The sequence below is a fragment of the Actinocrispum wychmicini genome (assembly GCF_004345645.1).
GTDB classification, from domain to species: domain Bacteria; phylum Actinomycetota; class Actinomycetes; order Mycobacteriales; family Pseudonocardiaceae; genus Kibdelosporangium; species Kibdelosporangium wychmicini.
The window spans coordinates 173,015-634,387 of the sequence record NZ_SLWS01000007.1; the positions used below are offsets into that span (position 1 = coordinate 173,015).

The 461,373-nt window shown below is 68.4% G+C and carries 333 protein-coding genes, 3 tRNA genes and 5 pseudogenes (2 of these 341 only partly in view); 133 read left to right on the forward strand and 208 right to left on the reverse strand.

Going from position 1 to position 461,373, the window contains the following annotated elements; all coding sequences use genetic code 11:
* On the forward strand, positions 1–1,060 hold the 3' portion of the coding sequence (locus EV192_RS31075; protein WP_207926302.1) for a group II intron reverse transcriptase/maturase. 263 nt of this gene lie to the left of the window's left edge; only the last 1,060 of its 1,323 coding nucleotides appear in the window; the start codon falls outside the window, past its left edge; the stop codon is at positions 1,058–1,060.
* A 72-nt stretch (positions 1,061–1,132) separates the two neighbouring features.
* On the opposite strand, the gene EV192_RS31080 is transcribed toward EV192_RS31075, so the two are convergent.
* Entirely contained in the window at positions 1,133–2,701 is a 1,569-nt protein-coding gene (locus tag EV192_RS31080) for an ISL3 family transposase (RefSeq protein WP_207926303.1), read from the reverse strand.
* Positions 2,702–2,855: 154 nt separating this feature from the next.
* Between EV192_RS31080 and EV192_RS31085 the strand changes: the two genes are divergently transcribed.
* Positions 2,856–3,143, forward strand: a complete 288-nt coding sequence (locus EV192_RS31085; RefSeq protein WP_132121765.1) for a hypothetical protein — start codon at positions 2,856–2,858, stop codon at positions 3,141–3,143.
* Here the strand turns inward: EV192_RS31085 and EV192_RS31090 are convergent.
* Positions 3,125–7,630, reverse strand: coding sequence for a caspase, EACC1-associated type (locus EV192_RS31090; protein WP_424923403.1), 4,506 nt, complete (start codon positions 7,628–7,630; stop codon positions 3,125–3,127). The two genes, EV192_RS31085 and EV192_RS31090, sit on opposite strands and share 19 nt — an antisense overlap.
* On the opposite strand from EV192_RS31090, the pseudogene EV192_RS31095 reads away from it, so the two are divergent.
* A pseudogene (locus EV192_RS31095) lies at positions 7,554–7,781 on the forward strand (response regulator transcription factor); the annotation flags it as partial. The gene EV192_RS31090 and the pseudogene EV192_RS31095 overlap by 77 nt on opposite strands.
* A gap of 80 nt (positions 7,782–7,861) precedes the next feature.
* Here the strand turns inward: EV192_RS31095 and EV192_RS54180 are convergent.
* A complete protein-coding gene (locus EV192_RS54180) occupies positions 7,862–8,002 on the reverse strand; it encodes a hypothetical protein (RefSeq protein ID WP_165960701.1) in 141 nt (46 codons plus the stop codon).
* A gap of 538 nt (positions 8,003–8,540) precedes the next feature.
* Here EV192_RS54180 and EV192_RS31100 point away from each other — a divergent pair.
* Together EV192_RS31100 and EV192_RS57480 are read left to right on the forward strand one after the other, a co-directional pair.
* A complete protein-coding gene (locus EV192_RS31100; protein ID WP_207926304.1) occupies positions 8,541–9,098 on the forward strand; it encodes a TetR/AcrR family transcriptional regulator in 558 nt (185 codons plus the stop codon).
* Positions 9,099–9,439: 341 nt separating this feature from the next.
* Positions 9,440–9,760, forward strand: coding sequence for a hypothetical protein (locus tag EV192_RS57480; RefSeq protein WP_424923407.1), 321 nt, complete (start codon positions 9,440–9,442; stop codon positions 9,758–9,760).
* Here EV192_RS57480 and EV192_RS31110 read toward each other — a convergent pair.
* The 4 genes from EV192_RS31110 to EV192_RS57485 form a co-directional block, all read right to left on the reverse strand.
* A complete protein-coding gene (locus EV192_RS31110; protein ID WP_132121773.1) occupies positions 9,750–10,292 on the reverse strand; it encodes an RICIN domain-containing protein in 543 nt (180 codons plus the stop codon). The two genes, EV192_RS57480 and EV192_RS31110, sit on opposite strands and share 11 nt — an antisense overlap.
* 509 nt (positions 10,293–10,801) lie before the next feature.
* Positions 10,802–11,209 (reverse strand): hypothetical protein, encoded by a 408-nt coding sequence (locus tag EV192_RS31115; protein WP_132121775.1) that lies wholly within the window; start codon positions 11,207–11,209, stop codon positions 10,802–10,804.
* Between the two features lie 151 nt (positions 11,210–11,360).
* Entirely contained in the window at positions 11,361–11,816 is a 456-nt protein-coding gene (locus EV192_RS31120) for a hypothetical protein (protein WP_132121777.1), read from the reverse strand.
* Between the two features lie 181 nt (positions 11,817–11,997).
* Positions 11,998–12,522 (reverse strand): integrase core domain-containing protein, encoded by a 525-nt coding sequence (locus EV192_RS57485; protein ID WP_424923408.1) that lies wholly within the window; start codon positions 12,520–12,522, stop codon positions 11,998–12,000.
* Between EV192_RS57485 and EV192_RS56145 the strand changes: the two genes are divergently transcribed.
* Positions 12,421–12,663: a hypothetical protein gene (locus EV192_RS56145; protein ID WP_243727195.1), complete on the forward strand. Its 243-nt coding sequence runs from the start codon at positions 12,421–12,423 to the stop codon at positions 12,661–12,663. The genes EV192_RS57485 and EV192_RS56145 overlap by 102 nt on opposite strands.
* Before the next feature lie 425 nt (positions 12,664–13,088).
* On the opposite strand, the pseudogene EV192_RS56150 reads toward EV192_RS56145, so the two are convergent.
* A pseudogene (locus EV192_RS56150) lies at positions 13,089–13,923 on the reverse strand (transposase); the annotation flags it as partial.
* A gap of 448 nt (positions 13,924–14,371) precedes the next feature.
* Between EV192_RS56150 and EV192_RS31140 the strand changes: the two are divergent.
* The gene (locus EV192_RS31140; protein WP_132121781.1) at positions 14,372–14,785 is read left to right on the forward strand and encodes an aminotransferase-like domain-containing protein; all 414 of its coding nucleotides are present in this window, start codon (positions 14,372–14,374) and stop codon (positions 14,783–14,785) included.
* A gap of 4 nt (positions 14,786–14,789) precedes the next feature.
* Here EV192_RS31140 and EV192_RS54980 read toward each other — a convergent pair whose 3' ends face one another.
* Positions 14,790–15,050 (reverse strand): hypothetical protein, encoded by a 261-nt coding sequence (locus tag EV192_RS54980; protein ID WP_207926307.1) that lies wholly within the window; start codon positions 15,048–15,050, stop codon positions 14,790–14,792.
* Entirely contained in the window at positions 15,047–16,021 is a 975-nt protein-coding gene (locus EV192_RS31145) for an MFS transporter (protein WP_207926308.1), read from the reverse strand. Before EV192_RS31145 ends, EV192_RS54980 begins: the two co-directional genes overlap by 4 nt.
* Positions 16,022–16,262: 241 nt before the next feature.
* On the opposite strand from EV192_RS31145, the pseudogene EV192_RS31155 reads away from it, so the two are divergent.
* A pseudogene (locus EV192_RS31155) lies at positions 16,263–16,421 on the forward strand (IS5/IS1182 family transposase); the annotation flags it as partial.
* Between the two features lie 438 nt (positions 16,422–16,859).
* Here the strand turns inward: EV192_RS31155 and EV192_RS31160 are convergent.
* Positions 16,860–17,504, reverse strand: coding sequence for a winged helix-turn-helix transcriptional regulator (locus tag EV192_RS31160; RefSeq protein WP_132121783.1), 645 nt, complete (start codon positions 17,502–17,504; stop codon positions 16,860–16,862).
* Positions 17,505–17,667: 163 nt separating this feature from the next.
* On the opposite strand from EV192_RS31160, the gene EV192_RS31165 reads away from it, so the two are divergent.
* Complete coding sequence (locus tag EV192_RS31165; RefSeq protein ID WP_132121785.1) at positions 17,668–18,498, forward strand: SDR family NAD(P)-dependent oxidoreductase; 831 nt, start codon at positions 17,668–17,670, stop codon at positions 18,496–18,498.
* A gap of 49 nt (positions 18,499–18,547) precedes the next feature.
* Complete coding sequence (locus EV192_RS31170; RefSeq protein ID WP_132121787.1) at positions 18,548–18,898, forward strand: VOC family protein; 351 nt, start codon at positions 18,548–18,550, stop codon at positions 18,896–18,898.
* On the opposite strand, the gene EV192_RS56155 is transcribed toward EV192_RS31170, so the two are convergent.
* The 5 genes from EV192_RS56155 to EV192_RS31200 form a co-directional block, all read right to left on the reverse strand.
* Complete coding sequence (locus tag EV192_RS56155; RefSeq protein ID WP_243727196.1) at positions 18,873–19,559, reverse strand: response regulator transcription factor; 687 nt, start codon at positions 19,557–19,559, stop codon at positions 18,873–18,875. The two genes, EV192_RS31170 and EV192_RS56155, sit on opposite strands and share 26 nt — an antisense overlap.
* Before the next feature lie 184 nt (positions 19,560–19,743).
* Positions 19,744–19,941: a hypothetical protein gene (locus tag EV192_RS31185; RefSeq protein ID WP_132121789.1), complete on the reverse strand. Its 198-nt coding sequence runs from the start codon at positions 19,939–19,941 to the stop codon at positions 19,744–19,746.
* Positions 19,941–20,468, reverse strand: a complete 528-nt coding sequence (locus EV192_RS31190; RefSeq protein WP_132121791.1) for a hypothetical protein — start codon at positions 20,466–20,468, stop codon at positions 19,941–19,943. The genes EV192_RS31185 and EV192_RS31190 overlap by 1 nt, the downstream gene beginning before the upstream one ends.
* A 249-nt stretch (positions 20,469–20,717) precedes the next feature.
* Positions 20,718–21,443, reverse strand: coding sequence for a transposase (locus EV192_RS31195; RefSeq protein ID WP_132121793.1), 726 nt, complete (start codon positions 21,441–21,443; stop codon positions 20,718–20,720).
* A gap of 403 nt (positions 21,444–21,846) precedes the next feature.
* Positions 21,847–22,803, reverse strand: a complete 957-nt coding sequence (locus EV192_RS31200; protein ID WP_132121795.1) for an integrase core domain-containing protein — start codon at positions 22,801–22,803, stop codon at positions 21,847–21,849.
* Between the two features lie 11 nt (positions 22,804–22,814).
* Between EV192_RS31200 and EV192_RS31205 the strand changes: the two genes are divergently transcribed.
* Positions 22,815–23,540 carry an IS630 family transposase gene (locus EV192_RS31205; RefSeq protein ID WP_424923404.1) on the forward strand — a complete coding sequence of 242 codons (726 nt, stop codon included), beginning with the start codon at positions 22,815–22,817 and terminating at the stop codon, positions 23,538–23,540.
* A gap of 289 nt (positions 23,541–23,829) precedes the next feature.
* Here the strand turns inward: EV192_RS31205 and EV192_RS31210 are convergent, their stop codons facing one another.
* From EV192_RS31210 to EV192_RS31220, 3 genes are read right to left on the reverse strand one after another with little or no spacing between them, the layout of a single operon-like run.
* Positions 23,830–25,083 (reverse strand): ATP-grasp domain-containing protein, encoded by a 1,254-nt coding sequence (locus tag EV192_RS31210; protein WP_132121799.1) that lies wholly within the window; start codon positions 25,081–25,083, stop codon positions 23,830–23,832.
* Positions 25,080–26,657: a condensation domain-containing protein gene (locus EV192_RS31215; protein ID WP_132121801.1), complete on the reverse strand. Its 1,578-nt coding sequence runs from the start codon at positions 26,655–26,657 to the stop codon at positions 25,080–25,082. Before EV192_RS31215 ends, EV192_RS31210 begins: the two co-directional genes overlap by 4 nt.
* Positions 26,658–26,675: 18 nt before the next feature.
* Positions 26,676–27,959 carry an MFS transporter gene (locus EV192_RS31220; RefSeq protein WP_132121803.1) on the reverse strand — a complete coding sequence of 428 codons (1,284 nt, stop codon included), beginning with the start codon at positions 27,957–27,959 and terminating at the stop codon, positions 26,676–26,678.
* A gap of 249 nt (positions 27,960–28,208) precedes the next feature.
* On the opposite strand from EV192_RS31220, the gene EV192_RS31225 reads away from it, so the two are divergent.
* A complete protein-coding gene (locus tag EV192_RS31225) occupies positions 28,209–29,051 on the forward strand; it encodes a sugar phosphate isomerase/epimerase family protein (RefSeq protein ID WP_132121805.1) in 843 nt (280 codons plus the stop codon).
* 50 nt (positions 29,052–29,101) lie between these two features.
* Here the strand turns inward: EV192_RS31225 and EV192_RS31230 are convergent, their stop codons facing one another.
* The 8 genes from EV192_RS31230 to EV192_RS31265 form a co-directional block, all read right to left on the reverse strand.
* On the reverse strand, positions 29,102–30,331 hold the full coding sequence (locus EV192_RS31230; protein WP_165960703.1) for a winged helix-turn-helix domain-containing protein: 1,230 nt from the start codon (positions 30,329–30,331) through the stop codon (positions 29,102–29,104).
* 150 nt (positions 30,332–30,481) lie between these two features.
* On the reverse strand, positions 30,482–33,130 hold the full coding sequence (locus tag EV192_RS31235) for a non-ribosomal peptide synthetase (RefSeq protein WP_132121809.1): 2,649 nt from the start codon (positions 33,128–33,130) through the stop codon (positions 30,482–30,484).
* Positions 33,127–33,951, reverse strand: coding sequence for an SDR family oxidoreductase (locus EV192_RS31240; protein WP_132121811.1), 825 nt, complete (start codon positions 33,949–33,951; stop codon positions 33,127–33,129). The genes EV192_RS31235 and EV192_RS31240 overlap by 4 nt, the downstream gene beginning before the upstream one ends.
* Before the next feature lies 1 nt (position 33,952).
* On the reverse strand, positions 33,953–34,669 hold the full coding sequence (locus tag EV192_RS31245) for a thioesterase II family protein (RefSeq protein ID WP_132121813.1): 717 nt from the start codon (positions 34,667–34,669) through the stop codon (positions 33,953–33,955).
* A 15-nt stretch (positions 34,670–34,684) separates the two neighbouring features.
* Complete coding sequence (locus EV192_RS31250) at positions 34,685–35,725, reverse strand: amino acid--tRNA ligase-related protein (RefSeq protein ID WP_207926309.1); 1,041 nt, start codon at positions 35,723–35,725, stop codon at positions 34,685–34,687.
* Positions 35,726–35,729: 4 nt separating this feature from the next.
* Complete coding sequence (locus EV192_RS31255; RefSeq protein WP_243727198.1) at positions 35,730–37,097, reverse strand: FAD-binding oxidoreductase; 1,368 nt, start codon at positions 37,095–37,097, stop codon at positions 35,730–35,732.
* Positions 37,098–37,103: 6 nt separating this feature from the next.
* Entirely contained in the window at positions 37,104–41,009 is a 3,906-nt protein-coding gene (locus tag EV192_RS31260; RefSeq protein WP_165960704.1) for a non-ribosomal peptide synthetase, read from the reverse strand.
* Between the two features lie 34 nt (positions 41,010–41,043).
* Complete coding sequence (locus EV192_RS31265; protein WP_132121817.1) at positions 41,044–43,389, reverse strand: non-ribosomal peptide synthetase; 2,346 nt, start codon at positions 43,387–43,389, stop codon at positions 41,044–41,046.
* Positions 43,390–43,718: 329 nt separating this feature from the next.
* On the opposite strand from EV192_RS31265, the gene EV192_RS54185 reads away from it, so the two are divergent.
* Together EV192_RS54185 and EV192_RS31270 are read left to right on the forward strand one after the other, a co-directional pair.
* Positions 43,719–43,862: a hypothetical protein gene (locus EV192_RS54185; protein WP_165960705.1), complete on the forward strand. Its 144-nt coding sequence runs from the start codon at positions 43,719–43,721 to the stop codon at positions 43,860–43,862.
* 2 nt (positions 43,863–43,864) lie between these two features.
* On the forward strand, positions 43,865–44,788 hold the full coding sequence (locus EV192_RS31270; RefSeq protein ID WP_279494529.1) for an IS3 family transposase: 924 nt from the start codon (positions 43,865–43,867) through the stop codon (positions 44,786–44,788).
* 1,230 nt (positions 44,789–46,018) lie between these two features.
* On the opposite strand, the gene EV192_RS31285 is transcribed toward EV192_RS31270, so the two are convergent.
* Positions 46,019–50,410, reverse strand: a complete 4,392-nt coding sequence (locus tag EV192_RS31285; RefSeq protein WP_165960706.1) for a tetratricopeptide repeat protein — start codon at positions 50,408–50,410, stop codon at positions 46,019–46,021.
* Positions 50,411–51,164: 754 nt separating this feature from the next.
* Positions 51,165–51,947, reverse strand: a complete 783-nt coding sequence (locus tag EV192_RS31290) for a DUF2637 domain-containing protein (RefSeq protein ID WP_132121823.1) — start codon at positions 51,945–51,947, stop codon at positions 51,165–51,167.
* 45 nt (positions 51,948–51,992) lie between these two features.
* On the opposite strand from EV192_RS31290, the gene EV192_RS31295 reads away from it, so the two are divergent.
* Positions 51,993–52,184 carry a phosphoheptose isomerase family protein gene (locus EV192_RS31295; RefSeq protein ID WP_132121825.1) on the forward strand — a complete coding sequence of 64 codons (192 nt, stop codon included), beginning with the start codon at positions 51,993–51,995 and terminating at the stop codon, positions 52,182–52,184.
* A gap of 184 nt (positions 52,185–52,368) precedes the next feature.
* Here the strand turns inward: EV192_RS31295 and EV192_RS31300 are convergent, their stop codons facing one another.
* A complete protein-coding gene (locus tag EV192_RS31300) occupies positions 52,369–53,202 on the reverse strand; it encodes a hypothetical protein (RefSeq protein ID WP_132121827.1) in 834 nt (277 codons plus the stop codon).
* A gap of 34 nt (positions 53,203–53,236) precedes the next feature.
* Entirely contained in the window at positions 53,237–53,491 is a 255-nt protein-coding gene (locus EV192_RS31305) for a hypothetical protein (protein ID WP_132121829.1), read from the reverse strand.
* A gap of 877 nt (positions 53,492–54,368) precedes the next feature.
* Here EV192_RS31305 and EV192_RS31310 point away from each other — a divergent pair.
* Positions 54,369–55,805 (forward strand): alpha/beta hydrolase, encoded by a 1,437-nt coding sequence (locus EV192_RS31310; protein WP_132121831.1) that lies wholly within the window; start codon positions 54,369–54,371, stop codon positions 55,803–55,805.
* Positions 55,806–56,288: 483 nt separating this feature from the next.
* Here EV192_RS31310 and EV192_RS31315 read toward each other — a convergent pair whose 3' ends face one another.
* The 15 genes and pseudogenes from EV192_RS31315 to EV192_RS31380 all read right to left on the reverse strand — a co-directional run bounded on the left by EV192_RS31315 (position 56,289) and on the right by EV192_RS31380 (position 69,876).
* On the reverse strand, positions 56,289–57,893 hold the full coding sequence (locus EV192_RS31315; protein WP_132121833.1) for a PE-PGRS family protein: 1,605 nt from the start codon (positions 57,891–57,893) through the stop codon (positions 56,289–56,291).
* Between the two features lie 17 nt (positions 57,894–57,910).
* Complete coding sequence (locus tag EV192_RS56160; protein WP_243727232.1) at positions 57,911–58,429, reverse strand: NADase-type glycan-binding domain-containing protein; 519 nt, start codon at positions 58,427–58,429, stop codon at positions 57,911–57,913.
* A 96-nt stretch (positions 58,430–58,525) separates the two neighbouring features.
* Positions 58,526–58,822, reverse strand: a pseudogene (locus tag EV192_RS57195) (zinc-ribbon domain-containing protein); the annotation flags it as partial.
* Position 58,823: 1 nt separating this feature from the next.
* On the reverse strand, positions 58,824–59,384 hold the full coding sequence (locus tag EV192_RS31325; RefSeq protein ID WP_132121837.1) for a phage tail protein: 561 nt from the start codon (positions 59,382–59,384) through the stop codon (positions 58,824–58,826).
* Positions 59,381–61,312, reverse strand: coding sequence for a putative baseplate assembly protein (locus EV192_RS31330; RefSeq protein ID WP_132121839.1), 1,932 nt, complete (start codon positions 61,310–61,312; stop codon positions 59,381–59,383). The genes EV192_RS31325 and EV192_RS31330 overlap by 4 nt, the downstream gene beginning before the upstream one ends.
* Complete coding sequence (locus EV192_RS31335) at positions 61,312–61,719, reverse strand: GPW/gp25 family protein (RefSeq protein WP_132121841.1); 408 nt, start codon at positions 61,717–61,719, stop codon at positions 61,312–61,314. The genes EV192_RS31330 and EV192_RS31335 overlap by 1 nt, the downstream gene beginning before the upstream one ends.
* On the reverse strand, positions 61,716–62,033 hold the full coding sequence (locus EV192_RS31340) for a PAAR domain-containing protein (protein ID WP_132121843.1): 318 nt from the start codon (positions 62,031–62,033) through the stop codon (positions 61,716–61,718). The genes EV192_RS31335 and EV192_RS31340 overlap by 4 nt, the downstream gene beginning before the upstream one ends.
* A 14-nt stretch (positions 62,034–62,047) precedes the next feature.
* Positions 62,048–63,763, reverse strand: a complete 1,716-nt coding sequence (locus EV192_RS31345; protein WP_132121845.1) for a VgrG-related protein — start codon at positions 63,761–63,763, stop codon at positions 62,048–62,050.
* Complete coding sequence (locus EV192_RS31350; protein WP_243727199.1) at positions 63,760–64,467, reverse strand: CIS tube protein; 708 nt, start codon at positions 64,465–64,467, stop codon at positions 63,760–63,762. Before EV192_RS31350 ends, EV192_RS31345 begins: the two co-directional genes overlap by 4 nt.
* A 13-nt stretch (positions 64,468–64,480) precedes the next feature.
* Positions 64,481–64,912 (reverse strand): phage tail protein, encoded by a 432-nt coding sequence (locus EV192_RS31355; protein ID WP_132121848.1) that lies wholly within the window; start codon positions 64,910–64,912, stop codon positions 64,481–64,483.
* Between the two features lie 11 nt (positions 64,913–64,923).
* Positions 64,924–65,112, reverse strand: coding sequence for a hypothetical protein (locus EV192_RS31360; RefSeq protein ID WP_132121850.1), 189 nt, complete (start codon positions 65,110–65,112; stop codon positions 64,924–64,926).
* A 2,178-nt stretch (positions 65,113–67,290) separates the two neighbouring features.
* A complete protein-coding gene (locus EV192_RS54190; protein WP_341770930.1) occupies positions 67,291–67,449 on the reverse strand; it encodes a DUF6760 family protein in 159 nt (52 codons plus the stop codon).
* Complete coding sequence (locus EV192_RS31370) at positions 67,446–67,889, reverse strand: hypothetical protein (RefSeq protein WP_132121852.1); 444 nt, start codon at positions 67,887–67,889, stop codon at positions 67,446–67,448. The genes EV192_RS54190 and EV192_RS31370 overlap by 4 nt, the downstream gene beginning before the upstream one ends.
* Positions 67,886–68,335: a phage tail protein gene (locus EV192_RS31375; protein WP_132121854.1), complete on the reverse strand. Its 450-nt coding sequence runs from the start codon at positions 68,333–68,335 to the stop codon at positions 67,886–67,888. Before EV192_RS31375 ends, EV192_RS31370 begins: the two co-directional genes overlap by 4 nt.
* Positions 68,336–68,349: 14 nt before the next feature.
* Positions 68,350–69,876 (reverse strand): phage tail sheath family protein, encoded by a 1,527-nt coding sequence (locus tag EV192_RS31380; protein ID WP_132121856.1) that lies wholly within the window; start codon positions 69,874–69,876, stop codon positions 68,350–68,352.
* Between the two features lie 160 nt (positions 69,877–70,036).
* Here EV192_RS31380 and EV192_RS31385 point away from each other — a divergent pair, with 160 nt between their 5' ends.
* Complete coding sequence (locus EV192_RS31385) at positions 70,037–71,332, forward strand: eCIS core domain-containing protein (protein WP_132121858.1); 1,296 nt, start codon at positions 70,037–70,039, stop codon at positions 71,330–71,332.
* Here the strand turns inward: EV192_RS31385 and EV192_RS31390 are convergent.
* From EV192_RS31390 to EV192_RS31405, 4 genes are all read right to left on the reverse strand, one after another.
* On the reverse strand, positions 71,319–73,178 hold the full coding sequence (locus EV192_RS31390; RefSeq protein WP_132121860.1) for an ATP-binding protein: 1,860 nt from the start codon (positions 73,176–73,178) through the stop codon (positions 71,319–71,321). The genes EV192_RS31385 and EV192_RS31390 overlap by 14 nt on opposite strands.
* Entirely contained in the window at positions 73,175–73,867 is a 693-nt protein-coding gene (locus tag EV192_RS31395) for a Pvc16 family protein (RefSeq protein WP_132121862.1), read from the reverse strand. Before EV192_RS31395 ends, EV192_RS31390 begins: the two co-directional genes overlap by 4 nt.
* The gene (locus EV192_RS31400; protein ID WP_132121864.1) at positions 73,864–76,803 is read right to left on the reverse strand and encodes a DUF11 domain-containing protein; all 2,940 of its coding nucleotides are present in this window, start codon (positions 76,801–76,803) and stop codon (positions 73,864–73,866) included. Before EV192_RS31400 ends, EV192_RS31395 begins: the two co-directional genes overlap by 4 nt.
* Before the next feature lie 111 nt (positions 76,804–76,914).
* Positions 76,915–77,538, reverse strand: coding sequence for a helix-turn-helix transcriptional regulator (locus EV192_RS31405; RefSeq protein ID WP_132121866.1), 624 nt, complete (start codon positions 77,536–77,538; stop codon positions 76,915–76,917).
* Positions 77,539–77,691: 153 nt separating this feature from the next.
* Here EV192_RS31405 and EV192_RS31410 point away from each other — a divergent pair, with 153 nt between their 5' ends.
* Together EV192_RS31410 and EV192_RS31415 are read left to right on the forward strand one after the other, a co-directional pair.
* On the forward strand, positions 77,692–78,960 hold the full coding sequence (locus EV192_RS31410; RefSeq protein ID WP_243727200.1) for a COG1470 family protein: 1,269 nt from the start codon (positions 77,692–77,694) through the stop codon (positions 78,958–78,960).
* A 166-nt stretch (positions 78,961–79,126) separates the two neighbouring features.
* Positions 79,127–79,708, forward strand: coding sequence for a TetR/AcrR family transcriptional regulator (locus tag EV192_RS31415; RefSeq protein ID WP_132121868.1), 582 nt, complete (start codon positions 79,127–79,129; stop codon positions 79,706–79,708).
* Between the two features lie 98 nt (positions 79,709–79,806).
* Here the strand turns inward: EV192_RS31415 and EV192_RS31420 are convergent, their stop codons facing one another.
* Positions 79,807–80,214 (reverse strand): DUF1761 domain-containing protein, encoded by a 408-nt coding sequence (locus EV192_RS31420; RefSeq protein ID WP_132121870.1) that lies wholly within the window; start codon positions 80,212–80,214, stop codon positions 79,807–79,809.
* A gap of 86 nt (positions 80,215–80,300) precedes the next feature.
* On the opposite strand from EV192_RS31420, the gene EV192_RS31425 reads away from it, so the two are divergent.
* A complete protein-coding gene (locus EV192_RS31425; protein WP_132121872.1) occupies positions 80,301–80,936 on the forward strand; it encodes a winged helix-turn-helix transcriptional regulator in 636 nt (211 codons plus the stop codon).
* Positions 80,937–81,720: 784 nt separating this feature from the next.
* Here the strand turns inward: EV192_RS31425 and EV192_RS31430 are convergent.
* Genes EV192_RS31430 through EV192_RS31440 form a run of 3 tightly spaced genes read right to left on the reverse strand, consistent with a single transcriptional unit; the run spans position 81,721 to position 91,494 of the window.
* Positions 81,721–82,824 carry a Dyp-type peroxidase gene (locus EV192_RS31430; RefSeq protein WP_207926312.1) on the reverse strand — a complete coding sequence of 368 codons (1,104 nt, stop codon included), beginning with the start codon at positions 82,822–82,824 and terminating at the stop codon, positions 81,721–81,723.
* A complete protein-coding gene (locus EV192_RS31435) occupies positions 82,817–83,605 on the reverse strand; it encodes a hypothetical protein (protein WP_132121874.1) in 789 nt (262 codons plus the stop codon). The genes EV192_RS31430 and EV192_RS31435 overlap by 8 nt, the downstream gene beginning before the upstream one ends.
* An 8-nt stretch (positions 83,606–83,613) precedes the next feature.
* Entirely contained in the window at positions 83,614–91,494 is a 7,881-nt protein-coding gene (locus tag EV192_RS31440) for an RHS repeat-associated core domain-containing protein (RefSeq protein ID WP_207926313.1), read from the reverse strand.
* A 201-nt stretch (positions 91,495–91,695) separates the two neighbouring features.
* Between EV192_RS31440 and EV192_RS31445 the strand changes: the two genes are divergently transcribed.
* From EV192_RS31445 to EV192_RS31460, 4 genes and pseudogenes are all read left to right on the forward strand, one after another.
* Entirely contained in the window at positions 91,696–92,655 is a 960-nt protein-coding gene (locus EV192_RS31445) for an ArsR/SmtB family transcription factor (protein ID WP_165960707.1), read from the forward strand.
* Positions 92,656–92,718: 63 nt separating this feature from the next.
* On the forward strand, positions 92,719–93,417 hold the full coding sequence (locus tag EV192_RS31450) for a methyltransferase domain-containing protein (protein ID WP_132121880.1): 699 nt from the start codon (positions 92,719–92,721) through the stop codon (positions 93,415–93,417).
* A gap of 2 nt (positions 93,418–93,419) precedes the next feature.
* Positions 93,420–94,200 (forward strand): annotated as a pseudogene (locus tag EV192_RS31455) (aromatic prenyltransferase).
* Positions 94,201–94,366: 166 nt separating this feature from the next.
* Positions 94,367–95,635, forward strand: a complete 1,269-nt coding sequence (locus EV192_RS31460; RefSeq protein WP_132121884.1) for a cytochrome P450 family protein — start codon at positions 94,367–94,369, stop codon at positions 95,633–95,635.
* A gap of 161 nt (positions 95,636–95,796) precedes the next feature.
* Here the strand turns inward: EV192_RS31460 and EV192_RS57490 are convergent, their stop codons facing one another.
* From EV192_RS57490 to EV192_RS31480, 4 genes are all read right to left on the reverse strand, one after another.
* On the reverse strand, positions 95,797–96,069 hold the full coding sequence (locus EV192_RS57490; protein WP_424923405.1) for a Rossmann-fold NAD(P)-binding domain-containing protein: 273 nt from the start codon (positions 96,067–96,069) through the stop codon (positions 95,797–95,799).
* Positions 96,070–96,317: 248 nt separating this feature from the next.
* Complete coding sequence (locus EV192_RS31470) at positions 96,318–97,319, reverse strand: alpha/beta hydrolase (RefSeq protein WP_243727201.1); 1,002 nt, start codon at positions 97,317–97,319, stop codon at positions 96,318–96,320.
* Between the two features lie 461 nt (positions 97,320–97,780).
* Positions 97,781–98,980, reverse strand: coding sequence for an MFS transporter (locus EV192_RS31475; RefSeq protein ID WP_132121886.1), 1,200 nt, complete (start codon positions 98,978–98,980; stop codon positions 97,781–97,783).
* Positions 98,977–99,741 carry a nucleoside phosphorylase gene (locus EV192_RS31480; RefSeq protein ID WP_132121888.1) on the reverse strand — a complete coding sequence of 255 codons (765 nt, stop codon included), beginning with the start codon at positions 99,739–99,741 and terminating at the stop codon, positions 98,977–98,979. Before EV192_RS31480 ends, EV192_RS31475 begins: the two co-directional genes overlap by 4 nt.
* Before the next feature lie 125 nt (positions 99,742–99,866).
* Here EV192_RS31480 and EV192_RS31485 point away from each other — a divergent pair, with 125 nt between their 5' ends.
* From EV192_RS31485 to EV192_RS31505, 5 genes are read left to right on the forward strand one after another with little or no spacing between them, the layout of a single operon-like run.
* Positions 99,867–100,613, forward strand: coding sequence for an FCD domain-containing protein (locus tag EV192_RS31485; protein ID WP_132121890.1), 747 nt, complete (start codon positions 99,867–99,869; stop codon positions 100,611–100,613).
* A 55-nt stretch (positions 100,614–100,668) separates the two neighbouring features.
* Positions 100,669–101,712, forward strand: coding sequence for an ABC transporter substrate-binding protein (locus tag EV192_RS31490; protein WP_132121892.1), 1,044 nt, complete (start codon positions 100,669–100,671; stop codon positions 101,710–101,712).
* Positions 101,713–101,735: 23 nt separating this feature from the next.
* Complete coding sequence (locus tag EV192_RS31495; RefSeq protein WP_243727202.1) at positions 101,736–102,563, forward strand: ABC transporter ATP-binding protein; 828 nt, start codon at positions 101,736–101,738, stop codon at positions 102,561–102,563.
* On the forward strand, positions 102,560–104,179 hold the full coding sequence (locus EV192_RS31500; RefSeq protein WP_132121894.1) for an ABC transporter permease: 1,620 nt from the start codon (positions 102,560–102,562) through the stop codon (positions 104,177–104,179). The genes EV192_RS31495 and EV192_RS31500 overlap by 4 nt, the downstream gene beginning before the upstream one ends.
* A gap of 41 nt (positions 104,180–104,220) precedes the next feature.
* Complete coding sequence (locus EV192_RS31505) at positions 104,221–105,423, forward strand: amidohydrolase (RefSeq protein WP_132121896.1); 1,203 nt, start codon at positions 104,221–104,223, stop codon at positions 105,421–105,423.
* Between the two features lie 29 nt (positions 105,424–105,452).
* Here EV192_RS31505 and EV192_RS31510 read toward each other — a convergent pair whose 3' ends face one another.
* On the reverse strand, positions 105,453–106,664 hold the full coding sequence (locus tag EV192_RS31510; protein ID WP_132121898.1) for an MFS transporter: 1,212 nt from the start codon (positions 106,662–106,664) through the stop codon (positions 105,453–105,455).
* Positions 106,665–106,801: 137 nt separating this feature from the next.
* Between EV192_RS31510 and EV192_RS31515 the strand changes: the two genes are divergently transcribed.
* Positions 106,802–107,314: a winged helix-turn-helix transcriptional regulator gene (locus tag EV192_RS31515; protein ID WP_132121900.1), complete on the forward strand. Its 513-nt coding sequence runs from the start codon at positions 106,802–106,804 to the stop codon at positions 107,312–107,314.
* A 59-nt stretch (positions 107,315–107,373) separates the two neighbouring features.
* Here EV192_RS31515 and EV192_RS31520 read toward each other — a convergent pair whose 3' ends face one another.
* Together EV192_RS31520 and EV192_RS31525 are read right to left on the reverse strand one after the other, a co-directional pair.
* Entirely contained in the window at positions 107,374–113,727 is a 6,354-nt protein-coding gene (locus EV192_RS31520) for a polymorphic toxin-type HINT domain-containing protein (protein ID WP_132121902.1), read from the reverse strand.
* 25 nt (positions 113,728–113,752) lie between these two features.
* The gene (locus EV192_RS31525; protein WP_132121904.1) at positions 113,753–120,439 is read right to left on the reverse strand and encodes a LamG domain-containing protein; all 6,687 of its coding nucleotides are present in this window, start codon (positions 120,437–120,439) and stop codon (positions 113,753–113,755) included.
* 169 nt (positions 120,440–120,608) lie between these two features.
* On the opposite strand from EV192_RS31525, the gene EV192_RS31530 reads away from it, so the two are divergent.
* Entirely contained in the window at positions 120,609–121,517 is a 909-nt protein-coding gene (locus EV192_RS31530) for a LysR family transcriptional regulator (RefSeq protein WP_132121906.1), read from the forward strand.
* A gap of 15 nt (positions 121,518–121,532) precedes the next feature.
* Here EV192_RS31530 and EV192_RS31535 read toward each other — a convergent pair whose 3' ends face one another.
* Together EV192_RS31535 and EV192_RS31540 are read right to left on the reverse strand one after the other, a co-directional pair.
* Positions 121,533–122,225, reverse strand: coding sequence for a TetR/AcrR family transcriptional regulator (locus EV192_RS31535; RefSeq protein ID WP_165960710.1), 693 nt, complete (start codon positions 122,223–122,225; stop codon positions 121,533–121,535).
* 40 nt (positions 122,226–122,265) lie between these two features.
* Entirely contained in the window at positions 122,266–124,830 is a 2,565-nt protein-coding gene (locus EV192_RS31540; protein ID WP_132121910.1) for an FtsX-like permease family protein, read from the reverse strand.
* 396 nt (positions 124,831–125,226) lie between these two features.
* Between EV192_RS31540 and EV192_RS56170 the strand changes: the two genes are divergently transcribed.
* From EV192_RS56170 to EV192_RS31565, 5 genes are all read left to right on the forward strand, one after another.
* Entirely contained in the window at positions 125,227–125,517 is a 291-nt protein-coding gene (locus tag EV192_RS56170) for a trypsin-like serine protease (RefSeq protein WP_243727203.1), read from the forward strand.
* 390 nt (positions 125,518–125,907) lie between these two features.
* The gene (locus EV192_RS31550; RefSeq protein ID WP_207926314.1) at positions 125,908–126,222 is read left to right on the forward strand and encodes a transposase; all 315 of its coding nucleotides are present in this window, start codon (positions 125,908–125,910) and stop codon (positions 126,220–126,222) included.
* Positions 126,219–127,097, forward strand: coding sequence for an IS3 family transposase (locus EV192_RS31555; RefSeq protein ID WP_132121914.1), 879 nt, complete (start codon positions 126,219–126,221; stop codon positions 127,095–127,097). The genes EV192_RS31550 and EV192_RS31555 overlap by 4 nt, the downstream gene beginning before the upstream one ends.
* Before the next feature lie 303 nt (positions 127,098–127,400).
* Positions 127,401–130,211: an AfsR/SARP family transcriptional regulator gene (locus EV192_RS31560; RefSeq protein ID WP_132121916.1), complete on the forward strand. Its 2,811-nt coding sequence runs from the start codon at positions 127,401–127,403 to the stop codon at positions 130,209–130,211.
* A 718-nt stretch (positions 130,212–130,929) separates the two neighbouring features.
* Positions 130,930–131,454 carry a hypothetical protein gene (locus EV192_RS31565; protein WP_132121918.1) on the forward strand — a complete coding sequence of 175 codons (525 nt, stop codon included), beginning with the start codon at positions 130,930–130,932 and terminating at the stop codon, positions 131,452–131,454.
* A gap of 227 nt (positions 131,455–131,681) precedes the next feature.
* Here the strand turns inward: EV192_RS31565 and EV192_RS31570 are convergent, their stop codons facing one another.
* Both EV192_RS31570 and EV192_RS54195 read right to left on the reverse strand, forming a co-directional pair.
* Positions 131,682–132,224 carry a hypothetical protein gene (locus EV192_RS31570; protein ID WP_132121920.1) on the reverse strand — a complete coding sequence of 181 codons (543 nt, stop codon included), beginning with the start codon at positions 132,222–132,224 and terminating at the stop codon, positions 131,682–131,684.
* Between the two features lie 554 nt (positions 132,225–132,778).
* Positions 132,779–132,916, reverse strand: coding sequence for a hypothetical protein (locus EV192_RS54195; protein ID WP_165960712.1), 138 nt, complete (start codon positions 132,914–132,916; stop codon positions 132,779–132,781).
* A gap of 1,019 nt (positions 132,917–133,935) precedes the next feature.
* Here EV192_RS54195 and EV192_RS31575 point away from each other — a divergent pair.
* Both EV192_RS31575 and EV192_RS31580 read left to right on the forward strand, forming a co-directional pair.
* Positions 133,936–134,331, forward strand: a complete 396-nt coding sequence (locus EV192_RS31575) for a transposase (protein ID WP_132121922.1) — start codon at positions 133,936–133,938, stop codon at positions 134,329–134,331.
* Between the two features lie 459 nt (positions 134,332–134,790).
* Positions 134,791–136,365, forward strand: a complete 1,575-nt coding sequence (locus tag EV192_RS31580) for a hypothetical protein (RefSeq protein WP_132121924.1) — start codon at positions 134,791–134,793, stop codon at positions 136,363–136,365.
* Between the two features lie 31 nt (positions 136,366–136,396).
* Here EV192_RS31580 and EV192_RS31585 read toward each other — a convergent pair whose 3' ends face one another.
* Positions 136,397–137,377, reverse strand: a complete 981-nt coding sequence (locus EV192_RS31585; protein WP_132121926.1) for a hypothetical protein — start codon at positions 137,375–137,377, stop codon at positions 136,397–136,399.
* Positions 137,378–137,783: 406 nt separating this feature from the next.
* Between EV192_RS31585 and EV192_RS31590 the strand changes: the two genes are divergently transcribed.
* Both EV192_RS31590 and EV192_RS31595 read left to right on the forward strand, forming a co-directional pair.
* Positions 137,784–139,961: an XRE family transcriptional regulator gene (locus EV192_RS31590; RefSeq protein WP_132121928.1), complete on the forward strand. Its 2,178-nt coding sequence runs from the start codon at positions 137,784–137,786 to the stop codon at positions 139,959–139,961.
* A 12-nt stretch (positions 139,962–139,973) separates the two neighbouring features.
* On the forward strand, positions 139,974–142,643 hold the full coding sequence (locus EV192_RS31595; protein WP_132121930.1) for a tetratricopeptide repeat protein: 2,670 nt from the start codon (positions 139,974–139,976) through the stop codon (positions 142,641–142,643).
* A gap of 14 nt (positions 142,644–142,657) precedes the next feature.
* Here the strand turns inward: EV192_RS31595 and EV192_RS31600 are convergent, their stop codons facing one another.
* Complete coding sequence (locus EV192_RS31600) at positions 142,658–143,620, reverse strand: SEFIR domain-containing protein (RefSeq protein WP_132121932.1); 963 nt, start codon at positions 143,618–143,620, stop codon at positions 142,658–142,660.
* Positions 143,621–143,834: 214 nt separating this feature from the next.
* Between EV192_RS31600 and EV192_RS54985 the strand changes: the two genes are divergently transcribed.
* The 5 genes from EV192_RS54985 to EV192_RS31620 are packed head-to-tail and all read left to right on the forward strand — an operon-like array spanning position 143,835 to position 149,781.
* Positions 143,835–144,176 carry a TIR domain-containing protein gene (locus EV192_RS54985; protein WP_207926315.1) on the forward strand — a complete coding sequence of 114 codons (342 nt, stop codon included), beginning with the start codon at positions 143,835–143,837 and terminating at the stop codon, positions 144,174–144,176.
* Positions 144,163–144,414 carry a hypothetical protein gene (locus tag EV192_RS54990; protein WP_207926316.1) on the forward strand — a complete coding sequence of 84 codons (252 nt, stop codon included), beginning with the start codon at positions 144,163–144,165 and terminating at the stop codon, positions 144,412–144,414. The genes EV192_RS54985 and EV192_RS54990 overlap by 14 nt, the downstream gene beginning before the upstream one ends.
* A gap of 1 nt (position 144,415) precedes the next feature.
* Complete coding sequence (locus EV192_RS31610; RefSeq protein WP_132121934.1) at positions 144,416–146,032, forward strand: CATRA system-associated protein; 1,617 nt, start codon at positions 144,416–144,418, stop codon at positions 146,030–146,032.
* A 27-nt stretch (positions 146,033–146,059) separates the two neighbouring features.
* Positions 146,060–146,701 carry a hypothetical protein gene (locus EV192_RS31615; RefSeq protein WP_132121936.1) on the forward strand — a complete coding sequence of 214 codons (642 nt, stop codon included), beginning with the start codon at positions 146,060–146,062 and terminating at the stop codon, positions 146,699–146,701.
* Positions 146,701–149,781, forward strand: coding sequence for an ATP-binding protein (locus EV192_RS31620; RefSeq protein ID WP_341770924.1), 3,081 nt, complete (start codon positions 146,701–146,703; stop codon positions 149,779–149,781). Before EV192_RS31615 ends, EV192_RS31620 begins: the two co-directional genes overlap by 1 nt.
* A 661-nt stretch (positions 149,782–150,442) precedes the next feature.
* Here the strand turns inward: EV192_RS31620 and EV192_RS57495 are convergent.
* The 5 genes from EV192_RS57495 to EV192_RS31645 all read right to left on the reverse strand — a co-directional run bounded on the left by EV192_RS57495 (position 150,443) and on the right by EV192_RS31645 (position 161,745).
* Complete coding sequence (locus tag EV192_RS57495) at positions 150,443–150,718, reverse strand: S1 RNA-binding domain-containing protein (protein ID WP_132121940.1); 276 nt, start codon at positions 150,716–150,718, stop codon at positions 150,443–150,445.
* Complete coding sequence (locus EV192_RS31630) at positions 150,712–158,964, reverse strand: SpvB/TcaC N-terminal domain-containing protein (RefSeq protein WP_132121942.1); 8,253 nt, start codon at positions 158,962–158,964, stop codon at positions 150,712–150,714. The genes EV192_RS57495 and EV192_RS31630 overlap by 7 nt, the downstream gene beginning before the upstream one ends.
* A gap of 263 nt (positions 158,965–159,227) precedes the next feature.
* A complete protein-coding gene (locus tag EV192_RS31635; protein ID WP_243727204.1) occupies positions 159,228–160,745 on the reverse strand; it encodes an MDR family MFS transporter in 1,518 nt (505 codons plus the stop codon).
* A 3-nt stretch (positions 160,746–160,748) separates the two neighbouring features.
* On the reverse strand, positions 160,749–161,360 hold the full coding sequence (locus tag EV192_RS31640; protein WP_243727205.1) for a cysteine hydrolase family protein: 612 nt from the start codon (positions 161,358–161,360) through the stop codon (positions 160,749–160,751).
* Positions 161,361–161,394: 34 nt separating this feature from the next.
* On the reverse strand, positions 161,395–161,745 hold the full coding sequence (locus EV192_RS31645) for a MarR family transcriptional regulator (protein ID WP_132121944.1): 351 nt from the start codon (positions 161,743–161,745) through the stop codon (positions 161,395–161,397).
* Between the two features lie 248 nt (positions 161,746–161,993).
* Between EV192_RS31645 and EV192_RS31650 the strand changes: the two genes are divergently transcribed.
* Positions 161,994–163,442, forward strand: a complete 1,449-nt coding sequence (locus EV192_RS31650) for a M1 family metallopeptidase (RefSeq protein ID WP_132121946.1) — start codon at positions 161,994–161,996, stop codon at positions 163,440–163,442.
* A gap of 54 nt (positions 163,443–163,496) precedes the next feature.
* Here EV192_RS31650 and EV192_RS31655 read toward each other — a convergent pair whose 3' ends face one another.
* The 4 genes from EV192_RS31655 to EV192_RS31670 all read right to left on the reverse strand — a co-directional run bounded on the left by EV192_RS31655 (position 163,497) and on the right by EV192_RS31670 (position 177,678).
* Positions 163,497–169,601, reverse strand: coding sequence for a beta-ketoacyl synthase N-terminal-like domain-containing protein (locus EV192_RS31655; RefSeq protein ID WP_132121948.1), 6,105 nt, complete (start codon positions 169,599–169,601; stop codon positions 163,497–163,499).
* Entirely contained in the window at positions 169,598–175,021 is a 5,424-nt protein-coding gene (locus EV192_RS31660) for a type I polyketide synthase (RefSeq protein WP_132121950.1), read from the reverse strand. Before EV192_RS31660 ends, EV192_RS31655 begins: the two co-directional genes overlap by 4 nt.
* Positions 175,022–175,040: 19 nt before the next feature.
* Positions 175,041–176,498 carry a PfaD family polyunsaturated fatty acid/polyketide biosynthesis protein gene (locus EV192_RS31665; RefSeq protein WP_243727206.1) on the reverse strand — a complete coding sequence of 486 codons (1,458 nt, stop codon included), beginning with the start codon at positions 176,496–176,498 and terminating at the stop codon, positions 175,041–175,043.
* 244 nt (positions 176,499–176,742) lie between these two features.
* A complete protein-coding gene (locus EV192_RS31670) occupies positions 176,743–177,678 on the reverse strand; it encodes a glucosyl-3-phosphoglycerate synthase (protein WP_132121954.1) in 936 nt (311 codons plus the stop codon).
* A 124-nt stretch (positions 177,679–177,802) separates the two neighbouring features.
* Between EV192_RS31670 and EV192_RS31675 the strand changes: the two genes are divergently transcribed.
* The 12 genes from EV192_RS31675 to EV192_RS31730 all read left to right on the forward strand — a co-directional run bounded on the left by EV192_RS31675 (position 177,803) and on the right by EV192_RS31730 (position 190,276).
* Positions 177,803–179,296, forward strand: coding sequence for an AMP-binding protein (locus EV192_RS31675; RefSeq protein WP_132121956.1), 1,494 nt, complete (start codon positions 177,803–177,805; stop codon positions 179,294–179,296).
* Entirely contained in the window at positions 179,293–180,480 is a 1,188-nt protein-coding gene (locus EV192_RS31680; RefSeq protein ID WP_243727207.1) for a thiolase family protein, read from the forward strand. Before EV192_RS31675 ends, EV192_RS31680 begins: the two co-directional genes overlap by 4 nt.
* Positions 180,471–180,875 carry a Zn-ribbon domain-containing OB-fold protein gene (locus tag EV192_RS31685; protein WP_132121958.1) on the forward strand — a complete coding sequence of 135 codons (405 nt, stop codon included), beginning with the start codon at positions 180,471–180,473 and terminating at the stop codon, positions 180,873–180,875. The genes EV192_RS31680 and EV192_RS31685 overlap by 10 nt, the downstream gene beginning before the upstream one ends.
* 54 nt (positions 180,876–180,929) lie before the next feature.
* Positions 180,930–181,718 (forward strand): IclR family transcriptional regulator, encoded by a 789-nt coding sequence (locus tag EV192_RS31690; protein WP_165960714.1) that lies wholly within the window; start codon positions 180,930–180,932, stop codon positions 181,716–181,718.
* A 154-nt stretch (positions 181,719–181,872) separates the two neighbouring features.
* Positions 181,873–183,429 carry a methylmalonyl-CoA mutase family protein gene (locus EV192_RS31695; protein WP_165960715.1) on the forward strand — a complete coding sequence of 519 codons (1,557 nt, stop codon included), beginning with the start codon at positions 181,873–181,875 and terminating at the stop codon, positions 183,427–183,429.
* Positions 183,426–183,818, forward strand: coding sequence for a cobalamin B12-binding domain-containing protein (locus EV192_RS31700; protein WP_132121964.1), 393 nt, complete (start codon positions 183,426–183,428; stop codon positions 183,816–183,818). The genes EV192_RS31695 and EV192_RS31700 overlap by 4 nt, the downstream gene beginning before the upstream one ends.
* 221 nt (positions 183,819–184,039) lie before the next feature.
* A complete protein-coding gene (locus EV192_RS31705) occupies positions 184,040–185,368 on the forward strand; it encodes an MFS transporter (RefSeq protein WP_132121966.1) in 1,329 nt (442 codons plus the stop codon).
* Between the two features lie 18 nt (positions 185,369–185,386).
* Entirely contained in the window at positions 185,387–186,370 is a 984-nt protein-coding gene (locus EV192_RS31710; protein WP_207926335.1) for an aldo/keto reductase, read from the forward strand.
* A gap of 39 nt (positions 186,371–186,409) precedes the next feature.
* Positions 186,410–187,204 carry an SDR family NAD(P)-dependent oxidoreductase gene (locus EV192_RS31715; protein WP_132121970.1) on the forward strand — a complete coding sequence of 265 codons (795 nt, stop codon included), beginning with the start codon at positions 186,410–186,412 and terminating at the stop codon, positions 187,202–187,204.
* On the forward strand, positions 187,201–188,082 hold the full coding sequence (locus tag EV192_RS31720; RefSeq protein ID WP_132121972.1) for a carbon-nitrogen hydrolase family protein: 882 nt from the start codon (positions 187,201–187,203) through the stop codon (positions 188,080–188,082). The genes EV192_RS31715 and EV192_RS31720 overlap by 4 nt, the downstream gene beginning before the upstream one ends.
* A complete protein-coding gene (locus EV192_RS31725) occupies positions 188,079–189,437 on the forward strand; it encodes an amidase (RefSeq protein WP_132121974.1) in 1,359 nt (452 codons plus the stop codon). Before EV192_RS31720 ends, EV192_RS31725 begins: the two co-directional genes overlap by 4 nt.
* The gene (locus EV192_RS31730; protein ID WP_132121976.1) at positions 189,434–190,276 is read left to right on the forward strand and encodes an LLM class F420-dependent oxidoreductase; all 843 of its coding nucleotides are present in this window, start codon (positions 189,434–189,436) and stop codon (positions 190,274–190,276) included. Before EV192_RS31725 ends, EV192_RS31730 begins: the two co-directional genes overlap by 4 nt.
* 45 nt (positions 190,277–190,321) lie before the next feature.
* Here EV192_RS31730 and EV192_RS31735 read toward each other — a convergent pair whose 3' ends face one another.
* The gene (locus EV192_RS31735) at positions 190,322–190,699 is read right to left on the reverse strand and encodes a hypothetical protein (RefSeq protein WP_132121978.1); all 378 of its coding nucleotides are present in this window, start codon (positions 190,697–190,699) and stop codon (positions 190,322–190,324) included.
* A gap of 123 nt (positions 190,700–190,822) precedes the next feature.
* Between EV192_RS31735 and EV192_RS31740 the strand changes: the two genes are divergently transcribed.
* The 4 genes from EV192_RS31740 to EV192_RS31755 all read left to right on the forward strand — a co-directional run bounded on the left by EV192_RS31740 (position 190,823) and on the right by EV192_RS31755 (position 197,520).
* On the forward strand, positions 190,823–192,244 hold the full coding sequence (locus EV192_RS31740; RefSeq protein ID WP_243727208.1) for an MFS transporter: 1,422 nt from the start codon (positions 190,823–190,825) through the stop codon (positions 192,242–192,244).
* Positions 192,245–192,269: 25 nt separating this feature from the next.
* A complete protein-coding gene (locus EV192_RS31745) occupies positions 192,270–193,796 on the forward strand; it encodes a trypsin-like serine peptidase (RefSeq protein ID WP_132121980.1) in 1,527 nt (508 codons plus the stop codon).
* Positions 193,797–193,946: 150 nt separating this feature from the next.
* The gene (locus EV192_RS31750) at positions 193,947–196,670 is read left to right on the forward strand and encodes a helix-turn-helix transcriptional regulator (protein ID WP_132121982.1); all 2,724 of its coding nucleotides are present in this window, start codon (positions 193,947–193,949) and stop codon (positions 196,668–196,670) included.
* A 100-nt stretch (positions 196,671–196,770) separates the two neighbouring features.
* A complete protein-coding gene (locus EV192_RS31755) occupies positions 196,771–197,520 on the forward strand; it encodes an SDR family NAD(P)-dependent oxidoreductase (protein WP_132121984.1) in 750 nt (249 codons plus the stop codon).
* Between the two features lie 154 nt (positions 197,521–197,674).
* On the opposite strand, the gene EV192_RS31760 is transcribed toward EV192_RS31755, so the two are convergent.
* Positions 197,675–198,520: an alpha/beta fold hydrolase gene (locus EV192_RS31760; protein ID WP_132121986.1), complete on the reverse strand. Its 846-nt coding sequence runs from the start codon at positions 198,518–198,520 to the stop codon at positions 197,675–197,677.
* Between the two features lie 94 nt (positions 198,521–198,614).
* On the opposite strand from EV192_RS31760, the gene EV192_RS31765 reads away from it, so the two are divergent.
* Positions 198,615–199,352: a TetR/AcrR family transcriptional regulator gene (locus EV192_RS31765; protein WP_132121988.1), complete on the forward strand. Its 738-nt coding sequence runs from the start codon at positions 198,615–198,617 to the stop codon at positions 199,350–199,352.
* A gap of 19 nt (positions 199,353–199,371) precedes the next feature.
* On the opposite strand, the gene EV192_RS31770 is transcribed toward EV192_RS31765, so the two are convergent.
* The 13 genes from EV192_RS31770 to EV192_RS31830 all read right to left on the reverse strand — a co-directional run bounded on the left by EV192_RS31770 (position 199,372) and on the right by EV192_RS31830 (position 211,872).
* Entirely contained in the window at positions 199,372–200,547 is a 1,176-nt protein-coding gene (locus tag EV192_RS31770) for a mandelate racemase/muconate lactonizing enzyme family protein (protein WP_132121990.1), read from the reverse strand.
* Positions 200,534–201,283, reverse strand: a complete 750-nt coding sequence (locus EV192_RS31775) for a PIG-L deacetylase family protein (protein ID WP_165960716.1) — start codon at positions 201,281–201,283, stop codon at positions 200,534–200,536. Before EV192_RS31775 ends, EV192_RS31770 begins: the two co-directional genes overlap by 14 nt.
* The gene (locus tag EV192_RS31780) at positions 201,276–202,040 is read right to left on the reverse strand and encodes an SDR family NAD(P)-dependent oxidoreductase (protein WP_132121995.1); all 765 of its coding nucleotides are present in this window, start codon (positions 202,038–202,040) and stop codon (positions 201,276–201,278) included. The genes EV192_RS31775 and EV192_RS31780 overlap by 8 nt, the downstream gene beginning before the upstream one ends.
* Positions 202,033–202,947, reverse strand: a complete 915-nt coding sequence (locus tag EV192_RS31785; protein WP_132121997.1) for a dihydrodipicolinate synthase family protein — start codon at positions 202,945–202,947, stop codon at positions 202,033–202,035. Before EV192_RS31785 ends, EV192_RS31780 begins: the two co-directional genes overlap by 8 nt.
* Positions 202,944–203,831, reverse strand: coding sequence for an amidohydrolase family protein (locus tag EV192_RS31790; protein WP_132121999.1), 888 nt, complete (start codon positions 203,829–203,831; stop codon positions 202,944–202,946). Before EV192_RS31790 ends, EV192_RS31785 begins: the two co-directional genes overlap by 4 nt.
* A complete protein-coding gene (locus EV192_RS31795; protein ID WP_132122001.1) occupies positions 203,831–204,589 on the reverse strand; it encodes an IclR family transcriptional regulator in 759 nt (252 codons plus the stop codon). The genes EV192_RS31790 and EV192_RS31795 overlap by 1 nt, the downstream gene beginning before the upstream one ends.
* Positions 204,586–205,437, reverse strand: coding sequence for an ATP-binding cassette domain-containing protein (locus EV192_RS31800; protein ID WP_132122003.1), 852 nt, complete (start codon positions 205,435–205,437; stop codon positions 204,586–204,588). Before EV192_RS31800 ends, EV192_RS31795 begins: the two co-directional genes overlap by 4 nt.
* Positions 205,434–206,414, reverse strand: coding sequence for an ABC transporter ATP-binding protein (locus EV192_RS31805; RefSeq protein WP_165960717.1), 981 nt, complete (start codon positions 206,412–206,414; stop codon positions 205,434–205,436). Before EV192_RS31805 ends, EV192_RS31800 begins: the two co-directional genes overlap by 4 nt.
* A complete protein-coding gene (locus EV192_RS31810) occupies positions 206,411–207,448 on the reverse strand; it encodes an ABC transporter permease (RefSeq protein WP_132122006.1) in 1,038 nt (345 codons plus the stop codon). Before EV192_RS31810 ends, EV192_RS31805 begins: the two co-directional genes overlap by 4 nt.
* Positions 207,441–208,394 (reverse strand): ABC transporter permease, encoded by a 954-nt coding sequence (locus tag EV192_RS31815; RefSeq protein WP_132122008.1) that lies wholly within the window; start codon positions 208,392–208,394, stop codon positions 207,441–207,443. Before EV192_RS31815 ends, EV192_RS31810 begins: the two co-directional genes overlap by 8 nt.
* 10 nt (positions 208,395–208,404) lie before the next feature.
* The gene (locus EV192_RS31820; protein ID WP_165960718.1) at positions 208,405–209,946 is read right to left on the reverse strand and encodes an ABC transporter substrate-binding protein; all 1,542 of its coding nucleotides are present in this window, start codon (positions 209,944–209,946) and stop codon (positions 208,405–208,407) included.
* A gap of 327 nt (positions 209,947–210,273) precedes the next feature.
* Entirely contained in the window at positions 210,274–210,909 is a 636-nt protein-coding gene (locus tag EV192_RS31825) for a DUF308 domain-containing protein (RefSeq protein ID WP_132122012.1), read from the reverse strand.
* A 558-nt stretch (positions 210,910–211,467) separates the two neighbouring features.
* Positions 211,468–211,872, reverse strand: a complete 405-nt coding sequence (locus EV192_RS31830; protein ID WP_132122014.1) for a hypothetical protein — start codon at positions 211,870–211,872, stop codon at positions 211,468–211,470.
* A 157-nt stretch (positions 211,873–212,029) separates the two neighbouring features.
* Between EV192_RS31830 and EV192_RS31835 the strand changes: the two genes are divergently transcribed.
* Both EV192_RS31835 and EV192_RS31840 read left to right on the forward strand, forming a co-directional pair.
* Complete coding sequence (locus tag EV192_RS31835) at positions 212,030–213,706, forward strand: helix-turn-helix domain-containing protein (protein WP_132122016.1); 1,677 nt, start codon at positions 212,030–212,032, stop codon at positions 213,704–213,706.
* A gap of 285 nt (positions 213,707–213,991) precedes the next feature.
* On the forward strand, positions 213,992–215,386 hold the full coding sequence (locus tag EV192_RS31840; protein WP_165960719.1) for an AAA family ATPase: 1,395 nt from the start codon (positions 213,992–213,994) through the stop codon (positions 215,384–215,386).
* Here EV192_RS31840 and EV192_RS31845 read toward each other — a convergent pair.
* Positions 215,323–216,564 (reverse strand): ROK family transcriptional regulator, encoded by a 1,242-nt coding sequence (locus EV192_RS31845; RefSeq protein ID WP_132122020.1) that lies wholly within the window; start codon positions 216,562–216,564, stop codon positions 215,323–215,325. The genes EV192_RS31840 and EV192_RS31845 overlap by 64 nt on opposite strands.
* Positions 216,565–216,640: 76 nt before the next feature.
* On the opposite strand from EV192_RS31845, the gene EV192_RS31850 reads away from it, so the two are divergent.
* Both EV192_RS31850 and EV192_RS31855 read left to right on the forward strand, forming a co-directional pair.
* Positions 216,641–217,168: a hypothetical protein gene (locus EV192_RS31850; RefSeq protein ID WP_132122022.1), complete on the forward strand. Its 528-nt coding sequence runs from the start codon at positions 216,641–216,643 to the stop codon at positions 217,166–217,168.
* Positions 217,169–217,255: 87 nt separating this feature from the next.
* Complete coding sequence (locus EV192_RS31855) at positions 217,256–219,748, forward strand: DUF8189 domain-containing protein (RefSeq protein ID WP_165960720.1); 2,493 nt, start codon at positions 217,256–217,258, stop codon at positions 219,746–219,748.
* Between the two features lie 578 nt (positions 219,749–220,326).
* Here the strand turns inward: EV192_RS31855 and EV192_RS31860 are convergent.
* Positions 220,327–220,905: a dihydrofolate reductase family protein gene (locus EV192_RS31860; RefSeq protein ID WP_132122026.1), complete on the reverse strand. Its 579-nt coding sequence runs from the start codon at positions 220,903–220,905 to the stop codon at positions 220,327–220,329.
* A gap of 160 nt (positions 220,906–221,065) precedes the next feature.
* Between EV192_RS31860 and EV192_RS57200 the strand changes: the two genes are divergently transcribed.
* The gene (locus EV192_RS57200) at positions 221,066–221,524 is read left to right on the forward strand and encodes a sigma-70 family RNA polymerase sigma factor (protein WP_341770925.1); all 459 of its coding nucleotides are present in this window, start codon (positions 221,066–221,068) and stop codon (positions 221,522–221,524) included.
* 90 nt (positions 221,525–221,614) lie between these two features.
* On the opposite strand, the gene EV192_RS31870 is transcribed toward EV192_RS57200, so the two are convergent.
* Complete coding sequence (locus EV192_RS31870; protein WP_132122028.1) at positions 221,615–222,160, reverse strand: helix-turn-helix domain-containing protein; 546 nt, start codon at positions 222,158–222,160, stop codon at positions 221,615–221,617.
* A 64-nt stretch (positions 222,161–222,224) separates the two neighbouring features.
* Between EV192_RS31870 and EV192_RS31875 the strand changes: the two genes are divergently transcribed.
* Entirely contained in the window at positions 222,225–223,070 is an 846-nt protein-coding gene (locus EV192_RS31875) for an alpha/beta fold hydrolase (RefSeq protein ID WP_165960721.1), read from the forward strand.
* Between the two features lie 46 nt (positions 223,071–223,116).
* Positions 223,117–225,921 carry an AfsR/SARP family transcriptional regulator gene (locus tag EV192_RS31880; protein WP_132122032.1) on the forward strand — a complete coding sequence of 935 codons (2,805 nt, stop codon included), beginning with the start codon at positions 223,117–223,119 and terminating at the stop codon, positions 225,919–225,921.
* Positions 225,922–225,976: 55 nt separating this feature from the next.
* Here the strand turns inward: EV192_RS31880 and EV192_RS31885 are convergent, their stop codons facing one another.
* The 6 genes from EV192_RS31885 to EV192_RS31910 form a co-directional block, all read right to left on the reverse strand.
* Positions 225,977–227,707, reverse strand: a complete 1,731-nt coding sequence (locus tag EV192_RS31885; RefSeq protein WP_132122034.1) for a putative Ig domain-containing protein — start codon at positions 227,705–227,707, stop codon at positions 225,977–225,979.
* Between the two features lie 286 nt (positions 227,708–227,993).
* A complete protein-coding gene (locus EV192_RS31890) occupies positions 227,994–228,182 on the reverse strand; it encodes a hypothetical protein (protein WP_132122036.1) in 189 nt (62 codons plus the stop codon).
* A gap of 48 nt (positions 228,183–228,230) precedes the next feature.
* Positions 228,231–228,551 (reverse strand): hypothetical protein, encoded by a 321-nt coding sequence (locus tag EV192_RS31895; protein ID WP_132122038.1) that lies wholly within the window; start codon positions 228,549–228,551, stop codon positions 228,231–228,233.
* Positions 228,552–228,573: 22 nt separating this feature from the next.
* Positions 228,574–229,146: a YgjP-like metallopeptidase domain-containing protein gene (locus tag EV192_RS31900; RefSeq protein WP_132122040.1), complete on the reverse strand. Its 573-nt coding sequence runs from the start codon at positions 229,144–229,146 to the stop codon at positions 228,574–228,576.
* Between the two features lie 103 nt (positions 229,147–229,249).
* The gene (locus EV192_RS31905; RefSeq protein ID WP_165960722.1) at positions 229,250–230,461 is read right to left on the reverse strand and encodes an ROK family transcriptional regulator; all 1,212 of its coding nucleotides are present in this window, start codon (positions 230,459–230,461) and stop codon (positions 229,250–229,252) included.
* A 211-nt stretch (positions 230,462–230,672) separates the two neighbouring features.
* A complete protein-coding gene (locus EV192_RS31910; protein ID WP_132122045.1) occupies positions 230,673–231,800 on the reverse strand; it encodes a LacI family DNA-binding transcriptional regulator in 1,128 nt (375 codons plus the stop codon).
* A 142-nt stretch (positions 231,801–231,942) separates the two neighbouring features.
* On the opposite strand from EV192_RS31910, the gene EV192_RS31915 reads away from it, so the two are divergent.
* From EV192_RS31915 to EV192_RS31925, 3 genes are read left to right on the forward strand one after another with little or no spacing between them, the layout of a single operon-like run.
* Entirely contained in the window at positions 231,943–232,749 is an 807-nt protein-coding gene (locus tag EV192_RS31915; protein ID WP_132122047.1) for an SDR family NAD(P)-dependent oxidoreductase, read from the forward strand.
* The gene (locus EV192_RS31920; RefSeq protein ID WP_165960723.1) at positions 232,746–233,573 is read left to right on the forward strand and encodes an SMP-30/gluconolactonase/LRE family protein; all 828 of its coding nucleotides are present in this window, start codon (positions 232,746–232,748) and stop codon (positions 233,571–233,573) included. Before EV192_RS31915 ends, EV192_RS31920 begins: the two co-directional genes overlap by 4 nt.
* A complete protein-coding gene (locus EV192_RS31925; protein ID WP_132122051.1) occupies positions 233,570–237,001 on the forward strand; it encodes a glycoside hydrolase family 38 N-terminal domain-containing protein in 3,432 nt (1,143 codons plus the stop codon). Before EV192_RS31920 ends, EV192_RS31925 begins: the two co-directional genes overlap by 4 nt.
* Here EV192_RS31925 and EV192_RS31930 read toward each other — a convergent pair.
* The gene (locus tag EV192_RS31930) at positions 236,973–237,746 is read right to left on the reverse strand and encodes an SDR family NAD(P)-dependent oxidoreductase (protein WP_132122053.1); all 774 of its coding nucleotides are present in this window, start codon (positions 237,744–237,746) and stop codon (positions 236,973–236,975) included. The genes EV192_RS31925 and EV192_RS31930 overlap by 29 nt on opposite strands.
* Before the next feature lie 39 nt (positions 237,747–237,785).
* Between EV192_RS31930 and EV192_RS31935 the strand changes: the two genes are divergently transcribed.
* Together EV192_RS31935 and EV192_RS31940 are read left to right on the forward strand one after the other, a co-directional pair.
* Positions 237,786–238,814: a DUF4432 family protein gene (locus EV192_RS31935; protein ID WP_132122055.1), complete on the forward strand. Its 1,029-nt coding sequence runs from the start codon at positions 237,786–237,788 to the stop codon at positions 238,812–238,814.
* Positions 238,811–239,536 (forward strand): GntR family transcriptional regulator, encoded by a 726-nt coding sequence (locus EV192_RS31940; protein ID WP_132122057.1) that lies wholly within the window; start codon positions 238,811–238,813, stop codon positions 239,534–239,536. The genes EV192_RS31935 and EV192_RS31940 overlap by 4 nt, the downstream gene beginning before the upstream one ends.
* An 11-nt stretch (positions 239,537–239,547) precedes the next feature.
* Here the strand turns inward: EV192_RS31940 and EV192_RS31945 are convergent, their stop codons facing one another.
* The gene (locus EV192_RS31945; protein ID WP_132122059.1) at positions 239,548–240,579 is read right to left on the reverse strand and encodes a mannonate dehydratase; all 1,032 of its coding nucleotides are present in this window, start codon (positions 240,577–240,579) and stop codon (positions 239,548–239,550) included.
* Positions 240,580–240,717: 138 nt separating this feature from the next.
* Between EV192_RS31945 and EV192_RS31950 the strand changes: the two genes are divergently transcribed.
* The 4 genes from EV192_RS31950 to EV192_RS31965 are packed head-to-tail and all read left to right on the forward strand — an operon-like array spanning position 240,718 to position 246,634.
* On the forward strand, positions 240,718–242,073 hold the full coding sequence (locus tag EV192_RS31950; protein WP_132122061.1) for an ABC transporter substrate-binding protein: 1,356 nt from the start codon (positions 240,718–240,720) through the stop codon (positions 242,071–242,073).
* A complete protein-coding gene (locus EV192_RS31955) occupies positions 242,070–243,008 on the forward strand; it encodes a carbohydrate ABC transporter permease (protein ID WP_243727209.1) in 939 nt (312 codons plus the stop codon). The genes EV192_RS31950 and EV192_RS31955 overlap by 4 nt, the downstream gene beginning before the upstream one ends.
* Positions 243,005–243,877 carry a carbohydrate ABC transporter permease gene (locus EV192_RS31960; RefSeq protein WP_165960724.1) on the forward strand — a complete coding sequence of 291 codons (873 nt, stop codon included), beginning with the start codon at positions 243,005–243,007 and terminating at the stop codon, positions 243,875–243,877. The genes EV192_RS31955 and EV192_RS31960 overlap by 4 nt, the downstream gene beginning before the upstream one ends.
* A 48-nt stretch (positions 243,878–243,925) precedes the next feature.
* A complete protein-coding gene (locus EV192_RS31965) occupies positions 243,926–246,634 on the forward strand; it encodes a DUF7402 domain-containing protein (RefSeq protein ID WP_132122063.1) in 2,709 nt (902 codons plus the stop codon).
* A 41-nt stretch (positions 246,635–246,675) separates the two neighbouring features.
* On the opposite strand, the gene EV192_RS31970 is transcribed toward EV192_RS31965, so the two are convergent.
* Positions 246,676–247,446: a phytanoyl-CoA dioxygenase family protein gene (locus EV192_RS31970; RefSeq protein ID WP_132122065.1), complete on the reverse strand. Its 771-nt coding sequence runs from the start codon at positions 247,444–247,446 to the stop codon at positions 246,676–246,678.
* Between the two features lie 70 nt (positions 247,447–247,516).
* Here EV192_RS31970 and EV192_RS31975 point away from each other — a divergent pair, with 70 nt between their 5' ends.
* Entirely contained in the window at positions 247,517–248,350 is an 834-nt protein-coding gene (locus EV192_RS31975; protein WP_132122067.1) for a helix-turn-helix transcriptional regulator, read from the forward strand.
* Positions 248,351–248,366: 16 nt separating this feature from the next.
* Here EV192_RS31975 and EV192_RS31980 read toward each other — a convergent pair whose 3' ends face one another.
* Positions 248,367–248,996 (reverse strand): TetR/AcrR family transcriptional regulator, encoded by a 630-nt coding sequence (locus EV192_RS31980; RefSeq protein ID WP_132122069.1) that lies wholly within the window; start codon positions 248,994–248,996, stop codon positions 248,367–248,369.
* Between the two features lie 97 nt (positions 248,997–249,093).
* Here EV192_RS31980 and EV192_RS31985 point away from each other — a divergent pair, with 97 nt between their 5' ends.
* Together EV192_RS31985 and EV192_RS31990 are read left to right on the forward strand one after the other, a co-directional pair.
* Positions 249,094–249,837, forward strand: coding sequence for a carboxymuconolactone decarboxylase family protein (locus tag EV192_RS31985; protein WP_243727210.1), 744 nt, complete (start codon positions 249,094–249,096; stop codon positions 249,835–249,837).
* A gap of 78 nt (positions 249,838–249,915) precedes the next feature.
* Positions 249,916–250,986, forward strand: a complete 1,071-nt coding sequence (locus EV192_RS31990) for a calcium:cation antiporter (protein ID WP_132122480.1) — start codon at positions 249,916–249,918, stop codon at positions 250,984–250,986.
* 42 nt (positions 250,987–251,028) lie between these two features.
* On the opposite strand, the gene EV192_RS31995 is transcribed toward EV192_RS31990, so the two are convergent.
* Positions 251,029–252,252 carry a glycosyl hydrolase family 8 gene (locus EV192_RS31995; RefSeq protein WP_132122071.1) on the reverse strand — a complete coding sequence of 408 codons (1,224 nt, stop codon included), beginning with the start codon at positions 252,250–252,252 and terminating at the stop codon, positions 251,029–251,031.
* A gap of 109 nt (positions 252,253–252,361) precedes the next feature.
* Positions 252,362–254,380 (reverse strand): glycine/sarcosine/betaine reductase component B subunit, encoded by a 2,019-nt coding sequence (locus EV192_RS32000; RefSeq protein ID WP_132122073.1) that lies wholly within the window; start codon positions 254,378–254,380, stop codon positions 252,362–252,364.
* 77 nt (positions 254,381–254,457) lie between these two features.
* Here EV192_RS32000 and EV192_RS32005 point away from each other — a divergent pair, with 77 nt between their 5' ends.
* Complete coding sequence (locus EV192_RS32005) at positions 254,458–254,994, forward strand: CGNR zinc finger domain-containing protein (protein ID WP_132122075.1); 537 nt, start codon at positions 254,458–254,460, stop codon at positions 254,992–254,994.
* Positions 254,995–255,008: 14 nt separating this feature from the next.
* Here EV192_RS32005 and EV192_RS32010 read toward each other — a convergent pair whose 3' ends face one another.
* Positions 255,009–255,647 carry a TetR/AcrR family transcriptional regulator gene (locus EV192_RS32010; RefSeq protein ID WP_165960725.1) on the reverse strand — a complete coding sequence of 213 codons (639 nt, stop codon included), beginning with the start codon at positions 255,645–255,647 and terminating at the stop codon, positions 255,009–255,011.
* 147 nt (positions 255,648–255,794) lie between these two features.
* On the opposite strand from EV192_RS32010, the gene EV192_RS32015 reads away from it, so the two are divergent.
* From EV192_RS32015 to EV192_RS56930, 3 genes are read left to right on the forward strand one after another with little or no spacing between them, the layout of a single operon-like run.
* Complete coding sequence (locus EV192_RS32015) at positions 255,795–256,616, forward strand: SDR family NAD(P)-dependent oxidoreductase (protein ID WP_132122079.1); 822 nt, start codon at positions 255,795–255,797, stop codon at positions 256,614–256,616.
* Positions 256,613–257,434: an SDR family NAD(P)-dependent oxidoreductase gene (locus EV192_RS32020; RefSeq protein WP_132122081.1), complete on the forward strand. Its 822-nt coding sequence runs from the start codon at positions 256,613–256,615 to the stop codon at positions 257,432–257,434. The genes EV192_RS32015 and EV192_RS32020 overlap by 4 nt, the downstream gene beginning before the upstream one ends.
* Before the next feature lie 7 nt (positions 257,435–257,441).
* Positions 257,442–257,576 carry a hypothetical protein gene (locus EV192_RS56930; protein WP_279494562.1) on the forward strand — a complete coding sequence of 45 codons (135 nt, stop codon included), beginning with the start codon at positions 257,442–257,444 and terminating at the stop codon, positions 257,574–257,576.
* Here the strand turns inward: EV192_RS56930 and EV192_RS32025 are convergent.
* Positions 257,561–259,150: an alpha/beta fold hydrolase gene (locus EV192_RS32025; RefSeq protein WP_132122083.1), complete on the reverse strand. Its 1,590-nt coding sequence runs from the start codon at positions 259,148–259,150 to the stop codon at positions 257,561–257,563. The two genes, EV192_RS56930 and EV192_RS32025, sit on opposite strands and share 16 nt — an antisense overlap.
* A 279-nt stretch (positions 259,151–259,429) precedes the next feature.
* Between EV192_RS32025 and EV192_RS32030 the strand changes: the two genes are divergently transcribed.
* Together EV192_RS32030 and EV192_RS32035 are read left to right on the forward strand one after the other, a co-directional pair.
* Positions 259,430–261,448, forward strand: coding sequence for a phosphocholine-specific phospholipase C (locus EV192_RS32030; protein ID WP_165960726.1), 2,019 nt, complete (start codon positions 259,430–259,432; stop codon positions 261,446–261,448).
* Positions 261,449–261,468: 20 nt separating this feature from the next.
* Positions 261,469–262,122 (forward strand): TMEM175 family protein, encoded by a 654-nt coding sequence (locus EV192_RS32035; RefSeq protein ID WP_165960727.1) that lies wholly within the window; start codon positions 261,469–261,471, stop codon positions 262,120–262,122.
* A gap of 6 nt (positions 262,123–262,128) precedes the next feature.
* On the opposite strand, the gene EV192_RS32040 is transcribed toward EV192_RS32035, so the two are convergent.
* The gene (locus EV192_RS32040) at positions 262,129–263,148 is read right to left on the reverse strand and encodes a UDP-N-acetylglucosamine 2-epimerase (RefSeq protein ID WP_132122089.1); all 1,020 of its coding nucleotides are present in this window, start codon (positions 263,146–263,148) and stop codon (positions 262,129–262,131) included.
* 79 nt (positions 263,149–263,227) lie between these two features.
* Complete coding sequence (locus EV192_RS32045) at positions 263,228–264,952, reverse strand: alpha/beta hydrolase (RefSeq protein ID WP_165960728.1); 1,725 nt, start codon at positions 264,950–264,952, stop codon at positions 263,228–263,230.
* Positions 264,953–265,318: 366 nt separating this feature from the next.
* On the opposite strand from EV192_RS32045, the gene EV192_RS32050 reads away from it, so the two are divergent.
* Both EV192_RS32050 and EV192_RS32055 read left to right on the forward strand, forming a co-directional pair.
* Positions 265,319–266,458 (forward strand): sensor histidine kinase, encoded by a 1,140-nt coding sequence (locus EV192_RS32050; protein ID WP_132122093.1) that lies wholly within the window; start codon positions 265,319–265,321, stop codon positions 266,456–266,458.
* Positions 266,455–267,153 carry a response regulator transcription factor gene (locus EV192_RS32055; RefSeq protein WP_132122095.1) on the forward strand — a complete coding sequence of 233 codons (699 nt, stop codon included), beginning with the start codon at positions 266,455–266,457 and terminating at the stop codon, positions 267,151–267,153. The genes EV192_RS32050 and EV192_RS32055 overlap by 4 nt, the downstream gene beginning before the upstream one ends.
* A gap of 18 nt (positions 267,154–267,171) precedes the next feature.
* Here EV192_RS32055 and EV192_RS32060 read toward each other — a convergent pair whose 3' ends face one another.
* From EV192_RS32060 to EV192_RS32080, 4 genes are all read right to left on the reverse strand, one after another.
* On the reverse strand, positions 267,172–268,215 hold the full coding sequence (locus tag EV192_RS32060) for a hypothetical protein (RefSeq protein WP_132122097.1): 1,044 nt from the start codon (positions 268,213–268,215) through the stop codon (positions 267,172–267,174).
* A gap of 613 nt (positions 268,216–268,828) precedes the next feature.
* Positions 268,829–269,263: a hypothetical protein gene (locus tag EV192_RS32070; protein WP_132122099.1), complete on the reverse strand. Its 435-nt coding sequence runs from the start codon at positions 269,261–269,263 to the stop codon at positions 268,829–268,831.
* Entirely contained in the window at positions 269,260–279,090 is a 9,831-nt protein-coding gene (locus EV192_RS32075; protein WP_132122101.1) for a scabin-related ADP-ribosyltransferase, read from the reverse strand. Before EV192_RS32075 ends, EV192_RS32070 begins: the two co-directional genes overlap by 4 nt.
* A 448-nt stretch (positions 279,091–279,538) precedes the next feature.
* Positions 279,539–281,503 (reverse strand): DUF8189 domain-containing protein, encoded by a 1,965-nt coding sequence (locus tag EV192_RS32080; RefSeq protein WP_132122103.1) that lies wholly within the window; start codon positions 281,501–281,503, stop codon positions 279,539–279,541.
* A 715-nt stretch (positions 281,504–282,218) separates the two neighbouring features.
* Between EV192_RS32080 and EV192_RS32085 the strand changes: the two genes are divergently transcribed.
* Positions 282,219–283,349: a hypothetical protein gene (locus EV192_RS32085; protein ID WP_132122105.1), complete on the forward strand. Its 1,131-nt coding sequence runs from the start codon at positions 282,219–282,221 to the stop codon at positions 283,347–283,349.
* A 166-nt stretch (positions 283,350–283,515) separates the two neighbouring features.
* Here the strand turns inward: EV192_RS32085 and EV192_RS32095 are convergent, their stop codons facing one another.
* Positions 283,516–284,505 carry a class I SAM-dependent methyltransferase gene (locus tag EV192_RS32095; RefSeq protein ID WP_207926318.1) on the reverse strand — a complete coding sequence of 330 codons (990 nt, stop codon included), beginning with the start codon at positions 284,503–284,505 and terminating at the stop codon, positions 283,516–283,518.
* Positions 284,505–287,099, reverse strand: coding sequence for an HAD family hydrolase (locus EV192_RS32100; protein WP_243727212.1), 2,595 nt, complete (start codon positions 287,097–287,099; stop codon positions 284,505–284,507). The genes EV192_RS32095 and EV192_RS32100 overlap by 1 nt, the downstream gene beginning before the upstream one ends.
* Before the next feature lie 747 nt (positions 287,100–287,846).
* Between EV192_RS32100 and EV192_RS32105 the strand changes: the two genes are divergently transcribed.
* A complete protein-coding gene (locus tag EV192_RS32105) occupies positions 287,847–289,595 on the forward strand; it encodes an N-acetylmuramoyl-L-alanine amidase (RefSeq protein ID WP_132122109.1) in 1,749 nt (582 codons plus the stop codon).
* 67 nt (positions 289,596–289,662) lie between these two features.
* Here the strand turns inward: EV192_RS32105 and EV192_RS32110 are convergent, their stop codons facing one another.
* A complete protein-coding gene (locus EV192_RS32110) occupies positions 289,663–290,637 on the reverse strand; it encodes a class I SAM-dependent methyltransferase (protein WP_207926319.1) in 975 nt (324 codons plus the stop codon).
* Positions 290,638–290,799: 162 nt separating this feature from the next.
* A complete protein-coding gene (locus tag EV192_RS32115; RefSeq protein ID WP_132122113.1) occupies positions 290,800–291,483 on the reverse strand; it encodes a TetR/AcrR family transcriptional regulator in 684 nt (227 codons plus the stop codon).
* 153 nt (positions 291,484–291,636) lie between these two features.
* Between EV192_RS32115 and EV192_RS32120 the strand changes: the two genes are divergently transcribed.
* Complete coding sequence (locus EV192_RS32120) at positions 291,637–292,491, forward strand: lipase family alpha/beta hydrolase (RefSeq protein ID WP_243727213.1); 855 nt, start codon at positions 291,637–291,639, stop codon at positions 292,489–292,491.
* 60 nt (positions 292,492–292,551) lie between these two features.
* Here EV192_RS32120 and EV192_RS32125 read toward each other — a convergent pair whose 3' ends face one another.
* A complete protein-coding gene (locus EV192_RS32125; RefSeq protein ID WP_165960730.1) occupies positions 292,552–293,574 on the reverse strand; it encodes an RICIN domain-containing protein in 1,023 nt (340 codons plus the stop codon).
* A 320-nt stretch (positions 293,575–293,894) separates the two neighbouring features.
* Positions 293,895–299,183: a PA14 domain-containing protein gene (locus EV192_RS32130; RefSeq protein WP_165960731.1), complete on the reverse strand. Its 5,289-nt coding sequence runs from the start codon at positions 299,181–299,183 to the stop codon at positions 293,895–293,897.
* Between the two features lie 696 nt (positions 299,184–299,879).
* On the opposite strand from EV192_RS32130, the gene EV192_RS32135 reads away from it, so the two are divergent.
* Both EV192_RS32135 and EV192_RS32140 read left to right on the forward strand, forming a co-directional pair.
* Positions 299,880–301,349, forward strand: coding sequence for an MFS transporter (locus tag EV192_RS32135; protein WP_132122119.1), 1,470 nt, complete (start codon positions 299,880–299,882; stop codon positions 301,347–301,349).
* Between the two features lie 37 nt (positions 301,350–301,386).
* The gene (locus EV192_RS32140) at positions 301,387–302,055 is read left to right on the forward strand and encodes a TetR/AcrR family transcriptional regulator (RefSeq protein ID WP_165960732.1); all 669 of its coding nucleotides are present in this window, start codon (positions 301,387–301,389) and stop codon (positions 302,053–302,055) included.
* A gap of 45 nt (positions 302,056–302,100) precedes the next feature.
* Here the strand turns inward: EV192_RS32140 and EV192_RS32145 are convergent, their stop codons facing one another.
* Positions 302,101–303,729, reverse strand: coding sequence for an Nramp family divalent metal transporter (locus tag EV192_RS32145; RefSeq protein ID WP_132122123.1), 1,629 nt, complete (start codon positions 303,727–303,729; stop codon positions 302,101–302,103).
* Positions 303,730–304,227: 498 nt separating this feature from the next.
* Here EV192_RS32145 and EV192_RS56935 point away from each other — a divergent pair, with 498 nt between their 5' ends.
* Entirely contained in the window at positions 304,228–305,718 is a 1,491-nt protein-coding gene (locus EV192_RS56935; RefSeq protein ID WP_132122125.1) for a stealth family protein, read from the forward strand.
* Here the strand turns inward: EV192_RS56935 and EV192_RS32155 are convergent.
* Both EV192_RS32155 and EV192_RS32160 read right to left on the reverse strand, forming a co-directional pair.
* Positions 305,670–306,614 (reverse strand): phosphodiesterase, encoded by a 945-nt coding sequence (locus EV192_RS32155; protein WP_132122127.1) that lies wholly within the window; start codon positions 306,612–306,614, stop codon positions 305,670–305,672. The genes EV192_RS56935 and EV192_RS32155 overlap by 49 nt on opposite strands.
* A 96-nt stretch (positions 306,615–306,710) precedes the next feature.
* Positions 306,711–308,057, reverse strand: a complete 1,347-nt coding sequence (locus tag EV192_RS32160) for a hypothetical protein (RefSeq protein WP_132122129.1) — start codon at positions 308,055–308,057, stop codon at positions 306,711–306,713.
* Positions 308,058–308,362: 305 nt separating this feature from the next.
* Between EV192_RS32160 and EV192_RS32165 the strand changes: the two genes are divergently transcribed.
* From EV192_RS32165 to EV192_RS54995, 3 genes are all read left to right on the forward strand, one after another.
* A complete protein-coding gene (locus tag EV192_RS32165; protein WP_132122131.1) occupies positions 308,363–311,047 on the forward strand; it encodes a helix-turn-helix transcriptional regulator in 2,685 nt (894 codons plus the stop codon).
* A gap of 70 nt (positions 311,048–311,117) precedes the next feature.
* Positions 311,118–311,702 (forward strand): hypothetical protein, encoded by a 585-nt coding sequence (locus tag EV192_RS32170; RefSeq protein ID WP_132122133.1) that lies wholly within the window; start codon positions 311,118–311,120, stop codon positions 311,700–311,702.
* Positions 311,703–311,837: 135 nt separating this feature from the next.
* The gene (locus EV192_RS54995) at positions 311,838–312,149 is read left to right on the forward strand and encodes a hypothetical protein (RefSeq protein WP_207926320.1); all 312 of its coding nucleotides are present in this window, start codon (positions 311,838–311,840) and stop codon (positions 312,147–312,149) included.
* Between the two features lie 458 nt (positions 312,150–312,607).
* On the opposite strand, the gene EV192_RS56940 is transcribed toward EV192_RS54995, so the two are convergent.
* Positions 312,608–313,534, reverse strand: coding sequence for a hypothetical protein (locus EV192_RS56940; RefSeq protein ID WP_279494571.1), 927 nt, complete (start codon positions 313,532–313,534; stop codon positions 312,608–312,610).
* 360 nt (positions 313,535–313,894) lie between these two features.
* Here EV192_RS56940 and EV192_RS32185 point away from each other — a divergent pair, with 360 nt between their 5' ends.
* The 3 genes from EV192_RS32185 (at position 313,895) to EV192_RS32195 (ending at position 317,754) form a co-directional block, all read left to right on the forward strand.
* Positions 313,895–315,094 carry an ROK family transcriptional regulator gene (locus EV192_RS32185; protein ID WP_132122135.1) on the forward strand — a complete coding sequence of 400 codons (1,200 nt, stop codon included), beginning with the start codon at positions 313,895–313,897 and terminating at the stop codon, positions 315,092–315,094.
* A 39-nt stretch (positions 315,095–315,133) separates the two neighbouring features.
* Positions 315,134–316,762 (forward strand): endo-1,4-beta-xylanase, encoded by a 1,629-nt coding sequence (locus tag EV192_RS32190; RefSeq protein ID WP_132122137.1) that lies wholly within the window; start codon positions 315,134–315,136, stop codon positions 316,760–316,762.
* Between the two features lie 86 nt (positions 316,763–316,848).
* On the forward strand, positions 316,849–317,754 hold the full coding sequence (locus EV192_RS32195) for a class I SAM-dependent methyltransferase (protein WP_132122139.1): 906 nt from the start codon (positions 316,849–316,851) through the stop codon (positions 317,752–317,754).
* Between the two features lie 73 nt (positions 317,755–317,827).
* On the opposite strand, the gene EV192_RS32200 is transcribed toward EV192_RS32195, so the two are convergent.
* From EV192_RS32200 to EV192_RS32230, 7 genes are all read right to left on the reverse strand, one after another.
* Positions 317,828–318,337 (reverse strand): hypothetical protein, encoded by a 510-nt coding sequence (locus EV192_RS32200; protein ID WP_243727214.1) that lies wholly within the window; start codon positions 318,335–318,337, stop codon positions 317,828–317,830.
* Positions 318,338–318,492: 155 nt separating this feature from the next.
* Complete coding sequence (locus EV192_RS55000; protein WP_207926321.1) at positions 318,493–319,242, reverse strand: hypothetical protein; 750 nt, start codon at positions 319,240–319,242, stop codon at positions 318,493–318,495.
* 108 nt (positions 319,243–319,350) lie between these two features.
* Positions 319,351–319,423, reverse strand: a tRNA-Cys gene (locus EV192_RS54215).
* 77 nt (positions 319,424–319,500) lie between these two features.
* Positions 319,501–319,574: transfer RNA gene (locus EV192_RS32215), tRNA-Lys, on the reverse strand.
* Between the two features lies 1 nt (position 319,575).
* Positions 319,576–319,665: transfer RNA gene (locus tag EV192_RS32220), tRNA-Ser, on the reverse strand.
* Between the two features lie 387 nt (positions 319,666–320,052).
* A complete protein-coding gene (locus EV192_RS32225; RefSeq protein WP_132122143.1) occupies positions 320,053–320,892 on the reverse strand; it encodes an RNA polymerase sigma factor in 840 nt (279 codons plus the stop codon).
* Entirely contained in the window at positions 320,889–321,761 is an 873-nt protein-coding gene (locus EV192_RS32230; protein WP_132122145.1) for a haloalkane dehalogenase, read from the reverse strand. Before EV192_RS32230 ends, EV192_RS32225 begins: the two co-directional genes overlap by 4 nt.
* Positions 321,762–321,924: 163 nt before the next feature.
* Here EV192_RS32230 and EV192_RS32235 point away from each other — a divergent pair, with 163 nt between their 5' ends.
* Positions 321,925–323,055: a phosphatidylinositol-specific phospholipase C1-like protein gene (locus EV192_RS32235; protein WP_132122147.1), complete on the forward strand. Its 1,131-nt coding sequence runs from the start codon at positions 321,925–321,927 to the stop codon at positions 323,053–323,055.
* 9 nt (positions 323,056–323,064) lie between these two features.
* Here EV192_RS32235 and EV192_RS32240 read toward each other — a convergent pair whose 3' ends face one another.
* From EV192_RS32240 to EV192_RS32295, 12 genes are all read right to left on the reverse strand, one after another.
* Positions 323,065–324,297, reverse strand: a complete 1,233-nt coding sequence (locus EV192_RS32240; protein WP_132122149.1) for an MFS transporter — start codon at positions 324,295–324,297, stop codon at positions 323,065–323,067.
* 15 nt (positions 324,298–324,312) lie between these two features.
* Positions 324,313–325,074 carry an SDR family NAD(P)-dependent oxidoreductase gene (locus EV192_RS32245; RefSeq protein ID WP_132122151.1) on the reverse strand — a complete coding sequence of 254 codons (762 nt, stop codon included), beginning with the start codon at positions 325,072–325,074 and terminating at the stop codon, positions 324,313–324,315.
* Entirely contained in the window at positions 325,071–325,313 is a 243-nt protein-coding gene (locus EV192_RS32250) for an acyl carrier protein (protein WP_132122153.1), read from the reverse strand. Before EV192_RS32250 ends, EV192_RS32245 begins: the two co-directional genes overlap by 4 nt.
* A gap of 13 nt (positions 325,314–325,326) precedes the next feature.
* On the reverse strand, positions 325,327–326,574 hold the full coding sequence (locus EV192_RS32255; RefSeq protein WP_132122155.1) for an aminotransferase class I/II-fold pyridoxal phosphate-dependent enzyme: 1,248 nt from the start codon (positions 326,572–326,574) through the stop codon (positions 325,327–325,329).
* Positions 326,571–328,379 carry a condensation domain-containing protein gene (locus tag EV192_RS32260; RefSeq protein WP_132122157.1) on the reverse strand — a complete coding sequence of 603 codons (1,809 nt, stop codon included), beginning with the start codon at positions 328,377–328,379 and terminating at the stop codon, positions 326,571–326,573. Before EV192_RS32260 ends, EV192_RS32255 begins: the two co-directional genes overlap by 4 nt.
* The gene (gene fabF / locus EV192_RS32265) at positions 328,376–329,626 is read right to left on the reverse strand and encodes a beta-ketoacyl-ACP synthase II (protein WP_243727215.1); all 1,251 of its coding nucleotides are present in this window, start codon (positions 329,624–329,626) and stop codon (positions 328,376–328,378) included. The genes EV192_RS32260 and fabF overlap by 4 nt, the downstream gene beginning before the upstream one ends.
* Positions 329,623–331,302 (reverse strand): thiamine pyrophosphate-binding protein, encoded by a 1,680-nt coding sequence (locus EV192_RS32270; protein ID WP_207926322.1) that lies wholly within the window; start codon positions 331,300–331,302, stop codon positions 329,623–329,625. The genes fabF and EV192_RS32270 overlap by 4 nt, the downstream gene beginning before the upstream one ends.
* Positions 331,299–333,947: an aldehyde dehydrogenase family protein gene (locus EV192_RS32275; protein ID WP_132122159.1), complete on the reverse strand. Its 2,649-nt coding sequence runs from the start codon at positions 333,945–333,947 to the stop codon at positions 331,299–331,301. Before EV192_RS32275 ends, EV192_RS32270 begins: the two co-directional genes overlap by 4 nt.
* A gap of 171 nt (positions 333,948–334,118) precedes the next feature.
* Positions 334,119–335,444: a hypothetical protein gene (locus EV192_RS32280; RefSeq protein WP_132122162.1), complete on the reverse strand. Its 1,326-nt coding sequence runs from the start codon at positions 335,442–335,444 to the stop codon at positions 334,119–334,121.
* Positions 335,445–335,460: 16 nt separating this feature from the next.
* Positions 335,461–338,016: an ABC transporter permease gene (locus EV192_RS32285; RefSeq protein ID WP_132122164.1), complete on the reverse strand. Its 2,556-nt coding sequence runs from the start codon at positions 338,014–338,016 to the stop codon at positions 335,461–335,463.
* On the reverse strand, positions 338,013–338,765 hold the full coding sequence (locus EV192_RS32290; protein WP_132122166.1) for an ABC transporter ATP-binding protein: 753 nt from the start codon (positions 338,763–338,765) through the stop codon (positions 338,013–338,015). Before EV192_RS32290 ends, EV192_RS32285 begins: the two co-directional genes overlap by 4 nt.
* Positions 338,766–338,775: 10 nt before the next feature.
* A complete protein-coding gene (locus tag EV192_RS32295) occupies positions 338,776–339,075 on the reverse strand; it encodes a hypothetical protein (RefSeq protein ID WP_132122168.1) in 300 nt (99 codons plus the stop codon).
* A 129-nt stretch (positions 339,076–339,204) separates the two neighbouring features.
* Between EV192_RS32295 and EV192_RS32300 the strand changes: the two genes are divergently transcribed.
* Genes EV192_RS32300 through EV192_RS32310 form a run of 3 tightly spaced genes read left to right on the forward strand, consistent with a single transcriptional unit; the run spans position 339,205 to position 342,219 of the window.
* Entirely contained in the window at positions 339,205–340,344 is a 1,140-nt protein-coding gene (locus EV192_RS32300) for a sensor histidine kinase (RefSeq protein ID WP_132122170.1), read from the forward strand.
* Positions 340,335–340,988: a response regulator gene (locus EV192_RS32305; RefSeq protein WP_132122172.1), complete on the forward strand. Its 654-nt coding sequence runs from the start codon at positions 340,335–340,337 to the stop codon at positions 340,986–340,988. Before EV192_RS32300 ends, EV192_RS32305 begins: the two co-directional genes overlap by 10 nt.
* Positions 340,989–341,037: 49 nt before the next feature.
* Positions 341,038–342,219, forward strand: coding sequence for a GNAT family N-acetyltransferase (locus EV192_RS32310; RefSeq protein ID WP_132122174.1), 1,182 nt, complete (start codon positions 341,038–341,040; stop codon positions 342,217–342,219).
* Between the two features lie 2 nt (positions 342,220–342,221).
* Here EV192_RS32310 and EV192_RS32315 read toward each other — a convergent pair whose 3' ends face one another.
* On the reverse strand, positions 342,222–342,809 hold the full coding sequence (locus EV192_RS32315) for a dihydrofolate reductase family protein (protein WP_243727216.1): 588 nt from the start codon (positions 342,807–342,809) through the stop codon (positions 342,222–342,224).
* Positions 342,810–342,889: 80 nt separating this feature from the next.
* A complete protein-coding gene (locus EV192_RS32320; RefSeq protein WP_132122176.1) occupies positions 342,890–343,495 on the reverse strand; it encodes a TetR family transcriptional regulator C-terminal domain-containing protein in 606 nt (201 codons plus the stop codon).
* A 72-nt stretch (positions 343,496–343,567) separates the two neighbouring features.
* On the opposite strand from EV192_RS32320, the gene EV192_RS32325 reads away from it, so the two are divergent.
* From EV192_RS32325 to EV192_RS32340, 4 genes are read left to right on the forward strand one after another with little or no spacing between them, the layout of a single operon-like run.
* Positions 343,568–344,590 carry an agmatine deiminase family protein gene (locus EV192_RS32325; RefSeq protein WP_132122178.1) on the forward strand — a complete coding sequence of 341 codons (1,023 nt, stop codon included), beginning with the start codon at positions 343,568–343,570 and terminating at the stop codon, positions 344,588–344,590.
* Complete coding sequence (locus EV192_RS32330; RefSeq protein WP_132122180.1) at positions 344,587–346,263, forward strand: amidase; 1,677 nt, start codon at positions 344,587–344,589, stop codon at positions 346,261–346,263. The genes EV192_RS32325 and EV192_RS32330 overlap by 4 nt, the downstream gene beginning before the upstream one ends.
* A 37-nt stretch (positions 346,264–346,300) precedes the next feature.
* A complete protein-coding gene (locus EV192_RS32335; protein ID WP_132122182.1) occupies positions 346,301–347,725 on the forward strand; it encodes a purine-cytosine permease family protein in 1,425 nt (474 codons plus the stop codon).
* Entirely contained in the window at positions 347,722–349,338 is a 1,617-nt protein-coding gene (locus EV192_RS32340) for an amidohydrolase (RefSeq protein ID WP_132122184.1), read from the forward strand. Before EV192_RS32335 ends, EV192_RS32340 begins: the two co-directional genes overlap by 4 nt.
* Before the next feature lie 106 nt (positions 349,339–349,444).
* Here the strand turns inward: EV192_RS32340 and EV192_RS32345 are convergent, their stop codons facing one another.
* Complete coding sequence (locus EV192_RS32345) at positions 349,445–350,674, reverse strand: epoxide hydrolase family protein (protein ID WP_132122186.1); 1,230 nt, start codon at positions 350,672–350,674, stop codon at positions 349,445–349,447.
* Positions 350,671–351,123: a MarR family winged helix-turn-helix transcriptional regulator gene (locus EV192_RS32350; RefSeq protein ID WP_132122188.1), complete on the reverse strand. Its 453-nt coding sequence runs from the start codon at positions 351,121–351,123 to the stop codon at positions 350,671–350,673. The genes EV192_RS32345 and EV192_RS32350 overlap by 4 nt, the downstream gene beginning before the upstream one ends.
* 149 nt (positions 351,124–351,272) lie before the next feature.
* Here EV192_RS32350 and EV192_RS32355 point away from each other — a divergent pair, with 149 nt between their 5' ends.
* The gene (locus EV192_RS32355) at positions 351,273–358,760 is read left to right on the forward strand and encodes a polymorphic toxin type 30 domain-containing protein (RefSeq protein ID WP_132122190.1); all 7,488 of its coding nucleotides are present in this window, start codon (positions 351,273–351,275) and stop codon (positions 358,758–358,760) included.
* Positions 358,761–359,102, forward strand: a complete 342-nt coding sequence (locus tag EV192_RS32360; protein ID WP_132122192.1) for a hypothetical protein — start codon at positions 358,761–358,763, stop codon at positions 359,100–359,102.
* A 534-nt stretch (positions 359,103–359,636) separates the two neighbouring features.
* On the opposite strand, the gene EV192_RS32370 is transcribed toward EV192_RS32360, so the two are convergent.
* The 3 genes from EV192_RS32370 to EV192_RS32380 are packed head-to-tail and all read right to left on the reverse strand — an operon-like array spanning position 359,637 to position 361,410.
* Positions 359,637–360,128: a hypothetical protein gene (locus tag EV192_RS32370; RefSeq protein ID WP_132122194.1), complete on the reverse strand. Its 492-nt coding sequence runs from the start codon at positions 360,126–360,128 to the stop codon at positions 359,637–359,639.
* Positions 360,129–360,133: 5 nt separating this feature from the next.
* Entirely contained in the window at positions 360,134–361,078 is a 945-nt protein-coding gene (locus tag EV192_RS32375; protein ID WP_132122196.1) for a hypothetical protein, read from the reverse strand.
* A complete protein-coding gene (locus EV192_RS32380; RefSeq protein ID WP_132122198.1) occupies positions 361,075–361,410 on the reverse strand; it encodes a hypothetical protein in 336 nt (111 codons plus the stop codon). Before EV192_RS32380 ends, EV192_RS32375 begins: the two co-directional genes overlap by 4 nt.
* Positions 361,411–361,543: 133 nt before the next feature.
* Between EV192_RS32380 and EV192_RS32385 the strand changes: the two genes are divergently transcribed.
* Positions 361,544–364,465, forward strand: coding sequence for an AfsR/SARP family transcriptional regulator (locus tag EV192_RS32385; RefSeq protein ID WP_132122200.1), 2,922 nt, complete (start codon positions 361,544–361,546; stop codon positions 364,463–364,465).
* A 7-nt stretch (positions 364,466–364,472) separates the two neighbouring features.
* Here EV192_RS32385 and fmdA read toward each other — a convergent pair whose 3' ends face one another.
* Positions 364,473–365,696 (reverse strand): formamidase, encoded by a 1,224-nt coding sequence (gene fmdA, locus EV192_RS32390; protein WP_243727217.1) that lies wholly within the window; start codon positions 365,694–365,696, stop codon positions 364,473–364,475.
* Between the two features lie 136 nt (positions 365,697–365,832).
* On the opposite strand from fmdA, the gene EV192_RS56185 reads away from it, so the two are divergent.
* Positions 365,833–366,039: a hypothetical protein gene (locus EV192_RS56185; RefSeq protein WP_243727218.1), complete on the forward strand. Its 207-nt coding sequence runs from the start codon at positions 365,833–365,835 to the stop codon at positions 366,037–366,039.
* A gap of 1 nt (position 366,040) precedes the next feature.
* Here the strand turns inward: EV192_RS56185 and EV192_RS32395 are convergent, their stop codons facing one another.
* Positions 366,041–368,443: an NACHT domain-containing protein gene (locus EV192_RS32395; RefSeq protein ID WP_165960735.1), complete on the reverse strand. Its 2,403-nt coding sequence runs from the start codon at positions 368,441–368,443 to the stop codon at positions 366,041–366,043.
* 147 nt (positions 368,444–368,590) lie between these two features.
* Here EV192_RS32395 and EV192_RS32400 point away from each other — a divergent pair, with 147 nt between their 5' ends.
* Positions 368,591–369,949: an FAD-binding oxidoreductase gene (locus tag EV192_RS32400; RefSeq protein ID WP_165960736.1), complete on the forward strand. Its 1,359-nt coding sequence runs from the start codon at positions 368,591–368,593 to the stop codon at positions 369,947–369,949.
* A gap of 9 nt (positions 369,950–369,958) precedes the next feature.
* On the opposite strand, the gene sigJ is transcribed toward EV192_RS32400, so the two are convergent.
* A complete protein-coding gene (gene sigJ / locus EV192_RS32405; RefSeq protein ID WP_132122208.1) occupies positions 369,959–370,876 on the reverse strand; it encodes an RNA polymerase sigma factor SigJ in 918 nt (305 codons plus the stop codon).
* A gap of 155 nt (positions 370,877–371,031) precedes the next feature.
* Here sigJ and EV192_RS32410 point away from each other — a divergent pair, with 155 nt between their 5' ends.
* Positions 371,032–371,538 (forward strand): carboxymuconolactone decarboxylase family protein, encoded by a 507-nt coding sequence (locus EV192_RS32410; RefSeq protein WP_132122210.1) that lies wholly within the window; start codon positions 371,032–371,034, stop codon positions 371,536–371,538.
* Positions 371,539–371,567: 29 nt separating this feature from the next.
* Here EV192_RS32410 and EV192_RS32415 read toward each other — a convergent pair whose 3' ends face one another.
* The 7 genes from EV192_RS32415 to EV192_RS32445 form a co-directional block, all read right to left on the reverse strand.
* The gene (locus EV192_RS32415; RefSeq protein ID WP_132122212.1) at positions 371,568–374,291 is read right to left on the reverse strand and encodes a hypothetical protein; all 2,724 of its coding nucleotides are present in this window, start codon (positions 374,289–374,291) and stop codon (positions 371,568–371,570) included.
* Positions 374,292–374,302: 11 nt separating this feature from the next.
* The gene (locus tag EV192_RS32420) at positions 374,303–374,740 is read right to left on the reverse strand and encodes an RICIN domain-containing protein (protein WP_132122214.1); all 438 of its coding nucleotides are present in this window, start codon (positions 374,738–374,740) and stop codon (positions 374,303–374,305) included.
* A gap of 127 nt (positions 374,741–374,867) precedes the next feature.
* On the reverse strand, positions 374,868–375,878 hold the full coding sequence (locus tag EV192_RS32425; RefSeq protein WP_132122216.1) for an LLM class flavin-dependent oxidoreductase: 1,011 nt from the start codon (positions 375,876–375,878) through the stop codon (positions 374,868–374,870).
* 54 nt (positions 375,879–375,932) lie between these two features.
* A complete protein-coding gene (locus tag EV192_RS32430; RefSeq protein WP_132122218.1) occupies positions 375,933–376,961 on the reverse strand; it encodes a copper resistance D family protein in 1,029 nt (342 codons plus the stop codon).
* The gene (locus tag EV192_RS32435; protein ID WP_132122220.1) at positions 376,958–378,031 is read right to left on the reverse strand and encodes a hypothetical protein; all 1,074 of its coding nucleotides are present in this window, start codon (positions 378,029–378,031) and stop codon (positions 376,958–376,960) included. Before EV192_RS32435 ends, EV192_RS32430 begins: the two co-directional genes overlap by 4 nt.
* A 96-nt stretch (positions 378,032–378,127) precedes the next feature.
* Complete coding sequence (locus EV192_RS32440) at positions 378,128–378,775, reverse strand: response regulator transcription factor (protein ID WP_132122222.1); 648 nt, start codon at positions 378,773–378,775, stop codon at positions 378,128–378,130.
* Positions 378,763–380,313, reverse strand: a complete 1,551-nt coding sequence (locus tag EV192_RS32445) for a sensor histidine kinase (protein ID WP_132122224.1) — start codon at positions 380,311–380,313, stop codon at positions 378,763–378,765. The genes EV192_RS32440 and EV192_RS32445 overlap by 13 nt, the downstream gene beginning before the upstream one ends.
* A 136-nt stretch (positions 380,314–380,449) precedes the next feature.
* On the opposite strand from EV192_RS32445, the gene EV192_RS32450 reads away from it, so the two are divergent.
* Both EV192_RS32450 and EV192_RS32455 read left to right on the forward strand, forming a co-directional pair.
* On the forward strand, positions 380,450–381,400 hold the full coding sequence (locus EV192_RS32450) for an LLM class flavin-dependent oxidoreductase (protein ID WP_132122226.1): 951 nt from the start codon (positions 380,450–380,452) through the stop codon (positions 381,398–381,400).
* Between the two features lie 9 nt (positions 381,401–381,409).
* Positions 381,410–382,096, forward strand: coding sequence for a winged helix-turn-helix transcriptional regulator (locus EV192_RS32455; protein WP_132122228.1), 687 nt, complete (start codon positions 381,410–381,412; stop codon positions 382,094–382,096).
* Here the strand turns inward: EV192_RS32455 and EV192_RS32460 are convergent.
* The 3 genes from EV192_RS32460 to EV192_RS32470 all read right to left on the reverse strand — a co-directional run bounded on the left by EV192_RS32460 (position 382,083) and on the right by EV192_RS32470 (position 385,804).
* Positions 382,083–383,345: an MFS transporter gene (locus EV192_RS32460; RefSeq protein ID WP_132122230.1), complete on the reverse strand. Its 1,263-nt coding sequence runs from the start codon at positions 383,343–383,345 to the stop codon at positions 382,083–382,085. The genes EV192_RS32455 and EV192_RS32460 overlap by 14 nt on opposite strands.
* A 163-nt stretch (positions 383,346–383,508) precedes the next feature.
* Entirely contained in the window at positions 383,509–384,984 is a 1,476-nt protein-coding gene (locus EV192_RS32465) for an amidohydrolase family protein (protein ID WP_132122232.1), read from the reverse strand.
* Between the two features lie 97 nt (positions 384,985–385,081).
* Positions 385,082–385,804 (reverse strand): haloacid dehalogenase type II, encoded by a 723-nt coding sequence (locus EV192_RS32470; RefSeq protein WP_243727219.1) that lies wholly within the window; start codon positions 385,802–385,804, stop codon positions 385,082–385,084.
* A gap of 67 nt (positions 385,805–385,871) precedes the next feature.
* On the opposite strand from EV192_RS32470, the gene EV192_RS32475 reads away from it, so the two are divergent.
* Together EV192_RS32475 and EV192_RS32480 are read left to right on the forward strand one after the other, a co-directional pair.
* Entirely contained in the window at positions 385,872–386,561 is a 690-nt protein-coding gene (locus EV192_RS32475; RefSeq protein ID WP_132122234.1) for a response regulator transcription factor, read from the forward strand.
* A complete protein-coding gene (locus EV192_RS32480; protein ID WP_132122236.1) occupies positions 386,558–387,994 on the forward strand; it encodes a sensor histidine kinase in 1,437 nt (478 codons plus the stop codon). The genes EV192_RS32475 and EV192_RS32480 overlap by 4 nt, the downstream gene beginning before the upstream one ends.
* On the opposite strand, the gene EV192_RS32485 is transcribed toward EV192_RS32480, so the two are convergent.
* The 21 genes from EV192_RS32485 to EV192_RS54225 all read right to left on the reverse strand — a co-directional run bounded on the left by EV192_RS32485 (position 387,969) and on the right by EV192_RS54225 (position 407,566).
* The gene (locus EV192_RS32485) at positions 387,969–389,165 is read right to left on the reverse strand and encodes an ABC transporter permease (RefSeq protein WP_132122238.1); all 1,197 of its coding nucleotides are present in this window, start codon (positions 389,163–389,165) and stop codon (positions 387,969–387,971) included. The genes EV192_RS32480 and EV192_RS32485 overlap by 26 nt on opposite strands.
* Positions 389,162–389,842, reverse strand: a complete 681-nt coding sequence (locus EV192_RS32490) for an ABC transporter ATP-binding protein (RefSeq protein WP_132122240.1) — start codon at positions 389,840–389,842, stop codon at positions 389,162–389,164. Before EV192_RS32490 ends, EV192_RS32485 begins: the two co-directional genes overlap by 4 nt.
* The gene (locus EV192_RS32495) at positions 389,839–390,930 is read right to left on the reverse strand and encodes a peptidoglycan-binding protein (RefSeq protein ID WP_132122242.1); all 1,092 of its coding nucleotides are present in this window, start codon (positions 390,928–390,930) and stop codon (positions 389,839–389,841) included. Before EV192_RS32495 ends, EV192_RS32490 begins: the two co-directional genes overlap by 4 nt.
* Positions 390,927–391,409: a hypothetical protein gene (locus EV192_RS32500; protein ID WP_132122244.1), complete on the reverse strand. Its 483-nt coding sequence runs from the start codon at positions 391,407–391,409 to the stop codon at positions 390,927–390,929. The genes EV192_RS32495 and EV192_RS32500 overlap by 4 nt, the downstream gene beginning before the upstream one ends.
* A gap of 126 nt (positions 391,410–391,535) precedes the next feature.
* Complete coding sequence (locus tag EV192_RS32505; protein ID WP_132122246.1) at positions 391,536–392,327, reverse strand: methyltransferase domain-containing protein; 792 nt, start codon at positions 392,325–392,327, stop codon at positions 391,536–391,538.
* Positions 392,328–392,390: 63 nt separating this feature from the next.
* The gene (locus tag EV192_RS32510) at positions 392,391–395,117 is read right to left on the reverse strand and encodes a DUF5682 family protein (RefSeq protein WP_132122248.1); all 2,727 of its coding nucleotides are present in this window, start codon (positions 395,115–395,117) and stop codon (positions 392,391–392,393) included.
* A complete protein-coding gene (locus EV192_RS32515) occupies positions 395,114–396,226 on the reverse strand; it encodes an ATP-binding protein (protein WP_132122250.1) in 1,113 nt (370 codons plus the stop codon). Before EV192_RS32515 ends, EV192_RS32510 begins: the two co-directional genes overlap by 4 nt.
* Positions 396,227–396,244: 18 nt before the next feature.
* Positions 396,245–397,600, reverse strand: a complete 1,356-nt coding sequence (locus EV192_RS32520) for a VWA domain-containing protein (RefSeq protein WP_132122252.1) — start codon at positions 397,598–397,600, stop codon at positions 396,245–396,247.
* Positions 397,597–399,012 (reverse strand): hypothetical protein, encoded by a 1,416-nt coding sequence (locus EV192_RS32525; RefSeq protein ID WP_132122254.1) that lies wholly within the window; start codon positions 399,010–399,012, stop codon positions 397,597–397,599. Before EV192_RS32525 ends, EV192_RS32520 begins: the two co-directional genes overlap by 4 nt.
* On the reverse strand, positions 398,982–399,476 hold the full coding sequence (locus EV192_RS32530; protein ID WP_132122256.1) for a hypothetical protein: 495 nt from the start codon (positions 399,474–399,476) through the stop codon (positions 398,982–398,984). Before EV192_RS32530 ends, EV192_RS32525 begins: the two co-directional genes overlap by 31 nt.
* A 92-nt stretch (positions 399,477–399,568) precedes the next feature.
* Positions 399,569–400,024, reverse strand: coding sequence for a YbaB/EbfC family nucleoid-associated protein (locus EV192_RS32535; RefSeq protein ID WP_132122258.1), 456 nt, complete (start codon positions 400,022–400,024; stop codon positions 399,569–399,571).
* A gap of 3 nt (positions 400,025–400,027) precedes the next feature.
* A complete protein-coding gene (locus EV192_RS32540) occupies positions 400,028–400,525 on the reverse strand; it encodes a type VII secretion system-associated protein (RefSeq protein WP_243727221.1) in 498 nt (165 codons plus the stop codon).
* Entirely contained in the window at positions 400,522–401,538 is a 1,017-nt protein-coding gene (locus EV192_RS32545) for a hypothetical protein (protein ID WP_132122260.1), read from the reverse strand. Before EV192_RS32545 ends, EV192_RS32540 begins: the two co-directional genes overlap by 4 nt.
* 48 nt (positions 401,539–401,586) lie before the next feature.
* Entirely contained in the window at positions 401,587–402,195 is a 609-nt protein-coding gene (locus tag EV192_RS32550) for a hypothetical protein (RefSeq protein WP_132122262.1), read from the reverse strand.
* Entirely contained in the window at positions 402,192–402,488 is a 297-nt protein-coding gene (locus tag EV192_RS32555; RefSeq protein WP_132122264.1) for a type VII secretion target, read from the reverse strand. The genes EV192_RS32550 and EV192_RS32555 overlap by 4 nt, the downstream gene beginning before the upstream one ends.
* An 18-nt stretch (positions 402,489–402,506) precedes the next feature.
* Positions 402,507–403,889 (reverse strand): hypothetical protein, encoded by a 1,383-nt coding sequence (locus tag EV192_RS56945; protein WP_165960737.1) that lies wholly within the window; start codon positions 403,887–403,889, stop codon positions 402,507–402,509.
* On the reverse strand, positions 403,886–404,656 hold the full coding sequence (locus tag EV192_RS32570; RefSeq protein ID WP_132122268.1) for a WXG100 family type VII secretion target: 771 nt from the start codon (positions 404,654–404,656) through the stop codon (positions 403,886–403,888). The genes EV192_RS56945 and EV192_RS32570 overlap by 4 nt, the downstream gene beginning before the upstream one ends.
* A complete protein-coding gene (locus tag EV192_RS32575; protein ID WP_132122270.1) occupies positions 404,653–405,108 on the reverse strand; it encodes a YbaB/EbfC family nucleoid-associated protein in 456 nt (151 codons plus the stop codon). Before EV192_RS32575 ends, EV192_RS32570 begins: the two co-directional genes overlap by 4 nt.
* A 15-nt stretch (positions 405,109–405,123) precedes the next feature.
* Positions 405,124–405,831, reverse strand: a complete 708-nt coding sequence (locus EV192_RS32580; protein ID WP_132122272.1) for an ESX secretion-associated protein EspG — start codon at positions 405,829–405,831, stop codon at positions 405,124–405,126.
* 2 nt (positions 405,832–405,833) lie between these two features.
* A complete protein-coding gene (locus EV192_RS32585) occupies positions 405,834–407,192 on the reverse strand; it encodes a PPE domain-containing protein (RefSeq protein WP_165960738.1) in 1,359 nt (452 codons plus the stop codon).
* A complete protein-coding gene (locus EV192_RS54225) occupies positions 407,186–407,566 on the reverse strand; it encodes a hypothetical protein (protein ID WP_165960739.1) in 381 nt (126 codons plus the stop codon). The genes EV192_RS32585 and EV192_RS54225 overlap by 7 nt, the downstream gene beginning before the upstream one ends.
* 194 nt (positions 407,567–407,760) lie before the next feature.
* Here EV192_RS54225 and EV192_RS32590 point away from each other — a divergent pair, with 194 nt between their 5' ends.
* Entirely contained in the window at positions 407,761–408,606 is an 846-nt protein-coding gene (locus EV192_RS32590; RefSeq protein ID WP_165960740.1) for a DUF4344 domain-containing metallopeptidase, read from the forward strand.
* A 53-nt stretch (positions 408,607–408,659) separates the two neighbouring features.
* On the opposite strand, the gene EV192_RS32595 is transcribed toward EV192_RS32590, so the two are convergent.
* The 6 genes from EV192_RS32595 to EV192_RS32620 form a co-directional block, all read right to left on the reverse strand.
* Complete coding sequence (locus EV192_RS32595; RefSeq protein ID WP_132122278.1) at positions 408,660–409,754, reverse strand: DUF4436 family protein; 1,095 nt, start codon at positions 409,752–409,754, stop codon at positions 408,660–408,662.
* Positions 409,751–410,560 (reverse strand): AfsR/SARP family transcriptional regulator, encoded by an 810-nt coding sequence (locus tag EV192_RS32600; protein WP_132122280.1) that lies wholly within the window; start codon positions 410,558–410,560, stop codon positions 409,751–409,753. The genes EV192_RS32595 and EV192_RS32600 overlap by 4 nt, the downstream gene beginning before the upstream one ends.
* On the reverse strand, positions 410,561–411,013 hold the full coding sequence (locus EV192_RS32605; RefSeq protein ID WP_132122282.1) for a DUF4234 domain-containing protein: 453 nt from the start codon (positions 411,011–411,013) through the stop codon (positions 410,561–410,563). It lies immediately after the preceding gene.
* A 42-nt stretch (positions 411,014–411,055) separates the two neighbouring features.
* Complete coding sequence (locus EV192_RS32610) at positions 411,056–411,589, reverse strand: hypothetical protein (protein ID WP_132122284.1); 534 nt, start codon at positions 411,587–411,589, stop codon at positions 411,056–411,058.
* A 190-nt stretch (positions 411,590–411,779) separates the two neighbouring features.
* Positions 411,780–414,614: a helix-turn-helix transcriptional regulator gene (locus EV192_RS32615; protein WP_132122286.1), complete on the reverse strand. Its 2,835-nt coding sequence runs from the start codon at positions 414,612–414,614 to the stop codon at positions 411,780–411,782.
* On the reverse strand, positions 414,611–417,394 hold the full coding sequence (locus tag EV192_RS32620; protein ID WP_132122289.1) for an ATP-binding protein: 2,784 nt from the start codon (positions 417,392–417,394) through the stop codon (positions 414,611–414,613). The genes EV192_RS32615 and EV192_RS32620 overlap by 4 nt, the downstream gene beginning before the upstream one ends.
* A gap of 201 nt (positions 417,395–417,595) precedes the next feature.
* Here EV192_RS32620 and EV192_RS32625 point away from each other — a divergent pair, with 201 nt between their 5' ends.
* Entirely contained in the window at positions 417,596–419,968 is a 2,373-nt protein-coding gene (locus EV192_RS32625) for an ATP-binding protein (protein WP_132122291.1), read from the forward strand.
* Positions 419,969–419,986: 18 nt separating this feature from the next.
* Here EV192_RS32625 and EV192_RS32630 read toward each other — a convergent pair whose 3' ends face one another.
* Together EV192_RS32630 and EV192_RS32635 are read right to left on the reverse strand one after the other, a co-directional pair.
* Positions 419,987–420,829 (reverse strand): hypothetical protein, encoded by an 843-nt coding sequence (locus tag EV192_RS32630; RefSeq protein ID WP_132122293.1) that lies wholly within the window; start codon positions 420,827–420,829, stop codon positions 419,987–419,989.
* Complete coding sequence (locus EV192_RS32635; RefSeq protein ID WP_132122295.1) at positions 420,826–421,347, reverse strand: SigE family RNA polymerase sigma factor; 522 nt, start codon at positions 421,345–421,347, stop codon at positions 420,826–420,828. The genes EV192_RS32630 and EV192_RS32635 overlap by 4 nt, the downstream gene beginning before the upstream one ends.
* Positions 421,348–421,460: 113 nt before the next feature.
* Here EV192_RS32635 and EV192_RS32640 point away from each other — a divergent pair, with 113 nt between their 5' ends.
* Positions 421,461–422,372 carry an SAM-dependent methyltransferase gene (locus EV192_RS32640; RefSeq protein ID WP_132122297.1) on the forward strand — a complete coding sequence of 304 codons (912 nt, stop codon included), beginning with the start codon at positions 421,461–421,463 and terminating at the stop codon, positions 422,370–422,372.
* Here the strand turns inward: EV192_RS32640 and EV192_RS32645 are convergent.
* Complete coding sequence (locus tag EV192_RS32645) at positions 422,345–423,790, reverse strand: carotenoid oxygenase family protein (protein WP_165960741.1); 1,446 nt, start codon at positions 423,788–423,790, stop codon at positions 422,345–422,347. The genes EV192_RS32640 and EV192_RS32645 overlap by 28 nt on opposite strands.
* A gap of 93 nt (positions 423,791–423,883) precedes the next feature.
* On the opposite strand from EV192_RS32645, the gene EV192_RS32650 reads away from it, so the two are divergent.
* The gene (locus tag EV192_RS32650) at positions 423,884–424,492 is read left to right on the forward strand and encodes a TetR/AcrR family transcriptional regulator (protein ID WP_132122301.1); all 609 of its coding nucleotides are present in this window, start codon (positions 423,884–423,886) and stop codon (positions 424,490–424,492) included.
* On the opposite strand, the gene EV192_RS32655 is transcribed toward EV192_RS32650, so the two are convergent.
* Complete coding sequence (locus EV192_RS32655; protein WP_132122303.1) at positions 424,474–425,895, reverse strand: DHA2 family efflux MFS transporter permease subunit; 1,422 nt, start codon at positions 425,893–425,895, stop codon at positions 424,474–424,476. The two genes, EV192_RS32650 and EV192_RS32655, sit on opposite strands and share 19 nt — an antisense overlap.
* 91 nt (positions 425,896–425,986) lie before the next feature.
* On the opposite strand from EV192_RS32655, the gene EV192_RS32660 reads away from it, so the two are divergent.
* Positions 425,987–426,541 (forward strand): TetR/AcrR family transcriptional regulator, encoded by a 555-nt coding sequence (locus EV192_RS32660; RefSeq protein WP_132122305.1) that lies wholly within the window; start codon positions 425,987–425,989, stop codon positions 426,539–426,541.
* Between the two features lie 75 nt (positions 426,542–426,616).
* On the opposite strand, the gene EV192_RS32665 is transcribed toward EV192_RS32660, so the two are convergent.
* Positions 426,617–427,597, reverse strand: coding sequence for a Clp protease N-terminal domain-containing protein (locus tag EV192_RS32665; protein WP_132122307.1), 981 nt, complete (start codon positions 427,595–427,597; stop codon positions 426,617–426,619).
* Positions 427,598–427,666: 69 nt separating this feature from the next.
* On the opposite strand from EV192_RS32665, the gene EV192_RS32670 reads away from it, so the two are divergent.
* The 5 genes from EV192_RS32670 (at position 427,667) to EV192_RS54230 (ending at position 436,113) form a co-directional block, all read left to right on the forward strand.
* Entirely contained in the window at positions 427,667–428,026 is a 360-nt protein-coding gene (locus tag EV192_RS32670) for an excisionase (RefSeq protein ID WP_132122309.1), read from the forward strand.
* Positions 428,027–428,099: 73 nt separating this feature from the next.
* The gene (locus EV192_RS32675) at positions 428,100–431,069 is read left to right on the forward strand and encodes an AfsR/SARP family transcriptional regulator (protein WP_165960742.1); all 2,970 of its coding nucleotides are present in this window, start codon (positions 428,100–428,102) and stop codon (positions 431,067–431,069) included.
* Between the two features lie 340 nt (positions 431,070–431,409).
* Positions 431,410–434,238, forward strand: coding sequence for a choice-of-anchor D domain-containing protein (locus tag EV192_RS32680; RefSeq protein WP_132122313.1), 2,829 nt, complete (start codon positions 431,410–431,412; stop codon positions 434,236–434,238).
* Positions 434,239–434,240: 2 nt separating this feature from the next.
* Complete coding sequence (locus tag EV192_RS32685) at positions 434,241–435,851, forward strand: lectin (RefSeq protein ID WP_132122315.1); 1,611 nt, start codon at positions 434,241–434,243, stop codon at positions 435,849–435,851.
* A 109-nt stretch (positions 435,852–435,960) separates the two neighbouring features.
* Positions 435,961–436,113 carry a hypothetical protein gene (locus EV192_RS54230; RefSeq protein ID WP_165960743.1) on the forward strand — a complete coding sequence of 51 codons (153 nt, stop codon included), beginning with the start codon at positions 435,961–435,963 and terminating at the stop codon, positions 436,111–436,113.
* Here the strand turns inward: EV192_RS54230 and EV192_RS32690 are convergent, their stop codons facing one another.
* The 12 genes from EV192_RS32690 to EV192_RS32745 all read right to left on the reverse strand — a co-directional run bounded on the left by EV192_RS32690 (position 436,114) and on the right by EV192_RS32745 (position 452,020).
* A complete protein-coding gene (locus EV192_RS32690) occupies positions 436,114–437,556 on the reverse strand; it encodes an MFS transporter (protein WP_132122317.1) in 1,443 nt (480 codons plus the stop codon).
* Positions 437,553–437,942 (reverse strand): SDR family oxidoreductase, encoded by a 390-nt coding sequence (locus EV192_RS55005; RefSeq protein WP_207926324.1) that lies wholly within the window; start codon positions 437,940–437,942, stop codon positions 437,553–437,555. The genes EV192_RS32690 and EV192_RS55005 overlap by 4 nt, the downstream gene beginning before the upstream one ends.
* Positions 437,943–438,063: 121 nt before the next feature.
* Entirely contained in the window at positions 438,064–439,521 is a 1,458-nt protein-coding gene (locus EV192_RS57500) for a CHAT domain-containing protein (protein WP_424923406.1), read from the reverse strand.
* 1,237 nt (positions 439,522–440,758) lie between these two features.
* A complete protein-coding gene (locus tag EV192_RS32705; RefSeq protein WP_132122321.1) occupies positions 440,759–441,151 on the reverse strand; it encodes a hypothetical protein in 393 nt (130 codons plus the stop codon).
* Positions 441,152–441,157: 6 nt separating this feature from the next.
* Positions 441,158–441,391 carry a hypothetical protein gene (locus EV192_RS32710; RefSeq protein ID WP_132122323.1) on the reverse strand — a complete coding sequence of 78 codons (234 nt, stop codon included), beginning with the start codon at positions 441,389–441,391 and terminating at the stop codon, positions 441,158–441,160.
* Between the two features lie 172 nt (positions 441,392–441,563).
* Complete coding sequence (locus EV192_RS56950) at positions 441,564–444,455, reverse strand: Clp protease N-terminal domain-containing protein (RefSeq protein WP_132122325.1); 2,892 nt, start codon at positions 444,453–444,455, stop codon at positions 441,564–441,566.
* A gap of 87 nt (positions 444,456–444,542) precedes the next feature.
* Positions 444,543–446,684 (reverse strand): glycoside hydrolase family 31 protein, encoded by a 2,142-nt coding sequence (locus EV192_RS32720; protein WP_132122327.1) that lies wholly within the window; start codon positions 446,682–446,684, stop codon positions 444,543–444,545.
* A complete protein-coding gene (locus EV192_RS32725; protein ID WP_132122329.1) occupies positions 446,681–447,814 on the reverse strand; it encodes a glycoside hydrolase family 15 protein in 1,134 nt (377 codons plus the stop codon). The genes EV192_RS32720 and EV192_RS32725 overlap by 4 nt, the downstream gene beginning before the upstream one ends.
* Before the next feature lie 14 nt (positions 447,815–447,828).
* The gene (locus EV192_RS32730; protein WP_132122331.1) at positions 447,829–449,076 is read right to left on the reverse strand and encodes an ABC transporter substrate-binding protein; all 1,248 of its coding nucleotides are present in this window, start codon (positions 449,074–449,076) and stop codon (positions 447,829–447,831) included.
* 13 nt (positions 449,077–449,089) lie between these two features.
* On the reverse strand, positions 449,090–449,893 hold the full coding sequence (locus EV192_RS32735; RefSeq protein WP_132122333.1) for a carbohydrate ABC transporter permease: 804 nt from the start codon (positions 449,891–449,893) through the stop codon (positions 449,090–449,092).
* Complete coding sequence (locus tag EV192_RS32740) at positions 449,886–450,830, reverse strand: carbohydrate ABC transporter permease (RefSeq protein WP_207926325.1); 945 nt, start codon at positions 450,828–450,830, stop codon at positions 449,886–449,888. Before EV192_RS32740 ends, EV192_RS32735 begins: the two co-directional genes overlap by 8 nt.
* On the reverse strand, positions 450,827–452,020 hold the full coding sequence (locus EV192_RS32745; RefSeq protein ID WP_243727223.1) for an ROK family transcriptional regulator: 1,194 nt from the start codon (positions 452,018–452,020) through the stop codon (positions 450,827–450,829). The genes EV192_RS32740 and EV192_RS32745 overlap by 4 nt, the downstream gene beginning before the upstream one ends.
* Before the next feature lie 165 nt (positions 452,021–452,185).
* Here EV192_RS32745 and EV192_RS32750 point away from each other — a divergent pair, with 165 nt between their 5' ends.
* The 3 genes from EV192_RS32750 to EV192_RS32760 are packed head-to-tail and all read left to right on the forward strand — an operon-like array spanning position 452,186 to position 459,573.
* Positions 452,186–453,385 carry an ROK family transcriptional regulator gene (locus EV192_RS32750; RefSeq protein WP_207926326.1) on the forward strand — a complete coding sequence of 400 codons (1,200 nt, stop codon included), beginning with the start codon at positions 452,186–452,188 and terminating at the stop codon, positions 453,383–453,385.
* A gap of 39 nt (positions 453,386–453,424) precedes the next feature.
* The gene (locus EV192_RS32755; protein ID WP_132122337.1) at positions 453,425–456,727 is read left to right on the forward strand and encodes a TIM-barrel domain-containing protein; all 3,303 of its coding nucleotides are present in this window, start codon (positions 453,425–453,427) and stop codon (positions 456,725–456,727) included.
* Positions 456,724–459,573 (forward strand): TIM-barrel domain-containing protein, encoded by a 2,850-nt coding sequence (locus tag EV192_RS32760; protein ID WP_132122339.1) that lies wholly within the window; start codon positions 456,724–456,726, stop codon positions 459,571–459,573. Before EV192_RS32755 ends, EV192_RS32760 begins: the two co-directional genes overlap by 4 nt.
* A 29-nt stretch (positions 459,574–459,602) precedes the next feature.
* On the opposite strand, the gene EV192_RS32765 is transcribed toward EV192_RS32760, so the two are convergent.
* Positions 459,603–461,373: the 3' portion of a CHAT domain-containing protein gene (locus EV192_RS32765; protein ID WP_132122341.1), read on the reverse strand. The gene runs 671 nt beyond the window's last position; the window shows 1,771 of its 2,442 coding nt (coding positions 672–2,442); its start codon lies beyond the right edge, outside the window; it ends in the stop codon at positions 459,603–459,605.

Genomic DNA, 461,373 nt, shown 5'->3' on the forward strand with positions numbered 1-461,373 from the left:
TCCGGGGTTCCTGGACGACCTGCGTGCCCAGCTCAAGACGGGCACGTTCCGGCCACTGCCGGTGCGGGAACGCACGATTCCCAAACCCGGCGGAAGCGGGAAGGTTCGGCGCCTCGGTATTCCGACGGTGACCGATCGGGTCGTGCAGGCCGCGTTGAAGCTGGTGCTGGAACCGATCTTTGAGGCCGACTTCGAACCGGTCTCCTACGGGTTCCGGCCCAAGCGGCGAGCACATGACGCGATCGCCGAGATCCACTACTACGGCACCCACGGCTATCGGTGGGTGCTCGATGCGGACATCGAGGCGTGCTTTGACTCCATCTCACACTCCGCCCTCATGGACCGGGTGCGGGCACGAGTCAAGGACAAGCGTGTGCTGGCGCTGGTCAAGGCGTTCCTCAAAGCCGGGGTCCTGCTGGAACTCGGCGAGCAACGCGATACCCCGACCGGCACGCCGCAAGGCGGAATCCTGTCTTTGTTGGCACCATGGGGGCTTCGGCTCTCGCGAGCCAAGACCCACATCGCGCACATGAGTGACGGGTTCGACTTCCTGGGGTTTCACATCCAGTGGCGCCGCAAGCGAGGCACGGACAAGTGGTACGTCTACACCCTCATCGCCGACCGGCCAGTCCGGCAGTTGAAGGCGAAGATCCGTGCCCTGACACGCAGGTTGTCGCAACAGGATCTGGGATCCGTGTTGATCAGGCTCAATCAGATCATGCGCGGCTGGTCCACCTACTTCAGACATACCGTGGCCAAACACACCTTCAGCAGCCTGGCTCACTTCGTGTGGTGGCGGGTGATCCGGATGTTGAGGATACGGCATCACTGGAGTTGGAAGGACGTCCGTCGCCGGTTCACCACCCCTACCGGGAAGTGGCTGCGACCGGCGGCGAACGGGGTCGGTTGTTCAACATCGAGGCGGTCACGGTTACCCGCTACCGCTACCGGGGCAACACGATCCCCATCCCCTGGGTTCTGTCGACCACCGTCTGACGACAGATTCCGTGGAGAGCCCGTTGCGTTGAGAGGCGCACGGCGGGTTCGGAGAGCGGCCTGAGGAAACGGGCAGAGAGCAATCCCTGCACCGCGCCCCAGGCCGACTCAGCGATCACCATCGGGTAGGGTCCGGTCAGACTCGGCAGAGGACCTTCTTGCGGAGCAAGTCGAACTTCGCCCGCCCGTACATGCTTCTCTTGATGGATTTCAGCCGTGAGACGGCGCCTTCGACCGCGCCGGAGTTGTGCTCCATCGTGAGCCCGTTGACTACTGCGGCGCGGTCGCGTGCGAGCCCAGCGGTGAACGAGTGCAAGTGTGGGAAGTCATCCGCTTCCACCGTGGTGATCCATTCTTCGAGGCGTTCACCATGCAGACTTGTCATCATCTCCGCGAAGGACGCGACGTGGTATGCCAACCTCGCCAGGGCCGAGCTGCGGGCCAGGACCTCGTTCAGGCGATCGCGCTCCCGGCTGTCGGGATCGTCGGGATAGCGCAGCATCCATCGCGTCACGTCCCGGACCTTCGGCGGGGCTGGGGTGGCAGGCGGTGCGGCACCGACTGTCCGGAAGAGACAGAGGTAGCGGATCAGGGCCGGATAGCTGCCGGTGTATCCCTGCTCGCGGATCTCGGCCAGCAGGACCGTCGCGGTAGTGCATCCTTGGTTCCATCGCTCGCGCAGGTACGGTTTGAACCGCTCCAGCGGTCCAGGACGTCCGTCCCGCTGCTTGATCAGCAACTCCTCCACAGTCACTGCCCGAGCGGACCGTCGAACAGTCTTGTGATCCAGCCGCAGCGATCGGGAGATCCCGCTGATCGATTCACCCTGAACCAGGAGCCGTCGCACTTCCTGGTAGTGCTCACGGATGCGGACGACCACGGCTTGCGCCTCGACGCGGTCGACCTCCGCTGCGATCGCGATCTGTTCAACGTTCACCGGGGCAGCGAGATCTGAGTCAGACTCGGGAATATCGTGATCGGGATCGCGCAAGTCGTGGCGATGTTGTCTGATCATTCTCTCGACATAGCCGGCCAGCCCATGCCAGAGGTGCCAGCGATCGGCCACTTGCTGAGCATCGGGTGCGCCCAGGCGCGCGCCTTCCGCATACGTGCCAGCACGATCACGACACACGATGGTCACGCCAGGGTGCGCGCGCAGCCACTCGGCAAGGCTATCCGCGGTGCGGTCGGCGAGCAGGTCAATCGGCCGGTGGGTAGCCATGTCGAGCAGGATGGTCCCGTAGCTGCGGCGGCGTGTGAACGCGAAGTCATCGACACCCAACACGGTGACCGTCCCTATCGACGGGTCAGGGACGGCGCGGACTAAGCGCAACAACGTGTCCCGGCCGGTGACCAAGCCGAGGCGACCGGCCAACCGCGCTCCGGCACGAGCTGCCATCGCCAGACCGATCGATTCCAACATCCCACGCAGCCGCGGACTGCGCCGTGCGTGCGCGCTGATCACGCCATCGATCTGCTCGGTCAACGTCCTGACCGGACATGTCTGGTTGTCGCAAAAGAACCGGCGCATTCGCAGCCACAGCACCACCGGTCGTCCCGCCACCGGCACGTCGGCCACCCGACGGTCATGGCGGCTATGCACTCGGCCTGACTCGACCCCACAGGATGAACAGGCACTCACGCTCGCCTTGGCACATGCCCAGATCCGCACGCCGGCCTGACCCCGCTCGACCTTCTCGACCATCACTCCAGCCAAGTGCGGCAACAGGTCCGCTAACTATCCATGATCACACCAAGATCATCATCACAGACCGGTGAGGCGACGTTCGCACCGGATCCAAGGAAGTTGATCACGCAATCGGCGACAGGACCCTATTCCGGAGAGCGCCATCACGGCAATGGGCGATCTGGTGGTCGGCATCCTGGTGGCGGTCCTGGGCCTGTTTCTGCTGGCGGTCGCGGTCGGCTGGGCGCTGGGTACGCTGCTGCGGGTACGCCGGCTGTGGGCGGTGGCGCTGCTCGGGCTGGTCGTAGGGTTCGGACTCGCGGTGGCAGGCACCGTGATCGTGCACGTCAACCTGTTCCCGGTGTCGCCTTGGTCGGTGTTCGCGGCGGCCATTGCCTATGAACTGGTCGGACTGCTGCGAAACAGCTCAGCTGAGGTCGATCAGGGACAGTTGGCCTGATAGGGCCGTTCCGGGAGAAGTCGCCGCCAGTGGTCCGGGTCGATGAGGCCGTGGACGACGTTGCAGAGGTGGTCGAGTACCTGCGTGACGTCGACGTTCCACAGTCGTACAACGCCGTTGGCGCTCGCGGTGGCCAAGGTGCGGTCGTTCGGGCTGAACGCCGCCCCGACGATGGCTCCGTCTCGACTGGACAGCGTGGCGATCTCCTGATGGGTGGTGACGTCCCAGAGTTTCACGGTTTGGTCATCGCTTGCGGTAGCCAGTGTGCGGCCGTCCGGGCTGAACGTCGCCCGGTACACCCGCGCGGCGTGACCAGCAAGGGTGGTGAGCAGTCTGTGGCTGGTGGCGTCCCACAGTTTGACGGTCCGGTCATTGCTTGCGGTAGCCAGCATGTGGCCGTCCGGGCTGAACGCCACCGACTGGATGTCGGCGGTGTGCCCAGTGGGTTCGCTGTTGTCGGTGAAGAGGTGGTCTCGGCTGGTGGGTTGCCGCATGGATACGGTAGCCATGTCGTGGTCGGCTCCGACAAGGACCAGATCGTTGCCGTCCGGGCTGAAAGCCAGGCCGTAAACAGCGTGGTGGGGTAGGTCTGGGAGAGGGGAGTTCGTGGCTGTCAACTGGTGGGTGGTGGCGTCCCATAGTCGCACGTCCGCGTCGCCGCCGCCGGTGGCGAGGGTACGCCCATCGGGGCTGAAGGTGACCGCGTAGGCGCCTTTGTCGTCGGCGAACCAGGTCGCGACCAGAGCGTGGCTCGCCGTATTCCACAGCTTCACGCTGCCGTCTTCGCCTACCGTGGCCAGGGTGCCGCCATCGGGGCTGAACGCCACGCCGTAAACGGTGTCGGTGTGCCCGGACAGGGTGGCGACCAGTTTGTGGGTGGTGAGATCCCACAGCCGTGCCATTCGGTCGGCTCCCGCGGTGGCCAGGAGGTGCCCGTCGGGGCTGGTGGCCGCCCGATAGACCGGGGCGACCGGGTGCGCGATCAGCAACGAGCCGGCCAGGTCCCACAGCGCCACGGTGTGATCATCGCTTGCGGTGGCCAGGGTGCCGCCATCCGGGCTGAACGCCGCACCGCGGACGGCGTTGTCGTGTCCCGACAGGGTGGCGAACTTCTGGCCGGTGGTGCCATCCCACAGCGCCACGGTGTGATCGCCGCTTGCGGTGGCCAGCGTGCCGCCATCCGGGCTGAACGCCACCTGGTACACCGCGTCGGTATGTCCTAACAGGGTGGCGATCTCCTGGTGAGTGCTGACATCCCACAGCCGTGCCGTTTCGTCGGTGCTCGCGGTGGCCAGGATGCGGCCGTCCGGGCTGAACGCCACTGAGGTGATGGCGCCGGTGTGTCCGGACAGGGTGGCGATCGGTTTCTGGGTGGTGACGTCCCACAGCCGCGCTGTGCCGTCGTCCCCACCGGTGGCCAGGGTGTGGCCATCAGGGCTGAACGCGAGGCCGTGAAACGCGCCTGCGGCGCTGGCGAGCGTGCCGATCTGCTGGCGGGTGGTGATATCCCACAGCAGCACGTTCCCCTTGTGCGGGGACGAGTTGGTGGTCCGGTCAGCCACCATGCTGCCGTCGGCCGCAGCCACTGTCCGGCCGTCCGGGCTGAGCGCCACCGCGTTGAAACCGCCCCCGCCAAGGGTGGCCAACCGTCGGTGGGTCGTGATGTCCCATAGCGTAATGTTGTTCCCGTCGGCTTCGGCGGCGGTGTGCCGGTCCGCGCTCAACGCGACGGCGTCGACAGGGGTGTTGAAGTGGGCGAGGGTGGCGAGTTGCCGATGAGATGACGGGTCCCACAGCCTCATTTCATTGTCGTAGCCACCGGTGACCACGGTGTGGCCGTCCGGGCCGAAGGCCACCGCGTCGACCGGTTCGCGGTCATCGATCAGGCGGCCGTCGAACGGTTGGCTCTGCACGCTGAGCAGGGCGCTGCGAGCCTCGACCGTAGGGGCTTGCCGGTACGCTTCGGCCGCGAGCAGCATGGCGTCTTCAGGCTGGGTGTTGCGCAGCGCGGTGGATTTGGCGGCCCATTCCCGAGAAAGGGCCAGGGCGTTCTGATCCAGTGCCATGTCTCGTTGTTGAATGGAAATGACCGTCGCGACCACCGCGAACAAGACCAGGAGCAGCCCAAGGGCAGTGAGCGAACGGCCCAGCCGGGTGCGTCGGCGCGCCGTGCGTCGGCCCGCGTCCAGAAAGGCGCGCTCCACCGAACCCAGTTCGGCATCGTGATCCGGGTCGGTGGCCCACTCGCGTGCCAACTGCAGTGGGGTACCGCGGTAGAGGCGGTTCGGGTCCCGGTTGTTCTGGTGCCAGCGGTCGGCCGCTTCGGACAATTGCTGATGGGTGCGCAAGCCGGCCCGGTCGGAACTGATCCAGTCCCGCAGGCGCGGCCACGCTCGCAGCAGGGCTTCGTGGGCGATCTCGGCGGTGTCCTGGTCCACAGTGATCAGTCGGGCATCGGCCAGCGCGTTCAGCACCGCGATCGCGACGTCGGGGTCGGGCAGTTCGCGCAGCAGATCGGATCGGCTCGCTCGCCGACGGGTGTCCTCCGAGCCTGTCCCGATCTGGATCATGCGCAATAGCAGCCGCCGTGCCGTCTGCCGGCCCTGCTCGTCCAGTTGGTTGTAGGCACGTTCGGCGGCGTTGGTGATCGCGCCGCGGATGCCGCCAGTTGCGTGATAGTCGACAACCGTGACAGTGCGACCGGTGCCGCGGTCCCAGCTTGCCTGCAGCGCATAGGCCAGCAAGGGCAGCGTTCCCTGATCACGCACCTCGTCCTCGTCGGCGCCGAGGTCGCGCAGGATGGTGTCGACCAGCCCGGATTGCAGCGTGAGTCCAACGACCCCGGCGGGCTTCTGGATCGCGTCGCGCACCTCCGCGCCGGACATCGCGCCCACGATCACACCGGTGTCCTGCAACGCGGGCACGAGTTCGGGATACGCCGCACAGTGACCGTAGAAGTCGGCGCGGACGCCGATCACCACCAGCGCCGTTGGCTCACGGTCCCCATCGCCTTTGGCGGCGGCGCACAGCGCGCGAACGAACGATGTCCGCTCCGATTCGTCCGTGCACAGGGTGAAGATCTCTTCGAACTGGTCGATGACGAGGATCAATCGGGCCCCGGAGTGATCGCGGTCGCCGACGCGGGCTTGCAAGGCCTGCACGATCGCGGCGTGACCGTCGCTGACGGCCGCGCTTACGGATCCGGCACCAGTCAGCCTTGTCAGTTGGGTGGCCAACTCGGTCATCGGGTGCGCGGTCGGGGTGAAGAACACGTGCGGCCACGTCCGGGCGCCCGGTTTGCCGAGTTCGCCACGATCCAGCGCGGGCACCAGTCCCGCGCCCAACAGCGAGGATTTCCCCGCCCCCGACGGTCCGGTGACCACCAGAGGAGTCGCCCCATCCAGACGGTCGGCCAATCGCCGGACCAGAGTCTCGGTCAACCGCTCCCGGCCGAAGTACCACTGGGTCTGCTCAGGACTGAAGGCCGTCAACCCCGGATAAGGACAGATCGCCGGGCCGCCCACCTCATCGTCTGGCACGGCCACGGAGATGTGCGGCCGGATATCCGGCGGCCGGTAGGCAGGGTTCGGGGCGAGTACCAGGTCCTCGACCCAATCACTCGCGCGGCGGTGAGGTTTCGGCATTCCCCGTGCCGAGAGCGCCTGGCTGAGATACCGGTAGACATGACGCAAACTCAGCTGCTGTGGCCCCTCCGGGTCGCCCTGACGAAGGAGCCGGATCAACTCCCCTGTGAACGCGGTGTGCGCTTGCCCGACTGGGGCAAGAGCCACCTCGTTCGAGGCCGCCGACGTCAGCACGAACCCGCCATGCACTCGCGCCAGATCGGCGGCCGCATCGTCAGACCCACCAAGCACACCCAGTGCCCGTCCGGAAAAGCAGCAGTCGAGCACGACGACAACCGCCCGCGCCGGCGAATCCAGCAGGCAACTGCGCACGGCGGCGTAGGCCAACGAGGTGTGGGCCACCCGGTTCGGCCGCGCGTCGGTGGCCCTGGTCGCCAAGTACAGCTCGCCGCCGGGGCTGACCAGCCCGTGACCCACGTAGTAGACCAGCAGGACACCTTCGGCCCTTTCGGCCTGCTCGGCCAACGCTATTCCCATGTCCGTGGGACTGCCGGAGTCCCGCACGAAACACAAAGCGTCAGCGCGCAAGCCACACCGCTCAACCAACGTCTGCCCAAGATCGGCCAATGTGCCCGGCACCGCCGGCACCGAGGGCAACCCCGAGGCCGCGTCGTGTGTCCATGTCCCCATCAGCACAACGCGTGTACCTGATGCGTCCAACCCGGTCACGTCGTCACGCGACCGGGGGGTTGTCACCCTTGACCGTGATCGCCAACTCCATCCCAGCCCTCCTTGACCCAACATAGCGCGGCGATTCGTGGGCGCACTGGGCCGCGAACGCCGAGTCCTCGCTCCGCTTGGCGCCGGGCACTCCAACGGCGAGATCGCCGACGCCCTCCACATCGTCGAAGGCACGGTGAACGCCCATATCAGCTCCATACTGGACAAGCTCAACGCTCGCAACCGCGTCCAGGCCGCCATCCTCGCCTACCAGGCCGGGCTGACCTGGCCCGTCCGCCACACCCAGGTGAAATGGCATGACCCGTTGAGGTGATCCAGGTCGAGTGACGGACCTTGTGGGGCTCGGATAATCGATGTGGCGTTGACCTGCCGGTCCATGGTGGCTCCGCTCTGTCACGCCGCGATCTCGTACTCGCTGGTCACCCCGTCGAGGATGGATCTGGGCAGGACGCAGCGCGGCACTGCGACCTCATGGCCAAGCGCCAACACTTCCGCGATCAACACTGTCCTGCTGCCAAGAAAAACGCCAGCCATTCGAGCACCCGGACAGCCCTCAGGGACAGGAGACCGACCACCACGCACGGTGATCCATGCCCGACCTCGGTCGCGAACGAAACTCCAGGTCACGGCATTGGCACCGAGTTCTGGCCATGCACGAGCCAGCCAGTGCACGGATGACGTCCTGATCCCTCCTGCCCGACGACCTACCCGGGACTGTCCGTGGAATGGTGATAGCCATGACAATCTCCGCCTTGAGGTGTGGGAGGAGTCGAAGCGACGATAGGAGGGATCCGGTGCCGAGGCGTCGTGGCCGGTACGGTTCGCAGTGGGCATCCAACACCCGGGGTCCGCGGTGCACCGGGCGCTCTGCGGGCGTGGTTCGCCTCGAGTGCAGCGTTTCTCGTGGTCGTGTGGCTGCCGATTGACCCTATACTCACCGGTATAGAGTGTACATAGCAGTATACAGCTGACCAGTGAGGAACATCGACCCATGTCCAGTTCCGCCCCGTCCAGGTCACCGTGGCCGCGTCCCGAAGATCGCGACCGTGAACGAGGGCTGAAGCGTGAGGCGGTGCTCAGAACAGCCGTGAGCCTCTTCAACGAGAAGGGTGTCCACGCGACCTCGCTGGAAGATGTCGCGAAGGCGTTGAACGTGACCAAGCCGACTATCTACCACTACTTCGCCAACAAGGACGAGATCCTCTTCGAATGCGTCCGTCGGGGAGTCGAGGGCATCCGCGATATCGGAGTGGACGTCGAGCAGCAGGGCGGAAACGGTTTGGAACGGCTCAAGGCGTACATGCGCAACTACGCGGTGGTCATGACGAACGACTTCGGCATATGCGTCACTCGCACGGCCGACCACGAGCTGTCGCCGGAGAGCCGCGCCCGCTTTCGTGAGATGAAGCGCGAGACCGACACCCTGATCCGGCGGGTCGTCGAGCAGGGTATGCGCGACGGCTCGATCGCCCCCGGCGACCCACGCCTTGTGACATTCACACTGGCCGGCGCCTTGAACTGGATCGCTCGCTGGTACGACCCTCGTGGGCCCATGACACCGGAGGAGATCGCCGACGGTTGCGTCGCGACGCTGGTTCACGGCCTCGCCACGCGCGACAAGGAGAAATAGGGATGCCCCATTCCTGATTCCCCGGTGGGACGACTGCGGGCACCGGCCGTTACCGCACTCCTGTTGCTGACGTCCGGTGCCAACCTCGGTCCTTTCATGACGTCGTCAATCGTGGTCACGCGGAGAAGGCGGCCGAGGCCAGAGTCGACGGAATCATCGCGGTATGTGACGTTCCGGGGATGCGCGCCAATTTCATGCGTCCCAGCCTGGTGGCCGCCGGACTCTGTCCGGACAATCTTGGAGATGAGATGATCATCTATGTGGGTGCGCTGGCCTAGGCTCAGGAATGCACAGAACGATATGTGCTCGTCGAACGCGACGGTGCACGCGCCGTCGTCCGTATGCACGATCCCGGTAAGCTCAACGCGCTCAGCCTTCAGCTGACGGTGCAATTTCACGATGCGTTGCGTGAGCTTGTGGCGGATCACCGGGTGCGCTGCGTCGTGCTGACCGGGACCGTCGGTGCGGCGCACCTCCTCGTCGATGCCAACCTGTTCGTGCCCTACCAACTCCGCGGCCGAGCTATGGGGCGTGTGCACGGTGAACCCCGGGCGGCTGATGGACCCGAAGGTGGGTATGCACTCCGGATACACCGAGACAAAACACCGTGTCCAGGTGTATCCGGACCTCGTCGGCTGCGGCCCTGCGGTGTCAGAAGATGACGGGGTTCAGCACCCACTTTTGGTTGGCATTGTAACCGCCGTGACAAACATAGACCTGCACATTGCTTCCGTCACCGATCGATGACCCGTTGGGAGCAAAGATGTCCAAACACAACCCGTGGTCAGCTTCTGAGTGGATCGTGCCGTCTCCGGGGCGGTACCACCGCTGGTTGGCATTGTCACCTGCCTTACAGGTATAAACCTGCACATTGCTTCCACTACCAACCCATCCGGTCGGGGCATAGATGTCCAAACACAAGTTGTTGTCAACCTTGGAGCGGATCGTGCCGTCTGCGAGGAAGGACCATCGCTGGTTGGCATTGTAACCCTCGTGACAGGAATAGACCTGCACATTGCTCCCTGGACCGATCGGTGCGGCACCATAGATGTCCAAACACAAAGAGAAATTCACCCCGCTAAGTATGTTCCAGTTATTGCTGGCGGCCTGTGCTGGACCAACCAGTCCAACGATCAGCGCGACGCCGGCCATAGCGGTGATCGACAGTCTGCGCATGAAGTGCTTGCCCGTCATACTCCTGCCTCCGTAGTCCTGTGAGGGGGCCGACGGCGGTTGCCGCGTCGGCCGGTTTCGCCTGGGGTGTGCTGCAGGCGGCCAGTGCGACCACGAACGCCTGGTGCCGGCAGATCGGAGCCGGTGCGGAGGGCTTGCCACATCGCCCCTTCCCTTCGTGTCGACGTCTCCAAATGGACACCCAGAACCGTTTCCGCGCTCTGCTAGGGAGGGTGTGGCGAGCGTCCGAAGCTTGATCCGGCAGGTTGTCGCCCGAGGAGCAGCGTTCGGTGCCGGCAGGGTGGGCACGGCGGCGGAAGACTGACTTGCGGGCGCGGTTTGTGTCCAAGCGACTGGAGGGATTGTCGGAGGAGCCTCGACCCGGCCGACACCTCGACAACCCAGCCGCCTACTGCACACGAATTAACGCCTCGCGACAATAGGTGTATCAGAGGAACGTCGATCAGGTCCGATGTGCGAAATCGCGGCAGACAGCTGGACAGTTTGCCAGCCGCGATTCCAGCACGTGTCTAGTTCCAGCGGACGTTCACGTATGTGTAATTGCCATCGGACGCACCCCAGACCATGACTGTATTGCCTTGGCGCGCGGGGGTAAATTTGAACGAGTTGCACTCTCCAGCATTTACCCAGGTGTTTACTGGCCCGCGGTACTCGGTTGCGGAACTGTCAGTCAGGGTCGCGTACTCGTGGGCGTTGTTGTCCCAGACAAAGAAGTGGAAGTCGTTCCTGGTGGACTGGTAGTTGCATATATAGGCGAACTGGCCGCCCGCGTTGGGCGGATTGTTGAACCCGAGGACTTGGAAGTGGTCTACTACGGGGGAAGATCCAGATGCCGCGCTTGCGCTACCGATCGTTCCGACTATCGCGGCCACTGCGGTGACTGCGATAATCGCAGTCTTGATCATTGTCCTCAGCACGGTCGACCTCCTGAACGGGTTACTAACCCCTGCGTGGATTGATAAAGCAGTTCAAGCTCATTGGTTGTTCATTGCCGCTTGATGGTTGCCAACTGATCATGATGGACTTCGCGCCCGCGAGCGCGGAGACGGCCGCGATTGCTGCCACCACTCACCACGGATGCATGGCCCAGGCCGATCCGAGCCGATGCAGAAGGTTTGTCACGACGAGTCTCCCTTCGTGGCGACATCTCCGAGTGGACATCAGTTGACATGGCGCGGTCCGGTCGTGGGTGTGCAGCGTCGGGACGTACCTGTTGGCGGCGCGCGACAGCTCCGCCAACTCAGGACTGCCAATGAGCGCGCCGAGTTCGGAGATCTCGCGTTCGGCCCAGGACGCTCCCGCCCGGTCGAGCGTGGCGGTCATAACGGGGTCAGAGCTCAAAGCGTTGTAGCCGGCGAGGCCGGCCGGCATGGTGCGGACCTCGTGCGCCCGGTTCGCGCGCGGGCCGGGCTGTGGTGCCGGCGCGGCGCGTACGTCGATCGGGGCGAGTAGGCGCGACGCGCTGGACTGGTTCACCGTGGCCCCCTTGTCTCCGGCGATGCGATCCCGACCAAGGGTACTCATGAGTATAGAGTCGACGCAACGGTAAACATCCGACCGACGGGAAACCTGGGGAACGCCTGCGGTGGTCGACATTCGGTTACCGGTTCTGGCCAGGACGTTTACGCGGCGGACCGGTACTCGTTGAGTAGTCCGCCGAGGCGCTGTCGGCGTCGGATCCGGTCGAACCGGGCCGGGAACGGGATCATGTTTGGTTCGTCGTTGAGGGCATGTAGAAGCATCCCGTCGCCTTGGTGGCCGCGCCCGGCGTTGTGATAGGCGACGCAGATGCCGAGCACGAGGCGTAGGTGGCGCTCTCCGATGATGAGGATCCGGTCGGTGCACTCCCGACGGACGGAGCCAATCCAGCGCTCGGCGAAGGCGTTCGTCTGTGGACAAGGGTCATCGGGGATGAGGTATCGGGGACGCTCATGACGATTCGGCCGTGGACGAACATTTGGCCTATACCGCTCGAAAAGTCATCGTTGCACGTCAGGCTGCGTATCGGACTTGTTGATGAGTCCACTGAGGACATGGGTGCGTAGCAGGGTGCGAGTGTTGGCCGTCTGTACAGTTTCGGCTGTCGGCAAGGCTCAGGTGGTCGTTGTTGCCAGGCTTGGTGAGGCCGGTGCTGGATGTAGTACCGCTGGTTTTCGGCCAGGACGTGTCGGGCGTGTGCCGCGTTGAGGATCAGAACGCGGTCGCAGACCTCGATGCGGCGGGTTCTGATGACCCGTTCGCAGTGTGCGTTCATGCGTGGCGCGGTGTCGATGTGGAAGAAGTCCGCGGCGAGGATACCGCGGGCCTGGCTGGCCAGGAACTGCTTCCGGGCCGGACCGGTTCGACGCGGAGCGGGATCGATGCCAGCTGAGTTGAGGATCTTCCAGACGGTCGATGCGGCGATCCGGTGCCCGAGCCCGACCAGTTCGCCGTGGATTCTCCGGTGGCCACAGCGTGGGTCGTCACGGGCCAGACGAAGAACGAGCTTCGCGACTGTCGCGTGCGTGGGCGGTCGACCACTGGGTCGTCGGCACGTGCTGTAGTCCCATTTCCGTGCGATGAGCTTGCGGTGCCAGGCCAGGATTGTCGCGGGCTGGATCGGGAAGGCCGCGTGCCATCGGCGTCTGGCCCGGATCTTTCGCGTGGGTGACGGCGTCGCCTGGGGTGGTGATGTTGCTGGTGGGTGGCCTTCTTTCCTGGTTTGGGTAGGCGGGTGTGCCCGTTGTCGGGTGGGTGACGCCGGGTTCCACGTTCCCGGTGATGGCTTTCTGCTCGTAGGGACGGGTTTCGGGCTGGTCAGGTCGGTACTGGCAGCGTGTTCAGGCGCTGGTAGGCGGTGAGGGTCAGCGCGGTCCATGGAGCGTGTGTGGCCAGTCGGAGGTGGATGCGTCGGGCGTGGTGGGCGATGCGTCCGGCGAGGGAGAACAGCCGTAGCCGCAGGCGTTTGGGTTCCCACTTACGGGCTTGATGTCCGGTGAGGGCGAGGATGGCGACCCAGATCTAGTTGTGCGCGAAGCCGTGCAGAGGCAGGTTGGTCAGCCCGGTGGCTTGGCGGCGCGGATACGGTCTTCGGCGCGGGCTCGGCGACGGTGCCGTAGCTCCAGGTCGGCCAGTTGACCGCGGGAGGTGTTGGTGGCGAAGGCGGTCAGCCGGTTGCCGTCGGCGTCGGTGAACCGCAGTTGGGCGCCGGGGTGCGGTCGTTCCTTGCGAAGGATGACCCGCATCCCGAGTGGCCAGCCCGACAGGTCGAGCACGCCGGTGGCCTCGGCGACCCAGGCGCCATCGCGGGTGTGCGCTCGTCATCGTAGGCGGGAGTCCATGATTGCTTGGGGATCTGGGCGATGCGTTCGACCGCGTCATCGGGCAGGCTGAAGCCCAGCGAATGGCTCAGTTTCCGTGCGTGCAGCCAGTCGGTGAACTCATGCGTGCCGCCGCCGGCGTCGGTGCGGATCAGTACGTTGCGTCCGATCCTGCCTCCTTTGGCGGTGACCGGTAACTGCCGCAACGCGTCCCGGGCCACCGCGATGTGGTCGGCGGTGGTGTTGCTGCCGGCGTTGCCCGGTCGCAGCAGGATTGCCAGCGGCTCACCGGTGCCCTCGATGCCGTGGTCGACAAAGGACCCCAGCGGGTGAGGTAGGACACCGGCGAGGTGCCTGCGATGCAGGTCCTTTTCCGGTGCCCTCCTCCCGAACCGCCCGTGCGGGCTTTCCCCGCAGGCGGCTCTCCAGTGATCTATGCGTTTCCGTCAGCCGTCGCGTGGATCGTGGCGTGGCAGTCACGGCAGACCACGAGGGTCTTGCGCCGTTTCCGCAGCATTGCTGCGATCCGTGCGACGACGTTCCACAACCCGACCGGAACCATACTGTCCGCGGAGCGTCGCCGGCAGGTCGTGGAGGTTGCCCGCGCCGCCGGAGCGTTCGTCATCGAAGACGACTTCGCCCGCCACCTGGGACACGGTGGCTCGATGCCTCGCCCGCTCATCGCCGACGACCGCGACGGCACAGTCGTGTACATGACGTCGCTGACCAAGCCCGCCGCGCCCGAGTCTCCGGATCGGAGCGCTGATCGCCCGTGGTCCGGTGCGGGAACGGCCGCGAGCGATGCGCACCGTCGACGACTTCCTCGTCGCCTGCTCCTTGCAGGAGGCCGCCGTCGAACTGGTCAGCACCCCGGGGTGGGAGCGGCACCTGCGCGCACTGGCCACTGCCCTCAGGGAGCGCTGCGCGGTGCTGGCCGCCGGGCTGGTGCGAGAGATTCCAGAGTGGACAATCACACACGTACCCGCGGGCGGCTTGCACCTGTGGGTACGCCCAACGGCCGACTACCTGGCCGAGGCCGCACGGAGCCACGGAGTGTCCATCGCCGACGGTCGGCAGTACTTTGCCGCCGAGCCTCCGGGAACCTTTCTGCGCATAGGTTTCGCCGCGACGGCCGAACTGGCCGAGGGCGTCCGCAGGCTGGCACTCGCGGCCAGAGACCTCCCCGGCAGGTGAGGGGTCACCGTCCGTCGGTGTCGCCGGCGCGACCGCGTAACCCGACGGTCGCCAGTGGCACGAGCGCGATGGTCAGCAGTGCCGAGACGATCAAGCCGCCGCGCGCGCCGACTGCCTGGATGAGCGGGCCCGCGACCGCGAGGCCGACAGGAGCGGCAAGTACCGAGCCCGCAGTCCACAACGTGATCACCGGCAGTTGCTCGTCCGGCTTGAGCACGACCTGCACGAATGTGTACACCACCGGGGTGAACGGCGCGTAGATCAACCACCTACGAAGAACGCGGCCACCGCATAGGGCACCGACGGCGCGACGGTCAGCAGCAGCACTACGGCAGCCCACGCGGTGATGATCAAGACGGGCAGCCGCTGCTCGGGCAGCTTCCGGAGCAGGCCGGTCAACACCGCGCCGATCAGTGCGCCCACACCGAACCCGGCCCAGATCAGACCCAGTGACACCGCGTCACCGCCCAGCGGCCCACGCACCAGCAGCGGCAGCGCGATCTCGATCGGCATGTAGAACAGGTTGAAGCCGAACACCACCACCAGGAGCCGTGCGGTAACCCGGACACGGCGCAGAATCCGCAAGCCGGACCGAGGAATGCTCTCGCCGTCGACGGAACCCGCGGCCTGCGGGGTGACGACGATGGCCGCGGCCAGCAACAGGACCAGGCTGGCCCCGTCCACGAGCAGGGCGATCCCCGGGTTGTGCCCGGCTGCCAGTATCCCGCCCGCCACTGGGCCGATCGCGTAGATCGCGAGGCTGGTACTGGTGCCGAGCAGCCCGTTGGCCGCCAACCTGCCTTCGGGCGCCGCCATCGCGGTGACCGCGAGCCGACGGGCACTCATCCCGACCAGCCGGAAGACTGAGCCGATCAGCAACCCGCAGACCAGCACCGGCAGCGTGATCGCGTCCGCCATGGCCAGCAGCCCAAGCGCGGCAAGCACGCCGCCACGCAGCAGACAGTCCACAATGATCAACGCGCGCGGCGGGATACGCAACCTGGTGAGCCCGACAGTGAACGCCAATACCGTGGCCAGCACGTACGGCGAGGCCTCGACGGCCGCGACGGCAAGCGGCGCAGGCACACCACCATGGATACGTAGGGTCAACAACGGCAGTGCCGTGATGATCATGCCATCGCCCACGTTGGAGACGAGATCGCCGGCCAGTAGTACCCAGACCCGACAGTCGCGCAACACACGCCAGTACGACCAGTTCCGCGTCTCCACCGCCATGCTGGTCGTTGTTGAACCTCAAGTGGACTGGAGGTCCAGTGCGGCCTGGTCGGTGGACGCGTGGGGCGACGGCAGACCGGATCTCGGCCAGAGCCTTCTCCGCCCCGGGACCCCGCCGAGCACTCGCACCGCCCGGTCGACCGCAACCTGCTGTACCGGCGGGCGATAGTGCTGAACGCGGCCCGGCCGTTGAACTGCAGGGCGTACACGAGCCGACGACCCAGCTCGTCGTAGTCCACCCGTGCCTGCCCTGCCATCATGGCTGACTAACCCCTTGTGGGACCAGTTCGCCGCGTTGTTACCCGCACGACCGATCCTCGACCCGACCCATCCGATGAGCTGCCACCGCCGTCGCGTGCCCGACCGGATCGTGTCCGACAAGGAGGAGAATCGCTTGCGTAACAAAAGAAAGACGGTCGGTGCCACGATCATCGCGGTCGCCACGGCGGGGATCCTGATCGCCACAACCACCAACGCCTTGGCCACGCCCGGCAACTGCACCACCAGTTGGAGCGATAGGCAGGCGACCAGCCTGTGCACCACGGGCACCTTGGCGGGGATCAGGCCTTATCTCACAAGCCTCCAGACCGAGCAGGTGTCGTCCCCGGGGCCGTCTTCACAGAGCCGGAACGACGTGAAGTTCGAGATCCAGCGGGTGCCGCAGCCTACTTGCGGACCGTTTCCGTCGCCGACGTGCACCCGCCAACAAACGCTTTCCAACTCGTTTCCTCAATTCCCGTCTCCTCGCCTGGCCACTCGGCTTGTCATGCCGGCCGGCCCACTTTCCTGCCGATTTCCTCGGACTTGCCGGCCCGGTCGCCGTCACCGGACCGGAGATCTACCGGATGTCGGTGACCGCGTGCAGCAGCCGGCCGATAGCTGACAGATCTCCTACGACGGCGACGCTGCCGTCGGCGCATGCGGTTGCGAGGGTGGCTGGATCGGCCAGCAGGGCGCTGAGCGTCTTAGGCCCTGCGCGGAGCGAGACGTCTGCTGTCGCGGGTTCACCGGGCTGCACCTGAACCCGTCCGGACGCCAGGCGGACCGTCCAAACCCGACCGTCGAGCTCGAGACGGCAAGTCGTTGGCGGTGCCGCGGGGTCGGGGCGAGCGGCACCTTGCAGGAAGATCAGCACAGAGGTGGCGCTGAGCGCGGTCGGCGGCGGGGGTTGCGGGGCGTCGATCCCCCAGTCGCCCAGAGCCAGCAGGATCGGTTCCAGCTTCCGGCCCCATTCGGTCAGTTCGTAGACCCGCAGGCCGGCCGTCGGTGCCGGTCCACGGCGGATCACCCCGTGGTGTTCGAGCTCCCGGAGTCGGTCTGCCAGCAGGTTCGAGCTGACGTGGGGCAGAGCATGCCGCAGCTCGGAGAACCGTTGCGGCGCCAGGAGCAGCTCGCGGACGACCAGCAGGGCCCATCGCTCTCCGACGACGTCGAGGCCCCGGGCGATCCCACAGGAGTCCCGATAGCTACGGCTGGTTGGCATGGCCACTCTCCTCGTCCCATCTGGTCCGAAACTACCATGGCATCTAGTTGTTTTTTACAACTGACTATGGTTGTTTTTTGAAGCCAACTGCGGTTACTGTTGGCTCGCCCGGCCGTACTGGGCCCCTCAGCAGCGGCGCGAGGGATTATCGAGAGGGAGCAGGATGACGCAGACGAGTACTCAGCCGGTAGCGCTGCTTGAGAACAAGAACGCTGTGATCTATGGCGGTGGGGGCGCTATCGGCGGCGCCATCGCACGGGTATTCGCCCGGGAAGGCGCGAGGGTCTTCATCGCCGGGCGGACGCGGGCGAAACTCGACGCCGTGGCGCGTGATATCGCCGCCACAGGCGGACCGGTCGAGACCGCGCAAGTTGACGTTTTCGACCAGCAGGCGGTCGAAAGACACGCCGATGCGATCGCGGCGACGGCCGGCAGCATCGACATCGCCGTCAACGCCGTGAGCGTCATGCACGACCAGGGGACTTTGCTGGCGGACCTCTCCCTGGAGGAGTTCATGCGGCCGATTGACGGTTTTCTGCGGACGCTGTTCGTCACCAGCAAAGCTGTGGCACGGCACATGGGTCGCGAGCGTCCTGGCGTCATCCTGACTTTGTCCGAGCCGGGTGCGAAACTGGCTGTAGGCGGCATCTTGGGGCACGGCGTGAGCTCGGCCGGCAAGGAGGCGTTCTCCCGGCTGCTGGCCGCGGAGTTGGCGCCCAGCAACGTTCGGGTCGTCGACATCCGTCCGCACGCTGTTGTCGATGCGCCGGCCGCGGGTTCCTACACCAAGGACCTCTTCAAACAATCCGCGGCCGCGGCCGGGCAGTCGGTCCAGGAATTCCTCGAAGGCGGGGGGATGGTGCAGGGGACGCTCCTGAAAAGGCTGCCTACCCTCGCTGAGATAGCGGAGACGGCCGCGTTCCTGGCTTCAGATCGCGCTGGAGCCATGACAGGAACGGTCGTCAATCTGTCCGGCGGCGCACTCGTGGACTGAGTTTCGGTCTTGAGGTGTCAACGTAGTTCCATATCTGAGGAGATTCGACATGACGACACTGAAGCCCGGCAGCATGCTGCTCGGCACGACCCGTCCCGCCGAACTGCGGGCCTGGTACATCAAGGCGCTGGCGCCGGAATTCACCGGCGAGGGCGCGATCGACCTGGGCGGCTTCCTGCTGGTCATCGACGGGCGCGACGACGTCGAGGCAAAGAACAACCAACCGGGTCGCACCATCATCAACTTCCACGTCGACGACTTCGACGCCGTGGCGGCCCAGCTGAACGCGGCCGGCGTGGAGTGGATCTCGGTCGAGGACCGGGTGAAGGGCAAGTTCGGCACGTTCGCCGACCCCGACGGGAACTACCTCCAGATCATCGAGTGGCAGCAGGACGCCTGAGACCAGACGGGTGTGAGCGCTCAGCATCCTGGGCTGGAACCACGCGCTGCTCGGGCACTTCGCACAAAGCATCACCTGATGCCGGCACGCCCTGGACCTGCACCGCCACTTGGCGGACCCGGAAGGACGGGCGGGCACGCCGCACAGCCTCGGCTACGCCCACCATCGCCTCCGGCACCACACCGAGGCCATCCACTACTACCAGCAGTCGTTGGCCCTCTCGCGCGAGCTCGGCGACCAGTACAACGAAGCCACCACTCTCGACCGTCTCGGCGACACGTTCCACAGCGCCGACAACCACGTTGACGCCCACGAGTTGTGGCGGCGAACGGGAACGATCCTCGAAGACCTCGCCTGTCCGGCACCAAGGCCGGTTTGACGGGCTGAGTTCAGGAGGGCCCTGGTGCTGGGTGCTCCAGGTGGCGATCTGGCTGCGTGACTGGAAGCCCAGGGTGGTCATGATGTTCCGGACGTGGCTCTCGGCGGTGCGTTCGGCGATATGCAGGGCAGTCGCCAGCTGCTTGTTGGTGTATCCCTTGGCGACCAGCCCGGCCACTTCGACCTGCCGTGGCGTCAGCGGGTGGTCGGCCAGCCGACTGTCCAATGCGGACACTTGGGTGGCGAGCAGGCTCGGGCCCGAACACCACCCGCAGCGCCGCACGCGCCACCGCGGCCAGTTCGGCCAACTGCGGGTCCGGGTCGACCCACACCTCGATCGCGCAGCTCGCGGGGATCGCGGGACCGCACCGAACCGTCACCGGGGCCAGTGACCGTAGCCGGTCGGCCAGCTCGTCGGTCAGCCGATCCCACTGGGCCGGGGTGATCTGGCTGCTGAGCCTGTCCAGTCAGGCCAGGGTCAAGTGCAGGTAGCGCGCGGGAACCGGGCGGATCACCGGCCGAGGATCACGCGGGCGGGTCGTGGTCCACCAGTGCGCGACCTGGGCGAGGTAGGCGTCGCCCAGGACGGCCAGTTCGGGCATGACCACAAAGACATGCGGCCTGGCCCCGAGCGGTGACCACGCCCGCGTAGCGAAGCTGCGCATCAGATCCTCCGAGAACCCTGCTCGACACCGAGGGCGACCCGGCAGACGGTGACGAACCGGTCGCGCGCGTCCCGCAACTCGGCGACCGCAGCGGCGTGGCGGTCGGCCACACGAAGGTCGACAGCGCCGCCAGGCCCGGGTCTGGTCGTGGAGCGGATCTCGACCACCACCCGGGCCACCTCGCGGGCGGCGGTCACGACCGCGTCAGCCGGCTGATATACGGGCGCGGGTTGGAATGCCAACGCGCGGGCCGCGTAAACCACCGGCCGGGCCAGCTCGTCCGGGTCGCCGCTCCCACTGTTGTCACCGGCAGACTGGCCGCTCTTGTCGCGAACCGACCGCCACACCAGCAGTTCCACCAGACTCAGTGCGGCGCCGATCAATACTCGATAGGACGGCAACGCGGCGAAGGCCGCCGTGGCGGCCTGCTCACGGCGTGCTCGCTGATCCCGGATCGGCACCGCCAACACCAAGCCCGCCGCGATGCCCACGAGCGCCGCGACCCCGCTGACCGCCCAGCCAGGCACCACCCACTACACAGCCGTAGCCAGCAACGCCACACCACCCACGATCACGCCGTACACGATGGGCATCGGAAGCGTTCGCGTCGTGGCCACGCTGACAACCTTAGTGGGCCACAAAGTTGTCGGTGGCGAGCAACAGGTGGCCCAGGGGGACTGTCAAACGAAAGGCTCTGTCGGTGATTGTGTGATCAACTTGATGGGGTGGTGGCGGTGAGGCTGTTTGCGGCTGCGGTCGCCGATCTGGTGCCGACGTTACTGGCTGAGTAGTATTCGCTTGCGCAGCAGCGAGAATCCGGCTCTGCCGTACATCTGCCTCTTCAGGTATTTGATCTTCGTGTTGACGCCCTCGGTGGGGCCGTTGCTGAACGGCAGAGTCAGACCGGCCACGACGGCATCCCAGTCTTTCAGCAATCCGTTGAGGTACGAGTCGAAGCCGGGCAACGTATCGAGGCGGACCGTGGTGACCCATTCGGTGAGGTCCTGGCCGCGGCGCTGGGTCAGAATGGTGGCAAACTCGCGGACCCGGGCGGCCAGCGTGCTCATCTCGCGACAGCTGGTGAGCAGGTCGTGCAGGTGACGGCGAGTGTGATCGGGCAAGTCGGTGGGCCTGCTCATGATCCAGGAGACCAGACGACGTGGCGTGGGCACTACGCGCTGCGGGTCGGCTCGGCCCTGGTTGATGTAGCGCACCAGCAGGTTGGCACTGCCGCTGTAACCGTGTTCACGGATCTCGGCCAGGATCCGGGTGACCGGGGTCTTGTCGGCCAGTCGGCGCTGCACCAGGTCGCGGTGGGCATCGACCAGGCAGATGCCGTAGCGTGGCGGACGCAGCAAGTCCTCCGCCTTCTCAGCGCGGGCGTAACGCTTGACGGTGTTCAGCGCCCAGCCCAGCCGCCGGGCGCACTCCATCAACCCGGCCCCCTGAGCGAGCAGGACATGGACAGCGGCGAACCTCGCCGACCACCACAGCGGGCTCACCTGGATTACGCTTGGCGTGACGCAGGAACCATGTAAGCACGCTCATCGCGTCTCCGGGCATCTGCCCCGCCGCGCATGTGCTTTCACCCAAAGCCACCCGGGCAGCATCGCACTTACGTGACGTCAGCTGAACGTGTTTCATTTGTGGCTAAACTGCGGAGGTTGGACCACCCCGGTGATCTTGGAGGCCGTTGGATCTGGGAAGGATCTACGGCATGGCAGGGGCAGCGAAGTACCCGGTTGAGCTGAAGGAACGTGCGGGGTTCCAAAAGTCAGTCACACATGCTGACCAGTAGGTTTCGCGGCCGGTTCGTACTCGCTGATCAGGCCTCCGAGGAGCCTGTACCGTGCCAAAACGCTGACAGGGCGCTGACCAGCGGTTCTGCTGGCCGTGAGTTGGTCTTCAGGCTGCGGTTCGGTGATACTCGTTGATCACTCCGCCGAGTACGCGGTGACGGCGGATCGGTGCGTCCAACGGGGTCATGGTGTCGGGGTTGTGGTTGGGCGGTTGGTGGTCGAGGCTCTGATGCGGTCGGTGGTCATTGAAATGCCGGACGTACTGTCCCAAGACGACGCTGGCGTGCCGCTCGTTGTAAATCAACATCCGGTCAGTGCACTCCGACCGGACGCTGCGCACGAACCGTTCCGCGTAGCAGTTCGCTCGAAGTGTCCGCGGCGGAATCTTCACCACCTCAATCCCCTCGTCGATGAACACGGCGTCGAACCCGGCAGTGAACTTCGTGTCCCTGTCCCGGATGAGAAATCGGAACAAGGCGATCCGTTCTGCGAGGTCCATCGTCAGGTTGCGGGCCTGCTGGATGACCCACAATGCAGTCGGATGCGAGCCCCGCGCCTGATTGCGCAGAAACGTCCGCCACGTCGTGTCCTCGCATCGTGGAGCCGGCCCAAGACGCCCCCGGCTCAAGATGCGGCGTACCGTGCCAGCACCTACTCGGTACCCCAGCCGGGCGAGCTCGGCCTGGATTCGGCGGTGTCCCCATCGAGGATTCTGCTGCGCTACAAGCACCACCAGGGATCGGATCTCCTCAGCGATCGGCGGGCGCCCTGTCCGATGCGGATACGTCCATTTCTTCCGGACCAGACGCCGGTACCAAGCCAACAGCGTGGCAGGTGTGACGATCCGATGCCCCCGCAGCTGGCGCGGCAGCACCCTGGCAAGAGCCGACAGCACCGCCCGATCCGGCCACATGGGACGCGGTCTGCCCACCTGACGGCGCAGTACCACCACCTCATGACGCAGCGCCAACACCTCGGCGATCAACGCAGCCCTGCCGCCGGAGAGCAACGCCAGCCATCCGAGGACCCGAACAGTGACCAAGTACAAGAGACGGAACACCACGGAAGATGATCATGCCCGTCCCCGGTCCTAGACGAAACTCCAGGTCACGGCACCAACTCCGAGTTCTGGCACGGTACACGGGCGTGTCCTGCCAAGCCACAAAAACCTGGAAAGCCAGCAAGGACCCGGACTTCGTAGCCAAGAAGAACCGCATCCTCGACCTGTATGACCACCCGCCCGTCGATGGGCGGGTGATCTGTGTCGATGAATTCGGGCCGCTGAACCTCCAACCCCGCCCCGGCCGGGGCTGGTTCCCGAAAGGTCGGCCGGCCCGGCGGCGCGCCACCTACACTCGCATCCACGGAGTCCGGCACATGTTCGCCGCGCTCGACCCCGGCACCGGGCAGATGTTCTACCGGTTCCGTGACCGCAAACGCTGGCCGCAGTTCCTCGACTTCTGCAAGCAGCTACGCCGCCGCTTCCCCGCCGGGAAGCTCTTCCTGATCTGCGACAACTACGGACCGCACGGCAAGGCTGAGGTCAGAACCTGGTGCGCTGATCACGACATCGAACTGGTCTACACACCCACCAACGCGTCCTGGCTGAACTGGATCGAGTGCGAGTTCACCGCGATCCGCTACTTCACCCTCGACGGCAGCGACTACCCCAGCCACGCCGCTCAGGAAGCCGCCATCGCCGGCTATCTCCGCTGGCGCAACCGCCACTGCCACCCGAAACGCCACTTCGCAGTCAACTCCAAGATCCGCCGCCCGGACTACCTACCCAACGTTGCTTGATGCGGCACTAAGCGTCCGTGACTCGCATATCCTGGTGGCCGTGGCCTCCACCTGGGGACCGCGGTCGCTGATCGCCACCCAGCGAGACCTGCTGATGCGGCTTTCCTGGGAGCTTCCGGCGAACCACAGGGTGATCGCGACGCTGCACCCCGCGGTGTGGGCGGAGCACGGCGCTCGGCAGGTCCAGCTGTGGTTACGAGAGGCTCACGAGGCTGGAGTCGACCTGATTGACGCCGGCGAGGACTGGCGTGCGCTGGTGGCCAGCGCGGACGTGCTCATAGGTGCAAGGTCAGTGGTTCGTCAGGTCCAGGCCGTTGACCGGGCGGACGCCGTCGGCGAAAAGGAACTCGAACGTCAGCGAGCCGCGCGCCGCGTCGATGGTCCGCATGACCTCGTCGTGGCCGTCGCACACCCCCGACAGGGTGTCCAACTCGACCTTCATCGTGCCGCCGGGCAACTCGTCGCCAGGCCGTACGAAGTTCCGGTAAGCCGTCACCCCCGGCAGGGCGCGCACCGCATCGCCGCCGCGCACGTCCTCCAGCCGTGCAGGCGCGACTGGGGCGATGTTGTTGTACTGGAAGTGCACCTTGCCGCCGAAGTCGAATGGCGGCAGGTGCGGCTGCTCGCCCAGGGCGATCAGGCCGCCCACGCGCACCAGGTCCACCCCGCACGACTCCTGCGCCATCGAGTTGACGTGCGCCGAGAGCCTGCCGTTGATTTCGATGACGCGCGGCCCGGCGGCGGTCAGTTTCAGCTCGGTGTGGGTGTACCCGCAGTCGGACCCGACCGCCTCGAGGGCGCGGGTCACCATGTCGCAAACCTCCTGGTTCTCCGCCTCCGGCAGGTGGCTGGGCCAGATCCGGCCGGTGCCCCGGAACGGCGGCGCGAGCGGCGTCTTGCCGGTCACCACGAAGTGCGTGATGCCGGTCGGTGTGCAGGCGCTCTCCACCGACACGTAGTCCCCGAACGGCTCGCTGGGCCGCCCCGCCAGGAACTCCTCCACGATGAACGGCGACCACTCAGCCAGTGCGCCGATCTCCGCCAGCACCTCGCGGACGTCGTCGTCGGTCCGTACCGCGTAGGTGTCGCGGCTGCTCCGCCCGGTCACCGGCTTCACGATCACCGGGAGGCCGATCTCCGCGAGAGCGCCGGGCAGTGCGTCGAACGTCTCCGCGACGGCGGTCCTCGTCGGGTCGACCCGGGCGTCGCGCAACACCTGTCGCTGCCGCCCCTTGTCGATGAACAGCTTCGCGGTGCGCACCGACTGGCCCGGCACCCCGGCCGCCGCCGCCAGTTCCGCCGCCGGCACGATCATCCGCTCGCTGAACGTGAGCACCGCGTCCGGCCGCACCGAGGCCGCGTCCGCCGCTGGGTCGGTCAGCGGGCGCACCTCGCCCAGCATCTCCATCACCGGCCGCAGCTGCGCCACGTGGTCCGAGTCGTCGGGCACCAAGAAAACGATTTCTCCGAGATCGGCCAAGCCCACCCCGATCTCGCCCGCGGGCACCGCGCCCGCGTCGTACAGCACGGCGAACTTCGTCACCTGTTCCCCCGATCCCTCGGCGCGGCTGGGCTTACCGGGTTCACGGCGACCGCGTCCAGCGCCCGGCCCAGTATGTCCATATAGGACTGAGCGGACTCCTTGGCCAGCAGCGTTGAGTCGAACCCGACCCGCACTTGGCCCGCCGCGCCCGACAGCTCCACGTTGACGTGGAACGGGAAGCTCGGCTTGCCGCGCCGCCACCAGGCCCGAGTCGCCAGGTCCAGCCGGTCCAGCTCGCCGTAGGCGTGGAAGTTCATGAAGTTGAACGTCACGTCGAACGGCGCCCGGCCCAGCCGCTCCACCAGCTTCGCCTGCGGGTACGCCCGGTGCGGCACACCGTTCGCCTCCGCCTCCGCCGCGGCACGCACCAGGTCCGACCACGTGCCGTCCAGCGACGGGAACCGGACCGGGAGCGTGTTGAGGAACAGCCCAACCGCCAGGTCCGAACCCGGGCTCTCCGGGCGGGTGTTGAACACCACGCCGGTGACCACGTCCGTCTCCCGGCCGGTCCACGTCGCCAGCGCTCGCGCGTGCGCGGCGAGGAACACCGACTTCAGCGGCGCGCCGAGGGTCCGGGCGACCCCGCGCAGCGCGGCCACCAGCCCGGCGTCCAGCGGCAGTTCCAGGCGCTGCGCGGCGTTCGGGACCACGCCCGGCCCGTCGGGCAGCAGCAGCGGCGGCACGTCGGCGTGCGCCATCCAATGCCGTTCGGAGGCGGAATCAGCCAGCGCGGAGCGTTCGGCGGCGATGAAGTCGTGCTGCACGGTCGCGGGGATCGGCGGCAGTTCCTCGCCGGCGTAGGCGGTCATCAGCTCAACCGTGAGCCGGCTCAGGCTCCACCCGTCCAACACCGCGTGGTGCGCGGCCAGAGCGACACGGAACGACTCCGGCGTGGCGACCACATGGCACCGGAACAGCCGGGGTGAGCGCCAGTCGGCGGTGACGTCCACAGCGTCCGCGCACCAGTCGTCCACCAGCGCCTCGGCTTTCCCCGAGTCGTCGGTCTCCACCACGGTCAGTGACGGCTCCGGGTCACGCCACACCACCTGCGCCGGCACGGAGAACGTGTCGAAGTCGAACGACGTGCGCAGCGCCGAATGTCGTGCGACCAGCCGCGCGAACGCGTCCCGGAACCGGTCGGCGTCGAACGGCGCGCACACCTCCCAGCCCGTCATCACGTGGTACAGCAACGGATCCCCGGCGATCTCACACAGGTAGAGCATCCCGACCTGGAGCGCCGACGCGGGCAGCGCGTCCGCCACGCCGTCCGGCACCACCGCCCGATCTTCCTTGTCCAGCAACGCGAATGGCTCGATGTCGGCGCGTTCGGCGTCGTGGCGCTCCGAAACCTTCGGCAGGCTCAGCAGGCCGCGCACGGTCTGCTTGACCAACAGGTCCCGCAGGGTGATCGGAATTCCCATCGCCCGCGCCTCGTTGACCACACGGATCGCGACGAGCGAATCCCCGCCGAGCCCGTGGAACCGGCTGTCGAGATCGATTCGCGGGGCCGACAGGTGTTTGCCGAGTATGCCCAGCAGCGCGTCAGCGGCGGTCCACGCGTGACCGGTTTCCATCCTGGTGGCTCCTCATGTTCACGTGGCGTGCGCCCGGTCCGGGATCGGCACGTCACGCATCTTCCGAAGGGGCGAGAACACCACGAACAACGACGCGCTCCACATCCCGAGCACGCACACCCACAGCGCGGTGCGCAACCCCGCCCCGGTGGCCAGTGCGCCACCGAACAAGGAGCCCAAAGGCACCACACCGTAGGCGATCCACAGATACACCGAGCTCACCCGGCTGAGCAGTTCGGGCGGGCAGACCATCTGCCGATAGGACAGGGAGGCGGTGTTGAAGAGGGTGGAGTTCGCCGACATCGCGGCCAGGCCGACGCCGTACATCGCCAGGCCCCAGCCGGAGGTCGCCAGCGGCATCAGGAAGTACAGCGGGCCGGGCAGCAGCATCGACATCCAGATGATCCGCGCGGTGCCCACCCGGACGGCGATCCGGTGCGCGAACACCCCGGCCAGTACACCGCCCACCGCGCCGGCGGTGAACACCAGGCCGATGGCCGACTCGGACCCGTGCAGTTCGCGGGCCATGAAGGTGACCTGGATGGACACCGAGGCCATCACGAAGAAGTTGCACACACTGGTGCACAGCAACAGCTTCCGCAGGATCGGCTCGCGACGCACGAACGTGAGCCCCTCCCCCATGGCGGCCTTGAACGACACCCGCGTCGAGCCGGTCGACTCCGACTTGGGCACCTTGATCAGCCACAGGGTGGTCGCGCTCAGCACCAGCGCCAACGCGTTGGCGTACAGCGCACGCGCGGCGCCGATCAGCCCCGCCAACGCGCCGCCGATCGCTGGGCCGGACAGTTCGGCCAGCCGCTCCGAGACACCGAGCTTGCCGTTGCCGTCCACCAGTTGCGCCCTGCTGACCAACTTCGGCAGCTGGCTGCGGTAGGCGACGGTGAACAGCACGGTCAGCACGCCGGACAGGCTGATCACCGCGTACAGGTAGCCCAGGCTGAGCCCATCCAGGAGGGTGACCGCCGGGATGGACAGCATCAGCAGCATCCGGCAGAGATCGCAGGCGATCATCAGGCGGCGCTGGTCGACGCGGTCCGCGATGACCCCGGCGGGCAGCGAGAACAGCAGGTACGGCAGCCAGCCGAGGAAAGTCAGCAGCGACACCTGGAACGCGGTCGCGTTCAGAGCCTCCAGCGCCAGCAACGGCATGGCTATCAGCGCGACCTGCGGGCCAAGCGTGCCCGCGCCCTGGCCCAACCACAACAGCACGAAATTGCGGTTTCGCCAGAGTGAATCATTCGGTCGTACTGTGGCACCACGCGGCGATGCCGACTGCGTCACTGGACTACTCTCCCCACTTCGTCAACCGGACGCTCACCACGCCCGACGGTCCACCTTGCCAGCACCCCCGGTGCCCGTCCACCGGAAGGTGCGAACTGCTGAAGAAATGCCGATCCGGTGCCGGTTCCCGCCGGCACCGGCCAAACTTCCCAATAGCTGCTGCCTTTTCTGCCGCACGCCGAGCCGGCGGCGTACTTCACTGTGCGCCGGGTCAACAGAAACGCGATTCCTACGAGAGCTGGTGCGACAGTGAAATCCTGGTCTTTGCCCTTCGTCACCGGTGTGGCCGTGCAGCGCTACCTCGGTGCGGAGGAAGGACTCGCGGCGGCGCGGGACGAGGCGTGCAGCCACTGGTACGTGGACGCGAGCCACCTGCCCGACATGCCCGCGAACTGGTCGCCCCAACGGCGGGCCGACCTGGTCGCCGACGCCACCGGGCGCGGCCTGTCCCCCGTCCTGCACGGCAACTTCCGCGCCCCGCTGGCGTCCGAGATCCCCGAGGTGCACGCCGCCGCCCTGGCGTACGTGCGGACCGAGATCGACCTCGCCGCCGACATCAGGGCCACGGCCCTGATCATCCACGGCGGCGCGTTCGTCGAACCCCGGCCCACCAAGGCGCACCGCGACGCCGCCCTCGACCGGTTCCTCACACTGCTGGCCACCGTGGTGCGCGAGGCGGCCGACAAGGGTGTCACGATCTGGTTGGAGAACCTGTCCTTCTACCCCAAGTACCGCCCGTTCTCCTACGTGTTCACCCGCGAGGCCGACTTCGCGGTCGCCCTGGACCGGATCCCGGACGTCAAGTTCATCCTGGACGTCGGGCACGCCAACGTGAACCAGCCGGCCTCGGTGCCGATCTTCGAGAACTTCGCCCCGTCGATCGCCGCGCTTTCGTTGAGCAACAACAGCGGCGACCAGGACGCGCACCTGGCGTTGCCGGAAGGCACGTTGGAGGTGACCCGGATCACCGAGGTGATTCGCTCGACGGAGTGGCAGGGTCTCATCGCGTTCGAGACCCGCAACGACAGCGTCCAGTCCGGCCTGGAGTACCTGGACAAGCTCTGGCAGCAGTCCGCGCCGGCCAACGCCTGAGGACGCGTTGTGTCCCGGCGGCCCGGCACCCTCGGGACACAACACCACCATCACGCCACGGCTTCCGCGGTCCGGCGCAGGTACGCCCGAACGATGTTGAGCACGGTGAACCGGACCAGGTCGTCGTCCGAGGTCACCTGCGCGATCAGGCCGTGTCCCAACAGCGAGTGCACGGAACGGGCCACGTCGGCCCACGACATCCCGGTGCGGAGCACCACGTCCCGCACCGTCCACGGGTCCCGCCAGTGCGACAGCCCGGTCAGCAGGTCGCGGGCGGCGGGCGGCTGCGCCACGACGGCCTGCGGGACACTCGTGTCCGCGTCGACGTCGCTGCCGGGCGGTGTGGCCAGCAGCTGTGGGTCGGTCCGGGCCATCCGCACCAGTTCGTCGGTGGAGAGGATGGTGAACCACGCGGCGGCCGCCTCCAGGGCGCGGGGCAGGCCGTCGAGCTGCCGGCAGATCTCGGCGAACGCGCCCAGCGTCGGCGGGTCGGCCACGAAACCCAGCTGTAGATCGGCGACCAGGTCCAGCAGCAGCGCCACGGCGGGTGCGTCACCGGCACAGAACGGCTCGGTGACCGGCAACGGGCGCAGCGCCAGGTGGTAGTCGCTGGACTCGACGCGTGGGGTCCGCGTGGTCTCCAGGATGCGCAGGTTGGGGCACTCGCGCACGAGTGACCTCATGGTGGCGACCGACACCTGGTCGGTGTCGTTGCCGTCCAGCACGACCAGCACCGACCGGTCACCGATCGACGAGGCCAAGCCGTCGACCACGCTGTTGTCGGAGTCCTGCCGGACCGCCACCCACAGCACGGACGGGGTTTCGCACGCCTCCAGGGCCTGCGCCACCGCCATCGCGACGCGCGTCTTGCCGACACCGGCGAACCCGGTCACGGCGATCAACTGTTCGTGCTCGCCAAGGACGTGCTTCAGCACGGCCGCGACTTCCTGCTCCCGACCTCGCAGCGGCTGGGAGGAGGAGGGCGCGCGCAGCGCGTCGGTCTCCAGGAGCGCACCGCCGGGTTCCGCGCCGGTCGCGCGGTCGAACTCGACGCGCTCCTGGGCGTTCAGCCGCAGCGCGTCGGACAGCAGCCGAACGGTGTCCCGGCGGGGCGCGCCGACCTGGCCCTGTTCGAGGTTGCGGATCGCCCGGACGCTCACCGTCGACAGGCCGGACAGCTCGGCCTGGGTGAGCCGCCGGCGTTTTCGGTACTTGAGCAGCAACCTGCCGAAGTCGACCGCGTCGGTGTCGAAGCTCGCGCGGTGATCGGCCGTTGACACATGTGTGCCACGCGGGTGCATCGAGTTCCCCCAGCTTTCTCGTTGCCTTCGATCCAGGCGGAACCGGTGCTCACCCCCGAGCTCATCCGCCTGGGCGTTCTCTGTAACCGTATCGTCGCTCTCCGTCGAAGGAAAGGGGTTTCTCGTCGTTCAACCGTTCGATAGGCTCGCGGCCAGCCCGTTAGGTGTCGGATGCCGGTAGAGGTCACGCAGGGCGATCGAACCGAAGCCGGCCCTGCGCAGGGTGGCGAGCAGCCGCACCGCCAGCAGCGAGTTCCCGCCGAGGTCGAAGAAGTGGTCGTCCGGGCCGACGTGCGGCCCGATCACCGACCGCCACACGGAAAGCATGCCGTCCACCGGCCCCGGTTCGTCCACTGTGGAGGGTATGGTGACGGCCGGCAGCGCGGCCCGGTCGAGCTTGCCGTTCAGCGTCAGTGGAAGGGCGGGCAGCTCGACGAGCTCAGCCGGGACCATGTAGTCCGGCAGCACCATCCCGGCACGGCGCCGTACGTCCGCCGCCGTGCCGCCGGACGGAACGACCACGTACGCCACCAAGCGCGCGTACTCCGGGCCTGCCTCCTGCCCGGCCACGACCACCGCCGCGTCGACCGCGCCCGCGTCGAGCAGCGCCGCGCGGATCTCGCCCAACTCGATCCGGAAACCTCGGATCTTCACCTGGTCGTCCAGGCGGCCGGCGTGGTCGAGGCTGCCGTCCATGCGCAGTCGCCCGAGGTCGCCGCTGCGGTACTGCCGCTCACCGGTATACGGGTCCAACACGAACCGTTCGGCGGTCAGTTCTGGCCGGTTGAGGTAGTGCGTGGCCAGCCCCGCGCCGCCGACCCAGATCTCCCCCACCGCGCCGGGTGGCTGCGGCCGGCCCCGACTGTCCCGAATGGACACCGTCCACCCGGGGATGGCCTGCCCGACGCAGTACCGGCGCGTGCGCAGGTCGCGTAGCCGCACTTCCTGTGCGGTGACGTGGACGGTGGTTTCGGTGATGCCGTACATGTTGACCAGGCGGCTCTCCGGGTGCCGACGCAGCCAGCCAACCGCCGGACGCGGGTCAAAGGCCTCACCACCGAACACGATCAGCCGTGGCGCGCCCGCGTTTGCCCGCGCGTCCGCCTCCACCAGCCCCGCGAAGGCCGACGGGGTCTGGCTGAGCACGGTGACACCCTCGCGCCCGAGCAGTGCGTGGAACTCCTCCGGCGACCGGGTCACCAGATACGGCACGAGCACCAGCCGGCCGCCGGTGACCAGGCAGCCCCAGATCTCCCACACCGAGAAGTCAAACGCCACCGAGTGGAAGCACGACCACACGTCCTCGGTGGACAGTGACATGTCGTCGACGGTCGCGGCGAGCAACGCCAACACGTTCCGGTGCGGCACCACCACCCCCTTGGGCCGACCGGTGGTACCCGAGGTGTAGATGACGTAGGCCGGCGCGTCCGGCCGCGCCCTGGGCAGGCCCGTGGTCGAGGTCGACGCGGTGAGTTCGGCCGGCCGGACCGCACCCTCGGTGGGGAACCCGGACACGCTGGTCACCACCGCGACCAGGCCGGCGTCCTCGGCGATGAACCGCAACCGCTCGTCGGGTGACTGTGGGTCCATCGGGACGTACGCGGCGCCTGTCTTGAGCACCGCCAGCATCGCCACCACGAGGTCGGTCATGCGTTTGAGGCACACCCCGACGAACCGACCCGGCCCCGCACCTCGATCCACCAACGCCCGCGCCCACGCGGTGGCGCGCGCCTCCAGCTCGGCATAGGTCAGACTTGACCGGTCGTCACTGACCGCCACCGAATCGGGGTGCGTCGCCGCGAACTTGGCAACGGCATCGTGGATGGTCAACGTCGGCGCGGGCGGCACGGAAGTGCGCCCGAGGTCGACCACGGCCGCCGCGGCAGCCGTGTCCATCAGCTCCAAGTCGCCCACGACAGCGTCCGGGCAGGCGTCGGCGAGCTGGGCGGCCACGTACGCAGTCGCGCGGGCGAAGTCGTGGGCCACGACGGCGTGCACGGCCGACCGAGCGTGTTCGAGCCCGGCGAACGCGAACACGTCCGCGTCTCCGTGCCATGAGAGCACCAAGGGGAACCCGTCGGTAGGCAGCGGGATGTAGTCGGCGTCCCCGGTGAGCACCACCCACACCGCCGGAGACTCGCCGTCCGGCGCGCCCGGCGCCGACCGCACCGACGCCCGCAAGTCCGCGACCGGCTGGTCCTCATGCGCGGTCAACTCCACCACACGCACCCCGGCCTCGGTCACCGCCGCGACCCGTACCAGGGCATCACGCTGGTAGCGGTACAGCACCACCGCTGTCGCGGCCAGCACGACGTCGGCGGCGAAGTCCCCCTTGGGCGACGTGTCGTCCGGCGGAACCGGTTCGTCGTCCAACAGTCCCCACGGTGGCGCGAGCGCGGCCGTCAGACGAACACCGCCCACCGGAGGCGGCTCAAGGAGCAGGTCTTCGCGTGTGGTCAGCGCACGGGCCAAGCCTCGCAGCCCGGCGTGGTCGAGCGCGCTTCGCCGGGCGGACACCACGAGGTCTGCCGCGCCGTCCGTGTAGCGGGTCAGGACCACCCGGGGCCCAGGGTCGTCGGGGTTCAGCGGGCGACGTGCCTCTCGCCAGCGCAGCCGCTCGGCGTGCTCCGAGCCGGACCGGAACCCGGCGTCCTCCACCCAGAACCCCCGCCGCGCCGCCTCCGCCCGTGCGACGGCGACGAGCGAGGGATCGGAAAGCCGCAGCAGGATGGCGTGGGTGGTGTCGTCGTCGAACCCGCCCGCGGATCGGTGTGTCATCGTGCGGTGAACCCCCCGTCAACCGTGATGGTCGTGCCCGTCACCTGCTGGGCGTCGTCGCTGGCCAGCCAGACCGCGCCGCCGGCGATGTCGTCCGGTTCGAGCAGGGCGTTCATCGGCTGGGCGGTGACGAAGTCCCGCTCGTAGTCGTCGGCGTCCACGTCGAGGCTGCGCGCGATCTCAGCCAGCATCCGGCTCTCGGCCTCGGGGACGTCGCGGACCGAGCCGGGGCACAGCGCGTTGACCCGGACCCGCATGGGGGCCAGGTCCAGCGCGGCGGCCTTGGTCAGCCCGACAAGGGCGTGCTTGGCCGCCACGTAAGCCGCGAAGTGCCGGTACCCGACGAGACCGGCCGTGGACGCCACGTTGATGACACTGCCGCCGCGCTGGCGCACCATCCCCGGCACGACCGCCCGGATCATCCGCCACGCGCCGGACAGGTCGACGTCGATCATCAGGTGCCACTCGTCGTCGGCGATGTCCTGCACGGGTTTCCCGGCGGGCGCGGCGATCCCCGCGTTGTTCACCAGCACGTCGATCCGCCCGAACCGGTGCAACGCCGTGTCGACGGCGGCGGTGACCGAGGCGGTGTCGCGCACGTCCGCGAGGACGTTCAACGCCACCGCCCCGGCCCGGCGGCACAGGTCCGCTGTGTGTTCCAGCTGCGACCGGGTGGCCAGCGGGTACGGCACGCCGTCGATGTCGGCGCCGGTGTCCAGCAGCACCAGATCCGCGCCCTCGCGTGCGAACCGCACCGCGCAGGTACGGCCGATGCCGCGACCGGCCCCGGTGACGATCACGGTCTTGCCTACCAGTCGCACGTCAGCGCACCTCGTCCAGCGTCGCCGCGCGCACTACGTCCAGACAACTCGCGGCCGACTCGGTGAGGTACATGTGCCCGCCGGGCATCTCGACGTAGTCGAACCCACCGGTCGTCGCGTCCGCCCACCGCCGGGCGTCCTGTTCGGACACCAGGGTGTCGTCCGCGCCGCGCAGGCACGTGACGGGCGCTTCGATCGGTTCGTCGGACAACGGCCGGTACGACTCGTGCATGGCCACGTCCGCGCGCAACGTGGGCAGCACCAACGCGCGGAACTCCGGGTCGTCGAACGCGGGGTGGCGGTAGCCCGCCAGTTCCTCCACCCGCGCCACGAACTCGGCGTCGTCCAGCCCGTCGGAGCGCTTCACGCGGCCGTGCCAGGGCCCTGGCGAGCCGCTGACGAACACGTGCGCCACCGGTAGCTCCGTGCGTTCCTCCAGTGCCCGCGCCAGCTCGTACGCCAGCACGGCGCCGAGGCTGTGGCCGAACACGGCGATGCCAGCCGAACCAGCGGCGGCCGTGACAGCCTCGGGCAGCAAGGAGCGCACCGCGACGGCCACGTCCCGGTGTGGTTGCTCGTCGGTACGGTCCTCGCGCCCCGGCAGTTGCATGGGCGCCAGCCGCAGGCCCTCGGGGGCCACCTGCCGCCACGCCCAGAAGAAGCCGGCGCCGGCGCCGGCGTGCGGCATGCACAGGACGGTGATCGGTACTGTGGTCATGCGATCCTGCTCCGGTCAGGGGCGTACGACGGCGGGTGGCCACTGGAGTGGTTCGTCCACTCGGGACACGAGGGGGATGTCGCGGATGTCGTCGTGGTTGAGCACCCACATCAGGAACCGCTCGAAACCCATGCCGAACCCGGAGGTCCGCATCGGCGCCTCCTCACGAAGCCGCACGTACCACTCGTACTCGTCCTCACGGACGTTGTGCATGGCCATCGACTTGCGCAGGCCGTCCGGGGTGGCGTGCCGTTCGCCGGACCCCACGACCTCGCCGACGCCGAAGAACAGGTCCGCGCACAACGCTGTCCGCTCGTCGTCGCCGAAGGCCTGGTAGAAGGGCACGGAAAGGCTGTCGTGGTGGGTCATCCAGACGAACTCGTCCACTCTGGACATCAGCAGCCGCTCGCCCTTGCGGGTCAGCGTCCGCCAGTCACCCTCGTCGCGGACACAGCCGTCGACGTCCCCGACCAGGCGCACCGCCTCATCGAGGGTGACCCGCTCGAACGGCGCGGCCCGGGCGGCCATCCGTTCGATGTGGGACACGTCGCCCCTGGCCTTGCCCAGCCGGTCACCGTGGTCGTCCAGCAGCGCCTGGGCCAACGCCTTGACGTAGCCGTCGACGTAGCGGACCAGGTCGTCCAGGCCGCCGGGGAGCTCGACCTCGCTGTGCGTGAACTGGTTGAGGTGCGACCGGTCGGGGGTCTCGCCCCGGAACGACGGCAGGACGCTGTAACTGCCGCCGGGCGCGAGCCGGATGGCGTACTCCAGCAGGAACTGCATGGAGTCCGGCAGGTAGGTGTCGACGCCGACGACGTGGACGCTGACCGCTTCCGAGTCACTGCCCAGCGCCGTCGGGCAGGTGATGGTGCGGGTGGTCAGCGGCAGCCACATGCTCTTGAGCCCCTGTGAGCGGGCGTACTGCACTGTCGTCCACTGGAGCGTTTCCTGCAGGTCTGCGATCAGTGCGTACCACGGGGAGCGCAGCGCGGTGACGAACGCGCCAGGCTCGTTGCTGGCGTACGTGGCGGGAGCGAGGACAGTCGGCTGGGACATCGCGTTACGGCTTCCTCTCCGGAAGGGGTGGGATGTTCTGGTTGCCTGCCAGTTGGTTGGCCGGGTCGTACCGGCTCTTGAGGACAGCGAGCCGCTCGTAGCGACCCGCGCCGTACACCTCGGCCACCTTGCCCGGCTGCTCGTCCTGGAGGTAGTTCACGTAGGCGCCGCCGTAGTGCCACTCGGCCAGGCGTTCGACGCCGCGTCGGCTCCAGGCCGCGTTCTCGGAGTCCCGCGCGGGGTCGGTCCACTGGGCGGAGACTGTGCACATATAGGGGGCGTCGCGGCGGGGGAACGCGGAGTCGGCGTCAGGCACGTCGGTGATCGCCCCGCCAAGGAACTCGAAGTCGATGGCCGACAGTGGCGACGGCATCTCCGTCGCGCACTCCACCAGCCGCGCGTCCGGCCCACCGGACAGGCGGGTCAGGTAGCAAGACTTGGTGTAGTACCGGTTGCCATGCGGCTCGCTGTGGTCGCCGAGCGCCTGGAGTTCGGCGAACGGCAGCACCCGGGCGGAGTTGCCCGCCGCGTCGACGAACAGCGGCGTGGTCCGCGCGGGGCCGTCGGCGGGGTCGCCGAACCAGGCCGCGGTGAGGAACATGGCGGGCGTGCCGCGCAGGGCGGCCGGGATCCAGTCTTGACGTCCGGCATGCTTGAACGCGCCCACGGTGTGCAGGTCACGGCTCTGCGCCTCGGCGAAGTCGCGGTAGGCGGCCAGTGCGGCCACGGCGTCATCCGGCGCGAACACACCTGTGTGCAGGTGCACCGCGCTTACTTCGCGCAGGCGCAGCGTGAACCGGGTGACGACGCCGAGGTTGCCACCGCCGCCGCGCAGGCCCCACAGCAGGTCAGCGCTGGCTTCCACGATGGTCCCATCCGCCAGCACGACCTCGGCGGCCAGCAGGTGGTCACAGGTCAAGCCCCACTTGCGGTGCAGCCAGCCGTAGCCGCCGCCCAGCGCGAGGCCGCCAAGGCCGGTGTGCGAGACGACGCCGGACGGGCACACCAGGCCGTGCGCGAGGGTTGCGGCGTCCAGGTCACGCAGCAGGCAGCCGCCCTGGGCGTGCGCGACGCCGGCGTTCGGGTCTACCCGAACCTCGCGCATCAGCGAAAGGTCGACCATGACGGCGTCGTCGGCGACAGCTGTGCCTGCGACGTTGTGCCCGCCGCCGCGCACGGTGACCGCACGTCCCGTCGTACGGGCGTGGCGCAGGGCGGCGCTCACGTCCTCGGCGGTGGCGCACCGGGCGATGAGGGATGGCTTGCGGTCGTGCATGCTGTTCCACACCGCGCGTGCCTCGTCGTACTCAGGGTCGCCCGGTTCCACCAACCGGCCAGCGAACTCCGCGCGCAAGCGCGACAGTTTGGTCATGCCGTCTCATCGCCTCTCGGTCAGTTCGGCCGTGATGACGGCGGCGATGCGGGCGCGGAACTCCGCGTCCATCGCCTCCTCGTGCCGGCACGGCAGGTCGTGGATCACCAGCTCGTCCACATAGGACTCCCACGCGGACGGCTCGGGCCGGTTCGGGCCCCGGCTGTGTGTCGCGGCGAAGTAGAGGACCCGGCCGCGCACCGGCGCGGGGCGGTGGCCTGCGACCAGGCGGCTGCTGTTGACGCCCACCGCGACCAGTCGCCGGAACGTCGCGGCGTCCAAGCCCAGCACCTCGCGCGCCGCCCGGCGCAGGCCCGGCAGCGCGGCGGGCAGGTCGTCGGGGACGCTTGCCACCGGCACCAGGGACGACAACAGGCTGAACTCGTCCCACTGCTCGGGCGTCACCCCCGGCGGGTACGGCCACACCTCGCCGGGGAACGAGTCCACCAGGGCAAGCAGCGCGACCTTGTCACCGGCGGCCTGGAGCCGCTCGGCCAGCGCGTGGGCGATGTTGCCGCCCAGCGACCAGCCCAGCAGCCGGTACGGCCCGGCGGGCCGCACCCGGCGGATCTCGGTGAGCACCCGGTCCAGCATCCGGTCGACGTCGGCGGGGATCTCCTCGCCCGCGCCCAGGCCGGGCGCTTGCAGGCCGTACAGCGCGGTGCCCGCGGGCAAGTGCGGGAGGAGCCCCGCGTAGCTCCAGGCCAACCCGGTCGCCGGGTGCACGCAGAACAGCGGCTCGCCATGACCACCGAGCGACAGCAGCACGTCGCTGCTGGTCCCGGAACCGCTGTCGATGGCGGACAGGATGCCCGCGACGGTGGGCGTGTCGAACAGCGTACGAATGGTGATCTCGAGGCCCAACAGCGCGCGAGCGCGGCTCAGCAGCCGCATAGCCAGCATCGAATGCCCACCCAGCTCGAAGAAGCTGTCCGCCACGCCTACCTCTGGCACGCCCAGCACCTCGGCGAACAGCGCGCACAGTAGCGCCTCGTGCGGGGTGCGTGGGGCCTGCCCACTGGTCGCCGGGATCTCCGGCGCGGGCAGCGCCTTGCGGTCCAGCTTGCCGTTGGGGGTGACCGGCAGTTCGTCCAGCCGCACGAAGAAAGCGGGCACCATGTACTCCGGCAGCGCCTCCGCGACACCGCGCCGAACCGCCGTGACGTCCAGCTCCGCACCCTCGGCGGGCACGACGTAGGCGACCAGCACCCTGTTGCCCGGTTGGTCCTCCCGGGGCAGTACGAACGCCTGTCGTACCGCTGGGTCGCGCTCAACGGCCGCACGCACCTCGCCCGGCTCGATCCGGAAGCCGCGGATCTTCACCTGATGGTCCGCCCGACCGATGAACTCCAGCTCGCCCAAGCTGTTCCAGCGCACCAGGTCGCCGGTGCGGTACATCCGCTCCCCCGGCTCGCCGAGGGGATTGGCCACGAACCGCTGCGCCGTCACGTCCGGGCGGCCCGCGTAACCTCGGGCCAGACCGACGCCGCCGACGTACAGCTCCCCCACAACCCCCACGGGCACCAACTGGAGATAGTCGTCCAGCACGTAGGCCTTGGTGTTGCGCAGCAACCTGCCGATCGGGGCACGGGTACGCCGGAAGTCGTCGGCCGCGTCGATGAACGAGATGGACACGTCGTCCGAGCACTCGGCCGGACCGTAGACGTTGACCAGCGGGACGTCCGGGTGCCGGGCGAACCACCGGTCCACCAGGTCCGGCGGCAGTTCCTCGCCGTGCACCAGCATCCAGCGCAGGCTCTTGAACAGGGCGACCGAGCCGTCGTCCACATCCCACATGTCCAGCACCGCGCGCAGCACCTGCGGCACGATCTGGAGCACGGTGACGCCCTCGGCGTCCACGCAGCCGGCCAACGCGAGCGGGTCGCGGGTGGTGTCGTCGTCCAGCACGTGCACCCGACCGCCCGCGACTGGCATGGTCAGCGCCTGCCACACCGACACGTCGAACGTCAGCGGTGCGTTGAACGCCATGGTGTCCTGTTCGGTCAGCCCGTACAGGTCGATCACCGCGAGCAGGTGGTTGGACAGCCCTCGGTGCGGGATCAGCACGCCCTTGGGGCGACCGGTCGAGCCGGACGTGAACACCGCGTACGCCAACGACTCCATGCCGATCGCGGGCTCCGGCACGGTGCGGCCGCCGGTCAGGTCCACCACCGGGACGTCGGTCGTCACCGGCTCCACGTCGGGCGAGACGACCAGGTACCCGGCCCCACTGTCGGCGAGCATGTGCCGGATCCGCTCGGCGGGCAGCGTACGGTCCAGGGCCAGGTAGCCGCTGCCGGCGCCGAGCACGCCGAACGCGGTGGCGACGAACCAGGCGCTTCGGTCGGCGTGGATCGCGGTCAGGTCGTCCGGACCGGCTCCGGCCGCCGCCAGCGCACCGGCCACCCGATCGATCGCCTCGGCCAGCTCGCGGTAGGTGTAGCGGATCCTCCCGTCGGACACGGCGACGGCGTCCGGCCGAAGCGCGGCCCAGCGCCGCACTTCGGCCGCCGGGTCCACCAGCACTTCCCGTTTGACGGGGCCGTTCCACGTCACCAGCAGCCGGTCCCGCTCCTCGGTCGAGAGGATCGGGATGTCCCGGATGCGACACGTTGGGTCTTCGGCGACCGAGGTGACCAGTCGCAGCAACCGTTCGGCCAACTCGCGGACGGTCTGCTCGTCGAACAGGTCGGTGGCGTACTCGAACGCCAGTCCAACCCCGGCGGGCGTGCCGTCGGCGTGGGAGCGGATCTCGAAGTCCACGGACAGGTCGAACTTGGCGGTGTCGGTGGTCTGCCGCAGCACGGTGGTACGGATTCCGGCCAGCCGCAGGCCGTCGCCCTGCCGCGTCTCGTTGGCCGCGATCATCACCTGGAACAGCGGGTGCCGCGCCGCCGACCGGTCCGGGTTGAGCACCTCCACCAGTCGTTCGAACGGGATGTCCTGGTGCGCGTATGCATCCAGGTCGGCGGCGCGCACCCGGCGCAGCAGTTCCTCGAAGGTTGGGTTGCCCGACGTGTCGGCGCGCAGCACGACGGTGTTGACGAAGAACCCCACCAGGTCGTTGAGGGCGTCGTCGGCGCGGCCTGCGACCGGGACGCCAAACGGTACGTCCTCGCCCGCGCCGCACCGGGTGAGCAGCATCGCGACCGCGGCCTGGAGCGCCATGAACAGCGTGCACCCGGTGCGCCGGGCCAGGTCAGCGAGCTGGGCGTGCAGTTCCGGGGAGAGTTCCGCGTCCAGCACCGCGCCCCGATGGCTCGCCGTGGGCGGACGGGTCCGGTCGAACGGCAGCGCCAGTTCGTCGGGCAGGCCGGCCAGCGTGTCGCGCCAGAACCGGATCTGCCGCCCGGCGAGGCTGTCCGGGCCGTCGTCGAGCAGTTCCCGTTGCCACAACGTGTAGTCCGAGTACTGTACCGGTAGCGGCGGCCACGCCGGTTCACGACCGTCGAGCCGGGCCGCGTAGGCCTCGCCGAGATCGCGCAACAGCAGGGCCACCGACCACCCGTCGCACACCACGTGGTGCAGTACCAACGCCAGCACGTGCGCGTCGGTGCCCAGCCGCAGCAGCTGGGCGCGGATCGGCAGGTCCGCTTCCAGGTCGAACGGCCGCCGCGCCACCTCGTGCAGCGCAACGTCCAGCCGGTCCAGCGGAGTGTCCACAACGGTCAGCACCAGCCCGGCGGCGTCCGCTACCGGGACTACCCGCTGGAACGGTGTGCCGTCGCTCTCGCCGAGCACCACCCGCAGGCTCTCGTGCCGGGCGACGACGTCGTCCACCGCCGCCCCCAGCGCAGGCACGTCGAGGAGGCCGTCCAGCCGCAGGAACAGCGGGACGTTGTAGGTGGCACTGGGCCCCTCCACCCGGTGGATGAACCACAGCCGCTGCTGCGCGTACGACAGCGGAAACACACACTCACCCCCATTGAGTAGACAGGACGCGAAGTCAGCGCCGGCGGACCAGGCGGGGACGCAAGGCCGTCGGCGCGGCGTCGCCCCGCTCCACAATCGACACCACACCGGCCGGTGTCGGCGCGTCGAGCAGTTGCCGTAGCTCGACCTCGACACCGAGTGCGGACCGGATCCGGTTCCACAGCCGCATGACGGTCAGCGAAGTGCCGCCCAGGGCGAAGAAGTCGCCGTCCGCGCCGACCCTCGGGACCTTCAGCACCTCGGCGAAGATGTCCGCCACGGTCGACTCCAACGGTGTGCTCGGCGCGCGCCCGGTGACCGGCACGGCCGGCTCGTCCAGCCGCTCCAGCGCGGCCCGGTCGACCTTCCCGTTGTGGTTGAGGGGGATCGCGTCGAGCCGCAGCCAGGAGGTGGGGACCATGTAGTCCGGGAGTTCGGCGGCCAGCGCAGCCCGTAGGTCGACGGCCTCCACAGCCGTGTCAGCGGTGTAGCAGGCCCGCAGCACGAACACACCCTCCGCGCGCCACACCAGCACCACGGCCACCTCACGCACGTCCGGCAGCGCCGCCAGGTGGCTCTCCACTTCAGCCAGTTCCACCCGGAAGCCCCGGATCTTCACCTGATGGTCGGTTCGTCCCAGGCAGTCCAGCAGGCCGTGCCCGGTCCACAGCGCGCGGTCACCGGTGCGGTACAGGCGTTCCCCGCGGCGGTCCACGAACGCTGCGGCGGTCAGCTCGGGGCGGCCCAGGTAGCCGTCGCCCAGGCCGTCGCCGCCCACGTACAGCTCGCCGGGCACACCCAGCGGCTGTGGATTGCCGTCGTGGTCGAGCACCCAGGCGGTCGCGTTCGCGATCGGGCGGCCGATCGGCACCCGACTCGCGTACCGGGACTCGATGCGGTGGGTTACCGAGAACGTGGTGTTCTCCGTGGGACCGTATCCGTTGACGAACACCGCGTCCGGGCACACGGCTGCGGCCATCGCGACGTGCCGCCCGGAGACCGCCTCGCCGCCGACCACCACCTGGCAGCCCGCGAAGATCGTCGGGTCCTGCTCGACGAGCTGGTTGAACAGCGTGCTGGTGAGGAACATCGTGTTCGCCCGATGGGCGGCGATCGCCGCGCCCAGGTCACCCGCGTTGAGCACCGCGGCGCCGGGGACCATCACCAGCGTGCCGCCGTTGAGCAGCGCGCCCCAGAACTCGAACGTGGTGGCGTCGAACGCGATCGCCCCAGTCTGGAGCATCCGGGTGGTGGGCGAGAAGTCGACGTAACCATTGCCGCGCACCAGCCGGACCACCGCGCGGTGGTTCACCAGGACGCCTTTGGGGAGCCCCGTCGTGCCCGAGGTGTACATGACATAGGCGGCGTCCAGCGGCCCGATCTCGACCTCCGGCGGCGGATCCGTGTCGTGCGGCCGGGTGGGGTCGAGCACCGGGACGTCCACGCGGACGTCCTCATCGGCCAGCAGCAACGCCACGCCACTGTCGGCGAGCAGGAAGTCCCGCCGGTTCGCGGGCCACGCCTTGTCGATAGGCACATACGCGCCGCCGAGCCGCAGCACGGCCAGTACCGCCACCATCAGCCCGCAGTTCTTCTCCAACAGGAACGCCACCCGGCTGTGCCGGCCCACCCCGTGGCGATGCAACATGCCCGCGAGGCGTCCCGAGCGCTGGTCCAGCTCGCGGTACGTGAGGGAGCCGTCTTGGTCGCACACCGCGACCTGGTCCGGGCGGGCGGCGACCTGCGCGGCGAACAACGCCGGGATGGACGCGTTCCTGGGGTATGGGGTGCGCGTGGCGTTGAAGGCGTGCAGTTCGGCCAGTTCGGCGTCGGTCAGCATCGACACCTCGCGCAGCGGGGTGTCGGGCCGGTCAGCGAGCTGGTCCAGGACGTTCGCGAGGTGCCCGAGCATCCGGCCCACGAACGCCACGTCGTGCACGTGGACGTGGGCGTCGATGTGCAGCCGGTTCCCGTCCGCGGAGACGACCAGGTCCGCGCCGTCGCGAGCGACGTCCGTCCCCTCGACGACGCACACCAGCTTCGGCGCCGCCCGCACCGCCCGCAGCTCTACCAGCCCTTCGGTCACCGCGGCCCGGTGCTCGGCCAAGGTGGTGTCGGCGGGCATCCGGGCAACCAGCGTGCCGGTCACCGCGCCCCGCCGCACACCGATCCGGACCTCGTCGCCGTCGCCGTACTTGCGGGCCACCACGAGGGTGCCGGCCAGCAGGTCCACGCCCGAACACGGACGGGAGAGGGTCCGCGAGCGCCGCAGCGCACCGCAGTCCACCGGCAGCGAGCAGGCGTCGCCGAACGGGAACCCGGCCGTCACGTCGATGTCGTCGTCGAACACCAAGGATTCCCCCAAACCCGTCGCCGTCACCCCGACCGACTCTAGGTCCCGGGTTCCCCCGGCGGCGGCAGCGCGGTCGGCAGGAGACCGGCAGCTTCACCAAGCCGGAAACCACGGTGGCGGTCACCGCGGTCCGGTCACCACCCCCGATCATCCGGTTCCCGGTCGAGCACTGCGCGACCGAGTTGCCCACCCCGTTGACGGGAATGCTGGGGTGTCACCCCTGACGACCTTTCCCACCCATGAGTGTTCCTCCACGTGTCATCCCTCAGCGATCAAGATCAGTGCGTACACGCTGCACAATTTGGGTGCGGGCTGACCGACATCAGGCCGAGGTGGAGCAGGTCGGGGATGGGTCAGTGACCGGGTCCACCCACGAGGAGTTGGCCCGGTTGCGGGCCGAACAAGCGCGGTGGGCCAAGGAGAAGGCCGAGTTGGAGATAGAGCGTGATGTGCTCAAGCGCTCCGTGGTCCTGTGGGTGAAGGACGCGATGAACCAGTGATCGTGGCGGAGTTCATCGCGTTCAAGAGGACCATGTTTGGTGTGCCGCATGCGATCGCCTGCCGGGCTTTGAAGGTCTCGCAGTCCTGGTTCTACAAGTGGATCAACCGCACACCCACCGCCCGTGAGCAGCGGCGGGAGCGGTTGGATGAGCAGATCAGGCGGTTGTTCGCCGCCTCGGGTGGTACCTATGGCAGCCCGCGGATCGCCCGTGATCTACGGGAGGCCGGCTGGAGGATTTCGGAGAACACCGTGGTGGCGCGGATGGCTGAGCTCGGTCTGGCCGGCCGACCGGCGACACGGCGGCGGTCACCGACACGACAGGGCAGACGGACGGCGGCCCGGGACCTGGTCCGGCGCACCTTCAACGCCGTGGCACCGGATGTGCTGTGGTGCGGAGACGTCACGCAGATCGACACTGATGAGGGACCGCTCTACCTCGCCACCACCGAGGACCTGTTCTCCCGTCGAATGCTCGGCTATGCCATGTCCGCACACCACGACGCAGCCGTGGTGGTGGCTTCGCTGCGGATGGCTGCCACGACACGAGGTGGTGACGTGGACGGGGGGATTTCCATACCGATCGCGGATCGGAACATACCGCCGCGGAGACCGCGGCAGCCTGCCGAGCGTTGGGTGTGGCGCAGTCGATGGGCCGGGTCGGGTCCGCATTGGACAAATGCTGCGGCCGAGGCGTTCAACAGCACACTGAAGGTCGAGTTCGTGCACCGACACCGGTTCGCCACCCGCGCTGAGGCACGGATCAAGGTCGCGACCTGGATCGCGGACTTCTACCACACCACCCGCCGCCACAGCGCTAACGACGGGCTGGCCCCGATCCCGTTCGAGCATCAGATGACACACGCACGAGCAGCGTCAACAGTGCAGGTCAGGACCAAAGTGGCACAAACCGTCTCCACGATTTGAGGGGATTGACAGTGAGGATCTGCCACACAGTGGAAGCAGCGACCTTGATGCCGAGAACGAGAAGCTCGCCGTGGATTCGCCGGTAGCCCCAACTCGTGTTCTCCTTGGCCAGGCGCAGGACCAGGAAACGAATCGACCGGATCGTGCGTGGTCGGCTTGGACGCCCGGTCGAAACACTGTGGCGTGGCGTCGGCGGAGCAGATCACGATGCCAGCGCAAGATCGTGTCCGGGCGCACGAGCAGGCGGAGTCTGTGCAACGTCTGACGTGGTAGCCGGTGTAGAAGCGCGGCGAGCACCACCCGGTCAGCCTGACCGAACCGCACCCTCGCGTCGCCGAGTTGGCGTTGCAGCACTCCGATCTCGTGGCGCAACACCAGGATCTCGACGTCCGTATCCCGGCCGGTCGTTGGAAGCAGGCGAAGCATGGCGAAGGTATTCGTGAAGCCGAGGTAGGCCAGTCGCAGCAGCACGGCTGGTCATCCTGCCGTAGGGCCGCCGAACGGAGCGAGCGAACGGTGCTGATTCACCGTGTGCAGCATCTGGCCAGCACGGATGAGGTTTTCGGCAAGTGCAGGGTCGGCACTGCCAGACGGTCCGGGTCCGGCAAGCAAGGCCGGAAGGTGCAACGAGAGCGAACCAGTGGGTGACGCCCCGTAAGAGTCGAGTCGGCTCCAACCTGGTGGATATGGGCCGATATGCAGTGCGTGACGCCGTCCATTTAGGACGGGATCAACTCCGAAGCCGTCTGTGTTCGGCGGCGTGGAGGCCGCGGTGAAAGCAAAGGTCACCAGCGCTGGAGTGACCGCACACCAAGCTGGCGATCGAAGACGAACTGGCTTGGCCATTCCGCGGGTCAGCCCACCACGGACTGCACACGACATCGATGCGCAAGCCGAGGTGTCGTTGCAGGACGGTGAGTTGGTGACACAGGGCGAGAATCTCGACATCTGTCTCACGGTCGGTCATCGCCAGTGGACGCAGCGCGGCGAAGGGGTGGGCAACAGCGAGGTAGGCGAAGCGGACAAGCATGAGCCGCGATCATGCCGGATAGTGGGCGATCACGCGCCAATGCCTGTCTGGCCTGCACGGAGGTATCTGTCGGCACGTACAGGTCCGCGACTGGGGCCGCATCGCTCGCCTGCGAACGATGGGCCGGTCGCGACCGATCAGCGGGCGTCCTCGATGTCGTCATCCATCGCAGGGCGACCTTCCTCGGACGCGGCAACACGCTAATCGTCCTGATGGCTTTCGCCGTCCGGGTGCCCGCAGCAGTTCTTGTACTTGCGGTTCGTCCGGGGCGTACAGAAGCACAGCCTCCCCCTGCTCGGAAGCCGGACGGTCAACCGCATCGCCGCCACAACCAGCCGTCCCTGGTCGATGGCGCGTGTGAGGCTACTCGAGTCGTCCGACACCATCCCCTGAAGGTTGCGGCCGAACGCAGCGACCAGCACGCCCTTGCGCGTCGCGCGGTACCAGATTGGCAGAAACGACAGGGACATGTCACGAATCAACGGTTTGTCACCGGCCAGAATCGTCAACCTGTCCCGGTCGAGCACGGCTTCGAGCACCGAGTCGACCTCCGCCACCTCGCCAGCGCTATTGACCTCACTGAAACCGAAGTCCCGCAACGACTCCAGGACGGTGTCGATGGTCTTGCCGTTGTCATCTATGCCGATGCCGCCGTAACAATCGACGACGATGCCCGCCAGACCACTGAACACGATGCACTCGGTCTCGAACTGACCATCGGTCAGTCCCGTTACCTCCCCCGGATACCAGATCACCCCCGAAGGGTGACAGGTCGAATGCACGAGCGTCACGCGATCCTGAGGGGCGGGGCTCACCACAACCAGCAGTTGCGCCTCGCCCGACTCCTCCAGCGGCTGTCCACACGCGAAGCAGAACCGACGCCCCTGCGCCATCCGTTCAAGCAATGGCTCAAGGTCAACGTCAGCCAGCCGCTCACGTACCTCCCTGGCCACATGGATTCGCCGACCTGTCACCGTGGCAAGTTCGCCCGTCACACCCATTGCTGACAGCAACGCCGCCGTCAGGCCCTTCGGAAGGTCCCGCATCGCCTGCAGTATCCGGACTATGTCCGCGTTGTCGCCGTCTGGGCACCGGATCGCCACCTCCAACACGAGCGCTCTAGCGGCAGCGGACCAGTCACCGTAGGACTGGAACGCCGCCCTGGCCTTGCTCACCGCAATCAATGCCAACGCTTCGTTGCCTTGCGCCTCATAGGCTCGAGCGAGGCTCATTTCCGCCTCGCCAATCCGGCTGGCATTGTCCAAGCTGAGGGCCAAATCCCGGCTCTTGGTGAACTCGACGATGGCCTCGGCTGTCGCATTGCACTGCGCCAGTTGTGCGCCGAGGTTGTGGCGCAGTACGGCCTCGAGGTCAGTCATTCCCAAGCGGCTCGCAAGCTCTGTCGACTGTCTCATTTGGTCCATAGCCTTGTCGAGATCGCCGAGTTTGGCGATGCACCCGGCCTGGTTGCTGAAGATCGTCAGCATGGTGAGGTGGTCTCGGTTCGCTGCTGCCACAGGCAGTGCAAGGTCGTACTCGGCTGCGGCTTCCGCCCATTTGTCCATCCTGGCCAGGACGTTACCGAGCGTCAGGCGGCTCCGCATCAACTCCAGCGCAGCCCCACTACTTTCCGCCAGCTCTACAGCCTTGCGCGCGGCGTGGATCGCCTCCTCTCGCAACTGTCGTCGCGAGTACATCGCCGCCAAGTGGCGAAACGCCTCCGCACGCACCGAAGGCTTTACGGTTCCCGCTGGCGCGTCGGCGATGGGTCGCAGCACCCTGCCAGCTTCATGCCACAAGTTGTTATGTACCAATGCTTCGCCCAGCAATGTCTGGGTAGCCGCAAGAGACGGAGACGGACCTCCCTTGGCCAAGGTAGCGACTGTCCTCCGCAGCAACGGGATCGCCCGGTCGGTCCTGCCGACCTGCCGCAATAGGATCGCCTGTTCCTCGATCACCTCTGCCACAAGTAGGTCGTTACCGGTGCTCTCGGCGATCTCCACACCCTGTTTGAACATTTGCTCGGCGTCGTCATGCTGTCCCATATCACCGTACAACCGGGCCAAGTGAGCCATCGCTCGCGCCGCCTGCGCCGCGTCTCCGATTCGTAGGGACAGGTCCACGCACTCGGCGAGCGCGGCCATCGCCTCGTCGACTTCTCCGGCATATCTGGACCGGACCCCCAGCGCCCGCAACGCCGTGACTTGGCCCTGTGCATCACCGATCTCGCGGTAGATGCGCAACGCAGTCCGCAGCGCCTCGTTGGGCTGCTCACCATCCACGGCAACGTTCGACAAGCCGAGCTCCATCAAGGCTTCGGCCTCGATCTCTCGACTGCCCATCGCACGTGCCCGACGCAACGCCGACATGGATCGTGCCCGCGCGTCGTCGTCCTTGCCGGACAGCCGCAATACGACCGCGAGGTGCGTGTCCAGGTTCGCCAACAAGCCGATCAGCCCAGCACGGGTCGCCACCTCGACCGCGTTACGAAGGTACTGTTCGGCTTTGTCCAGCTGACCGTTATCCATATGTGCTATACCGAGATTGTCGAGCGACTGGGCCAGCATCGCATCATCGTCGAATGCACGCCACGTCCGCAGCGTTCGCCGGACCGCATCGATGCCCTCGGCCGTATGGCCCAGACTCAGTAGCAGCCCACCGTAGCTGCTGTACGCGGCGGCGGCCTTGTGCGCGTCCCCAGCGGCTCTGGCAACTTCGGAACTTTGCCGGAACAGGTCAATCGCCTCGTTGGAGTTGCCTCGATGCGCCTCGGCCGTGCCAAGGTTGTGTAACGCGCTGGCCAGCCACTGCTGATTCCCGGTCAGCTCCCCCGCCTGGCGAATGCACCGGCAGGCCCGAGTCAGTTCGTCCCAGTGGGACAGGTACCGCAGGACGTGGATCAGGATGTCGGCAAGCGTCACCGCGCGATCCCACAACTGGGCTTTGCACGCGGCCTCGGCCATCGCCAAGGCGCCGCCCCTGGTCGCTTCCAATACGGCGAGGGCCCCACGATTGGTCTCCGCAGGTATCGTGGCCTCTTTGTCCAGGAAACCGATCGATTCAGCGGCGTAGCGGAGCCGCGCCGCATACGCTAGACAACCGTTCAGGATCACCTGCTCACGCCAAGTCTGCTCTGCGTCGGCCGCCTTCATCCGGGCGAAGCGGTAGAGCACGTCGTGCAGGCGATAGCTATCGTGTTCCTGCTGCTCCACGAAGTTCAGCTCGAACAACTCGTCCAGCAGGTGCGCGGCCCGGCGGATGGTCGCCGTGGTCAACTCGCCGTCCGATATCGCCCCGGTGATCACGTCCAGGGTGACCGTCGTGTTCGGCAACAGGCCGAGAGCACGGACCAGTTGGACCTGGTCCGTCGTTAGGTGCTCGTAGCTGTACTCGATGATGGCGGCCATCGAGCGCTGACCGGCGGACAGTTCGGCCAGCCCGTGATCCGGGTCGGCCATCCGTTCCAGGTACTCCCGGACGGCCAGCTTCGGCCGGCTCCTCACCTGTGCGGCAGCGATCAGCACCGCCAGCGGCAGCCCGCCGCACACCTCCGCCAGGGAACCGCTTTCCTCAGCGCTCAGCCTGGATGCCCTGCCAGCGGCTAGTTCCGCAGCGTCATCAAGCGCCAATGGCTCGATCTCGACCAGATCGACACCGTCTACATCCAGCCCGGTCAGCCGGGACCTGCTGGTGCACACCACGGCGAACCCGTCGTCGATACCGAGCAGTTCCCGCAGCGCCCCCTCGGTGGCGACATTGTCGACCACGACCAGGATTCGGCGGCCAGCCAGCATAGCCCGCAGCCGCGTGCGCTGTTGCTGATGGGTCTCGTTCGGCCGCGTGCCAGCGTCCATCACATCCGACAACAGTCCAACGAGATCGGCGCCACCAGGCGGCACCTCAAGCAGGTACTGCCCATCTGGGAACTGCTCGGCGGCGGACTCCGCCAACGCGAGTGCGAATTCGGTTTTGCCCACGCCCGGGGGGCCGGTGATCACCACCAGCGGACGGCAATCCCGCGGCGTGACCAACATTTCCCGAGTACGTGCCAGGTCCGGACCCCGGCCGACCAGCGCTCGGGCCCTACGCGGCAGTCCAACTGGCCGGGCGGTGGGCACGGACAGGTACCGTTGGCAGATCCAGCGCAGCCCGGGTTTGGCCAGCTCCTCGGCCAGCGCGTTGCCGTCGATGACCTCCAACGCGAGGCTGTGCTCGTTCCACGCCCATTCGACCAACGCAGTGCGTTTGTCTACGCGTAGGTCAGATCCGCACAGCGCGTAGACCATGTCGACCGAGCCGCCGGCCATGATCCCACGGATGTCAGACCTGATCTTGCCTGGCAGCCGGTCCTCGGCGGTCAGCGTGCAGGCAAACACCAGCTTGCGGCCGTCACGCTCACCCCGAAAGGACTCGAAGTCCCGCCCCTGATCGCCGCCACCCGCCACGGGTCCGGTCGCCGGCAGGAGGTTCGTGCAGATCCCGGTCTCTCGCACGAAGTGGCGGCAGAGCGTCTCGAACTCGTGGTGGCCGTTGTCCGGGCTCATCCTGGACAGGGCGTACCGGATCAGCAGCTTCGCCTCGGCTGGGTTCATCACGGTCGGTGACCCTAGCCCAACCCACCGACAATTCACGGACGCGCCGGGCGGAGTTCGTTCGGATGCTTGCGTCGACTTCGCCCCCGACCTGTCAGGCTGGCGTCCCATCGCTGCTGCCATGTCTGGCCCTGGTAGTTGGTCACCTACATCAGGATGATCCGAGCGGGTTGGCCGCGCTCCTGGCAGATGGCCGGCGCGCCTTGCCAGACGTGGTCACCAGACGGGCGAGGTCAAAGCGGAGGAAGTCCTAACTCTGCTCTTGCTCCGAGTCCTCGGTCAGCGAAGGTGTCGGTGACCCGGCTTCGATGTTCTGAGCAGCGAGACGACATTGCGACGGGTCAGCCTTCCCGCGCCTCGACCTCGCTTTGGAAGAACACCCGATGCGTGTCATCGTTGTCAGCCCACAGGATGAGCTTCACCGCCACCACGTCAGCGGTCTGTTGGTCGATGGCCTTCACGACTCAACCGCACCGCCCTCGCGCTGCTGACCGACGACCGGGAAAGCGCCGCCACCGCGCTGGTTCTCCTTCGGCACGACCACCTACCGGTCCACTACCACACGCGCCTCGATCTCAATTTCGCTGACGCGAGCACACAACCCACACGTGTTGCTCGGTGCCCCTCTCCGGCGACGAGCCCGGGGTGTGCTGCGAAGGATGGTCCGCAGCAGACACAACAAGAGTCGCACGTGTCTGATGGACCGTTTACAGCGCATGCAAACTTTCCGGACAACCGGCCCTGTTGGAGCGGTTCAGCCGTTGCTGACTGCGGCTCTATCCATGGATCGAACAGTTGACGCCAGTTCACGGGCTCGGGATGAGCTGATGTGGAGTTGCTTGCGGAGCGTTTCCGCCAAGACTGGGCGGTTTCGCTGTGTCCAGTGGCGCTCGTTGATCCGCACCGCGGCATTCAAGTGATCACCCAGCACCGCCGGCGATGAACCCGAAAGCACCGGCGTAGTTGCACCGTCTTGTGGCACGGGTGCGGGCTTGACCTTGTCGTTGCCGCTGATCAGGTCGTGAAGCCGGGAGTGCGCCTCCGCCGCAAACGGGGCGATGCCGAGCATCCACAATAGATCTGCGGGCGCCTTTTGCTTCCACTGGCGACCGAAGTGGACACGCAGCAGAGTGCGAGTGCGCCGAAGCTGAGCTTCCATGTCCAACGCAGCGCGGTAGCTGGCAATCTGCCACAGCACCATTCGCCTCCACAGCAGGAACGTTGGCCACGGCGACAGTATCCATCGCCCCAACGGGATCCGGTCGCGGACATAACCCGCAGCGCCACCAGCACGCCTCAGCAGAACCCTGCGGCCTGCTTCGACCATGACCAGCAGCATCAGCGGCGCTACGGCATACAGACCGATAGCAACGGGATCTGGCCAGCCCGCAGACACGTTCGCGGCGACGGTGCCGACCGCGAGCAGACGGGCCAACTGTCGAAGCCAACCGATCGGATGCGCCGTCCACGCCAGGACGAGGTCTAGGACCACGACTCCGACGAGCCCGCCATCGATCCCGATGGGCACCATCGGCATACGCGCCGGTTAAGGCGGTGGCCACCCGCGAACACCGTGGCCGCCATGACCGACCAGGACGTGCTGGTGGCCGTGAGCTTCTGGCGGCTGAACGAGAGCGCAGCGGTCGCGGACGAGCAGGCACGTACGCACGGCGCCAAGGTCTTCGCCATCACCGACACCGCCCAGACGAAGGCCGCGATCAAGCGGCCGGGGTGCGATGGTGCCGGTTCGAACTGCTCCACCGGCAGCCCATGAGCCTCGGCTGGTGCAGTGACCGGATAGGTTCGCCTGGTTTGTCAGGCCGCTGTGGTGATGGGGCGTCCTCCCCTGTGGATGCTTTCTCGCTGCGGATGCGTGCTCGTTCTCGGCGTGGCGCGGCCAGAACCCTCGGGTGGCGATCGCCGCTGCCACGGCAAGGAGAATCTCGTGGTTCGCGGGCCTATCGGAGGAACTCGACTCGCAGGCCGTCTTGACGCAAGACGATCAGCTTGCCATGAGTACTGGCCCACACCCTCGGGATGAGGAAGTACGATCCCCCGTCTACAAAGGCCAGTCGCAGACCCTCGTAGCGGTGGTGGTAGCCATCCGCGCCCCCTGGCAGCGTCGTCTTGCTTGCGTCGGCCTGGTCCAATTGTAGATCTTCCTTGCTGTAGAGCAGCACAGGCTTGGTGTTCTGCTCGGGGTACTCGATCACTTGTCGGGCCAGGCCGCGTCCTACCACTTTGGCGAAACCGTCGACACCCGCGAACAGGAGCAGAGCCACCAGGAAACCTGTCAACAGTGTGGTAACGAGGCCGGGCTCATCCAGGGCCCTGCGACGGGAGGTGGGCAGTTTTCTCCATACTGCCCTCCGCAATGCGTTGCCATACCAGACACTCAATATCACGACTGCCAGCAAGAACGGCGCAAAGAGTTCAACATATGCACGTGGAAGCGGCCCGAGCAGGGCGAGCACTCCACCGATTGCCACCAGCCCGAGCGCTCCGAACGGCACCATCATGGAGATTCGCAATACCGACCGCAGGCGCCGAGGATCGCCAAGTCGGGTCCGCAGCCGCCGGTCCAACCACAGCAGAACCAGTGCGATGCCAGTGATCAGGACCAGCGGCACGTACAGCGCGCCGACGCTGCGCGCCAGGTAGGCGGGTATCGAGGGTTCCTGCAGGAGGCTCGCGTCAAAGCCCAAAGCCGAGCACTGTGCAATCCGTCGTACTTGTGCGAAGTAGACCAGCAAGGCGACGACCAGCGTCACCGGCGGTATGACCGTGGTCAACCATTCCACCCAGGCTGGTCGACCATGGGACTGCTCAGCCACTACATGCTTTCTGAGGAGTCACCGTAGGCGCGGTGAAACGGATTCGGGCGTTTGGAAAGCGGTGATGGGCGTCGACGAGGCGAGCGAGAAGCCCAAGAGCGAGCTTGTCGGCGCAGAAGGCCACGCTGCCGACCGCGTCGAGCGATTTTTGGGCGTCCTTCCACTTTGCGGGGTCCTTGTCGGAGGCGGCGGTGCAGGCATTGCGAAGACCAACGTAAAGAGTGGTCGTTGTGGCGTCGTCGCCCAATGAGCCGATCGCCGCACAGTCTCGGCTGGTGAAGGCCGCTTTCCAGGCGGGAGGGGCCAGTTCGACAGGAGGTCCTTCGCAACTCTTGACCGGGGGTCGACTGCTTACCGATGAAGGCGCAGAAGTAGCAGGCCGAGACGTGCAGCTGGGTGGTGCGGGTCCCACTGGACCGGGTGGCACCCAGGCGATATCAACGGAGTCCTGGCCCTTCGTCCGCGGAGAAGTCGTGGTCTTGGGCGGGCCTACCGTGTCCGTTGGAAAAGACGAGCCGCTGGGTGGCGTGACGTGGGCATCCACCGACGGGGGTGGTGCCACATCTTGGGCGCACGCGGTTACCCACAGCAGTATCAGAATGTGCGCCAGCACTCGTACTCGGACCATGCCTGTCTCCTCGCCCCTGCTTGTCCTGTCAGCGGTGACGGCGGATTTGTTAGCTTTAGTGTGAGTATTCACCCGACCGGTGGCCCGATACGGAGGCCGGGTTCCTCGCGGCGAGCGCCACGATCATGGCAACGACCAGCACCTTGCCATTGATCAATGACTCGGTCGGCACGATCCTCCGAACCGACGAGCATCCGTTACCTGGAGAGTCGGGTGTGGTGGTGGAACCGTGACAGCGCGGACGGCTATGGCGAGCACGATGTGCAGGCAAGGGTGGTGTGCGGCGGATCTGGGAAGGGGCGCGTCCGAAGTGGTTCTTTGCCCTTCGCCCAAGTCGACCCGACAACTCCGCGGCCAGCCGGACATTTTCTCCGGCCCGGCGGATCTCATAGCGAGTGCACAGTCGCAGCACACTGGCTTGGACGACCATGCCGTCGCAGCATCGTTTACGTTGGCCATGACGACGTGATCGCGTCGGGAGTCGGGGAGGAATCAGATGCGCAGGAGCTTGTCCCTGGTGCTCGGCGTCGCCGCAGCTGCGGCCGCACTGGTACCGGGGGTGTCGGCGGCAGCCACGCCGAGTGCGGTGCAGTGGAGGGCGTGCCCGGAGGATGCCGCGTGGCCCGGCCTGGAGTGCTCGACGGTCCAGGTGCCGCTGGACTACCGGCAGCCGAACGGGCGGAAGATCGACATCGCGATCTCCCGGCTGGCGAGCCAGCACCCGGCGCAGCGGCGCGGGGTGCTGCTCACCAACCCGGGTGGTCCGGGCCAGGGCGGGCTCCAGTGGGCGGGTCAGCTTGGCCAGGGGCTGCCCCAGGCCGTGCGGGACGCCTACGACGTGATCGGGATGGATCCGCGCGGCGTCGGCCACAGCACGCCAGTGACCTGTGATCTCACCGAGGAGCAGAAGGCACAGGGCAACCTGCCGTACGCGAACAATCCTGGCGATGTGGTGAAACAGGCCGGAATCGCCAAAACCGTCGCCCAGCAGTGCGCCACCTCGGAAACCGGGTACCTGCTGCAGCACGTCACCACCGCGAACGCGGCTCGCGATCTGGACCGGATCCGGGCAGCCCTCGGCGAGCCGAAGATCTCGTACCACGGCGTTTCCTACGGCACCTATCTCGGCGCGGTGTACACGCAGCTGTTCCCGCAGCGCACCGACCGGATCGTGCTCGACAGCAACCTCGGGCCGGGCGGGTACGACCGCACGGCCATGCGGCTGTTCGGTCGTGGCATGGCCGACCGGTTCCCGGATTTCGCGAAGTTCGCCGCCGCGGACAACGCGACATACGGACTGGGCGCCACACCCGAGGAGGTGACGGCGAAGTTCTTCGAGCTCGCCGCGCGGCTGGACCGCAAACCGGTCGGTGGGGTCGATGGTTCGCTGTTCCGCGGCCTCACCTTCGGCATCCTCTTCAGCGACTTCCGTATGCCGGAGCTGGCCGGGAACTGGCGGCTGCTCGACCGGGGCCAGCCACTGCCACCAGCCGTGCCCGCGTCCGACAATGCCTCCGCCGCCCGGCTCTACACCCTCTGCGGCGACTCCAACTGGCCGAAGTCGGTGCTGCGGTATCAAGTGGATGTCGAGGTCGACCGAGTCAAGTACCCGATGCTAGGCGCCTCCGGGGCCAACATCACGCCGTGTGCGTTCTGGCCGGCCGAGCCGGTCGAACCGCCTGTGCGCATCACCGGCGAGGGCCCGTCGAATGTGCTCCTGCTGCAGAACCTCCGCGACCCGGGAACGCCGCTGGCCGGTGCCCAGAAGCTGCGGCGGGCCTTCGGTGACCGGGCCAGGATGGTGACCGTCGACGCCGGTGGGCACGGTTCGCTGTTCGCCAAGAACAAATGCGGTGACAACGCGGTGACCACGTTCCTCACCACCGGGCAGCGACCGGCGCGGGATCTCGCCTGCGCAGCCGAGACCGGCTGACCGGATAGCCTGGACAGCACCACGTCGAGTGCACGCGGCAGGACGAGACCTGGGACACCGAAACCGCGATCCGGAGATCGCGACGGACGCGGGTGGCCATCACTCGCCTGTTCCGACCCGCTGCCCGGTTGTGCGAGTTCTCGCCGAAGCACGTCGTGCAGCGAGCGGGGAGGCTGCCCGGTGATTCGCTTGACGCTGTCGGTGACGTGATTCCCGAAGCGACAAAGGGTGTCGACCTGAGCCAGCATGGCTGCGAGGACGAGATCGTCGCCGGGGCAGCTTCTCGTCGGTCAACGCGCGCCGCCGCAGTCGCGATGTCGGCGACATCGACGAAACCGACGGCCGCACCACGGCCCACTCGTCGAAGATCTCGGGAAGGGCCTGATGCACGCGAATCGGCTATCCGGTTCAGTAGCTCACACAGTTGCCGGACCAGGTCGGCGGAGGTCCGGAACGTACGCCGCGGTTGGGCTGGACGGTGGGTCACTGTTCCGCGGGTGGCTGGAACCGGTCCTCGCGGGGCCCCACCAGTTGTTCGTAGCGGGTCCTGACGCTCGCCGGGTCACCGCTCGCCTGGGTCAGCAGGTGATTCCAGTAGTCCTCTACGTAACGCAGGAAGTCCTGCCAGCCGCTGGTTTCGGTGGTGAACTCCTGGAGCAGGACCATGCGCTGGTTTACGGCCAGTTTGCCTTCGCCGATCTTGTTCTGCTTGTGGCCGTGGAAACTGGACTCGGGGTTGGCGTTCTTCTCGGTGGAGCGCCAGGTGTGTTCGTAACCGACGGGGCTACTGGCGCCGGGTGCGGTGGTTTCCATGCCGATCTGCAACGCGCCGTCGGTCTTGGCGTCCGGCGGCTGGAATCGGAGGAACAGATGACCGTGGCCGCCGTCCGGGGTGACCACGTCCGAGTTGAAGTCCCTGCTGCCCCAGCCGCCCGCGGTGACGTCGATGCCGTAGGTCCGGGAGTCCTCCACCGGGATCTTCAACCGGGTGTCCGCCTGGTGCACCGCCATGTTACCCACCCCGGTCAGGAAACCACCCCGTTCTTCGAACCGGCCGGTCCCCGGTTCGCCCTTCTTGTTCTTGCCGATGCTCATCCGGTGACTGCTGAACTCGCGCCGCTCGGCCGGGTCCACATCCTTGCCATCGTCGGTCAGGCCGACCCAGTTGGTCAGGTCGAACGGTGTGTCCCCGGTGCCGAGCTGGGGGATCCGGATGTTGACCCGGCCGCCGTGGGCGAGCGCCCTGGCCACGTCGCCTTCCCGGTAGTCCACGTGCCGGTCATCGCGGTACACCTTCAGGCCGTTCTGCAGGATCAGGAAGACCCTGGTGAGAATGTCCCGCGCTCGGTCGACCTTGGCGGCGGTGGCCTCGCTCCCCTCGCTCCCCTCGGCCTGTTCGGGCGGTTCGCGCGGGACCAGGGTGTCCACGAAGGCGTCCCGGATCTGCCGGTTGTGTTCGTCGGTGAAGGCCCCGACCTGCTCGGGTGACAACCCTTCCGGTTTGAGCAGACGCAGCGTGCGGCCAAGTGTGTAGGCGGGGCTCTTGTGTGATTCGGCACCGTATCCGGCGGAGCTGTCCCTGTTCCACGCGATGGTCGCCACAAGCAGTCGCTTGCCCGGCTCCTGCGCCAGCCACCGCTTGTAGTCCGCGGTGTCGTAGTAGGTCACCGCTTCCTGGTATTCGCCGATCCCGACCGTACGCAGCCAATCAGGGGCGCTGCCTTGGATCGCGGCCAGGTCGTCGTCGCCGAACAACGGCCCTTTCGTCAGGCGCGCCGTGAGCGCGGCCCGCACGTCCCGGTTCACCATCGGATCACGGCCGACCGCTCGGACGGCCCGCTGGGTCAGGGACGGCGATCCGAGCAGGGACGCGGTCAGCGCTGCCCGGGCGTCCGCCGGCTCGGCCGTGTCCTCGTCGTCGGACGCGCGCTGCACCGTCCGGATCATCTCGGTCACGGCGGCGTTGCCGACACTGCGTTGCAGCGCCCGCAGCGTGTCCGGAAACGGGCGCACCGCGTCAGCCGGGCGGACGGTACTCCGTGACGGACCAACGGGCGTCTTCTTCTCCGGTCTGCCCTGCGCGTGCATCACCGACTCCCTCCGCGTCACGAACGTTTGAAGAACTCGATCTCGCCGAGTGCGATCGACCTGCCGGGAGCCTGGGCGGTGGCGGCGCGGATCACCAGGCGGATGGCGACCACGTCGCTGATGCCGGTGTTGGTGGTCTGCGGCCCGGGTTTGTCGGCGACAGTGATCGGCACGGTGCTTGTCTCGCCGGTCGACGTGGTGACGACGAGGTCGATCGCGGTGGGTCGAGCCTGCTTCGCGAAGACCGCGGGGTCGGTGGACGCGCCGGGCGTGATGATCACGCCCACGAGCCGGAACGGCTGGGCGAAGGAGAACTGGACCGAGTCGCCGACCGCGGGCGCACCCCAGAACTGATTGCTGGCCCCGTCGGTGGTCGCGGTGGCCGGGTGGCCGGGCACCTCCGCGCTGCCCGAGGTCTGGATCGGGTTGATGGCAACGGGTTTGGACAGTTTGTCACGTGCGTCCGACACGAGGTCGGCGATGAGCGGATACAGCAGGAAACCGGCGACAACGAGGGCAACAAGGAGAATGAGCACGACGATGCGGCGGGGCCACGGCGATCCGCCGCTCCTTCGCCATTGGAACCAGCGCTTCCGCGCGGTCTGCTGACTGGCAGGGGTTTCAACGAGCGAGGATCCACAGTGGCGGCAGAACTTGGCTCCGGAGGCGTTCACGGTTCCACACACCTTGCAGCGCGGGCCATTCTGCGCGGGCTCGACCGCTTCGGACATGGGTCTGGCCCGCCGTTGTGTGATCGGCCGCGCGGGTTCAACCGCGTGCGGCTGATCGGGTACAGGCGCCACCGGCGCCGGTGACACGGGCTCAGGATCCTTGGGCTCAGGCTTCAGCCAGGTGAGGTATGTGCCGCAGTTGCCGCAGAACTCGTCGGTTTCGGTGACGGTCGCACCGCAGTTCGGGCAGGTGCGCATGTCAGTCGCCTTCCTCGTCCGGCGGACCGGGCAACACTTCGACCCGGCAGGTCAGATGCGCCGGGCACACCGCGTCCACCATGGCGGTCACCCGCGTCGCGTCCACCTCGGCCCGCCCGGGCCACACCCGCACGACGACCTCGCCGACCTGTGCTCCCGGCAAGTCGTCCTCGGCGAACGACGACCACGCGGCCTCTCCACTGTTGCCCACCGACGCGCGCACACCGAGGCACAGCCACAAGCGATCGACAAGTCCGCGCGCGGTGCCCTGCCATCGATGCAACTCCACGGCGTGCCGGACGACCAGGCGGCGCAGCTCCACCGGCCAGCCAGGATCCAGACCGGCCGCGACCCAGGAACCCAGCCAGGTAAGGAAGTCGTCCGGCGTGACCCGGGCGTCCAGATACGACGGCAGATTGTCCAACGTGGACACAATGGTCGACAGCACGGCGTCAAGACCCGATGTGAACCGCTGCGCGAATTCGTCTCCGGCATACATCGACGGCAGCATGTCACCAAGTGGATAACGGCTCGGCAGACCGGGCAGCGCGGCGCGGCTCATGTCACGACCACCTGATGCTGGTAGGAGAAGACCAGCGCGTTCGGCTCCAGCTCGACCCGTTCGACGATCGAGCCACGCCTGCCGGTAACCGGGTCGGCCGGGTAGATCCGTACCTCTTCGACCAGTCCGACACCGGGAACCCTTTGCAGCACCGAGAAAACCTCGCCGAACTGGACGGCCCGGCCGAAGTCCCAGCCGGTTGCGGCCATGCCACCACGCAACGGATTGAAGTAGCGGTACAACGCGTCCAACGCGTCCCGCTGAACGTCACCCGCGCTGCCGTTGGACACGAGCCGGGCGACGACCGTAACTCCCTGGTAGCGCGGCGGTTGCACGACCAGGCGGGTGCCGATGAGCTTGCGTTCGGACAGCTCCTTGCTGATCGCGGACAGCATCGTGCCGGGCGGAATCAGCTGTTCGAAGCGGAGCCGGTCGCCTTCGTCGGCGACGACCTCGGGCACCACCAGCACCCGGACCGCGCCTGGTTCGTCGCCCACGGGCAGGCAACGGATCCGGGCGGCGGATGGCGCCGCCTCGCGGGCGATGTGCTCGTAGTCCGCCGCGGTCACCGCGCGTTCCTGGATACGCAACTGCTGGGGTGCGCGGATCTTGGCCTCGGCCACGGTTTCGCCGTCCACTCCCCCGCCAGCGGCTTCACGGTTCTGGACACTGGCCACGTACGGCACCGAGCTGCGCAGCACCGAGATGGCCGCCCGCGCCACGTTGCCCGATCGGCCGCCACCTGTGCGGTAGCGCGGGATCCTGATGTACTCGCCCTTGCCGGGCACCGCGCCGTACGAACGCAGTGTCCCGTCGGCTTCCCGGACGGCGGGGGGAAATTGCAGCTCGCCGTTGGCCGCGTCCAGCACCACGTGCCGGTCGTCCGGGCCGGACCGGCCGAAGTGTTCGACCACGGTCCAGTCCTGCCAGCCGTCGACTGACGACACCTGAACCGCGACTGGTTGCGCGTCCAGCAGGATCGGCGATCGGGGGACGCGGAATCTTTGCCCTGGCACACCTTCCGACGTCCCGATCGGCACGTCGGTCATGCTCTCGGCATGCTCGACGGTTGTCGTGCCGCCGATGGTGAACGCCTCGGCGACCCGGACCGTCGGTGTCTCCGAGTAGAACGGCACGCCCGGTTCACGTTCCGTGACACGGCACCGGATCCAGCCCGCGCGGATGCCACCGACCACGGCGAGTGCGTGCGAGTCCGGGATGTTCAGGACCACGTCACCGGGCCGGTTGAGCCCCCCGGTGGTGTCCTCGTCGGTCTGGCACGGGGTCCACGTGCTGCCGTCCCAGGCCTCCCAGATTAGCGGCGGCTGGGTCGGGTCCACGCCGATCCCTTCGACCCGGCTGTCCAGCCGTACCGCGATCACGCATCGCGGCACCGCGTTGGACAAACCGAACAGCATCGAGTCGCCGGCCACCGGCGCCGCCTGGAAACACGGGACGTCCCGGCCCGCACGCAGGTCGTTGGTGCGTTCGACCTGCTCGCCGGACGCCGAGATGGTGACCAGGCGGTCCAGTTCGCACGGCACAATGGGAAGTTCGTCGACGGTCGCGAAGACCACGGCCGCGCGCGTCTCCGTCGGCACGGTTGCCACCTCGGTACCCACCGGCAGCAGCACGGTTTCCAGCTGCGGAGCAGCCAACCGGAATGTGACGTCCGCTCTGGCGGCGGCCGGCGGGAAGAGCTTGACACCGAGCAGGTCGAGGAACGCCAGGTAGTTCTTCTCCGGGACCCGGTTGAGCCGGTAGACCAGCTGGTCGACCATGTGCGCGAAGACCTCGATCAGGGTCACCCCCGGGTCGGACACGTTGTGGTCCGTCCATTCCGGACAACTTTGCTGGACGTACCGCTTTGCCTCGTCGACCAGCTGCTGGAACCGCCGGTCGTCCAGGTTGGGCGAAGCGAGCGCCATCAGGCATCCTCCCCCTCGGACGGGATGGTGTAGAAGGGAAAGACGAGGTTGCGCTGGTCGTTGGTGGACCGGATCGAGTAGTGCACGTCGATGTACAGCAACCCGGATTCCACCGAGTCGAACGCGATACCCACGTCGGTCACGTCGATGCGGGGCTCCCAGCGCTCCAGCGCGATCCGCACCTCGTGCCCGATCCGGCCCGCGGTCGCGCCATCCGTGCCCGCGAACACGTATTCGTGAATGCCGCAGCCGAACTCCGGCCGCATCGGCCGCTCACCGGGAGCGGTGCCCAGCACCAGCCGGATCGCCTCGGCGACCTCCTGCTCCCGTTCGACCATGCCGATCCCGCCGGTCGGCCCGACCCGCATCGGGAACCCCCAGCCGCGGCCGATGAACCGGTCACTCATCCGACACCGCCGATCAGCACGTTGACCGCGCCGGTGACGATGTTGGCCTGGCAGGTGGTCCGGTCACCCATCCGGGCCGCGGGCAGACCACCGATCAGCACCGGCCTGGTCAGCTCCGCGGGCGACGGGATGACCACATTCCCGGTGGTGAGCGCGGCGTGCGGCGGGATCGGGCACACATGCAGGCTGCCGACCACCGCGGCGGGCCGCCCGCCGATCAGCACGGTCTCCACCCTGATCGCGGCAGTGGGCGGCGGGGTGGTGATCGTGCCGCCGTGGGACGTCTCGTCTCCGGTACGCGCGGCGGGTGGCATCGCTGTCTCCTTCTTCAGTTGATCCGCACGATCTTGCCCTGGACGCTCACTTCCAGCTCCCCGTTGACCGTCACGGTCCGGCCGTTGAGGGTCAGGTCGCCCTGACCGGCGTCCACGGTGATGCCGCTCTTGCTGAGCGTGATCGACCGGCCCGCCGGTCCGGAGATCGTGATCTGATCGCTCTGCTGGTCCAGTGTGATCTCGAAGTTCCCGTCGCCGGTGACCAGCCGGACACCGGCCGGGCCGCCGTTTTTGTCCAGCAGTTCCAGCCGCTGGCCGCCGCGGGACACCAGGGACATGCGGTTGACGTTTCCCTTGGTACCGTCGACAAGCGACACATCATGCCGGGATGGACGGTCGGAACCGTTGTACAGGCCGCCGAGCACGTACGGCGCGTCCAGGCTGCCCTGTTCGAAGCCGACCAGCACCTCGTCCTTCACCTGCGGGCAGAACACGCCACCACCGCCGGTCCCGCCGAACTGGACGGTCCGCACCCAGTCGGTCTTGTACGTGTCGGACAGCCACGGGAACGTCAGCTTGACCCAGCCGCGCTGGTGCCCGTCGGGATCCCCGACCTCGTCGACGATTCCGATCGCGAGGCCCGGCATCCGCGGACCGCGCGACGGCGCGTTGCCGCCCATGACCAGGCCGGCCAGCGAACGGTCCGGGGACGTGCTGACCAGCACCGTCGTGCGGTAACCGGATTTGTCGAGCACGTGGTGCGCCGCGGTCGCGGTGTACTTGCCGGAGAACTCCGGGCCCGCGCTGCCGAGCGCCACCGGCACCCCGGCCCGCAACCGTGGGTCGCCCCACACGACGGCTTCGATCTCTGCCTGGCCGGCACTGACCGACGCGGCGACGGACTTGGCCACCGCGTCGGCCTCGGCCGAACTCCCGTACGGTGTGTCGGCCACGATCAGGCGGGTGTTCACCCCTGGCGACGGGACCTTCTTGTCAGGATCGACCGTCTTGCTGGTGATGGCCGATTCGGTCGACACGATCTTCGTCTTGGTGGACACGTCCCACCCACGGACCTCGACTGTGTTCACCCGGTCGCTGGTGGTCACCGCCGCCCGCAGGGCCGTCACGTTGGCGCCGAACTGAAGCACGAACGGGTTGCCCGCGGCGGATGTCGAGGAGTCGGGCGCGCCCGACGCGGGCTTCGGCCTGACCATCTCCAACCGGCCGGTCTTCTGATCGACATGCAGCGTGACGCCGTGTTCGGCGGCGATGCCCTGCAGGAACTCCCAGTCGGACACGTTGGCCTGGCTCAGCCGCGGGTAGGTGATCGAGGCTGTCTCGATCCGGCCGGTCGTCATCCCGGCACCGGCGGCCACTTTCCGCACGATGTCCGCCGCGATCATGTTGTGGTACGCCACCACTTTGCGGCCCCGGAACAACCTGTTCGCCAGGCTCTGCGCCCGGATCAGGATGAACGAGCCGGTGGAGTCGTTGTCCATCTCGAGCGCGGTCACCTCGCCGTCGAACAACAACTCCCGCTTACGGTCCTTCACCGTGACCGCGTACACCTTCAGTTTCGTGCCGATGTGGATACCGGTTTTGGCCAGGACTTTGCGCGTCTCGTCCTCGTAGGTCAGCGTGGCCGTGTCGGGCAGGCCGACGTTCTGGTCCACCACGCACGAGACAAGCCGTTCGGGCCAAGGCTTGCGCAGCTGCCCCGCGACGACGATCGGCTCAGCCGCGAACGACCGGCCGACGGGCGCGGTCATGCCACGTCCTCGTCCGCCGGGACCAGCAGCTCGGTTCCCGGGGTCAGCGTCATCGGGTCGTCGATGTCGTTGGCCTCGGCGATGATCCGCCAGGCGGTCGCGTCGCCGTACTCCTGCCAGGCCAGCTGCGGCAGGCTGTCACCGGCCACCACCTGATGGGTCCGCCGCGCCTCGAGTGATCCCGACGTGGGGTTCTGGCCCGCAGGTCCGGTCGACGCCTCCTCAAGGGTGATCGAGCAGGTGGCGCGCAGTGGCTTACCGTCCACATCGAACAGTGAGTAGTCCACGGACAGGTTCGTCACCACGGCGTCGAACGCCGTGGTACGCGCGGTGCCCCACTCGAACCGCACCCAGGGACTCGCCGGTTGCCGCGCCGCGAGGCTGCGCGGAGTCGGTACGCACGCCGACATCAGCTGGCGGACGCGACGCTCGATCGTGTTGTCGTGGTTGGCGGTGGCGTCAAGGAAGACGTCGACGGTCAGCGACCGGGGCCCGCTGCCGACGAACTCCGGCAGCGACGACTCGCTGGCCATCCGGGACGGCTGGCGCGACCAGTGGACGCTCTTGCTGACCGTGAGTTTGTTGGGGTTGAACTGGAACGGGACGCTGGCGATCAGCCTGCCAGGGCGGGCGCCGACGGACGACGGCGGCTCCATGATCCGTAACTGGGCCCGGGCCAGGCTGAGGTAGGGTGGCAGGCGCACGGTCGATTTCCTTCTACAGTAGATCGGGCATCAGGCCCTGGTGCGCGATCTCCAGGGTCTCGGTGGCCGGCTGGGAGTTGGCCGGGTCGAACGACGGTCCCTGCCAGCTGACCGGGACGACGCCGAGCACCTGCCAGCTGGTGATCGGCGTGAGATCCGGCTGCAGCGCGACGATCTCGCCATCCCTGCGGTCCACCCGGTGGATCATCAACGCCAGCCACGCGGCCACCTTGGCGGAGTCGTCGGTGACCGGCCGGGTGAACGTGATGTTGGACCACGTGATCCGGGTCGGGAACTGCCAGACGAAACCGTTGGTGCCGCCCTCGACGAACTGTTCCATCTCGATCTGCGCGCCCAGCCCCGAACAGGTGTGGAAGTTGCCGAGCAGGTTGCCCGCGATGGTCAGCTGGAAGAACGTGGTGCTGGCGAAAATACTCGTGGTCATCAGGTTTCTCCTTAGCGCCCGCGGTCGTGCAGACGACCGGCGCGTTCCCGGCCATGCCTGAGGTCGGCCCTGAGCAGCCGGCTGATCGGCTCGATCAACCGCCGGGCCAGCTCGTCCATGTTGTCCGCGGGCGGCGGCCGGTTCGGCGCGGTGCGCGAGCGCGTGGTCGGTGGCTGTGCGACCACGCTCGTGACAGGCACGTTGCCGACGGAGACACCGTTGAGAGGCACAGGCTGATTGGCCACCGGCGGCGCTGGGTCCCTGCGGGCACTGGTATTGGCCCTGGCGGGTTCGCGTTGCACCGTCATCGGTGGCTGACCCCGTGCGGGCGCCATCGCGAGGATCTCGACGCCGGGGCTGAGCGTCGCCAAGGCGTCCGGTTGCCGCAACGGCTGAGCCACACCCTCGGAAGCCCGACGCCAGACAGGGCGGGCGACACTCGGCTCCGCCGTCGTGGCTTCCGCGCGAACCAGCGATGCTCGTCCCGCCAGCAGCGGCAAAGCCCGGTGTCGCGGTGGCACCGGCCGGGTACCCAACTCCTGGGCGGTGACCGTGACGCGGTGCGGTGCCGGTCGGCTAGCTGCCCGCTGAACCACAGGAGTAGGCACCGTCGACGCCAGAACCGCGGTATCAGGCACACCCCCAATCGGCTCCCCAATCCCAACCGGCACGCCGTGTCGCGCGGTCCGGGACGGTGTGTCGCGCGTTCCGGGAGCATGAACTTCCCGTTGCCGGCCAAGCCGGGCAGCCGAATCACCCGGCACCGCACCGCCATCGTCCGCTGGACCGCCCGGGGACGAACCGGCGGGTGTCACCGGCATCCCGAGCGCGGCCACACCACCGGCACCGGCCTGAGTGCCAAGCGAAGCGGGTAGCACCGGACCGCGCTGAACGATCGGCGAGGCCGAGCCACCCGGCAGCACCGGCTTGGACTGGACAGCTGGAACGTCAACCGAACCCGGACCACCAGAGGTCGCCGGCCCACCAGGGACAACCGAACCACCGGTTAGCGCCGGCCCGCGCTGGACAACTGGAGGGTTGTCCTGGGCGACCGGACTGGCGGGCGGCACCGACTCATCCTGGACAACAGGTGTCGCCAATTCACTGGAGCCAGCCGAATCGCTGGGCGGCACCGCCTTGCGCTGAACAACCGGGCTGCCAACCGAACCCGGCCCCACCGACGGCACCGACTCACCCGGCACCACCTGACCGCCAGGGTCCACCTGACCGCCAGGCAGCAACGGTTTGATCTGGACAACCGGATCACCATGCGAACCTGGTTCGTCCGCTCGCACCGGCCCACCCGGCACCGTCGACTCACCAGGATCGACCGGACCACCGGGCGGTACCGGTCCACGCTGAACAACCGGACTATGAAACGGATCCGGACTCACCGGCCCACCCGGCACGGCCGACCCACCAGGATCGACCGGACCACCAGGCGGCATACGCTGAACAACCGGATTTCGAACCGGATCGGGACTCACCGGACCACCCGGCACCACCGACCCACCAGGATCGACCGGACCACCAGGGGACACCGGCCGACGCTGAACAACCGGACGGTCAAAGGAACCCGGACCCACCGACAACACCTGCCCACCGGCGTCCACTGGACCACTCGGCAGCACCGGCCTGGACTGGACACCCGGAACGTCAACCGAACTCGGACCACCTGGCGTCGCCGGCTCATTCGGAACACTCGAGCCGCCGGGAACAACCGGACTACCCGGCAACACTGACCGACGCTGGACGACTGGGGCATCCTGGACGACCGCACTGCCAGGCAACGTCGATCCGCCCGGCACGACCGGCCACACTGTACGGTCAGAAGTTCCCGAGTCGCCAGGAGCAAGCGGACCACCTGGTACCGCCGCGCCACTGATGGCAGCCGGACTGGCCTTGGCGCCCGCACCAGCCTGCCCGGGGGGTGTGGCCGGGCTGGTCCGGGCGGTCAGTTGGGCCAAGTCATCCGGCGCGTCTGGCACATCTGGTGTGACCGGCGACCCGCCGGGTGCCGGGTCGTCCGGGACGATCGGTGCGGCCGGATCCGTGGTTACCGAACGCAGCAGCAACCGGCCGCCTGCCGGGGCGAACGAGGCGCTGGGGGTACGGTAACTGATGACGCCGTGCATGGTGCCGACCGGGGCGTCCGGGGTGATCGCGTGACCGAGCGCCGAGCCGAACCTGATGTCCTGCCAGGACGCCAGGGTGTCCCGGAAGGTCAGGCCGGAGCTGACGAGCGGGGCCGGCCGGGACAGCACCGGGGTGATCGGCGCCAGGCTGCGCCAGCCACCGTCCCGGGACGCATGCGCCTGCCGTGGTGGACTATCCGCGGCCGGTGTGCGGCGGCGGAACCTGTCCAGCATGCCCATGGGTCATCCGCTCTCGTTCATCCGGGTGTTGATCCGGGCGATCTCCCGGACCCAGTTCTGCCGCTCGTGGTGTTCCATGTCCAGGATCTCCGCTCGTGGCCAGTGGAAGTGGTACGCGATGTACGCGATCTCCTCGTGCAGCCGCGCCACCGGGTAGGTCACCATTCCCCCAGGCGGCTCCCGGCGATGTCGACCTCGAAGTCGGTGCCGCATGACGGGCAGGTGACCCCGGCCCTGGTGTGGCCCTCGCTGTTGATCCTGCGGTAGAAGTCCTGCAGGAACGCGATGTCCGTGGCGTACATCTGCTCGACGATTCCAATGTGGACGTCGGTGATCTCCCCGATCCGGGTGATCACCTGGCTGAGCAATACCACACTGAGATACGCCGGGTTCTCCTTGACCCGGATGTCGATCTGCGGGCGCAGTTCGTCGCGGGCGGTCGCCAGCCGCATCCGGCCCTGCCGGTGCACGGCGCCGTCCTTGTCGACGTACCCGCGGGGCAGTTCGAACTCGAACTCGTTCGCCGGTGCGGGATTCCGCGACCGTGGCGGAGCCTCGGCCAGCTCGTCGAGGTCCGCGAGGTTCATGGCACGTCGCCTCATTGGACCTGGATCTCCTCGAAGGTGATGGTCACCTTCTCGGTCGCACCGGTGGAATCGCCCGCCTTCAGGCCAGGACCCTCCCATTTGGACGCCCAGGCGTTCATCAACTGGATCCGCCGGACCGTGTTGCCCTGGTTGTCCATGAACTCGATGGTCAGGTTCTGCCTGGCCGCCTTGATCGCGCCCTCGTTCAGGGTCTGCTTGATCCAGTCGCTGAACGCGCTGCTGGGGTCCAGGTTTCGGGTGATGGTCACCTCACCGCCCTTGGTGGCGCCCGGTTGCTTCTTGATGAACGGCCGTCCGGTGCTGGTGACCCCGGGGACCTCGACAACGGCCTGGTCGACGGTGAGTCCGCTGATCTCCTGGATGGACTCGACGGTGATCCCGCCGAGCTGGACCCCGAACCTATGGGTGATGAGCGCGTCGTTGCCCGCTGGTGCCGTCATGGAAACCTCTCACTTCACTCGCTGACGAGACTGGTGCTGTCGGAGAACTGGGCCAGCTGGAACACGACGAACTCGGCGGGCTTCACTGGCGCCACCCCGATCTCGCAGATGACCTGGCCGAGATCGATGGACGACTGCGGGTTGTTGTCGCGGTCGCACTTGACGTAGAAGGCTTCTTCGGCGGTCCGCCCGAACAGCCCGCCACGCCGCCATTCCTCGGTGAGGAATCCGGTGACGTTACGGCGAATGCTGGACCACAGCCGGTCGTCGTTCGGCTCGAACACGACCCACTGGGTGCCGCCCAGAATGGACTCTTCGAGGTAGTTGAACAACCTGCGCACGTTGAGGTATCGCCACGCGGGGTCCGACGACAGGGTCCGGGCGCCCCAGATCCGGATGCCCCGGCCGGAGAAGGCCCGGACACAGTTCACGCCGATCGGGTTAAGCAGGTCCTGCTCGCCTTTGCTCAGGCCGATCTGCAGATCGATCGCACCCCTGATCACCTCGTTGGCCGGTGCCTTGTGCACGCCTCGTTCGGTGTCGTTACGCGCCCACACCCCGGCGACGTGCCCGCTCGGCGGCACCGTGATCGCACGGCCGCTCGCCGGATCGAACACCTTGATCCATGGGTAGTACAACGCGGCGTACTTCGAGTCGTAGCCGGCTTCGTCCTGGCGCCATGTCCGGACCTGGTGCGCGCCGAGGTCCGGCGGCGAGTCGAGCACGGCCATCCGGTCGCCCATCTGCTCGCAGTGCGAGATCACCGCGAGCTGCACGGTCTTCACACCCTCGGCGTCGATCACGCCCCGCTGGTAGGCGCTCATCAGGTCCGGGATCACGACCATGGTGATCTCGTCGATCGCCTCAAGGCCGCCGAATCCGGTGCGGGTGTCGACGTTGCCGACGTACTCCTGAGCATCCAGAGTGGCAGGTGAGGTGGCCGGTGCCGGTGCGGGCGGGACGGACACCGCCTGCTTGTCCGGACGGGCGAGCGCGGTGCCCGGCTGCTCACTCACCTCGATCAGCTTGGACCGCTCCCGGACCTGGGTGACCACGTAGGACTTGATGTTCCGCCGGGTCGACACGTCGAACGTCTCGGCCACCTCGCCGTTCTGGCGGACCAGCAGCTTGAATCGGTCCTCCGGCGGGTTCTCCCCGTCCGCGTCCGCGACCTCCACGGTGATCTCACCGGTCGCGTCGGGCAATGCCGAAACCCGCAGCCCACCAAGGACAGCAGGCACCGCGGCGGTCCGCGCCGACCGGGAACCGTTGGCGCTGGGGCCGCCGATCCTTACCACGTAAGCCGTTCCACCACCGTTGGCGAAGAAGCCGTAAACGGCGTGCGGCAGATAGGTGCCTTCGACGAATCCGCCGAACAGCTGGGCGTACTGGTTCCAGTTGGCGACCAGGGTGGGTTCGTGGAACGGTCCTTGCTCGGCGAACCCGACGAACGCGGCGACGGCGGTGCCGACTCCCTCGATCGGCCGCGCGCCGGACTGGATCTCCTCGACGTACACGCCCGGGGAGAGATACGACGGCATACCCGCTCCTTCGTGATCTGCGAATGCTGACCTGATCGATACTCGCGGCCACCACATCTGGAATGAATGCCCGCCAGGGCAGATCCAGGGCACCATCCATGCCCTGGACAGCCGTCGCCGACACCTGTGTCCACGCCGGCGGATCGGCCATGCTCGACGCATGAGCCAGGCGAGGCTGGGCAAGCACGAGCGGGAACCCGAACGGGACCGGGCCAAGGCCCACCGGTCGGAGCCGGTGTCCGGGCCGGACTCGGTACTCGGTTTGCAGCGTCTGATCGGCAATGAGGCTGTGGCGGGCCTGCTGGACGAGACCGTGGTGGACGAGACGCTGGGATCCGCGGGAAAGCCGCTGGACGGCGGTGTCCGCGCGGACATGGAGGCCCGGTTCGGCGCGGACTTCTCGGATGTCCGGGTGCACAACGACGAGACCGCCAAGCGATCCGCCGCCGAGATCGGTGCCCGCGCGTACACCGCTGGCAGCCATGTCGTATTCGGCGACCACGGCGACGACCCGCACACGCTTGCCCACGAACTCAAGCATGTTCTCCAGCAACGGCAAGGCCCGGTGTCCGGGCAGGTCATGGGGGACGGCCTCAAGGTGAGTCACCCGGACGACGTGTTCGAGCGGGAGGCCGAAGCCACGGCCGACGAGGTCATGCGTGGCCCGGTGCCCGCTGTGACCGAGCCGGTTGCCGACGAGCACCCAACGAGTGACCGGCCGATCCAGCGGACAATTGTGGACATGTCCGGCGGTGAGGGCAACGAGGTCGAGATCACGACCGCTGCTCAAGTCCGGGCCAGGCCGGAGTTCCAGGGACTCGGGCAGCGGCAACTCGACCGCGTCCTGGCCATCGCCCAGAGCGACGACGAGTACGCGGAGCTCACCGATGTCCTCGAACAGACCAGGGACACCGTGGTCGGTGCGGTCGACGGGTCCGGTGGACGCCGGGAAGGCGACTTCCTGGCCAGCGCGTGGCGACTCCGGGAGAACGTCACCGCCTACGACCCGGAGATGCAACCGAACATCCTGCGCGCGATGCTGGACGCCCGCCAAGTGCCGCCGGGCACCTCCATCCTGAACCAGTCCTCGATCACGGACTTCGGGGCGCATGTGCCGAACGTGCACGTGCTCGTGCCTCATCCAGGCCCGTGGATCACCAGGGCCGTACCACCGAACGATCTCGCCAGCTGTCTCGACCGCGTACTGGGGCCGGGCGGCGAGGCTTATGTACTGACGGACAACGAACCTGCGCAGGGCTTCGCGACCACGCTGGTGCAGCAGATCAACAACATCAACACCGCGGGTGCCAACGCCTCGTCATACCGGCCGATGACCCTGCACGGGCCGCAAGCGGTGCAGCAGGCCCAGCCCGGGGATCGCACGAACCTCGGTGGCGCGACGCTCGAACTGGGCCATGCCGCGCAGTACGCGATTATCCGGATCACCAGGGGCTGAACTCGCTGTCCAGCACCAAGCGGCCGAGCTTGACGTACTCGCCACGGACGGCGGTCACCAGGTCGGCCATGGTGACCGAGCGGCCGGCGTCGGCCGCGAGATAAGCGGCGGTCACCGCGCACGACCGGATGGAGCCACCGGTCAGTTCGAACCTGTCCGCGCAGAACTTGATGTCCACATCGGACGCTCGGGGCAGCTCGGCACCGAGACAACGGTCCCACAACGCGAACCGCTGGCCGGCGTCGGGCATGGGGAAGTCGGCGATCACGTCGAGCCGGCGGGTGAATGCCTCGTCCAGGTTCGCCCGCAGGTTCGTGGTCAGCACCGCGATCCCGTCGAAGGACTCCATCCGCTGCAGCAGGAACGCGGACTCCAGGTTGGCGTAACGGTCGTGCGCGTCCTTGACCTGGGAGCGTTTGCCGAAGATCGCGTCGGCCTCGTCGAACAGCAGCACGCCTTGCACATCCACGGCCTCGTCGAACACCCGTTCCAGGTTCTTCTCGGTCTCGCCGACGTACTTGTCGACCACCGTGGACAGATCGACCACGTACAGATCCAGCCCCAACTCGGCGGCGACCACCTCGCACGCCATGGTCTTGCCCGTGCCGGACTCACCGGCGAACAACGCCGTCACCCCACGACCCCGGCCGCCGCCCGGCCGCATCCGCCAGGTGCCCAGCACCTGGTCGCGGTGGCGGGCCCGGATGGTCAGTTCGGTCAGTTGCCTGCGAACCGGCTCAGGCAGGACCAGGTCGTCCCAGCCGACTTCGGGCACGACCCGCCGGGCCAGCCGCTCCAGCCCAGCGGCGTTCTGCGCCCGCACTCCGGCCTGAACGTCCTCAGCTCGCACCGGCCGTCCAGCCAGCAGAGCCCGATGCTCGGCAACAGTTCCCGCCCGCCGGAGCTGCTCACCGCCAAGCCTGTGCTGTCCTTCTATGGATACCGTCAGCGATACCGGTGTCCGGTCGCCCCACCGGGGATCCCAGTAGCCACGTCCAAAGAGGATGGTCGGCAGGTCGGGCGTCCGGGCGACGAGATCGCGGAGCTTGTCGCCAAGGGCGTCAACCGGTCCGAGCACGATCCCCGCGCCTCGCAACCGCGCTTCCCGGACGAGGACGGCCATGTGGCCGTCCAGTTGCCGCGCGTCCGCGACCAGCGCCGGACGCCCCGCGGCGGCCAGCACCCGCACTGCCTTGTCGCTCGGATCACCGTCCCGGGTACGGAAGTACAACAGTCGCGCGCCGGCGGCCACCCCGGCTCCGAGTCGGGCCGCCTCCGGGTCGGCGTTCTCGGTACGCACACGACACGCCCCGGCGATGGACGGGTCCAGTTCACGATCGCCCAGCAGGTGTGCCACGACCCGGTCGGGCAACCGGAGGGCACGGGCCAGCGCCGGACGGTCCTCGTCGAGCACTTCGATCAGGCCACCGGACACCAGCGGCGCGCCGGACCCGAATCGGAACCGTCCGGCCCCGGCCGGCGGGAGCCCGCACAGGGACAGCACCAGCCCGACCGTGGCGCGGCCCCGGGTGACATCGTCGTTGAGATAGGCGTAAAGCCGTTCGAATCGCGGATCGATCTCCGGCGCCAGCGCCACCAGGAGGAACCGGACGTCCAGGTCGGTGAGCTCGAAGTTCTCGGCCAGCCGGGTGAGCACCGGGCCGGACGGGCCGTCGCCCGCGGCCGGGCCGTCGGCCAGTATTCGGTCCACCATCTCCGGGGTCAGGTAGAGGCCCCGGTACGGGTCGTCCGGCTTGGGGTCGACCGCCTTGCGTTCGGCGACCGCGCGCCGGACGTCGATTTCCACGTCGGCGAGCGCGGCGAGGACCTGATGGGCGCCGGTCACGGCCCGATCGCCCGTCGTTTCCGGCGGGCCGGTGCCTCGGGCCGTTGGCGGGGCGCGGCGAACCCGGTGCCCTGCGCGGCCGTGTTCTCGTAGCGCAGGTGCCTGCCATCGGCGGCCATACCAGGCGTGGTGGCTTCGAGCACGACGCCTTCGGTGACCGGCGGACCGGCTTCAGTACGTTGCCCGGCAAGGGGCGCGGTCACCTTCAAGTCGACCGCCGGTTTGAGTTCACCGCCGAGCGCGGTCCAGATGTCAGTGGCCGCACGGCCTTCCGAGACCGGCCCGGCCGTCTCCACCGACACACCCAGTCCCAGTTCGGCCAGTGTTCCCGTGAGCCACCGTTGCTCGAGGGTGTCCGTTCTGGCCAGACAGGACAATACGTCAGCGAGCAGCCGATGCTCGTCAGCCGGCCGGTTCGTCCATGCGGTCAGCAGGTACGACAGGTGGTACCAGCGCGGCGGATCGTGCCATCCGACGATCATCCCGGCTTCGTCATACTCCTCGATCGTCCCGGTCCGCCTGCGGGTCAGGTCCTCGCGGATGTCGTAGAGGAACACGTTGACCGTCGGGGTGTTCCGGCGGGCCGTCCAGTCCTTGGTGGGCGCCTCGAAGGCCAACTCCCCGCCGCCACCGGGCACCCCGCCTTCCACGAGCAGCAGCCGGATGGCCTCGTCGACCTCGTGGATCATCGGCGCACCACCAGGTCAGGCGGGGTGTAAACGCCGGGTACCACCAGGAATGCCGTGGTGACCGGGCTGAAGCCGGGGCCGCTCGCGGTGATCACGCGTGGGCCGGTCTGATCTTTGGCCAGGATCAGCAGTTGCGCGATGAAGGTGCCGTCCCGTCGGGGGTGAGCCGGCGCCGCGGACGCGGTGATGCCGGGCGTCCAGGTCAGTGTCACCGGCGCACCCGGCGGAAAGTCAGTGCCACGCACGGACGTGACGAAACCCGGCTTGCCCACCGCGGGCACCGCGATGATCTTCGGCTGGAGCACGATCAACGGCGCGGTCGCGATGTTGTCGGCGGGGTTCCCGTCCGTACCAACGGTTCGTAACGTCCCGGACACGACAGCCTGGATCTCCGCGGTGGGCGCCAGCACGATTCGCACCGACTCGGCCGCGCCGGGCGCGAGATCGGCCAGCGCGCAGCCGGTCGGCGTGCATCCACGCGCACCACTGATCGGAATCCCAACGGGGAGAGCGATGTCGAGGTCGAGACCGGTCGCGGCCGACTCCGCCCTGTTGCGCGCGGTGAAAGTCACGGTGACCGTGCCGCCGACATACCCCGGGGTCGGATTGACCGTCACGGCCAGGGAAGGATTGGCCGGGGATGGCGGTTGCCCAGCCGGCGGTGGTACCGGTACCTCGACCGGAATGATCGTCGTGGCGACGTTGTCGAGCGGCTGGTTGTCCAGCATGCTGCCGGTCACCGACCAGATCACGTGTTGCTCGCCAGGTGCTGTGCCGACCAGGGTGGCCGTCAGGCCGATGCTTTCGCCTGGCGCCATCGTGCCGAGGTCGCATCGCGCCGCGGCACACGTGCCACGATCCGGCTGCACACCAACGATCTGAAGGCCCGGCGGGACGTCAACGGTCAACGTGGTCCCCAGCGACGGAGCCGGGCCGTGGTTGGTCACCGTGATCGGCACGGTGGCGCTGCCGCCCAGCGGCACGGTCGGCGTGGCCGGTGGCGCGGTGACGGACACGTTGACCGTCGCCTGGAAGCTTGGTTCCTTCTGCCGTCCGGGCAGTGCCTGGCTGATCGGGGTCACCCGGCCGCTCGCGATGTCCAGCACGGCAAGCATTTCCGGCGAGTTCAGGTCGGCCGCGCGCCGGGTGGTGAGCACCGCCTGCGTGCCGTCCGGGGAGAACGCGATGTCCCTCGGCTGGAACGGGCCGTCCGGCGCGTCGACCGGACCGGCACACGAGCCATGCCCGGCGGGCAGCAGCACCCGGCAGCCGGTCCCGTCGGTGGACACCGTCAGCATTCCGTCGTGCTCACGGTTGAACGCGACCCGCGTGCCATCCGGGGAGAACGCCGGGCTGTCGTCGATCACCGGGCAGTTGGCCCCGCACGCCGCGGCGGTGAGATCTCGCTGACTTCCGAGCGCGGTCGCCGAAGTGAGCCAGATGTGTTTGTTGGCGAGCGATCCGCCGACGTTGGCTACCTGGGTGAAGGTGATCGCGGCGCCGTCGGGCGAGAACTCCGGTTGGGCGTCGGACAGGGTCGGGTCGGCCGAGGGCGGCAGCGCGCCGGTCACCTGCCCGGTGGCGACGTCGGCGATGAAGACCCGGGTCGGGGCGCCGTCGACGGCGCCTGGCGACTGGCGGGTGAAGATGATGGACCGGCCGTCCGGCGACCAGTCCGGGTCGATCTCCCAGTCCCCGGGTGCCCGGTCGGCGAGCGGCATCGGCGCGGCGTCACTGCCGTCCGCGTTCGCCAGCCAGATCCGTTCGATCCGCCGGCCGCCGGCTGTTTCGAACCGGGTCACGGCGAGCCGGGTGCCGTCCGGGGAGTAGTTCTGCCGCTCGAACCATGGATCGAACCCGGGATTCGGGTGGAACAACAGGAAGTTGTCGGTGGCCGCGCCCGGGTCTTCGCGCAGCACGCTCAACCCGAGGTCACGTGGGTCGCTCCCGTCCGGCAGGATGTCCTGAAGGTCAGCGGTGTTCTGGCCGGACGCGGTCGACCGGGCAACTACCAACTGCCCGTTCAGCATGGCCGGCGAGTCATCGCCGCGGTCCTCGGCGAGCAACTGGTCCGGGTCGCTGACCGGGCCGCATCCGCAGGCGTTCACCGCCCGCACCTGGTTCACGTTGTCGACGACGCTGATGAACATCAGCATGGTGCCGTCCGGCTCCCACGCGGGCGAGAACGACGGCACGGCCTCCGCGTCGCCCGCGAGCACCGGGTTCCCGGGGGTGGTGTCCTTGATCAGACGCAACCTCCGGCCCGCGCCGGTGCCCTGGGTATACGCGATCAGGTCGGGACGCTGGTAGTTCCATGCCGGTTGCCTGCCGCCGTTGGTGGTCAGCCGCGTCTCGGGCCCGCCCGCGAGTTCCCTGCGGTAGATGTCCGTACCACCGGCCTGGTCGCTCGCGAAGGCGATCTGCGTGCCGTCCGGGGAGAATGTCGGTTCGGTCTCGTTCGCCGCTGACGTGGTCAGCCGCCGCAACCCGGTGCCGTCGCTGTGGACCAGCCACAGAACCCGGTGCGCTCCATCTGCCGAGTCGAACACCACGAGCGTGCCGTCCGGTGACAGCCGCGGGTGGGCGGCATCGCGCCCGGTCGTCAGCCGGTGTATCGCTCCGACCGCGTCCCGCAAGTACACCTGAGGCGTGGCGGCGTCCCGCCGGCTGGTGAACACGAGTTGGCCGCCCACCGCGAACGGCTGGTCGTCGAAGTGTGTTGGTCCGGGTCCCAGCAACGGTTGGGACGGACCGGTGCCGGTGACCACACCGAGGCTGCGGTGTTGGGTGCCGGCGAACAGCACGCGCCCGGTCACCGGGGCGTCCGACAGCCGGGCCGTGGGCTGCGCCGCGGTCCGCGGCGCAGCCCCAACCACCACTGTGGACAGTGCGACACCGGTCGCGGCGACGGCCAGGAGCCGGATCGGCGTACGCACGTCAGGTCCTCCTCAGGATGTCCACCGTGATGGTCGCCGGGCCGACCCGCTCGGGTCGAGGCCCCGGCAGGCACTCCGGAGGCAGGCCGTCGGGGACTTTCGGGCACAGTCCTAGATCAGGCCGTGCCGCATCAGGTATCCCACGGCGTGTGCCCGGTTGCGCAGGTTGAACCGCGTGATCACCTCGTGCAACACGTTCTTCACCGTTCTCTCGGAGTACGAGGTCTTCACCGCGATCTGCGCCGTGTCCAAGCCCTCCGCGACCAACCTCAGCATGTCCGCCTCCCGCACGGTCAACGTGGACAAGGTCAGCCCGCGTGGATCCAGCACCTTCCGCTGCAACCGGCCGACCTGGTCCAACAGTCGACCGAGCAGATCACCCGGCAGCACACCCTCGCCCCGGGCCAACGCGGTGATCACCGACACCAGCCGGTCCTGGTTCGCCTCCGACCGGCGGATCACCGCCGCCACCCCGCACTCCACCGTGGTACGCAACACGTTCTCCTCCAAATAGCCGGTCATCAGCCCCACCCGTGCGGTGGCCGAACGCTGCAACCGGCGCAGCAACAACTCCGTCTCGTCGTCCAGCCGGTCCACCACGACCAGCACCACCTCGGCCCGCTCCTCCTCGCCCGGGTCGAGCAACTCGATCTCCGGCCGCGACCGCAGCTGACACCTGACGCCCGCTTCCAGGATCGGGTCCTGGGCGTACAGGGCCAACGGCACCCTTGTCATCCCTTGTGCTCCCCTCACTCGTGCACCCGGACACCCCGGCGGTGTCCGGAGTCAAGTGGGCAGCGCGGTGACGCTCGCCAGGGCACGACCTGTGCCCGCCGGCTGCCCTTCGTTCCCTTCTCATGCGCGCGTGGTCCCGTCAGCCTTTGTGTTGTGACCACTACATTCGCGGAGCTGGATCGCCCGACGATCGTCGTGACGCCGGGCGCGGAGGCGACCACGACGCTGACCGTCCGCAACGACAGCGACATCGTCGAGGCCTACGAGTTCGAGGTGCTCGGCGAATGCGCTCCCTGGACCACGATCGAGCCGGCGCGGCTTTCCCTCTACCCCGGCACAACCGCGAACGTGACCGTGCTGTTCCGGCCGCCGCGTTCGCCCGAGGTCACCGCCGGCGAGAAGCCCCTCGGCATTCGGGTGATGCCGGTGGAACGGCCGGAAACCGGAACAGTGTCCGAAAGTACGGTCGTCGTCGAGCCGTTCCTGCGGACCGAGGCAGAGCTGATCCCGCGTCGCCGCAGGGCATGGCGTAGCGCGCGCTACACGGTATCGGTACACAACCTCGGCAACACTCACGTCACCGCGTCGCTGGCCGCGGCCGAGACCGAGGCGCAGCTTCGGTTCCGGTTCCCCGGTCAGACTCCCGAGATCGAGCCCGGTGCGCTCGAACAGGTCCGGATGCGCGCGCGAGCCCGCAAGCTGATCTGGTTCGGCAAGCCGGTCACCAGGACGTTCCGGATCGAGGCCCGTTCTGTTGCCGCGGTCGTGGTCGATCCTGTCCTGGCGGAGCAGCACGACCTGGACGGCGAGATGGTGCAGCTGCCGCTGCTGCCGCGCTGGCTGCTGGCGGTGCTCGCGGCACTGTTGGCGCTGATTCTCGCCTGGTTCGCGTTGGTCCGACCGACGATCAAGAGCGCGGCCACTCAAGCGGCGCAACAGGCCGCCCAGTCGGCCACCCAGCCACCGCCCGGGGGCGGCGGGCAACTGCCAGGGGGCGCTCCGGCTGGTCAAGGCGGCGGGGGCGGTGCGAGCAGCACCACGGAAACGCCGCCTCCGCCACCGACTCCGACGAACCAGCAGAGCTCGGCCACCATCCAGGTGCGCACCAACACTGGCGGCACCGGCAAGAGCGGCTACACCGTCCCCGACGACAGGACGTTCCGCATCACGGACATCCTGCTCGCCAACCCCCAGGGCGACGAGGGCCTGCTGACTGTCGCGTTCGGACAGCAGACGATCACCACGATCGCCATGGAGACCTTCCGCAACCAGGACTACCACTGGGTGACACCGATCGACGTGCCCGCGGGTGCCCAGGTCACCGCCACGGTGAGCTGTTCCAAACCGGGCACTCCGGCCAACGGCGTGCAGGCGCCGAACTGCCTTCAGCTGCTGAACGTCAGTGGCAGCCTGGTCGGCTGACATCAGCTCGTTGCCGGACTGGGAATGTGGGAGTGAATCGCGGTCATGACGGCCCCCTCGGGTTCGGAGTGGGTGTGAGCGCTTCCACTGACGTTAGTCGCATGGATTCCGAAAACGCAAATGTTCCGATTTCATAGTCATTCCGATGATCGGGTATTGTGGCGAAATGGCACATACCGCACCTGGCCGGCGGGAGCGCAAGAAAGCCGCCACCCGCCAGGCCCTGGAGACCGCGGCACGGCGGCTGTTCCTCGAGCGAGGGTTCGACAAGGTCACCATCGCCGAGATCGCCGACGCCGCGGACACGGCGGTGTCCACGCTGTTCGCGCACTTCCCGGGCGGGAAGGAAGCACTGATCCTCGGCGACGTCCAAGAACGCGAGCAGGCCCTCGCCGCAGCGGTGCGAAATCGTCCCACCGGTGTCTCGATCTTGCAGGCCGTACGGCGATATCTCGCCACTCGCGGCCCCTTCGACACCGACGCCGACGCGGAGACCCGTGGCATCGTCGAACTCGTGGTCGCCACACCCGCCCTGCGGACCTACGCCAGGACGCTGTGGACCAAGTGCGAGGACACCCTCGCCGGAGTCATCGCCGAACAGACCGACCGCGACGCGGACGACCTGTCACTACGCCTGCTGGCGCGCTTCATCCTCCAGGTCCCCGACCTGACCGGCGTCGAGCCCGACCCACCCGCCGCGATGGACGTCGCGTTCCACCACCTCCAGCGCGGCTGGCCCGAACTCTGACCGGGCGCCGATCCAGACCACCCCATTCGCTACCGCGACAACGAAGTTCAGTGCCGCTTTCGACGCCATCTTCGCGTCGATCGGCTCCGGCGCGGACGCTACAGCAGCCCGATCACCAGCGCCATGGCGAGAAACAGCACCAGCTGATAGCTGATGTTGACGAGGGTCAGCTTCGGAGGCTTCAGCTCGAACGCATTGTGCTGGAGGAGCGTGGTTGCCGAGAACGTCAACCACGCCACGAGACCGACCAGCAGCGCCAACCACACCGAGTCATCACCGGCAGCCTTCGACGCGATCCCGATGCCGACCGCCAGCCCGACCGCGGTCACGCTGTTGGCGATGAGGAGCTGGACCATGTTCCTTCCGCTGGCCTTCTTGGTGTCTTCGGGAGTTATGCCGGTCAGCTTCCCCCACACGGCCACAAAGCCGATCTTGCTGTACCACACGACGGCCACGACCATGCCGACGACGAATGCGAGCACGGTGGCCAGCCAGTTGATCTCCATGGCGTAACTCCTTGATTGTCTGAACACCGGGGCGATCCGAGCCCTGCCTGACCACGGCACCAGCGAGCGTGATATAATCAACCACGATGGAAAAAGTCAAGCACTCTTCGGGTCGCTCCTACGGGCAGTTCTGCGGACTTGCCCGCGCCTTGGACGTCGTGGGCGACCGCTGGAACCTCCTGATCGTGCGCGAACTACTTCCCGGTCCGCTGCGCTACAACGAACTGAGGGCCTCCCTCGCGGGGATCGCCACCAACCTCTTGGCGGAGCGACTGCGGAGCCTGGAGGCAACCGGGATCGTCGAGCGGCGGCTGGGAGATGTAGGAGTCCTCTACGCCCTGACGCCGTGGGGTGCGGGGCTTCGCGAGCCGATGGAGGCGCTGGGTAGGTGGGGCGCGCCGCTGTTGATGACAGGACGTGCCGGCGATTCATTCCAGCCGCGTTGGCTGGTGCTCGCGTTACCGGCGCTGCTTCGAGGCGTGACCGCGACTCCCTCGCTCGAACTCGGCTTCGAAGTCGAAGGCTTCCTCATCGTCCTGCGCATCGACGAGAACGGTCCGCGCGCGGTCCAGCCCGACCGTCATCCGGGCACGATCCTGACAGCCGCTCCAGAGATCGTCATCGGGCTCGCGGCTGGCGCGCTCACGGTCGACCAGGCCGTCTCCGCAGGACGCCTCCTAGGCGACCCTCATATCCTCCGCAGAGTCTTTCCTCCAGTTTGAGCTTCTCTGCACCAAGCAAGCCGACTCGCCGATGGTGGAGGCCGGGCGTACCTCGAGGCGTGTCGTAGTCACGATTGGACGGTTTCAGCCAATCCCGTGCACTGTGGACGACGCGCGCTCACCCAGGGCAGCCCCGGCCGCCTCGCCGATCGCCGCCCATGATCCCAGGCACGACGACAACCGCATCGCGAGAAACGTCGGTGGCGAGAGGGGTCCCGGAGCGGCCGGGTATCGAAAGCGTCTTCAGCGGCTTTGGCGATCGGCGGGTACGTACACGCAACCAAAGCGCAGACGGCGTCAAAGTGACGCCGACGTTAATTCCTCCGTGTCACTGGTCACTCAATCCAGTGAATAACGTGCGCGCACGATGAAACAGCTTCCGAGTCGAGCGCAGAATCAACACCGGAGGTCTCACCCATGGCCAAACATCGACTCGACCCGGACAACGCCACCGCCCAATGGAGTGCCGGCACACTCGTTCCAGCCAGCACACCCACATCCACACACCAAACGTGCGACGCCCTCGTGCGCTTCCCACCGGAACCCGAACCACAACACCCGACCGAGTAAGACTGGGACACCATTCACGTCCACCGACGTGAGGAACCTCCCGCTGCGGATCCGTGGTACGGGGCGGAATTGGCCGCCCTCACCGACTGATCCGTCGGCTCTGCCCTGGCAAGGCTTGCACTGGTGGGCCGCAGTCCGCGCTCGGTGCTTGCCTGCGGTATCAGGTCGACCGGACTGCCGTCGAAGCAGAACACCCGCAAGATCGTGGTTCCCGTCATGCGGCGAGCAGGTCGGCTCCCAGATACTGGCCAGGTGCCACGCCTGGTAGCGCGAAGAAATACCCACCGCCGAAGCTCAGGATGTACTTGTCCAGCGCTTCGCCTGTGAGTCGGCCCTGTACGGTCTCGAAGCCCTTGCCGAGGTCCCGCTGAAAGCAGACGAAAACCAGGCCCGCATCGGTGCCGGTGCGGTAGGAGTAGCCGCGACGCAGGATCCTGCTGCCCGCTGTCTCTGGTGTACGTGGGTTGGCCCGGCGAATGTGCGCGTCGAGGGCGACGAGTTGGCCAGTCGGGTCGTCGGCGTAGGTGAAGTCCTCCGTTTCAGTGCCGCGCCCGAGTGGAGCTCCGTCCGACCGGCGTCGGCCGAACACCGATTCCTGTGTGGACAACGGTTCGCGGTCCCACAGTTGCGTCGCGAACCGCACCAGCCGGATCACCTGATAGGAGCCGCCGGCGGTCCAGTGCGGTTCGCTGTCATCCTGCGCCACCCAGACCAGCTGTGCCATCGTGGCGGCGTCGTGCACGTCCGGGTTGCTGATCCCTTCCTCGAAGCCGAACAGGTTGCGCGTGGTTGGGCGACCGGTCGCGGACATGGTGTTCTCCGGCCGGAACGCCGGCATTCGCCATCGAGGTACCAGCGCGGCGCCAGTGGTCCGTTCGATGCTGCTCAGGCTGCTTTGCGCGGTGGTGGCGTCGGGCGCGCAGACCTGCACCAGCAGATCTCCGTGGCACCAGGCTGAGTCCAGTACGTCGTTGGGGAATGACGGCATGGTGGTCAGGGCAGCTGGTCGGCGTGCCGCGAGGCCGTACCGGTCGTCGAACAACGAGGCCCCGACGGACACAAGGATCTCACTTGGCGCGGCGGCGACCTGGACGCTGATCTGGCGCAGTACGCCTGCTAATGCCTCACGGCCGGGGACCCGGATGTCGAAGGCCGCGAACACCGCCGTGGTGGGCGGGGCGGTCAGGATGCCCGGCTGGTGCCGCAGGTCCGGCCCGGGTGTCGCTTGTGGACCTTCGGTCACGCATCCGGCGAGAGCCATGGCCGCGCCGCCGGCCAGCAAACCACGCCGGCTGATCGTCCGCGGGCCATCACTCACGGCAGTCCGCGAATGTCGGCGCTACGGTCGCACGATCAGGGGCGAGCCGATCGAAGAACAGCTCTTTGCCGATCCTGGCGAGCGCGGCCGAATACCGCTCGGACTCGACTTCCCACGCGAACGGATCGGCAACGTCGAGGAACACCCCGTGTTCGACTCTTCTCGCGCCCGGCAGGGCGAGGACCTCGGATGAGGAAAACAGCTCCACATACTTGTCGCTGAAGTAGTTCACCGCGAAAAGACCGGGCAGGAACCGACCGAAATCCCGACCGATGGCACGAAGGCTTGGCGTCGTCTGCATCACTTTGGCCCGGTATTCCGAGTCCAGGTGAACCGCGCCCCACAGCGGGACGCACCCGACGCAAAGTTCTTCGAACACCTTGCCGGCGAAGGTCAACGAGGACACGCCCGCCACCGACGGAGTCAGAATCTGGACCGTGACCTCGTTCGCCATCTGCAGGTGCCCGCCGACCGGCCGGGTCGGCCGGTCATTGACGGAAACAACCACAACGAACTCCCTGGTGGCACCTCGGAGTTCCACGCGTCCACTGTTGAAACCGAAGGTTGTCCTCGTTCGCACGGCAACCATTTCCGCCAGAGCACCAGCCCGGTCGAAGTCGACCGCCGCCCTTGCCTTCAGATTCGGTTCCCAAGCAACAATCTTTTCACTCCACCGCGTGGCAGCACTGAGAAGAACGTCCTGAACTATGGCCACTGTCGCCCGTTCGGCGTCAATACTCGGGTTCAGCGACCGGCTGAACACCAAACGCACGAACAGCACCGGTCGATTCACAGATGATCCAAAGGCGTAATGATGATCCGCTCGGCGTTTATCGCGTCGACAAGCCCTCCGGACTTCGGCAGCGCTGTACCAGATCCGGGTCGCACGACGATCTCCAACGGGACTCCCCGTCCTTCGTTGGCCTCCGCCTCAAGGTCCCGGATCTGCCCCCGGTACTCAAGCCTGGCCAAGTCCTTCGACTCCAACAGTGTACCGCGTTCCGCGATCGACCGATCCACGTTGAAATCAGGAACCCGGTCGCGCCCTGTCACCGGACCCTTGATACTCTGCTGACCGGGTCCCGCATTCCGCGGGATACCTGTCGCCCTCTCGATCGCTTCTTCCTGAGCCCGGCCGGCCTTCGATGTCCTGGCTCCCGCCCGGCAGGTGCAGTTGGGCCCGTTGCAGTTGTGGACGAGGACCGAAGTGTCACCGGCGACCACGTAGTATGTGTGTCCACTGTCGACGGTCAGGTTGTAGACCTGCGTGTGCTGGGTGCGGGCCGCGGTGCCGGTTACCCGGACCAGGCGACCGCCGGAGGTCTTGAGCCATTGGCCGTGGCGCAGGTCGGTCGCGTCGATCCAACGGCCACCAGGGGTGTCCGCGCGGCCGTCGGCGTCACTCCAGAAGAGGTGTCCGGCCGTGGCGGTAAGCGTGGACGTCGTGCCGTCGGCGGCCTGGACCTGGATGTCGACGAGTTGTTTGTCGCCGCTGCCCACGATCGCGGCGCTGACCGTCTGTGGCACGCCTTTGCCCGACGCCGCGTCCGCCGCCATGACCCGGTCGCCCGGCTTGACCTGGCTGATGGGCTTGTGGGAGCCGTCGGCCATCAGGACCGGCGTGTCCGCGGTGAAACTGTTGACCGCACAGCTTTCCGAGGACTCTTCCGAGGAACCCTCCGGCTTGGCGCCCAGTGGGTCGGTGAGATCCGTTGGCTGGTTGAAGGTGTACTTGTACGGGTTCGCGTCGCCGGAGCCGATGCCGAGCGGGTCGGTGCCAAGGAAACGCTGTTGGCTGGGCGAGTAGTAGCGGGCTCGGTTGTAGTAGAGGCCGTTGCCGTCGTTCTCGCGTCCGGCGAACCGGTACGGGTTCCCGTTGTCCGTGCCCGAGAGGGTTGTCGCGCCGAAGGGCTGGTAGGAGTACTCGCCGGTCACGGTGCCCGAGGAGTTGGCCACCCCGAGCGTGCTGCCCAGGGCATCGGTCAGCAGGGTGTTCCCGCCTGCGCTCGTGGTGCGGGTGAACACCTGGTCGAGCCCGCCGGTGAGCAGGTTGGCCGTGGGTGTGCTGCCGGACAGCTCCTGCACCGGCTGCAGCCCGTCGTAGAGGTATCCGGTGGTGGTGCCGCCGCCGGACTGGGTGGAACGTCGGCCCAGTCCGTCGTACCCGTAGTTGATCGACAGTCCAGGCCGGGCCGTTGCGGTCAGCTGGCTGCGTGCGTTCCAGGTGTAGGTGGTGGTGCCGTCGCCGGTGAGGTTGCCCGTGTTGTCGTAGGTGTACGTCGCCGAGCCCACGGTGCTCAACTGGTTGGCCGCGTCGTATGTGGCGGGGCCGTAGGCGGCTGGGATGTCGGCGCGGGCGTAGCTGCCGCCGAGGTGGATGGGGCGGCCGGCGGCGTCGAAGGTGTAGGCCAGGTCGCCCAGGGTGGTGCCGGCATTTCCGGTGTAGCTGATGGCGGTGACTTGGCTGGCCGCGTCGTAGCCGTAGGTTTGGGTGACCGGGCCTGGGAGTGACTCGGTCTGCAGCCGGCCCACGGTGTCGTAGCCGAGTGTCACGGTGGCGCCGGCGCGGGTCAGTTGCTTGAGCCGGCCGTCGGCGTTGTAGGTGTAGGTCGTGGTGGGCTGGCCGCCGACCGTCATCGTCTGGCGGCGGTTGTCGGCGTAGTAGGCGTAGTCCACCTGGCCTTGGGGTGTGACGACGCGGACGAGGTTGTCGAAGTCGTCCGGGGTCAGTGTGGTGGTGCCGCCTGCCGTGTCGGCCACGGTACGAAGCCGGTTACCCAGGTCGTAGGTGTAGGTGATCTGACTTTCCTGGGTGTTGCCGGAGACGCCGTACCGGACCGTTTGCGGACGGTCGACTTCGTCGTAGGTGTAGACGGCCTGTTTGCCGCGCGCATCTGTTGCGGTGGCGAGGTTGTTGTTGCTGTCGTAGGTGTACGTGGTGGCGCGGTTCAAGGGATCTGTGACCGCTTTGAGCCGGTCCGAGGTGTCGTAGTCGTAGGTTGTGGTGTTCTGCCGCGCGTCCTTGACCGTGTGCAGGTTGCCGTTGGGGTCGTAGGTGAAACTGGTCTGGCGGCCGAGCGGGTCGGTCGCCGATCCGAGGTTGCTCCTTGGGTCCCACGTGAAACTGGTCGTGCTGCCGGCCGGGTCCGTCTGGCGGGACACGCGCCCGGCAGCGTCCAGGACCTGGCTGCTGATCCGGCCCAGCGGGTCGGTGACCGAGGTCGGTTCGCCCAGTGCGTAGCCGATGAGAGTGGCGTTGCCGGCGTTGTCGGTGATCTTCGTGACCCGTCCTGCCTCATCGCTGTCCACAGCGGACGCTCGGCTGGCCGGATCGGTCACCTTGACCAACGCGCCGTTGGTCTTGTAGTCGAACGTCCAGGAATGGTTCACCGGGTCGGTGATCTTGCTGACCTGGTCGTACGGGCCGTCATAGGCGACTTGTGTGACACGGGCGCCGGACGTGCCGGCCATCGCGACGATGGTCTTGGGATTCCCGAACGCGTCGTAGGCGTAGGTGGTCTGCCGGTTCAGTGCGTCGGTGACCGCGGTGACAAGGTTGCTGCTCGCGTCCCGCGTGTACGTCAGTGTCTGCGCGTTCGTTGTGCCGAAGGCGTAGGTGTCGGTGAGTATGTAGCCGGCCGGGTTGAAGGTCAGTCGCCGGACGTGACCGCGTGGGTCGGTCAGCGAGGTGCTGGTCACCTTGCCCGAGGAATCGGTGGTGTAGCTGATGATGTAGATGCCGCCGTCGGCCAGTGTCTGCTTTTGCACCCGGCCTGCGGCGTCGTACTCGTTGGTCAGATACACCGTGCCGCGGGCGTCCTTGATGGTGGACAGACGCCCGCTGCCGTCGTAGCTGTAGGTGGTGAGGCCGCCGGCCACATCGGTCACTGTGGACAGTCGGCCGTTGCTGTCGTACGTGTAGGACACCGAGCGGCCGGAGTTGTCCTCCGCCTTGGTGACCCGGTTGCCGGTGTCGTTGGTGAACTTGATCCAGTGTCCGTTGGGCGACGTCACCTGGGTGATCGGGCCCTTGTCGCGCACGATGTTGTCGGAGTCAGGCGCCGCCGGTGCCCGGATGATGGTCACCGTGTTGCCGAACTTGTCACGGATGGCACGCAGCGGCGCCTCGTCGCCGAACAAGTAGGTGAGGCCGTTGCGCAGCCGCAGGTCCCAGCCGTCGCCGTTCCAGGCCAGGATCGAACCGTTGAACGCCGTCGGGGTCGGGTCCGCGGCGAAGGCGGCGTTGAGGAAGTCGTTGGGCGCCACGCTGCCCGGCGTGATGCGCCGGTAGTGCACCTTCCCGCCGTCCGGCAGTACCACGTCCGCCTCGACGAACCGCTGGTTGGAGAACAGCCGGATGTCGTAGTCGCTGGTGACGCCGATACCGAAGGTGCGGTGCCCGGCGTCGCTCTGTTGGTAGGTACGGGCGACCGAGATCGGCAGCAGGTCGTTGACGGTGAGGTCGGTGTGCCGGTCGACCAGCAGGCCGCTGCCCAGGTCCACCGGGTCGGCATCGCTGACCTGCCCGCCGGGCCGCGGGCCGGTGGGCGGCGGCGGGTCCTCACCGGGGGTGATGAGCATGGCGCCGGTGAACTGGTACACCTCGACGCCGTTGTCCGGCACGACTTGGCCGCCGTCAGCGGTGACGGTGCCGTGGCCGTACACGTACCAGCCTTTGCCGGTGGGGTCGTAGTGCCAGAAGTCCATCCGCTTGCCGGGCGCGTCATGGGTGTAGTTCGGGTAAACGATGCGAGCGCCGGTCGGGAAGACGTAGGAGCTGCCCGGTTGCACGGTGAAGTAGACGGGGACTTGCGAGCGCGGCAGTGGGAACGGCGCCCGGTCGACCGGGATCGCGGTGATGCCCAACGCGGTGATCACGTTGCCGTGCACGTCGCGCACGACGGCACCGGCGGGCAGTTGCACCTGAAGCCCCGGGATGACGGGCGTGCTGACGATGGTCTGGGCGGTCGTCGGTGACGGGAAGTGCACGATGTGCGCGGTGTCCAACGCGGTGAGCCAGACCGGGTACGGCAGCGCCACCGTCTGTCCGGCGGTGAGGTCGACGCCGATGTCGTGCAGACCGAAGGTGGACTGTGTGGTGTTCGCGCTCGCGCCGTCCACGCGCAGCACCCGGTGTCCGGCCTTCAAGTCGGTCAGCAGGAACTGCCCGGTCTCGTCAGTCTTCGCCGTGGTGTTCTCGATGGTGACCGTGATGTTCGCCAGGGGCTTGCCGTCCACGGTCAGGATCCGCCCGGCCAGTGCGGTGACGCCCGGTGGTGCCCGTACGGTGGCTGCCTTCGCGTTGGGCGACGCGGGAAGGTGCGCGTCCCAGTCGGCGCCGGCGAGGTTGCGCGGGTCAGGCATCCAGGTCTGGGCGACCGCACCCATCGGGGTGAGCGACGACGCAGGGGCCTTGTGCTGCTGCGCGTTGGCCATCGGCGCGAAGACGGTCGCTGCGACGTAACGTCTGGCATTACCGGATCCGGCTGGAGCGGGCCGGGTTTCCCGAGCCGTCATCCGGTCGGCCGCATGGGTGGATGGGTGGCCATCAGGCGTCGCCGCAGCGGTACTGCGGGTGCCGAGTCTGAAGGTAGCGGCGCCGGTGAACGAGTACGGCGACACGTCGATCTCGTAGGTGCCCGTGGCGGGCAACGTCGGAATGGTCACACTTGGCGCGCCCGGGTTGTCGACCAGCACCGTGCCGCCCGGCGCGATTACCCGAACCTCCGGGTAGAACGGCAACGTGACGTTGCTCAGGGTGAGCGCGAGACTCTGGCCTTGGGTGCCCGCATACGTCATCCACGCGCTCTGCCCGGCCCGGCCGAAGGTGATGTTCTTCGCGGAGGCCAGCGTGATGGTGCCGGCGTTCTGCTGATCGGAAAGGGTAACCGCCACTCCCCCGGTGCTGAAGGTGGTGGAGCCGAGCACCAGCCGGTAGGTGCCGGCGGTGGGAACCCTGGTGTCCAGGGAGAATCCGTTGCCGGTCAACTGGTCCGCGATCTCCAGGCCGGTGGCGTCGATGACCCGGATACGCAACACCGCGTCCGCGGCGAAAGTCCAGTTGGTGAAACCGAAGGACAGACGCTCGCCCGCGGTTGCCGTGAAGCTGGTCTCCGCAAGCCACCCCGTCTGGCTGACTGTCAGGGTCTTGGCGGCACCGCCCACAGTGGACGCGCCGGCGTCGGTACGGTTGAGCAGGGTCAGTTGGCTCGACCCGGTTTCCGCAAAGGGGTGGATCACGAAGCTGTAAGTGCCTGCCGCCGGGACCGGCCCGAGGTCGAGTTCGGTGGTGGTGAGGAAGGTGTCCTGCAGGACCGTGCCGTCCGGTTTCACCACCGCCACGCCCAGTGTGTGGGTGAAGGCGTACGAGCCGAACGACAGGCTCAACCGCTGGTTCGCCGTGGCGGTGAAGGTGTACCTGGTGGTCTGGCCCACCCTGGTGGCCGAGAGGTTCTTGGCCGCGCCGATCGTGAAGCCGCCACCGTTGACCTGGCTGGACAGCGTGACCAGGACCGACCCGGTGCTCGTGCCGTCGCTGGGCCGCAGGATCAGCGTGTAGGTGCCCGCTGTCGCAGGCGTCACCGAGAACGTGCTGAGCGAGCCAATCGTGTAGCCGGCGATCACCGTTCCGGTGGAATCGATCACCTGCGCGGACAGTGTCGTGGGCAACGTGTAGTTCGTGAACGCGAACGTCACCCACTGGTTGGCAGCCGTGGTGGTGACTGCCAGCCGCGCCGTCTGGCCGGCGGCCGGGATCGACGCGGTCACCGCCGCACCGTCGACCGTGACGGGCACAGCGCTGCCTTGCAGGCTGAGCACCATCGTCAGCGACCCGGTGCTGGAGTACGGACTGAGGGTCATCTGATAGGTGCCGTCGGCCGGCAGCGGGGGCAGATCGAAATGCGGGCTGTCCACATTGGATGCTCTGAGTACCGATCCGTCCGGCGAGTACACGACGACGAACGGGTCGAAGGCGAAGGCGTAGGCGGTGAAGTCGGCGCCGAGCACCTGGCCTTTGCCGCCCGTGAAGGTCAGCCGCACGTCCTGGCCTGGCCGGTTGATCGCCACTGTCTTCGCCGTGCCCAGCGTCAGCGCACCGCCGGCAAGCTCCGGCGACGCCGTGACAGTGATCGACCCCGTGCCGGCGGTCATGGCGCCGATGATCAGCGTGTACGTGCCGGTCTCGGCCGGCGTGAAGTCAAGGTCCTGCCCGTCCAGGCTGAACACGTCGGCCTCAAAGGAGTCCTGCCAGAACACCGCCGCGCCATGGGGCTCGGTCAGCCGCACCGCCGCCCGCGTGCCGGCCGGGAACGTCGAGCCGCTGACGCCGATCCCGATCCGCTGTCCCGCGGTCGCCGCGAACGTCAACTCGGCCTGCTGCTGCACCCGGCCCAGGTTCACCGTGGTGCCGGCGCCGGTGAGGTTCAGCGTGCCAGGGACCCGGCTGGACAGCGTCGCGGTCACCGATCCGGTGGCGCTGCCGACCGGATCGACGACCACCTCGTAGATGCCGCTGGCAGGCAGCGGGGGCAACGGGATCGCGCCGAACATCGTCGTGGTGAACTGCCATCCTTGGTCGAACTGGGTACGTCCGAAAGAGCCGCCGTACGGCGAGTACGGCACCGCCACGAAGTCGGCCAGCGTGACACCGCTGAAACCCACGCTCAGCCGCTGCCCCTGACTGCCGGCGAACCGCAGGATGGCCTTCTGACCGGCCGTGGGGACGGATACGGTGGTGGCCGCGCCGTCGACCGTCATATCCGCCGTCGTGGCGATCGTCGCGGACGCGTACTTGTCTGGCACCGGCGTGAACTTCACGCCACTGCTCGCCACGCCCACGGCGGTCGCAACGCTGACCGGACCGGCCCCGGCGGAGTCCGGCACCGTCACCGTCAAGGCGGTCGGCGTGGCCGCCTTGACCCTGGCCCTCGTGTGTCCGAACGCGACATTGTTGTTGCCCGGCGTCGGGTCGAATCCAGTACCGGTAACGGTCACGTCCGTCCCCGCTGCGGCGACGACCGGCGACACGCCGGTCACCGTCGGCGCAACGGCCGCAGGGTCGACTGTGAATGCCTGTTGGCTGGTCGTGGTGCCACCGCTCGTTGCTACCGTGACCGTGCCCGAACTCGCCCCGCTGGGAACAGTCACCACCAGCCGCACCGCTGACGCACTGACGACCGTGGCCGCGGTGCCGTTGAACTTCACGGTGTTGCCGGACGGCGTGGTGGCGAACGCCGTGCCACTGATGGCGACACTCGCACCGGCCGACGCGCGGCTGGGCACCATACTCACGATCGACAAAACCGTGGAGTCATAATGGTCGATCGAGGTGAGGTTGCCGGCCGGGTCGTAGTTGTACCGCCCCGTGGCCCCGCCACCGCTGGTCTGCGACACGCCTCGTAACTGCCCTGCCGCGTCGTACGCGTAGTCGACAGGGTTGGCCGCCAGCGCGAGCGGATTACCCTGCTTGGCGGAGGCGAATACGCCCGGCAGCTCTGCCTTGCCGACGCCGCCCAGCACGGGATCCCGGGTGAGGTCTGCGAAGTTCGCCGGAAGCGCGGTACTCGCCGAGGACGATCCGGCGACCCCACTGACGCCGGAGGCGATCAGGACACAGGTGACGAAAAGCGCGACCGGCCTGGTCAGCTGACGCGACAACGCAGACAACACGTGTCCTCCCGGTAAGCCGCATATAGCCCAGCAGGTGGGTTACCACAGTTTGGATAAAACTTGTCGGACGAGCAGTACGTTAGGGAAGACCTTTTCCCTGACGCGCAAAGGCGCAAATGTGCGGCATGTACCACTCCGGCAACGCAAGCAGGGGTAGCATCTGCGTGTTACGCCACTCTTATGGCAACGAGGGGGGACCTCGTGACATCGCAGTTGGTGTTCGACAGAGAAGATCTACAGCGAGTACGCCTCGCCGAACGACCCGATCCCGTGTGGGAACTGATCCTGGCCCTGCGAAGAGCACAGGCCCGTGCCGTGCTTGCACCCTTCAGAGGATGGCGACGATCACTCGACAGCGGTACGCAACGACTGGACGAGTATCCATTACTACAATGCCTGGTCGCGGTACAGGGCGAGTTCCCCGACTTCCTGCCCCCGCCCGACAAAGGCAGCGTCTGCGAAGCAGCTGTGCGCACTCCCGCCACCATCGACCTCGCCGCGGTGTTCGCACATCGAACCCCACCGCAATGGATGCGATCCTTGGCCACCAGCGACCGAAAGCAACTGGGCGACGTCCTCAGCGCCATCCGCGACACCTACCAGCTACTGGTGGCACCACATTGGACAGAAGTGCTCGGCGTAGTCACGTCCGACCGGCTCGTCCGAGCACGTTCCCTGGCCGCCCACGGGGTGGGCACCATGCTCAGCCAACTACCAGGAGTCCTCGGCTGGGACGGGACAACACTGTCCACTCGACACCCCGAAAGCCGAACAGTGCACCTCGCCGGGCGTGGCCTGACCCTCGTGCCGTCCTACTTCTGCAGGGGCAACCCCATCACCTGGATCGACCCCCAACTTCGACCCGTGCTGGTCTACCAAGCGCACGGTCACAAGACGCCACACGCCAACCTCATGATCACGCAAAGCCTGATCTCACTACTCGGCCGAACCCGTGCCGAATGTCTACGCATGCTCCTCACACCCCGAACCACCAGCGATCTCGCCCAACAGCTCGGCACCTCAATCGGAACCGCGAGCAAACAAACGACCGTCCTCCGCGACGCCGGACTGATCACCAGCAACCGAAACGGCCCCGCCGTCATACACACCATCACGTCACTTGGACTAGCCCTCCTGACCGGGACCACACCAAACCAATGATTGTCCACAGTAGAATGATCAACAGGTCGAGCACGAGCCGTCTGGCCATACAGAGGACCGGATATCGATGCGGGGCTGAGAGACGTGTCATTTGTCGCGGCCGAGATCGTCGGACCGAGTGGTCGGGTCGTAGGTGTCGAACGAGATCCCGCCGCGGTGGAGGCGGCGCGACATCGCGCCGCCGTCGATGGCCATGGGGACGTCGTGCGATTCGAGAATGTCGAGTTGGCCGAATTCGACACCACCCACCGGTTCGACGTGCTGGTCGGCAGGTTCATTCTGCAGTACCTGCCGGATCCAGCCGCGGCGCTGAACCGTCTCGCCCACTTGGTGCGCCCCGGTGGCATCGTCGTGATGCACGACATGGATGTCAGCAACGCGGATGTGAGCAGGCCGCTCTGCCCGATCTGGAACGACTGCTACGCACTGCTCAGAGCGCTGTTCCGGGCCCATGGGATCGCACCGGATTTCGGGCGGCATCTCACGCGGGTATTCCTCGACGCCGGGCTGGGCTGGCCGAATGTCGAATCCGGTGCCATGACCGGCGGCAAACCAGGCTCGACCGTCTTCACCTGGCTGGGCAGCGCCGTCCAGGCCATCGAACCGCTGCTCGTCCAGGCCGGCATCGCCCTGCCCGACGGGGTGACCATCGATGACTCCCTCGCCGCCACCTTGGAGCGAGCGGTACTGAACAGCCGCGCCATGGTCCTGGGGAACACCCACTACGGGGCGTGGGTGCGTCTCGACAAGGGACTGGAGTGATTGTGCGGCGTACATATCGCTTCTCCCCCGTTCAGTTCCTGCGTGACATCAAGGTCACGGCCGACGCCATCGACGCGGCGTACTCCGAATCCATGACCAGCACGGTGCTCAACGCGTACGCCGGCAGCTTTCGCGACGCTGCCGTTCTCTGGCGGACCACCGGCGCTCTACAGCAACACCAGCACCGAACTTTGCGACTTCGACGCCGAGCAGGGGATCACCAAAACCTGGGTCTACCTCGGTGGCGTACGGCCCCTCGAACAGGTGCTCGGCGCACCGGACGTTCCCTGGACAATCCGCGGGCACGAACGCCGTTTCCGGGCGCTGGGCCTGGTCCGCGTGCGGCACGTGGCCGTGGACTACCGCGCGAACACCGTGAACCTCTACTTCCGGACCTCCCGCAAGATCACCCAGGACGACAGCGAGCGGTTCGTCTCCGTGGCGAACGGGAAGCCGCCGGGACCTTCCGTGTTCTCGGACATGGCGAAGTTCACGCCGCCGGACGGATACACCTTCTCGGTGACCATGGCCGTGGACAACGGCGACATCCAGCGAGTCGGCTTCTATGCGCTCAAGCTACCCACAGGCCAGTTTCCGGCCATCGGGCAACGGCTGGCCACCTTCTTCCGATCCGCTCCGTCCCGCGACGACGAGGAGATGAACGCCGTCGCCTGGTCCTTCGGCCCTGCCGGCAATGACTACATCAAGGCTGAGCGCGGCTATTGCGGGCGCCTGGTGGCGCTCATGAAGTCCTGGAACAGCCCGATGACCGGCACGTCGTGATCCCGTGGCGCAAATGGACGGTCGATGTCGGGCGGTTCGTCAGGCCGTAGCTCGGCGACGACCGGCCTTCCACCGATCAGCCCAACCCGGCCGCCGGGGTTGTCTGGAACTATCGAGATGTCAGCTGCGCCAAGAGATTGCCGTGCGACCACTGGTGAGGATACACATGACGGGGATGCCAATCGCGCTCGATGTCAACGGTTCGGACATTCATGGCGAAGGCGCACGACTGCGCGCCGAGGGACCGGTAACACTCGTGGAGTTGCCGGGCGGCGTCCGAGCCTGGGTGGTCACCGGCCATGACACCCTGCGCTGGCTGCTGGCCGACCCGAGAGTGTCCAAGGACGCGACGCAGCACTGGACGGCGTTCCGCAACGGGGAGATCGCCGAGGACTGGCCGTTGCGGATCTGGGTATCGGTGCGGAACATGTTCACCGCCTACGGAGCCGATCACAAACGGTTGCGTTCCCTGACGGCCGCCGCGTTCACCGCTCGCCGAACCGAGGCGCTGCGGCCAAAGATCGAAGAGATCACGTCGAACTTGCTTGACGCGATCGAGACGACTCCCGAAGGGCAGCCGGTGGACCTGCGGGCGCGATTTGCCTACCCGCTGCCAATCGAGGTCATTTGTCAGCTTTTCGGCGTGCCCGACAACAAACGGGCTGGTATTCGCGCGGTCGTGGACGGCTTCTTCGACAGCGCGATCACCGCGGAGCAGGCACAGGCCAACGTCATGACGGCGTACGAACTGTTCACCGACCTGGTGGCGGACAAACGTGCCGCACCGGGCGACGACCTGACCAGCGCCCTGATCGCCGCCCGCGACGAGCGGGACGGCGCGCTGTCCGAGACCGAACTGGTGGACACCCTGATGCTGATGATGTCCGCCGGCCACGAGACCACGGTGAACCTGCTCGACCACGCCATCACCGCACTGCTGGCCCATCCCGATCAGCTCGCCCTCGTGCGGTCCGGTCAACAGACCTGGAACGACGTGGTGGAGGAATCGTTGCGCTGGCAGGCCCCCGTGCCGTACCTACTGCTGCGCTACGCCGTCGAGGACATCGACATCGACGGCATGACGATTCCTCGCGGAGACGCCATTCTGGTCGGCTACGCGGCAGCAGGACGTGACTCAGCCGTCTACGGCGACACTGCCGGCGAGTTCGACCTCACCCGGACCGGCAAGCAGCACCTGTCCTTCGGCCACGGAGTCCACCACTGCCTGGGCGCACCCCTGGCCCGGCTGGAAGCCGAGATCGCCCTTCCCGCACTGTTCGACCGGTTCCCCGATCTCACCCTCGCGATACCAGCGAACGAACTGACACCGCTGCACACCTTCCTGTCCAACGGCCACACCGATCTGCCCGCCCACCTCCGAGCACCAGATAGCCACTCAGGGAGCCAAAGCGATGTCGCGGAGGTGACCGCGTGAGCTGATACCGAAGGTTGGTCCGACTGTGTGCCGGCTTCCGTCCCTCGCCGCCGACGTCCCGACGCAGACAGTCCGCAGAACCGGACACCGCTGCAGGATCACGGCGAGATCCGCCTGGTCGGACTCGGTGCGGTCACCGGCCGGGCGGATGATCCATCCGATTACCTGGCGGGGTTTGGGCATCGCCACCGGGGTTGCGGTCGGTGGTGTGGCTCCGGTGCGCCGTGTTTCGGCTGGATGCCGCCGTAGACCGCGTCGGCTTTCGCCTGGTCGCCGGAGAGCCGGACCACGGAGAACTCCGTGCCGCCCACGAGACCCGGTTCGATGTTGGTCACGCGTACGCCGGTTCCGTGCAGGTTCAGGCTGAACTGGTGGACGAACGCCTTGGTGGCGCTACACGTTCCCGCCCGGGAGCGCACCCCCTCAGTGATCATGCCGGCCACCACTATCCGGCCCAGACACGTCCCCGTGCACGTGCAGGACTTTGTCACACTGTCTGGCTCACCGTCGTCCCAATGACCCCCCGTCGAACCGCCGATCAAAGGCTGGGTGCCACGCTGATCGATCGGTTCGCGGCGAGGTGACCAGTGAACGTACTGGAATGCCAGGAGAGGGTGGGTGAATGCCGACGGGCTGGACTACGCGCCGCCCGTCCCTCCACCGAGTACTGCGGGAGGGGTCGTTAGTCGGCGGTAAGGAGGCGCTGTAGCCAGTTGCGGCGCGCCGCGACAGCGGCCTTGCTGATCCGCGCCTCGGGAACCTCCCGATCGAACGCATGGATTCCGCCGGGCCACACGTGCAACTCGGCCCTGCCGCCCGCCTGCCAGATCCGGCCGGTGTAGCCGAGGACCTCATCACGTAGGCACTCGGCGGAGCCGACATCGAGGAACGCGGGCGGCAGGCCGGCCAGGTCGGTGGCGCGTGCGGGCGCAGCGTACTGCGGTACGTCTGCTCCGCCCTGGAGGACGCCGAGCAGCGCGCTCCAGCCGAACAGGTTGTAGCTGCGGTTCCAGAACTCGATTCCATCCATCTGCATGGCCGAGGCACTGTCGTTGCGGTCATCGAGCATGGGCGACATCAGCAACTGGCCGAGCAAGCGGGGACCGCCCTTGTCGCGCACGGTCAGGGCGAGCGCGGCGCTCAGGCCGCCGCCAGCGCTGGGGCCCATGACGACGATGCGCTCCGGGTCGATGCCGAGTTCGTCCGCGTGGTCGGCGGCCCACAGCAGGCCAGCGTAGGCGTCGTTGATCTGGGCGGGATAGGGGTGCTCGGGCGCGAGCCGGTAGCCAATCGAGATCAGCGTGGCTCCGAACCGCTCGGCCGTGTCAAGAAACTGGTCGAGCCCGGTGCGGTGATCGTTGCAGAAGAAGCCGCCACCGTGGATGTAGTAGAGCGCCGGCCGCGGTGCGGGCGCGCTCGCGGGCGTGCAGATCAGCAGCGGGATCTCGGGGTCGCCGTGCAGACCGGGCACCGAGGGCTGGGAGACGGTGAAGCGCCCGCCGCGGCTGACGTCCCCGAGCACGGCCACCGCAGCCTCGACCTCCGCCCGGATCCCCGGCAGCATCTCGAGGCTCATCGACGCCAACTCCGGCTCTTCCGCCATGTAGGCGTCATAAGCGACCTGAAGTTCGACATCGAGTGGAACGGGCGTGGCAGGCACAGTCTTCCCCGGTTCAAGATTCACGCGCGCACGCTAGTGCCCTCGTCCCTCACGCGTCAGCCGATTTTCCACACCTCGCCGATCACGCAGCTGCCGACACCAAGGTCCGGATACCGCCCACCGATCTGCACCGTCACAAGCAACCGCCATCGGCATGTGCGGACGTGTCCGACGCGCGATCAGCGACATGAGAGGGCAATTGGGTGCCGAGATCGAAGAACTGGCCGATCGAGCCCTGGCCAAGCTCAACGACGTCCGGAAGAAATGGCTCGCCACCACATGACGAAGCTGTCCGGTCCCAGTCAACACATCAATTGTTCCGATCGCTTCGCGGCAGAAGCGGATGTTGAGAAACATGACGACAATTGCCCGTCGACAAAATTGAGACATCTGTCCTGTTGTGCGACGCGGCATTGCATGGCCTGTGCGGGTGGAGTTGGCCCACTGTCGGCGCTGTGACCTGCGGTCGCAGGCCGATAGTGGATTCATGGAGTGGAACTTTCGCCGGTTGGCGTAACGGTCGGTGGATGTACTCCCTGAGCGAACCGTGGTCGTCCGGCGGCGAAGGAAAGGGCCACCTGCGCCAGGCAGACACCGATCATGACCAGAATCGGCCTCGACCAGGAGCCGGTGGTGTCCCGCAGGACACCGAGCAGGAACTGGCCGCCGGCGGCGAGGAGGTAGCCGCCGCCCTGTGCCAGCGCGGACAGTGTGGCTGTGTCGGCGGTCGATCGTGTTCGCAGGCTGAACAGGGTCAGCACCAGAGGGAACACCCCGCCGCCCACGCCGATCAGGACCGCCCAGAGCCACGGAACTGTAGCCGGTGCTTCCAGGAGGCCGGTGAGACCGAGGATCTGGAACACGGTCAGGCCGACGCCGAGGTACCCCTGGCCGCGCATCCGGGTCGCGAGGACAGGAACGAGGACGTACACCGGAACGCCGATGAGGACGGTGACGGCGAGCAGCACACCGGCCTGCGCCGACGAGAAGCCGGCGTCGCGGTACATCGCGGGCAGCCAGGCCATCACGACGAACGCGAGGAGGGACTGGGTAGCGAACAGGAGCGTGACCGCCCACGCCACCGGGCTGCGCATCATGGCCCGCGCCGAGACCCCGGCCTCGGCGGGCCGGACGCTTCGGCGTACCTGGGGCAGCCAGGCGAGCAGCGCCACGACGGCGAGCACAGACCAGACGGCGAGGCCACCCCGCCAGCCACCGGTGATCCCCGCGATGGGCACGGTCGCCGCCGCGCCCATCGCCGCGCCGAGTGAGAGGACTGCGCTGTATGTGCCGGTGACCTCGCCGATTCGGTCCGGGAACTCGGTTTTGACGATCACAGGGACAAGTACGTTCGCGGTGGCGATGCCGGCACAGGCGAGGAACGTGCCGCCGAGCAGCGTTCCCTCGCCGCCGGCCACGCGGACCAGCAACCCCATCGCCAGCAAGCCGAGCGAGAGTGCCAGTCCGGCCGCCGCGCCGACCCGACGGACCAGGCCCGGCGTCCCCACGGCGACCAGGCCGAAGCACACCACGGGCAGTGTCGCGGCGATCGACGCGGTGACGGCCGAGAGCCCGAGGTCGGCGCGGGCCTGGTCGAGCACCGCGCCCAGACTGGTAACGGCCACCCGGAGGTTCGCCGCGATCAGGACGACTCCCGCCAGGACGGCCAGTCGCCGTTCGGTCAAGCCACACCGGCCCCTACGGCGGTGTGAACCAGGCGGCGCATCGCCGCCACCGCGGTGTCGTACAGCGGCTCCACGGCCGGTGCGGGCCCGCCGTCGCGGACGGCCTGCTCACTCCACATCATCACCACACTGCCGGTTCGTACGTTCAGCACGGATCCGACGATGAAGACCGCCGCGGTCTCCATCTCCGAGCAGATGGCCCCGCCCCGGCGCCAGATGCCGAGGCGTTCGGTCAGTTCCGCGGCGAGGGGCATCCGTTCGGGCTCCATCTCGCCGTAGTACGAGTCCTTGGTGTGCACGAGCCCGCACTGGTGCGGTACGCCTTGACCGGCCGCTGCCTCCTGGAGCGCTCGCACCACGTCGGTCGTCGCCACCGCGGGGAACTCGACGGGCAGGTACTGCTTGGTCGTTCCCTCGTCCCGGATGGCACCGGTGACGACGGCGAGTTCCCCGTTGCGGGTGTTGGGCCGCATCGAGCCCGACACGCCCACGCGGATCATCGTGCCGACGCCGAGCGCGGCCAGTTCCTCGACCGCGAGGGCGGTCGACGGCCCGCCGACGCCGGTCGAGGTGACCACCACGGTCTCGCCGGCCAGCGATCCGCGCCAGGTCTCGAACTCGCGGTTACGCGCGACGAACGTGGGTTCGTCGAGGCGCGCGGCGATCGGGGCGACCTGTTCGGGGCTGTTGGGCAGCAGTGCGTACCCGCCGACGTCCTCAGCGCGTAAGTGCAGATGGTGAGCACGGTTCTCGGTAGTCATCCGACCTCCATGTGCGTCAGGTGTCGCACAGTATCGTCTGAGAACCAGTACGTTCGTCAATCTTGACGAACGCTGTGACGCTGATTACCTTCGCCACAACAGCCAAGACGAGTGGGGAGGGGAGCGTGCAACACACGCCACCGATCACGTCCGCGCTGCTTGCGGCCCTGAGTACGCAGGCAGGCCCGCTCGGCGCCCGTGCGGCCGCCGGGTACCTCCGGGACCGCGGGTTCGACGTCAGCGAATCGACCGTCAGCCGGTTGCTGCGCGAACTGGACGACCAGGGCCTGACCCAGCCGCTCGGCAAAAAGGGTCGGGTGCTGACCGAGGAGGGCCGCCGGTCCGCCGCGAACCTGTTGCTGGACAGCCGCCGGTCGGCCAGCTTCGCCAAGGCGCTGAACCTGCGTGACGTCCAGGACCTCGTGGACCACCTGGCCGGGCGGCGGGGGATCGAGCGGGAGGCCGCACGGGCCGCCGCGCTGCGGGCCCAGCCGGAGGAGATCGCGCAGCTGCGCTCGATGATGGAAACGACCGGCTCGGGCCGGTGGCAGGAACGGCTCGGCTTCCACCGGGCCATCGGCCATGCGTCGCACAACAAACAGATCCAGGCGGTCACCAGCACGCTGTTCGACGAGCGCCTGGATCCGTTGGAACACCTGCTGATCCTGATCGGGATCAAGCAGGAAGCGCTGGTGCGGTGGGACAAGGAACACCGCGACATCGTGTCGAGCATCTCCGAGCGGGATCCGGATGGCGCCGAGCGACTCATGGTCGTGCACCTGGACGGGATGATCCGCGACACCGAGCACTTCGCCAACAGCGGAAACGCTCATGTGATCCACGCGCTGCTCGCGGAGATCGAGCCCGCATGAAACCACCGTCCCGCACACAGGCGTGACCGGGACACCGTTCGGGAGCAGATCAGCAATGACCCAGACCATTTCGCAGTACCGGGTGAGTAGACGCTCACTCCTCAGGACCGTGGGGCAGGGAGCGTCGGTGGCCGCCGCCGGGATGTGGCTGGCCGGCTGCGGCACAAGCGGTGACGTGGCCGCTGGCTCGTCCGCCGCCAAGGGCCGGGTGTCGGTGAAGCTCGGCTGGATCCCGAACGTGGAGTACTCCGGCATCTTCCTTGGCGTGCAGAACGGGTTCTACGCCCGGCAGGGGCTGGAGGTCGAGGTTGTCCCGGGTGGACCGAACTCCGCGGTCGTGCCCCTGGTGACCACCAACCGGGTCAGCGTCGGTATCGAGGCGATCCCGGAGAACGTCGTCACCGCGGTCAACGGCGGCGCGAAACTCAAGATCGTCGGCGCCGGGCTGGTGCGAAGCCCGGAGTGCTGGGTCTCGCGCGCCGAGAGAGCGGTGCGGACCCCGCAGGACATCGAGGGCAAGAAGCTGGGCGTGACCCTCTCGGGCAAGAACACCGCGCTGGTGTTCATGCGGAAGAACGGCGTAGACGTCGGCAAGGTGACGCTCGTACCGATCCAGTTCGACCCGGCCCCGCTCGCGGCCGGGGAGGTCGACGCCATCTGGGGATTCGCGTCCAACCAGCCCGTCTCGCTCGGCCTGCGTGGCATCCAGACCCACGTGATGCCCCTGGCCGACCACGGTTTCAACCGGATGCAGAGCGTGTTCTTCGTTTCGCAGGCCACCCTCGACGATCCCACCGGCCGGGAGAACACCCGGAAGTTCCTCGCTGGCAGCAAGCAGGGCTGGGACGCCGCGGTCAAGGACCACCAGCACGCGGCTCAGGTGACGATTGAGCGTTACGGCAAGGACCTCGGCCTGAAGCTTGACGAACAGATCCAGGTGATGTCAGCCATGGCGCCGTACGTGACCGGCCCGGACACCGGCTCGAAAGGACTGCTCTGGATGTCCGACACGCTCATCGGCGAGACGATCGAAAGCCTGGGCAGCATCGGCATCACGGCCGACAGGTCCCTTTTCACCAACGAGCTGCTCGAGGGATGAGCGGACCGGATTGGAGGGAAGCCGTGCTCGAAACCGCGATGCGAGCGGGTGCGAACCCCGGCGGTGACTCACCGCCGGTCGACGGAATCGGAATTCACGGTCTGAGCAAGACCTTTCTCGACGGCACCGGGAAAGTCGAAGCACTCCGCGAGTTCACCCACGAGTCCCGCCGCGGTGAGTTCCTGGGGCTGCTCGGCCCCTCGGGATGTGGCAAGTCCACGATCCTGCGTGTCCTGGCCGATCTGGAGACACCGACCAGCGGAACGGTCACCGTCCACGGGCTCACTCCGCGAGAGCTGCGCGAACGGCACGGGACCGGCGTCGCCTTCCAGGACGCCGGCCTGTTGCCGTGGCGCACGGTGGAAACGAACATCCGTCTGCCCCTGGAGGTGGCGGGCCGCCGGGACGACAAGGAGGTCGCCGACCTCATCCGCCTGGTCGGCCTCACCGGGTTCGAGAGAGCCCGCCCGTCCCAGCTGTCCGGCGGTATGCGGCAACGGGTCTCGCTCGCCAGGTCCCTGGTCACCCGGCCCGAACTGCTGCTCCTGGACGAACCGTTCGGCGCACTGGACGACCTGACCCGCCAGCGGCTGAACTTCGAACTCCAGCGGATCTGGACCGAACGAGGGACGACCACCGTACTCGTGACGCACGGTATCGCCGAGGCGGTGCTGCTCTCGGACACCGTGGTCCTGATGTCCCCGCGCCCCGGGACGATCGTCGAGGTCGTCCCGATCGACCTGCCCAGGCCCAGAACCGCGGAGATGCTCCAGGACAGCACGTTCCACTCGCTCTGCGACGAGCTGGCCCGCAAGCTGTTCGCGGGCAACGGAGACGGAACGTCGCCATGAAAGGCGGCACGGCCCAGTCGTACGCCAAGCCGCTGCGTCGTGCTGTCGCGCCGGTCCTGACTCTGCTGGCGTTGCTCCTGATCTGGCAGGCGGCCTCGTCGCTCGGCAACCTCTCGACGCTGGTGCCGTCACCGCTCGCCGTCCTGCGGCAGATGAACGACGACGCGCACTACTACCCGCAGAACGCGGCTGCGACCATGTCCTCGGCAGGTCAGGGATACTTGTGGGGCAACGGAATCGCGATCGTCCTGGCGTTGTGCACGCTGCCGTTCCCGCGAGTGCAGGCATTGCTCGAGCGGGTCGCCGTCGGCGCGATCGCGCTGCCTCTCATCGCCATCGCCCCGCTGCTCGCGATCGCGTTCCCCGGGAACACGCCCAGCGTCATCCTCGCCGCGCAGGCGGTGGTCTTCACGACGCTGGTCGGGACCATCCTGGGGCTGGGCAGCGTCGACAAGACGTCGGTCGAGGTGATCCGGGCGTCCGGCGGTTCGGAGTGGACAGTCATCCGCAAGGTGCGGCTGCCCGCCGCGATCCCGAGCTGTGTCGCCGGTCTGCAGGTCGCCGCCCCCAGTGCCATCCTCGGGGCGATCATCGGCGAGTACATGGGCGGCACGCGTGGCCTCGGCGTCGCGATGGTCCAGGCCCAGGGCGCCTTCGACATACCCCGGGCGTGGGGGCTGGCGATCGTCACCTCGCTGCTCGCGGCGCTCACGTTCCTCCTGTTGCCGCTGCTGACCCGGCTGGCCTTCCCCTGGACCCGTTCGATGGACACCGTTCTGGGCGCCCGCGCGGAGCGGCGGCGGCGGTCCCGTGGGGGTAGCGGTTGGACCCGTGTCGGGCGTGCGGTCCTGGCCATGGTCGCCACGGTGGGTGGGGTCCTGCTGTGCTGGTGGCTGCTCGTGCAGATCGTGCCCGGAGGCGACGCCGTTGCCCGAGGACCGGCGCAGGTGCTGTCGTACTTCGCGGACGGCAATACGCAGCTCGTCACGTCCAACGGCGAGGCGCAGGGGGCGACGTCGTACATGTTGTCGTCGCTGGCACAGACCCTCATGGACGCCGGTCTCGGTTTTGTGGCCGGACTTGTCCTCGCCGTGCTGATGGCCGTGCTCGCGCACGAGTTCACGGTGATCGAACGCATCCTGATGCCGATCTCGATCGCGCTGCGATCCGTCCCGATCGTCGCGGCGATGCCCCTGCTGGCGCTCATGTTCGGGCGCGGGATAGTCGCCGTCACGGTCCTCATCGCCGTGATGACGTTCTTCCCCGTGCTGGTCAACCTTCTGCTGGCCATGCGAGCGGTTCCCCGAAGTGCCCGGGATCTGCTCCGCGCGGTCGGGGCCGGACGACGGCAGCGGGTCACGAAGCTCCTGATGCCGTACGCGTTGCCGGCTCTCCTGGCTTCGGTGAAGGTCGCGCTGCCGCTGTCCGTGGGAGCGGCCATGGTGGCCGAATGGCTCGCCACCGGGCACGGCCTGGGTGCGTCGATGACGGTCGCGGCCACCCTGTCCGACTACAACTTCGTGTGGGGCGGGGTCGCCATCGTCCTACTGGCTTCCCTTGCTGCATACCACATCGCCAGCGCGTTGGAGGACTCCGCGCTGCGCAGGCTCGAGTGATCTCCTCGCGCTGTCACAACCGAGAAATGCGAGACCAATTCATGAGTAGAACCATCCTGTCCAACGTCCGCCCGCACGGGATCGGCGACCCGCAGGCCATCACCGTGGCCGACGGGTTGATCCAGTCCGTCGGACCCGTCCCCGCCGACGTCGGCCCGGCCGATCACATCGAGGACCTCGGCGGCCAGATCGTCCTGCCGGGTTTCGTCGACGGCCACGCCCACGCGGACAAGAGCCTCTGGGGCGAGCCGTGGGTCCGGCGCGAGTCGGAACCGATCACCATGGAGCAGATGTTCGAGGACCAGGCGCGGCAGTGGGCGGAGACCACCACGCCGGTCGCCCAGCGGGCGAGCCTCTTCCTGAAGAAGTGTGTGGCGTACGGTTCGACGTCCATCCGGACCTTTGTGGACGTTGCACCGGAGGTCGGGCTGGACGGCATCCGTGGCCTGGCGGAGGTGCGGGCGGACCTGGCCGGTCTCGCCGACCTGCGGATCGTCGCGTTTCCCCAGCTCGGGCTGCTGCGCCGGCCCGGGACCGCCGACCTGCTCGAACAGGCCCTCCGCGAGGGCGCGGACGCGGTCGGCGGGCTGGACCCGGCCGGGGTCGACGGCGACGCCGCACGCCACCTGGACATCGTCTTCGGACTCGCCGAGAAGTACCAGGTCCCGGTCGACTTCCACCTGCACGAGTCCGGCGAGCTGGGCATCTGGCTGATCGAGCAGATCTCCGCCCGGGTCAGGGCACTGGGCATGCAGGGCAAGGTCAGCCTCTGTGACGTGTTCAGCCTCGCCGACCCGACCCCGGCACAGCTCACCCACCTCGGCACGCTGCTCGCCGACGCGGGGATCACGATCGCCGTCGGCGTGCACGGGCTCCTGCCGGTCCCGGACGTCCGCACGCTGCACTCGATGGGCGTCCGGATGTGCCTCGGATCCGACTCGTCCCGCAGCCGATGGTCCCCGTGGGGCGAGGGCGACATCCTGGCCAGAGCGATGTTCCTGGCGTACAAGTGCTACTGGCGCCGAGACGAGGACCTGGAGTTCGCCGTGACCATCGCGACCCGCCTGGGCCGCGACGCACTCGGCTTCGACCAGTGCGATCTGCGCGTCGGCGACCCGGCCGACCTGGTGGTGCTTCCCGGCGAGACGATCGGGGAGATCGTCGTGACCCCGCCGCCAAGGACCCTGGTGATGAAACGCGGGAGAATCGTGGCCCGGGACGGCGCGGTCACCGCCCCGGCCTGACCGAACTCTTCCGGTCTCGCATAGCTCGGTCAGGATGGCCGGCCGGCTGGCTCGGTCGCCTGCTCGATCACCGGCGGTTTGAGGTAGCTGGTGGCCCAGGCGAGCACGATGCCGATCGCGGCGATGATCGCCCCGGTGAGCATCGGGGACGACGGGCCGAAGTCGCTGATCGCCACCCCGCCGGCGGCCGAGCCCGCCGCGATGCCCACGTTGACCGCGGAGGCGGGCAGCGAGGACGCCAACCCGCCGCCGGGGCCGGCCAGTGTCAGCACGCGGAGTTGGAGCGACGGGGCCATGCTCATGGCGAGCATTCCCCATGCCAGCAGCACAAGCGCCACGAGGATCGGGATCGAGCCAACGAAGTAGAGCGCCAGCAGGGCTATCGCTGTGCCAGTGGTCGCGACGATCAAGGTGCCCGCGGCGTTTCGGTCGGCGAACCGGCCGCCGCCGAAGGAGCCCACCGCGGTGGCCAGGCCGTAGGCGAACAGGAACACGCTGACGACTGCCCCGGTGACGCCCGTGACGTTCCGCAGGAACGGCACGATGTAGGTCAGTGCCGTGTACAGCGACGCGAACACCACGACGTTCAGGCTCAACATGGCGAGCACCCGGGGGGCGAAGGCGTACTTGGCCTGGCCGGCGGCGCCGCGACCGGTGCCGGGCACGGAGGGAACCAGCGCCACTGTCGCGATCAGCGCGACCACGCAAAGCACGATGATCGTGGTGAACGAGCCGCGCCAGCCGAGCCCTTGGCTGGCCAGCGTGCCCAGTGGCACACCCACCGCGGCCGACACCGTGACACCGGAGATGATCATGGAGATCGCCCGGCCGGCACGCTCCGGCGGGACGATCGACATGCCTGTCACGAACGCGATACCGATGAACAGACCCTCGACCGCGCCGGCGACAAAACGCGCCGCCACGAACACCCCGAAGTCGGAGGCCACTACCAGAACCAGGTTGGCCAGGACGAACACGATGATCGCGCCGATCAGGACGGTCCGCCTGTTCATCTTCATCGTCAGCATGGTCACGGCCGGGCCACCGATCGCGATGCCCAGCGCGAAACTGGTCACCAACGCGCCGGCAGCGGAGACGGAGACGCGGAGGTCGGCCGCGATCAGATCCAGCACGCCGACCACGAGCAGTTCCGCACAGCCCATCACGAACACGCCGAAGAACAGCGTGACCAAGACGAGGGTCGGACTGTTCCGACTGGATGTCGCTTGCTGAGTACTCATGTACACCGTCCTTCGTAGGCGTCCGCGTGTTTCTCGTTGTCGCGTGGAGGCCCCTCCCGAAACTGCTCTCCTTTCGCAACCAGTTGTACAATAGGGTGCAGTGGTGCGGAAAGGCAACCGGTTCGGAGGTGAGTGCGGTGCGGAAGGACATGCGGTCGAGCTGCCCGGTCAGCCTGTCGCTGGAGATCTTCGGCGACCGGTGGACCCTGCTGGTCCTCCGGGACGTGATCTTCACCGGCGCCCGGCACTTCCGTGAACTGCTGGCCAGCCCCGAGCGGATTTCCTCGAACGTCCTCGCCGACCGGCTCGCCGCGCTCGTCGAACACGGGTTGCTCACCAAGGCCGACGATCCCTCGCACCGGCAGAAGGTCACCTACCACCTGACCGAGCGGGCAATCCAGCTGGTGCCCGTTTTCGTCCACCTCAATGTCTGGGGAACCCGGCATCTCCCAGTGTCCGACGTGCACGCCGCCCGTACCGAGGTGCTCGCCGTCGGCGGCCCGCCGCTGTGGGAGGCCTTCATGGACGAACTCCGTGAAACCCACCTCGGGCCACAAGCCCGCCGGCAACCGGCACCGAGCGGTCCCACCGTCGCGGCACGAATGCAGGCCGCCTGCGCCGCCGTACAAGACCGCGCAGCCGGCACATGAGGAAAAGATCTCCGCGCCTGGCGGGCGCGGAGATCTGGCTCAGCGGTTCACCACGATCGTCAGCCGAGGACTGAACGATCCCGTCGCCTTCCTGGACGAGCCACGCGACCCAGGATCTCCCGCATCCCGAGCACCCGCCGACGGCGACGGAGGTCCCGTCTGCCCACACACACGCCACGACGAGGCCGGCGCGGATTTCCCACCACTCCGCCGGGGCGGACAATCATGAAGTTTATGTAGTGATCGCTGGTGTAGTAATAGGAGCCGTCGTTCCCCCACACGATACGTTCCGCCGTGCCTCCGTTGGCTGCCGCCGACCTCGGCAACACAAATCCTTCCTTGTACTTGATCGGGTTTCCGGCACTGTCGTGAAACGGCAGGAACATGGTGCCGCCCCGGCCGTCGTTGTCGTACGGCTTGGTGCCGCCGAGTCCTGGCGGCGCGCCGCCGTTCTCCTCCCGGTAGCGCACGACGTTCTCGACGTGGTCGGGAACTTTTCCTTCGGTGAAGGTCGTTGAGCGCGGTTTCTTCGCCGCGCACATGTTGTGCACCAGGACGGTGGCGTTGCCGACCCGCACGTGGTACGTGTGCATGTCCGCGACCGTGAGGTTGTAGGCGAGCGCGCGGTGGTCACTGCCCGGCCGGAGACCTGCGACGCGAATGTGTTTCCCGGCGGAGGTAAGCAGGTCGTCACCGGGGTCGAGCTGGTCGGCGGGCTCCCAGCGATGGTCGGTGTCATTCCAGAAAGGATGGTTCCTGGTCGTGGTGACCGTGGCGCCATCATCGGTGACCAGGTCCACCACGGTGTCGTCGTGCACGATGGTCGCTGTGACGGTCCGGGCTGCCCGCTCACCGGTGTCCGGGTCGGCGGCGAGAACCTGGTCGCCTTCCTTGATCTCGGCAATGGTTTTGGTGCTGCCGTCGGCCATGAGGACCTGTGTGTCGCCGGTGAAGCTGCACGCGGTCATCGGTTCGGCACTGCGGCCGCCATGCCCGGCACGGATGATGCCCAGCAGTTTGCCCTTGGTGGGGCCCTTGCCGTAGGCGCCGTTGACACCCACGCGGCCGGTGGTCGACAGCCTGGCGCCCACACCGCCGTCCTGGCCCCAGATGGGGTCGGCCCACTGACCGCTGACCAGGTGTTGGAGGAACTGGCCACTGCAGGCTTTCCCGCCGAAGCTGCCGCACCCCTCTTCGATGGCGCGAAGGGTGTCGCCCTCGTCGTACAGCCCTTCCCATTCCAGCCGGGTCTTGCCCTTCTGCTGCTGGATCAGCATGTGTTTCAGCTCGTACGTCGGCGGCGCGTTGTCGCCAATCGCGACGCTGTTGACGTACCTCTTGCCGGTCGAGGTGTCTTCGTAGATGACGATGGCCGGCGTGATCTCCGTCACCTGGATCCCGTCGTCGTTGGCGGGGCTGGACGGACGCACGTCCCCGCCGCAGCGGTCCACGCACATGTTCGAGATCAGGCCGGTGGGGTCGCTGGCGGTGACCGGGCTTTCGTTGGCGTAGCCGTATCCGGTCAGCTGCTGCGGATCGCCGAAGTTGACGAGCGGGTCGACGCTGATGAAGCGGCCGGTGCCGGGGTCGTACTCGCGTGCGCCGAGGTGGGTCAGTCCGGTGCTGGGATCCTGGGTGCCACCGACGAAGCCGCGTTGGCTCGGCCAGGCGACCTGGTCACCACGGGGGGCGCCGAAGGGCAGCTGGCGGCGCCGGGTGACCGCGTTGGTCTGCGAGTCGATCGCGATCTGGGCGGTGGCCTGGTGGTCGCCTGCCAGCCAGGTGAGCGGCCCGTCTTCCACCCGCATGGCGACCACTTGGCCGCCGTGCGTGTAGTAACGGGTGGCGGCGGGTTCGCCACCGTTGGGGTTCCACCGCACTTCCTGGGCACCCAGGTAAAGGGTGATCCCGTCCGGGTCACGGCGGATCAGCCGGTTGCCGTCGGCGTCGTAGACGAACGAGGTTTCTTTGGCACCGTCGGTGACCTTGACGAGGTGACGTTCGCTGTCCCAGTCAAGTTTCTGGGTGGGCGCACCGGTAAGGGCACGTTGTGTGGTCTGGCCGACCGCGTTGTACGCATAGGAATCACGGGTGTTTCCAGTGCTGACCGTGCCCAGTGCGTGCGCGTGCCCGGGAACATCGTAGGTGTAGGTACTGGTGGTGTCTCCGGCGGATGTGTGCCGGGTTTCGGTGCGTCGGTTGCCGGCGCCGTCGAAGGTGTACGAGTTCCAGAACTTGGCTGGGCCGCGCAGGCCGGCCACTGCCGGATCGGCCTTGCAGCCGTCCTTTTCGGTCCACGAGTCGACCCCGGGACTCCACGCCTCGGTCAGCCGTCGCAGGTGGTCGTACCGGAAGCACTGAACGTCCACAGTGGATGACTGGTCCAGTGGGGTGTCCGCGACGGCGGTGATGTTGCCGGCCGGGTCTTGAGTGTAGTGCGTGTCGGTCACCATCGGACTGGGGATCTCGGCATCCACTATGGACCGGTTGAGCCGCCTGGTGTTGGTGTTGTAGTAGAACGACAGCCAGGCACGGCGGGGCGCGACGCCCAGGTGGAGCCGTTGCGCTTCGCCGTAGCGGGTGTACTCGGTGTCATTGACGTAACGGAAGGTGTTCCCGTCGTAGCCGCCGGAACTGGACTTGACCGGCCCAAGGTCGTGATAGCCGTAGGTCACGGTCTCTCTCGGCAGTTTCCCGCCGGCCGGATAGTCCACACCGGCCACGCTGCCGCCGTCGGGTGTGTACGAGTTGTAGGTCGTGTACGTGCCGGCCAGCCTCCCCTGGGCGGTCGGGATCGTGACCGAGGTCTGGTTCGGCTGATACAGCGCACTGTAGTCGGCCACCGCGGTGGTGTACGCCTGGCCGTCGACCCACCGGGTGGCGGTGGCCGGCTGGCCCTTGCCCTTGTTCGCGGTGTCGTAGGTCCACTCCGCCAGCTTGTTGGCGTCGTTGACCCGGTCGGCGTACAGATGCTTCTTACGGCCCAACGCGTCGTAGTCGTACGCGAGCGTTTTGCCGCTCATGTCCGTGGCTGTGACCACCTGGCCGGCATCGTCGTAGGTCGTCGTCGAGGTCCCGGTGTCCGGGTCCTCGGCCTTGATCTGCCGGCCGCGCAGGTCGTAGGTGTACCGCCAGGTGGTGCCGGCCGGGTCGGTGACCGACGCCAGCTCGCCTGCCGGGGTGTGGTCGTAGCGTGTCGTGTCGAAGGAAGCCGACGGTTCCGGTGTGGTGTACCGACGTAGTTCGACGGTCTGGCCTCGGGCGTCGTTGATCGTGGTGGTCGCGACTCCCCCGGCAGGCGGGGTCACGTGGACGCGGTCACCGCCGTAGCTGGTCTTGGTGGACCACTTCTCGGTGGCACCCGCGTAATAGGTCGACGCGATGGCCCGCCCGGCGCCGTCGTACTTGGTACGGGTGTGGCCAGGGATGTCCGCGTCGCTGGCGTTCCACAGCGTTGTGTCGATCGGCGCGTTGTTGAAGTACGGCTGGGTCGACTTCCACGCCCGGCCCTGGGAGTCGTAGACCGTGTCGGTGATCAGTCGCCCGCCGCCCATCGCGGGCCCCTGGGCCTGCCTGGGTCTCAGCCAGCCGTCGAACAGGGCGTTGCTGCTGATCTGGTTGCCGTTCGGGCCGATCAGGGTGGTGGTGACCGCGGTCAGCGCGTCGTTGCGGATCAGGTACGAGTACTCCGCGCTGGGCTTCGGATTGTCGGACTTCGGCCGGTTGGGCAGCCACACCCGGGCCGTGCGGCCGAGCGGGTCGTACTCGATCTGGGTCCTACGTTGGTTCGGGTCGGTGATCAGCGTGGGCTTGCCCCACGCCGGATCCACCGTGGTGGTCGTGACCAGGCCCTGCGGAACCGCGTCTGTGCCCGGTGTGGTGAGGACGGTCTGGGTGAGCGGCCCGCCGGCTTCCGGAACGTAAGCCATCTTCGTGGTCCGGTTCAGGGCGTCGGTGGCTGTCTTGGCCCGGCCGTGGTCGTCGTACGTCGCGGTGCTCGTCGTGACGTAGACCGGGCCGCCGGCCGGACGCTCCTTGGCCTCCTCGACCTTGACCAGGTTTCCGTTGCCGTCGAACGTGTTCTTCGTGTCGGACAGGGCATTGCCCGGAAAGGTCGGCGTCTGTCCACAACGGATGGACACGGTTTCCGTCCTGGCCGTCAGGCCGAGCAGCCACTTGTCGACGACAGGGGCGTACGTGACGTTGACACAACGGTCGTCGTCGGCGGTCGACTCGTCGCCAAGGTCGTTCACCTGCTCCGGCAGGCCACGATTGTTGTAGCTGGTCTCCGACATGGTGACCCTCGGGCCACCGGATTCCAGTGTGGTGTACGTCCGCGTGGTGCCCGGCCTGACGATGTACGCTTTGTATACGTCACGAGTGGCGGTCGGTCCTTGCCAGGACGGTTCGGTGATCGTCTTGGTCACGACCGCGCCGCCGACACCGTTGAAGGTGGCGGACTCGAACGACAAGCCATGCAACCAGTCCGAGTCGGCCCTTGCCTTCCCCTGGGAGTCGGTCACGGTCACCGAGCGGGCGCCTGACGGCGGCCGGCCACCGTCGTCGGGCGCCGGGAACCGATCACCGTCCATCCCCTGGTAGTACCGGTTCTCGGACATGGTGACCGGACCGGACGGGTCACCGTCCGAACCGGACCGGATCCGGACCCGGCCGAAGCCCCGGAAGTCGTTCCATGTCTTGTTTTCCTCTTTGCCGAACTCCGAGGTGTTCCAGTGCCACGCGGCACCGTCCAGGTACTCGTAGCCGGTGACCGACTGGGCGCTGGACGACATCCAGTCGGAGGTGACGGTCTGGTCGACGACGTACTTGTGGAAGTAGTCCGTGCGTTCCGCCTGCTTCGGTGGCGACCACCGCACCGGGAAACAGCGCAGTTTGTTGGTCTCCGGGCGGTCCGGCATCGGCCCGCCCGCGCGGCATTCCGAGCCGTAGTTCACCGACAGCCATCCGCCGGTCTCCGAGACCACCCCGGTGACCCGGTAGCGGTACAGCGGCGACACCCCGTCGCGCATCTCGACCCGGTTGGGCATGGCCGTGCCCTCGAACCGGATCGCCGGCGTCGACGCCGACCCACCGACCAGGCCGGTGTGCGTGATCTCCTTGAGCCACAGGGCCGGTTTCTCGCCGGAGCCGGCGTCGGGGAACGTCTGGGTCAGGTCCCACCGGTCGACCGGCCGGAAGTCCGCGCCGTCCCGGACCTGGGTGGTGATCGTCGTCAGGCGCTTGGTCGAGAAGAACGTCGGCGAGTGCTTGTCCGGGCACGTCGCGGCGACACACTTGTCCTCCAGCGGGGTGTCCGGGTAGTTGTCCGGCATGTCGTGCGTGCAGTTGCTGCCTGGCACGCACCGCTCCGCCGTGCCGAACACCACTCGGGCGGACGGGGTCGACGCCTTGGTCTCGTGCAGGCCGTAGTCGATGTGGTCCAGGGTGCCGCCCCGGGTGTAGGACACCGCGGTGTCCTTCAGGTTCATTCCATAGGAGTTGGTCTCGGGGTTGTAGTAGTAGCGGATCATGTTGCCGTTGCGGTCGACGACCTTGTCCAGGTTCCACCGCCACGCCTGCATGCAGTGCGAGTCGGCGAAGTTTCCCGGCACATGGCACGGTTCGTTGGCGTTGTTGCCGAACACCGGCACGGTCCAAGTGGACCGCGAGTCCACTTCGGAGCCGAACCAGTACTGGGTACCGTCCACAGTGGTGATCACCCAGTACTCGCCGTCATTGTCGCCGTCGTCGCCGTTGGCGTGGCCGGTGCGCAGCCGCTCGATCCGGGAACCGTCGTCGTTCTTGGCCCGCCACCGGTTGTCGCCGTCGCAGCAGATCAGTTGTCCGCCGCTGCCGCCGTAGACAGCGGTGGCGTTGTCACTCTTCCAGCACAGGTCCCCGGTCTGCACGCCCTCGTCAAGACAGCTGTCATAGGTGCGTTCGACGAATCCGGGCACCAGGTCCCACCCGTCGCCGACCCAGGACGACTGGTTGTTGGTGACGCTGGTGCGACCGTCCACAGCGGACGACTGGTAGGACAGCGCCAGGTTCGGCCGCAGGCCACCCGGCGCCGGCGGCACCGACAGCGGATACGACCAGGTGAAGTCACCGGTCTGCGCGGACACCGCCCAGCCGGCGGACGGCGACAGGGGCGTGGCCGTGGCCACACCGCCACCGTCCTTCGCGCCCGTGTGCCCTTGGTCCCCGGTCCGTTCGCTCAGTGCGGCCTGGTCCTTCGGACGCGGCTGGGCCGCCTGCTGGGCAAGCGACACGGAGGCGGTCGGCGGCAACGGCACGGACGGCGGCCCGTCGGCCGCGCTGGCCGGCAACGGCGCCAGCGCCGGGACCAGCGTCGCCACCAACATCGTGACCAGCCATGTCGACACACCACGGAGTTTCACTCTGCTACGCACGAGTTTCCCCTTACTCGATCGGGATTCAGGCCGCGGCGGTCGGGCCGGGGTAGGCGACGAGCACGTAGCCGAGCTGCCCGCGCACAGTCTGTCCCTCGCAGTCGGCCTGCCGGGACGCGAAGACCTGGCCGGCTGCCGGCCCGGAGGTGACCGCGCACTGGTACAGCACGGCGCTGGCCCGGCCAGCAGGCGCCGACGTCCAGATCTGACCGACAGTGCCGGTCACCGCCTTACCACCGCAGGCCGGGTCCGTCGACACGAACTGGTCCACTCCGTCCATACAGGACATCAGCGGTACCGTGCCCGGCTCGGCGACCATGCCCAGCAGGCCGACGGTGCCCTCGAACCGATAGCCCGGTGGGACCGCGCCTGTCGTGACGGTGTGCTCGCGGCCGAGCGGGTGGACGTACCGGGTCAGTGGGGCGTAACCGACCATGTAGCCAAGCAGCCGATCCAGGGTCTGGCCCTCGCAGGTGGGCGAACTGGAATCGAACAGCTCGCCGTTCGCCTGCCGGCACCGGTTCAGCGGGACCGTCGGCCAGTCCGTCGGCTGGGTCGTGAACACCCAGCCGAGATCAGCCACCTTCGCGGCCCCCTCGCAACCCGGCTCGATCGAGGTGAACTCGTCGGTGCTGTCGCGCACACAGGCGTACAGCCGGCGGCTGTTCGGGCCCTGTGCCGACAGCATCATGCCCAGCGGGACATCGAACCGGTAACCCGGCGGGACCGGCGCGAACTGGTCGTACATGCCCGCGGTGGTGGTGGTCGTGTAATGGTCGCCTGCCTCGTTGACGAACCGGGCCACCTGGCCGCCGGACGGCGCCGGACGGGTCGCCCGCGCCCGGATCTCCGGGTCCGGAACCACTCCCAGGTCGGTCGTGACCTCGTCGACCGCGCCGGGAAAGTACTCCGCGGGCGCTCCGTTGGTCTTGGCGCGGCCAATGGCGAACTTGCCATGCCCCAACCACATCAGCACGCTGTCACGGGTGCCGACCAGCTCGCCGTTGACGTACAGCCGAAGCTGGCGCGCCGGATAGTCGTAGACACCAGTCAAATGGGTCCATTGGCCGAGCACGGGCGGCTGGAGCGAGTTCGCGAGGACCAGGGGCGCGTCGTCGGCGTCGCGCGAGGCGGCGCCGAACACCCACCGGTTCAGCTCCGGCCGGTACTGCAGCTGGTATCCGCTGCGCCGGCTGCCGTCCTGGCTGAGGACCGTGGCCGGTTTGTCGACCCGGTCCAGCCTGGCCCACGCGGCCACCGTGAAGCTGTCCCACATGGGGACTCCTGCCTCAGGCGCGGTCGCTGTGCCGGAGACACCGTCCAGCTTGAGCGCCTGGCCGATCGGGCCCGGTTCGAAGGAACGGCCACCGTCCAGCACGACCGCGTTCTGCCGCCACGAGTTGTCCCGCCCGGTGCCGTCGTCGAACCGCCAGTAGCCGTGCGTCAACGTTGGGGCGTCGTCATGGACCCGCCGGACTTCCCCGTCGGTCAGGGCCCGGCCGTAGGCGCGTACGTCATCGATCCCGCGCGGGAAGTAGCACCCCTTGGCGCCGTTCGACTTGCACCGGCCGATCGACAGCGGCCCGTTCGACGGGCGGACCGTCACACCGACCTGGACGGCGGACAGACCTCCGTTGACGTAGAGCCGGAGCTGGCTCAGTGGCGCGTTGTAGACCAGCACGACATGTGTCCAGGCGTAGGGGGTCGCGGTCTCGCTCGACAGGACGAACGAGAGGTCCGGGCTGTCCTTGTCGTCACGGGGGACGACCGCCGCCCACCTCTTGGCCGTGGCGTCGTACTGGATGGAGAACGCGCTGACCCGGTTGCCGTCCTGACCCGTCACGGTCGCGTTCTTGGTCCCGTCGGTCAGATAGGCCCACGCCGCGACGGAGAAGCTGCCGCTGGTGTCCACCACCGGGCCCGCGGTCTCGGCATAGCCGGTGCTGCCGTCGAACCATGCCGCCAAAGCGGCCCGGCCACCGAGCCGCCCGGCGCCGCCGCTCATGGTCGCGTTCAGGCCGCGTCCACTCGAGTCCACCGCCGTGGTCCCGGTGGGCTCATCCATCTTCCACCACCCGGCGTCGGCGACCGGAAGCTTCGCCGGGCCGTCCTGAGCCGGGTAAGACTTGCGGAGCGCAGAGATCCGGTCGGCGGTCAATGCCCCGCTGTACATCCGGACGTCGTCGACCTTGCCCCGCCAGAACCCGCCGGCCTGGTCGCGGCCGACCCGCAACGGCCCGGTGGCCTGCCACGGCGCCAACAGCGTGCCGCTGGCCTTCTCGGTTCCGTCGACGTGCAACCAGATCGTCCTGGCAGGCGCGTCGTACACACCGACCAGGTGCACCCATGCGTTCAGCTGTCCCGGCCGGGTGTCCACCGCGGCCTTGGTGATCGACCCGTCGGCGAGTTCGGGCATCTCGAACACCCACTTGCCCAGCGAATGCTCGTTGTCGTCGATCAGGTGGCCGAGCCGGAACTTGGTCACCGGGGTCCGGCCGCCGTCCAGGGAGACAGCGCTGGCCACGCACCGCGAAGCGGCGGTCAGGTCGCAGTCGTGACCGTCCAGGAACACCCAGGACGACACCGTGAAACTGGTGTCGGTACGCACATCCACACCGGTGGTCGACACGCCGTCGTCCACACCGTCGAACCGGACGGCGTTACCGACCCGGCCGTCGGTGAAGGTGGCGCCGTTCTCCAGCGTCCCACCCCGGCTGCCGACCGCGTCCGCGATCGTCGTGCCGCGTCCCTCGTCCATCGGCCACTGGTGGCCCAGGCTCAGGTCCCGGTCGGCCATCCGTTGGATCTCCCCGAGGAACAATGGTCTACTGTAGACTGTCACGTCGTCGACAGCGCCGGGGAAGAAGTCCTTGGCGTCGCCGTTCCACTTCGCCCTGCCGATCTGCAACCCGCCGCCCGCGTTGAACCCACCGGTATGCGCCGCCGAAGCAGCCAGCACACCGTTGACGTACAACTCGATCCGCTGAGTGTCCTTGCGGTACACACCGACCAGATGCGTCCACACACCACGCTGGGCGGCCTGACCGGTCGCCTGATCACCAGGCTTGGCCTCGTCCGAGCCGGGCATCACGAAGTCCCATCGGCCATCGGCCAACGCGCGCAACGCGAACCCGCTGACCTGCTGCCCGTCCTGGGACACCACCGCCGACTGGCCGCCGACACTGTCCAGCCGCACCCACGCGGCCACCGAGAAGCTCCGGTCGGTGTCGACCGCTTTCGGCGCGCTCACGTACGCGTCGGCACCGTTGAGCTTCACCGCCAGATCGTTCGGGTCCGGCACCGTGCCGGTCTGCCCCGCCGTCCACTCCGCGCCACCGTTCAGCGTCCCGGTGAGTTTCCCGTTGACGTCGTTGGCGTTGCCGTCCAGCTTCCACGCACCGGCGACCACATCGTCCCGGCTGACCAGCCCACGCACCTCCTCCTCGGAGATCACCCGGTTGAACAGCCGGACCTCGTCGATCGACCCCGGCCAGTAGTCGGCCCGCTGCCCCGCGAACTTGGCCCGGCCGACCACCAACGGACCATCCGCCCGCCACGGCGCGACCGGCAGCACACCGCTACCGCCCAGCTCACCGTTGACGTAGATCCGCATCTGCCGGTTCGCCGCGTCGAACGTCGCCGCCAGATGCACCCATTCACCGGCCTTCGGCTGCTGGGTCGCGGACACGCCCATCCACTTCTGTTTGTCGTCGTCCGTGGTGAACCGGACGAACATCCACTTGCCCGCCGCGCTGTTGTACTGCAGGTAGAAACCGCTGTGGTAGTTGCCGTCCTGGCTGATCGCGGTCATCGACGCCCCACCAGTGGTCAACCGGTCGGCCCGCACCCACGCGGCGGCTGAGAAACTCTGATCCGTCCGCACCACCGGCCCACCAGCCGATACCGCGCCCTTGTCGCCGTCCAGGTGCACCGCGCCACCCGAGGCGCCACCCGGGACGAACGCCGCCCCGTTCTCCAGCACGCCGTCCAAGCCACCGTCGACCGCGTTACGCGCCGTGATCCCGGACGCCTCGTCGAACTTCCAGTGCGCCGCCTGAACACCGCTCGAGCTGACCGCGGCCGCGATCTCCGTCGGCTGAAGTACCCGGTCGTACAGCCGGACTTCGTCGACGCCGCCCGACCAGTGATCGTTGGCGGGACTCCCGCCCCACATCGTCCGACCGATCCGCACCAGCCCGGACGCGAACTCCGGCGTGGCCGTGTACGGCGCCTTACCGGCCAGCACACCGTTGACGTACAACCGGATCTCCCGGGCCCCCGGGTCACGCACACCGGCCAGGTGGGTCCACGTGTTCAGCCCCGGCATGCCGACCGGCGAGGACGCCATCACCACACCGCTGTCCGTGGCGGTGGAGTTAGGCACGCCGAACACCCAGCGGGAGTCGTTGCCGTTCACGTCGCCGCGGTGCCACAACACGAACCCGGGGAACATCGCCCCGTCCTGACTGACCGCGGCACGCGCGCCACGCTTGTCCGCGAGTCTCACCCACGTCGACACCGTGAATCCGGCGTCGTTTCGGATCGCGTTGGGGGCACTGACGTGGTCGTCGGCGCCGTCGAGCTGGATCGCGGATCCGAGCGCTCCCTGCGGGGTGTAGCTCGCACCGCCGTTCAACGTGCCGTGCCGGTCGCCCAGAAACGCGGTGTCCGTGGTGTTGCCCTCGAACGACCACTGCGCCAACGGCCCGTTCCCAGCACGCACGTAGATGTGGAACACCCGAGTGGCACTGCGGTGCCCGGCCCGGTCGACACTCTGCACGAACAGGTCCCTGGGGCCGTCACGATCCGGCGCGAGCGCCACGGTCGCCTGCCCACCCAGAGACTGCGCGTCGACCTGTGTGGACGGTTGATCGTTCCACCCGTACAGGTAGTGGTCGATGTCGATGACTCCGTTGGCGCCGAAGGTGAATGTGCCGGGCACACCCACCCCGCCGTGCCAACGGCCGTCCTCCTGGTACAACACACCCGTCACCGTGGGCTGTTTGTCCGGCGCGACCCGGTCGACCACGAACGACCGGCCGCCGGTCAGATCGCTGGACACCGTGCCGTCCGACGCGTGCACCCACCAGTCCACCCGCTGTTTGTCCCGCCCGGTCAGATCGACGAAGGTGTCATGTGACGCCCCCGATATCTGCTGGACGCCGTTGAACGCCTTCAGATCGTCCAAGCCGTCGGCGCGGAAGCGGACCCGCCACTGCGGCAGCACCATGTCCCCGTCCGGGTCCGACACCCGGGCGACCAGCCGAATGTTGTCGTCCGCGACATACGACACGTCACCACACCACTTACAGGGCTGCCCAGGCAACGAAGGGACAGTGGTCAGGTCGTACGGCACGTTCGGCGGCCGGTTCCAGCTGACCCGCAACACGGTGAGCCCGGGATCGTACTTGCGCCACGCCCATTGGTCCGCGCCGTCATCGGCCGTCAGGATGTACGTCGATGAGCCCCCTGAGGCGATCTGATCAGCGGGGACAGGCACCGTCACCGGCTGCCCTCCGCCGCACGTGGTGGGCACGTCGTAGACGGCGAGCAGCGAACCGCCGATCCTGTTGTTCCACGTCAATCCGTCATAGACGTCCCCGTTCGACCGATGCAGCCGGTGGCGCGAAGCCCCGCCACATTCGGCGGGGCTGTGCACCACGGTCGTGTCAAGACTCGCCGCGCTGATCGTGCGCCCGGCCAGGAATGCCGTGTCGAACTGGAAGTAGGCCCACGCCTCACCGATTCCGTTGCATCTGCCGCCCTGGGCCCAGCACTGGCCTACCTGCGCCACCGTCGGGCCGTCACCACTGGTGTTCCAGTAACTGGTGTTCGCGACGCCGGGGCCGGACAGGACTGTGGCCCACGACTGCTTGTAGAACGTCGTCAACGTCGGGTCGACGGTCACCGGGTAAGTCAGCGCCGGGTCGGCCAGGAACGCCCGATCCGGGGTGAGCACCAGCGATCCGTCCACAACAGACACACCAACCGGAGCCGCCCGCCCGGTGGCGTCCCACATCCGCGACGGCGGCGCGGCGAACACCACAGCACCCGACTCGTCAGTTGCCTGGATGGCGCCCCGGGCATCCGCGGTGAGCCGTAAACCGTCCGCCCGCACACCCAGCTTGACAGTCGCTAGTTGAGGATTCCGCGCGGCCTCGGCGTTCTTCACCACGATGTCCTGCCGGAAACCGTTGCGCTCGGCGTGCATCACCAGATCAACGCCCGGCAGCACCTCAGAGTACGTCGCGGAGCTGCCTGACAGGACTGGCACCGGCAGCGGGCCGGGCCACTGAAAGGCCAACGTCCGGTTGGTCAACCGAAGGCTCGCGAGAGGGTGATCCGACCCGCCACCGGACAGGGACAGTTCACCTTCGGCCACGACCGGGCCGACCGAGCCGTCCGGGCGGTGCACCAGGCCGGTGTCGATGCGCGCCCACGAGCCGGCCACCTTGGCCCGGACCGGGACCGGGCTCAACTCCGTGACGAACTTCCCGCCTGGTTCGGCGAACGTGGCCGCCGTCGACGTCCGCTGGTCAACGACTTCCACCCGGGTGCCCTGCCGCCACGCGGCCACCGCCGCCGTCGCGGCGTCCGGCGCCTCGGAGATCGACACCTGCTGCCCCGGCGGCGTACCACTAGGGACGGCGGTCACCACCGCCCCCGCCAGCGCCGCCACAACCCCGGCAAGAACCACACGGCGAACTCGCATGCTGCCCCCAGTTTTCAGGCAGGCACGCCGCTGGGTTCCCATGCCTGCCAACACTTCAACGATGAATCGACGTCATTGGTCGGCAATGTCCGGACTGATGCAGTGATCATGTATCAGGCGCTGCCATCAATCCAACAGATGGTTGTGATGGCTGCTAGCATCCACAGTGATGGAACTGCATCAGCTGCGCTATCTGGTCGCGGTGGTCGACCAGGGCTCGTTCACGGCCGCCGCGGAGCATCTGCACGTGAGCCAGTCCGGGGTGAGCGCACAGATCGCGAAGCTGGAGCGGGAACTCGGGACGCCGCTGCTGGAACGCGGGCCACGGCACGTCCGGCTGAGCACCGCGGGCACCGAACTGCTGCCGCTGGCCAGGGAAGCGCTCCGCTCGATCGACACCATCACCGAGCGCGCCGACGAACTGGCCAACCTGGTGCGCGGCCGAGTACGGCTCGGCATCAACGTCGGCTGCAACAACCCACGCTTCCTCGACGCGATCGCCGCGTTCCACAACGCACACCCAGGCGTGGAGATCACCTTCACCGAAGGTGCCACACAGCGACTGCACCAGAGCATGGCGGCCGGCGAACTCGACCTGGCGTTGTCCGGAGACCTGGGCGACACCCCGGAGGGCATGCGGGTCACCCGAATCGTGGACGAACAACTCACCATCATCACCGGACCCGACCACCCACTCGCCGGCACCCACGTACGACTACGAGACGTCGTCGAACAAACCGTGCTGTGCCTACCGGTCGGCTCAGGAATCCGCGCGGCTTTCGACCGGGCATGCGCCCTGTGCGGCGTCAGCGTGAAGACGCACATCGACGCCCACTCACCAGAGACGATCATCGGACTGGTCGCACGCGGCATGGGCGTCGGCGTACTCCCCGAATCGGTCGCGGCCACCAGCGGCCTGACCGTCACACCCATCGCGGACGCCGAGGCGAAAGCCAGCATCCTCCTGGTCACCCGCGCCGGCACCATGACCCCGGCCACTCGCCTGCTGCACGCCATCCTCACCGAACGACTCATCCAGGTTCTCCGGCCCGCACCCCACTCCACGTGCGGGTACTAGGACCGACCCGGGACGTCATGCCACCGAGATCCGCCGCCGGAGTAGCCGGTCGACGCCGTCCAGCACGAGGTTCAGTCCGACGGTGAACGTCTGCTCGGCCGACGGATCCAGCGCGCCCGCGTCCAGGGCCGCGGCGACGGCCGGATAGTCGGTGACGAACGGCCGCAGCGCATCGGCGTCGAAGGGCCCCTCGGCGGTTCCGCCGCCGGTCACGAGTGGTGCCGCACCGCGTACGTAGCCGTTGACCGTGGTGATGACGTCGACCATGTCACGCTGGGTCAGCTTGGTCTTGGCGAGCACACGGAGCGCTGTTTCGAACCAGGCGAGTTCGCGTGGCCCAACCACTCGCCGTTGCGTCACGACCTGTAGTGCCCATGGGTGGCGGGTGAACACCGCCAGGCTTCCGCGGGCCCATCGGTCGAGCTTGGGCCGCCAGCCGCCGGGTATGTCGTCCAGTGGCGGCGGGTCGCCCACCACGGTGTCGACCATCACGTCCACCAGCTCGGCCTTGCCGGGGACATAGCGGTACAGCGACGCGGTTCCGGAGCCAAGACGTTGGGCCACCGCGCCCATCGACAGCCTGGCCAGACCCTCGGCGTCGGCGATCGCGACCGCGGCCGTGGTGATCTGCTCAAGGCTCAGTGCGGGCCTGGGACCGGGCTTGGCCCGGATCCGGCTCCCCCACAACAGTTCCGTGCTGCGCGACACCACGACCTCCCGTCGATCTTCGTATCCTCCCGCATGGTAGTCACTCGGGCGCCTTGGCGGCTTCCACCGGGCGGGAGCGCATGCTCCGCGACGCCGGGATGAGCGTCGCGGCCATGGCCAGTGCGACCGCGCCGACGACGACGATCCCGTACATCCACAGTGGACCAGATGGGAAGGGTGTCCGGTTGACCACGATACTGAACGGAACCAGCGTCACAGCCGAGGCGATCGTGCCGAGCACGATGCCGGTGACCGCGATCAGTCCGGCCTCCACGCCCAGCATCCGCAGTATCTGGCCGCGGGTCGATCCGATCAGCCGCTGCAGGCCGAACTCCTGGCGGCGGCGTGCCGTGGCCGTCACCAGGGTGTTGGCCACCGCGATCAGGGTGTAGCCGATGACGAGCGCGACCAGCAGGTAGTTCACCAACGCCTGTGTGTTGGTCCCCTCCGCGAACTTCGTGGTGAACGCGCTCCCGTCGGCGATCTGGACACCAGTATGGTCACGGAGCCGTTGCGCGATGGCGGCCTTCAGCGCGTCACGGTCGGCACCCGGCGCGGCGTGCACCAGAATCTGTGGCGGTAGACCCGAAGTAGTGTGCGCGGCGAGCAGTTCCGCCGGCAACAGCAGGGTTTCGTAGCCAGCCCGTGCGGGCAGGAGTGCGACGACACGCACGTCCACAGTGCCACGGTCGCCCAGCCGCAGGGTCACGGTGTCGCCGACCGTGCGGCCGATGTCCTGTGCCTGTTCGACGGGCAACGCGACCGTGGCACCGCGAAGGTCGGCCAACGAACCCCGGGCCGGTTCGGCGGTGATCGTGTTCCGGGCGTCGTCAGCCGTGATACCCACAAGGGGCCAGGGGCTTTCCCGGTGCGAGCTGTCGTACGGGCTGTCGATCCAGCCCATGCTGGTGACATAGTCCGAAGCGCCGGCGACACCCGGCACCTGACGCACGGCATCCCTTGTGCCAGAGGCGAATCCGCCAAGAGGAGCCGACAGGACGATGTCCGCACGGAGGCTGTCGGCGTAGTTACGTTGTGCCGCTTCGGATTGGGTGGTCTGGGTGTACAGGTTGGCCACCGCGATCGCGACCGCCAGCATGATCGGGGTGACCGCGCCGGCCGTGCGGACCGCTCGCGTGGCGGCGTTGATGGTGGCAAGTTCGCCCGCGAGGCCGTGGATCGCCCGCAACGGCCGGCGCAGCACCGCGATCACCACCTTGGTCAGGCCCGGCGCCAGTAGCGCCAGCGCGATCGCCCAGCACATCGACGCCGGTCCGGCGGTCGCCGAGGCCATCTGACCACGCATCACCAGCATCGTGACGAAGAACAGGCCGACGCCCATAAGCAGGAACAGCACGGCGAGCAGCACCCGAGGCCTGCTGACCCACCGGCGTCGCACCGCCGCCTCAGCCAGCGCCTCCGTCGGACGGGTGGCGGCGGCGCGGCCGCCGGTGATCCACGCGGCGACCACCGCGCTGAGCACTGCCGCGCCAGGGCCGGCGAGGTACGCGATGAACCCCTGGTGGAACACTACGACCGGCGGAATCACGCCAGCGCTGGCTATCCGGTCGTAGAGGTACGGACCGAGGAACACGCCGAGTACGCAGCCAAGCGCGGCGCCGAGCAGCGCCACCGCGACCGCCTCGACCAGCACCATGCGTCGCAGTTGCCGGGGTGTGGCGCCGACAGCCCGTAGCAGGGCCAACTCGCGCTGTCGGTGTTGCACTGACAGGCCGAGTGCGCTCGCCACCACGAACATCGCGACGAAGATCGCCATCCCAGCGAACACGGCCGCCAGCACGATGAGCTGCTCGCTGCCGCCGACGGCCACCGGGAACTCGGCCACTCCCCGATCGTCACCGGTCAGCGCAACCACAGGCCGGTCACCCAGCATCGCGGTGATCCGGTCCCGCAGCGTCCCGGGGGTCGTGCCGGGCCCGGCAAGGACTCCGATCGCGTCGAGCTTCCCCGGATGACCAGCCAGCGCCTCCACGTCGGCGGTGCCGAAGAACACTGCGCCGCCGTCGACCCCGGCCGATGTGACCGCGATACCACTGACCCGGTACTCGTGCGTATCACCACCGGCGACGATGCCGACCCGGCCGCCGACCGCGACGGCGACGCGGTGCGCCAGCCCGGCGTCGAGCACGACCTCCCCCGGACGGGCTGGGGCGTTGCCGTCCCGCAGTGTGTACGGCGTGAGCGGCGCGGAAGCCCAGTCGTGGCCCTGCGACCCGACGTCCACCGGCCGGTCGCCACTGAGAACGGTGGCCGGAAACGACACGTCACCGAACGCCGCGCTCACACCAGGCACTCGCCGGACGGCGTCCACCAGGCTGGTGTCGACCCGGTCACGTTCGGCCAAGGGGACCGACTTGATGTCCTTCTTGTCAAGGGGATCCTTGTTGGGCACCTGGTACGACTGCTGACCGGTCACCACCACCGCGGCGGCCGCCAGCCGCTGCGGCGGCACAGCCGTACGGATCCCGGTCTCCATCAACCCACCGCAAGCCACGATGATCCCAGCGCCGAGAAACACCGCGACAAAGGTCGCCACGAAGCCGCCCACGCGGAACCGCAGAGTACGCAACGCGAGTCGCCACATCAAACCCACCCCCAATGAAGTGCTCTCCGAAGAAACTCTAGTGAGCGTTGGATGGCGGCCCCATAGTCTTAGGCAGCATCCGGTGGTGGACAAAACTCCACTCTTGACAAAAGTGACTGCGTACTATATTTGCGTATCTGCGAATATAGTACGCAGTTCGGACTTACCACTTCGCGCGCTTGCCGCCGTGATGGGCGCCGAGACAGTCCGTGCCTACGTCGTCGCTGGTCAACTGCACGCTGAGGCCGGGGCATCGCCTCCGCACAGCGTCGTCACGAGCAGTGACAGCCCGGCACCATCAGTGCCGGTCACGACTGCACCGAGTCACTCGACAGTGCGATACTGCCGTTCAACGCGAAGCTGACGTCGGCGGACATTCCTGTCCCAGGATGTGGTGTGCGCAATGGCGAGTGCAACGGATCGCTGATCGACCGCGACTGGGTCGTCACCGCAGGGCATTGTTTTCACGATTTGAAGGACGATCGAATTGGTGGACCGCCGTCGCGGCGAGTTCACGGTCACCACCATCGGGCAGACCACCAGCCTGTTCGGCGATGGTCTAGGAGTTCTTCCGCTCAGCGCCCGACAGCAGCCCAAGCAGGTACATTCGGGCCCGACGACGGAGTCCGCTTGCACATCGAACCCGGCCCGCCACCGGGCCAGACGATCGCCAACCACAGTCCATGACGCGGCCACCACGTCTTCTTCTAGATCCAACACACCTTGAAAGTTGATCACGCGCGGCCGTCTCCATGATCACGACCAGCCGACCAAGATCACACTGTGCGCTGCCGTACTACTGGGTCCGCGTAGTTGACTTCGATGCTGGCCAGTCTCCGGGGTACGGCCCCCTTGACTGGTAAGGGCCGGGTCTGCCATCGACCGAACCGGCTCCCGCAATCCACAGTGCGGCGGACGTCGTAATGATCAACGCTGCCACTGCGGCACGTCGTACGCGCATCGACTCCTCCAGTGCATTGTCGTTTTCCAGGATGGCCTGGAGTTGTCCCGTTTTGACGGACACCAGTGATCAGGGACTGTGTGTTCCTGGGAAGGATGTCCGTCATTATGGAGTCTGTGGGTAAGAAGAAGCGGCGGCCTCGGCGGCAGTTCACGCCGGAGTTCAAGGCCGAGATCGTGGAGTTGTGCCGGCGTGGTGACCGGACGGTGCACCAGGTCGTGAAGGACTTCGACCTGACTTACTCGGCGGTGGCGCACTGGATCGAGCAGGCCTATCCGGACCCCGACGCACCGACCGGCCCGACCCGCGAGGCGTTGACCCTGGCGGAGAAAACCGAACTGACGGCGTTGCGGCAGGAGAACGCTAGGCTCAAGCAGGACGTGGAAATCCTCAAGCGCGCCACGGCTTTCTTCGCGAAGGAGACCCGGTGAACGTGTACCCGTTCATCGAGGCGGAGAACGCCAGCCCCACCGGTAACGTCAAGCGTTCCTGTGAGCTGCTGCAGGTCTCCCGGTCCGCCTTCTACGAGCACCGCAACGGCACGTCGGGCAAGCGCGCCCGGTCGGACGCCGCGCTGACCGAGAAGATCATCACCGTGCACACACAGTCGCGGGGCACCTACGGCGCTCCGCGGATCCAGGCCGAACTGGCCGATCGGGGACACCGGCACGCCCGTAAGCGGATCGCACGGCTGCTGCGCGAGAGCGGCCTGGCCGGCCTGGCACCGAAACGATGGCGCACCACCACCGTGCCCGACCCGGTAGCGGTCACGCCACCAGACCTGATCGCACGCGACTTCTCCTGTACCACAGGGAACGTCGATACTCGCTGGTGCGGCGACATCACCTACATCCACACCTGGGAAGGATGGCTGTATCTGGCCACCGTGATCGACCTGGACTCCCGGCGGGTGGTCGGCTGGGCCACCGCGGATCACCTGCGGACCGATCTGGTCGCCCATGCCCTGCGCACCGCGATCTGTGCGCGCCGGCCAGCCTCTGGGGTGATCTTCCATTCCGACCGGGGCTGCCAGTACACCTCCGTCCAGTACGGCCGCCTGGCCCGCGCCAACGGGGTGCGATTGTCGGTCGGCCGCACCGGAGTCTGCTGGGACAACGCTGTGGCCGAATCGTTCTTCGCCACCATCAAATCCGAACTGCTCAACCGGCAGCCCTGGCCCACAAAATCGTTGGCACACAAGGCGATCTTCGACTGGATCGAAGGCTGGTACAACACCCGCCGGCGACACTCCAGCCTCGGCTACCTCAGCCCCGCCACTTTCGAACACCACACGGGGGTAGCCTGACCATTCCCTTAACGACCCTGTCCGTTAAAACGGGTCAACCCCAGGCCCAACTAAGGTAGGCGAAGAGAGCTCGTTGGGGAAGAGCGACTCGCATCAGGGGTGCATTGAGCAAGAGGAATCATCGCTCTGACTCTGTTCATTTTCTGCCTCCGCAACCCAGCCCTGGCGGTCCATAGCCTCCACGGACCGCCAGGTTAGGTCATTGTTCGGGATCGATCGAGGATGAACCTTGAGCAAACCTTGAGTATGCTGCTGAGGCATGGTATTCGCTGATGGTGGGTTCCAGCCAAGAATGGGATCTTGATGGCAGCAGAGTTGCGTGTGCTCGGCAGCATCGAGGTACGTGTCAACGATCAATCTGTTGACATCGGTCATCTCCGCCAGCAGTGCGTGTTGGTGGGGTTGTTGGCCGAGGCCAACAACCCCGTATCGGTCGACCAACTTGTGGATCGTGTGTGGGGAGATCAGCATCCGCATCGCGCCCGCGAGACCCTATACACCTACCTTTCCCGTCTGCGAAGTGCCCTTGCGACCGCCGATGATGCCGATATCGTGCGACAGCCAGGCGGCTATGTCCTCGCGATCGATCCGATGATCGTGGACTTGAACCGGTTCCGCCTCCTTGTCACGCAAGCCGGGTCGCTTGAGGACGAGGAGCGTGCACTCGCACTGCTCGACCAGGCAATGGAGCTGTGGCGGGGAGAAGCATTCACGGCACTGGACACTCCTTGGCTGAACAATCTCCGAACCACCCTGGAAGGGGAACGTCGTGAGGCGCAATTGGACCGCACCGACTTCAGGCTCCGCTGTGGCTACCACGCTGGATTGATCACTGAACTGTCCGTCCAGGCTGCCGAGCGTCCGCTGGACGAGCGGCTGGCCGGCCAGCTCATGCTCACTCTGTATCGCAGCGGCCGACAGGCCGAGGCATTACATACCTTCCAAAACACTCGACGGCTGCTAGTCGACGAGTTGGGCATCGAGCCCGGGCCCGAGCTCCAGCAACTTCACCAGCAGATCCTAGCTGCCAATCCAGTGCTTACCGTCAAGTCATCCGCCAGATCTATCCCGGTCGCGCCAAGCCAATTGCCTGCTGACATCCCGCATTTCACCGGCCGTGACCGGCAACTGGCCGAGCTGCACACTCGGTTCGCCGACACAAGTGAGCGTCCGGCGACGATGATCACCGCGATCGATGGCACCGCCGGAGTCGGAAAGACGGCCTTGGCTGTCCACTTTGGGCATGAAGTCTCCACACGGTTTCCCGATGGACAGCTCTATGTCGACCTACGTGGCTATTCCTCTGGACCGCCGATGGCGGCAGCCGATGCAATGGGCCTACTGCTGCGCAGCCTCGGCTTACCTCCTGAGCGGATTCCGATCGATGAGCAGGAGCAGGCCGCGGTTTACCGCTCTCTGCTCGCGGGCAAAAGAATGCTGATCGTGTTGGACAACGCCCGCACGGCCGGACAGGTCCGGCCACTGCTTCCTGGCCACCCCGACTGTCACGTTCTGATCACCAGCCGAATCATTCTGTCCTCACTGGACGGAGCGACTCATCTGCATCTGGATGTCCTGGGCGAGTCTGAGGCGCTGACCCTACTTGCTCGGCAGATCAGCCAAGACCGGGTGTCGGCCGAACTGGCCGCCGCCACCACTCTCGGCACGTTGTGCGCCCGGCTACCGCTGGCGCTACGCATCGCCGGAGCCCGACTGGCCGCCCGCCCTCGTTGGCCAATAGCAACTTTGGTTGAGCGGTTGACAGACGAACAGCATCGCCTTGATGAATTGCAAGTCGCTGACCGGGCTGTGCGAGCCAGCTTCGCGGTAAGCTATCAGGCGCTGCAGGCCAGCGGCGATCCGGTTGATCAGTGGGCAGCCCGTGCATTTCGGCTTCTCGGGCTCCTGGACTGGGTTGAGATGAGCCCCCCGGTCGCCTCAGCCTTGTTCGACCTGCCGCAGTTCAAAGCGTACGCAGCGTTGGAACGACTCGTCGATGATCATCTGCTGGACTCGGCCGCTCCCGGCCGCTATCACACCCACGATCTGTTGCGACTATACGCCAAAGAACTCGCACGCCGCCACAAAGCCGAACCCGCATTGTCCCGTGTCTTAGGCTGTTATACCGCCACCGCCGAACAGGCATACCTGCTGCTGGACCCCGCGACCACCCGCATCCCCATCGACGCCACCCGCGATCGGCGCGCGGGATCCGCCTTGTCCACTCTTTCCGATGTGGGTACCTGGGTTGAGGCAGAGCACGCCAATCTTTTGGCCATCGCTCGCCAGGCCGCTGTCACATCCGGCGCGGCTCCCGGTTTTCTTGGGCGACTGACTGCTGCACTATTGGCGCCCTTCGATATTCGGGGATACTGGCAGGAGTTGATCTCTTTGCGCCAGCTTGCCGCGGAGACCACACACAGCCGCGGAGATTTTGCCGGCGAGGCCCTGGCCAATCAGGATCTCGGGTGGATTCATTCCCGGATAGGGCGCACCGATCAGGCAACCACCTATACGCAGCAGGCACTAACCGTCCATCGCGAGGTCGGCGACTCTCACGGCGAGCAAATCTGCTTCAATCAGTTTGGAGTCGCCTATCGACAGCAGGAGCGGTTTCATGAGGCAATTAGTTGCCTGAAGCAGGGCCATGCCATCTGTCAGAAGAACGGCTATCGCCGAGGAGAAGCACGAATCCTGAACAATCTGGGTCTGGTGTACCAACGGTTGCGGCGCTTCGACGAGGCGATCGACTCGCACCACCGAGCCCTCCTTCTCCAGCGGGAACTCGGTGACCGGTCGGGGGAGGCAAACGCGCTCGCCGGTCTGGGGTGGGCCCACCACCGAGCAGGCAACGCCGACCGTGCTATCGCCTACCATCAGCAAGGCTTGGCTCTCTTCCGAGAGATCGGGCACCGCTACTTCGAAGCCGAGTCACTGTGGGGGCTGGGCCAGACTCACCACACCCTCGGCCACCATAACCAGGCACGAAACTGCTGGCAGCAATCCATCACCATCCTGCAAAATATCAGCGCGCTCACCGACGACGAGGCCGGCGCGCTGCTCCAAAATGAACAAATTCCCGACACTCCCGCGATCATCCTGAGCAACATCTGACCCCATTTAGAAACGAGCACCATACGACCTTCCAAACCGGACACCTTGATTCGGGTGACCACAAGGACGGTCGGGCGACGACACACGTCGGGCGGCAGTGGCTAAGTCGCTATGGCAAGAGCTAGTGGCCGAGCTCGTCAGTGTCGCCGGATCCCGTTGGGGCGTCGAGGAAACGTTCCAGTTCGCCAGAACGAGACCGGTCTGGATCACTGTCAAGTCCGGGGCACCACAGCCAATCACGATCGACTCATCCCGTTACCTTGCAACGAAATCAGGCGACTCTAGGCCATCCTGACCCATACAGCGCACACCCAAGCACACACCGCTCACTGGTCGGACTGGCGACGACGTCACCAAACCCGCGCCCACCACAGCCACCACCAGCGTCAACGCATCAAACCTCCCAGACTGCCGCTGCCGTACTAGGCCGGCGGCTGCGCGTATCACCGTGTGCGTGTGGCGTAGCTGGGCGCGGCGTCAAGCCAGGACAACGTACATGCCCTGATCTACCGGGATCGAGGTCCACCGCCCAGGTAAGGGCGAGCGGCGCAGTTTCGCCGACGCCGACTACGCCGTCCTGCTCGATGCTGCTCGTCAGCACCTCACGGTGCCAATCGTGGTGATCTGGAACAACCTCGATACCGGCCGCCGTCAATCTACCTTCAGGTTGAGTAGGCTAGGCGCATTCCGCTCTGACGTCCCGCCCAAGGGAGACGACGTGGCCGCAGACCCCTTGCGCAGACTCATAGACAAAGCTGCTGCTGCGGTTGCCCACGACATCCCATTTCGTCGTCGCACAGGTACGGCAACTGAGGTGTGGCCGACCGCTAACGAGGTCGCCGTGTCGTGCGCGTCGTTGGCTGTTACATCCACCGCTGAGCGAGGGCGGTTTCGCGCGGAACTCCGCGACCGACAGCGCGCTGTTCTCGGCCGCTATGGCTTTCGCTCGGCCACCATCGCCCTGCGCGAGCGCGTCCCGGAACGACTGTTGATCGGTCTCATTGCCGTCGCGCTGGCGGACGACAACGTCGATCCGCGGGATCTCATGATGACTGTCGCGGCACATCACTACGTTGCGCAGCAGTTGGGAGTGGAGCCAGCGGATATCTTTGACGAAGCCGCGTCCTACGCAAACCCTGACACCGCAGACGTTTTGCGCACCTTCGGAAGTCGCACCGACGTGACCTTGCGCTCGTTCGGGCTGAAGCAGATCGACACGCCGGAGGGCCCTCGGATCAGCTAACCGTCAAGTCGAACAGCTACGCGACGACCATCGCCGGTGGCGTGAGTTGACGGTTGCGGTGACCTGCGAGTCTCAACCGCCGCAACAGTGAAGTATCGGAGGTCATTTTGATGCGGGGCTGGATGTATGGCCACGAGCCCTCCTTACTTCTGCCGAGGGCCATCAAACCACCGTCCAAGGTGTCGTAACCGTCGGGATCAACAGGACGAGGAACCGACGCTGGGACTTCACCCTCTGACTATTGCCGTCAGGAGAACGAAACCGGCCAGGGCGGCAAGGAACGGCAGCGGGTGTATGTCCAGCCTGCCAGACACTTGAACACTGGTGCCGACATCATCGGGGACAGCTTTCCGGAATTCGGCGATCTGATCACTGATCCTGTCCTGCATCGGATTGCCCCTCAGCTTTCCGGCCAGCGAATATCCGCCGACCGCCGGTTTTATTCTGCGACCGTCCACCGTGTGGACAACGGTCAGGTCGCCGGACTGGATCCAGTGAATCGCGCGCCACGGTACCTGGTAGCGGTAGAACCAGTTGGTGATACCCAAGCCTGACTCGGACAATTCCAGCTTGGTGTGCACGGTCGCGAGCCAGCAAAACCACAGCACCAGCCAGAGGGCGGGAACAACCTGAGCAACGTACCAAAAGCCCAGATGCTGCGGGGTGAAGAATATCATCCACAACACTATGAGGCACATCAATACTGTTCCGGCCCAGCCAACAACGAAGTCGGATCTTCGTCGAATAACCACGACTTCAGTCGTCCTCACATTATTCATAATATCACAGCACAGTCGACGGTTTCGCCTCGTGGTCGCCAGGCCAGTAATGGCTCGGCGACCACGAGAGTGCCCTGGGCCAGAGGAGCGAGGAAATGAGGTACGAAATGGCTGAGATAGCTCCGTTCACACCCCAGCTGTAACCGGTACGGCCCCAGGCGATGGGAAGGCCGTGCCCTCCACCGGCACCCATGTGGATCCCCCGGAGTGCCTGCCTGGGTGACGTTGCACATCCTCCAGCCACGGGCCGCGACTCGACCAGCCAGTCCGCCACCCAGCGTCACCAGTCCGATGATGATGGTCGAACGCCAAGTGAACGTACCGTTGCGCACGCTGTTCGCGGTCTGCGGACCCCAGAGCACCCCACCTGCGACCGAGGTCGGTCTTTGTTGATCGGGTCGGCGGTGACGTAGTCGTAGTCGTTGGCGGAGCCGCCTTCGACTGGGTCGACCCTTGGCAGCTCAGCCTTGGTCAAGAGCACAACCATGACTCAGTTCCCATCCGGTCCATGGACAACCCAACGAGAGGATCTCAGCAAGGAATTGCTACAGCAGTTCGCGTCGGACCATGCGATCGAGATGCCGGACCAGTCCGCGCTCCTGGCGGCGCAGCCTGTCACGCTCGTCAGGAGCAAGGCCCGCCAACGGGTCGTCCAGCACTCTGTCACGGGGTACGTGCACCATTGCGCCCGACCACGTGCGACAGTCGGAACACCACGCCAGCCCGACGCATCGCTCGTAGGATGCTGACGACGGTGGGTAATACCGGTAGGTATAGGAGCGGATCGTCCCGGCACACCCACCTGCTTTGTCGCCGCCAGTGGCGTCCGGTGCGTGCAGTGTGGAGACCTTTCTCCACTCGTACCGAGTCCAGTCGCCTTGTGTGGTCACGATGACCATCCTTGCCGCCACGGCCGTATTTCCGCTACCGATCGTCGCGCAGCGGGTCCCACAAAGATCATCTTCACGGACGTTAGTAACGTTCGATCAGCGGCCATCCAGTCAGACAAACCGTCTCTTGTGGACGTTCCGATCACCGGTCATCGCATGTCCTAGCGCATTGTAGGAACTGGCCCAGTGTGTACGTGTTGGCGCGGACTTCGAGCTTGTCAAGCCCCTGGTCAAGGCGCCTTAGGCGTCTCACATGTCTGTTCTGGACGCTTGAACGTCAGAGTTGGCCTGTGGGGTTTCACAAGCCGGTTCCACGGACGTGACCTGTGTGTCAGGCGGCTGTGGGTTCGTACTCGTTGATCAAGCTGCCGAGGGTCTGTCGGCGGCGAACGTGGGTGTGACGCGGGTGTGGAGTCGGGCGGTCTGGTCGTCGTGGCATGAGTTGCCGGGCTCGACTCGGTGACCTCGCGCCTGACCGTGCCAAACGAATCTCTCGGCGTAGCAGTTCGCTCGCGGACAGCCCGGCGGAATGCTCACGACCTCGATGTCGGCACCGGCAAAGGCGGCATCGAGACCCGCAGCGACCGGCCGCCCGAAGCGGGTGAGCGCAGTTCGTTAGCGGACCTGTTGCCGCACTTGGCCGGCGTGATGGTCGAGCAGGCTCCGCACGGCGTGCGGATCTGGGCATGTGCCAAGGCAAGCGTGGGTGCCTGTTCATCCTGAGGGGTCGGGTCGCGCCGGGTTCACAGCCGCTATGACTTTCGGGTGGCTGATGTGTCGGTGGCGGGGCGACCGGTGGTCTGTGGCTGCGGATGCGCCGGTTCTTCTGCGACAACCAGACATGCCCGGTCAGGACATTCGCCGAGCAGATAGATGGTCTGACCGGCGCACACGCGCGGCGAAGCCCGCGGCTGCATGGGATGTTGGAGTCGATCGGTCTGGCGGTGGCGGCTCGGTTCGCCGGTCGCCTCGGTCTGGTCATCGGCCGGGACACATTGTTGCGCTTGGTCCGCTCCGTCCCTGACCCGCCGAAGGGGACGGTCACTGTGCTGGGTGTCGATGACTTCGCGTTCAAACGCAGGCATGCCTACGGGACCATCTTGCTAGACATGGCCACTCATTGCCCGATTGATCTGCTCGCCGACCGCGCCGCGGACACCCTCGCCGAGTGGCTGCGCGCATCCTGGCGTGACCATCGTCTGTCGTGATCGTGCTGGCGCGTATGCCGAAGGCGCGCGCGTGGGTGCACCCGACGCGCAGCAAGTAGCCGACCGCTGGCATGGTCTGGCTGGGCTATGTCGAGAAAACGATCCGGCAGCATCGCCATGACCTGCGCGGCCCCGATCACGATATCTCCGAGCCTGACCCACATCCCGCTGCCTGTCTGACCGGACCCTACCCGATGTTGATCACGCAATCAGCGACAGGAACCAGAATCAATCAGCGCGGACACCCCGGCCTGAAGTCCCTAGGCACGCACTGGACCGACATCCTCTACGGTCGCCCTGGTCGTCACCTTCGCGATCAGTCCGGGATCCGGCCGCCGACCTGGAACTGTCGCGGATCTGTCAAGCCTTCGGCGATTACGTTGCCGCAGATATGCGGCATTGTGGGGTCAGGGCTTGGCGGGGGAGGAAGGCGATGGCTGTGGTTGGCGGTGGGTCACTGTGACTGGGTCGATCCGCGACCGGAGTGAAGCCGCACGGACGGTGTTGACCTTCGCGGCGATGCTGGCGGACGCGCCGATCGGTGGCGTTTCGTTGGTGGACGGGGTGGCGGGCGTCCTGGGTGCCGAGGCGCCCACCTTGGTCGCCGAGGCGCTGGACGAACTCGACAAGCACGGTCTCATCCGCCGCGTCCCTGACACCCGCCCGCAGTCCTGGCAAGTGCCGCCACAGGTGGCCAAGGCGGTCCGCCGGGAAGCCGATCAGGTGTTGATGGCAGCGCTCGCCGAGCGCGCCGCGCGGATCCTCACCAAGGAACTCGCGGGCGCATCGTTGGATGCCTGTGCACATGCGGTTGAGGTAGCCAGGAATCCAACGGTTGCGTTGGACAACAGGCTGGCGTTGCTGCGGGCGGCGTCGGCCCTGCACGAGGACAACGGAAACATGGTTGCCTCCTGGAACATCCGCGACCTGGCTGTTCAGACGGCCGGGAAAAACGGGCCGATCCAGGACGTCCAGGCCGCCGCACGGCTGGCGGTTACGGCAGGGGGCGCGGATGTGGCGCTGCGCCAGGCGAAATCACTGATTGAGCGGGCGCTGGCGGAACGTGATGTGCATGCTGAGTTCGAGGCCAGGCTGATCGCGGCGACCGCCCACGACGTGCTGGGTGAATACCCGGCGGCCGACCGGGTGTTCCATCAGCACGCCCTGATCCGGGAGCACGGTCCGATACCGTTGTGGCTGTCCGAAGTGGATTGTCATCGAGCCGGTCTGGCCAGGGTACGGGCGCTGCGACTACGCGGCCAGTACCGCGCTGCCCGGCAAGTGGCCGGCACTCTTGACCGAACTCAGTCCGGCGGCGCGGTGGAACTGGCCAGGCTGCACCTCGTCGACGGTGAGTTCATCGAGGCGCGGACGACCGCGCGAGCGGTGGCCTGGACGGCCCGGAATCAGCTCGCGAGGGAGGCCGCGGTGGTGCTGGCCGAGGCGGAGGTCGCGCTGGCGTTTCCGGAGATGCGAGCCCGCCCCGAAGGGTGGCTGCTCGCGACCGAGCAGCTCAGGCGAGCGTTGGCCGATTCGGCGGCCGGACATGGCATCGACGACCTCCTGACGCTCGAACTGATGTTGTTGCGCGGCCAAGCGTTGAGCAACAGCGGCGAGCATGGGGGCGCACTGGCTGTCCTCAGCCAGGCGGAGCGACGGATCGCGGCCGTACTGGGCGCGGACCACCCGTTCCACCTGCGAGCCAGGCAATGGACCGGACTTGTGCTGATGGGTCGCCACGACTGGGCGGCCGCGGCCGGGATCTTCGAGTGGCTGCTGCCGCGTCAGGTCGCGGTGCTCGGGCGCTGCCATCCGGAGAGCGAGCTGACCCGGTTCCAGCTCGGGATGTGCCTGCTCCGGCGGAACAACGTCAGAAGCGCGAAACCTCTGCTCGACGAAGCAGCACTCGTTCTCCGGGAGCAACACGGGCCGCTGCGGCAGTGGACGTCGGTGGCCGAGTCCGGCCGGCTGCTCACGCGGGTTCCCGGCCCGCTCCGGCGGTGGGTGAACCTCCTGGACAAGGCAAGGGGCTGACGCCGCCCGTTCCGAAACGAGGTCAGCGATGTCAACGTGGCTGCCAGCCGATCCCGTACGAGGTCGCGGGAACGAGGTCGACGAACGTCACCTGGACCTCGCCGGCGTTGTCCACGGCCAGGGCCGGCCGGTCGGGCACTGGATCACCGGCCTCCATCGGCAGTTCCCCGTCGATCAGCCAGATCCGCTCGGGGATCCGCTCCCGGCCGAACCGGACGCGCAGCTGGAACTCGTCGCACGCGAACCGGGGCGTGCAGGCGTAGAACGGCTGCAGCGAAGGGATCTGGACGCGGAAGAAGAAGTCGTGCTCGTCGCCGGTGTTCAGGGGTGTCGGCGGGTGCACGGCGATCTCGACCCGGCTGGACGACACCGCCCGCGGCGGAGTCCGCATCTCACCGCCGCCCAGCAACCTGATCCCGAGGCCGGCCAGGTCCAGCCGGCCGCACGGATCCACCGGCGGAACGGAGATCCAGTGCTTGATCTCGGCGAGATGGTCGACATGGCTGATCACCCGGCGGTTCTCGAAGACCTCGATCCCGGGCTGGTCAAGAATGAGATCGACGCGGACGAGCGTGGTGTGCCACGGCTGGCGGGCCGGCGGTTCGGCGATGTCGACCGTCCTGGCCTGCTGAACCGGCGACTCCTGCTCGACGAGGGCCAGTTCGGCGATCCGACTCACCACCTGGTCGGCGCGACGCTGCATGGTGCGCACCTCACGGTCGACGCTCCGGCCCAGGTTCTCCAGCCGGGCCAGGTACGGCCGGTCCCCTGGTCCCTCGAACCCGAACGTGGCCCGCCCAATCCGGGCCGTGGCCTCCGGAAGGCGGGAGATCATCCGGTCGAGCCAACTCTTGATTTTCTCCCGCACGATTCCTGGCGAATCGTGCGGGCCGACGCCGCTGACGTGTCTGACGGTGGCGCAGGCCCGGGCCACCAGATTGGGATCTTCAACGCCCAAACCGGTGCGCAGCGCTTTCAGGTCCTCAACGAGTGCCGCCATCGTGATCGACATGTGGCCACCTTCGTTCACGCCGTCGATCGGCGAGTCTACCGACCGCCCCGGCCGTCCAGACACGGCCCGGTCACAGTTTCATAGGGTTTCCAAAACCGGGAAACAGTGCAGGTTGCCCGGGTGGTAACGGTTTCTGGTGAGCGTGCTACTGGAAACCACTTTTACCTCCACAAATGCGAGTTGACGATGGATTTGTCGGTCCGCCGGCAACAACATCAACCACTTCACCCGATCGGATCGGTCTCGTGAACAATTCGCAAGGAGGGTGGGTCCACATGCACACGCACATCATCGTGGTGCTCGGCCAGCTGGTCGTGTTGCTGGGCTGAACAGGTACGGCCGGGCCGGTGACCGAGGGGCGCCGGCCCGGCCGGTCGCCGCCGACCGAGAGGGGGACGATCTCATCATGTCCGCGTTCGGAACCGAACTACGCAGCCTTCGCGAGCGGGCCGGGATGTCATTGACAACGCTGGCCAAGCTCGTCCCGACGTCGAAGGGATACCTCAGCAGGATCGAGAACGGCAAGGTCAATGCGAGTCGCGGTATCGCGGCGGCGTGTGACAGGGCGCTGGACGCGAAAGGGCGGCTGTGCGCGCTGGCCACTCGCTCGGCCGGGCCCGGCCGGCCACCCGGACCGGTCGGACTTCCGGCCGGCACCCGGCATTTCGTCGGCCGGGAGACGGAATTGGCCCGGTTGTCGGCGATGTTGCTCCATCAGGACGCCGTCCGGGTGTGCGTTGTACACGGCATGGCCGGCGTCGGGAAGACAGCGGTCGCCATTTCCGCGGCTCGTGCGGTGATCGACGACTTTCCGGACGGATGCCTGTTTTTCGACCTACGCGGCCACACGCCGGGCGCCCCTGTGCTGACCGCCGAGGAAGGGCTGCGCCGGGTCCTCGGGCTGGTCGACGTACCCGGCGAGAAGATCCCACCGGACGTCGAAGGGCAGGCGAACCTGCTGCAGACGCTGTTGCGCGGACGCCGGGTGTTGTTCGTCTTCGACAACGTCCGTACCGCCGACCAGGTCCGGCTGTTGCTGCCGGCGGAACCCGGCTGCCGGGTGATCATCACCAGCCGCGGGCGGCTGGCCGCCCTGGACGACGCGTGGCCCGTCCCGCTCGACGTGCTTCCCCAGGCAGAAGCCGTGGCGTTGTTCCGATCGGTGGCCGGGCCGTCGGTGGCCGCGGACGACAAGGCTGTGCGGGACATCGTGGCCTGCTGTGGCCTGCTCCCGCTGGCCATCCGGATCGCGGCGGCGCGGTTGGTCGCTGGCGGATGGACCACCGCGGGCCTGCTCGGCCGGTTGACCAGCCAGGACACCCGGCTCAGCTCGCTGAACGACGGCGAACGCAGCGTCGAGGCGGTGTTCAAGGTGTCCTACGACGCGCTTCCCGCCGAGCAGCGCTGGTTGTTCGGCTTGCTGGCGTTGCACCCGGCCACCGCGGCCGAGATCACCGCCGTGCACGCGTTGGCCGGCTTGGCCCCGGACGAGACCGACCGGCTGCTAGACCGGCTGCACGACGCCCACCTGGTGACTCGCAACCAGGCCGGGTTCATCGAGGTGCACGACCTGACGCGGATGTTCGCTGTCAGGTACGCGTTGCCCGAGGTCAGCCGCACCGACCAGACCGCGGCTGCGGGCAGGCTGGTGGACTACGCCCTGGCGTTGGTCAACGCGGCCGATGAACTCGTTGAGCCACAACGATTCCGCCCCGAGGTGACCACTGAGGAGCACGGCCTTCCCTTCGAGGACACCGGCACGGCGTTGGCCTGGTTGCGACGACACTGGCCGGCGCTGGTCCAGGTCGTCGACCTGGCCGCGCGGTTCGGCCACCACCGGCACTGTTGGCAGCTCACCCTCGTCCTGCGGTCGTACTTCTTCCGCGAGCGCCTGCTGGACCCGTGGATCAGCACCCACGAACTGGCCCTCACGTCGGCGCGACAGGCCGGGGACGTGAGCGGCGCCGCCATGATCCTGAACAACCTCGGCATGGCCCGCCTTGAGCAGGGTGACCTCGCCGAGGCGATCACGTGCCACAACCGTGCCAAGGAGTACTTCGACCGGGCCGGCAACGGGCGGGGAACGACAGCGGTGTCCAGTCGGGCATGGGCGCTGGCGGCCGAAGGTGACCTCGTGGCGGCGCATCGCGACCTGACCAGCACGTTGGCCGTCTACCGGCGCACTGCCCGAACGCGCAACACCGCCATCGCGTTACGTGGTCTCGCGTTCGTCCTGGCCGCGATGGGTCAGTTCGACGAAGCCCTTGCCCACGCCCACGAAGCGCACGGCCTGTTGAAATTGCCGCGGGACGCGCTGATGACGATCAACTGCATCGCCTGGATTCATTTCCGCGCCGGCCGGCTGGACGAGGCCGAACACCAGTACCAGTCGGCGGTGACCTTGGCGGAACTCGACGGCAGCGAGTACGAACTGGCCCGTGCCCTCACAGGTGTCGGCAATGTGGCCGCCCGGCGCGGAGAGCCAGAAGTCGCCAGGCGACGATGGGAGGAGGCGGACGAGTACTGTGTGCAGTTCAATCCCCGCCTGCTGGGCGAAGCGCAGGCACGCGCCGAGCTGGCTTGAGAGGACCGAGCCGTGGCGAATCCGTATGACGTGTTCTTGTGTTACGTATGGGAGGACAAGGCAGAAGCCGACGCTCTGCGCGCGGAACTCGAGGCGTTGCACCTGAACGTCTTCCAGGACACGAAGATGCGCGTCTACGACTTCATCGACGGCGAGATCAACGAGGCGCTGCGTCATTCCCGCACGCTGGTCATGCTGCACTCGCCGTCGTTCCACAACAGCGAGTACTGCTGGCAGGAGCTGCATTACGCGTTGCTGCGGTCCTATCGGTTGGGGCTCGACCGCACCCGGGTGATGGCGGTCGTCAAAGCCGGCCGGATGAGAGCCGTCCGGCCGGACATGGTCAAGAACTGGGTTCTGCCGCCGGTCGGCCAGGACTCCGCCAAGGTCGCCGAAGCTGTCGCCGACAACGTGCGCCTGATCGCGGCAGCGGACAGCCGGCTGTTGGGCGACGCGCCGGAGCCACCCGAGCCGCGGTGGCAACCGACGTTGCCGAGCCTCCGGACGGTGTACGGCCGGGAACGGGAACTCTGGGAGCTGCACGACCTGTTGTTCACCGACCAGCCCGGTCAGGTCGTGGCGGTGACCGGCCTGAGTGGACAAGGCAAGACGTCCTTCGCCGAGCAGTACGCACGACTGTTCGCGCAGGACTATCCTGGTGGCGTCCACTTTCTGCGCGCCACCGGGCATTCCCTCGCCGAGCAGGCCGGCAGCCTGGAGATCGGCGACGAGCGGTACCTGTGGATTGTCGACGACGTGCCCGCGGGGACCGACCTCCGATCGTCCCGGTACCTTGTCGCGCCGACCGGGGCCGGCCGCACGCTCGTGCTCACCCAGGGCGACGCGCCGGGCTCGATGGACCGCCAGCGTGTCCTTGAGCTGCCCGCACTCGGCCGGATGGCCGCGTTGGCCGTCCTGACATCAGGGCTGCCCGGTACCGTCGAGAATCGCCTGACGAGGCTGCGAACCGATCGTGTGGCGTACCACGCCGCGGCCGGGCTCGCCGACGACCTCGCCGGGCACCCGCACGCGCTGGTCCTCGCGGCCGGGCTGGTCAGGTCCTTCACCGATTTCCCGGAGCTTCGACGTGTGCTCACCGCGGACGACCGAAGGCCGTTGTTCCTGGCACTTCCGGGGGATCTGGTCGCGAAACTGCCGCACGGCAAGGCGCGTGCGATCACGGCGGCCATCGTCCGCAGCGTCGAACAACTCCCCGAGGGCGGTCGTGACGTGCTGCGGATAGCCGCCCTGGGGGACGCCGCTCCGGTTCCCCGGTCGTTGTATTCGTTGTGCGACAGCGGGATTGACGAGGTTCTGCGCGCGTTGCTGGCGACGACCACCGAGGATCGCGCCGAGATCCGCGTGCATCCACTCGTCACCAGGACCGTCCAGTTGATCGAACCCGACCCGCCGCGCGTGCAGCGGTTGCGGATCGCCGTCCTGGGCCGCCTCACGCAACTGGCCGACCAGGCTCGGGAAAGCCGGTCGTTCGGCGCTCTGACCCCTTGCCTCGCCTACCTGGTGCGGCTCGCGGACGGCATGGCTGACCTCGACGAATGGCACCTGGTCAACGAAGCCGGCCGGGCGTTCGCCGAACTGGGTGACAGCCGGTCCACCCTTGACTTGTACCGCAGCCTGTTCGACACCTGCGCACAAGCGCTCGGCGACAGCCCGACCACGATCGCGATGCTGGTGGGCCTGGGCGCGGCCTACGGCATGCACGGCGAGCACGCCACCGCACTCGACCTCAAAGTCCGTGCCCATCAATGGCTGCTGGCCGAGTTCGGCCCGGACCATCCGGACACCCTCATCGCGTGCAACAACATCGCGGTGACCCACCTGGACATGGGAGACCCCGGCCTGGCGGCCGACCTCCTGCACGGGGTTCACCAAACCCGCCGCCGGGTTCTGGGCGACTACCACGTGGACACGGTCGAAGCCCTGACGAACTACTCGATCGCGGTCGGCAGAACCGGCGACCACGTTCATGCTCTCCTGCTCAAACAGCAGGCGTACCAACTCTGCCAGGACGTACACGGGCCGGGGAGTCCACGAACCACCGACGCGTTGAACAACATCGCCGCCACCTTGTCCCACACTGACCGCGGCCGGGCACACGCACTGTTCCGTGAGGTACATGCCGCACGTCTCGCCGAGGCCAACGACGCGGAAACAGCGGGTGCGCTGGAGAACCTGGCGGTCACCTCGGACGAGCCAGCGCGTTTTCTGATCGACGCGTACCGGCTGCGCCTGGCCGCGCAGGGACCTGACCACCCTGCGACCCAACGCGTCCTTCGCTTCCTCCTGCAGCCGGGTGCCGGAACGTCCACAATGGTCACCGCGCAGGTCGTCGACGTGCTGCCGGCTGGACTCGAACTGGATGGGATCCGGCTCGACCGCGCTCGTGCCGACGAACTCGACCAGCTCCACGAACGAGCCCGTGACCACTACGACCAGTGTTACGCCGAGTTCGGCCCGGACGACGCCCGGACCATGGTCGCGGTGTGCTACCTGGCGCACGCCCACGCGGCGATCGATCAGCTGGACCAGCAGGCCGACGAGGCCTGGATCCTCATCGACGACGCGGCCCAGGGGCTGCACGAGACCTTGGGCCCGGACGCTCCCGAGACGCGAGCCGCGTGGCGCCTGCACGAATGGATCGCGGGGATCCGTGCCCGGTAACTGGCCGCATTCAGCTAGCACAGTGTGGGGTTTCCCCAAGCCAGTTCCGGCAGGCGGGCCTCGTGCGAAACACCGGGACGACACATCTCCAGCCGCAACTTCAACGACCCGGTGAGGTCCACTTCGACGGTCGCCGGTTTGCCCACCGCGGCTTTGCCCTCGTACCGGGGGTGGCCGTCGACGAAGACCCGGAAGTGCCCGACCTGGAAGGTCTCGATGGCGTCGTCCACGACGCCGACGACCGACTTCATCCGCCGGTACGCGCCGGCGAGGTCCACCTCGACGAAACCAACGTCGTCCCTGGTGGACGAACTGGGCCGCAGCACGATGCTGTCGTCGTACCGGACACCGTCGATCAGCGCGGTGTCCCCGCGGATGTGCACGCTCTGGGCCAGCCAGGGCATCGCCCGCACGGATCGGGTTCGCGGATCGTTCGGCGCACGCGTGCCGCCCTCGCCCGGGGCGCCGCCACGCCACTCGCCCCGCTCCGGCATCGGGTGTTCCGCGCGACCGGTGATCGCGGCGAGAAGCCCGGCGATACCGTCCTCGGTGAACTCCTTGACCCGAAACCTCGTTGTGGAATAAGGGGTGAGGAACTCCGGGACGTCATCGAGCGAATAGCCGGGCAGTATCACCGGCAGTACCCGTTCGATGCCGCAGCGCAGGTTCCTGGTCAGGTGGTTGCGGATGATCGCTGTCTCGTAGTGCGATCCGCGCCCCACGTGCGGCGGCGCCATTCCGTCGCCGCTGTTCTTGTACTGCGGCGACACGATGACCAGAACGAAATCCGCTTCGGTCAGATGGGTCGCCGCCCAGATCGACCAGTCCCGGCGGACATGGTCGTCCCACTGGTCCATGCGCACGTCCAAGCCGACGTCGTGGCGCAGGAACGTGGCGAACACCCGGACCCGTTCCACGTGTTCCGGTGTGTCGTGCGCATAGCTGATGAAAACCCTCGGCGCCGCACCGTCGGACATCTCGGCTCCCCTCCCTGGCAGTGGTGACAGGCATTGTCGGCGATGTATCGCCGGCTGGTGCCCGGATGTCACGGATCTGACGTGTTCCCGGGCCGTCCTGGTCCGCCGGGCCGGACGACCAGGAACTGACCGACTACTGACATGTCCGCGCGCTGTCTCCGGCGGGTCTCCCGGACATACGATCTGGCCGCCCCGTCAAGCATTCGAAGGAGCGATGGCACGCGTGTACCAGTACGACGTGTTCATCAGCTACCACCGGGCAGGGGCGACAGTGCCGGCGTGGGTTCGCACGCATTTCTATCCCCGGCTCGCCGCGCTGCTGGACGAACAGCTCGACCACGAGGCGACGGTCTTCTTCGACGGCAACACCCGTGCGGGCGGAAAATGGCCGGACGAACTGCGCGACGCGTTGGGACGAGCCAAGATCCTGCTCCCGGTGTGCTCACCCAAGTACTTCCTGAGTGAATGGTGTCTGGCCGAGTGGCATTCGATGGCGCACCGGGAGGAACTGACCGGTATGGGATCGCACGGGCTGATATCCGGTGATCTTCTGTGACTCGAAGAACTTCCCACGGTACGCGCACGAGCGCACCATGCACGACCTCAAGGAATGGAACTGCCCCGACCCGCAGTTCCAGGACTCGTTGCAGTTCCTCGACTTCCACCAGCAGGTGGAGCGGATCGCCGAGGAGCTGGCCGACCTCATCGACCGGGCGCCGGCGTGGCGCCCTGACTGGCCGGCGCGGACGCCGGTCCCCGACCCGCCGCGGACCTCCCGCCTGCCGAGGCTGTGACATGCCGGGCACAGTGGTCACCTTCTACTCGTACAAGGGCGGCGTGGGCCGCAGCTTCGCGTTGGCCAACATCGCGGTCCTGCTGGCGCGGTGGGGTCACCGGGTGCTGTGCGTGGACTGGGACCTGGAGGCACCGGGCCTGCACCACTACTTCCGGCCGATGTTCACCGGCGGGATCACCGGCGGGGTGGTCGACCTGGTCGACGACTTCCTGGCCGGCATGACCCAGCCGGTGGACCACACCATCCGGCTGAGCACCACCGGAACGCTGAGCTTCGTCGCCGCCGGTCGCGAGGACGCCGACTACGTCCGGCAGGTCCAGGAGATCGACTGGGACCTGCTGTACGACCAGGGTTTCGGTCACTACCTGGAACAGTGCCGGGACCGGTGGACCACCGACTACGACTACGTCCTGCTCGACAGCCGGACCGGTGTGTCGGACATCGGGAGCGTCTGCACGGCCCATCTGCCGGACCGGCTGGTCGTCCTCTTCACGGCCAACGTGCAGAGCATCCGAGGTGCGGTCGACATCGCGAGGCGGGCCAACGAAGCCCGGGACGGCCTGCCCTACGACCGCGCGCAACTCACCGTGCTGCCAGTGCTGTCCATGTTCGACACCCGGGAGGAGTACGACCGGTCGGAGGAGTGGCGGCGCAAGTGTGCGTCGGAGACCGAGGTCCTGTTCCGCAACTGGTTGCACCGCGAGGTCCAGACCGAGTTGATCTCCCGGCACATGACACTGCCGTACGTCTCCTACTGGAGTTTCGGTGAGCAGCTGCCGGTGCGGTCGGAGGCCAATCCCAGCGCGGACCAGATCGGTTTCGCGCTGGAGACGGTGGCCGCGGTGGTCGCGCACGGGTTCGACCGCACCGACCTGCTGGCGGAGAACCGGGACGCCTATGTCGCGGCCGCCCGGGGAATCAACCGCACGTTCGTCCACGACCTGCGGGTGAGCTCCCCACGGCCCACTTTGGACGTGGCACAGACGCTGATCGACGAGCTGAACTCGCGTGATGTCCGGGCCGTGCTGTCGCTTTCCGGCGACCGGTCGCTGCTCACCGACGCCGACGACGACGCGCGGCATCTCTGCCTGGTCGTCGACGGGGAGCTGACCCGGTGGCAGTCCGCGGATGTCGAGCTGTTCCTGCACCGGACGCTCGGCCAGGACCGGCGGGTCATCCCGGTGCTGGCCGGCGACGCCGACGCCAACGCCCTTCCCGGCTACGTCGGCAATCTGCGGTATCTGCGGCTGAGTCCGACATGGGGGCCGGCCGAGGTGGCGCAGGACCTGGCCGACCAGCTCAACGGCGCCGCCACGCACACCGAACCCGACGACGTCGATCCGGTGGACGTCCTGCGGCGAACCGCCCGGAGCCGGTTGCACCCGGCGACATGGCAGGTCGTCGCCGACATCGTCGACGCGCTGCTGGTGGCCACTCTCGCCGAGGACGACCCGACGGTGCGGGAACTGGCCGCCGGCCTCGCGCTGGTGATCAGGCCGCGAGCCGGGCAGCCGGCGAACCAGCACCGGACAACCGCGGCACCGGACGTCCAGGCAGCGATGACGAGGGTCGTGCGGATCCTCGAAGCCCGCGTAGACGGTGCCCGCCAGGAGTAGGCGCGGCACACACGATTGGGAGGATCGATGAGCGAACGTCTGGGACACAAGCAGACCGCGGCGATGTTCTGGCTGATGACCCTGGCCCGCGAAGTGTCCAATCCGGAGCTGGACAAGATCGCGGGCTTCCGGCTCACCGGCACGGCACGTGAAGATCTGAACGAGCGGCACCTGGTCGCGAGCCACAAGCAAGGCCGGTGTTACGTGCACGAGCTGACCGATCAGGGATGGGTCTGGTGCGGCGAGGAACTGGCCACGCGCACCGCACCGCCGCCCAGGGCTCACAGCACCCTCGTCCCGGTGCTGTACGTGGTCGTCGGCGACATGGTCACCTACCTGCGCAGGAAGAACATGCCGTTGGCCGATGTGTTCATGCCGGACACCGGGCCGGCCGAGGTGGACACGGCGGAGGTCGAGGACCGGATCAGGGCCGCCTACCGCGAGCTGGCCTCCTCGCCGCGGGACTGGGTCGGCCTGGTCGACCTGCGGCCGAAGCTCGCCGACCTGTCGCGCGAGGCCGTCGACGCGGTGCTGAAGGCACTGAGCCGGTCCGGACAGGTGCACCTCGTCCCGGAGGCCAACCGGAAGACGCTCGCCCGGGCCGACCACGACGCGGCCATCCGACTTGGCGGTGAGGACAACCACCTGATCTCCATCGAGGTGTCATGATGGAGCACCTGGCTGCGCTGGCGACGTTGCGCTTCGACTGGGCGGACACACCGGATCACGTGTGGCGGGACTCGCCGTACCATGTGGACGGTCTACACCGCGACGCGCTCGCGGCTGTCGACGTGGGCATCGGTGACGCGGCGGCCAGCGACGGCCCGAGCCCCATCGGTCTCGTCCTGCAGGGTCCGAAAGGAGTCGGCAAGACGCATCTGCTCGGCCTGGTGCGGCGGCAGGCACATGCCGCGAACGGCTACTTCTTCCTCGACGACCTCACGGCAGGCGACGCGTTCTGGGAGAACACGGCCGAAGGGCTGCGCCAGGGACTGTCCCGTGTGGACGCGTCCGGCCAGCCACAGCTGGTCAGCTTCCTCAACCGGGTGTGCCGCAACGGTTCGGTCAGTCCCGACACGGCCGAGCGGATCGTGACCGGACGCGGGCTGTCCAGCGGTGACGTGGACGACTTCGTCGGCGGGCTGCGTGTTCTCGACCGGCAAGTCGCCATGGAGTGCGCCGACACCGCGCGGGCTTTGGTGCTCTACGCCAACGAGAACGCGACGCTCAACCGGATCGGGGACTCGTACCTCAACGGGTTCGAGGAGACGAAGAGCGGCGAGCGGCGGAAATGGGGTATCCGGCCGCGGCCGAAGTCCGCGTCGAACCAGGTGCGGGACATCACCCGGCTGCTCGGTCTCACCGGCCCGATCGTGGTGGCGGTCGACCAGCTCGACACGCTCCTCGCCCGGTCTGCGCAACAGACCCAGCATGCCGGCGACGGTGGCGACACCGACCTCCTCGTGGCGCTGATCGCCGACGGCCTGATGCGGTTGCGGGAGGTGACCCGCCGGACGGTCACTGTCCTGGCGTGCCTGCCCAGCACGTGGGCGCAGATCAAGGCCAAGGCGACCGACACGGTCCCGGACCGGTTCCGCGAGCACCTGACCCTGGGCCGAATCAGGAACGCCGAGGTCGGCCGCGCACTGGTGGCGAAGCGGCTTGGCGTGGCGTACCAGGCCATGGGATTCGTTCCACCGCACCCGACGTGGCCGGTGTCGCCGACGGCCTTCGAGGGCGAATGGGACCTGTACACCCCACGGGAGCTGTTGAAAAGAATCAGCGCACACATCGAGACCTGCCTGCGCACCGGCCAGGTCCGCGAGCTGACCTCGTTCGACGGCACGGAACCCGCCCAGCCGGTCCAGCCGCGCCCGGCGATCGAGCCCGACCGGTTCGGCCGGATGGACGCCTGGTTCGAGGAGCTGCGGTCGTCGGCCGACACATCGGCGCTGCTCGACCAGAAGGCGGAGCACGAGGTGATGGCGGCGCTGCTGTCGGCGGCGCTGCGCGGCTGGATCACCGAGGTCGGCGACGACAACATGGAATGGTTGTGCGAGAAGCAGAACGGCGGCAGTGACCTGCACGCCTGGCTCACCAGGACCGTGGACGAGGCGTCGGACCTGGAGGAACACTGGGCGTTTCGAGTCATCCTGGCCAAGCATCCGATCGCCATGCTGACGCGCCTGCGTAAGGCCAGGTCCGCGGCGGGGTTGCGGAAAGGGGCGGAGAACCGGCATCTGGTCGTCATCACCAAGCCGAAGTGGTCGCGGGGCGCGAAGACCCGGGCGGAACTGCACGAGTTCACGGCCACCGGCGGGCTCGGGCTGCCGCTCGCCGAGTCGGATGTCCGGACGTTCTGGGCACTCGACAAGATGTTCGCCAAGGGCGGCACGGAACTGCACGAGTGGCTGGTCGACCGGCGGCCCGCCGGCCGGTCGGAGCTGTTGTCCGCGGTGTTGCCGGCCCGCTCGGCGCAGCACCGGGAGGACGGGACGCACCCGCCGCCGACCGCCGACCGGATCACGCTCGGAACCGTTGTGGGCACCGGGGAACTGGTCCGGATCGACCTCTCGGCGTTGCGCAAGCACGCGGCCGTGTTCGCGGGATCAGGGTCGGGGAAGACCGTGCTCCTGCGTCGGATTGTCGAGGAATGCGCGATCCAGGGAGTGTCCGCGATCGTCCTCGACCCGAACAACGACCTGGCCCGCCTCGGCGACGCCTGGCCCGAGCCGCCGGCCGGCTGGAGCGGGGACGACGCCCAGCTCGCCGAGCGGTATCTGGCCGAGACGGACGTCGTGGTCTGGACGCCCGGCCGGACGAACGGCCGCCCGCTGACGTTCCAGCCGCTGCCGGACTTCGCCAGTGTCCTCGGCGACGACGACGAGTTCAACGCCGCCGTGGAGGTGGCGGTGGCGACGCTCGCCCCACAGCTGCGGCTCACCGGCAGCACGGCCAAGGCCAACATCGGCATGGCGGTGCTGCGGCAGGCGGTGATCCACCACGCGCGTACCGGGTCACGCAGCCTCCCTGGGCTCATCGACGTCCTGGCGGACCTGCCATCGGGGGTGAGCACGCTCAACGACAGCAGGCGCATCGCCGCCGATCTCGCCGAAGGGCTCAAAGCCGCGATGGTCAACGACCCCTTGTTCGCCGGCAACGGCCAACCGGTCGACCCAGGTGTGTTGCTCATGCCACGGCCGGGGAGGAAGGCCAAGGTCTCGGTGATCAGCTTCGTCGGCCTGCCCGCCGAGGAACAGCGGCAGAACTTCGTCAACCAGCTGCAGATGGAACTCTTCGCCTGGGTCAAACGCAACCCGGCCGGCGACCGCCCACTCGGGGCCCTGTTCGTGATGGACGAGGCCCAGACCCTGGCCGCGGCCGGCACGTTGACCGCCAGCACCCGCAGCACGATCGTGCTCGCTTCGCAGGCCCGCAAGTACGGCCTGGGCCTCCTGTTCGCCACCCAAGCGCCGAAGGGCCTGCACAACCAGGTCACCGGCAATGCCATGACCCAGTTCTTCGGGCGGCTCAACAGTCCCGCGCAGATCGCCGCCGCCAACGAGATGGCACGGGCGAAGGGCAGTTCGGTCGTCGACATCTCGCGTCTGGAACGTGCCCAGTTCTACGTTTCGGGCGAGGCGTTCGGCTTCCGCCAGGTGACCACACCGTTGTGCCTGACCCATCACCCGGCCAGTCCGCTGCGTCTTGAGGAGGTGATCGACCGCGCCCGGCCGTCCGACGAGTGACGAGCCCGACGTTGCGCATCCAACGGTTCCCCACGGACCTACCCGACGTGCAGAAGTCGCGTTTCCGCAGGTCAAAGAAGCTGTTGATCTTAGTTGACACGGTAGAGGTCGCTGGTTCAATCCCCGTATTGCCCACCAGCTCAGCCCCGTCCACTGTGGAGTGGACGGGGCTTTGGTGTCTCAGCCTGACCAACTGCCTGACTACGCCGCCGGTTTGGGGAACAACCGGTTGACCGCAGTCGCCCCGTCTTGCACCACCGGCCGCAGTTGGTGCCTGTAGACGGTCTCGATCACCACGGTGCTCGTGTGACCTGTCCAGCGGGGTTTCAGAAGTCGGCCCTGTAGCTTTGATCTGCGCGTCAAGCTGCCGTGACATACCGTGCCAGCACGGCGCGCAGGTGCCGGTCACCGATGATCAGGAGTCTTCACGATCTCGATGCCGCGCTGGCGCAGACGGCGTCGAACGAGGCGGTGAACTGGCCGACGCGGGCGCGGATCAGGAACCGGAAGCCATCGGCTCGATTACCCAAGCCCATCGTGCGGTGCGGGTTTGTTGGGCAGTCCAGGGGCCGTGCTTGGGCCCAGGCTACTGACGCCCACAACCCTGTGGCGACACGAGAACGCTCGGGGCAAGATCGACTTTGATCGACCCAGAAGGAGATCACGGCCCGACTCTCAGTTTTATTTGCTGAGTTCGCTCATTATGCTCGACTACTCGCGCTCGAATTCGAGTACCCACTGGAGGAAGTTCTTCTGGGGTGAAGATCGCTCCATCCGGCCGGTACGACGCGATGTCAACTATGGCTGACACGCTTGGAAAGCGGTCGAGTTCCACGAAGATCCCGAAGACAACTCGGAGAGTTACGTCGGCCTCGACGATGGCACCCACCGGGTAGGACTCTTTGGCCTCGACCCACACTTCAGCTCCGGTCACCATGGGTGCAACTGCCACGGACGGTAGGCGTTCAGCGCAGTAACCGCTTCACGTGGAATCTCCAGTTCCATGCGAGGTCCACCTTGATAGGGCTTCTCGAAGCGCTTCCATATCAAGTCATAGTCGTGTCGAGGTATCCGTATCTCGATAACGCCCTCCTTGTACGACTGTGCGTATTCCTCCGCAATCGAACGATCATTCGGTCCAGCGAAGTATGCCATACCGTTCTTGTCCTTCGATCCCGGCTCGTAAGGAAAATCGTCCTGCGTGAACCCGCGTGACATGAACTTGGCACCCATCCCCGACTGTGGCGCCTTGTAGATCGACACCATCTCATCGCGCTCGCGCGGGGGCCCTTGCAGCTTCCCCGGAGATGTTACCGGAGGTGTCAGCGGAGGTACCGGCGCGGGGTTTGTCTGAGCTGCTTGAGGCCCCGACCGCTCACTTTTGCCGCTGGAATCCGGCATGTTTACGATCGCCCACGCCGCCCCGCCGATCATAACGACGCCAAGGACAACAACCAGACCCGGAGGCGAGAGGGTCGCACCGCCGACGGCTGCGCCCTCAAGAAGGGGCACGAGTGGAGCAAGTCCGAGGAATTTGCCGGTGGGGTCGGTGTATTGGACGGGGTTGTTGTGGGTGTAGGTGTAGGTGGCGAGGTTGCGGGGTTCGGTGATGCCGCCGGCGGTGTTCTTGTCGAGGTAGTCGGGTAGGGCTGGGTCGGGGCTGGCCCAGAGTTGGGTTCTGGGGTTGTAGTAGCGGGCGCCGTAGTAGTAGAGGCCGGTTTCGGAGTCGAGTTCTTTGCCGGTGTATTGGTAGGGGGTGCCGTTTTGGCCTGCTTGTTCCTCGATCCAGGTTTCCCCGAACGGCATGTATTCGAGGTGTTCGGTGAGGTTGCCTTGGCCGTCGGTGACGTAGCCGGAGGAGCCGAGGTGGTCGGCGTGGTAGTAGGACTGGGTGTTGTCTGTGGTGGTGATGGTGGTGAGGCGGTTGTCGCCGATGAAGACGTGTTTGTAGCCGGTGCCGTCGCGTTCGCTGTAGGTGCGGTTGGGGTAGAGGTGTAGGCCGTCGCCTTGTTTGATGACGCGGTCGCCTTTGGCGTCGTAGGTGTAGCTGGCGGTGGCGTTGGTGCAGCCGGTGGGGGTTTGGGCGACGGTGGCGGTGGCGGTGTCCTGGTTGCAGGCGAGCCGGTTTTCCTCGTCCCACACGTATTGGCGGCGTTTGCCTGCGGCCGCGGTGTTCACCGTGTCGGTGAGGTTGCCGTTGGTGTCGTAGGCCTGGGTGATCGGGCCGACTTTGCTGGGCGCGTGGGGTTTCCCGCTGCTATAGGTGTAGGGGTAGTCGTAGGTGGTTTTGTCTTGGACCTCGGGCGGGTTGTTCGGGTCTTCGACCGGCTCGATCGGGCCGAAGGACGCTGTGCGTGTCCCTGACTGGGACAGCGCCGCCGGGGCCGCGGTTGGGGTGGTGGTGATTTCGTGGCGTTGGGTTTTGGTGGTGGTGTTGTGGATGGAGTCGTAGCCGAGGGTCAGGGTGTATTTGTTGGTTTGGTTGTTCTTGGTGTATTGGCCGCTGGCGCTGGTGAGGCGGTAGAGGTCGTCGTAGCCGAAGGTTTGGCTGCTGGGTCCGCCGAGCGTTGACGCGGGCGCGTTGTTGGTCAGGGTGGTGATGTTGCCGGTCTTGTCGTAGGTGTAGCCGAGGTTTTGGAAGGTGGTGCCGGTGGGTTGGGTGGAGGTGAGGGTGGTCAGGCGGCGGTCGGCGGCGTTGTAGGTGTAGGTGGTGCGCACCCCGTTGCCGGTTTGTTGCAGGACGCGCTGGCCGAACTTGTCGTAGTCCAGGCGCTCGAGGTAGGTGGAGCTGGTCCCGTTCTTGGTGCCGGTGGCGTGGGTGACTTGGCCGCCGGTGTCGTAGTCGTAGGTGAGCACTTCGCTGTCGGGGTAGGTCAGTTGCAGGACGCGGTTGAACGCGTCATACGCCCATCGGGTGGTGTAGCTGCGGTCCGCCTGCCCGGCGATCTTGATGGTGCGGGTTTCCCGGGTGGTTTCGCCCAACGGCCCGTAGCCGCGGGTGACGGTCCCGGCGGCGTCGCGGAGCTCGGTGATCCGGCCGGCGGCGTTGTCGGGAGCGCCGGGCGCGCCGTAGGTGTAGGTGACGTTGTTGCCGGGGAAGGTCGGGTAGCGCACGGCGGTGACGCGGTTGTGGTCGTAGTCGTACTCGACCTGCTTGCCGGCGGGCCGCAGGTTGGCGGTGATCGTGGCGGTGATGTTGCCGGCCAGGTCGTAGCGGGTCTCGGTGCGGCCGGTGTCGGGGTTGTCGAGCGCGGTGCGGCGACCCAACCCGTCGTATTCGGCGCGGGTGGCGTTGTTCTTGTCGTCGGTGATGGTGGTGAGCTGGCGCAGTGGGTCGTAGTCGTAGCTGGTCCAGATCACCGCCGGCCCGTTGAACTCCTTGACCGCGGTGGTCGACTCGCGCACATCGGTGTAGGTGCGGCGTTGTTGGCCGTTGGGGTCGGTGACGGCCTTCTCGAACCGGGTGACACCGGCGCGGTCAGGGCCGAACGCGTAGGCCTGGCTGGTGGTGGCCCCGTCGGGAAGCACCGTCTGCACGGGACGGTCGAGCAGGTCGAACGAGGTCCGGGTCGGTGTGACCGGATCGGACGCGGTGTTGAAGGTGGTGTTGCCGTCGCCCTTGGGTTCGGTGACCGGGTAGTACTGCTCGACCGTGCGGCCGAGGAAGTCGAGCTTCGTGCGGCCGGACACGGTCATGACCTGCTGTGGCGTGTCCCCCGGCTTGGCGGCCACCGACGCGTCCTTCTTGGTTTGCAGCACGCGGTTGAGGCCGTCGGTGAAGGTGACGGTGTCGATCGTGTCGTCCCGGACACCACCGGCGGCCCGGTCGAGGTGCCGGGTGGTGGCGTACGGGACCGTGGCTTCGGGGTGGTAGTCGAAGTCGATGGTGACCTTGCCGGACCCGATCTCGTAGGGACCGGTGACCGTGTCCACCCGGCCCACCGGGTCGTAGGTCATCAGCAGCTGCTGGCCGTTGTTGTCGGTGGTGCGATCGGGCTGCCCGTACTTGAGGTTGTGCGTCGTACTGGACCGCAGGCCGAAACTGTCCACAACAGATTCGATGTGGACGCCGACCACGGTGTCGTAGCCGTACTCCAGCTTGTAGCGTTGGCCGGTCTTGTTCGCCGGGTTGGTCACCGCCTTAAGGTTCCCGTCGGGGAAGTAGTCCAGGTCGGTGTCGGCCGAGGTGGTGTCGGTGAGGTACTCGCGGACCTGCCGGAGGTCACCGGTCGCGCAGTCAACGGTCGACTCGCGATGCCGAAGCTCCGTGTTGGTGGCGCGTTGGCGCAGGACAGTGGCGGTGCCGACGATGTTGCGGTCCCGGCAGGCCGGGTCGGACGCGCTGTAGGCGTAGGTGGTTTCGACATCGTCCGCAGTGCCGGTGTCACCGGCGTCGAACGAGCGGGTGAGGTTGCCGTACCCGTCGTAGGACATCTCGGTGTAGGTGGACTTCACCGCGGTCGCGGCACCTTCGTAGAAACGTTTGTCCACCCGGGTCAGTTGCGGGAACACGCTCGCGGTCGGGGTGGCCGGGTTCGCCTCGCCACCGCCCGCGATGTCACGCAACTGGTAGGTGTTGGTGGTCTCCAGGTACGGCTTGCCAGCGCCGTCAGCGGTCAGCGTACGGGCGAGCAGGCCGCGGGTGGCGTGGCCGTCGGTGCGGTACTCGGAGGTGACCATGCGGTACACCGCGTCCCCTGCGCCTGGGTCGCGGACCTCAGTGATCACCCGGCCGAACCCGAGGAACTCGCGTTCAAGGCGATCGTAACGACCCTGTTCGTAACGGTAGGTGGTCAGTTGGGTGTCAGCGCCGTCGCCGGGGTGGCCGCCGAACACCGTGGTGCGCGACAGGACCCAGCGGGATTCGGGCATGGCTTGGGTGTTGCCGGTGCGGGTATAGTCCAGGTCGATGCGGGCGCCCATCGGGCGCGACACTGAGCGCAGCAGGTTGGTGCGGCCGGTTTTGTTGACCGCCACCAGCAGCTCGTTGTCCCGAGTGGACTTGACGTGATCGACCAGGCCGTCACCGTCGATGTCGCGCAGGCCGATCTCGGCGCGGCCGATGCCGGTGGAGACGTTGGCACCCGGGTTGAACACCAGGCAACCGAGCCCGGGGTAACACAATCCGAAGGTGAAGTAGGCGCCGCCACCGATGCTGGCGTTCTTGTCGGCCGCCACCTGGCTGAAGCTGCCGCGGAACGGCAGGGGCGCGGTGAACCCGCTGCCGGTGTTGATCGCGACCTTGACCGGGTTCGCGCCGTCGGTGAACACCCGGTCGGCCAGGCCGTCGCCGTTGACGTCCGTCATGCTGGCGGTGGTCGTCGACGTGCCGAAGGTGGCCGACACGCCGCCGGCGAAGCCGTAGTTGTCGAGGTTGACCCCGAGGTTCAGGCCGAGGTTGGCGGTCTGTGCCGTGTTCACTGGGCCCGCCGGCCAGGGTTCGCGCTCGGCGAAGGAGTAGCCCAGGTTCAGCGCGACATCGCCGTTGGCGTAGACCTTGTCCGGTAAGCCGTCGCCGTTGACGTCGATCAGATCCAGTGTGGTGCTCGACCGGCCGCCGCCGACCTCGCCGCCCAAACCGAGTACGGGCATCTCCGAGCCGGCTCGGGCGGTAGTAGCGCTGGCATCAGCGGTGGGCGCGTCGGTGCCGCGCGCCGTACTCATCGTGCGGGCGGGGCTGCCCGCGCTGGCCGACACGGTGGCCGCGACGGAGTCCGACTCGCGCACGTTCCCGCCGAGCGAACCCCGAGTGTTGCCCAGACCGCCGGCCATGTCGGAGTACTGGATCCCCTGCGAGCCCACCACATCAGGAAAGCGGTCGCCGTTGAGGTCGAGAAAGTCCACACTGCTGGAGGTGATGCCGCCGGCCAGGCTGCCGCTGACCGCGCCCACCCCGAGTGTGGTGGACACCTGCACGCTCATCGCCCGACGCGGCACCCCCTTCGCCCCGGCCACATCGGCGTCGGAGACCACGTCCACGGTGTCCATGCCGTAGCGGGAACTGGACGCGGTGCCCGGCCCGGCCCAGGTGTTGTCATCCGAGCCGGCCCACCGTCCTTGGGCGGGCTGGGGGACGAACAGCGCGATCCGCGGCAGTGTCACCGTCGGGTTCGCCTTGAACCCCGGCACGTCCTGCTCGGTCGGCGCCTTGGGCAGGGAGTCCTTGAAACTCTGGTCCAGCACCAGCTCGTCCTGCTTGATGGGCTGGGCGGCCCGGTCCCGGTTGCCCTGGTAGCCGATCACACCCCAGCCGCGGTACGGCTGGGCGAACGCACCCGGCTCGGCGGAGGCGGATATCGACGCGGACACCAGCGGCAGGTACCACCCGTTGAACCCGACGTACGCCCCCGCGACCATCACCTCCGGCGCCTTCGCCTCCTGCGTGGCGTAGTCGAAGAACAACTCATCGCCCTGAGTGACCGCCACCGTCATCCGCTGCGGCGGCAGCGTAGGCGTCGTTCCGCCCGGGATGTCGACGGCCTGCTTGGCCAGCAGCTGCCCACCGCGTTTCTTGACCGTGAACACCAACTTGTGCGGGTTGGTGTCGCCCACCTGTGGGCTGATCGACGGCTGCACGATCAGCTGACCGGTCTTGTCGGCCGTCCACGGCTTCAGCGGCGTCCTCTGATTGGACACCGGGTACATGTCCTGGTCGACCGGCGGGTTGATGACGATCGTCGGGTTGCCGTTCTCGTCGACGACCGTGTCCACCCCGTCGGCCTGGGTGTAATGCGCCCGCGGCACCCACTTCACCGCGTTCGGGTCGATCGCGGAGTCCGCCTTCAACCGCCACGACAGACTGTCCTTCGCGGTCACCGGGATACTCAGGTCGATCGGCGTGGTGCCCGTCGACGCGCTGGTCAGCTTCTTGTTGACCACGTCGGTGCCGTTGCGGGTGATCAGCACCGTCACGTCATCCGACGTGGCCGCGGACTTGACCACGTCACCGGTCAACCGGATCGTCCCGGTCACCGGCACGGTCACCTGCGAGGCCCGCCCGCCCAACGTGAAGTCCCGCGACGCGGAGTACACGGTGTTGCTCAACCCGTTGACATCGGTGCTCGACTGGCCGGCGTAGGTGATCGTCGGATCCCACGCCACCGTGTCATACATACCATCCAAAATGGACTGGACGCGGAAGTAGACGGCGTCGCCCTTACGTACCTGGATCGCACTGACCCCGGTCGGGGCGAACTCCATGTAGTCATCCGGGCCGATCCGCTGCGCCCACAACTCGCTGTCCTTGTGCTGGATCGTGACACGGACGCCATCAGCCTTGGTATAGGCCGCGCGCTGCGGACTGGTGTCCTTGACCAGCCGCACCCGCCCGTCGATCCGGACCGTGCCGTCATAGGGCGCGACCCACCGGCGCACACTGTCCAACAGCGGCGAGTTGTCCACCGCACGCTCGAACGCCGCCCGCTGATCACCCACGAACGACCCCGACGCCGCACCACCACCCACCGGCACCGGCGTCTGCTTGCTGTCCTCGCTGTAGGCCGGGTTGCCGCTCGCGTCCAGATACCCGAACAGCACCTTGCCGTTGTTCACCAGGTCGGCGATCCCGTCACCGTTGACATCCGAGAGATAGCGATCCGACGTCGTCACCGTGGACACCAGATCCAACTGGGCCGCCACCCCGGCATAGGCCTCCACCCCGACCGTGCCCGACAGCGTCGTCTCCGAGGAGATCCCCGGCAAACCCGACAGCTTGATCGCGGTGTCCCCGAACTTCGGCTGCCCGCCCGGCCCGCCCAGGTTCGGCCGGTAGAACACGTCCCCGCCCTTGCGGAACACCTTGTCCGGCAGGTTGTCGCCGTTCACGTCGGCCAACGCCAGCAACCCGTCCGACACGCTCGCGTTGGCGCCCGCCTTCACCCCGGCCGACCCCGACTTGACCGGCACCGCCGGGTTGTAGCCGACATACAAATGCCCACCCGCGCCCACCGACGAACTCGCCGACAACGCGCTCGCCTTGCCGTCGCGCACGCCCACACCGATACCGTCATCGGCGGCCGCCCAGTTCACCGCGTCGGCGAACCCGGTGTAGTTACCGTCCTTGTCCCGAACGTCGTCGAAGTAGTCGAAGGAGTGCGTGGTGAACAGGCGGTTGTCCTCGCCGAACTGCGACACCGACGTCAGCAGCGTCTTGGCGAACGCACCGGTCCGATAATTCAACTCATAAGCGCGGATCAACTGGTCGTCCAGCTTGACCTCGACCCGCCGCAACAAGTCGGCGGTCACCTTCTTGAACCCGCCCCGGGCGTCGATCTGCACATCCCCGCGGCGCGGCTCACCCCGGTCCCGGTCACGCAGGAACGTCACCGAATACCGGCCATCGGTGTCCCCACGGCCGGTGTACGTGATCCGCTGCGGGTACAGGTTGCTGCCCGCCACCTTCGACTTCTCAGTCCCGCCGTCAGCCACCGTGGCGTAGCGATAGCGCATCACGTTGTCGTGGGCGTCCCGAACCTCCCGCAACGCCCACATCGCGACCTTGCCGTCGGCATCGGCCAACGTCGTGTCCGCCGCCCCACCGAAGATCATCCGGGTGCCCTGCTTGTCGGTGACCTCCCACCAGTAGTTAGCCGGTTTGTCACCGTGGCGCACGATTCGGCCGAACGCGCCCTCCACCCGAGCGTGGAACACCTTCTCCCCAGTCCGCGCCTGCAACGCACCCCGATGCGCCACCGGCGTCAACTGCTCACCGCCCAGCAGATACGTCTCGGTCTCCAGACCAGCGTCATACCGCGGCACCCCCCACCGCGTATCCACCGTGATCGACGGCGTAGCCACGTCCCACCCGACACCCAACCAGCCGTTCACACTCGCCGAGTTGTAGGCCACCGCCAACTTCGGCTCCAACCCCGCCCGCCCCTTCGGCACCTCCAACGGATACGACAACCGCGCGTCACCCAGATTGTTCGCCGACGGCACCCCGATCACATTCACCCCAGCGCCCGGATCAGCCGCCTTGATGTCCTTGATCTGATTCGGGTTGAACGACGTGCCCTCCGGATGCTCAGGAGCCTTCACCGCTCCACCCGCACCCGCCCCCGGACCCGCCGAGCCCGCCACCCCGGACGCAACCATCCCCAACCCCAACAACGCCACAACCAAGACCAGGATCAGACCCTTGCGGCGAACACGAACCGAACGACGAGTCAACGCGAGCACAGTCATGCCCAGCCCCTCTCGGACAGGTGGCCTACAACCGGACACGCACGCGTGCCACCATGCCGAGCTGGTTGGTCGCTCTCGGCGGCTGGCAACACATGATCAACGCTAACGAACATTCGTTAGGAAGGCTTCCTACCGTGGGCGCAAAGTCGGGCTCCGACCACGGACGGAGACCACGATCGGAGACGGGTGCCCTCGCTGGCGGACAGGGCGCTGTTCGATCGAGGTGTCATCAGCACCAGTCCCCAGTGCGATGCTCCTTGTCGTCAGGACGAACTGCCGTCGCGGAGGAAGCAGGCGAGCAGGAATCCGGCGAACGCGACGGGCGCGGCGATGAGGAACAGGGTGTCGAGTGACTGGGCGTAGGCGCCGGTGACGAGATCCCGCACGGGCGCGGCCAGGGCCTGGAGCGCGGTGGGGCTGTTCTTCGCAGCGGCGGCCGTTGCCACGTCCGCTGTGGACAGTCGACCGGCGGTGGCGAGGTCGGTGAGGTTGGTGGCGAGCAGGCTGGTGAGCAGCGAACCGAAGACGGCCACTCCGAACGAGCCGCCGATGGAGCGGAAGAACGTGGCGCCGGAGGTGGCGGCGCCGAGATCGTCGCGCCGGACGTTGTTCTGCACCGCGATCACCAGGACCTGGGAGACCAGCCCGAGCCCGAGGCCGAACAGGAACTGGTAGGCCGAGGCCAGACCGGTACTGGTGCCAGAGTTCATGGTGGACAGCAGGAATGCGCCGGCCGCCACCATGGCGGTTCCCACGATCGGGAAGACCGCGTAGCGGCCGGTCCGGCTGATCACCTGTCCGCTGGCCACCGAGGTGATGATCATGCCGATGATCATCGGCAACAGGAGCAGGCCGGACGCGGTCGCGGAAGCCCCGTTGACCACCTGCAGGAACAACGGCAGGAAGCTGAGCACGGCGAACTGCGCGAACCCGATGAGGAAACCGATCCCGGACGCCAGAGCGAACACGGGCATACGCGCCAATGCCGGCGGCAGCACCGGATCCACCGCCCTTCGCTCCACCATGACGAACGCCGTGAGCAGGACGATCGAGGCCACGCCGAGCCCGATGATCTCAGGTGACACCCACGGGAAGGTGGTGCCGCCCAGTGAGGTGATCAGCACCAGGCAGACGACACCGGCGGCGAGCAGTGCCATCCCCAGGTAGTCGACCCGCGGGCGGTCCTGCCGGCCGCGCGGCAGGTTCAGGAACACGCCGGCCAACACCAGCGCGACCAGGCCGATCGGCAGGTTGATGTAGAAGACCCAGCGCCAGGACAGGTTGTCGGTGAAGTATCCGCCGAGCAGCGGACCGGCGACGCTGGCCACACCGAACACCCCGCCGAGCACGCCCTGGTAACGGCCACGTCGCTCCGGGGACACCAAGTCGGCGATGATCGCCTGGGTCACCACGATCAGGCCGCCACCGCCGAGCCCTTGCACCGCGCGGGCGGCGATCAACTCGCCGATGTTCCCGGCGATCCCGGAGAAGGCCGACCCGACCAGGAAGATCACGATCAGCCCAAGGAAGATGCCCTTGCGGCCGTAGATGTCGCCGAGCTTGCCCCATAGCGGGGTGCTGGCCGTCGCGGCCAGCAGGTAGGCCGTGACCACCCAGGACAGGTAGCTCAGCCCGCCGAGGTCGCCGACGATCCGCGGCAACGCCGTGGCGACGATGGTCTGGTCCAGCGCGGCCATCAGCATCGCCAGCATCAGCGCGCCGAACACCAGGTGGAGCCTGGAGCCGGTGGCCACGGGGGCGGCTTCGCGTGTGTCGGTCACGGGTCACCCCATCCCCGCGGCGACAGCCGAGACGAACGTGGCGGTGTCCAGCACCTCGGCCTGGGTCGGGAAGACCTTCGCCAGCAGGACCCGGTGGACCTCCGGGTCAGGGTCCGCGGTGGCGTCGGCCAGCACCAGAACGCGGTAGTCCCGGTCCGCGGCGTCGCGGAGGGTGGACAGGACCACGCCACTGGTGGCCAGGCCGGCCAGGACCAGGGTGTCGACGTCGGCCGCGCGCAGGATCTGGTCCAGGTCGGTGCCACTGAAGGCGTTCACCCGCGTCTTGGTGACCACGAACTCGGCGTCGAGCATGGTTCCGGCCGGAACCACCTGTGGGTGGAACAAGGTGGTGGAGTCGCCTTCGGCCATCAGGCCGGCCGCGGCCACCGGGGCGAAGCCCTTGTTCCGCGCGGACACCTCGGGATGCCCGGGACGGAACGCCACCCGCACGTGTCCGATGTGGATGCCAGCGGCCCTGGCCACCCCGGCCGCCTTGGCCGCGTGCGCGACGGCGTCCTCGGCGGCCGGCATCATGTCCACAATGCCCTGCTGAAAGTCCATCAGCAGCAGCGCGGTACGTGCCGGATCGATCATGATCTGCTCGGTGGGGACCATGGATCCTTTCCTTTCGCTGACAGGAATCGGTTGCTCACAGGAGATCCGCGAGCCGGATGAGGATGGGCAGCGCCTGTGCGATCCGCCGCCGCTCGGCCGGCGTGAGTCGCTCGGCCAGCACGCCGGTCAGCCGGTCGACGTTCTCCTGCCGAAGGCCGCGCATGGCCTGGCGGCCCTCGTCGGACACCTCGACCAGCAAGCGCCGCTTGTCCTCGGTGTCCCTGGTCCTGGTGACCATGCCGCAGTCGGTCAGGCCCGCGATGACGGTGGCCATGGCCTGCGGGGTGACCCGCTCGGCGACCGCCAGCGCCGCCGCCGTCGTCGCGCCCTCCCGGTCGAGCCGGCCAAGGACCGACAGTTCGGCCAGGGTCAACGCGCCCGTCACCGGCTCCTGTCACTTAGTCAATCTAGATTGATCAATCCAGATTAATCACGGTGAATTGACTAATTAACCCGGGCGGGTGTCCACTCAGGTTTACCCGGCACTGCCACGGTTGCGGTATTGCGGCGGAATCCCTTGGCGAATAACAATTCTTCACACCGTATCCCAGTGTTTCCGCAGCGAGCAAGCACTGTTGCCCTCGATAGCCGCTCGCCCTGCCGAGAACGGAGTGTCCATTGAGGAAACCGACGATGAACAGAAGGGTGGTCACGGCCGTAGCCGCGACCACGGCCTGGCTGACCCTCAGCCAGGCCGTGGCGTACGCCGAGACCGCCTTACCCGGCAGTGACGGAGCCGGTGACGGCTACTACCCACAGGACGGCAACGGCGGGTACGACGTCGGCGACTACAACCTGACGATCACCTACGACCCGGCCACCAACAAGCTCGACAGCACCGAGGTGGTCACCGCCACCGCCACCCAGCCGCTGAGCGCGTTCAATCTCGACCTGTACCGCCTGAAGGTCAGCTCGATCGACGTGGACGGCATATCAGCGAAGTTCAGCCGCAGCGGCGACCACGAGTTGACCATCGACCTCCCCAACACAGTGGACCGCGGCCAGACCTTCAAGACCACGGTCAAGTACAGCGGCGAGCCCACCTCGATCTCCGGTCCACTCGGTGAAAACGGCTGGCACCACCTGAAGAGCGGCGCCGCGTACGTCGCCGGGGAGCCGCAGGGATCGGCCGCCTGGTACGCGGTCAACGACACCCCGAAAGACAAGGCGACCTTCCACCTCACCATCACGGTTCCCGCGGAATGGGGGGTCATCTCCAACGGCAAGCAGAAAAGCAGCAGCAGGGTCGACGACGGCAAGAACACCAAGTCCGTGTGGGCCGAGGAAACCCCGATCGTGCCCTACATGACGACCGTGGCCATCGACAAGTTCGACTTCACCTACGACACCGCCGACGACAAGACCCCGATTGTCAACGCCTACTCGCCGACCGCGTCCCAGGCCCAGAAGGACGCCGAAGCGAAGCTGCCCGAGGTGTTGACGTTCCTCACCGACAAGCTCGGCCCGTACCCGGTCGACGCCGCCGGCGGGATCTTCCACGGCACCAGCCTCGGGTTCTCCCTGGAGACCATGAGCCGGCCCGTGTACGCGGACTGGGCCGATCTGGAGACGATCGTGCACGAGAACACCCACCAGTGGTACGGCGACGCGGTGGCGGTGACCAACTGGAAGGACATCTGCCTGAACGAGTGCTTCGCGTCCTACCTGCCGTGGATGTGGGCGGAGGAGAAGGACGGCACGAACCTGGACGACAAGTACCGGGCCGCCGTAACCGCCACGGACGACGACTACTGGACCAACACCGACAACAAACTCTACGACATGGGCCCCGGCCACGAGTTCACCTGGAACGGCGTCTACACCAAAGGCCCGCTCGCGTTGCACGCGCTACGCCGCACCATCGGGGACAAGAGCTTCACCAAGATCCTGAAGGACTGGCCGGCCCTGCACAAGAACGGTGACGCCACCTTCAAGGACTGGCAGAAGTACGTGGAACTGGTAACGGGCAAGGACCTCTCCGGCTTCTTCGACGCGTGGTTCTACGGCAAGAGCAAGCCTGAGGACAAGTACCTCTACCCGGGCAAGCTCAAGCCGAAGACGGACAAGAAGAAGGCAGCTTAGGCCAGCCAGGACACCGTGGTGTGGCTGTTCGACGTGGCCACCGCCAGTGAACGTCTACCCGCCGGCGACCACCCGAACGCCCAGGCGCTCGACCCGGTAGATCCGACGGCCGTCCACCCAGAGCCACGCGGTCGCGAAGGCCGTCGTTCCATGGATCGCGACTACGTCCAACTCGATCGTCACCAGGCGGTCACCGGGCACGACCTGGCCGCGGTATGTCCATGTGACCGGCTCGGTCAGGGCGATCGGCTCGAACCGGGGGGCGGGCAGGTCGGCGCCCATGCCGCGGTTGGTCATGTACCACTGCAGCAGCTGGCACATCGCTTCGACGCCAAGGGAACCGGGCATCACCGGGTCCTGGAAGAAGTGGGCCCTGAAGAACCACGCGCCAGGGTCGACGTCCATCTCGGCGCGCAGCCGGCCGAGGCCGGCTGCGCCGCCGTGGGGCCAGTAGCCGGTGATCCGGTCGAGCATCATCAGCATCGGTCCCGCGAGCCGCAACCGTTGATCGGCGCCGGACAACGGCGGTGTCCGCGGGCAGGGTTCTTCGAGACGGGAGCGTTCTTCCGGTGACGGGGGCAGGCCAGGCTGTTCGGCGAGCGCGGCCGACGAGAAGTAGCCGAACACGGCGGTGCCGCTGAGCAACGGTGTGCCGTCGGCGTAGCAGTCGATCGCGAACGACTCGATGATCATCCCGTTGATGTGTGACACGGTAGTCAGGCGGACGGTGGTGTGCACGGTGCCGGTGCCCGGCCGGACTTCCCGGAACATGCGCACGTCACCGTCGAGGTTGCGGAACAGCAGTTCACTGTCGATCTGCACCGGGCTGCCGACGTAACAGCCCAGCCAGCCGCACGGTTGCAGCGCGATCTCCATCAGGACCGCGACGGGCATGGTGGGGTTGCCGTTGTCGGTGAAGTACCACGCTTCGGCGGGCACGTCGTACTCACAGTCCACAGTGGACCCAATGGTCATGCCCTGGTACGGACCGTTCACCGCGGTGATCCTGGTCATGAAATGGTAGGGCGGTCCGGGTAGCCGTGGTCCCCGCCGGGGTCCGACGAAGGGCTCCGCCATCGGTCCCAGGCCGTCGGTGGGCCGTCCCCAGGCGCACGCCAGCAAGGACGCATAGCCGAGGCGCAGCCCGCCGATCTCGGCGATGGGTGTCGACTCGACGTGACCGCGAAGGCCGCCGAGAAGCGGGAGCGGGACTGGTTCGGCGGTACGTTGGACGGTCGGCGGCCCGAGGTGCCGCCAGTGGTCCAACGGCCAGTCCGGCACCAACCGCACCGAACAGTCCTTGACGTGCAAGGCTTTGACGCCGTCGACGGTGACCAGAACGTCCGCGGTCACGGCCGGGATCGGCCCCGCCGTCACGGACGACACGAACACCTCGTACGTCAGGCACCGGCTGTGTGTCGTGACCTGGCCACGGCAGCGCATCCGCGACGACCGCCCCGACACCGGTTCGAAGCGCCAGGCGTCGCGGCCGATCGTGAACCCGCATGCGGCGAGGTAGAACGACACGGCTTGCAGGCAGCCCTCGGACATGAGCGTGCCCGGCATACACGGGTCGTTGTGGAAGTGGCCTTCGAAGAACCAGTCGTCCGGGCTGACCGCGGTCTCCGCTCGCAGGTAGCCGCGCCGCCAAGGGCCGCCCTTGGGGTCGAAGACGGGGACCTCGCCGAGCAGCCGCATGCGCCCGGCGCCGGTCCGGGGGCTGCGCACATCGGCGCGGGTGACCTCCCAGCCTGGCCCGAAGCACGCGTCTGGATGGCCTTCGGTGAACGCGAGGACTGCGGCCGCGTCAAAGGAGTCCTTGGTATGTCGGACGGATGAGTCCAGCGGTCCGTCCAAAGTGGGCACTTCAGTGGCCGGGTCCCACAGCACGCCACCGGTGTTCGCCAGTTCGTCGTCGGCGAAGAATCCGGCCTGTCCGTGGCGTACCGTCAACACGAGTTCGCCGTTGCTGCGGCAGTCGTATTCGAAGAAGAAGAGCCTGATCGGGCCGTGCGTGACGTGGTCGACCACGCGGATCTCGTAGTCGAGGGTCGTCCCGGCTGCCGGTGGGCTGGTGTGGAACGTGACCTCGCTGCCCAGCAGGCGGTAGACGCGTTCGCCGCGGTTGCCCAGGTCCGCGCCGAGCCAGCTGATCAGCAGCAGGTCCGCCTGGCCGGCCTCGACGAGCAGCCCGGGCGGCATCCGGCCAGTGGCGTCGAGATACCAGGCGTCGAGGGTGACGTCGGTCCGCGTCCAGATCGTGCCGGTGCCCATGGACCCGGGCACGGCGTCGATGCCGGTGACCCGGTCGGCGAGCAGCAACGGCGGGCCGGGCATCCGGGTCTGCCGCACGTCGTCGTCCTGGACCGCGAACATCGGGCCGAAGACCTCGGAGATCCGCCCGGTGGCGAGGTGTTCGAGCTGGGCGCGATCGAATCTCGGACCCGGCCGCCCCATGGACGGCTGTGCCAGCGCCCGCAAGGCAGTGGCACGCGTGGCCAGGAACTGGGCATGAGCTTCGCCCTGCAGGGAGAGATGCTGGCGGTGGGCGGCGGTGACCAATTGCCGCCACGCCACGGCTGGCGGGGGCTGTGTGCGAGTCGCCGCCGGCTTGAGGTCGGGTGCTCGTTCCATCACCATGTAGCCGACCGTCGGCGGTGCTGGTAGCCGGGCGGGAATGCGCACGGTCGGACCGGTTTTCCCCGGCGGTGTCCTGAAGTACTCGGTGAGCGCGTCGATGTGCACCTTGACACCGGCGGCGGCCAGTTCAGCGACCACAGTGGACAGTTGCCACAACCCGGCGTCCCGTGGCCCGTCCAGAGCGACGGCCAGGTGCTCACGGTCACCGAGAATCCGGCGGATCCAGCCGGTGCACTGGGCGGCGGGCCCGTGCTCGACGAACACCCGGACGCCATCCTGCCAGGCGCGTTCGATCACGGCGGGGAAGTCGACCGGCGATATCGCCTGTTCGGTGAGCGCGTCCGCGGCCGACTCCTCGGTCGGGTAGTACCACTCGCCGGTGGCACCGCGGTAGAACCGGATTCCCGGCGCGGCTGTCGTGGGCCGCCGGTGCAGCGCGTGCCAGCGGTCCCGGACCTCGGTGACTTCCGGGGCGTGGGCGACCAGGTCGTAGTGGATCTCGGCGCAGCCGTCCGGTGCGAGGCGCTCGACGAACGCCAGGCACGCCTCCCGTTCGCCCGCGATGACACTCGTCCCTGGAGCGCAGATAGCCGTCAGGTGCACGGCGTGCTCGCCTTGCACCAGGTCACGGACCCGTTCCGCATCCGCCGACACGACGAACCCGCCCCAACGCTCCCCCGTGATGCCGGACCGGGACCAATACCGACGCACGGCGCGCAGTTCGCCACCCAATTCGTGAGTGAACAGCTCGCTGGCTCGCGCGTCGGCGGCCAGCGCGTGCGGGTCGGTCCACACATCCAACGCCACCAACGCCGACGACTCCCCCGACGAGTACCCGATCGCCGCTTGTGGCTCTACGCCGAGGATTTCGCGGCTGATCCGGGTGTGCAGCCGGGCGAGGTAGCCGACGCCGAGGATCTGGTCGAGCGAGTCGTTCGGCCGTCCGTCACCTCGATAGGCCCAGCCGGCCAGTTCAGCGCCGGCCATGTCGGCCAGCGGCGCGAAGGCCAGCATCAGGTCGGCGCCCATGCCGGCGTACGCGGCGGAACCCTTGGTGTAGACGAAGGCTGTCTCGCCGTCGAGTGGAGTCTCGCGGAACGCGACACCGTCCGGCCGCGGTGCGCCTTCGGTGAGCCACTTCCGGGCCGCTGTGAGCTGCGAGGCCAGGTGCACGCTGTCGCGTGCGAGCACGGCCAGCCTTGCCGGGCCGTTCTCAGCGCCGGCCAGGACATCGGATCGGTCCGTCCCTGAATACAGGTGCACCTGTGGTGGACGCGTCGACACCCACGGCTCGGCGGCTGCCGCGCGCAACCGGATCCGGTGGGGTGTCGCACCCAGCACCGGGGTGACAACGTCGGCGGTGGTGGCGGCCGGGCGCGGGTCTGCTCGACGGCCCATTCTCGGCGCGGCGCGGTGCTGGAGTGCGAGGGCTGCCGCCGCCACGCCGAGCAGGCCGCGAGCCGCGTGTGGTGACCCGAACAGTGCGGCGGGGTCGAAGTCGCCCGCGTCGCCGATCGCCAGGTCGGCTGGGGTGTCGTCCAGTGTTGGACAGACGAGCGCGATTGCCCGTTCGGCGTCGGCGAGCCGCTTGAGTACCAGAACGACAGCGCCGTCCGCTGGAGTCGACGGCAGGCCGAGTTCGCTGGCCGCCGCGCGGTGCACCGGCTCGTCCGACAGGTCGACGGCACCGACCACGGCGGCGTCAATCTCTCCCGTCCGCAGCGCGCGCACAGCCAGTTCGAGTGCGGCCAGTCCGGATGCCTCCTCGGCGAACACGGCGAAGGCGGGGCCGGACAGGTCGAGTTGACCGCCGATGCGGTTGGCGGCGATGTTCGCCATGCTGCCCAGCACGCGCGCCGCGGTCACTGACGCGCCGAACCCCTCCCCCGCCTTGGCGTCCCCGTGCCAGGCGTCGAGCCGCTGCCCGACGTCCACCCGGGCGATCTCCGGGTCGGTCCCCATCCCGATCAGCACTGCCGTGCGTGGCGGCAACTGGACGTCGGCGGCGGCTTCGCGGGCGGCCTCCAACACGAGGACTTGCTGGCCCAGCGTTTCGGCGAGATCCCTTGGTGGGTAACGTAGTCCCGCCAGGGCGACCTCGATGTCCCGCTGGTGGTCGAGCGCTTGTCCGGTCAGGAGTGCGTCACGGAACGCGTCGACGCCGTGGCCACCGATCCGCGTGCCGATGGAGACGACGGCGATGTCGTCGGCGGGCTTGGCGACACTGGACGTTGCCGGGTGGCCGTCGAAGGCTTCGACGATGAGATGGGCGTTGTTGCCGCCGAACCCGAACGCACTGATCGCAGCGCGCCGCCGTCCTTGCCACGGCTCGTTGGCCGTCAACAGCCGCAGCGGGCTCTGGGACAGTTCGTCGATCGGGTCCGTCGTACCCGCTGTCGCCGGACGCACGCCGGCTTCGATGGCACCGAGCAACTTGAGCAGCCCGGCGGCCCCGGAGGCGGTCAACAGGTGGCCGACGTTCGACTTGGCGGAACCGACGGGCAGGTCGCGATGCCCGGCGAAGAACCGGGCCGTCGCTCTGGCCTCCACCGTGTCGCCGACCCGCGTGCCGGTGGCGTGACATTCCAGCAGTGACACGGTGTCCGGCTGGATGCCCGCTTGGTCGTACGCCGCGCGCATGGCCCGGATCTGGCCGTCTTCGTCGGGCACCAGGAACCCACCCGTTCGCCCGTCGTTGGACAGGCCGACACCACGGATGACCCCGTGGACGGGAATGCGCGCGTCGATGGCGTCGCGCAGCCGCATCAGCGCCACGATCGCCGCGCCCTCAGCCGGGACCAGCCCGTCCGCCTGGCGGTGGAACGGCCGGCTGCGTCCGGTGGGGCTCAGGCCGCCCAGAGCCGCGAAGCCGGCAGTGATGACCATGCCGTCACAGCCGCTGACCGCGCCGGCCAGCATCAGGTCCGCGGTGCCGTCGTGCAGCCGGTCACAAGCGATTTTTACAGCGTAAAGTGCCGAGGCGCACGCCGCGTCCAGAGCGACGGCACCGCCACCGAGTCCCAACGCCCGAGCCGCGGTGTGCGCGGGCAGGCCGGAGCAGAACCGCGACCGAGCGTCCACACCGGACATCGCAGGCAGCGTCGCCAGCAACTCGGGGCGGTCGGCCAGCCAGACCCGCTCGGCGTAGGCGGCAAGCCCTCGGCTGGGGAACCCGAGACTGCCCAGGACCAGCCCCGCCCGGTCGAGCGGGCGGCTGGTCTCCCGCAACGCCGCCCGCCCCGCGTGCAGCACCCAGCGCAGCGCCGGATCGTAACCGGCGACCTCCTCGGCGTCGATGTGGAAGCCGTCCGGGTCGAACACGTCGTCAAAGCCACGCACAAGCCCGGCGGTGTCCGGCGCCGAGAGGTGTGGCATGCGCCAGTCCTCCGGACGCACCGTCGCGAGGCTGACCCTGCCATGTACGACGTTGTCCCAGAACTGGCCGGGATCCAACGCACCGGGCAGCACGCACCCCTGACCGACGATCGCGATCGGCTCGAACCCACCCGCCGCCGTCATGTCGACCTCATGTCGGGTCGACTGACCAGACTGACACCGAGCAGTTCGATGCCCGGCTTGTCCTCGTCCAGCAGGACGACATCGCACCGTGCCTGTCCATTCGCGATGGTCCCAGCCCGTACCAGGCAACGGAGTCCGCCCGCGGCCGGGCCGGTGCGGTGGACACGCAACTCGTCCACGGCCATCGGCAACGTCGCGGTGCCGGTGGCGTGACTTGCCCACAGCACCGCCGCCTGCAACGCGCCGTCCACAGCGGCCGCGTCCGTCCACCATGGACCGCCGGGCCATCCGATGTCCCGTACGCCAACGACACGTGCGTCCACTCCGCTCGCGGAAAGCGCGTCGACCCGTCGCAGTACACGAAAGCCGGGACCATGGAACAGCGCGGGGTGGTCGTACACGGAGTGGACGGGGGTGCCGTCAGGTGGGCTCCAGGATTGGGCCTCCGCATCTCGGGTGGCAAGGCGGGCACGGTAGTGCGCGATGCCCGACAACGACTTGAGCGTCAGTTGGCCGTCGTCGGCCTGGCAGTCGATGGTGAAGCGGTGACCCGCGGTCAGGTTCGGGAGGTCGACGCGTCGCAGCACCTGGATGTCGCGTAGGTTCGTCTCCCGGTCCGGGTACCGCGACCTGCCGGCCGCCGCGAACCACTCCATCGCGATCGCCAGTGGGAGTACCGGTGTCCCGGCTGGGGCGTGATCCAGCAGATAGCCGTGCGTACGCGTGTCCACTGTGACCTCGGCGGTGAACCGCGTTGTCACGTCGGCGGTTTGGCCCGCACTGACCAGCACCTGGACGGTGTCCTCGGCGTCGATCTCGGCGACGAACGCACGTGCGCCCAAGTCCAACGGCACAAGGGGCATGCCACGTTGGGTGAAGTGGGTCGCGAGGGCCGGTGTGACCATGCCTCCGGCCCACGGTCCCCAGGCGATCGAACGGACTCGGCACGTGGGCCGGCGCGCACGCTCGGCGCACGCCAGTTGGTTGAGGGTTTCGTTGGCCATCGCGTAGTCGCTTTGGCCCTCGTTGCCGAAACGGGCGGCGACCGAGGAGAAGACGCACAGCAGCGTCAGTGGATCGTCCGCGGTGGCGGCCAGCAATGCTTGCCAGCCCGTCACCTTCGTGGCGTACACGTGGTCGAATTGTTCGTCAGTCTTGTCAGCGATACGCTTGTCCGCGAGCACCCCGGCGCCGTGGACGAGAGCCGTGATCGGCCCCCATTCCTGCCGCACGCGATCCAATTCCCGGTCCAACGCCGCTCGGTCCGTGACGTCCACAGCGGCGTAGCGCACCGTAGCGCCGCGACGCTCCAACGCCACGAGCGTGGCGCGCACCTCGCGAGCGGCAAGGACTTCGCGGGCACGGGCCGCCACGAGTGCGGGCGTGGCCGTCGGGTCGTCCAGCGCGAACTGCCGGATGAGTGACTTCTCGTCGCGGGCCGCGGCGACGCGCGGAGGCTCGTCGGCCAGGTCGGTTCGCCCGACAAGCAGCACTCTGGGACGGCGAACAGCAAGCTCGATCAACGACGCAGCGGTGACGCCGCGACCACCACCCGTCGCCACCACAACAGAGTCAGCCGTGATCACAGGTGCGGCGGACGGAACGGAGGCGTCCCGCAGGCCGACGGTCCATCGGCTGCCATCAGCACGCAACCCCACGTCGAGCGTTGCCCCACCGGTCAGCAGTTCCTCGACGATCGCCGCGGCGACGGCGTTGTCGTCACGGATGCCGCGCTCGCAGTCGATGGCTTTCACCGCCGCGAGCGGCCATTCCCGTGCGGCGGTCCTGGCCAGTGCCGCGAACCCACCGAGCCAGGCGCGGTCCGGATCGGGAGCGACGAGACCGAAACACCCACCGGTGTCCTGCACGGTCACGAAGACCCCACCCTGGTCGGCCATGCCGACAGCCACCGACCGGGCGGCTCGGAAGGCGTTACGGTTCAACGCAAAGCCCTGCTCCGGACCAGCCAATGGGGCCATCCCGCCGAGCAGGATCACGCCCCATGCATCCGGCGCGGGAGAATCATCGGCCACGGCGGTGATGTCATGGGCGGCGAGTCGCTCGACCACTGCCGGTGCCAACCCACTGCCGCCGTCCACGACGACAAGTGGGGAAACTGTGAGGCCAGCCATCGCCAGGCCGCAGGGCGGCGCTGGCACCGGCCTGACCTGTAATCGACGCAACGACGGTCGTTCCGGCGGACCGGGGTCGCCGTTTCCAGTGCCGTCCCGATGGCCGTTTCGGTTGTCATCGACCCAGTGGACGACCTGGTCGAGGGTACGCAGTTGGAACAGTTGCGCCATTTCCGGCGAGTCGGCTTCGGGCATGCCGGCGACACGTTGCCGGACGGCGGCGAAGATCTCCACCTTCTTGATCGAGTCGATCCCCAGGTCCGCCTCCAGGTCCATGCCGCCGTCGAGCATGTCGGCCGGATAGCCGGTCTTGTCGGCGACCACCTCCAGCAACAGCCCCAAATCCATGGCGGTGACCGGCGCCGGTGGCAACGGCACGGGAGCCGGAGCCACCGGTGGCGGCGCGAGGACAGGCGGTGTCATGACGGGCGGTGGCGTCATGATGGGTGGTGGCGTCATGATGGGTGGTGCCATCGCAGGGGGTGGTTGTGTCTCGGAGTACGTGCCTGGCGCCGCGAACGTCGCGAATGTCTGCTCCGCCATCCGCAGGAACGTGCGGTGGGCATCGGCGAGGACGTCCTGGAAATGCATGTGCGCCTCAGCGGTCTGGCGTTGCAGCTCGGCGACCGTGGCGAGCCACTGCGGGCCCGGCTCGGTGTACGGAACTGCCTGCGACACAGGTTCACGGCGATCGGGCATAGCGGTCTCCACGACGACAGGGGCGGGAAGGACGGGTGGTACGCGATAACCGGTGCCGTTGATGGTCACGGACATCCGTGGCGGATTCTGCGATCGTGGCGGCGGCGAGACCCGGTGCCCGGACAGATCCAACGGCACACCCCGAACAGCCAGGCGGGCCAACGCCTCGTGCCACGCCGTGACGCCGTCCCGCCCGCGTCTGTCCAGGCTGACAGCGAGATGATCGCGCGCACCGAGGATCTGTCCGACCAGACCGGTGAGTACTGACCCGGCGCCCACCTCGATGAACGTCCGCACGCCGTCGGCGTACATCGCCTCGATCTGGTCGTGGAACCGAACCGGCGACGTCGAGTGCACGGCGAGCCGGTCCCGCACGGCTTCCGGGTCACGGTCGTAGATCCGGGCATCGGCGTTGCCGTAGACGTCAAGCTCCAGCGCGGACAACGGCATCTCGTCCAGGAAACGGCGCAGTGGCTGTGTCACGGACGCCATCAGCGGACTGTGGAACGCGGCCGACACATCGAGGCGGCGGGCCGTGATCCCGGCAGTGGACAGCCGCGCGGACAAGGCGTCGATCGCGTCGGCGGTCCCGGAGACCACGGCCTGCTCCGGCGAGTTAACGTTCGATAACCACACGGACCTTGTCGAGTCGATGATCGACGTGACCGTTGTGGCGTCCGCCGCGATCGCGAGCATCGCGCCCGGGTCGCTCGCCGCCATCAGCTCACCGCGATACCTCGCCAGCCGTAACAGGGTTTCGGCGTCGAAAGCACCGGCGGCGTGCAACGCGACCAGTTCCCCGAGGCTGTGGCCGGCGACGCATGCGGGTTCGATGCCGATCGCCTTCAGCAGGGCCAACAGGGCCAGGCTGTGCGCGGCCAACGCAGGCTGCGCCCACTGCGTCTCGGTGAGTCGGCGCGCCTGGTCCGCGTCCGCGAACACCGGCGGTGGGAACACGACGTCACGCAACTCGGCGGCAGCGTCCCACACCTCCCGGGCCGGTGGGAACGCCATCGCCACATCACCACCCATGCCGACGTACTGCGCGCCCTGCCCCGGGAAAAGGAACGCGATCCGGCCGGGATCCCGTCGCTCGGCCACATCGGACAGAGCATCGGTCACGTCCTGGAAGCGCGCCATCAGGTCCTTGGGCGAATGGCCGGCGGGCGCCACGAGGTCGGTCGTGGTGACCGGCGTCGAAAGCTCGTGCTCCTCCAGGGTGACGTGGAAGTTGGCCCCGCCGAAGCCGAAACTCGACACCGATGCCCGCCGGGGGTGATCGCTCGGTCGGATCCATGGCCGGGCGGCCGTGTTCAGGTAGAACGGGCTGTCATCGAGGCCGAGCCGGGTGTTGGGCCGCCGCACCTTGATGGTCGGCGGCAGCACTTTGTGGTGCAGGGCCAGCACCGCCTTCACCAGTCCGGCGGCGCCCGCGGCGGCCTTGGTGTGGCCGATCTGTGACTTGACTGTGCCCAGGGCGCACCACTGCTTGTCCTGCCTGCCGCTCTCGCCGAACACCTGGCGCAGCGACTCGAACTCGGCGGCGTCCCCGGCGCGGGTGGCGGTGCCGTGTGCTTCCACCAACTCCACCGAGTCCGGACCGTAGCCGGCCGCCTCGTACGCCCGCCGCAGCGCCCGGACCTGGCCCTGCGGCATCGGCGCGTAGATCGCTCCACCGCGCCCGTCCGACGAGGAACCGATCCCGCGGATCACAGCGTAGATCCGGTCACCGTCGCGCTGCGCGTCGTCCAGCCGCCTGAGGCCCACCATCGCCACGCCTTCGCCGAGCATGGTGCCGTCGGCGTCCTCGGCGAACGGCCGCACGTCCCCCGTCGGTGACAGCGCGGGGGTCTTGCTGAAACACACGTACATCAACGGATTGTTGGTGGCGTCGACACCGCCCGTGATCACCAGGTCGGCCAGCCCGAGCGACAGTTCGTTGACACCGGCGGTGATCGCGGCCAGCGAACTCGCGCAGGCGGCGTCCACGGTGCAGTTCGTGCCGTGCAGGTCGAGGCGGTTGGCGATCCGGCCGGCCACCACGTTCGACAGCAGGCCGGGGAACGTGGCCTCCTGCCATGGCACGTAACGCGCGGCGATCCGGTCGCAGACCGCTTCGGCCGTCGCCTCGTCGATCCCCTGCTCGCGCAACGCCTTCAGCCACACCGGACGCTGGATCCGGGCGTCCATCATGCCCACCCGGCTCAACGTCGAACTGCCGATGATGACGCTGACCCGCTCGCGATCCAGTGGGCCGCCAAGGCCTTCGTCAAGGTCGGCGAGTAGTTCGTCGGCCACCACGAGGCCCATCAGCTGGCCCGGGTCCAGCGCGGGCAGGGTCGACGGCGGCAGCCCGTGGGCCATCGGGTCGAACTCGATCTCGGGGAGGAACGCGCCCCGGCGGCAGTAGGTCTTGTCGGGCGCGTCCGGGTCTGGGTCGTAGAAGTCGTCGGCCGACCAGTGCGACGCCGGCACGTCGGTGATCAGATCCCGGCCGGTGACGATGTTACGCCAGAACTCGGCCACGTCGCGGGCGCCCGGCATGAGCGCCGCGATGCCCACTACGGCAACGGAAACCTGACGTGACATGGCGCTCCTCAAGGTTACGTCACGACAGCAGCCGTGGGCGGTAGCTGAACGCTTCGTCGGGTACAGCGACGCCGTAGGTACGCAACTGCTGTGCGCGAGTCACTACGGCCGCTCCTTCCAACAGGTTCAGCGCTATCTGCACGACGGTGCGCTGGTGCGGCACGGCAAGCGGGCTGCCGGCGACCCAGCGGTTGAAGGCGCCGATCGCCGGGCCGCACCAGATCTGGTAGTCCATCTGCCGGCTCGGCTCGCCATCAATCGCCCACCTGCTGGACAGGCCGAGGTACGAACGGAAGACCAACGCCATCCGGTGTCGCGCGTCGGTTTCGGCGCGTTCGACCTCTCGGGCGTCGCGATCGACCCAGAACCGGCGTGTCATCGTCCACGCGTCGTCGAACGTGCTCCGCAAAACGTCGTTCTCGATGCGTTCACGCACCGGCGCGGGGATCTCCTCCAACGACGGGTACGCCAGGTATGCGTCGTACAGTTGCTTGGCACGCGCGGCGAACAGGGTGCCGCGCCGTAGCACCTGTACCCGTACGCCGTGCTCGAACATGTCGGCAGCCGGCGCCATCACTACATCGGACAGGTCGGCCTTGGCCAGCATCTCCTTGGCGGCGTCCGACAGGTTGGCCTCGGCGGACAACTGGTTGACGGTCCCGGTCAGGACGTACGCCGCGCCCGCCGCGAACGCCGCCGCCACGGCGGACGGTTCGCCGAGACCGCCGGCCGCGCCCACACGTACGGGCCGCGTATAGCCGTTGCGATGGCTGAGTTGGTCACGTAGCGCGCGCACGGCGAACAGCACAACTGCCAGCGGCCGGTTGTCGGTGTGGCCACCGCTGTCCGCCTCGACTGTTATGTCCTCGGCGAGCGGAACGCGTTGCGCGAGGCGCGCTTCGTCCTGGGTGATCTGCCCGCGATCCAGCAGCACACCCAGGATGTCGGAAGGCGCGGGCGAAAGGAACTTCTCGGCTACTTTGGGCCGTGAGATCTTCGCGAACAGGTGCCTGGCGCGGACGATCTCGCCGTGCGGGTCCTGACGCAGCCCCGCGACCGCGCACCGCACGACGGCCGGCGTCAACTCCATGAACGCCGATGCGGACACCTTGGGCACATTCGCTCGCAGCAGCAGATCGACGACTCCGTCCTCGTGGCCGGCCTCGTTCGGGGTGTGGATCAGGTTGACGCCCCAGTTGCGGACTCCACCCAACGTCCGGGTCAAGTCCGCCACTGCCCGCTCGATCACCGGCAGAGCCAGCCCGGCGGCCCCGAAGAAGCCCAGCATCTCGGCGCGAGCCAGCGCGACCACGAACGACGTCGTCGCGATCCCGTTGGCCATCTCACCGGCCACGTAAGGAAACCGGGCGCCGTGCACCCGGGTGAACGACCTGTCGCCCAGCCATTCGGGATACATCGGCGGCAACGACCCAACCAGTTCGTAACCCGTGCCGGACATCACGACAGTGCCAGCCACACCCACCCCGGGTTCATGTCCGGGCGCGTCTCGGACGACATGCAGTGGCTGCCGAGGCTGACGGGTGATCGCGACGATGTCGGCCCCCGAGAATGCCACCGGTCGCCGCCCCGGCCGCCAACGCGGCACACTAGGCTCCACGGTCGCAGCGGGCATGCCCACCGCGCGCCCTAAGCTGGATGCGTCCAACAGCACTTCCATGGGTCAACCGGTTCCTCCGCCACACCCAGGATACGGATGCGGGTTACGTGTTCGAGTCCTCGCGACTACCGCCTGGTCGTAGACCCGCCATCGGCGGCCGGTCAGCCACCAGCACGTCCTTGGTGTCCGGCAGCCACTCGCCGGCTACCTGTACGAACTGCGTGAATTCGGCGGTCTGGGCGGCAATGCCGCAGCGACGCAGCGTGGTGCCGAGGATCTGGTTGGCCATCACGCCCAACTGCAGGAGGCCGCGGTTGCGGTGCTTGCGCACGCCGAGGTTGACCTGCGCGATCGCCGGCAGGCCGTACGTGGAATGGGCGTCGAGCAACAGGCCGATCTCCACGGCGTATCCGGCCGCGAACGGAACGGACTCAAGGAACTCACGGGTCGCCGCGTACTCGCCGCCCAGCGGCTGGACCAGTCCGGACAACTGCGGCCGTAACGCCGACAGCAGCGGCCGGGCGAGCAGTTCCGTGACGCGACCTCCGCCGTGCTCGGTCTCCAGTCGCAAGGGCCGCCGGTAGAAGCCCTTGACCAGATGCACGCCGGCGACCGTCAGCAGCGGGCCCAGCAGCGCCGGGACGAACGCCGGGTCCGGGTCGACCAGGTCCGCGTCGATGAAGACCACCAGGTCGCCGGTGGTGGCCGCGAGCGACCGCCACAGCACCTCGCCCTTGCCGGGCAACGGTTCCAGCTCAACCATGACGTCGTGCCGGCGGACCACCCGCGCGCCGGCGGCGGCCGCGACCTCAGCCGTCCGGTCGGTCGAACCGGAGTCCATCACCACCAACTCGTCCACAAGGGACCCCAGTAGGGGACGGACCGTGCCCACCACGTCGCCGACCGTCGCCTGCTCGTTCAACGCCGGCAGCACCACGCTGATGGTCCGGTCCCGTTTGGCGGCAAGCAGTTCGTCAACCGTCCACTGTGGTTCCTGCCAGGTCCGCGTGTCGAACCAGGTACGTGCCGTCGGGTTCACGCGAGCGACCCATCCACCCACGCGAATCTACCAGAACCCTTGACACATCGTTTCACCAGTCAATACGTTCTTATCGTCAGATGAAACGCCCTTCGGCGAGGAGGCCGCTCTGGACACCGCCTACATGCTCCGTCGCGCGGGCGCCGCGCACCGCCATGTGACGGCGGTGGACGATGGCCGCACGGCGCGCACGTTCGACGAGCTCCTGGGCCGGGCCGAGCGGCTGGCCAACGCCATGGACGCGCTCGGCGTTCCACCGGGAGCGACCGTCGGGATCCTGTCGGACAACCGCACCGAGTTCGTCGAGGTCGACTGCGCGATCGCGCTCGGCCGCCGCGTCCGGGTCGCCCTCAACGCCCGCCTGCACCTGGAGGACTTCCGCTACGTCGCGGCGGACGCGGACCTACGGCTGCTTTTCTTCGCCCCACGCTTCGCCGCCGCCGCGCACGCGCTGGCCGCCGAGTTCGGGCTGGTCGCGGTCCCGTTCGAGGCGGACCCCGACTTCGTGCACTCATCCGACGCGCTCGTCGCGGAGGCGCCAATGACACCGGTGGTGCGCGACGGTGACCCCGAAGGCGCCGCCTGGATCTCCTACACGTCCGGGACGACCGGGCGTCCCAAGGGCGTGGTGCTCTCCCACCGGGCGCTGCGCGAGGTGGCGCTGAACCTGCTGCTGGAGCTCGCGCCGGTCCGCGAGGGCGAGCGGATCCTGCTCACCCAGGCCGTCTCGCACGCGTCGGGCTACTTCGTGCTGCCGTACCTGATCAGCGGCGCGGGCGTGCACGTCATGCCGAAGTTCGATCCCGACGAGGTGTGGCACCGCTCCCGTGCGGAGCACTTCCGCACGCTCAAGGCGGTGCCCGCGATGCTCGAACCGCTGCTGGACGCGGCGCGGGACGAGTGGGGCTTCGAGACGATCGTCTACGGGGCGTCGAGCGTGGCGCTGCCGGTGCTGGAACGCGCGCTCGACCGGTTCGGCCCGACGCTCGTGCAGGACTACGGGCAGTCCGAGGCACCCATGACGATCACGTGTCTGAGCCGGACCGACCACCTCGACCCGCGGGCCCGCCAGTCCGCGGGACGGCCCTGGCGCTCAGTGGCCGTCGAGGTGCGCACCGACGACGGACATGTCGCGCCGCCGGGGGAGATCGGCGAGGTCTGTGTGCGGGGCTCGCACCTGATGACCGGCTACCACCGCAACCCCGAGGCCACGGCCGCCGTGCTCGTCGACGGCTGGCTGCGCACCAAGGACCTCGCCCGCACCGACGAGCGCGGCTTCGTCCACCTCCAGGGCCGCAACGACGAGATGATCAACTCGGGCGGCTACAACATCGCGCCCCGCGAGGTCGAGAACGAGCTGTCCGCGCACGCCGCGGTGAGCGAGGCCGTGGTGCTTGGTCTGCCGGACCCGCGCTGGGGCGACGCCGTCACGGCAGTCGTGCGGTTGCGGAACGCGCATGCGGTGTCGAGCCAGGAGCTGATCGAGTTCGTCCGGCCCCGCCTGGGCATCCGCACCCCACGCCGGCTGGAGATCTGGGACGCCATCCCGCGCACGACCTACGGGAAAGTCGACCGGGACGAGTTGCGCAACAAGCTGACCGACGGAGGGTACGAGTGAGCAGCGCGTTCGGGGACGACATCGAGGTTGTCGGGGTGGGCATGCACCCCTTCGGCCGCTTCACCGGCTCCTCGCTGAAGGACCTCAACCGCGTCGCGTGCGTCTCGGCGCTGGTCGACGCGGGCCTCGGCGTGCAGGACGTCGACGGCGTCTACGCCGCCAACGCGATGGCCGGGCTGCTGCAAGGCCAGGAGATGATCCGCGGCCAGTCGGTGATGCGTGAGATCGGCATCGAGCGCGTCCCCGTCACGAACGTCGAGAACGCGTGCGCGAGCGGGTCCACCGCGCTGCGCCAGGCCGTGCTGGCCATCCGCGCGGGCTCGGCGGACGTGGTGCTGGTCTCTGGTGTGGAGAAGATGTTCGTCGAGGACCGGAGCCGGACGCTCGCGGCGCTGGAGTCGGCCGGCGACCTCGACGTGGTCTCGGGGATCGGGCTGCAGTTCACCGCCGTCTACGGGATGCGGCTGCGCAAGCTCATCGCCGCGGGCCGGCTGACCGTCGACGACCTGGTCGCCGTGTCCGTGAAGAGTCACGCCAACGGCTCGCTCAACCCGTACGCGCAGCACCGCAAGGTCGTCACTCCCGAGGAGGTGCTGGGCTCGCGGCCCATCGCCGACCCGCTGACGCTGCTGATGTGCAGCTCCATCTGCGACGGCGCGGCCTCGGTCGTGCTGGCCCGGCGCGGGGCCGTCCCGTCGGTGGGGCGGCCGACCGTCCGGGTCCGGGCGTCGCAGGCCGCGACCGGGTACACGACCACCGGCACCGAGCCGTCGCTGACCGAGACGTGCGCGGCCGCAGCGTACGAGGAGGCGGGTCTCGGTCCCGAGGACGTCGACATCGCCGAGGTGCACGATGCGATGGCCCCCGCCGAGCTGATCGCCTACGAGCATCTCGGCTTCTGCGGCCCCGGCGACGCCGGGGCCCTGCTCGGCAGCGGCGCCACCCAGATCGACGGCTCCCGCCCGGTCAACCCGAGCGGCGGGTTGTCGTCGCGCGGGCACGCCGTGGGCGCCACCGGATTGGCGCAGGTCGCGGAGCTGACGTGGCAGCTGCGCGGCGAGGCCACCGGGCGGCAGACCCGACGGCCGCGCGTCGGCCTCGCCCACAACAACGGCGGCTGGCTGGAGGGCGAGTCAGCCGTGTCGTGCGTGCACCTGCTGGAGAGGACCGATCCATGGGACTGAACCAACTCGACGCCGCACTGAACGTCCCGACGACCGCCGAACGGCCGCGCGACGACGGGCACGCGCTCGTCGGCAGCCGCTGTGGGCAGTGCGGGGCAGCCTCGTTCCCGGCCCGCGCCGTCTGCCACCGCTGTGGGACGGCCGCGCCCGCCGAGCACACGTTCGCGGCGACGGGTGTGCTGCTCACGTACACGACCGTGCACGTCCCACGGCCCGGGCTGCCCGCGCCGTACATGCTCGGCCAGGTCGCACTCGACGACGACGGACCGGTGGTGTTCGGTCAGGTCAGAACGGACGGAGTCGAGCCTGCGGCGGGTATGGCCGTGCGCGTGCGCATCGGCGCGGCGGGCGAGACTCCGCGCTACTGGTTCGAGCCTGACCGTTTCACTGGTTGATACGGTGTGTTCGCCCGACAAAACGGTCGCGCAGCCTTATCGCAGAGGTGGCCAGTGACAGAAACCCCCGACGGCTCCACGGTTCGCGCCGTCAGCCGAGCGATCGACATCCTGTTCGCCCTTGGCCACAGCCCGCTCACGCTCCGCGACGTGGCCGAGGTCGTCGCGCTGTCCAGGCCGACGACGTACCGGCTGCTCAGCACGTTGCGAGCCAAGGGCATGGTCGTCCAGGACGAGGTCAGCGGGCACTACGGGCTGGGCCCCGGCAGCCTGCACCTGATGGCCTCGATCTCCAACGGCAACGCGGGCTTCATCTTCGAGGCCACCCACGCGCTGGAGCACCTGCGCGACGTCACGACGGAGACCGTCGCGGTGCACGTGCGGGCCGGACGCTCCCGCATCTGCATCAAGGAGTTGCCCAGCCCGCACCTCATCCGCTACATCGCGGGCATCGGCGTCTCGGAGGGCATCCACACCGGTTCGGCGGGCAAGACGCTGCTCGCGTTCATGCCCGAAGCGGAACGCGAACGCCTGCTCAAGGACCTCCCGCTCAACGCCACGACGCCGAACACGATCACCGACCTCGAGACCCTGCGCGCCGAGCTGGCGCGCATCGCGGCCGCAGGCGTCGCGTACAGCTACGGCGAACGGGCGGTGGGCGCGGTCGGCGTCACCGCCCCGATCATGGACACGAACGGCGTCGCGCTCGCGGCGCTGAGCGTCATCGGGCCAGAAGGCCGCCTCGGCAACGAACGGATCGCCGAGGTCGAACGGCACGTAAGGGACGTCGCGGCCCGGATTTCGGCGACGGTGGCGGGAGCGCCCGGACCAGGCAGCACATGAGCGCGCTTGGCCGCGCCGGTCGTTTCCGGCCCAGAACACGCCCAGCGTCGCCCACGGCAGCGGGGCGAGCGAGCTGGATGCGACGCTGGTCGCGTGGGCTGGGGCGGAAATGACCGGCTCAAGGCGGCCAAGCCCGCCGAGCGGAGCGAGGCCAATGATACGAGGCGAAGTCACTACGGCGAACGACGGGAGGGTCCCCGTCCGGGCGCGCTACGACGACTCGCCGACCACCGCCGAACCCGCGCTGAAGGCGTGGAGCGACAGCAGGCTCGCCGAGCCCGGCCCGTTCCGGCCGCGCTTCATGGTCTACTCCGGCCTCGGCTCGCCCGCGATGACGGCGGAGCGGCTCGCCGTGCTGCAGGAGGTGGGCGCGGAGTCGTTCCTGCTGGCCGCCGACCTGCCGTCGCAGCTCGGCTTCGACCCCGACCACGAGCTGGCGCACGCCCAGGTCGGCCGGGCCGGGGTGGCGTGCGCGACGCTCGACGACTTCGCCACGATCTGCTCCCGGCTCGACCTCGCCGCCGCCGACAGCGTCGGGATGCTGCAGAACTCGCTCGGGCACGTCGCGCTGGGGATGGTCCACAGTGTCCTGTCCGACCGCGACGCGCGACACGTCAAACTCGTGATGCAGAACGACCCGCTCAAGGAATTCACCGCCCGCGGCACCGAGATCCACTCACCGACGCAAGCGCTGCGGATCGCCGCCGACTGCGTCGCGTTCGCGATCGACGAGGGCATGCCTGGCGCAGCGCTCACCGTCTGTTCCAACCACTACGACGTCGCCGGCGCGGGTCCGTTGCTGGCCGTGGCGTTCGCGTTCGGCAACGCCATCGCGTATGTGGACGAGCTGGTGGGCCGTGGCTACGAGCCCGCGGACGTCGCCGGAAAGCTGATGTTCTTCCTGAACGAGCGCAGCGACCTGTTCGTCGAGGCCTCGGTGTTCCGCACGGCGCGGATCCTGTGGAGCGAGATCCTCCGCGACCGCTACGGCATCCCTGTCGCCGAGCAGCCCATCGCGCAGCTCATGGGCTACGCGCACGGCCTGGAGTCCGCCGAGGAACCGCTGGTCAACATCCCGCGCGTGACGCTCAGTGTGCTCGGCTCCATGGTCGGCGGCGTCGACTACCTGTGCGCCACCGGCTACGACGAGGCGTTGCGCATCCCATCCGCGGACGCCGCAGCGCTCGCGGTGCGCACGATGCAGGTCGTCGCATACGAGCACGGCGCGTTGACGACGATCGACCCGCTCGCGGGCAGCGCCAAGCTGCGCGACATCGACGAGCACGTGATGAGCAAGGTCCGGATCGAACTCGACCGGCTCATCGAGGCGGGCGGACCGCTCGAAGCCATCGAGAACGGCTACATCGCCAGCCGTATCGACGACAACCGCGGCGCCCGCCAGGAGCAGCTACGCACGGGAGAGCGGCTCATGGTCGGCCACGGCGTGTTCGACGCGAAAGCCCGCGCCGGCTGGTTCGTGGGCAAGAGCGCGGGCGAGATCGATTTCGCCGAGGTTGAGCGGGACGCCGTCGCGCGGCTCACCGAGCACAAGCGCCGCCGAGACGCCGCGCTCGTCGACCGCGCCCTCAAGGCGGTCGCGGCAGCGGCAGCGGGCACCGAGAACCTCGTCCCGCCCAGTATCGAGGCGCTGCGTGCGGGCGCCACCTCCGCCGAGATCGTCGGCGCCACCCGGGAGGGGTTCGACGGATGAATCGACAGCGCGTCGTGTTGGCCAAACTCGGGCTCGACGGCCACGACGTCGGCGTCCGGCTCATCGGCAAGCACCTCGTCGATGCCGGGTTCGAGGTCGTGTACCTGGGCAAACGTGTCTCCACGGCGACGATCGTGGCGGCCGCCGTCCAGGAGGACGCCGACGCCGTCGGGCTCAGCTGCCTGAGCGGCGGGCTCGGCCACTTCGCCGCGCTCACCGTGGCGGGACTGCGCCGGGCGGGCTCCGACGTCCCCGTCCTCACCGGCGGCATCGACGAGCCCGCCGAGATCGACCGCATGATGGCCGCGGGCGTGCACCTGCACTTCGGGCCCGGCACGTCGATGACGGAGATCGTGACGGCCTTCCAGGAGGCGACCAGCGGGCCGTGACCTTCTTCCGCTGACACCAGGCGATCTGCCCGATCGGACGATCGGGCAGATCGCCTTGCCGTGCGCCGCGTCAGGACTTCACCGGTGATGATCCCTCCCTCTTGACCGAGGTGACAGCGGCAGGTAGACAGTGCATGTCACGTAGCGATTTGCACGTTTCACCAGACGAAACAGTGAGGTTTCGCCGGGGCGGTCGGCGAAGGTGACGGAAGGAGCGGGCAATGGCGCTGGCGCAGGATCCGACACTGGCCCGACCAGGGGCGAGGTTGGCCAAGGTCGCGGTGACGGCACTCTCGGCCTCGAGCATCGAGAACTACGACTTCTTCATCTACGGCACGGCGGCGGCGCTGGTCTTCCCCCAGCTCTTCTTCCCCGAGCAGGCCGCGCTGACCGGAGCGCTGCTCAGCTTCGCGACCTTCGCGGTGGGCTTCATCGCCCGACCGCTCGGCGGCATGCTCTTCGGTCACATCGGTGACGTGCGCGGCCGCAAGACGGCCCTGATCGGCGCTCTGGTCGGGATGGGGCTCGCGTCGACCCTCATCGGCCTGCTGCCGACACACGCGGCGATCGGGACCGCGGCGCCGATCCTGCTGGTCCTGCTGCGTTTCCTGCAGGGCATAGCGGTCGGCGGGCAGCTCGGCGGAGTCGTCCTCCTGGCGATGGAGAACGCGCCGCCGCGGCGTCGCGGCTTCTTCACAAGCTTCGCCCAGGCGGGCGCGCCGGGTGGCATCATCCTCGGCAACCTCGCCTTCATCGCGGCCATCCAGTTCACGTCACCCGAGGCCTTCGTGGCGTGGGGCTGGCGCGTTCCCTTCCTCGCGAGCGCGGCGCTGATCTGGCTGGCCATCCACCTGCAGCTGCGGCTTGAGGACACCGACGCGTTCCGACGGCACCAGCGGACGAACGAGGAACAGGCCCCGAAGGTCGGCCGCTCCCCCGTGCTGCGTGCCTTCCGCGTCCACTACAAGGAGATCGCGCTGGTCGCGGCCGCCTACATCGGCATCAACGTGACCTACTACCTGTTCATGACGTTCGCGGTCTCCTACAGCACGAACAAGGCGATCCTGGGCCTGTCCAAGAACACCGTCCTGGTCGCCGTGCTCGTCGCGGCGGGTGTGCAGCTGGTGGTGCTCCCCTTCGCCGGCGCACTCTCGGACCGCATCGGCAGGCGCACGATGCTGCTGGCGGGTTCGGGAATGCTCTGCGCCTTCTCGTTCGGCTTCTGGCCGCTGCTGAACACGAAGTCGCCCGTCCTGATCCTGGTGGCGTTCATCGTCGGCCTTGGCCTGATGCACACCACCATGTACGGCCCGCAGGGCGCCTTCTTCGCCGAGTCGTTCTCCACCGGGCTGCGGTACTCCGGCGTTTCGCTGGGCGTGCAGCTCGGCGCCGTCCTGGGTGGCGCGTTCGCCCCGCTCATCGCCACATCGCTGTACGCGGCGACCGGGTCGTCGTTCTCCGTGGCCGTCTACATGGCTGTGGTCTGCGCGATCACCTTCGGGGCGGTGTTGCTCATGCCGGAGACCCACCTCAAGGACATCGACGACTAAGGAGAACACCGCATGGCGATGCCAACCCGACGTCTCGGGGCGCTGAAGGTCGGCGCCCAGGGGCTCGGCTGCATGGGCATGAGCGACTTCTACGGCACAGGCGACGACGCGGAGTCGATCGCGACCGTGCACCGAGCGCTCGATCTCGGCGTAACGCTCCTGGACACCTCCGACATGTACGGCTACGGCGCCAACGAGGAGCTGGTCGGGCGGGCGATCGCCGGTCGCCGCGACGACGTCGCCCTGGCCACCAAGTTCGGCGTCGTCCGCACGCGGGACGACTCGATGGCGCGCTCGGTACGCGGGGACGCGGCGTACGTCCGGCAGGCGTGCGACGCGTCCCTGCGTCGCCTCGGTGTCGACCACATCGACCTTTACCAGCAGCACCGGGTCGATCCCACCGTCCCCGTCGAGGAGACGGTTGGAGCGCTCGCGGAGCTGGTCGCGGCCGGGAAGGTGCGCCACATAGGACTGTCGGAGGCGTCGGCGGAGACGATCCGCAGGGCGCACGCCGTGCACCCGATCACCTCGGTCCAGTCCGAATGGTCGCTGTGGTCGCGCACGATCGAGGACGACGTCGTGCCGGTCTGCCGCGAGCTGGGCATCGGGATCATGCCGTACTCGCCGCTGGGCCGAGGCATCCTCACCGGTCGCTACCGCTCGACCGACGACTTCGAGGAAGGGGACTTCCGGCGGACGTCCCAACCGCGCTTCGCCGCCGGGAACCTGGAACGCAACCTGGAGTTCGTGCGAGCGCTCGAAAAGCTTGCCCGAGCACGGGGCGTCACGGCGGGCCAGCTCGCCCTGGCGTGGGTGCACAGCCACGGCGACGACGTGGTTCCGATCCCTGGCACGAAGCGGCGGAGCAGGCTGGCGGAGAACCTCGCGGCCGTCGCCCTCACGCTGTCCGCCGCAGACGTGGCAGCGATCGAGCAGGCGGTGCCCGCCGACCAGGTCGTCGGTGCGCGGTACTCGCCCGATCGCATGACATTGCTCGAATGATCATGCCGACACCCGACAACCATGTGATGGGCTGGTGACATGCGTTTCGCAGACCGTGTGGTGATCGTGACCGGTGGCGGCGGCTCCGGCCTGGGCCGCGCGTTGGTCCGCCGTTTCGCCGCCGAGGGCGCCGCCGTCGTGGTGGCCGACCGGGACGAAGCGACGGCCGACCAGGCTGCCGCCGAGATACGGGAGCAGGGCGGGCGAGCGCTGGCCGTGCGGACCGACGTCCGCAGCGACGACGACGTCCGCGCGATGGCCGAAGCCGCCAGATCGACCTACGGCCGCATCGACGTCCTGGTCAACAACGCCTTCACGTCCAACCCGGCCCCGATCCTGGACACCCGTGTCGAGGACTGGAACCGTGACCTCGACGTCGTGCTGACGGGCGCGTTCAGGTGCTCCCAGCAGGTGCTTCCCACGATGATCGAGCAACGGCGCGGCGTGATCGTCAGCGTCTCGTCGGTGAACGCGCACACCCATGTCGGCGCCGCCGCCTACAGCGCCGCGAAGGCGGGCCTGGAAGCGCTGACCCGCAACCTGGCGGTCGAGTTCGCCCCGTTCGGGGTTCGCGCGAACGCGATCGTGCCCGGCACGTTCCGCACCGACGTCTGGAAGGAACGGCAGAAAATCGACCCGGACCTCCTCGAACGCCTCGCCACCTGGTACCCGCTTGGCCAGGTCGGCGTGCCTGACGACATCGCGTCCGCGGCGCTGTTCCTGGCTTCGGACGAGGCGTCGTTCATCACCGGCAGCCTGCTGCCCGTGGACGGCGGTCTGCTTGCGGGCAACCCGCGGTTCGCGCGGGACGTGCACCCGGAGAACCACCGGTGAAGGACGAGGTGCGCGTTTCGCTCGTGCAGTTCGGCTCGAAGCCGTTGGACTGCTCGGGCAACGCCAGACGGATGGCGGCGTTCGTCGAGCGCGAGGCTCGGGAGCACGGCGCCGAACTGGTCGTCTTCCCCGAGCTCAGCACCACCGGCTACGTCCGCTCCGCACGTGACGACGCCTATGCCGAGCTCCTCTACGCGGCGTCGGAGCCGGTGCCGGGCCCGACCACGGACGTGCTGGGTGAGGCGGCCCGCCACGCCGGCGCACACGTCGTGGTCGGGATGTCACAGCGGCATCCGTACGTGCCCGAGGTGCTGTTCAACAGCGCCGTGCTGATCGGCCCGTCGGGCGACGTGCTCGGCGTGCAGCACAAGGTGCACCCGTGCCGCGACGAGAAGGAGTACTACGTCCCCGGCGACGAGATCGCGGTGTTCCGCACCGCGCTCGGCACACTCGCCCTCAACGTCTGCTACGACGTCCGCTTCCCCGAGATGGCCCGCGTACAGACCCTCGCGGGCGCCGAGATCGTCGTCTCCCTGTGGGCGTCGGCCGTGCAGCCGGGCAAGGTCCCGTCCGACAGCATCGTCGCGCGCTGCGCGACCAGGGCCATGGAGAACGCCGTGTTCTTCCTCGGTTGCAACCGCACCGGCACCGATGACGACCAGCACTTCTACGGGCGCAGCGCCGTCGCGGGCCCCAGCGGCGACGTGCTGGCGAGCTCGGACGACGACCAGGAGGACGCGGTCCGTGCCGTCCTGCGCGGCGCCGACCTCCAAGCGCAACGCCGCTATCTGACGATCTTCCGCGACCGCAGGCCCGAGCTGTACGGCCGTATCGTCGAGCCACTCTCCCGCCCGACACCGCCGGTCGTGGGCTCATGACTGACGTCTCCCAATGGACGGCCGAACGACTCGGTGCCGCTTACGCCACTGGTGAGCTCTCGCCCGTGGAGGCGACGCGGGCGGCGTTGCGGGCTGTCGAAACGTACGATGACCTGTGTGCCTTCGCGTACGTCGACCATGAGGGCGCACTGAAGCAGGCGGCGGCATCCGAACAGCGCTGGGTCGAGGGGCGCGCTCTGGGACCGTTCGACGGCGTGCCCGCGTCGATCAAGGACCTCTTCCTGACCCGAGGTATGCCGACGCTGCGCGGGTCACGACACACCGATCCGAAACAGCCGTGGGACATCGACAGCCCCGCGGCAGCAGCGCTCCGCGCGAACGGCCTCGTGCTGCTCGGCAAAACCACGACCGCCGAACTTGGCTGGAAAGGCACCACCGACAACCCCGTCGACGGCGTCACGCGCAACCCTTGGGACCGCACGCTGACGGCGGGCGGGTCGAGCGGCGGCAGTGGCGTGGCGGTCCGGGCAGGCATGGGCGCGGTGTCCGTGGCCACGGACGCGGCCGGATCGGCCCGGATCCCGGCCTCGTTCTGCGGTATCGTGGGCTTCAAGCCGACGCACGGACGCATCCCGATGTACCCGCCCAGCGTCCTGGGAACCCTGGCGCACGCCGGACCGATGGCCCGCTCGGTCGGTGACGTCGCCGTGCTGACGGACATCCTCGCCGCTCCGGACCACAGGGATCCCTCGTGGACGCCGACCGTCGGTGGCGCGGTGGACCTCGCGGGTGTGCGGGTCGCGTTCTCGCCGACGCTGGGCTACGTGGAAGTGGACCCGGAGATCGCTGCCATCGTCGCGGCGACCGTCACCGACCTGGGCTTGCGAGTCGAGGAGGCAAACCCCGGGTTTCCCGACCCGAGCGCCACGTTCGACGTGCTGTGGTCGGTCTGCGTCGCACACATCGTCAGGCGGTCCGGCGCCGCGGACGACCCGGGCCTCCAGGCGTTGGCCGAGCGGGGCGCCCGGCACTCGGTGGCCGAGTACCTCGACGCCCAGAGCGAACTCGCGGCGCTCGCCGTCGCCATGGGTGAATTCCACACGCGGTTCGACGTCCTCATCACACCGACCGTGCCGATCGAGCCCTTCGCGGTAGGCCATGACGTGCCACCGGAAAGCGGGCTGACCGACTGGCCACAGTGGACACCGTTCGCCTACCCGTTCAACATGTCGCGGCAACCCGCGCTCAGTGTCCCCATCGGACGCACCGCGCGCGGGCTGCCAGTCGGCATCCAGATCGTCGGGCCCCGGTACGCCGACCACCTGGTCCTCGCGGTGGGCGCTCTGGTCGAGCAGTTGCGGCCCGCGATCCGCTACCCGCAGGAGAGTGCATGAAGTTCGGCGTCAACACCTTTGTGACGGACGAGAGCATCCGCCCGGACGTCCTGGGGCGGGCCCTTGAGGAGCGCGGCTTCGAGTCGTTGCTGATCACGGAGCACTCGCACATCCCCGTGAAGCGGGAGACGCCATGGTCGGGCGGCGGTGACCTGCCCCGCGAGTACTACCGCACGTACGACCCGTTCGTCGCGCTCGCCGTCGCGTCCACCACGACGACCACGCTCACCCTCGGCACGGCCGTCGCACTGCTCGCCCAGCGCGACGTTTTGCAAACCGCCAAGGAGGTCGCGACGCTCGACGTGCTCTCCGGCGGCCGCGTCCTGCTCGGCGTCGGGGCCGGTTGGAACCGGGAGGAGATGCGTAACCACGGCGTCGACCCCCGCCGCCGCGGTCCGCTGCTGGACGAGAAGATCGCCGCGCTCAAGGTGATCTGGACCGACGACGAGGCCGAGTTCCACGGCGAACACGTCGACTTCGACCCGATCTTCTCCTGGCCGAAACCAGTGCGGCGGCCCCACCCGCCAATCGCCGTCGGCGGCGAGAGCCCGGCAGCGCTCACCCGGCTCGCCCGCTACGGCAACGAATGGATGCCGCGTGCGAAGACCCCGGTTGCCGAACTACGCCGCGTGACCTCCTGGCTCGCCGACCAGGGCCGCGCCGACGTCCGCACAACGCTCTGCGGGGCCACCACGGATGCCGCCACGGTCACGGCATACGCCGAGGCGGGGGTGGACCGGGTGACGTTCACCCTGCCACCCCTACCCGAAGCGGAGACGCTGCGACATCTCGACGAGCTGGCGACCCGCGCCGAAAGCTTCGGCCTGGAAACCTGCTGACTCGTCGACCCGCCAGATCCTCGGGTCGAAGTGCGACGGCACGATTCAGACCAGTTTGCAGGGGATGTCGGCGTTCTCGTCGAGGTGGTGGGACGCGCACACCCGGTGGTAGCCGTCGGCGATGACCAGGTCGTCGCGGGCGGTCAGGTCCGGGTGGGTGTGCCCGCGGACCAGCAGCACCGGCGACAGTGCCTTGCCGTCCTTGACCTTGTCCAGGTCCTTGCTGACATGCACGTTGTCGGTCGGCAGCAAGGGAAGTCCGCTGGCGCGCAGGATGTCCTTCGCCTTGCGGTGGGTCAGTCCGGCCGTCTTCAGCTCGTCGACCAGCCGGGTGGCCGCCGGTTCGGCGGTGACCAGGGTCAGATAGTCGTGGGCCGCTGGATAGTCGTGGGCGTCCGGCTCGTCCTTCCAGTGTTCCTTCACGTCGCACCTCTTTGTCCTGACGACTCTGTGGTCACGGTAACCCGGTTCACCCGGCGCGCGCGATCCGGTGAACGGTCGGCCGCCGCAGACTTGACGTTCACCGGACCTGACGAAGGAGGGCCTGTGAGCGATCACCCGAAGGCCGCGCCGGGCATGTCCGGCACGCCGCGGGCGGTGCTCGTCCCGCTTGCCCTCGCGCAGTTCATCTGCAGCTTCGCCGGCTCGAACATGAACGTGATGATCAACGACATCAGTGCCGACCTGGACACCACGGTGCACGGCGTGCAGGTCACGATCACGATCTTCCTGCTGGTGATGGCCGCGTTGATGATTCCCGGCGGCAAGCTGACCGACCTGTACGGCCGCAAGCGATGTTTCATGACGGGTCTGGCCGTGTACGGCGTCGGCGCCGTGCTGAGCGCGATCTCGCCGGGCCTGGGCGCGCTCATCCTCGGCAACTCGATCCTTGAAGGCGTCGGCACGGCGATGCTCATCCCGCCCGTGTACATCCTCGCGACGCTGCTGTTCACCCAGTTGACGTCACGTGCCCGCGCGTTCGGGGCCATCATGGCGATGGGCGGTATCGGCGCCGCGGCCGGACCGCTGATCGGCGGGCTGATCAGCTCGGTGCTCAGTTGGCGTGCCGCGTTCGTGTTCCAGGCGCTGGTGGTCGTGTTGATCATTCTGCTCGGCCGCCGGATCACCGACCCGCTGCCGCCGGACCCGACCCACCCGTTCGACCTCGGCGGCGCGGTCCTGTCGGCCGCCGGACTGGTTCTCATCGTCACCGGGATCCTGGCCGCCCAGACCGCCCTCTGGCTGACGTTCGCCCTGATCGTCCTCGGCGCGCTCGTCCTGCTGTGGTTCTTCCGGCGGGCACGCGCCAAGGAACGCAGCGGCGGCGAACCGCTGGTGTCCACCAAGGTGTTCCGCAACCACGTGTCCAATCTCGGTCTGGTCACCCAGAACATCCAGTGGCTGCTGCTGATGGGGACCACGTTCGTCGCCGCCGCCTACCTCCAGGTGGTCCGCGGGTACAACGCGATCCAGACCGGGCTGATCTTCACGGCGGCCACCCTTGGCCTGCTCGTGTCGTCGCTGTCCGCCGAGCGGCTGGCGGGTCGGCGCGCCCAGAAATCCCTGATCATGGCCGGCTTCGTGCTGGCCATCACCGGGATCGGCGTCCTGCTCGGGATGGTCGGCGGCTCGTCCAGCCCCTGGGCGTTCACCCCCGGCCTCCTGCTGGTCGGTCTGGGGCTCGGTGCGATGCTGACTCCTTCGGTGAACGTCGTGCAGTCCAGCTTCGGCGAGGACCAGCAAGGCGAGATCTCCGGTCTTTCGCGCTGCGTGTCCAATCTCGGTTCGTCACTGGGCACGGCCATCGGCGGCACGATCCTCGTCGCCACCACCACGACTGACGCCTACGCCGCCGCGATGATCACCTTGGCGGCCATCGGGCTCGTCGGCCCGGTCGCCGCGTCGTTCCTCCCGCGCAACCAGGCCGCCACCAGCCCGCAGAACCCCGTTCCGGGCGTCGACGGGTGATCAACACACACGTAGTCTCGCTGTCATGTCAAGACTTCACTGGGGAGCCGCGGTCGCACTGGTAGCCGCGCTGCTACCGGGCACCGCCGCCGCGGCGGCGGGCACGCCGCACACCGTCCTGGCCAACCCGAGGCCCGAGATCGGGTCGCTGTCGGATGGCGCCGATCCGACCAACCATCACTGCTCGGCGAGTATCGTCGCCAGCCCCAAAGGCAACGTCATCGTCACCGCCGCGCACTGCGTCGCGGGCAAGCGCTCCGTGTTCTTCACCCCCGCCTACCACGACGGCCAGGCCCCGTACGGCACATGGCAGTCGGCGGCGATCCACATCGACCCGGGCTGGGACACCAGTCACGACATCAACGGCGCCGGCTCGCCCTACGACTACGCGTTCGTCGTGCTGCAGCCCCGCGACGGCAGGAACGTCGCCGAGGTGACCGGCGCCTCGCTCAACCTCAGGACCGACGCCACCCTGCCGGTGGACATGCAGGTCGTCGGCTACCCGTCCAGCGGGAACACCAACTACAAGGACAAGCCGTACCTGTGTGACAGCACCGCCCACAAAGACGGCCAGTACTGGGAAACCCTGCAGTGCACCGGCATCCCCGGCGGTTTCAGCGGCGGCCCGTGGATCGTGGGCGGCGCCAAGGACCTCATCGGCGTCATCGGCGGCAAGGGCCAGAACCTGCCCGACACCGACCCCCGCAACTACAGCGTCCGGTTCGACAGCCGCGTCAAAGCGTTGTACGACAAGGCGGTCGCCGCACCCGTCCCACCCGGCAACGGCAACCTCGGCTACCCGCTCGGCAGCGGCCCACTGTGGAAGCACGCCGACCTGATCGCCAACGGCGACTTCACCGGCAGCACCCAGCTCGACATGATCGTCAAGTGGAGCGACGGCGAAGTCACGCTGTATCAGGGCGGGCCGACCACCGACCCGCAGAAGCCGTTCGTCGGCGAGACACAGCTCGCCGCACCGAAAGGCATCTGGACCCACGCCAAGGGAATCGCCACCGTCAACAACGGCGTCGTGGTCACCTGGAGCGACGGCGAAGTGACCTACTACGGGTCGGTCACCAAGGGCGGCTTCGGCGGCGAGGTCCAACTCGCCGCGCCCAACGCCCTCTGGCGCGACCACGCGTCGTACATCGCCGGGCTCGGCGGTGACCTGGTGGTCGTCTGGAACGACGGCGAAACCACGCTCTACCAAGGCATCGCCGCCAACGGCATCCACTCCGAACGCCAACTCGCCGCACCGAACGGCACGTGGACACACGCCCAGACGATCTCCGGCGGCAACTGGGTCGGCGGCGGCACCCCGGACCTGCTGGTGCGCTGGAGCGACGGCGAGTTCACCATCTACGGCGACGTCGCCGCCGCCGGACTCGGCCAGGAACACCAGGTCCAGGCACCGAACGACCTGTGGACGCACGCCACCGTCACCGCGGGCCGCGGCAACGCCATCATCGTCCGCTGGAGCGACGGCGAGGTGAGCCTCTACCCCGACGTCGACGGGCACCTGCACCGGGAGATCCAACTCGTGGCGCCGTAACCCGCTGACCTCGGCGTCTTGGCTGAACCAGCGCAGACCCAGGACCGCTCGCCAGGACGGGCGGGCCACGGCGTAAGCGGCTGCTTACCGCAGGTCGGCCGGGTGTCGAGATCGCTCCCAGGCGGATACCAGCAGCTAGGCTCTGGTGCCATGCTGGTCGGCCGGGATGGGGAACAGAACCACGTCGAGCGACTGCTGAGGCAGGCGTCTGCTGGTCGCAGCGCGGCGCTGGTCATCCGAGGCGAGGCCGGGATAGGCAAGTCCGCGCTGCTTGGTCATGCCATGGCCACGGCTCACGGCATGCGTGCGTTGCGCGGCGTCGGCATCGAGTCCGAGGCCGAGCTCGCGTTCGGCGCCCTGCACCTGCTGCTGTACCCGTACCTGGATCGGCTGGACCTGCTGCCAGGCCCGCAGGCAGCCGCGTTGCGGGGCGCGTTCGGGTTGAGCAGCGACACCGCGCCCAACCCGTTCCTGATCGGCGCGGCGACACTGACGTTGCTCGCGGAGTTGGCGGCGGAGAAGCCGTTGTTGTGCGTGGTCGATGACGCGCAATGGCTGGATCGCGGGTCGTCGGACGCGTTGCTGTTCGCCGCTCGACGGTTCCAGGCGGACCCGGTCGTGATGCTGTTCGCGGTCCGCGACACGGCAGTACCGTTTCGCACACCCGGCATCGAAGAACTGTGGCTGCCGGGCCTGTCGCCGAACGCGGCGGCCGGTTTGCTCGACCACAAAAGTCCTGGTCTGACAGCGCCGATGCGGACACGGGTCCTGGAGGAGGCCAGCGGAAACCCGCTCGCGTTGCTCGAACTCGGTGCGGCACGCCTGGCCGCGCAGCGTGCAGGTCGTGCGGAGCCCGCGCACCAGGTCGGCCCGTTGCCGGTCACGCGACGAGTGCAGGAAACCTTCCGCGAACAGATCGCCAGCCTGCCCGAGGCGTCCCAGTCGATCCTGCTGGTCGCCGCAGCCGACCGCTTCGCCGAGATGGACACCGTGCTGTACGTCGCCCGTGCGGTCGGTGCGGACACGGCCGACCTGGCCGCGGCCGAGCGCGCAGGTCTGATCAGCGTGGCGGACGGGGAGTTGGCGTTCCGGCATCCGCTGGTGCGTGCCGCCGCCTATCAGTGCGCCACCCACCACCAGCGGATCGCGGTCCACCGGGCCTTCGCCGAGGCCCTCACCGCCCCGGACGTCCTCGACCGTCGGGCCTGGCACCTTGCGGCGGCCACCATCGACCCAGACGAGGCAGTGGCCGCCGAGCTCGAACGGACCGCGCTACGGGCCGAGCGCCGCGGCGGAGCCATGGCCGTGTCCGCCGCGTACGACCGCGCAGGCCGGTTGAGCGTGGATCCCGAGCTCAAGGCGCGTCGCATCGCCAAGGCCGCGCTCGCCGCGTACGACGCGGGCAAACCCGACCGCGCGGCGCGCCTGGCTGTCGAAGCCACGTCCCTCACCACCGAGGTGAGCGTCATCGCGGAGGCGACGTTACTGCGTGGCCAGATCGAGTACGAGCGGACGTCCCCCGAAGCAGACGCCGCACTCGCCGCCGAGGCGGCGAGGTTGGTCATGGACAGTGACCCGGAACGCGCGGTCGTCATGTTGACCGAGATGAACTGCGCCAGTCGGGACGCGGGCTCTCGGTCCCTGATCGCCGAGGGTGGGCGGCTGATGGGCGACTTGCGGCTGCCGCCGGAGTCCAGGCTGCGTGCGTCGGCCGACGCACAGATCAGCTGGGGGGACCTGCTCAGTGGCCGGCCCGAGAACGCCGTCGGCCCGCTCCGCGCCATGGTCAAGGTCGGTCGCGCGGCCGAGGCGGACCTCATGCATCGGGTCGTGGCCGGGTTCAGCGGGCTGATGCTGGCTGACGACGAGGCGACCATCGCGGTGATGGAGACGATGCTGGCAGAAGTGCGAGCCAGCGGAGCGTTGACTTGGATTCCGTACGCGCAGGAGGTCGCCGCGTTGGCGCAAGCGCTGCGCGGCGACTTCCTCACGGCGCAGACCTGCCTGGCCGAGGCAGTGGCACTCAGCACGGAGTTTGGCATGGACATGGAAGTCGCTGTGCTGCGGGCGACGTCCGTGTGGCTGGCCGCGGTGACGGGCGACGAACCGCGATGTCGTGAACTGGCCGCCGAGGTGCTGCCGGTTCTCGAGGGACGGCACGCCGTCGGCACTGCGTTGACGTCCTGGGGCCTCGGCCTGCTCGACCTCGCCGCGGGACGGTATCGCGCGGCGTTCGACGCGCTGTACGCCGTGTGTGTCAGTCCGGCCAAGTACGACTTCCTTATCCGCGCGGTCGCGGACCTGGTGGAGGCGGCGGTCCGTGACGGCAACCCCGACCGGAGCGCCGATCAGTTCACGGCGTTCGAACGGTGGGCCGTGCACGTGGACAGTCCGGTCGCGACAGCGTTGCTACGGCGCTGTCAGGCGATGCTCCACGACTCAGAGGAGCACTACCGGACGGCCCTCGACCTGCACACCAAGCACGGCGGCCGGTTCGACCAGGCCAGAACCCACCTGCTTTACGGCGAATGGCTACGCCGCAGACGCCGCCGTAGCGAGGCACGAGCAGAACTGGACGCCGCGCTGACCGGGTTCAAGCGGCTGGGCGCGTCGACCTGGGAAGCGCGCGCGACGAGCGAACTCGCCGCGCTCGGTGGGCGCCCAACGCTCGAACCGGTCGCCGACGACCCCCTGAAGAACCTGACGCCGCAGGAGGTGCAAGTCGTTCGACTGGCGGCGACCGGGTTGAGCAACAAGGAGATCGGCGCACAGCTCTTCCTCAGCCCGCGCACCATCGGCCACCACCTGTACCGCGCCTACCCGAAACTGGGCATCACCCGACGGATCGAACTGGCGCAACTCGGGCTCGGATGACTTAACCGCCGGTCCGACGAGGAGTCGCACGCCAGTCACGTGACCGATGTGAACCGGTGTCACCAGGCCATAGCGTCGCTGGCAACGAAAGGAGCAGCAAATGTTGCTGGAGAACAAGACCGCGGTGATCTACGGTGGCGGCGGCACGATCGGCGGCGCGATGGCCAGCGCCTTCGCCGCCGAAGGCGCACGGGTCTTCCTGGTCGGCCGGACACCGGCGAAACTCGACACGGTCGCGAACAGCATCCGCGACGCGGGCGGCCAGGCCGAGACAGCCGTCGTCGACGCGCTGGACGCGTCCGCCGTGAACGACCACATCGACGCCGTCGTGGAGAAGGCCGGCAGCGTGGACATCTCGATCAACGTCATCTCCCACGAGGGGGCCTTCCAGCCGCTGGCCGACATCCCCACGGCCGACTTTGTCGCGGGCATCAGCAAGGCGCTGACCACGCAGCTGATCACCACGAAGGCCGCGGCCCGGCACATGGTGAAGCAGGAGTCCGGGGTGCTGCTGTTCTTCGGCGGGTCGGACCACGCCAACGCCATCCCCGGCCTCGGCAACGTGCAGGTCGGCATGGACGCTGTCGAGTCGATGCGCAGGCAGTGGGCCGTGGAGCTGGCGCCGCACGGTATCCGCACCGTGACGCTGCTGACCGGTGGCGTCGTCGACGCCTTCCCGGACACCCCCGAGTTCGCAGCGGCCAGGCAGGGCATCATGGACGCGTCGCCGCTCAAGCGCGCCGCGACAACGGCCGACGTGGGGAACGTCGCCGCGTTCGTCGCGTCGGACAAGGGCCGCAGCATCGCCTCAACCCAGGTCAACATCTCCTTCGGCGCGTGCTACGGCTGACGGTCCCAGCAGCTACCGACTCCTTATCAGCGGTCGGACGTCTGAAATCGATCACGGCAGAGCCAGAACAAACTGGCCATTGACACGCGGTGTTGCTGAAGGCGCATTAGTAGTGCGTTTCGTACTCGGTGACAATGGCCAGCCGTCGCGGTTGCTAAGCCTTGAAGAAGTCGCGCACCGCCTCGGCTACCCGACGCGGGTCGCCGTCGTCGTCCGGCCCCGAGTGCCCCAGCCCCGGGAACGTGATCCGTTGGGTGTGCGGGATCGTGGCGGACAGCTCGTCCAGTGCGACTCCGAGGTATGCCGGGCTCTTCGTGCCGCCGAGCAGCAGAACCCGCGAGCCGAGCGAGGCGTAGTCCCGGGCGGTCTCGGCCATCTCCGCGACCAGCCGCATGTCGAAATGCTGCGTCGGGATGAGCGCCGGGATCGGAACGTCATCACCCGACCCGTCGCCCTGTAGACGCGCGCCGAGCGCCATGAACGGCACGAGCATGAACCGCGGGAACCGGCCAAGCACCGGCTCAACCTCCAACCCCTTCAGCCCGGTGACCAGCGCGGCAGCGAGCCTGCCGCGGGCGACCTCACGGTCGTAGCGCGGCACCCAGCCCATCGGCGCCGAGCCGTTGACCGACAGCGGCGGCTCGTACAGGGCGACCGCGTCAAGGCTGGGGGTGGCGAGGGCGGTGCGCAGCGTGACCAGCGCCCCCGTGCTCAGCCCGAAGATCCGCGCTGCCCCGGTCGCCGCGACCAGCGCCTGCAGATCTTCCACCTCCCGCATGACGCCGTAGTCATCACCATGGGGTCCGCTCAGCCCCCGTCCGCGCCGGTCGGGCACGTAGACGGTGAACTCGGCCGACAGGGCGTCGGCGAGCTTCATGAAGTGCTGTGCCGCCTGCATGCCCCCGTGCACGAGGAGGACCGCGGGCCCGCTGCCCAGCTGGCGATATCCGATGACGGTCCCATCAGCGGAGCTGACCGACCCCGTGCGGTACTCGGTCACAGGCTTCCTCCCTTACCCGGGTACACTGTTCGCATAAACTGGACTGTAGCTTACCGCGTACAGTGTTCGCAATAACGTGCGGGAAGGGTGGCCCATGGTTGACGACACATCACCGCAAAGTGAGATCCGCCCACCGATCTGGCTGCGGCCGGAACGTGGCGCCCGGGGACCACGCCCCGCCCACAGCCGAGCCGACATCGCGACCACGGCCACCCGCATCGCCGACACCGAAGGCATCGAGGCCGTATCCCTGCGCCGGGTCGCCACCGAGATGGGCACCGGCACGACCACGCTGTACCGCTACATCGCCACCAAGGACGAACTGTTCGACCTGATGATCGACAGCGCCTTCGGCGAACGCGAGCCACCGCCGCCGACCGGCGACTGGCAGGCCGACCTGCGCGCGATCGCCCACGCACACCGCGCCATGGTGTTACGCCACCCGTGGCTGGCCACGCTGCCCGCGACCCGCCCGGCGCTCGGACCCAACAGCCTGGCCTGGCTGGACGCCGCATACGCGACAGTGGACGTGCTGGACCTGGACGCCGACGAGGTCCTGACCCAGGTCGGCACCCTGCTGACCTTCGTCCGCGGACACGTCCTCGACGAACTCGCCGAGCAGGAAACGGCCCGACGGTCCGGCGTGGACATGCCGACCTGGCTGGCCACACAGGCCCAGTACGGCGAACTGATCATCGGCAGCGGCAAGTACCCACACCTGAGCCGAGTCATGATCGAGGCAGAAACCCCACACGCGGACGACCGCCACGAACGAGCCTTCCGCCGCGGCCTGGACCACATCCTGACCGGCCTCGCACACAGCGGCCGATAGCCGGCAAAGTCACCGTGGGTCAACGACCTGTCTGGCGAGCGGTGACGAACTCTTCGTCGACCGTGACACCGAGGCCGGAACCCGTTGGCACGGCTACGGTTCCGTCAGCTTCCAGCCGTAGGTGGTCGGCGACGACACCCCGGGACAGGGCGCTCTGGGCGACGTTGAACTCGACCCAGGGTGCCTTGTCCAATGTAGAGAGATAGTGCAGACTGTAGGCGTGCAGTAGGTCGGTCAACCAGGAGTGGGTGACGATCAGCTTGCCCTGGGCGCGAACCAGCTCGGGCAGGCCCAGCGCGACGGTGAGGCCGCCGCATCGGGACAGGTCCGGTTGCAGCACGTCGACATCGCCCTCCTCGACGAGCCGCCGGAAGTCCCAGATCGTGGCCTGCTGTTCGCCCGCCGCGGTGCGCAGGCCTGGGAATCGTTCACGCACCAGGCGATATTTCGACAGTTGCTCGGGGTGGACGAAATCCTCCACCCAGTACGGCGTGAACTGCGCGAGGACCGTGAGCATGGCGTCGTCCTCGGCCGGAGTCCGGGTCCGGTGTCGACCGTCGCTCTCCACGAACCAGCCCGGGTCGACCATCAACGTCCGATCAGGACCCAACTCCTCGGTGATCGCGGCGAGGTTTTCCCGGTCCCGGCCGGCGTCGAGCCCGAAACCGCCCCAGCCGAACTTGACACCGCGAAAGCCCAACTGGACGTAACGGGCGGCGGCGTTCGCGTTCTCCAGCGGCGTGTCGCGAAAAAGCGTTGACGCGTACGCGGGCAGCCGATCACGACGACGACCGCCAAGCACCTGTGCGAGATCGACCCCTTGGGCCTGGGCACGCAGCGACCACAGGCAGTTGTCCACCGCGGAGATACAGTGCATGACGACGCCACGGCGACCGTAGTAAGCTGTGGCCAGGTACAGCTCGTCCCAGCGGGACTCGACCTCCAGCGGATCCTTGCCGATCAGCTCCTCGGCGAGGGTACGAAACCCGATGCCGCCCATGCCATCGCCGGCGATCACAGCTGCCGCCACCGGACCGAGAGTCTCCACATCGGACCACGCCTCAAGGCCGTCGTCGGTACGCACGCGCACCAGCAAGAGCCAGTCGCCCTGATCGGTCGCCTCCGCGCTGCCCGCGCTGGTGCCGTAGGCCTCGTCGCCACGCAGCAGGATCGGCGAGACATCACTGATCTTCATCTGGCTCCAGCTCTCCCGGCAGGTCCGTGCTGACCGGGACGCGCCGCTCGGCCAGGCACGGACGGAACGTTTCAGCGGCCGACACCAGCATCCGCGCGCCCTGCCGGCGGTCCTCGTCGGCCATCTCGTCGGCGTAGTCACGCCCGCGCATCGTGCGCATGACGTCCATCTGGCTGCGATGCAGGCGAATCAGCTCGGTCTTGCGACGCTGGTGCGCCGGGCCCAGCGGCACGAAATGCGTGGCCTCGAAACCGTAGCCGTCACCGGGATGCACGTAGAAAATCCGGGGCGGGGAAACCAGTTCGGTTCCGTTACGAACGAACGACGGGATGCTGGTGAACAGCGCCGCGTCCGTCACGGCGCGGGCCGTGACCACGTGGTCGCTGTTGTAGTCCTCGGTCCAGTGCGTGAACACCAGGTCCGCGCGAAACTGGCAGAGCACATCGATGAGGTCGTGCCGCAGCGCCGCGTCTTCGTACAGAAACCCGTCCTCACGGCCAAGGCATCGGTACTCGGCGTCGAACGCGTCCGCCACGGCACGCATCTCGGCGTCACGAACCCCGGCGGCGGTGTCAAAGTCCACGTTCGGGTCGTACGCCAGTCCCTTGTCGCCGCGCGTGACGCAGACGAACCCGATACGGTGTCCTGCCTGGCGCAACCGAAGCAACGTGCCCAGACACCGCATCTCGTCATCCTGGTGCGCGAACACGCACACAACGTTCTTACCCTCACTCATCATGGCTCCCCAGCACAGCCCGGGACACGCCCAGCGCGCCGTCCACAGTCAGCAGGGTCCCCGACACGTACGAAGCGCCCACGGAGGAGAGATAGTCGACCGCGCCGGCCACATCGTCCACGGTGCCGAACCGCCCGAACGGCAGCCGGGCCGCCATACTGTCCAAATAGGACTCTTGGTACAGCAGTGCCTCTCCCCGGGTCCGGATCCAGCCGGGAACCACCGCGTTCACCCGGATCCGGCGGGGCGCCCACTCGTGCGCCAGCGTCCGGACGATCTGGGCCAACGCGGCGTGCGCGGCGTTGTAGCCCAGGCAACGCGGAAACGGGTGCTCGGCGTGCAGCGACCCGATCGCGGTCAGCGCGGCACCAGTCGGCAGGCGATCGGCCCGCACCAGTGCCCGAAAAAGCTCGAACGCGGCCACTGGGCCGACTTCCACGCTACGCAGAAGGCTGTCGCGGCTCAACTCGACCGCGTCCACGTGTTCCTCGTACGCCAGCGCGTGCACCACCGCGGTGACGTCGCCTAGATCCGCCGCCGCTGCCGCGACCGCCGCGCCGAAAACGGGATCAGCTGCGTCAGCGGCCACCACCTCGGCCCGCCCGCCGTGCTCGGCGATCGACCGCGCGGTCTCGTCCGCACGCGCGGAATCCCGGTCCACGCACAGCACCACGTCCCGGCTCGCGGCCAGCCGGCGGGCGCAGGCCCCGCCGATGTCGCCACCGGCCCCCGTGACGACCGCGACCTGCCTAGCCACCGTCGACCGCCGCCCGCAACAGGCTCATCAAACGCTCCGCCTCCTGGTACATCTGCGCGTCGATCACATCCGACACCGGCCCGCGCATCGCCGCGGACGGCAACACGCCTTGGCGTACCAGCAGGTGCTTCTCGATCGCGACGAAACTGTCCAAACTTGTCTGAAGCGATACCAGCTGTGCCAACGGACCGCCAATGCGATACGCTCGGTCGTAGTCGTCCGCCCGTAAAGCACGCCACAGCGCGGAAAGCGCCCACACCACGTCACCCGCGGGCATTGTACCCACGGCGCCACGCCGATAGCTGTCGATCAGATGGAGCCCACCGGTGCCCTCGAACACCCGGGCACGCCCGCCGGTCGCGTCGCGCAACTTCGTCAGACGCGGACCGATCGGCGGCGCCTCCGGCTTGAACATCACCCGGTCCCCCAGTTCGGCGTGCAACCGGGCCTGCAGGTCGATCGACAGCGACATGCCCACGTATCCGCTGGCATCCTGCACGATCAGCGGCACGTCCACAGCCTCGCCGATGCCGAGGAAATAGCGCAGCAGTTCGTCGCCACCAGCGGGGAACAACGCGGGCGGGGTGGCCATCACCGCGTCCGCACCGGCGTCCTGAGCCTGCTTGGCGTAGCGAATGGCGACCGCGGCCGACTCGGCACCCACGCTGATCACCGTGGCGCCTCTGCCCGCGGCCAACTTGCAGGTCAACGCGGCCACGTCGGCGCGTTCCTCCGACGACATCCGCAGGACCTCCGACACCATGGCGAACACCACGCCGTCGGCGCCGTTGCCGAACAGCCAGTCGAACTGGTTCTCCAAGGCCGCGCGGTCGATGCGGTCAGCGTCGTCGAACGGTGTCTGGAACACCGCGAGCACACCGGAGATCGAGTTGCCGGCAACCTTCACTTGTCCTCCTTGGACACGTTGGAACGCTCCGGATCCCGGATCCCCAGCCCGAGCAGGGTCAGTGAGTCACGCGCGCAGATGGCGTCGACGTCGTCGTCGGTGATGTCGGCGATGCCGAGGTTTCGGCACAGCGCGGCGGCCCTGCGCAGGCCGGCGATCGTCGCTTCGACCGTGGCGAACGGGTAGTCGGTGCCGAACAGCACCCGGTCGAGCACCCGGTACTCACTGGCGGTGGCCAGCGACTGGGCCAGCTGCCATGGTCGGGTGTCCATAGCGGACACGTCGAGGTAGAAGTGTTCGTAGCGGCGGATGGTCGCGACCGCCTCAGCCGTCCACGGGTGTCCGAAGTGGGCGATCCACATCCGCAGCTCGGGGAAGTGCGCGGCCACCTTGTCCAACTGCATCGGGCGGGCGTAGTCGGCCACCGCGGCGCGGGTGAACGTGGTGCCCTGGTGCCAGATCACCGGCAGTCGGTAGTGCTGGGCCACGTCCAGCAGTTCGAAGCACCGCCTGTCGTGCGGGTGGAAGTGCTGGTACGTCGGACCGAGCTTGAGCCCCCGCAGCCCGAGGTTCTCCACCGCGTGCGCCAGTCGCGAGGGCGCGTCCGGACGCGTCGGGTTCACGCTGGCGAACCCGATCAGCTGGGGCTTGCCGGTCACCGCCCTGGCCACGTACTCGTTGTCCACGACCACGCCGACCGGCTCGGCGTCGAACGCCAGCACGATCGCGTTCTCCGCCGCCGCGGCCGCCTCGGCGTGCTGCGCGGCCGTCACGTTCCACTTTGTACTCCCCCATGCGCGCACCTCGTCCTCGGCCAGCGGGGCACGAACGTGTGTGCCTGTCTCGCCAAGGTGGGTGTGCACGTCGACCGCCACGCGAGTCATCAGCGCCCCCGTTCGTGGCGGTTGATCGCGTCGGCGACGTCCCGCAACGTCGTCACGATTTCGTCCAACCGGGCGTCGACACGGCTGGTCGGACCGCTGACACTGATCGCGTACCGGTACACGCCGGTGTCGTCGCGGATCGGGACACCCACGCACTTCAAGCCGATCTCCGACTCCTCGTCGTCCAGCGCGTACCCGCGCCCGCGCACCTCGGCGAGGTCGTCCAGCACGTCCCGCGGATCGATCCGGGTACGCGACGTACGCCGTATCGGTGGCCGGTCGCGCAGCAACTGCTCGATCACACTGTCCGGCCGGTGCGCCAATATGGACTTGCCCAGGCTTGACACCCACCAGTCGTCGCGCTCCCCCACGCTGGCGCCGCGCCGGATCGACTGGGAGCTCTCCAGCGCCTCGATGATCACCGTCTCACCACCCTGGTCCACGGCCAGGTTGACGGTCTCGCCGAACCGTTCGAGCAACGCGCGCATGTGCGGCATCGCCCGTTCCCGCAACGGTTGCGCACGCTGCGCCGCCTGCCCGAGCGCGATCAGGCGCACCCCGAGCGAGTACATCCGGGAACTCTCGTCACGTTGCAGCCAGCCATGTTCCACGAGCTGCCGCAGGTACCGAGTGGCTGTCGATGGCTCCATTCCGCACGCCGCGGCGACGTCGGACAGCGTTTGGCTCGGTGCGGCCAGAAACGACTCGACGACGGCGATCAGTCGGTCCGACATGCGTATTGGCGCGGTAGCGGTCATGGGCTTGTCTCCTCGGTGGTGGCCGACGAAAGCCGCCGGATCCGGTCACGCTGGCGGGCCGGGTCGGTGACCGGAACCGCCTCCAGCAGTATCCGGGTGTACTCGTGCCGTGGCGCGGAGAACAGCTCCTCGCGTGTCGCGTGTTCGACGAGTTCGCCGTGGTACATCACCGCGACCTGGTGGGCCATGTAACGGACGACCCCGAGATCGTGCGAGATGAACAGGTACGTCAGGCCGAGCTCGTGCTGCAACTCCTTGAGCAGGTTGAGGATCTGGGCCCGCACCGAGACGTCCAACGCGGACACGGCCTCGTCCAGCACGACGAACTCCGGACGAAGCGCGAGCGCCCTGGCGATCGCCACCCGCTGCGCCTGGCCGCCGGACAGCTCACGCGGCCGCCGCTCGCCCATCCGCTGCGGCAACTGGACCAGGTCAAGCAGCTCACGCACCCGAGCGGCGCGCTTCGCCCGGTCGCCCGCCCGGTGGGCCAACATGGGCGCGGCGATGATGTCCCTGACCGTCTGGCGTCGGTTCAGCGAGCCGTGCGGGTCCTGGAAGACCACCTGGATACGCGACCGCAGCCGGCGCAGTTCCCGAGCTGGCAGCGTACCGATGTCCACGCCGTCGAAGCGGATCGTGCCACTGTCCGGGCGTTGCAGGCCGAGCACGCACCGGCTCAGCGTCGACTTGCCCGACCCGGACTCGCCAACCAGCCCGACCGTCGTGGCCCGCTCAATGCTCAGCGAGACACCGTCGACGGCCCGGGTACGGCCGCCGCCCGGCGCGGGAAAGGTCTTGACCACCGAGTCGACCTCCAGCAACGGCCGGCTCCCCCCGCCGGCGGTCATCGGACCACCCCATCGGTACCGTTGGGGATCCCGGTCGCCAGCACGCACCGCACGTCACTGTCACCGATGCGACGCAGCGTGATCACCTGCCTACATTCGTTCTGTGCCTTGACGCATCGCGTTCGGAACGAGCAGTGCTCGTCCACCTCCTCCGGCAGCGGCGGGTAGCCGGGGATGGCCGGCACCGGCCGGTCCAGGTCGGTGTCGAGATCGACAGTCGCCGACAGCAACGCTTCGCTGTACGGGTGCAGCGGGGTGGCGAAGAGCTGTTTGGTGGCGGCCTGTTCGACGATCTGGCCGGCGTACATGACCGCGATGTCGTCGCAGAACCCACCGGCGACGGCCAGATCGTGCGTGATCAGGATCGCGGACAGGCCACGTTGGGCGCAGATCCGGTCGATGAGCCCGATGACCCGCGCCTGCGTGGTGACGTCCAGCGCGGTTGTCGGCTCGTCGCACAGCAGTGCCTTGGGCTGCGCGGACAACGCCATCGCAATCATGACCCGCTGGCGCTGCCCGCCGGACAGCTCGTGCGGGTAGGCCGACAGCCGGTCCCGCGGGTTGGCCAGGCCGACCTCGCCGAGCAGGTCGGCCGCCCGATCCAGCGCGACGGCCCTCGGCACCGGCTCGTGCAGCCGAATCGCCTCAACGATCTGGTGACCGATGGTGATCAGCGGGTTCAGCGAGGCCGCGACGTCCTGGTACACCATGGCGATCTCCGCGCCACGGATCTTGTCGAGCTGGCGGCGACGCAACCTCAGCAGATCCGTGCCGACCAGCAACACCTGGCCACCGACCACCCGGATCGGGTCCCGGTGCAGCCCCATGATCGCCAGCGCGGTCAGTGTCTTGCCCGACCCGGACTCGCCGACCAGGCCGAGCCGCTGCCCGGCCGCCAGGGTCAGGTCGACCCCGCGCACGATCGGCAGGCCCCCGACCGCGACCTGAAGGTCCCGTACCTCCAACACCGCGCTCATCGGATAGGGCCTGTATCGAAGTCCCCGTTCGATGAGAGTCGGGATCGGGGCGGTTCCTGGCGTCGCCGCCGGAGCGGCCCAATACCGGGTTGTATTCGGGTGCTTCGGCGGTGGCGCCAGGGACCGCATCCGGCCCGGCTATCGCGGACGGGGACTTCGATACAGGCCCTGGCCGCCTTCCGCGCGCGACGACCACCGGCGAGCCGGTCGGCGGCCAGGTTGAGGCAGAGCACCGTGGTGAGAACGCACACCGCCGGCCCGACGACGTACCCGGGATCGTTGTAGAGGAAGCCATATCCTTGTTGCAGCAGCACTCCCCAGGACATGTCCGGCGGCTGCACGCCGAGGCCGACGAAACTGAGGCTGGCCTCCAGGATCATCGCGCTCGCCGCGTTGATCACGGCCTGGCCGGCGAGCGCGGCGGTCGTGTTGGGCAGAACTTCGCGCAGCAGCAACCGAATCCGGCCGGCGCCGAACGCGATTCCCGCCGTGTAGTAGTCCAGTGCCATCTCCTGCAGCACGACCGCACGCGCCATCCGCGCGGTGGTCGGCGCGAGCAACAGACCGGTGATCAGGATCAGCGACACCAGCGAGGCGCCGAACGCGGCCACACAGATCAGCGCGAACAGGATCTGCGGGATGGCCATGCTGATGTCCGCGCAGCGCATCAGGACCTGGTCGACGATTCCCTTACGGTACGCGGCGACCAGACCCCACAGCGTGCCGATCAGGAACGCCACGAGCACGCTACCGGCCACGACTCCCAGTGACAGCCGCCCGCCGTACATCAGTCGGGTCAGCAGATCGCGACCCAACTCGTCGGTGCCGAGCACATGTTTCGCACTGCTGTGCCCGAACGCGGCGGTCGGGTCGGCCGCCGTCGGGTCCTGCCCGAGGAACAGCGGTCCGAACACGCACGTGAGCGCGATCAGCCCGAGCACCACCACACTGACCGGCGGGAGCCGGCGAGACACGCGCCAGGTCCGCACGTCCACAGTGGATGGTCTGGCTGCGGCGGACATCCGGTCAGCCATGGTGCCCCCTTGTCCTCGGATCCAGCCACCAGGTCACCAAGTCGACGGCCAGGGTCACCACGATGAACAGCCCGCTGACCACCATGACCACTGACTGCAGCACGGCGTAGTCCCGGCGGAACGCCGACTCCACCGACAGCGAGCCGAGTCCGGAGAACCCGAACACGTACTCCACGATCACGCTGCCACCGAGCGTGTAGCCGACGATCAGGCCAAGCATCGCCAGGCTGGGCAGCGCGGCGTTGCGCAGCGCGTGCCGCAGCACCACCACCCTCTTCGGCGCGCCCTTGCCCTCCGCGGTCCGTACGTACTGTGACGACAGCGCGGTAATCATCTCCGTGCGCAGGTACCGCAGCAGGAGCGGGGCCGCGGCCAGCGACAGCGCGATGGCCGGCATGATCATCCCGGCCAGGTTGCGGCCGGGATCCCGCAGCAGCGGTACGTAACCGATGGACGGCAGCCACCGCAACGAAACGCTGAACACCAGGATCAACAGGATCCCCGCGACGAACGGCGGGAAGGCCATGCCGGCCGAGGCGAGCACGCTGATGACCCGGTCGGCCCAGCCGCCGGGCCGGTTCGCGGCGGCGATGGCGGCCGGCAGGGCGATAAGCACCGACAGCAGCACCGCGAGGATCGTCAACTCCAGCGTCGGGCCCAACCGCTCGGCGATCAACGTGCTGACAGGGCGGTTCGTCAGATACGAGGCCCCGAGGTCGCCATGCAGCATCCCGCCAACCCAGTTGAGGTACTGGACGGCGACCGGCCGGTCAAGCCCGGCACTGGCCCGCAGCCGGTCGATCGTGGACTGATCGACCCCCTGCAGCGTGCCGAGCCGGGCCAGCACCGGATCGCCGGGAAGCGCGCGCAGCACCGCGAAGATGAGTATCGACGTGCCGACAAGCAGCAGCAGGCTGACTGACACCCGCTTCACCACGTACCGCATGGCGCCCCTCCTACTGACCGGCGACGAAACCGGCGTCTTCGACATGCGGGTTGCCCGCGCCGTCCACCCACAGCCCGGCAACGGTGTTCTTGGTCGCGGTGAGCGTGGCGAACTGCAACGGCACGAAGATCGGCGCCTCCTTGTTGACCAGTTCCTGCACCTGACCCCACACCGCCTTCTGCCCCTGCGGGTCGGCCGTGCCCAGCGCTCGGTTGTACAGGTCGTCGACCTGCTTGTTGTTCCAGTTGCACTCGCACCGACCGGACAACACGAACAGCAGCAGGTCGGCCGCGTTGGGTTGGAACGACTGGAAGTTCGGCACGATCATGCCCGGGAACTGTTTGCCCGCCGGGTAGAACTTGGCCGGCCAGCTGGCGATGTCGGTGTTCTCGATCTTGAGGGTGATCCCGATCTTCTTCAGGCTCTCCTGCAGGATCTGGGCGCTGATGTTCCACTCCGGGTACTGCCCGGCCACACCCCACCAGGTCAGCGTGCTGCCCTCGGTGATGCCCGCCGCGGCGAACAGCGCCCTGGCCTTGTCCAAATTGTACGTGTAGTCGGTGAGACTCCCGGCGTAGTTGGGGTTGTTGGTGGTCAGCGGGTCGTTCGTGGTGGACACGACACCCTGGTCGAAGTACGCCGCCTTGAGGATCGCCCTGGCGTCGATGGCGTACGCGAGCGCCTGACGAGCCTTGGGGTTGTTGAACGGCGGGGCTGTGGTGTCGACCTCCCAGCTGACGTACTGACCGATCACCGCGGGCCGCGACAGCCGCAGCCGTGGGTTCCCCTGGATGGAGCTGACCTGCGACAACGGCACGGACCACAGCGCGTCCAGGTCACCGGCCTGCAGCGCGGTCACCGCCGCCGACGCGTCGGCCGTCTTGACCAGTTTCACGCCGTCGAGCTTGGCGGCCTGGCCGAAGAACTTGGGGTTGCGCTCCAGCGTCAGGTGGTCGTCGGCGACGAACTCCTTGACCTTGAACGGACCGGTGACCGCCGGCTGGGACTCCATTGTGGACATCGAAGCGGTGTCGACGATCTTGACCAGCTCGATCGAGGTCGGGAACAGCGCGTTGGGCGCCGTCAGTTCGAAGACCACGTCGTCGGCGCCACTCGCCTTGACGCTCACGATCGGGGCGACGTTGTTCTTGAGCTGGGTGACGGTGTCCGGCTTCCGGTAGTACTCGATGGTCGAGACCACGTCGGCCGGGGTCAGCGGCTTGCCGTTGGAAAACGTGACGCCCTGGCGCAGCGTGAACGTCCAGGTCCTCAGATCGGCCGAAGACGACCACGCGGTGGCCAGGTCCGGTTGCGTCTTCAGGTCCTGGCCGGTCTTGACCAGGCTGTTCCACATCAGACTGAACAGCGCCTGCTCCCAGGCGTTGGACTTGGTGACCGGGTTGAGCACCTTGATGCCCTGTGCCGCGCCGATGGTCAACACGCCCCCCGTGCCCGCCTGCGCCCCGGGCGGGTTGTCAGCCGGCCCGTCGCACGCGGCCACCAGACCGATCCCGCAGGTCGCCACCGCCAGGGCAACCAGCCGTCTTTTCATGATCGCGTCCTCTCCGGTTTCACCCCGGACACTTTCACTGAGTGAAAATGAATTGCAATCAATGAAATCAGGGCCATCGCCCAGCGTCAAGACCACACCCAGGTGGATGACGGCAGGCGGGATCGGGATCGCGGTAGGCACCATGGTCGGATCCGCGCGCAACAGCGCGAACCGTTGGGCGGCAGTGCTGTCTCCGGCTGGGAGTCACCGAGTCGGCGGGCAGCAGCTAACTGATTTGTGAGGTGCTCGACCCGTAGTTGGTGGTCGGCTTCTCGTGCGGTGGTCGGTGTGGTGCTGAGCGAGGTCGCGGCAGGACCCCGGGTGCGGTCAGGACCTGATCTTGTTGGCCTTCGACACCCGGAAACTCAGCCACCTCTTCCCCTGCTTCACCGACTGGCAACTGCCGACTTCCACCTGATAGCTGGCGCCGGGCGCCAAATTGTCCGTGCTGACACTGACGCCGCACGTGTTTCCGCTGGGAAGGTGCTTGTTCTCGATCTCGACGGAGAACCTGGCGGCATCCGGTCCCTTGTTGTACAGCGTCGCGATCAGGTACATGCGACTGGAATCGGGGTCGTCGTACCACACATCGCCCAACCGCACGTCGAGGCTGTCACGCAGGACTTCGTTGGTGTGATCACCTGGGCCATCCACAGCGGCGGCAGGCTTCGGCGCATTGCTGAGCATGATGATCGCCAACACGGTCGCGATCACGCACAGAATCGTCCCGGTCACCGCGAAATCCTTGCCACGACGGCGCCCACTCAGACCGGCAAGCCCGGCCAGCAGCCCAGGCAACGCGAACGGTAATCCGATCCACGCACGTAGTCCGGTGAGGTCAGCCGGGGCCAACGGGAGCACGACCGCAAAACCGCCGAGCACCACGGCCGCGATGCCCAGCCAACGGCCATCCCTGGCCGGCGCGCCGGGCGGATCGGGAGTCACCACAGCGGTCTGGCCCATCGGTTCTCCAGACACGCTACCCGTCATCAACAAACTCCCCTGGCTTGACCGGCCGGCGGGCACCTCTGTCAATCATGAACGAAGCCCTCGGTCAACCAGTCTGCACGACACCAACACGACCGATCCGAGCAGGGACCCGACACGGTTGCCGCGGACACGACAGCGGCTACGCTCGGGCGGGTGCTGGGGCATGTGGATATTGAGGCAGTCGTTGAGACAGCCGACGTGGCGCATTTCTTCTGGGAGCGCCAGATCGAGTTCAGCCACGACTGCTTCGTGTGCCGCCGACGGGGCCGAACAGTAGTGCTGAGGCAGGAGCAGGAGGAGGGGCGTTGTGTCTCGGCCCGCAAGCCCTCGGATCTCGTGCCCCCGGGCGTTCACAGCCTTTGCTGAGACTGGTCCGACGATCACCCTGGTTGACTAGTCGAGGTACGGACATGGTGAGGCGTTCTTCGACGGGCTCGAACTGGTGGCCCCCGGGCGTGTGATGGCCCGGCGGCCCCCAGCTCAAGCCGCTTGTACTGCCGCGGCGACTGTTCCTCGCCGGCCAGGTCTAAATCAGCACCTCGACGTCACTTCCGCGATCTGGTTGGTCTCGATCTTCATCCACCAGCCGCCGGGCAGGGTGAAGGAGTCATGTGTCCACCAGCCCGGTGGCCACCAGCTGTGGGTCTGCCCGTAGGAGTCGCACTGCACGTAGAACCCGTCCCAGTCCTCCCCGGGGTCGGTTCGGTCGCCGTGCCCCAGCGCACGCCACTCGGTGCCGGGCTTCGGGCCGTTGGCGTCGAAGTCCCTGATCGCCCAGACAGTTGCCGAGCCGGTGTTGTAGACCTGCCCGCAGTGGCCCAGCCGACAGCCGCCAAGCACAGTGGCCTGGTCCGCGGTACTCGGTGCCGCGTTGGCCATACCTGGCATCAGCAGCCCGGCCGCCATGAGCACGAACGCGATGACAAAACGTCTCATCCAATTTCTCCCCAGAATGCGAAATGCCGCCCAGCGGCGGTTGCGACGGCAACATTGCAGGACGTGTCCGCCGAGCGTCAAGGGACGACCCCTCCAGCGGGACAACGGGACACCGAACAGGCCGCTACCAGCGGAACCTCAACATCCCTGGGATGCGATGTGGGATGCTGGCGCCGGGGGAGGACACCGGTGGCCGAGGAGGTTCGACGTGTCCCACCCTCCCGTTGGGGGAGATTTCGCCCGTTTTCTTCATGAGTTGAAAGACCGGAGCGGGCGCAGCTACCAAGCCCTCGCCGCACACACCGGGATCAGCGCGTCGGCGCTGCATCGCTACTGTCGGGGGGATGGCGTGCCCCGGCAGTTCGCTGTGGTCGAGAAGGTCGGCATGGTCTGTGGGGCCAGCAAGGCCGAACTGGTCGAGCTGCATCGACTGTGGGTGCTCGCCGACGCACACCGGGACCTGCCGGCCGACCGCGCGGAACCGATTCCAGTCGCCGCGCCAGTGGTCACTCCGCGTACCGGACTCAAGACCGCCGTACGCGTCGCACTCACCGCGCTGCTGGTGTTGACGATGGCCGCGGCAACCGCACGCCGTACGCAGCCGCCCGCGGCGCAGGACATCACCGGCCCCTCGTGGACCCGCCCGCCGACCGAGGTCCGGAGCGAGCTGTTCGGTGTGACGATGAACAGCTCCACCGGAACCATGCCAGGGTTCCGGGTGGGGTCGGTGCGCCTCTGGGACAGCGGCACCCGCTGGGCCACCATTCAGCCACGCCGCGGCGAGTTCGACTGGTCCGTGCTCGATCGCCTGGTCGACGGTGCCGTGCGGGCCGGACTGCCGCCGCTGTTCGTGCTCGGCGGCACCCCGGCGTGGGCCGCGCCGAACGGGCCGGAGATGGCATACGACGACGGCTCACGCACCGCACCACCCGACGATCTGGCTGACTGGGACACGTTCGTGCGCGCGCTCGTCGACCGCTATCGCGGGCGCATCGACGCCTACGAACTCTGGGTGATGGGCAACCATCCGCGGTACTACACGGGCACCACCGAAACCCTCGTCGAGATGACCCGCCGGGCCAGCCAGATCATCAAGGCCGCCGACCCGAAGGCCAGGGTGGTCTGTCCCGGTATGGGGCGGTTGTGGGAAGCCGAAGCGCAGCGAGTGCTGCAACGCTTCGCCGAGCTCGGCGGCATGCGGCACTGCGATGTCGCGAGCGTCAAGCTGCATCAGCGCACCGCGTCGGATCCGCCTGAGACGATGCTGGACCTGCTGGCCGCGATCGACCGTGCGATGCACCAGTCAGGTGTGCACCCCACACTGTGGAATACCGGTACCACCTATGACATCCCCCTGCAGGGGTCGCTGGACGACGTGACGGCCACCAACTACGCGGTGCGCTTCTATCTCGTCGGGCTGTACGCCCGCCAAGTCAGTCTCGAGCGCATGTACTTCTACAACTGGGGCGGAACCAAGATCCCGATCGTCCTGCAGGCCGAAGGTGGCGCGCCCACCAGAGCCGCCCTCGCGGTCGAACGACTCCAGCGGTGGCTGAACCGCGCCAGCATTCGCGCGTGCGGGCATGGGCGCGCGGTCAATCTCCCGGACAACGTCTGGCAATGCGAGTTCACCGTCGCCGGTCTCACCGACAGCGACCGCCCTCGCGACGCGGTCATCCGATGGACCAGCAGGGGCACCGCCACCACGGACGCCGGACCCCGTGCCGAGTCCATCACCCGTCTGGACGGCACCACCTCGGCGGTCGCACCCGGCGACACCGTCGAAGTCACCGAGCAACCGATCCTTGTCCACTACCGCCGCGCGGGCGAATAGAGGCGGAAGCCGTCGCCACGGGACTCGCGGGGCCGCCCCCGCCGGGCGAGCGCCGGGTGAGGCTCGGCGGCTCGCCCGGGGGCCGGCCCCTGCAACCGGATCCGTGGCTCCTTAGCGCCGGGTCAATGCCGAACCCATTCAGAACCACTAGACCAATATCATCGACGGGGCCTCGGAAAGCCATGGCCGCCGAAGAACCGAATGGTCTCAACCACACGTTAGACTAGGTGGCGGCGCATCCTTGGTTGCAGGGCTACCGAATCGATGGATCCGCCGGAGGTTGGAATGGTCTACTCTGACCCAGACGATCATGTTCGGCGTCAGCTGCGCACGTTGCAGCGGGTGGTGGGCAACCCCACCGACGCCGTGCTCGCCCGGCGCAGTGGCGTCGCGGCCGCGACGTTCTCGGAGGTGATGTCGGGCAAGCGCCGGCCCCGGGCGGAGTTCGTCGCCAAGGTCATCTCGGGCTGCCTGGTCAGTGCCCGAGTCGGTGGGCAGGCGCCGCTGGACGAGCCGAACCTGCTCGACGCGTTGCGGCTGCCGGGTCACACCGCGGCCGACGGCGGGATCCTGGAACGGGACGGCGATCTGAGCCGCTGCTCGGTGGTGCTCGACGGCGTCCGGGCGCGGGCGGGCGCCGCCATCGTGGTCGAAGGGGTGGCCGGGATCGGCAAGTCCGAGCTGCTGGCCCGGGTGTGTGCCGAGGCGGCGGTGCGCGGGATCGTGCCACTGAGCGTGCGCGGCAACCAGCGGGACCGGACCACCGCGTTCGGCGCCGTCCGGACGCTGCTGGGCCGCTGGGTCTCCGGTCGCGGTGCGGAGGAACGGCGGACGCTGTTCACCGGGGCCGCGGCGCTGGCCCGGGTACCGCTGGGCATCCCGCATCCGCGAAGCAGCCACCCGGCGGCCATGATCGGATTGACCGAGGCGCTGTACTGGTTGGTGGTGAACGCCACTTCCCTTGTCGGCCCGAGAAGGCCGGCGGAGGCGTTGTTGCTGGCGGTCGACGACGCGCACTGGCTGGACGACGAATCGCTGAACTGGCTGGAGTTTCTCGTCGACCGGCTGGCCGGCCTGCCGCTCGTCGTGGTACTCGCCTACCGGCCGCACGAGCCGGCACCGGCGCTGACCCGGATCGCGTTGCGGGCGAACGAGATCGTCCGCCCACTGCCGCTGAGCCAGGACGCGGTGCGGATCCTGGTGAGCCGCGGACTCGGCCGGCGCGGGGCACCGGCCCGAGAGCCGGACGAGGCGTTCTGCGCGGCGTTTCGCCAACACAGCGGCGGCAATCCGTTCTACCTGCGGTGGATGCTCAGCCTGGCCTGCGAGCGTGGGCTGACACCGACCGCGGCCGCCGCCCCCGAGGTCGGCGACCTCACCCCGCGACATGTCGTGGTGTACCTGAACGAACGGCTCGGCAGTCTCGGTGACGCGGCCCGGCGGTTGGCCCAGACCATCGCGGTGCTCGGTCCGGGAAGCTCGCTCGAGCACGCCGCGCGGCTGGCCGGACTGCCCCTGGACGAGGCCAAGCGCCAGTACGACCGCCTGTGCCGTGCCGCGATCCTGGCCGACAAGTCTACTGTGGACTTCTGGCACCCAATCATCCGCGGCGCGATCTACGACGACATCGAGCCATCGACGCGCAGCGACACCCACCTGGCGCCTGGACCGTCCACATGAGAACGATCCGATAGCGGCTGGAGCGGTGGAACGGCGTTGTTGCCCGCTCCCAGCAGAGTGTCGATGAGGTGGCCGACGCCTTTCTGGATCGCGCCGTACATGACCGCGGTGGAGCCGAACTCGGAGGCTGCGACGGCGGGTGTGCGCAGGCACCGCAGCTTGATCTCGGCCACCAGGATCGGCACGACGATCGCAGCGGCGGCGGCCATGGTTCCGGTCAGTACCACCATTTCCGGGTCGAGCAGGGACACTGTGGTGGCCACCGCCTCGGCGACCACCCGGGCGTACTGCCGTACGGCGTCGACCGCGGCCGACTGCCCTTCCCGTGCCGCGATCAGCACATCCTGGACGTGGTCGCCGGTCGTGCCACCGGACGGCAGCGTCGCGCACCGGCCGATGTAGTCGATGGCGTACTCACAGTTGAGGGCGCTGAACCGGGATACGTCCCCGGCGACCCCGCCCGCGCCCAGCCTGAGCTGACCGTCGAGCACCAGGCCCATGCCGACCCGGCGCCCGGCCTGCACCACGACCACGTCCCGGGCCCCTCGCGCCGCGCCGATGCGTTGTTCGGCGAGGGTGGCGAGCCGGACGTCGTTCTCCACCACCAGGGTTCCGGGTGTCAGCGGGGCGAGCCGGTCAACCAGGTTCAGCCCGGACCAGTCCGGGATCGCGGCCGACGCGAGCACCGAACCGTCCGGCGCGAGCCGGCCTGTACTCCCGGCCACGGTCACCCACACCTGGTCGGCCGTGATCCCCGCGTCGGCGATGCTTTCCCGCACGGCCCGCCCGACGAGGGCGAGACGTTCGGATGCCGGCGTTCGCGCCGTCGGCCGCTGGTGCGCATGGCCGAGGATCGCGCCTCCGAGGTCGGCCACCGCGGCGTCGATCGAGTGAGCGCCGATGTCCAGGCCGAGAACACATCCCGCCTCGGTACGGAACCGGAACCGCTGGGCCGGTCTGCCCCGGCCGGCGACGACCGGCGCTTCGGCGGCCACCCATCCTTTGTCCTGCAGGCCGCTGACCACCTCGCGGACGGTCGCCCGGGTCAAACTGGTCTGATCGGCGATCTCCGACAGCCGCATCGGGCCACCACCGCGCACCACGTCCAGCACCGCCAGCTCGTTGATCTGACGGAGGCGGTTGAGGTCGCCCGCGGGCACCACCGGCCTGGATTCCATCAAGATCGCCCTTCCCCTCGTCCGGATCACCCATTATCGTCAGTCTCCATCAATATTAGCCGTCCAAGGAGACGTGGTGGGGTCCACTCTGTGCCTCTCGGTCGTCCGCCTGCTGGTTTCCGTGCCGGGCGAGGACAGCGTCCTGCCGATTCTGCACGGTCCCGACCCCGTGCCCGACATGGACGAGGCGTTGCCGCAGCTCGAACTGGTCCGGCTGGCCGATGGTGATGTCGCCGGTGCTCGGCGGGCATGGGACGCGTCGCTGGGGTTGCAGGTCACTCTGTGGACGCTGCGCTGTCTGGGCGAGCTCGACCGCGTCCAGGGCAGGCCGCACGACGGGGCCGACCGGATGCTGGCCGCGATGCTCATGCGTCCGGGCACCATCGAGGCCCTTACCGCGCTGGTGGCCGCCGGACGTGCGCCTGAGGCGTTGGCGGTGGTGGACAGCCTGCCCGATGAGGACCGGCGGCACGGCCGGATCCGGTTCTTCGAGTGGTGGGCGGCTCTGCAGGCGGGCAGCGTGGCCAGAGCCTGCCGCATTATGAGAGAGACCATCGAAATAGCGGACCCCTTCGGCAGGACGAGGGGACGCACGCGGTCATGAGCTTCGCTGGCCGGGGACGCATCTGGGGAAAACAAGCACGGAACGGAGAGATTCATGCGCCCATCAAGATTGCTTGGCATTTTACTGGTGATACTGGGGATTCTCGCCACGGGCCTGGCCGGGCCCGCGTACGCGCAGACCTTCCCGTCCACCATTCCACTGCTGCGGGAGTGGACCGACGGGCCGTCGTCGTACCAGTATCTCCCAAGCAGTCGAGTCGTCCTCGACCCGGCGTTCTCGGCGAACTGGGCGGACACCGGCACCACCGTGGCCGATGACCTGCAGGCCCTGACCCGGGTCAGGCCCGCCGTCGTCAGCGCGACCGGATCCGCCGCCGTGGCGGGCGACATCTACCTGACGCTCGGGTCGAGTGACGCGGACCTGGGAGAGGAGGGCTACCGGCTGGAAGTGGGTCCTGTCATCAGGATCAGCGCCCGTACCGTGACGGGCGCCTTCTACGGCACACGTTCGGTTCTGCAGTTGCTGCGGCGCACCAACACCGTTCCCGGCGGTGTGGCCCGCGACTGGCCGTCCTTTCCGGAGCGTGCCCTCATGATCGACACCGTTCCACGCATGTACACCAGGACGTGGTGGGAGAACCTGATGCGGGACATGGCGTACACGAAGATGAACGACCTCACGTTCATGGTGTACGGCACCGGTGTCAGCGACTCGCAGATCGCCGAGATCATCGCGTTCGCCAAGCGCTATCACATCAACGTGACCCCGCAGGACGACATCGTGTCGCACGCGGAACGGTTCATCGGCCAGCACCCCGGCCGCCTGTTCGCCGTGGGCAGCGAACTGCCGGCCAACGGCGCGGTGGACTTCACCCGCACCGGCGCGTTGGACATCGTGCGCGGCGAGATCGAACGTTACATCGACCTGTTCCCCGGCAAGTACTTCCACGCCGGCGCCGACGAGTACCTGGGCTACTGGGACCCGCCCGGTTGGGAGACCTACCCGCGGCTCGGCCTGTTCGCGCGAACCGTGACCGACAATCCGAACGCGACCGGCGCGGACGCCTTCCTGTGGTACCTCAACTGGATCAACGGCATCGTCAAGTCTCACGGCAGGACGCTGCGGGTCTGGAACGACCAGATCGAAGCCGGCGGTGTGGTGCGTCTCGACACCGACATCGTCGTCGACTACTGGCGACGGCCCGGCGGCAACCCGCGAGCGGCGACCGCCCAGCAACTCGCGGACGCCGGGAACCGCGTCCTGAACGCGAACTACGACTATCTCCACTACGACAAGGGCGGTTTTCAGCCAAGCCCGAAGGCTGTGTATGAGAACTTCCGGATGGCGGGCTTCAACGGCGGCGACGTGACCGGCGCGGCGAGCATCATCGGCGCCCGGCTGCCGGTGTGGATGGCGGAGAACGACGGCCCGCAGCAGAGCAACGACGAGGTCGCCGGCAGGCTGTTCGAGATCAACCGGGTCCTGGCCCAGGTGACCTGGGGCGCACTGAAGCTCGACCCGGTGTACGGCGAGGAAGGACAGGGCTTCAACTCCCGTGCCTTCTCACTCGGGCGCGCGCCAGGGTACCGCGGCACGCCGCCGCTCAACGGCACGGGAATGGGCCCTGGCACAGCGTACGAAGTGAACGGCAAGGTAGGCTACGTCCTCGCTCGTCCTAACGGGACTGTCCAACACGGATACCAACCGCTGGCCGGCAGCGGCCCATGGCGGTGCGAGACCATGCCGACCGGGCCGGTGAACAACGTCGCCGCGGATCCCGCCATGACCAGGTACGCCGACGGCGCCTTCGTGTTCCTCGCCCGGCGGTCCGACGGCAGCCTCACGCAGGCGCGCCAGTCCGTCGCCGGGGCCGGGCCATGGGTGTACCGCGACCTCGGCCGGTCGGCCGTGGGTCGGCCGGCGGTGCTGGTCGACGCGCGCGGGCAGCTCGTCATGGCCGCGCGACAGGCGGACGGGACTGTCCTGTTCGGACGCGAGGACTATCCAGGCGGTCCGTGGACCTTCACTCCCCTTGGCTCGTCCGTCGCCAGTGACACCGCGTTGGCCGCCGACCACAACGGGAAGGTCACGATCAACGCCACGGGCACCGACGGGCGGCTCGTGCACATCTGGCAGAACACCCCAGGTGTCGACACCTGGACCGTCGAACGGTTCGGCCTGGCGGGCATGGCGGGGACACCCGCGGTCGGCAACGACAGCCATGGATACTTGAGCTTCTTCGTCCGGATGAGTGACGGCCGCCTGCAATACGGCCACCAGACCGTGCCCGGCGACGGACCGTGGGCATTCGAGTACGTCGGCCCCGGCACGGTGGCCGGCGACCCCGCCACGGTGCTGGACGTCAACGGGCGGCTCACCTACTTCGTCCGGCAGGCCAACGGACACCTCCAGCACGGTTGGGAAACCACCCCGGGCGTCCAGAAGTTCACCGTCGAGGACATCGCCTCGGGCCTCACCGGCGACGTCTCGGCGACCAACGACGTGTCCGGGCGAATCGTCTACTTCTCCCGGGACACCAGCGGCAACCTCCGGCACGGCTACCAAAAAGTGCCCGGCAGCGGCCCGTGGATGTCGGTGAATCTGCCTCTGGCGTGCTGAGTGCTCCGGCGGCACCGATCACTCACGATCGGTGCCGCCGGCCTGTGCGTCAGGCCGGGACCAACGGGCTGCATCCAGTGGCGGGGCGCAGGGGCCCAGGCCCGTTGACGGTGGTGAACAAAGATGTGCAGGACTGGTAGGACTGTCCGGGCGTCGTGGGCACCGTTGGGGTGATCAGGGAGGAGACCGTCGTGCCCGGCACCGTGGAGCAGGCTGTGTGGGCGGCATCGCACTGGGTGAGCGAGGAAACTATGTTCGTGGCATTACCGCTGACGCTGGCGAACCCAACGACCTGTCCGTTGCTGATCGACACACAGACCGACCCGACGGGCGAAGGGCCGCCGACACCACCGAAGGCCAAAATCGTTCCACAGCTGGTGGTTGCGGCTGGCGAAGCGCTCGCGGAAACGGCGGCCGACATACACAGGCCGGCCGCGGCCAACGAGGCGGTCATGATGCAACGGGCAACGAGCCCCATAAGTACTCCTAGGATCGCGTCTTGCATTACCTGGCCACAGCATGCTCGGCTCCGCATTGGTGATTCACTAGTGGCATGTGAATCACCTGGTCATGACTGTTCAGGCCGTGCGGGCGCGCTCGTAAGTCATGTGGGCGAGGCCGTTCCCCACGGTCTTCGTGTGGATTAGGCGCAGGGGGCGCTTGTCGCTGGTCTCGCCGAACAGGCGCTCGCCAGCACCGAGCACAACCGGGAAGACAGTCAGGCGCAGCTCGTCAACCAGGTCGTGCTCCATCAGCGTGCGCACGAGCGGGCGGCTGGCGTACACGACGATCTCCCCCTGTACCTGTTGCTTGAGCTTCGAGACCTCGCCAACCACCTCGCCCGCCAGGACGGTCGCGTTCGTCCATTTAGGCTTCTGGAGCGTCGCGGACACGACGTACTTGGGCAGGCGGTTCAAACGGTCCACCCACTCGCCGCTCAGAACTGTCGACCGGGTCGCGAAGTACTCGTCGCTCCGCCGACCCATCAGCAGCGCCTCGGCGCCTTGTGTCTCGGCCAGTTCGAGCTCAGCCCACGCCTGAAAGTCCTGGCCCATGAACTGGTGAAACCAGCCACCGTGCCTGAACCCGCCCTCACCGCTCGGGTCCTCGACGACGCCGTCGAGCGTGACGTTCTGGCTGACCACGATCTTTCCCATCTTGGTTCTCCTTGCTTCGGTTTGTGGGTGTCGCGTGTGTTGAGACGTTCGCGGCCGGGGAAACAGGGCGCGCGGACACCGCCCAATTCGCGGGCCCGACGGCGTCAGTATCGGTAAGCAAGTCGAACACGGCCCGTGGAAAGAAGAAGAGCGAGGACGCATGCCGATGGAGATGGACACGACGGACCTGATCGCTCGGGCCCGGGCCGGCGACCACAACGCGTTCCGCGACCTGGTCCAGGGCCACTCCCACGAGTTGCAGGTGCACTGCTACCGCATCCTGGGATCCCTGCAGGACGCCGAGGACGCACTCCAGGAGACCCTCGTGTCCGCCTGGCGTAACCTCGGCGGGTTCGGCCAGCGGTCCTCGCTGCGGACCTGGCTGTATCAGATCGCGACCAATCGGTGCCTGAGCATGTTGCGCGCCGACAGCCGACGCCCCCGTGCCGTCCCCCCGCTGCCCGAGGCCACCCTGCCCGAACCCACTGGCGCCGGCAACGCCCCGCCCCCGGCCATGGTGGAATACCGCGGCATCGAATCAGCCCAGCGCGTCTTCACCGCCGTCAGCTTCTTCCCGGCCGCACCTACCGCGTGGTACCCACCCGCACCAACGTCATGACGCGCTTCGGACTACCCCGAACCCTCCCCGGAACAGACTGACAGACTTCGGGCGCCACCCGGTTGTCCCGCACCTGAAGGCAGAGCTCGGTCAGACTTCCGGCTGAAGTGGCTGCGCGGCGGGGAAGAGGATCGGGCTGAGCAGGTAGGGCGTACGGCCGGGCGCGGGCTTGTTGGCGAGCGAGTCGCGCAGCACCTCGAGCATCTTGCGGGTCATCTCGGCGAGTTCGTCGGGGCTGAGCCAGAGCATGCCCTGGCGGTAGGACACCCCGTCGGCGGTCGGGTCGGCGCTGTCGCGGTCGAGGTAGGCGTTGAACTCGGCGACCAGGACGGCCACCGCGGCGGCGAACCCGCGGCGGTGGTCCTCCAGCGTCATCGCGGCGGCCGCGTCAGCGTCGATCACGGGCCGGTTCTGGCGCAGCCGGTACCGGCGTTCCACGGCTCCGCGCACCCGCTGCTCGCTGGCGACCTCAAGGAAATCCCCCTCGATGAGCAAGGCGACCTGCCGGTAGACGGTCACCTTCGACACGTCGGGCATGCGGGTACACAGCTGCGTGGTGGTGAGTTCCCGCTCACTGGACAGGGCGTGCACGATGCGCAGCCGGACGGGGTGCAGGAGCAGGTCGACGGTGTTCACCCCTCAACCTATATCACATATGATACCGTTATCGAAATTGAAAACGTCAGGTCGAGGAGGAGCCATGCGAGACGTCCCCGGGCGGCAGGTACCCGTGCACGGCCGAACCGTCTATGTCGAGGAGTCCGGCCAGGGACCGGACTGGGTCGTCTTCGAGGCGGGCGGGGGCTGCGGCCGGACCTTCTGGGACCCCGTGTTACCACTGCTGGCGGACAAGGCGCGACTGGTGGCCTACGACCGCGCCGGGCGCCCACCCAGCGGCCACACCACCAGGCAGCCCAGCGTCAACGACATGGCCGACGACCTGGTCGCCATGACCGAGGCCGTCGTGCCGGGCGAGTTCGTGCTCGTCGCGCACAGCATGGGCGGGCTGGTCGCCCGCCGCGCCGCCGACCGCCTGGGATCCCGGCTGCGCGGGCTGCTGCTGGTCGACGTCCTACCGGAGACGTCCCCGGTGTACGACGCCTGGGACCAGACCACCAAGAAGATCGACCGCATGCTGGCCGTGACGCAGGCGCTCAGCCGTTTCCGTCCGCTGGCACGCCTCTTCAGCGGCAACGTCCGGCCTTTGTTCTCCGCCGACACCTACCAGACCATGCTCGCCGAGAACTTCGCCCCCGCCGGGATCTCCTATACCCGCAAGGAGGCGCAGGCGGTTGCCGCCGCCATCCCGCAGTTCCGCGCCCAGCCGCCCCAACTCCCGAAATGCCCGACGATCGTACTGTCCGCGCTCCGCGCCGCCAAAGGACGGGAACGTCCGAACGCCTCCATCCGCGAGCACCAGCACCGCTATGCCGAAAGCTTGCCCGACGGACACTACGAGGGCGTCGACTCGGCGCACTTCATCCAGGCCGAGCAACCACAACTCGTCGTCACCCGTATCCAGCAACTCCTCCAGACCACCACCTGACCGCGACCACCCCGTCCGACAACAACAACTGACGGGGAGGGAACCCATGCAGGTGCGACTGCTCGGTACGGTCGATGTGGTGGTCGGCGGGGTACCCCGGCCGGTGTCAGGTCTGCGCCGCAAGGCCGCCCTCGCCGCCCTGGCGTTGCAGCCAGGTGAGGTCATGAGCACCGATCGGCTCATTCACATCGTCTGGGGCGACGCGCCACCGGCCACGGCGGGAAACACCCTCCAGAGCCACATGTCGTACCTGCGACGCGTGTTGGGCGACCGGGCCGCGATCGTCGCCCGGCCACCTGGCTACGTTCTGAACATCGCCGGGGAGGCGACTGACGTCCACGTCGCGGAACGCCTGATCCGACTGGGAACCCAGGCCACCAGCCCGCGCCAGGGCGAAGAGCACCTGAATGCCGCCGTCGGCCTGTGGCGCGGCCGATCACTGGTCGATGTCACCGAGCTGGCGTGGTTCCATGACCAAGCGCACCGGCTGGACCACTTGTTGCTCGGCGCGAAGCAGGGGCTCATCGAAGTCCGCATGGCTTTGGGCCAACACAACCAGCTCATTCCGGAACTCGAAAGCCTCCGACACCACCACCCACTGCACGAGCAGATCCACGGACTGCTGATGCTCGCGCTCTACCGTGCCGGCAGGCAGGCCGACGCGGTAGCGGCCTACCAGGCATTGCGACGCACCCTCGACGAGGAACTCGGCATCGAACCCAGCCAGGCGTTGCACGAACTGCATGTCGCGGTGCTACGTCACGATCCCTCCCTCGACGTGCAACCGGCCATGGACCCCGCGCCGGCACAGCTACCGCCGGCCATAACGGTTTTCACCGGCCGCAGTAGCGAACTCGCCCAACTGGACGACCTCCTGCCCGACACGAACCCTGCCCGGCCGGCCGCGGTGGTCATCTCGGCGGTGTCCGGCACCGCCGGGGTAGGCAAGACCGCGCTGGCGGTGCACTGGGCACGCCGCGTTCGGGAGACCTTTCCGGACGGTCAGCTCTACGTGAACCTGCGGGGGTTCGATTCCGGCGGTTCGGTGACCAATCCGGTACAGGCGGTACGAGGGTTTCTGGACGCTTTCGGGGTGCCGCCGGCCCGTATCCCGGCCAGTCTGGAAGCACAAACCGGCTTGTACCGCAGCCTTCTGAACGGTCGTCGGGTGCTGGTTGTGCTGGACAACGCGCGAGATTCCGAGCAGGTCCGCCCGTTGCTGCCCGGTGCGCCGGGTTGTCTGGCGCTGGTCACCAGCCGCGACCGGCTCGCCAGTCTGGCGGCGACCGAAGGCGCGCGGCTACTGACCGTCGACCTGCTCGCCCCCGCGCAAGCCCGCGAACTGCTGACCAGCCGCCTCGACGCCCGCCGGACGGCGGCCGAACCCGACGCGGTCGACGCGATCGTCGCGCACTGCGCCGGGCTGCCGTTGGCGCTTGCCATCGTGGCCGCCCGCGCCGCCGCCGCGCCGCATCTCCCGCTCACCTCGCTCGCTGCCGAACTGGCGCAGGCCGACAGTCGCCTGGACACCCTCGACTGCGGGGATCCGGCCACCCAGCTGCGCGCCGTGCTGTCCTGGTCCTACCGGACGCTGAGCGCTGACGCCGCGCGTCTCTTCCGGCTGCTGGGTCTGCATCCAGGGCCTGATGCCACACTTGCCGCGTTGGCTGGCCTCGCTGGCGCATCGACGGCTCGCACTCGCAAGCTGTTGGCCGAGTTGACCCGCGCACATCTGCTCACCGAGCATGTGCCGGGCCGGTACACCTTCCATGACCTGCTCCGCGCCTACGCCACCGAACTCGCTCACAGCCAGGCCACCGAGACCGCCAGACGCACCGCAACGCTTCGAATGCTCGACCATTACCTGCACACCGCCCGCACAGCTGACGCGTTGCTGACCCCACAGCCCAACCCGATCGCGCTGCCACCCTGCCAGCCGGGCGCCGCCCCCGAGACGCTCGCGAACCACCGAGAGGCGTTGACCTGGTTCACCGCCGAACACGGTGTCCTGCTCGCCGCCATCGACCAGGCCGCCGCCGCGGGCTTTGACTCGCACGCCTGGCAGCTTGCCGCGACCCTCACGACATTCCTTGACCGGCAAGCGCACTGGCGGCCGCTGGCCTACGCGCAGCGGACCGCTCTGATTGCCGCCCGCCGACAGTGGGACGGGACCGGAGAGGCGAACGCACACCGCGGTCTCGGGCTTGCCCACGACCGGTTGGGCAGTTCCGACTCAGCCCGCATCCACTACCAACTGGCGTTGGATCTGTTCGGCACCCTGGGCGACCACGTCGGCCTGGCCCGCACTCACCAGCACCTGGCTCGGATGTACTCGGCTCAGGGGCACTACCGGCAAGCGGGTGACCACGCTCGGCACAGCCTCGGACACTATCGGGCGGTCGACGACCACGCTGGACAGTCCGCTGCCCTCAACCATCTCGGCTGGTGCTGTGCCCACCTCGGCGACCACCGCCAAGCCCTTGTGCACTGCCGACACGCCCTCGCGCTGGCTCTGGAGTTCGACGATCTCAACGGCCAAGCCCACATCTGGGACAGCCTTGGCTATATCCACCGTCATCTCGGTCAACACCAGCAGGCCGTGGACAGTTACCAGCGGGCCGTCGACCTGTTCCGCCGAAGCGGGGATCGCCACAGCGAAGCCGCCGGTCTCACCGACCTCGGCAAGGCCCACCTGGCCGTCGGCGACGCCGGCGCCGCCCGGTCCGCGTGGACACAGGCCCGGATCATCGTCGACGACCTCGGCTTCCCGGCCACGGACCCGCTGCGCGTCAAGATCCGCTACTACCTCGACCGAGACCGGTCCGGCACCGTGCCGCTGACCGACTCATAGCGTCGGCGGGGAGACAGCCAAGTCCGATGTGGACGATGACTGTCCCCCCGAACTGTCACGGGCATCCGGTCTTCTTGGGCGGGATCCCGAACAGGAGGTTCACGCTGGACCCAGGAGCCACCTGTGTCCCAGGGGCCGGGCTCTGGCTCGCGACCGCCTTGATGTGGTTGCAGTCCACGACCTGGCCCTGGGAGCCGACGACCAGGCCCGCGGCGGCGATGGCACTGAACGCCTGGTTCGGGCCGTCGTCGATCACGTTCGGGACCGTGGCCTGGGTCGGCGGGTTGATCACCCAGCCGAAGGTGTAGCTGCCGGCCGGGCTCGTGGTGGCGTCGTGGCCGGTGACGGTCACGGTGAACCCGCCTGGGGTGGTCGGCGTCCCGGAGATCACCCCAGAGGCTGCGGCAATCGACAGGCCGGGCGGAAGTCCGGTAGCGGCCCAGGTGTACGGCAGGGTGCCGTCCCTGCCGCGCACGGTGAGGCTGGTCGCGCTCTGGACTGGCGTCGCCTGGTTGTCGGTGACGATCGCACCGAAGGCGAACGGCCTGACGAAGGCACCCGTACCGATCGGAGTGCCGACACCGGTCGGTCCGTCCCAGCCGGTGCGAGCGTCGCAGGAGGGCGCGCCGCAGTCACCGTTGTTGCCGGTGGTGACGTCAGTCAGGACGTGCTCGGGCGGGACCACGGTCGGGCCCCGGCCGATGAAATGCCGGTACAGCAAGAAAGGCGCCGGGTCACTCGACGCCGGCGCGCCAGCGAGCGCGTACCCCGCGGCGATGATCGGCGACGCCTGGCTCGTGCCGCCGAACACGTCCCAGCCGGTGTCGTCGTAGGTGTCGTAGACCGAAGCGCCGGTGAACGGATCGGCGTCCGCGGCGACGTCCGCGATCGCACGCTTGGCGCAGTGGGTGTCGGGCGGCCCGACCTGCCAGCCCGGCTGTGGTTCAAAGGCCGAACAGCCCGAACCCGCCCCACTCCACGCCCGTTCGGTGAAGCCACCGGTGCCGCGGGTCAACGAGGTCCCGCCGACAGCGACCACGTACGGCGACGCCGCCGGATACTGCACTCCCCCGCCATTGCCGTCGTCGCCGGTACTGAAGGTGATCACTGTGCCGGGGTGGTTGAAATGGAAGTCCTGGTTGACTTCGTCCGCGTACTCGTTCCCGCCCCAACTGTTGGAGACGAACGACGCGTTGGCCGCTGCCGTGTCAACCGCGGCATACAGGCTGGCGGCGTCGGCCGCGTCGGCTTCGACCAACAGGATGTGGCAGTTCGGGCAGACGGCCGACACCATGTCGAGGTCGAGTGAGATCTCCGCACCCCAGTTGCTGATCGCGGGAGAAGGGAGCGGCGTGGCAGCGCCGTTCTGGTTCACCTTCCGGAAGCAGCCGTTCGCGGTGGTGCACGCCGGAAGGCCGAACTGCGAGCGGTAGACAGCCAGGTCCGACTCGGCGTTCGGATCGTCGTAGGCGTCGACGATGGCCACCGTCCGGCCCGCGCCGCCGGTGGTGTCGAACTGGTAGGCCAGGGCCAGGTCGGCCGGGGTCAGTCCGGCCGAGGACGGCGCCGCAAGCGCCCGGCCCGGTGCGTGGATCCCGCTGCGGCGCAGGAGGGTGCAAGTGGGATGGCCGGGCGTGGCCGGCGCACAGCCCCGCAGGGACTCCGGTGCGGCGGCACGGATTTGTGCCGAGGCGGCGCGTGCCGTGGCCAGTGCCACGGCGGCCACAGCCACGACTGCGGCGATCCGCCCGAATCTCTTTCTCCGGTTTCGCGGTGACGGCGTCATCGATCAGCTCCCTGTACTCACGAAGTGACGGCTTGTCCTTGCCAGACCGGAGAAGGAGATTCGCCGCGGCAGCGGACCGCCGGATCCACACTGTGGGCGGCTCGCTGGAACGGACCTGACGTGACGCTGAAACGGCAGGTGGGTCCGGGACCTTCCCGGTCCGGTCAGCGTGACGCGGGCCGGCCGGTCGAACTGGTCGGCGCGGACCTGAACTCGACCATGCCTGTGCCGACGCGCGGGTCGTCGACGACATTGAGCGGTGCCGCCGCGCTGGTGTGGCACCGAGTCAGTCGTCGGGCCGTTCTTCGAGCGTCAGCCGGGTCGACTCGTACACGCCGGCCCAGAAGAGGAACACCACGCCGCTCGCGATGAGGAGAGTGACTTTCGCGTCAGGCGTGTGAATGGCCTGGTAGCCGACCAAGGCCACACTCACAGCCGTATCCAGCGCGAGATTGCCTCGTTGCTGCTGGTCCACCTGGCACGCGTGGTCATCGGCGGGTGGCGTCACGCACGCCGGCGGCCGTCACTGAGTGTCGGGCTCGAAGTCGTTGAGCAGCTTGTACAAATTGGTGCGGTCCATGCCCAGTTCGCGGGCGATCTGCGCTTTCGGGACGTTGTCGTCGATGGCGGCGGTCATCCGTTGGACGCGCAGGTCGCGGGCCGCGGTGAGTTCTTCGAGCGCGTTGACCCGCACGTCGCGAGCCACCCTGAGCTCTTCGAGCACCTTGCCCCGCCTGGCTTTCAGTTCCGCTTCCCGGTTGCGGATGTGTTGGAGCTGCTCCTGGAGTTCCTTGACCTTGACCGCGCTGTCCCGAAGCAACTCGAAGTGCTGCTGTTTGTCCACGCCCTGCCTCTCCCCTCGCTGCTCATGGTCCTTCGTTCCAGTCACCCAGCCAGGCATGACGGCCGACGTCGGCGAGTTCGGTCTGACGCTGCCGCCAGTCCGGCATCCACCGGTCCATGCGGAGCTGCCACGCGAGGCCACGGGCGGCGTGCGCCTGTTCGTGCACGAGTACGTATTCAGTCAGTCGCAGTGGCAGGCCGAACGCGGCCCAGTGGACGGTCGTGGTGTGTTTGTGTCCGTTGTAGACACCCCAGCGGTATCGGCCGAGATCGCGCACGGCGTAGGTGAGGCCCGGGATCTGGCCGTCCAGTTCGTAGGGACGTCCGACGCGGCGCACCCACGCCAGCCCGGTCTCGCAGTACAGCCCGATCACCGCCCGGCGGATCTGCTGTGGGCGTTGCCTGCGCGCGTACAGGACGCTGCCCAGCGTGATCATGGGCAGTGCGGCGATGCCCGCGGCCGGGGTGTCGACGAGGTGCAGCCGATAACGGTGGCCGAGCAGGTCGAAGTCCTCGCCGTCGACGAACTCCTTGACCGCGTGGCCGGGCAGGTCGGTGCCGGCGACGGCGGCCCGGTAGTCGTCTGCGCTGATCATGGTGGTGTGTCCTTGGTGGTGTCCGGCACTGCCCCCGGTGGCGCGCCACCGCCGGGGCACAACGCTTTCCTTTCCCTGCCGAACGCAAGCGAGAACCAGACCGTCACCCGCCACTGTCGACCGACCCCTCCTCGGGCGGGACGCCTTCGGCCAGGCCCGCGGGCATCGCGATCATCACGCCGAGTTCCTGGCGGATCGCGTGCGCGGCGGCTCCGAAGATCAAGCTGTGCGCGCCCAAGGTGGTGAACCGCACCTTGAGCGGCGAGAATCCGGACATCACCCGGACCGCCAGCACGTCGTTGACCGCACCCAGCACAGCGGGCGCGAGTGGATGGGAGGAGAACGGGCCGCCGAGAATGAAGTCGGTGACATCCAGTGTTCCGCCCAGGGTGGACAACAGCCGCGCCAACGCCTGGGCGGCCCTGCGGATCCGTTCGCCCAGCGCCCGGCTGTCGGCATCGTCGGCGCCGGCGAGGAATTGCTGGATGTCGGATTCGCTGGCGGCACCGACGATCGTGGGCTCCGCGGCGACGGTCTCCAGGCAGCCGATCAGGCCGCAACGGCAGCGCAGTGACGCGCCGGTGTCGATGTGGCCGATCTCGCCGCTGCGGAACTCGGCGCCGCGGTAGAGCCGACCGTCCAGCACGATGCCCGCGCCGATGCCGGTGCCGATCCACAGCACCACCACGGTGTCGACGTCCACAGTGGACAGCGCTACCTCGGACAGCGCCACCGCGTTGGCGTCGTTGACCACGTGGACCGGCAGGCCGCCGCAGCGCCGGGACAACTCCTGGCCCAGCGGCATCATCCGCCAGCCGTAGTTGACCGCCTCCCGGATCGTCCCGTCATCGCCGATGATGCCCGGCGCCGCCACGCCGACACCGCTGATCTCAGCGTCGCCCGACTTGGCCAGGCGCCCGACCGCGGTCGCGATGGTCGCCAGCGTGTCGTCGCCGAGCATGTGCGGGACAGTGGTGCTCTCCACGATGTGGCCGGTCAGGGTGAGGCGGCTGGCCCTGATCCGGCCGCGGCCGAGGTGCACCCCGACGAAGTGGTGGTGATCGGAGTCCAGTTCCAGCAACACCCGCGGCTTGCCGATCCGTTGCGCCTCCCGCCCGGCCTCGCGAACCAGCCGCCGCTCGATCATCTCGGCGACGATCTCGGACACCGTGGCCTGCGGCAGCCCCGTCTCCCGGGCCACATCGGTCCGCGAGCACCGGTCACCACCAGCGGCGACGCACTGCAGAACCAGGACGTCATTGCGCGCCCGCAGCAGCCCCTTCGTGCCCTTCTGAGCGAACCGAAGCTGCGTCACGGACGCCACCACCCCAAAGTTACTTCGCTGACCGTTGTAATGCGATCCGCAGTCTATGTAGCGGGCCACAGCGGCGGCAAGGGTGTGGGTGGGGCGTCCTGTCATGCCCATGTACGCCGGAAATGACTACCTAACGTCATCATTATCTCCGGTCAACGAAATAAGCCCTCGTCGGGTCCCCGACGGTCGTGGACCGTCGATGAGAACCGGTTCACGCCCCGAGCCGGCCACCCATCACCTGCAGGTACGCCACAGCGGTGTCGCGGGTGTGGATCGTGATCGGCAGGACTGTGCGCTGCGGCTCGGTCGCGGTGGGCGCGTTGATGCGTTCGACGAGCAGGCGCATGCTTTCGCGGCCCAGCTGTTCGGCGGGGACGACCGCGGCCGCGATGGTGAGCGGCAGGATGTCCAGGGGCCCGGCGTCGTCCATCCCGGCCAGTTCGACCTGTCCGGGCACCTCGACACCGAGGTGGGCCAGGTCGGCGGCGGCCGTGGCGACGATGTACCCGTCCGAGCAGATCAGCACTGTCGGCGGTTCCGGATGGTCGAGCATCGCCGTCAGCCGGGCGATCCGCTCGACGCGGTCAAGCCGCTGGTGGGTGGCGAGCACGGTGAAGTCGGGACGTTCTGGGATGCCGTGGGCGCGCAGTGCCTGCAGGTGCCCGCTGAGCCGGTCCCGAACGCTGGTGCAGTCGGTCTCGTCCCAGAGAATCGCCATCCGACGGTGGCCAAGGCCGATGAGGTGATCGGTCAGGTCGTGGCCGACGGCGAAGTGGTCGGCGATCACGGCGTCGGTCGGGGTGTGGGCCAGGTACCGGTCGACCATCACGAGCGGGATGCCCAGTCGCCGCACCTCGCTCAGCGCGGCCGACTCGGTCGTGCCCTGCACGGGATACAACACGACGCCGCTCACTCCGCTGTCCAGCGCTCGTCGCAGCGCCTGCTCCTGCACGGCCAGTGAGTCCTTGCTGTCGAACAACACCATCTGCAGGCTCAGGTCGGCGCAGACGGACTCGACGCCGCTGACTACACCGGCCTTGATCGGACCACGCCCGTGGATGACACAGGCGATGGATCGCGTCCCGTCCTGCCGCGCCGGCGTTGTCTCCTGGCGGTCCGCGACGAAGGTGCCCCGCCCCTGCTGCCGAACCAGGACACCCTCCGCGACCAAGTCGTTCAGCGCCCGCACAGCGGTCGTGGTGCTCACCTTGAAGCGCTCACAGACCTGCCGCTGGGTGATGAAGGGCTGGCCCGGGGTGTACTCCCGGCGGGCGATCGCCTCACGCAGCTCCCGCTTCACCTGCTGGTACCTGGGCAGCGGCGGTTCTTCGGTCGTCAAGAGCGTTCCCTTCCGGTGGCCAGTGCGTCAACATAGCAAGTTTCCGTGGGCCGTCGCGGCAACCGACCACGTTCAATTGACATGTTAACACGCTAACGCCTACCGTCCTGATCACTTTCAGGGAGAACGGACGAGGGGATCCATGAACGAGTTCGAGGGCAGATCGGCTGTGGTGACAGGGGGTTCGCTGGGGATAGGACTCGCTGTCGTACGGCGGCTGGCCGGTGCGGGCGCCCAGGTGGTGTTCGGCGGTCATGAGGAACTGGCAGTACGTCAGGCGGAGCAAGACCTGCGGCGGGACGGCCTGACGGTTCGGGGCATCACCGGGGACCTCTCGCACACCGCGACGGCCGAGGAACTGGTCAACGCCGCCGTCGAGGACCACGGCGGGCTCGACGTCGTCGTGAACAGCGCGGGGATCCAGGCCTACGGAACCGTCGAGCAGACCTCCGACGCCGAATGGGACCGGGTGCTCGCGGTCAACCTGCGGAGCGTGTTCACGGTGTGCCGGGCGGCCATCCCGAGACTCCGCGAGCGTGGCGGCGGCGCGATCGTCAACGTGTCCTCGGTGCAGGCGGTCCAGTCCCAGTCGCGGGTGGCGGTGTACGCGACCAGCAAGGCGGCGATCGCCGCGCTGACCCGGTCGATCGCGGTCGATCACGCGGTCGACGGGATCCGGGTGACCGCGGTGCTGCCGGGTTCCGTGGACACGCCGATGTTGCGCCACTCAGCGGAGTTGATGCGCGGCAACCGATCCGTGGACGACGTGCTGGACGACTGGGGGCACATGCATCCGATGGGCCGGGTCGCCACGTCGGCGGAGGTGGCCGAACTGGTCGCGTTCCTGGCCGGGCCACGGGCGGGTTTCATCACCGGGTCTTGCCACGTGGTCGACGGCGGGCTGTTGGCCCGGCTCGGGGTCGCGCTGCCTGCTCGGGAGGAACCGTGACCACGGGGCGCATTTTCATCGACGGCACCCTGGGCGAACCGCGGCTGGATCATCCGGAGGGGCTCGCGGTGCACCCGGACGGCAGCGTGTGGTGTGGCGGTGAGGCCGGGCAGATCTACCGGATCGACGCCGAAGGCACCGCCATCGAGGTTGTGGCGAACACCAACGGGTTCATCCTCGGTGTGGCGTTCGGCCCGGACGGCGCTCTGTACGCGTGTGATATCGCGCATCGCGCTGTGTTCCGGGTCGCGACAGGGAAGGCGCCGGAGGTGGTGCTGGACGGTGCCGAGGGGCGGCGGTTCACCAACCCGAACTCCGTCGTGTTCGATCCGGCCGGCCGGATGTACGTTTCGGACAGTCGTCGGCTGAACGATCCCGGTCCGGCGATCTTCGTCCGCGAGCCGTCCGGTGCGGCCGCTGTCTGGTACGGCGACTCGCTGGCGTTCGCGAACGGGCTCGCCCTCGACCCGTCCGGCGCCTATCTGTATGTCGCGGAGTCGTTCCTGCCCGGTGTCAGCCGGATCCCGGTCGGCGCCGACGGCGCGGCCGGACCGCGCGAGACAGTCGTGACCCTGCCGGGATGCGTACCGGACGGGCTCGCGTTCGGACCGGACGGACTGCTGTACATCGCCTGCTACGAGCCCAGCCAGATCCTGCGGGTCCAGCCCGACGGGACCGTCGCCACCGTGCTCGCGGACCCGACCGCCCACCTGTTGTGTCACCCCACCAACATCGCCTTTCGGGGCACCACCCTGTTCGCCGCCAACCTGGGCCGTTGGCATCTGACCGCGATCGAGCACGCCGTAGTCGAGGAGAAGCGATGACCGACCCAGCGAAGCACACCTCGGCGGGCGGTCCGCCGGTGTGGCGGATCGGTGACCCCTTGCAGGGCCCGGACCAGTTCGCCGCGGAACTGGTCCGGGACGAGGACTGGGTCTTTGTCGTGGGTGAATCCGCGCCGGCGCGGGACTGGCCCGCGCGCCAGCCGGGGCCGCTGGACGCCCACGGGGGCTGGCGGGAGCACACCACGACGGTGCGGTTCACAGTGGACGAGCCGGATCCGGACGGCTATCTGCTCCGGCTGGGTGTGCAGTCCGAGCACGGGCCGTGTCCGCAACTGCGGGTGACTGTCAACGGCCGGACCGGACTGGTGTTCCCCGAACTGGTCGTCAACGACCGCAGCCGGGTGAACCCGATGTCGCTCAACGGCGGCGAAGGCGTGCTGGAGATCTCGCTGCCGCCGGGTTCGGTGGTGGCGGGCGGCAACGAGCTCACGTTCACGACCACGGCCGTGGCCGGTCCCGGTGACGAGGCGGGGCGGCATCGGGAGCAGTTCGAGCACCTGTTCGGCAGCCAGCTGTGCTGGGTCTTCGTCGAACTGGTCGCGGGCGTGGCCGAACCGGACTCCCCCGAGGTGCACGTGCGGCCGTTGCCGTTCTACCGCAGGGAACCGGGCGGACTGCACGAACTGGTGGACGTGTACGTGACCTTCCCGGCCGGGCAGCGGCCGTCGGCGGTGGTGGCCGACGGACGCCGGTACGCCGTCGAGTCGGACCGGACCTTCGGTCAACACCGGGTGCGGATCACGGTCGCCGAGTTCACCGGTCAGCGGTTGCTCCCGGTCGAGGTCGTCGGGCCGGCAGGCAGCACGCTCAGCGTGCACCAGCTGACACCGTGCCGGAAGTGGACCCTGCACCTGATCCCGCACGTGCACCTCGACCTCGGCTACACCGACTACCAGGGCAAGGTCGTGGAGCTGCATTCGCGCAACCTGGACCGGGCGCTGGAGATCCTGCGCGGCACGCCGGACTACCGGTTCATGGTGGACGGCAGCATGATCCTCGATCAGTACCTGCGCAGCCGTGGCCCCGCCGCGGCGAACCGTGTGCTGGACGCCGTGCGGAGTGGCACGCTAAGCCTGAACGCGTACTACGCGCTGTTCCTGACGGGGCTGGCCAGCCTGGAGGAATGTTGCCGGGCCACATACCTCTCGGCACGCCTGGCCGAGGAGTACGACCTGCCGGTCACGTACGCCAACCTGACTGACGTCCCGTCGTACAGCCATGCGATGCCGAGCCTGTTGCGGGCCGCCGGCATCGAAGCCTTCATGGGCGTGCAGAACCACACCCGCGGCGGCAACGCCGACAGCGACCTGGCGCACCGGCAGTCGCCGTGCGTGTGGGAAGGGCCGGATGGCGCCGAGTTGCTGACCTACTTCGCCGACAGCTACAACCAGCTGCGGTTCCTCGCCACCGACCCGCCGACGACCGTGTCACTGGCCTCTACGTTGCCGCACTACCTGTCGTTCTACGACCGGCCCGACTACCTGCCGACCGATCTCCCGATCGTGGGCATGCATTCGGACAACGAGGACCTGGACGACGGCGAGGCGACGTTCGTCAGGCGGTGGAACGAGCTGTACGAGTGGCCACGGCTGCGCTGGAGCACGCCCGCCGACTACTTCGAGACCGTGGCGCCGCTGGCCCACCGGCTGCCGCGCTGGAAAGGGGACGGCGGCAGCTACTGGGAGGACGGCGCCGGCACCGCGGCCGTCATCGTCGCGACCTACCGCGCGGCCCAATCGCTCCTGCCCGCGGTGGAGTCGCTGCACGCGCTCGTCGCCACCGACGCGACACCGTCGGCTCGCGACGCGCTCGACGACGCGTGGGCGCACCTGCTGATCGGGTGTGAACACACCTGGACCTCCACGCACGCCTCAAAGCATCCGCATTCCCAGCAGGCGATCGACCAACTGGCCTGGAAGCGGCACCACGTGGAGTCCGCCGCCCGGCTCGCGACCGACGAGGCCCGCCGGGGGGTGAGCCGGCTCGCCGAGCGGATCAGCATGCCCGGTCCGGGCCTGGTGGTCTACAACTCCGCCAGCTGGGCCCGGCCCGGCGTGGTGACCGCCGAGATTCCGCCCGACCGGATGGTGACCGACGAGGACGGCCACGAGTTGCCCGCCGAGCGCGAGCCGGTCGACGGCCTCGACCGGCTCCGCGTCACCGTCCCCGAGGTGCCCGCCTTCGGCTACCGGGTGCTGCCGATCCGGCCCCGGACGCACCGCACGGCCCCGTCGGTGACACCCGCGCCGTCGACGCTGACGGCAGCGCGGTGGGAGCTGGAACTCGACCCGGCGACCAGCCGCGTGACACGGCTGACGCATCGGTCGAGCGGGGTCCGCCTGGTTGACGCGGAGCGCGACGCGCGCGGGTGGGCGCTCGGTGAGCTGTTGTACGTCACCGGCGGCGGTGGCGAGGACGATCGTGGCCTCGACCCGCACAACCGGACCAGCCTGTTCGACGCCAAAGTGCCGCTGCCGCCCCCACAGCTGTCCATTGTGCCCGCGTCGCTCGGGCCCGCCGAACTGGCCCGTACGCCCGGCGGATGGGTGATCCGGTCGAGCGGGCACGCGCCGAGCATCCCGCTCGTGCGTTGGGAACTGCGGCTGTACGACGACTCGGACCGGGTCGATGTCGAGATCTTCCTGAGCAAACAGCGCGTGCTGGCCAAGGAGTCGGTGTACGTCGCGTTCCTGTTCGCCCTCACCGATCCGGTGGTGCGGTTCGACCGGCATCTCGGGTGGGTCGACCCGGCCGTCGACCACACGCCGGGCGCCTGTAACGAGTGGTTCACCGCGTCGAACGTGGTCGCGGTGACGGGTACCGAGGGCACGGTGCTGTGGTCCACACCGGACACTCCCCTCTTCACGGTCGGCGAGGTGGTCTCCGGCCGATGGCCGACGTCGTTCCAACCGGACAGCGCGCTGCTGTCGTGGGCGATGAACAACTACTGGTTCACCAACACCCCGGCCAGCCAGGACGGCGCGCTGACCCTGCACTACTCGTTCGAGTACCGGGCGGACTGGGATCCGGCCGCCGCCGCCCGGTTCGGGCGCGAGGTCCGTACCCCGCTCGTCGCGGCCGAGGTGATCCCGAACGACAAGTTCCGGACCGGCCGCGGCACCTTGACCGAACCCGCGGCGTCGCTCTTTCCGCTGCGACTGCCGGCCGGGGTCGCGGGTACTGTCCACCGCGCACGCACCGGGACCGCCCTGATCCTGCGGCTCCAGGACCTCTCGGGTCAGCACACCGACCTGCGCCTCGACCCACCACCCGGCGTGACGTCGATCGAGCGGTGCACGACCGACGAGCGGCGGCTGGCGCCGGTGCCGACCGGTCCGGACGGGCGGTTCGTCGTCGATCTGCCCGCCAACGGACTGGTCAACCTTCGCCTGGATCTTCGCGCCTGAGCGGAGCAACGGGTGCGGAGTTCGGCCGGAGGCTGTGCAGCCCGCCGTCGACGGTCAACTCCGCACCCGTGGTGGAACCCGCGGCCGGTGACGCCAGATATCCCACCGCCGCAGCCACTTCATGCGGGGAGACCAGCCTGCCGTGCGGTTGACGGGCGACGAGCGCGGCCAGTCGCGCGGCCGGGTCGTCCGAGTCGAACAGGAGCCGTTGCACCCATGGAGTGTCGGTGGTTCCGGGATTGACGGCATTGACCCGGATACCGTCCGGCAGCAGGTCGACGGCCATCGCCCGGGTCATCGCGAGCACCGCGCCCTTGCTGGCCGAGTAGAGAACCCGTTGCGGCAGGCCGACAGTCGCGGCGACCGAGCAGACGTTGACGATCGAGGCGCTCGGCGACAGGCGCAACGCGGGCAGGGCCGCCCTGATCACCCGAACCGCCCCGACGACGTTCACGTCGAGGACTTTGTGCCATTCGTCGTCGTCGTTGTCCGCCACGCCACCCACCGCGCCGATGCCGACGTTGTTCACCAGGACGTCGAGGCCGCCGAGCGCGTGGATGGCCTCGGCCACCGCGTGTTCGACGTTGTCACGATCACCCAGATCGGCGGTGAACGACCGCAGCCCTTCGATTTCGACGTCGAGCCGGTCCAGTACCGCCACGTCATCACCCTGGGATGCCAGGTGTTCCGCAATCGCCAGCCCGATTCCCTGGGCACCTCCCGTGACAAGAACCCTCAGCGCCATGGGTGATCACCCTACCTGGATGTACACTAGGATACTAGTATGGAAGCTCAATCCAGGAACTGGGGAGCCCGGCTGCGGCCCAGCGGGTTCTTCGGCATCCCCGCACTGACCTTGGAGACTGAGACCCTCCGGGTCACCGTGCTCGACGGCAAGGGAGGTGACCTGGTCGAACTGCTGCACAAGCCGTCGGACACGGACTTCGCCTGGCTGACGGCCGACTGTGCGAACGCGGCGCGGCGCGTGTCCCGGCAGGGGGCGGGACTGTCCTTCATGGACGGTTACCTCGGCGGGTGGCAGGAGGTGCTGCCGAACGGCGGTGCGCCGGCAGTGTTCGCGGGCGCGGCGTTCGACCAGCACGGCGACGTGGCGACACAACCGTGGACCTACGACGTCCTGGCCGACACGCAGGACGAGGTCGCGGTACAGCTGTCCGTGCGCTCGACGCGAACACCGTTGCGGCTGGATCGGACGATGCGGCTTCGTCGTGGTGAGCCCGAACTTCGGGTCACGTCCACGCTGACGAACGAGTCGAAGGTCGCGGTGCCGGCCATGTGGGGCCAGCACATCACGTTCGGGCCGCCGTTCCTGCACCCCGGCTGCCGGATCCGGCTCCCCGAGGGCGTACGCGTCATCCCCCACCCGACCGCCCTGCACCCACCACGTCGGCGAGTGGCCCCCGACATCGGGACCTGGCCGGTACTCACCGGTCCGGACGGTCACCGGATCGACCTCTCCGTGCTGCCGGACCCGGGGACCGACAGCGATCTCGTCTACCTGACCGGGTTCACCGAAGGCTGGTACGAGGTCCTGCCGGCGGGCGACGGGCCGGGCATCCGGATCGAGTGGGACGCGGACACCATGCCGTATCTCTGGTTCTGGCAGGAGTTCGGCGCCACCACCGGGTATCCCTGGTACGGCAGGCACTACAACATCGGACTCGAACCCTTTTCGAGTTATCCGACCGACGGCCTGACCACGGCCGTCCACAACGGCACCGCGCTGACCGTCAATCCGGACGAGCGGCGCGGTTTCGCGCTGTCGGCCCGCGTTTTCGAGGCGACACGGTGAGAACAGGTGGACGCGCTGGCACGGTCAGCAGCCAGGTGTTCGACATTCTCCGTGCGGCGATCATCTCGCTGGAGCTCGCCCCCGGCCGGGCACTGTCGGAGAACGAGCTGGCCACCCGTTACGGTGTCAGCAGAACCCCGATCCGGTCGGCACTCATCCGGCTCGCCGACGAGGGACTGGTGGAGATCGTGCCGCAGCTGGGCACATTCGTGGCACGGATCGACGTCCGGGAGGTCCGGGAAGCGCAGTTCGTCCGTGAGGCTCTCGAACGGGCGTCGCTGCGGCATGCGGTCCGCCGAGCCACCGAGGCGGACCACTTGGGACTGCAGCGGCTGTTGGCCGAACAACGAGAGGCCGCCGCAGTGGGCGACCTGCGCCGTTGGTTCCGCTTGGACGAGGATCTACACAGGACACTGCTGGAGGTCGCCGGGCATCCTCGCACCTGGGCTGTCGTGCAGTCGGTCAAGGTGCACATGGACCGGGTCCGGATGCTGAGCCTGCCCGAACCCGCGGTGCTCGACGACCTGCTCAGCCAGCACGTGGCGATCGTTGACGCCGTCGTGCGGGGAAGACCGGCCGAGGCGGACACGGTCATGGCCAAGCACCTGCGCCGGGTGCTGGACCATCTCGACGGATTCGCGGTGCGGTTTCCGGACTACTTCGCCGAGGAGGACGACAGCCCGATCCGCCGGCACCGCGCCTCGCGCCGAGTCTCCGGCTGACAACGCGAGGATTACCGGTCGGTGAGGTTCAACGCCTCGAAGAGGCCCTGGAGGTATCCGATGGCGTGCGCGCGGCCACGGCTGCAGTAGGTGTCCGGGTCCGTCCCGGTCCACGGCCCCGCGTCGCCGTCGAGCACCGGCACGTGGTCGTCGATGACGAACCCGTCGAAGCCGACGTCGGCCAGTCGGCGCAGCACTGCTGCGGGCCGGAAGTTTCCTTCGCCGAGAAACGCTTCCTGGAAGTTCGGCACGGTGCCCCGCACGTCCCGGAAGTGCACGCTGGCGATCCGCGGGCCGAAATGGTCGATCACCTCCTCGACCGCCGCCTGGCCACCGGTCATCTCCGACACGGTGCCCAGACACAGGTTGAGTCCCCAGGCGGGGCTGTCGCCGGCGAGCTCGGCGGCGCGGGCGAGCGCCGCCGGGCTGGTGAAGATCCGTGCCGCACCGCCGAGCGGGACGTCCACCGGCGGGTCGTCGGGATGCAGGACGAGCCGCACACCGGCCTGCTCGGCGACCGGCAGCACGGCCTCAAGGAAGGTGGCGTAGTTCGCCCACATCTGCTCGGCGGTGATCGGCTCGGCGAGGGGCCTGGGCGGGACCAGCTTGTAGGCCGCCAGCGCGTTGCCGCGTTCCGCGTCGGCCAGGTCGAACCGGGTGACCAGCGCGCCGCCACGACCGGGTGCGGTCAGTTCGGTGCGCCAGACGTAGGTGGCCATGAAGTGGTGGCCGAGAACGAAAATGCCGGCCTCGGCCATGCCACGGATCGTGCGGCAGTAGTTGTCCAGTTGCTCGTCGCGGCCTGGCTCGCCGCGCACCACGCTGTCCCAGTGGTGTGCCGGCACGTTCTCCAGGCCTTCCACCCGCAGCCCGTACTCGTCGCACTGGGTCCGCAGCGCCACCAACTCGTCGACGGTCCAGTAGCCGTCGGTGCCGGGCAGGTTGGCCGGCGCGTGGAACTGGACGCTGCGCAGTCCGAGCTGCTGGGCGAACCGCGCCACCCGCTCGTCGAACTCGTCGATGTGCCCCAGCGCTAGTCGCATGGCTACTCCCCTTGGTTTCTAGTGCGTCAACGTAGCAAGTCGTTCCGCCGAAAGTAAACGAATCAGGCCTTCGAGTTGACATGTTAACGCGCTAAGCCTACGGTCCTGATCACCCTCCATCCAGATCCGGGAGTCCCCATGAGACACTCGCTGGCCCTCTGCCTCGCTATCCCCCTGATCACCGCGGCCGTGGCATGCGGCACCGCCGACCCCGGGCAGACGGCCGGGACGGTCGAGATCACCGTGATGGGGCGGCCTTTGGTGGCCGACGTGGCCGGACGAAAGTGGTTCGACGACAAGGTCGCCGCGTTCGAGGCCGCGAACCCCGGCATCAAGATCAAGCCGTCGGACGCGACCTGGGACGCACGCAGCTTCGCCGCGCGGCTGGCGGGCGGGAACGTCGAGACCGTGATCCGGGTACCGCTGACCGAGCCCGCCGCGCTGATCGCCCGCACGCAGGTCGCCGACATCACCACCGAGGCCAAGGCACTGCCGAGCTGGGCGTCGTTCGACCCCAAGGTGCTTGAGCCGGTGACGAAGGACGGCAAGGTCTACGGCGTTCCGGAGAACATGTACGCCCTCGGCGTCGTCTACAACCGCGAACTGTTCACCAAGGCGGGCCTCGACCCGGACCGGCCACCGACCACATGGGACGGACTGCGCGCCGCCGCCAAGCAGATCAAGGACCGCACCGGCGCGATCGGCTTCGGCGCGATGACCACCAAGAACGCCGGTGGCTGGCACCTCACCGCCCAGACGTACTCCTACGGCGGCACCATGGAGCGGGTCGAGGCGGGCCAGGCGGTCGCGTCCTTCGCCGACGGGCCGGCCGAGCAGGTCCTGAACCTGCTCAAGCAGATGCGCTGGACCGACGACTCGATGGGCACCCAGCAGCTGCGCAGCCAGGACGACATGAACAAGGACTACGCCGCCGCCAAGGTGGCAATGCAGATCAACGCGCCTGACTACTACGCCGCCTACGTCCAGAACTTCGGCGGCGACCCGGCGAAGTTCGGCATGGCCGCACTGCCCCAGGGCGGCGGCAACACGACGCTCGTCGGCGGGACCATCGACATGATCAGCGCGAAGGCGACGCCGCAACAGCGTGCGGCGGCGGTGAAGTGGATCGACTACATCTACCTGAAGGTGATCTCCGATCCCGCCGCCGCGGTCGAGTACAACAAGAGCCGGGCCGCCGACAACCTCCCGGTCGGCGTTCCGGTGCTGCCACTGTTCACTCAGGACACCCAGGACAAGGTCAACGCCGCCATCGCGTCCTACGTCAACGTGCCGACGAAGAACTTCAAGCCCTTCCTGGAAGGGACGAAGAACCTGCGCTACGGGCCCGAGCCCGCCGTCGCCGCCCAGGAGTTGTACGGCGTGCTCGACGCGACGGTGCAAGCGGTGCTGACCAAGCCAGACGCCGATGTCCATGCCCTGCTGAGCGAAGCAAGTGACCGGGTGAACGCGATCCTGAAGCAGAAGCAGCAGTGACGGCCACGGCAGCGGTCGCGGTGCCCGCGAAAGCTCCAGCGGCACCCGGCCGTCGCCGCCTCGGCCGGCGCGGCGGTCGGGGCGGCTGGGCCGCGCTGGCCTTCCTCGCGCCGGCGCTGCTGACGTTCGGGTACTTCGCGTGGTGGCCGATGATCTCCAGCGTCGTGCTCGCGTTCCAGCGGACCAACCTGATCGATCCGGCGCGGTGGGTCGGCTGGGACAACTTCCGCACCCTGTTCGCCGACCCGCTGCTGGCCAAGGCGGCCGGGAACACGCTGTGGTTCACCATCCTGGCGCTGGTGATCGGCTTCCCGGTGCCGCTGGTGCTCGCCGTCATGATGTCGGAGCTGCGCCGCCTCGGCGGCCTGATGCGGGTGCTGGTCTACCTGCCGGTGGCGATGCCGCCGGTGGTGGCCGTGCTGCTGTGGAAGTGGTTCTACGACCCGGACTTCGGCCTGTTCAACAAGCTGGCCGGACTGGTCGGGGTCGCCCCGCTCAGCTGGTTGCAGTCGGCGGGCACCGCGATGCCGAGCCTGGTGCTTGAGGCAACCTGGGCGACCGCGGGCAGTACGGTGCTGATCTATCTCGCGGCGCTCGCCGGTGTGTCCAGGGAGCTGTACGACGCCGCCGAGATCGACGGAGCCTCGATCTGGCGCCGGCTCTGGCATGTGACGCTGCCGCAGTTGCGCGGCATCCTGCTGCTGATCCTGCTGCTGCAGGTGATCGGCACGTTCCAGGTCTTCACCGAGCCGTTCGTGATGACCGACGGCGGACCGGACGACGCGACCGTCACAGTGCTCCTGCTGCTGTACCGGTACGCGTTCGTGTACGGCGACTACGGAGCGGCTGCCGCGCTGAGCGTACTGCTGGTCATCACCCTCGGCCTGCTGTCGGCGACGTACCTGAGGCTGACGCGCCGGTGGAGCAGCCGATGAACCGGGGCGTGGTGTCGTCGTTCGACCGGCGCCGGTCGTCGGTGCGGATCACTTTCGGCACAGCTCAGGTGGTGATCGTGCTGGCCGTGGCGCTTGCCGGGGCGGGACCGCTGTACTGGGTGTTCAAGGGTTCGGTGTCCGACACCCAGGAGCTGCTGTCGAATCCGCTCGCGATCTGGCCCCAGCCGACGCACTGGGACAACCTCACCAAGGCGTGGACCGACCTGCAGATCGGGCACTATCTGGCCAACACGGTGGTGCTGGTGGCCGGTTCCTGGCTGTGTCAGGTGGTGGTCGCGCTGACCGCGGGCTACGCGCTTTCGATTCTCCAACCACGGTACGGCCGATACCTGTACGGCGCGATCCTGGCCACGCTGTTCGTCCCGGGCACAGTCGCACTGGTAGCCCTCTACCTGGTGATCCTTGACCTGCCCGGATTGCACGTCTCGATCGCCAACACACCGTTCGCGGTCTGGCTGCCCGCCGGGGCGCAGGCGTTCAACGTGCTGATCGCCAAGCAGTTCTTCGACACCATTCCGCGCGAGCTGCTGGAGGCGGCCCGGGTCGACGGCGCCGGGTCGTGGGTGCTGTTCCGGCGGATCGTGCTGCCGATGTCGAAGCCGATCATCGCGGTGATCTCGCTGCTGGCGGTGATGGCGTCCTGGAAGGACTTCCTGTGGCCGCTGGTGGCGATCACCGACCAGCAGTCGCAGCCGCTGTCGGTGGCCCTGCCGCGCCTGGCCGCGTCCTCCGACCAGGCGCTGCTGATCGCAGGACTGTTCATCGCACTGCTGCCGCCGCTGCTGATCTTCCTGATCTTCCAGCGCCAGATCGTCCGCGGCATCGGCTTCACCGGGGTGAAGGGCTGACCCGGCTCCACCGCTGACCCATCGCAGGTGAGGGTAAGGAGTACGACGATGTACCGACGCAGAAGGAAAATCACGTTACCCAGGTGGTCCTCGTTGGCCGCGATATCGGTGTTCACGGCCGCGCTCTCGATCGCCGCCGCCACGCAGGCGCCGGCACAGGGCCCGAGGATCGCGGCCGCGAGCGTGACCGCGAACTTCGCGGGCGACGACGGGGTCGGCCATCCGGAGGTGTTCGGCTCGGGCATCAACGTCCCGGCGCTGACCGACCCGGACAAGATCGAGACACTGCACCAGACCGGCACCCGGTTCATCCGCGGTGACGTGTATCTGGGCCATATCCTGCCGACCACGACCATCGCGGACTACCTCGCCGCGATGCCCGCGGGGACCGGTGTCGCCGATTCGAACACCTGGGACTGGAGCAACTACGGGTGGATCGATCAGCACCACGACCGCGGCACCAAGACGATCCTGATTCTCAGCTACTCGGTGGACTGGCTCGGCTCCACGCCGGGTGGCGGTGCGATCGACTACTCGCCGCCCAACGGCGCGGACGGCTTCCGGGTCTACCGGGACGTGATCTCGAAGATCTTCAAGCGGTTCCGCGACAAGATCGACCTGATCGAGGTGTGGAACGAGCCGGACGGCGGCTTTCTTGGTTCGCCGTCGCTGATCACCGCCAGCGACAAGCTGAACGCGTACAAGGACATCTACGCCAGCGCGGCGGCAGGCATCCGCGACGTGGAGACGGCCCAGCCCAACGGCAAGCGGATCCCGATCGGCGGTCCGGCGATGTCCGGCCCGGATCCCGTGCAGCACGACCCGGACAACAGCGAGGTCGACTGGGCCAAGGGGCTGCTCACCGACTCCCGCACCGCCGCCAACGTCGACTTCCTCAGCTACCACACGTACGACCGCGGATCCACCGCGGGCGAGGCCGTCCAGACGTGGCGGAAGGCGGCGGTGGACGCGGGCCGGGCAACCGACTTCCCGGTGTACGTGACCGAGTGGAACTACGACCCGCGGTACGTCCCGTTGATTCCGATGAACGGCAACGACCCGAACACGATCAGCTATGCCGCCGCCCGGCTGACGGCGTTCCTCAAACAGCACGCGAACGGGACGAACTTCTTCGCGGACAACGACGAACTGGTCGTCCCGCCGTTCTTCGGGGTGCACGGCAACGGCATGCTCCCCCCGAAGGCGCGCACCTACCGGCTGATGTCCGTCGACCTCGGCCTCGGCGCGGGCGACAACACGTTGCGGCCGGTCAGTTTCCCGTCCTCGATCAGCGACGCGGGCGCCGCCACGACCGCCAACGGTGACCGGGTCGCCTGGGTGGTCAACAACACGGCCGACGCGCAGGACGTGGACCTCAACCTCAACGGCCTCGGCGGGGCCACCACCACGACGGCGACCATCTTCGAGGCGAGCCCGAACCAGACCCAGGTGCGGCCGAAGGCGTCCGTTCCGCTCACCGTCTCCGGCGGGTCGGCGACCGTCCGGTTCGCCGCGCCGGCCCACTCGGTTGTCGGTGTCCGGCTGGCGTCCTATCCGATCGCGGACAGCGAGAACCTCGCCCCTGGCGCCACAGTCACACCGTCCTCAGTGTCCGCCGCGGTGCCACAACTGAACGGCGCCCGCGTCGTGGACGGCATTGTCGGCGTGCACGAAACAGGTGAGTGGGCGTCGAACCAGGAGCTGACCCCGAACATCCGACTGGACTGGACAACACCACAGGCGGTCGGTCGGGTGGCGCTGTACGACCGTGCCAACCCGACCGACCGGATCCTGGCCGGCCGGCTGGAGTTCAGCGACGGCACGACCGTGCAGGTACCGGAGTTGCCCAACGACGGCACCGGCAAGGTGGTGTCCTTCCCGGTCCGCGACGTGACCTGGATGAGGTTCGTGGTGACCGACGGAGCCGGTCTGAACGTGGGCCTTTCCGAGCTACAGGTGTTCGCCGGTGGCAACGTCGCCAGGGACGGCACGGTCACCACGTCGTCGCAGGCCAACCTCGACGTGAACGGCCAGCTCAAGGCGACTGACGGAATCACCACCGCCGCGGGCGAGTGGGTGTCGACGGAGACCAACCCCTGGATCCGGATCAGCTGGGTGAACAGCCAGGTCCTGGACCGGATCGTGCTCAGCGACCGGCCCGGACCGGTCAACGCCAACAGCGGCACGCTGACCTTCAGCGACGGCACCTCGGTACCGGTCACCGGCATCCCCGCCAACGGCGCCCCGAAAGTGGTGTCGTTCCCGGCCAGGCCGGTCACCTGGGTGAAGTTCCAGGTCACCGGTGGGTCGGGCACCGGCGTGGGGCTGGCCGAGCTCCGGGCCCTGACCACGGGCAACGTCGCCTCCAGTGCCGTGGTCACCGCGACCAGCACGGCGCCGGAAGCCCCGACACTGACGCCGGCCGCGGCCACCGACGGCGTGATCAACCAGTGGGACGCCGGCGAATGGGCCTCGAACGGCGAGCCCAACCCCCGGATCCGGCTGACCTGGGCAACAGCGCAGAACCTGCGGCGGGTGGTGTTGTACGACCGCGACAACCCGATCGACTTCACCACCGGTGGGACGCTCACCTTCAGCGACGGCAGCAGTGTCCCGGTGTCGGGGATGGACAACAGCGGCGTCGGCAAGATGGTCACGTTCGCACCCCGGTCGGTGACCTGGGTCGAGTTCCAGGTCACCGGCACCGCCTCCAGTTGGCGGCTGGGGCTGTCGGAGATCGAGGCGTACGTCGGCTGACCGCTGAACCCCTCTCTGGCCGCCCGGTGGCCAGAGAGGGGTCAACCGCTGTCCCGGAAGGGGTAGTGCCGGGCGGGGTCGAAGCGCGGGCGCGGCTGATAGCTGTTCACGCCGGGTTCGCCCTGGAGGTGGAACGCGCTGGGATAGGGAACCTCGGCGTCGGTGATGCGGGTGGATGTCGGGATGTAGCGAATGGTCAGTCCGCACCGGCGATCCGGCGAGGTGTTGGCCCCGCTGCCGTGCACGATGTTCGGGTGGTGCACCTCGACGTCACCCGGCCGCAGAACCATGTCGACGGCGGCGGATTCGTCAACGGCGACGGCGATCTCCTTGCCCAGCACGCTCTGCACGGCGTCGTTGCCGCGCATCGGCTCGATCCGGCCGTGGTGGCTGCCGGGGACCAAGCGGACGCAGCCGTTGGCCGGCGTCGAGGCGTCCACCGCCAGCCACAGGGTCACCACCCGCATCGGCTCCAGCGGCCAGAACGCGGCGTCCTGGTGCCACAGCACGGGCTGACCGGAGTACGCCGGCTTGGCGATGTAGTGCGAGGCGAACAACGCGAGGTCCGGTCCGACGAACAGCTCGGCGATCCGCAGCAACCGCGGGTCGCTGACCACCCGCAGCCAGAACGGGTCGTCGCGCAGGTAGACGTGGCCGAGCTGCTCCGGCCGCACGTCCGGGTGCCGCGCCTGCAGCCACTCGACGTGGCCGCTCACCTCGTCGATCAGCTCGGGATCGATCACGTCGCGGAAGAGGGCGTAGCCATCACGGTCGTACGACGCCAGTGTGTCTGCTGGACTGTGGATTCTCATGTTGTCAATCGTGCGTGAAACGGCCCATGTCGGATAGCAACATACGCGCAGAAATTTGTACTCTGTTGACATGCCGCTGATGCTGCGGTTCGAGTTGCACGCGCTCGGCCGGCCCTACCACGCGGCGCTGGTCCGGGTAGGCCCGCGCGCCGACTCGGCGCCCCACGCCCATGTCGACTTCCACGAGCTGATGTGCGTGGTCGGCGGCCGCGGCCAGCACCTGCTGGCGCACGGCCCGGAGCCGCTGGCCGAGGGCGACGTCGTGCTGGTCCGGCCGTGGGACCGGCACGCGTTCACCGGCCGCGGACCGGACGGGCTGGAGTTCGTGAACGTGGCCTTCCCGAGCTCGGTCTGGCGTGGCTTCTGCGATCTGAGCGGGATCGGGGCGGACTGGGAGAACGCACCAACGCCGCCGACGCTGCGGCTCGACCCGGCGCCTGCCGGCGCGGCCTTCCAGACCGTGCTCGACAGGTTCCACGCGGGGCCGACCACGGTCGACCTGTTGCGGTTCTGGACCGATCTGCTGTCGCTTGTCCCGCAGCCGCCTGAGCCTGCCGTCGCCCGCGGTACGCCGCCCTGGCTGGCCGACGCCTGCCGGGCGATGCGCCGGGAGGAGAACCTGCGCCTTGGCACGCCGCGACTGGTGGAGCTGGCCAGGGTCAGCCCGGCACATCTCGCCCGGTCGGTGCGGCGGCACTACGGCGTGACGCCGACCGCGTTGGTCGCAGGGCTGCGGCTCGAACTCGCCGCCACGCTCCTGGCCGGGTCCGCCGAGCCGGTGTCCACCATCGCCACCCGCACCGGGTTCGCCAGCCAGTCGTACTTCACCCGGTGCTTCCAGGAGGCATACCGGATGCCGCCACGCGAGTTCCGCCAACGCGCGCAACGCGCGTTCGTGCCGTGACCGGCCAGCACCCGCGTCAGGCCGTTTGTCCTAGGGCGACGCCGACGAGCTTGACGAGAAACCGGTCGATCTGTTCCACCGCGGGAGGCCAGGGCAGGTCGGGCTCGTTGATGCGCTGCGTCAACATGCCGTTCACGGCCGTGCGCAGATCGAGGGTGACGATGGACGCGTCTCCAAGTGGGGCGACTCCGGCATCCATGCACCGCTGCACCGCCGCCCTGGTCCGGGCGACCAGTACTTCTTTGAACGGCATGCCGAGCTGTCGGTGGACCTTGCTTTCGTGGAGCACTTTGTAGAGGCCAGGGTGCTCCTGCGCCCAGGCCGCCTGGGCCAGGATGCGCGCCCGCAGCTGCGCCGCCGGTTCCCGCTGCGCCGCCTCGGCGTCGTCCCCCGCCTGGACCAACTCGTGATGGCAGCGCTCCAGCGCGGCCAGCACCAGCGCGTCACGGTCGGGAAAGTGCAGATAGACCGAGGTCGCGGCGATCGACACCGCACGTGCCACGGCACGCAAGGACAGGTCGGCGTCGTCGGCGAGGTCGTCCAGCATCGGCACGGCGGCCGAAATGATCTCCTCGCGCAGCCGTTCGCCCTGGCCGCGCGCGTTGGGACGGCGGCGGTCGGGCGGCGGGGCAGACGTGCGGTCCATTGCCGCCCATTGTAACTGAACAGCTGTAGCGCTATGGTCGTACACAAATGCGTGTACAGCTGTAGCGCTACACCTGTCTATCCAAGGAGCGTCCCCGTTGACCATCACGAACGACCACGACCGGAACCCCACCACCAAAGCCAACCTCGACCTGGTGACCACGCTGGACCCGGTGTTCGCCCAGATGGCGGGCGCCACCGTCGACCATGTCTGGGCGATTGCGCAGCTGACCGATCGCGAGAAGGTGTTCCTGTGCGTGGTGGCCGACGTCTGCCACCCGAGCCTCGGCCTACCGTTCGAACTGCACATTCGCGGCGGCCTGGCCCGCGGGGTGTCCACAGGGGACATCCGGGCGCTGCTTCGGCTCATCTCCTACGACAGCGGGTATCCGGCGGCGCTGGCCGCGTTCGACCGGCTGGCCGAGATCGAGGCGGCGGCCGGACTGCCCCACCCGGACGCCGAGCCGCTGGCCGCCGAACTGCTGCACACCGGACCCGACGCGGCCGCCAGCCCGCTGCCAGCGCCGATCCGCGCCCAGTTGCTGGACCTGGACGCCCATTTCACCGAGCATTTCGACCTGCAGTCACGACTGCGGTCGGTGACCGGTCCCGGCACACTCACCGTCCGGGAACGAGCGTTCGCGACGATGAGCATCGACGTGCATTACCAGACGCTGGAGGAGACATTCAGGGCGCACGTCGGCCGAGCACTGAGCGGCGGAGCGTCCCCTGAGGACGTACGGGCCGTCCTTCGTTTCAATGCCCAGTTCGGCGTGACCAAGGCATGGCGCGCGTGGAAGGCACTCAACGTCCTGCTCGCCGAACTCGACCCGACCGCCTGACGCGGTCTCCACCGGCACGCGCACAGTCAGGAGTTGTGTCAGGGTGAGGCGGTGATCGTCAAAAGTCGATGGCCACCGCTGTCCTGGGCGACCGTTGTCCCGGTGCTCGGTATCGTCGTACTGGGCATCGCATGGGGCCGCGACCTCGGCGTTGTCTTCGTCGTGCTCGTGGCGCTCGTTCTTGGCGGTACCGTGCTGGCGGCGGTGCACCATGCCGAGGTCGTGGCCCATCGGGTGGGCGAGCCATTCGGGTCACTCATCCTGGCCGTGGCGGTCACGGTCATCGAGGTCGCGCTGATCGTCACGCTGATGATCTCCGGCGGGCCGGACGCCGCCTCGCTCGCGCGGGACACTGTGTTCGCCGCGGTCATGATCACCGCCAACGGCATCGTCGGCATCTCGCTACTGCTGGGCGCGCTGCGCTACGGCGTGACGTTGTTCAACTCCGAAGGCACCGGCGCGGCACTGGCGACGGTGACCACACTGGCCACGCTGAGCCTGGTGCTGCCGACGTTCACGACGAGCCACCCCGGCCCCGAATTCTCCCCCGCCCAACTCACCTTCGCGGCGCTGGCCTCGCTGGCGCTGTACGGACTGTTCGTCTTCACCCAGACCGTGCGCCACCGCGACTTCTTCCTCCCCGTCACCTCGGACGGCGGCGTCGAGACCGAGGAACACACCCCACCGCCGTCCAGGCAGGCAGCGCGGATCAGCCTCGGGATACTGCTCGTCGCCCTGGTCGCCGTGGTCGGACTGGCGAAAGTGGAGTCCCCCGCCATCGAATCCGCGGTGCGAGCCGCGGGCTTCCCGCCGTCTTTCGTCGGCGTCGTGATCGCCCTGCTGGTGCTGCTGCCGGAAACCCTGGCCGCCAGCCGGGCGGCACTGCGGGAGCAGGTGCAGATCAGCCTCAACCTCGGTTACGGCTCCGCGATGGCGAGCATCGGCCTGACCATCCCGGCGATCGCCCTCGCCTCGGTGTGGCTCGATGGACCGTTGCTCCTCGGCCTCGGCCCCACCCAGATGGTGCTGCTCGCGCTCACGGTCGTGGTCAGCGTGCTCACAGTGGTACCCGGCAGAGCGACGCGGCTCCAGGGCGGAGTGCACCTCGTCCTACTCGCCGCGTTCCTGTTCCTGGCGATCAATCCCTGACTGGTGGCGGGGAGGCCTGACTCCCCGCCACCTTGGACGACGTCAGGACGCGGGCGTCCAGTAGTCACCGGCCATCACGATGTAGACGAGCATCTTGATGGTTTCGCCGTAGTACGTGTCCCCGAACGGGTTGGTGGCCAGGTACTTCCACAGCGCGTCCGTCCACGCCTGGTCCCCCGCGGCCATCGCGGCCACACCCACCGGGTCGTTGGCGCACTCGCACTGGTCCCCTGTCTGCGTCGGCGTGCCGTCCAGCTTGGTGTGCGGGTAGATCTTGGCCGGGTTGCCGCCCGCCTTCGCCTTGTAGCTGGCTGACTGCTTGGTGGCCACGTTCTTCGTCACCGGGCTGCCGTAGACCAGCGCGTCGGTGCCCATATGCCACGGCACACGCACCGAGTTGTAGCCGACGATGTTGTCCGGCTGGGATTCCTGGTAGTCCGCGGGCGCCGGCTTCGGGCTGGTGCCGTTGGCCCCCACCACGAAGTCCGACAACAGGTTCGCGGTCGGCGAGTACTTGGCGGTGAACTCCTGGATCACGGCCTCGGTCCGGGTGACCACCTTGTTCCAGTCGTGCGCGGAGTCGTACGCCGCGAACGCCCGCAGGTGGTCCAGCATGAAGTCGGACGGCCGGGCGTCGTTGTCCGGGCCGTCGTCCTCGCACTTGAGGTGACCGTCGGGCGCCACGTCGGCGGCGTAGAGCTTGGCCAGCCAGTCCGTGGCCGCCGCGGTGTAGCCGCCCCACTGCTTGTCCGCCAGGATCAGGCCGTAGCCGATGTCCAGGTCACCGTCGGTGGCCGCGTCCGGGGTGCCGGAGTCGGCGTACTTGCAGGTGCTGCCGTCGATCTTCCACTGCATCATGCCCTTGCTGTCGCGGTGGTCCTTGACGACCTTCCACAGTCCGTCGAACTCCGCCTTGGCGCTCGTGTCGTAGCCGGCCATCAGCGGCACGATGTTCATGCCGTAGCCCTGCGCCTCGGACACCGTGCCCTTGCCCGGCGCGTCACCGGTGGCATAGACGAGGTAGCCGCCACAGGCCGCCCGCAGGTAGGCCTTCTTCCACGAGTCGTACTGCTTCCTGACCGCCGCGTCCCGGTCGGCCTGGCTGGCCGACGGCACAACGCCCGTCCGGTACGTGACATGGGTGGGAAAGGGGTGGTTCTCGCCCGCGGCCGTGGCGGGAGATGCCGTGGAGACCAGCACGGACAGGGAAACCGTCACGGCGGCTGTGGCGGCGGCCGCCGCCAGCCGACCGGGTCGATCGCGCATCGCTCACTCCCGTTAGGAAAGTTTCTTAACTAAGTGGCGGCCTCCCCAGGGTGACGTCCGGTACGCCCGCTGTCAAGGCATGAAGCCGGCGGACGAGCTGGATCGTGGATCAGGTTCGGTACGACTCGGGAAGGTGGGTGATGTGACCTGGTGTGCGGGCGGTGTCCAGCAACTGGATGGCGCTGGTGAGGATCCGGCGTTGTTGCGCGGGATCGTGTGGGGCTCCCAGTGCGGCGCCCATGGGTGTGTCGGTGGCGGCGATGCGGGGCGCGCCGAGCTGTGCGGCGACGGTGGGCAGCGACGCGATGATCACGGTCGGGATGCCGGCCTGCTCGATCAGCCGCTGCAGAACCACAGCGGACCGGTGGCAACTGCCGCAGGCGCCGATCAGGACCACGGCGTCCGTGCCGGTGTCTTGCAGGCGCTGCACGAGCGTGGGGCCAGTGCGGGTGCGGACAAGCTCGATCTCCGTGCCGCCGCCCTGCATGGCGAAGTGCACTGGTGCGACACCGCGGATCACGCCGTCCGTGGCCAGTTCCCGGAGCCGTTCGAGCGGGAAGAGACAGTTCGGGTCGGCGTTGACGTCGGAGTTGTCGTAGCTGCCCGAGGCGAAGGTGATCTCTGTCGACGGCGTGGCGGCGGGTATCTCGCGCAGGCTGTAGTCGGCGTACGGGCGGAACGGTTGGTCGGCCCGGCAATGCGCCCCGGCGGAGGACACCAGTGTCACGACCGTCTTCGCGAGTGGGTGGCGCAGTGCCGCGAGCGGAGGCGGCGCCGTCGCGGACACCGGGACCTCGCTGCGGATTCCCGGGGTCAGGGTGGGCGGACCGCCCGCGGCCGCGGCGTCGACGAGCCGCTGGTTGTCGTCGACCACGTGGGGATCCCACGCGCGCGGCGTCGGTTCGACGTCCGCGCCGAACATCAGTGTCTTCAGCATCGCGACGCAGCGCCGCCCGTCCGCGGCGTCGGCGGTGTTCTCCCCCAGGACGTCGGACTCCTGTCCGGACGCCGCCTTGTTCACCTCCACCATCGCGAACATGTACTCGTTGCCGACCACCATCCCCCGTGCCGCCGACCAGCAGACGCCGACCGTAGGCGTGCCGTACTTGGCGATTTCCGCGATCTCGGCGGCGAAGTCGATGTGGTTGTTGCCGAATCCTTCGGTGGCCACCACCGCGCCGTCCACCCCCAGTGCGGCGACCGCGGCGCCGACTCGCTCGGCGACGAACCGCTTGCCGGCCTCCTCCGCCGGGCTGCCGGCCACGAGCACCCCGGTCAGGTGCAGTTGCGGGTCGTTCGCCAGCGCGGTGACCAGTGGGTCACGGAAGTAGTGCAGCGTGGTTTCCTTGCTGGACGGGCCCACGCAGCACAGTGAGTGCAGGGCGCCGTCGCGAACCTCGTTGACCCGCAGGAACATCGGCAGGTTGCCGAGGTCGATGAGCGACGTGGCGCCGGCGACGCCGCCTGGTGCCGTGGGAAGCACGAGGTTCTCGTGCATCGCGCCCTGTCCCATCACCAGCTTGACCAGCGCGACCCTCGAACCGCGGGCCTCCGGCTCGTCGAGCACCCGATGCTCGACGATCGCGCCAGCTGGGGCGGCGAGCAGGGCGTCGCGCAGGCGGTCGGCGACGAGATCGGCGGCCCGGTGGGCGGCGGCGGGACCGCGGCGTTCCATCCGGTGGCCGGCGTGCACGGTCACCGCCACGCGGATGATCCAGTCGCTCGGGTCCGGAGTGCCGGCGGCGGAACCGGCCAGCCGCTCGGCAAGGACGCCTGCGGAGTTGCCGGCCTCGCCGAGCTGCCTGCCGTCGGTGTCCACGCCCGTGAGCACGAGCACGGCGCCACGCGCGATCCTGGTGGTGCCGTTGCCGATTCCACCGTCCACTTTGGCCGCGAGGGGCATGACGTCCAGGACGGTGTCGCACGGGGTGTCCCGCTCATCGGGTGCGATCACGTCGACCGTGACCGCTGCCACCGAGGGAACCGCGATGTCGTCGGCGATGCCCCGGGCGACGTGCAGCGTGGCGTCGTCCCATCGGGTGGCTTCGCCGACCGCGACTGAGCGTACGAGCACGATGTCCTGGGTCAGCTGGGGTGGGGGAAGGACGGCACAGTCGCAGTGGATCATGAAATCACCCTCGTCGTGCGTCAGGAGCGAATTGAGGTACGTTCCTGACGGTAGGGCCGGCGGCGATCAGGAGTCAAATGAACTTCGGTACTTACGCGGGTCGGGCGTTGCACACCGCGGTGGATTTGATCAACAGCGACGACCTGTCGACCGGGGAGGCCGCCGCGACCCTGTTGCGGGACCGAGGCTGGACCGTGGACCAGCCGCTGACGCCAGACGAGGTCGAACGTCTGCGCGCGCTGCGGCCGGTATTGCGGTACATCTTCACCAGCTCAACGCCGCACGACGGCGTACGGCACCTCAACGCCGTACTCGCGGACATGCGTGCCTTACCGCAACTCACCAACCACGACGGCGCCTGGCACTGGCACTACGTCCAGCCCGACGCGGACCTGGTCGACCGAGTCACCACCAGGTGCGCGGTCGCGCTGCTCTCGGTAGTCGCAGACGCGGGGGCTAGCAGGCTACGCACCTGCGCGGCCGACGACTGTACGAACGTCTTCGTCGACCTGTCCCGAAACTCCGCACGACGATTCTGCGACGCTCGCACCTGCGGCAACCGGACACACGCCGCCGCATACCGGGCCCGACGCCGCGACAACCAGCCGCAGTAACCCATCGGCCAGGGCTATCGACTGCGTCCGTCGAGGAGTTCGGCGATCCGCGGGTCGATCGCCACGTCGCCGGTGTCCAGCGCGGTCGCCACGGCTGTCCGAAACGCCGACACGGCGAGATCCACCAGCGTGGCGCGTGGCACGTCCCGATGGCGCAGGTGATCGATCACGACCTCGTTGAAGTAGCCCAGCCACCCGCGCATGACGGTACGTAGCACCGGCGGATACGGCTCGGTGGCGCCGATCTCGTCGAGAATCTGCTGGATGACACCCCTCTGCAGGGTCTCGATGATGTCCTGGACGTCGTCGTCCGCGCCGAGCCCACCGCGCAGGACGGCCAGAAACCCCGCAGCGTTGTCCTCGGCGTAGGCGATATGCCGGTCGAGCGCGAGGCGCAGGCGTTCGACCGGGTCCGTCGCCTGGTCGAGCACGGCGGCTCGGGCTTCCCGCAGACTGTTCGCGGCGTGCTCGATGGTGGCCAGGTACAGCCCGCGCTTGTTGCCGAAGTGGTGGGCGATCAACCCGTAAGCGACGTGCGCCCGCTTCGCGATGGCCACGGTGGTGACCTGGTCGTACGGCCGTTCGGCGAACAGTTCACCGGCCGCCCGGAGCAGTCGGTGGCGCCGATCGGACACGTCGATCGCGGGGCTCATGGACCGAGCGTAGGACTCAGTCATTGGGCTCGGCGATCACAGGGTTGTCAATCGCACCGTGTCTTGACGTCGACTTCGTCCGTGACCTACCTTCGCGTACTGACTGATAATCAGTCAATCTCAGGGGACGGCCGCAAAGGATCAGCCATGAGATCAGGTATGACGTTGGCCGGTGCGCGGGTGCTGGTGACCGGCGCGTCTTCGGGGTTGGGGCGCGCGCTGTCGATCGCACTGGCCGAACGCGGTGCCCGGCTCACGGTGGTCGCCCGTCGCGAACCGGAACTCAGTGCGCTGGCAGACCAGATCGCCACGGCCGGACACCCGTCCCCGCATGTCGTCGTCGCCGATCTGACCAGCGGTGACAGCCCGAGACAAGTGGCCGCGAAGGCCCTCGCCGAGATGGGCGGAGTCGATGTTCTGATCAACAACGCCGGTTCGCACATGGTCGACTCGCTGATCAACATCGGTGACGCCGACGTGGCTCGCGCGGTGTTCGAAATCCACCTCTGGGCACCACTGGCGCTGACCGCCGCACTGCTGCCCACGATGCGCGGCAACGGCGCGATCGTCAACGTGACCGCGACGATGGAAGGCCTGCCCGCCCCTTTCGGGGGCTACTACGCCGCCTCCAAGTCCGCGTTCTCCCAGGCAACCCGTTCGCTGCGGCACGAACTGCGGCACACCCCGGTCCGTGTCCTCGAAGTGTCGCCCGGACCCAACGACACACCGGCCCGCCACCTCGGCTTCGGCGCCGTGCCGTGGCGCACGAGTCCACCATCGCTGCCCAGCGCCGCCCCAGCGGACACCGCCCGGATCGTGGTGCGGGCGCTTCAGAGCGGCCGGGACCGGGTCACTCATCCGGGCTTCGCCCGCGCGCCAAGCGAACTGCCCGTTCTCGGCAGGCTCATCACCGCCTTCGTCACCCGTCGCATCGACACCAGCCGACCAGTCAAGGAGCCGACCCCATGACCGCCCTCTCCGGCGCCCGGATCCTGCTCACCGGCGGCTCCAGCGGCATCGGCCGGGCCCTCGCACTCAAGCTCGCCGACCGGGGAGCTCGACTCGCGGTCGCCGCCCGGCGAGAACCACAGCTCACCGAACTGGCGGCCGAAATCGCCGGCAACCGCCATCCGGCTCCGTACGTACTGCCCGTCGACCTGTCCGTCCGCGGCGCGGCAGCGGATCTCGCCGACAAGGCGACACGCGTACTGGGCGGAGTCGACATTCTGATCAACAACGCCGGAGTTGGCCTGGTCGACTCGCAGGCCCGCCTTGGCGACTCCGCGGCCGCGCGGGCCTCTTTCGAAACGAACTTCTGGTCGCCGCTGGCGTTGACCACCGCCCTGCTGCCCGGGATGCGGGCCGCGGGCACTGGGACGATCGTCAACGTCACCTCGACGATCCAAGCCGTACCGCTGCCGTTCCTGGGCTACTACGCCGCCGCCAAGATCGCGTTGGCGCAGGCCACCCGGTCCTTGCGCAACGAGCTCCGGCACACGCCGATCCGAGTGCTGGAGGTCGTGCCCGGCGCGACCGACACCGGCCTGCGCGACATCAACAAACTGCCGTGGCACGGCGGACGCCCTCCGCGCACGCTTCCCCCGGTACCACCCGAGGCGGTCGCCGCCGCCACCGTGCGCGCGCTCGAACGCGACCACGATCGCGTCATCCACCCCGCGTACGCCACGCTTCCCATCGAACTGCCGATCGTCGGCCGGCTCGTCGCCGCCGTCGGCGCCCGCCGCGTCGACACCACCTACCATCCGGCCGAGGAGATCGCCCAGTGACCGCGCGATGGTCATCGCCAGCGACGTCGCCCTGGGCATCGGGGCCCTCGCGCTCGCCCGGCAGAGCGAACGCGAGGGCGCCTACGCGGACCTGGGCCCAGGCCACAGGTTCCGCGACCTCGACACCTACTTCTTGGTATAGGGCTCGGCCGGCTTGAGATCGGTGGTGATGTCGGGCTCGGGCAGCACCGTGCCGGCCTTCGGCAGGGTTGCGTCGTTCAGGTAGTCCATGACGGTACTGTCGATCTCGCTTTGGCCACGGCCGAAGACACCGTGGTCGCCGCCCTCGACGGTGGCCAGCGTCCCACCCATCTTCTTCGCCATCGCCACACCGCCCTGATACGGCGTCGCACCGTCATGCTTCGATTGCAGGACAAGCGGTTTGACCTTCAGCTTCGTGCCGCTGAGCGACTCCTGGGTGACCGTCGCGTACACCGGGTTGGACGTACATTGCATGCCCACACGTGCGCCGGATGCCCCCAGGTCCAACGCGTCGTCAAGACCCAGGAAGATCCCGCCCATCTTCCCGAGGTAGTCCAGAAGGTACCCGAGGGAGGCGAGAGTGCCGTCCTTCTTGTCCTCGCCGCACGTGATCGTTTTCTGCACCGCGAGGTTCGCGTCCCCGCTCAGTGCGGCTGCGCCGGACAACGCGTCCAACTGCTTGGTGTCCTTGGCATCCTTGTTCGTGTCGGCCAGGCCGGTGGCCAGATAGGGCCACAGCTGTCGCGAGTAGGTGGCGCTGAGGGTGGCCGAGGCCAGGACGTTCTTGCCCCGGTCCGCGCTCTGCGAAGCGGCGAAGATGCTGTCCCAGGTCACGGTCAGGGTGGTCCACCAATCCCTGACCTGGGTGAACCAGTTGTCGTCCTTGTCGTCCGGCGGCTTGATCGGGAACATGCCGCCGGTGGCGACGGCCACCTTGCTCCAGGTCTGCCAGACCTGGCGGGCGGTCTTGCCGAGACCGTAGTCGCTGTCGTGGTCGGCCGCCCAGGAGAAGAAGTCGTTGATCCGCTGCCGCCGGTTCAGGCTCTGCTGCGCGAACTCCTCGTGCCAGATCCAGTCGGGCCCGACCGACGAGTCGAGCACCAGACGGTTCACGTTGGCGGGGAACAAACTCGCGTACACGGCGCCCAGATAAGTGCCGTAGGAGTACCCAAGGTAGTTGATCGTGTCCTCGCCAAGGGCCTTGCGCACCTCGTCCATGTCGCGCGCGGTGTTCGCGGTGGTGATGTCCGACATGTAACCCTTGTCAAGGTTGCAGTCGTCCTTGTCTGTCGGCCTCAACTGGAGGGCGACCGTACTTGTGCTGGCGTCCTTGCATTCCAGCGGTGTGGACAGCTGAAGACCGCGTGGTTGGACCGCGATCAGGTCGTAGTCGTTGACGAGATCCTTCGGCCACTTGTCCATCTTCCGGGACCACAGGTTCAGCCCGTCCCCACCAGGCCCGCCGGGGTTGCCGAACAGGACTCCCTTGCGGTGGTCGGAGTCCTTGGCCTCGATCCGGCTCACCGTGATCGTGATCTTCGTCCCGGCCGGATCCGAGTAGTCTTCGGGTACTTCAAGGGTCGCACATTTGGCGCCGTCGGCCGTGACATTCGCGTCGTCCGGACAGGAATCCCACGTCAGCTTCCCGTCGTCCGCTAAAGCTGGCACCCCGAGGGGCGTGACGCCGGCGAACAGTGCCGCCACAAGGGGCAAGGTCAACACACGTTTTTTCATGTACCGGTCTCCAGGGTGCTCAGGGTTTGTTCAGGTGCGAAAATGCTGACCGACGACAAATTCCTCGTCAATACAGCACAGGTTTCGCACCGACCTCCCGCACAGGGTGGACGACCGGCGTTGGCGAATACTATTTCGTTACGCGCGGATGACACGTCGGCAAACCACGAGAAAAAGTGCGCGGGTACGCGTTGACCTACATCGTCGCGCCGTGTTTCGTCCACGTCACCCTGACGTCGTTTCCACGGAGGTAGCGTTATGGCCGGATCCTTTCGACCGATGAGCCGACGACGATTCCTGGCCGGCTCGGCCACGACCGCGGCGGCCATGGCCCTGCCTGGCCAGGCATCGGCCGACCCCGCGCCGACCAAAGAGGCAACCATCGACCAGGTCGAGCATGTCGTTCTCCTCATGCAGGAGAATCGGTCGTTCGACCATTATTTCGGCACCCTGAAGGGAGTACGAGGGTACAGCGACCGGACACCGGTCACGTTACCGAACGGCAAGTCCGTGTTCTACCAGCCAAATCCGTGGGGACTGGGCGAGACGCTGCCCTTCCACCTCGACACGGGGACGACCAGGGCGACCTGTATGGACGCGCCGCCGATGAGCTACAAGGCGGACCTCAAAGCGTTGAACAAGGGGCACTACGACGGCTGGATCAAGGACAGGGTTCTGTGGGAAATCGAGCCCTCACGACAGGGCATGGGCTTCTTCAAACGCGACGACCTGCCCTTCTACCACGCGCTCGCCGAAGCGTTCACGATCTGCGACAACACGTTCTGCTCGACGCTGACCCGGACGAACTCGAACCGGTTGATGTTCTTCACCGGAACCAACGGCCTCTCGATAGACGGACATGTCGTGATAGAAAACGATGACATACCAAAATCGGGACTCTCCTGGACCACATACGCCGAGCGACTCCAGAAGAACGACATCTCATGGAAGGTGTACCAGCAGGAGGACAATTTCGACGACAACTCCCTGGCGTGGTTCACGCAGTTCAAGGACGCCGAGGCGGGCGACCCGCTGCACGACAACGGTATGGCCAAAGTGGACGACCTGGTCGACGCGTTCGCCGAGGACGTCAAGAACGACACCCTGCCGCAGGTGTCCTGGATCGTCGCGCCCGCGCACCTGTCCGAGCACGCCACCAACAGCCCGGCGAAGGGCGAGGACCTGACCGCCAGGCTGCTCAAGGCGTTGTGGGCGAGTCCCGACGTGTGGGCCAGGACCGTGTTCATCCTCAACTACGACGAGAACGGCGGCTTCTTCGACCACGTGCCGCCACCGCTGCCGAACTCGGACCTGGTCCAGGGCCACAGCACGGTCGACGTCAAGGGCGAGGTCAAGGATGGCAAGCCGATCGGGCTCGGTTTCCGGGTGCCGCAACTGATCGTGTCACCGTGGACGGCCGGCGGCTGGGTGTGTTCGGAGGTGTTCGACTTCACCTCGGTGCTGCGGTTCCTGGAGAAGCGGTTCGGTGTCGACGAACCGAACATCAGCGCGTGGCGGCGGGCGGTGTGCGGTGACCTGACGTCCGCCTTCGATTTCAGCGCACCGGACACGTCCGTTCCGGACCTTCCGGACACCTCGAAACGACCGGCCGAGGCCAAGAAGCAATGCTCGGACAACGCGGCGGTCTCCGTACCCTGGAAGCAAACCCTACCCACCCAGGAGCCTGGGCGCCGCGACGCCCGCACGCTGCCGTACGCGTTCGAGGCCAGTGCGGGGCACGATCCGGACAGCTCCAAGAACATCCTGATCACCATGACCAACACCGGCACGGCCGGGGTGTGCCTGACCGTGTACGCCACCGGCTACCGAACTGACGGCCCGTGGGTCTACACCATCGAAGCGGGCAAAAGCTGGTCCGACTACTGGAACGTGATCAACGACAAGAACCCGAACAGGAAAGGGGGCTACCAACTCGACCTGCATGGTCCCAACGGGTTCCTCCGGCAGTTCCGTGGCGATCTCAGCGTCGAGAACGCCAGCGGGAAGGCTTGGCCCCAAGTCAGTGGCTCGGCGCGGGACGGCAAGTACATCCTGGCACTGACGAACACCGGTGCCGCGGCTTGCGTCTTCACCGTGCGCGACACCCGCGACGACACCGCCACACGGCAAGAGGACACCACCTACACGGTCGAGGCCGCCAGCGCCGCGGAACACGAATGGAACCTGGACACCGACTACAACTGGTACGACCTGACTGTCACCGTGGACAGCAGCCCCCAGTTCCACCACCGCTACGCTGGGCACGTCGAGAACGGAAAGCCGTCCAAGAGCGGCTGATCGGTGAAAGGGCGCGTGGTGTGACGAGCAGCACAGAGTCCACTGAGGCCAAATCCACGGCGGGACACGGGCCGCCCGGGTTCACCGCGGAACGAATGGGGATGTTCACCGACGCCGTACTGGCGATCGCGATCACGTTGCTGGTGATCGAGATCAAACGGCCCGAGGGCGAGGACCTGGCGAGCGCGTCGGCACTGTGGCACTTCCTCACCCACGAGTGGGAGTCGTTCGTCGCGTTCGTGCTGGCCTTTTTCCTGCTGTGGTCGGTATGGCGCCGGCACCACTTCTTCATCGACCGGGTCGACCGGCTCACCCGCGCCACCGCCGGCTGGCACGCGCCGCTGTTGCTGCTGATCGCGTTCCTGCCGTTCCCGACCGCGCTGATCGGGCACGCGTTCGACAACCCGCTGGCGGTGTGCGTGTTCGCCGGGACCGAGGCGGCGCTGCTGGCCTGCGAGGCCGGACTGAAGGAGTCCGCGATCCGGTCCGGCAGCGTCCCCGGCGATCCGCGCGACGTACGCCGCTCGGCCAGCGGGTCCTGGGCGGTCGCCGCGTTCTTCGCGATCACCGGCGGGCTCGCGTGGTGGGTCAGCCACCTCCCGCTGGTCTGGCTGGCCGCGCCGCTCGCCGCGCACTTCGGCGGCCGGCTCATCGAACGGTTCAGGCCGCGCTGACCCCGGTCACCAGATCCACGACTCGCCGGCCACCACCTGGACGACCTGGGCGATCTTCAGGCTGGACAGCGCGTCCCCGAACGGGCACGGCACACTGGACAGTCGCTTGTGGACGAAAGCGATATCGTCGAGCATGGCCAGCGCACGTTTTGCGACGCCCTCGTACGGGCCGACCAGAGTGGCGAAGTCGGCGAGCACCTCCGGGCGTTCGGTGGAGCGGCGCAGCACGATCAGCGGCCGTTTGAGCACGGTGACCTCTTCCTGCACACCACCGGAGTCCGACACCACCAACGCGGCATGCCGGGCCAGGCTCAGGAACTCCTGGTAGTCCACCGGGGGCACCACGGTGAGCGGGTACAGCGCCGACGGCCGGCCGACCTGGTCGATCACGTCCGAAACGTGCGGGCACAAGGGCAGCAGGACCGGCCAACCCGCACGCGCCACCGCCATCAGTTCGGCCAGAACGAACTCCAGGGTGTCGGTCGTGTTCTGGTGGTGGATCGTCGCCAGCACATACCCGTCCGGCCGTACCCCGTGTCGCGACAGGTACCGCAACCGCTCGTTCTCCTCCGGCAGCGCGTTGGTCACCGCCTCGACCGCCAACGCGCCAGTACGCACCACCCGCGCCCGATCGATACTCTCCGCCAGAAGGTTGTCCACGTTGCCCGAGGTCGCGGCACACAGATAGTCGGACAGGTGATCGATCAGCACCCGGTTGTGCTCCTCGGACGTGTGCATGTCACGGCTGCGCAGGCCCGCGTCCACACGCAGTACGGGCGCGCCAGCCGCGTTCGCGGCCAGCGCGCCCTCCAACGCCGCCTCGGAGTCCCCTTGAACGACCACGAGGCTGGGTCGGCACCGGGTGAACAGCTCGGTCAGTTCGGCCGTGACCATCCGGTCGTGTCCGGTGTACACGAAGGCCTGCTGGACACCCACAGCCCTGATCACCGGTGTCATCCTGATCATCCCCGCCCGGCTGCCCAGCACGAACACCACCGAGCCCGGGGTGAGGAAAGTTCTGGTCATCGCCGTCCCTTCGGCAGGATGGCCTGGGCACGGCGGGGAGTGCGGGTCGCACGCCGTGCCCAGGCGGTTCTGGGGTGGTTTACTTGTGGCCCAGGATCCGGGTTGCCGATTCCTTGGATGGGTTGGCGGGCACGCCGCCGAGCACGGACTTGGAGCCGAGCCCGACGGGGTTGGCGACCGCGGCGGCGTTGGCCTTGTCCCCGATCTCCTTCAGCGTCGTGCTGTCCGACGACACCTTGTCGCCCTCGGTGGAACCGGTGTCCGTGGACTTCGCCGTGTCACCGGCTTTGTCCGTGTCCTTCGGCTTCGGCAACGGATGCGCGTCGCACGTCACATCGGCGTCCGGCAGGGTCCCGTCGAGCAGATAGTTCGTGGCGTACTTGTCGATGCAGGAGTTGTTGACCCACGACTCGTTGTACAGACCGTGCGAGCCGCCGCCCTTCTCCACGATCATCCGGGAACCCGGGAGCAGCTTGTGGGTCTGGACCGCGCCTTCGTACGGCGTCGCGGCGTCCATGGTGCCCTGCAGCAGCATGATGCCCGGGACGTCCTTGCCGGTGATCTCGACCGGGTCGTGCGATTTGGCGTTCCAGTACGCGCAGGGCAGGTTCATCCAGGCGTTCGCCCAGGTCTCGAACGGCGCCTTCATGTCGTAGTCGGTGTTGTCCTGGTCCCAGGTCTCCCATTTCGTCGGCCACTTCGAGTCGGCGCACTCGACCGCCGAGTAGACCGCGTTCGAGTTCTCGTTGTCCGCGGTGCGCGGGTCGTGGTACTTGTTGGTGACGAAGGACTTGATGCCGGAGACGTCGTCTTTGTTGACGTAGTCGCTGAACGCCTGCGCGTTCCTGAGCCAGTACACGTCGTAGTAGCCGGAGTTGAGGAGCATCGTGTCCAGTTCGTCCGGGCCGACGACACCGACCGGTTTGTCCTTGAGAGCCTTGCGCGCCTTGGTGTACGCCGCCTGCACGTCGTCCTTGGTCTTGCCCAGCTTGTACACCGAGTCGTACTGCGCGATCCAGCCGAAGTACAGGTCGATCCGGTTCTGGAAGGCGACGTTCTGGTCAAGGTTTCCCTGATAGCCCAGGTTGGCCGTGGACGCGTTCATGACACTGTCGAGCAGCATCCGGTTGACCTTGTCCGGGAACAGCTGTGCGTAGACCGTGCCCAGGTACGTGCCGTACGAGACACCGTAGTAGTTGATCTTCGACTCGCCGATAGCTTCCCTGATCTTGTCGATGTCCTTGGCGGTGTTCGCCGTGGTCAGGTAAGGGATCTCCGAACCGGAGTTGGTTCCGCAACCGTCCGCGTAGTCCTTGGCACGCTTGACGAACGCGGCCTTGTCGTCCTTACTGGACGGTTGGGTGTCGGCAGCGGGCATCGCGAAGAACGTCGAGCCGTCCACACAGGAGATGGGATTGCTCTGGCCGACCCCGCGCGGGTCGAAGCCGATGATGTCGTACGCCTTGCGCACACTGTCCGGGAAACTGTCGGCCCAGTACAGGCCGCTGCCACCGGGACCGCCCGGGTTGAACAGGATGACGCCCTTGCGGTCCTCCGGCTTGCCGGTGGCCTTGGCGATGCTCACCCTGATCGAGAGCTTCGGCCCCTTAGGCTGGACGTAGTCGAGCGGAACCGTCACATCGCCGCACTTGTAGCCGGAGGAAGCGCCATCACCCGTACAGTCCTGGGTGAACACCTTGTCCGACGCGGCCGGCCGTCCCGCCGATGCCGCGTCCGCGTACGAACCCGCGAGTGCGACGCCCGAGACAAGAACCCCAGCCGACGCGACCGCGAACCATCGCACGGGATTCCTCCCGCTGTTTCTGTTTGCCATTCCTACTCCTGCCCTCGCCCAGCACACACAGCGACCCCTGCCAGCGCCTGTGGTTGCATACCGATCTTCGTCAGATCGCGCTCTGCCGGGCAATACCGCCGCCAGCCAGAACCCGGATACCGCCTGGGTTCACCGCGCCGCCTCCCCCGGCAGCAGGACGGCCTAACTAACTACCCCAACCGGGGGACGTGACGCGTGGGCGTAGACAAATGGCGGTACCAGCAGGGATGCTATGTCCTTCGTGGACGGTAGCGACGCGTCTGCCGTCATTGTGGCGTTCAACGATGAACTCCGCCCATAATCCGAATATTCTTCGCATAGGGCAGGGGTCGAGGGATGACCGGACCACGTCGGACCGCGATGGCCGATCTGGCACTGGTTCTCGCGCTCCTGGCCACGCAATGGCCGCCGCCACACGATTTTCTTGAGCTGCACCTGCGGATGCGCTGGCTGGCCGTGGCCATCGCGGTCGTGGGCATCGGTTGCCTGACGATGCGGAGGCGGTATCCGCGGGCTGTGTTCTGCGCGGTGGTCCTCGCGCACGGGTGCCTGGTGTTGCTGCTCGACGATCCACGGTGGATGGGAACCGGCTACGCGGCGTTCGTCGCGTTGTACGGCGTGGCCTACCGGTCGTCGCTGCCCGCCGCGATCGTCGCCGGCGTGGTCACAGCGGTGATCAGCGAGGGCAATTATCACGCCATCATGCCGGATGCCAGCGGCTTGATCCCCAGTGTCTGCCTGGTCGTGATCGTGATCGTCGTCCTCGGTCGCACCCGCCGCACCCGGGCGCGGGACGCCGCCCGCCTGGACCAGATGGTGCACCTGCTCGACCAGACCCGCTCACGGGTGGTGAGCGAAGTCGTCGCGGTCGAGCGCCACCGGATCGCCAGCGAGCTGCACGACGTGGTGGCGCACAGCCTCGCCATCGTGGTGGTCCGCGCCGGCGCCGCCCGCGTGCTCCTGCCGGACAATCCCACCGAAGCGACCGCCGCACTGACCGCGATCGAGTCAGTCACCGGCACCGCACTGTCCGAAATGGACGGACTGCTGGTGGTGCCCGGCGGCACACCCAGTCCAGGTATCCACCACCTGGAGGAGCTGGTCGGCATGCTGCGCGCCACCGGAATGACAGTGGACCTCCAGCGGCACGGCCCGCCGTACCCGCTCCCCGAGGCAGGCGACCACGTCGCCTTCCGGGTCGTCCGGGAGGCCCTCACCAACGTACTCAAACACGCCCGACACGGCACGGCCGAGGTGACGTTGCGCTACCTGCCCGGCGGGCTCCAGATCGACGTACACAACCTGCCACCGAGCGATCCCCGCCCGCCCAGCCTGCCACCCTCCGGCCACGGACTCGCCGGCCTGCGCACACGGCTGGAATCGCTCGGCGGCTCGTTGCGAGCCGGCCCCGTCGACGACGGCTTCCGGGTGACCGCCGTCCTTCCCCGCTCGACACGACAGGGAGCAGTGTGGTGACTACCAGGGTGATCGTGGTGGACGACCAGGACATGGTCCGCGCCGGGTTCGTGTCGATCCTGACCGCCGAACCCGACATCGAGGTGGTCGACCAGGCCGGCGACGGCGCCACAGCCATCCAGTCCGCGCTGACCCACCGGCCGCACGTGGTGGTGATGGACATCAGGATGCCCGTCATCGACGGCACCGAGGCCACCCGCAGGATCCTCGAGGCAGCCGGGCCGGCGGTGGCGGTGCTGGTGCTGACCAGTTTCGACGTCGACGAACACGTCTACAGCGCGTTGCGGGCCGGCGCGGCCGGCTACCTGCTCAAGGACGCGCCACCGGAGGAACTGATCCGGGCGGTCCGGGCAGTCGCCGCCGGCCAAGCACTACTCGCACCCAGCGTCGCCCGCAGACTGATCGACGAGTTCGTCCGGACCCCGGTCAGCTCCGGCGAAGCCCGACTACGACTGTCCACCCTGACCGAACGGGAACTCCAGGTGATGGAACTGGTGGCACACGGCCTGACCAACACAACCATCGCACAACGACTGGCCGTAGCCGAGGCAACAGCCAAAACCCACCTGAACCGACTGATGGCCAAACTCGAACTGTCCTCCCGCGCCCAGGTGGTGTCCCTGGCGTACGCCACCGGTCTGGTCAGCCCTCTGCGTGCCGTCCGTCAGCCGAATGGCGGCGGGCACGAGAGCTGACCGCCGCCGTTCGGACTGTCAGTCCGTGTTGATCTGGACCTTGCGCAGGGTGAAGGTGTCGCTCGGGTGGCCGGCGCCGAAGTCGGCGATGTGTCCGAAGAGGACGTACGTCGTCCCGGACGGTCCGGCGGTGATGCCGGTCGGCAGCACCTCGTTCAGGACGATGGTCGACGTCACGGTGGCTTTGCGCCAGCCGTTGTACGGGCTGATGGTCTGCACCGCGCCAGTCGGCCCGCCAAACCCGTTGCTGATCGCGGCGAGCGACCCGTCCGGCAGCGTCCGGACGTCGTCGACGAAGGTCAACAGCCCGCCGCTCAACGCGACCTGGCTCAACGCCGCCGGCGCGCCGACCGGCACCCGCCACACCGTACCGTCAGCCTTGGTGACGACGAGCAGATTGCCCGGTGCCCAAGCCACAGCGGTCAGGCCGAAGTTGGGCGGCGTACCCGGCAGCGATCCGTTGCCCGCGAGCCGGTCGTCGCGGACGAGCACATCCGCGTGGCCGGTCACGCCGACCCGGTAGATGATCGGGGCGGCGCCGTCCGTGACGTACGCCGTCCCATCGGGTGCGATCGCGATCTCGTTGGCGAAGTGCAGGCCACCGTCATGGGCGACCGCGGCCAGGTCGACATACCAGTTGGTGGCGCCGTCGTCGATGCCGTAGCTGCCGAGACCCGACAGCCGGAACACCGTGTCGGGCGAGCTGTGCACGCCGACACCCAGGTCGAGGTTGGTGACCAGGACCCGGCGCCGGAGTTCGTCAACGCGCACCCCTGCGGTGGAGACGAGTTGCGGGTCGTCGACGAGCGTCTGGATCGAGCCGTCGGTGCGGACCGTCGAGACCGTGCCATTGCGCACGGAGCCGACGATGAACTGGTTGCTGATCGAGTCGTAGCCGACCGACTCCGGTAGCAGTGCCGGCGCGTGGACCTCGATCAGTCCGGGTGGCCGGTGGCCGAAGTCGGGCCCGGCCGACCCCGCATCCGCGGCGGCCGGGGCCGCAGCTCCCAGCGCGGCACTGAGCAGTGTCGCCGTCGCGAGCCGCCCCATGGTGGTACGCATCGTGGCGTCATCCTCCAAGTTGAGTTAGTCAGATGACTAAAACGTAGAGCGGCGGAGGTGTGCACGGCCATTGCCGTTCGCGACCCGGGCATGTCCGTTTGACTCACGGCCGCGGCGCGTGGGGTTAGCCGTTGACGAGGGTCAGCGGCTCGCCGGGGCAGCGCTGCGCTCGGTGAGCCGCTCGTCCAGGGATGACCACGCCGTTGGCGGGATGCCTAAGGGACCGTCGGCGGTTCCGGCGGTTGCTCCGCCTTTGATGCCCGCGTCATGAACGAGGACCGGGGTGGTCCCCGATCACGACCACGTTCAACTGGTGTCCGCCAAACGGGGCAAGCCCGTGTGAATTCAGGCAACTCTCGCGAAATGTCGGACGTCACCAAGGGCATCTGTCGAAGAACTCGTCCCGCAGTGTCTTGTGCAGGCGCAGGATCTTGTCTGTAGTGGTTGGCGAGGCGGGCCTGGTCAGCCGATGTTTGATCCTGTTGTCCCGACAGATCCTTTCGAACAACACCTCCACCGGTTGCGGCCTGACGTTGCACAACCCCGCCCACACCTGACTCGATGGCGCGGGGAAAGGTCCGCGGCATCAGCCAGGTCCGAAACCGTGGGACAGTCACCGCCGCCGAACGCTGTCGCGCCACTCCTGGTAGTTGTTCTTCTGCTGCTCGACAGTACCGAGGGCAGCCGCCGCCGCCTCGGCAAAGATGTTCACGAGATCCTCTTTGGCCATGTCCCGGCCGGTGTGCAGGACGTAGACCCGACGCGCGCCAACCATGTCGCGCACCATGCCCGAGGGGTAGGTGTCCTTACGTGCGCCCTGAACCGCTATCGACCAGCCACCGGGTTCCAGTTCCAGGCGAATCTCCTGTAGCGCCTGGAACAAGTCGCGCCCTCGGGCGGCCACCGGCCCGGCCGGTCCGTCAAGGTCGATCGAGTACGAGCAGTCCGGGTAGCTTCGCCAGGTCAGTGCGCACGTCACCGGCTCCGGACCACCGAGCACAAGCACGCTGACCAGGTTTTCCTCATCGATGGTCTCACCGCTGGTCATGGGCGGAAGTTCGGGTTGTGTATGTACGGGCCGATCGGTTCGTCAAAGTCGTCATACCGTTGCGCTCCTCGGATATATCGCGGGTCGATCCCGCCGGGGAAGGTGATTTCGACCTCCCCCCAGTTCGGCTCCAGGTTCCCGTATCTGGTCGCGGTCGCATTCAGGTCGATTCCCCCGGGTGCGTGGATCTCGTACTGCCAGGGTCCCCGGCCACCGCCTTCCGCGTCACGGGTGGTGCTGATCAGGTTACCGTCCGGCGACTCGTTCACGTGGACCTGCAGGTCGTTGTTCCCCAACGGGTCCTTCGGCTGGAAGCCTTCTGAGAGGATCGTGTCCGGATGCCGCTTGTCGGCTCGGAACAACGGGTCGTTGTCGGTCCGGTGTACATGGTCGGTCGGCGTGGTACCGCAGTTGTGTACGAGAACCGGCGTGTTGCCGGCGGTCACGTAGTAGGTGTGGAGTTGGTTGATGGTGAGGTTGCGGAGCGGTGTGTCGCGCTCGGGGTGGGTACGGGTAGCAGTGACGGTGGCGGTGCGACCGTCGGGCGTGCGTAGGTGGCTGCCAGGAGTGAGGTTCTTGGCTTCGACCCATTGGTGGTGGTCGGGGTCCCAGAAGGGGTGGTAGTCGGTGGCGGTGATGGTGCCGGGTTGGGTGACGAAGGTGCCGTCGGTGATGGTGATGTCGACGAGGGTCTTGTCTTGGTGTTCTTCGACGATGACCGCGGTGACGGGTTCGGCCTGGGTCTGGCCGGTTGTGGGGTCAGTGGCGGTGACTTGGTCGCCGGGTTGGATGTCTTTGATGGGTTTGCTGGTGCCGTCCGCCATCGTGACCGGGGTGTCCGGGGCGAAGCTGTTTCTGGTCGCGCACGCCTTCGCCGCGCCACGCACTGAACCCGCGCCTTCCTCGGCGGCCTTGGCACCTGCTTTGGCGGCTTTCACGCCTTCCTCGGCAACCTTCGCGCCCTTGATTCCCGCACCAACGCCGGGAATCGCACTGGCCGCAGAAGAGATGGCATTGAGGTAATCACCCTCGGCCAAATACCAACCGGCGTTGATCCCGTTGGCTACAACTCCAATACCGGGAATCATGCCTACGGCATCGAGAAAATCATGACCATATTCTTCCCAAATATCTTCGAACATTTCCCAGAAGGACCTGTTGTCCGGACCGGAGACGCGTACCTTCGGGCCGGTTCCACCCGCCACTGGCACCAGCTTGCCACCTGAACCACCAATTTCTGATGGCGGGGTTGCGGCGGCGTTCTGGATGACCGGACCAGCTCCGTTCAAGGTGCTGTTGATCATCTGCTGGATCTGCGGAGTCTGGTCTACGACCTGACTGGCGCTGACAACGTCGGCCGGCGCGTTGGGACTAGCAGACACGGGAGGCTGGGTACCGTTACCCGCGCTGCCGGCGTATAGCGGCTGCGTTGCGGCTGCGGGCACGGGCAACGGGTTCGATCGTGCGGCTTGGGTAGCGGCGGCACGCGCCGCCGACGTAGCACTACCGCCGCCGGAACCAGATCCGCCACCGGAACCACGTCCGTGGCCAGATCCGCCGCGACCTCCTGAACCGCCGTGTCCACCGGAACCACGACCAGAACCTCCGCCACCACCGGCTGCCGGTCCAGGCGGCGACGAACCACCGAACAAGCCACCAAGCTTCTTTTCACTATCGTCGTATCCGCCGTCGTCTGGGAGAATTGGCAATTCTCCGCAGCTTCCGCTGCAATAGTCCAGCGGCGGGTCACATACCGTGACAAACGGGCTAAGCCACGACAACGGGTTCCACGCCCAGTCGTCTCGCAGGACCTTCCTGCAGGAGCGGCCATCAGGATCGGTGGCGTTGACGGGCGATCCGGCGGCGTAGTTGTAGCGGTTGGTGTCGAGGATGGTGTCGCGGGCGGTGAAGGTGCCGGTGCCTGGGTTGTACCAGCGGGCGCCCATGTCGATGTGGCCGGTGTCGGGGTCGGTGTAGTCGCCCTGGAAGCCGAGGTTGCGTTTGGTGCCGGTGGTGTTGAGGGTCTTGCCGAAGGGGTCGTAGGTGGCGGAGTCGGCGAGGCCATTCAGCGCTGTCTCGGGGTTGAAGCCGCCGGTGAGGTCGCCGTGTTGGTCGGTGACGGTGAGGCGTTTGTCGGTGCCTTGCTTCAGGGCGAGGATGCCGCCGCTGGGGCCACGGCTGTAGGTGCTGGTGCCGTCGGAGACGAGGTCCAGGCCGGTGCCGAGGTAGGTGAGGGGGGTGTCGTTGCGGCTGCTGAGGCGGCCGAGGCCGTCGTATTTGTAGGTGGTGTTGCCGGTGGCTGCGGCGCGGTCGAAGGCGTCGAACTTGTAGTTCTCGGTGAGGCCGGAGCTGGTGCGGGACGCGAGGGTGCCGCGGGCAGTCCAAGTGTAGGTGTAGTCGCCGTCAGACTGGACGCGGTTGCGTTCGTCGAAGGTGGCGGTTTTGGTGCCGTTCTGGATGCGGTTGCCGGCCTTGTCCCAGCCGTAGTTGGTGGTGGTGCCGTTGTTGGTCCAGGAGGTCAGCCGGTTGGCGTAGTCGTAGCCGTAGGTGTTGTCCTGGGCAGGGCCGGTTCCGGTGGTGGTTTTGCGGGTGAGCCGGTCGGCGGGGTCGTAGTCGTAGCCGACCGAGGCGACGGCGGTGGCGCCGGCTTGCAGGGTGTCGGTGCGCAGCCGGCCGAGGTCGTCGTAGGTGAACGCGCGGGTGCGGCCGCTGCCGTAGTCGACTGTCTTGATGGCGCCGGCGTTGTCGTAGCCGAGGGACTGAACGACGCTGGTGATTCCATCTTGGACGGTCGAGAGCCTGCCGTTGGCGTAGGTGTAGTTGTGGGTTCCGGCGCCGTCGACGCGTTGGGTGGTACGTCCGTTCTGGTCGTAGGTGTAGGAGGATTTGCCGGACAAGCCGTCGGTGGTCAGGAGCGCGCCGCGGTCGTTGTAGGCATAGGTGTTGGTGCCGACGGGGGCGTTGACGGAGGTCAGTCGCCCGGCGAGGTCGTAGGAGGCGACTCGGTTGTCGGTGGTGGTTTCCGCGCCGCTGCCGGTTTCGTTGGTGAGGCGGCCGAGCGTGTCGAAGGTGCGTTGCCGGGTGACGCCGCCGGGCATGCCGACGGTAGTGGGGTTGCCGGTCAGGTCGTAGCCGACGGTCCAGGTGCGGTCGGCGATGTTCGGGTGCGCCGTGGTGGATGGCTCGGTGGTGGTTTCCAGCAACCCGAGGGTGTTGTAGGTGTTGGTGGTGGTGTTGCCGCGGCCGTCGGTCAGGCGGGTCAGGTTTCCTCGGGGGTCGTAGCCGAACGACGTGGTGATGGTGTCGGTGTCTGAGACCGGTTGTTCCTGGCTGGTCTGCCGTCTCAACGCGTCGTAGGTGAAGCGGTTGGTGTGGTTGAGCGGGTCCGTTGTGGACACGACCTGGCCAGCTTGGTCGTAGGTGACGCCGCTGCGCCGCAAGATATGTTCTTGGGGGTCCAGTTCGACGCGTGCGACGGGTCGGCCGACTCCGTCGAAGCGGATCCACGACGTGCGGTCGAGGCCGTCGGAGATCCTGGCCAGCTGGTTGCTGATGTCGTAGCCATATTTGGTGACCACACCGGCGGGGTCGGTGGCAGTGATCCGGGCGCCGACGGTGTCGTAGGTGAAGGTCGACGTCTCCCCCGCCGGGCTGGTGGCCTGGGTGAGGTCGTTGTCGTCGTCGTAGCGGAACTTGGTGGTGTACGCCGCGGGTTGCGGACGGCGTTCCAGCTGGGTCGCAGTGACCTGACGGCCGAGGTCATCGTAGGTGGCTTCGGCCCGAGAGCCAGTAGGGTCGGTGACCGACAGCTGCTCACCGGCCGAGGTATAGGTCATTCGCCAGGTCCCGCCGGCCGTGGTCGGTGCGTCGGGTTTGGGATCCTGGACTTCGGCGAGCCGCCCGAGCTGGTCGTACCGGTAGCGGGTGACCGCGCCCCGAGAGTCGGTGACCGCAATGGGTTTCCCGAGCGCGTCGTACTGAGCCTGCATCACGCTTTTGGTTGCGGACGTGTCACCGGGCTTCTGGTAGGGAGCGGACTCGACCCGGGTGGCCAGGCCCCTGCGGTCATAGGACCAGGTCGTGACGTTTCCCGCCGCGTCGGTCATCTGGGTCGCGTCGCTGAAGGTGTCGTACCCGGTGAGCGCCTTGAGTCGCTCGGTCGTCGGTTGTCCGCCGACCCGTTCAACTTGTACCGACGGACTGGTGGACGCGATGCCTCGACCACGTTCGTCGTAATCAAAAGAACTGGTGAAGCCCCGCGCGTCGGTGACGGTGCGGAGCTGGCCGCGCTGGTCGTAGGTCGCGGTGGTGACCAGCTTTTCCTGTCCGTTGTAGGCGGTCTGGCTGGTCTGGTGCCCGGCCGGGTCGTAACCGTATTCGGTCTTCTCGATCCGACTGGTGTCCAATCGGGTGCTGTTGGAGGCGTTGCCGGTCCGGGTCACCCGGATGACGTTGCCGGACGCGTCGTAGTCGAACGCGGCCTTCCGCTGCAGCCCAGCAGGATCCTGCGTCGTGCTGGCGATCCGCCCAGTCGCGTCGTACTCGACGGCGGTGACCCGGCCGGTCGCGCTGGTCTGCTGGGTCAGGTTTCCAGCTGCGTCATAGGTGTTGCGTTGCAGGACCACGTTACGTGTCGGCGCCGAGGGGTTGAACGGGTCGCGCACGTCGCGTGCCGTGACGCGGTAGAGCGTGTCGTCGGTGTAGTACTCGTAGCGTGTGGACCGTCCCATTGGGTCGGTGTGCCGGACGAGCCGTCCGGCCATGTCGTACCCGTAGGAGTCGAGCACCAGGGTGTCCAGCGGGGTGTTGCTTCCGCTGCCGTCACCGCCACCACCACCCGCGTCCACCGGGTTGCCGTGCCACGCCCGTAGCCGGATCTCGGCCAGCATGTTCCTTGCGGTGTAGGCGAACTCGACCTTCGTGCCGTTGGCGTCGACGGTCCACGTGCGGTTGCCGAACCCGTCGAACCCTTGTGTGGTCACCGCACCTTCAGGGTCGGTGGAGCGCACGGGTCGCCCGAACTCGTCGTAGTCCACGGTCGTGCCCCGGCTCGGGTCACCGCCGGTCAGGTCTTTCGCCTCGACCCGCACGACGTTGCCGTCAGCGTCGTAGCCGGTCGTGACCTGTGGGGTGTGCTTGACCCCAGTGACCGCGTTGGTCGTCGCCGGTGGAGTCATCGAGGTGCGTCGCGACAACTCGTCATAGGCGAACGTCGTGGTCAAGCCCTGCGGGTAGACGTCGGAGATCTGCGTTTCACTGATCTTGCGACCGAGCATGTCGTAGGTGAACTTGGTGACCTGCCCGCTCGGGTTGGTGACCTGGGCGAGGTCGCCGTTGCGGTAGTAGCCGTACCTGATGGTCCCGCCGCTGGGGGCCGTGGTCGTCGCGATCAGCCCGGCGGGTGTGCTGCCACCTCCGACGGCCGGGTCGCTGGCCGACGTGTACAGGTGGGTGACTTGACCGCCGTCCGGGGTGGTCTGGGACGCGAGCAGGCCGCGTTGCCCGGTACTGGTGTACGTGTAGCTCGTGGCGAAACGGGAATCATCGGGGCCACTGGACCGCGCGTCCCGGGACGACGTGATCTTGTCGTTTCGAGGATCGGTGACGTCACCCGCGTTGAGGAAGTACGTGTAATACACGGTCTGGCAGTCGCTTGGTGCGACGCGGCAGGTCTTGCGGGCCGTCACGTTGCCGCGCTTGTCGGTGGTCATCACAACGGAGTTGGCGTTCTCGTCGATGACCGTGGTCTGGAAACCGCTGTCGTCGTAGTCATAGGTGCGGACGCCCTGGCCCATGACCGGTCCGCCGATCCAATCGTGGCCACTGCCAGCGGGCCCGCCGCAGTAGACCGGGCCCTGGTCCGGGGGCGGCGGTGTCGTGGGCGGCGTGCCGGGACAGGTCGGCGGCGGAGGCGGGTCAGGGTCACCGCTTGGTTTCCGCCGGTCCTCCGTCCGGATCCCGAGTCCAAGGGGCGCGCTGTAGCGCAGGATCCGGGCACGGAAGGGGTCGTAGTCATAGAATTGCTGCCGATTGCCTGGATCGGTCACCTGCACCGCGCGGATCAGGTTGGTGTTGTCGCCGGTGATGACGGGCAGTGCCAGTTTCCACAGGCCGCCGTTGCTGTCGGTGTATTCCTTGAGCCGGTCGTTGACCTCGTCGTAGGCCATCTTGGCCGTGATCCGACCGCTGGGCAGGGTGATCTTCGCCAGCGAGCTCGCCGCGGCCTGTGCCAGGTAGTGCGCCCACGCGGTGGGTTGACCGATCGGGTGCTCGTAAAACGCGACCTCGTCGATCTGGCCGGTGAAGAACCGCCGGGAGTCGGTACCCCACTGCGGCCACGCTGCGGGCGTGGTCGCGTAGGCCGTGCCGACCTGGTTGAACGTGAGGTCGCTGTGGGCGATCTCCCCGGCGAGGGTGTCGACGGGTTGCCCGTCGAGGTACATCGTCTGTGTGGCCAGGGATCCGGACAGGACAACGTGATGCCACTTGTTGTCGTTCACCGCCATCGAGGTGGTGATCGGCGTTGTGCCGCCGTTGGCGAACTGGCCACGGAGTTTGCCGTCCGTGCCGACGTACAGCACAGGTGTCGACGCGGTCGGTGTCTCAGCGGCTGGCTTGTTCTGATACCCGAGCAGCGGCCCGCCGGATGTGGTCTTGAACCACATCTCCACCGCGAGGTCCCGGGCTTTGCGCAGGGTGCCGTCCGGCAGCGTCACGATCGAGGACGTTCCGTTGAACGTGGCCGCGCCGTCACCGGTGCCGGCCAACGCGCCCGGCGTGCCCAGGGCGACGTCCTTGTAGGTGCCGTTGTCCTTGCCGAGGTTCGTGCGCACCTGACTTGCCGCGACCGTGCCGTCCCGCTCACCGAACCGCCAATAGGACGATGGGCGGGCGTCGATCACCGAGCTGCGATAGTGCGAGCCCGCGACATAGTCATAGACGGTGCAGCCGCCCTTCGGATCGCAGACCTTGGTCAGCCGGTCCCCGTCATAGAAGTAGGTCCACATGAGCTGCTTGCCGTCGACCGGGTCAGTGCTCACCGTGGACACATGGTTGCCCGTGTAGGTGAAGTACAGGAACCGGTCGCTGGTCCGGCCCATGGCCCGCTTGAGCTTCTCCGGAGTGCCGTAGTCGAGCTCGGTCCAATGCCCGGACTCGTCATACGTGGTGATCAACCGGCCGTCCGCGCGGAAGGTGTACACAGTGGAGCGCTGGTCGGTCAGGATCCAGCCACCGGTGTCCGCCGGGCCGACGGTGAGCTTCGCGTACCGTCCCTCGGGCGGCGCGAACGTACCGTCCGGGTCGCGGCCGAACCGGACCTGCTGACCATCCGGATAGGTCACGACCACATTGCCCGACCCGTCCTGGTCCGGGTACGCCCGCATGTCGTACCGACTGGACCAGCCCGCACCGAACAACAGGTCCCGTCGAGGGTCAAGGCTGTTGTACGTGCGCACGACCGACAGGTCCGGCCCGGTCGTGGACACGGTCGCGTCGATCGCGCTGGTGTAGTAGTTACCGGTCTGCGGGTCGAAATCGCTGTGCGTCCCGCTATAGGGCGCGTTCGCCATGTGCGCCGTGATCTCCGGCTGCGGCACGGCTGTCAGCAGATGGCTCGGTGGCAGCGCTGGGCTTTCAGACGTGCCGTCGAACGCGAACGCCCGCCACTGGTAGTCCTTGCTCCACTTGAGCGCACCTGCCGGGACAGTCCAGTAACGCGAGGGGATCCGGCCCGAGCCGAAGCAGTTGATACCGACCACGGTGCCGTCGTCCCGCTTGGCGTAGCGCCCGCAGACCTCGAACCGGTACTGCAGGGCCGAGTTCGGTGGCTTGTCCAGGTCGACCGCGTCCACCCACAACTGCGGCGTCAGCGTAGCTGCCGAGAACCCGTTCGGCGGGTACTGGGCCTTGACCACAGGCGGAATGTCGATCACCCGCAACACCAGCCGGATCGGCGGGATCTGCTCATCGGTGAACCACGCGACATTCCGGTGGATCATGCTGAAGTCCAGAAAGTACTCGTCCGGCTCCAGCGGACCCACCGACGCGTCCAGTGTCACCGACCCGCCGACCGGCACGTCGTAGGGCAGCGACGCGGCCTCCACCGCGGCGATCGGCGTTCCCTGGGACGTGAACGCCCGATACCCCAACGCGAACGCGGCCGGTGTCCAGGTCTGCGCGCCGCGGTTGGTGACCGTGATCTTGATCTTCCCGCTCTGGGTGCGGGTCACCGGCGGGTCCACCACGCCGTTGTCGATCCGGTATTCGGCGTCATACGGCGTATGGGTGACATACAGGCGAGGTGGGTTCGCGGTGTTGCCGCCGGTGAACTTCTTCCACCCGAACGGGTCCGACTCGGACGCGCGGACCGTGAGCCCGAAGTTGGGGGCGCCGTTCGCCCACCGCGCCACGACATCCCGACCACCTTCACCGAGGTTGATCACCTCGGTGGCGGCCGGGCAGTTCGATACGGTCGACCCGTTCCCGATGTAACCGTGCGCGAACTCGAGGGACGCCAACTCTGGGCCGTACCCTGGGCCGGGGTAACCACCACTGCCCCAGCCCTCGGTCACCTCGTGCACGGTGACCGGTCTCGGCTGACACGACCACGACCAGACGTTCGTGAGGGCCAGGTGAGCGCCGAAGATCTTGTGACCGGCGAGCCGATCCCGCACACTGTCGAACCGCAGATAGCTGGCCGCCGTGGCGCCACCGTACGTACCAGCCCGCAGTTCCACCCCGCCGTCGGTCCGCGAACCGCCCTGCACGTACATGCTCGCGTTGGTGGGCAGTGTTTCCACACTCGGGTCGACCGCGACCGGATACCTGCGGGCAGGGTCGGTCAGCCAGGCCGCGTCCAGGTCGACCTGTAACGCCTGCTGCCCGTTGTGGTCAACCAGCCGATAGGACACCCCGGTGCTCTCGGCTTGATTGGCGTCGATCATCGACCCGCGCGGGAACGTCAGGCGTTCGGTCCCCTTCTCGTCAACGAACGACACCCGGCCATCCACGATGGACGCTCGAAGACCTTTGGCCTGGATGGGGAACAACCACTGCCGCAGGGCGTCCGCCGACCGCAGGACAAGCGTTTCCTTCGCCCCACCCGGGTGCACGTCGAACCGCACATCGGACGAGGTCCGGACATCGGGATAGACGACCGTGGCCTTGTCCACCCGCCCGTCCGCCCCCGCGGCCCCGTTGATACCGAACGAGACCTCGTGACCGCCGTCGAGCACCACTCGTGCCAGTGCTGGCGCGCCGGCTCGCTTGGCGAGGCGGACATCCACCGAGTCGGCGCGGTTACGCCATTCCGACCCCGCGTCCACCAACGTGGGATCAATCGGCTCGTAGGACCCACCCGGCGTGCGGTAGTTGATCGGGTCTTGGCTGAACTGCGTGGTCAGCGTGCCGTCGGTGTTGACATAGGTGGTCTCGCGATCGGTACGCCGGTCGGGTAACTCACGGCTCGATGCGGCGTCGAACCCGCGCGCCGTCGATGGCCCTTGTTGCACCTTCGTTTCGTTACGAGGCGCGTCAGCGGGCTTCATCTCGATCGGCGGATACTTCGACTGCAGCGACTTGGCCTCGGCGTGATTTCCCGCCGCCAACTCGTCCTTGGACAGCGTGGACGTGTCCGGCGACTTCGCCGGCGACTGCTTCGGTGACAGCCCAATCGCCTGCCGCAGCGCCTCCTGGTCATCCTGCCCTGTCGACCCGCCCCACGGCGTGGCCGGCCCGACCAGGCCACCGACCATCGAGCACACCAACAAGATCGCGATCGCCCGAGGCGTCCAACGTTTACGGCGCGCGGCAACAAACCCGGACACAGCAAAGCCCTCCCCGTCGAGCACTGACGACCCTACCCCCGTGACTTTCACAGTCACCTCGTCACACCTTGACTCAAGATCGTCCGAATAACAACCCTAATCCGTTGAAATTTCCCGCGCACTATCGAATCAAATTCGCGATGTCAATAGGCCGTATCGAGTAATACTCAACGTCATTTCGGTGGAGCGATGCGAACAAGCCCTCAGCCGATCCATTCGCCACATTTCGATAGACCATTCGGGCGACAGTGCGGCAGCCGAAGTTCACGCACCCCACGCCTTTCAAAGTACCATCCTCCGTACGGACGTGCCGATGTGACGTGGTCCACTTGTGAACGGCGTAAAGCTGTCGCGAGCGACACACGATCGCGACAGAAATAGTTCTTCACTATCGACATCAGGATGGGCTGGAGCCGGCGGAACACCGGCTCCAGCCTCCTACCCGGTGCTACTCGGCTGGCTTTCCAGTGGGTCCGCCAATGTAATCGGTCGGTGGGTCGGTTTGTTGTGTTCGGGCCGCGGTGGTGGGGTTGGTGGTTTGGAAGACGTAGGAGGTGCCGTCGGCGTCTCGGTAGGTGATGACTACTTTGCCGTTGGTGGTGGCGATGGCCGTCGGGTCGGTGGCGGACGGGTAGCTGACGCCGGTTCGACTGTCCGCGAGGCGTTGCCACGGCCGGTAGGTGTTGCTCGCCGGGGATTGCTGCTCGGTGACATAGATGAAGCCGTCGGTGGCGCGGGCGGTGACCTGGATGAGTCCGGCGCCGGTAACGGCGGCAGCGGGTGGGCCGGTCGTGACGAGGCTGGGCAGGGGCGTCCAGGCGCCGGCGCCGGGGGTGGTTTCGCGGTGGGTGGCGATCTGGCCGTCGGCTTGGCGATTGAACGATTGGAGTTTGCCGTCGGGGTTCAGTACGGCGGCTACGCGTGTGGTTGTGCTGGTGGATGGGAGCGCACGCCAGGTGCCGAACGTTCCGTTGGTGTAGTGGCTGGCGTTGAGGGTCCCGTTGCGGTTTTTGAGAATGATCTCGTATCCATCTCCGGCTCGGATGGCGGTGATGTCGGACGTCAGGTTGGTCATGCCGGTGCGTTTCCAGCCGAGGAGCGGTTTGTCCGGCGCCGGTTGGTTCTGGGTCCAGAGGTCGCCATTTCCATCGACGGCGAAGGTGGAGAGTGTTTTGTTCTGCTGAGTAAGAACGGTGGCGGGACCGGGTGTCCAGCCGCCCAGTCCGGTGAAGGTGTTCCAGGCGGAGGCGCCGTTGGGTCGGGTGGTTTTGCGGGTTTCGCTGTCTTGGCCGAGGGCGACGGTGTGCAGGGCGCCGGTCGCGTCGAGGACGGCCGATGGAGTGTCCGCAAAGGATTGATAGCCGCCGATGGCGGCATACGTGACCACGGTGACGTCGGTGGCGTTGAGCTGACGTCCGTGGATCAACCGACCAAAGCTGTCAACGTAGAAGTATTGAAGTTGTCCGTTGTTCCCTTCGACGACGGCAGTCGGCGCGGTTTCCTTCAGGGTGACGGCAGGGCGTTGTGGGAACGGGTTGGAGGTGAGCGTGCAGTGATTCGAGGTAATAGCTAGTTGCCAGTTCGCAGGAATCCCGGTGTTGGCCACTTTGGGTCCGTCGGCCCAGATACCATTGCCGAGATAGCGGAACCACAGCAGTTGCCCCGTGGTCGAACTGAGGGTGTAGATGACATCTCCACCGGGCGAGCCGACCTCAGTACCGGTGGGCCAGCCCGCCGGCAGGGGGACGGCGCGTTTGTACTCAACCCAACGCTGACTGGCGACGTGATATTGGTAGCGGTAGAGCACAAAGCTACCCAGCGAGAGTTCGTAAACTTGCCGGTAGAGCACCCCCTGCCCGGCCGCGAAGACCTTACCCGTCGTGCTACTGTCCCACCCGCTGTCAATGACTCTTTCGGTCAGAGTCTTCGCGGTCTCGTCGTAGCGATACCAGTGCAGGGTTCCGTCATCAAACACACGATAGATGTCACCGAGCTCATCGATGGTGATTCTGTTTCTGACCGGCGGAACGGTATGATCATTCCACCCGGTGGCGACAACAACGGGCGCCCCAGTGGCTTCCCAACCGTTCCCGAGCCAACGGTTGCGCTGCAGATCACCGTTGGACTTGAGCAGGTATACACGGCCATCAGGTCCAGCCAGCAGGCGACCGTCCCAGCCCATCGCCACCTGGTTCCTACCCGCCCACGAAGGCGCCCCGGTCTCAGGCTCGTTATGCTGATCGAGTTCGATTCCCGTGTCCGGCCTGGCATAGAAGACGGACACACTGTCCCGGCACGCGAGAGTGTCCGCTGGTCCATCCGCAGCAGCCGATGGCACAGCCATCAGAGTCGCACCGAGTGCAGCGGCCGACAGAAACCCTACCCGCCGCGCCGTGACTCTCCATTTTCGCATTTTGTGAATTTCCTTTCGCGCGCAGAGGACACTCTTTCGACCTTGCTCGACGCATGGCGCCCCCTCTGCGGATCGTCCACCCACACGGAAACCGTTACAACGCAAGAATGTTAATCAGGTCACACGCGAGGGCCATCCGGCGGCGGTTGACATGAACACCATTGTCTCGATAAGCAACGAACATTCGGCCATTTGGCCGCTTGCCTGTTTGCTTTCACCTGCCACACCATGATCACGTAACGGCACCGCCGACCCGGTCCGACGGCGATCGCGTTCAACTGATCGCGACAGTTGAACACCGGATACCCCTCCCCGCCACCACGAGCCACCGAAGAACACGTTGCCCACAACAACCCCGAGACCACACCGCCAAATGGCGGTAATTGTCACACTGACGGCCTTTTCGACGATGAAGATTCCCGATACACTGCCACCGTCAGTCAACCGGGGAATTATCCGCCACACTGAGGCGCGGTACACCGAGGCACGGTTGAGCATTCGGGGCCCGGTCCGGGGACAAGGAGCCGGCTTTCGCCGACGTGGCCGCACGGTGTCGATTGAGGTCAAGTGTCCACGGCCTTGAAAGGACTATCGGGTGAAGAATCGAAGATCTGCGATCCTGGCTATCGGTTTGACGGCTGTGCTGATAGCGAGCGCCGGCACAGCACAAGCCACACCAGACAACTCCGGTATCAGGTCGCTCGAGCGAGCACATGTGGCCTCGGCGGACGCCCTCGGTGCACGCGCGGCGGGCGTTCCGTCGACCTACGCTCCCCTCTCGTCGAGCCGGGTGCTCGACACCCGGGACGGCACCGGTGTCCCCGGTGGGGCGACAGTCCCGCTCGGGCCAGCCAGCCAGGTGACGTTGGATCTGTCGAGCAAAGTTCCTGCCGACGCGACGGCTGTGGTGCTGAACGTCACCGGGGCCGCGCTGACGGCGTACACGTTCGTGACAGTCTTTCCGGCCAACGTCACGCGGCCCGGAGTGACCAGCCTCAACCTGGCACCCGGCCAGACCCGACCGAATTCCGCGACCGTGGCGCTGAGCCCCGACCGCAAAGTGAACGTGTACAACGAAACCGGGAACACCCACATCATCGCCGACCTGGCCGGCTACTACACCAGCGGCAACGCATCGAGATTCATCGCGGTGACACCGGGCCGAGTGCTGGACACCCGCGGTACCGGCAGAGTCGGGCCCGGTGGCGAAACCACCATCGACCTGAGCTGGCTCGACCCGTCCTCCACGGCAGTGACGTTCAACCTCACCGGCCTCAACGCGACCACATCCACATTCGTCACCGCATATCCAGACGGCACAGCCCGCCCCCTCGCCTCGAACCTCAACCTAGGACCCAACGAGGTCACGCCGAACCTCGTCACGGTACAACTGGGGAGCAACCGCAAAGTCAAACTGTTCAACGACAGCGGCAGCGTCGACCTGATCGCGGACCTCGCGGGCGTCTACGACACCAACCGGGGCGACAAGTTCGTGCCGGTCACGCCCGTACGCGCCATGGACACCCGAGAAACCCCACCAGGACTCCAGCAGGGCCGGATCAGCGCGTTGGGCTGGCCCGCTCCGGGGCCAAAGGGGTACGTGGCCAACCTGACCGGTACCAACTCGACCACCGAGCAGTACGTGGTGAGCTGGCCGCCGCCCAGCCAGACCCCGCCGGTAACGTCGAACCTGAACATCACGCCGGGCCAAACAGTGGGCAACAACTTCATCGGCGTGGTCGTGGACAACCCCAACGACACGCCCGACTTCGGCCCCTGCACCTACTTCACCACCAGCGCGGGAACGGTCGACATCATCGTCGACGTCGCAGGATTCTTCGTCTAGGCCATCGCAATCGGACACGGATGAACAACAGAAGCCGCCCCGCGAACCTCGGTCCGCGGGGCGGCCGGCTACTGACGGTGGCAATAGCGGCCGGGCGTTGGCGATACCTTGGTGGGGCCGGTGGGAGTTGTAGAACCACTCGAGGCCCTTGTGGCTCGGGAGTCGGTTACGCGGAGGTGGACGTGGCGCCTGGTGCTGCGGAGTCGGTGTCGATACCGGCGGCGGACAACTGCGCTTGCAGCCGCGCGATGTGTTTCTGTTGGGCGGCAACGGTGTTGGCGAGTTGGTCGGCGTCGTTGGCGTGGGCTGCGGCCTCGTACTGCATCTGCAGGACTCTTGTGTAGAGCGCGATACGGTTGTTCTCCATCGCATGCAGCAGTCGGGAGTTGCTGTAGGGGCCGAGTGCTGCCGTGAGTTCGGCGGCTGCCGGGGATGCCCGCCGGTAGACGATGCCCATGCCGAAGATGGCAGGGACCAACTCCAGGTGCCAGCCGTCGTCCTGGTGGTGGGACAACGCGTCCTCGACTGCTGTCAGCACGCCGTTGGCGTCGCCACCGGCGTGCCGAGCCGTGGTGAAAGCGCCGGCTCCCACGAATCCCGCCGGTGTCAGGTCGTCGTGCCAGACTGTGGGACCGTCCGCGCTGTCGGGATGCCGCTGGTCTGGGTCAAGCCGCGAGGGTTGGTAGTACAGGTCGCGGCGTGCCCACGGCCATAGCACGTCGTGCAGCACGATCGCCGCATCGGGCGCGTGTGCCATGATCCAGTCCAACTCGGCGGCGAGGACGGCATAGTTGTGGTCGCCGTCCAGCACGTACAGCTCCCCCACCGGCAGCTCGGACAACACTTGTGGCGACGGCGTTTCCACCAGCTGCAAGGTGGGGTTGGCCGTCAGGGTGGCGCGGAGTTGGTCACTCGGCGCGGGGTCGACGCAGTACACCGTCGACGCGCCCAGCTCGGCGTAGATGCCGCTGACTTGCCCCGACTCGACGCCCACCTCGACCACGGTGGAGATGGCGCGGTGTGCGAACACGATCTCGAAGATCTCCCGGAACACCGACATCGAGTGCAGCAGCAGCGGTTGTTGCCGCGCACGCCGGGCTTGCGCGTGCGGATCGTCACGAGAGCCGGCCACGTCCAGGTTCGGTCGCGCGGGCATCATCGGCCGCTTCCCAACCGGCGCAACGCAACGCGGACGGCGCCGGCCGCGATGCCCACGGCACCCTTGGCCTGGTATTCCTCGCGGACGCGGCCGGTGTAACGGGCCAGCCGAGCGGCGGCGGGAAGCCGCGGCGACAATCCCACGCGGGACTGCGGCAGCAGGGCGAAGGCGACGGAGATCTGTATCGCGGTGACGCGCTTCTGGGTGAACGCGGCCATCGGCAGCCATACCGCGGAGTGTGGAGCGTGGAACTCGACCAGGTTGCCGCCCAGCCAGGTGCTGTCGGCGAACGTCATGCCGGCGAAGTCGTCTGGCTGGTCCCAGCGCAGTACTTGGAGGTTCTGACTGCCGTAGACGGACGCGATGCCTTCGATCCAGTCGATGCGGACCACCGCCGGTCTGCCGGGAATGGCAAGCGACACCGCGGAAATGGCGTCCTGCTTGGCGTGCGCGCTCATCCGCGCGAAGGACAGTCCATTGTGGTTGATGCGCACTCGGCGACGTGGCCCGTCATGCCAGTTGTGGGCGCCGGTGCGGAACCTCAGATGAGTGTCGAACCGCTCGCCAGCGGACTCGAACATCGACGGGGTGACCGCGCCGACGGACAACGCACGCGCGGCCGCACCCAGTTGTGGGTCTGAGGCAGCGATCAACGCGGGCCAGAACACATCCCGCATGTGCAGGTCGTTCAGATCGAGGGGCGACAGGTAGGGAATGGCCGGGACCAGATCGTCGGGAACGAGTCGGGTGACAGCCGCCGAACCGAAGTTGTCCTCGTGTTCCCAGGCGCTGAAGACCGCCGCTTCCTCCACAGTGGGCGCGGTGATCGCGCACGTGAGGATGTCGGCCAACCTGCACCGGGCCGACGTGGTGAGCTCCGGCCAGCGCCCCTCGGACGCGGCGACGTAGCGATTCCACTGGCCCTGAAAGGCGACGATCCCGTCACGTACCGCTCGACGCTGGGTGTTCTGCGCGACGGTTCCGGCATGCGGGCCCAGCACCGGCTCGCCGCCCTCGGCGAAGTCGATCAGCGATCCACACAGTGCGTTGACACACTGTTCCATGACCTCAGGACTACGCACCAGCGGCCCGACGACCTCCCGAGGATGGCCTGCCTGACCGAGGTAGCCCTCCACCCGCAGCCCGGACATCAGTCCCCAGACGGAGCGCTCGTCGGTGGCCAGGTAGAGCCCTGACACGGTGACGTCGACCCCGGCCATCGTCAGCACACGGGCGAGTTGCCGCTGGATTGTGCCGCCCCACCCCAAATCCACCAACATCACCTCGCCGGCACCCAGCGCGCCACTGGCACGCAGCGACGCCAGAAGTCGCTCACGCAGCGTCGTGGTGGTCACGGCGAGACGGTTGCGGATGTGCGGTGTCTCGGTCAGTGCGTGGCTGACGCGCTTGACGATGTCCTCATGGTCAAGCAGGTTGTCGAGATTGGCGGCCACCGCGGGTACGTCGCCCGGGCGCAGGTGCAGCATCGTCAGCAGTTGCCGCACAGTGAGCTGGTATCGGGCACCGACGAACTCCGACATGGTTTCGCCGTCGAACCGGTCCAAGCCGGCCAGTGACGTCACATGTCGTGACAACCACAGTGGTTTGGCCTGCACAGCCCAACCACGAGCGGCCGCCGCGTTCCGCACCAACTCCGACAGCAGTTCACCCTCACGCATCGGGCACCACACCGTGGCGATGCCGGACTCGTGCGCGGTACGTGCCACCCATTCGGCGAATCCGGTCAGCACAGGCCCCAGTACAGCCGCGCCGTACCGCCAAGCTGTGTCCTCCGCGGCCGAGCCGCGACCGGAGCCCGCCGTGAGGGTCCTCGCCCGCAGACTGGTCAGGCCGACGTCACCCAGGTCCGGATCGAGCCGAGGATCCTCCGGGCCGAACCAGTCCAACGGCTGCCGCTCGCGCTCCAACACACGTGCGAAATCGCCGTCGATCCGCTCATAGTGCACGGTACGCACCCCCAGCGCGGCCGGCACCCGGTGATCAGCGATCTCGTTGTCCCCGACATGCACCACCTGCTCGCCGCGCAGGCCGAGATCCTCCAACACGACCTCCCACAGCCCCGACGCCTTGTCCACACCGTGCTCGTGGGAACGAAACACCTGGACATCCGACAACGGCCCGAGCTCGGGACGCTCCAACAGGGAAGCCAACTGCTCCCCGGTGAAGTACGTGTCGGAGACCAGAATCACGCGCACACCCTGCTTGTGGGCCGCGGCGATGAGGGCGGCGATGTCCAGATCCACCACGGTGAGCTCACGTTCGATGGCGACCTCGACGGCGACCAGCTCCTGAACCGCACAGCCGATGAACAACCCCGACGGCATGGCGTTCCAGATGTCGAACAGCGACACCTCACGGCCCAACGCGCCCCGACTCGCGCGCGCGTGCTGCTCGGCGGCGATCCGAACGCGACGGAACGTCGCATCGGTGACCCAGGGCGCGAGCATCCCATCGGCCCGCAGCCGCGCGCCGAGCATGGCGAACACGTCCGTCGGCCTCGGCACCCGCCGCCACAGCACCGTGTCGAAGATGTCGAACGACAGCACAACACACGACTGGTCCCAGACCATCCGGTGCACCGCACTGAGCAGTGGATGATCCCCACCAGCCCATGGCGGAGCCACAGTGTCGCCATACATGAACTGTGTCCAGTCCCCTCGATTGGAAGCCGCGCGCACCTGCCCCAGATGGGCGCGAAACAGCTCTTGTGGAGTTCATCAAAGTTGTTTGTCCGCGTGGCGGCAACGAAATGTACCCGTCGGGTGGTAGCGCCGACAACAGTGCTGCAACCGGCGACGCTTGTCAAGATCATCAGACCACGGCAACCGGCCGGGGCGCTACCGACCTTGATCGCCAGCACGGCATAATTGTGTTGTGCGGTCAGGGAACGAGTGTCCGCCGGAGACCGGGCTTGCCGTCTTCACGGTTGGCCGATAGTGGTGATCGATTTGGCCGGATACTGGTGATCAAGGAGCCGTGGAGACCGGAGTCGCCGATCTGAAGCACCGTCTGGATCTCAACGCGTGGAAGGTGTTCAAGTGTTCGATGACAGCACCAGGCACAGCCGGCCTGATGGCACCCACGACCGGATCCCATGTGTGCCAGGGAGCAAACGGCATCCGATCGTCCACAGTGGCGCAGAGCTACCCCGTTGTGACCAGCGTGGTCCGCCAGGTGGAGTACCGTTCAGATGTATTTCGGACCAGTACAGGAGTTCCATCGAGAAACTGAGACACCTCTCACCACCGGCGCTTTTCGAAGGCCGCTACCGTCTCGGGCAGCCGCACTCCGCGGTACCCGTTACCCAAGGTGGGGGTATGGTCCGTTCCCTTGTTGTCGTTTCCGCGCTGGTTGCCGCCCTGCCGGCGAGTCTGCTTGCCCCGGTGGCCGGCGCCACTCCCGAGGAGAGCGTCCACAGTGTCCTGGAATCCGTTCCGTTGATGTCGGCTTCCGCCGTCCCCAATTCGCGGGACACCGACGTGCGCGAGATCACGGGGAAACGCTTCGCGATGGTCGCGCTGCGGGGGAAAACCCGCGCGCCGGAAGGTGCCCAGGTCCAAGCCAAACGTCTCGACGGCCGGTGGGGTGACTGGCTGCCGCTGGCGAAGGCGGACGACGAGCGCGCCGGAAACGCCACCGAACCGGTGTGGGTCGGTGATTCGACGGCCCTGCGAGTACGGACCGTTGACCCGGCAGGGGTGTCGGTGGTGGTGATCGACCCGGGCAGCCGCCCGGCCGACGCGAAGAGAAGCACGACCCTAGCCTCAGGCACCGGCCGGCCCGCGGTGATCAGCCGCGCGGACTGGGGCGCCGACGAACGGATTCGCACCGACTGCTTCGCGCGCCAGGGTATCGGCGTCGAATACTCGGCCACGACCAAAGCGGCCACGATCCACCATGACGCCGGCAGCAACGACTACTCGCCCGCCGATGCCGCCCGCATCGTGCGCGGCATCTACGCCTTCCACGCACAGGACAGAGACTGGTGCGACATCGGCTACAACGCACTGGTCGACAAGTACGGACAGATCTTCGAGGGCCGTGTGGGCGGGCTCGAGGTCCCCGTGCTAGGCGCGCACGCGGGCGGTTTCAACCGGTACACGTTCGGTGTGTCGATGCTCGGCAACCTCAACACCGCCGCACCGAGCCCGGCGCAACTGGACTCGGTTTCCGCGATAGTGGCCTGGAAACTGGCCGGCAGCTACCGCGATCCCAACTCGCAGGTGCGGCTGGTCTCCACGGGTGGCGGCACGGCCAAGTACCCGGCCGGCACCGAGGTCGCCCTCCCGGCGATCTTCGGACACCGGGACGTCGGCAACACCGAATGCCCCGGCGAGCTGGGATACCAGCAACTACCCGCGATCCGGCAGCGCGTCACCGAACGCATGGGCGACTGGACGTCCAGCCCGATCTACCGCAAGTGGCAGGCCACCGGCGCCGACGCCGGCGAGCTGCAAGGCGCCTTCCGCCTGGAAAGCGACGCCACGAACGGCGGACGCTGGGCGAGCTTCGCGGGCGGAGCCAAGTCGGTCTACTGGTCGCCCACCACCGGCGCACAGATCGTCTGGGGCAACATCCGGGTCAAGTGGACGGAGCTCGGCGCGGAAACCGGGATCCTCGGCTACCCGACAACCGACGAACTGCCTGCCGCCAACGGGGGTCGCTACAACGACTTCCAAGGACTCGGCGGAGCGATCTACTGGACCCCCGCGACCGGCGCACACCAGATCATGGGCGCCATCAGATGGAAGTGGGCCAAACTCGACGCGGAACGAGGCGCACTCGGATACCCGTTGACCGACGAAATGGTCACCGCCGACGGCCTCGGCCGCTACAACCACTTCCAGGGAATGTACTCCTCGATCTACTGGACCGCGGCCACCGGCCCGCAGGAGGTACGTGGCCTGATCAAGCAACGCTGGGCGGACCTCGGCTGGGAACGGTCCTATCTCGGCTATCCCGTCACCGACGAGTACTCAGTCCCGGGCGGACGGCGCAGCGACTTCCAACACGGCTACATCACCTGGGACGCCAGCACTGGCCAGGTGGTCGACAGCCGCACCTGACCACCGCGCACACCGCGAGCCGCCCAGTCAGCCGGGCGGCTCGCGGAAAGCCTGCGCCAGTCGAGTCTCAGACGGGGACTCGGGCCTGCGCGGGCAGGAAGGCGTCCAACGACATCGCCGGGTGGGGGTACCTGAACTCGTTCCTGGACAGTTCGATGTACATCCCTTCCGGCTGGCCGGCCAGGAAATAGTTCCCTTCGTACGGGTTGGGGTTCATCATCATCGAGTTGTCCGCGTCGTACCTGGAACCGAGTGGCTCGTAGGTCACGTCGCCACCGAACACCGCGTGGACGGCGGAGTCCACGAACGTGAAGAACTCGACATTGCTGCTCCGCAGATGCGTGTCCTGGATCGCCACCCCGTGCACCCGGTCCCGGACGAAGTACAACGACGCCAGATCCTTGACGACCTGCCCGAAGTCGTGCGCCCCATCGTGATGCACCAACGACCGCACCCCTTCCTCGGCGCACAGCACGTTTCGCACGTACGTCGGCAAGTCACCGTAGAACATCCGAACCCGGGAAGCCGCCCGCGGGAACGTCCGACGCAACCGCTCGTAGGTGAACTGCAGATACGCCTGGTTCGTGTCCACAAGATCGAGTTCGACGCCCATCGGCTCCACACAGCCGGCGAACACACTCGCCGAACCGCCCATGAACACGCCCACATCGACCACACGCGACACCGATGCCTTGGCGGGACCGGGCTGTGTGTCCCGTCCGGAACCCCGGCCACGAAGCAGTCCACGCAGACCCGATCGAGGCTGCTCCCCGGCACCCCGATGGAAACGTTCGACACAGCCGAAGATGTCGAAGTAGTGCTGTGCCGTGCACTGATCCTCGTAGGCCACGTCCGCCGCCGCCACCGCGGCCGCGATCCCATCGAAGATCGCGTTCCGTCCCGCGAACGACCCGCGATCAGCCTGATGCCCGCTCAGAATCTTGATACCCAGCTGGTCGTGCGGATTCTCGATGCCGGCTAGAGCCGGGTCCGGACCGAGAAACGTGCCCCAGGCGCCATCCGCGGACGCGCTCTCATCCACCTGTTCAACCATCTCACAGACTCCAGTCCACAACTCGTTGCCACAGCGACGGTCCATGCCCAGCAGATCCCCAGAACCACGCCGGCTGACCCTGTATGGCTTGTCGTACAAGACAACCGCACCGTTACAAACCGACACCAACCGGACAATGCCGGGTCGGCACTATCTGGCCGCGAGGCCGTCGCGGACGACGTGATGGAACTCGATCATCGGCTGGATGAGGGACTCGATGTCCCCCTCGACACTCGGGTCGTGGTCGGCGAGCCAGTCGGCGATGAGTTCGAACAACGCGCCGACCAAGCCGATGGTCACGTTGTGGATCCAGGGGCGCGGCGCCTCTGGGCCGATGATCCCGTACTGCCGCCAGATGGTCTCGATCAGGCTCGCGGCCCATCGACGGTTGGCCCGTCGCCGTCGTTCCACCGCCGGTGAGACCGAAGTGGACTGACTGAACAGCACCTTCGGAATCCTGGGATCCGCCATCAGCGCCCCCGCGAAGGTGCGGATGAAGTCGTCGATCCCGGCCGGATCGGTGCCTGTCTGGTCGGCCAGCGCGCCCTGGACCCGAGCCTGAAGCGTGCTGCCGAGTTGGTCGAACAGCGCCAGGTAGCAGGCCTCCTTGCTGTCGAAGTGCTCGTAGAAGCTTTTGGTGCCGACGTACGCGGTCTGGCAGATCTCCTCGATCGACACGTTCGCGTATCCCTTGTCGCCGAACAGGCTCAACGACGCCGCGAGCAGGTCGTCGCGTCGTCGTGCGCGCCGTTGCTCGGCATCCAGACCACGGACCCGGCGGCCCTGGCCTTCCGGACGAGGTGCGGACGAGGCAGGGGCCGACCGTTGTGCCATGCCCCGCATGGTACGGGCGAACCGGCCGGTTGATCAGACCACCTGTTACGGATCAGGCCGCGTGTTTCGAAAAAGACGTCTTGTTGAAACGTCGTGACGATGGTCTACTGACGAGTAGTGATTCGAGCAACAGTCGTCCCACATGGAGGTCGGATGCGTACGCTCGTTCGAACCGTTCTCGCCCTCGCCTTGGCGATCGGCCTGCTCACGGCCGGTGTGACCGGTGCTGACGCCGCGAGCCGGCCGTCCTCGGGCATCGGCGACTGGCGGTGCCTGCCCAACGCGAAACACCCCCGGCCGGTCGTGCTCCTGCACGGAATGGGAGGCAACGGGGTGACCGGGATGGGCGCACTGCCCATCGTTCTCGCCGCGAGCGGATACTGCGTCTTCTCCCCCACCTACGGGTCGACCATCCTCGGTCCGCTCGTGGCCGGACTGGCCCCGCTGAAGGACAGCGCGGCGGAAGTGGCCACGTTCATCGACCGAGTGCGGCAATCGACAGGCGCCGACAAAGTCGACATCGTCGGCTACTCCGAAGGCACCACCGTGACGGCCTACTATCTCAAGAAACTCGGCGGCGCGGCGAAGGTGGAGCGGTACACCGGGTTCGGCGCCAACTACGCCGGAACCACCCTGCTCGGCTTGACCCAGCTGGCCAAGCGGCTGAACCTCGGACCGATCCTGACCGGCGTGGGCTGCGGCGCCTGTACCGACTACCTGCCCGGTTCGGCGTTCCTCCAGGAACTCGGCGATGGCGGCGTGGCCGTGCCCGGCCCCTCCTACACCAACATCGTGACCAAGTTCGACGAGGTCGTCACACCCTACACGAGCGGAATACTCAAGGCGCCCAACTCGACCAACATCGTGGTCCAGGACAAGTGCTCGCTCGACATCACCGGCCACATCGGATACATCACTGACCCGAACCTCATCCAGTTCGTGGTCAACGCGCTCGACCCAGCACACGCAAACCCCTTCCTCTGCTTGCCCTACCTGGTCGCCTACTGACCACAAGACACGGTTGCCCGCCATGGCTGGACGGTCAGGGCGGGCAACCGTGTCCGGTTTCTATGAGGTAGCGTCGCACGAGGTGAAAGTCGGGCTGGTCCGCGCGCTGTAGATGCTCGCCCCGCCCTGGCGATCGCTCTTGACAGGTACGGTGACGGTGTCGTCGGCGGTCCAGGGGAAGCCTTGCGTGTCGAACGTCCAACTACCGGTGACCTTCGTCGCCAGTTCGGACAACGCGACCCAGCCATACTGCCGAGGGGACACCGTCACGACCAGACTGTTACCCAACTCCTGCCTGAGGTCCATTGTGTACTCGTAGCTGCCGGTGATCGACGCGGTGACCTGGACCTTGATCGGAGACATGTCGCCAGTGCCCGCGGTCAGCGATGCCTGCAGGCTGAGACCGATCTTGTTCGTCCAGCCGGTGGTGGTGTTGAGTTGGAACGTCCACTGCACCGCCACGGATGTGCCGTTGTACCACACGGGCGAGACACACGACGCCGGCAGGAGGAAGGCCGGCGTCTGCTCGGTCATGTCCCACGAACAGTTCGTGGTGTCCTTGGCACACCGGGCGGCGGCGTAGTCGACGGCCTCGTTCCACGCCACCTGGTAGGCGCTGTCGGGGACGATCCACTGCTGGACCTTCGTGCCGTCACAGGAGGTGATGGCCGCCACCAGGCCGCCGCTCCAGTCGGTCTGCTGGCTCAGGCAGGTGTTGTCGCCGTCGTGGCGGATCATGAAAGCCTTCTGCGCCGATCCGTTGACCGGCTGGAAGTACCATTTCTCGGTCGCGCGTCCGTCGCAGGGCCGTTGCCGAGGCAGCTGGTAGGCGTCGTCGAGGCATTTGGCGGTGGTGTCGTTGACGATGGCGAACGACGTGTTGGCGGTGCCGGTGTTGATCCGCCAGGTCGGCGCGGAGCCGGGTGCCGGGTTCACCTGAATGTAGGCGTTCTCGTCACGGGATCCGTTCTGGACGTCCAGGACGCGGCCACTGCTGACGTTCGTGAACGTCAACCGGAACAGCGCCTTGGCGGCCGCGTCGCCTTGGGGTGCGGCGACGGCCGGGATCGCCGTGATCCCCACGGCCGCGCATAACATCGCGACGGCGACGGTTATCCTCCGCCACAACGGTCTTGCGCGTCTCGTTGCTGTGGTTGCCACCGACGTGATCCTCTCGTAGTGCGTATATCAACCGAACAGAGTTGTTACGGACACCCGGAACCTCGCGCTGATCACTCCGGACGGCACCGCGCCGGGCAGCGCCCCCTCGCAAGGTTCACGGTTCCTCTCCGGGCTCCTGGCCACGCCCGAGAAGGCAAAGCATGCGATCGATGAGGCGCCCATAGCCGACCTCCACCGCCAAGGCCGTCATCAGGCCAACTGTGGGCTTACCTGTCGTCTCCTCAATACCCGTCCTTACGTCGGGGGCGCCAACCGCTTTGTTGGGTATCAGGCTCCTCGGATGCTCCGGTCGGCTTCTCCTTGGCGCCCTCATTCGGGGTGATGCCTTGTGCTGACTCGTGCAGCATGCAGGCGGCGCAGCCGGGGTCTCTGGTTTCTCCGTGGACCACGCATCCGGCGCACTTTTCAGGGCCCTTGGCCTCCTTCTCGGCAGCTTTGTTGAGAGCTTTGGCCTCTCTGCCGATATTCCTGAGTTCTACGCCTTGCTTGACGGCGGTACCGGCGGCCTTGCCGAGCTCCCGGGCGCCGGGAATCGGAAGCGCACCGGTCAGATCCTCGAGAGCTGCTAGGCCGTTGCCCTGCGCCAACTGCCCGGTGGCGGCCGCGACGGAAGCGACGGTGCCGATCGGGCCAGGCACGTAGGACACCACCTCGGCTGCGGTGGTCGCGACCCGGACTATCGATTTCCAGGAGGGGAACGTGCCGGCCAGGTCCTGGCTGTTGACCGGGTCGGCGCTCACGTAGTCGTAGTCGTTGGCCGACCCGCCCGCGACCGGGTCGACCTGCAGGAACCGGCCAAGGACCGGCAGGTAGACGCGGGCGCCCATCTCGATGGCCTGTTGGCCGGCCAGGTGTTCCACTGGCCGCTCGTGTTGGCCCAGCCACCCGAAGTCCATGCCACCGGCCGCGGTGGCGGGAACCGGGACGTCAGTGAACGCGCCGGTGTTCGGGTCGATGTTCTGGCCGAACGGGTCATACAGGTAGATCCCGCCGGTGCGGGCGGCGCTGCCGTCGGCGGTGAACAGGACATCGCCGTGGATGTTGGGGTAGGACCAGTTGGTGGTGGCCGCTTTGTCGTAGTTCTTGGTCAGCAGCATCCCGCCGGGCAGCGCCACGATCCGCTGCAGCAGGTTGCCGGACTTGTCGAGGATGAGGTCGGCGTCGTCGTGGGTGGAGCTGTAGGAGTAACGGGTGGTGCCGTTCTTCGACCCGTCCGGGTGGCCGGTGACCGTGCGGGAGGTCAACCTGTCCCGCGGGTCGCGGGTGTAGGCGATCGACGTGCCGGTCGCGGTGGTGGTGGAGATGTGGCGTTTGGTGGCGTCGTAGCCCAGGGTGTCGCCGCCGACCTTGACCACGTCGCCGTGGCTGTCGTAGTCGAACGCCAACGCGAGGCCACCACTGGTGGACAGCAACCGGTCGGCACCGTCGTAGCAGTAGGCGGTGGTGACCGCTGGGGCGCCGTTGAGGCTGTCGGTGGACGCCGTGCGGTTGGTGTTCGCGCCCGCCTGTTTGTTCGGCCCGCACCCGTTGGCTGGGTCGAACCGGTAGGTGAGCTGATGGTGCGGCACGGTCGCCGCGGTCAGTCGGGCCCCGGTGTCGTAGGTGTAGGAGTAGGCCGCCGCGGGTTTCCCGTTGTCGGTCACCACGTCGTCGGTGATGCGGTTGTCCCGGGAACGGGTCACCGTGTCGACCACAGTGGACGAAGACGTCTTCCACGTCAACGCCGTCAGTTGGCCCGCGTTGTTGCGCGTCAGCTGATCCAGGCGGGATCCGTTGCCGTACGCGACGCTCGCCAGCTCAGCGGCGGTGTCGTAGGCCGGAGTGGCGACCGTGACCCCGTCCACTTTGGCACCGGTCAGCTGGGAGGCGGTGTTCCAGGTGTAGTCGACGGTGCTGGTCACGCCGTTGACGGTGGTGGTGTCCCGGGTCAGCCGGCCGACCTGGTCATAGGTCGCGGTGGAGGTCACGCCGTTGGCGTCGGTGTAGCCGACCTCCTGGCCCAGAAGGTCGACCACGGTCGTGATCGACCCGCTCTCGTCGGTTACCTTCGACTTCAACGGATCCCCGCCGACCGCGTAGTCGTTGACCACCGTGCGCGCGGGCCGGCCGGCGTACGCCGGGTAGCTCTGCTTGACCACGCGTCCACGCGCGTCGTAGCTGGTGCAGGTCCACGGCTCGACGTTGACGCGTTGGGCGACGACTCGGCCGGCCGCGTTGTACACGCTCTCGCCGGTCAGTGCCGGGCCATTGCCTGGTGCGGGTGTGGTGACAGTCTTGGCCATACCGCCCTGGTTGACTGGCGGGGCGTTGGGATCGCAGGGGTTGGTGCGGGTTTCGGTGTCGCCGTAGTAGCTGGTGGTGGTGCGTGCGGTCGGGCTGGCAAGGTCCCCCGCCGGCATCGCTCCGGCAAGTTTGCGCAGGTATCCGTCACCCGGCCGCTCATAGCTGGTGCGCGCGGTGAGGTTGAGTCCGCCAGGATCCAGCGTCGTGGACACGGCGAGGCCGTACACCGGGTCGATCCCCGTTGTCGGATCCGTGTAGCTGCTCGCCGACCGCCTCGTCGGCGACCGCTCGACGCTGCCTCCGGAAGTGTCCTCAGTGGTCGAACTGGTCACCCACCCGTAGCGGGGCGCCAGATTCGCGCCGGGCACCGTCACCGGCGCGCTCTTGCCGGGCGGGGTCCAGGTCAGGTTCAGTGCACCCGTGGTGCCGGCGTGGTTGTAGTAGTCGACCCGGATGCGGTGCCGGCTGCCCGCCACGGTGTTGGTGTACTTGCCGGCGACCGCGGTGGCGGGCTTGTCGCCCCAACTGTCGACGGTCAGCACGTCGTCGACCCACAGGCGCACGCCGTCGACCGCGGTGAACCCGAGTCCGTAGTCCCCGGTGGTGGGCAGCTGGATCTCGCCGGTGAACCGACCCGACCAGCCACCGTTGTTCGCCACCGGCGGGCTGGCGCCCCATGACCGCGACAGTGTCCCGTCGGCGTTGCCGACACCGGTGGCGAAGAGCTTGGGGACACCGGACAGGAACGGATTGTCATAGAAGGCCGCCGACAACCCGACCATGCCCTCGTCGTAGGCGGTGCGGGCGTGCGGCATGCTCGTCGCACACGCCGGTGTCGGAGTCTGACCGGTGAAACACGAGGGGGGCGCGGGCCCGTACTTGTCGACCGGACGGTCGGCGTAGTCGTACACCGTGGTGGATCGCCGTCCGGCGGAGTCGACCGCGGCGGTGGCCTTGTCTTTGGCGTTCCACTCCGCGTAGATCGTGGCGCCTGTGAAATCGGTGGTGGCCACCGCACGGCCGGCGTCGTCATAGGTGGTCGTGCGCGAGCGGGTGGCGTCGTACACCCCGGCCAGGGCCACGGTCGCCTGCTTGCGGTCCAGGTAGTACTGGTAGAAGTGTTCGGCCCGAGCCCCGCTGGACCGACCGTTCGGCGACGGGGCCAGGACCTGGACAGCTCGCAGTACCGGCGGTTCGTGGACCTGCTCGACCACAGGGCTGTAGCCGATCACCGTGCACGCGGCGGCGACGTCGTCGGTGTTCGTGCAGCCGTTCTCCGACGACGGCGCTTGCCGGGCCACCCAGTCATAGGCCAGGCTGCCGCGGATCGTGGACAGTGGCCCGACACTGTCAAGAGCCTTCTGTTTCTCCTCCTCGTTGTCACCGGCCTGGTCGTACCGCTGCTTCGCGGTGGTCCGGTCGGTGTAGTCGAAGTCCTGGATGGCCGCGCCGGGATTCTCGATCCGGGCGAGCGTGCCCATCAGGTACCACAGCCGGGTCTCACTGCCGTCCCAGTATCGGACGCGACACAGCATCTGCGGCGGCGCCGGGTCCGAGCCCGGCGGGCGGGACACCCCGCCGTAGCAGCTGTCGCTGTTGTCGGTGTTGTAGAACAAGGTGTGCGCACGGCCGGACACCGGATCCTTGATCTGGGTCAACCGCGCCGGCGAACCGCTGTAGATGTACTGCAGCGCGGCCGGTTTCTTGCCGTCCAGTACTGACGCCACCGCGGACAGGGTGCCGTCCGGGTTGAACACCGACACGACGTCGCCTTCGGTGACGGTCATCCGGCCGGTGGTGTCGAACGCCAGCACGCCGTCCTCACCCACCGGCGGCGTATAGCCACCAGTGGATGCCTTGGTCCAGGTGTGCTTGCCGCCCGCGCCATCGGTGAGCACCACCGACCCGTCCAGCATCTCCGCCTGGCTGTAGCCACTCGACAGCGCCGACAGCGTCCACCCCGCCGGCAACGCCTCCGGATCGGCCGAGTACAGCCACTCCGTCGGCGCGACCCGAGGATCGAGGTTGTCGGTGCGCGCGTCGTCAGTGCCGACGGTGCTCTTGACCCACAACACCATCCGGGGCCGTTCCGTGGTGTGGTGGTACAGCTCGATCCGGACCGGCACCCGCTGCCCGGCCGTCAACGGCACATCCCGGTCCTGTCTCGGGCCCGGCTGGAGGAAGTCGGCGCCGACGTCCGCGGCGGGGTTCGGGTTGTCGTAGACGAGCTTGTCCCCCACCCAGATCCGGGCACCGTCGGCATGCACGCCGGCGAACCGGAAATCGCCCGTGACCGGGGCCTTGAAATGTCCCTCCCACCGGACGACGAACCAGTCCTTGGCCAACGCCGGCGGCATCGGATTGTCCCGCCATGGCCGGTTGTCCGGATTGTCGCTCCACGCGACACCCCAGTCCAGGTTGACCTGCGCCTCACTGCGCACCATCACCGGGACCGCGTCCGGGACCCCGGTGTGCCGGGAGTCGTTGAAGTACGACGCCCGCACGCCATGCGGCGCGCCCTGCCGGGAGTTGTAGGCGAACCCCACCCCCGCCGGCCCACCCACCGACGCGAACGCCGGCCCCGCGGACTCGATGTGGGCGTTGCCGTTGAACAGGTTCACCGTCACCGGACCCAGATGATCCGTCGGCGCCGGCCCCGGGTCCCCGACCCGCTGGTTGACCGTGAAATGCCCCACCCATCGAGACACTGTCACCGCCGCCCCGTCGGCCAAGGCGGTGCCCGCCGTCCACGTGTACCGGCCACCGTCATGCAACACATGCTTCGGCACCGTCCACTGTGGCTGATCCAGGCACCCGGAATCCACCACACTGCCCGAACGACCATCAAAACCGGTGGACACCTTGAAGCAGTACAAGACGCCGTCACCGACCGCGGCGACCTGCAACACCGGTGTCTCTACGCCCACCACGGCGTCGTCGACCGGACTGACGAGACTCGTCTCCGGCGCCGCGCTCGCGGCACGCTTCGCCGCACTCGCACCCGCCAACGGCCTGAAATCGGCCTTCGGTTGCTCCGGATCAGGCGCCTGGCGAGCCTTGTCCCCGGACGGCACCGACAACAGCGGCAGATCCCGCCGAACCTCCGTCGGAACCGGCTTCGCCGCCGACGGCGCTGCCGACACCTGCGCCTGCGAACCAGCCAGCACCATCGTCAACGCCGCCGCGACCACTCGCGCCCGCGCGCCGTTACGACCCCACAAAGCCATGGACCCCTCCATCGACGTCAAGCACCGAGCGCCAACTCCGAACCCAAGCGCGACTGACAGATCACGACGCGGTCAGGGCGCGCGGGCGCATCAACAACGGACAGGCGGCGTACATCCTCCATGCCGAGTCAGACCAACTCGGCTGGACCATCCTCTTTGGACCACAAGTGCGGGTACGGCAAGCTCGGCCGGACACCGGTCCCGGCAGCGACGGCACAGACGGAGACGCCGTGACAGCCGCGTTCGGCGACCTGCGCCACGGCGACCTCCAACTGCCGCTGAACCGTGCCGGTCATGGTGGCGCGGGGCGGCAGCGACTCGAACGGAGTCCGGATGTCGCCCGGCTCCCCTCGAAGGCTGGCAACACAGGCCGAACGCTAACGAACATTCGTTAGGAACGCAACGTACCGTGGTCGCAGATCAGGCTCCTACCGTGGACGGAGTTCATGGCGCCGCCGAGCCCGAATCCACCACGACGGACAGCGGTTGCGCACGCGCCGGATCGCAGGTCGCGCGGGCTTCGCTGAGCACGGTCGTCACGAGGTCGCCAACCGTGCGGCCACAGGTCAAGCATGCCGCCCTACCCCATCTGAGGCGGAGATCACCACGCTATGCGGAGAAGATTCTCCGCATAGGCGGTAGCGTGCCGTAGCGGAGAAATTTCTCCGCTTAGACTGGGAGTGAGGAGCATTGCCCATGGCACGTACGACATCCCGTCCACACCACACCGTCATCTTCGCTGTACTGGTGCTGGGAATCGCGGCCTACTCGCTGTTGCAGTCGATGGTCGTGCCGGTCCTGGCGCTGCTGATCCCCGCGCTGCACACCACACAGGCCACCGCGACGTGGCTGATGACCGGCTACCTGTTGTCGGCGTCGGTGGCGACCCCGATCGTCGGTCGCATCGGCGACAAGGTCGGCAAGGAGCGCATGCTGGTGGCCACGCTCGGTGCGCTGACGGTCGGCTCCCTGATCGCGGCAATGACCGACTCGGTGGGAGTGATGATCGCCGCCCGCGTGATTCAGGGTATCGGCGGCGGCGTACTCCCCCTGGCCTTCGGTGTGATTCGCGACGAGTTCCCGGCGGCCAAGTTGCACAGCGCGGTAGGTGTCGCGTCAGCGCTGGCAGCGGTCGGCGGTGGCCTGGGTCTGGTCATCGCCGGACCGATCGTCGACCATCTGAACTACCACTGGCTGTTCTGGCTCCCGATGATCATGACGGCGACCGCGATGGTGGCCACGGTTCTGTTCGTGCCCAAGTCGCCAGTGCGCAGTCCGGGCTCGATCAACTGGGGCGCCGCGCTGTTGCTCTCGGCCTGGCTGGTGACGTTGCTGCTCGCGGTGAGCAAGGGCCCCGCCTGGGGCTGGAGTTCGAGCCGTGTTCTCGGTCTGTTCGCGGTGGCGGTGGTCTGCCTGGTGCTGTGGATCGTCGTGGAGTTGCGGTCGACCACGCCGTTGATCGACATGCGGACGATGCGCATGCCGGCGGTCTGGACCACCAACGTGGTCGCCATGCTGGCCGGCGCCGCGATGTACGCGAACATGACATTCCTGCCGCAACTACTGCAGACACCGCGGTCGATCGCCGGCTACGGACTGAGCGCCAGCACCACACAGTCCGGGCTGTACATGCTTCCCATCACGATCGCGCTGTTCTTCCTCGGCATGGCGGCCGGCCCTCTCGCAGGACGGATCGGGGCCAAGAACGTCGTGCTCATCGGAACCGTCATCATGGCCGCTCCTTTCGTACTGCTGGCCGTCGACCACGACAGGAGTTGGGCGATCTACGTGGCCTCCGGCGTCCTGGGCGTCGGTCTCGGGCTGGCGTTCTCGTCCATGTCGGCGATCATCGTGGGGACCGTTCCAGCCGCCCAAACCGGTGCGGCGACGGGCATCAACGCCAACATCCGGGCCGTCGGCGGTGCGATCGGCAGCGCGGTCGCGGGCAGCGTCCTGGCCTCCAGCGCCGCTGGTGACCAGCGTCTCCCAGCGGACTCGGGATACACCGAGATCTTCTGGTTCCTGGCAGCGGTATCGGGCGTGGCTGCGCTGGCGTCACTGCGCATACCGAATATCAACCGACACCACACCAAGCCGCCGACCTCGGCGCCGAAGCCTTTCGATCCTGTTGCGACAGAATCCGAACGAGATGTGGCACGATCCTGACGCCGGACCATCGCGAATGAGGAGTAGCAACGACACAATGACCGACACAGCCGGGCCCGAATCCACCAGAAGCCGAACGTTGCGACGCGATGCCGTTCTCAATCGACAGCGACTGCTGCAGGCCGCTCGCGAGGTGTACGCGGAACAAGGCCACGACGCCGGAGTGGACGAGATCGCCCGGCGGGCCGGTGTCGGCATGGGAACCCTCTACCGGAACTTCCCGACCAAGAACGACCTGCTCCGTACCCTGCGGCAAGACCTGCTCGCCGATGTCTCGCGCCAGGCCGCCGCGGTGGCCGCTGAACAGCCACCCGGCGACGGCCTCGAAGCCTGCCTGTGGTGCGTCGGCACTGAGATGCAGGCGCACCACGGCTATCTGACGCTGTTGTGGGAGGCGTTCCCACGAGCCGAAGACCCTGACCGGTCAGAATTCTGGCAGCTTGTCCATCGGCTGCTCGATGAAGCCAAGGACGCCGGCCGGATCCGCGACGACCTGACCGTGACTGACGTCTTTCTCACGCTACTGTCCATTCGCGCCCTGATCGATGACACCACAAGTCAAGCACCCGGCATGTGGCGTCGGCACCTTTCCGTGGTACTTGCCGGCTTCCGACCCACGGCAGCGGAACTGGAGTACCCGCCGACCGACGACTCGCTGGTCGAACCAGATGTGCGACAACGTTCTCACCGTGGGGAGTCACGGTGAGAACGTTGTCGCACAGTCGCACAGGGGGTGTGGTCGTCCTTCCCCTCAACCACCGACTGCGACGTCGACGATCTTGACGATCACCATGATCATCGCGACCAGCAGATAGGACCGCAGTGCGGTCAGGCCGATCTTGCGGCCCATCGAGATCTCCGGCTTGGTCAGGTACTCCAGCGGTGGCATCCGCCAGTCCTGCCTGCCCGTGCGGTCGATCGGCGCGTACGTGCCACCACGGCGACGCACCAGCCCGTACCCGGCCACCAGGACACCGATCCCGCCGCAGATCTCCATGATCAGGAAGATCTGGTCGGCAGTGACGTCCGGGAACAGCACGGCCGTGGTCAGGATCACTGACAGCATCACCAGCACCCCGACCACCACCGAGGTGAACACGTTGGTGCCCCTGCCGTTCACCCACGGACCGAGCACCGCTTTGTCGTTACACAGCAGCAGCAGGAACACCGACGCGGACGGCAACAGCACTCCGGCCAGAGTCTGCACGCCTTCGGTCAGCAGGCCCAGCGGCGAGCCGGGGATCAGCACGATCACCGCCGACAGCACGACCAGTCCCGCGTAGACGGCATAGAAACCCTTGGCGTGCTTGACACCTCGGTGCAGCGAATGCTTGATGCCGAACACGTCACCGATCGCGTACGCGCTCGACAACGACACCGCGAAAGCGCCGATGATGGACGCGTCCAACAACGCGACCGCGAACAGCCCACCCACCGCGCGACCCGCGTACGCCTCCAGGCCTTGCGCGAGACCGGCGCTGTCGGAGTAGTTACCGAAGTCCGAGGTACCGCTGAAAGCCGCGGCCGCCATGCCCATGATCGCGGCGGCCCCGACCATCACCACGACCAGGCCGATCCACAGATCCACCCGCTCGTAGCGCAGGAACCGTGGGGTGATCCGCTTGTCGATGACGTAGGACTGCTGGAAGAACAGCTGCCACGGCGCGACTGTCGTGCCGACGATCCCGATGATCAGCAACATCAGCTGCGCCATCCCACCCGGACCGTCGGGCATGCTCGGCACCAGACCGCCGAGCATCTCCGACGGCGCCGGGTGGGCCATCACGTACACCGGCACCAACGTCAGCGACCCCAGACAGAAGAAGATCGCGATCCGTTCGAACCGACGGAAACTCCCGGTGAACGCCGCCGCGACGATCACCACCGCCGCGAGGATCACCGACGGCACCTTGGGCAAGCCGAGATACTGCACCGCCATGGAGATACCGATGAACTCGGTCACCAGCGTGAGCGCGTTGAGCAGGAACAGGTCGATCACTGAGAACGCGCCCCAGAACTTGCCGAACCGCTCCAGGATCAACCGGGCGTGCCCGACCCCGGTCACCGCGCCCAGGCGCAGCACCATCTCCTGGTTCACGTACAGCACCGGAACCAGCAACAGCAACGTCCACAGCAGCTTGGGCCCGTAGTTCTGGCCAGCCTGGCCGTACGTGGCGAACGCGCCGGCGTCGTTGTCACCGACCAACACGATCAAGCCGGGGCCGATGATCGCCAGCAGTGTCTTCATTTTGGCCGACAGCCCGACCCGCGGCGCGGTGTCGCCGGCCCTGATGGTGCCGAGCGCGCCGCGGATATCACCGACATGCGCGTCGTCCAGGACCGCGGTCTGTCGGTCGTCGATGCGGATGGTCTTGGTCATGGGAATCACTCCTCTCGCCCGGAAACGGGCCGATGGAAGGCATCGCGACAGCACCCGGGTTCGACGTGACCCACGCACGTGCAGGCGCCTGCCCGGCCGTGGCCGGGCAGGTCAGTGGTCGACTCCAGGACTAGTCGCGGATGCCGGGGGACGAAGGGGACGCGGGGATCGGGGGCGTACTTCGCCCCGGGCTACTACTTCCGAGCACTGCCCTCACCTCCCCAATCGTCCTGGCCCGCCAATGCCCCAGTGGCCAGCGTCCTACCGCATGGCGTGCCGCGCTCAGTCAACGCCGCGCACACCGAACTGTCAAGCACTTCTACAAGTGTTCAAGTGAACACTCCGCTTGTGTTACGCTCCCCCGGCACCTCGTTGGGCGAGGCTACTTCCAGTGCCAAAGCTCAACGTATGAGGGCCGCATCGCTGTTCCGGCAGCACTGTTGCGAGATCTCCTCCTTGTGCGCCCTGGTTTGTCCCGAATGGAAGGTGGGTGTTCCCATGACCAGCACAATCGACGTGTGCGCCGGCAGTCCTGTCGAGACGAGCACGCGCCTGCCCCAGTCCGAGGCCATGGTGCGGGATCTGCTGCTGATCCGGACCGAATTGGACAGTCACGGTATTCCGTACCTGCTCATTCGAAACGCCGACGACAGGCCGGCATTGGCGGTGGATGTTCGCCACCGCCAACGGGTCGCCGAGGCACTCACCGCCGCCAGCTTGACCGCGCCGTTGCGCGCCAGGATCAAGGACCCGGCACTGCGGCGTTCGGTGAACCTCGGCAACGGTCTGCTGTCGGTCTGCTCGGATCCCCGGATGGTACGGGTGTACCGTCAGCAGCAGGGCGAGGGGCGCGGCGACGGCATCGAGGTGGAACTCCAGTTCTGGCTGTTCGAAGATGAGCGGGCGATCTGCCCGACCGAAAACTCGATCACTCGTAAAGTACTGCCGCACAACGAGATGACCCGCACCACGGTGGAGCTGTACGGTCGCGTGTGGCCGACGATCGAAGGCATGTTCGCACCGCACGTCGCCGACGTCATGTTCGACATCGACATCGTGCTGTCCTGGGTGGACGGAAACGACCCGGAGTTCCGTGCCCGCCGCGAAGCGCACATGACCGGCCGCGTCGTCGGTGCAGGCGACGACGCGGACGCGCGGATCCGTCAGATCGATGAACTGCGCTACGCCCTGCGCTCGGTGCACGCGTTCGCACCGTGGGTGCGCCGCATCTTCATCGCCACCGACTCGGTGGTTCCCGTGTGGCTCAAGCCACATCCGAAGATCACGATCATCCGTGCCGAGGACCACTTCACCGACACCTCGGCGTTGCCCACCTACAACAGCCATGCCGTGGAAAGCCAGCTACAGCACATTCCCGGGATCTCCGAACACTTCCTGTACGCCAACGACGACATGTTCCTCGGTCGCCCGGTGACATCGGCGATGTTCTTCTCGCCCGGTGGGGTGACCAAGTTCATCGAGGCCGACGAGCGCATCGGGTTGGGCGGCAACACCATCGGCCGCAGCGGCCACGACAACGCCGCACGAGTGAACCGACAGGTGCTGTGGGAGCGGTTCGGCCACCTGATCACCCGGCACCTGGCGCACACCGCCGTACCGTTGCGCCGCAGTGTGCTGCTTGAGCTTGAGCGCGAGTTCCCTGAGCACTTCGCGCGTACGCGTGCCAGCAAGTTCCGGTCCAGCACGGACATCTCGGTGACCAACTCGCTGTACCACTACTACGCACTGCTGACCGGACGCGCGGTACAGCAGGAAGCGGCGAAGGCGTCCTACCTGGACACCACGACCCGCGCCGGACTCGCGCGGCTGCCGGAGTTGCTGCGCACACGACGATACGACTTCTTCTGCCTTAACGACAGCAGCTTCCCTGAAGTCGGCGCCGCCGAGCGGGCCCGGCTGGTTGGTGACTTCCTCCGGAGCTACTTCCCGGTGCCGGCGCCGTGGGAACGCGAGGCGGTGAGCGGCTGAGCGGACGGGATACGCAAGGCAGGCATGATCCGTACACCGGCCTCGGCGAGTTCCCGTTCGGCCCGCCCCGGCGGCACGAACCGCCCGACGGTCGGCCCGGACGCCAACGGAACCACGGTGTGCACCACAGTGTCCTGGTAGCAGTGCACCAGGTTGAACGCCTGCGCGCCGTCGCGTCCTCTGGTTCCGGGCGTGAGCAGGTCCTGCGTGTAGCAACTGGCTGAGGCGACCGAGACGGGAATGCCTGCGAACATGGCAGTGGTGGAGTAGTGCAAGTGCCCGGCGAGGACGCAGCGCACGTCGGTTCCCCACAGCACCTCGGCCAGGGCGTTCTGGTCGCGCAGTTCAACGGCGACGGCCAGATCCTGCACGCTGGGGATCGGCGGATGGTGCATCGCCAGGATGGTGCCGAACGGTGCCGGCTCGTCGAGTCTCGTGGCGAGCCACTCCAGCTGTGCGGGGCTGACTTCGCCGTGGTGGTGGCCGGGAACGGAGGTGTCCAGGACGACGACCCGCAGTCCGGCGACGTCGTACACGCGGTCCATCGGGGCCATTGACGGCGTCTCACGCAGCAGGTGTTCGCGAAACGTGGCACGGTCGTCGTGGTTGCCCATGACCCAGATGACTTCGGAACCGAGCCGGCCGGCCAGTGGCTCCACCATGTCCCGCAACTTGCGGTACGCGTCGGGCTGGCCGGTGTCGGCCAGGTCACCGGTGAAGATCAGGGCGTCCGGACGGGTCCGCGACCGCTCAAGCCGATCGAGCAGGTGGGATAAGTGGGCCTCGGCGTCGACGTCTCCGTACAGCTCGCCATCGCCCGCGATGAGATGGGTGTCGCTGATGTGTGCAACAACATGGTCCGGTCGCGGGTGCTCCGCGACCCTGGGTATGTCCACCCCGCCAAGGGTACCTGAACCTGTAGCGCGGCGGGGTTGTTCTTTGCCAGGGCCGCGGTTACCGCGTCCGCTGTGGACAGTTGGCCGGCGCCGTTGTCAGCGGGTTGCCTTGGTGATGGCGACGAGGAAGTTGGCCAGCCAGGTGATCGCCTGTTCGGGGATCGCGTTCTGCTTGAGGATGCCGAGCAGCGCGGCCCGGGTGACGCTCTTGTCCCAGTCGTTGATCTGGATCTTGTCGAGCAGGTCGGCCACGGCCGGCGCGCCCGCCTCGATCAGCTTGCCGATCGGCTTGAGCACCAGGGAAAGGATCGGGCCGACCACGCCCGCCTCGGGGATCAGCGCGGTGATCGCGCCGACCAGGTCCGGGATCATCTCCAGGACGAGCGCGGCGACCGGGCCGCCGACCCGGATGGCCACGGCGAGCAAGGACTTGGCGATCCGCAGTCCCTCGACGGCGATCGGACCGCCGAACTCCAGCGCTTTCACCGTGACCGACTTGGCGATCTTGACGGCTTCGACGAGGAGCGGGCCGCCGTCCTTGGCGGCGGTGTTCACGAACGTCCTGAGGAACTCCCCGGTCTGGGCGGTGACCGTGCCACCCACCTTGACGGAGTCGTTGAGCAGCTTGACGATGACCGGGTACGCCGAGTTCGCGGCGACCGTCCCGATCCGGACCGCCTCGGTGATCACCTGCTGGACGAGCTGGTACCCCTGGGTGGCGACCGGGCCGCCGTTCTTGATCGGGTCGGCCAGGAACAGGGCGAACAGCTGCAGGGCCTTGGTCGCGATCTCGGTACCGACGGGCAGCGCGATCGCGACGATGTTCGCCAGGAACTGGTACGCGGCGGTCGCGACCTGGCCGCCCAGCCGGATCAGCTGGTCGAGGACCCCCTTGGCGAACTGGAACGCCTGGTCGGCGAGCACGCCGCCCAACTTGATGCCCGCCTGCACGAGCTTGATCGCCCGGTCCCACAACTCCTGCAGCGGCTCGTCACCGATGCCGGTGGACGACCTGGTCTGCGGAGCGTCCACCGCCTTGCGGACGTCGGCGATGGCCGCCTCGGCGTCCTTGTCGTTCTGTTTCTCGGCCGCGACGGCGAGCTTGTCGACGTTGTCGGTGTTGACGACCTGTCGCAGGTTCCGCGCCAGCGCCTCGCGATCCTTGGCGTCAAGGCCCTTCGGCGCGGGAACGCGATTGGACGGGGTCGCGGCCGGTTTCGCCGCCTTGGCAGACGCCGCCGGCGCCGGGGACTCGCTCGGCGGCGCGGAGCTCTGGACGGCGGCGAGTTCCGCCAGCGCCGCCCGCAACGCCGGACTGGTGCCGGAACTGGCCGTCACCACCGGGTCGGCCGGAGCAGACGAAGCGAGCTGGCCGGTGACCACGGCCAGTACGCTCGCCGCGGTCAACGCCGCCACCGGCTTGGTGAACTTCCTGAGATTCACGACTGTCAAGTCCTTTGATAGCAGGAGACGAGGCGTTCCGGGATCAGGTGGCCGGACGGCTTCGTCGACGGGAGAAGATGGTCGGGCCCGCCCGGGGATGGCCGGCCGCCGGGGGGCGGAGGCTCGGCCGGACACCCCCGGACGCCCAGAGACTGTCCGGTTTGCCGGTGCACGCACATCTGTCGGTTTGACCAGTCTGTGGTCGCGCACCGTGCGTAACGTCCCCCGCCTGGGGGAGGAAGCGATGTCGCGTGCCCGGTCTCGGTAGCGTCGATGTCGGTGGTGGGTCCGAAAGGGAGACTGAGATGTGGCACGGACGTGACGAGGAACACCGCGTCCTGGCCGACACCTTGGCCAGTGCGCGAACGGGACGCGGCAGGGTTCTGATCATCCATGGTGCGGCGGGAGTGGGCAAGACCACACTGCTCGACCACGCGCTGGCCCACGCGGACGACATGACTGTGCTGCGCGGCGCCGCCGTGGAGTCCGAGGTGGAACTGCCGTATGCCGGGTTGGAACTACTGCTGCGGCCGATTTTCGGCTTGCTCGACGAGCTGCCGCGGGTACAGGCCGGCGCGTTGCGGACCGCGTTCGGGTACGCCGAGGGCACGGCCGAGCGGTTCGTCGTCGCGGTGGCCACCCTGGCACTGTTGGCGCTGGCCGCACAACAGCGGCCGGTGGTAGTCGTGGCCGACGACGCGCACTGGCTGGATCAGGCCACTGTGGACACTCTGCTGTTCGTCGGCCGCCGGCTGCGGGCCGAGCCGGTCGCGCTGCTGATCGCGGCCAGAGAAACGTTTCCCGGGCACGGCCTGCCGGAGCTGGGGCTCGGCGGACTCGACCCGGTGGCTTCGGACCGGCTGCTGACCGAGCGGTTCGGCGAACTGTCCGCGCGGGTCCGCGAGCAGCTGATCACCGACACCGGGGGCAACCCGCTCGCGCTGGTCGAGTTGGCCGGGCAGCTGTCGGTCGCTCAACGGCGCGGCACCGAACCGCTACCGGACCACATTCCACTCGGGAAGCGGCTGCTACGCGCGTACACCGAACGCGCCGACCAGTTGCCCGCGACCACCCGACTGGCCGTGCTGGTCGTCGCCGCGGACGACACTGGCGGTCTGGACACCGTGCTCGCCGCGGCCAGGCGTCTTGGCGTGTCACCGACCGCGCTGACCGCCGCCGAGCAGGCGGACATCATCGCGGTCGACGGCATGACTTTGCGGTTTCGACATCCGCTGATCCGTTCGGCGGTCTACCAGCACGCGCCGTTCGCCGAGCGGATGACGGTGCACCGCGCGCTGGCGGACGCACTGGCCGAGGCTGGCCGCGCCGACCACGCGGTGTGGCACCGGGCGCTGGCAAGCGTCGGTCCCGACGAGCCGACCGCCGCCGCGCTGGAGGACATGGCCAGTCCGATGCTGCGCCGCGGCGGCGCAATCGCGGTCAGCACGGCCCTGCATCGCGCGGCCATGCTCAGCGGTGACCCGGTCGACCGCGCCCGTCGGCTCACCAGATCCGCCTGGGCCGCCTGGCAGGCAGGCCACCCCGACCGGGCTCGTGGCCTCGTCGAGCAGGCCGACGAGTTGCCCGCCGACCAGGACACCCGCACCGAGCTGACCTGCCTTCGGGCGTACGTGGACCTGGAAACCGGCAGCCCGTCGGCCGCCTGCGTGCAGGCGCTGCACGCGGCCCGCCTCGCCGCGACGAACGATCCCGGCCGGGCGGTGCGCATGGTGTTGACCGCGACCGTGGCCGCGTACCACGCCGGCGATGTCGCCCGGATCTCCTCCGCGCTCGCGGGTGTCTCGGACCTCGCCCACGGCACCCCGTACGAGTTGGCCGCGCGGTGCGCGAGCATCTTGTCCGGCGGTGACGTCACCGGTGTGTGCGCCACTCCCGACGAGTTGCGGATCACAGCGGAGACGTTGTTCGCCGTCGACGACCCGCACGTCTGGTCGTGGCCGCTGCTGCTGGCGTTGTTCGCCGGCAACGACATCCTCGCCCACCGGTTCGGCCACCAGGCGGCCGGCCGGCTACGGTCGGCCGGGATGGCCGGCATCCTGACCGGCCTCGCCCCCCTGCTGTCCACAGTGGAGTACCACATCGGCCGGTGGACGGACGCCGCCGCGCTGGCCAGCGAGGGCGTGGCACTGTGCCGCGAGACCGGGCAGGTCAACCGGGCCGCCGACCTGCGCGCCTACCTCGCGTTGATAGCCGCGGGCACTGGGGACGCCGACGAATGCCGGCGGCTGGCCGACGACGCGCTGGCGCGCGGGATCGCTGTGACCGCGGCCTTGGCTGTGTGGGCGCGCGGCCTGCTCGCCCTGAGTCTCGGCGACGCGGACGAGGCGTATCACGAATTCGCCCGCATCTTCGCGCCCACCTCGCGGTACGCGCATCCCTACTATCGCCGCACGACCGCCGTCGACTTCATCGAGGCATGCGTGCGCAACGACCGACGCGCCCAAGCCGAGGCCGTCTTCGCGGGGTTCGAGGCGTGGGCGGACACCGCCGGAGTGTCCTGGGCACGGCATCATCTGTACCGCTGCCGTGCCCTCCTCGCGCCCGACGAGGAAGCCGAACCGCATTTCCGCGACGCACTGGCCGAGCGGGACGACCGGCCGTTCGACCATGCCAGGACCAGCCTGCTGTTCGGCGAATGGTTGCGCCGCAACCGACGCCGCACCGAAGCGCGGTCCCACCTGCGCACCGCGCACGAGATTCTGGACGGTCTCGGCGCGACCCGATGGGCGACGACCGCGCGAACCCAGTTGCGTGCCGCCGGCGGCCAGACCCGCCGCACCACGCCGACCGCCCGCCTCACCCCGCAGGAACTGCAGATCGCCCAACTCGCCGCCACCGGGATGAGCAACCGCGAGATCGCCACCCAGCTGTTCCTGAGCCCCCGCACGGTGGGATACCACCTGGGCAAGATCTTCCCCAAGCTGGGCATCACCGCCCGCGGCCAACTGCGCGACGTCCCACTGGGATAGCCGGCACGCGCGGCCTACCACCCTGCCCGAACCCCTGGCACCCTGACCACACAACGACAGGAGCCATCAGATGAGCATTGTCGACCAACTGCCAGCCCTTGTCGGAGTCGTGGTCGGCGCGGCGATGTCCTTTACGTCCACCAGCCTCACCGAACGAAGCCGCTGGCGACGCAGCCAAGCCGTCCGATGGGACGAGCGACGACTGGCCGCCTACTCCGACTACGGCACCGCCGTCAAGGACATGGTCCTGCTGGCCAACCGCATCGCCGCCGCCCGCGGCCTCAACACCCATCCACAACCGCTCGACCCCGACGACGAGGCACTCGCGATGCTGGCCAAGGCAGCCACCCAATGCTCGGTCCTCAGCGAGACCGTGCGCCTGCTGGGCAACACCGACACGATCACGGCCGCGCGGACCATGAACCATCAAGCCTGGCAACTGGAGTGGTTCGCCCGCGGACAACTCGACGGCGACTCCGCCGCCTGGGACAAGGCGTTTCAGGACTACAAGGCCGCCCGCGACGAATACCTACGCTGCGCCCGCCAGCACCTACAGGTGACAGGAAGCGGCACCCCACACGACAGAACCTGGCCACCGCGATGGCTGCCCACTCCCCCAGCGGCTGACGAACAGAACCACGCTGAACATGAGTAGCACCTAAACTCGCGAAGGCACCTTCGTCGAGCAATGTCCACATCGGATGGCCTACGCCCGCAGCGACTTCTCCCGCCGAAGCGATGGTCAGGCCGCGCTCGACCACCTGCTGGAACGGTTGGTCGCGGCAGATACATGCCCAGCCGCCGGCGCGGTGGCCACGAGCGGGGTCTGGTCCCGAGGCTGACCAGGCTGCCGTGGATTCCGACCGAGCAGGACTGGCTGGCGCTGCTTGCCGCAGCCGCGCCGGAGCCGATCCGCAAACGAGTCATGCTCGCGCTCGCCTACGGTTGCGCGCTGCGCCGGGAAGAGCTGTGCTCGCACTACCCGGCACCTGTGCCTGACCGACCTGGCCGGATGGACATCCACGAAATCGCCCTGTTCGCTGGGCACCGTCGGGTCCGGCCGGGAGTTGGGCGAGCCGGCGCGACGGTCGGAGTCCGGTGAACGCCGGGGCGTTGCCCACCAAGGGGTGGTCGACCCTCCGACGGATCATCCGCTACGACCACCGGGCGCCCGGGTGGCCGATCGCCTGTTCCGGCCGCTGGACGATGCCCACACGGGTGCCGCAGTCCATCCCACCAGCGGGCGTGTCCGGACGCGATCGCGGTCGTCCTGCTGCGCATCGCCGAGCAACGCCGCCTGCCGCAGTACGTCGCCGCCCTCGCCTTCGTGCTCGGCGACGTCACCGACTTCGATCACCTGTCGATCAGGTGGGGTTCCCTGGTCACATCCCCTCGGTAGTAGGGAAGTAGGTCCGCACAGGACGAGACAGAGGGCTTCGACAGTGGGTGCCCGCTCGATCCTGCGGGAGTCCGGGCCGCTGGTGTGGCGGGCCCGTGCTTGGCCTGGCCTGGTCGAGGTGGGGCGGCCCCGGGTTGGTGCCGGGGCCGCCGTGGGGTTGCTTACCAGCTGATGGTGACGTGGCCGTCGCCACCGGTGTGGCCGAAGACCACGCCATCATCGTCCGGGTCAACGGGGATATCGGGGATGCCGGCGTCACCACCGGCGCCGGCACCGGTGGCGGGGTTGAGGCCGCCTTGGGTTCCGTTGCCGGCGCCGCCGGGGGTGGCGGCCACGGTGTTGGCGTTGAGGCCGATGCAGGTGGTGATGACCCCACCGAGGCCGGGCAGGGCGCTGCCGGTTCCGTCGGGTGGGAAGGGGGTTCCGCCGCCCTGGCCGCCTTGGCCGCCTGCGGCCCGGGCACCGGTCAGGAGGGTGCCGAAGCTGCTCGCGCCACCGCCGCCACCGCCACCGCCACCGCTGGCGGTGTTGCTGACACCGAACTCGCCACCCAGGCCGCCACCAAGACCGCCACCGCCCAAGCCGCCCAAGCCGGCGAACCCGAAGCCGATGCCAGCGCCACCGCCGCCACCACCGCCTTGCGGCCCGCCGTTGCCGCCGTCACGATCACCGCCGCCGAACGCTGCGCCGCCCGCGCCGCCGTCCGGGCCGCTACCCGCCAGTCCGCTGCCGAAATCCGAATCCCCGGCGCCGCCACCACCGCCACCCACCACGACGGTGTAGGTGGCGCCTGGGGTGACGGGGAGCTGGCAGATGACGTGGGCACCCGCGCCGCCGCCACCACCAGGGGTGCCCGACGCGCCGAAGGTGGGGTCGAGCCAGAGGCTTTCGCCGCCGCCACCACCGCCACCGCCGGTCAGGTCGACGTGCAGGGTGTGCACACCGGCCGGAACGGTGAAGGTGTGGTGCCCGGGGTAGAACTCCTCCGGGTTCGACTGGGCCTGCGCGACGCCGCTGGTGGCGCACACCACGCCACCGACGAGCACTGTCACCGCCGCGATCCGAGAACCGAGATGTCGGGTACTCATTGAGGACCTCCCACTACCTGAGGACTCACCGCACACCAGATGCACACGGCGAGTAGCCAACGGGACACTGACTGACGCGCCTGGCGCGCGTGCTACTACGTCACCCAGCCGACGGCCGCGTGCCCAATCACCTCCGTTGACCGGCCACGATGCGGTGACCCCACGCATTCTTCGTCCACACCGGACACTTGAACCCCGCCGGCTACGGATCGTGACCACAAACGAGGTTCACTTGTGACCTGCGTCACATCAGGGAGCTTGACCGGTTGAGCTCCAAGTCGCTGGAGACGCCCAGAGTCGATATCTTTTGGTAATAGAGTATTACTGGATCCAGTAAGGCGTAGTTACTAGAATGAGCGTGTGTTGAGTGGCGCGGTCACCGGGTCCCTGGTCAGGGAGTTGAACCTGCAGGCTGTCTACCTGGCGGTTCGACAGCTGCATCCGGTGTCCAGGGCCGAACTGGCCCGGCGGTTGGGCACGTCCAAGCCGACCATCGGACGGTCCATCGACGCGTTGCTGGCCGCTGGGTTGATCCGTGCGGCGGACGCCACCGGGTACGGCGCGACCTTCTTCGAGCCGTGTCCCGAGGCTGGTGCGGTGCTCGGTCTGGACGTTGGCAGCCGATATTTGCGGGGGGTGATCGCCGACCTTGACGGCAACGAACGCGCGCGGGCCGATGTCCGGCTGGCCTCGAACCATGGGCCCGATGTGGTGGCCGACGCCGTGCGGCTCAAGGAAAAACTCACCACCGAGGCCGAGGTGGACACTGTGGACATGGCCGTTGTCGGGATCGGTGGGGTGATCGACCCGCGGACCGGCCAGGTCCGGGTGGCCAACCAGCACGAGCTGAACGGCTTCGCGGCCGGCGCCGAGTTCCGGACCGCGTTGGGTGTGCCGGTGACGGTCGAGAACGACGTCAACCTGGCCGCGCTCGGCGAAGGCCGGCGCGGCGCCGGGGTGGGCCTGCGGGACTTCGCTTTCCTCGCCGTCGGAAGCGGAGTCGGCGCGGGACTCGTCCTGGGCGGCGAGGTGCATCGCGGTCACCACGGCGCTGCCGGCGAGATCGACTACGTCCGGCCGGGCCACGAGTTCGAGCCCGCCAGCCCCGCCGCGGACGCGTTCCTCGCGTACGCCGAGAAACTCGTTGCCCAGTTCGCCAAGCCGCGCGCGCGGAGCGACCCGGACAGGCTGGCGCAGGCCATGGGCACCTCGCTGAGAAGTCCACTGACCACCGAGGCGATCATGGCCGCCGCCCGCGACGGCGACGGGTTCGGCCTGTCGCTAGTTGACCTTGAGGCCGACCGGATCGCCCGGTACGCCTCGACACTGACCCAGGTCGTCGACCTTGAGCTGGTTGTCCTCGGCGGCGGCCTCGGTCTCAACGGCGACCTGCTGCTCGACCCGGTCCGGGCCGCCCTCGCCGCGTTGGTCCCCTACCCGCCGGGAGTGGAGGTCTCGCAGTTGGGCGCGGACGCGACACTGGTCGGCGCGATTATGTTGGCATTGCAGGAAGTTCTTGACGATTTGGTGCCCACCCGGGTCGCCGCCGCGGGTGGCTAGGAACATACGACATTCGCATGCGTTGTCATGGAGGGTTGGATGAGACTGGCAGTCCTGGCGGCAGTGTCCACTGTGGCCTTAATCGCGTCCGGGGTACCTGCCGTCGCGGCGGGCATCGACCTGCTGCGCGGGCACGACTGGACGCACTTCGCCGGCGCGGCACGGACCGCGGACGGCGTGCAGATCACCCCGTTGGACCGGTGGATCACGTCGCAGAAGGAAGGCAGACGCCTGCAACCGAATCCGCCGGTCAACCTGGCCGGCCCACACCTGGCCGTGGCCGGCGACTTCCAGGTCGACGCGACGATGGCCGGTATCAACGGAAAGTCCGCGTACCTGCAGCTCTACGGCCAGCTGCCGGTGATCTATGACGAGTGGCGCCAGGAACGCCCGAGCGTGCGCGTCGGGATCGTCGGTGGCCGGCTGGAGACCGCGGTATGGGACGGGGAGTCCAACACCGCCGAGGAGACCAGGACGTTCGGCGCCGGCCTGTCCGGGGACGTGACGGTGTCGATCAAGCGTGCCGGCGGCAGGATCACATTGTCCGCGAACGGGAAACGGCTCGGCAGCGTCGACGAGCACGATGTGTTCGCCAGCGGCACGGTGTGGTTCGGCGCGGACGCGCAGGTCGGCGGCGGCTGGCGGCTGGCAGCTCTCAGCGCCTCGGGTTCGGTCGACGTCGTCGACAGTCCGGACCGGACCCAGCCGACGTCGAAGAAATCACTGCGTGCCAAGGCATCTGGCTTGGACCGTCCGATCCATGTCGGTACCGCGATCGCGAGCACTCCGCTCGTCGACGACGCCGCCTACCGAGCGATCGCCGGCCGTGAGTTCGACATGATCACGCCGGAGAACGACATGAAACCCCAGTTCGTCCAGCCGAGACGCGGTGTGTTCGCGTTCGCCGAGGCGGACACGCTTGTCGACTTCGCCCGCGCCAACGACCAGGCCGTACACGCCCACACACTGGTGTGGTTCGAGGCGCTGCCGACGTGGATGCGGTCCGCGCCGGACAAGGAAACCGTGATGCTCGACCACATCAAGGCCGTCGCCGGGCACTTCGCCGGCCGGGTCGCCGAATGGGACGTGGTCAACGAGCCCATGGACGAGGACAGCTCGGACGGTCTCCGGCACAACCTGTGGTGGCAGGCGATGGGCAAGGGCTACATCGCCAAGGCGTTCACCGCGGCGCGGCAGGCCGACCCGAACGCCGTCCTGTACCTCAACGAGTACGGCGTCGAGGAGGCCGGTGAGCGCTGGGACCGGCTTTACCAGCTGGTCAAGGACCTCAAGGCCGCCGGTGTCCCGATCGACGGCGTGGGCTTCCAGAACCACGAGTACGCGAAAGGCGACCGCACTCCGCCGGAAACCTTCCGCCAGCACGTCCAGGCGTTGGCCGCGCTCGGCCTGAAGGTCCGTGTGTCCGAAATGGACGTCAGTGCGAACGGGGACAGTGCCGCCGTGCAGGCCAAGGAGTTCGCCGGCAAGCTCGCAGTGTGCCGCGACGAGCCGAACTGCACCAGCTTCGGCATGTGGGGCTTCACCGATCGCTACGGATCCACCGCGGACATCAACAACTACCCGCCGTCGCCCGGTGACGCCTTGCCGTGGGACCGGAACCTACGGCCTAAGAAGGCGTACACAGCCATGCTCAACGAGCTGAACTGAGAAACTGTCCTGAACGGTGTGCCTCCGGTGATCCGGCCCGACAAAGTCGGTGGCTCATTCGGAGGCGCGTCGTTAGCCTCCGTCGGGTGATCTACGAAGACCCGCGGGCGTACCTGCTCGGGCTTGAGGGTATTGCCTTGCTGCGCGCGTTCACCGGAGAGTACGACCGCGACTTCGTGGCGGCCAGGATCGCGGAGATCCGCAGAGTGCTCGCCGACGAGGCGTTGGCGGACGCGGCCGTGGAAGTCGAGCGGGTCGACACGGTTACCGGCTATCGACTGTGGTCGGCGACGTATGACCGGCCCAACTCGGCGTTCGACATCGACGAGCCCGTGGTCAAGGAGATCGTGGACGCGCTGCCCGTGGGTGTCGCGCTGGATGCCGCGTGCGGGACTGGTCGCTATGCCGAGTTTCTGGCCGGGCGTGGCCATCGGGTCATCGGTGTGGACGGCTCGCCCGACATGCTCGCGCGGGCGCGTACGCGGGTGCCGCGGGGCGAGTTCCTGCTCGGTGATCTACGCCAACTCCCGGTGGCCGACGCCGCGGTTGATCTGGTCGTGTGTGCCCTGGCACTGACCCACATCCCGACGCTCAAGCCGGCGCTGGCGGAGTTCGCCAGGGTTCTGCGTCCAGGCGGACACCTGGTGATCGCCGACATGCACCCCGAGCGGGTGGCGCAGGGCGCGATTCCCTCCGTGCGTGGTGCTGATGGCCGACCTGGACGGCTGAGTTCCTACCGCCACTTGATCGGGGACTACCTGCGAGCCGCGCTGCCAGTGGGACTGCACGTGCGTCGCTGCGAGGAACCTCCCGTGCCGACCAACGAACGGTCGCAGCCCGCGGATCGGACAGACACGTTCGGGGAGGTAGGACCGTGGGAGCTGTGGCCGTGGTGTCTGGCCGACATGGTGCCCGAGGCGACACGAGCCGCCAGCGCGGGGCCGGCGCTGGTCATCTGGCATTTCCAGTTGGGTGCGTCCACAGCGGAATGACGGTGACTCCGGTGCGCTCAACGGTCCCGAGCAGTGGCAGTTTCTTGGGCAGGTCCCAGCGACGGCCGGGTGATCACGGACGGTATGGCGTCGCGGTGGTCGGTCCGTACGACTTCGTGCTGCCGGCGACCGCCGCCATGATCGCCGTCAGGACGCCGAAGATGATCGACAGCCCGATGGCGACGCCGTTGCTCCTCGCGAAGCCGAAGAGGAACTTCACGTGGGCATCGAAGTCCGCGCCCCGCAGTAGCGGCGACACGAAGTCCACCACTGTGAACAGCACGCAAACCACGCACAGTGTCCACGCGCCGGGAATCTTGCGGGCGAACGTGAACCCCGCCGCGACCACCAGCAACACCGCGCCGATGACGCCACCGAGCACGTTCTGCACCTCCAGGCTGGACCAGCCAACGTCCGGCTGGCCGGCGATGTCGACGTTGTAGAGCGCGAACCAGACGAGCATGCCGGCGGTGATCAGCGCCAGGATGCCGGCGGTCGCCGCCGCCGCGGCGTTTGCCCTCGGTCTCGGCGGCGCCGCCAACGGGCTCGGCCCGCCACCCCACGGCGCGGGTCCGCCCGCCATCGGCGGCTGACCATACGGAGGAAATCCGGGCGGCGGTGGATTCGGCTGCATCCGCACTCCTCGCGTGTTTCGGCGACATGGACCTGCCGCCCATCATGGTCCGCGATCATCATAGGTCGCGGGTGGTGGCCGGTTGGTGACAGCCCGCCGGCTTCTCAGAAGTACTTCAGCACGTCGGCTTCGATTTCGCTGAAGTTGACGTCGTCGTGGGCTGGCGGTTCGTAGTCGCGTGCGCGTACGTGCTGCAGGAAGCCGTCCGGAAGATCCAGCGGATAGCGGCTCAGGTAATGGATCGAATCCTTCCGCCAGATCCATTCCCCGTCCGAGATCAACGATGACGCGCTCATGATCTGGTCGGTGCCGTTCACCATGTCCACCTCGACATCCAGGACATCGAGGACAGGCGGCGCCGTTCGCATGTACTCGATGACTCGCTCGCGGTCATCGATCACCCGGTCGGTGTGGTCGAAGACGGACGGCAGATCGTCATGGCGCCCCACGTACATCTCGCGGTACACCCCGACGGGCTTCAACGGTTCCGCACGTGTGGGTCTCTGGCCTGGCCGGACGTGGTCGGGACAGAGCGTTTTGAACCACGTCTCGCCAGTCATGCCGCCCGGCTCGCCACAGACCTCACAGGTGCGACCGGACTCCTCCTCGGCCGCCCGCACAATCGCGGAGACCTGGTCACCGAGCTCACGCGCGATGCCGAGTTCGCCGGTCACGGGATCGAAGTACACGCCCAAGTGGAGGCGCAGCGTGCCGTACTTCTCCTTGACCTGCGCCACCTGATAGCTCGGCAGCACGGCGACAAGCTCAGCGTGGGCGCGCATCAGGATGCTGTGCCACCCACGCCCAACGTGGTCCAGGTATTCGGGTATCTGCCGGTCGGACACGTTCGCCATGGGACTGATCCTGCCCTAGCCCGCGATTCCCCCGCAGCCCGCGACATCAAGCTGCCGTTCGACGGACGACAGAGCCAGAACCCACACAGCGGAGCAGGTGCTTCCCGGAGACCCACCCGGGAGTCGAACCCGGAATTGGAACGGCTTTGCAGACCGCCACACGACCGTCGTGACGTGGGCCAGGCCACCCGTAAGGGCTGGTTGTCACACCGATGATGGGCGCGTCCCGGTGTCGAACCAGGCGCGCCAAGGTGTTCGTAGGCCGCCGGGGACTCGAACCCCGTACCCGTCGCTTAAGAGGCGACTGCTCTAGCCCGTTGAGCTAGCGACCTGCGGAGGATGCAGGAATCGAACCTGCGCGGCGCTCGTCACGCCGACGTCCGTTTTCGAGACGGCTGCCTTCCCTGGCTCGGCCAATCCTCCTTGCACCGCAACGGCTGGTGCCGGTATCGGTGCCGCTATGGAGATGTCAATGATCCGCGCCGACCCATGGGAAATGGGCGGCGTCAAGAATTGTTTCGGGGTGCGCGAAATAGCGAAAGCCGCCCGGATCGGTTACCCGATGGGCGGCTCCCTGGACATGACGTGCTCTACATCATGGCGAGGAGCCTTCGCCGCTCAGAATCTCTTGTTCCTGACAGGACAAGGGCTTCCGACTGTCAGCGTTCGACGAACACACGACGCCGAACGCAGCGGCCAGGTACTGGCGCCGCGTGCCTCGCTTTCGCATGTCCGTCATGACCTCTCCTCAGTCGGTACGCATTCACAATGTCCGATGTCCATGCTTACGTCAATCTCATTTGAAGGAAGCTAGGAGGATTCGCGCGAGTTGTCGGGTAGCAGTGCCTGGTATCGGCCGGAGCGGATCAGGGCCAGGATGGCGTTGGTCCGGGATTCCGGGGCCGCGTAGGCGGGGTGGGCGCGCAGCAGTTCGCCTACGTTCCGCAGGTGGCTCAGGTCGGTGGCGGCTTGGGCGGTCCCTCGGGTCGGGTGGGTGGCCAGCATCGGGACGTCCGGCCCGATCCGGCCCTTGCCGATCGCGTAGTTCACCCGTTTCCCGCACCGGCACGGCGCGGTCGCGTCCAGCAGGCCGCAGCGCCCGCGCAACGCCGCACGGACCTGGCTGCGGGCGCGTTCCAGGCGCTTGCGGTATGCCGACGGCGAGATTTCGAGCACCCAGGCGGCTTCCTGCCCGGACAGTCCCAGTACCTCGCCGAGTACATAGGTGGCACGCCCTGGTCGGTCGAGGCACCGCAGGAGAGCCTGGGTGCACAGCAGGCGGATCTCCTCGGCGAGCAGGTCGCTGTCCGGCCCGGTGTACGTGGGCGCCGACAGGCCGTCGAGCAGGTCCTGCCGATAGCTGTCGAAGGTGAGCTGTTCCTGGGGCCTGTGCCGCCGCAGGTTGACCAGGTGGTTGACGGCGATCCGGTAGGCCCAGGTGACCAGCGCGGCCTCGCCGCGGAAGGACGCCAGGCGGGTCATCACCCGGATGAGGATCTCCTGGGCCGCGTCCTCGGCGTCGACAGGGCGGCCGGTCATCCGCAGGGCCAGGCGGTAGACCGGGTCCTGGACCCGCCGCAGCACCTCGGCGAGCGCGTCCTGGTTCCCGGCCACCGCCCTGGCCACAAGGTCCGCGTCGGGGTGGGTCATCCGAGCTTGTCCAGCCAGCGCGCCACCGACCGGCCGATCGCCTCCGGGATCTGCTCCGGGGCGTGGTGTCCGGCCTCGCCGAGCTCCTCGACCTGCAAGGAGCTGATGGTCCGCCGCGCCCAGGCGATCACCTCCGCGGACCCGAGGCCCTGGGCGGGCGTCACGGTCATCAACAACTTCGACACGTCCACAGACTGGCCCATCCACTCGCCGTAGGCCATCATCCGGGCCACGACGTCCGCCGGCTCGCCGTCCAGGGGGAACTCCCGCGCCCACTGCAGCATCGGGCGGCGAGAGTCCGGGCTCGGGTACGCGGCCCGGTACTCGTCGAGATCCCGTTCGGCGATGCCGGGCACGAGGCGCCGGAGATTGCCCTCGATGAACAGGTTCTCGTCCAGGACCATCCGCTCGCCGACACCGGGCGTGCGGAACGCCCGGAACATGTCGGCGGCCTGCGGCACCATCTCCGACCACGACATCGGCCGCAGGAACGTCTCGATGAGCGCGATCCCCCGGACCCGACCAGCTCCGTGACGCGCGGCCCAGTCCTGGGCCAGCGCCCCGCCCCAGTCGTGCCCGACCAGGACCAGGTCCCCGTCCGGAACGACCCGGTCCAGCCACGCCTTCAGGTAACGGGCGTGGTCGTCGAAGCGGTAGCCGATCGCGGGTTTGCCGGAGGCTCCCATCCCGATCAGGTCCGGCGCCAGGCACCGGGCCCGCCCGCTGACCTGTGGGACGACCTCGCGCCACAGGTGCGATGAGGTCGGGTTCCCGTGCAGGAACACCACGACCGGGCCGTTCCCCTGCTCTCGGTGGGCGATCCACGAGTCCAGGACGTCAACCCTCATGATGTCGTTCGATGTGGACATAGCCGTGCTCTCCTTCGCTCACGCGGTGTGGACGAAGGGTTGGACACAGGCCACCGAGCCGTTGTGACAGCTCCCAGCGAAATTCCCTGTCGGTCGCCGGCTGCTCCACGGTCCGACACCTGCATTTTCCTGAGTGATCATTTCGGTGGTGCAGCGTTGCCGCATGGGGAGATTGACTGCCGCCACCGCGGCCCTCGCGATCACGGCGGGCGCGTTGCTCACGTCGGCCGGTCCGGCGGCGGGGTTCCCGCCGATGGGTCGCGGCGTTCGGATGAACCAGGTCCAGGTCATCGGCACGCACAACAGCTACCACCGGGAGCTGTCCTTCGCCGAGCAGCAACGCCAGCGGGAGAGCGACCACCTGTGGTACTCGCACCCGTCGCTGCCGGCGCAGTTCGGCCAGGAGGGCGTACGCCAGATCGAGCTCGACGTGATGCCCGACAGCGACGCCGGCGGCCTGTACACCCGGCCGCTGATCCGCCAGGCCGCCGGGCTGGGTCCGCTGACCGACCCGGACATGGCCAAACCGGGCTTGAAGGTGATGCACTGGGCCGACCACGACTACGGCACCTCCTGTGTGGCCGTCGTCACGTGCCTGCGGCAGGTGGTGGACTGGTCGCGGCAGCACCGAGGGCACGCGCCGATCGCCGTGCTGCTGGAGTTGAAGCAGACCGACCCGGCCATGGAGCAGCAGGGCGGCCCGAAGAGCCCACCGTGGGACGACCAGCGGTTCGCGGCGCTGGACGCGGAGATCCGGTCAGTGGTCCCGGCCGAGCAGCTGATCACCCCGGACACGCTGCGCAGGCCGGGGCTGACCCTGGAACAGTCGGTGCTGCGGTCCGGCTGGCCCAGCCTGGACCAGGCGCGCGGCAAGTTCGTGTTCCTGATGGACAACAAGGACCCCAAGGTGCAGGCGCCTTACCTGGCGGGCCGGCCGAACCTGGAGGGCCGGGTGCTGTTCACCGACTCGGCGCCGGGCCGCGCCGACGCGGCCTTCCTGGAGCAGAACGACCCCAGGGGCGCCAATACCGCGCAGATCCAGGACTGGGTACGCCGGGGCTACCTGGTGCGCACCCGCGCCGACGAGCCCTTCGACGCGGCCAGCACCGGGGACACCACCCGACTGAAGGCAGCCCTGGCCAGCGGCGCCCAGCTGGTGAGCACCGACTTCCCGGTGCCCGGACTGGCCGCCCGCTACGGCAGTGACTACGTCGCCGAACTACCCGGCCACGTTCCGCTGCGTTGCAACCCGGTGAACGCCCCCTGGTACTGCCGCGGTGTCCCGTTGGAGTAGATGACATGGTCAACGCAGGGACCGGATCACCGGGCTCGCGGCGACCAGGCCGGCGCACGCCAGGACGGCGCTGCCACAGACCAGAAACAGCGTCGTCGTGCCGTATGGGAGCAGGGCGCCGGCAACCGCGTAGGAGAACGGGTCCAACGCCACCGTTGCCAGCACGACGAGGCTCATCACTCGGCCCAGCAGGTGCTTGGGCACTCGCTCCTGCAGCGTGGCCACGACGACCACTCCGAGAAACGCGGACCCGAGGCCGACGAGTGAGACGACCGCCGTCGCGGCGACGACGTGGGTGACGGCGGCGAGTCCGGCCGTGCCTGCGCCGATCGCCGCGACCCCGCCGACCACGGTCCAGCCGCGCCGGGCGGGCGGCCGCCACCCGGCCATGAGTGAGCCGGCCAGTGAGCCGGCACCGAAACCGGAGAGCACGACGCCCAGAGATCCCGCGCCGCCGAGGCGTTGATCGGCGAGCACCGCGCCGCCCACGAGCACGGGACCCACGACCGCGATGTTGATCAGGGCGATGGCGGCCAGCATCCCTCGCACCAGCGGTTCATGCCAGGCGTATCGCAAGCCCGCGCCGAGGGCACGCGCACTGCTGAGCTGCTCACCGTCCTTGGCGTCCGGACCGCGTCTTGTCACACGGATGAGCGTGCTGAGGGCGATGGCGGCCACTGCGGCCACCGCGGCGATCCCACCGAGCGTCGCATCGAAGCCGACCGCGGCGATGACTCCGGCGGCCACCGCCGGGCCGACCAGATCGCCTCCCGACTCCGCGCCCTGCACCAGCGCGTTGACCCGGGCGAGCTGCTCGGTCGGCACGACGGCGGGCAGCAACGCCAGGGCCGCCGGGAAGTACGCGGCGTCGGCGGCGCCGAGCAGCCCGGCGAGCAGCGCAACCGTCGTCACCGATGGTGAGGTGAAGGTGACCAGGGCGCCAAGCGCGAGCAGGACGGCGACCCTGAGCCAGGCGGCGGCGACCGCGACACGGGCTGGATCAAGGCGGTCGACCAGTACCCCCGCGGGAAGCAGGAGCACCGCTCGCGGCAGCGCCACGGCCACAAGAACGAACCCCGTGGCGATCCCGGGTTCCGACAGTTCGAGCACGAACAGCGTGAGCCATATCAGGAACAGCGCATCGACCACGGCCGCCAACCCTTGGCCCACAACCAGACGGCGCAGGTGCGGATCACCGAGCGATCCGCGCGGAAGAGAACGGGCGGTCGGCTCCGTCGTCATTGCCAGCTCCCTGGGCTATGCGATGTGGGTGCCGCCGTCGACCGTCAGAGTGGTGCCGGTGACGTAGGACGACGCGTCGGAAACGAGGAAGACCAAGGCCGCGGCGAGCTCCTCGGGCTGCCCGACGCGGCCCGAGAGCACCCGCGGCATCATCGCGTCGAGGTAGCCCTCGGCGTAGCCGTCGGTCATCGCGGAGGTGAACAGGCCCGGTGCGAGGGCGTTCACGCGGATGCCCTTGCCGGGGGTCCACTGCTGGGCGAGATCGCGGGTGAGCCCGAGGATCCCGGCCTTCGACGCCGAGTAGGCGGCCTGCGGCAGACCGCCCGTGACCAGCGCGAGGATGCTCGACACGTTGACGATGGCACTGCCCGGCGGCATCACCGCGGCCGCGGCCTGGGCCATCCAGTAGGAGCCGTTGAGATTGATGTCGACGACCTCGCGGAACTGCTCCGGTGTCTCCTCGGTCGCAGGCTGTTCGCTGCTGATCCCGGCGTTGTTGACCAGAATGTCCACCCGCCCGAACGCGTGAACAGCCGCGTCTATCAGCGCGCGGCAGTCCTCAGGCTTGGCAACGTCAGTACGCACAGCGACAGCCCGGCGGCCGAGCGCCTCGACGGCCCCGCGCGTTGCCACCAGCCTGTCGGCACGCCGCGCCCCGAGCACGACATCGGCGCCGGCCTCGGCCAGCGCGGTGGCGAAGGCGACACCCAGCCCGGCGGAGGCGCCGGTGACCACGGCGACGCGACCGTCGAGCCGGAAACGATCAAGGACACTCACCGGTGGTTGGCGACGAAGCTCACCGCGTCGCCGACGGTTCGCAGCTCCGCGACCTGGTCGTCCGGGATCCGCACCGCGAACCTGTCCTCGACCTGCACGGTGATCTCCACCATCGACAGGGAGTCGACGTCCAGATCGTCGACAAAGGACTTCTCGCCGGTCACTTCGGCGGAGTCGACACCCATCACGTCTTCGACGATTTTGGCGATGTCGTTGAGGATCTCGGTGTTGGTCAGCATGGTTTTCCTTCCTTCAGATTCCGAGGCGCCGTCGGTAGGTGATGAGAGTGCGCAGGAAGCCGTCCATCTGTTCCTCGGTGTGGCCCGCGTGCGGGAACAAGCGCAGCAGCGCCTGGTTGCGCAGGACGGCCGGGTAGGAGAAGACGGGGACGAGGTAACCGTCCTCGACGAACCACTCCCGCATCTGCAGGGCGGCGGCGTCGTTTCCGATCGGCACCGAGAGCATGTACGACTCGGTCGGCGTTGTCGGCGTGTCGATCTCGTGCATCTGCCTGCGCAGGCGGGCGGCATGTGCCAGGTAGTCGTCGACGATCTTCGGATTCCGGGCGAGGACGTCGATCGTGCGCTCGGCGGCGTACGCGGTGGGTGGCTGGATGGCGGCCGTGAACATCGAGGTGCCGGAGAGCAGTTCGAAGGCGTCGATGGCCGCCGCGGGCCCGGCGATCGCGCCGCCTTCCAGACCGATGGCCTTCGACAGGGACACCATGACGAAGTCGGCCCGGTCCCGGATCGCGGCCGCCTCCCGGGCGTACGGACGGTTCTCGGGCCCGTAGACCATGAAGCCGTTCGCGTCGTCGATCATGCTGATGGCGCCGTGCCGGTCGCACTCGTCAAGAATCTCCACGATCGGCCCCATGGTGCCGTCGGCCGAATAGATGCTCTCGGCGATCACGACAAGCTTCCGGGCGTTGATCCGGTTCAGGATGCGGGCCAGGTCGGCGACATCGTTGTGCCGGAACGCGTGGACGTTACGGCCGTAGTCGAGCCCTTCGAGGCCTTTCCAGATACTCCAGTGAACGTCCCGGTCGGCGACGAAGACGGTGTCGCGATTGCTCACCTCGATCCCGGTGTCGAACTGCGCGGAACTGCTCATGGCGGTGACGAACCCGATGTTGGCGAGCAGCCCGGTGGCGAAGCTGATGGCTCGCTCTTTGCCGGTGTGGCGGGCGATCGTCTCTTCCAGCACCTGGTGCGGGCGGCAGATCCCCTGGGTCATCCTGGATCCGCTGGTGCTCAGGCCGTGGGCGAGCGCCCCCTCGGCGAAATGACGCCGGACCGGGACGTGCCGCTCCAGGTCGAGGAAACTGATGCTGGCGAAGTTCACCAGTTCGCGGCCGTTGCGGACGATGGTCGGTCCGACGGGACCGTCCACCACCGGCGGGCGGTATGCCGTGTCGTGCGTGTTCGCCTCGACGAATTCGGCGAAGGCCCACGGGGCCAAGCGGTCCACGGACGTCGTGGGAGTACGGGACGAGGTCATGGGGAGGTCTCTCTTCCAGGCAAGGGCGCCAGGGCGGCGGCAAGGTGGCCGAGCGAGGCCGTTCCAGCCAGCTCGTCCGACGCGATCCCGGTGAAGCCGGACTGGTGCAGCAGCGCCAGCAGACGAGGGATGGCGACCAGCGTGACTCCGTGGTCGGCGAGGCAACGGTTCATGTCCACGGCGTCGGGTCCGACGGCTGCCACGGCGGCGGCCAGCGCCCGTTCGGCGCTTGTTTCGGGCGGGCGCAACGGGATCCCGTCGGACTCGACGCGGGCCGGGGACAGGACGTAACAGCCAGGGGCCAGGATGCCGGGAACTTCGCCGAGGTGGTCCAGGACGTGGCGGTGCAAGTCGCCGGCGGTGAGATCGGAGGCGGTCCGGGCGTGTGCGACGAGGTGCTCCTCGCTGGGCGCCACCGTCACGTCGAGCACACCGGGATGGCCGCGCAACACGTCTTCGATTCTGGTCAGCGACACCCATCCCTGCGGGGCGCGCCACCATCCAGCGGCGGCCGGTGTGTGCGAGCGTGCCGGGACCGGGCGCTCGGCACCGTCGGCGAGCGCGCGCAGCAGACCGCACAACCGGCCGGCCAACGCCATGGCCTGCCCGGCGTCGAGCAGGTGATCCCCGACGGTGACATCGAGGGTGACGACCCCGCCATCGCGGCTGAAGTCCACGTAGAGCGTGTCGCAGGGCTCGTCAGGTGCGCTGCTGATCCAGTTGGCGGACCCAGTGTTCTGGGTGGGGACCAGGTAGTCGCGTGGCCACGAGTAGCAGTTGTACTCGATGGTGGGCACGGTCGCGACACCGCGGCGACGGTCCATTCGGGACCAGGCGGCGACCAGCTCCGCGGGGCGGTACAGACCGTGCCGGTAGGCCGTGGCGGAGGCGGCCGCGACCGAGGCGACCACCTCGCCGAACGCCGCGCCCGGACGGAGATCGATCTGTACCGGAACCGTCAGGGCCCGGACGTCGACACTGGTGCGCAGCGCGGCCCGGCCTCGGTTGGAGACCACCACTGACGCGAGGAACCGGTGTTCGCCGGTGCGGGTGGCGACGTCGTGGGCCAGTGCCGCGAGCACAACGACTTCCGGGCTGACCCGATAACGCCGGGCGACGCGGTCGAGGTCGTCGTACGCGTCCACCGAGCGGTGCTGGAGGCGGTGGCGCCCGCCGCCGTTGTCGGTCCCGCCGAACGGGGCTAGCACGCCGGTCGGGTTGCTCGCGAGACGCATGAGCCACTCACGCTCGGCTACGCGGGCGCGTTCCAGGTGCTGGGCGGCGACCGTGTCGAGCGGGTGCGTGGGCGCCTCCGCCGGTCCGTCGTCGCCGCGTAGGTGATCGTGCAGCTGGTTGATCATCACCGCCAGCCCCCATCCGTCGATCACGACGTGGTGTGCGGCCAGCAGGACCGCACGCGGCTTTCCCGCCTCAAGCAGCACCCTGGCGAGCCAGGGCGGATTCCGCTCGGGATCGATCGGGCGGGCGGCCAGCGCCGCTGTGGCTGCCGCCAGGGTGGCGGCATCGGCGGCGGGGACGTCGACGTAGTCGACCGGCAGCGGGGCCCAGTCCGCTCGGTGGACGTGTTGGATCGGGCGGAGCGGATCGACAGTGGTGCGCAGCGCCTCGTGGCGGGCGGTGAGGGACGCGAGGGCCACGTGCACGTCGGCAACGGTTGCCGGGGGCGGGATGTGGCAGTGGTCGGCGAGCGGCGTCGGGTTCACCCGCCGTGGTGCGGGAATGGTGCGTTCGTACCAGTGCCACTGCTGGACCCAGGTCAGCGGCCCGCTGCGGGTGACGGTCATACTGCCCGGACCACCAGAGCGGCGTTGTGGCCGCCGAAGCCGAACGAGTTGCTGAGCGCGGTCCGCATCCGCTCGTGGTGCTGCGTCCGGTGCGGCACGAAGTTGATGTCCGGGTCGATCGGCTCGTCGCAGTTGATCGTCGGCGGGACGTCACCCGTGCGCAGGGCCTGGATCGACGCCACGAGCTCGACCGCCCCGGCGGCGCCGATCATGTGCCCGGTCATCGACTTGGTGGAGCTGACCGGGATCCGGGTGACCCGATCCCCCAGCACCTTCCGCAACACGGCGGTCTCGGTGGCGTCGTTCAGTTGCGTTCCTGTGCCGTGCGCGTTGACATAGTCCACATCGGACCCTGTGATTCCCGCGTCGCGCAGCGCTGCCTCGACGGCAAGGCACGCGCCCCGTCCCTCCGGATGCGGGGCGGTCCAGTGATGGGCGTCGGAACTCGCGCCGTAACCCGTGAGTTCGGCCAGGGCCGTCGCCCCTCGTCGTTCGGCCACCTCGGCGGCCTCCAACACCACCACGGCGGCTCCTTCACTCATCACGAACCCGTCGCGGTGTACATCGAACGGCCGGCAAGCTGCGGCCGGGTCGTCGTTGCGTTTGGACAGTGCGCGGGCGTTGCCGCTGGCCGCGAGGTCGACGGTGGTGACGCACGCGTCCGCGCCGCCGGCGATGACGATGTCTGCCTCACCGTTGCTGATCATGCGCATCCCCGCGCCCACCGCGTCGGCGCCGCTGGCGCACGCCGTGCTCAGGGCACGGCTGGGCCCCTGTGCGCCGAGCCGCATGCTGATCTCGCCCGCGGCGCTGTCCATTGCGGTCGTGACCTGGTTGAACGGGCCGATGGCCCGTGGCCCCTTGTCGCGCAGTCGGTTCGCGGCGCGATAGATCGACCCCACCGGGCCGTAGCCGCTGCCGATGATCACGGCGACCCGCGGCGCCAAGTGATCGTCGACGACGAGCCCGGCGTGCTCGCAAGCCTCCAGCGCCGCGGCGAGGGCGTACTGCGCGTACGGGTCGGCGCGACGACTGACCATCGCGGGCATGTAGCGGCCGGGGGTGAATCCGCGGACCTGGCCGCCGATCCGGACTTCGAGATCGGTCACATCGATCGCGTCCACGGTGTCGACGCCGCTGCGGCCGGCCAGCATCGCCGTCCACGTCTCGGTGACAGTGTGGCCAAGTGGCGTCACCGCCCCGTACCCGGTGACCAGCACCTGGCGTCCCGCTTTTGCTTCTGTCACTGGGGAACCACCTCGGCGTCGCGGAGGGACGGGAGGATGTCGCCGGGTGCGACCGGCACCATGAGCACGGCTGTGCCTCCCTGTGCGCAGAACCGTCGCGCGGCGAGAATCTCGTTGGTCAGCGTGGCTTTGTCACGCAGCACTCGACAGTGGATGTCCGGCCCGTCCACCACGGGCGGCGGCGCGCCCGAGCGGACGAAGGGGTGGCGTTCGGCGTCGAGGCCGAGGCGGGAGCGTTGAGCGTCCAGCCAGCCATAGCCGCCGTTGCACAGCACCACGTACAGAACACCGCCATAGGCCGGAGCGGTGACGGCGATGTCCGCGCGGGCCGCGAGGAACGCTCCGTCCCCGATGAACGCGGTGACCTCGTGGTCCGGGGCGGCCCGCTTGACCCCGATGGCCGCGGCCGCGCCGAAGCCCAAGGGGGTTTGCTCCGATGGCACGATCGACCCGCCACCAACGCGGAACGGGAAGCCGTAGGACCACATGTCCTGCAGCCCGTTCTCCTGGACCAGCACGCGCGGCTCGCTGGCGGTGGCGTCGAGCGCGGCGAGCAGTTCAGCGATGCGGATCTCCGGCAGCGTCGCCGCGTGGGCCAGTTCCGCTTCCACGTCAAGCGACATGGCCTTACGGGCGACGGCGATCTCGTTCACCCACACCTCGGTCGTGCGGTCATCGTCCAGCGCCCGCGACCAGCCGAGCACGGCGTGCCGGGCGTCGCCGAGCACGCGCGGACCAGAGAACTCGGCCGACAACCCACCCGGATCGACGTTGACCTGCACCACCGGGACCGAGGGCCATGGCGTTCCCCCTTCGACGACTGTCTCCTCCAGTCGCCCGGCGAGCGACACCACCAGGTCACAGGACGACCACAGCTCACGGGCGGGGGCCGCGGCGTAGAGGCCTGCCGCGCCGCAGAACAGCGGGTGATGCTCGTCGACAGCACCGCGACCGGACGCGGTGGTGAAGAGCGCCGCGCCGAGGCGTTCGGCGAAGCGCTCCACCACACCGTCGTCGTTGCGGTGCCGCATTCCGCCGCCCACCAGCACCACCGGACGCCGGCTCGCCCGGATCGCCGCCAGTGCCGGTCCTGGCGTCACGGGAACGGACTCAAGGACCAGTGGTTCGGGCAGCGTTGGCCGCGGGCCGGTCACGAGGATCTCGGCCGTGCGGACGTCATCGGGTATTTCCAGGTACACGGGTCCGGGTGGCGGTCCCATCGCCCGGGTCAGCGCCGTCACCGTCGCGGGGACGACCCGGTCGGGATGACCTACCCGGTGCGCCCACCGCACGAGGGGCACTGTCACAGCGACTTGGTCGAGTTCCTGGAATCCGCCGCTGCCCCGGCGCCGTTCGGGCGCGCCCGCGGCGAGCACGAGGACCGGCGCACAGGACTCTCGTGCTTCGAGCAGCCCCGTGGCCGCGTGCGTGACAGCCGGCCCTTTGCCCAGTGCGCATACGGCGAGCCGGCCTGACTGCAGCGCGTAGCCGGTCGCCATGTACATCGCGTTGCGCTGGTCACGGCACGGCACGAGGTCCAGGCCGGCGGCGTCGAGGGCGCGAAGCAACTCCAGATCGTCGGCGGGTAGCCCGAAGCAGGTGTCCACCTCGTTCGCCACCAACAAGTCGACGATCGCGGACCACGCGTCGACGTAGCGCTTGCTCACCTGGGTCATCTCCCACCTACCGCGACAGGGGCGGCCGTCAGGAGATTCCGCGCCACGGCCTGCGACATGAGCAGTGGTTCGGCGTGCCGCTCGCCGCCGTAGGAAATGTAGTTCGCCATCATCCCGAAACCGCCGAACGGGCGGTTGCCGTCCTCGGCGTCGAGCAGCGTGTGGTTGACACAGGTTTGGTGCCGCTTGGCCAGAACATTCACCGTCTCCGGATCGTTTCCGTAAACCATCGCTCCCAACGCGCGTTCGCTGAAATACGGACTTGCCAACCGTTCACGCAACCGTCTCGCACTGGGATAGGCCACGACGTTGAACACCGGGGCGAACATCTCGTCCAGGGGGATCTTGTCGTCGAAGTCCCACAGCAGCATGGTCGGCTCGATCCGGCGGCATCGCAGATCGATGCGCCCGCCGTACTGGATGTGACTCGCGTGCCGCACCAGGTAGTCCGAGCAGTTCACCAGCGCCGAGTCGTAGTAGATCGGACCGTAGTCGACGGCCGGGTCGCTGTTCTGCCCGAAACGCAGCGAAGTCAGTTTGGCGGACAACAGGTCGACGAATTCCTCAGTGCGGCCCTGCGGCGCGAACACGACGTCGGGGCCGAAACAGTCCTGGCCCGAATTGTGGAGCCGGATTCTCGCGACGTCGTGTGCGGCGCGCGCGAGATCGGCGTCGGGTGCGATCACGAAGGGGTTGATGCCGTGCCCGAAGAACAGGAAGAGTTGGTCTTCCGCCACCCCTTCGCGGACAGTCTCGGCATTGGCGTAGTCGCCGGTGAAGACGATGAGGTCCGCGTCGCGCACCGGTCCCGTCACGAACTTGCGCCTGCTGAGTTCGAAAAGCTCAATGGGTAGGCCGTGCACCGGAGCCAGCAGGGCGTGCAGTCGTTGCATCTGGCTGGTGATCTGCGAGGACGATCGAAAGGTGATGCTGTCGGTGTAAAGGGACGCCACCAGCATGTAGAGCGCGTACGAATAGAGCGGGATGTTGGACGGCATGAACACCGCGGCCCGAGGCACGCGGCCGGGCCGGCCCCGGCGGATCTCCTCCTCCGCTCCGTCGAGGGTGGCGAGGAACGAACGAATCTCCGCGCTGGCGGTGTGGTGGGGCGAGATCTCGGTGAGAATTCCCAGCACCGCGTCCTCGTTGTCGGCCACATGCCGGCGCACCGCGCGCAGCGCGTCGATACGGTCGGCGAAGGGAATGCGGTAGTCGGACGCGGTGGCGTCGGTGATCGTGGTGCGCGACGCGGGCAGCGAGGTCATGGCGATCTTCTCCAGAACGGCCAGGTCTGGCTTTCCCGTATTCGTGAGGGGCAACGCGGGAAGCACGACGATGTGGTCGGGCTGCTCGTAGCGGGCGAGCACGGAACGCAGCGCCTGTTTCCAGTACGCGGGCTCGTGATCGTCCGGGTCCGCGATCACGAACACCAGGCGACTGCCCAGCCGCTCGTCGGGGACGGCGACGACCTTTGTCTGCGCGCCGGCCGACTCGGCCCGCTCGGCGAGGTGGTCGGGGTAGAGCGTGTGGCCGTCACGGTGCACGGCGTGCTTGCGCCCGACCGGGAAGACGTGGCCGGTGTCGTCGAGCATGCCGATGTCGCCGGTGCGGTGCACGGAACCCGAAACCGGGATTATCTCACCGTCGTCGCCCAGATAGCCGGTCATCAGGCCGTCACTGCGGACGACGAGCTCGCCGAGCCGGCCGTGCGGAAGCGGCCGGCCGTGGTCGTCGTGGACTTCGACGACCACACCGGGCAGCGGTGTGCCGCACCCGACCGGATCGGTGTGGGGCGCCAGAGCGATGTTTCCCACCTCGGTCGCTCCGTAGCCGTCAAGCAGGTGCTGGCCGGTACGGGCGTGGAACCGGGCCGCCAGGTTGCGGCCCAGCGGCGCGCCGCCCACGCACCAGGCTCGTACCGTCTTCAGCGCGGTCGCGAGAGCGGGACGACGCTCGAACAGGTTGAGCAGGCTGTAATAGGTCGACGGGGCACCGTCCACAATGGAGAGACCGTGGTCCACGCCGACCGCGAGCGCACGGTCCAGGCGCGTGGTCGGCCCGTAAACCACGAGCGTGCCCCCGGTCAGCCACCAGCAGAGGACCAGCGACAGGCCATATTGGTGGGAGTACGGCAGGACGGGCAGGAAGACGTCGTCCGGCCGGTATCCCATTCGTTCCGCGCTGAGGGCGAGGTTGTCCAGAATCGAGCGGCCGGAACGGACAATGCCCTTGGGACGGCCTGTCGTACCCGACGACCATGAAATCGCGGCGTCCTGGCGCTGCGCCCATTTCGCGATATCGGGCACGGCCGCTGTGTTCGATACCGTGGTCGACGCGGGCCGTGTCGCCGCGGTGTCGCCCGTACCGTCGTTGATTTCGAATAACACACGCGCCTGAGCGCGGATCTGCGATCGTTGTGACCGGGTGGCTCGATGATCGGCCAATACCACCGAAGCGTCGAGGTGAATGAGCGCGAGCAGATCGACGACCCATTCCGGGGAGTTGCCCCCGATCATCATCACCCGCGAACCAGGTTCGGCGCCGCGGCGGGCAAGAAGTTCAGTGGCGCCGAATACGCGGGCCACGATCTCGTCGGTCTCCCAGATGCGTCCCTCGGCCGAGATCAACCGCCTGAAAACGGGCAACTCGTGCTCCTTGATGCCAGGGGGTGTGTGCGGATTCCTGGACGTACACGTTCGTAATCCCGCGACAACGTCTGCTTCTGTTCAAGAAGATCCGTCTCAACCGACTATCCCATACCCGCAGGCCGGCCGTGTGGCGAGAACACGCCATAGCGCGCCCGCTTTCTTCTGAATTCACGTTCCGGCTGTCAGCACGTCGGCGGCTTCCGCCATGACGGCGACGATCTCGTCGATATGCAGCCGCACGGCCCCTTCACGGTCGCCGACACCGTCAATCTGTGAGCGCAGCCGGTATCGCAGGGTGCCGTCTGGGTCCAACTCCGCGGACAGGTCATTGGTGGTCGGACCCCAGTCCCCGAAGTCCGGCGACTTTCCCGCACGGTAGGCGGCGACGTCCCACCGCAGCGAGTGGGCGAACTGCGGCACGTACGCCGTGTTGTCGAACGGTGTCACGATGGCGCCGTCCAGCCACATCGTGCAGGTGCGCAGTTGTGCCCCATCCGGATCGGCCGGTCCGATCTCGAACGCAAGGCGCGACCGGTCGCCGACCAAGATGTCCATCGCGCACCAACGGGAAACGTCAACGTCGAAGTCGAGCGCCGCGGCCACGGCGTCCAATGTGGCCGCGGTCGCGTCCTCGTCGAGCGTGACCGACTCGGGCAGATCGGCGAACCCCAGGTACTCCAGCGTGCTGCGCAGGCTCGGGTAGTCGGGCGCCCGGTCGGGGTGGGTGGTGTACACGCCGATGTTGCGCAGCGCCGGCACGTGTGGACGGTCCGCACCGGGCACCCGGGTGCCTGCCAGGTACAGCCGCGCGTCCCGGTGATGGGGCGCGGCGTAGTCGGCGGGACCTAGCTCGACAGCGAAGCTCGCCCGGTCGCCGTACACGCCGGCGGTCCGTGTGGCGAACGCGCCGCGCAACTCGCCGGCCACGGCGCGCCAAGCCGCCGGGTCCTCGCCGGTGACCTGCGCGAACCGGCCGTCATCTGCGATGTCAGACCGCTGTCCGGCTAGCCCGAGCAGGCCGTTCGCACTGTGGTGGCGCACCAGCGATTCCTGGTCGAGCATCCCGCGGTGCAATGCGGCCACCGAACGCGGCGTGATCGGCAGCGCCCGCAGCGCCACGGCCGCGTCGACCCGGTCGCCCCAATGCCCGAAGCCTTCGAGCACCGTGGCCACCTCGGACACGTACTCGTCGTTGCCAGTCAGCTCACACAGCACCTGCGCGGTGCGCACACGGAACACGCCGCGCGCCGAGCCAAGAGCGGACTGCAGCAACGCGGCCGTGTCTGACGGCGCGCGGCCAAGGCGGGCCAGAGCGCCCAGCGACTCGACCGCGACGGGATCGTGATCGCCGACACCGGCACGCAACATCCGCTCGACTCGCTCCGGCTTCCGCTCGTGCTCGGCGATCAGCGCACCGAAGTCGGCACCGTCGTGCCACACCAAGTACGGGTCGCCGAACATCTCCCGGCGGAACTCACCCCACGCATCGCCCACCGCGCGAGGCTAGCGCCTACTGCCCTGGCAGCGTGACCGCCTCGATCGGGCCGCGCCGCATCGCCAGCCGCGCGGAGAGCGCGGTGACCGGCCAGACGATCAGGAAGACCGCGAGCACCACGCCGAGGAACACCCAGATCGGGCCGGACGGGATGATCTGTCCGGTCGTCAAGGCCGTGGGCAGCACGGTGAACAGCGCGATGATGATGCCGAGCACCAGCCCGACCACCGCGACGATGCCGCTCTCGATGAACAGCATCCGCCGGATCTGACCGCGGTCCGCGCCCGCCAGTCGTTGCGCCCCGAACTCCCGGCGGCGGGCCAGGACGGCCACCGCGAGGGTGTTCACCGCCGCGATCGCCGCGTAGGCGATGGCGAGCACGGCCAACAGGTAGTTGATCATCGCCTCGACGTCCGCGCTGGCCTGGAAGTTGTTCGTCAGCACCGAATCGTCGCCGACGGTGAGACCCGGCCAGTCCTTGAGGCGGCTGGTCAGCGCGGACACGACGCCGGTCGAGTCGGTCGCCTTCACCAGCACCTGCGCGGGCAGCCCGCTCGTGGTGTGCGGCGTGAGGAGCTCGGCCGGCAACACCATGCTCGGGTAGCTCGACGGGCTGTCGAGCAGCGCGACGACGTTCACCTGGGCCTGTGCCCCGTCGCCGAGCCGCATGGTGATCTTGTCGCCGACCTTGAGCCGCAGGCTGTCGGCGACGTCCTGCGGCAGCGCGACGGTGTTGCCTTTCAGGTCCTTCAGCGAGCCCTGTGTGACGTCGGTGGCGAGCACCGTGCCGCCCTGGTCCTCAGCGGAGACGCCGAGTAGACGCAACGGGTCGCTGCCGGTGCCGTCGTAGGGCTGCTCGATCCAGCCGGAGCTGATGACCAGCGGCGAAGCCGTGCTGACGCCCGGGGTGCTGCGGATCTGCGCGAGCGCCTCGGGCGAGATCCCGCCGGTGTCCGTGCTGACCACCGCGTCGGCCTTCAGCTGGTTGGTGTACGCCGCCACCTGAGCCTTCTGCGCCGTCGTCTCCGAGTAGACGTTGCCGAGCGCGACCGCGCTGGCGAGCGTGATCGGCGTGAGCGCCGCGGCGAACGCCACCGCGCGGGCACGCGAGTTGATCACGGCGAGAGTGGCGTCCCGGCCGGCGACCCGCCGGATGAACGGGCCGAAGCGGTCGGCGACGAAGGCCATGATCTCCGGGCCGACCAGCGCCACCGCGATGGCTCCGGTGAGCACCGCCGGGCCGCCGATCGCCGCGGCCGTGTCGGCGGGCATGAACACCGTGGTGCCCGCGAGTAGCACGGTCGCCGCGGCGCAGATCACCGCGCCGGTGCGGCGCAACGGGTTCACCTTCGCGCTCGGGATCGCCGCCTCGGCCAGCGCCTGGATCGGCCGGGCCCGTGCCGCGGCCAGCGCGGTGAACCACGCGGCGGCGAAGACGATCGCGAGCGTGGCGAGGATGCCCGCGCCGAACGCGATGATGTCCTGCTGGAACACCAGCTCGTTCGGCACGATGCCGAGCGACACACTGGTGTCGAAGATCTGGTTGCCGAGCAGGCGGCCGAGGACCACACCGCACAACGCGGCGATCGCGCCGACGGCCATGGTCTCGGCGAGCACCATCCGGTGCACCTGTTTCGGCGTCGCGCCGGTGGCCCGCAGCAGCGCGAGCTCCTGCTGCCGCTGCCGCACGGTGAGGCTGATCGTCGCGGCGACGACCAGTGCCATGACCACCAGCACCATCCCGCCGAACACCGCGGCCAGCAGGATCAGCGGGAGCCGGCTGTTGTCCACGCCGAGGAACTCGGCCGCGCCTCGGTCGTCGCCGGTCAGCACGCTGACGTTGGGCACCTGCTCGGCGATGCGCGCGGCGAGATCACCGACGTCAACGCCTTCGGACGGGAACACGCCGACCAGATCGACGCGGCCCTGATGAGTGGCGAACCGTTGGGTGTCGGCCACGGCGAAGAAGAACGCGGCCCGCTGCACACGCTGGCCGGGCTCGGCGATCCCCGCGACGACGAAGGACTGTTTCTGCCCGTTCACCACGACGTCGACGGTCGCGCCGGCGCTGATGCCGGCCGCGTCCGCGGTGGCCGAGTCGACCACGACCTGGCCCGCGGCCGGCGCTTGCCCGCCCTGGCGCAGGACGTAGCCGCCGAGCGTGCCGGAGTCCCAGCCGTGTCCGGAAAGGACGGACGCGCCGGAGACCTGGGGCGTCCCGTCGCGCAGCAACGTGGCCGGGAACGACACGTCCGCGACCACCTGCCGCACGCCCGGCACCGCGGCGATCTTGGCGATCTGGTCCCCGGGCAGCCCGGTCCGCTCGACGTACGGGACCACCTGCGACTCTTCGTCCGGCAGCTGGAAGGCCGACGAACCGCCGACCACGATCGGGGCCGCCGCGAGCCGCTGCGGCTGCGCCCGCAGCACGATCGCGGTTTCGAACAGCCCGGCGCACGAGATCAGCAGGCCGCAGCCGATCAGGATCGCGACGAACGACGCGAGCGACGCGGCCGCGCGGTACCGCAGGCTGGCCAGCGCCAGGTTGACCACCACCCGCCGCGGGCTCACCGCTGACCCCGCTTGGCCCGCGCACCAAGCTGCGCCAGCGTGGCCGCGACGGCTTCGACGCCCGGCGCCGCCATCTGCGTGACGATCTGGCCGTCCACCAGGAACAGCACAGCGTCCGCGAAGGACGCCGCCACCGGATCGTGCGTGACCATCACGATGGTCTGGCCCGCGCTCACCAGCTCGCGCATCAGGGTCAGCACCTCGAGCGCGGTGTTCGTGTCCAGCGCGCCGGTCGGCTCGTCGGCGAACACCACTGCCGGGCGCGCGGCCAGTGCACGGGCGATCGCGACGCGTTGCTGCTGGCCACCGGACAGCTCACCGGGCCGGTGCTTGACGCGCTGCGTCAGCCCGACCCGTGCGATCACCTGGTCCACCCACGCCCGGTCCGGCTCGCGGCCGGCCAGCAGCGTCGGCAGGGTGACGTTCTGCTCGACGTTCAACGCGGGCATCAGATTGAAGGCCTGGAAGACGAACGCGACGTGCTGGCGGCGAAGCTCGGTCAGCTGAGTTTCGCTCTGGCCGGTCAGGTCGGTCCCCACCAGGGTGACGCGGCCCGCGCTCGGCTGGTCGAGCCCGGCCGCGCAGTGCAGCAGCGTGCTCTTGCCGGATCCGGACGGGCCCATCACCGCGGTGAAGGTGCCGGCGGGGAAGTTCACGGAGACCCCGGCAAGCGCTTGCACAGCGCTCTCGCCGGAACCGTAGGTCTTGCGCACCGAATCCAGCCGGACCGGGGACTCGACAGACGTCATCGTGGGCACGTCATTCACTCCGATCCGTTCGGAACCGCTCGATGCCGGTGAGCACGCCGACGGCGATCGCCACGGGGACGGCGGTCCACAGCCACCACGGTGCGCGCAGTCCACCGCCGAGGATGGCGATCATCAGCCAGACGATGACCTGGACCAGGGTCACCGCCGCACCGGCGAGGACCACGATCTGCCGGGCGACCAGGCGTCGCCTGCTCGTCGGGTCGATGTCACGCCGGACAGGCCGGACGACGTCGGTGACCAGCGTGCGGAACGGGTGCCGGGCACGTGCCGCGTCGTTGTCGTTGTTCATGGTGGTGACACTGGCGGTCGACGGCATCGGCGGCATCGGCGCTGGGTGGTCGTCGGATCGACGAAAGTCGCAGTCACCCCCCGTCCATCGACGGATGCCCGAGCGACGGCGCTGTCTAGTCTCGGGCAGGTGATCGACGACGCGGGTACCACCCGCAGGCCGGACTGGTTGGCGGTAGCGCGCACGGCGACGTTGGTGCTGCTCTCGTTCGCCGGCGGGCTGTCGCTGCTCTACGGGGTGTTGGAAGCCGGGCCCGGCGGTGTAGCGCGCGTGCTGGATATCGCCGTGGGCGCGCTCGCCAGCCTCGCGCTGGTCCTGCGTCACCGGGCACCCGTCGTCCTGGCCGTGGTCCTGGCCGGTGTCGCCGCGGTCATCGCCTCGGCCGGATTGGCCAACATGCTCGCGCTCTACGCGGTGGCCCGCCGTCGCCGGCTGCGGGTCGCGCTCGCCGTGGCCGTCGTCAACGTCGTCTCAGGCTGCGTGTTCTGGCTGGTGTACGCAGGCAACAACTCCCTCAGCCTGACCATCGCGGTCAATGTGGCGATGGCGGCGGCGTTCAGCGCCTGGGGGGCGCTGCAGCAGACGCAGCACAAGCTCGTCGACTCCTACCGCGAACGGGCCGAACGGGTCGAGCGGGAGCAGGAGCTGCGTGAGGCCGAGGTCCTGTACGCCGAGCGGGCGCGGATCGCCCGGGAGATGCACGACGCGGTCGCGCACCGCGTCTCCTTGGTCGCTCTGCACGCCGGTGGACTGACCGTGGCCACCGGCCTGTCCGAGGAAGACGTGCGATCCGCGGGGGATCTCATCCGGTCGGCGGCGGTGCAGGCACTGCAGGAGTTGCGCACCGCACTCGGCGTGCTGCGCGCCGACGAGGCCGCGACACTCGAACAGCCGGGACTCGACCGACTCGACGACCTGCTCGACGAGGCCCGCACGGCGGGTCAACGGATCACGCTGTCGGTGCACGGAGACCTGCGTGACGCGCCGCCCAGCATCGGCCGGGCCGCTTACCGGATCGTGCAGGAAGGGCTGACCAACGCCCGCAAGCACGCCGCAGGGGCCGAGGTCTCGGTGCTGGTGCGCCGCGCCGACGGCCTGTTGCAGGTGCGCGTCGGCAACGTGGCGGTGGCCGACTCGTTGGACGTGCCAGGGTCACGTCGTGGGCTCGTCGGCCTGCGTGAGCGGGCCGTCCTCGCGGGTGGGAGCCTGAGCCATGGTCGAACCGACGCAGGAGAGTTCGTGCTGAACGCGGAGCTGCCGTGGATGTGACACAAGTGCTACTTGTCGACGACGACGCCATGGTGCGCACCGGCCTCAGGATGGTGCTGTCCGCCGACCCCACCCTGCGCGTCGTGGCGGAGGCGACCAACGGCCGCCAGGCGGTGGCGATGGTGCGCGACATGGCGCCCGAAGTCGTCCTCATGGACCTGCAGATGCCAGTGCTGGACGGCATCGCGGCCACCCGGGAGCTGCGGGCGAACGGCTACACACACCCAGTGCTCGTCCTGACCACCTTCCAGATCGACACCTACGTCGTGGAGGCGCTGCGCGCCGGCGCCAACGGCTACCTGCTCAAGGACACCGCCCCCGAGGAGATCATCCGGGCCGTGCACGTCGCCGCCGCGGGTGACTCCGTGTTCTCCGCAGCGATCACCAAACGACTCGTCGCCACGATCGGGCACCCCGACCCCACCGCGACCGACGACGCGCGCCGCAGGCTCGACCGGTTGACCGATCGGGAACGTGACGTGGCGAACGCCGTCGCCGCGGGCAGTTCGAACGCGGTGATCGCGGCCGACCTGAAGATGAGCGAGGCCACGGTCAAGTCACACGTCTCCCGCATCCTCGCCAAGACCGGCGCCGAGAACCGGGTGCAGATCGCCCTGCTCGTCTACCAGGTCGGTCCGGCGTAACACGATCAATCCGGTTGCACCCACTACGCCCAAGATTAGGGTGTAGCTGATGCAGATCCGCAGGCAGGCGCCTGATGAGCGCCTTCTCCAAAGCACCCCTCCCGACTGGTACGCGTTCTCCCCGTCGCCGGTGTCGCCCGATCTGGCGACCAAGCTGAAAGCGAACGAGAAGTACTACGTCGACAGCGTCACCTTGATCGCCGAGGAGAACGGCCAGGCGGTGGTCTCGGCCTCGGCGATACCCATGCGGCAGAACGTCCGCGGGCACGTCGTGCCGTTGGCGGGCCTGTCCGGGGTCGCGTCGATGCCGCAGGTCCGGCGGCGTGGGCTCGTCCGGCAGGTGCTGACCGAGCTGCTGGGACAGGTGCGGGACTCGGGGTTCGTTGTGTCGGCGCAGTACCCGTTCCGACCGTCGTTCTATGACCGGTTCGGCTATGTCGGCGTGCCGAAGGCCAGGACCGCGCGGTTCAACCCGGCCGACCTGACGTATCTGCAGCGCGCCGACCTGCCGGGCGAGGTGACCTGGGGGCCGATCGCCGAGGGATACGACGACTACCGGGCCCTTGCCCTGGAGATCTTGCCGCAGCGGCACGGGTTCTCGGTGCTGCCGGACTCGCGGGACGTGTACGCGCGGGACAAGAACGAGAAGTGGCTGGCGGCCGCGCGGGTTGACGGCAATGTGGTCGGTGCCGTTGCGTACACCATCACCGGGCACGCCGAAACGTTGCAAGCCGACGACTTGCTGGCCACGACACCGCTGGGCCGGGCGCTGCTGCTGCAGTTCTTCGCCCGGCACGCCGACCAGGTCGGCGAGGTCAGCGTCCGGATCGCCCCGGACGAGCATCCCGAACTCTGGGCCACCGACCTGGCCGTGCGGGTGGAGACGGACGTGACCTACCCGACCGGAGCCGCGCCGATGGCTCGGGTGCTGTCCGTGGCTGGGTTGCACGGCATGCCAGTCGGCAGTGGACACGTGTCCGTCGAGATCGTGGACGACCCGTACATCGCCGGAAAGTACGTACTGGACGGCACATCCGGCGCGCTGGACGTCACCACCGGGGGCGACCCGGCGGTCACGCTCAACGCGGCCGGATTCGCCGGCCTGGTGTACGGCGTGCTCGATCCGTCCGATGTGGACCTTCGCGGCTTCGGGCACGTGCCAACGGACTCCGCCGCCGAACTGGCCAGCCTGTTCCCCCGTCGGGTGCCGTACTTCTTCGCCAGGTACTGAGGTTACTTCTTGATCTGGTAGCGCAGCAGGGCCACGCCGTTGTCGAACCCGGTGGCCTCGACCAGCTTCAGGTCCTGGCGATCCTCGAAAACGCGTGTTCCCGTGCCGCGTGACGCCGGGCAGACCAGCATCCGGACCTCGTCGACCACACCGGCGGCCAGCAGGGACCGCATGAGCGTCAAGCTCCCCCACAGCCAGATGTCCTTGCCGCTCCGCTCCTGGAGCTCCCGGATGGTGGCCACCGGGTCGCGCGTCACCCCCGCGGCGGAGAAGTCGCCCCAGGGGGCGTCATCCAGCTTCGACGAGGCGACGAACTTGGTGAGGTTGTTGAGCTTCCTGCCGTACTCGCCCTGCTCCTCGGCGTGTGGCCAGTAGCCTTTGGTCTGGTTGTAGGTGTTCGCGCCGAGGATCATCGTGTCGACCGAGTCGATGAAGCCCATCACGGCGTTCTTGAAGGGGTCGTCGGTGACCTCGTCGTCGAACGGCTCCCCCGACACGAAGCTGAGGCCGCCGTCCTCCTCCGCGGCGATGTTGTCGACGGTCACCCACTGCTGGACGATGAGCTTGCGCATGGCTGTCCCTTTCGGCACGCGCGGCCACGCTGGCCGCGTCTGCCCCGGAGACGGAGCCGCCACGCCGTACTCGACATCCCCGGCGAAATCTTTTTCAGTCATCGACCGCCGAGCATCGCCTCGACCGCCCGCACGGTCAGTGAGCTGCGCTCGGCCGGCCGGCCCCAGCGGAGGAGGGCCTGGGCGTTGAGGCCGTCGATCATGCCGATCAGCTGCCACGCGACGGCCGCCGGATCGTCGGTGGTGAACTCGCCCGCGGCCGTGCCGGCCACGATGATCTGCTCGACGGCCTGCTGCCAGGCGTCCATCGCGGCCCGGACCGCCTCCGCGAGCGGGTCGTTGCGCCGGCCCAGGGTCCAGGACTCGACCCAGACCACGGTGACGTCCACGCGGCCCTCATCGAACAGGGTCTCCACCAGCCGTTGCAGCCGGGCGCGGGCGGTCGGCTCGCCGGCCACCAGGTCGACGACCTCGTCCAGTTCGGTCTGGACGATCGTGGTGAACGTGTCCGCGACCAGTTCGTCCATGCTCGGGGCGTAGTGCGCGACCAGGGCGGGTGTCACGCCGGCGCGGGCGGCGACGGCCCGCAGGGTGACCGCGCCGAGGCCCTGGTCGAGGGCGATCTCGCGGGCTGTTTCGGCGATCTGCGCGGCGCGCTCCGCCGGCGCCTTCCGCTCCGCTCTCTTCCGGACGTTTGTTGACATCGCGGCCCAGTCTAGTTACCGTCACGCCACTATTGATCGACCGATCAATAAGGTGACCCTCCGGGAGCTCGAATGGCCTGGCGTATGCCCGCGGAAACCGCGCCGCACGAACGCGTCTGGATGGCGTTCCCCCGCGCCGGCCGAACCTTGGGCGACGACCCGGCCGCGGCGCAGGAGGCATACGCCGCGTGGGCCACGGTCGCGAACGCCGTCGCCGAGTTCGAGCCGGTGGTGATGGTCGTCGACCCGAGCGAGCGCGAACGGGCCCGGCGCCTGCTGGGTGGCGAGGTCAAGCAGGTCGAAGCCGCGCTCGACGACTTCTGGATGCGGGACATCGGCCCCACGTTCGTGGTCGACGACGAACGGCCCGGTGTGCTCGGCGCGGTCGACTGGGTGTTCAACGGCTGGGGCGCCGCGGACTGGGCGTCGTGGGAGCACGACCGGGAGATCGGCCGGCTCGTCACGGACGAGTCGGGCGCGGAACCGGTCAGCTCGCTGCTGGTCAACGAAGGCGGCGCGATCCACGTCGACGGCGAGGGCACCGTGCTGGTCACCGAGACCGTCCAGCTCGACCCCGGCCGCAACCCGTACGTGACCAAGGCTCGCGTCGAGTCCGAGCTGCGGCGCACGATCGGCGCGACCCGGGTGATCTGGCTGCCATGCGGCCTGACCAGGGACTACGCGGAACTCGGCACTCGCGGGCACGTCGACATGGTGGCGACGATCCCGTCACCCGGCCGGCTGCTGCTGCACGCCCAGCCCGATCCCGGCCACCCCGACCACGCCGTGATGAGGGAGGTCCGTGCGGCGCTCGACGGACGGGAGTTCGAGATCATCGAGCTACCCGCGCCGACCACTCTCCGCGACGCCGACGGCTTCGTCGACTGGAACTACGTCAACCACCTTCCGGTGAACGGCGGCGTGATCGCGTGCGGTTACGGCGACGCGCGGGCGGACGCGGTGGCCGCCGGGATCCTCGCCGAGGCGTACCCCGGCCGGCGGGTCGTGACCGTCGACGCGCGCCCGATCCTGGCCCGTGGCGGCGGTGTCCACTGCATCACCCAGCAGCAGCCGGTCGTTGGGAGCGGGCGATGAGCGGATTCGACGTTGTCGAGGCCACGATCGCGCAGCTACGCGCGGCGATGGCCGACGGCCGGACGACGAGCGAGCAGCTTCTCGCCGTCTATCTGGCGCGGATCAAAGCGTACGACTCGAAGCTGAACGCTGTCGTGGTGATGAACCCGTCCGCCGTGGCCGACGCGCGTGCCTCGGACGAGCGCCGCGCCCGCGGTGAGACGCTCGGCCCGCTCGACGGGATTCCTTACACCGCAAAGGACAGCTACCTCGCCCGGGGACTCGTCGCGGCGGCGGGCTCCCCCGCGTTCGCGGAACTCACCGCGCAGCGCGACGCCTTCGTGATCGAACGGCTGCGCGCCGGTGGTGCCGTCCTCATTGGACTGACGAACATGCCGCCGATGGCCAACGGCGGTATGCAGCGCGGACTGTACGGCCGTGCCGAAAGCCCGTACAACGCCGACTACCTCACCGCCGCGTTCGCGTCCGGTTCCTCCAACGGGTCCGGCACGGCCACCGCCGCCAGTTTCGCGGCGTTCGGCCTCGGTCAGGAGACCTGGTCCAGCGGCCGGGCGCCCGCGTCGAACAACGGCCTGTGCGCCTACACGCCGTCCCGTGGCGTGATCTCCGTGCGGGGCAACTGGCCGCTCGTCCCGACCATGGACGTGGTCGTCCCGCACACCCGCACCATGGCGGACATGCTTGAGGTGCTGGACGTGATCGTCGCCGACGACCCCGAGACGCGCGGCGACTTCTGGCGTGCCCAGCCGTGGGTGCCGATCCCGCACGTGCGCCCCGCGTCCTACCGAGCACTTGCGGCCACGCCGGAACTCCTTGCCGGACGGCGATTCGGGGTGCCGAAGATGTACGTCAACGCGGACCCCGACGCCGGGACCGCCGCCAGTCCAGGCATCGGCGGCGCGACCGGACGGCGGATCGTCACCCGTGACTCCATACTGACCCTGTGGGAGGCGGCCCGGAGGGATCTCGAAGCCGCCGGCGCCGAGGTGGTGCTTGTGGACTTCCCGGTCGTCTCGAACTACGAGGGCGACCGGCCCGGAGCCCCGACCATCCGGACGCGCGGGCTGGTGCGTCCCGAGTTCCTGCAGCGGGAGATCGTCGACCTGGCGGCATGGGCGTGGGACGACTTCCTGCGCGCCAACGGCGATCCGGCGCTGAACCGGCTCGCCCAGGTGGACGGCGGCCGGATCTTCCCGCGTCCCGAGGGCGCCCTGCCGGACCGCTACGACGGCTTCGACGACGACATCGCCGCGTATCCCGGACAGGTCCCGGATGGACACTTCACCGACATCCCGGAACTCGCCGACGGAATACGTGGCCTGGAAGAGACCCGCCGCACCGATTTCGACGAATGGCTGGACGATCTCGGCCTGGCCGCCGTGTGCTTCCCGGCAGTGGCCGACGTGGGCCGCGCCGACATGGACAAGAACCTGGTGTCGGCCGAGGACGGTTGGCGCAACGGTGTCTGGGTGGCGAACGGCAACCTCGTCCCGCGGCATCTCGGCATCCCGACGGTCACCGTGCCGATGGGCGTCATGGCCGACATCGGGATGCCCGCCGGGCTGACGTTCGCCGGCCGCGGCCACGACGACATCACCCTGCTGCGGCTCGCCGCGGCGTTCGAAGCCACCGGTGCGCGGCGGGTGCCGCCGCCGCTGCTGCCGAGTACCTGATCCAGTCCCGACGAACAGCGTTGTTCCGGAGGTTCCGATGGCATCAACACCCACGTCCCCGTCCGCCGAACTGCCCCTGACCGGCCGAGGCATCAGGATCGAGGCGCACGGCATCGACGCGATCGCCGACGAGGAACGGCACGGCCGCGCCCGGCAACTGTTCGGCGTCTGGGCGGCTCCGAACGTCAGCTACCTGAGCCTCGTGGTCGGTGGCGCGCTTGTCCTGATGGGCCTGAACCTGTGGCAGGCCATCGCGGTGATCGTCGTCGGGAACCTGTTCTGGGCGCTGGTCGGGGTGGTCGCCGTCAGCGGCCCAGCCGCCGGGGCGCCGAGCGAGGTGATCATGCGGGCGATGTTCGGCGTGCGGGGCAACCGGGTGGTCATCGGGATCAACGGCTGGTTCGTGTCGGTGTGCTACGTCGCGCTCAGCTGGGCGGCCGCGTCGGTGACCGCGTTCAGCCTGTTCGCCCGCGCCGGGATCGAGCTGAACGTCCTGGGCAAGGTGCTGGTGATCGTCGGCATCGCGGCCGTGACGCTGGTGATCAGCGTGTACGGGCACGGCGCGATCGTGAAGCTGTACACACCCCTGACGCTCGCGCTGGCAGCGGTGTTCGTGGTGCTGGCCGGTTACGTCGTCGGCCACACGGACTGGGCCTACCAGCCGGCGGCGGACCTGCACGGCACCGAGTTATGGGCCGCCCTTGCCGGAGGCCTCGCCCTGGTCGCGTCCGCCGCGTTGTCGTACAACAACAGCGCGGACTTCGCGCGTTATCTGCCGCGCTCCACACGGCCCGCCGCGATCGCCGGATGGACCACGCTGGGTGCGTTCGTGCCGAGCGTGCTGTTCACCGCGCTCGGCGCGTTCGCGGCGACCACTTTGGACATGAGCGACCCGCAGACGGCCCTCGCCCAGGTGCTGCCGGGCTGGTTCACCCCGGTCTTCCTGATCGCCGTGATCCTCGGCGCGATCGCCAACAACGCCATGACCGCGTACAGCTCCGGGCTGGCCCTGCAGGCGATGGGCCTGCGGATCCGCCGATCCCGCAGCGTCCTGCTCGACGGCACCGTCGGCGTCCTGCTCACCCTGTACGCGCTGCTGGTGTCGAACTTCCTTGACTCGGTCAGGAATCTGCTGCAGCTCATGGTCGCGCTGCTCGGCCCGATGATGGCGATCTACGTCGTGGACATCTTCCTGCGCCGCAACGACTACGACGGCCACGCGCTCAACGACCAGACGAAGAACAGCCCGTTCTGGTACACCGGAGGCGTCAACTGGGCCGGGATCGTCGCGCTGGTCGCCGGGGCCGTTGTCGCCGCCGCCTGCCTCGCCGTTCCCGGGCTGTACACCGGTTTCGTGGCGAACGCCGCCGCCGGGATCGATCTGTCACTGCCGGCCGGCATGATCACCTCGGCGGTGATCTACGCCGTCGCGAGCCGGCCACGGACCAAGGAAGCCATATGACCGGACTGGACCTGGTGCACTACCGCGGCGGGCGGATCTTCACCGCCGGCGAGCCGGCCTGGGCGGAGTCTCTGCTCGCGCGTGACGGCACGATCGAGTTCGCCGGCGACACCGCCGCCGCGGACTCGCGTGCCGACGGCGCCCGTGTCGTCGAGCTCGACGGGGCGTTCGTGTTGCCCGGGTTCGTCGACGCGCATACCCACCTGCTCTCGCTGGGGAAGTCGCTGCGGCAGGTGGACCTGTTCGACGCCGCCGACCTCGCCGAGATCCAGGACCGGCTGGCCACTGCCGCGGCGGCCGATCCCGCAGCCCCGCGCGTCCTCGGCCGGAGCTGGCTGTTCGGCGCGCTCGACGGCCGGACACCTGACCGGCACATGATCGACGCGGCCGTGGCCGACCGCCCGGTCTACCTCGCCGCGAACGACATGCACTCCGCGTGGGTCAACACCGCCGCCCTGCGGGAGCTGGGGATCGACGCGGACACCCCGGACCCGATCGGCGGGCGCGTCGGCCGTGACGCCGAAGGCGAACCGGACGGAATGCTGTACGAGAGCGCCGCGCTGCTGCTGATGCGACGGTTTCTCGACAGCACGGTCAGCGACGCCGAGCGGGACGTCGCCCTGGCAGCGGCGTTCGAGCACTACGTCGCCGACGGTGTCACCGCGGCGGTGGACATGGCTCTCGGCACAGAGGAGCTCGCGACGCTGGAACGGGCGTTCGCGCGTGGCGGTGGCCGCCTGCCGCTGCGGGTCGCCGGGCACTGGCTGGTCGAACGCACCGGGCGCACCGAGGACGAGGTGGCGCAGGTGGCCGCCGCGGCGGAGCTGTCCCGCCGGCTGTCCGGGCCATGGCTGCGGGTGACCGGCATCAAGCTGATGGTCGACGGCGTGATCGACAGCTGCACGGCGGCGATGAGCGCACCGTTCGCCGACGGCAGCCACCCCGGCCCCATCTGGGATCTCGACGCGCTCACCGCCGTGGTCACGGCGGCCGACGCGGCCGGGCTCCAGGTGGCCATGCACGCCATCGGCGACAGTGCCTCGGACATCGCGCTTTCCGCACTGGAGCGGGCGATCGCGGCCAACGGGCCACGCGACCGCCGGCACCGGATCGAACACCTGGAGACCGTGACCGAGGCGAATGTGCTTCGCCTGGCGCGGCTCGGGGTGGTCGCGTCCATGCAGCCGGTGCACGCCGATCCGGCCATTCAGGACAACTGGCGGGCGATGCTCGGCGACGACCGGGTCCACCGTGGCTACCCGTGGCCCGAGTTCACCGCCGCGGGAGCAGTGGTCGCGTTCGGATCGGACGCGCCGACCGCGCCGCACCCGCCACTGCCCAACATGTACATCGCCACAACCCGCCGATCCGCCACGAATCCACGGCTCCCCGCGAACATCCCCGGCTACGCCCTGGGCCTGGCCGACGCCTTCGCGCACGCCACCCGCCACGGCGCGTACTCCTGCCGATGGGAGCGGCTCACCGGGCGGCTCGCCGAGGGGCTGGCCGCGGACTTCGTCGTGCTCGACCGTGACCCGTTCACCGAAGGACCGGACTCACTGCTGCGGGCCAAGGTCCACGCCGTGGTCGTCGCCGGCGAGCGACGGACCTGATCGATCCTGTCAGAAGTTGCAGGTCCAGCTCGGCCTGACCGGCACGCTGCCGTTGGAGTAGTTCCACCATGATTCGCCGTAGCAGTGGTGCGAGCCGTCCGGCTGCTCACCCTGCTGGTGGCGACTTGAAGGTCCGGACCAGGTCCGTGGTCCACTGTTCCGGGATCTCCCAGGGGATGAAGTGACCGCCTGTGGGGTGGGCCGCGATGTTGACGTGGTTGTACCAGGCGGCGCGGTCGCTTGCCAGGAACGACTCGATCCGCGCTGTCGAGCTGGTAACCCCCGGCGGGTTCTCGTAGTCGACGAACGTGATCCCCGTCGGTGCCTCGATGACCGGCGTCCGGTCGTGCGAGGGTGTCCAGGGGTATCGGTTGTTGTTGGCGTACGTGCGGATCGAGCTGGCGATGGCGTTGCCGGTCCAGTAGATCGTGGCGTGGGTGAGCAGGTCGTCGCGGGTGAACACGGTGTAGATGTCGCCGCCGTTGTCGGACCATTTCATCCATCGTTCGAGGACCCAGGCCAGCATGCCGACCGGGGAGTCGGCCAGTCCGTACCCGAGGGTGCTCGGCGCGAGCAGGTGCGCGGCGAGGTGCACAGCGTACTTTCCCTCGATCTCGACCAGTCTCCGCCGCTGGTCGTCGGGGAGCTCCGGTGGAATGGCCCGGCCACCGGAGAAGTCCCAGGCCCGGTCGCCGGTGAACAGGTCGAGCTTCAGGGCTGATCCGATGTGGATGCCGTACAGCTCGTCGGCGTACTTGTGGCCGAGCTGTCCCGTGACGAGGGCACCGACGTCGCAACCCGCCGCGGCGTACCGGGTGTGGCCGAGGGTCGTGGTCATCAGTTCGTGCCAGACGTCCGCGATCTTCCAGAAGTTCATGTCCGGTCGGGTGGGTGTCGAATACCCGAAGCCCGGCAACGAGGGGACGATCACCTCGAACGCGTCCGCCGGGTCGCCGCCGAACGCGGCCGGGTCGGCGAGCCGGTCGACGACTTTCGACCAGTGCCAGAAGGTCCAGGGCCAGCCGTGGCTGAGGATCAACGGGGTGGGACTGGGCCCGACGCCCGGCTTGCGCATGAAGTGCACACGTGTGCCGGACACATCGACCAGGTAGTGCTCGTAGGCGTTCATCGCGCGCTCGGCGGCTCGCCAGTCGTACTCTTCGGCCCAGTACCGCGCCAACTCCTGGAGCATGGCCCTGGGGACGCCGTACCGACCGTCCTCGTTCCCAGCGTCCTCCGGCCAGATCGTGGCCCGCAGCCGCGCCCGCAGGTCCTCGAGAACCCGCTCCTCCACGGCGATCGGCGTTGGCGACAGCGCATGCACTCCTGTGCTCACTTCCCGCTCCTCCCATGAGGTTTCTCGTTGGCGAGTCGAACGATCTGCCGGAGTACGTCCGCGATGCCCAGCAGCCGCGTGCGGTCGGCAGGCGGGAGTCGATCAATGAGATCGCGCAGCCCCTGCACGCGATCGGCATGGCGTCGGGACACAACTGACCGGCCAGCCGCGGTGAGGGACAACATCGAGGCCCGCCCGTCGCTCGGATCGGGCCTGCGTTCGACGAGTCCGTCGCGTTCCAACTTCGCCACCGCCGACGTGAGCGCTGGCTGCTTGATCTGCTCCGTCCTGACCAGGTCACTCAGCCGACAAGGCCCCGTCCTCGACAGGGTGTGCAGCACGGACAGGGTGGAGAAGGTCAGCCGGTCCGAGGTCGGGAGCCGGATGAACACCGAGTTGAAGTCCTCGATGGCGAGGGTCAGCCGCTGCACGGCCCGAGCTGTGTGCACGCCGAAACTATATCAAACTTCGATCTAAATCCGCGTGCGGGCCTGTTGTTCATCCGTACGCAGGGGAATTGAGACGTTCGGGCACTTGCCCCGGATGTGGTCCGCGAGTGAACATCGTCCCGTTTGCGCGATGGCGAGATGGGGGTCCGATGAGGCGCCGGTTCGCGGCTGTGTTCATGTGTCTGAGCGTTCTCGGCGCGGTCGTCGTGCCGATGCCCGCGGTCGCCGTCGCGGCGGTCGCCGATCGTCAAGGGCATGACGGCGCGGGTGGGAGGAGCAAGCCGTCGCCCGCGGCGCATCGTCAGGTTCCGCCGCAGGTGGCGGAGCCGGCGAAGCCGAGTCCACCGCCGGCGGGGTCGCCGGCACGGGCGACGTACGACAAGTTCGTGGCGGACTCCGCGGCGGTAACGGACCGGATTCGGGCCAGGGCCAAGCAGACGACGGTCAAGCCCGAGCCCGCAGCGGCCGGGATGACGGCACCGCGCCAGGCGAAGGCAGCGTCCGATGTGGACCCTTGCGCGCCGGTGGGTGGCGAGCAGTGGTTCGCGACCTACAGCGGCGGTGGGATCATCACCACGCCGACGAACAACAGTCCCGGTGTGGCACGGGTGTCCGTGGTCAACCGAGGGAGCCAGACCTGGCCCGCCGGGCACACCTCGCTGGGATACCACCTGTTCGACAGCGCAGGTGTGGAGGTACCCGGTGACTACCCGCGGACGCCGTTGTCCGGCGCTGTCGCGAACGGCGGTTCGGCCACAGTGGACGCGACGATCGCGGCACTGGCGCCGGCGACATGGCAGATCAAGTGGGACCTGTGGGTCGACGGTCCGGGCTGGTTCTCGCACAACGCGGTGTGCACGTACGCGATCCTGTACACGATCCGGAACCAGGCGCCGAATCTGACCCTGTTGAGCCCGCCGAACCACGGCACTGTCAAGGAACGCACGCCGCGGCTGTTCGTGTCGGGTGTCGATCCGGACGCGTGGCCCGGGGTGTGGCTGACCTACCAGTTCATCGTGTGCCGGGACGCCGCGCTGACCGCGGGCTGTGTCGTGTCGGACTGGCAGACGTCGGACGGCTACCCGGTGCCGGTGAACGTCCTGGGCTGGAACGACACGTTCTACTGGAGCGCCCGGGTCAGCGACAGCAAGATCACCACCCCGGACGCGGGCTGGGCGCCGCCGAACGAGGTTCGAGTGGTCGTACCGGTGCCGGACAAGTGGCGGACGGTCGGGACCGGGCTCGGCCTGACCAACGTCGGCGGCATGGTCCTGCCGTACGGCACCTGGGTCCACACTGAGACCGACGCCGACGTGGCCGGAGTCGGTGTGCCGCTGACGGTTCAGCGGACGTACTCGTCCGAGGCGGCCCAGGTTCCCGGCGCGTTCGGTCGCGGCTGGCTGTCCATGTTCGACGCCTCGGCGCAGTACAGCCCGGACAACCAGCTGCTGACGGTGACGTATCCCGACGGCAGGCAGGAGATCTTCGCCAGGCAGTCCGGCGGCGGCTGGGTGACGCGGGCGGACACCGGGTCGACCGACCGGCTGTCGGTGGCAGGTGACGGCGTGATCACCGTCCGGGGAGCGGACCAGCAGGTGCTGACGTTCGGTCCGGCCGGCGAGCTGCGGACGGTCGAGACCACCGGCGTGGGTGCGTTGGCGCTGGCCCGCAACACCGCCGGGCAGGTCACGACGGTGACCCAGCAGCCGTCCGGGCGGTCGTTGACGGTCGGCTGGGTGACGACGAACGCCGGGTGCTCGCAGCCGGCTCCGCCACCGCGGGTCGCGGAGATCGTCGCGGGAACCGCGCACTGGACGTACTCCTATGGCTGCGACGGCGATCTGGCCAAGGTCTGCGACCCGGTGAACGCGTGCGCGACCTACGGCACGGAATGGGCCGACCGGGCGGGCCGGCGGGTCGTCCGGCCGTATCCGGACGGCGACAACAACTGGGAGCCGAACGGCGCCGCGTCAAAGTCCTACCGGATCTGGGGCAACGACCGCAGCACGCTGATCACGGTCAAGGTGTTCACCCCGAGGGAGAACGCCGGCACCGACTATCTCGCCAACTACAACTCCTTCGGCGGCGCGACCGTGCACGTCGTGGTGGACGCCGAGGGTGAGGAAGGCGGGATACGGCAGGAGACGTACCGGTTCGACGAGGTGAACCGGCTGCGGGACCTGAGCCACGGCGGGATCGCGGACGCGGCGACCGCCCCGCACCGGTCATGGGACTACGGCGTCGTCACCGGCAGGCTCGAGGGCTTCGTCGACGAGAACCTCAACGTGAAGGAACTGCGGACCGACGCGTGGGGGAACCTGACGGGCAACATCCTGTTCCGGGACCCGAACACCCAGGTGACCCACAACGCCACCTACTTCCCTGACGTCAACGGTGATCCGGACAAGACCCGGATGCGCGGGATCGTGATGACCCCGAGGGAGGGCAACGACTCGCAGCAGGGCGACATGTTCGGCTACGACACCGCCGGCAGGCTGACGCAACGCCGTGGCCATCCGGTGCCGGAGACGCCGGGCGGGCCGCTCACCACCTTCACGTACACCACCGGAGGCGATGCCGCGGCCGGCCCGCGCCGGGGCGGCACATCGCCGCCGGGCGGGGACAAGATGCCCGCCGGGCTGCCGCGTACCACCGTCCGCAACTGGGCCACGACCACGTTCTCCTACAACGGAAACGGCGACGTGACCGAGGTCGTCGACCCTGTGGGCCGCAAGACCGCGTACGACTACGACGTCCTCGGACGTCGTGTCTCGGCGACCGAGTACACCACCACGTATCCGGCCGGCGTGCAGACCCGGTTCGTGCTGGACGCGGCCGGGCGGGCGGTCGAGGAGATCCGGCCCGCGACCACCAACGCCGTCACCGGTGCGGCGCAACAGCTTCGGATCTGCCGCGAGTACGACGGCAGCGGGCTCGTCACCAAGACCGTGGAGACTCCCGTCGCTTGCCCGGCCGTGGGCGCCGCCCGCCGTGCCGGTGACCGCACCACGGAAACCACCTACGACAGCAACGGCAGACCCGCCAAGGTGGTCGACGCCGACGGCGGCACGACGACGTACAGCTATCTGCGAGCACGCCGGACCGCTTCCGCGACACAGGATTCCGGTGTGGTGCGAGTGACCGATCCGCACGGAACCGTTACCGAGCAATGGTATGACGCCGGCCGTCTGATGGAGGAACGCCGCACGAACGGCGCTGGCGCGGTGATCACCACCGCGTTGTACGCGTACGACCAGGGCGGACGGCGGGTGCAGGAGTCCGACGCGCTGGGGCGGAAGACGACGTACTTCTGGACCGGCGACGACCTGGTCTACCGCGCGCCCCGGGCCCAGTACGGTTCCACCGGCGAGATCGAGCTGTTCAACCGGGAGTTCGACGGCGACGGGCGGATCACGTCCGAACTCACCGGCGGTTCCCGACTCGTGCGCAACCACCATGACGGCGAAGGCAAACTCGTCGACACCGTCCTGGATCCGGCCGGCCTGAACCGGACGGACCACCGTGACTACAACCAGCTCGGCCAACTCGTCACCGAGACGGTCACCGGCGGCGGCCGCACCGAGCGAACCGACTACTGCCGGGCCGCGACCGGCGCACTCACCTGCACGGTCCGCACCTTGGGCAATGAGAAGCTGGAAACCCACTTCCAGGTCGACCAGCGCGGACTGACTACCTCCGCGGTGGACCCGCGCGGCGTGACACCCAACCAGCCCGACGATCCGGACTACACCGCGTACACCAAGTACGACGAACTCGGCAGGGCGACCAGTAGCACGGGACATCGAGCGGCTGTCGAACCCGGCGGCCCAGCCCGGCCGACGGTGACGTACGGGTATGACGCGTTCGGTCAGCTCACCCATGTCAAGGACGCCAAGGGTGACGTGACCACGACCGGCTACGACGACGCCGGTCACGCCGTCGAAACCCGGTATCCCGCTTACACCCCACCGGGATCCAGCACACCGCTGGTGCCGACGACGACCCGGTCGTACGACGCCGCGGGCTTGCTGCTGCGGGAGACGGACGCGCGGGGGAAGGTCACGGACTACGTCTACGACGCCGCGGGACGACAGACCGAAGTCCGGGCACCCGTGCTGGACAACGGACTGCGGCCGGTCACGAAGTACGAGTACGACGCGGCTGGGCAGCGGACCGCGACCGTCGGCCCGACCGGTGCCCGCGTCGAGTACTGGTACGACTCCGTCGGCCGGGTCGTGACCAGGACCGAGGTTGTCCGGCAGACCAGTTCGGGCACGAACTACCTGCACACCAACTACACGTATGACGGGGTCGGCGACCTGACCCGGATCGAGACCCCGATGGGTCTGGTAGTCCGGATGGACTACAACGCCGGCGGCGAGGTGACCAAGGTCTGGCTGCCGGGCGCGACCAAGCCGATCAGCTACGACCACGACCTGGCCGGCCGGGTCACCAAGCAGACCGACCGGGCCGGCCGCGCTGTCGAGACCGAGTACGACCAGGCGGGCCGGGCGGTGCTCAGCCGCCAGCGCGCCGCGGACGGCACCGAGCTCGCGGTGGCCCGATCGGAGTACGACCGGGCGGGCAACGTGACCGCTGTCGTCGCCCCGAACAGCGCCCGCACCACGTTCCAAGTGGACGCACTCGACCGGGTCGTGTCCACCACGCAACAGGTTTCCGCGGGACAGTCCATCACCACCCGGTCGACCGGGTACGACATCGCGGGCAACCCGGTCCGGGTCACCGACGGCCGCGGCAACACCACCACCTACGAGTACAACACGCTCGGCAAGGTCGCGTCGGTCACCGAACCAGCCACCGCCGCACATCCCGCACTGGCCGACCGGCGATGGACCACGACGTACGACGCGGGCGGCCTCCCGGTCACCCTCGCCGAACCCGGCGGTGTCACGATCGACCGCGGCTACGACGCCGCCGGCCGGCTCCGGCAGGAGGACGGCCGCGGCGCGGGCGCACCCGTCCGTCGCACGTGGACATACGACCTCGCGGGCCGGATCGGCTCGATCACCCATCCGGACCAGACCCGCACCTTCGCGTACTCCGACCGTGGCCTGGTACTCACCACCAACGGCCCGGACGCGACCATCGCCACCTTCGACTACGACGCCGACGGCCACATGACCAGCCGCCAGGACCCGGCCGGTGTCAGCAACTTCTACTGGCGTCCCGACGGTCAACTCGGTGAGGCCACCGATCCGTTGACCGGCCTGCGCCGGACCTACCAGTACTACGCGAACTCCGGCGAGCTCAACCAGATCTCCTGGCCCAACGGCCTGCGCCGGTCGTTCGGCTACGACCAGCGGGGCCGCGTCAATCTGATCGCTTCAACCAATGCCGCGGGCACAGTCACCCACGACGTCCGATACGGCTACGACAGCAACGGGAACGTCACCTCGGAGATCGTCGCCAACGACCCGGCCGCCAGCTCCACCTACGCCTACGACCTCGGCAACCGCCTCACCCGATGGGCACCCGGCGGCGGCGCACCAGCCCATGACTACACCTCGGACAACGCCGGAAACCGGGTCGCCGAACAGACCGCGACCGGGACCGACCCGCCGGTGCAGACAGGGTCGTGGACGTACGACGAACGCGACCGACTCACCACCGCGCACACCAACCAGGACGTCAGCTACCAGTACACCCCTCGGGGTACCCTGGCTACGACCACGGTAGCGGGCGGCGCGACGAGCACCTCGACGTTCGACGCGTTCGACCAGATGGTCGCCGACGCCGGCGTGACCTACCGGTACGACGCCCTGGGGCGGCTGGCCGAACGCAACGGCGACAGGTTCGAATACGACGGTCTCGAACGCGATCCCGTTGTCGCGCCAGGCGAAACCTATGCCCGTGGCCTCAGCGGGGACCTCGTCGCCGCGCAGATCAACGGCAGTTCGTTGATACCGTTGACCAACGGGCACGGCGACACCGTTGGATGGACGCCGTCGAAACAGACGGCGTCGGCACCCGCACCACTGGCCGGACGCACCAAGTACGACCCGTTCGGCGCGCGGATCGCGGCCACCGGCACCCAGTCGGCGCTGGGTTTCCAGAGCGACTGGACCGACACCGCCACCGGCCGGGTCGACATGGACGCCCGCTGGTATCAGCCGTCAACCGGTGGCTTCACCGCCCGCGACAGCGTCGACTCCGGAAACCGGTACGGCTACGGCGCGGCCAACCCGGTCACCAACACCGACCCCACCGGGCACTGGGCGGAGACGCCCGCGGTCTGCGGCTCCATCAGCCTCCAGGCCACCATCGGCTTGGGGGCCGCAGGACCGGTCGGCGGTCTCGTTGGAGGTGCCGCCGGAGTCGGCGGGTGCGTCGGCAGCGTCCTCGGCCCCGCGGGTGCCGTCGCCGGCGAACTCCTCGGGGGCGGCGTAGCCATCCTCGGCACCGTGGTCCTCGGCGGACTCGCCTCCCTGCTCCTCCCTAAGCCAACCGGTGTCGTCCACAACGGAATCCGGTACGACCAGTGGGACGCCCGGTCCCGGGACTACTTCCAGGTCGGCTGTGTCCAGGGCCGCGGGTGCGGCCAGACCCTGTGGTGCGGTTGCGCCGAACCGTTGCCGCAGATGGAAACCGTGCCGGTGCCTGATCCCGCACCGGCGCCTGGCCCACGCACCCCGCCTGTCGCCCCCACCCCACCGCCGCCGCCACCCCCGCCGCCTGTGCTGATCCACGACACCACCCTGCACCAGGTCAAAGCGTGGTCCCAGTCGACCTCGTGGGCCAGCGGCACCTACCGGTTCGTCCGCCAGGACGACTACACCCAGGACTGGGCCCGGCGAACCAAGGTATGGTCCGACGGCTTCTGGTCCGACACCGGCTGGTACCTCAACTCCTGGCACGACGACTGGCGCGTGTCCTGGGTGAACACCCTTGACCCCAACCGGATCGACGGCATCGTCGCGGACGCGGGAGTCATCGCCAACAGCGGGCTCCTGTCCGGTGTCACGGCCGGGACGGACGCCATCGGGCAATGCGGTCTGAACGGCACGATCCTGTCGTGCCTCGGCGAGGCCCTCTCCCCCGTCGTCGGCGCGGGCTGCGCGGGTGTGCTGGCCACCATGCTGGCCTGCAACCCCACTGAACCCGGCCCCGGCCGCCCCGAGGGCCAGCACGAAGCCGCCCGGTCCCAGATCCAGCTCACCAACACCTGCCACACCGGCGGCTGGAACCGTTTCGACGGAACCCGGGCGCTGATGGCATGGACGTGCGGGGACGACATTCCCGCGCTACGACCGCTCGCCCCGGGCAGGGGCTACGATCTGCGCGGGATCGACCCGATGTCCATCGTCCCCGACGATGCCAGCGTGCGCGGCCTCAAACCGGACCCGAACGGAGGTGCCCAGTATGGCATCGAATTCGCGTGGCGAAACGCGGACGGCACGCGCGTCCGGCTCCGGATCCACGGCCCGGACGGCACCGCCCCACCCGGCTCGAACTCGGCCAGCGGAGAGACCTACCGAGTCCAAATCGGAGCGAGGTACCAGGACATCTCCGGAACGCTCTACCCACGAAACGTCCACAACCCACTCAGCCCGTACTACGACCCAGTGGCCGCCAACGCCGCGCACATCCCATGGCCGTTCCAGTTTCCGGGACTGTAGATGAGTATCGGCCGCGAACGACTCGGTGAACTGCTCGCGTTGATCGTCTCGGAGAAGCCCGCGGACCGCGTGGAAGGCGCGGACACCGTCCGTGACTGGGCGGGATCGTTCTCCGCGTTCGAGGCCAGGGTGGTCGTGCGCGTGCTCGCGGTGGCGGCCACTGTGGAGGAACGCGATGGCCGAGAGGCCCAGCTCTTGGCGATCCTGACCGTCTTCGACCCCAGGACGATGACAAGGGACGACATCGCGCCCGTTCTCGACATCGACCCGGACAGGCTCGACCGTGGCGAGCGCGAGTACGTGAACGACCTGCTGGAGAGTTTGGGCTGGAAGCAGAGTTGACCGCAACGGTCAGGGTGCAGCGGTGGGCCAAGCGCTTGGTGTTCCCGCCTGCCGCAGCCATTCACTGAGGGCGGCGTAGTCGGCCTCAACGAGCCCAGACTGGGGATCGACGCGATGGAGCAGAGCAGGTCCACGGTGGTGTGCGGACACCCAGGCCCGATCGGTGTCGGTGATCTCATCGTCGACCCACGCGAAAGGACGTCCCGCGGCCCAGTCGACCAGAGCGCGGGTCTTCCAGTGCGATCGCGGAGCACGAGGTCCGTGCCCGGTGCGATGGCCAACGCGGCGGTCACGGCCGAGGTTCGATGTGCGGAGCAGCCGGCCGCCCCGATCGCGGTGAGGCCGAGCAGCCCGAGCGCGACCATCTCCAGCCCCGGGCCCGGACCCGGACCCGGTGCGTCGAACACGAAGGCGATGGCCGCACCGGCCGTCGCCCCCAGCACGATCCCGCCCGCCGGCCTGCGCATCACGTGGTCACGGGCCAGGAGATGCCGGGCGCGGCGAAGTCGTCATCACCTTGTGACACGTCGCTGGTCAGCTGAGATGCCGGTGTTGGAGTTCGCGGATCTTGGCCATGTGGTCGGCCAGGAACGCGGCGGCCGCCTCGTTGGCGCTGGCCACGAACTCCCGCTCGGGCACCTCCCGGATGGTGCCCCGGGTGATGCCCACAGCGAAGTCCCGCAGGTTCACTGCGGAGATGGTCACCAAGCCGTCCGCCGACGCGCCGGTCGCGGTCAGCTCCGCCCTGGCCTGCTCGTAGTCGTCGTCGCGCAGGTCCGGTGACAACGACACCTCCAGCCCGGAGTTGCGCATCGCCCGGTGGTACTCCTGCGCCCAGCCGGCGGTGAGCAGCCGGGCCACCACCGCCAACGCCTGCTCCAGCCGGGGCTCGTTCATCCACGGGTAGGTGTCCTCGCCGAAGCTGATCGCGATTCGCCGCCGGTCGCTCAGTTCGCCGTAGATCGCCATGCCCGGCACCCGCACCCGCAGGTGAATCCGGTCCAGTCGCTCGGCCAGCGTGTCCATTCCGGTCAGCGACCCGGGGTGAAGCCGGGGTCGTCGCGGCCCAGCGTCGGCTTGGTCATCTGGAACAGCGACCGCATCTCGCTTTCGACGAAGACCAGGTTCCCGGTCAACGACAGTTCGATGGCCACCTGCGCGGCTTCGACGCGCTGTTGCAGCCCGGCCATGGCGGATTTCATCGCCGCGATCGCGCCCTCCATGCTGCTCCCCTTGTAGGACATCGAGTCGTTGCCGCTCGCCAGCGGGATCGCGTTGGTCGCCATCGAGCCGACCGCGCCGATCGCGGTGACTGTCAACGCCAACCCCAGTGAAGCACCTCCGGTCAGCGGCACCGCCGCGATCGAGGCGATCCCGGCCAGCACGCTGAACGCCATCACCCAGGCGCTTTGATCACACCCGCCGTTGTGCAACGCGGCCAACGTCTTCTGGCCGATCGACGTGACGTCGTTGCGCGCGTTGGCCCACACCGCGCGCTGTGCCTCGGCGGCCGCCTTCAGCACCGCGATGATGACCGTTTCGTTCTCGGTGTTCGCTTTGAAGTGGTCCAGGAACTGGGTGCGGAAGTTGTCCGCGGTCGCGCCGCTCCAGCTGTTGATCGGATCGGTGTTGACCAGCGCCTGGAACTCCTGTCGGGCCAGGCCGAACTGGTCGGACGGATCGACCGGGTTGCTGAACTGCGCGTCCACCCGCAGCATCCCCATCGCCCGCGACAGCGAGTCGGTGACCGGCTGGAACGCGGCCGGGTCGGGCAACAACGACCACGGCTGGAACGCGTCCTGTATCCCGAAGTGCTTCCTGACCAGGTCCGGGACCATGTAGAAGTCGGGTGCGTACCCGATCCCCATCGCGGGGTTGTTGTGCTGCGCCTGCCACCTCTCGCGGGCCATCCACACGACAGTGTCCTCGATCTTGGTCGCCAGCAGCGTCAGGTCGTCGGCGAAGGCCACGGTCACCACCCCTGCTCGTTCATGTCGGACTGCTCAAGCGACGTGAGTCGGGCCGCGGCCGCCTGATCGGTCTCCGCGTACCGCTGCACGATCACCCTCAGCGTGAGGGACGTGTCACCGATGGTCTCCGCGTTGCCGCTGAGCATGCTGACGATCACCGATCGCAACGCGTCCCAGACAGGGACCATCGCCGTCCACGGCCCGCTGTCGCCCGGCGGTTGCGCGGCGTCCACGTCGCGTACCGCCTGTTCGAAGTCGGTGTGGACCGCGGCGAGATAGTGCGCGGTCCGATATAACTCGTTGAGATCAACACCCAACTGTTCGCCATGATCCTGCATGCGCCACCCTTGCGATAACGGGCTGGAAACCCCCACGGGACGCTATGGACACGGGTCCGTTGATCGTCCTAGATTCGTCCTAGTGCGAGGTCGGTCTGGGGATCGGCGCTGAAAAGTAAGTGCCGGGGGGAACATGAGATTCGGCGTGCTGGGGCCGTTACACGCCGAGATCGCCGGGCGCGAGGTCCGGCTCGACGGACCAAGACAGGCCAAGATGCTGGCCGCGCTTCTGGTCGACGCCAACAACGTTGTGGCCATGCAACGGCTCGTCGCCGTGATGTGGGACGAGAAGGCACCCGCCACCGCGGTCCGTCAGATCCAGGACGCCGTCTCCGGGCTGCGCCGCAACCTCGCCGCGTGCGGCGCACCCGGCTCCTTGATCAGCACCCGGCGCGGCGGCTACCAGATCCACCTCGCCCCGGATCAGCTCGACCTGCTGGAGTTCGACCACCAGCGGCACCTCGCCGAACGGCACACGGACCCGTTCGACACCGCTGTCGCGCTGCGGCGGGCGCTGGCCGGCTGGCGCGGCAACGCCCTGGTCGACATCTCCAGCCGGGTCCTGGAGATCGACGCGGCCCGGCTGGACGAGAAGCGAACGGCCACGCGCAAACTGTGTCTGAGCATCGAACTCGACCTGGGGCGTCATCGTGAGGTCATCGAGGAGCTGACCGCCATACTCCGCGAGCACCCCTACGACGAGCATGTCGCCGAACACTTGATGGTCGCCCTCTACCGGTGCCGGCGACAAGGCGAGGCGCTGCAGGTGTACGAGCGGCTGCGCCGGACACTGGCGGGCGAACTCGGCGTCGACCCCACCCCGCCGATCCAGGCGCTGCATCGGCGCATCCTGGCCGCCGATCCCGCCCTGGCGGCCCCTGTCTCGGCAAACGGGCCCTCGGACAGTTCGGGCGCGGCGGCTGACGGGCCGACGATGGCGATGCCGGTGCGCCAGCTGCCGCTCGACGTCTCCGACTTCGTGGGCCGCGCCGACGCGTTGGCGGAGGTCGCCCGACTGCTCGACGGGTCGGCGCCGAACCGCGCCCCGGTGGTCGTCATCGTGGGCGGTCCTGGTGTCGGCAAGTCCAGTCTGGTGACGCACGCCGCGCGGCTGGCGAGCGCCGCCTTCCCCGACGGCCAGCTCTACCTCAACCTCGCCGCGACATCGGACGAGCCGCGAGACCCAGCGTTGATGCTGGCTGAGGCGCTGCGTGCACTCTCGATCGCCGGCAGTGCGATCCCGCACGGCCTGTCCGAACGGGCCGCGCTCTACCGGTCGTTGCTGGCGGACCGCCGGATGCTGGTGGTGCTGGACGATGCCGGTCACGCCGATCACGTGCTGCCGCTGCTGCCCGGGGCCGACGGTTGCGCCGTGTTGATCACCAGCCGCACTCTGCTGACGCACCTTCCCGGCGCCCGGCACATCGACCTGGACGTGCTGAGCCCGGCCGAGGCCCGTGAGTTGTTCACCGGCATCGTCGGGCGGCGGCGGGTCGAACGGGAGCCGGCGGAGGCCGACGCGATCCTCGACTGCTGCGGCAACCTGCCGCTGGCGATCCGGATCGCCGGCGCCAAGCTCACCGGCCGCCCGGCCTGGTCGCTGCGGGTGCTGCGGGAACGGATCGAGGACGAGTCCCGGCGGCTGGCCGAGCTGCGGATCGGGGACCTCAGCGTGCGAGCCAGCGTCGAACTGAGCGTGCGGCTGCTGCCGGCCGACGCGGTGCGCGCGCTGAGCCTGCTGGGTCTGCTCGGCGCCTACACCCTGCCCGGCTGGGTGGTCGGCCCGCTGCTGGACCGCTCGGACGCCGAGGAGGTGCTGGACACCCTCGTCGACGCCAGCCTGGTGCGGCTGACCGCCACCGACGCCATCGGCCAGCCGCGATACCGGCTGCACGACCTGATCAGGACCTGTGCCGTGGAGATCGCCGCCCAGCTGCCGGCGGCGGACAAGCGGGACGCGATCATCCGGGTGCTGTCCACCTGGCTCGACCTGGCCGGCCGTGGCACCGACCGGCTGCCGGCCGGGCTGCTGGTCGCCGCGCCCGGTTCGGCGCCGCGCCGGTCGCTGCCCGACGCGGTCGTGGACCGGCTGCTGGCCGACCCGGTCGGCTGGTTCGACGCGGAACGCGACACCCTGCTCGGCGCCGTGAAACTGGCCGTGGACCGGGGACTGGACGAGATGGCCTGGGAACTGGCCGCCAGCACGGTGACCTACTACGACCACCGGTGCCTGTACCAGGACTGGCAGCACGGGCACCGCCTCGCGTTGGACGCTGCCGAGGCCGCCGGCAACGTGCGCGGCGCGTCGGTGCTGCTGCGCGGTCTTGGCCAGCTGCACATCTACCGAGACGAGTTCGACGGGGCGACCCGTACCCTGGAATCCTCCGTCAGGCTAAGCCAGGACGGCGGGGACAAGCGCGGCGAAGCGTTGTCGGTGGCGATGCTGGGCACGGTCAGCCGGGTGCAGGGCCGTTACGACGAAGCCGTCGACCGCGTCGAGCAGGCGCTGGCCATCACGGTCGCTGAGGGCGACCGGCACCTCGAAGCGCAGCTATCCTGCGCGATGGCCGTGATGCGGCTCGTGCAGGGCGATCTCGATGAAGCGGAGTCCTGGTTCGACGCGGCCTTGCGCCAGGCCATGGCGCTCGACGACGGGCATCGGGTGGCGGTCGTGCTGCGGCGGTTCAGCCGGCTGCACGATCGGCTCGGTGATCCGGACGAAGCGCTGTACTGCCTGCGGCAGGCGTTGGCCACCTTCGAGGAACTGGCCGACGAGCGGTGCGCCGCGTACACACTGCTGGAAGTCGGCCGCGTGTACGCCGGTCAGCACGACCGGGACCGGGCGAGCCCGGCGTTGCGGCGCGCGGCGGACCTGTTCCACCGGCACGGCGACCGCCAGGACGAGGCCGCGTGCTGGCAACTGATCGGCGACCTGGATGCCGCCGCTGGCGTCCACGACCTGGCCCGCCAGCACCGCGGACGGGCACTGCGGCTGTGGCAGACAATCGAGGACATGAACCAGACGAAGGTTCCCGCGCGCCCATCGTCGCCGTGACGCGACACTAGCTCGACGGCAGCGCCGCCGACCCGCCGCCGATGGTCGGGATCGGCCCGGACGACGGCACGATGTCACCGTCGAAGATGCTGGTCGGCAGGTACAGGGTGCAGCAGGCGTTGGGCACGTCCACGATCCCGGAGATCCGCCCTTCGATCGGCGCGGTGCCCAGGATCAGCAGCGCCTGTTCGCGGCTGTACCCGAAGTTCGCCAGGTAGTCGATGGCGGCCAGGCAGGCTCGCCGGTAGGCCAGGGTGGCGTCGACGAATCGCTGTTCGCCGGTCCGCTCGTCGACCGAGATCCCCTCGAAGACCAGGTAGTTCTCGAAGCGCGGTTCGACCGGACCCGGCTTGAACAGCGGGCTGGTGAGGCCGTACTTGGCCATCCCGCCCTTGATCAGGTCCACGTGCAGGTCGGCGAAGCCGGACATCTCGATCGCCCCGCAGAAGGTGATCTCGCCGTCGCCCTGGGAGAAGTGCATGTCCCCCATGGACAATCGGGCGCCGTCGACGTAGACCGGGAAGAAGATCCGCGAGCCACGGGACAGGTTCTTGATGTCGCAGTTGCCGCCGTGCTCGCGGGGCGGCACCGTCCGCGCACCCTCGGCGGCGACCCGGTCGAACTGCGCGCCGCGCAGGGCGCCGAGCGTCGCGTTGGTGGCTGTCGGCAGGTTGGCCAGGGTCGGCACCCGGTCCGGGTCGGTGGCCACCAGCGCGGCCTCACGGCGGTTCCAGGTGGCCAGCAGTTCGGCCGACGGCGCGGTGCCGATCAGCCCGGGGTGCACGATGCCGGGGAACCGGACGCCGGGCAGGTGGCGGGACCGGGCGAAGATGCCCTCGAAGTCCCAGCAGGCCTTGCGGGCCTCCGGGAAGACGTCGGTGAGGAACCCGCCGCCGTTCTCCCGGGCGAAGATGCCGGTGAAGCCCCAGGCGTCCCGGTCGAGCGGGCCGAGGTCAAGCAGGTCGACCACGAGCAGGTCGCCGGGTTCGGCCCCGTCGACGTGGACCGGGCCGGTCAGGATGTGCACCACCGACAGGTCGACGTCGCGGACGTCGTCGGCGCTGTCGTTGTCGCCGATCTGGCCGTCGGTCCAGTCCTTCATCTCCAGCCGGAAGATGTCACCTGGCCGGACTGTGGCCGCGGGCGGGATCTCCGGATGCCAACGGTTGTGCAGTCCGTCCTGTTCGTGCGCCGGGCGGGACAGGTCGACGCTGATGAGCGGCTTGGCCACGACGACTCCCTGGTCGGGGACGGGTCGCTTGAATGTAACAGCGTTGGCGCGACGTTGGCGGGTTGCTTGGGGTGGGGTTGTCCCTACTTCGAGAACTGCCTGACGGTCAACGTCACACGCCCGGAAGCTGCCCGTGATGGTGTGGATCCACGGTGGTGGGCCGTTCGGCGAGGACGGCCAGTGGGTCGCGCGGCCACGGCAGCAGGCCGAGCAGGCAGGGGTGAAGTTCGCCAAGAGCCTGAACTGTTCGACGCTGTCGCTGGCCCCAGGCGACATCAAGCCGGTCGACTTCGCCGCCGAGCACCAGTGCGGGTTCTGGGACGCACTGGAGCAGTCCCACTAACTCACTCGAACCGCTTCCACCGGTCGCCGGCGAAACGGGTGAGCGCCGCGTCGAGCTGTGCCGGCACCACACCCTTGGCTCCCAACGAGTACACAGCGACCCACCCGGTGGAGTTGACCCGTACCCAGGTGTCGAGTTCCACCGAGGGTGCTGGCCGGAGATGCAGCATGAACCCGCCGCTCCTGCCCGACGATGGCTCGAACTTGCGCACCGCGACTTCCTCGACGTCGGTCCAGCGGAACGTGACCGTCCGGCGGCCAAAGCCCGCCTCGATCACCTCACTGGTCAGTCGCAGCTTGGCTTTTCGACTCACCAGGCGCACCGGCACCCAGCTGATCAGTGCGACGCCGCCCCAGGTCGCCCCGACGGACAGCCACATCTGGAGGTCGGCCCACGCACCGAGCTTGGCGATCACGACCACCGAACCACCGACCATCAGCAGGGCGAACTTCCACCCGCCCAGCATCGTACCGCTGCCGTCGAGCCGTAACTCGTCCGGTTCGTACCGACCGACGGCCGGCGCGAAGTCCTTGTCGTTCCACACCGACGCCAGCCGCTCGCGCAGAAGCGAATGCCGGAACTGGTACACACCACCGACCTGGCGCAACACTCCCACACGATGCGCGTCTTCAAGAAAGGTCAGTGCCGACAAGGGGAACCGCCGCATGACGGCCAGCGCCGCCTTCGTCAGCACCCATCGACCCCATGGGGACACCGTGACAGCCACCACGGCGACCCCCAGTCCGCCGATCAGTGCGATCCCGGACGCCGCGGCCCAGCCGTCGGTGGGCATCAGCCAGGCCGTCAGGCCGCCGATGAGCGGGCTGATCAGCAGCACCGTCAGCGCCGTAGTCGCCTGTTCGCCGCGCAACAATGCCCGGGGGCCAAGCGCCTGTGCCGACTGCACCGGTACGGTCAGGCCCACGACCAAGATCGCGGCAACGCCATCGCCGATGACGACGATGCTCTGTCCTGGCGACAGGAACGATCCCACGGTGACCACGATCGCGAGCAACACGACCATGCCGGGCAGCCGTCCGCTCAGCCTCGGCCGCCGGGGCAGGTCACTTGTCCGCAGGCGCAGGACGAGGATGACCGCCTGTGCCATCGCGCCGGTCTTGAAGGCGACGTCGGCACCGATGGCGAGCTCGAACGACTGGACCGCGTCCGGGGTGGGGTACCACCCGGCGAGCAGAGTGATGGCCGGCGTCAAGCCGAAGCCGATCCCAGCCAGGACGGCCAGGTCGAGCAGGGTGAACTGACTCAGGTTCCACCACTCGATCTCCCTGCTGCGCGAGCGCATCAGGTGCGCCGCCAAGAACGCCAGCCACCGTTGGGCCCGTCGCGGGCCCCAGTCCCGAGCCGGCCTCGGCTGATGCGGTGACCTCGGGCCGGTGCGGAAGACCGCTGGTACCAGTGCGTCGAGCAGCCGCCGTTCGATCGTCGACACATCGGGAAACCGCTGCGCGTCAAGCAGTTCGACCGGATCGTTCGCGCTGGTGGTGTACACCGTCCTGGCCAGCCACAGCATCAGCGGCGACTCGAACGTCTTCGCGACCGGACCAGCCGGATTCCCGACCAGTTCGGACAACACCGGTTCCCACCGCGCCAACAATCGTGGTTGCGACGTCCTGCGCAGGTAGCCGGCCGCCGGTTCGGCCGCCACAGGTTGCGCGCGGATCACCGCCGCCGCCCCCAGCACGCTCTTGTCGGCGACGGCGTTGGCGTACTCGGCCGCCCGACAGGTGAGGATCACCGGTGAGCCGTCGCCAAGAGCCCTGTTGAGTGCGGCCAGCGCCTCCTCGAGCAGCAGTTCCGGCATCTCGTCGATGCCGTCCAGCACCGGGATGACTTCGCGGTCGCGGACCAGTTCCCGGATCCGGTCGCGGGTGAGGTCGTCGCCCTGCTCCAGGTACTCCTCGGTGATGCGGCGACCCAGCCAGGCGTCGAAGTGCTCCCTGCCCGGATCCCACGACGACGCGAGCAGGACCACGGGAACCGGCTGGCCGGCCGTGCGGTCGCGGAGCAGTTCCAGGGTCAGCAGGATCGCCAGCGAGGTCTTGCCGGACCCGGGCGCGCCGATGATCACCAGCCGCTGGTCGGGCATCGTGCGGAACGCGTTCGCGAGGTCGCCCAACCCGCCGGCCGCCGTGACCCGCACGTTTTCCTGGTGATCGGCGACGGACCAGTCCGCGACCCAGCGCACCGCGAGTGCCCCAGCGCCCGCGAGACCGCGCGTCACCGCCTCGTCGCGCCATTGCGCCCGCACCACCTTGGCGAGGTCCGTGGCCGCCCTGCCCTGCGGCGACTCGGTGACTGTCTGGAACACGACGTCCCCGATGATGTCCCGGGCCTGGATGACGTAGGTCGCGTTCCCCGTGAACTGGTTATGGACATCCCCCACGACCTTCATGCTTACCACTGCGACCAGGAACGAACCAGTGCGTGGCCCTTGGATCCGGCATTCTCAGTGGCTGGGTTCGCGATCGGCGTGGTACGTCTTCACCGACCACATCCCACTGGTCCGGACCTTGCTGGAGGACACACCCCCATGGACACCTCGCTCGACACCGGCCCTTTCCAGGGTGACCTGGTCCGCCCCGGCGACCCCGGCTACGAGCAGGCACGCAAGGTCTGGAACCTGGCGGTCGACCGGCACCCGGCCGGCGTGGCCCGCTGTCATACCACCGAGGACGTCGTGGCCGCACTGGATCTCGCGCGGCGCGCGAACCTCGCGGTGTCCGTACGCGGCGGCGGACACAGCTTTCCCGGTTTCTCCACCACCGATGGCGGGCTGGTGCTCGATCTCAGCCCGATGCACAGGATCCTCGTTGACGCCGCCGACCGGATCGCCACAGTTCAGCCCGGCGTCCGATGGGGCCAACTCACCGATGCGACCGCCGCCCACGGGCTGGTCGGTGTCGGCGGACACGTGGCCGACGTGGGTGTCATCGGCCTGTTGCTCGGCGGCGGGAACGGCTGGCTCGTCCGTTCCTTCGGCCTCGCGTGCGACAACCTGGTGTCGGCCGAGGTGGTCACCGCCGACGGCCAGGTGGTGACGGCGAACGCCGACGAGAACCCGGACTTGTTCTGGGGGTTACGCGGTGGCGGCGGCAACTTCGGCATCGTCACCCAGGCCACCCTGCGTCTGCACCCGCTGACGGACCTGCTCGGCGGGATGCTCCTGTACCGGCTGGAAGACGCTGCCGAAGTGCTGCGTTTCATCGCCACGTTCGACGCGCCCACCGACCTCAACGTCGCTCCGGCGATCCTCGCCGCGCCCGAAGCCCCGTTCGTCCCCGTGGACCTGCACGGCAAGCCCGTGCTGGCGGTCGCCGTCTGCTATGTCGGCGCCATCGCCGACGGCGAACAGGCGCTCGTGCCACTACGGGCACTGATGACCCCGGTCGCGGACCTGGTCCAGCCCACGTCCTTCCGGGACCTGCAGCACTTCTTCGACCCCCAGGGCGAGAGCACCCCGTATCACATGCGCTCGCACATCGGCGGCCCGATCACCGACGACCTCATCGCCGCCATGCTCGACTTCGGTGGCCGCTTCACCTCGCCCGGCAACATCACGCTACTGCTCCCGATGGGCGGTGCAGCGGCCGCCGTCCCGCCGGACGCCACCGCGTTCCGGCACCGCGACGGCTCGTACGTGATGGAGATCGCGGCCGCGTGGCAGCCGGACGACCCGGCACCCGACACCCATCGGTCCTGGGCCGACGGACTCTGGGCGGCGGCCCGGCCATGGGCGACCGGAGTGGAGGTCAACCACCTCGCCGACGAGGGACTGGACCGGGTCCGGGCCGCCTACGGCGACAACTTCCCACGGCTCGCCGAACTCAAACGCACCTGGGACCCACAGAACGTCTTCCACCTCAACCAGAACATCCCGCCCGCTGGATGACGGCGGGTGTCACTCCGTTGTCCAGGGCCGGAGTTTCTCGGGGTTGCGGACCGCCCAGATGTGTTTGATCTTCTCTCCGGTGACGTCGAACGCCATCACCGTCAAGGTGCGGCCCTCGTGCTGAACCACCAGACCGGGCTGACCGTTGACCGTGCGTTCCAGGAGCGTCAAGTCGGGCACCAGGCCGGCGAAGTCGACCAGCGCGCGGGCGACCTGCTCGCCGCCGTCGATCGGGTGCAGCTTGGCGGGCACGACGCCGCCGCCGTCGCTGATCACGGTGGCGTCCGGGTCGAGCAGGCCGATGAGGGCGTTGATGTCCTTGGCTTCCCATGCCTGCTTGAAGTTCCGGACGATGGCGGCGCTCCGCGCCGCCGGCGTCGTGGGTGCCTGCGATGTGCGGATGCGGCGACGGGCCGAGGAGGCGAGCTGGCGGCAGGCCGCCGGGGAGCGGCCGACGATCTCGGCGACGTCGGTGAACGGGTAGCGGAACACGTCGTGCAGGATGAACGTGACGCGCTCGGCCGGGGTCATCGCTTCGAGCAGGACAAGGAAGGCCATGCTGACCGACTCGTCGAGGGTGATTCGGTCGGCCGGGTCGGCGGTACCTGACCATTCGGCGTGGTCAGGCAGTGGCTCCGGGATCCATTCGCCCACGTAGCTTTCCCGCCGGACCCGGGCCGAGCCGAGCAGGTCGAGGCAGACCCGGCTGGCGACCGTGGTCAGCCAGCCACCGGGCGACTCGATGGCGTCCCGCTGCCGCGGGGACATGGCGTACCAGCGGGTGTAGGTCTCCTGGACGACATCCTCGGCGTCGGCCAGGGAGCCGAGCATCCGGTAGGCGAGATTGATCAGCTGACGCCGCTCGCTCACGACCGCGGGCAGGCTGGGGTCGGGCTGGGCGTGTCCTGACTCGGGTGGGGTGGTCATGGCTCCCTCTCCTCGCGTGTGCCCTCACCTGTTCGACGAAACACGGCACCGAACTGTGACGTGGCGCCCACCTGACCTGGCGGCCTCACATTCCGCGGGCCTGGGTCGTCGGACTGGTGACACACAACCGAGACCCCGGAAAAGGAAGACTCGCCATGTCCACACCCACGACCAGCAAGCAGGACAACCAACGGTCGCGTCTGCCCGACCCTACCCAGTTGATTCCCGAGGTGGCGGAGGTCGCCGCGGCCACCGTCAAGGCCATCGCCAACGGTTCGATTCCGCAGACCACCATCGGCCTGGTCCAGCTGCGCGCCGGCCAGATCGTCGGCAGCACCTACCACACCGTCGCGCGAACAGACAGCCTCCGCGAAGCCGGCGAAACAGAACAGCGCATCACCGCCGTAGCGTCATGGCGGGACGCCCCCTTCTTCACCGACGCCGAACGGGTCGCGCTGGAACTCGTGGAGGCCGTCCTCACCCCGAACCCCTCCGGCCAGCGCGTTCCCGACGAGCTGGTCGCCCGAGCGTCCGCCCACTACGACGACAAGGCGCTCTGGACGCTCACCCTGGTGATCAGCCAGATCTTCTACTTCATCCCGGTCGCCCTCATCGCCCAGCCCATCCCCGGTATGCCCTTCGGACAGAACTACACCAGGTGACACCCGCCAGGCCCAGGCCCTGCACTGCCCTACAAGAGATCGAGGTTGACAGTGCGGTTCATCTCGGCGATCCGTTGGGCGTGGTAACGGATGCTCGGGTGGATGTCCCGGGCGTCCGGTGGCAGGGCTTGGGCCTGGTCCTTGATTTTGTCGGTCAGGGCTTGCTGGTCTTCGCGGGTCAGCTTGAGGACCGCGCCGGTGACGCTGGCCGCGCCAAGCACCCGCAGACCGCCGTACGCGTCCCGCAGGCCGTTGAGTTCGTGGCGGTCAGGGCCGAGTACTCCGTACAGGCGGGTTTCGGTGCCGATCAACGCAGCCGCACCGCCGGGATAGTCGGCCTCCTGGCCGATGGTGTAGACGATCCGGGTGAAGGTGGCCGGGCGGTCCTGGGCGTCGGTGGTGCGGAAGCGGCCGTCGGTGGTGTAGCGGACGGTGACGGGTAGGTCGGTGGTCCGGATGGTGGCGTCCCAGATGGGAAGTGCGAAGGCGCCGATCTCGGGCAGTGTGTTGCGCCGGTTGAACCCGCCGTTGACGAAACTGAGATCCCGTTCGATCTCCGCCCGGCGCGCCCGGTCGGCGTCGTTCCACTGTAGACGGAGGCCCTTCGGGTCGAGTGCGCCCGGTGGCCCCTGGGGGTAGTCGGTCCCGAGCTTCGCCCGGCGTGCTCCCCAAGTGACCTGCCGGGTGGCATAACGTGCTTGCTCCACTTCGGACGCTCCACCCGCGCCGCCACCGACGACAAGCAGTTCGTCGGTGGGCCGATAGCTGGCGCTGGTGTTCTCCCCGCCGAACTGGACGCGGTGCTCTCGGACCAGTGCGTCCAGCCGGGCCAGTACCGTGGCCGACAGTGTGCCGCGGTCAACGGGTTCTCCCGTGCTGGTCAGGATGACGTCAGTGGTGACCGGGTGGACCGAGTACGGCGAATCAGGCTCCGGCACGAACCTGGGGTCACGGTAGCCGGCGGGCAGGAAGCCGAGCCGGGCCCGCAGTGTGGGGTCCAGGGTGGCCGGGTCGACCTGTGTCCCGGACGGGTCGTAGGTCGCCTGAGTGCCCGGGTCCACCGAGTACCCGGTGTCCGGGTCGGACACCCGCCGTTCGGTGGGCCGGCCCTGGGGGTCAAGGAGAAACGGGTCGTAGAGCTTCTGCGGTATGCCATCGACATTGCGGACGCCGAGCAGCCAGCTGGTCTCCGCGGGCAGCTGGCCGGTGTAGACGTGTCCGGCCGGGTCAAGGACGTGGATGTCACCCGACGGGTCGACCGCGGTCTGGTAGCCGGTCCGCGGGTCGACGAAGGTGCGGCCGGCGAGGCTCACTGCCTGCGGGATCCTGGCTGGCCCAAGCCCGGTCGCCAGGTCCAGCGAGTGCGCGTACAGCTCCCGGCCGTCGCTGGTCGTCAAGCGGTAGCGCGCGCCCGCGGGCCAGCTCGCGCCGGCAGGTTTGGTTTCGACCTTGGTTGCCAGTGTCCGGTAAGTGGGCATGCCCGCCAGCGCTCGGGCCACGCCGACCGCCCGGCCGAACGCGGTGGAGAAGACGAAGTCGTCGCGGTCCTCGGCGAAATCGGCCGGCTGGAACGGAGCGCCTGGCAGCTCGTTGTCCATCGCGGGCTGGGTGAGCCGGAAGTCCCCCAGGTTGTTGACCACGCCGGAGCCGCTGGCCACGGCCAGCACCGAAGGCGTGTCACCACTGGTGTTCGTCAGCGGGGGCAGGGTGAGGTAGTCGACGGTGGCCGCCCACCCGCTGCCGACGATCACGTGTGGGATGACAGGCAGGTTGGGGTACTTGGCGTTGAGCGAGTTGGTCAGGTCGGCGTCCGCGTCGGCTCGTTGGGCGATCGTCTGGTCCGCCGCGGCCCGCAAGGCCCGGTGCTGGCAGTCCCGCTCGGCGCGGATGTCACGGAGTGCTGCCTGTGAGTCCGTCTTTCCGGCGAGGGCCAACACTTTGTCGAGGCTGGCGGCCGAGTCCGGGCGCAGTGCGCGGATCGACGCGGCGCGTGCCTCGGCGGCGGCAGTGCCGACCAGGGGTGCGTTGCCCGCCATCTGGTGCACCGGGTGCTCGGGATCCTGGTCGAGCAGGCCCAGCGCCATCGCCTCGCCCAGCGCGACGTTCTTCACCTTGGCGTCGGCCCGCGGCAGTTGGTCACCCAGCAGCTTCAGCGCGGTGACCTGGCCGAAATCCTTGGGGCTGAACGGTATTCGGCCATCTGGGCCGGCGGTGGTCAGCACGCCTTCGGTCAGCCCGCTGGTGACGTCTGGTCGCCGCTGGTTCGCTCGGTCGGTGACGACGACGGCGACCTCGGTGAGCCGGGCGGCGACCGCGTGCCGGATCAGGTCGGCCGCTGCCCGGTCAGAGACGCGTACCACGGCCTCGTCAGGGCCGAGCATGTGGACGGTCGCCACCGGCGCGTACGGCAGGCCACCGGGCATGCGCACCGGCTCCACCCGGATCGTGAAGGCGCTTGGGCCGTTCGGGATGACCACGTGGCCGTCCACAACCTGTGCGCCTGGCGGAAGTGCACCGCCTGTCAGGGCGGATTCGATGGCAGCAGCCGTGCGGGCGGCGCTTGCCTGGCTGAGTTCCTTGCCACCGAAGTCGAGCCCGGCCGATGCGTGCGCGATCGGCCCTGCGCCGGCACAGGCGTCCACGGGGGCGAGGGCACGAGCCGTCGGCGGGCGTGGTCCAGTGAGCAGGATGCCGGCCGCACACCACAGGACGAGCGCACGCAACCACCATCGGGAACTATGGCGCACCTGCATGAACTCCTTGACTACTGTTGCTCGGCGATCCACGACTCGGTGGGATAGCTGTCACAGCTGGTGGTGTAGACGTATCCGTCGCCGTCGGCCAGGCAGGCCCCGGTGTACGGGTTGAACAACCAGTTGCGGTCCTGGTCGTCCCACTGCTGCCGCGGGTTGCCGTCGCACTCGACCGCGACTGCGTCGCCGTTGCCGTTGTTCTGGAGGCACAGGCCGGTCATGGGATTTTGGGCCGACCCCGAGCCGTTGGAAAGCCAAGTCTGGTTCGGCGCGCCAGTGCAGGGGTTCGCGTAGAGGTCTCCGCCGTCCTGAACCTCCAGGCAGTTGTCGGTGTCGACGTTGCGGAGCTGGACGGGGTAGAGCGGCAGGGTTGCCGCCGTGGCCGCCGGCGCCGCGGCACCGGCAGCCACCACAGCGGCCAGACCGACCAGAACCCTGGACAGACGCATGGAAACACCTTCCGGATCGGGGCGGGCCGGCGACCACACCTCCCACCATTCCTAACATCGGTGGGAACGCCGCAACACCAACGCCACTCGATCGTGTGCCACCGGCACGGGCGTCCAAAAAGGACGTCTAGCAGCCGGCGACCAGGTCGGTGACGAGCTCGTAGGAGTGAACGCGTTCGTTGTGGTCGTGCACGATCGTGATCACCATCAGCTCGTCGGCGCCGGTCTGGGTGAGCAGATCGGATATCCTGCGCCGCACCACGTCCGGGCCGCCGATGATCCTGGTGTCGAGGTACTCACGGACCAGTTCCCGTTCCTCAGGGGTGTACGGATAGTCCGCGGCCTCCTGCGGGCTGGCGTACGGGTCCTGCCGAAAACCCCCGCGCAGCCGAAGCATGGTCAAGGCGAGTGGCGTGCCCAGCCACCTGGCCCGCTCGTCGTTGTCGGCGGCGAGCACCATCGCGCAGACGATGACGTACGGACTGGCCAGTTGTGCGGACGGGCGGAAGTTCTCGCGGTAGGCCGCCAGTGCCGGCAAGGTGCCGTCGGCGTTCAGGTGGTGGGCGTACGCGAACGGCAGCCCGAGTGCGCCTGCCGTCCTGGCACTGTTCGAGCTGCTGCCGAGCATCCAGATCGGCGGCTGGTTGCCCGGCGCGGGCACCGCGATGATCGGCTGACTGCCCACGTCACGCTGGAAGTACGCGATCAACTCGGACACCTGTGCCGGGAACTCCGCCGCCGCAGGCGGGTCGTTGGACCAGCGCAGCAACCGCGCGGTGGCTGGATCGGTGCCGGGACCTCGACCGATGCCGAGGTCGATCCGCCCTGGGTGCAACGCCTCCAGTGTCCCGAACTGCTCGGCGACCAGCAGCGTCGGGTGGTTGGGCAGCATCACCCCACCGGCACCGACTCGCAGGGTGGTGGTCGCGTCCGCGACGTGTCCGATCAGGACCGCGGGCGACGAACTGGCGATACAGGCCGTGTTGTGGTGTTCGGCGAGCCAGTACCGCAGGTATCCGAGCCGCTCGACCCGCCTGGCGAGGTCGAGCATGTTGCGCAGCGCCTGGGTCGGCGGTGAGCCACTCATCACCGGTGCGAGGTCCAGCACGGACAGCGGAACATTGGACGTCATGGTCATGATCGATGTGCCCTCCCCCAGCCGAGCATAGCCTCGCGGGAGAGCAATGAGCACCTAGCCGCCGATCACGGGGGCGCGGACCAGGACGGCGGCCAGGCCGTAGGCCACGCCCATCACGCCGAGTTCCAGGGCGGCGAGGGTGCCGATGGCGGCGGGTTGCTGGCGGCGGAGCCTGGGCAGCAACGCGAACCGGGTGCGCGCGCCGAGCAGCCCGGCCGCCAGGATGGCCGCGACCTTGAGCAGCACGATCCGGCCGTACCCGGTGTCGAACAACGCGGCGTACCAGTGCACCCCAGGCGTTTCGTACAGCACGAACCAGCCGTTGAACGCGCCGGTGCCGGCGGTCAGGAACACGCAGGCCGTGGCGAGCAGTGAATACCGGGGCAGCACGTCCGCCAGTAGCGCGCGGTCGGCCACCATCAACATGATCACCGCGAGCAGGCCGCCGGTCCACAGCACGGCGGTGATCACATGCAGGTGCATGGAGATCGTGTTGATGCCGCGCAAACCGGGTCCGGTGGGCGCGGCGTGACCGGTGGCCGCCAGCGGCAGCAGCGCGAAGACCGCCACCCCGATCCGCAGCTCGGCCGGCACCGACTCGCCGTACCGCACCGCGAACAGCCCGATCACGAGATATCCCAGCACGCACCCGGCTACGATCAGCAGGGCGTTTCCGGAACCGATATTCGTTACGTACCAACCGATCTCGCCGAACGTGACCGGCCGGCCGGGGAACACGTCCGCGGTCTCCAAAGCCAGCGACGCCAGTGTGCCGGCCAGCCACACCGCGGCCGCGATCACCGCCCATCGCCTGGCCCTGGCCAGCACGCGGGCGCTGCCTTCGCGCGGCCGCAGCCCGACCAGCAACGGCAGGATGCTCAGCCCGACCGTGGTCACCGCCGCCAGGTCGAGGACGGCCTTGGCCACCGGCAGCCCGACGACCACGGCCGGAGGCGGCGTGACGACGCCGGGCAGCGATCCGTCCGCGGTCAGTGCGAGCCCGGCGAGCACCCCCGCCAGCGCGCCGACGCCGGTCCAGCCGAACAGCGCGTAGCGCGGCGCGCCGGTCTCGATCGTGTTCACCGGGCCGTCGGGGTGGTCTCGTGGGACACCGCGGGCTCGACACCCGCCCCGCCGAGCGCGCCGGCGCCAGGCAGCAGCAACGCGGCGAACAACAGCCCAAGCAGGCCCGCGACGACCGGCATGCCGGTCCAGAACTCGACGACGCCGGGCAGCCTGCCTGCCTCGATGAACCCGACGGCGAAGAACACGGCCCACGTGACGACCGGGGCCAACGCGCCGAACGCCCAGAACGCCCGCCGCCGCGACGGCCCGGGCCGCAGGCGCATCGCCAGCAGGTCGACGCCGAGCCCGCACAGCACGACCGTGACGAGCACCATCGGCGTACGCAGCACCGCGGCCTGTACGCCGAACACCGCGTACATGATGGTCGCGGTGCCGAATGGGATCGTCCAGCGGCGCCCGATGATCAGCAGCGGGAACAGCAGCGCTACGTTCGTCACGATCAGCTCCAGCGCCACGCTCGACGCACCCGAACCCTTGCCGTCCCGGTCGAGCGCGTCGACGACGCGATCCGGGGTGAGCAACAGCATGTTCCCGTACTGCAGCAGCACCATGATGGCCGCGCCGGCGAAGGCGAGGCCGAGCATCGCCGGCAGCAACCGGCGCGTCGACGGGGCGTCCGGTATCGCCGGATCCGTCAGCGCGTCCCGCAACGGGCTGGTGAAGATCAGGCTGAGCGCGGTGATCAACAGCAGGTGCGTCGGGCTGAACAGGATGCGGGTGTTCTGTTCGATCCCGAAGATCGTGTGCCAGGCCAGGTCGCCGGCGCCGGCGACGAGGAACAGCGCGACACCGGCCACGCCGAGCCCGTAGCCGGTGGGGATGGCGTCGAACCCGCGCCGCCCGGCCATCAGGTTGCGCCGGACGATCCAGCCCACCCACGCCGCTGTGGCGAGAAACCCCGAATAGAGCGCGGCGTGCCACGGCGTGAAGAAGGTCTCCAGTTTGCGAATGTTGTTGTGCGCCAACACATCTGCCAGCACGCCGCCGAGTAGCCACGTGCTGAACAAGACGGTGAGCAGATTGGCGGCATTTCCGGCGCGGGGCCGCGTGGCGGCGTTGTCGGACATCGCATCAGCGTGGCAGGAGCGCTTTCCGCGCACAGTGGGGCAAGTCGCCCCATTCCCGGCGGAAAACCGACCCCGCTGGTGCGGTTGTCCGCACCCTCACCCGTTGAGGTACCGCAACACGGCGAGCACGCGCCGGTGGTCGTCGGCGCTCGCGGCCAGGCCGAGTTTGGTGAAGATGGCGGTGCAGTGCTTTTCCACGGTGCGTTCGGCGACCGCGAGCCGCTGGCCGATGGCGCGGTTGGTCCGCCCCTCGGCCATCAGCATCAGCACCGCGCGTTCCCGTTCGGACAGCGTGTCCAGGGGGTCGGCGGCGCCGCGGTGCCGGTCGACGAGCTGCCCGATCACCTGCGGGTCGAGCGCCGAGCCACCCTCGCCGACCCGGCGCACCGCGGCGGCGAACTCGCCGATGTCCGACACCCGGTCCTTCAGCAGGTACCCGACACCGGCCGCGCCGCCCGCCAGGAGTTCCACCGTGTAGCTGACCCGAACGTACTGGGACAACACGAGCACGCCGATGTTCGGATGGCGCCGGCGCAGCACCCCGGCGGCCCGCAGGCCCTCGTCGGTCCTGGTGGGTGGCATCCGGATGTCGACGACGGCGACGTCCGGTTGCAGGCGCGCGGCCTCGGCCAGCAGCGCGTCCGCGTCGCCGACAGTGGCCACCACATCGAATCCCGACTCCGCCAGCAACCGGGCCAGTCCCTCGCGCAGCAGCGTGGAGTCCTCGGCGATCACGACGCGCACGGCAGCTCCGCGGTGATCGTGGTGCCGCCGCCGGATGGGCACGCGATCGCCAACCGGCCGCCCAGCGCCTCCACCCGGTCGGCGAGGCCGACGAGGCCGGAGCCGGCGGCGGGGTCCGCGCCGCCACACCCGTCGTCGTGCACCCGGACGGTGAGGCAGCCTGCGTCCCGGTGGACCGTCACGCCGACGCGATCGGTGCCCGCGTGCTTGACGACGTTCGCCAACGCCTCGGCCACGACGTAGTAGGCGGCGGACTCCACGCCCGGCGCCAACACCCCGTCGACCACGACGTCGAGATCGACGTGGATCGGCGCGGTGTCGGCCAGTTCCCGCAGCGCGCCGGGCAGGCCACGCTCGGTCAGGACCGGCGGGTGGATGCCCTGGCAGAGCGCGCGCAGTTCGGCCAGCGACGCCAACACCGTGGCCTTCGCCTCGGTGACCAGTCCCCCGTCCGGTGTCTGTTCGGCGCGGCCCAGCAGCATGACGGCGGCCAGCAGGCGCTCCTGGACGCCGTCGTGCAGGTCGCGTTCGACGCGGCGACGGCCCGTGTCGGCGGCGTGCGCCAGCCGGGTTCGCGACGCGGCCAGTTCCCGCAGTCGGGCGTGCAGGTCGGCCTGCAGCCGCTCGTTCTCCAGCGCCAGCGCCGCCGCCGCGCAGGTGGCCTCGACCAACTCCGGTTCCTCCACCAGGGCGACGTCATGTTCGAGCAGGGCGATGTGCCGGCCGCCCCGGTCGATGTGGGTGACCGCCCGCCCCGCGCCGTGCGGCCCGACCGGGTCGCCGTCGGCGTCAACGTACGCCCCACGGGCTGTCGACCAGAACGCGAGCCGCACGCAGGGGTCGTGCAGGGCCACGGCGAGTTCCTCGGTGAGCCGGGTGACCTGGCGCGTTTCGCTCAACCGCACCACCAGGCCGGCCACGTCCGCGCGGTCCAGTCGCCGGCGAAGCAGCCCGACCAGGTAGGCGATCGGGATCAGCGGCAGCGACCACCGCGACGCCTCCCTGATAACGGCGCTACCGAAGAACGCCATGTGCTTCGTGTCGATCGCGAACAGGCCGGCGACCACCACGAAGCCGCTGAACGCGGGCGCGATGAGGCGCCGCTGGGTGGGCGTCGCCCGCCACCAGTGCACGACCTGTGCCACCACCACGGCGGCGGCCAGGGCGAACTCGGAGGTCACGAGACCGATCCGGGGCGACGGCAGCCAGCCGAACACGGCTCTAGGTGCGGCGTTGGTAAGGGCGAGGTAGAGGTAGATCAGCAGCACGAGGGCCCGGCGCCACAGCGAACCCAGCCGCCCGGTCGGGAACGCCATCGCCAGATGGGCGACCACGCCCACCCACAGGTTCGCCAGGATGGCGAACGGCGGCAGGTAGCTGTCGGAGATCAGTGGCTCGACGAACCTGAACAGGAAGCAGACACCGACGGCCACCATCAGCGGACCGACCCGATTGCGCGGCCGCACCCGCCACCCCGTGACGCCGGCGCCGACGAACAACACAACCGTGAGGACGTCCGACACATCCATGTGTCTCATGACACCACCCCACCCCTGGTCGGTGCGCGACGAACGCGGCCAAGCGTACGTGGATCGCCAACCAGTCGGCGGAGTCGACATCGACTTCCCGTATTAGTATCTTGTACTTCAAATTCAAGAAGTACATGGAGGCGTCGTGACCGGACCACAGATCGGCTACCTGCTGCCCACCCGTGACCAGGCCGTTCGGGGCAGCCACGAACTGGATCCGCTGATCCAGCAGGCGCGGCTCGCTGAAACGCTGGGATTCGACTCCGTCTGGGCCGGCGACAGCCCGCTGGCTCGGCCCCGCGCCGATCCGCTGCTGGTCCTGACCGCCGCGGCCGCCGTCACGCAACGGGTCACGCTCGGCACCGCGGTGCTGCTGGCCGCGTTACGTCACCCGATCCTGCTGGCTCACCAACTGGCCACTTTGGACCGACTGGCCGACGGGCGGCTGGTCGCCGGTATGGGCGCCGGGTTCCCGCATCCGAGCACCGAAGCCGAGTTCGCGGCCGTGGGGATCGACTTCGCGCGTCGGGTCAGCCGGCTGACCGAGTCGATCGACGCGATGCGTCTACTGTGGACTTCAGACGCGGTGTCGTTCCAGGGCCGGCACTTCGACTTTCGCGACGTGACCTTGATGCCCCGGCCGGTCCGGGCGGGCGGCCCACCCATCTGGCTGGCCGGATCGGGAGAGCCGGCGCTGCGACGAGTCGCCCGACTCGCCGACGGCTGGCTGCCCTACTCACCCACCGCCCAGGCCTATGCGCACGAGTGTGCCAGCCTCCAGCACACCGCGCGACCCGTCACGCCGGCCCTCTACGCGACGGTGTGCCTTGACGAGGACTCCCAACGAGCCCGTCATCGCCTACGGGTGGGTGTCGAGCGCTACTACAACACACCCCTCGAAGTCATCGAGTCGATCCAGGCGATGTTCGCCGGCACCGCCCAGGACGCCGCCGCCTGGCTGCACGGGTACGCCGAGGCCGGCGCCCGTCACATCGTGATCCGCTTCGTCGTCGACGACCACACCGCGGCCCTTGAGGAGTTCGCCGACCAGGTGCTCGCCCTGCCGACGTTCAGAAACAGGAAGCTTGAAGCCTAGAATAAGGAAGTGGACCATCGAACGTACAACCAGTACTGCGCCACCGCGCGAACACTGGACCTCGTCGGCGAGCGCTGGACACTGCTGCTCGTCCGCGAGTTGCTGACCGGTCCCAAGCGGTTCGGGGATCTGCAGAAAAGCCTGCGGGGCATGGGCACGGGCCTGCTGGCGGCCCGGATGAAACACCTCGAACGGGAAGGACTTGCGCACAAGATCGTCCTCCCCGCACCGGCCCACACCCCGGCGTACGCCCTGACCGAGGCCGGCTTGGAACTCGGGCCGGCGGTGCTGGCCTTGGCCCGGTGGGGCACGAAATGGGCGATGGGTGAGCGGCGCGCGGGCGAGACGTTCCACCCTGGCTGGGCGGTGCTGGGCATGGAGGCGTACTTCGACGCCGACGCCGCGGCCGGCGTGCGCGCTGTCTACGAGTTCCGCGTCGGCGAGGAGGTGTTCCACGCCCGCGTCGACAACGGCACGATCGACGCCCTGTACGGTCCGGCCCAGCAACCGGACGCGGTGATCACGACCACCGACGACACGCTCGCCGAACTGGCTGAGGGCCGGACAACTCTCGCCGAGGCGATCAGGAACAACACCGTCTCGGCATCCGGCGACAAGCAGGCGATACGCCAGTTGCGCACACTTTTCCGCAGGCCGCGTGCTGCCTGGCGCGGTTGTGGACCTACTGGAACGTGAACTCGCCCGCGTGCTGCGGGACCCAGAACGCGACCACCGCGGTGAGCAGCGTGGTGACGACGAGGAAGCCGAACGCCGCGGTGTACGAGAAGTGGTCAGCCAGCACGCCCATCACGAACGGGGCGACCGCGCCGGCCACCTGGCCGCCGAAGTTCATGATCCCCGCGCCAAGCCCGGCCACCGCCGGCGGCAGCACTCGCAGCGGGAGGCCGAAGACGCACATGGTCGCCAGGCCGGACACGCCCGAGGCGAGCGTCTCGTACAGCGTGAACTCGCCCGTGCTGCCGGCGGCGGTCATCAGCACCAGCAGCACGGCGGTCGCCACGGAGATCGTGCCCAGGTACCACCGCGCCCGGTCGTGGAAGTACCGGTCGAACAGCCAGCCGCCGAGGATCGTGGTGCCGACGCTGACCAGCATCGGGATCGCGGCGAGCAGCCCGGTCGTGTCCAGCGCCAGGTGTCTGGCCTCGATGAGGTAGCTCGGCACCCAGGTGACGAGGCCGTAGCTCAGCATGTTCAGGACGCAGAACAGCAGCGCGAACTTCCACACCAGTGGCGAGCGAACCACCTGCGCGCGCGTGATCCCTTGCGGTGCAGCCGATTCCTGGCGCAGCACGGTGAGCCGTTGGGGCAACGGCCGGGGCAGGATCGCCCACACCGCGACGCCGAGCACCGCGCCGCAACCGGCGATCCACAGGAACGTCTCCCGCCAGCCGACGGCCATCAACAACGGGCCGACGACGAGCGGCGCCAGCCCGGCGCCGATGCCGCCGGCGGACATCATCACGCCCGTCGTGGTCGCGCGGTTGTCCGGCGTGGTCCGTTCCGCGATCGCCTTGATCGACGCGGCCGGGAAGCAGCCCTGACAGACACCGAACAGCCCGCGGATCACCAGCAGCATCCCGAACGTGCCGGCCATTCCGGTGAGCGCGGTGAACAGCGACCACATCACCAGGGTGACCAGCATCGGCCCGCGTGACCCGAACCGGTCGGCCAGGTAGCCCGCGGGGATCTGGCACACCATGTACACCAACGCGAACACGGTGACCAGCCAGCCCTGCGACGTCTTGTCCAGACCGAACTCGTGCCCGATCACGGGCAGCGCCATGCTGATCGAGAACCGGTCGACGTAGTCCACCGACCACGCGAACAGCATGACTACCATGGTCAGCAACGCCGTCCGGTTGATCCGGCGAGGTGTCCAGAGGTCGGCGCTGTCCACTGTGCTCTCCGATCCGACCGACGTCATCGTCGGCACCTCCGTCCGGTCCGTGGGGACGCAAGAGCTGGCCGTCCCAGTGTGACCATCGGGCGGGCATCGGGATTCGTGCGCCGCGACGAAGCATCGACCGTTTTTCCGTTCGCGCGAACGACCTCCAGAAGCGGAGAACGTGCCTACTCCGCCGCGGTCATCAGCGCGGCTCACCTCGCAGCGGCCGCCCCGGCAATGCGTCCGCGCGCAGTTCCCCGTCCGTGATCACGGGGACTCCGGCGACGAACAGGTGCCGGACGCCGACCGACGGCCGGGTGGGATCGGTGTACGTGGCTGTGTCGGTGATCGTCCCGGGATCGAGCACCACCAGGTCGGCGTCCGCACCAACGTCAAGCCGTCCTTTACGCCGCGCCGCCGGGGCGACGTCGTCGAGCACCCGCGCGGGCAGATAGGAACAGCGACGGAACGCCTCCAGCCACGTCCAGGCCCCTGTCTCACGCACCATCAGCCGCAGCGCACGGGCGAACGTCCCCGCGGTGCGGGGATGGGTCGACCCACCGGGCGGCAGCGGCCATTCCGTGCTCTCGTGGATGCCGTCCGCCCAGAACACCGGCATGGCATCACTGGCCACGATGGCGTCCGGGTACGCCAGCGACTCGTGCAGCAGCGCGCGATCAGCGGAAACACGCTCGTCCAGGAACTCCAGGACACACGGCGCGCCCGGGTCAACGCGCCGCAGTTCGCGCAGGCGAGCCTCGTCCGCGACGCGTTCACCGGACTCGAGCATCACCACGCTGGACGGGCCAAGCCCCTTCATCCGCAACCGTTCCGGGTCGATGAACGCGGCCCCGACCGCCGTACTGCCCGCGCCGTACGGGTACGCCTCCACAGTAACCCGCGACCCTTCCCGCCGCGACCGGTCCAATGTGGTCAGTACCCGTTCGATGTGCCGTCCGGACGTGCTGTTCACGTGGCAGTGGTGCATCGCCGCGCCCGTTTCGGCCGCGGCCATCGCGATCTCCGACGACCCGTCGACCGGGATGGCCGGATCGACCTCGACCAGCTCACGCACATGCGTGTAGGTCGGCACGCCAGCGTTCGCGGCAAGACGGGCGACGGCAAGGAACTCGGCCGGTTCGGTGAACGGCGCGTACCCCATCAGCACACCGATACCCAGCGCCCCCACAGCCAACTCACCGTCCAAAAGGGACAACCAGGCGGCGAGCTCGGTCGGCGACGAGGACCGTTGCCACGCCGGGTTGCCCAGTACCGCCAGGCTGCTCTCGATCCGCGCGTCCGGCTTGATCCCGGCGAGCACCTGGGCCCGTGCCGCACCCCATGACGCGGAGAAACCGTAGTTCAACGGTCTCCCGGCAGCGGCCGCCTCGGCGTACGCCCGCGCCAACGGCATCAGGCCGGCCTCCAGTTCGAGCGCCGTGGTGACCCCGTCCATCGCCTGCAGCCGCTGCCCGGCGATCGAGTGCACATGGCTGTGCAGATCCACGAACCCCGGCCCGACCACCAGCCCGGTGACGTCGACGACCTCGGTTCCCGGCTCGGGCGTCAGCCCTGGGCCGACCGCGGTGACCTCGTCGCCGGTCACCAGGACGTCGGCGACGCCGTCGAAGCCGCCGGCCGGATCGACCACCCGGCCGCCACGCAAAAGTGTCCGCATTCTGCCAACCTACGGTGCGGGCAGGCGGATTCATTCGTCCGTGTCGACGAACCCAGCGCGGAGTGTCTGTTGACCGGCACAAAGCCAGGCCCAGCGCTCAGCAGCCGAGCGCCTCCGCGAGTTCGACGAACCCGGTGACCGAGAGATCGCTGGTGGCGTCGGCGGCCCGATCGGCGGCGCGGTGTGGGCCTTTCTCCTGTGGACGTTCGAGAAAGGCGGTGCGCAGGCCCGCGTCCCGGGCGCCGTCGAGGTCCCAGGCGTGTGCGGCGACCATCAGCACGCGCTCGGGCAGCACGTCGAGCAGCGCGACAGCGGTGCGGTACGGCCGGGGATCCGGTTTGTAGGCGCGGGCGAGTTCGGCGGACAGCACACAGTCGAAGGGCAGGTTCGCCGCCTTGACCAGGTGCGTGATCAGCGCGAAGCCGCCGTTGGACAAGGCGGCCAGCACGTACCGGCGGCGCAGCCGGGTCAGCCCCTCGACCGCGTCCGGCCAGGCGGGCAGGCGGTGCCAGGCCAGCACCAGCTGCCGGCGTGCCTCTTCGTCGAACAGATCGCCCAACTGCTGGGTTTCCAGCAGGTCGTCGAGTGATTCGCGATGCAGGGTGTCGAGGTACGCCCAGTCGCGCTCGCCGTCGTTCACCCGTCGCATCGACGGGAGGTAGCGGTCGCGCCAAGCGTCGGCGAAAGCCTCCGCGTCCAGCCGGACTCCCTGGCGCGTGGCGATTTCGTCGACCTGCCGGGCGACTCCGGTGTGCCAGTCGACAGTCGTGCCGAAGATGTCGAAGGCCAGTACCACGATCTCGTCGTTCATCCCGGGCATGCCTTCACCGTACCGGGGGAACCAGCCGGTCCCGACGTCAAAGTTGCTTCGGCTACCGTGGGCTGTCGTGAGTCGGGTGTTGCTGGTCGAGGACGATGGTGCGCTGGCCGAGGCGTTGTCGCTGGCGCTGGGTGGGTTGGGGCACGAGGTCGCGGTGGCCGGGTCGGGTGAGCAGGCGCTGCGGCTGTTGTTCGACGGGCCGGGCGACGTGGACGTGGTGCTGCTGGACGTGATGCTGCCCGGTGTGGACGGTTTCGAGGTGTGCCGTCGCGTCCGCGCCCACAGCAGGGTGCCAGTGATCCTCCTCACCGCGCGGGGCGACCCGATCGACGTGGTGGTCGGGTTGGAGGGCGGTGCGGACGACTACGTGGTCAAGCCCGCCGAGCCGCGCGTCATCGATGCCCGCATGAAGGCGGTGTTGCGGCGCGCGGCGCCCGCGCCGGCATCTGACGACCGGGTGCTGCGGGTCGGTCAGCTGGAGATCGACTCGGCGGGGATGGTGGTCCGGCGGGACGGCGCGGAGTTGAGCCTCACCGCCACCGAGTTGCGGCTGCTGCTGGAGTTCGCCGGCCATCCCGGGCAGGTGCTGAGCCGGCAGGTGCTGTTGAAGCGGGTCTGGGACTACGGCTATGTGGGCGATTCGCGGCTGGTGGACGCGGCGGTGGCCCGGCTGCGGGCGAAGATCGAGGTGGACGCGGGCAACCCGACGCTGCTGCGGACCGTGCGGGGTCTCGGGTATCGCCTGGTGGTGGCGTGACGCGAGGGTGGCCGCGGATCGGGTTGCGGGCCCGGGTCATCGTCGCGGTGGTGCTGCTCACAGTCACCACGACCGCGGCGGTGGCGTTCGCGGCGTACGTGGTGCAGTCGACCCAGACCACTGATCGGTTCACGGCCGCCGCCAAGGCGGACATCTCCTCGGATGTGAACCAGGCGAAGGCCCAGCTGCGGTCCACATCGGACCGGGTCGCCGTCGTGTCCGCGTACATGCAGGGCAGGCAGGGTGTGTCGTGGGCGCTGATCGACTTCGGGTCACCCGGGCACGTCGTCGAGCACGACGGCCGGTTCACCGTCCTGACCCGGATCAGCGCGGACACGTTGGTGGCGGTCGATCTGCCGGCCGCGCTGGTCGGCGAGGCGCTGGCCGGTGGCGTGGCGGCCCAGGCGTTGGACACCTCGACCAGGGCGCCGGTGCTGGCCGTCGTCGCCAGGGTGGACTCCGACCTGGTGCTCGCGGAGTTCTACAACCGGCAGCCGTTGCGGGCCGAGTTGACCACGCTGGCGCGCACCCTTGCGGTGATCGCCTTGGTGGTCGGTGTCCTGGGGGTCGTGGCCGCGCTGGTCGCGGCGAACCGGATTCAGCGCCCGGTGCGCCTGGTCGCTGTCGCCGCGCGCAAGTTGGGCGACGGTGCGCTGGACACGCGCCTTCCGGTGCGCGGACGCGACGAACTGGCCGAGCTGACCCGGTCCTTCAACGCGATGGCGCATCGGCTCGGCGAGTCGATCGAGCAGTTGCAGGCCAAGGACCGGCAGCAGCGACGGTTCGTCGCCGATGTGGCACACGACCTGCGCACACCTGTGGCCGCCATGGTCGCGGCCGTCGACGGCCTGCAACACCCCGAAGCCGACGCGCAAGCGCGGTCCGCACGGCTGCTGGGTGCTCAGGCGCGGCGGCTGGCCACGCTGGTCGAGGACCTGTTGGAGATCTCCCGTTTCGACGCCGGGGTCGCGGAGCTGCGGCCCGAGCCGGTGGACCTGCACGACCTGGTGCAGGACGCCATCGCCATGACCGCGGGCTCCGCGGACGTCTCGCTGCGCGCGGACGGGGATGTCACGGTGGTCGGTGATCCACGCCGGGTCCACACGATCGCCCGTAACCTGCTGGTCAACGCGCTACGTCACGGCGCGGAGCCGATCACGGTGACGATCGACGGAACCGGCCCGGACGTCGTCACCGTGCGAGTCGCCGACTCCGGGCCCGGGATCCGCGACGACCTCATGCCGATTCTGTTCGACCGGTTCGTCCGTGGCGACCAGGCCCGCACCGCGACCGAAGGCAGCGGGCTCGGCCTAGCCATCGCGCGGGAGAACGCGACCGTGCACGGCGGTCGGCTCGACGTCCACAACGCCGATGGCGCCGTGTTCACCCTGACCCTCCCGCGCGCCGTCAGGCCAGTGCCTCGGTCGGTGTGAGCCGGGCGGCCCGCATCGCCGGATACACCCCGGCCAGCACACCGAGCAGCGCGGCCACGCCCACCCCGCCGATCAGGGCCGCCGGCGGGAACACCGCCGGCCACTGCTGGCTCAACGCGTAGGCGGCCGTGGCGGACATACCCAGCAGCACGCCCACGACGCCGCCGAGCCCGGACAGCAGCACCGACTCAGTGAGGAACTGTCCGCGCACCTGTCGTCTGGTCGCGCCGAGCGCACGCCGCAGGCCGATCTCGCGTCGGCGCTCCAGCACCGCGATGATCATCGTGTTGGCCACGCCGACGCCGCCGACCAGCAACGCCACCCCGCCCAGGCCGAGGAACAAACTGTGGTAGCTGTCCTCGGCGAGCCGCCCGGCGGCCAGCGCGTCCGACGGGCGGCTGACCTTGACCTGACCCGGCCGTTCCGGATTGGCCGTTCGGGCCAGTACGCCCCGTACCTGCTCCACCTCCGAATCGACCGACCGGAGATAGATCGTGCCCGGGTGCCCGCCGAAACCCAGCCGTTGCCGGGCGGCGGTCCAGCCGACCAGCGCGGCCCGCTCGATCTCCGGCGCCAGCGGCATGGCACCGAGGATCCCGACGACGGTGAACCACTGACCGCCGATCCACACCTGCGGCGCCGCCATCCCCGGCGACAGGCGGTCGATGCCCAGCCTGGTCGCGGTCACCGACCCCAGCACCACAGTCGGGTGCCGCTCAGTGGTCGGGTTCAGGAACGTTCCACTGTCGACGCTGCCACGCAACACGTCCAGCAGGTCGGGGGTGGCCGCGAACACCGGGATCCCCTCCTGCGGTGCGACGCGGTCGGTGCGGCGCACCGTCTCCTCGACCTGGCCGACGGCCGAGGCCGAGGTCACCGGGCCGATCCGGCGCACCATCGCCACCGCGGTCTCCGGCAGGTCCGCGTCGGCGCCGGTGACGGTCTGGCCCGCCTGCGCGGTCAGCAGGTTGGCGCCGAGCGCGGCGATCCGGTCCCGCAACGCCTGCGCGCTGGACGACGGAATGCTCACCACCGCGACCATCGCGGCCACACCGATCGCGATCCCCAACGCCGACAACACCGCCCGCAACGGCCGGGTGCGGGTTCCCAACGCCCCCAACCGGAACACGTCCCACGGGCGCAACCGGCTCGGCCTCGGCAAGGTCGTCATCGCGGGCTCCCGGTGTCCAGGTGGAGCGTGCCGTCCAACATCTCCACCCGGCGCGGCACGCTCGCGGCGATCTGCCGGTCGTGGGTGATGATCACGATCGTGGTACCGGCCGCGTTCAGCTCGACCAGCAGCCGCAGGATCTCCGCCCCGGTGTGGCTGTCCAGGTTTCCGGTCGGCTCGTCGGCCAACACGATCGCCGGCCGGGTCACCACCGCGCGGGCGATCGCGACCCGCTGGCGTTCCCCGCCGGACAGCTCGCTCGGCGCGTGCCCCGCGCGATGCGCCAACCCGACCCGCTCCAGCGCTTCCAACGCCGTCGTGCGCCGCCGCCGCGCGGGCACCCCGGCGTACATCAGCCCGGCCGCCACGTTGTCCGCCGCCGACAAGCCTTCGGTCAGGAAGAACTGCTGGAAGACGAACCCGATCCACCGCGACCGCAGCGCCGACAGCCGCCGGTCGGGCAGCGTGGCCACGTCGTGCCCACGTACCTCGACCACGCCGTCCGTCGGAGTGTCCAATGTGCCCATCACGTGCAGCAGCGTCGACTTCCCGGAACCGGACGGGCCGACGATCGCCAGCAGCTCGCCGTCCTCGACGCGCAGCGACACGTCCCGAAGCGCGCGCACGTCGCCCGGGTAGGTCTTGCTCGCGTTCCGGACGTTCAGCACGGGGGTCACGACGTGGTCACCACCCGCATGCCCGCACGCAACTCCGGCGCCGACACCTCGACCCGACCGTTGGCGAACAACCCTGGCCGGACCGCCATCAGCCGCCGTCCGCCGACGTCGGCGATCTCCACCGCGTAGCCACCCTCGGCCAGCGCCACCAACGCGCCCACCGGCACCACCAGCACACCCGGCTTGCTCGCGGTGGTGAACCGCACACTCACCGAGCCCGCGTCCGGCCCGGCCGCCGCCGGATCGTCCGGTGTGACCGTGGCGAGGAACTTCGGCTGCTGCCCCGACCCGCCAGTGTCCGGTGTGGACGATCCGGAGTCGACCACCGGCGCGACCGCCCGCACCGTGCCGTGCGTCGACCGGTCGTCGATCGTCAACTCCACCTTCTCCCCCGGCTTGGCCAGATCCCGCTGGTCGGCCTTGAGCGGCACAGTGACCACGCGGTCGGTGCCGGTGTACTTCACCACCGAGGACGGGCCCTGCGCGCCCAGTTCCGCGGTCACCGCGCTGACCCGGACCGGGCCCGCGGTCACCAGCACGTCGGCCTGCCCCACCACACCGGACTCCTGACGCCCCAACGACTTCTGCCACTTCCTGACCGCCGCGGCGGTCGCCTCGGTGAACTTCCTGTCCGGCCCGCCGAACCCGCCGAACCCCAGGTAACGCAGGTTCTCCTCGACCACCATCACGTCCGGCCCGTCGGTCACCCCCGGCCCCACATCGCGGTACAGCGGGATGTCACCCACGAACAACACGATCGGCGCCGCGTCCACTTCGTACACTGTCTTTCCGCGGTCCAGCACCGTGCCCACCGCCGGCAGGCCGGTGACCGTGCCCTGCTTCCGCCCGGCCAGCACGCGTTCCGGGCCGTAGCCCATCTTCCCGTCGACAGTCCGTTGCTCGGCGAGGTCGGTGCGGACCACCTCGGCGGTCTGCGCGGCCTGCGGCCCGGACGGTGGCGTCGCGCCACCGTCGCCGACCCGCGTCAGCAGGACAACCACGCCCACACCCAACACCACCAGCACCATCAACCCGCCGGCCAGCCAACGCTGTCGACGCCGCCGTCGGGCGACCTGCGGCCCACTCATCGCGTCGGCCCTGGCTGGGGGCTGGCGCCGCACGCCATGAACGCCTTCTGGAACCGTTCGTCGTTCCACTGCTCGGCGTTGAAGCCGAACCGCTTGCCCGGCAACGGGTCCGGCATGTCATAGCCGTGCTCCCGGATGCACTTCGCCTTCTGCCGGCCCTCGTCCATCTCCTTGGCGTCCGGCGGAGTCGGCTGGCCGCCGTTGGGCAACAACGGTTCGCACGCCTTGTCGGCCTCATCCGACTTCCGGTCCCGCTCCGGGTCCGCCGCGTCCGCCGGGAGCTTCGCGTCCAAGTCGAAACCGCGCTCCCGCATACACTTCTTGTACTCGCGAACCTTGTCCTCGTCGGTCCCTGTCGACGACGCCGACGCCCCCTGCAAACCGGCGACCTTCCGGCCACCGTCATCCCCGCCGCCACACCCGGCGAGCAACGCCACCACCGCCACACCCACCGTCAGCGCACGCCACCGACCAGCCACCACCAGCACCTCCGAGATCCACACCGCCGTCAAAAAGGCGGGTTGACCTCACGCTATGGCGACGCCGTGTCGTGCCCGCGACAGCCGATCACCAGTTCCGCACGGCTTCGTGACAATTGTGACAGCTCAGTGGGACTTCGTCGCGGTCACGTCGACAAGGAGCGTGCCCAGGTCGGTCAAGTCCTTGGACTGGAAGCTCCGGTGGAACTGGGACCGCGTCGCTTCGGTAACGGTCGCCTGCTCGTGTGGTTCGACCGTCACATCCACGAAGCCCGCCGACTCGAACCCCCGCTGCCAGTCCGATGCCCGCCACCGGTTGGTCACCAGTCGCCGCGAAGTCGCCGCCCGCCAGGCACGCTCGGAGTGCCGCAGGAAGGCGAGCGGGTCTGCGAAGTCACGATGATCGCGCAGGTCGATGCTGTGCGTGGTGACCCCGCCGGGCTTCAACAGCCGGTGGATCGTGCGAAGCGCCGCCGATGGGTCGGCGACGTGTTCCAGGCACGCGGCCGAGAAGACCATGTCGAAACTGCTGTCCGGCAGCGACGTTCGCTCGATCGGCTCGCCCGTGCGGTATTCGATCCGGGCCAACAGTTCGGCCGCGTCCGGCGTGATGGCCTCGTAGAGCGCACGCTGGTTCGTGACAAGAGGGACGACATCGAACGCCACGCCACTGTCGCAGCCGGCAGCGAGGTACATCAGCAGCGCCCCGAGGTTGCCACCCGGGCCGATTTCCAGAACGCGGCCGGAAAGTGGCCGTCCGCCGCTCATCCGCCGTGCCGAGTTCTCGAACACGTCCTCGACGTAGGACACGGCGTTCTTGGTGGGCTCGTACGGAGCCGCACGGGCCTGTTGGCGTCGTCGAACAGCCGGCACCGCGAGGAGTTGATTCTTCAGTAGACCCGTGAAGATGCTCTCCATGGTGGCAGGGTACTGGTCGGCTACCCGCGGTCACCGCAGGGCCGCGCCGTGGCGCCGACTGACTCAGGTCGCCAACAGGTCCTCCAGCGCCATCACGGTGTCCGGGTACTCCTCCAGGAGGGCCGCCCCTGCCGGTGCCACCTGCCACGAGCCGGCACAGCCCAGCAGCCGCGCCATCGCGTCACAGGTCGCCGGGTGCGCGGCCAGTAGTGCGGCGCCCTTCCCAGTGGCCGCCCGAGCAGGCGCGAGTTCCGGCTGGGCGTGCCAGGGTGGGACCCACTCGTCCAGTGTGGCCAGCCGTCCCGGGAACACACGACCGGCCTCGCGGATGAGCAACGGGACCAACTGTGCGCCTCGGGACCGCAGTGTGGTGATCAGGATGGGCAGCCAGGGCAACAGCAGGGGGTCCGGGAGCCGGGCGAAGGCGTTGGACATCGCCTCCACCACGAAGTCCACCAGACCCGGCGCCGGTTCCAGGGCATGCACGAAACCGTTCAGGTACCGCGGATAGCTGGGCAGCGCCAGCGGGTTGCCCAGCAGGTCGTCGCACCGGGCGCGCAGTTCCGCGCGGGAGAGGCGGCCTAACTGGACCTGCGCCGCCCACAGCAGGGCCACCTTGGACGGTTCCTCCGGGTGCGACTGGGCCACGGCCAGTTCCAGCTGAGTACGGTCGCAGCCCAGGGACAACGCCAGCGATTCCATGCTGACCAGGAACCCGAGCATGGCGGCCACCTGGTCGACGGTGGCGTCCTCCTCGGTGAACGCCATCGGGAGCAGCGTGCAGTAGTGGGCGTAACCGGTCCGAACGAAGGACTCGATCCACGACGGCAGAGTGGGTTCGCTGGTGCGGTAGTACGCCAGGAGGCGCCGCACCCGGCGCAGAACCTCCGGCGCGCCGTCGACCGTGCGTTCGCGCGCCAGCACCTCAAGGGCGTGGGTGCCCAGTTCGCCGCCCAGGCGGGGGCTGTGCAGATAGCGGGTGGCGTCCTCCACGGCTTCGAGGACCCGCGCGGTGGTGGCCTGGGGGTCGTAGGCGGCGCGGCGGAGGCGTTGTTCCAGGACCTGTTCGATGCTGACGCCCTCGTAGCCCAGCTCGATCAGGGACCGTTGGTGGGTGCCGATGGCGAGATCCCAGGACTCCTGGATCGGACGTTCGCCGAGCCGGCGTTCGCCCATGATCGGCCGGGCGGCGCCGTGCGGCATCAGGTAGCGCAGCATCCACAGGAGGTCGGAGCAGGGCTCGAGCTCCGGGTGGGCGGCGATGTCGAGCAAGGCCCGCTGCACGCCGCGTTGCTGGAGTTTGAGGTTGAGCGGGGCCAGGCGGTCGTGCACGTCCCGAGCCAGCGGGGGCAGCGCGTCGTAGCCGACCTGGCCGATGCGGTCGCCCCCCATCATGATCTCGACCAGGCGGCCGACGTCCCGACGGCCCGGAACGACATCCTTTTCGATGCACGTGATCGCGGCGTCCTGGAAGTCGTACGGCGTGGGCCGGGCCCGGTCGCGCATGCCGGCCAACAGGATCGAGGTCTCGAAGACCGCGATGGCGTCCGCAGTGGACGCGAGATAGCCGTTACGCCGGGCCGCGCGCACGATCTCCACCGACCAGCCCAACAACTCGGCCTCGTCCAGGCTGTCCAGGACCGGTGGGCGGCGCAGGAAACCGGAAAGCTGGTCCATGGCGGCGACTTCCGGCACCGGAGCGGGCGGCGGCACGGGTTTCTTCGCCTTCCTGCCGCCGGCCTGCCCGGCCAGCTGGAACGGTTTCACCTTGGTGCGCCGTTGGTTCTTGGCCCACTCGGTGGCGGCGATGGACACCGACCCCGCGGCAAGGCCGAACTGCGCCTCGATGGCCGCGTGGCTGGACGGGATCAGGCCGTACTGCCACTTGCTCGCGCTACGCGGGCTGATCTCGAAGCCGTCGGTGCCGCGCACGCCGAACTCCGCGACCCGGCTGGCCGCGTGGAAGGCACCGCAGACGTACAGGCAGTCGGCCGGGTCGGTGCCGGTGGCGGCCAGGTGCTCGCGCATCCGGGTCCACATATGGCGTTCACGGTCCTCGTCCACCCGCACCCGCTGCGGATCGCCGGGCGCGAGCCGCCGGAACAGGCTGCCGATCAGGAACATCACCTGGCGGTAGGTGTCGTGGTCGCTGTCGCCGAGCGGGAGTTCGACGTACTGGTGCCACCATTCCGACCAGTGCCGCACCTTGCCGTGGTGCAGCAGGTGCTCCTCCAGTTCGGCGAAGCGCGGGCGCAGGTCGCCGATCTCCACACCGATCGCGTCGCCGTGCAGCGCGTCCTCATCGGTGGGTGTGGTCTCGGGCTGCTGCCACTGGAACACGTGGTCGGCGGAGCGGTCCACCAACACCAGTTCGACGCCCGGGGTGTCCAGCGCGTAGGCGATCGCCTGGTACTCCGCTGAGGCCTCGGTGATCGGCGCGACCACCGACAGGGGCGCCCACTCGGCCGGGAAACCCTCGACTTCGCTGGCGAACGCCTGCACCGCGACCGGAAGACGGCAGTTGCGCAGTTCGGTGAGCAGCGGCGCCATGTCCTCGCACAGCTCCAGATAGACCACCTTCGGCTGTTTCTCCCGCAGTCTCCTGGCCATCGCCACGGCCGAGGCCGGCGAATGGTGGCAGACCGGGAAGATCTCCATGGGTTCCCGCATCGCGTGGTCGACGTCGTCGACCATGCCGAGCAGGATGCCCTCCAGCGCCCCGGGACCGTCCGCGAAGGCGGCCGCGGCCTCGTGCAACCGCGTCCGCAGCGCGTCGAACGGACCGCTCATGACAAGGTCGCGATCGTGTCGCGGCCGCCGGCCAGGAACTCCGGCCAGAGCCCGCCTTCGTCCTTGCTGCGCGGCTCGACCACGCCGTGCAGGTACTTGTTGAGGATGGCCAGGTCCTCCGGCGCCCGCCGCGACAGCGAGCCGACCAACGAGGAGGCCAGGGTGTGCGCGGTCAGCGCGCGCTCGCCGAAGAAGTTGCTGTGCAGGATGGCGTCCTCCAGCACACCGATCTGTTCGGCGGTGGACAGCGCGGACTCCAGCTTCTCGTCCTCGCTGCCGGCGGCCGCCGCGGCGGCGCGCAGGTCGGCGAAGCTGCGCAGCAGCACGTCCAGCAGAGTGGGCGGCACGTCCAGCTCGATCTGATGGCGACGCAGCAGTTCCTCGGTACGGAAGCGGACGATCTCGGTCTCGCTCTTCCTGTTCGTCACCACCGGGATGCGCACGAAGTTGAACCGTCGCTTCAACGCCGACGACAGGTCGTTGACACCCCGGTCCCGGCTGTTCGCGGTGGCGATCACGGAGAACCCGGGCTTGGCGAAGACGATGTTGTCGCTGTCCAACTCGGGCACCGAGATGTACTTCTCGGACAGGATGGAGATCAGCGCGTCCTGGACGTCGCTGGTGGAGCGGGTCAGTTCCTCGAACCGGCCGATCGTGCCGGTCTCCATCGCGGTCATGATCGGCGAGGGGATCATCGACGTCCGGGACTGGCCTTTGGCGATCACCATGGACACGTTCCAGGAGTACTTGATGTGGTCCTCGGTGGTCCCGGCGGTGCCCTGCACCACCTGGGTGGAGTTGCGGGAGATCGCCGCGGCCAGCAGCTCGGCCAGCCAGCTCTTGCCGGTGCCCGGGTCGCCGATCAGCAGCAGGCCTCGGTCGGACGCGAGCGTGACAATGGCCCGCTCGACGAAACTGCGGTCGCCGAACCACTTCTGCGCGACCGGCCGGTCCAGGCCGTCGGACCGCTCGGCGCCCAGCACGAACAGGCGCACCATCTTCGGCGACAGCCGCCAGGCGAACGGCTTGGGGTGGTCGTCCTGCGCCTCCAGCCAGTCCAGCTCCTCGGCGTACTTCAGCTCGGCGGGGGCGCGCAACAGGTCGGACATGTCGTGCCTTTCACAAAGTCAGGAAGTCAGGAAGGTTTTGAGTTCGTGGACGAGCTTGCGGACGTGGCCGGAGACCACCGGGGTGCCGAGGTCCTTGAACCGCTCCCGGAACCACGGGTTCACGCTGCCGCGGCCCGCGCTGGTCACCGAGCCGACCGGGATGAACTTCGCCCCGGACCGGTGGATCGCGGCCATGTTCTCGAACAGCTCCTCGACGCGGGTCTCGTAGAAGTCGGAGATCCACACCACCACGGTGTTGGTCGGCTCGGCGATCTTCGGCCGGGTCATCGCCATGGCCACCATGCCGTCGTTGCCACCGCCGAGGTTGGTGCGCAGCAAGGTCTCGAACGGATCCGACACCCACGGGGTGAGGTCGAGCGCCTGGGTGTCGTAGGCGATCAGGTGGACGTCCACTTTGGGCAGTCCGGCGAAGATCGACGCCAGGATGGCGCAGTTGACCATCGAGTCGACCATGGAGCCGGACTGGTCCACCACCGCGATCAGCCGCTGCGGCGTGGTCTTCCGCGCGGTGCGCCGGTAGTAGAGCCGGTCGACGTACAGCCGCTCCTCGTCCGGGCTCCAGTTGGTCAGGTTCTTCCAGATGGTCCGGTCGAGGTCCAGGTTGCGGAAGACCCGCTTGGGCGGCACCGACCGGTCCAGCGCGCCGACCGAGGCCTGCTCCACCTCGGCGCGCAGCACCTCGGCCACCTCGTCGACGAACCGACGGATCAACGCCTTGGCGTTGGCCAGCGCCACGCCGGAGAGATTGCCCTTGTCCCGCAACAGTTGCTCGATCAGCGACATGCTCGGCGTGAGCTGTGCGGCCAACGCCGGATCGGCGAGCACCTCACGCAGGTGCATGCGCTTGACCAGGTCCGCCTCGATGGCGCCGAGTTCTGGACCGATCTCCGGGATCAGCGTACCCAGATCGGGCGCGCCGCCACCCGTGCCGGTCCGGCCGGCCTGGCGGCCGCCGCGGAGTTGGCCCGGTCGGCAGCCGAACGCGCGTTCCAGCCAGGCCGCGTCGGCCTGCCAGCGGGACAGCTGCCCGGCCGTGACCGTGCCCGACCCGGTGGCGAAGACGTTCAGCAACACCTTCGACACCAGCGCCGCCCGCCGCACCTCGGCCGCCTTGTCGCGGTCATCCCCGGACTCCGGGACCATCAGGCCCTCGAACTCGGCGGCCAGCCCGGGATGGCGCTGCACGATCGAGTCGACGGCGGCGTTCGGGTCGAGCAACGCCGGCGGCAGGCCGATGTCCTCGACCACGGCGAGGCTGGCTGACTCCAAAGTGGACTGTTCCTCGGCGTCGAACAGCCGGGCCAGCAGCCGCCAGTACAGGACCTGACGGCGGTTGTCGTTCGGATCGGTCATTTGCGCAACAGCCTTCCGGCACGCTCACGCAGCACGGCCGTGGCCTCGCTGGCCGCTTTCTCCGCCTTGACCCCGGCCTTGTCGACGGTGCCCCCGGCCCACGCCCCGGCGTGCAGGGCCACGGTCTTCTTGCGCACCGTGGTTTCGACGGCGAGCGGCTGGACCCGGAAGCTCCCGGCGTCCCACCGGAGCAGGCCGACGCACGCGTTCGAGGCGGCCACCAATTCCGGGGTGAGCGGTCCGGCGGCCGGGACGCGGTCGGCGTCCACCGCCAGCCGCTGCCCGGCGAGGGCGAAGGTCAACGTTTCCCCGACCTGCTCGGCGGTGTAGCCCTCCAGGAAGACGGGCACGACGATGCGGGCCGGGTGCCGGTCCAAGGGCGCCGTCGGCGGGGTGCTCGCCGCGGGCAGGGCCACCCGCGCGGTGGCGAAGGCGTCGGCGGGCTCGCTCATCCGGGCGTGCTCGTCGAGCCACAGCAGGTCGCCCTCGGCGGTGGCCGGCATGTCGGTGAGTTCCATCGACCGGCCCTCGCTGACGGCCGCCAGCAACGACATGTGCGGGCGGAGCAACTGCCAGATCCCGGCGCCAATGACCGTGTCGGGCTTGGCCGTGGACACGCTGGCGCGCACCAGACGGGACGGACCGCCGTCGGTGGGCTCGAACACAGCGTGCACCTGGACCTGCGCGGCGGTCGCATGCTCATGCAGGTCAACCCCGAGCGGTAGAAGACGGCCGGTGACTGTGCCAGTGGCGGTCTCGGTCGCCCCAGGCAGCGTCAGCAGCATCGCGCGCGACCACAGATCTCCCCAGCGGCGCAACGGAATCCGCGCCAACGCGGAGCCGGGGCACGACGCGGCCAACTCGGCCGCGAACCCGTCCAGCAGCGCGGCCAGGCGGCGCAGGCCCGGCTCCGGCAGCAGCGCGGAGATCAACGGCCCAGCCCCGGAAACCAGGTCGTGGTCCATTCCCCGCCAGCCGGCCCGCGCCAGATCCGACAGCCAGGTCCGGGCCGCGACCAGCAGGTTCACCACTGGGCCGCCGCCTGACGCCGGGACGACCTCCGCGCTGCGGACCCGTCCAGTCGCCTGCTCGATCCGAGCCATCAGCGCGTCGTGCACCGAGCCGAACAGAGCGATCCGGGCCGCCGCAAGGGAAACAAAGTGCTCCTCCCCCGCCGCGCCCGCGGCCGCCTTCGCGACCGCCTCGGCCACCCTGGCGGCCAGCGGCGACCCCGCCATCGCATCCGCCAGCACCGTCAACCCGGCGGTCTGATCAGGCGTTGGCCGCAGCAGACCGGCGGCCAACGCCTGATCGACGGCGGCCACGGCGGCGAACACCTCGTCGAGACCGTCGACCAGGTCGGTCAACAGGTCGGCTCGCATCACACCACCGCCCTGGTCGGCGGGAACCACTGCATCTCCGGCAGCGGCGTGGTGGCCGATGGAAGTTCCAGATAGGCAAGATGCCGCAGGAACTGGCTGAACACCGGCGCCGCCGCGCTGCTGTCCCCCTGCGACGGCCGCGCCATCCGCATGGCCCCGGAGATAGCGCTCGCGTCCGTCGCGACCTCCACCCGCAGGTACCTGGCCACCCGCTCCGCGCCGTACTGCACCACCGCCTCGGTGATCAGGGCCTCGATGTGGTTGCAGAACACCCCCCGCGCCCCGCCACACGGCCGGTTGTTGTTGGTACTACAGGCAAACTCGTAACTGCCCGCCGCGACCGACGAGACGTACACCCGCCCGATGTCCGAGCCGCTGGACACCACCCCCTGCAACCGCCCGTCGGCCAGCTCCACGAACGGGACCTTGGCCAGCTTGCGCGGGCGCGCGGGCGGTAGCACCCGGGCCGTGCTCGAACTTTCCCAGTCTGACAACGCACTCCTTCCGCCGCTGCTCTGCCCCGCCGGTTCGGCGGGGTGGGACAGAACTTAGCGGCGGCCACCGACAATTCCGATCTTGCAGTGCCTCACCAGGGGGTATCCCACTCCTCCTCGTCCTCGCGGGCGGGTGTGCGCACGGGTTGGGGAAGGCGCGTCGGCGCTTCGGACGGGGGTGCGGGGTCGTCCTGGGGGAAGCGTTGGTGGTAGGCGTCCACAACGGCCGCGGCATCCGCCGAGTCGCCGACGGTCTCGGCCATCACCGCGCCGACGCGGTCCGCGAGGCCGGCCTGGGCGCGACGCATGCAGGCCATCAACTGGCGCGCGACCTCGGCCGGGCGCATCCGGCCCGTGTCGTCGGACAGCCAGATGTCCGTGGGGATGCCTGATGGTCCGACGGTCACGCGGATCGCTCCGTTCGCAGCCGACTCCGTCACCGACAGGGTCGCGACCGACTCCTGCGCGATCTGGAACCGCCGGGCGCGTTCGGTGACGCGAGTGCTCCACTCGCCGACCAACCGGTCGACGTCTTCTGGCGTGTCCACGGCTCAGCGTCCTCCTTCCAGCGCGTCCCGCAGCACGCGCGTCGACGCCGGCCCGCCCGGGTTCAGCAGGACGTCCACTCCCTCGGGCAGCAGGTCGACCACCTCGGGCAGCGCGATCTGGCGCCACCGCTCGACGGCCACCCGTCGCCGGTGCGCGGCCGCCGTCACCACCAACACGCACGGCACGCCGTCCGGGGCCGGCGCCACGACCGGCCGGTCCTGCTCGTCGAGGGCGACGTCCACCATCGCGTCCAGCAACGTCGGCATCAGCGCGTCGGCGTCGACGGTTCCCGCGACGATCAGCCGCAGCGCGGCGTCCACCGGGTCGGTCGGCACGTCGCGGGCTGAGGGCTGGTAGGCCGGGTTCGGGTGGAAACGTCCGGGCTCGCCGTCGTCGTCCAGCAGCCATCCGCCGACCACGGCCTCGGCCGGCGGCGGACGTTCGTCGGCCGGCGGCCAGGCCGGGTCCAGGAGCATGATCCAGTTGTCCCGCCGGCTCACCGAAACCTGCTCTGTGGGTTCATCTGCTTGAATCGCCCCGGAGCGTCGACGCCCAGGTGTGACCCGGTGTGATCGGCGTCGAGCACCACCGCGTGCGTGCCGGCGAAGACAGGCCTCGTGCCAAGGCCGGGCAGATGCTGCGTGAAACTCGCCGCGGCGCTACCGCCCAGAGCGCCCGCTTTGCACGACAGCAGCACCAAGGGCACGCTCGGCATCTCATGTACCGCCTGCTGAAAATAGTCGTTACTGGCGACTATTCGGGCGTAGGGGGCTCCCTTCACACGGATCGTCATGGTTGTCGAGCCGTCGGCCAGCACATGCGTGGCCGCACCGGGCGGCTTTTCCAAACCTGGGGCCAGCGGGACGTTCACGGTGAACTCGTGCTTGTCCGCGTGCGCGCTGGCATAGACGGCATGATGAAGGCGACCGTTCAGGTTTGTGCGAAAGGTGCCGAGCACCTGATCCGTACGAGGATCGACGGACCGCACCCGGGAGCGGGAACTCAGCTGTTGTGTCCATTGTGGATCAACGTGCTCGTCGTCCGGCTGGGTCGGAAAGACGGTGCCCAACGTGCGGCCCTTGTTCCGCAGCGGCAGGGCATAGGCGTCGCCTGGCTGGAGGTAGCGGGTCCGCCCGTCGTGGCCGCGTCCGGCGATCATCTCGGGCAGGTCCGGCCGGGGGTTCGTCCTGGTGGGTCGGAGGTTCTGGTGCGCCTGCTGGTACTCCCGCTCGGCCTGCGACGGGGCGACCGGCCGAGGTGCACGCGGCGGCACGGGCCGAAGCCGCTCCCGCGCCTGCTGGTACTCCAGCTCCGCCGGCGACGGCCGGACCGGCTGAGGCACCCGCGGCGGCACCGGCCGAAGCCGCTCCCGCGCCTCCTGGTACATCCGCTCCGCCGACGACGAACCGGCCGCTTTGGGGAAGCGGATGCCCGCGGTCAGGCCGGTGGCCTTGCCGACCTGTGCGCGCAGGGCGCCTTGTGACGCTGCGGCACCGCGGGCGGCCGCGGACACCCCGCGAGACGGTGAACGTGACGTTGAGCGAGACGATCCGGGCATCGGCTACACCCATCTCGCGATGACGGCGGCCGAGTCGGCGAGCACGTCGGCCAGTGCGCCCGAGTCGGCATTGAGCACGGCGTAGTAGGCCGGCAGCCGGCCGATGAGGTCGTTCACGCAGCCCGCGACGGCCGCCTGGATGCTCGCCCGTGCGGTGCCGGCCATGTCGCCCGCCGACTCCACAATGGACACGATGCAGTCGGCCGCCTCCGCCAGCGCGGCCAGGCCGCCGTGCTGGCCGGTCGCGTGGCGCCGGTAGCCCTCGGCCGCCGGCCCGCGCCATTCCATGGTGTGCTTGCGCGCCGTGCCGTCGAGGCCGGCGCCGGCCTGGCGGGCCAGTTCCGCCACCCGCCGCCAGCGCTGGACGTAGTCGGCGACCGCCGCCGGGTCACCGGCGAACCACTGCTGGGCCTCGCGCATCGGCGCGAGCTGCTCGACCAGGCCGGGAATGCCCGCCCTGGACAGCACCTCGACCGGATCCGGCGCTGCGCCGAGGCGGCCGACGCCGTTCACCGCCATACCCGCGTCCGGATGCACCCAGTCGCCGTCACGCACCGCCGCGCTGATGTCCGCGAGCTGAGCGGCGATCACGTAACCGGAGTCAGCACTCATGACAGCTCCGCCGCGTTGTAGGAGTCCACCTGGTCGTACGCGACGGCCGTGGCGTGCACGCCCGTCCTGCTCGCGGCGACCGACTCGACGCCGGACCGGAACGCTTCCTGGGCGGTCTCGGCCAGCGGCGCGACCATCGCCGCGATCGGGCCGCCACACGGGCCGAACGCGGACGGCGACAGGTGGGCCGCCAGCGCCGCCGCCAATGCGTCCTGGAGCTGGTCCAGCACGCCGCCCAAGTGCTGGGCGTGGGTCACCAGCGCGCTCGACTCGACCTCAAATCCGGCCGGCATCGGCGATCCTTTCCCTGGTCATCGGCGTTTCTCCGGCGGCTGGGCGCCGATCACCGGCGGCGGCGGGTTCCCGTCCGGCGCCGCGAAGACCTCTTCGCCCTTGATGTAGCCCGCCGACTTGCGTTCCTTCTCGCCGCCCTGGCCGCCGCCGGCCGCCGAACCACCCATGGGCGGCATCGCCATGCCACCCGCCCCGGGTCGAGCAGTTGCACCAGCGGCACTACCGGCCGGTGGCGGGCCGGTGACCGGCGCGGCGCCGGTCGCCATGGGGGCGCCGGCCGGGCCGTTCCCGGGGCCGAAACCCCCACCGCCGCCCGGATGCGGCATCGCGGCCGACCCGCCGCCGGACAGGGGCACCGCGGCTGCCTCCGACACCCGGGGCGTTCCGCTCGACGGCACCTCCGGCGCCCGAGGGATCCCGCCGGGTGGCATCCCCGAAGTCCCGCCCGGCGTCCGGGGGACCTCACCCATGGGAACCCGCACGGGCTGACCTTCGCCCGCCCCTGGCAGCCTCGGCATCGCCGGCGACGATGGCGTCACGGGCATGCCCGACCCCGGCGGTCTCGGCATGGCCGGCACCGGCGGCATGGCGGGCGTCCGCGCCAGACCTCCCTGCGGCATGGTCGGCATCGGTGGCACGGCGGGCGTCCGCGCCAGACCTCCCTGCGGCACCGTCGGCATCGGTGGCACGGCGGGCGTCCGCGCCAGACCTCCCTGCGGCATGGTCGGCATCGCGGGCGTCCGTGCCGGATCTCCCTGCGGCATCTTCGGTATAGCCGGCATAGCGGGCATGGCCGGCCGGCCGCCCGGCATCGACGGATCGACGCCGGCGGGCCGGGTGGCGCCCGGGCCGTCCGTTGTGGGCCGAACGATCGGCCGGGGCAGCTTCGGCGCGCCGGGACCGCCGCCCAGGCCGGCGGGAAGGTCCACCATGGCCGGGAGCGGAGTGATCACCGGCCGTCCGGAGTCGTCCCAGGGCCCACCGGACCTTTGCGGCCCGGTCACCGGCATCGGGCCGTCCCGCCACGCACCCGATCCGCTCGGCCCGATCCCCCCAGGCACCCGCGTCGGCCCGCTGGGATCCGTCTCATCGTTGTAGACGCCGCCGAACATGTCGGCGTTCCGCTGGTCCATGGCTTCGTACTCGGCGGCGGTCTGCTTCGTGCCGGCGGCGGCGTTGCGCACCGCCGTCGCCGACGAGCCCATCAGCCCGCACATCCGGTCGGCGCTGGTCTTGGCCGCCGCGGCGAACTCCGTGGCCGCGGTGCCGAACATGGCCGGCCCCAACTCCAGGGTGCCGACGTTCTGCCCGCTCTCGTCCAGGATCTCGGCGCGGCTCGCCAGCCGGCCGCCGAACGCGCTCAGCGCGGCCGTCACCACTGCGAAACCGTCGTCGCTCATGCCGGGCTCACCCCCTTCGCGCCGACCGCCTTCTCGAAGCGGGCCAACGACGTCACGATGTCGCCCGAGATCTCCTCAAGCGTGCCGAGCCGGCCGACCTGCCGCCCGAGCGCCTCCTTCAGCATCACGATCCGCCGGGTGCACTTGATCACCGTGGTCACCGCGGCGATGACCGCCCCCGCGATGAAGATCGCGATCGACGCGCCGAACGTCCAGAAGGCCAGTGCGATCGCGGCGATCGCGCCCGGGATCAGGTCCGAGATCGTGTTCACGATCAGGTCGCGGACCACCTGGCGCAGGGTGATCACCATGCCGCCGGACACCGCGAGCAGCGTGCCGAAGCCGCCGACCGCTTTGGACAGCCCGGCGATCTCGTCGCGCAGCAGCTTCATGCTCGACCGGTAGGCGTCGGCCGCGCCGCCGGTCCAGTCCTGCAGGCTGGTGATGTCGTCCCGCTGGTCGCGGGCCAGGAACTTCAGGTCGTCGGAGACCTTCGCCAACCGGTCCACGTCGGCCTGGATGGCCGCCGGGTTGCCCTGCAGCTTGTCGATCGGCTCGCGGATGAAGCCGATGCTGTCCACCAGCCAGCCGACACCCGCGCTGAACAGCGACGCCACCGGGTCGGTCGTGCTGGTGTCCGAGCCGCCGACGTTGCCCATGCCCTCGATCACGTGGCCGAAGATCGGCACGCCCTCGTTCTTGCTCTCGTTCTCGAGCTTCGTCACCCGGCTCTCGATGCCGAGCGCGACACCCTCACCGGCGGTCACCACGGCCTCATCTCCTCCTCGTCGTCATCGGCCGCCGGCGGCACCGGGGCCGCAGCGCGGGGTGCTGGTGGCTCCTCCTGCGGAAACGGTTCGGTCGTCGCACTGTCGTCGGGGTCGTCGGGCGGCTGGTAGGTGGCGAACATGCGCATCGCCTCGGTGCCAGCGCCGAGTGGCGCGAACGCCTCGGCCACGTTCGCGGCGGCCCGCCGCTGGGCGCGGCCGACGGTCTGCATGATCAACCCGGCGAGCTGCGTGGGGGTGCGCTCGCCGGCCCGGTGACCGAGGCTCAGGCCCTGCAGTCCGCCGTTGGGCCCGATGGTGACCACGACCGCCTCGTCCGGCGAGCTCATCGTGACCGTCGCGTTCTCCAGACCCTCGTGCAGCACCGCGACCTTGCGTTGCAGGTCGTCCATTGTGGACTGAATGTCGGTCACCCAGCTGTCCGGTTGCATCCGGCTTTCCCTCCGTCAGTGGTCGGTCGCGGCGAGCATGTGCTCCAGCCGCGCGATGATCCGGTCGTTGTTCGCCGGCGCGAAACTCACCCACTCGCCTTCCCGCACGGCGAGATAGCGCCCTTTGTCGGTGTCGAACCACGACAGCAACGTCGCGCCCCGCCGCATCACGGTGCTCTGCGGCGCGCGAGTGCTCAGCCCGAACTGGCCGCCGCGCAGGTGGTCACCGGCCAACTCGGCCAGCTCCCATTCGGCGGCCCTGTCCAGCGCGTCCCAGCGCAGGGACAGCGCCTTGCCCGGTCCGGGCGCGCTCGGCGGCAACAGGGTCGCGGCCGAACGCGCCAACGCGGTCGTCCGGATCTCGGACAGGGCCACGCGCTCGTTGTTCAACGTGGCGAGCACCGCGCTGTGACCGTCGCTGGCGGCCAACGCGCGCACGCTCGTGTCGATGTAGCCGACGATGTCGATCGACACCTGGTGCCGCGCGAGCACCCGCAGGATCGAATCCAGCCCGACGTCGAGTCGCCCCCGAGGGAACATTCCCCGGTCCCGCAACGCGTCGTAGACCTGGACGCGGACACGTTCGCGGTGCGAGGCGTAGCGGCCGACGCTCGGCACGTCGACCGGATACGGCATGCGGCCAAGGCCAAGATCGGACCACAGGATCTCGTACTCCGCCGACGACAGCTCGAAATCCGCCGCGACCATCCCGTGCAGGGCCACGGCTACCGCCTCCGCTCGGGTGGACCGCCGATCACCGGCGGCGGGAGATGCTCGTCGTCGATCGCGAAGATGTTGTCGCCCTTGAGATAGCGGGCCACGGCGTGCTCGCGGTCCTCGTCGCCGCGGCCGGCGCCCGCGCCGCCCATCGGTCCGGTGCCCCCGGCGCCACCGTGTGTGCCGCCCCGGCTCGCCGACTGCCGTGCCACGTCCTCGGCGAACGGCGTGGCCGACGCGACGGGTCCCCGCCCCGCCTGGCCGGTGCTCTTGGCCGCTGCCTCGGCGGGCGGCGCGCTCGGACCGACAGTGGGTGCCGCCGAACGCGGTGCCTGGGCCGGCTCGGGTGCCGGCCACACCGAACCGCCACCCGGTGGAGCCGCTTGTGCCGCAGGAGGAACGACTTGCGGCAGCGGATACCGGTCGGGCGTCGGAACGGGGCCGGGCACACCTGGCGGCACAGTTGACGGCATGGTCGGCGGCACGACCTGGCTCGGCGCGGTGACCGGCGGCGGAGAATACGGCGGGGAGTAGGGCAGCGCAGCCGATGGCGGTGGGGAGTATGGCGGCACAATCGGTTGCGGCGGCCCATATGTCGGCCCATGTGACGGCCCATATGTCGGCACTGTCGCACCGTGGCTGGGCGGCGGGGTGGGAGCCGCGCCGGGAACCACTGGTTGAGCGGCGGGGGGATACCCAGTGGACGGTCCCGGCGCGGCGGCTGGTGGGGCGCTCGGCTCGCGATGCGGCCCGAAGCCGGGGTCGAGCCGCGTCATCGTCAGCGCGTCCGGGCCGTCGGGAGCGGCCACCTCGCCGGGGAGATGGAACCGCGGCGTGTCGTCGTCGATTTCCCGCGCACGCGTGGAAACCTCGTTCATCACCCGTACGGCCTGCTCGTGCGCGGCGCTGGCGCGGTCACTCCGAGCGCGCACGTCGTCGAGCGCTTTGACCAAGCCGGCGAAGCCGCCGGTGGTGAAACCCTGCCGCAGCAACTCGTCGGCGTTGAAGTCGTCCGGCTCAGGCATGCTGCGCTTGGCCATCTCCGCGGCGTCACCGAGCGCCGCGACGCGGTCGCCCAACTCGCTCGCGGTGACCGCGGCGCTCCGCCCCCATCCAGCCAGGTCGAGGGTGGCCGCACGGGCCGCCTCGGCCGCGGGGCCCTGCCAGCCGGACTCCGACGCGGTGATCCGGCTGGCCAGGTCGTCGCTGGCGTCGGCCAACTCCGCGCCGAGGTCGGTCCACTCCCGGGCCAGCTCGGCCGCCTGGGCCGGCTCGTTGCCGGCGTGCACCAGGTCGTAGAGCTCGCGGTGGGTGAACGCGGCCCAGTTCACGGGCTCGCCGAGGACCCGGTCGGCGGGGCTCACCACGGCCGGATCCGGATCATCGCGGCCGCGCCGGCCTCGTCGGTCTCCCGGTGGTACCGGATGGCCGCACCGACCTGGCGGTGCGCGTCGAGCAACGTCTGGTGGTACTTGTCCAGCACGGCCAGCAACGACCGCGGGTCGCCGTCGGCGCGGCGCTGGAACTTGTCCGCCATGGCCTGGGCGACCTGGTGCGACCCGAGCGGCGCGCGGCGGGCCATCGCCCGCGCCTTGGCACGCATGGTGTCCACAGTTTCGGTCTGTGCCCACAGCGCTTCCTGGAGTCGCTGGGCGGCCTCGCCGTCCAACCACACCTCACCGGAATCCACGCCGGGCACCACTTCCGCCCGCGGCTGCGCGGTGCCGTCATCCTCGTACAACGAAGCCCCCTCGACTCACCGGGCTGACGCCTCGACGCTAGGCCGTCCGGCCGATGCGGACCAGGCAGAACGACCGGCAGAAGTAGCTTTCTTCCGGTTCGCGGTTTATCCGGCGTGGATCGGCCATTGAATTCCGAAGGTTACCGTCGGGGAGTTTTCGTCAGCACGTTTTCGAAACAGGGGAATGCAAGTCCGTGAAACTCTCGCGCATTATCGCCGGAACCGTCGCCATCGCGGCGGCGACCACTTTGGCCGCCTGCGGTTCCGACGCCAAGAAGCCCGACGCCGCACCCAAGCCGGCGGCGGCCAGCCCGAGCGCGACCACCGGTGGGAGCGGTGGTGGCGGCAAGTTCGTGGTCAAGTACGAGGAGCCGGCGAACCCGGCACTGAAGCCGATCGAGCAGCTGCTGAAGACCAACCAGGTGTACGAGAAGGGCGCGAAGGAAATGTCCGACCTGGTCAAGCTGGACCAGGACGTGCCGGTGATCGCCAAGGAGTGCGGCGAGGAGAACGCCTTCTGGGACCCGCAGAAAAAAGAGGTCCAGATGTGCTACGAGATGGCGCTGAAGCTGCAGACCGTGTTCGACGCGGACGCCGACAAGCAGACGCCGACCGAGCAGAACGTGGTGGGCGGGATGACCGCGATCCTGTTCCACGAGTTCGGCCACGGCTTCGCCAGCCTGTTCGACCTGCCGATCACCGGCAAGGAGGACGACGCGGTGGACCAGTTCTCCGCGGTGATCCTGACCATGGGCGAGGAGCCCCGGCACAAGATGGTGCAGGACGTCGCGAAGGTGTGGGGCCTGTTCGCCAAGGACGAGAAGGAGCTCTCCGCCGCCGCGTTCGCCGGTGAGCACTCGCTGAACGCCCAGCGCTCGTACAACTTCCTGTGCTGGATGTACGGGTCGGCCCCGGAGAAGTTCCAGGACGTGGTGGCGTCCGGTTCGCTGCCCGAGTCGCGCGCCGAACGCTGCCCTTCGGAGTACCAGAAGATGGCCGGCTCGTGGGTCAAGCTCCTGCAGCCGCACCTGAAGGGCTGACGAACGTCGCCGGTTGTGTCCACTCGGGACACAACCGGCGACGGGGGTTCGGCTCAGCGCGGTGGCAGGCGCTCGGTGGTGGACGGACCGGCCGCCCAGGACGGATCGACCCGCTGGGGCCAGTTCTGCGGGTACTGGCCGGTGGCCTGCATCGGCTGACCGATCGGGGCCGGCAGGCCGTGCGGCGGGGAGTGCGGCGGGAAACCGTGCTGGACCGGCTGTGGGCCCGGCGGGGCCAGCTGCGGGGTCGGCTGCGGCTCCGGTGCCGGCGGCTCCTTGGTTTCCTCCTCCTTCCTGCCCTCCACCCGGTATCCGAAGAGGACGGTCGAGATCAGCGAGATCGCGATGACGCACTCCACGATGAAGAACGCGCAGAAGTCGATCACCGAACCGATCGGCGGCGCCCCCGGCACGGCGTTGCGCAACGGCACGAGCGCGAACAGCAGGGTCGCCATCAGGCCGACAGCCGGCCACAGCAGGCCGCGCCGGCCGTGCGTGGTGAACCAGGCGGCGAGCACCGCGGCGACGCTCAAGCCCCACATCAGCACCATCACGAACACCGCGAACAGCGTGGTCCCCGTCGACCGGTTCGCGGTCGCGGTGAAGGTCACGACGTTGCCATCGCCGGCCGCCTCACTCGGCTTGATCTTGAAGAACGAGTCGATGTTCGCCAGCGTCACCGAGACGGGCAGCGGCTGCGCGCCCTGCGTCGCGTCGAAGCCGAAGGTGACCTTGTAGCGGTCGAACGGGTAGTCGGTGACGGTGCCCTCGCCCAACGGCACCTTGATGTCCGCCGCGCTGACTGTCTTGCCCGCCTTGAAGGACAGCGTGTCGCCCTTCGTCGCGAGGGCCGACACGGTGAAGTCGTGCTTGGGGAAGCCCGACTCGTCGGCCAGCCGTCCCATCGGGTGCACGAACACCTGCGCCGCCAGCTCCTGGGTGGCGGCGTCCACCTTCTGCACCCACACTTCGATGTCCACCCGGTCGGGGTTCTGCGTGTCCCCGAGGGTCGTCGCGGTCTGCCCCGCGCTGCGCTCCCCCAGGTACATCCACAGCCCGCCCGCGGTGACCAGCACGACGGCGACCGCGATGATCGCCGCCTTCACCACCCGCGCCGGGCCGCGCCCGGTCGTGGTCCTCGAGTTCATCTCACCATTCCATCCACAGTGGTCATCAGGGTTTCGCAGTCGGCGGTGAGGATCCGCCGATGCAGGTCGCGCAGCCGGGGACCCGGGTCGATGCCGAGCCGGTCGTCCAGCACCCGCCGGGTGCGCGTGTAGGCGGCCAGCGCCTCGGCCTGCCGGCCGGCGGAGTACAACGCCACCATCAGCAGTTCGGTCAGCCGCTCGCGCAGCGGGTACTCCGCGACCAACGCGAACAGTTCGGCGCCGGCCTCGTCGTACCGGCCGGCCGCGAGGTCCAGCTCGATCCGCAGCTCCATCGCGGAGCGGCCGCGCTCGGACATGGCCAGCCGCCGGCCCGCGGCGAACGGGCCGGGGATGTCGACCATCGGCTCGCCCCGCCACAGTCGGAGCGCCTGCTGCACGGCTCGGCACGCCACGTCCAGGTCGCCGGCCATCCGCGCGGTGCGGGCCTGGCCCAGCAGGCGCTCGAACAGGTCGAGGTCGGTGGCGTCCCGGCCGGTCCGCAGGGCGTACCCGTCTCCGATGGAGACGAGCACCGTGCGCGAACGACGGTCGACCTTGGCCGGTTCGAGCAGATGCCGCAGGCGCGACACATAGGTGCGTACCGCGCCCAGAGCGGTACGCGGGGGCTCCTCACCCCAAACGCCGTCAATGAGCTCGTCCGCGGAGACCGGGCACCCGCGCCGCAACAGCAGCGCGACGAGCACGGCGCGCTGCTGCCGGGTACCCAGGTCGAGCTCGGTACCCGCGCGCCAGGCGCGCACGGGCCCGAGCACCGCGAACCGGAGCCGGTCGGGTGCGTGGTCCACTCAGGACTGTCCGTGCAGCGGAACCGGGGTGCCCGCCGGCACTCCGTCCCGGTCCACGATCTTGTTCAGCTCGGTCTGGTAGTACATGATGCCCAGGCCGAACACGAACACCAGCAGCGTGCCGACGACCGGACTGCAGGTCTCCTCCAAGCCGGCCCGGCGCTGCGCGTAACGGATGCGCTCACCGGTCTTGTAGAGCGTGGCGATGGCGCCGATCACGGTCCAGCCGAGGAGGATGAGGACCAGCAAGGGACCGGCGACCGGCGCGTCGGGCTTGCGGTGGTACTCGGCCATCTCCTTGTGGATCTTGTAGTACCACACCAGCTCGTAGATCCCGAGGGTGATCAGCGGCAGACCCAGCCACACGGCCAGCGGGTTGCGCCGGCGCATCGCGAGGCCCGTGGTGCTCGGTTGGGCCGCCTGTTGGAACTGTCCGACGGATTCGTAGGTCATGTTCTCGACTTTCCTTTCGTGGTGGGAAGTTTTCGCGCGGGACTATTGCCCGTCGAGCTTCTTGCAGTTGGCCGCCTTGTTCCTGGCGTCGGCGAGGTCGCTGGCGACCTTGGTGTCCTTGGCGTCGGCGGCGGACTTCTTGATGGCGTCCAACTCGTTGGCCGCCGCGGTGATGTCGGCGGTGAACTTCTCGGCGGTGGGGTCCGCGGCCTCGGCGAGGCTCTTCGCGTGCTGCGCGCTGGTCCTGGCCTTGGCGTAGACCTCGGACTCGGCGGAGACCAGCTTGGCGGAGTCCGCGTGCGGGCCGCTCTTCAGGCCGTCCAGGTCCTTGACCGCCTTGTCCAGCGCGGAAACGCGGGCACCGGCGAACTCCACCAGGCCCTTCTTCAACGCGGCCGGGTCCGACTGGTCCAGCGTGGGCGCCTTGGCCAGCGCGTCGCGGACCTCGATGCTGACCCCACACACCCGGTCCGCCCACGCCACCGTCTTCTCCTCGTCGGCCGACGAGGAGCAGCCCGCGAGCACGACAGCGACACCGACGACGGACACACCGGTCATGGCGAGGCGATGCCTCATGAGAACTCCTAGGGAATTAGCGAAATCGCGCTCTTTTCAGAACAGCGCGATGCGGCGCGACATCGCGCCGCCATCAATCTCGAACCGGCGATGACGTTAGGCCGGCGAGTGGGCGGAGACCAGGAAGAAGAACCGGCAGAAGTGGACAAAGCCACTTCTGCCGGCCACTGTGGACTACCGGGCTGGGGAACTACCGCTCGGCCAGCGCGGCGGGCAGGGCGCGACGGCCGTCGATGCCGAGTTTTCGGTACGTGACTGTGAGATGATGTTCCACCGTGCGAAGGGTGAGGAACAGCTCCTCGGCTATCTCGCGGTTGCTCGCGCCGGCGGCGGCCCGTTCGGCGATCCTGCGCTCCTGCGCGGTCAACGCGTCCGCGCCGAACCTCGGCGCGTTCGGCCGGCGCCCGCCGATCCGCTCCAGCGCCGCGGCCGAGTATTCGGCCAGCCGGGTCGAGCCGTACTCGTCGGCCAGTCGGTTCGCCTCGGCGAGCGCGGTCCGCGCGTCACCCCGCCGGCCTGCGCGGTGATGCGCGAGTCCCATGTGGAACAGTGAGTACGCGTGGATGAGCCGCATCGGCGTGTTCTCCAGTACCGACACGGACTCGGCCAGCGTGTCGGCGTCCCGGGTGACCTGTCCCATCACCCGCAGCGCCATACCGACCGCCCGCGGGGCGCCCCACGCGCGCGCCGCGTCGAGCTCCTCGGCGGCCAGCCGGGTGGCCTCGTCGGTCCGGCCCAACCGGTAGGCCACCATCGCGGCCCGGCTCCGCCAGGCGATCTCGGCCGGGTTCAGCACGTCGTGCTCGGCCAGCCGCCGGCCGCACTCCAGGAAGTCGGCCAGCGCGGCGTCGAGCTCGCCGCGCTCCGCCCGGACCAGACCACGGCCGTACCACAGCCAGTTCGCGAAGTACGTCGACTGCCACACCTCCGGCGGCCCCGCCGCCGCCATGACCCGTTCCGCCGACGCGATATCGCCCCGCTCGATGTGGGCGCGGACCAGGTACCCCTCCCACCCGGACGGCAGCGGCGACCCGCCCAGCATGCCGTCGCGGATGTCGACGGCCGCCTGCGCCTCGCCGGTGGCGTCCGCCAACCGGCCGGCGTGGAACGCGACCACGCTGCGGAACGCGTGCCCGACCTCAGCGAACAACGGCTGGCCGAGCACCGGCGCGCCGGCCATCATGACGTCGCAGAACTCGCTGGCCGAGTCGAACTCGTCGGCCCGGTACAACGCGATCGCGCCGAACATGTGGGCCACCAGGCCGGGCACGGTATGCGCCGGCACCGCCTCGCGGGCCAGCAGCGCCAACCGCACCACCTCCTCGCGGGAGCGGCCCAGGCTGGACAGGTGGTGCGCGGTCAGCACCGCGGCCATCAGCGCGGAACCCGGGTAGGGCGCGGCGATCTCCCGCAGCCGCGCCAACCGGTCCGCCTGCGGAAAACCCGGAATGCCGACGCCGGCGGCGACCGCGAACGCCTGCAGCGCGGAGACCAGCTCCGGGGCCGGCCCGGCGAGCGCCGCGCTGGCCCGGTCGAGCACGTCGCACGCCATCGACCAGGTTCCGTTGGTGGCACTGGCAATCGTGAGATCCGTGGCCATCCGCATCACGAACTCCGGGTCCGGCGCCAGTTCCGGGGGCAGGTCGTGGGCGCCGTCGAACGCCTCGCCCAGATGCTCGACCGAGGCGCGGACGTCGATGCCCAGCTCCGAACGTCCCAGCTCGGCGAGCACGCCGAGGCGAACCCCCTCGCCGGGGCGCTCGGCCAGCGCACGCTCCAGGTACCGGACCGCCGGCTCCGCGGCGCCGCGCCGCATCGCGATCCGGGCGGCCGCGCGCAGGGAGTCGACCGCCCACGGCTCGCCGATCACGTCGCACACCAGCAGATGCGCGGAGACCTGTTCGGCGACCCGCTCGGCCGGCCCGCGCGCGGTCAGTGTCCGGGCGGCCAGCGCATGCGCGGCACGGCGCTGGCTCGGTCCGATCTCGCTGTCCACCGCGGCGCGCACGATGGAGTGCACGAACCGCAGCGGACTCCCGTGACGCAGAACTCCCAGGCGTGTCAACGTGTCCGCCGCGCGCGCGGCGACGTCCGGCGCGAGCCCGGCGAGCGTGGCGACCAGCGGTAGGTCCGCGCCGTCGTCCAGGATCGCCACCGCGCGCGCGACCGCCACGCAGTCCTTGGCACCGCCCGGTTCGGCGCGCCGCAACCGGGTGAGCACCCAACGCGACACCCGCTGCGGGCTGAACTCGGTCAGCTCGGCGATCGCCTCGCGGGTCGGCTGCGTGCCGCGCTCGTCGAGGCTGGTCATCAGCTCGCGGAGGAGGAACGGGTTGCCGCCGGTCACCCGCTGGCAGGCGGCGACGAAGGCGGGCTCCGGCTCGCGGGCGAAGACCGCGTGCGCGAACGCGGCCACGTCCGCCTCCGCCAGGCCGGCAACGTCTACTATGGACAGACGGCGGGCCAGTTTCCCGACCAGTTTCTCCTCGGTCCCCCACATTCCCGTGGTACGCGCGACCATCAGCGACACCGGCACGTCGTCCGCCGCGCCGGCCAGATAGGCGAACCCGCGCAACGACGCCGCGTCCGCCCACTGCACGTCGTCCACCACGAGCACCAGCGGCGCCTGCTCGGCCAGTCGCACCACCAGCCAGTACAGGCCGCGCAGCACCGCGAAAGGCGCGTCGGCCGGCACGCCGGCCCATGGCCACACCACGGCGGCGGCGGGGGCCACGACGCCGCCGAACAGCTCTGCCCGCGCCGGTTCGGACAGCTCGGCGACCACCGGCTGGAGGAGCTGGCGCACCAGGCCGAAGGCGTAGTCCTGCTCAAGCGGATGCGCCTGCGCCCGCAGCACCCGGTAGCCCCGCCCGGCGGCCAGTTCCGCGGCCTGGCCCAGCAACGCCGTCTTGCCGGCGCCCGGGGTGCCCTCGAACATCAGGTACGCCGGGGTGCTGGTGGACAGCGCCGTGTCGACGACCGCAAGTTGGTCGTCGCGGCCGAACAACGCGTAGTCGTCCGTCACGGGATCGTCCGCAGGACGGCGGTGAGCTGGTCCCTGCCGTCCACGCCGAGAGTCCGGTAGGCGCTGGTGAGATGGTGCTCGACCGTGCGCAGCGTCAGGTAAAGGCGCTCGGCGATCTGCCGGTTGCTCGCCCCTTCCGCGGCCAGCTCAGCGATCTTCCGTTGCTGCGCGGTCAACGCGTCGACACCCGTGCGCACCGCCCGGGGCCGGCGCCCGCCGGTACGGGTGATGGCCGCGCCGGCACTCTCGACCAACGCGTCGGCACCGCACTCCGCGGCCAGCCGGTATGCCTGGTGCAGCCGGGTTCTGGCCTCCTCCCGCTGACCACGCTCGTGCAGCGCGACGCCGAGCCGGAACAAGGAGTAGGCGTAGGGCAGGCGGGCCGGTGCCTCGGCGAGCACCTCGACGGACTCCACCAGCAGGTCGAGGTCGTCCCGGATGACGCCCAACGCCCGCAACGCGATCCCGACCGGCCGGGGCGCGCCCCAGTCCCGGGCCAATGCCAGCTCCTCCTCGGCCAACCGCACGGCGTCCTCGCGCTGACCCAGCGCGTGATGGGCGAGCGCGGCCCGCGAACGCCATTCCGACGCGGCCGGGTTACGCACCCCGACGGCGGTGAGGACCTGGCCGTACTGAAGCTGGTCGGCGAGGGCGCCGGTGGCGTCCCCGTCCCGCAACCGGAGCCGGCCTCGCGTGCTGAGCATGGCGAACGCTTCCGGGGTCGTCGGGCCGTCCTCGGTCAGGCCGTGTTCGGCGAACATCCGCAGCGCCGCGTCCGGACCGCCTTGTTCCACATAGGACTCGGCGAGCTCCATGAAGATGTCCGGGTGCAGGTCCTCGCCGCTGATCGACTCCTGGATCTCGCGGGCCACCTGGAGCTCCTCCAGCGTGTCGGTCAGCCGGCCGTCCTGGAAGGCGATGCGCGCCAGCACGTAGCGCCCCCACTGCCCGGCGGCGGGCAGCCCGCTCAGCCGGGTGAACCCGATCATCTCCTCCGCCGTGCGTCGGGCGTCGTCCAGCCGGTCGGCGAAACAGAAGACGCCGGCGACCATGCCGAGCGCCGCCACGCAGAACAGGTCCCGTGGCGGACCGAGCTCGGCCGATTCGGTGGCCAACGCCACCGCCTCGGCCCGGGACCCGCCGACCAGGGCGGTGTGCATGGCCAGCGCGGCCGCCGCCCGGCGCCGGATCTCCAGCGGCACGCTCGCGTCGTGCAACCGCCGCGCCCGGCCGATCCGGTCCTCGGAGAACAGGCTGTGCCCGACCATCAGGCTGGTCCCCTCAAGCCGCGTCACCAGCTCGGCGTGTGCGGGACCCAGCCGCGCGAGGCCACGGTTCAGCACCTGCGCCGCGCCGGCGTGGTCGCCGCGCTGAGCGATGCCGGACGACAGCTTCGCGGCGATGTCCGCGGCCAGCTGGGGCTCGGTCGCGCGGTCGAACGCCTCGGTGAGGTGATCGACCGCGGCGGGCAGGTCGACCGACAGCTCGGCGTTGCCCAGCTCGGTGAGCACCTCCAGGCGGCGGACGTCGTCCAACGGCTCGCGCATCGCCCGCCGGAGGTAGGTGGTCGCGGCATCGGGCGCACCGCGATGGGCGGCCGTGCGTGCGGCGGCCTGCAGCACATCGACGGCCCATGGCGCGTCGCTCGGGTCGGCGGCCAGCAGGTGTGCGGCGATCTGCTCGGTCGGCCGGTTCTGGTCGTGCAGCAGGCCGGCGGTCCGCCCGTGCGCGGCCCGGCGTTCGGCCGGGTCGAGCACGAGGCTCACCGCGTTGCGCACGATGGAGTGCGCGAACCGCAGCGGATGCGCGCCGGTGAGCAGCCGCATCGCGATCAGCGCGTCGGCGGACTCGGCGGCCTGTTCCAGCGGCATGCCGGCCAGCGCGGCGGCGGTGGACAGGTCGGTGCCGTCGCCGAGCACGGCCACCGCCTTGGCCAGCTCGACCGCGGCCGGCGAGCTGCGCCGCATCCGCGCGAGCACCCAGTCCGAGACGGTGCGCGGAGCGAGCCGGGCCAGCCGGCCGGCGATGGCGTCGGTGGGCGCCATGCCCTCGGCCGCCATCGTGGTGACCAGCTCACGCAGCAGGAACGGGTTGCCGTCGGTGGCCTGGTGCGCGGCGGCCACGAAGCCGGGCTCCGCCACCCGGCCGAACAGGTCCGCGACCAGCTCGGCGACCTGGCCGAGGTCCAGGCCGGTGACCGGGACGTCGGTGATCGTGTCGGCCAGCTCGGCCAGCAGGTCCGGGTCGGTGCCGGGTTCCGCGGTGTTCCGGCTGGCCGCCAGCACCACCGGGATCCCGTCGCAGCGCCGGGCCATGTACAGCAGCCAGCGCAGGGACGCGGTGTCCGCCCACTGCAGGTCGTCCACGGCCAGCAGGAGCGGTTGCTGTTCGGCCAGTCGCGCGGTCAGCCAGTACAGGGCGTGCAGCACGGCGAACGTGTCGGTGTCGTCGCCGGCCTCCTGCCAGACCACCTGGGCCGCGGCCCCGGCCAGGTCGGCCAGTACGGCGGTGCGTTGTGTCTCGGGCATCGCGGTGAGTAGCGGCTGGAACAGCTGACGGACTACGCCGAACGCGAAATCCCGTTCGAGCGGGTGTGCCTGGGCCCACACCGCCCGCACACCGGACTCCTCGGCCAGCGCGACGGTGGCCCGGAGCAGCGCGGTCTTGCCGACTCCCGGCGGACCGCTGTAGCTCAGCTGCGCGGTGCCCGACGACACCAGCCCGCGCGCCGTGGCCAGGTGTTTCTCGCGCCCGACCAGGGCGTGGTTGTTATCGAGCATGGTGGTGGCTCCCCCCGACGTCTGAATTCATTCGCCCTTCGTCCAGTCCTTCGCTGTCGTTACGGTGGGTGGACCACGCGCTAGTCCATTTAAGTATTGCGGTCCCTCCCGCGACGCAACGACCAGGTCCGATCGTGACGCTATGTGACGCGGCGCCCCTGGGGGACGGAGGCGTCGGACCTGACAGCCTAAGGGGACACGATGTTCGGGGGGCCGGATGACAACGATGGCAATGGCTCGTTCGGGGCACTGGTGCTGCGCCACCGGCGCACGGCGGAGCTCACCCAGGAGGAACTCGCCGCCGCGGCTCAGCTGAGCGTGCGGGCGATCAGCGACATCGAGCGCGGCCGGGCCCGTGGGCCACAGCAGCGCTCGGTCGAGGCGCTGGCCGACGCCCTGCGGCTGGCGGGTCAGGACCGCGAGGGGTTCGTGGACACCGCGCGGCGGGGCCGGCGGCGCAGCCCGCGCCGGCCCGAACCGTGGTTCCCACCGCCGGCCGACGGGTGCGACCTGGTCGGCCGGGACACCGAGCTGGCGTGCCTGCGCCGGCTCGCCGAGCAGGCGATCAGCGCCGAGCTGCCGGCCGGCGCGATGGCGGCCATCTCCGGGCTGCCCGGGGTCGGCAAGAGCAGCCTGGCCGGTGTGGCGGCCGGCCGGCTCGGCGCGCTGTTCCCGGACGGCATGCTGCACTTGGACCTGCACGGGGTCGACGAGCCGCTGGACCCCGACCATGGCCTCGGCCGCCTGCTGCGGCTGCTCGGGGTGCCCGACGCCGAACTGCCGTCCACCTACGACGAGCGCGTCGCGCGGTACCGGTCGCTGGTGCGACACCGGCGCGTGCTGGTCGTGCTGGACGACGCCGCCAGCGAGGCACAGGTGCGCCCGCTGCTGCCCGGCGCGCCCGGCAGCCTGACCCTGGTCACCAGCCGTCAGGCGCTGGCCGGGCTGGACGCCGCCCACCGGATGGTGCTCGACGTGCTCGAACCGGACCACGCGGTCGCCCTGCTGACCCGCGTCGTCGGTGCGCCGCGGGTGGCCGCGGAGCAGCAGGCGGCCAGGGAGATCGCCGCGTTGTGCGGGTACCTGCCGCTGGCCTTGCGGGTCGCCAGCAACCGGCTGGCCAGCCGGCCGGAGTGGACCGTGCGGCACCTGGCCGGCCGGCTCAGCGACCAGCAGCGCCGGCTGAGCATGCTGACCGCGGGCGACGTGCAGGTGCGCGCCGCGTTCGAGCTGTCGTACCGCCAGCTCGACCAGCGCACCCGCGAGGCGTTTCGCCGGCTGGCGCTGGTCCCGGGGCCGGACTTCACCGTGCCGCTGGCCGCGGTGCTCGGCGAGGTGGACGAGTCGCACGCCGAGCAGACCGTCGAGCTGTTGGTCGACGCCAGCCTGCTGCACCCCGCGGCCGGCGGCGGGAGGTACCGGTTCCACGCGCTGACCCGCGCGTTCGCCGGGGAGCGGCTGGCCGAAGAGGAGCTCGCGGCCGAGCGGGAGGCGGCTGCCGCCCGGCTCAACGGCTGGATGCTGCGCACCGCGAGCCGGGCCGGGCAGCTGCTCGACGCCCGCCGGCCGGCCGCCGCGGACGACAGCGAGCCGGTGCCGTTCCGGACCGCCACCGAGGCCGAGGCGTGGCTGGAGGCGGAGCTGGGCAGCTGGATCCCGGCCATCCGGGACGTGACCAGCCTGCGCCGGCCCGAGGACATCGCCGCGATCGCCCGCGCGCTGTGCTGGTACGCCAACGCGGGCACCCCGCCGATGGATGTGCACCAGGCCTTCGAGTACGCGCTGAGCACGTGCCGGACCATCGCGTACGGGCACGACGACGCCGTGTTGCTGACGTTCCTCGGCTGGACGCTCTACTACCGGCTGGGCCGGCCGTGGCTGCGCGCCTCCACCCCGGCCGTGGAGCGGCGGCGCGGCTGGGACGAGGCGTGGGTGGACTTCCACACCGCCGGACTCATGATCAACATGGGTGACCCGGACGGTGCCGTCGACCACAGCCACCGGGCGATCGCCGGCTTCCGGGAGACGGACTGCGAGCTGGGCGTGGCCGTCGCCCGCGGCGGGCTGGCCGCCGCGTTGGCCGCGCAGGGCCGGGCCGAGCAGGCGCTCGACGTGCAGCGGGCCAACCTGGCGTACTACCGCGGGGCCGGGGCGGGGCCAGATGCCGTGCTCGGCGCCACCGGCAGCGCGTTCACCCTGATGTGTATCGGCCAGCTACAGGCCGAACTGGGCCTGTGGTCCGAGGCCCTGAACGCTTACACGGACGCGGCCGACCTGCTGAACGGTGTCGGCAACCACTGGGCGGAGGGGCGCGCCCGGCTCGGGCAGGGCTTGGCGCACCGGCGGCTGGGCCGGCCGGAGACGGCCCACGACTGCCTGTGGCGCGCCAACGCCCTGCTGGTCGCGGTCGACGACCGGTACTCGCAGGCGCGGGTGCTCAACGAGCTCGCGCTGGCCTGCGACGAGCTGCGTGACCCGGCTGCCGACGAGCACCGGCAACGCGCGTCGTGGCTGGGCAACCAACTCGACCCGCCCAGCGCCACGCACCTGCGCGGCATGACCCCAGCCTGGTGACCGCCGCTGGATGAGCCGTCAGTCGAGTTTGAACGCTGGGTTGAGCGCCAGCGCGGACAACTGCTCGATGGTCATCGGGTTGTCGCCCAGGCCGGGCAGTGTGGTGTGCGAGACCTTCGTGTTCTGCGCGGCCACGACGAGCGTGCCGTCCGGGTATCGGTAGGCCACGACCTGCGAGATCCGGTCGTCGGGCGAGTCACGCACGACGCCGATCTGCTTGCCCTGCACGGTGTTCAGGGTGCAGGCGCCTTTGTTGGTCCACCACTCGGTGGCGGCCTGGCACAGGTCGGTGTCAGCGTCGTTGCCCGGGGTGAGGACTTCGACGTACACCTTCCCGGTGCCGGCATTCGGGGCGGCCTTGCGCACGACCGCGACGTCGACGGTGTACCGCCACACCTCCACGTTGCCGTGCTTGCCGTCGAACGCTGCCTGGGTGTGCGCGAGCGGCAGCGGATCACTGCCGCCGGACTGTTGGGCGGTGGCGCGCGTGTCGAGGGCCAGGGTGTCGGGCAGTGCGGCGACGAGCGCGTCGTGCACCACGTTGCCGCGTTCGGCGCGGGGCCCGTTGCGGGCGGTGCGGTCGGTCTGCCCGTTCGGCCAGGACGTCTTGGTGTCCTGGCTGGCCGACGGTGGTGGGGCGGCGACCTGCAGGGATTGGCCCTCGCCAGGGCTCAGGGCGAGCACCACGGTGGTGGCGACCGCGATCACTGTGGCGCCGGCGCCGATGCCGGCCCAGGTGGCGCGGCGGCGCCGGTGGGCGCGGCGGGCGGCGTCAAGCGCCGAGTTGGGGTTCATCGACGGCGGGGGGCTGCTGGCCACCATCACGTCGCGCAGGCCGTCACACAGTTCCTGCTCGTTCATCGGGCAGTCCTCTTTCGGTCGAAAGGCACAGGTGACTCGACGGTGGTGAGCAGGTCGCGCAGCGTCTGCAGCCCCCGCGCGGCCTGGCTTTTCACCGTCCCGGTCGAACATTTCAGGAGGGCCGCGGTCTGCTCGACCGACAGGTCCTCCCAGTAACGCAGCACGAGCACGGCGCGTTGGCCGGGCGGGACCCGGGTCAACGCGTCGAGCAGCACCATCCGGTCCTCCGGCCCGATGTCGCTGACCGGTGTGTCGGTGAGCTGCTCGCCGGTCTTCTCCTTGCGGAACCAGCCGAGGCGCCGTTCGGACAGGAACGTCCGGACCAGGGTCTGCCGGGCGTACCCGTCGAGCGCCTCGTGCCGGGTGATCCGCCGCCAGGCCAGGTACAGCTTGGCGAACGTCACCTGCACGAGGTCCTCAGCGCGATGCCAGTCGCCGCACAGCAGGTACGCGGTGCGGCGCAAGGCATCGGACCGCTTCGCGAAGTAGTCCGCGAACGCGGTGTCCCGATCCGTCATAGATCCTCCGGGCTCCTGCTTTTCGGTACCGCAGTAATCACGCCCGCGGCACCGCGCCAGGTTGCACGAGCGGGACAATCACCACCCAAGTCCACCGAAAGACAAGGCAGCACATGGCTTCCACCAGGCACGACGGCGACACCTGGGACGTGGCGTCCAGCGTCGGCGCGACCGCCACCATGGCCGCGGCGGCCCGGGCGATAGCGACCCGCGCGGATCGTTCGCTCATCGACGACCCGTTCGCCGAACCGCTCGTCCGTGCGGTCGGCGTCGACCTCCTCACCCAGCTGGCGACCGGCGAAGTGCCCCCCGGCGACTTGGTCGAGCAGGTGTGGATCGACGTGGCCAAGGTGCGTACCAAGTTCTACGACGAGTTCTTCCTCGACGCGACGAACGCGGGCATCACGCAGGCCGTGATCCTGGCCTCGGGGCTGGATTCCCGCGCGTACCGGCTGCCCTGGCCGACCGGGACCGTGGTGTACGAGCTCGACCAGCCGCAGGTCATCGACTTCAAGACCCGCACGCTGGCCGGGTTGGGCGCCGCGCCCACCGCCGACCGGAAGGTGGTCGCGGTCGATCTGCGCGAGGATTGGCCCGCCGCACTGCGCACCGCCGGGTTCGACCCGGCCCAGCCGGCCGCGTGGAGCGCCGAGGGGCTGCTGGGCTACCTGCCGCCCGAGGCGCAGGACCGCCTGCTGGACACCATCACCGAACTCAGCGCGCCGGGCAGCCGGGTAGCCACCGAAAGCAGGCCCAACCCGCGACCGGGCGACGAGGACAGGACGAAGAAACGCCTGGACCGCATCTCCGAACACTGGCGCGCGCACAGTTTCGACACCGACATGACGAGGCTGCGATATTTCGGTGAGCGCAACGAAGCGGCTCCCTACCTGGCCGACCGAGGCTGGGCGCTGACCGGAATCACCATCCGGGACCTGTTCGCCGCCAACGACCTTCCGCCCCTCACGGACGACGACATCCGCATGGGCGACATGCGCTATGTCAGCGGCGTCCGGAGCAGGTGATCCGTGGACTGCTGGATCCATTGTCCGTGGAAGGTGTAGCCGAGACTTTCCGGGACGGGGAGGGTGCAGACGGGTCCGTCGGCGACGGAGTGCGCGGTGAAGATGACGATGCTCGTGCTGCCGGCGGTGAAGTCGTTCTCGTAGGCGATGAGCCAGCCTTGGTCGTCGAGTACGCCAGGATCGCGGGGGACGAAGACGGGCTCGCTGACGAGGTGGCCGGGGCCGAAGTCGTGGATGTCGGCCTCGCCGCGCTCAGTGTCGTAGCGAGCGACTGCGGTCAGTGCCAGGCCTGCCGAGACGTTGCCTGCGGCGGCACCGTAGACGTCGCGGTGGGCTGTGGTGGAGCGGCGAAGGTCGATGGTGGGCCATTCCAGTGGCAGCCCGTGGACTTGGTGGGAGTCAACCTTGCCGGCGGGGTCGACGCGGTAGCGCCAGAGGCGGCCGATGGGGAAACAGGCCGGGTCGGTGAGGTGGCTCATGCTGGCGATGGCTTCGTGCATGACGGTCCAGGACCGGAAGCGGACCAGATCGAAGACGATGTTGTCGCCGTCGTCGTAGGCGCCGGCGAAGTGCCACTGGAACCACGGGTCGGCCTCGACGACGCGGAACGGGCCGCCCGCGCGGGGGATGAGCAGGATGCGGGTGGCCTCGTCGCCGTGCCACTGCATCGCCTGGAACGGCGCGAGGCGACCGGAGGCCACGGCGGCCAGGTCGACGATGACCGGGCCGAGGCAGAACACCAGGTGTGTGGCGGTCATCGCGAAGTCGTGGACCATGTACCGGCGGGGCAGCCTGATCGACCGCAGATGCTCGGTCGGCCCGCCCCGCCGGCTGCGATAGATCTCCAACCGGGGACGGGGACCGTAGACGCAGCCGAAGTTCCACAGCTCCGCGGTGTCGGGGTCCCAGCACGGGTGGGCCGAGTAGGGCCGGCCCAACCGGCTGCCGAGCGGGCCTGCCGGCCGCAGCGCCTGGTCGAGGTCGCAGCGGCCGAGGGTGTCGAGCGTGCCGGTCTCCAACTGCCACGGCTCGTCGCCTTCCCAGAGCGCCAGCAGCCGGCCGTCGATCATGGTCACGGAGGTGTTGGCCTGGGAGGCCGGTAGGCGCAGCACGTTGCGCAGCCGACCGCCGGCGGCGTTGGCCCCGGCCAGGCGGACCGGGGGGCCGTCCGGATCGCGGGCATCGAGGGCCGCCCGGTAGGAGGGCGTCCGGACGTAGCGGGACCGGACGCGCACCGGCTTGCCTGGTGTGAACGTCACGGCGCTGACCAAGCCGTCTCCGTCGATGCCGTAGTCGGACAGGTGGTTGCCCGCGCCGTTGCGGTACAGGGTTCCGGCCAGGCCTTCCGGAACGGTCCCCTGGCTGGGGTGTAACTCGGCGTCGACCTCCTGGGCCCAGCCACCGCGCCGCAGATCCATGGCAACCCCCAATGTAATCAGTGCACACATTGATGTGAGCACTGATTACATCCGCTGTCGGGTCGGGTGTCAAGGTGTGGTACGACTGGCGGCGTGAACACCCGGCCCTATCACCACGGATCCCTGCCGGAGACGCTGGTCGCGCACGCCACCGAACTGTTGGACGAGGCGGGCGCCGAGGCGGTGGTCGTCCGGGAGGTGGCCCGCCGGGCAGGTGTGTCGCCCGCCGCGCCGTTCCGGCACTTCCCCGACCGGGCCGCGCTGCTGGCCGCGGTCACCGAGGCGGTCGCGGCGGAGTTCGGCGAGATCCAGCTGGCGGCGGTGAACTCGGCCGACTCGGTCCCGTTCAGGGCACTGGGTACGGCGTTCGTGCGGTACGCGCTGGCCTACCCGCACCGGTTCGCGCTGCTGCGCGGCGCCGTGTTCGGCGCGGACCGCACGCCCGCTCTGGAGCAGGGGCATCGCGCCTTCACGGACAGCGTCATCGAAATGATCGTCGCCGGGCAGCGGCGCGGCGAGTTGCGGCAGGCCGATCCCGAACTGATCAGAATCGCCGCGCAGGCACTGGTGTACGGCCTGTCCCAGATGTTCGTCGACGACTACCTGGACGTCGCCCAGGCCGACCAGCTGATCAACCAGGTCGTCGACCTGTTCGGCCTGGGCGTCCTCGCACCCGACAACGGTCAGCGCGCCGACACCTGACCTGGCGTGCGCCCCAGCCAGAGGGCGAGCACCCCGCCGACGGCGATGATGGCCGCGCCGACCTGGAGTGCCGGCACCAGCCCGGCCACGAACGCCGACCGGTCGCCGTAACCGCCGTACGCGCTGAACACCGAGGCGAGCACGGCGACACCGACGGCCACGCCGAGCTCACGAACCGTGTTGTTCGTGCCGGACGCGACACCGTGCTCGTGCTGCGGCACGCTCGCCAAGGACACGGCACTCACCGGCGCGAACGTCAGGCCCATCCCGATACCGGCGAGCACCAGCGGCACGACCATCGCGGCGTACGCGACGTCCACCGTGGTGACCAGCGCGATCCAGCCGAGCCCGGCGGCCAGTAGGACCTGGCCGGTGACGATCAGGACGCGCCCGCCGACCCGGCCGACCAGCACCCCGGCCAGCGGCGCGACCACCATCGGCGCCATCGTCCACGGCAGGGTGCGCAGGCCGGCGTCCAGCGGGCTGAGGCCCTGCACCACCTGGAAGAACTGGGCGAGCAGGAACACCGCGCCGAACGCGCCGACGTTGAACGTGAGCGTCACCGTGTTGACCACGGAGAAGGCGCGGACGCGGAACAGCCGTAGCGGCAGCATCGGCGCGGGTGCCCTGCGTTCCCAGACGACGAACGTGACGAGGAGGACGCCGCCCACAGCCAGGGCGACGAGCACCGAGGTCGAGGTCCAGCCGTGCTCCGAACCGTGGATGACGCCCCACACCAGGGCCAGCACGCCGGCGGCGGACAGCACCAGCCCCAGCGGGTCCAGCCGGGTCACGCCGCCGCGCGACTCGCGGAGCACCGCCGCGGCCACTGGCACGGCGATCAGCCCGATCGGCACGTTCAGCCAGAAGATCCAGGTCCAGTCCAGTCCCTCGGCCACCGCGCCGCCGACCACCGGGCCGACCGCGACGCCGAGTCCGCCGATCCCACTCCAGATGCCGACGGCGGCGTTGCGCATCCGAGCGGGCACGGCGGCGGCGAGGAGGGTGAGCGACAGCGGGAACACGGCCGCTCCGGCCACGCCCTGTACCGCTCTGGCCGTGGTCAGCATCCACGGCTCAGTCGCCAGCGCGCACGCCGCGGAGGCCGCGGTGAACACGGCGATGCCGACCAGGAACACCCGGCGGCGGCCAAGCCGGTCTCCCAGGGAGGACGCGGTGAGCAGCAACGCCGCGAAGGACAGCGTGTAGGCGTTGACGAACCACTGCAGGTCGCTCAGCGAGGCGCCCAACTTGGTCCTGATCACCGGCAACGCCGTGGTCACCACGAGGTTGTCCAGCGTGACCATGAACATCGGGATGCCGACCGCGACGAGCACCGCGGCCAGTGATCGGTGCCGGACTGGCGAGTCCAGGCGAGGCGGGGCGGCGTCCAGGGCGGTCATCCGAGCTCCTTAGTTGTTATTCACTGATAACTACAGAAGTTAGTTATCGACTGATAACATGTCAAGAAACGCACGTCAGGAGGCCCATCCGATGACCAGGACCCGGCTGACCGCCGCGGAGCGCAGCGAGCAGCTCGTGTCCGCGGCCATCACGGCGTTCTCCGTCGCCGGCTACGCGGGCACCACCACCGACGACGTGGCCCGGCTCGCCGACGTCTCGCAGCCGTATGTCATCCGGCTGTTCGGATCCAAGCGACAGCTGTTCATCGCCGGGATGGAGCGCGCGACCGACCGGATCGAGGAGGCCTTCCGCGCCGCCGGCACGGACCTGGCCGGCCTCGGCTCGGCCTACGACCAGCTGCTGGCCGAGCGGGAACTGCTGAGCATGCTGCTGCACGGCTTCGCGGCCAGCTCCGACCCGGTGATCGGCGCGGTCGTGCGGGACCGGTTCGGCCGGATCTACCGGCTGGTCAAGGAACTCACCGGGGTCACGGTCGAGCAGGCCCGCGACTTCGTCGCCACCGGGATGCTGCTCACCGTCCTGGGCTCGCTGCGCGTCCTCGGACCCGACGCGGTGCCGGCCGAACCGTGGATGACCGAGCTCACCGGCTCGATCTGGGACTCCCCGACCGATCCCCAGGACTGAGCCGGGCTGGACGGGCGGCGCGGACCCGGGAGCCCGCGCCGAACGCCCGTGATCGCCAGCCTGCCTGTCGGTCGATCAGCCGGCTCGCCGGAGCCGGGGCGCGAGCACCTTGCGTACCACCTTGGCCACCTTGCTGGCGGCGGATCCGCCGGCTTCTTCGGGTTCCGGTTCCAGCACCCGCTGCAGCTGCAGGAGCAGCTGGTTGGTCGACCGCCAGAGCGGGACGAACATGCCGGCGACCGGCCCGACGCCGTGGATCGCGCCGTCAGCCAGGTCGGTGACCTTCTTGGCGATCGCGACCGTTGCCGGGTCCCGCAGGATCAGGTGCACCTCACCGTCGACCAGCCGGATCTCCATCTTGCGCGCGGCGGTCTCCTCCGGGTTCGCGTCCGTGGTCGTCTCCGGATCCAGTTCGTCGATCTTGTCGGCGACCGCGTCCGGGTCGACCCCGAGTTCGCGCAGCACCCTGGCCGCCATGCTGTTCTCCGCCCGCAGCATCGCCTCAAGCAGGTGATGGCTACCGACCGGGGCGCCACCGGCCAGCGCGCTGGCGGTGGCCACGGTGTCCTCGGTGGCGGGTGTGCCGGCCGGCCATGGGCTGGCCGCCGGGACGTCCTGCGGTCCAGCCACTGACACCAGCACCGCGGCACGGATCTTGCTGATCGGCGTGATCCGCTCGGCAAGCACCTTCGCGGCGACGCTCTCATCGTCCTTGACCAGGGCGAGCAGGATGTGTTCGGTACCGATGTAGTTGTGGTGCAGCTGCGTCGCCTCGCGCAGGGCCAGCTCCAGCGTCTTCTTCGCGCGTGGCGTGAACGGGATGTGGCCGGTCAGCTCCGCCGTGCCGGGCTCGACCGCCGCGGCGACGTCGAGCCGCGCCGTCTCCTTGTCGTACCCGAGCTGGTGCAGGACTTTCGCCGCCACGCCGTCCTGCGCGTCGAACAGCCCCAACAGGATGTGCTCCGTGCCGATGTGGCTGTGTTTGAGCAGCCTCGCCTCCTCCTGGGCCATGACGACCACGTGGCGGGCTTTCACCGTGAACTTTTCGAAGGGCATGGTTCCATGGTGGCAACCATGTCAATACACTGCTATTGATAGGGTCACGGTGGTGATGGGAGGGTGTGGGTGGAGACACCGTCGGACTGGGAGGACCGGCTCGCGCGCTGGCGCACCGAGCTGGAGCTGTTCGAGCAGCTGGACGAGACACCCTGGGTCACGCTGGCCAAGGCGGAAGCCGAGACCGGCGTGTCCCGCTCGGCCCTGCGGTCGTGGTACCGCAACGGCGAGATCAAGTCCCGGCTGGTGGACGGCCCGAATGGGCCGCAGCGGCTGGTCCAGCTGGACGCGGTGATCGAGCGCGCCGCGGCGTCCCCGCGCATTCAGCGCAGGGCGGAACGCGAAGTCAGCCTGGAAGCCCAGGTCACCCTGCTCCGGCACCGGGTGGACCAGCTTGAGCTGCGGCTGGCGGCGTTGGAGCGGAAGTGACCGACGCGACTGCCGGTCGGCCCCGCCGGCAGCTCTCCGACAGTCACACTGTCCGCGGGGGTAGGTGATCACGGTGGAATTCGAGGTTCTCGGTCCGGTGGCGGTCCGGCTGGACGCTCAGCAGGCGACGCTGGGTGGGCGTCTGCAGCGCGTCCTGCTCGGCGTCCTGCTTTCGTGCGCCAACCGATCGGTCTCGGTCGACGCGCTGACGGACGCGTTGTGGGATGGCAGGCCGGACCCGCGGGCCACCCAGAAGCTCCAGCTACACGTGCACAAGTTGCGACGGATGTTGGACGATCCCGGTCGGCTGTCGTTCGGTCCGGGCGGCTACCGGCTGCGGGTGCTGCCGGGCGAACTCGACGCCGAACGGTTCGAATGCCTGGTCAGCGAAGCCATTGGGGTCGCCACCCAGGATCCGGGGCGCTGTGCCGACCTGATCCGCAAGGCGCTGGGCATGTGGCGCGCTGACCCGTACGACGGCTTGGACGTGCCGATCCTCGCCGGTGAGGTGCGGCGGCTGACCGAGCGCAGGCTGACCGCCGTCGAGGAGCTGTACCAGGCCGAGTTGGCCCGCGGGCAGCACGCCGCCGTCGTCCCGGAACTGACTGATCTGGTTGGCGAGCATCCGATGCGGGAACGGTTGCACGCGTTGCTGATGATCGCGCTGTACCAAGGCGGGCGACGGGCGGAGGCGTTGGCGGTCTACCGCAACGCCCGCGCCACGATGATCGGCGAACTCGGTCTCGAACCGGGTCCCGAGCTGCGCGCGGTCGAACAGCGGATCCTGGCAGGCGAGCCCGTCACGTTCGGTGGCGCGGCGCCGGAGCAGCGGGCGCCCGCCCAGCTACCGCACCACGTCCGGGACTTCGTCGGCCGGGACGCCGAACTGTCCGAACTGGACGATCTGGTGCTGGCGGGTTCCGCGCCGATCGTGGCGGTGGCCGGCACGGCCGGGGTGGGCAAGACGACGTTGGTGGTGCGGTGGGCACATCGGATGCGCGAGCGGTTCCCGGACGGCCAGTTGTACGTCGACCTGCGTGGCTACGGACCGCAGCGGCCGGGGACCCCGGACGAGGCCCTGGCCGGGTTCCTGCGGGCGCTCGGTGTGCCGGGTACCGGGATCCCGCCCGACCTCGCGGAGCGGGCGGCCCGGTTTCGCACGCTCGTGGCCGGCAAGCGGATGCTGCTCGTCCTGGACAACGCCCACACTGTCGACCAGGTGCGTCCACTGTTGCCCGGGACGCCGTCCTGCTTGGTGCTGGTGACCAGCAGGGACTCCCTGGCTGGACTCGTGGCGCGCGAAGGTGCCCGCCGGATCGACCTTGGCCGGCTCGCGGCGGCGGAAGGGTTCGCCCTGTTGCGTGCCGTCATCGGCGAACGGGTGGACGCCGATCCCGAAGCGACTGCCGTGCTGGTCGACCGCTGTGCGCGCCTTCCGTTGGCGTTGCGGGTCGCCGCCGAGTTGATCAGAGCGCGACGGGGCAGGGGTGTCGCCGATCTGGTGGCCGAACTCGCCGACGAGCAAGGCAGGCTTGATCTGTTCGATGCCGGTGGCGATCAACAGACCGCGGTCCGCGCGGTGTTCTCCTGGTCGTACCGGCACCTGCCGCCGGACGCCGCCCTCCTGTTCAGGTTGTTCGCCTTGGGGCCAGGCCAGGACACCGAACCGGACGCGCTTGCCGTGATGGGGGCCAAGGGTTTGCGGGAAACCCGGCGATCGCTCGACGTCCTGCTGCGCGCTCACCTCGTGGAGGAAGTGTCAGGCGGTCGTTATCAGCTCCACGACCTGCTTCGGGTCTACGCCACGGAACTGGCGGAGTCCACGGACCCCAAGACCGGGCGGGACGCCGCCCTGACTCGTCTACTCGACTGGTACCTGTACACCGCCGGCCGTGCGATGGACCTGGTCTCGCCCCATGAATCCGGCCGCCCGCAGGTCTCCGCGCCAGCCGCTGCCACGCCGGAGTTCTCCAGCTACGACAACGCTTTGCGGTGGCTCGACGCCGAACGCGTGAACCTGCTCATGGCGGCGAACCTCGGCCGGTCCGACTACACGTCCCGGATCTCGCCGATCCTGTGGCGCTATCTGGACAACGCCGGATACAACGACGACGCGTTGACCCTGCACACGCTCGCGCTCGCCGTGGCGGAGCAGCAAGGCGATCCTGACGCCCAGGGAGTCGCACTCAGGCGACTCGGGATCACCCATATGCGGCTCTGGCAGAACGACAGCGCGACTCGTTGCTTCGAACGGGCGTTGGTGTTGCACGAATCGGCCGGGAACCGGGCACCGCTGGTGGCCGTGTTGAACAATCTCGGCCTCATGCACGCGATTTCCAGCGGGTTTCGCGACGCGGTGCGCCACTATGAGCAGGCCCTGGACATTCAGCGGGAGCTGGGCGACTACACGTTCTCGGCCGCCATCCTGAGCAATCTCGGGGATGTCCACCGGGAGTTGGGCGACTACGGGCAAGCGGCGCGGTGCCTCGACCAAGCCCTTGCCATCACTCAGGAAACCGCCGATCGAATGGCTGAGGCGGTCACGTTGTGCCACCTCGCCGGGCTGGCGGAGGACCTCGGGCGTTACGACGAAGCGCTCGACTACCTGCGCCAAGCGTTGGCTGCCGCGACGGCGTTGGGCAGCCACCTGGTCGAAGGCGATGCCAGGTATCAGTTGGGCACAGTGAGCCGTCGTCTCGGTGCGGACGACCGGGCCGTCGAGTACCTCAACGAAGCCTTGAAGTCCGCCGAAGTCACCGGAAATCGCCGGCTCACCGCGCGAGTGTTCAACGGACTGGCCGAAATCCGCCGCTCGAACGGCAGCCCGGCCGAGGCCGTCCGGCACCACACGGACGCCCTCGCCATCGCCTTGGCGACAGGTTCACGCTACGAGCAGGCTCGCGCCGAGGCCGGTCTCGGCTATGCCTGTCACGACCTTGGCCGGGCGGCCGAGGCACGCGACCATTGGCAACGCGCCCTCGCCATCTTCACCGACCTCGGCGTGCCGGCGGCCACGGCCGTCGCCGCGGCCCTCGGCAAGTGAGAGGAAAGCAGCGGGAAAGCTCCCTTCGTCACCGTCGTGGACCTGCGAGCCGCCCAGCCAGTCCACAAGGAACGCGTCGGCGGTCGGCACCGCCGATGCCCGCGGGCCCCGGTCTTCGGCCAAGCCCCGAACTAGTGGTTGCGACCGCCGGACCGTGCACGATCGGCCGAACGGACTAACTGTGGCTTTCTTGCAAGATTGCGTGTCGTTATTGCGTCATTGTATCTGGTGGGTTACCGTCGCGTGAGCGCCACCGCCAACCCTGCCGCCCGGCCGGTGACGTGATCGAACACGCTCTTTTTGTTGGCCCTGTTCGCCCCCCTGCGAGAAAGAGCAGCGAATGTTCGGCGCAGCCCACTGTTCACCCAGGCGGGCCCGCTTCGGCGAGCTCGCCGCCGGCATCGTCCTTGCTGCCGGCGTCATCGTCCTGACGGCCGCTCCCGCGGCGGCGGCCGCGACCGGCGGTGCCGGCGCCACCCTGCCGTACGTCGAGGTGCAGGCCGAGAACTCGTCGACCAACGGGACGGTCATCGGCCCGACCGCCGACTACAACACCCTTGCCGCCGAGGCTTCCTACCGCAAAGCTGTGACGTTGCAAGGCGCGGGCAAGTTCGTGGAGTTCACCGCGCCGGCCGCGACCAACTCGATGGTCTTCCGGTACAGCATTCCGGACACTTCCTCCGGCTCGGTGTACACCGCGCCCCTCTCGCTCTACGTCAACGGCACCAAGCAGGCCAACTTCACCCTCACCAACGCCTACAGCTGGTACTACGGCGGCTACCCGTTCACCAACTCGCCGGGCAGCAACCCGCACCATTTCTACGACGAGACCCACCGCCTGTTCGCGACCACCTACCCGGCCGGCACCAAGTTCCGGCTCCAGGTCGACGCTGAGGACACCGCGTCGTCGTACACGATCGACTTCGCCGACTTCGAGAACGTCGCCGGCGCATCGGCCCAGCCGTCCGGCGCTGTCTCGGTGACCAGCAAGGGCGCCGACCCGACCGGCGCCGCGGACTCGACGGCCGCGTTCACCTCGGCGATCGCCGCGGCCGGGGCTGGTGGCACGGTGTGGATCCCGGAGGGCACGTTCCGGATCCCCGGCCACCTGATCCTCAACAACGTCACGGTCAAGGGCGCGGGCATGTGGCGGTCGACCGTCGTCGGCGCCGCGCCGGGCTTCTACGGCAACAGCGCGCCGACCGGCAGCGGCGGCGTGCACCTGGCCGACTTCGCGATCTTCGGCGACGTCCAGGAGCGCGACGACGGCGCACAGGTCAACGGCGTCGGCGGCGCGCTGAACAACTCCACTGTGGACCGTCTGTGGATCGAGCACATGAAGGTCGGCGCCTGGATGGACGGCCCGTTCACTGGCCTGGTGTTCACCGGCATGCGCATCCGGAACGTCACCGCCGACGGCGTCAACTTCCACGACGGCGTCACGAACTCCAAGGTCACCAACAGCGACCTGCGCAACCTCGGCGACGACGGCCTGGCGACGTGGTCGGACCAGAACGCCGACAGTGGCGACTCGTTCGACCACAACACCGTGCAGTACCCGATCCTGGCCAACGGCATCGCCATCTACGGCGGCCACGACAACTTCGTCACCGACAACCGGGTGATCGACGCCGGCCTCACCCAGGGCGGCGGAATCCATGTGGCGCAACGCTTCGCGTCCACCCCGCTCGGGCGTACGGACGTGTTGCGCAACACCGTCATCCGGTCCGGCAGCCTGGACCCCAACTGGAACTTCGGGGTCGGCGCGCTGTGGTTCGACGCCCGGGACGCCGCGATGACCGGCCTGACCAACGTCGACGACATCGTCATCCAGCAGAGCCCGTACGAGGCCATCCAGTTCGTGTCCGGCTCGTCGGTCAGCAATGTGAAGATCACCAACGCGACGATCCAGAACACCGGCACGTGGGTGGTCCAGGAGCAGGTCGGCGGCTCGGCCACGATCAGCAACAGCACCGCCACCGGCACGCAGGCTCCCAGCCCAGTCTACAACTGCGGCGTCGGGTTCACGTTGACCGACGGCGGCGGCAACTCAGGGATCTTCGCGCCCACGCAATGCCAGAACATCACCAGGCCGGCGTTCCCGCCGTACCTGCCGGACAACGGATCCCGGATCGCGATCAGCCCGGCCGCCCTCGGCTTCGAGTCCGTGGCTACCGGCACGTCGAGCGCGCCCCAAGCCGTCACGGTCACCAACAGTGGTACCGCGACCGCGCCGGTCGGCTCGATCGCCACGACCGGAGACTTCAGCCAGACCAACAACTGCGGCAGCGGCATCGCCGCGGGGGCGTCGTGCACCGTCAACGTCACGTTCACCCCGGCTGCGGCAGGTAGCCGCACCGGCAACCTGTCCATCACCGCGTCCGGCATCGCCAACAATGTTCCGCTGACGGGCACCGGAGTGGCTCCGGGGCCGGTGCTGAGCCTGAGCCCGAGCGGCTTGTCCTTCTCAGCAACGGTAGTCGGCAACACGACGCCCGCACAGACAGTCACGGTGACCAACACAGGCACCACATCAGCGACCATCTCCGGCGTCAGCACGACCGGTGACTTCAGCCAGACGAACAACTGCGCCACCTTGGCGGTCCACGCGACGTGCACGGTTTCGGTCACGTTCAAACCGACCACGACTGGAACCCGTAACGGCAGCATGACGATCAACAGCAACGCCAACAACAGCCCGACGGCGACATCTCTCACCGGCAGCGGCATCGACGCCTCCACCAACATCGCGCTGCACGCGCCGGTCACGGCGAGCAGCCAGGTGAACGGAACATTCGTGCCGTCGAACGCCACCGACGGCGACGCGAACACGTACTGGGAGAGCGCCAACAACGCCTTCCCGCAATGGGTTCAGGTCGACCTCGGCAAGGCGTACAGCATCGGCACGATCACGCTGAAGCTGCCGCCGTCGACGGCCTGGGGCACGCGCACGCAGACCCTGTCGGTCCTGACAAGCACCGACGGCTCGACCTTCACCACCGCGGTCGGATCGGCGAACTACACGTTCACCTCGCCGGCCAACGTCGTGACCATCACGGTCCCGGCGACCAACACCCGCTATGTGCGTCTCACCATCACCGCGAACACCGGCTGGCCGGCCGGGCAGGCCTCGGAGTTCGAGGTCCACCCGAGCGGACAAGGAGGGTGACCATGGAGATGTCCCGCAGGTCCCTGCTCACCTCGGCGCTGGCGGTCGGCGCGTTCCCTCGCCTGTCGGCGGCCGCCAGCACACCCGGCGACGTGGTCGGCAAGATCACCGTGGGCTACCAGGGGTGGTTCGCCTGCGCCGGGGACGGCGCGCCGATCAACGGATGGTGGCACTGGGCCCAGAACTGGTCCCAGTCGCCGTCGCCGGGCAACACCGCCATCAAGAGCTGGCCGGACATGCGCGACTACGGCCGCGGTTACCAGACCGCGTACGCCAACCTCGGCAACGGCCAACCGGCGACCCTGTTCTCGTCGTACGACCAGCAGACCGTCAACGTCCACTTCGGATGGATGCAGCAGAACGGCTGCGACACGGCGGCCTTGCAGCGGTTCAACCCCACCGGTGGCGAAGGGCCGACCCGCGACGCCATGGCCGCGAAGGTCCGCGGCGCGGCCGAAGCGACCGGGCGCAAGTTCTACATCATGTACGACGTGTCCGGCTGGCCGACCATGCAGCCGGAGATCAAGGCGGACTGGACGAACAAGATGTCCGCGCACGTGTCGTCGTCCGCGTACGCCAGGCAGAACGGCAAACCGGTGGTCGGCATCTGGGGCTTCGGCTTCAACGACGACAACCATCCATGGGACGCGAACACGTGCCTCGACGTGGTCACCTGGTTCAAGAGCCAGGGCTGCTACGTGATGGGCGGTGTGCCCACCTGGTGGCGCAATGGCACGAACGACTCACGGCCGGGATTCCTCGATGTCTACCACGCGTTCAACATGAACTCACCGTGGATGGTCGGCCGGATCGGCGACGCGGCCGGCTCGGACTGGTTCTACACCAACGCGAACGTGGGTGACCAAGCGGACTGTAACGCCAACGGGATCGACTACCAGCCCTGTGTGCTGCCCGGCGACCTGCAGATGCGCCACCGCGCCCACGGCGACTTCATGTGGCGCCAGTTCTACAACATGGTTCGCCTTGGCGCGCAAGGCATCTACATCTCCATGTTCGACGAGTACAACGAGGGCAACCAGATCGCCAAGACCGCGGAGACCGCTAGCGCGGTCCCGTCCGGATCGGGCATCCTCGCGCTCGACGAAGACGGAACAGCCTGCACATCGGACTACTATCTGCGGATCACCGCGGACGGTGGCCGAATGCTCAAGGGACAACTCTCCCTCACCGCCACCCGACCGACCCAACCGACCGCAGGCACCACCGGAACGGTCAGCCTGCGCTCCCGGGCCAACAACAGATATGTCAACGCCACCAACGGTTCGCCGTTGATCGCGAGCAGCACCGCGGTCGGGGTCGCCGAACAGTTCGACCTGATCGATCGGGGAAGTGGGTCCATCGCGTTGCGGGCCCGTTCGAACAACCAGTACGTGTGCGCGGAGAACGCCGGGACCCAACCACTGATCGCCAACCGCACAGCCATCGGCCCATGGGAGACCTTCCAGCTGACCCGCAACCCCGACGGTACAGTCAGCCTGACCGCCCAGGCCGACAACAACTACGTGTGCGCCGAGAACGCCGGCGCCCAACCGCTGATCGCCAACCGGACCGCGATCGGCACCTGGGAGAAGTTCGACCTGATCACCAACTAGGGCCTCATCCGTCGTGTGACGAACGTCAGCCGCGACTCGGTACGCGTAGCCCACTGGGCGGCTTCATTCGGCGGTAGCAACCGGTCGCCCCGCGGACGACAATTTCTGGATGACAGTTCGTCAACGGCTCATCCGGCTGGCGGCCGCGGTCGCAGCCGGTCTTCTCCTGGCGGCGGTGGTCGTCAGTTCGCCCGCTCCGCTGGCGGACAACACCTTGGCCTCGGACGGTCTCATCCACGCGCAACACGTGCGCTCGGACTGATCAAGAGACCATGACCATCGGGGCCTTCTCCCTGGTGTTGCCGATCCGCAGGGCCAGCAGCGCCGCGGCCGCCATGCAGATGCTGCCGACGAGCAGGGCTCGGTGATATCCAGCAGCCGACGCCTCGACCTGTGCGGTGCCGCCCGCGATCAGGTGGCTCGTGTGGGTGGTCGCGATGGCGGACAGGACGGCGAGGCCGAGCGCGCTGCCGACCTGTTGGGACGAGTTCAGCAACCCCGCCGCCAGGCCTGCCTTGTCGGCGGGGACGCCGGCGTTCGCGGCGGCGGTGATCGAGACGAACACCGGTCCCGCGCCCAGTGACATCACGAGGAACCCGGGGAGCAGGTCCGTCAGGTACGAACCGTCCAGCGGAACCCTTGACACGTACCAGATACCGGCCGCGGCGATCAGGCAGCCGACCACCACTACCGGGCGCGTGCCGATCCGCGTGATCAGTTGTGCGGCGACGCCGCCGGCCACAGCGAAACCCACGGTGATCGGGAGATAGGCGGCGCCCGCCCGCAACGGCGAGTAGTGCAGGACCTCCTGCATGTACAGCGTGGCGTAGAACAGCAGTGAGAAGAACCCGGCGAAGGCGATCAGTTGCGTCAGGTCGGCCGCGACCAGCCCCTTCACCCGCAGCACGGCGAAGGGCACCAGCGGGTTGCGGCTGCGCAGTTCGTTGACCACGAACGCGGCGGCCAGGACGGCCGATCCGGTCAAGGTCGCGACGGTCTGGATCGACCCCCAGCCCACGACCGGTGCCCGCACGAGGCTGTACACCAGCAGCAGCATCGCTCCGGCGAGCAGGACCGCCCCTTGCGAGTCGAAGGCCTTGCCATCGGTCCTGGCCGCGCGGTCCTTCGCCAGCAGGGCGATCGCCCCGACCGCCACCACGGCGCAGACCGGCGGGTTCACGAAGAAGACCCATCGCCATCCCGGTCCCTGCGAGAGCACTCCGCCCAGAAAGACTCCCACGGCTGAGCCGATCCCGCTGACGGCTCCCCAGGCTCCCAGGGCCATGTTGCGGTCCTTGCCCTCGCGGAAGCTGGTCGTGAGTTCCGACAGGGCCGCCGGGGCCATCAGCGCCGCGCCGATGCCTTGCACAAGCCGGGCGGCGACCAGGAGTCCGGCGGAGTCCGCCAGACCGGCGACCAGGGACGTCACGGCGAAGACCGTCAGGCCGATGAGCAGCATGCGGCGACCGCCGAGCAGGTCGCCGAGGCGGCCACCGAGCAGGAGGAAACCGCCGTAGGTGAGGACATAGCCGCTGGCGACCCACTGCAGGTTCGACGGTGCGAAGTTCAAGCTGTGCTGGATGGACGGCAGGGCGACGTTGACGATCACCGAGTCGACGATGTCGAGGAACTGGACGGCGCACAGCAGTGCCAACGTGAGCACGCCGACCCGCGATCGAAGGCGCAGGACTGGGAGTGTGTTCATGAGCGCTCCTGGACTGTCCCTCGACTGTCCACGACAGCGCCGGCCATCGACTTGCCCAGCGCACCCATCAGGCGGGTGCGCGCCGAGCGCGGGACGGTCAGCATCATGAGCCTGTTCATCCGCCCGCTGACCCGCACGGCACGGTTGGCCCGCAACGACTTCAGGGCGTCCGCCACGCACGCGTCCACGGACATGGCCAGCCGACCCATCGCCGTTCTGTCCGCGCCGAACCGGGCCAGCATCGGTGTCGCCGTGGCGCCAGGAAGCAGCACGGTGACGTTGACCCCACGCTCGGCAAAGCCCCGGCCGATACCGGACGACGCGCCCGTGACCAGGGCCCAGGGGCCGAATCGCGCGGGGTCGACAGCTGTGGACCAGGTTCCCATCGCCACCTCCTTAGTTAGTTGACTAACTTAGTCGCTGGGCGCCGCTTGTCAACTACCGGGCGCTGGGCGGTCAGCGGTTGTGCTCAGGCGTCTCCCGTCCGCCGTCGACCTGCGCTCCGGATCACGCGGCGCGGTCGAACTCCTTGTGGTTGCGACGGAACTGGATCGCGGGCGCGACGAAGGGGACATAGGCCAGACCGAGTGGGTTGCCGCGGGCGAGCAGGGCGATGCGCGCCTGTCGTACCGCGAGTCCGATGGGCAGCCCGTGGGCGAGGAAGCCGCGAAGGCATTCCTCGGCGAACTCGGCCGCGAGCGACTCGAACACGGTGATCTCGGTGCCGATCACGCCGCAGGCCCAGGCGTCCTGCACGAAGAAGCTGACGAACTCGATCGCGCTCTCCGGGGAGAGGTCCGTGGTGCGGCATCCGTTGAGGAACACCAGCGGGCGGTGCTCGGCCCACCGAATGCCTTTGTGGAACAGGTTGTCCGGGGTGATGACCGGTTCCGTCGTCCCTCGGCCGACCCGAAGGTACGGCACCGCGCGTTCGACGCCGCCATGGCAGTAGAAGTACACGACATGGGGTTGGATCTCGCGCAGCGCGTCGAACGTTTGGCGGCGGTTCTCGGCCAGCTCGATCCGCAGGCCCGGCAGCAGGTGGAGCAGGGCCGTCCGGTGTTCGTCGACCAGTTGGAAGTCGCAGTAGACCCCGCCGGTCAACCAGCCGCCGTCCCGACCGTCGAGATGGCTCGGCAGGCCGGCCGCGGGCCCCACCGACACCGGAAGCCCCAAAGCGTGCCGATAACCCCAGAACCCGCCGGGACACACCACCGTGTCATCAGGATCGTCGACCTGCCGGCAAGTGCCGCCGAAGCACGGCGCGCCCAGTACCTGCCCCGCGCGCATCGCGGCCTCGAAATCGGCACACACTTGAATGCGTGGTGCTTGGGTGTCCAAGGGCAGGTCGTAGAGCAGAGCCGCGGGGAGAACATGTTGGGCGCCGTCCCGCAGGGCGAACTGGACGTACCCCGGCCGCCGCAACGCCTTTCCCAGCGTACACGCCATATCGAACGCGCTGGTGCCGCGCGTCTGGCCGAGCCCACGCAGGAGCAGGTGGTGCAGCCGGAACCCGTTGACCGCCAGGTTGATCAGGTCACTGGTCAGTTGGGCGTAGGGGGCTGGCGTCGCATAACGGTAGACGAGCCCTTCGCGCCACGGTGTGTCGGTACCCCAGGCGACGCGTTGGAGCGCGGAGCGGGCCAGCTTGATCTGGGTGGCCAGTTGTCCGTCGCGGATCGTCGCTCCGGCGCACAGCAGTTCGGTTCCGCCGTCTGCCACGACGCGCAGTTCGTGGGTGCCCCGCCCGTCCCCTTCCAGGTGCAGGCTCGCGGCGTGCGCGATCGTGGTGTCCGCCAGCGAGGTCGCCGGGTCGGCGATCCGGAAGTCCACAACGGACCGCAACGCGTCCGGCATCCGCCGCGTCCGCTGGGTCACCATGACCTGGACGAGTCTGGACTGCACGAGCACCTGGTTGAAGTACAGGTTGCAGCGCAACCTGGCAGTGCCGGACCGGGCCGGCATGCGAACCGGGAACGCGAGCCTGGTCCCTGGCCAGTGGTCGACCAGGACGGGCAAGGGCTGGCGCAGGACCTCGGCCGCTCCTCGGGGGCGTAACCGAAGCTGTCCGACGGATGCTCCCGAGCGCAGTTCGACCTCGCCGGGGAAGTCGAACAAGGCGACGGTGACTGTCGCCTGTGCCGGCAGCTCGGCGGGCAGCGCCATCGGGGTACGCTCGATCGACCGCTGGTCGGCCGCGTCGATCTCCAGCCAGAAGAGGTAGTCCTGGCCCGTACAGAGGGTTTGGTCCGGCTCGAACGGCTCCCACGAGGCCGCCGGGTCAGCGAATCCGGTGTTCACCACGGCCTCGGGCTCGGCCGTCGGGGCCGCGCCGGACGGGATCTGGGCCATGGCTCCGGGGACGCTCGCTGGCACAGGCCTCGCGCCGCGGCCGGATCCGGCCTGCGGCATCGGCTGTTCGAATCGTGCGGGAAAGGCGTCAACGTGCGTGGCCTCTTGCGCATACGATTCAGGCGGTGCCGTCTGTACCGACGGGGGTGCGTAGCCCCCGCCGCGACCGAACACTACGTCATCCAACCCCCGCGCGACGTCGAGAGCCAAGCTGGCGTGCTCGATGTCGGGCTGGCGTAGATACCGTTGGAGCGCGGCCAGAACGCCACGGTGACCGATCCGGTACGCCAGCTGCCGCGCTGCCCGGAACTTCTGCCGTGCTCCGGAACCGTCCCGGCGCGACAAGGCCGACACGAGCTCACCCAGAAGGTCGACCAGCTGGGTGCGAGCCACCCACGCACGCAGTCTCTGTCGGGCCGCTGGATCAGGCTTGCCAGCCGTCGACCAGGTCACCGTGCGGTTCGCGATGGGCGAACCTTCCGGCCCGACGAGTTGGCACCGCAGATCGGTCGGGTCGTCAGGTCTCGGCGTGATCCACACCAAGGTCGACTCACGACCCGCTCTGGGCAGGACGCGCATCAGGTAGTAGCCGTCGTCGCGACGCGCCAGCGGCTCCCAATGCGAGGCGATCGTCGGAATCTGTCGGCGGATCAGGATCCGTGGTTCGGCCGTCCGGGGCCTGGCGAAGTCGAACCAGAGATAGCCGCCCTCAGCCGTTGATCCACTGTGGAGAGTCGACCGGACGGTCACGCCAAGGTACAGCCCCTCGTCCAGAGGCAGGACGATCGGATCGTACTCGACCTCGATTCCGGCTAGGGGCATCGCTCCACCCGGACGCTGTCACACGTCGTCATCCACGCACCTGCCCCTCCCCGTTGTCCCCCATCGCGCCTGGGTCCGGTCCGCTCGGGATCTGTTCACCGGGCGCCGGCGGCCTTCTGCGCCCGTCGATGAAGTAGTCGATCCCGAAGTTCCGCGACAGTGTGACGAGCACGATGAGAACAAGAAAATACCCGAAGAACCCCGCGAACAAACCAATGCCGTAGGCGCCGAAAAGATCGCTGCCGCTCGGAAAGATCGCCAACACCGCTCCGCCGCCGATCGCGCCGACCACGCTCACCAGGTCCGCGATCCGCACGGAACTCACGCGATGACGGTTGACGTGATACAGATACCAGCCCACCAGCGAACCGAATCCGCCAGCTCCCCACAACTGCAGGCTGGACGCCTCCTGCACCGACATGATTTGTCAAGCACCTCGATTCCGCCGCAACACGAACTGCCACACCGAGTGGGCCACCATGCCCGCGGCCGAAAAGCCGACCACCCAATACGGCCCCGGCACATGATTCACCAGAACCGGGATCAACGCGGCAAGCACCAGTGGACCCGGCCGCGACAGCGATCGTCGGTCTCCGCCCGACATCAGACCCAGCAGCCACCCGAAGGTGAGACCGAAACCGGCAAGCCCCAATCCCGCCATCCCACCCCACCATCGGATGTGCGCACCAGTGCGATACTTGTGCACGCCACCTGTGTATCGGACTCCTGAACAGTCCCCACCCCATGTCGGCGGCCCGACGGACATCGTTACGACAGCTTTTGCCCGGTTTTCTCCGCCACGATCTTGTTACGGCACGTGCCGACCGCGAATGTCAGTTCCCCGTTTCGGAGGTTAGGTCGAACGACTCCCCGGGGAACGATCCGGTGCTCAGCGGACGGCTGGTCAGTTGTGCGCGCACAGCAAGGCGGGTCTCGACGTCACCCAGTTCGCGCAGCAGCGTGGTCAGGGCTTCGTTGCTGGCGAGTTCGAGGAAGTGGGCGGGCAGTCCCCGCTCCAGGCGTTCCAGATTCGTGACAAGCTCGCCGCGCAGTTCGGGGGTACGGCCCGGGAGCATCATCCCGTGCCGCCGGAACACCCGGCTGGCGGTGGACCACCACGTGTCGCTGGCCCCTGGTGGGTCGGTCACGCGGGCACGGACTCCCGCGTAGTCCAGGAATTCCCCGATCGGGTCCGTCCCGGTCTGGCTGCTGACGAGCGACTCGTAGACGGCCGGGTAGAGGTGCTGGAGGATGATCACGATGATCAGCCGGCCGCTGCCCAGCGGTGGTTTTCGCCAGGCGGGGCTCAGCTTCTGCTGCAGGACGAAGCTGTTGATGATCCGCTTGATCCTTCTCGGGTTGCCCTCCGTGCGCTCCACCAGGATCTTGGTGACGGTCTTGTCCACGAACCCGTCGACACCCGCCTGCTTGGCATAGCTGTGCACCAGGTGCGCGGTGCTCGCCCGGTCCGGGACAGGGATCCGGTAGACGACCTGAACGATCTTCTCCAGGTAGGTCCGGCCCTCCCCCTCGCCGCCGCGGGCCGATGTCGAAACGCCGCGGGCCAGCACGGACAGGTCACAGCCGATCACGAAGATCACGCCCGTCGTCGCGAGGTAGAGCTTCACGGCCTCGCAGATATGGACCACGACGTCGTCGGAGCAACGGTCCAGGTCGTCGATGAACACCACCAGGTTGCGGCCGGCTCGCAGGCCGGACTTCTTGGTCCAGTCCTCGAGGATCTCCTGGATCCAGTTCCGCAGTTCGTTGCGTGACTTGGCGTTCACCTCGAGCTTCGCCCACAACTCGTCCGCGAGCCGGGAGACGCCGAAGAACCGGGCCGCGACCGAGAACCCGAAGCGGAGAAAGGCGAGGGTGTGGCGGCCTTTCGACAGTTTACGGATCCACCGCCGCAGCAGCCGCGCGTCCAGCTTCGCGATCACGGACTTGATGAGCGAGTCCAGCGCGTTCTCACCCCGCGCCGTCCACGCGTTGAACGACACCTGCACCAGGCTGGGGCTGTCCGGCAACGCAGCCTGGATCTGACGCAGCAAAGTGCTCTTGCCCGCGCCCCACCCGCCGTCGACCGCCATGACGAACGGCGAGGGAGTGCGGATCAGGATCGAGGCGATGCCCTCGGCGGTCTCGGTCGTGCCCAGGAGGTCACCGGCGACGTCGGCGACGGGCTGATCGTTGAGGAGGTTGTACCCGTTCTCGTCGGCGGTGGGTTCCTGGTAGGTCTCCGCCTCAGGCGACCAGGTGTCGCGAATCGTGTCGGCGGGAATCCCGGTGTCCTCGGCCACGACCTGGATGATCTCGTCCTCGTCGACCGACGGGACCACGTCGATATCGTCGCTCTGCCACCGCTGCTCGTGCTGCGTCTGCTGACCGAGCAACTGCTTTTCCTCGTCCCGCATCAGCGCGGCGGCCTCGAAGTCCTGCGCCTCGATCAGTTCTTCTTTCTGGCGGCGCACGTCAGCGATCTTCTCGTCGAGCTCGCGCAGGTCCGGCGACCTGGGCATGCGGCGGATGCGCATCCGGGCACCGGCCTTGTCGATCAGATCGAGCGCGCTTTCCGGCAGGGGCCGGTCCGAGACGTACCGGCTGGCCAGGGTGACCGCCGCGACAAGCGCCAGGTTGGTGATGGACACGCGGTGGTGTGCCTCGTACCGGTCGCGGACACCTTTGAGGATCTCAACGGCTTGCTCGAGCGTCGGCTCGCCGACCTGGATCGGCTGGCAGCTACGGTCCAGCGCGGGGTCCTTCGCCACGTACCGGTGGTACTCGTCGGCTGTGGTGGCGCCGATGACCTGCAGTTCGCCGCGAATCAGCATCGGCTTGACTATCGACCGCGCGGCCGACAGCTGGGGGTCGGCGTCCGTGCCGAGGAGGGTGTGGATCTCGTCGATGAACAGGATGACATCACCACGCGTCCGAATCTGTTTGATGGCACCCCTGATGTCCTCGGCCGACCCGGCGGCCAGTGAACTGACGTCGAGGGTGCAGAGCTGCTTGCCCCTCAGCGTCTCGGGCACTTCGCCCCGCACGATGAGCCAGGCGAGACCTTCCACCACCTTGGTGGCCCCGACGCCGGGCTCGCTGACGAGCACGGGATTGTTCTTGGTCCGGCGGGACAGCACCTGCATGACCCGCTCGATCTCCTGCGAGCGGCCGATCACCGGATCCAGCCTGCCCTCCCGGGCACTGGCGAGCAGGTTGCGGCCGAACTGGTCCAACACCAGCGACGAGGACGGCGTGCCCGCCCCCTCGGAGCCCAGCTCGGCCTGCTGGTACCCCGACAGCAGCTGTAGCACCTGCTGGCTGACCCGGTTCAGATCAACACCGAGCTTGACCAGCACCTGCGCGGCCACACCCGCACCCTCCCGGATCAACCCGAGCAGGATGTGCTCCGTACCGATGTAGTTGTGCCCGAGCTGCAACGACTCCCGCAGCGACAGCTCCAACACCGTCTTCGCCCGAGGCGTGAACGGGATATGCCCGCTCGGACCGTGCTGACCCTGGCCGACGATCTCCTCGACCTGCTGCCGCACACCCTCCAGCGCGATCCCCAGCGACTCGAGCGCCTTGGCCGCGACACCCTCATTCTCCAGGATCAAGCCCACGAGGAAGTGCTCGGTGCCGATCTGGTCGTGGTTGAGCAGCCGGGCCTCTTCCTGGGCCAGGACAACCACCCGCCGCGCGCGGTCGGTGAACCGTTCGAACATCCGCTACTCGATTCCCAGGAGCCTGGTCGGATGACGTCAACGTTCGTGGTTGAGGTCGCGGATCCGCCGAGGTCCGTTACCACTGGGCTACCGAAACAGCGCCGAGCGGGCCGGCCAGGCAACTGCTCGGCAGTACACCGGCACTACATCGATCGGCACCTCGCGGGTCACCAGGCCGTCGGTGACTCGCTCGCCCGTCCACACGTCGACCCACTCGCCGGGCGGCAGGTATGTCGTCCACGTTGTGACGCCTGGTGAAGTCACCGGGTTGACGAGCAGGTCGTCGCCGAGCTGGTACTGCGAGGGGTGGTTCCACACCGCTGGATCCGAGTGGTCGAAGAACAACGGGCGCATCAACGGGCGGTCGGTCGTCACCGTGACCTGGGCCTGTTCGGTCAGGTACTCCACGAGCCGTTCACGCAACTTCGCGAAGCGACGGAACACTTCCACCACGCGCTTGTCCCCCGTTGTCTCCTGGACGTGCCAAGGGGTTCGGTCACGGATCGGGGTTTGGTGGTGGTTGAACTCCGAGTGGTACTGCATGATCGGCATGAACGTCGACGCGGCTGTGGCCCGCAGGTACAGCTCCGCGTCCGGCACCGGGCCTGAGAAGCCCGCCAGATCCCAGCCCCAGTAGACGATTCCGCACGCCGCCGCGGTCAGGCCGGCGGTCACTGAGGACCGGAAGGCCTCCCACGTCGAGTCCTCGTCGCCTGCCCAGAAAATGCCGTGTGCCTGTGAGCCGGTGAAACCCGCTCGGGAGAACGTGACCGGCGCCTTGCCCGCCGACCGCAGCAGGTCGCCGAACGTACGGGCGTAGTGCACCGGGAACAGGTTGTTGCCCTCGTCGCCGCGCCGGCCGTCCGCGTACCGGAGGTCGTGGCCCCATGCGTGTTCGCCGCCGTCGGTCTTGAAGCCGTCGACGTCCAGGTCTTCGACCAGGTAACGGCGTTTGTCCGTCCACCATTTGCGGGTGCGTTCGGCCGTCAGGTCCGGCATCAGCGCCTTCGGGAACCACCAACCCCGGTTGTGGTACGGACTTCCGTCGGCTTCGAGGACCGCGTGGCCGTCCTTGACCATGGCCTTCGCGTCCGCCCGCACCTGGCCGCCCAGGTCTGGATCGGTCTTCAGCAACGGGATCTGCCACAGGATGACCTTGATGCCCCTTGTGTGCAGCTCGGCGATCATCTCCCGGGGCGACGGCCACGCCCCGCCGTACGTGAACTCGGTGACCACATCCCCGATCTCGTACTCGGCGTCGCGGAAGATCGTGATGCCCTCCTCGTCGCTCCACGCCTCGATCACCACCACGCCGACCGGGATGTCCAGCTCGCCGTGTCTGTCCATTTTGGACATCACGAGGTCCTGGGTGTTCCATTCGTTGCCGGACGCCCACAGGCGAAGCACCCACGGCGGCAGTTCCTCGGCCCGGCCCACCTCGTCGAGGAAGGCGCGCAGCACCTCGATCGGGTCGCCGTGGTAGATCGCCACGTCCACAACAGGCTTGTCGCCCAGCGCGACCTCGACGACCAGTTTGTCCGGTGTGGACAGTGCGACGTCGTACCAGGTACGCCGGGAGGTACGGACGTGAAAGCCCCAGCCGGCGCCACCGACCACGTGCGCGAACGGCATCGGCAAGTACGTCCTGCCGTGCTTGCCCTGTGCCTTGTACTGCTCGAACACGACCGCGTCGAGCCGTCGGCCGCGCTGATCCACGGCGTCGTACCGTTCGCCGAAACCGACCACGTGCTCGCCGGGCGCGAGGGGCAGCGTGAACCGGGCACGGTGCACACCGGCCGCCGACACCAGCCACTCGACGTCGCCGACGAGCGAGCCGGTCACCGTGCCCACGGGGTCAGTCGTCCACTGCGCGGGCGAGACCTCGAACCACTCGGTGGTGACGCCACCCGCGTGGAAGCGGTACCGATACGTCTTGCCGGCCGTCAACTCCGGAGTCTCGACCGACCAGCCGCCCGCCCCACCCAGGGCACCGGCCTGAGCGGCGGACAAATGGCCTTCGCCGCCCGCGAGCGCGGCGGCGTCCGCGCTCGCCTCAGTCACCCGGGCCATCGGCAGGGTAAACGCGTCGAACTCGCAGGTCACGGCGTCGACGTCGGCGGCGAGCACGCCAAGGCGGACCCGCTCGCCGTCGAGAGGCAGCACCGGCACGCGTTGGTCGGGAGATGTGGCGTAGGGGTGCTCGACACCGTACGGCCGGTGCGTGATCATGTGGGGTCCTCCAGCAGGCCCAGTTCGTCGGCCAGGATCAGGTACATGCCGTGCGACCACAGGAGCGGGCTCGCGACCGTGCCCCAGCGGGCGATCCACTCGTCGCGGGAGCCGGGGTGCAGCAGGTGGTGGGGCACCTGCTCCGGCATCTGGCCGCTCGTGTCGGCCTGCGCCGCGATCCACCGCAGGTGCCGCAGTGCGCCGTCGAGGTCGCCGCGGGCGGCGAGGTTCCAGCCGAGCAACGCGGACAGCAGCAGCCACTGCCCGCCGCCGTAGAACACGTCGTCGGTGAACCGGTGCACGCCGCCGTCCACGTCCAGGGACGCCGCGACCGCGGCAAGCGTTCCCTCGGCGAGGTCCCCGTCGACCAAACCGAACGGCACCACGCATGACGGCAGCGAACCGTCTACAGTGGACGAACCGAGCCACTTGGTGAGATGTCCGTCCAGCACACCGTCGGTGAGCACGAGCGCACGGATCTCATCGGCCACGGCAAGCGCCGCGCCGCGCCGACCGGGGTCAAGGAGGTCCGCGACGGCAACGAGCCCGCCGCGGACCGCGCCGAGCGTGGACACGTGCCGGTGTTCGACGTGTTCCTCCCACCAGTCGTAACAGGGCCGGTCCCAGCTGGTGAGCAGGTAGTCGACGGCGACCTCGAACCCGGGCAACCAGCGGGCCACGTCGACACCGTGCCGGTGCGCGTGCGTGACCGCCGACCACAGCCACATGCCGTAGCCGTCGGTCTGGAAGTCCCACCACGGGTCCGACCCGTTCTCGCCGGTGAACGTGAACCGGGTCGGCAGCATCCGGTCGACCGGCGGCAGCTCACCGCCGGCCCGCGCGGCCACCAACGAGTCCACTTCGGACCGTCGAGCGGTGAGCACCCGGGCGGACCAGTCGTGGAACCGGTTCGCCGAGCCGACGTCGCCGTACCGCGAGATCCCCTCCGCGGTGAACGAGCCGTCTCGCAGCCACGCGAACCCACGGTACGCCGAGAAGGTCGGCGACGCCGGGTAGGCACCGCCTACGTCCTGGTACCGCGTGATCACCGCGTGGCTCTGCCGGGCGAGATCAACCAGCCGCGTCCGCTCGTCGACGCTGAGCGGAGCAGTCCCCCTGGACAACTTCATCAATTCCGTCCTAGTCAGCCGAGCATGCCGTTGACGGCGGTCTGCGCGTCCTTCAACGCCTGGGCAACGGGTTTACGGCCAGCCGCGGCCTCGCCGAGCTCCTTGGTGACCGCGTCCTGCATCTCCTGCTGGCGCTTGATCACCGGCGGCAGCACACTGTTCTCCAACGCGTCGAACACGGCCTTGCGGTTCGCCGGTTTGGGCTGGCTGAGGTACGACGCCAGCTTGCTCTGGTCGGCGACCGGCGGCAGCTCCCACGACGAGTCCAGGCGGACCTTGGCCGTGGTGTCCGAAGCGGACAGATAGCTGATCCACTTCTGGGCGGCGTCCTTGTTCTTGCTGGCCGAGGACACCGTCAGCCCGTTGACGAACATGGCCGACGCCTTGGTGGTGTCGCCGGGCTCGACCACCACGTCCCAGTCGAACGACACGTCCTTCAGCGTGCTGAAGTTCCAGATGCCGTTGTGCCACATGGCGAGTTTGCCGTCCTTGAACAGCTTCGAGTCGAAGTCCGGCGTGCCGGCGCCGTCGGCCTCGGTCGGCATGGTCTTGCCGTTCTTGCCGATCAGCCAGTTGGCGGCGCGCAGTCCTTCGGGCGAGTCGAACGTGGCCCGCTTGCCGTCGTCGGACAGGAACTTCCCGCCGGTCTGGGCCAGCGCCTTGTAGAACTCGTTGTAGGTCATCGGCTGGTAGTCGCCCCACACACCGGCGGCCTTGTTCGACAGCTTCTGGGCGGCGGCCTGCTCGTCCGCCCACGTCCACGTGGCCGCCGGCGCCGCCACACCGGCGTCGCTGAACAGCTTCTTGTTGTAGAACAGCACGACGTTGGAGAACGACTCGGGCAGGCCGTACTGCTTTCCGTCGGACGCGTATGCCTCTACAAGGGACTTCCGGTACGCCGACTTGTCCACACCGGACAGCTCGGCGAGCGAACCGTTCTTGGCGTAGGTCACGAAGTTCTCGTAGTTCAGCTCGAACGCGTCGGGCGCCGTGCCCCCGGCGACCGCGGTCTGCAGCTTGGTGAAGTAGTTGGCGTACGGCACGGTTTCGACCTGCACCTCGATGCCCGCGTTCGCTTTCTGGAACGCCGCCACGATGGCGTCGAGATCCTTCTCGTGGCCGTTGTTCGCCGAGAAGTTCATGTACCGCACAACGGTCTTGCCGTCGGCCGAGGGGCTCGGAGCCGTCGCGGAACCCTGGGAGCACGCGGAGAGCGCGAGCGCGAGCACGCCCACACTGGCGGCCGCGATCCTGAGACGCATGGGGTCGATCCTTTCACTTGATGCCGGTGGTTGCGACACCGGCGATAATGTGGCGCTGGGCGAGGAGGTACACCACGGCGATCGGCACGATCGACAGGACCGAGCCGGCCATGACGACGTCCCATTCCGTGGTGAACTGCCCTTGCAGGGTCGAGAGGCCGAGCGGCAGGGTCATGAACTCGGGCGAGCGGATCACGACCAATGGCCAGAGGAAGCTGTTCCAGCTGGACATGAACGCGAACACGCCGACGGTGGCCAGGGTCGGCCGGATCAGCGGCACCACGATGGTCGCGAAGATCCGCAGATGCCCGGCACCGTCCAAAGTGGCCGCCTCGTCCAGCTCGGCCGGCACGCCCGCGATCGCCTGCCGCAGCAGGAAGACGCCGAACGCCGAGGCGATGCCCGGCGCCAGCAGGGCGATGTACGTGTCGTTGAGCTGGAAGGTCTTCATCTCGATGAACAGCGGCACGACCAGGACCTGCAACGGGATCATCAGCGTCGCCAGGTAACCGGCGAACACGATGTTCTTGCCACGGAAGGGAAGACGCGCGAACGCGTAACCCGCCATGGCACCGGTGACCAGCTGCAGCACGGTCGCGGCGATCGCGATGCCGAACGAGTTCAGCATGATCCGCCACATCGGCACGGCGTCGAGCAGCGTCCGGTAGGCGTCCAGGGTCGGGTCCTTGACCAGCAGGGTCGGCCCGCCGGCGAGCGAACCCTTCGGCGTGATCGAGGTGATCACCGTCCATAGGAACGGGAACAGCATGATCACGGCGCCGACGAGGACGGAGAGGTACAGCGCGGCCTTACGCATAGTGCACCCACTTGCGCTGCCCCCGGATCTGGATGACCGTGACGACGAGGATGATCGCGAACAGCAGCCACGACAAGGCGGACGCCTCACCGGCCCGGCCGTACCGGAACGTGAGGTCGTAGATCTGCCCGACCACCACCTGGCTCGCCCCACCCGGCCCGCCGCCGGTCATCACGTACACCTGGTCGAACACCTGGAACCCGTTGATGAGCGAGATGACCACGACGAAGAACGTGGACGGGGTCAGCAGCGGGAGCGTGATGCGCCAGAAGCGCTGCCACGGGCCCGCACCGTCCACAATGGCCGCTTCATGCAGGTCCTTCGGGATGGCCTGCAGCCCGGCGAGCAGGATGACCATGACGAACCCGAGGTCCTTCCACGCCGACGCGAGGATGACCGACACCAACGCCCAGTCCGGATCGGTCCACCAGCCCGGCTGCCCGAGCCCGACCGCGCCGAGGATCTTGTTGACCAGCCCGTTCGAGGGGTTCAGCAACCACTTCCAGACGAGCGCGACCACCACCCAGCTCGTGACCACCGGCAGGAAGTAGGTGGCCCGCAGGAACGCGCGGGCGGGCAGTTTCCGGTTGAGCGCCATCGCCAGGCCGAGCCCGCCGACGTACACCAACGGCAGGTACCCGGCGACGTAGAGGAGCGTGTTCAGGAAGATCCGGCCGGTCTTGGGGTCGATGAGCAGCGAGCCGTAGTTGTCCAGGCCGACCCACCGCATCCGCGAGATCAGGTTCCACTCGTGCAGGCTGACCCAGATCGACGAGACCATCGGCACGATCGTGAACAGCACCAGCGGAACGGCGCTGGGCAGCAGGAAGAACAGCACCCAGCCGTAGTGTTTCCACGACCGGCGGGGTTTGGTCCGGCGCACGGCTGGGCGCGAGACGGGGGCCGCCGCACGCGGTTCGGCCAGATGTGCCGTCACCGGGCACCCCCTTCGGTCGCGCCGAGCCGGTCACGCACCATGCGGCTCTGCTCGCCGCCCGTGCCGGCCGAGTCGAACGGCGAGACCAGCACGAGCGACGCGGCACCCCTTGCCCACTGGTCCTCGCTCCACGGCTCGACCACGACCGAGAGGTCGCGACGGGCCGGAAGCAGCCGGTTACGCAGCGCGGGCTCGAAGCCGGGCTGCCAGAACTCCCACGCGTCGACGCCTTCGCCCATCAGCACCACCACTTCCGGGTCGACCGTGTGCACCACGCCGGCCAGCGTCCGGCCGAGCAGCCGCCCAGCTTCCGCGTACACCGCACGCGCGGCCTGGTCGCCGTCACGGGCCGCCTTCAGCAGCGTGGACAGCCGGCCGCGCGGGCCGACCACACCACTGGCCCGCGCCGTCCGCAGCAAACCGGCCGAGCCGATGTACGCCTCCAGGCAGCCCGTCGCGCCGCAGCCGCAGCGAGGGCCGTCGTCGGTCAGCGGGATGTGCCCGATCTCCCCCGCGCCGCCCGCCGCGCCCCGGTAGATGGCGCCGTCGACGACGATGCCGCAGCCGACACCGCGCCCGATCGTCACCACCAGGTACGACGAGTGCTGCCGGCCGACGCCGTAGAGCCGTTCCGCGGCGGCGAGGGTGTTCACGTCGTTGTCCACCAGCACCGGCACGCCGAGCCGGTCGCGCAGCCGCTGCCCCAGTTTCACGTCATGCCAGCCGAGCGTCGGCGCGTCGACCACCCCGGACGCCTGCGCGTCCACCGAGCCGGGCACCCCGACGCCGACGCCCAGCACCAAGCCGTCGAGGGCGGTCGCCAGAATCGCACCGATCGACGACGGGTCACGTGGGTCGAACGGGTGCACTGTGGACGTTCGGACCGAACCGTCCAGTTCCACCGTCACCAGGGCGACGTGGTCGGCCGTCACCTTCGCGCCGAGCGCCATCCCGGTCCGCGCCACCAGGCCCAGCAACCGGGCGGGCCGGCCGCCGCGCGACGGCACCGAAGCCAGCTCCTCGACCAGGCCGCGCGCCAGCAGGTCCTTGGTCACCTGGGTGATCGTGGCCGGCGAAAGCCCGGTCGACCTGGCGATGTCCGCTCGCGAGATCGGGCCCTGGGTGCCGAGCAGACCCAGGATCCCCGCTGGCACAAGGTCGCCACGAGGGACAGGACCGGACACACTCACCGCTGAGCCACCCTTAATTCGGTACTAAAGTTAGTGGCAAACTAAGCCTCTCGGGTCCCACTGTCAAGATCGTCCGTTCAGCGGTTGCCTCTCCCCCGGGCCGAGAGTTACCGTGATCACGGCGAACTTACTTCGGTGACCTTAGTAAGGGGTGCGATGCAGCCGATGCGGGCCGGGAGCAAGGCGTTGATCCGTGAGATCAATGCCGCGCTTGTGCTGGGCGAGCTCCGCGCACAGCCCCTGCAGTCCCGCACTGACCTGGCCAAACGCACCGGTCTGAGCCTGCCGACCATCTCCGAGATCGTGAGCGAACTCCTCAGCACGGGGATAGTCGAGGAACGAGCCACCGGCCGGTCCGCGGGCGGTCGCCGCCCGGTCCTGCTCGCGCTCAAGCCGGACGCCGGCTACGTCGTCGGCATCAAGCTGACCGAGACACGGGTCATCGCCGTGCTCACCGACATGGAGGCGACGATCGTCGCGCGGGACGTGACGGCCGTGCCCGACACGTCGGTCGGAACCGTGGTCGACGCGGTCGCCGCAGCAGTGGAGCGCGTGCGAGAGGCTGCCCACGGTCGGCTGGTCCACGGCGTCGGGGTGGGTATGGCGGGCGTGGTCGACCGGGCCAGCGGGGTCGTGCGGCACGCGACGTACTCCGACTGGCACGACGTGGACCTCACGGGCCTGCTCGCGGCCAGGGTCGGGCTGCCGGTCGTGCTGGACAACGACGTGAACACGTTGGTGGCCAACGAGAAATGGTTCGGCGCGGGCCGCGGCGTGGACGACGTTCTGGTGGTCAGCATCGGTCGCGGTGTGGGTCTCGGCCTGGTGTTGGACGGCCGGCTCTACCGTGGCGCGACCGGCGGCGCCGGCGAGTTCGGCCACACCAAGGTCGTGCCGGACGGGCCGCGGTGCGCGTGCGGCGGCCACGGCTGCCTCGAAGCGCTGATCGGCGAGCCGGCACTGCGGGCCCAGGCGTCCGCCGTGCTCGGTCGGACGGTCGACCTCGACGAGGCCGCTGCCGTCGCGCGGCAGGGAAATCCCGCCGTACAAGAGATCTTCCGCGCGGTCGGGCGTCTGCTCGGCACCGCGGTGGGCAACCTGGTGAACCTCCTGAACCCGAGGCTGGTCGTCCTGGCCGGCGAAGGCACGAGGGTCAGCGACCTGTTCCGGCCGGACTTCGACCGGGCGCTGTCGCTGGCGGTGTTCGACGGCCTCCAGCACGGCCTGGAGACCATTGTGGACACCTGGGACGACGAGGCGTGGGCACAGGGCGCCGCCGGCATGTTCCTCGGCGAACTGTTCCAGCCGAACCTCCGGCCGGACGAGGCCGGGCGCCCCTCGCTCACCGCGCGGACGGCGGGCTGATCGACCCCGGCGACGACGCCGGGAGAATGCGGGTCGAACATGAGAAGATCTTGGCCGGCCAGGGCGTTCCTGGCCGTGGCGGTGCTCGTGCTCAGCGTCGTCACCGCACCGGTGGCGTCAGCGGGCGTGCTGACCGGTGTCTACCACACGCCGTACGGCTTCGATGAGCTGTACGGCACGCAGCCGACCGAGCGGGCGCCCCGCGACCCGGTGGCCGGCCAGAACGTCGTGCTGAAGGCCACCACGTGGCCGGTCTCCTCCGGACAGACGACGTGGATCACCTGGACGAAGAACGGCGCCGCCCAGACACCGATCGGCGCGGCGTGGGACTACAACAGCGGCAACAACACGTACTGGACGCTGTCGATGGGCAGCTTCGCCCGCGGCGACCAGATCGCGTACACCGTTCACGCCAATGTGGACGGTTCAGGTGAGCGGACCGTCGGCCCGTTCTCGTTCGCGGTCACGTCGTGGAGCGGGCCGTCGAACGTCACGGGGTACGTCAACAACGGCACGTCGGTGGACGTGACGACCGGCGACACCGCGGGCAGCTTCACCCCGAAGATCCGGTTCGCCTTCCCTGCCGTGGACCGGTTCCGCACGCAGATCGCGCCGAGCGGCAACGGGCTGAACATCACCGGCTCGTCGTCCTACACGGTGACCGACAGTGCCGGCACCCTCACCCTCGCCACCACCGGCGTCCAGGTGAAGATCCAGAAGTCGCCGTACCGGGTGGCGGTGTACAAAGCGGACGGGACCACGCTGATCGCACGCCAGTACGACCCGGCGACGTTCCGTAACGTCGGCTGGCTGAGCGACGGCGCCACCACGGTCACCAAGATCGAGGACCACTGGTACACGCCGGCCGGTGAGCGGTTCGAGGGCTTCGGCGAGCGCTACGACTCCCTGGACCAGCGCGGCAAGGACGTGCACAACTACGTCTACAACCAGTACCAGGACCAGGGCGCGAACCACCGGACGTACCTCTCGGTGCCGTTCTTCACCAACTCGGCCGGCTACGGCGTGTACCTGCCGAGCACCCGCTACTCGATCTTCAACCTCGGCACGTACCTGTCCGACATGGCCGGGTTCACAGTGGACACCTCGGGCGCGCTGAACTCGACCGCCGACTACTACTTCTACACCGGCAGCAGGGCCGAGATCCTGGACAAGTACACCGCCACGACCGCCCGGCCGCAACTGCCGCCGAAGTGGGCGTTCGGCCTGTGGATGTCGGCCAACGAGTGGAACACCCAGGCCGAGGTGATGACCGAGCTGAACAACGTCACCACCAACAACATCCCGACCTCGGCCATGGTGCTGGAGCAGTGGAGCGACGAGGCCACGTTCTACCTGTGGCACGGCGCGACCTACACGCCGAAGCCGGGCGGCCAGGCACTGTCCTATGCGGACCTGACGTTCCCTTCGGGCACGGAGTGGTCGAACCCTAAGGCCATGGTCACCGCGGCGCACAACCAGAACGTCAAGATGGTCCTGTGGCAGATCCCGGTGCTGAAGCAGAACTTCGACACCAACCCGTCGACCGCGCCGCAGCAGCACATCAACGACCGCGACTACGCCGCCGCCCAGGGTTATGTGCTCGGTGACGGCGCGGGCGGCCCATATCGAATCCCGACTGGACAGTGGTTCGGCGACAGCACCGTGCCGGACTTCACCAAGAGCGCGGCCACGAACTGGTGGATGAGCAAACGCCAGTACCTGTTCGACGACGTCGGCATCGACGGCTTCAAGACCGACGGCAGCGAGTCGGTCTTCGGCCGCAACGTGACCGCTGGCGACGGCCGCAAGGGCGACGAGCTGCACAACGCCTACCCGAATTCGTACACGGGCTCGTACAACGCGTACATCAACTCGAAGACCGGCGGCAACGGCGTGCAGTTCAGCCGGGCCGGGACCGCGGGCGCGCAGGGCAACTCGATCTTCTGGGCGGGTGACCAGGCGTCCACGTTCGGCGCGTTCCAGGAGGCCGTCAAGGCGGGCATCAGCGCCGGCCAGTCCGGTGTCCCGTTCTGGGCGTGGGACCTGGCCGGGTTCACCGGCAGCTTCCCCAGCTCCGAGCTGTACCTGCGGTCGGCCGCGATGGCCACGTTCGCGCCGATCATGCAGTACCACTCGGAGAAGTCGAACCCGTCGCCGTCGGAGGCGCGCACGCCATGGAACGTGCAGGCCCGTACCGGCGACACGAGCGTCGTCCCGACGTTCCGCAAGTTCGCCAACGTCCGGATGAACCTGATCCCGTACCTCTACACGGAAGGGCGCAACTCGGCGAACACCGGTCTGCCGATGATGCAGGCGATGAGCGTCCAGTACGGCTCGGACGCGACGGCCGCCGCGCAGGACCAGCAGTACATGTTCGGCCGCCAGTTGCTTGTCGCGCCGATCACCACGCAGGGCGCCACGTCGAAGAACGTGTACCTGCCCGCCGGTGAGTGGTACGACTTCTTCAACGGCGGCCGCGCGCAAGGGCCGGGCACCAAGACGTACAACGCGGGTACCGACTCGATCCCGGTGTACGCCAAGGCAGGCGCGATCGTCCCGCTCAACCTCAACGCGAACTACGAGCTGGGCGGCACCATCAGCAACAGCGTGACCAGCTACCCGAACCTGGTGTTCCGGATCTACCCGTCGGGCACGTCGAGCTACGACTACTTCGAGGACTCGGCCAACGCGACCCGGACGTTCACGTCGACCGAGTCGTTCGGCACGCACACCGCCACGGTGAGTGTGCCGCCGCTGACGACCACGTCGACGCTGCAGGTCGCGTCGACCAAGCCGACCTCAGTGACCCGGGGCGGGACCGGACTGACCGAGCAGGCTTCGGTGGCCGCGCTGTCCGCGGCGGCCGAGGGCTGGTACTGGGACCCGGTGCAGCAGTTGACGTACGTCAAGGTGGCGAGCAGCGCGTCGGCGCGTTCCGTAGTGCTCAACGGGGTCGACAAGGCCGCGTACGAGGCGGAGTTCGGCACCAACACAGGCGTGACGACCAACACCAACCACCCCGGTTACACCGGCACCGGCTTCGTCGACGGGTTCACCGCGGCGGGCAGCTCGGTGAGCGTGGACGTCAACAGCGTCAGCGGCTCGCACAACTTGAAGTTCCGCTACGCCAACGGCTCTGGTGCGGCCGCGACCCGAACGGTCTATGTGGACGGTGTGTCGGCCGGCACGATCTCGTTGCCGCCGACCGCGAACTGGGACACGTGGGGCACGGCGACGCTCACAACCTCACTGACAGCCGGGAAACACGCGATCCGGTTGTCGTACGACTCCGGGAACACCGGCGCCATCAACCTCGACAACGTGACGGTGGCCAGACCATGAGACGAATACTGCTGACGTTGGTGCTGGTGGCGGCCGGCCTGGTCGCGATCGTGCCGCAGGCTTCGGCCGCGGTGCAGCGCGTGCAGTTCACCGCTGGCGGCAACTACCTGGTCGTCGAGTTCCTCGACGACGACCTGGTGCACTTCGAGACCGGGGTGGGCAGTGGTCCGGGCACCGGCTCGGCGCTGTTCACCACCCACCAGGTCGCCAAGACCAACTACTCCGGCCCAACGAGTTTGACTCAGAACGGCGGGATCCTGACCACACCGGGGATCCGCGTCGAGGTCAACACCTCAACGTTGTGCGCCACGGTGTACGACACAGCGCGGAGCCCGAACCTGCTGCTGACCACGCAGTGCCCGAGGAACCTCACGCAGGCATGGAAGGGCCTGTCGTTCACGAAGTCGTCGATGCAGAACGCGTACGGCCTCGGTGAACAGTTCCTCATGGGCGGCAGCGCGGACGGCGACTGGGTCGGCCGCAGCCGGACACCGGGTGGCAACTACGGCAACGCCATGGTGTACGACACCGACAACGGACCTGTCGGCAACGCCCAGATCCCGGTGTTGTTCGCGGTCGGCGCGAACAACACCAACTACGGGGTGTTCGTCGACCAGGTGTACAAACAGGAGTGGAACCTCACCGGCGATCCGTGGACCATGGACACCTGGGGTGACCAGCTGCGCTGGTACGTGATGAGCGGCCCCAACCTGCCGGACCTGCGCAAGGATTACCTTGAGCTGACCGGCCACGCGCCGGTGCCGCCGAAGAAGGCGTTCGGCCTGTGGATGTCCGAGTTCGGCTACGACAACTGGTCCGAAGTGGACGGTGTGCTGTCGTCACTGCGCACCAACCAGTTCCCCACCGACGGCGTGATGCTGGACGTGAACTGGTTCGGCGGGGTGACGGCCGGCTCGGACAACACCCGGATGGGCACGTTGAGTTGGGACACCACCAACTTCCCGAATCCGGCGGCGAAGATCGCGTCGCTGGGCTCGACCAACGGGGTCGGTGTGATCCCGATCGAGGAGTCCTACATCGGGAAGAACCAGCCGCAGCACGCGGACATGGCCGCCAACGGGTACCTCGTCCGGGCCGCCTGCTCGACCTGCGCGCCGGTGTACCTGACCGGCAACGACTGGTGGGGCCGCGGCGGCATGATCGACTGGACGCAGCAAGCGGCCGGTGCGCGCTGGCACAACAACCAGCGTAAACACCTGGTCGACGAAGGCGTCACGGGTCACTGGCTGGACCTGGGCGAGCCAGAGATGTACGACAGCAACGACTGGACCGCGGGTGTCCTGCCCGGCAAGCACGCGCACGCCGACTACCACAACATGTACAACCTGGAGTGGGCGCTGTCGATCGCGAAGGGCTACGCGGACAACGCCGAGACCAAGCGGCCGTTCCTGCTGGCCCGGTCCGGCGCCGGCGGCATCCAGCGGACCGGCGCGGCGATCTGGTCGGGTGACATCGGGTCGAAGCTGACCGCGCTGGCGGCGCAGCAGAACGCCCAGATGCAGATGTCGATGTCCGGGATCGACTACTACGGCTCGGACATCGGCGGGTTCCGGCGCGAGATGCTGAACTCGGACCTGAACGAGCTGTACACCCAGTGGCTGGCGAACTCGGCCTGGTTCGACGTGCCGGTCCGGCCGCACACCGAGAACCTGTGCAACTGTTACAAGACGGCGCCGGACAGCATCGGCAACGTGGCCAGCAACCGGGTGAACCTGGACCGCCGGTACGAGCTGACACCGTACTACTACTCGTTGGCGCACAAGGCGTACACGGACGGCGACCCACTGGTGCCACCGCTCGTGTACTACTACCAGAACGACCCGAACGTCCGCACGATGGGTCACGAGAAGATGATCGGCCGTGACCTGCTTGTCGGTGTCGTGGCCGGCGCCGGCCAGCGGTCGCGGAACATGTACCTGCCCGCCGGCACGTGGTGGGACTACCACACGAACACCCAGATAGTCTCAACTGGACAGTGGGTCAACGACGTGCCTTTGTGGCGCAACGGGAACTTCACCCTGCCGACGTACGCCCGAGGCGGCGCGATCCTGCCGAAGATGTACGTGGACGGCCAGACCATGAACGTGGCGGGCAAGCGGGCGGACGGCTCGACCCGGGACGAACTGGTGGTGCGGGTGTACGCGGACCCGACAGCGTCCAACTTCACCCTGGCGGAGGACGACGGCACGAGCACCGGCTACCAGGCCGGCGCGAAGCGCACCACGCTGCTGAGCCAGCAACGTTCCGGCTCGACGGCCACGGTGACAGTGGCCGCGTCGTCCGGGACGTACCCGGGCGCCCCGGCTTCTCGGTCCAATGTAGTCGAGCTGGCGACGGACACCCAGGCGTCAGCGGTGACCCTCGGTGGCGTGGCACTGACCCAGTACCCGACGAAGGCGGCCTTCGACGCGGCCGGCTCCGGTTGGTACAACGCGGGTGGCAACCTGGTGGTGGCGAAGTCGGCTGCCGTGGCGGGGTCATCGGCGAAGACGTTCCAGTTCACCCTGGGCCAGGCCCCGGTGTCGGCGACCTTCACGTGCACCAACGGCACGACAGTGTCCGGCCAGTCGGTGTACGCGGTGGGCAGCGCGCCGCAGCTGGGCCAGTGGTCGGTGGCGAGCGCGGTGAAGCTGTCGCCGACCGCCTACCCGACCTGGACCGGCACGGTGACCGGCCTGCCGCCTAACTCCACAGTGGACTGGAAGTGCGTCAAGCGCCAGGAGGCGAACTACCCGGACACCGCGGACGCGTGGCAACCGGGCGCCAACACGACGTTCAGCACCCCGGCGTCGGGCGGCGGAACGACGACAACAGGAGGGTTCTGACCAAGCCGGACCCCACTGGGGTCCGGCACTCAGATGGTGTCGACCTGCCAGGTTCCGGCTCCGAAGAGCACGAACCCGGCCCAGTCCCGGATCTCCGCGCCCGCCCGCATCCGACTGACGGCGGCGTGCCGCAGGGCCTCGGCCGGTCCCCGCGTCATCAACCACTGGTAGAACTCGGTGATCAGCAGGCGCGCCTGGGTGTCGTCGATGGCCCAGGCGGGTCCGACGATGTTGCGGGCGCCTGCGGCGAGCATCGCGGAGAGCAGTCCGTATGGCTCGTCGCCGGGACCGAACCGGTACACGCCGCCGTTGCAGATGCTCAGGACGACCAACTCGGCCGCGCTGAGGTCCATCACACGCAGTTCCTCGGCGTTGACGTGACCGTCGTGCCCGCCGCCTGGCGTGAGCAGGACGCGATGCATGTTCATCACGTTGGCCTGGGGGAACTCGCCGTGCGTCGCCAGGTGGACGATCCCCCGACCGGGTAGGTCCCGCCACAACGCCGTTTCGCTGGCGTTGCCTCCTTTGTGGACGACGATGTCCAGGCCGGTCAGGCCGGCCGCGATCGCGTCCACCTCGGTCTCGCTCTCGGGCAGCGGATCGAAGTCCTCGAGCACGGGATTGGCGAACCCGAGGAAACTGGCGGGCCGAGTCGCTGGTCGCCGGCGTAGCGCGGCCCAGACCGACGCACTCGGCACGACGACGGTCGCGACATCCTCGGCGAGGAACCGACCCTCCGGGGTTCGCAGCGCCGCGAACGGCACGGCATGCAGGATGCCGTGCGGGGCGATGTACAGCGTGTCATGTTCACTGATCTCGAAGCCGACCTCGACCAGCGGGGTGATGAGAATTCGATGCAGTTGCGCGAGACAGCGGGCCGCGGTTTCGTCACGGCCTTCCTGGATCGCGATTCGGGTGTTCAGGATCAGCTCACCGAATGGGCTGGAATCCACTGGTTGCTGGCCGTCGACCTGAACACGGCCGATGAACTGTTGTTGGTCTTCCGAAAAGAGCAGCGGCAGGTGAATCGGCAGCGCACCCTGCTTCGAGATCATCAGGATGAGGAGCGTGGCCGCGGGGTCGCGGGCGTCGTACGGGATGTGATAGCTGAGGACCGCCTCCCGGGGCCCCAGCGCGTCGATGACTTCGTCCAGGTCGGCGACTGGCGCGCTGTCGACGAATCCGGCATCGTGCCGCGCATAGAGGTCTTCCAGCTCGGTCAAGCCGTCCGGTTGGTGGGCCGATTGCCCGAGAGTACCGATCGGCAACCTGCTCACCAACCGAACCACGTCACCGACGGCGTCGTCCAGGGAGGGCGGCGCCGCCAGGTTCAACACCCGGGCCTCAAGGCTCGCGAGCCGGCTTCGCACCGCCGGATCCGGCGGGATCCGCCGCAGTCCCGCCATCTCGTCCAGGAGGGTCCGGGCCTTCATGATCTCGATCGCCCGGTGACTTCGGCCGACGTCCCGGCCGACGAGCCGGGAGAACTCGTCGGACACCAGCTCGCCGCTCAGGTCATCCAGTCGCTGGGCGGCCCACAGTCGGGCCGCCAGGGACCTCGGCCGCCGCCGGTACTCGTCGATGGCGTCCACGAACCGGTTCCGTACCTCGGTCAGGTCATCGCTGAGGCGGTACGCGGACCGCTCCCCCTTGTACAGGGCCGACATGGCGACCATGAACGTGTCCAGGTCGCCCTTTCGCTCGGCACGCTCGACAACGGACGTCAGCCTGGCCCGCCCGATGTCGGGACTCCCCCGCTCGTAGGACAGGCGAGCCAGGATCCGCGCGGAGTCATCCTGG

Bases quoted from the DNA above. Each gene is read 5' to 3' on its own strand.
- EV192_RS31080 (WP_207926303.1), bottom strand. From the start codon at position 2,701: ATGGTCGAGAAGGTCGAGCGGGGTCAGGCCGGCGTGCGGATCTGGGCA.
- EV192_RS31085 (WP_132121765.1), top strand. From the start codon at position 2,856: ATGGGCGATCTGGTGGTCGGCATCCTGGTGGCGGTCCTGGGCCTGTTT.
- EV192_RS31090 (WP_424923403.1), bottom strand. From the start codon at position 7,630: ATGTGGAGGGCGTCGGCGATCTCGCCGTTGGAGTGCCCGGCGCCAAGC.
- EV192_RS54180 (WP_165960701.1), bottom strand. From the start codon at position 8,002: ATGGCTGGCGTTTTTCTTGGCAGCAGGACAGTGTTGATCGCGGAAGTG.
- EV192_RS57480 (WP_424923407.1), top strand. From the start codon at position 9,440: ATGCACGATCCCGGTAAGCTCAACGCGCTCAGCCTTCAGCTGACGGTG.
- EV192_RS31110 (WP_132121773.1), bottom strand. From the start codon at position 10,292: ATGACGGGCAAGCACTTCATGCGCAGACTGTCGATCACCGCTATGGCC.
- EV192_RS31120 (WP_132121777.1), bottom strand. From the start codon at position 11,816: ATGAGTACCCTTGGTCGGGATCGCATCGCCGGAGACAAGGGGGCCACG.
- EV192_RS31145 (WP_207926308.1), bottom strand. From the start codon at position 16,021: ATGGCGGTGGAGACGCGGAACTGGTCGTACTGGCGTGTGTTGCGCGAC.
- EV192_RS31160 (WP_132121783.1), bottom strand. From the start codon at position 17,504: ATGCCAACCAGCCGTAGCTATCGGGACTCCTGTGGGATCGCCCGGGGC.
- EV192_RS31165 (WP_132121785.1), top strand. From the start codon at position 17,668: ATGACGCAGACGAGTACTCAGCCGGTAGCGCTGCTTGAGAACAAGAAC.
- EV192_RS31170 (WP_132121787.1), top strand. From the start codon at position 18,548: ATGACGACACTGAAGCCCGGCAGCATGCTGCTCGGCACGACCCGTCCC.
- EV192_RS31185 (WP_132121789.1), bottom strand. From the start codon at position 19,941: ATGCGCAGCTTCGCTACGCGGGCGTGGTCACCGCTCGGGGCCAGGCCG.
- EV192_RS31205 (WP_424923404.1), top strand. From the start codon at position 22,815: ATGCCCGTCCCCGGTCCTAGACGAAACTCCAGGTCACGGCACCAACTC.
- EV192_RS31215 (WP_132121801.1), bottom strand. From the start codon at position 26,657: ATGGAAACCGGTCACGCGTGGACCGCCGCTGACGCGCTGCTGGGCATA.
- EV192_RS31235 (WP_132121809.1), bottom strand. From the start codon at position 33,130: ATGACACACCGATCCGCGGGCGGGTTCGACGACGACACCACCCACGCC.
- EV192_RS31245 (WP_132121813.1), bottom strand. From the start codon at position 34,669: ATGACCACAGTACCGATCACCGTCCTGTGCATGCCGCACGCCGGCGCC.
- EV192_RS31250 (WP_207926309.1), bottom strand. From the start codon at position 35,725: ATGTCCCAGCCGACTGTCCTCGCTCCCGCCACGTACGCCAGCAACGAG.
- EV192_RS31255 (WP_243727198.1), bottom strand. From the start codon at position 37,097: ATGACCAAACTGTCGCGCTTGCGCGCGGAGTTCGCTGGCCGGTTGGTG.
- EV192_RS31285 (WP_165960706.1), bottom strand. From the start codon at position 50,410: ATGAACCCAGCCGAGGCGAAGCTGCTGATCCGGTACGCCCTGTCCAGG.
- EV192_RS31290 (WP_132121823.1), bottom strand. From the start codon at position 51,947: ATGCCGATGGTGCCCATCGGGATCGATGGCGGGCTCGTCGGAGTCGTG.
- EV192_RS31295 (WP_132121825.1), top strand. From the start codon at position 51,993: ATGACCGACCAGGACGTGCTGGTGGCCGTGAGCTTCTGGCGGCTGAAC.
- EV192_RS31310 (WP_132121831.1), top strand. From the start codon at position 54,369: ATGCGCAGGAGCTTGTCCCTGGTGCTCGGCGTCGCCGCAGCTGCGGCC.
- EV192_RS31315 (WP_132121833.1), bottom strand. From the start codon at position 57,893: ATGCACGCGCAGGGCAGACCGGAGAAGAAGACGCCCGTTGGTCCGTCA.
- EV192_RS31325 (WP_132121837.1), bottom strand. From the start codon at position 59,384: ATGAGCCGCGCCGCGCTGCCCGGTCTGCCGAGCCGTTATCCACTTGGT.
- EV192_RS31330 (WP_132121839.1), bottom strand. From the start codon at position 61,312: ATGGCGCTCGCTTCGCCCAACCTGGACGACCGGCGGTTCCAGCAGCTG.
- EV192_RS31335 (WP_132121841.1), bottom strand. From the start codon at position 61,719: ATGAGTGACCGGTTCATCGGCCGCGGCTGGGGGTTCCCGATGCGGGTC.
- EV192_RS31340 (WP_132121843.1), bottom strand. From the start codon at position 62,033: ATGCCACCCGCCGCGCGTACCGGAGACGAGACGTCCCACGGCGGCACG.
- EV192_RS31345 (WP_132121845.1), bottom strand. From the start codon at position 63,763: ATGACCGCGCCCGTCGGCCGGTCGTTCGCGGCTGAGCCGATCGTCGTC.
- EV192_RS31355 (WP_132121848.1), bottom strand. From the start codon at position 64,912: ATGACCACGAGTATTTTCGCCAGCACCACGTTCTTCCAGCTGACCATC.
- EV192_RS31370 (WP_132121852.1), bottom strand. From the start codon at position 67,889: ATGAGGCGACGTGCCATGAACCTCGCGGACCTCGACGAGCTGGCCGAG.
- EV192_RS31375 (WP_132121854.1), bottom strand. From the start codon at position 68,335: ATGACGGCACCAGCGGGCAACGACGCGCTCATCACCCATAGGTTCGGG.
- EV192_RS31380 (WP_132121856.1), bottom strand. From the start codon at position 69,876: ATGCCGTCGTATCTCTCCCCGGGCGTGTACGTCGAGGAGATCCAGTCC.
- EV192_RS31385 (WP_132121858.1), top strand. From the start codon at position 70,037: ATGAGCCAGGCGAGGCTGGGCAAGCACGAGCGGGAACCCGAACGGGAC.
- EV192_RS31395 (WP_132121862.1), bottom strand. From the start codon at position 73,867: ATGATCCACGAGGTCGACGAGGCCATCCGGCTGCTGCTCGTGGAAGGC.
- EV192_RS31405 (WP_132121866.1), bottom strand. From the start codon at position 77,538: ATGACAAGGGTGCCGTTGGCCCTGTACGCCCAGGACCCGATCCTGGAA.
- EV192_RS31415 (WP_132121868.1), top strand. From the start codon at position 79,127: ATGGCACATACCGCACCTGGCCGGCGGGAGCGCAAGAAAGCCGCCACC.
- EV192_RS31420 (WP_132121870.1), bottom strand. From the start codon at position 80,214: ATGGAGATCAACTGGCTGGCCACCGTGCTCGCATTCGTCGTCGGCATG.
- EV192_RS31425 (WP_132121872.1), top strand. From the start codon at position 80,301: ATGGAAAAAGTCAAGCACTCTTCGGGTCGCTCCTACGGGCAGTTCTGC.
- EV192_RS31460 (WP_132121884.1), top strand. From the start codon at position 94,367: ATGACGGGGATGCCAATCGCGCTCGATGTCAACGGTTCGGACATTCAT.
- EV192_RS57490 (WP_424923405.1), bottom strand. From the start codon at position 96,069: ATGATCACTGAGGGGGTGCGCTCCCGGGCGGGAACGTGTAGCGCCACC.
- EV192_RS31480 (WP_132121888.1), bottom strand. From the start codon at position 99,741: ATGACTACCGAGAACCGTGCTCACCATCTGCACTTACGCGCTGAGGAC.
- EV192_RS31490 (WP_132121892.1), top strand. From the start codon at position 100,669: ATGACCCAGACCATTTCGCAGTACCGGGTGAGTAGACGCTCACTCCTC.
- EV192_RS31500 (WP_132121894.1), top strand. From the start codon at position 102,560: ATGAAAGGCGGCACGGCCCAGTCGTACGCCAAGCCGCTGCGTCGTGCT.
- EV192_RS31505 (WP_132121896.1), top strand. From the start codon at position 104,221: ATGAGTAGAACCATCCTGTCCAACGTCCGCCCGCACGGGATCGGCGAC.
- EV192_RS31510 (WP_132121898.1), bottom strand. From the start codon at position 106,664: ATGAGTACTCAGCAAGCGACATCCAGTCGGAACAGTCCGACCCTCGTC.
- EV192_RS31525 (WP_132121904.1), bottom strand. From the start codon at position 120,439: ATGCGAGTTCGCCGTGTGGTTCTTGCCGGGGTTGTGGCGGCGCTGGCG.
- EV192_RS31530 (WP_132121906.1), top strand. From the start codon at position 120,609: ATGGAACTGCATCAGCTGCGCTATCTGGTCGCGGTGGTCGACCAGGGC.
- EV192_RS31540 (WP_132121910.1), bottom strand. From the start codon at position 124,830: ATGTGGCGACTCGCGTTGCGTACTCTGCGGTTCCGCGTGGGCGGCTTC.
- EV192_RS31560 (WP_132121916.1), top strand. From the start codon at position 127,401: ATGGCAGCAGAGTTGCGTGTGCTCGGCAGCATCGAGGTACGTGTCAAC.
- EV192_RS54195 (WP_165960712.1), bottom strand. From the start codon at position 132,916: ATGGTGCACGTACCCCGTGACAGAGTGCTGGACGACCCGTTGGCGGGC.
- EV192_RS31575 (WP_132121922.1), top strand. From the start codon at position 133,936: ATGCGCCGGTTCTTCTGCGACAACCAGACATGCCCGGTCAGGACATTC.
- EV192_RS31585 (WP_132121926.1), bottom strand. From the start codon at position 137,377: ATGTCGATCACGATGGCGGCACTCGTTGAGGACCTGAAAGCGCTGCGC.
- EV192_RS31590 (WP_132121928.1), top strand. From the start codon at position 137,784: ATGTCCGCGTTCGGAACCGAACTACGCAGCCTTCGCGAGCGGGCCGGG.
- EV192_RS31600 (WP_132121932.1), bottom strand. From the start codon at position 143,620: ATGTCCGACGGTGCGGCGCCGAGGGTTTTCATCAGCTATGCGCACGAC.
- EV192_RS54985 (WP_207926315.1), top strand. From the start codon at position 143,835: ATGGCACGCGTGTACCAGTACGACGTGTTCATCAGCTACCACCGGGCA.
- EV192_RS31610 (WP_132121934.1), top strand. From the start codon at position 144,416: ATGCCGGGCACAGTGGTCACCTTCTACTCGTACAAGGGCGGCGTGGGC.
- EV192_RS31615 (WP_132121936.1), top strand. From the start codon at position 146,060: ATGAGCGAACGTCTGGGACACAAGCAGACCGCGGCGATGTTCTGGCTG.
- EV192_RS31620 (WP_341770924.1), top strand. From the start codon at position 146,701: ATGGAGCACCTGGCTGCGCTGGCGACGTTGCGCTTCGACTGGGCGGAC.
- EV192_RS57495 (WP_132121940.1), bottom strand. From the start codon at position 150,718: ATGGTGACCGGAGCTGAAGTGTGGGTCGAGGCCAAAGAGTCCTACCCG.
- EV192_RS31630 (WP_132121942.1), bottom strand. From the start codon at position 158,964: ATGACTGTGCTCGCGTTGACTCGTCGTTCGGTTCGTGTTCGCCGCAAG.
- EV192_RS31640 (WP_243727205.1), bottom strand. From the start codon at position 161,360: ATGGTCCCCACCGAGCAGATCATGATCGATCCGGCACGTACCGCGCTG.
- EV192_RS31650 (WP_132121946.1), top strand. From the start codon at position 161,994: ATGAACAGAAGGGTGGTCACGGCCGTAGCCGCGACCACGGCCTGGCTG.
- EV192_RS31655 (WP_132121948.1), bottom strand. From the start codon at position 169,601: ATGACGGCGGCGGGTGGGTTCGAGCCGATCGCGATCGTCGGTCAGGGG.
- EV192_RS31660 (WP_132121950.1), bottom strand. From the start codon at position 175,021: ATGTCACGTCAGGTTTCCGTTGCCGTAGTGGGCATCGCGGCGCTCATG.
- EV192_RS31675 (WP_132121956.1), top strand. From the start codon at position 177,803: ATGCTCCGTCGCGCGGGCGCCGCGCACCGCCATGTGACGGCGGTGGAC.
- EV192_RS31685 (WP_132121958.1), top strand. From the start codon at position 180,471: ATGGGACTGAACCAACTCGACGCCGCACTGAACGTCCCGACGACCGCC.
- EV192_RS31695 (WP_165960715.1), top strand. From the start codon at position 181,873: ATGATACGAGGCGAAGTCACTACGGCGAACGACGGGAGGGTCCCCGTC.
- EV192_RS31700 (WP_132121964.1), top strand. From the start codon at position 183,426: ATGAATCGACAGCGCGTCGTGTTGGCCAAACTCGGGCTCGACGGCCAC.
- EV192_RS31705 (WP_132121966.1), top strand. From the start codon at position 184,040: ATGGCGCTGGCGCAGGATCCGACACTGGCCCGACCAGGGGCGAGGTTG.
- EV192_RS31710 (WP_207926335.1), top strand. From the start codon at position 185,387: ATGCCAACCCGACGTCTCGGGGCGCTGAAGGTCGGCGCCCAGGGGCTC.
- EV192_RS31715 (WP_132121970.1), top strand. From the start codon at position 186,410: ATGCGTTTCGCAGACCGTGTGGTGATCGTGACCGGTGGCGGCGGCTCC.
- EV192_RS31725 (WP_132121974.1), top strand. From the start codon at position 188,079: ATGACTGACGTCTCCCAATGGACGGCCGAACGACTCGGTGCCGCTTAC.
- EV192_RS31730 (WP_132121976.1), top strand. From the start codon at position 189,434: ATGAAGTTCGGCGTCAACACCTTTGTGACGGACGAGAGCATCCGCCCG.
- EV192_RS31745 (WP_132121980.1), top strand. From the start codon at position 192,270: ATGTCAAGACTTCACTGGGGAGCCGCGGTCGCACTGGTAGCCGCGCTG.
- EV192_RS31750 (WP_132121982.1), top strand. From the start codon at position 193,947: ATGCTGGTCGGCCGGGATGGGGAACAGAACCACGTCGAGCGACTGCTG.
- EV192_RS31755 (WP_132121984.1), top strand. From the start codon at position 196,771: ATGTTGCTGGAGAACAAGACCGCGGTGATCTACGGTGGCGGCGGCACG.
- EV192_RS31765 (WP_132121988.1), top strand. From the start codon at position 198,615: ATGGTTGACGACACATCACCGCAAAGTGAGATCCGCCCACCGATCTGG.
- EV192_RS31770 (WP_132121990.1), bottom strand. From the start codon at position 200,547: ATGAAGATCAGTGATGTCTCGCCGATCCTGCTGCGTGGCGACGAGGCC.
- EV192_RS31775 (WP_165960716.1), bottom strand. From the start codon at position 201,283: ATGAGTGAGGGTAAGAACGTTGTGTGCGTGTTCGCGCACCAGGATGAC.
- EV192_RS31790 (WP_132121999.1), bottom strand. From the start codon at position 203,831: ATGACTCGCGTGGCGGTCGACGTGCACACCCACCTTGGCGAGACAGGC.
- EV192_RS31795 (WP_132122001.1), bottom strand. From the start codon at position 204,589: ATGACCGCTACCGCGCCAATACGCATGTCGGACCGACTGATCGCCGTC.
- EV192_RS31800 (WP_132122003.1), bottom strand. From the start codon at position 205,437: ATGACCGCCGGCGGGGGGAGCCGGCCGTTGCTGGAGGTCGACTCGGTG.
- EV192_RS31805 (WP_165960717.1), bottom strand. From the start codon at position 206,414: ATGAGCGCGGTGTTGGAGGTACGGGACCTTCAGGTCGCGGTCGGGGGC.
- EV192_RS31810 (WP_132122006.1), bottom strand. From the start codon at position 207,448: ATGGCTGACCGGATGTCCGCCGCAGCCAGACCATCCACTGTGGACGTG.
- EV192_RS31815 (WP_132122008.1), bottom strand. From the start codon at position 208,394: ATGCGGTACGTGGTGAAGCGGGTGTCAGTCAGCCTGCTGCTGCTTGTC.
- EV192_RS31820 (WP_165960718.1), bottom strand. From the start codon at position 209,946: ATGAAAAGACGGCTGGTTGCCCTGGCGGTGGCGACCTGCGGGATCGGT.
- EV192_RS31825 (WP_132122012.1), bottom strand. From the start codon at position 210,909: ATGGGCCAGACCGCTGTGGTGACTCCCGATCCGCCCGGCGCGCCGGCC.
- EV192_RS31830 (WP_132122014.1), bottom strand. From the start codon at position 211,872: ATGAGACGTTTTGTCATCGCGTTCGTGCTCATGGCGGCCGGGCTGCTG.
- EV192_RS31835 (WP_132122016.1), top strand. From the start codon at position 212,030: ATGTGGGATGCTGGCGCCGGGGGAGGACACCGGTGGCCGAGGAGGTTC.
- EV192_RS31840 (WP_165960719.1), top strand. From the start codon at position 213,992: ATGGTCTACTCTGACCCAGACGATCATGTTCGGCGTCAGCTGCGCACG.
- EV192_RS31845 (WP_132122020.1), bottom strand. From the start codon at position 216,564: ATGGAATCCAGGCCGGTGGTGCCCGCGGGCGACCTCAACCGCCTCCGT.
- EV192_RS31860 (WP_132122026.1), bottom strand. From the start codon at position 220,905: ATGGGAAAGATCGTGGTCAGCCAGAACGTCACGCTCGACGGCGTCGTC.
- EV192_RS57200 (WP_341770925.1), top strand. From the start codon at position 221,066: ATGCCGATGGAGATGGACACGACGGACCTGATCGCTCGGGCCCGGGCC.
- EV192_RS31875 (WP_165960721.1), top strand. From the start codon at position 222,225: ATGCGAGACGTCCCCGGGCGGCAGGTACCCGTGCACGGCCGAACCGTC.
- EV192_RS31880 (WP_132122032.1), top strand. From the start codon at position 223,117: ATGCAGGTGCGACTGCTCGGTACGGTCGATGTGGTGGTCGGCGGGGTA.
- EV192_RS31885 (WP_132122034.1), bottom strand. From the start codon at position 227,707: ATGACGCCGTCACCGCGAAACCGGAGAAAGAGATTCGGGCGGATCGCC.
- EV192_RS31900 (WP_132122040.1), bottom strand. From the start codon at position 229,146: ATGATCAGCGCAGACGACTACCGGGCCGCCGTCGCCGGCACCGACCTG.
- EV192_RS31915 (WP_132122047.1), top strand. From the start codon at position 231,943: ATGAACGAGTTCGAGGGCAGATCGGCTGTGGTGACAGGGGGTTCGCTG.
- EV192_RS31925 (WP_132122051.1), top strand. From the start codon at position 233,570: ATGACCGACCCAGCGAAGCACACCTCGGCGGGCGGTCCGCCGGTGTGG.
- EV192_RS31930 (WP_132122053.1), bottom strand. From the start codon at position 237,746: ATGGCGCTGAGGGTTCTTGTCACGGGAGGTGCCCAGGGAATCGGGCTG.
- EV192_RS31935 (WP_132122055.1), top strand. From the start codon at position 237,786: ATGGAAGCTCAATCCAGGAACTGGGGAGCCCGGCTGCGGCCCAGCGGG.
- EV192_RS31945 (WP_132122059.1), bottom strand. From the start codon at position 240,579: ATGCGACTAGCGCTGGGGCACATCGACGAGTTCGACGAGCGGGTGGCG.
- EV192_RS31950 (WP_132122061.1), top strand. From the start codon at position 240,718: ATGAGACACTCGCTGGCCCTCTGCCTCGCTATCCCCCTGATCACCGCG.
- EV192_RS31960 (WP_165960724.1), top strand. From the start codon at position 243,005: ATGAACCGGGGCGTGGTGTCGTCGTTCGACCGGCGCCGGTCGTCGGTG.
- EV192_RS31965 (WP_132122063.1), top strand. From the start codon at position 243,926: ATGTACCGACGCAGAAGGAAAATCACGTTACCCAGGTGGTCCTCGTTG.
- EV192_RS31970 (WP_132122065.1), bottom strand. From the start codon at position 247,446: ATGAGAATCCACAGTCCAGCAGACACACTGGCGTCGTACGACCGTGAT.
- EV192_RS31975 (WP_132122067.1), top strand. From the start codon at position 247,517: ATGCCGCTGATGCTGCGGTTCGAGTTGCACGCGCTCGGCCGGCCCTAC.
- EV192_RS31980 (WP_132122069.1), bottom strand. From the start codon at position 248,996: ATGGACCGCACGTCTGCCCCGCCGCCCGACCGCCGCCGTCCCAACGCG.
- EV192_RS31995 (WP_132122071.1), bottom strand. From the start codon at position 252,252: ATGCGCGATCGACCCGGTCGGCTGGCGGCGGCCGCCGCCACAGCCGCC.
- EV192_RS32000 (WP_132122073.1), bottom strand. From the start codon at position 254,380: ATGATCCACTGCGACTGTGCCGTCCTTCCCCCACCCCAGCTGACCCAG.
- EV192_RS32005 (WP_132122075.1), top strand. From the start codon at position 254,458: ATGAACTTCGGTACTTACGCGGGTCGGGCGTTGCACACCGCGGTGGAT.
- EV192_RS32010 (WP_165960725.1), bottom strand. From the start codon at position 255,647: ATGAGCCCCGCGATCGACGTGTCCGATCGGCGCCACCGACTGCTCCGG.
- EV192_RS32015 (WP_132122079.1), top strand. From the start codon at position 255,795: ATGAGATCAGGTATGACGTTGGCCGGTGCGCGGGTGCTGGTGACCGGC.
- EV192_RS32020 (WP_132122081.1), top strand. From the start codon at position 256,613: ATGACCGCCCTCTCCGGCGCCCGGATCCTGCTCACCGGCGGCTCCAGC.
- EV192_RS56930 (WP_279494562.1), top strand. From the start codon at position 257,442: ATGGTCATCGCCAGCGACGTCGCCCTGGGCATCGGGGCCCTCGCGCTC.
- EV192_RS32025 (WP_132122083.1), bottom strand. From the start codon at position 259,150: ATGAAAAAACGTGTGTTGACCTTGCCCCTTGTGGCGGCACTGTTCGCC.
- EV192_RS32030 (WP_165960726.1), top strand. From the start codon at position 259,430: ATGAGCCGACGACGATTCCTGGCCGGCTCGGCCACGACCGCGGCGGCC.
- EV192_RS32040 (WP_132122089.1), bottom strand. From the start codon at position 263,148: ATGACCAGAACTTTCCTCACCCCGGGCTCGGTGGTGTTCGTGCTGGGC.
- EV192_RS32050 (WP_132122093.1), top strand. From the start codon at position 265,319: ATGACCGGACCACGTCGGACCGCGATGGCCGATCTGGCACTGGTTCTC.
- EV192_RS32060 (WP_132122097.1), bottom strand. From the start codon at position 268,215: ATGCGTACCACCATGGGGCGGCTCGCGACGGCGACACTGCTCAGTGCC.
- EV192_RS32070 (WP_132122099.1), bottom strand. From the start codon at position 269,263: ATGACCAGCGGTGAGACCATCGATGAGGAAAACCTGGTCAGCGTGCTT.
- EV192_RS32080 (WP_132122103.1), bottom strand. From the start codon at position 281,503: ATGCGAAAATGGAGAGTCACGGCGCGGCGGGTAGGGTTTCTGTCGGCC.
- EV192_RS32095 (WP_207926318.1), bottom strand. From the start codon at position 284,505: ATGCCCGCGCGACCGAACCTGGACGTGGCCGGCTCTCGTGACGATCCG.
- EV192_RS32100 (WP_243727212.1), bottom strand. From the start codon at position 287,099: ATGGTCTGGGACCAGTCGTGTGTTGTGCTGTCGTTCGACATCTTCGAC.
- EV192_RS32105 (WP_132122109.1), top strand. From the start codon at position 287,847: ATGGTCCGTTCCCTTGTTGTCGTTTCCGCGCTGGTTGCCGCCCTGCCG.
- EV192_RS32115 (WP_132122113.1), bottom strand. From the start codon at position 291,483: ATGGCACAACGGTCGGCCCCTGCCTCGTCCGCACCTCGTCCGGAAGGC.
- EV192_RS32120 (WP_243727213.1), top strand. From the start codon at position 291,637: ATGCGTACGCTCGTTCGAACCGTTCTCGCCCTCGCCTTGGCGATCGGC.
- EV192_RS32130 (WP_165960731.1), bottom strand. From the start codon at position 299,183: ATGGCTTTGTGGGGTCGTAACGGCGCGCGGGCGCGAGTGGTCGCGGCG.
- EV192_RS32135 (WP_132122119.1), top strand. From the start codon at position 299,880: ATGGCACGTACGACATCCCGTCCACACCACACCGTCATCTTCGCTGTA.
- EV192_RS32140 (WP_165960732.1), top strand. From the start codon at position 301,387: ATGACCGACACAGCCGGGCCCGAATCCACCAGAAGCCGAACGTTGCGA.
- EV192_RS32145 (WP_132122123.1), bottom strand. From the start codon at position 303,729: ATGACCAAGACCATCCGCATCGACGACCGACAGACCGCGGTCCTGGAC.
- EV192_RS56935 (WP_132122125.1), top strand. From the start codon at position 304,228: ATGACCAGCACAATCGACGTGTGCGCCGGCAGTCCTGTCGAGACGAGC.
- EV192_RS32165 (WP_132122131.1), top strand. From the start codon at position 308,363: ATGTGGCACGGACGTGACGAGGAACACCGCGTCCTGGCCGACACCTTG.
- EV192_RS32170 (WP_132122133.1), top strand. From the start codon at position 311,118: ATGAGCATTGTCGACCAACTGCCAGCCCTTGTCGGAGTCGTGGTCGGC.
- EV192_RS54995 (WP_207926320.1), top strand. From the start codon at position 311,838: ATGCCCAGCCGCCGGCGCGGTGGCCACGAGCGGGGTCTGGTCCCGAGG.
- EV192_RS56940 (WP_279494571.1), bottom strand. From the start codon at position 313,534: ATGAGTACCCGACATCTCGGTTCTCGGATCGCGGCGGTGACAGTGCTC.
- EV192_RS32190 (WP_132122137.1), top strand. From the start codon at position 315,134: ATGAGACTGGCAGTCCTGGCGGCAGTGTCCACTGTGGCCTTAATCGCG.
- EV192_RS32200 (WP_243727214.1), bottom strand. From the start codon at position 318,337: ATGGCGGGCGGACCCGCGCCGTGGGGTGGCGGGCCGAGCCCGTTGGCG.
- EV192_RS55000 (WP_207926321.1), bottom strand. From the start codon at position 319,242: ATGGCGAACGTGTCCGACCGGCAGATACCCGAATACCTGGACCACGTT.
- EV192_RS32225 (WP_132122143.1), bottom strand. From the start codon at position 320,892: ATGACCCACCCCGACGCGGACCTTGTGGCCAGGGCGGTGGCCGGGAAC.
- EV192_RS32230 (WP_132122145.1), bottom strand. From the start codon at position 321,761: ATGTCCACATCGAACGACATCATGAGGGTTGACGTCCTGGACTCGTGG.
- EV192_RS32235 (WP_132122147.1), top strand. From the start codon at position 321,925: ATGGGGAGATTGACTGCCGCCACCGCGGCCCTCGCGATCACGGCGGGC.
- EV192_RS32240 (WP_132122149.1), bottom strand. From the start codon at position 324,297: ATGACGACGGAGCCGACCGCCCGTTCTCTTCCGCGCGGATCGCTCGGT.
- EV192_RS32250 (WP_132122153.1), bottom strand. From the start codon at position 325,313: ATGCTGACCAACACCGAGATCCTCAACGACATCGCCAAAATCGTCGAA.
- EV192_RS32255 (WP_132122155.1), bottom strand. From the start codon at position 326,574: ATGACCTCGTCCCGTACTCCCACGACGTCCGTGGACCGCTTGGCCCCG.
- EV192_RS32260 (WP_132122157.1), bottom strand. From the start codon at position 328,379: ATGACCGTCACCCGCAGCGGGCCGCTGACCTGGGTCCAGCAGTGGCAC.
- EV192_RS32270 (WP_207926322.1), bottom strand. From the start codon at position 331,302: ATGACCCAGGTGAGCAAGCGCTACGTCGACGCGTGGTCCGCGATCGTC.
- EV192_RS32290 (WP_132122166.1), bottom strand. From the start codon at position 338,765: ATGACGTCTGTCGAGTCCCCGGTCCGGCTGGATTCGGTGCGCAAGACC.
- EV192_RS32295 (WP_132122168.1), bottom strand. From the start codon at position 339,075: ATGAACAACGACAACGACGCGGCACGTGCCCGGCACCCGTTCCGCACG.
- EV192_RS32310 (WP_132122174.1), top strand. From the start codon at position 341,038: ATGCAGATCCGCAGGCAGGCGCCTGATGAGCGCCTTCTCCAAAGCACC.
- EV192_RS32320 (WP_132122176.1), bottom strand. From the start codon at position 343,495: ATGTCAACAAACGTCCGGAAGAGAGCGGAGCGGAAGGCGCCGGCGGAG.
- EV192_RS32325 (WP_132122178.1), top strand. From the start codon at position 343,568: ATGGCCTGGCGTATGCCCGCGGAAACCGCGCCGCACGAACGCGTCTGG.
- EV192_RS32330 (WP_132122180.1), top strand. From the start codon at position 344,587: ATGAGCGGATTCGACGTTGTCGAGGCCACGATCGCGCAGCTACGCGCG.
- EV192_RS32335 (WP_132122182.1), top strand. From the start codon at position 346,301: ATGGCATCAACACCCACGTCCCCGTCCGCCGAACTGCCCCTGACCGGC.
- EV192_RS32340 (WP_132122184.1), top strand. From the start codon at position 347,722: ATGACCGGACTGGACCTGGTGCACTACCGCGGCGGGCGGATCTTCACC.
- EV192_RS32355 (WP_132122190.1), top strand. From the start codon at position 351,273: ATGAGGCGCCGGTTCGCGGCTGTGTTCATGTGTCTGAGCGTTCTCGGC.
- EV192_RS32360 (WP_132122192.1), top strand. From the start codon at position 358,761: ATGAGTATCGGCCGCGAACGACTCGGTGAACTGCTCGCGTTGATCGTC.
- EV192_RS32370 (WP_132122194.1), bottom strand. From the start codon at position 360,128: ATGGACACGCTGGCCGAGCGACTGGACCGGATTCACCTGCGGGTGCGG.
- EV192_RS32380 (WP_132122198.1), bottom strand. From the start codon at position 361,410: ATGCAGGATCATGGCGAACAGTTGGGTGTTGATCTCAACGAGTTATAT.
- EV192_RS32385 (WP_132122200.1), top strand. From the start codon at position 361,544: ATGAGATTCGGCGTGCTGGGGCCGTTACACGCCGAGATCGCCGGGCGC.
- EV192_RS56185 (WP_243727218.1), top strand. From the start codon at position 365,833: ATGGTGTGGATCCACGGTGGTGGGCCGTTCGGCGAGGACGGCCAGTGG.
- EV192_RS32400 (WP_165960736.1), top strand. From the start codon at position 368,591: ATGGACACCTCGCTCGACACCGGCCCTTTCCAGGGTGACCTGGTCCGC.
- sigJ (WP_132122208.1), bottom strand. From the start codon at position 370,876: ATGACCACCCCACCCGAGTCAGGACACGCCCAGCCCGACCCCAGCCTG.
- EV192_RS32410 (WP_132122210.1), top strand. From the start codon at position 371,032: ATGTCCACACCCACGACCAGCAAGCAGGACAACCAACGGTCGCGTCTG.
- EV192_RS32415 (WP_132122212.1), bottom strand. From the start codon at position 374,291: ATGCAGGTGCGCCATAGTTCCCGATGGTGGTTGCGTGCGCTCGTCCTG.
- EV192_RS32420 (WP_132122214.1), bottom strand. From the start codon at position 374,740: ATGCGTCTGTCCAGGGTTCTGGTCGGTCTGGCCGCTGTGGTGGCTGCC.
- EV192_RS32425 (WP_132122216.1), bottom strand. From the start codon at position 375,878: ATGACCATGACGTCCAATGTTCCGCTGTCCGTGCTGGACCTCGCACCG.
- EV192_RS32435 (WP_132122220.1), bottom strand. From the start codon at position 378,031: ATGTCCGACAACGCCGCCACGCGGCCCCGCGCCGGAAATGCCGCCAAT.
- EV192_RS32445 (WP_132122224.1), bottom strand. From the start codon at position 380,313: ATGAGACACATGGATGTGTCGGACGTCCTCACGGTTGTGTTGTTCGTC.
- EV192_RS32460 (WP_132122230.1), bottom strand. From the start codon at position 383,345: ATGACGTCGGTCGGATCGGAGAGCACAGTGGACAGCGCCGACCTCTGG.
- EV192_RS32465 (WP_132122232.1), bottom strand. From the start codon at position 384,984: ATGCGGACACTTTTGCGTGGCGGCCGGGTGGTCGATCCGGCCGGCGGC.
- EV192_RS32470 (WP_243727219.1), bottom strand. From the start codon at position 385,804: ATGCCCGGGATGAACGACGAGATCGTGGTACTGGCCTTCGACATCTTC.
- EV192_RS32485 (WP_132122238.1), bottom strand. From the start codon at position 389,165: ATGACGACCTTGCCGAGGCCGAGCCGGTTGCGCCCGTGGGACGTGTTC.
- EV192_RS32495 (WP_132122242.1), bottom strand. From the start codon at position 390,930: ATGAGTGGGCCGCAGGTCGCCCGACGGCGGCGTCGACAGCGTTGGCTG.
- EV192_RS32505 (WP_132122246.1), bottom strand. From the start codon at position 392,327: ATGGAGAGCATCTTCACGGGTCTACTGAAGAATCAACTCCTCGCGGTG.
- EV192_RS32510 (WP_132122248.1), bottom strand. From the start codon at position 395,117: ATGAGCGGTCCGTTCGACGCGCTGCGGACGCGGTTGCACGAGGCCGCG.
- EV192_RS32515 (WP_132122250.1), bottom strand. From the start codon at position 396,226: ATGTCCGACCTGTTGCGCGCCCCCGCCGAGCTGAAGTACGCCGAGGAG.
- EV192_RS32520 (WP_132122252.1), bottom strand. From the start codon at position 397,600: ATGACCGATCCGAACGACAACCGCCGTCAGGTCCTGTACTGGCGGCTG.
- EV192_RS32550 (WP_132122262.1), bottom strand. From the start codon at position 402,195: ATGAGTGCTGACTCCGGTTACGTGATCGCCGCTCAGCTCGCGGACATC.
- EV192_RS32555 (WP_132122264.1), bottom strand. From the start codon at position 402,488: ATGCCGGCCGGATTTGAGGTCGAGTCGAGCGCGCTGGTGACCCACGCC.
- EV192_RS56945 (WP_165960737.1), bottom strand. From the start codon at position 403,889: ATGAGCGACGACGGTTTCGCAGTGGTGACGGCCGCGCTGAGCGCGTTC.
- EV192_RS32575 (WP_132122270.1), bottom strand. From the start codon at position 405,108: ATGCAACCGGACAGCTGGGTGACCGACATTCAGTCCACAATGGACGAC.
- EV192_RS32595 (WP_132122278.1), bottom strand. From the start codon at position 409,754: ATGAACTCGAGGACCACGACCGGGCGCGGCCCGGCGCGGGTGGTGAAG.
- EV192_RS32605 (WP_132122282.1), bottom strand. From the start codon at position 411,013: ATGACCTACGAATCCGTCGGACAGTTCCAACAGGCGGCCCAACCGAGC.
- EV192_RS32610 (WP_132122284.1), bottom strand. From the start codon at position 411,589: ATGAGGCATCGCCTCGCCATGACCGGTGTGTCCGTCGTCGGTGTCGCT.
- EV192_RS32620 (WP_132122289.1), bottom strand. From the start codon at position 417,394: ATGCTCGATAACAACCACGCCCTGGTCGGGCGCGAGAAACACCTGGCC.
- EV192_RS32625 (WP_132122291.1), top strand. From the start codon at position 417,596: ATGTTCGGGGGGCCGGATGACAACGATGGCAATGGCTCGTTCGGGGCA.
- EV192_RS32630 (WP_132122293.1), bottom strand. From the start codon at position 420,829: ATGAACGAGCAGGAACTGTGTGACGGCCTGCGCGACGTGATGGTGGCC.
- EV192_RS32635 (WP_132122295.1), bottom strand. From the start codon at position 421,347: ATGACGGATCGGGACACCGCGTTCGCGGACTACTTCGCGAAGCGGTCC.
- EV192_RS32640 (WP_132122297.1), top strand. From the start codon at position 421,461: ATGGCTTCCACCAGGCACGACGGCGACACCTGGGACGTGGCGTCCAGC.
- EV192_RS32645 (WP_165960741.1), bottom strand. From the start codon at position 423,790: ATGGATCTGCGGCGCGGTGGCTGGGCCCAGGAGGTCGACGCCGAGTTA.
- EV192_RS32655 (WP_132122303.1), bottom strand. From the start codon at position 425,895: ATGACCGCCCTGGACGCCGCCCCGCCTCGCCTGGACTCGCCAGTCCGG.
- EV192_RS32660 (WP_132122305.1), top strand. From the start codon at position 425,987: ATGACCAGGACCCGGCTGACCGCCGCGGAGCGCAGCGAGCAGCTCGTG.
- EV192_RS32665 (WP_132122307.1), bottom strand. From the start codon at position 427,597: ATGCCCTTCGAAAAGTTCACGGTGAAAGCCCGCCACGTGGTCGTCATG.
- EV192_RS32680 (WP_132122313.1), top strand. From the start codon at position 431,410: ATGTTCGGCGCAGCCCACTGTTCACCCAGGCGGGCCCGCTTCGGCGAG.
- EV192_RS32685 (WP_132122315.1), top strand. From the start codon at position 434,241: ATGGAGATGTCCCGCAGGTCCCTGCTCACCTCGGCGCTGGCGGTCGGC.
- EV192_RS54230 (WP_165960743.1), top strand. From the start codon at position 435,961: ATGACAGTTCGTCAACGGCTCATCCGGCTGGCGGCCGCGGTCGCAGCC.
- EV192_RS32690 (WP_132122317.1), bottom strand. From the start codon at position 437,556: ATGAACACACTCCCAGTCCTGCGCCTTCGATCGCGGGTCGGCGTGCTC.
- EV192_RS55005 (WP_207926324.1), bottom strand. From the start codon at position 437,942: ATGGGAACCTGGTCCACAGCTGTCGACCCCGCGCGATTCGGCCCCTGG.
- EV192_RS57500 (WP_424923406.1), bottom strand. From the start codon at position 439,521: ATGCCGGCCCGGTCCGGCACTGCCAGGTTGCGCTGCAACCTGTACTTC.
- EV192_RS32705 (WP_132122321.1), bottom strand. From the start codon at position 441,151: ATGTCGGTGCAGGAGGCGTCCAGCCTGCAGTTGTGGGGAGCTGGCGGA.
- EV192_RS32710 (WP_132122323.1), bottom strand. From the start codon at position 441,391: ATGGCGGGATTGGGGCTTGCCGGTTTCGGTCTCACCTTCGGGTGGCTG.
- EV192_RS56950 (WP_132122325.1), bottom strand. From the start codon at position 444,455: ATGTTCGAACGGTTCACCGACCGCGCGCGGCGGGTGGTTGTCCTGGCC.
- EV192_RS32720 (WP_132122327.1), bottom strand. From the start codon at position 446,684: ATGATCACGCACCGGCCGTACGGTGTCGAGCACCCCTACGCCACATCT.
- EV192_RS32725 (WP_132122329.1), bottom strand. From the start codon at position 447,814: ATGAAGTTGTCCAGGGGGACTGCTCCGCTCAGCGTCGACGAGCGGACG.
- EV192_RS32730 (WP_132122331.1), bottom strand. From the start codon at position 449,076: ATGCGTCTCAGGATCGCGGCCGCCAGTGTGGGCGTGCTCGCGCTCGCG.
- EV192_RS32735 (WP_132122333.1), bottom strand. From the start codon at position 449,893: ATGCGTAAGGCCGCGCTGTACCTCTCCGTCCTCGTCGGCGCCGTGATC.
- EV192_RS32750 (WP_207926326.1), top strand. From the start codon at position 452,186: ATGCGGGCCGGGAGCAAGGCGTTGATCCGTGAGATCAATGCCGCGCTT.
- EV192_RS32755 (WP_132122337.1), top strand. From the start codon at position 453,425: ATGAGAAGATCTTGGCCGGCCAGGGCGTTCCTGGCCGTGGCGGTGCTC.
- EV192_RS32760 (WP_132122339.1), top strand. From the start codon at position 456,724: ATGAGACGAATACTGCTGACGTTGGTGCTGGTGGCGGCCGGCCTGGTC.